General features: G+C 59.2%; 410 protein-coding genes, 9 tRNA genes, 7 pseudogenes and 1 riboswitch (2 of these 427 running past the window's edge). Of the genes and pseudogenes, 160 read left to right on the forward strand and 266 right to left on the reverse strand.

The features are described from left to right. On the reverse strand, positions 1–185 hold the 5' end (the start) of the coding sequence (locus J3D54_RS00220; protein ID WP_253416212.1) for a thiolase family protein. 1,000 nt of this gene lie to the left of the window's left edge; only the first 185 of its 1,185 coding nucleotides appear in the window; it begins with the start codon at positions 183–185; the stop codon falls past the left edge of the window. Between the two features lie 105 nt (positions 186–290). Then, the gene (gene pap, locus J3D54_RS00225) at positions 291–1,814 is read right to left on the reverse strand and encodes a polyphosphate:AMP phosphotransferase (protein ID WP_253416213.1); all 1,524 of its coding nucleotides are present in this window, start codon (positions 1,812–1,814) and stop codon (positions 291–293) included. A gap of 327 nt (positions 1,815–2,141) precedes the next feature. On the opposite strand from pap, the gene mnmC reads away from it, so the two are divergent. The 5 genes from mnmC to J3D54_RS00250 all read left to right on the forward strand — a co-directional run bounded on the left by mnmC (position 2,142) and on the right by J3D54_RS00250 (position 9,417). Further along, positions 2,142–4,124 (forward strand): bifunctional tRNA (5-methylaminomethyl-2-thiouridine)(34)-methyltransferase MnmD/FAD-dependent 5-carboxymethylaminomethyl-2-thiouridine(34) oxidoreductase MnmC, encoded by a 1,983-nt coding sequence (gene mnmC / locus J3D54_RS00230; protein ID WP_253416214.1) that lies wholly within the window; start codon positions 2,142–2,144, stop codon positions 4,122–4,124. A 123-nt stretch (positions 4,125–4,247) separates the two neighbouring features. Beyond that, complete coding sequence (locus tag J3D54_RS00235) at positions 4,248–6,020, forward strand: N-acetylglutaminylglutamine amidotransferase (protein ID WP_253416215.1); 1,773 nt, start codon at positions 4,248–4,250, stop codon at positions 6,018–6,020. A gap of 3 nt (positions 6,021–6,023) precedes the next feature. After that, complete coding sequence (gene ngg / locus J3D54_RS00240) at positions 6,024–7,772, forward strand: N-acetylglutaminylglutamine synthetase (protein ID WP_253416216.1); 1,749 nt, start codon at positions 6,024–6,026, stop codon at positions 7,770–7,772. Positions 7,773–7,933: 161 nt separating this feature from the next. Beyond that, positions 7,934–9,124 (forward strand): osmoprotectant NAGGN system M42 family peptidase, encoded by a 1,191-nt coding sequence (locus tag J3D54_RS00245; RefSeq protein WP_253416217.1) that lies wholly within the window; start codon positions 7,934–7,936, stop codon positions 9,122–9,124. A gap of 65 nt (positions 9,125–9,189) precedes the next feature. Then, positions 9,190–9,417: a YheU family protein gene (locus tag J3D54_RS00250; RefSeq protein WP_003199186.1), complete on the forward strand. Its 228-nt coding sequence runs from the start codon at positions 9,190–9,192 to the stop codon at positions 9,415–9,417. A gap of 1 nt (position 9,418) precedes the next feature. On the opposite strand, the gene csrA (J3D54_RS00255) is transcribed toward J3D54_RS00250, so the two are convergent. The 3 genes from csrA (J3D54_RS00255) to J3D54_RS00265 form a co-directional block, all read right to left on the reverse strand. Beyond that, a complete protein-coding gene (csrA, locus tag J3D54_RS00255) occupies positions 9,419–9,604 on the reverse strand; it encodes a carbon storage regulator CsrA (RefSeq protein WP_253416218.1) in 186 nt (61 codons plus the stop codon). Between the two features lie 153 nt (positions 9,605–9,757). Continuing rightward, entirely contained in the window at positions 9,758–10,090 is a 333-nt protein-coding gene (locus tag J3D54_RS00260) for a YnfA family protein (RefSeq protein WP_253416219.1), read from the reverse strand. A 64-nt stretch (positions 10,091–10,154) separates the two neighbouring features. Beyond that, positions 10,155–10,970, reverse strand: coding sequence for an SDR family oxidoreductase (locus J3D54_RS00265; RefSeq protein WP_018929879.1), 816 nt, complete (start codon positions 10,968–10,970; stop codon positions 10,155–10,157). Between the two features lie 288 nt (positions 10,971–11,258). On the opposite strand from J3D54_RS00265, the gene J3D54_RS00270 reads away from it, so the two are divergent. Further along, positions 11,259–11,417 (forward strand): DUF3309 family protein, encoded by a 159-nt coding sequence (locus J3D54_RS00270; protein WP_172901242.1) that lies wholly within the window; start codon positions 11,259–11,261, stop codon positions 11,415–11,417. A gap of 60 nt (positions 11,418–11,477) precedes the next feature. Here the strand turns inward: J3D54_RS00270 and J3D54_RS00275 are convergent, their stop codons facing one another. The 10 genes from J3D54_RS00275 to J3D54_RS00320 form a co-directional block, all read right to left on the reverse strand. Beyond that, complete coding sequence (locus J3D54_RS00275) at positions 11,478–13,571, reverse strand: LTA synthase family protein (RefSeq protein ID WP_253416220.1); 2,094 nt, start codon at positions 13,569–13,571, stop codon at positions 11,478–11,480. Positions 13,572–13,927: 356 nt separating this feature from the next. Next, complete coding sequence (locus J3D54_RS00280; RefSeq protein ID WP_253416221.1) at positions 13,928–14,530, reverse strand: START domain-containing protein; 603 nt, start codon at positions 14,528–14,530, stop codon at positions 13,928–13,930. A gap of 41 nt (positions 14,531–14,571) precedes the next feature. Next, positions 14,572–14,826, reverse strand: a complete 255-nt coding sequence (locus J3D54_RS00285) for a YkgJ family cysteine cluster protein (RefSeq protein ID WP_253416222.1) — start codon at positions 14,824–14,826, stop codon at positions 14,572–14,574. Positions 14,827–14,993: 167 nt separating this feature from the next. Continuing rightward, entirely contained in the window at positions 14,994–15,461 is a 468-nt protein-coding gene (locus J3D54_RS00290; RefSeq protein ID WP_253416223.1) for a translation initiation factor 2, read from the reverse strand. An 87-nt stretch (positions 15,462–15,548) separates the two neighbouring features. After that, a complete protein-coding gene (locus J3D54_RS00295) occupies positions 15,549–16,988 on the reverse strand; it encodes a PLP-dependent aminotransferase family protein (protein ID WP_253416224.1) in 1,440 nt (479 codons plus the stop codon). A 212-nt stretch (positions 16,989–17,200) separates the two neighbouring features. Next, the gene (locus tag J3D54_RS00300; protein ID WP_253416225.1) at positions 17,201–18,013 is read right to left on the reverse strand and encodes an OmpA family protein; all 813 of its coding nucleotides are present in this window, start codon (positions 18,011–18,013) and stop codon (positions 17,201–17,203) included. After that, complete coding sequence (locus J3D54_RS00305; RefSeq protein WP_253416226.1) at positions 18,010–18,366, reverse strand: DUF4398 domain-containing protein; 357 nt, start codon at positions 18,364–18,366, stop codon at positions 18,010–18,012. Before J3D54_RS00305 ends, J3D54_RS00300 begins: the two co-directional genes overlap by 4 nt. Before the next feature lie 9 nt (positions 18,367–18,375). After that, positions 18,376–19,224, reverse strand: coding sequence for an ABC transporter substrate-binding protein (locus J3D54_RS00310; protein WP_253416227.1), 849 nt, complete (start codon positions 19,222–19,224; stop codon positions 18,376–18,378). Between the two features lie 79 nt (positions 19,225–19,303). Next, positions 19,304–20,233 (reverse strand): electron transfer flavoprotein subunit alpha/FixB family protein, encoded by a 930-nt coding sequence (locus J3D54_RS00315; RefSeq protein WP_253416228.1) that lies wholly within the window; start codon positions 20,231–20,233, stop codon positions 19,304–19,306. Further along, positions 20,234–20,983: an electron transfer flavoprotein subunit beta/FixA family protein gene (locus J3D54_RS00320; protein ID WP_003226982.1), complete on the reverse strand. Its 750-nt coding sequence runs from the start codon at positions 20,981–20,983 to the stop codon at positions 20,234–20,236. Positions 20,984–21,530: 547 nt separating this feature from the next. On the opposite strand from J3D54_RS00320, the gene J3D54_RS00325 reads away from it, so the two are divergent. Beyond that, on the forward strand, positions 21,531–23,195 hold the full coding sequence (locus J3D54_RS00325; protein ID WP_253416229.1) for an electron transfer flavoprotein-ubiquinone oxidoreductase: 1,665 nt from the start codon (positions 21,531–21,533) through the stop codon (positions 23,193–23,195). Positions 23,196–23,288: 93 nt separating this feature from the next. Here J3D54_RS00325 and J3D54_RS00330 read toward each other — a convergent pair whose 3' ends face one another. After that, positions 23,289–24,179 (reverse strand): AraC family transcriptional regulator, encoded by an 891-nt coding sequence (locus J3D54_RS00330; RefSeq protein ID WP_253416230.1) that lies wholly within the window; start codon positions 24,177–24,179, stop codon positions 23,289–23,291. A 191-nt stretch (positions 24,180–24,370) separates the two neighbouring features. Here J3D54_RS00330 and J3D54_RS00335 point away from each other — a divergent pair, with 191 nt between their 5' ends. Next, positions 24,371–25,423 carry an NAD(P)-dependent alcohol dehydrogenase gene (locus J3D54_RS00335; protein ID WP_253416231.1) on the forward strand — a complete coding sequence of 351 codons (1,053 nt, stop codon included), beginning with the start codon at positions 24,371–24,373 and terminating at the stop codon, positions 25,421–25,423. Here J3D54_RS00335 and J3D54_RS00340 read toward each other — a convergent pair. The 6 genes from J3D54_RS00340 to J3D54_RS00365 all read right to left on the reverse strand — a co-directional run bounded on the left by J3D54_RS00340 (position 25,420) and on the right by J3D54_RS00365 (position 31,296). After that, the gene (locus tag J3D54_RS00340; RefSeq protein ID WP_223487284.1) at positions 25,420–26,223 is read right to left on the reverse strand and encodes an IclR family transcriptional regulator; all 804 of its coding nucleotides are present in this window, start codon (positions 26,221–26,223) and stop codon (positions 25,420–25,422) included. The two genes, J3D54_RS00335 and J3D54_RS00340, sit on opposite strands and share 4 nt — an antisense overlap. Positions 26,224–26,283: 60 nt before the next feature. Beyond that, entirely contained in the window at positions 26,284–27,594 is a 1,311-nt protein-coding gene (locus tag J3D54_RS00345; protein WP_105343049.1) for an MFS transporter, read from the reverse strand. A gap of 172 nt (positions 27,595–27,766) precedes the next feature. Then, positions 27,767–28,915 carry a galactonate dehydratase gene (gene dgoD / locus J3D54_RS00350; protein WP_007903915.1) on the reverse strand — a complete coding sequence of 383 codons (1,149 nt, stop codon included), beginning with the start codon at positions 28,913–28,915 and terminating at the stop codon, positions 27,767–27,769. Positions 28,916–28,962: 47 nt separating this feature from the next. Next, positions 28,963–29,583, reverse strand: a complete 621-nt coding sequence (locus tag J3D54_RS00355; protein ID WP_253416232.1) for a 2-dehydro-3-deoxy-6-phosphogalactonate aldolase — start codon at positions 29,581–29,583, stop codon at positions 28,963–28,965. 19 nt (positions 29,584–29,602) lie between these two features. Further along, positions 29,603–30,595, reverse strand: coding sequence for a 2-dehydro-3-deoxygalactonokinase (locus J3D54_RS00360; RefSeq protein ID WP_253416233.1), 993 nt, complete (start codon positions 30,593–30,595; stop codon positions 29,603–29,605). A 218-nt stretch (positions 30,596–30,813) separates the two neighbouring features. Beyond that, a complete protein-coding gene (locus J3D54_RS00365) occupies positions 30,814–31,296 on the reverse strand; it encodes a GNAT family N-acetyltransferase (RefSeq protein WP_253416234.1) in 483 nt (160 codons plus the stop codon). Between the two features lie 232 nt (positions 31,297–31,528). On the opposite strand from J3D54_RS00365, the gene J3D54_RS00370 reads away from it, so the two are divergent. The 3 genes from J3D54_RS00370 to J3D54_RS00380 all read left to right on the forward strand — a co-directional run bounded on the left by J3D54_RS00370 (position 31,529) and on the right by J3D54_RS00380 (position 33,056). After that, a complete protein-coding gene (locus J3D54_RS00370; RefSeq protein ID WP_253416235.1) occupies positions 31,529–32,182 on the forward strand; it encodes an HD domain-containing protein in 654 nt (217 codons plus the stop codon). A gap of 127 nt (positions 32,183–32,309) precedes the next feature. After that, positions 32,310–32,564 carry a hypothetical protein gene (locus tag J3D54_RS00375; RefSeq protein WP_253416236.1) on the forward strand — a complete coding sequence of 85 codons (255 nt, stop codon included), beginning with the start codon at positions 32,310–32,312 and terminating at the stop codon, positions 32,562–32,564. A 111-nt stretch (positions 32,565–32,675) separates the two neighbouring features. Further along, positions 32,676–33,056, forward strand: a complete 381-nt coding sequence (locus J3D54_RS00380) for a Rho termination factor N-terminal domain-containing protein (RefSeq protein ID WP_253416237.1) — start codon at positions 32,676–32,678, stop codon at positions 33,054–33,056. A 112-nt stretch (positions 33,057–33,168) separates the two neighbouring features. Here the strand turns inward: J3D54_RS00380 and J3D54_RS00385 are convergent, their stop codons facing one another. From J3D54_RS00385 to J3D54_RS00430, 10 genes are all read right to left on the reverse strand, one after another. Next, positions 33,169–34,098 carry a PfkB family carbohydrate kinase gene (locus J3D54_RS00385; RefSeq protein ID WP_253416238.1) on the reverse strand — a complete coding sequence of 310 codons (930 nt, stop codon included), beginning with the start codon at positions 34,096–34,098 and terminating at the stop codon, positions 33,169–33,171. Beyond that, complete coding sequence (locus tag J3D54_RS00390) at positions 34,091–35,557, reverse strand: cytosine permease (RefSeq protein ID WP_253416239.1); 1,467 nt, start codon at positions 35,555–35,557, stop codon at positions 34,091–34,093. Before J3D54_RS00390 ends, J3D54_RS00385 begins: the two co-directional genes overlap by 8 nt. A gap of 199 nt (positions 35,558–35,756) precedes the next feature. Then, the gene (locus tag J3D54_RS00395; protein ID WP_253416240.1) at positions 35,757–36,755 is read right to left on the reverse strand and encodes an ADP-ribosylglycohydrolase family protein; all 999 of its coding nucleotides are present in this window, start codon (positions 36,753–36,755) and stop codon (positions 35,757–35,759) included. Continuing rightward, the gene (locus J3D54_RS00400) at positions 36,752–37,465 is read right to left on the reverse strand and encodes a GntR family transcriptional regulator (RefSeq protein ID WP_253416241.1); all 714 of its coding nucleotides are present in this window, start codon (positions 37,463–37,465) and stop codon (positions 36,752–36,754) included. The genes J3D54_RS00395 and J3D54_RS00400 overlap by 4 nt, the downstream gene beginning before the upstream one ends. Positions 37,466–37,663: 198 nt before the next feature. Next, positions 37,664–38,632: an L-arabinose ABC transporter permease AraH gene (gene araH, locus J3D54_RS00405; protein WP_105343023.1), complete on the reverse strand. Its 969-nt coding sequence runs from the start codon at positions 38,630–38,632 to the stop codon at positions 37,664–37,666. 9 nt (positions 38,633–38,641) lie between these two features. After that, entirely contained in the window at positions 38,642–40,186 is a 1,545-nt protein-coding gene (gene araG, locus J3D54_RS00410; protein WP_253416242.1) for an L-arabinose ABC transporter ATP-binding protein AraG, read from the reverse strand. Between the two features lie 65 nt (positions 40,187–40,251). Beyond that, positions 40,252–41,256 (reverse strand): substrate-binding domain-containing protein, encoded by a 1,005-nt coding sequence (locus J3D54_RS00415; protein ID WP_253416243.1) that lies wholly within the window; start codon positions 41,254–41,256, stop codon positions 40,252–40,254. A gap of 130 nt (positions 41,257–41,386) precedes the next feature. Then, positions 41,387–42,205, reverse strand: coding sequence for an SDR family oxidoreductase (locus tag J3D54_RS00420; protein ID WP_253416244.1), 819 nt, complete (start codon positions 42,203–42,205; stop codon positions 41,387–41,389). A gap of 273 nt (positions 42,206–42,478) precedes the next feature. Further along, a complete protein-coding gene (locus J3D54_RS00425; protein WP_253416245.1) occupies positions 42,479–43,354 on the reverse strand; it encodes an SMP-30/gluconolactonase/LRE family protein in 876 nt (291 codons plus the stop codon). A gap of 41 nt (positions 43,355–43,395) precedes the next feature. After that, positions 43,396–44,112, reverse strand: a complete 717-nt coding sequence (locus tag J3D54_RS00430; protein WP_253416246.1) for a FadR/GntR family transcriptional regulator — start codon at positions 44,110–44,112, stop codon at positions 43,396–43,398. 231 nt (positions 44,113–44,343) lie between these two features. On the opposite strand from J3D54_RS00430, the gene J3D54_RS00435 reads away from it, so the two are divergent. Continuing rightward, complete coding sequence (locus J3D54_RS00435; RefSeq protein ID WP_253426441.1) at positions 44,344–45,216, forward strand: triacylglycerol lipase; 873 nt, start codon at positions 44,344–44,346, stop codon at positions 45,214–45,216. Positions 45,217–45,275: 59 nt separating this feature from the next. Here J3D54_RS00435 and J3D54_RS00440 read toward each other — a convergent pair whose 3' ends face one another. The 17 genes from J3D54_RS00440 to J3D54_RS00520 form a co-directional block, all read right to left on the reverse strand. Continuing rightward, positions 45,276–45,836 carry a DUF1285 domain-containing protein gene (locus J3D54_RS00440; protein ID WP_253416247.1) on the reverse strand — a complete coding sequence of 187 codons (561 nt, stop codon included), beginning with the start codon at positions 45,834–45,836 and terminating at the stop codon, positions 45,276–45,278. Between the two features lie 16 nt (positions 45,837–45,852). Further along, positions 45,853–46,458: a DUF4823 domain-containing protein gene (locus J3D54_RS00445; protein WP_253416248.1), complete on the reverse strand. Its 606-nt coding sequence runs from the start codon at positions 46,456–46,458 to the stop codon at positions 45,853–45,855. 169 nt (positions 46,459–46,627) lie between these two features. Beyond that, a complete protein-coding gene (locus tag J3D54_RS00450) occupies positions 46,628–47,596 on the reverse strand; it encodes a GTP 3',8-cyclase MoaA (protein ID WP_253416249.1) in 969 nt (322 codons plus the stop codon). Between the two features lie 139 nt (positions 47,597–47,735). After that, entirely contained in the window at positions 47,736–48,374 is a 639-nt protein-coding gene (locus J3D54_RS00455; protein WP_007942012.1) for a TetR/AcrR family transcriptional regulator, read from the reverse strand. 393 nt (positions 48,375–48,767) lie between these two features. Next, positions 48,768–49,559, reverse strand: coding sequence for a TatD family hydrolase (locus J3D54_RS00460; RefSeq protein ID WP_253416250.1), 792 nt, complete (start codon positions 49,557–49,559; stop codon positions 48,768–48,770). A 13-nt stretch (positions 49,560–49,572) separates the two neighbouring features. Beyond that, positions 49,573–49,929 (reverse strand): PilZ domain-containing protein, encoded by a 357-nt coding sequence (locus tag J3D54_RS00465; RefSeq protein WP_019582736.1) that lies wholly within the window; start codon positions 49,927–49,929, stop codon positions 49,573–49,575. Positions 49,930–49,971: 42 nt separating this feature from the next. Next, positions 49,972–50,958, reverse strand: a complete 987-nt coding sequence (locus tag J3D54_RS00470; protein ID WP_253416251.1) for a DNA polymerase III subunit delta' — start codon at positions 50,956–50,958, stop codon at positions 49,972–49,974. Beyond that, positions 50,951–51,583, reverse strand: a complete 633-nt coding sequence (gene tmk, locus J3D54_RS00475) for a dTMP kinase (RefSeq protein WP_253416252.1) — start codon at positions 51,581–51,583, stop codon at positions 50,951–50,953. The genes J3D54_RS00470 and tmk overlap by 8 nt, the downstream gene beginning before the upstream one ends. A gap of 19 nt (positions 51,584–51,602) precedes the next feature. Next, positions 51,603–52,793, reverse strand: coding sequence for an endolytic transglycosylase MltG (gene mltG / locus J3D54_RS00480; protein WP_253416253.1), 1,191 nt, complete (start codon positions 52,791–52,793; stop codon positions 51,603–51,605). A gap of 3 nt (positions 52,794–52,796) precedes the next feature. Then, positions 52,797–53,612 (reverse strand): aminodeoxychorismate lyase, encoded by an 816-nt coding sequence (pabC, locus tag J3D54_RS00485; protein ID WP_253416254.1) that lies wholly within the window; start codon positions 53,610–53,612, stop codon positions 52,797–52,799. Further along, positions 53,612–54,856: a beta-ketoacyl-ACP synthase II gene (gene fabF / locus J3D54_RS00490; RefSeq protein ID WP_253416255.1), complete on the reverse strand. Its 1,245-nt coding sequence runs from the start codon at positions 54,854–54,856 to the stop codon at positions 53,612–53,614. The genes pabC and fabF overlap by 1 nt, the downstream gene beginning before the upstream one ends. A 109-nt stretch (positions 54,857–54,965) precedes the next feature. Next, entirely contained in the window at positions 54,966–55,202 is a 237-nt protein-coding gene (acpP, locus tag J3D54_RS00495) for an acyl carrier protein (protein ID WP_003175607.1), read from the reverse strand. 192 nt (positions 55,203–55,394) lie between these two features. Next, the gene (gene fabG / locus J3D54_RS00500; RefSeq protein ID WP_007942004.1) at positions 55,395–56,138 is read right to left on the reverse strand and encodes a 3-oxoacyl-ACP reductase FabG; all 744 of its coding nucleotides are present in this window, start codon (positions 56,136–56,138) and stop codon (positions 55,395–55,397) included. A gap of 16 nt (positions 56,139–56,154) precedes the next feature. Then, positions 56,155–57,093, reverse strand: a complete 939-nt coding sequence (gene fabD, locus J3D54_RS00505) for an ACP S-malonyltransferase (RefSeq protein ID WP_253416256.1) — start codon at positions 57,091–57,093, stop codon at positions 56,155–56,157. Between the two features lie 125 nt (positions 57,094–57,218). Then, a complete protein-coding gene (plsX, locus tag J3D54_RS00510) occupies positions 57,219–58,229 on the reverse strand; it encodes a phosphate acyltransferase PlsX (protein WP_081625794.1) in 1,011 nt (336 codons plus the stop codon). Positions 58,230–58,232: 3 nt separating this feature from the next. After that, positions 58,233–58,415 (reverse strand): 50S ribosomal protein L32, encoded by a 183-nt coding sequence (rpmF, locus tag J3D54_RS00515; protein ID WP_003179396.1) that lies wholly within the window; start codon positions 58,413–58,415, stop codon positions 58,233–58,235. 13 nt (positions 58,416–58,428) lie between these two features. Continuing rightward, positions 58,429–58,956, reverse strand: a complete 528-nt coding sequence (locus tag J3D54_RS00520) for a YceD family protein (protein WP_253416257.1) — start codon at positions 58,954–58,956, stop codon at positions 58,429–58,431. 105 nt (positions 58,957–59,061) lie between these two features. Between J3D54_RS00520 and J3D54_RS00525 the strand changes: the two genes are divergently transcribed. Further along, positions 59,062–59,640, forward strand: a complete 579-nt coding sequence (locus J3D54_RS00525) for a nucleoside triphosphate pyrophosphatase (protein ID WP_253416258.1) — start codon at positions 59,062–59,064, stop codon at positions 59,638–59,640. Between the two features lie 73 nt (positions 59,641–59,713). On the opposite strand, the gene sppA is transcribed toward J3D54_RS00525, so the two are convergent. The 3 genes from sppA to rluC are packed head-to-tail and all read right to left on the reverse strand — an operon-like array spanning position 59,714 to position 62,336. Then, entirely contained in the window at positions 59,714–60,703 is a 990-nt protein-coding gene (gene sppA, locus J3D54_RS00530) for a signal peptide peptidase SppA (RefSeq protein ID WP_253416259.1), read from the reverse strand. Between the two features lie 24 nt (positions 60,704–60,727). Next, positions 60,728–61,390 (reverse strand): HAD-IA family hydrolase, encoded by a 663-nt coding sequence (locus J3D54_RS00535; RefSeq protein WP_253416260.1) that lies wholly within the window; start codon positions 61,388–61,390, stop codon positions 60,728–60,730. After that, positions 61,377–62,336: a 23S rRNA pseudouridine(955/2504/2580) synthase RluC gene (gene rluC / locus J3D54_RS00540; protein WP_007941997.1), complete on the reverse strand. Its 960-nt coding sequence runs from the start codon at positions 62,334–62,336 to the stop codon at positions 61,377–61,379. The genes J3D54_RS00535 and rluC overlap by 14 nt, the downstream gene beginning before the upstream one ends. Before the next feature lie 700 nt (positions 62,337–63,036). Here rluC and rne point away from each other — a divergent pair. Next, positions 63,037–66,255, forward strand: a complete 3,219-nt coding sequence (gene rne / locus J3D54_RS00545) for a ribonuclease E (RefSeq protein ID WP_253416261.1) — start codon at positions 63,037–63,039, stop codon at positions 66,253–66,255. A 188-nt stretch (positions 66,256–66,443) separates the two neighbouring features. On the opposite strand, the gene J3D54_RS00550 is transcribed toward rne, so the two are convergent. The 12 genes from J3D54_RS00550 to J3D54_RS00605 form a co-directional block, all read right to left on the reverse strand. Beyond that, positions 66,444–67,037, reverse strand: a complete 594-nt coding sequence (locus J3D54_RS00550) for an NTP transferase domain-containing protein (protein WP_253416262.1) — start codon at positions 67,035–67,037, stop codon at positions 66,444–66,446. Further along, a complete protein-coding gene (locus tag J3D54_RS00555) occupies positions 67,034–68,017 on the reverse strand; it encodes an XdhC family protein (protein ID WP_253416263.1) in 984 nt (327 codons plus the stop codon). The genes J3D54_RS00550 and J3D54_RS00555 overlap by 4 nt, the downstream gene beginning before the upstream one ends. Beyond that, complete coding sequence (locus tag J3D54_RS00560; protein WP_253416264.1) at positions 68,017–70,338, reverse strand: xanthine dehydrogenase family protein molybdopterin-binding subunit; 2,322 nt, start codon at positions 70,336–70,338, stop codon at positions 68,017–68,019. Before J3D54_RS00560 ends, J3D54_RS00555 begins: the two co-directional genes overlap by 1 nt. Beyond that, positions 70,335–70,805: a (2Fe-2S)-binding protein gene (locus J3D54_RS00565; RefSeq protein WP_253416265.1), complete on the reverse strand. Its 471-nt coding sequence runs from the start codon at positions 70,803–70,805 to the stop codon at positions 70,335–70,337. The genes J3D54_RS00560 and J3D54_RS00565 overlap by 4 nt, the downstream gene beginning before the upstream one ends. Positions 70,806–71,061: 256 nt before the next feature. Next, positions 71,062–72,081, reverse strand: coding sequence for a UDP-N-acetylmuramate dehydrogenase (murB, locus tag J3D54_RS00570; protein ID WP_253416266.1), 1,020 nt, complete (start codon positions 72,079–72,081; stop codon positions 71,062–71,064). Next, on the reverse strand, positions 72,078–72,542 hold the full coding sequence (locus J3D54_RS00575; RefSeq protein WP_253416267.1) for a low molecular weight protein-tyrosine-phosphatase: 465 nt from the start codon (positions 72,540–72,542) through the stop codon (positions 72,078–72,080). The genes murB and J3D54_RS00575 overlap by 4 nt, the downstream gene beginning before the upstream one ends. Continuing rightward, positions 72,542–73,306: a 3-deoxy-manno-octulosonate cytidylyltransferase gene (kdsB, locus tag J3D54_RS00580; protein WP_253416268.1), complete on the reverse strand. Its 765-nt coding sequence runs from the start codon at positions 73,304–73,306 to the stop codon at positions 72,542–72,544. Before kdsB ends, J3D54_RS00575 begins: the two co-directional genes overlap by 1 nt. Continuing rightward, entirely contained in the window at positions 73,303–73,488 is a 186-nt protein-coding gene (locus J3D54_RS00585; protein WP_003179363.1) for a Trm112 family protein, read from the reverse strand. Before J3D54_RS00585 ends, kdsB begins: the two co-directional genes overlap by 4 nt. Before the next feature lie 25 nt (positions 73,489–73,513). Continuing rightward, positions 73,514–74,524: a tetraacyldisaccharide 4'-kinase gene (gene lpxK / locus J3D54_RS00590; RefSeq protein ID WP_253416269.1), complete on the reverse strand. Its 1,011-nt coding sequence runs from the start codon at positions 74,522–74,524 to the stop codon at positions 73,514–73,516. Beyond that, entirely contained in the window at positions 74,524–74,952 is a 429-nt protein-coding gene (locus J3D54_RS00595; protein ID WP_018926235.1) for a biopolymer transporter ExbD, read from the reverse strand. The genes lpxK and J3D54_RS00595 overlap by 1 nt, the downstream gene beginning before the upstream one ends. Further along, on the reverse strand, positions 74,949–75,584 hold the full coding sequence (locus J3D54_RS00600; protein ID WP_253416270.1) for a MotA/TolQ/ExbB proton channel family protein: 636 nt from the start codon (positions 75,582–75,584) through the stop codon (positions 74,949–74,951). Before J3D54_RS00600 ends, J3D54_RS00595 begins: the two co-directional genes overlap by 4 nt. A 97-nt stretch (positions 75,585–75,681) precedes the next feature. Further along, on the reverse strand, positions 75,682–77,916 hold the full coding sequence (locus tag J3D54_RS00605; protein WP_253416271.1) for a DNA internalization-related competence protein ComEC/Rec2: 2,235 nt from the start codon (positions 77,914–77,916) through the stop codon (positions 75,682–75,684). Positions 77,917–78,052: 136 nt separating this feature from the next. Between J3D54_RS00605 and J3D54_RS00610 the strand changes: the two genes are divergently transcribed. Continuing rightward, positions 78,053–78,574, forward strand: coding sequence for a DUF2062 domain-containing protein (locus J3D54_RS00610; protein WP_253416272.1), 522 nt, complete (start codon positions 78,053–78,055; stop codon positions 78,572–78,574). A gap of 163 nt (positions 78,575–78,737) precedes the next feature. Here the strand turns inward: J3D54_RS00610 and J3D54_RS00615 are convergent, their stop codons facing one another. The 4 genes from J3D54_RS00615 to J3D54_RS00630 form a co-directional block, all read right to left on the reverse strand. Further along, positions 78,738–79,517, reverse strand: coding sequence for an ABC transporter permease (locus tag J3D54_RS00615; RefSeq protein ID WP_253416273.1), 780 nt, complete (start codon positions 79,515–79,517; stop codon positions 78,738–78,740). After that, on the reverse strand, positions 79,514–80,446 hold the full coding sequence (locus J3D54_RS00620; RefSeq protein WP_253416274.1) for an ABC transporter ATP-binding protein: 933 nt from the start codon (positions 80,444–80,446) through the stop codon (positions 79,514–79,516). The genes J3D54_RS00615 and J3D54_RS00620 overlap by 4 nt, the downstream gene beginning before the upstream one ends. A 133-nt stretch (positions 80,447–80,579) precedes the next feature. Further along, positions 80,580–81,203: a glutathione S-transferase family protein gene (locus J3D54_RS00625; RefSeq protein WP_253416275.1), complete on the reverse strand. Its 624-nt coding sequence runs from the start codon at positions 81,201–81,203 to the stop codon at positions 80,580–80,582. A 43-nt stretch (positions 81,204–81,246) separates the two neighbouring features. Next, positions 81,247–81,906, reverse strand: a complete 660-nt coding sequence (locus tag J3D54_RS00630) for a transglutaminase family protein (RefSeq protein WP_253416276.1) — start codon at positions 81,904–81,906, stop codon at positions 81,247–81,249. A gap of 250 nt (positions 81,907–82,156) precedes the next feature. Here J3D54_RS00630 and J3D54_RS00635 point away from each other — a divergent pair, with 250 nt between their 5' ends. Then, positions 82,157–84,613, forward strand: a complete 2,457-nt coding sequence (locus J3D54_RS00635) for an acyl-CoA dehydrogenase (protein ID WP_253416277.1) — start codon at positions 82,157–82,159, stop codon at positions 84,611–84,613. Between the two features lie 106 nt (positions 84,614–84,719). Beyond that, positions 84,720–85,127: a PA2817 family protein gene (locus J3D54_RS00640; RefSeq protein WP_007905217.1), complete on the forward strand. Its 408-nt coding sequence runs from the start codon at positions 84,720–84,722 to the stop codon at positions 85,125–85,127. Between the two features lie 145 nt (positions 85,128–85,272). Here J3D54_RS00640 and J3D54_RS00645 read toward each other — a convergent pair whose 3' ends face one another. Next, complete coding sequence (locus J3D54_RS00645; protein ID WP_253416278.1) at positions 85,273–86,271, reverse strand: LysR family transcriptional regulator; 999 nt, start codon at positions 86,269–86,271, stop codon at positions 85,273–85,275. 90 nt (positions 86,272–86,361) lie between these two features. On the opposite strand from J3D54_RS00645, the gene J3D54_RS00650 reads away from it, so the two are divergent. The 6 genes from J3D54_RS00650 (at position 86,362) to J3D54_RS00675 (ending at position 91,409) form a co-directional block, all read left to right on the forward strand. Continuing rightward, complete coding sequence (locus J3D54_RS00650) at positions 86,362–86,988, forward strand: alanyl-tRNA editing protein (protein WP_253416279.1); 627 nt, start codon at positions 86,362–86,364, stop codon at positions 86,986–86,988. Positions 86,989–87,082: 94 nt separating this feature from the next. Beyond that, the gene (locus tag J3D54_RS00655; protein WP_253426444.1) at positions 87,083–87,853 is read left to right on the forward strand and encodes a 2OG-Fe(II) oxygenase; all 771 of its coding nucleotides are present in this window, start codon (positions 87,083–87,085) and stop codon (positions 87,851–87,853) included. A 1-nt stretch (position 87,854) separates the two neighbouring features. Beyond that, positions 87,855–88,493, forward strand: a complete 639-nt coding sequence (locus J3D54_RS00660; protein WP_253416280.1) for a LysE family translocator — start codon at positions 87,855–87,857, stop codon at positions 88,491–88,493. Between the two features lie 571 nt (positions 88,494–89,064). Further along, a complete protein-coding gene (locus J3D54_RS00665; protein WP_253416281.1) occupies positions 89,065–90,294 on the forward strand; it encodes a type II and III secretion system protein family protein in 1,230 nt (409 codons plus the stop codon). A gap of 110 nt (positions 90,295–90,404) precedes the next feature. Further along, the gene (locus J3D54_RS00670) at positions 90,405–91,118 is read left to right on the forward strand and encodes a tetratricopeptide repeat protein (RefSeq protein ID WP_253416282.1); all 714 of its coding nucleotides are present in this window, start codon (positions 90,405–90,407) and stop codon (positions 91,116–91,118) included. A gap of 18 nt (positions 91,119–91,136) precedes the next feature. Next, the gene (locus tag J3D54_RS00675) at positions 91,137–91,409 is read left to right on the forward strand and encodes a DUF3613 domain-containing protein (RefSeq protein ID WP_253416283.1); all 273 of its coding nucleotides are present in this window, start codon (positions 91,137–91,139) and stop codon (positions 91,407–91,409) included. A 441-nt stretch (positions 91,410–91,850) separates the two neighbouring features. On the opposite strand, the gene J3D54_RS00680 is transcribed toward J3D54_RS00675, so the two are convergent. The 12 genes from J3D54_RS00680 to J3D54_RS00735 form a co-directional block, all read right to left on the reverse strand. Then, positions 91,851–92,819: a type II secretion system F family protein gene (locus J3D54_RS00680; RefSeq protein ID WP_253416284.1), complete on the reverse strand. Its 969-nt coding sequence runs from the start codon at positions 92,817–92,819 to the stop codon at positions 91,851–91,853. Positions 92,820–92,848: 29 nt separating this feature from the next. Continuing rightward, positions 92,849–93,835 (reverse strand): type II secretion system F family protein, encoded by a 987-nt coding sequence (locus J3D54_RS00685; RefSeq protein WP_253416285.1) that lies wholly within the window; start codon positions 93,833–93,835, stop codon positions 92,849–92,851. Continuing rightward, positions 93,832–95,274 (reverse strand): CpaF family protein, encoded by a 1,443-nt coding sequence (locus J3D54_RS00690; RefSeq protein ID WP_253416286.1) that lies wholly within the window; start codon positions 95,272–95,274, stop codon positions 93,832–93,834. The genes J3D54_RS00685 and J3D54_RS00690 overlap by 4 nt, the downstream gene beginning before the upstream one ends. A 3-nt stretch (positions 95,275–95,277) precedes the next feature. Further along, positions 95,278–96,498 carry an AAA family ATPase gene (locus tag J3D54_RS00695; RefSeq protein ID WP_253416287.1) on the reverse strand — a complete coding sequence of 407 codons (1,221 nt, stop codon included), beginning with the start codon at positions 96,496–96,498 and terminating at the stop codon, positions 95,278–95,280. Continuing rightward, positions 96,492–96,986: a TadE family protein gene (locus J3D54_RS00700; RefSeq protein WP_253416288.1), complete on the reverse strand. Its 495-nt coding sequence runs from the start codon at positions 96,984–96,986 to the stop codon at positions 96,492–96,494. The genes J3D54_RS00695 and J3D54_RS00700 overlap by 7 nt, the downstream gene beginning before the upstream one ends. After that, entirely contained in the window at positions 96,986–97,465 is a 480-nt protein-coding gene (locus J3D54_RS00705; RefSeq protein WP_253416289.1) for a TadE/TadG family type IV pilus assembly protein, read from the reverse strand. The genes J3D54_RS00700 and J3D54_RS00705 overlap by 1 nt, the downstream gene beginning before the upstream one ends. Positions 97,466–97,473: 8 nt before the next feature. Further along, the gene (locus J3D54_RS00710) at positions 97,474–98,817 is read right to left on the reverse strand and encodes a TadE/TadG family type IV pilus assembly protein (protein ID WP_253416290.1); all 1,344 of its coding nucleotides are present in this window, start codon (positions 98,815–98,817) and stop codon (positions 97,474–97,476) included. A gap of 75 nt (positions 98,818–98,892) precedes the next feature. Continuing rightward, positions 98,893–99,699 carry a Flp pilus assembly protein CpaB gene (cpaB, locus tag J3D54_RS00715; protein ID WP_253416291.1) on the reverse strand — a complete coding sequence of 269 codons (807 nt, stop codon included), beginning with the start codon at positions 99,697–99,699 and terminating at the stop codon, positions 98,893–98,895. A 15-nt stretch (positions 99,700–99,714) separates the two neighbouring features. Then, a complete protein-coding gene (locus J3D54_RS00720; protein WP_253416292.1) occupies positions 99,715–101,043 on the reverse strand; it encodes an AAA family ATPase in 1,329 nt (442 codons plus the stop codon). Between the two features lie 2 nt (positions 101,044–101,045). Then, positions 101,046–101,576: a prepilin peptidase gene (locus tag J3D54_RS00725; RefSeq protein WP_253416293.1), complete on the reverse strand. Its 531-nt coding sequence runs from the start codon at positions 101,574–101,576 to the stop codon at positions 101,046–101,048. Between the two features lie 27 nt (positions 101,577–101,603). Continuing rightward, entirely contained in the window at positions 101,604–101,798 is a 195-nt protein-coding gene (locus J3D54_RS00730) for a Flp family type IVb pilin (protein ID WP_253416294.1), read from the reverse strand. A 155-nt stretch (positions 101,799–101,953) separates the two neighbouring features. Then, positions 101,954–102,148, reverse strand: a complete 195-nt coding sequence (locus J3D54_RS00735) for a Flp family type IVb pilin (protein WP_018926261.1) — start codon at positions 102,146–102,148, stop codon at positions 101,954–101,956. Between the two features lie 412 nt (positions 102,149–102,560). On the opposite strand from J3D54_RS00735, the gene J3D54_RS00740 reads away from it, so the two are divergent. After that, positions 102,561–103,424, forward strand: coding sequence for a DNA-binding response regulator (locus J3D54_RS00740; protein WP_253416295.1), 864 nt, complete (start codon positions 102,561–102,563; stop codon positions 103,422–103,424). A gap of 59 nt (positions 103,425–103,483) precedes the next feature. On the opposite strand, the gene J3D54_RS00745 is transcribed toward J3D54_RS00740, so the two are convergent. From J3D54_RS00745 to J3D54_RS00760, 4 genes are all read right to left on the reverse strand, one after another. Continuing rightward, positions 103,484–103,559, reverse strand: a tRNA-Gly gene (locus J3D54_RS00745). A 3-nt stretch (positions 103,560–103,562) separates the two neighbouring features. After that, positions 103,563–103,638, reverse strand: a tRNA-Glu gene (locus tag J3D54_RS00750). A gap of 104 nt (positions 103,639–103,742) precedes the next feature. Beyond that, positions 103,743–103,818 (reverse strand) — tRNA-Gly (locus J3D54_RS00755). Positions 103,819–103,820: 2 nt separating this feature from the next. Then, positions 103,821–103,896, reverse strand: a tRNA-Glu gene (locus J3D54_RS00760). A gap of 393 nt (positions 103,897–104,289) precedes the next feature. Between J3D54_RS00760 and J3D54_RS00765 the strand changes: the two genes are divergently transcribed. Beyond that, positions 104,290–105,048: a hypothetical protein gene (locus J3D54_RS00765; RefSeq protein ID WP_253416296.1), complete on the forward strand. Its 759-nt coding sequence runs from the start codon at positions 104,290–104,292 to the stop codon at positions 105,046–105,048. Between the two features lie 109 nt (positions 105,049–105,157). Here J3D54_RS00765 and J3D54_RS00770 read toward each other — a convergent pair whose 3' ends face one another. From J3D54_RS00770 to J3D54_RS00780, 3 genes are all read right to left on the reverse strand, one after another. After that, positions 105,158–107,122, reverse strand: coding sequence for a methyl-accepting chemotaxis protein (locus J3D54_RS00770; RefSeq protein ID WP_253416297.1), 1,965 nt, complete (start codon positions 107,120–107,122; stop codon positions 105,158–105,160). Positions 107,123–107,230: 108 nt separating this feature from the next. Continuing rightward, complete coding sequence (locus J3D54_RS00775) at positions 107,231–108,622, reverse strand: PLP-dependent aminotransferase family protein (RefSeq protein ID WP_253416298.1); 1,392 nt, start codon at positions 108,620–108,622, stop codon at positions 107,231–107,233. 314 nt (positions 108,623–108,936) lie between these two features. Further along, positions 108,937–109,698 carry an SDR family oxidoreductase gene (locus tag J3D54_RS00780; RefSeq protein WP_253416299.1) on the reverse strand — a complete coding sequence of 254 codons (762 nt, stop codon included), beginning with the start codon at positions 109,696–109,698 and terminating at the stop codon, positions 108,937–108,939. Between the two features lie 235 nt (positions 109,699–109,933). Here J3D54_RS00780 and J3D54_RS00785 point away from each other — a divergent pair, with 235 nt between their 5' ends. Then, positions 109,934–110,938 (forward strand): NADP-dependent oxidoreductase, encoded by a 1,005-nt coding sequence (locus tag J3D54_RS00785; RefSeq protein ID WP_253416300.1) that lies wholly within the window; start codon positions 109,934–109,936, stop codon positions 110,936–110,938. Between the two features lie 67 nt (positions 110,939–111,005). Here J3D54_RS00785 and pyrF read toward each other — a convergent pair whose 3' ends face one another. After that, positions 111,006–111,704: an orotidine-5'-phosphate decarboxylase gene (pyrF, locus tag J3D54_RS00790; protein WP_253416301.1), complete on the reverse strand. Its 699-nt coding sequence runs from the start codon at positions 111,702–111,704 to the stop codon at positions 111,006–111,008. 292 nt (positions 111,705–111,996) lie between these two features. Between pyrF and J3D54_RS00795 the strand changes: the two genes are divergently transcribed. The 3 genes from J3D54_RS00795 to xopAW all read left to right on the forward strand — a co-directional run bounded on the left by J3D54_RS00795 (position 111,997) and on the right by xopAW (position 114,891). Next, on the forward strand, positions 111,997–112,755 hold the full coding sequence (locus tag J3D54_RS00795) for a response regulator (RefSeq protein WP_253416302.1): 759 nt from the start codon (positions 111,997–111,999) through the stop codon (positions 112,753–112,755). After that, positions 112,755–113,807: a HAMP domain-containing sensor histidine kinase gene (locus J3D54_RS00800; RefSeq protein WP_253416303.1), complete on the forward strand. Its 1,053-nt coding sequence runs from the start codon at positions 112,755–112,757 to the stop codon at positions 113,805–113,807. Before J3D54_RS00795 ends, J3D54_RS00800 begins: the two co-directional genes overlap by 1 nt. A gap of 232 nt (positions 113,808–114,039) precedes the next feature. Further along, positions 114,040–114,891 carry an EF-hand domain-containing protein gene (gene xopAW, locus J3D54_RS00805; RefSeq protein ID WP_253416304.1) on the forward strand — a complete coding sequence of 284 codons (852 nt, stop codon included), beginning with the start codon at positions 114,040–114,042 and terminating at the stop codon, positions 114,889–114,891. A 103-nt stretch (positions 114,892–114,994) separates the two neighbouring features. Here xopAW and J3D54_RS00810 read toward each other — a convergent pair whose 3' ends face one another. The 10 genes and pseudogenes from J3D54_RS00810 to J3D54_RS00855 form a co-directional block, all read right to left on the reverse strand. After that, positions 114,995–116,050, reverse strand: a complete 1,056-nt coding sequence (locus J3D54_RS00810; protein WP_253416305.1) for an AI-2E family transporter — start codon at positions 116,048–116,050, stop codon at positions 114,995–114,997. A 68-nt stretch (positions 116,051–116,118) separates the two neighbouring features. Beyond that, positions 116,119–116,925, reverse strand: a complete 807-nt coding sequence (locus J3D54_RS00815) for a DUF4892 domain-containing protein (RefSeq protein ID WP_253416306.1) — start codon at positions 116,923–116,925, stop codon at positions 116,119–116,121. Between the two features lie 8 nt (positions 116,926–116,933). Then, positions 116,934–117,593 carry a glutathione S-transferase family protein gene (locus J3D54_RS00820; protein WP_253416307.1) on the reverse strand — a complete coding sequence of 220 codons (660 nt, stop codon included), beginning with the start codon at positions 117,591–117,593 and terminating at the stop codon, positions 116,934–116,936. A 50-nt stretch (positions 117,594–117,643) separates the two neighbouring features. Further along, positions 117,644–118,498: an alpha/beta hydrolase gene (locus tag J3D54_RS00825; protein ID WP_253416308.1), complete on the reverse strand. Its 855-nt coding sequence runs from the start codon at positions 118,496–118,498 to the stop codon at positions 117,644–117,646. Next, positions 118,495–119,301: an alpha/beta fold hydrolase gene (locus tag J3D54_RS00830; RefSeq protein ID WP_253416309.1), complete on the reverse strand. Its 807-nt coding sequence runs from the start codon at positions 119,299–119,301 to the stop codon at positions 118,495–118,497. The genes J3D54_RS00825 and J3D54_RS00830 overlap by 4 nt, the downstream gene beginning before the upstream one ends. A 150-nt stretch (positions 119,302–119,451) precedes the next feature. Further along, positions 119,452–119,895, reverse strand: coding sequence for a hotdog fold thioesterase (locus tag J3D54_RS00835; RefSeq protein ID WP_253416310.1), 444 nt, complete (start codon positions 119,893–119,895; stop codon positions 119,452–119,454). A 32-nt stretch (positions 119,896–119,927) separates the two neighbouring features. Continuing rightward, a pseudogene (locus J3D54_RS00840) lies at positions 119,928–120,419 on the reverse strand (AMP-binding protein); the annotation flags it as partial. Positions 120,420–120,537: 118 nt separating this feature from the next. Beyond that, a complete protein-coding gene (gene sixA / locus J3D54_RS00845) occupies positions 120,538–120,990 on the reverse strand; it encodes a phosphohistidine phosphatase SixA (protein ID WP_253416311.1) in 453 nt (150 codons plus the stop codon). Continuing rightward, positions 120,987–121,334 (reverse strand): DUF4389 domain-containing protein, encoded by a 348-nt coding sequence (locus tag J3D54_RS00850; RefSeq protein ID WP_007937595.1) that lies wholly within the window; start codon positions 121,332–121,334, stop codon positions 120,987–120,989. The genes sixA and J3D54_RS00850 overlap by 4 nt, the downstream gene beginning before the upstream one ends. A 35-nt stretch (positions 121,335–121,369) precedes the next feature. Then, positions 121,370–122,392 (reverse strand): NAD(P)H-dependent glycerol-3-phosphate dehydrogenase, encoded by a 1,023-nt coding sequence (locus J3D54_RS00855; RefSeq protein WP_253416312.1) that lies wholly within the window; start codon positions 122,390–122,392, stop codon positions 121,370–121,372. 196 nt (positions 122,393–122,588) lie between these two features. Here J3D54_RS00855 and J3D54_RS00860 point away from each other — a divergent pair, with 196 nt between their 5' ends. The 6 genes from J3D54_RS00860 (at position 122,589) to J3D54_RS00885 (ending at position 130,150) form a co-directional block, all read left to right on the forward strand. Continuing rightward, complete coding sequence (locus J3D54_RS00860; RefSeq protein ID WP_253416313.1) at positions 122,589–124,709, forward strand: TonB-dependent receptor; 2,121 nt, start codon at positions 122,589–122,591, stop codon at positions 124,707–124,709. A 1-nt stretch (position 124,710) separates the two neighbouring features. Continuing rightward, complete coding sequence (locus tag J3D54_RS00865; protein WP_253416314.1) at positions 124,711–125,643, forward strand: ABC transporter substrate-binding protein; 933 nt, start codon at positions 124,711–124,713, stop codon at positions 125,641–125,643. Next, positions 125,640–127,541: an ATP-binding protein gene (locus J3D54_RS00870; RefSeq protein ID WP_253416315.1), complete on the forward strand. Its 1,902-nt coding sequence runs from the start codon at positions 125,640–125,642 to the stop codon at positions 127,539–127,541. Before J3D54_RS00865 ends, J3D54_RS00870 begins: the two co-directional genes overlap by 4 nt. A gap of 247 nt (positions 127,542–127,788) precedes the next feature. After that, positions 127,789–128,304: a 3-hydroxyacyl-[acyl-carrier-protein] dehydratase FabA gene (gene fabA / locus J3D54_RS00875; RefSeq protein WP_018926285.1), complete on the forward strand. Its 516-nt coding sequence runs from the start codon at positions 127,789–127,791 to the stop codon at positions 128,302–128,304. An 11-nt stretch (positions 128,305–128,315) separates the two neighbouring features. Further along, positions 128,316–129,536 (forward strand): beta-ketoacyl-ACP synthase I, encoded by a 1,221-nt coding sequence (gene fabB, locus J3D54_RS00880; protein ID WP_253416316.1) that lies wholly within the window; start codon positions 128,316–128,318, stop codon positions 129,534–129,536. Positions 129,537–129,961: 425 nt separating this feature from the next. Continuing rightward, positions 129,962–130,150, forward strand: coding sequence for a hypothetical protein (locus J3D54_RS00885; RefSeq protein WP_007937567.1), 189 nt, complete (start codon positions 129,962–129,964; stop codon positions 130,148–130,150). Between the two features lie 66 nt (positions 130,151–130,216). Here J3D54_RS00885 and J3D54_RS00890 read toward each other — a convergent pair whose 3' ends face one another. From J3D54_RS00890 to J3D54_RS00925, 8 genes and pseudogenes are all read right to left on the reverse strand, one after another. After that, on the reverse strand, positions 130,217–130,759 hold the full coding sequence (locus tag J3D54_RS00890) for a DUF2058 domain-containing protein (RefSeq protein ID WP_253416317.1): 543 nt from the start codon (positions 130,757–130,759) through the stop codon (positions 130,217–130,219). Positions 130,760–130,787: 28 nt separating this feature from the next. Continuing rightward, positions 130,788–131,621, reverse strand: coding sequence for a nucleoside triphosphate pyrophosphohydrolase (mazG, locus tag J3D54_RS00895; RefSeq protein ID WP_018926289.1), 834 nt, complete (start codon positions 131,619–131,621; stop codon positions 130,788–130,790). Between the two features lie 147 nt (positions 131,622–131,768). Continuing rightward, a complete protein-coding gene (gene relA, locus J3D54_RS00900) occupies positions 131,769–134,012 on the reverse strand; it encodes a GTP diphosphokinase (RefSeq protein ID WP_019650383.1) in 2,244 nt (747 codons plus the stop codon). Positions 134,013–134,133: 121 nt separating this feature from the next. Then, on the reverse strand, positions 134,134–135,486 hold the full coding sequence (rlmD, locus tag J3D54_RS00905; protein ID WP_253416318.1) for a 23S rRNA (uracil(1939)-C(5))-methyltransferase RlmD: 1,353 nt from the start codon (positions 135,484–135,486) through the stop codon (positions 134,134–134,136). Next, on the reverse strand, positions 135,486–136,388 hold the full coding sequence (gene cysM / locus J3D54_RS00910) for a cysteine synthase CysM (protein WP_018926292.1): 903 nt from the start codon (positions 136,386–136,388) through the stop codon (positions 135,486–135,488). Before cysM ends, rlmD begins: the two co-directional genes overlap by 1 nt. Positions 136,389–136,521: 133 nt before the next feature. Beyond that, positions 136,522–136,656 (reverse strand): annotated as a pseudogene (locus tag J3D54_RS00915) (DUF1016 N-terminal domain-containing protein); the annotation flags it as partial. 41 nt (positions 136,657–136,697) lie between these two features. Continuing rightward, positions 136,698–137,372: pseudogene (locus tag J3D54_RS00920) on the reverse strand (sensor histidine kinase); the annotation flags it as partial. A gap of 13 nt (positions 137,373–137,385) precedes the next feature. Continuing rightward, entirely contained in the window at positions 137,386–138,102 is a 717-nt protein-coding gene (locus J3D54_RS00925; protein ID WP_253416319.1) for a response regulator transcription factor, read from the reverse strand. Between the two features lie 215 nt (positions 138,103–138,317). Between J3D54_RS00925 and J3D54_RS00930 the strand changes: the two are divergent. Together J3D54_RS00930 and J3D54_RS00935 are read left to right on the forward strand one after the other, a co-directional pair. After that, positions 138,318–141,067 (forward strand): annotated as a pseudogene (locus J3D54_RS00930) (response regulator). 63 nt (positions 141,068–141,130) lie between these two features. Continuing rightward, positions 141,131–142,120, forward strand: a complete 990-nt coding sequence (locus tag J3D54_RS00935) for a 2-hydroxyacid dehydrogenase (protein WP_253416320.1) — start codon at positions 141,131–141,133, stop codon at positions 142,118–142,120. A gap of 5 nt (positions 142,121–142,125) precedes the next feature. Here J3D54_RS00935 and J3D54_RS00940 read toward each other — a convergent pair whose 3' ends face one another. Continuing rightward, complete coding sequence (locus J3D54_RS00940; RefSeq protein WP_253416321.1) at positions 142,126–142,515, reverse strand: hypothetical protein; 390 nt, start codon at positions 142,513–142,515, stop codon at positions 142,126–142,128. A 134-nt stretch (positions 142,516–142,649) separates the two neighbouring features. Here J3D54_RS00940 and J3D54_RS00945 point away from each other — a divergent pair, with 134 nt between their 5' ends. Continuing rightward, positions 142,650–143,084, forward strand: coding sequence for a hypothetical protein (locus J3D54_RS00945; RefSeq protein ID WP_253416322.1), 435 nt, complete (start codon positions 142,650–142,652; stop codon positions 143,082–143,084). Further along, a complete protein-coding gene (locus J3D54_RS00950) occupies positions 143,084–143,488 on the forward strand; it encodes an META domain-containing protein (protein ID WP_253416323.1) in 405 nt (134 codons plus the stop codon). Before J3D54_RS00945 ends, J3D54_RS00950 begins: the two co-directional genes overlap by 1 nt. Positions 143,489–143,589: 101 nt before the next feature. On the opposite strand, the gene J3D54_RS00955 is transcribed toward J3D54_RS00950, so the two are convergent. Continuing rightward, entirely contained in the window at positions 143,590–144,057 is a 468-nt protein-coding gene (locus J3D54_RS00955; protein ID WP_253416324.1) for a TlpA disulfide reductase family protein, read from the reverse strand. 114 nt (positions 144,058–144,171) lie between these two features. Here J3D54_RS00955 and arsC point away from each other — a divergent pair, with 114 nt between their 5' ends. Genes arsC through J3D54_RS00970 form a run of 3 tightly spaced genes read left to right on the forward strand, consistent with a single transcriptional unit; the run spans position 144,172 to position 145,545 of the window. Next, the gene (gene arsC, locus J3D54_RS00960; protein WP_253416325.1) at positions 144,172–144,525 is read left to right on the forward strand and encodes an arsenate reductase (glutaredoxin); all 354 of its coding nucleotides are present in this window, start codon (positions 144,172–144,174) and stop codon (positions 144,523–144,525) included. Continuing rightward, the gene (wrbA, locus tag J3D54_RS00965) at positions 144,522–145,127 is read left to right on the forward strand and encodes an NAD(P)H:quinone oxidoreductase (protein ID WP_018926302.1); all 606 of its coding nucleotides are present in this window, start codon (positions 144,522–144,524) and stop codon (positions 145,125–145,127) included. The genes arsC and wrbA overlap by 4 nt, the downstream gene beginning before the upstream one ends. Next, positions 145,120–145,545, forward strand: a complete 426-nt coding sequence (locus tag J3D54_RS00970; protein ID WP_253416326.1) for a DUF2069 domain-containing protein — start codon at positions 145,120–145,122, stop codon at positions 145,543–145,545. Before wrbA ends, J3D54_RS00970 begins: the two co-directional genes overlap by 8 nt. A gap of 122 nt (positions 145,546–145,667) precedes the next feature. Here the strand turns inward: J3D54_RS00970 and J3D54_RS00975 are convergent, their stop codons facing one another. Continuing rightward, positions 145,668–146,342, reverse strand: a complete 675-nt coding sequence (locus tag J3D54_RS00975; protein ID WP_253416327.1) for a DNA-3-methyladenine glycosylase I — start codon at positions 146,340–146,342, stop codon at positions 145,668–145,670. Positions 146,343–146,546: 204 nt separating this feature from the next. Beyond that, positions 146,547–147,371: a tRNA 2-thiocytidine(32) synthetase TtcA gene (ttcA, locus tag J3D54_RS00980; RefSeq protein WP_205887121.1), complete on the reverse strand. Its 825-nt coding sequence runs from the start codon at positions 147,369–147,371 to the stop codon at positions 146,547–146,549. A 409-nt stretch (positions 147,372–147,780) separates the two neighbouring features. Here ttcA and J3D54_RS00985 point away from each other — a divergent pair, with 409 nt between their 5' ends. Continuing rightward, entirely contained in the window at positions 147,781–148,383 is a 603-nt protein-coding gene (locus J3D54_RS00985) for a Yip1 family protein (RefSeq protein ID WP_253416328.1), read from the forward strand. A gap of 148 nt (positions 148,384–148,531) precedes the next feature. Continuing rightward, positions 148,532–149,026, forward strand: a complete 495-nt coding sequence (locus J3D54_RS00990) for a SprT family zinc-dependent metalloprotease (RefSeq protein ID WP_007937535.1) — start codon at positions 148,532–148,534, stop codon at positions 149,024–149,026. 128 nt (positions 149,027–149,154) lie between these two features. On the opposite strand, the gene J3D54_RS00995 is transcribed toward J3D54_RS00990, so the two are convergent. Both J3D54_RS00995 and J3D54_RS01000 read right to left on the reverse strand, forming a co-directional pair. Continuing rightward, a complete protein-coding gene (locus J3D54_RS00995; RefSeq protein ID WP_253416329.1) occupies positions 149,155–150,336 on the reverse strand; it encodes a CaiB/BaiF CoA-transferase family protein in 1,182 nt (393 codons plus the stop codon). 142 nt (positions 150,337–150,478) lie between these two features. Continuing rightward, the gene (locus tag J3D54_RS01000) at positions 150,479–151,813 is read right to left on the reverse strand and encodes a dicarboxylate/amino acid:cation symporter (RefSeq protein WP_253416330.1); all 1,335 of its coding nucleotides are present in this window, start codon (positions 151,811–151,813) and stop codon (positions 150,479–150,481) included. A 337-nt stretch (positions 151,814–152,150) separates the two neighbouring features. On the opposite strand from J3D54_RS01000, the gene J3D54_RS01005 reads away from it, so the two are divergent. Continuing rightward, positions 152,151–153,149 (forward strand): AraC family transcriptional regulator, encoded by a 999-nt coding sequence (locus J3D54_RS01005; protein ID WP_253416331.1) that lies wholly within the window; start codon positions 152,151–152,153, stop codon positions 153,147–153,149. A 96-nt stretch (positions 153,150–153,245) separates the two neighbouring features. Here J3D54_RS01005 and J3D54_RS30315 read toward each other — a convergent pair whose 3' ends face one another. The 6 genes from J3D54_RS30315 to J3D54_RS01030 all read right to left on the reverse strand — a co-directional run bounded on the left by J3D54_RS30315 (position 153,246) and on the right by J3D54_RS01030 (position 159,235). Then, complete coding sequence (locus tag J3D54_RS30315) at positions 153,246–153,374, reverse strand: hypothetical protein (protein ID WP_301293731.1); 129 nt, start codon at positions 153,372–153,374, stop codon at positions 153,246–153,248. Positions 153,375–153,518: 144 nt separating this feature from the next. Continuing rightward, positions 153,519–155,087, reverse strand: coding sequence for a hypothetical protein (locus tag J3D54_RS01010; RefSeq protein WP_253416332.1), 1,569 nt, complete (start codon positions 155,085–155,087; stop codon positions 153,519–153,521). Between the two features lie 425 nt (positions 155,088–155,512). Next, a complete protein-coding gene (locus J3D54_RS01015) occupies positions 155,513–155,872 on the reverse strand; it encodes a DUF6124 family protein (RefSeq protein WP_253416333.1) in 360 nt (119 codons plus the stop codon). Positions 155,873–156,378: 506 nt separating this feature from the next. Beyond that, positions 156,379–157,725, reverse strand: coding sequence for an ATP-binding protein (locus J3D54_RS01020; protein ID WP_253416334.1), 1,347 nt, complete (start codon positions 157,723–157,725; stop codon positions 156,379–156,381). After that, the gene (locus J3D54_RS01025; RefSeq protein ID WP_253416335.1) at positions 157,722–158,399 is read right to left on the reverse strand and encodes a response regulator; all 678 of its coding nucleotides are present in this window, start codon (positions 158,397–158,399) and stop codon (positions 157,722–157,724) included. Before J3D54_RS01025 ends, J3D54_RS01020 begins: the two co-directional genes overlap by 4 nt. Before the next feature lie 233 nt (positions 158,400–158,632). Next, positions 158,633–159,235 carry a porin family protein gene (locus J3D54_RS01030; protein ID WP_253416336.1) on the reverse strand — a complete coding sequence of 201 codons (603 nt, stop codon included), beginning with the start codon at positions 159,233–159,235 and terminating at the stop codon, positions 158,633–158,635. 146 nt (positions 159,236–159,381) lie between these two features. On the opposite strand from J3D54_RS01030, the gene J3D54_RS01035 reads away from it, so the two are divergent. After that, positions 159,382–160,173 carry a dienelactone hydrolase family protein gene (locus J3D54_RS01035; protein ID WP_253416337.1) on the forward strand — a complete coding sequence of 264 codons (792 nt, stop codon included), beginning with the start codon at positions 159,382–159,384 and terminating at the stop codon, positions 160,171–160,173. 198 nt (positions 160,174–160,371) lie between these two features. Beyond that, positions 160,372–161,097: a 4'-phosphopantetheinyl transferase gene (locus tag J3D54_RS01040; RefSeq protein ID WP_253416338.1), complete on the forward strand. Its 726-nt coding sequence runs from the start codon at positions 160,372–160,374 to the stop codon at positions 161,095–161,097. 59 nt (positions 161,098–161,156) lie between these two features. Here J3D54_RS01040 and J3D54_RS01045 read toward each other — a convergent pair whose 3' ends face one another. Together J3D54_RS01045 and J3D54_RS01050 are read right to left on the reverse strand one after the other, a co-directional pair. Continuing rightward, positions 161,157–162,767 (reverse strand): ATP-binding protein, encoded by a 1,611-nt coding sequence (locus J3D54_RS01045; RefSeq protein WP_253416339.1) that lies wholly within the window; start codon positions 162,765–162,767, stop codon positions 161,157–161,159. After that, positions 162,764–163,477 carry a response regulator gene (locus tag J3D54_RS01050; RefSeq protein ID WP_253416340.1) on the reverse strand — a complete coding sequence of 238 codons (714 nt, stop codon included), beginning with the start codon at positions 163,475–163,477 and terminating at the stop codon, positions 162,764–162,766. Before J3D54_RS01050 ends, J3D54_RS01045 begins: the two co-directional genes overlap by 4 nt. 738 nt (positions 163,478–164,215) lie before the next feature. Between J3D54_RS01050 and J3D54_RS01055 the strand changes: the two genes are divergently transcribed. Further along, complete coding sequence (locus J3D54_RS01055) at positions 164,216–167,110, forward strand: ribonucleoside-diphosphate reductase subunit alpha (protein WP_253416341.1); 2,895 nt, start codon at positions 164,216–164,218, stop codon at positions 167,108–167,110. Between the two features lie 144 nt (positions 167,111–167,254). Here J3D54_RS01055 and flgE read toward each other — a convergent pair whose 3' ends face one another. From flgE to J3D54_RS01085, 6 genes are all read right to left on the reverse strand, one after another. Beyond that, positions 167,255–168,568: a flagellar hook protein FlgE gene (gene flgE, locus J3D54_RS01060; RefSeq protein WP_253416342.1), complete on the reverse strand. Its 1,314-nt coding sequence runs from the start codon at positions 168,566–168,568 to the stop codon at positions 167,255–167,257. 33 nt (positions 168,569–168,601) lie between these two features. Next, entirely contained in the window at positions 168,602–169,324 is a 723-nt protein-coding gene (gene flgD, locus J3D54_RS01065) for a flagellar hook assembly protein FlgD (RefSeq protein WP_253416343.1), read from the reverse strand. A 16-nt stretch (positions 169,325–169,340) separates the two neighbouring features. After that, positions 169,341–169,784, reverse strand: coding sequence for a flagellar basal body rod protein FlgC (flgC, locus tag J3D54_RS01070; RefSeq protein WP_007937507.1), 444 nt, complete (start codon positions 169,782–169,784; stop codon positions 169,341–169,343). Between the two features lie 3 nt (positions 169,785–169,787). After that, positions 169,788–170,195 carry a flagellar basal body rod protein FlgB gene (gene flgB / locus J3D54_RS01075; RefSeq protein ID WP_007937506.1) on the reverse strand — a complete coding sequence of 136 codons (408 nt, stop codon included), beginning with the start codon at positions 170,193–170,195 and terminating at the stop codon, positions 169,788–169,790. Positions 170,196–170,627: 432 nt separating this feature from the next. Then, entirely contained in the window at positions 170,628–171,455 is an 828-nt protein-coding gene (cheR, locus tag J3D54_RS01080) for a protein-glutamate O-methyltransferase CheR (RefSeq protein ID WP_253416344.1), read from the reverse strand. A 46-nt stretch (positions 171,456–171,501) separates the two neighbouring features. Then, complete coding sequence (locus tag J3D54_RS01085) at positions 171,502–172,434, reverse strand: chemotaxis protein CheV (RefSeq protein WP_253416345.1); 933 nt, start codon at positions 172,432–172,434, stop codon at positions 171,502–171,504. A gap of 81 nt (positions 172,435–172,515) precedes the next feature. On the opposite strand from J3D54_RS01085, the gene flgA reads away from it, so the two are divergent. The 4 genes from flgA (at position 172,516) to J3D54_RS01105 (ending at position 175,122) form a co-directional block, all read left to right on the forward strand. Then, entirely contained in the window at positions 172,516–173,277 is a 762-nt protein-coding gene (flgA, locus tag J3D54_RS01090) for a flagellar basal body P-ring formation chaperone FlgA (protein WP_253416346.1), read from the forward strand. Between the two features lie 167 nt (positions 173,278–173,444). Continuing rightward, complete coding sequence (flgM, locus tag J3D54_RS01095) at positions 173,445–173,771, forward strand: flagellar biosynthesis anti-sigma factor FlgM (RefSeq protein WP_007937499.1); 327 nt, start codon at positions 173,445–173,447, stop codon at positions 173,769–173,771. Between the two features lie 48 nt (positions 173,772–173,819). Next, complete coding sequence (locus tag J3D54_RS01100; RefSeq protein WP_253416347.1) at positions 173,820–174,287, forward strand: flagella synthesis protein FlgN; 468 nt, start codon at positions 173,820–173,822, stop codon at positions 174,285–174,287. Positions 174,288–174,375: 88 nt separating this feature from the next. Further along, complete coding sequence (locus tag J3D54_RS01105; RefSeq protein ID WP_253416348.1) at positions 174,376–175,122, forward strand: flagellar brake protein; 747 nt, start codon at positions 174,376–174,378, stop codon at positions 175,120–175,122. Between the two features lie 63 nt (positions 175,123–175,185). Here the strand turns inward: J3D54_RS01105 and J3D54_RS01110 are convergent, their stop codons facing one another. From J3D54_RS01110 to J3D54_RS01125, 4 genes are all read right to left on the reverse strand, one after another. Next, positions 175,186–176,568, reverse strand: coding sequence for an MFS transporter (locus J3D54_RS01110; RefSeq protein WP_253416349.1), 1,383 nt, complete (start codon positions 176,566–176,568; stop codon positions 175,186–175,188). A 70-nt stretch (positions 176,569–176,638) separates the two neighbouring features. Continuing rightward, a complete protein-coding gene (locus J3D54_RS01115) occupies positions 176,639–177,880 on the reverse strand; it encodes a glutamine synthetase family protein (protein ID WP_253426447.1) in 1,242 nt (413 codons plus the stop codon). Between the two features lie 221 nt (positions 177,881–178,101). Continuing rightward, positions 178,102–178,794 carry a sensor histidine kinase KdpD gene (locus J3D54_RS01120; protein ID WP_253416350.1) on the reverse strand — a complete coding sequence of 231 codons (693 nt, stop codon included), beginning with the start codon at positions 178,792–178,794 and terminating at the stop codon, positions 178,102–178,104. Continuing rightward, the gene (locus tag J3D54_RS01125) at positions 178,791–180,395 is read right to left on the reverse strand and encodes a tetratricopeptide repeat-containing response regulator (protein ID WP_253416351.1); all 1,605 of its coding nucleotides are present in this window, start codon (positions 180,393–180,395) and stop codon (positions 178,791–178,793) included. The genes J3D54_RS01120 and J3D54_RS01125 overlap by 4 nt, the downstream gene beginning before the upstream one ends. A 939-nt stretch (positions 180,396–181,334) precedes the next feature. On the opposite strand from J3D54_RS01125, the gene J3D54_RS01130 reads away from it, so the two are divergent. Both J3D54_RS01130 and J3D54_RS01135 read left to right on the forward strand, forming a co-directional pair. Then, on the forward strand, positions 181,335–197,576 hold the full coding sequence (locus J3D54_RS01130) for a VCBS domain-containing protein (RefSeq protein ID WP_253416352.1): 16,242 nt from the start codon (positions 181,335–181,337) through the stop codon (positions 197,574–197,576). A gap of 187 nt (positions 197,577–197,763) precedes the next feature. After that, a complete protein-coding gene (locus tag J3D54_RS01135) occupies positions 197,764–199,131 on the forward strand; it encodes a lysozyme inhibitor LprI family protein (RefSeq protein WP_253416353.1) in 1,368 nt (455 codons plus the stop codon). A gap of 995 nt (positions 199,132–200,126) precedes the next feature. Here the strand turns inward: J3D54_RS01135 and J3D54_RS01140 are convergent. Beyond that, on the reverse strand, positions 200,127–200,996 hold the full coding sequence (locus tag J3D54_RS01140) for an HNH endonuclease (RefSeq protein WP_253416354.1): 870 nt from the start codon (positions 200,994–200,996) through the stop codon (positions 200,127–200,129). Between J3D54_RS01140 and J3D54_RS01145 the strand changes: the two genes are divergently transcribed. Further along, complete coding sequence (locus J3D54_RS01145) at positions 200,963–202,432, forward strand: hypothetical protein (protein WP_253416355.1); 1,470 nt, start codon at positions 200,963–200,965, stop codon at positions 202,430–202,432. The genes J3D54_RS01140 and J3D54_RS01145 overlap by 34 nt on opposite strands. A gap of 168 nt (positions 202,433–202,600) precedes the next feature. Here the strand turns inward: J3D54_RS01145 and J3D54_RS01150 are convergent, their stop codons facing one another. Next, positions 202,601–203,623 carry a hypothetical protein gene (locus tag J3D54_RS01150; protein WP_253416356.1) on the reverse strand — a complete coding sequence of 341 codons (1,023 nt, stop codon included), beginning with the start codon at positions 203,621–203,623 and terminating at the stop codon, positions 202,601–202,603. Between the two features lie 709 nt (positions 203,624–204,332). Between J3D54_RS01150 and J3D54_RS01155 the strand changes: the two genes are divergently transcribed. The 3 genes from J3D54_RS01155 (at position 204,333) to J3D54_RS01165 (ending at position 206,355) form a co-directional block, all read left to right on the forward strand. After that, positions 204,333–204,635: a hypothetical protein gene (locus tag J3D54_RS01155; RefSeq protein WP_253416357.1), complete on the forward strand. Its 303-nt coding sequence runs from the start codon at positions 204,333–204,335 to the stop codon at positions 204,633–204,635. Positions 204,636–204,898: 263 nt separating this feature from the next. Then, positions 204,899–205,195: a hypothetical protein gene (locus tag J3D54_RS01160; RefSeq protein WP_253416358.1), complete on the forward strand. Its 297-nt coding sequence runs from the start codon at positions 204,899–204,901 to the stop codon at positions 205,193–205,195. Positions 205,196–205,737: 542 nt separating this feature from the next. Next, positions 205,738–206,355 (forward strand): recombinase family protein, encoded by a 618-nt coding sequence (locus J3D54_RS01165; protein WP_253416359.1) that lies wholly within the window; start codon positions 205,738–205,740, stop codon positions 206,353–206,355. A 49-nt stretch (positions 206,356–206,404) separates the two neighbouring features. Here the strand turns inward: J3D54_RS01165 and J3D54_RS01170 are convergent, their stop codons facing one another. From J3D54_RS01170 to J3D54_RS01180, 3 genes are all read right to left on the reverse strand, one after another. Then, entirely contained in the window at positions 206,405–206,689 is a 285-nt protein-coding gene (locus J3D54_RS01170; RefSeq protein WP_253426450.1) for a HigA family addiction module antitoxin, read from the reverse strand. A 16-nt stretch (positions 206,690–206,705) separates the two neighbouring features. Beyond that, entirely contained in the window at positions 206,706–206,984 is a 279-nt protein-coding gene (locus J3D54_RS01175; protein WP_226499599.1) for a type II toxin-antitoxin system RelE/ParE family toxin, read from the reverse strand. A gap of 226 nt (positions 206,985–207,210) precedes the next feature. Next, a tRNA-Arg gene (locus tag J3D54_RS01180) sits at positions 207,211–207,287 on the reverse strand. Between the two features lie 292 nt (positions 207,288–207,579). On the opposite strand from J3D54_RS01180, the gene J3D54_RS01185 reads away from it, so the two are divergent. Both J3D54_RS01185 and J3D54_RS01190 read left to right on the forward strand, forming a co-directional pair. Continuing rightward, the gene (locus J3D54_RS01185) at positions 207,580–207,813 is read left to right on the forward strand and encodes a hypothetical protein (RefSeq protein ID WP_253416360.1); all 234 of its coding nucleotides are present in this window, start codon (positions 207,580–207,582) and stop codon (positions 207,811–207,813) included. A gap of 22 nt (positions 207,814–207,835) precedes the next feature. Continuing rightward, the gene (locus J3D54_RS01190) at positions 207,836–208,015 is read left to right on the forward strand and encodes a PA3371 family protein (RefSeq protein WP_253416361.1); all 180 of its coding nucleotides are present in this window, start codon (positions 207,836–207,838) and stop codon (positions 208,013–208,015) included. On the opposite strand, the gene phnN is transcribed toward J3D54_RS01190, so the two are convergent. Beyond that, positions 207,990–208,562, reverse strand: coding sequence for a phosphonate metabolism protein/1,5-bisphosphokinase (PRPP-forming) PhnN (gene phnN, locus J3D54_RS01195; RefSeq protein WP_253416362.1), 573 nt, complete (start codon positions 208,560–208,562; stop codon positions 207,990–207,992). The two genes, J3D54_RS01190 and phnN, sit on opposite strands and share 26 nt — an antisense overlap. Positions 208,563–208,953: 391 nt before the next feature. Here phnN and J3D54_RS01200 point away from each other — a divergent pair, with 391 nt between their 5' ends. After that, a complete protein-coding gene (locus J3D54_RS01200; RefSeq protein ID WP_008066583.1) occupies positions 208,954–209,280 on the forward strand; it encodes an Arc family DNA-binding protein in 327 nt (108 codons plus the stop codon). 102 nt (positions 209,281–209,382) lie between these two features. On the opposite strand, the gene mgtE is transcribed toward J3D54_RS01200, so the two are convergent. Continuing rightward, entirely contained in the window at positions 209,383–210,825 is a 1,443-nt protein-coding gene (mgtE, locus tag J3D54_RS01205) for a magnesium transporter (protein ID WP_253416363.1), read from the reverse strand. 321 nt (positions 210,826–211,146) lie between these two features. Here mgtE and J3D54_RS01210 point away from each other — a divergent pair, with 321 nt between their 5' ends. Next, positions 211,147–211,665, forward strand: a complete 519-nt coding sequence (locus J3D54_RS01210) for a cell envelope protein SmpA (protein ID WP_253416364.1) — start codon at positions 211,147–211,149, stop codon at positions 211,663–211,665. A gap of 19 nt (positions 211,666–211,684) precedes the next feature. Here J3D54_RS01210 and J3D54_RS01215 read toward each other — a convergent pair. From J3D54_RS01215 to ltaE, 7 genes are all read right to left on the reverse strand, one after another. Then, positions 211,685–211,761, reverse strand: a tRNA-Arg gene (locus tag J3D54_RS01215). Positions 211,762–211,832: 71 nt separating this feature from the next. Beyond that, positions 211,833–211,909 (reverse strand) — tRNA-Arg (locus J3D54_RS01220). Between the two features lie 107 nt (positions 211,910–212,016). Continuing rightward, positions 212,017–212,107, reverse strand: a tRNA-Ser gene (locus tag J3D54_RS01225). Between the two features lie 62 nt (positions 212,108–212,169). Further along, positions 212,170–212,358 (reverse strand): carbon storage regulator CsrA, encoded by a 189-nt coding sequence (csrA, locus tag J3D54_RS01230; protein WP_002554426.1) that lies wholly within the window; start codon positions 212,356–212,358, stop codon positions 212,170–212,172. A gap of 187 nt (positions 212,359–212,545) precedes the next feature. Further along, positions 212,546–213,787: an aspartate kinase gene (locus tag J3D54_RS01235; protein WP_007934911.1), complete on the reverse strand. Its 1,242-nt coding sequence runs from the start codon at positions 213,785–213,787 to the stop codon at positions 212,546–212,548. A 90-nt stretch (positions 213,788–213,877) separates the two neighbouring features. Beyond that, positions 213,878–216,499, reverse strand: a complete 2,622-nt coding sequence (alaS, locus tag J3D54_RS01240; protein ID WP_253416365.1) for an alanine--tRNA ligase — start codon at positions 216,497–216,499, stop codon at positions 213,878–213,880. 146 nt (positions 216,500–216,645) lie between these two features. Beyond that, positions 216,646–217,650 (reverse strand): low-specificity L-threonine aldolase, encoded by a 1,005-nt coding sequence (ltaE, locus tag J3D54_RS01245; protein WP_253416366.1) that lies wholly within the window; start codon positions 217,648–217,650, stop codon positions 216,646–216,648. Between the two features lie 57 nt (positions 217,651–217,707). Between ltaE and J3D54_RS01250 the strand changes: the two genes are divergently transcribed. Together J3D54_RS01250 and J3D54_RS01255 are read left to right on the forward strand one after the other, a co-directional pair. Beyond that, the gene (locus tag J3D54_RS01250) at positions 217,708–217,872 is read left to right on the forward strand and encodes a hypothetical protein (RefSeq protein WP_253416367.1); all 165 of its coding nucleotides are present in this window, start codon (positions 217,708–217,710) and stop codon (positions 217,870–217,872) included. Beyond that, positions 217,849–218,019, forward strand: a riboswitch (FMN riboswitch). It overlaps the preceding gene by 24 nt. 115 nt (positions 218,020–218,134) lie before the next feature. Next, a complete protein-coding gene (locus J3D54_RS01255) occupies positions 218,135–218,644 on the forward strand; it encodes a 6,7-dimethyl-8-ribityllumazine synthase (RefSeq protein ID WP_105346354.1) in 510 nt (169 codons plus the stop codon). Between the two features lie 163 nt (positions 218,645–218,807). Here J3D54_RS01255 and astE read toward each other — a convergent pair whose 3' ends face one another. From astE to J3D54_RS01290, 7 genes are all read right to left on the reverse strand, one after another. Then, a complete protein-coding gene (gene astE, locus J3D54_RS01260) occupies positions 218,808–219,818 on the reverse strand; it encodes a succinylglutamate desuccinylase (protein WP_253416368.1) in 1,011 nt (336 codons plus the stop codon). Positions 219,819–219,830: 12 nt separating this feature from the next. Further along, entirely contained in the window at positions 219,831–220,121 is a 291-nt protein-coding gene (locus J3D54_RS01265) for a hypothetical protein (RefSeq protein ID WP_007934905.1), read from the reverse strand. A 72-nt stretch (positions 220,122–220,193) separates the two neighbouring features. Then, positions 220,194–221,540 carry an N-succinylarginine dihydrolase gene (gene astB, locus J3D54_RS01270; RefSeq protein WP_253416369.1) on the reverse strand — a complete coding sequence of 449 codons (1,347 nt, stop codon included), beginning with the start codon at positions 221,538–221,540 and terminating at the stop codon, positions 220,194–220,196. A 168-nt stretch (positions 221,541–221,708) separates the two neighbouring features. Beyond that, positions 221,709–223,178, reverse strand: a complete 1,470-nt coding sequence (gene astD, locus J3D54_RS01275; RefSeq protein WP_253426453.1) for a succinylglutamate-semialdehyde dehydrogenase — start codon at positions 223,176–223,178, stop codon at positions 221,709–221,711. Beyond that, positions 223,175–224,200: an arginine N-succinyltransferase gene (astA, locus tag J3D54_RS01280; RefSeq protein ID WP_018926391.1), complete on the reverse strand. Its 1,026-nt coding sequence runs from the start codon at positions 224,198–224,200 to the stop codon at positions 223,175–223,177. The genes astD and astA overlap by 4 nt, the downstream gene beginning before the upstream one ends. 79 nt (positions 224,201–224,279) lie before the next feature. Then, on the reverse strand, positions 224,280–225,299 hold the full coding sequence (aruF, locus tag J3D54_RS01285; RefSeq protein ID WP_007934901.1) for an arginine/ornithine succinyltransferase subunit alpha: 1,020 nt from the start codon (positions 225,297–225,299) through the stop codon (positions 224,280–224,282). Between the two features lie 203 nt (positions 225,300–225,502). Further along, entirely contained in the window at positions 225,503–226,723 is a 1,221-nt protein-coding gene (locus J3D54_RS01290) for an aspartate aminotransferase family protein (RefSeq protein WP_253416370.1), read from the reverse strand. A gap of 286 nt (positions 226,724–227,009) precedes the next feature. Between J3D54_RS01290 and J3D54_RS01295 the strand changes: the two genes are divergently transcribed. Then, on the forward strand, positions 227,010–231,875 hold the full coding sequence (locus tag J3D54_RS01295) for a DUF6543 domain-containing protein (protein WP_253416371.1): 4,866 nt from the start codon (positions 227,010–227,012) through the stop codon (positions 231,873–231,875). Positions 231,876–231,908: 33 nt separating this feature from the next. On the opposite strand, the gene J3D54_RS01300 is transcribed toward J3D54_RS01295, so the two are convergent. The 7 genes from J3D54_RS01300 to acs form a co-directional block, all read right to left on the reverse strand. After that, positions 231,909–232,889: a GlxA family transcriptional regulator gene (locus J3D54_RS01300; protein WP_253416372.1), complete on the reverse strand. Its 981-nt coding sequence runs from the start codon at positions 232,887–232,889 to the stop codon at positions 231,909–231,911. 245 nt (positions 232,890–233,134) lie between these two features. Further along, positions 233,135–233,899 (reverse strand): ABC transporter ATP-binding protein, encoded by a 765-nt coding sequence (locus tag J3D54_RS01305; RefSeq protein WP_007971015.1) that lies wholly within the window; start codon positions 233,897–233,899, stop codon positions 233,135–233,137. Positions 233,900–233,926: 27 nt separating this feature from the next. Then, a complete protein-coding gene (locus tag J3D54_RS01310) occupies positions 233,927–235,039 on the reverse strand; it encodes a M14 family metallopeptidase (RefSeq protein WP_253416373.1) in 1,113 nt (370 codons plus the stop codon). A gap of 1 nt (position 235,040) precedes the next feature. Then, positions 235,041–235,739, reverse strand: coding sequence for an ABC transporter permease (locus tag J3D54_RS01315; protein ID WP_253416374.1), 699 nt, complete (start codon positions 235,737–235,739; stop codon positions 235,041–235,043). After that, positions 235,736–236,425 carry an ABC transporter permease gene (locus J3D54_RS01320; protein ID WP_007934894.1) on the reverse strand — a complete coding sequence of 230 codons (690 nt, stop codon included), beginning with the start codon at positions 236,423–236,425 and terminating at the stop codon, positions 235,736–235,738. Before J3D54_RS01320 ends, J3D54_RS01315 begins: the two co-directional genes overlap by 4 nt. Before the next feature lie 90 nt (positions 236,426–236,515). Continuing rightward, positions 236,516–237,289, reverse strand: coding sequence for an ABC transporter substrate-binding protein (locus J3D54_RS01325; protein WP_253416375.1), 774 nt, complete (start codon positions 237,287–237,289; stop codon positions 236,516–236,518). A gap of 712 nt (positions 237,290–238,001) precedes the next feature. Beyond that, positions 238,002–239,957 (reverse strand): acetate--CoA ligase, encoded by a 1,956-nt coding sequence (gene acs / locus J3D54_RS01330; protein ID WP_253416376.1) that lies wholly within the window; start codon positions 239,955–239,957, stop codon positions 238,002–238,004. A gap of 405 nt (positions 239,958–240,362) precedes the next feature. Between acs and J3D54_RS01335 the strand changes: the two genes are divergently transcribed. From J3D54_RS01335 to J3D54_RS01375, 9 genes and pseudogenes are all read left to right on the forward strand, one after another. After that, positions 240,363–240,626: a DUF2790 domain-containing protein gene (locus J3D54_RS01335; protein ID WP_253416377.1), complete on the forward strand. Its 264-nt coding sequence runs from the start codon at positions 240,363–240,365 to the stop codon at positions 240,624–240,626. 185 nt (positions 240,627–240,811) lie between these two features. Continuing rightward, a complete protein-coding gene (locus tag J3D54_RS01340) occupies positions 240,812–241,138 on the forward strand; it encodes a hypothetical protein (protein ID WP_253416378.1) in 327 nt (108 codons plus the stop codon). A gap of 656 nt (positions 241,139–241,794) precedes the next feature. Continuing rightward, positions 241,795–243,045, forward strand: coding sequence for a ribonucleotide-diphosphate reductase subunit beta (locus tag J3D54_RS01345; RefSeq protein ID WP_007934889.1), 1,251 nt, complete (start codon positions 241,795–241,797; stop codon positions 243,043–243,045). 390 nt (positions 243,046–243,435) lie between these two features. After that, positions 243,436–243,969: a Bro-N domain-containing protein gene (locus tag J3D54_RS01350; RefSeq protein ID WP_253426457.1), complete on the forward strand. Its 534-nt coding sequence runs from the start codon at positions 243,436–243,438 to the stop codon at positions 243,967–243,969. Between the two features lie 116 nt (positions 243,970–244,085). Continuing rightward, on the forward strand, positions 244,086–244,799 hold the full coding sequence (locus J3D54_RS01355) for an HNH endonuclease (RefSeq protein WP_253416379.1): 714 nt from the start codon (positions 244,086–244,088) through the stop codon (positions 244,797–244,799). Positions 244,800–244,989: 190 nt separating this feature from the next. Next, a complete protein-coding gene (locus tag J3D54_RS01360; RefSeq protein WP_253416380.1) occupies positions 244,990–246,168 on the forward strand; it encodes a colicin E3/pyocin S6 family cytotoxin in 1,179 nt (392 codons plus the stop codon). Then, positions 246,165–246,392, forward strand: a complete 228-nt coding sequence (locus tag J3D54_RS01365; protein ID WP_028939376.1) for a hypothetical protein — start codon at positions 246,165–246,167, stop codon at positions 246,390–246,392. The genes J3D54_RS01360 and J3D54_RS01365 overlap by 4 nt, the downstream gene beginning before the upstream one ends. A gap of 37 nt (positions 246,393–246,429) precedes the next feature. After that, a pseudogene (locus J3D54_RS01370) lies at positions 246,430–247,117 on the forward strand (colicin E3/pyocin S6 family cytotoxin); the annotation flags it as partial. Further along, positions 247,114–247,344 carry a hypothetical protein gene (locus J3D54_RS01375; protein WP_253416381.1) on the forward strand — a complete coding sequence of 77 codons (231 nt, stop codon included), beginning with the start codon at positions 247,114–247,116 and terminating at the stop codon, positions 247,342–247,344. The pseudogene J3D54_RS01370 and the gene J3D54_RS01375, both read left to right, overlap by 4 nt. 46 nt (positions 247,345–247,390) lie before the next feature. On the opposite strand, the gene J3D54_RS01380 is transcribed toward J3D54_RS01375, so the two are convergent. Further along, positions 247,391–247,549 carry a hypothetical protein gene (locus J3D54_RS01380; protein WP_253416382.1) on the reverse strand — a complete coding sequence of 53 codons (159 nt, stop codon included), beginning with the start codon at positions 247,547–247,549 and terminating at the stop codon, positions 247,391–247,393. After that, positions 247,546–247,974 carry a helix-turn-helix domain-containing protein gene (locus J3D54_RS01385; protein WP_253416383.1) on the reverse strand — a complete coding sequence of 143 codons (429 nt, stop codon included), beginning with the start codon at positions 247,972–247,974 and terminating at the stop codon, positions 247,546–247,548. Before J3D54_RS01385 ends, J3D54_RS01380 begins: the two co-directional genes overlap by 4 nt. Positions 247,975–248,370: 396 nt before the next feature. On the opposite strand from J3D54_RS01385, the gene J3D54_RS01390 reads away from it, so the two are divergent. Next, positions 248,371–249,360, forward strand: coding sequence for a hypothetical protein (locus tag J3D54_RS01390; RefSeq protein WP_253416384.1), 990 nt, complete (start codon positions 248,371–248,373; stop codon positions 249,358–249,360). Positions 249,361–249,367: 7 nt separating this feature from the next. On the opposite strand, the gene J3D54_RS01395 is transcribed toward J3D54_RS01390, so the two are convergent. The 6 genes from J3D54_RS01395 to J3D54_RS01420 all read right to left on the reverse strand — a co-directional run bounded on the left by J3D54_RS01395 (position 249,368) and on the right by J3D54_RS01420 (position 255,136). Continuing rightward, positions 249,368–250,549, reverse strand: coding sequence for a hypothetical protein (locus J3D54_RS01395; protein ID WP_253416385.1), 1,182 nt, complete (start codon positions 250,547–250,549; stop codon positions 249,368–249,370). 78 nt (positions 250,550–250,627) lie between these two features. After that, on the reverse strand, positions 250,628–251,788 hold the full coding sequence (locus tag J3D54_RS01400; protein ID WP_253416386.1) for a hypothetical protein: 1,161 nt from the start codon (positions 251,786–251,788) through the stop codon (positions 250,628–250,630). A 99-nt stretch (positions 251,789–251,887) separates the two neighbouring features. Further along, positions 251,888–253,072: a hypothetical protein gene (locus tag J3D54_RS01405; RefSeq protein WP_253416387.1), complete on the reverse strand. Its 1,185-nt coding sequence runs from the start codon at positions 253,070–253,072 to the stop codon at positions 251,888–251,890. Between the two features lie 89 nt (positions 253,073–253,161). After that, positions 253,162–253,851, reverse strand: coding sequence for a hypothetical protein (locus J3D54_RS01410; protein WP_253416388.1), 690 nt, complete (start codon positions 253,849–253,851; stop codon positions 253,162–253,164). A 32-nt stretch (positions 253,852–253,883) separates the two neighbouring features. After that, positions 253,884–254,246: a hypothetical protein gene (locus J3D54_RS01415; RefSeq protein ID WP_253416389.1), complete on the reverse strand. Its 363-nt coding sequence runs from the start codon at positions 254,244–254,246 to the stop codon at positions 253,884–253,886. Between the two features lie 71 nt (positions 254,247–254,317). Continuing rightward, complete coding sequence (locus J3D54_RS01420; RefSeq protein WP_253416390.1) at positions 254,318–255,136, reverse strand: sulfite exporter TauE/SafE family protein; 819 nt, start codon at positions 255,134–255,136, stop codon at positions 254,318–254,320. Between the two features lie 112 nt (positions 255,137–255,248). On the opposite strand from J3D54_RS01420, the gene J3D54_RS01425 reads away from it, so the two are divergent. Continuing rightward, positions 255,249–256,016: a helix-turn-helix domain-containing protein gene (locus J3D54_RS01425; RefSeq protein ID WP_253416391.1), complete on the forward strand. Its 768-nt coding sequence runs from the start codon at positions 255,249–255,251 to the stop codon at positions 256,014–256,016. 90 nt (positions 256,017–256,106) lie between these two features. On the opposite strand, the gene bglX is transcribed toward J3D54_RS01425, so the two are convergent. Continuing rightward, on the reverse strand, positions 256,107–258,452 hold the full coding sequence (bglX, locus tag J3D54_RS01430; RefSeq protein ID WP_253416392.1) for a beta-glucosidase BglX: 2,346 nt from the start codon (positions 258,450–258,452) through the stop codon (positions 256,107–256,109). Positions 258,453–258,729: 277 nt separating this feature from the next. Here bglX and J3D54_RS01435 point away from each other — a divergent pair, with 277 nt between their 5' ends. Together J3D54_RS01435 and J3D54_RS01440 are read left to right on the forward strand one after the other, a co-directional pair. Continuing rightward, positions 258,730–259,047, forward strand: coding sequence for a helix-turn-helix transcriptional regulator (locus tag J3D54_RS01435; RefSeq protein WP_253416393.1), 318 nt, complete (start codon positions 258,730–258,732; stop codon positions 259,045–259,047). Between the two features lie 11 nt (positions 259,048–259,058). Then, positions 259,059–259,253 carry an XRE family transcriptional regulator gene (locus J3D54_RS01440; protein ID WP_301293295.1) on the forward strand — a complete coding sequence of 65 codons (195 nt, stop codon included), beginning with the start codon at positions 259,059–259,061 and terminating at the stop codon, positions 259,251–259,253. Between the two features lie 44 nt (positions 259,254–259,297). On the opposite strand, the gene J3D54_RS01445 is transcribed toward J3D54_RS01440, so the two are convergent. Next, a complete protein-coding gene (locus J3D54_RS01445; RefSeq protein WP_253416394.1) occupies positions 259,298–260,356 on the reverse strand; it encodes an MBL fold metallo-hydrolase in 1,059 nt (352 codons plus the stop codon). A 215-nt stretch (positions 260,357–260,571) separates the two neighbouring features. Here J3D54_RS01445 and J3D54_RS01450 point away from each other — a divergent pair, with 215 nt between their 5' ends. Together J3D54_RS01450 and J3D54_RS01455 are read left to right on the forward strand one after the other, a co-directional pair. Beyond that, entirely contained in the window at positions 260,572–261,180 is a 609-nt protein-coding gene (locus J3D54_RS01450) for a TetR/AcrR family transcriptional regulator (RefSeq protein ID WP_253416395.1), read from the forward strand. 140 nt (positions 261,181–261,320) lie between these two features. After that, positions 261,321–261,866, forward strand: coding sequence for a DUF1003 domain-containing protein (locus J3D54_RS01455; RefSeq protein WP_253416396.1), 546 nt, complete (start codon positions 261,321–261,323; stop codon positions 261,864–261,866). On the opposite strand, the gene J3D54_RS01460 is transcribed toward J3D54_RS01455, so the two are convergent. Next, a complete protein-coding gene (locus J3D54_RS01460) occupies positions 261,838–262,800 on the reverse strand; it encodes a LysR family transcriptional regulator (protein ID WP_253416397.1) in 963 nt (320 codons plus the stop codon). The genes J3D54_RS01455 and J3D54_RS01460 overlap by 29 nt on opposite strands. A 15-nt stretch (positions 262,801–262,815) precedes the next feature. Between J3D54_RS01460 and J3D54_RS01465 the strand changes: the two genes are divergently transcribed. Together J3D54_RS01465 and J3D54_RS01470 are read left to right on the forward strand one after the other, a co-directional pair. Continuing rightward, a complete protein-coding gene (locus J3D54_RS01465; protein WP_253416398.1) occupies positions 262,816–263,523 on the forward strand; it encodes a CTP synthase in 708 nt (235 codons plus the stop codon). Further along, complete coding sequence (locus J3D54_RS01470) at positions 263,520–263,843, forward strand: antibiotic biosynthesis monooxygenase (protein ID WP_253416399.1); 324 nt, start codon at positions 263,520–263,522, stop codon at positions 263,841–263,843. The genes J3D54_RS01465 and J3D54_RS01470 overlap by 4 nt, the downstream gene beginning before the upstream one ends. A gap of 144 nt (positions 263,844–263,987) precedes the next feature. Here the strand turns inward: J3D54_RS01470 and J3D54_RS01475 are convergent, their stop codons facing one another. Further along, positions 263,988–264,314, reverse strand: a complete 327-nt coding sequence (locus J3D54_RS01475; protein WP_253416400.1) for a DUF2025 family protein — start codon at positions 264,312–264,314, stop codon at positions 263,988–263,990. A 236-nt stretch (positions 264,315–264,550) separates the two neighbouring features. Here J3D54_RS01475 and J3D54_RS01480 point away from each other — a divergent pair, with 236 nt between their 5' ends. The 3 genes from J3D54_RS01480 to J3D54_RS01490 all read left to right on the forward strand — a co-directional run bounded on the left by J3D54_RS01480 (position 264,551) and on the right by J3D54_RS01490 (position 267,534). Next, positions 264,551–265,678: a glycerophosphodiester phosphodiesterase gene (locus J3D54_RS01480; protein ID WP_253416401.1), complete on the forward strand. Its 1,128-nt coding sequence runs from the start codon at positions 264,551–264,553 to the stop codon at positions 265,676–265,678. Positions 265,679–265,892: 214 nt separating this feature from the next. Continuing rightward, positions 265,893–266,210, forward strand: a complete 318-nt coding sequence (locus tag J3D54_RS01485; RefSeq protein WP_253416402.1) for a PepSY domain-containing protein — start codon at positions 265,893–265,895, stop codon at positions 266,208–266,210. Positions 266,211–266,367: 157 nt separating this feature from the next. Then, on the forward strand, positions 266,368–267,534 hold the full coding sequence (locus J3D54_RS01490; protein WP_253416403.1) for a GAF domain-containing sensor histidine kinase: 1,167 nt from the start codon (positions 266,368–266,370) through the stop codon (positions 267,532–267,534). Here J3D54_RS01490 and J3D54_RS01495 read toward each other — a convergent pair. Further along, entirely contained in the window at positions 267,531–267,965 is a 435-nt protein-coding gene (locus tag J3D54_RS01495; RefSeq protein ID WP_253416404.1) for a hypothetical protein, read from the reverse strand. The genes J3D54_RS01490 and J3D54_RS01495 overlap by 4 nt on opposite strands. Positions 267,966–268,076: 111 nt before the next feature. After that, positions 268,077–269,702, reverse strand: a complete 1,626-nt coding sequence (locus tag J3D54_RS01500) for a methyl-accepting chemotaxis protein (protein ID WP_253416405.1) — start codon at positions 269,700–269,702, stop codon at positions 268,077–268,079. Positions 269,703–269,977: 275 nt separating this feature from the next. Between J3D54_RS01500 and J3D54_RS01505 the strand changes: the two genes are divergently transcribed. Beyond that, the gene (locus J3D54_RS01505) at positions 269,978–271,000 is read left to right on the forward strand and encodes a transporter (RefSeq protein WP_253416406.1); all 1,023 of its coding nucleotides are present in this window, start codon (positions 269,978–269,980) and stop codon (positions 270,998–271,000) included. A 306-nt stretch (positions 271,001–271,306) separates the two neighbouring features. Next, positions 271,307–272,923 (forward strand): inorganic phosphate transporter, encoded by a 1,617-nt coding sequence (locus J3D54_RS01510; RefSeq protein ID WP_253416407.1) that lies wholly within the window; start codon positions 271,307–271,309, stop codon positions 272,921–272,923. A gap of 135 nt (positions 272,924–273,058) precedes the next feature. On the opposite strand, the gene J3D54_RS01515 is transcribed toward J3D54_RS01510, so the two are convergent. Beyond that, the gene (locus J3D54_RS01515) at positions 273,059–273,496 is read right to left on the reverse strand and encodes a multidrug/biocide efflux PACE transporter (RefSeq protein WP_253416408.1); all 438 of its coding nucleotides are present in this window, start codon (positions 273,494–273,496) and stop codon (positions 273,059–273,061) included. A gap of 88 nt (positions 273,497–273,584) precedes the next feature. Between J3D54_RS01515 and J3D54_RS01520 the strand changes: the two genes are divergently transcribed. Beyond that, positions 273,585–274,439: a LysR family transcriptional regulator gene (locus tag J3D54_RS01520; RefSeq protein ID WP_253416409.1), complete on the forward strand. Its 855-nt coding sequence runs from the start codon at positions 273,585–273,587 to the stop codon at positions 274,437–274,439. Between the two features lie 121 nt (positions 274,440–274,560). Here J3D54_RS01520 and J3D54_RS01525 read toward each other — a convergent pair whose 3' ends face one another. From J3D54_RS01525 to J3D54_RS01535, 3 genes are all read right to left on the reverse strand, one after another. Further along, positions 274,561–275,796, reverse strand: a complete 1,236-nt coding sequence (locus J3D54_RS01525) for an RNA polymerase sigma factor (protein WP_253416410.1) — start codon at positions 275,794–275,796, stop codon at positions 274,561–274,563. Positions 275,797–275,872: 76 nt separating this feature from the next. After that, complete coding sequence (locus J3D54_RS01530) at positions 275,873–276,217, reverse strand: YciI family protein (RefSeq protein ID WP_019651728.1); 345 nt, start codon at positions 276,215–276,217, stop codon at positions 275,873–275,875. A 98-nt stretch (positions 276,218–276,315) separates the two neighbouring features. Then, the gene (locus J3D54_RS01535) at positions 276,316–276,741 is read right to left on the reverse strand and encodes a nuclear transport factor 2 family protein (RefSeq protein WP_253416411.1); all 426 of its coding nucleotides are present in this window, start codon (positions 276,739–276,741) and stop codon (positions 276,316–276,318) included. Positions 276,742–276,880: 139 nt separating this feature from the next. On the opposite strand from J3D54_RS01535, the gene J3D54_RS01540 reads away from it, so the two are divergent. From J3D54_RS01540 to J3D54_RS01550, 3 genes are read left to right on the forward strand one after another with little or no spacing between them, the layout of a single operon-like run. After that, on the forward strand, positions 276,881–277,366 hold the full coding sequence (locus J3D54_RS01540) for a GNAT family N-acetyltransferase (protein ID WP_253416412.1): 486 nt from the start codon (positions 276,881–276,883) through the stop codon (positions 277,364–277,366). Between the two features lie 19 nt (positions 277,367–277,385). Beyond that, the gene (locus J3D54_RS01545; protein ID WP_253416413.1) at positions 277,386–277,991 is read left to right on the forward strand and encodes a pyridoxamine 5'-phosphate oxidase family protein; all 606 of its coding nucleotides are present in this window, start codon (positions 277,386–277,388) and stop codon (positions 277,989–277,991) included. A 23-nt stretch (positions 277,992–278,014) separates the two neighbouring features. Beyond that, a complete protein-coding gene (locus tag J3D54_RS01550; protein ID WP_253416414.1) occupies positions 278,015–278,572 on the forward strand; it encodes a nucleotidyltransferase family protein in 558 nt (185 codons plus the stop codon). Positions 278,573–278,618: 46 nt separating this feature from the next. Here J3D54_RS01550 and J3D54_RS01555 read toward each other — a convergent pair whose 3' ends face one another. From J3D54_RS01555 to J3D54_RS01575, 5 genes are all read right to left on the reverse strand, one after another. After that, positions 278,619–278,960 carry a hypothetical protein gene (locus J3D54_RS01555; RefSeq protein ID WP_253416415.1) on the reverse strand — a complete coding sequence of 114 codons (342 nt, stop codon included), beginning with the start codon at positions 278,958–278,960 and terminating at the stop codon, positions 278,619–278,621. Beyond that, a complete protein-coding gene (locus J3D54_RS01560) occupies positions 278,953–279,219 on the reverse strand; it encodes a type II toxin-antitoxin system Phd/YefM family antitoxin (RefSeq protein WP_253416416.1) in 267 nt (88 codons plus the stop codon). The genes J3D54_RS01555 and J3D54_RS01560 overlap by 8 nt, the downstream gene beginning before the upstream one ends. 123 nt (positions 279,220–279,342) lie before the next feature. Continuing rightward, complete coding sequence (locus tag J3D54_RS01565) at positions 279,343–279,831, reverse strand: GNAT family N-acetyltransferase (protein WP_253416417.1); 489 nt, start codon at positions 279,829–279,831, stop codon at positions 279,343–279,345. A gap of 101 nt (positions 279,832–279,932) precedes the next feature. Continuing rightward, positions 279,933–280,418 carry a GyrI-like domain-containing protein gene (locus tag J3D54_RS01570; protein WP_253416418.1) on the reverse strand — a complete coding sequence of 162 codons (486 nt, stop codon included), beginning with the start codon at positions 280,416–280,418 and terminating at the stop codon, positions 279,933–279,935. Between the two features lie 59 nt (positions 280,419–280,477). Beyond that, positions 280,478–281,140, reverse strand: coding sequence for a LysE family translocator (locus tag J3D54_RS01575; RefSeq protein WP_253416419.1), 663 nt, complete (start codon positions 281,138–281,140; stop codon positions 280,478–280,480). A gap of 139 nt (positions 281,141–281,279) precedes the next feature. Here J3D54_RS01575 and alaC point away from each other — a divergent pair, with 139 nt between their 5' ends. Beyond that, positions 281,280–282,497 (forward strand): alanine transaminase, encoded by a 1,218-nt coding sequence (gene alaC / locus J3D54_RS01580; RefSeq protein WP_253416420.1) that lies wholly within the window; start codon positions 281,280–281,282, stop codon positions 282,495–282,497. Positions 282,498–282,615: 118 nt separating this feature from the next. Here alaC and J3D54_RS01585 read toward each other — a convergent pair whose 3' ends face one another. Further along, the gene (locus J3D54_RS01585; RefSeq protein ID WP_253416421.1) at positions 282,616–283,968 is read right to left on the reverse strand and encodes a GntP family permease; all 1,353 of its coding nucleotides are present in this window, start codon (positions 283,966–283,968) and stop codon (positions 282,616–282,618) included. An 81-nt stretch (positions 283,969–284,049) separates the two neighbouring features. Continuing rightward, entirely contained in the window at positions 284,050–284,583 is a 534-nt protein-coding gene (locus J3D54_RS01590; RefSeq protein WP_253416422.1) for a gluconokinase, read from the reverse strand. A 215-nt stretch (positions 284,584–284,798) separates the two neighbouring features. Here J3D54_RS01590 and J3D54_RS01595 point away from each other — a divergent pair, with 215 nt between their 5' ends. Next, the gene (locus J3D54_RS01595; RefSeq protein WP_253416423.1) at positions 284,799–285,830 is read left to right on the forward strand and encodes a LacI family DNA-binding transcriptional regulator; all 1,032 of its coding nucleotides are present in this window, start codon (positions 284,799–284,801) and stop codon (positions 285,828–285,830) included. A gap of 64 nt (positions 285,831–285,894) precedes the next feature. Further along, on the forward strand, positions 285,895–286,527 hold the full coding sequence (locus tag J3D54_RS01600; protein ID WP_253416424.1) for a glutathione S-transferase family protein: 633 nt from the start codon (positions 285,895–285,897) through the stop codon (positions 286,525–286,527). Between the two features lie 144 nt (positions 286,528–286,671). On the opposite strand, the gene J3D54_RS01605 is transcribed toward J3D54_RS01600, so the two are convergent. Beyond that, positions 286,672–287,592 carry a LysR family transcriptional regulator gene (locus J3D54_RS01605; protein WP_253416425.1) on the reverse strand — a complete coding sequence of 307 codons (921 nt, stop codon included), beginning with the start codon at positions 287,590–287,592 and terminating at the stop codon, positions 286,672–286,674. A gap of 99 nt (positions 287,593–287,691) precedes the next feature. Between J3D54_RS01605 and gstA the strand changes: the two genes are divergently transcribed. After that, positions 287,692–288,294, forward strand: coding sequence for a glutathione transferase GstA (gstA, locus tag J3D54_RS01610; protein WP_253416426.1), 603 nt, complete (start codon positions 287,692–287,694; stop codon positions 288,292–288,294). A 102-nt stretch (positions 288,295–288,396) separates the two neighbouring features. On the opposite strand, the gene J3D54_RS01615 is transcribed toward gstA, so the two are convergent. The 4 genes from J3D54_RS01615 to J3D54_RS01630 all read right to left on the reverse strand — a co-directional run bounded on the left by J3D54_RS01615 (position 288,397) and on the right by J3D54_RS01630 (position 292,136). Next, entirely contained in the window at positions 288,397–289,410 is a 1,014-nt protein-coding gene (locus J3D54_RS01615) for an ABC transporter substrate-binding protein (RefSeq protein ID WP_253416427.1), read from the reverse strand. Next, on the reverse strand, positions 289,407–289,970 hold the full coding sequence (locus J3D54_RS01620; RefSeq protein ID WP_253416428.1) for a sigma-70 family RNA polymerase sigma factor: 564 nt from the start codon (positions 289,968–289,970) through the stop codon (positions 289,407–289,409). The genes J3D54_RS01615 and J3D54_RS01620 overlap by 4 nt, the downstream gene beginning before the upstream one ends. A gap of 239 nt (positions 289,971–290,209) precedes the next feature. After that, positions 290,210–291,001, reverse strand: a complete 792-nt coding sequence (locus J3D54_RS01625; protein WP_253416429.1) for a phosphate/phosphite/phosphonate ABC transporter substrate-binding protein — start codon at positions 290,999–291,001, stop codon at positions 290,210–290,212. Between the two features lie 193 nt (positions 291,002–291,194). Continuing rightward, positions 291,195–292,136, reverse strand: coding sequence for a fatty acid desaturase (locus J3D54_RS01630; protein WP_253416430.1), 942 nt, complete (start codon positions 292,134–292,136; stop codon positions 291,195–291,197). A gap of 340 nt (positions 292,137–292,476) precedes the next feature. On the opposite strand from J3D54_RS01630, the gene J3D54_RS01635 reads away from it, so the two are divergent. Further along, positions 292,477–292,893, forward strand: a complete 417-nt coding sequence (locus tag J3D54_RS01635; protein ID WP_253416431.1) for a GNAT family N-acetyltransferase — start codon at positions 292,477–292,479, stop codon at positions 292,891–292,893. A gap of 42 nt (positions 292,894–292,935) precedes the next feature. Here J3D54_RS01635 and def read toward each other — a convergent pair whose 3' ends face one another. From def to J3D54_RS01650, 3 genes are all read right to left on the reverse strand, one after another. Further along, the gene (gene def / locus J3D54_RS01640) at positions 292,936–293,475 is read right to left on the reverse strand and encodes a peptide deformylase (RefSeq protein WP_253416432.1); all 540 of its coding nucleotides are present in this window, start codon (positions 293,473–293,475) and stop codon (positions 292,936–292,938) included. After that, positions 293,472–294,416, reverse strand: a complete 945-nt coding sequence (locus J3D54_RS01645) for a YihY/virulence factor BrkB family protein (protein WP_253416433.1) — start codon at positions 294,414–294,416, stop codon at positions 293,472–293,474. The genes def and J3D54_RS01645 overlap by 4 nt, the downstream gene beginning before the upstream one ends. Positions 294,417–294,587: 171 nt before the next feature. Further along, positions 294,588–294,779 (reverse strand): CsbD family protein, encoded by a 192-nt coding sequence (locus tag J3D54_RS01650; protein ID WP_253416434.1) that lies wholly within the window; start codon positions 294,777–294,779, stop codon positions 294,588–294,590. Positions 294,780–294,980: 201 nt separating this feature from the next. Between J3D54_RS01650 and J3D54_RS01655 the strand changes: the two genes are divergently transcribed. Then, positions 294,981–295,358, forward strand: a complete 378-nt coding sequence (locus tag J3D54_RS01655) for a hypothetical protein (protein ID WP_253416435.1) — start codon at positions 294,981–294,983, stop codon at positions 295,356–295,358. Positions 295,359–295,574: 216 nt separating this feature from the next. Here J3D54_RS01655 and fadD1 read toward each other — a convergent pair whose 3' ends face one another. Together fadD1 and fadD2 are read right to left on the reverse strand one after the other, a co-directional pair. After that, entirely contained in the window at positions 295,575–297,275 is a 1,701-nt protein-coding gene (gene fadD1, locus J3D54_RS01660; protein WP_253416436.1) for a long-chain-fatty-acid--CoA ligase FadD1, read from the reverse strand. A 376-nt stretch (positions 297,276–297,651) separates the two neighbouring features. Further along, a complete protein-coding gene (gene fadD2 / locus J3D54_RS01665) occupies positions 297,652–299,340 on the reverse strand; it encodes a long-chain-fatty-acid--CoA ligase FadD2 (protein WP_253416437.1) in 1,689 nt (562 codons plus the stop codon). A 231-nt stretch (positions 299,341–299,571) separates the two neighbouring features. Between fadD2 and J3D54_RS01670 the strand changes: the two genes are divergently transcribed. Both J3D54_RS01670 and J3D54_RS01675 read left to right on the forward strand, forming a co-directional pair. Further along, on the forward strand, positions 299,572–300,516 hold the full coding sequence (locus J3D54_RS01670; RefSeq protein ID WP_253416438.1) for an alpha/beta hydrolase: 945 nt from the start codon (positions 299,572–299,574) through the stop codon (positions 300,514–300,516). A 43-nt stretch (positions 300,517–300,559) separates the two neighbouring features. Next, complete coding sequence (locus J3D54_RS01675) at positions 300,560–301,030, forward strand: MaoC family dehydratase (RefSeq protein WP_253416439.1); 471 nt, start codon at positions 300,560–300,562, stop codon at positions 301,028–301,030. A 97-nt stretch (positions 301,031–301,127) separates the two neighbouring features. On the opposite strand, the gene J3D54_RS01680 is transcribed toward J3D54_RS01675, so the two are convergent. After that, the gene (locus J3D54_RS01680) at positions 301,128–301,595 is read right to left on the reverse strand and encodes a PA2169 family four-helix-bundle protein (protein WP_253416440.1); all 468 of its coding nucleotides are present in this window, start codon (positions 301,593–301,595) and stop codon (positions 301,128–301,130) included. Between the two features lie 202 nt (positions 301,596–301,797). Here J3D54_RS01680 and J3D54_RS01685 point away from each other — a divergent pair, with 202 nt between their 5' ends. Then, entirely contained in the window at positions 301,798–302,034 is a 237-nt protein-coding gene (locus J3D54_RS01685; protein ID WP_007949456.1) for a DUF3820 family protein, read from the forward strand. 25 nt (positions 302,035–302,059) lie between these two features. Then, positions 302,060–303,241 (forward strand): aminotransferase class V-fold PLP-dependent enzyme, encoded by a 1,182-nt coding sequence (locus tag J3D54_RS01690; protein ID WP_253416441.1) that lies wholly within the window; start codon positions 302,060–302,062, stop codon positions 303,239–303,241. Positions 303,242–303,243: 2 nt separating this feature from the next. On the opposite strand, the gene J3D54_RS01695 is transcribed toward J3D54_RS01690, so the two are convergent. The 4 genes from J3D54_RS01695 to zwf all read right to left on the reverse strand — a co-directional run bounded on the left by J3D54_RS01695 (position 303,244) and on the right by zwf (position 307,028). Then, positions 303,244–303,969 carry an intradiol ring-cleavage dioxygenase gene (locus J3D54_RS01695; RefSeq protein ID WP_253416442.1) on the reverse strand — a complete coding sequence of 242 codons (726 nt, stop codon included), beginning with the start codon at positions 303,967–303,969 and terminating at the stop codon, positions 303,244–303,246. Between the two features lie 206 nt (positions 303,970–304,175). Next, on the reverse strand, positions 304,176–304,841 hold the full coding sequence (locus J3D54_RS01700; protein ID WP_253416443.1) for a bifunctional 4-hydroxy-2-oxoglutarate aldolase/2-dehydro-3-deoxy-phosphogluconate aldolase: 666 nt from the start codon (positions 304,839–304,841) through the stop codon (positions 304,176–304,178). Between the two features lie 17 nt (positions 304,842–304,858). Beyond that, positions 304,859–305,572: a 6-phosphogluconolactonase gene (pgl, locus tag J3D54_RS01705; RefSeq protein ID WP_253416444.1), complete on the reverse strand. Its 714-nt coding sequence runs from the start codon at positions 305,570–305,572 to the stop codon at positions 304,859–304,861. Continuing rightward, entirely contained in the window at positions 305,559–307,028 is a 1,470-nt protein-coding gene (zwf, locus tag J3D54_RS01710; protein WP_018926464.1) for a glucose-6-phosphate dehydrogenase, read from the reverse strand. The genes pgl and zwf overlap by 14 nt, the downstream gene beginning before the upstream one ends. Positions 307,029–307,254: 226 nt before the next feature. On the opposite strand from zwf, the gene J3D54_RS01715 reads away from it, so the two are divergent. Then, positions 307,255–308,115 carry a MurR/RpiR family transcriptional regulator gene (locus J3D54_RS01715; protein WP_177318273.1) on the forward strand — a complete coding sequence of 287 codons (861 nt, stop codon included), beginning with the start codon at positions 307,255–307,257 and terminating at the stop codon, positions 308,113–308,115. 150 nt (positions 308,116–308,265) lie between these two features. Here the strand turns inward: J3D54_RS01715 and J3D54_RS01720 are convergent, their stop codons facing one another. From J3D54_RS01720 to edd, 11 genes are all read right to left on the reverse strand, one after another. Beyond that, entirely contained in the window at positions 308,266–309,120 is an 855-nt protein-coding gene (locus tag J3D54_RS01720) for a D-hexose-6-phosphate mutarotase (RefSeq protein WP_253416445.1), read from the reverse strand. A 117-nt stretch (positions 309,121–309,237) separates the two neighbouring features. Beyond that, a complete protein-coding gene (locus J3D54_RS01725) occupies positions 309,238–310,584 on the reverse strand; it encodes a carbohydrate porin (protein WP_253416446.1) in 1,347 nt (448 codons plus the stop codon). A gap of 264 nt (positions 310,585–310,848) precedes the next feature. After that, on the reverse strand, positions 310,849–312,009 hold the full coding sequence (locus J3D54_RS01730) for an ABC transporter ATP-binding protein (RefSeq protein WP_253416447.1): 1,161 nt from the start codon (positions 312,007–312,009) through the stop codon (positions 310,849–310,851). 2 nt (positions 312,010–312,011) lie between these two features. Beyond that, on the reverse strand, positions 312,012–312,857 hold the full coding sequence (locus tag J3D54_RS01735; RefSeq protein WP_253416448.1) for a carbohydrate ABC transporter permease: 846 nt from the start codon (positions 312,855–312,857) through the stop codon (positions 312,012–312,014). Further along, complete coding sequence (locus tag J3D54_RS01740) at positions 312,850–313,758, reverse strand: carbohydrate ABC transporter permease (RefSeq protein WP_018926470.1); 909 nt, start codon at positions 313,756–313,758, stop codon at positions 312,850–312,852. The genes J3D54_RS01735 and J3D54_RS01740 overlap by 8 nt, the downstream gene beginning before the upstream one ends. Positions 313,759–313,941: 183 nt before the next feature. Then, the gene (locus J3D54_RS01745; RefSeq protein ID WP_253416449.1) at positions 313,942–315,243 is read right to left on the reverse strand and encodes an ABC transporter substrate-binding protein; all 1,302 of its coding nucleotides are present in this window, start codon (positions 315,241–315,243) and stop codon (positions 313,942–313,944) included. A gap of 116 nt (positions 315,244–315,359) precedes the next feature. Further along, positions 315,360–316,619, reverse strand: coding sequence for an AGE family epimerase/isomerase (locus tag J3D54_RS01750; protein ID WP_253416450.1), 1,260 nt, complete (start codon positions 316,617–316,619; stop codon positions 315,360–315,362). A gap of 229 nt (positions 316,620–316,848) precedes the next feature. Next, positions 316,849–318,318: an ATP-binding protein gene (locus J3D54_RS01755; protein ID WP_253416451.1), complete on the reverse strand. Its 1,470-nt coding sequence runs from the start codon at positions 318,316–318,318 to the stop codon at positions 316,849–316,851. Beyond that, a complete protein-coding gene (locus J3D54_RS01760) occupies positions 318,308–319,039 on the reverse strand; it encodes a response regulator (protein WP_007934711.1) in 732 nt (243 codons plus the stop codon). The genes J3D54_RS01755 and J3D54_RS01760 overlap by 11 nt, the downstream gene beginning before the upstream one ends. Before the next feature lie 175 nt (positions 319,040–319,214). After that, on the reverse strand, positions 319,215–320,165 hold the full coding sequence (locus tag J3D54_RS01765; RefSeq protein WP_253416452.1) for a glucokinase: 951 nt from the start codon (positions 320,163–320,165) through the stop codon (positions 319,215–319,217). Further along, positions 320,162–321,988 carry a phosphogluconate dehydratase gene (edd, locus tag J3D54_RS01770; protein ID WP_018926475.1) on the reverse strand — a complete coding sequence of 609 codons (1,827 nt, stop codon included), beginning with the start codon at positions 321,986–321,988 and terminating at the stop codon, positions 320,162–320,164. The genes J3D54_RS01765 and edd overlap by 4 nt, the downstream gene beginning before the upstream one ends. Positions 321,989–322,207: 219 nt before the next feature. Here edd and gap point away from each other — a divergent pair, with 219 nt between their 5' ends. The 15 genes and pseudogenes from gap (at position 322,208) to J3D54_RS01845 (ending at position 340,371) form a co-directional block, all read left to right on the forward strand. Continuing rightward, on the forward strand, positions 322,208–323,209 hold the full coding sequence (gene gap / locus J3D54_RS01775; protein WP_007934706.1) for a type I glyceraldehyde-3-phosphate dehydrogenase: 1,002 nt from the start codon (positions 322,208–322,210) through the stop codon (positions 323,207–323,209). 18 nt (positions 323,210–323,227) lie between these two features. Further along, the gene (locus J3D54_RS01780) at positions 323,228–323,692 is read left to right on the forward strand and encodes a methylglyoxal synthase (RefSeq protein ID WP_253416453.1); all 465 of its coding nucleotides are present in this window, start codon (positions 323,228–323,230) and stop codon (positions 323,690–323,692) included. Between the two features lie 196 nt (positions 323,693–323,888). Next, complete coding sequence (locus J3D54_RS01785) at positions 323,889–325,220, forward strand: CoA transferase (RefSeq protein ID WP_253416454.1); 1,332 nt, start codon at positions 323,889–323,891, stop codon at positions 325,218–325,220. A 501-nt stretch (positions 325,221–325,721) separates the two neighbouring features. Beyond that, on the forward strand, positions 325,722–327,149 hold the full coding sequence (arcD, locus tag J3D54_RS01790; RefSeq protein WP_253416455.1) for an arginine-ornithine antiporter: 1,428 nt from the start codon (positions 325,722–325,724) through the stop codon (positions 327,147–327,149). Positions 327,150–327,183: 34 nt separating this feature from the next. Continuing rightward, positions 327,184–328,440: an arginine deiminase gene (arcA, locus tag J3D54_RS01795; protein ID WP_253416456.1), complete on the forward strand. Its 1,257-nt coding sequence runs from the start codon at positions 327,184–327,186 to the stop codon at positions 328,438–328,440. Positions 328,441–328,509: 69 nt separating this feature from the next. Then, positions 328,510–329,520 carry an ornithine carbamoyltransferase gene (locus tag J3D54_RS01800; protein WP_253416457.1) on the forward strand — a complete coding sequence of 337 codons (1,011 nt, stop codon included), beginning with the start codon at positions 328,510–328,512 and terminating at the stop codon, positions 329,518–329,520. 200 nt (positions 329,521–329,720) lie between these two features. Further along, positions 329,721–330,650, forward strand: coding sequence for a carbamate kinase (arcC, locus tag J3D54_RS01805; protein ID WP_253416458.1), 930 nt, complete (start codon positions 329,721–329,723; stop codon positions 330,648–330,650). 81 nt (positions 330,651–330,731) lie between these two features. After that, positions 330,732–331,091 carry a DUF5064 family protein gene (locus tag J3D54_RS01810; protein WP_253416459.1) on the forward strand — a complete coding sequence of 120 codons (360 nt, stop codon included), beginning with the start codon at positions 330,732–330,734 and terminating at the stop codon, positions 331,089–331,091. Positions 331,092–331,236: 145 nt separating this feature from the next. Continuing rightward, complete coding sequence (locus tag J3D54_RS01815; RefSeq protein ID WP_253416460.1) at positions 331,237–332,745, forward strand: sigma-54-dependent transcriptional regulator; 1,509 nt, start codon at positions 331,237–331,239, stop codon at positions 332,743–332,745. A gap of 452 nt (positions 332,746–333,197) precedes the next feature. After that, positions 333,198–333,572: a glycine cleavage system protein GcvH gene (gene gcvH / locus J3D54_RS01820; RefSeq protein WP_253416461.1), complete on the forward strand. Its 375-nt coding sequence runs from the start codon at positions 333,198–333,200 to the stop codon at positions 333,570–333,572. Positions 333,573–333,583: 11 nt separating this feature from the next. Next, complete coding sequence (gcvP, locus tag J3D54_RS01825; protein WP_253416462.1) at positions 333,584–336,436, forward strand: aminomethyl-transferring glycine dehydrogenase; 2,853 nt, start codon at positions 333,584–333,586, stop codon at positions 336,434–336,436. 206 nt (positions 336,437–336,642) lie between these two features. Beyond that, on the forward strand, positions 336,643–338,019 hold the full coding sequence (locus J3D54_RS01830; protein WP_253416463.1) for an L-serine ammonia-lyase: 1,377 nt from the start codon (positions 336,643–336,645) through the stop codon (positions 338,017–338,019). A 38-nt stretch (positions 338,020–338,057) separates the two neighbouring features. Then, positions 338,058–339,183, forward strand: a pseudogene (gene gcvT, locus J3D54_RS01835) (glycine cleavage system aminomethyltransferase GcvT). Between the two features lie 392 nt (positions 339,184–339,575). After that, positions 339,576–339,788, forward strand: coding sequence for a cold-shock protein (locus J3D54_RS01840; protein WP_105346577.1), 213 nt, complete (start codon positions 339,576–339,578; stop codon positions 339,786–339,788). A 94-nt stretch (positions 339,789–339,882) separates the two neighbouring features. Continuing rightward, positions 339,883–340,371, forward strand: a complete 489-nt coding sequence (locus J3D54_RS01845) for an RDD family protein (protein ID WP_086944499.1) — start codon at positions 339,883–339,885, stop codon at positions 340,369–340,371. Between the two features lie 137 nt (positions 340,372–340,508). Here J3D54_RS01845 and nadA read toward each other — a convergent pair whose 3' ends face one another. The 18 genes from nadA to J3D54_RS01935 all read right to left on the reverse strand — a co-directional run bounded on the left by nadA (position 340,509) and on the right by J3D54_RS01935 (position 354,860). Next, complete coding sequence (gene nadA, locus J3D54_RS01850) at positions 340,509–341,567, reverse strand: quinolinate synthase NadA (RefSeq protein ID WP_253416464.1); 1,059 nt, start codon at positions 341,565–341,567, stop codon at positions 340,509–340,511. Positions 341,568–341,829: 262 nt separating this feature from the next. Further along, positions 341,830–341,905 (reverse strand) — tRNA-Lys (locus tag J3D54_RS01855). A gap of 63 nt (positions 341,906–341,968) precedes the next feature. Then, positions 341,969–342,661 (reverse strand): 7-cyano-7-deazaguanine synthase QueC, encoded by a 693-nt coding sequence (gene queC, locus J3D54_RS01860; protein WP_253416465.1) that lies wholly within the window; start codon positions 342,659–342,661, stop codon positions 341,969–341,971. Position 342,662: 1 nt separating this feature from the next. After that, a complete protein-coding gene (queE, locus tag J3D54_RS01865) occupies positions 342,663–343,310 on the reverse strand; it encodes a 7-carboxy-7-deazaguanine synthase QueE (protein ID WP_253416466.1) in 648 nt (215 codons plus the stop codon). Positions 343,311–343,476: 166 nt separating this feature from the next. Next, positions 343,477–344,328, reverse strand: a complete 852-nt coding sequence (ybgF, locus tag J3D54_RS01870) for a tol-pal system protein YbgF (RefSeq protein ID WP_253416467.1) — start codon at positions 344,326–344,328, stop codon at positions 343,477–343,479. Between the two features lie 6 nt (positions 344,329–344,334). After that, on the reverse strand, positions 344,335–344,832 hold the full coding sequence (gene pal / locus J3D54_RS01875) for a peptidoglycan-associated lipoprotein Pal (RefSeq protein ID WP_003178634.1): 498 nt from the start codon (positions 344,830–344,832) through the stop codon (positions 344,335–344,337). A gap of 52 nt (positions 344,833–344,884) precedes the next feature. After that, entirely contained in the window at positions 344,885–346,153 is a 1,269-nt protein-coding gene (tolB, locus tag J3D54_RS01880) for a Tol-Pal system beta propeller repeat protein TolB (protein ID WP_018926495.1), read from the reverse strand. Positions 346,154–346,182: 29 nt separating this feature from the next. Next, positions 346,183–347,262 (reverse strand): cell envelope integrity protein TolA, encoded by a 1,080-nt coding sequence (gene tolA / locus J3D54_RS01885; RefSeq protein WP_018926496.1) that lies wholly within the window; start codon positions 347,260–347,262, stop codon positions 346,183–346,185. Continuing rightward, positions 347,262–347,714, reverse strand: coding sequence for a protein TolR (gene tolR / locus J3D54_RS01890; protein WP_253426461.1), 453 nt, complete (start codon positions 347,712–347,714; stop codon positions 347,262–347,264). The genes tolA and tolR overlap by 1 nt, the downstream gene beginning before the upstream one ends. A 23-nt stretch (positions 347,715–347,737) precedes the next feature. Next, positions 347,738–348,433, reverse strand: a complete 696-nt coding sequence (gene tolQ / locus J3D54_RS01895) for a protein TolQ (protein ID WP_018926498.1) — start codon at positions 348,431–348,433, stop codon at positions 347,738–347,740. After that, a complete protein-coding gene (gene ybgC, locus J3D54_RS01900; RefSeq protein WP_253416468.1) occupies positions 348,423–348,890 on the reverse strand; it encodes a tol-pal system-associated acyl-CoA thioesterase in 468 nt (155 codons plus the stop codon). The genes tolQ and ybgC overlap by 11 nt, the downstream gene beginning before the upstream one ends. A 127-nt stretch (positions 348,891–349,017) precedes the next feature. Continuing rightward, positions 349,018–350,079: a Holliday junction branch migration DNA helicase RuvB gene (ruvB, locus tag J3D54_RS01905; protein ID WP_034149142.1), complete on the reverse strand. Its 1,062-nt coding sequence runs from the start codon at positions 350,077–350,079 to the stop codon at positions 349,018–349,020. Further along, entirely contained in the window at positions 350,080–350,694 is a 615-nt protein-coding gene (gene ruvA / locus J3D54_RS01910) for a Holliday junction branch migration protein RuvA (protein WP_123367884.1), read from the reverse strand. A gap of 115 nt (positions 350,695–350,809) precedes the next feature. Next, positions 350,810–351,334, reverse strand: a complete 525-nt coding sequence (gene ruvC / locus J3D54_RS01915) for a crossover junction endodeoxyribonuclease RuvC (RefSeq protein WP_253416469.1) — start codon at positions 351,332–351,334, stop codon at positions 350,810–350,812. A 65-nt stretch (positions 351,335–351,399) separates the two neighbouring features. Next, the gene (locus J3D54_RS01920) at positions 351,400–352,146 is read right to left on the reverse strand and encodes a YebC/PmpR family DNA-binding transcriptional regulator (RefSeq protein ID WP_018926501.1); all 747 of its coding nucleotides are present in this window, start codon (positions 352,144–352,146) and stop codon (positions 351,400–351,402) included. A 119-nt stretch (positions 352,147–352,265) separates the two neighbouring features. Next, positions 352,266–354,041, reverse strand: coding sequence for an aspartate--tRNA ligase (gene aspS, locus J3D54_RS01925; RefSeq protein ID WP_028939414.1), 1,776 nt, complete (start codon positions 354,039–354,041; stop codon positions 352,266–352,268). Between the two features lie 122 nt (positions 354,042–354,163). After that, positions 354,164–354,385: an FmdB family zinc ribbon protein gene (locus J3D54_RS01930; protein ID WP_010457489.1), complete on the reverse strand. Its 222-nt coding sequence runs from the start codon at positions 354,383–354,385 to the stop codon at positions 354,164–354,166. 136 nt (positions 354,386–354,521) lie between these two features. Beyond that, on the reverse strand, positions 354,522–354,860 hold the full coding sequence (locus tag J3D54_RS01935; protein WP_253416470.1) for a ribbon-helix-helix domain-containing protein: 339 nt from the start codon (positions 354,858–354,860) through the stop codon (positions 354,522–354,524). A 465-nt stretch (positions 354,861–355,325) separates the two neighbouring features. On the opposite strand from J3D54_RS01935, the gene J3D54_RS30320 reads away from it, so the two are divergent. Further along, positions 355,326–355,928: a cold-shock protein gene (locus J3D54_RS30320; protein ID WP_301293302.1), complete on the forward strand. Its 603-nt coding sequence runs from the start codon at positions 355,326–355,328 to the stop codon at positions 355,926–355,928. A gap of 61 nt (positions 355,929–355,989) precedes the next feature. Here J3D54_RS30320 and J3D54_RS01945 read toward each other — a convergent pair whose 3' ends face one another. Both J3D54_RS01945 and J3D54_RS01950 read right to left on the reverse strand, forming a co-directional pair. Next, positions 355,990–356,199, reverse strand: a complete 210-nt coding sequence (locus J3D54_RS01945) for a SlyX family protein (protein WP_105346612.1) — start codon at positions 356,197–356,199, stop codon at positions 355,990–355,992. Positions 356,200–356,202: 3 nt separating this feature from the next. Further along, the gene (locus tag J3D54_RS01950; RefSeq protein ID WP_253426463.1) at positions 356,203–356,628 is read right to left on the reverse strand and encodes an HIT domain-containing protein; all 426 of its coding nucleotides are present in this window, start codon (positions 356,626–356,628) and stop codon (positions 356,203–356,205) included. A gap of 898 nt (positions 356,629–357,526) precedes the next feature. On the opposite strand from J3D54_RS01950, the gene J3D54_RS01955 reads away from it, so the two are divergent. Next, positions 357,527–358,900, forward strand: a complete 1,374-nt coding sequence (locus J3D54_RS01955; protein ID WP_253416471.1) for an OprD family porin — start codon at positions 357,527–357,529, stop codon at positions 358,898–358,900. A 127-nt stretch (positions 358,901–359,027) separates the two neighbouring features. Here J3D54_RS01955 and J3D54_RS01960 read toward each other — a convergent pair whose 3' ends face one another. Next, a complete protein-coding gene (locus tag J3D54_RS01960; RefSeq protein WP_253416472.1) occupies positions 359,028–359,870 on the reverse strand; it encodes a mechanosensitive ion channel family protein in 843 nt (280 codons plus the stop codon). A gap of 136 nt (positions 359,871–360,006) precedes the next feature. Continuing rightward, the gene (locus tag J3D54_RS01965) at positions 360,007–360,492 is read right to left on the reverse strand and encodes a YajQ family cyclic di-GMP-binding protein (RefSeq protein ID WP_018926510.1); all 486 of its coding nucleotides are present in this window, start codon (positions 360,490–360,492) and stop codon (positions 360,007–360,009) included. 140 nt (positions 360,493–360,632) lie between these two features. Between J3D54_RS01965 and J3D54_RS01970 the strand changes: the two genes are divergently transcribed. The 3 genes from J3D54_RS01970 to J3D54_RS01980 are packed head-to-tail and all read left to right on the forward strand — an operon-like array spanning position 360,633 to position 364,216. Beyond that, positions 360,633–361,550, forward strand: a complete 918-nt coding sequence (locus J3D54_RS01970; protein ID WP_253416473.1) for a putative 2-dehydropantoate 2-reductase — start codon at positions 360,633–360,635, stop codon at positions 361,548–361,550. 45 nt (positions 361,551–361,595) lie between these two features. Beyond that, positions 361,596–363,632 (forward strand): ATP-binding protein, encoded by a 2,037-nt coding sequence (locus J3D54_RS01975; RefSeq protein WP_253416474.1) that lies wholly within the window; start codon positions 361,596–361,598, stop codon positions 363,630–363,632. Positions 363,633–363,634: 2 nt separating this feature from the next. Beyond that, positions 363,635–364,216, forward strand: coding sequence for a cob(I)yrinic acid a,c-diamide adenosyltransferase (locus tag J3D54_RS01980; RefSeq protein WP_253416475.1), 582 nt, complete (start codon positions 363,635–363,637; stop codon positions 364,214–364,216). 63 nt (positions 364,217–364,279) lie between these two features. On the opposite strand, the gene J3D54_RS01985 is transcribed toward J3D54_RS01980, so the two are convergent. The 4 genes from J3D54_RS01985 to secA all read right to left on the reverse strand — a co-directional run bounded on the left by J3D54_RS01985 (position 364,280) and on the right by secA (position 370,104). Continuing rightward, on the reverse strand, positions 364,280–365,224 hold the full coding sequence (locus tag J3D54_RS01985) for a Nudix family hydrolase (protein ID WP_253416476.1): 945 nt from the start codon (positions 365,222–365,224) through the stop codon (positions 364,280–364,282). Continuing rightward, a complete protein-coding gene (locus J3D54_RS01990) occupies positions 365,221–365,853 on the reverse strand; it encodes a glutathione S-transferase family protein (protein ID WP_253416477.1) in 633 nt (210 codons plus the stop codon). Before J3D54_RS01990 ends, J3D54_RS01985 begins: the two co-directional genes overlap by 4 nt. Positions 365,854–366,028: 175 nt before the next feature. Beyond that, the gene (gene argJ / locus J3D54_RS01995; RefSeq protein WP_253416478.1) at positions 366,029–367,246 is read right to left on the reverse strand and encodes a bifunctional glutamate N-acetyltransferase/amino-acid acetyltransferase ArgJ; all 1,218 of its coding nucleotides are present in this window, start codon (positions 367,244–367,246) and stop codon (positions 366,029–366,031) included. Positions 367,247–367,368: 122 nt separating this feature from the next. Further along, positions 367,369–370,104 (reverse strand): preprotein translocase subunit SecA, encoded by a 2,736-nt coding sequence (gene secA, locus J3D54_RS02000; RefSeq protein WP_253416479.1) that lies wholly within the window; start codon positions 370,102–370,104, stop codon positions 367,369–367,371. Between the two features lie 307 nt (positions 370,105–370,411). Between secA and J3D54_RS02005 the strand changes: the two genes are divergently transcribed. Then, complete coding sequence (locus J3D54_RS02005) at positions 370,412–370,867, forward strand: DUF721 domain-containing protein (protein WP_253416480.1); 456 nt, start codon at positions 370,412–370,414, stop codon at positions 370,865–370,867. 119 nt (positions 370,868–370,986) lie between these two features. Here the strand turns inward: J3D54_RS02005 and J3D54_RS02010 are convergent, their stop codons facing one another. Further along, a complete protein-coding gene (locus J3D54_RS02010; protein ID WP_253416481.1) occupies positions 370,987–372,474 on the reverse strand; it encodes a helicase HerA-like domain-containing protein in 1,488 nt (495 codons plus the stop codon). A 184-nt stretch (positions 372,475–372,658) separates the two neighbouring features. Between J3D54_RS02010 and J3D54_RS02015 the strand changes: the two genes are divergently transcribed. The 4 genes from J3D54_RS02015 to J3D54_RS02030 all read left to right on the forward strand — a co-directional run bounded on the left by J3D54_RS02015 (position 372,659) and on the right by J3D54_RS02030 (position 377,624). Next, entirely contained in the window at positions 372,659–374,548 is a 1,890-nt protein-coding gene (locus J3D54_RS02015) for a methyl-accepting chemotaxis protein (protein WP_253416482.1), read from the forward strand. A gap of 193 nt (positions 374,549–374,741) precedes the next feature. Then, positions 374,742–375,863, forward strand: a complete 1,122-nt coding sequence (locus J3D54_RS02020) for a glycosyltransferase family 1 protein (RefSeq protein ID WP_253416483.1) — start codon at positions 374,742–374,744, stop codon at positions 375,861–375,863. After that, a complete protein-coding gene (locus J3D54_RS02025) occupies positions 375,856–376,632 on the forward strand; it encodes a DUF2334 domain-containing protein (RefSeq protein WP_253416484.1) in 777 nt (258 codons plus the stop codon). Before J3D54_RS02020 ends, J3D54_RS02025 begins: the two co-directional genes overlap by 8 nt. Continuing rightward, a complete protein-coding gene (locus J3D54_RS02030; protein ID WP_253416485.1) occupies positions 376,629–377,624 on the forward strand; it encodes a lysylphosphatidylglycerol synthase transmembrane domain-containing protein in 996 nt (331 codons plus the stop codon). The genes J3D54_RS02025 and J3D54_RS02030 overlap by 4 nt, the downstream gene beginning before the upstream one ends. 152 nt (positions 377,625–377,776) lie before the next feature. Here J3D54_RS02030 and J3D54_RS02035 read toward each other — a convergent pair whose 3' ends face one another. Continuing rightward, positions 377,777–377,959 (reverse strand): hypothetical protein, encoded by a 183-nt coding sequence (locus J3D54_RS02035; protein WP_253426852.1) that lies wholly within the window; start codon positions 377,957–377,959, stop codon positions 377,777–377,779. 75 nt (positions 377,960–378,034) lie between these two features. Continuing rightward, positions 378,035–378,883 (reverse strand): formyltetrahydrofolate deformylase, encoded by an 849-nt coding sequence (purU, locus tag J3D54_RS02040; RefSeq protein WP_253416486.1) that lies wholly within the window; start codon positions 378,881–378,883, stop codon positions 378,035–378,037. A 327-nt stretch (positions 378,884–379,210) separates the two neighbouring features. On the opposite strand from purU, the gene mvaT reads away from it, so the two are divergent. After that, entirely contained in the window at positions 379,211–379,588 is a 378-nt protein-coding gene (gene mvaT / locus J3D54_RS02045; RefSeq protein ID WP_007933316.1) for a histone-like nucleoid-structuring protein MvaT, read from the forward strand. Between the two features lie 98 nt (positions 379,589–379,686). Here mvaT and sbcB read toward each other — a convergent pair whose 3' ends face one another. Continuing rightward, complete coding sequence (gene sbcB, locus J3D54_RS02050) at positions 379,687–381,117, reverse strand: exodeoxyribonuclease I (RefSeq protein ID WP_253416487.1); 1,431 nt, start codon at positions 381,115–381,117, stop codon at positions 379,687–379,689. 183 nt (positions 381,118–381,300) lie between these two features. On the opposite strand from sbcB, the gene J3D54_RS02055 reads away from it, so the two are divergent. The 6 genes from J3D54_RS02055 to J3D54_RS02080 all read left to right on the forward strand — a co-directional run bounded on the left by J3D54_RS02055 (position 381,301) and on the right by J3D54_RS02080 (position 388,220). Then, positions 381,301–382,026 carry an RDD family protein gene (locus J3D54_RS02055; protein ID WP_253416488.1) on the forward strand — a complete coding sequence of 242 codons (726 nt, stop codon included), beginning with the start codon at positions 381,301–381,303 and terminating at the stop codon, positions 382,024–382,026. Next, the gene (locus tag J3D54_RS02060; protein WP_253416489.1) at positions 382,023–383,000 is read left to right on the forward strand and encodes a stage II sporulation protein M; all 978 of its coding nucleotides are present in this window, start codon (positions 382,023–382,025) and stop codon (positions 382,998–383,000) included. Before J3D54_RS02055 ends, J3D54_RS02060 begins: the two co-directional genes overlap by 4 nt. Next, entirely contained in the window at positions 382,987–384,531 is a 1,545-nt protein-coding gene (locus tag J3D54_RS02065; RefSeq protein WP_253416490.1) for a DUF4129 domain-containing protein, read from the forward strand. The genes J3D54_RS02060 and J3D54_RS02065 overlap by 14 nt, the downstream gene beginning before the upstream one ends. Beyond that, positions 384,528–385,691 (forward strand): DUF4350 domain-containing protein, encoded by a 1,164-nt coding sequence (locus tag J3D54_RS02070; protein WP_253416491.1) that lies wholly within the window; start codon positions 384,528–384,530, stop codon positions 385,689–385,691. The genes J3D54_RS02065 and J3D54_RS02070 overlap by 4 nt, the downstream gene beginning before the upstream one ends. Beyond that, a complete protein-coding gene (locus J3D54_RS02075) occupies positions 385,688–386,689 on the forward strand; it encodes a MoxR family ATPase (protein WP_253416492.1) in 1,002 nt (333 codons plus the stop codon). Before J3D54_RS02070 ends, J3D54_RS02075 begins: the two co-directional genes overlap by 4 nt. A 199-nt stretch (positions 386,690–386,888) precedes the next feature. Then, the gene (locus tag J3D54_RS02080) at positions 386,889–388,220 is read left to right on the forward strand and encodes a DUF58 domain-containing protein (RefSeq protein ID WP_253416493.1); all 1,332 of its coding nucleotides are present in this window, start codon (positions 386,889–386,891) and stop codon (positions 388,218–388,220) included. A 40-nt stretch (positions 388,221–388,260) separates the two neighbouring features. Here J3D54_RS02080 and J3D54_RS02085 read toward each other — a convergent pair whose 3' ends face one another. The 5 genes from J3D54_RS02085 to J3D54_RS02105 form a co-directional block, all read right to left on the reverse strand. Further along, positions 388,261–391,722: an Ig-like domain-containing protein gene (locus J3D54_RS02085; protein WP_253416494.1), complete on the reverse strand. Its 3,462-nt coding sequence runs from the start codon at positions 391,720–391,722 to the stop codon at positions 388,261–388,263. Further along, complete coding sequence (locus J3D54_RS02090) at positions 391,676–392,503, reverse strand: hypothetical protein (protein WP_253416495.1); 828 nt, start codon at positions 392,501–392,503, stop codon at positions 391,676–391,678. The genes J3D54_RS02085 and J3D54_RS02090 overlap by 47 nt, the downstream gene beginning before the upstream one ends. Continuing rightward, positions 392,496–396,593 (reverse strand): neuraminidase-like domain-containing protein, encoded by a 4,098-nt coding sequence (locus J3D54_RS02095; RefSeq protein WP_253416496.1) that lies wholly within the window; start codon positions 396,591–396,593, stop codon positions 392,496–392,498. The genes J3D54_RS02090 and J3D54_RS02095 overlap by 8 nt, the downstream gene beginning before the upstream one ends. Before the next feature lie 54 nt (positions 396,594–396,647). Continuing rightward, positions 396,648–400,256, reverse strand: a complete 3,609-nt coding sequence (locus tag J3D54_RS02100) for a Tc toxin subunit A (RefSeq protein WP_253416497.1) — start codon at positions 400,254–400,256, stop codon at positions 396,648–396,650. Between the two features lie 149 nt (positions 400,257–400,405). After that, a complete protein-coding gene (locus J3D54_RS02105) occupies positions 400,406–403,531 on the reverse strand; it encodes a hypothetical protein (RefSeq protein WP_253416498.1) in 3,126 nt (1,041 codons plus the stop codon). A 465-nt stretch (positions 403,532–403,996) separates the two neighbouring features. Between J3D54_RS02105 and J3D54_RS02110 the strand changes: the two genes are divergently transcribed. Then, the gene (locus tag J3D54_RS02110) at positions 403,997–404,368 is read left to right on the forward strand and encodes a DUF6124 family protein (protein WP_253416499.1); all 372 of its coding nucleotides are present in this window, start codon (positions 403,997–403,999) and stop codon (positions 404,366–404,368) included. Positions 404,369–404,521: 153 nt separating this feature from the next. Here the strand turns inward: J3D54_RS02110 and J3D54_RS02115 are convergent, their stop codons facing one another. From J3D54_RS02115 to J3D54_RS02125, 3 genes are all read right to left on the reverse strand, one after another. Then, positions 404,522–404,881 carry a PilZ domain-containing protein gene (locus tag J3D54_RS02115; protein WP_253416500.1) on the reverse strand — a complete coding sequence of 120 codons (360 nt, stop codon included), beginning with the start codon at positions 404,879–404,881 and terminating at the stop codon, positions 404,522–404,524. A 239-nt stretch (positions 404,882–405,120) separates the two neighbouring features. Beyond that, on the reverse strand, positions 405,121–405,504 hold the full coding sequence (locus tag J3D54_RS02120; protein WP_253416501.1) for a tol-pal system YbgF family protein: 384 nt from the start codon (positions 405,502–405,504) through the stop codon (positions 405,121–405,123). 225 nt (positions 405,505–405,729) lie between these two features. Next, on the reverse strand, positions 405,730–406,026 hold the full coding sequence (locus J3D54_RS02125; RefSeq protein WP_253416502.1) for a hypothetical protein: 297 nt from the start codon (positions 406,024–406,026) through the stop codon (positions 405,730–405,732). Positions 406,027–406,261: 235 nt separating this feature from the next. On the opposite strand from J3D54_RS02125, the gene pyk reads away from it, so the two are divergent. Next, a complete protein-coding gene (pyk, locus tag J3D54_RS02130) occupies positions 406,262–407,713 on the forward strand; it encodes a pyruvate kinase (RefSeq protein ID WP_253416503.1) in 1,452 nt (483 codons plus the stop codon). A gap of 74 nt (positions 407,714–407,787) precedes the next feature. On the opposite strand, the gene J3D54_RS02135 is transcribed toward pyk, so the two are convergent. The 3 genes from J3D54_RS02135 to J3D54_RS02145 all read right to left on the reverse strand — a co-directional run bounded on the left by J3D54_RS02135 (position 407,788) and on the right by J3D54_RS02145 (position 411,173). Next, positions 407,788–408,975: a hypothetical protein gene (locus J3D54_RS02135; protein ID WP_253416504.1), complete on the reverse strand. Its 1,188-nt coding sequence runs from the start codon at positions 408,973–408,975 to the stop codon at positions 407,788–407,790. Positions 408,976–409,138: 163 nt separating this feature from the next. Further along, a complete protein-coding gene (locus J3D54_RS02140; RefSeq protein ID WP_253416505.1) occupies positions 409,139–410,074 on the reverse strand; it encodes an iron-sulfur-binding ferredoxin reductase in 936 nt (311 codons plus the stop codon). After that, positions 410,067–411,173 carry a diguanylate cyclase gene (locus tag J3D54_RS02145; protein WP_253416506.1) on the reverse strand — a complete coding sequence of 369 codons (1,107 nt, stop codon included), beginning with the start codon at positions 411,171–411,173 and terminating at the stop codon, positions 410,067–410,069. The genes J3D54_RS02140 and J3D54_RS02145 overlap by 8 nt, the downstream gene beginning before the upstream one ends. A 458-nt stretch (positions 411,174–411,631) precedes the next feature. On the opposite strand from J3D54_RS02145, the gene J3D54_RS02150 reads away from it, so the two are divergent. The 9 genes from J3D54_RS02150 (at position 411,632) to J3D54_RS02190 (ending at position 429,376) form a co-directional block, all read left to right on the forward strand. Further along, positions 411,632–413,155 (forward strand): fumarate hydratase, encoded by a 1,524-nt coding sequence (locus J3D54_RS02150; protein ID WP_007938826.1) that lies wholly within the window; start codon positions 411,632–411,634, stop codon positions 413,153–413,155. A gap of 183 nt (positions 413,156–413,338) precedes the next feature. Then, positions 413,339–417,772 (forward strand): SpvB/TcaC N-terminal domain-containing protein, encoded by a 4,434-nt coding sequence (locus J3D54_RS02155; protein WP_253416507.1) that lies wholly within the window; start codon positions 413,339–413,341, stop codon positions 417,770–417,772. Continuing rightward, positions 417,769–420,477: an RHS repeat-associated core domain-containing protein gene (locus J3D54_RS02160; protein WP_253416508.1), complete on the forward strand. Its 2,709-nt coding sequence runs from the start codon at positions 417,769–417,771 to the stop codon at positions 420,475–420,477. Before J3D54_RS02155 ends, J3D54_RS02160 begins: the two co-directional genes overlap by 4 nt. 5 nt (positions 420,478–420,482) lie before the next feature. Next, positions 420,483–423,320 (forward strand): RHS repeat-associated core domain-containing protein, encoded by a 2,838-nt coding sequence (locus J3D54_RS02165; RefSeq protein ID WP_253416509.1) that lies wholly within the window; start codon positions 420,483–420,485, stop codon positions 423,318–423,320. A 78-nt stretch (positions 423,321–423,398) separates the two neighbouring features. Then, the gene (locus J3D54_RS02170) at positions 423,399–425,159 is read left to right on the forward strand and encodes an ATP-binding protein (protein ID WP_253416510.1); all 1,761 of its coding nucleotides are present in this window, start codon (positions 423,399–423,401) and stop codon (positions 425,157–425,159) included. Then, positions 425,159–426,493, forward strand: a complete 1,335-nt coding sequence (locus J3D54_RS02175; protein WP_253416511.1) for a sigma-54 dependent transcriptional regulator — start codon at positions 425,159–425,161, stop codon at positions 426,491–426,493. The genes J3D54_RS02170 and J3D54_RS02175 overlap by 1 nt, the downstream gene beginning before the upstream one ends. A gap of 105 nt (positions 426,494–426,598) precedes the next feature. Further along, entirely contained in the window at positions 426,599–426,901 is a 303-nt protein-coding gene (locus tag J3D54_RS02180) for an IS3 family transposase (protein ID WP_047230570.1), read from the forward strand. Then, entirely contained in the window at positions 426,898–427,734 is an 837-nt protein-coding gene (locus J3D54_RS02185) for an IS3 family transposase (protein WP_253416512.1), read from the forward strand. The genes J3D54_RS02180 and J3D54_RS02185 overlap by 4 nt, the downstream gene beginning before the upstream one ends. A gap of 322 nt (positions 427,735–428,056) precedes the next feature. Continuing rightward, a complete protein-coding gene (locus tag J3D54_RS02190) occupies positions 428,057–429,376 on the forward strand; it encodes an MFS transporter (RefSeq protein WP_253416513.1) in 1,320 nt (439 codons plus the stop codon). A gap of 148 nt (positions 429,377–429,524) precedes the next feature. On the opposite strand, the gene J3D54_RS02195 is transcribed toward J3D54_RS02190, so the two are convergent. Beyond that, complete coding sequence (locus tag J3D54_RS02195) at positions 429,525–430,280, reverse strand: hypothetical protein (protein WP_253416514.1); 756 nt, start codon at positions 430,278–430,280, stop codon at positions 429,525–429,527. A 370-nt stretch (positions 430,281–430,650) separates the two neighbouring features. Between J3D54_RS02195 and J3D54_RS02200 the strand changes: the two genes are divergently transcribed. Further along, on the forward strand, positions 430,651–431,280 hold the full coding sequence (locus tag J3D54_RS02200; RefSeq protein ID WP_253416515.1) for a flavin reductase family protein: 630 nt from the start codon (positions 430,651–430,653) through the stop codon (positions 431,278–431,280). Here J3D54_RS02200 and J3D54_RS02205 read toward each other — a convergent pair whose 3' ends face one another. Together J3D54_RS02205 and J3D54_RS02210 are read right to left on the reverse strand one after the other, a co-directional pair. Next, positions 431,281–431,511 (reverse strand): hypothetical protein, encoded by a 231-nt coding sequence (locus tag J3D54_RS02205; RefSeq protein ID WP_253416516.1) that lies wholly within the window; start codon positions 431,509–431,511, stop codon positions 431,281–431,283. 41 nt (positions 431,512–431,552) lie between these two features. After that, positions 431,553–431,906 (reverse strand): putative quinol monooxygenase, encoded by a 354-nt coding sequence (locus J3D54_RS02210; RefSeq protein WP_253416517.1) that lies wholly within the window; start codon positions 431,904–431,906, stop codon positions 431,553–431,555. Positions 431,907–432,242: 336 nt separating this feature from the next. Between J3D54_RS02210 and J3D54_RS02215 the strand changes: the two genes are divergently transcribed. Further along, a complete protein-coding gene (locus J3D54_RS02215) occupies positions 432,243–433,172 on the forward strand; it encodes an AraC family transcriptional regulator (RefSeq protein ID WP_253416518.1) in 930 nt (309 codons plus the stop codon). Between the two features lie 130 nt (positions 433,173–433,302). Here J3D54_RS02215 and J3D54_RS02220 read toward each other — a convergent pair whose 3' ends face one another. The 6 genes from J3D54_RS02220 to J3D54_RS02245 form a co-directional block, all read right to left on the reverse strand. Continuing rightward, positions 433,303–434,358 carry an ABC transporter ATP-binding protein gene (locus J3D54_RS02220; RefSeq protein WP_052967300.1) on the reverse strand — a complete coding sequence of 352 codons (1,056 nt, stop codon included), beginning with the start codon at positions 434,356–434,358 and terminating at the stop codon, positions 433,303–433,305. A gap of 18 nt (positions 434,359–434,376) precedes the next feature. Then, positions 434,377–435,225 (reverse strand): ABC transporter permease, encoded by an 849-nt coding sequence (locus tag J3D54_RS02225; RefSeq protein ID WP_253416519.1) that lies wholly within the window; start codon positions 435,223–435,225, stop codon positions 434,377–434,379. Beyond that, positions 435,222–436,130 (reverse strand): ABC transporter permease, encoded by a 909-nt coding sequence (locus tag J3D54_RS02230; protein WP_253416520.1) that lies wholly within the window; start codon positions 436,128–436,130, stop codon positions 435,222–435,224. The genes J3D54_RS02225 and J3D54_RS02230 overlap by 4 nt, the downstream gene beginning before the upstream one ends. A 281-nt stretch (positions 436,131–436,411) precedes the next feature. Further along, positions 436,412–437,515 (reverse strand): extracellular solute-binding protein, encoded by a 1,104-nt coding sequence (locus tag J3D54_RS02235; RefSeq protein ID WP_018926559.1) that lies wholly within the window; start codon positions 437,513–437,515, stop codon positions 436,412–436,414. A gap of 218 nt (positions 437,516–437,733) precedes the next feature. Continuing rightward, positions 437,734–439,182, reverse strand: coding sequence for an aldehyde dehydrogenase family protein (locus tag J3D54_RS02240; RefSeq protein ID WP_253416521.1), 1,449 nt, complete (start codon positions 439,180–439,182; stop codon positions 437,734–437,736). An 8-nt stretch (positions 439,183–439,190) separates the two neighbouring features. Then, positions 439,191–440,828: a 5-guanidino-2-oxopentanoate decarboxylase gene (locus J3D54_RS02245; protein WP_253416522.1), complete on the reverse strand. Its 1,638-nt coding sequence runs from the start codon at positions 440,826–440,828 to the stop codon at positions 439,191–439,193. A 159-nt stretch (positions 440,829–440,987) separates the two neighbouring features. Between J3D54_RS02245 and J3D54_RS02250 the strand changes: the two genes are divergently transcribed. Next, the gene (locus J3D54_RS02250) at positions 440,988–441,869 is read left to right on the forward strand and encodes a LysR substrate-binding domain-containing protein (protein ID WP_253416523.1); all 882 of its coding nucleotides are present in this window, start codon (positions 440,988–440,990) and stop codon (positions 441,867–441,869) included. Between the two features lie 169 nt (positions 441,870–442,038). Here the strand turns inward: J3D54_RS02250 and J3D54_RS02255 are convergent, their stop codons facing one another. Beyond that, the gene (locus tag J3D54_RS02255; protein WP_253416524.1) at positions 442,039–442,653 is read right to left on the reverse strand and encodes an NAD(P)-dependent oxidoreductase; all 615 of its coding nucleotides are present in this window, start codon (positions 442,651–442,653) and stop codon (positions 442,039–442,041) included. 229 nt (positions 442,654–442,882) lie between these two features. Beyond that, positions 442,883–443,764: an MBL fold metallo-hydrolase gene (locus J3D54_RS02260; RefSeq protein ID WP_253416525.1), complete on the reverse strand. Its 882-nt coding sequence runs from the start codon at positions 443,762–443,764 to the stop codon at positions 442,883–442,885. A gap of 113 nt (positions 443,765–443,877) precedes the next feature. On the opposite strand from J3D54_RS02260, the gene J3D54_RS02265 reads away from it, so the two are divergent. Further along, a complete protein-coding gene (locus J3D54_RS02265) occupies positions 443,878–444,783 on the forward strand; it encodes a LysR family transcriptional regulator (RefSeq protein WP_253416526.1) in 906 nt (301 codons plus the stop codon). Positions 444,784–444,912: 129 nt separating this feature from the next. Next, the gene (locus J3D54_RS02270) at positions 444,913–445,089 is read left to right on the forward strand and encodes a hypothetical protein (RefSeq protein WP_181150695.1); all 177 of its coding nucleotides are present in this window, start codon (positions 444,913–444,915) and stop codon (positions 445,087–445,089) included. Between the two features lie 148 nt (positions 445,090–445,237). Here J3D54_RS02270 and J3D54_RS02275 read toward each other — a convergent pair whose 3' ends face one another. Further along, positions 445,238–446,149, reverse strand: a complete 912-nt coding sequence (locus J3D54_RS02275) for a helix-turn-helix domain-containing protein (protein ID WP_253416527.1) — start codon at positions 446,147–446,149, stop codon at positions 445,238–445,240. A 179-nt stretch (positions 446,150–446,328) separates the two neighbouring features. Between J3D54_RS02275 and pobA the strand changes: the two genes are divergently transcribed. Then, positions 446,329–447,522, forward strand: a complete 1,194-nt coding sequence (gene pobA / locus J3D54_RS02280) for a 4-hydroxybenzoate 3-monooxygenase (protein WP_253416528.1) — start codon at positions 446,329–446,331, stop codon at positions 447,520–447,522. A gap of 78 nt (positions 447,523–447,600) precedes the next feature. Continuing rightward, positions 447,601–449,118 carry an MDR family MFS transporter gene (locus J3D54_RS02285; protein ID WP_253416529.1) on the forward strand — a complete coding sequence of 506 codons (1,518 nt, stop codon included), beginning with the start codon at positions 447,601–447,603 and terminating at the stop codon, positions 449,116–449,118. A gap of 247 nt (positions 449,119–449,365) precedes the next feature. On the opposite strand, the gene J3D54_RS02290 is transcribed toward J3D54_RS02285, so the two are convergent. From J3D54_RS02290 to J3D54_RS02300, 3 genes are all read right to left on the reverse strand, one after another. Next, positions 449,366–450,235 carry an ATPase gene (locus J3D54_RS02290; protein WP_253416530.1) on the reverse strand — a complete coding sequence of 290 codons (870 nt, stop codon included), beginning with the start codon at positions 450,233–450,235 and terminating at the stop codon, positions 449,366–449,368. 116 nt (positions 450,236–450,351) lie between these two features. Beyond that, on the reverse strand, positions 450,352–451,344 hold the full coding sequence (locus tag J3D54_RS02295; protein ID WP_230174919.1) for an NAD(P)-dependent oxidoreductase: 993 nt from the start codon (positions 451,342–451,344) through the stop codon (positions 450,352–450,354). A 68-nt stretch (positions 451,345–451,412) separates the two neighbouring features. After that, positions 451,413–452,306, reverse strand: coding sequence for a LysR family transcriptional regulator ArgP (locus tag J3D54_RS02300; RefSeq protein ID WP_253416531.1), 894 nt, complete (start codon positions 452,304–452,306; stop codon positions 451,413–451,415). Between the two features lie 96 nt (positions 452,307–452,402). Here J3D54_RS02300 and J3D54_RS02305 point away from each other — a divergent pair. The 8 genes and pseudogenes from J3D54_RS02305 to J3D54_RS02340 form a co-directional block, all read left to right on the forward strand. After that, a pseudogene (locus J3D54_RS02305) lies at positions 452,403–452,803 on the forward strand (ACT domain-containing protein). A gap of 7 nt (positions 452,804–452,810) precedes the next feature. Next, a complete protein-coding gene (locus J3D54_RS02310; protein WP_253416532.1) occupies positions 452,811–453,413 on the forward strand; it encodes a LysE/ArgO family amino acid transporter in 603 nt (200 codons plus the stop codon). Positions 453,414–453,853: 440 nt separating this feature from the next. Next, a complete protein-coding gene (locus J3D54_RS02315; RefSeq protein WP_253416533.1) occupies positions 453,854–454,450 on the forward strand; it encodes a superoxide dismutase in 597 nt (198 codons plus the stop codon). A gap of 347 nt (positions 454,451–454,797) precedes the next feature. Continuing rightward, complete coding sequence (locus tag J3D54_RS02320; RefSeq protein WP_253416534.1) at positions 454,798–456,849, forward strand: bifunctional diguanylate cyclase/phosphodiesterase; 2,052 nt, start codon at positions 454,798–454,800, stop codon at positions 456,847–456,849. A gap of 282 nt (positions 456,850–457,131) precedes the next feature. Then, positions 457,132–458,466: an imelysin family protein gene (locus J3D54_RS02325; protein WP_253416535.1), complete on the forward strand. Its 1,335-nt coding sequence runs from the start codon at positions 457,132–457,134 to the stop codon at positions 458,464–458,466. Between the two features lie 271 nt (positions 458,467–458,737). Continuing rightward, on the forward strand, positions 458,738–460,165 hold the full coding sequence (locus J3D54_RS02330) for a di-heme oxidoredictase family protein (protein ID WP_253416536.1): 1,428 nt from the start codon (positions 458,738–458,740) through the stop codon (positions 460,163–460,165). A gap of 27 nt (positions 460,166–460,192) precedes the next feature. After that, positions 460,193–461,257, forward strand: coding sequence for an imelysin family protein (locus tag J3D54_RS02335; protein WP_253416537.1), 1,065 nt, complete (start codon positions 460,193–460,195; stop codon positions 461,255–461,257). A 14-nt stretch (positions 461,258–461,271) separates the two neighbouring features. Beyond that, positions 461,272–461,373: the start of a DUF1513 domain-containing protein gene (locus J3D54_RS02340; protein WP_253416538.1), read on the forward strand. 996 nt of this gene lie beyond the right edge of the window; the window shows 102 of its 1,098 coding nt (coding positions 1–102); its start codon is at positions 461,272–461,274; its stop codon lies off the right edge, out of view.

The following is a 461,373-nucleotide window of genomic DNA, read 5'->3' on the forward strand; positions in this document are numbered from 1 at the left end:
GCGCCTTCGTTGGAACCGGCGCCAACGATGCAATCCTCGACGCTGGCCGGATCGACGTCATTGCGCATGAGCAGCGCGTTGACACAATGGGCCGCCATGTCGTCCGGACGGGTCTGGTTGAACTTGCCGCGAAAGGATTTGGCCAGGCCGGTCCGTACGCTGTCGACGATCACCACTTCACGCATGGCATGCACCTCATTGTTGTTGTCAGTCAGGGGTTGGACCGAGCATAAGTCCACCCTATGACTGACCGCGACAATCATTCACCCGGCGTATGCGCAACCATTGGCTCAGCGCTTGCGCTTTTGCAGTTTCTTCTCGCGTTTGTCGGACTTTTCGAACGCTTCTTCCAACGCCTCATTGAGGGTGCGCAAAACCTTGACCCGTGCCCAGCGCTTGTCGTTGGCTTCTACCAATGTCCAGGGTGATACCTCAGTGCTGGTGCGGTCGACCATATCGCCGACGGCGGCGCGGTAATCGTCCCACTTGTCGCGATTGCGCCAGTCGTCTTCAGTAATCTTGAAGTGCTTGAAGGGGATCGCTTCGCGCTCCTGGAAGCGCTCCAGTTGAGTCTGTTTGTCGATGGTCAGCCAGAACTTGACCACGATCACCCCGGCATCGTCGAGCTGCTCTTCGAAGTCATTGATCTCGCTGTAGGCACGTAACCAGTCCGCCTCGCTGCAAAAGCCCTCGATGCGCTCCACCAGCACCCGGCCATACCAGGAACGGTCGAACATGGTGAACTTGCCCCGCGCCGGAATATGCCGCCAGAACCGCCAGAGATACGGCTGCGCCCGTTCTTCTTCGGTGGGCGCGGCGATTGGCACAATGTTGTACTGGCGTGGATCGAGCGCCGCGGCCACGCGACGGATCGCCCCACCCTTGCCGGCCGCATCGTTGCCTTCGAACACCGCGGTCAGCGCGTGGCGACGCATGCGTTTGTCGCGCATCAGCCCGGAAAACCGTGCCTGTTCGGTAATCAGCTGTTCTTCGTAATCGTCCTTGTCCAGGTGTAGGGTCAGATTGAGGCTGTCGAGCAAGTTGACCCGATCGACGCTGGGGGACAGGGGCGCGGCGCTGACTTTGTGCGGGTGAATCCTGGGTCTCTTGAGCGCGCTCTGCAGGCCTTCGAGCAGAATCTTGCCGACCGCCAGGCTGCGATAATGCGCATCCAGGCCGGCGATCACGTGCCACGGCGCGTAATCGCGGCTGGTGCGGCGCAGTACCCGTTCGCCGTACTTCACGAACTTGTCGTAGGTCTCGGATTGTTGCCAGTCCAGCGGGCTGATGCGCCAGCTGTGCAGCGGGTCATCGGCCAGCGCCTTGAGCCGCGCTTTCATCTGTTTTTTGGAGAGGTGAAACCAGAACTTGAAGATCAGCGCGCCTTCGTCGCACAGCATCTTCTCCAGCCGTTCGGCGCCGTTGATGGCTTGATCGAGTCGCGGATCCTTGAACAAACCATGCACCCGCCCTTGCAGCATCTGGCTGTACCAGTTACCGAAGAAAATCCCCATGCGCCCCTTGGCCGGGAGCATCCGCCAGTAGCGCCAGGCGGGTGGTCGTGCCAGCTCTTCGTCGGTCTGTTGGTCGAAGGTGCGAACCTCGATCAGGCGCGGGTCCATCCACTCGTTGAGCAATTTGACCGTCTCGCCCTTGCCGGCCCCTTCGATGCCGTTGATCAAAATGATCACTGGAAAACGGTGTTGCTGCCTTAGTTCGAACTGCGCCTCAAGCAAGGCTTCACGCAATGCCGGCAATTCGGCGTCATAGGTTTCTTTGTCGATGGCATGACCGATTTCGGCGGACTCGAACATAAAACAGCTCCTTCCAGGATTGAGCAAGACTAGCGGATTCGGCAGGCGGTCATCAGAGAAATTCCCCGAGAAGCTTTTGTGGCGAGGGGGCTTGCCCCCGTTCGACTGCGAAGCAGTCGTAAAATCAGCAAACTCGATGTACCTGACAAACCGCGTCGCCTGGGTTTAGGGCCGCTTCGCAACCCAACGGGGGCAAGCCCCCTCGCCACAAAAGCCCTCCATCCGACAGCAAATTTTCGTTGCCCCATCGTTCTTGCGCCTTGCCATGGATCAAGCGCCATTGCGACGATCGGCTAGAATGGCCACCTTGCCGTTGCCGAGCCTGCCATGAAACCTGTATTGCCCCACGCCCAGCTTGACTGGGATGACCAAGGTCGCCCGCGCTCGCGGGTGTTCGATGATGTGTATTTTTCCGACCAGTCGGGCCTTGAAGAAACCCGCTACGTGTTTCTGGAGCAAAACGATTTGCGCGACCGCTTCGCCGCATTGTCGGCGGGTGGGCGACTGGTGATTGGCGAAACCGGTTTCGGCACCGGGCTGAATTTCCTCTGTGCCTGGCAGTTGTTCGAACAGCACGCAGTGGCCGGTGCGCGGCTGCATTTTGTCAGTGTCGAAAAGTACCCGCTGAGCGCCCCCGACCTGCAACGAGCCCTGGCGTTATGGCCAGAACTCAAGCCGTTCGCCGATCAACTGCTGGCGCAATACGTGGCGATCCATCAGGGCTTTCAACGGCTGGTGTTAGGCAACGGCCGCGTCACCCTGACCTTGCTGATCGGCGATGTGCTGGAGCAGTTGCCGCAACTGGACGCGCAGATCGACGCCTGGTTTCTCGACGGTTTCGCCCCGGCGAAAAACCCCGACATGTGGACCGCCGAACTGTTTGCCGAACTGGCCCGTCTGGCGGCACCCGGCTCGACCATCAGCACCTTCACCAGCACCGGCTGGGTACGCCGCCTGCTGAACGCGGCGGGCTTCAAGATGAAGCGCACGCCAGGTATCGGCCACAAATGGGAGATCCTGCGGGGCACCTTCCTCGGTTGGCCTGAAGAGACCGCTAAACCGGCCGCGACTAAACCGTGGTTCGCTCGCCCAACCCCGCTGACCAGCGAACGCCGCGCCCTGGTGATCGGTGCCGGGCTGGCCGGTTGTGCCAGCGCCGCCAGTCTCGCCGCGCGGGGTTGGCAAGTGAGCCTGCTGGAGCGCCATGAAGCACTGGCGCAGGAAGCCTCGGGCAATCCTCAAGGCGTGCTGTACCTCAAGCTTTCGGCCCACGGCACGGCGTTGTCGCAATTGATCGTCAGCGGTTTTGGTTACACCCGGCGTCTGCTTGAACAGTTGCAGCGCGGCGTCGACTGGGACGATTGCGGGGTCTTGCAACTGGCCTTCAATGCCAAGGAAGCCGAACGTCAGGCGCAATTGGCCACGGCGTTTTCGCCAGACCTGGTGCACCTGTTGGATCAACCGCAGGCCCAGGCCCGGGCCGGCATCGAACTGGAGCACGGCGGCCTGTTCTTCCCTGAAGGTGGCTGGGTTCATCCGCCTGCGTTGTGCCAGTGGCAAGCGTCTTCAACGAGTATTCAATTGCTGCCCCATCGCGAGGTGCTGGAACTGCGCAAGGTGGACGATCAATGGCAGGCCTGGGACGGCGAGGCACTGCTGGCCAGCGCGCCCGTGGTGATTCTGGCCGGCGCCGCCGAGATCAAGCGTTTTCCCCAGAGCGCCGAGCTGCCCCTCAAACGCATTCGCGGCCAGATCACCCGACTGGCGCAAACCCCTGAAAGCCAGAGCCTGACGACCGTCGTCTGCGCCGAAGGCTATGTGGCGCCCGCACGTCTGGGCGAACACACGCTTGGCGCCAGCTTCGATTTCAAGAGTGACGATCTGGCCCCGACCGTTGCCGAGCACCTCGGCAACCTGGCGTTGCTCGAAGAAATCTCCACCGATCTGGTCACCCGTCTGCATGTTCAAGACCTGGACCCGCAGCAGCTTGAAGGGCGCGCAGCATTCCGTTGCACCAGCCCGGATTACCTGCCGATCGTCGGACCACTGGCCGACCAGGCCACCTTCGCCAACGCCTATGCCGCACTGAGCAAAGATGCCCGGCAAGTGCCCGATGCGCCCTGCCCGTGGCTTGATGGGTTTTACGTCAACAGCGGTCATGGTTCTCGCGGTTTGATCACCGCCCCATTGTCTGGCGAGCTGCTGGCGGCATGGCTTGAGAACGAGCCATTGCCCTTGCCCAAAGCCGTGGCCGAAGCCTGCCATCCCAACCGTTTTGCCTTGCGCCAGTTGATCCGCGGAAAAGTCTGACACGCAGACTTATAACTTATCGGTCTAAAACTCCAGGGATTCACATGGGTCAGTTTCCGGGTACCCGCCGTTTTTGGCGAGGTATCGATTGACCCTCCCCAACGGAAAAACCGGTAAGGACTTATGTGCGGATTAGCTGGAGAGTTACGTTTCGACCATCAACCTGCGGACCTCGCAGCCATTGAACGAATCACCCATCACCTGGCCCCTCGCGGCCCTGATGCGTGGGGTTTCCACAGCCAAGGCCCGATTGCCCTGGGCCATCGGCGCCTGAAAATCATGGACCTGTCGGACGGCTCGGCGCAGCCGATGATCGATCACCAACTGGGCCTGTCCCTGGCCTTCAACGGCGCGATCTATAACTTCCCTGAACTGCGCACCGAGCTGGAAAGCCTCGGTTACGCCTTCTATTCCGGTGGCGACACTGAAGTGCTGCTCAAGGGCTATCACGCCTGGAGGGAAGCGCTGTTACCCAAACTCAATGGCATGTTCGCCTTCGCCATTTGGGAGCGTGACGCCCAGCGCCTGTTCATTGCCCGCGACCGTCTCGGTGTGAAGCCGCTGTACCTGTCACGCACCGGCCAGCGCCTGCGCTTTGCCTCGGCTTTGCCGGCATTGCTCAAGGGCGGCGATATCAACCCGATCCTTGATCCGGTGGCGCTCAATCATTACTTGAATTTCCATGCGGTGGTCCCGGCCCCGCGCACCTTGCTGGCGGGCATCGAAAAGCTGCCCCCGGCGAGCTGGATGCGCATCGAAGCGGACGGCACCACCGAGCAGAAAACCTGGTGGACCCTGCCCTACGGCCCACACGCGGACGAGCTGAATCTGACCCTCGAAGACTGGCGCGACCGCGTACTCGACAGCACCCGTGAAGCGGTGGCGATCCGTCAACGGGCGGCGGTCGACGTCGGCGTGTTGTTGTCCGGTGGCGTCGATTCGAGTCTGCTGGTGGGGCTGTTGCGCGAAGTCGGGGTCGAAGATTTGTCGACCTTTTCCATCGGTTTCCAGGATGCCGGCGGCGAGCGCGGTGACGAATTTCAGTATTCAGACCTGATCGCCAAGCACTACGGCACGCAGCATCACCAACTGCGCATCGACGAAGAAGAAATCATCGAGCAACTTCCCGCGGCGTTCCGTGCCATGAACGAGCCGATGGTCAGCCATGACTGCATCGCCTTCTACCTGCTGTCCCGGGAAGTGGCCAAGCATTGCAAAGTGGTGCAGAGCGGCCAGGGCGCGGACGAGTTGTTCGCCGGTTATCACTGGTATCCGCAGGTGGATGGCGCAAGCGACCCGTACGCGGCGTATCGCGATGCGTTTTTCGACCGCAGCTACGCCGACTACGCGGCGACGGTGCAGCCAAAATGGCTGACGGCCAACGACGCGGCCGGCGACTTCGTGAAGGAGCATTTCGCCCAACCCGGTGCCGACGCGGCGGTGGACAAAGCCCTGCGTCTGGACAGCACCGTGATGCTGGTGGACGACCCGGTCAAACGGGTCGACAACATGACCATGGCCTGGGGCCTGGAAGCGCGTACGCCGTTTCTCGACTATCGCCTGGTGGAATTGTCGGCGCGGGTGCCGGGCAAATTCAAGCTGCCGGATGGCGGCAAGCAAGTGTTGAAAGAAGCGGCGCGGCGGGTCATTCCAAGTGAGGTGATCGACCGCAAAAAAGGCTACTTCCCGGTGCCTGGCCTCAAGCATTTGCAAGGCGACACGCTGAACTGGGTGCGCGAACTGTTGCTCGATCCGAGTCAGGATCGCGGCCTGTTCAACCCCGCCATGCTCGACCGCCTGCTGACCGATCCGCTAGGTCAACTGACCCCGTTGCGCGGCTCCAAGCTGTGGCAATTGGCGGCCCTGAACCTGTGGCTCAGTGAACAAGGAATCTGATCGATGAAACCCCACGCCACGGCTTACAGCCAACGCTTGTTGCGCGGTCAGGCCCCCTCCTACGAACGCTTGCAGGCACGCCTGGCCGAAGACGGCAGTGCATTGAGCCCAGCGCCCATCGCCGTGCATTGCGGTTGGGGCCGGTTGCTGATCGGCCACACCTTTCCCGATGCGGCGAGCCTTGCCCAAGAGTTGCTCAATGAGCAGCCCGGTGAACGGGACATTGCCTTGTACGTCGCGGCCCCTCAGCAAGTGTTGGGGCTGGAACCGGCGCAACTGTTTCTCGACCCGTCCGATACTTTGCGCCTGTGGTTCAGCGATTACCGTCAGGCCACCCGGGTGTTTCGCGGCTTCCGCATTCGTCGGGCGCAAAGCGAGGCGGACTGGCAGGCGATCAATCAGCTGTATCAGGCCCGCGGCATGCTACCGATCGATGCGAGCTTGCTGACGCCCCATCACCAGGGCGGCCCGGTTTACTGGCTGGCCGAAGATGAGGACAGCGGCGCAATCATCGGCAGCGTCATGGGCCTCAATCATCACAAGGCATTCAACGATCCGGAAAACGGCAGCAGCCTGTGGTGCCTGGCGGTGGATCCGCAATGTTCTCGCCCGGGCGTCGGTGAAGTGCTGGTGCGGCACTTGATCGAACACTTCATGAGTCGCGGGCTGAGTTACCTGGACCTGTCGGTGCTGCACAACAACCGTCAGGCGAAAAGCCTTTACGCCAAGCTCGGTTTTCGCAATTTGTCGACCTTTGCGATCAAGCGCAAGAACGGCATCAACCAACCGTTGTTTCTCGGCCCCGGTCCGCAAGCCGAGTTCAATCCGTATGCGCGGATCATCGTCGAGGAGGCTCATCGGCGTGGCATTGAGGTACAGGTGGACGACGCTCAGGCCGGTCTGTTTACCTTGATTCACGGCAGTCGCCGGGTGCGTTGCCGCGAATCCCTGAGCGATCTGACCAGCGCCATCAGCATGACCTTGTGCCAGGACAAAAGCCTGACCCACAAGGTGCTGAAAAACGCCGGCCTCAAACTGCCGGCCCAACAACTGGCGGGGAGCGCGGACGACAACCTGGCGTTTCTCGACGAGCATGAACGGGTGGTGGTCAAACCGCTGGACGGTGAACAGGGCCAAGGGGTAGCGGTGGATTTACGCAGCATTGAGGAGGTCCAGCAAGCCATCGAAAACGCCCGCGCATTCGACAGTCGAGTGCTGCTGGAAAGTTTTCACGAAGGCCTCGATTTGCGGATTCTGGTAATCGGATTCGAAGTGGTCGCTGCCGCTATTCGCCGGCCGGCGGAAGTGGTGGGCGATGGTCAGCATTCCATCGGTGCGCTGATCGAGGCCCAGAGCCGTCGCCGTCAGGCGGCGACTAGCGGTGAAAGCAAAATCCCGCTGGATCAGGAGACCCAGCGCACCTTGCAGGCGGCGGGTTATGACTACGGCAGCATTCTGTCGGCCGGTGAGCACTTGTTCGTACGACGCACGGCGAATCTTCATACCGGCGGCATTCTTGAAGACGTCACGGCGATTCTGCATCCAGCCTTGGTGGACGCGGCGGTGCGCGCGGCGCGGGCGCTGGATATTCCGATGGTCGGGCTCGACCTGATGGTGCCGGCCGCCGACCAGCCGGAGTATGTGTTTATCGAAGCCAATGAACGCGCCGGCCTGGCCAACCATGAGCCGCAGCCGACGGCCGAGCGGTTTGTGGATTTGTTGTTTGCGCATAGTCAGCCGGCAGTTTCATAAAGGTATGTCGCCTGAACTGACGCCATCGCGGGCAAGCCCGCTCCCACAGGGTACGCGGCCAACTGTGGGAGCGGGCTTGCCCGCGATGGCGGCCTGACAGGCAACGTAGATTCCCCCTCCTCATCGAAACCATCGATGCCCTCACCCCATCAGGAGTTTCCATGACCAGCAAAATCCCTGAACCGGATCTCAACTACCTGCAAAAAGTCCTGCTGGAAATGCTCGCCATTCCCAGCCCCACCGGGTTCACCGACACCATCGTGCGGTACGTCGCCGAGCGCCTTGAAGAGCTGGGCATTCCCTTTGAAATGACCCGTCGCGGCACCATCCGCGCCACCCTCAAGGGCAAGAAGAACAGCCCGGACAGAGCGGTTTCCGCCCATCTCGATACCATTGGCGCGGCGGTTCGCGCGATCAAGGACAATGGGCGCCTGACCCTGGCGCCGGTCGGCTGCTGGTCCAGCCGTTTTGCCGAGGGCAGCCGCGTCAGTCTGTTCACCGACAACGGCGTGATCCGCGGCAGCGTGTTGCCGCTGATGGCTTCCGGGCACGCGTTCAACACCGCCGTGGATGAAATGCCGATCAGTTGGGATCACATCGAATTGCGCCTGGACGCCTATTGCGCCACTCGCGCCGATTGCGACTCGCTGGGGATCAGCGTCGGCGATTTCGTTGCCTTCGACCCGTTGCCGGAGTTCACCGAAAGCGGCCACATCAGCGCCCGTCACCTCGATGACAAGGCCGGCGTTGCCGCGCTGCTGGCGGCACTGAAAGCGATTGTCGACAGCGGCGAAGAGTTGATGATCGACTGCCATCCGCTGTTCACCATCACCGAGGAAACCGGCAGCGGTGCGGCCGCTGCCCTGCCCTGGGATGTCAGCGAATTCGTCGGCATCGACATCGCGCCGGTCGCGCCCGGCCAGCATTCCAGCGAACACGCGGTGAGTGTGGCGATGCAGGATTCCGGCGGGCCTTATGACTATCATCTGTCGCGGCACCTGCTACGCTTGGCCGCTGACAACGAACTGCCGGCGCGTCGGGACCTGTTTCGTTATTACTTCAGCGATGCTCACTCGGCCGTCACCGCCGGCCACGACATTCGTACCGCGCTGCTGGCCTTCGGTTGCGACGCCACCCACGGCTACGAACGCACCCACATCGACAGCCTCGCCGCTCTCAGCCGTTTGCTCGGCGCCTACATTCTCAGCCCGCCGGTATTCGCCAGCGATGCACAACCAGCCACGGGATCGCTGGAGCGGTTCAGTCACCAGATCGAGCACGAGACGCAGATGGAAAGCGATACCCGGGTGCCATCGGTGGATAGCCTGCTGGGACAGCGCACAGAAAGCTGAGGCGGACACTGGTGATGTGTTCATATCCGCCGTAGCATCGCGCCAATGTTTAACCGAGGTGCCTTATGCTGATCCCCCACGACCAACTTGAAGTCGACACCCTGACCCGCCTGATCGAGGATTTCGTGACCCGTGACGGCACGGACAACGGCGATGACACGCCGCTGGAAACCCGAGTGTTGCGTGTCCGTCAGGCATTGACCAAGGGCCAGGCGCTGATCGTCTTCGATCCGGAAAGCGAGCAATGCCAGTTGATGCTCAAACACGATGTGCCCAAGCACCTGTTCGACTGAGTCAACGAACTTTGGCTTTCGCCTGTTTGATCTGAATGCGCTCGTAGACTTCGGCGCGGTGTACGTTGACCTGCTGTGGCGCTTCGACACCGAAGCGCACGCTGCTTCCATTGACGGCGAGCACCCGCACGGAAATGTTGTCACCTATGGATATCATCTCGCCCACAACGCGACTGAGTACAAGCATGGCATTCATCCTTCAGGGTTAGCGGACCCTGAAGATGCCCGGCGCGTAGCGGGTCTTCAATGCAGAAGCGGCAAATCAGTCCCGCCCTACAGCGCAGACAGCAGTGCCCTGACGGACGAGTCCGACAAACCGCTTGAATGAAGGACCGATCCTTCAGGAAGCGGCAAGGCGCGGACCAAACAGAATGACACTCGCCCCAAGCACACACAGTGCCACGCCGAGCCAGTCCGAGCCCAGTGGACGAATCCGCTCGACCACCGCCAGCCAGCCAATCGAGGCGATGATGTAAATGCCACCGTAGGCGGCATAGGCGCGGCCGGCATAGCTCGCTTCGACCCGGGTCAGCAGTAGCGCAAACAAGGTCAGGCTGAGTAAGGCCGGGATGACCCACCACACGCTTTTACCCTGGCGCAGCCACATCCAGAAAGCGAAACAGCCGGCGATTTCGAACAGCGCGGCGAGGAAAAACCACAGGTAATTGAGCATGCAGACGTCTCGTTAGGATGACCGATTGCGGCCACCCTAACGATGGTGTTGCGCACGGGCAAGTTCAGCCTGCGTTTTGTTTGGCCTTGGCGCGCATTTTGTCGGCCATCACCGTCATTTCGTTATAGAGCAGTTGCGGGTCTTTCTGCTTGATTGCCCAGGCCATGCGGCCCTGTTCGTGAGGCAGGATCAAGAATTCGCCAGCGGCGACCTGCTGATAGATGTAGTCGGCAATGTCGGCAGCGGTGATCGGCGAGCTCTCCAGCAATTTGCCGACCTGGGCTTTCATGGCCGGGGTCGGGCCACGAAAGGAGTCCAGCAGGTTGGTCTGGAAAAACGACGGGCAGACCACATGTACGCTGACTTCCTCGTGGGCCAATTCAATCAGCAAACTTTCGGACAACGCCACCACTCCCGCCTTGGCCACGTTGTAGTTGCTCATGGCCGGGCCTTGCATCAGCGCCGCCATCGAGGCGATGTTGATGATCTTGCCTTTGCTTTTCTCCAGCAGCGGCAGGAAGGCCTTGCAGCCCTTGACCACGCCCATCAGGTTGATCGCGATCTGCCAGTCCCAGTCTTCCAGCGACAGTTCACTGAAGAACCCACCCGAGGCCACACCGGCGTTGTTGACGATGACGTCGATGCCGCCGAGTTTCTCTTCGCAGGCTTGGGCGAAAGCGGTCAGTTGGCTGTAGTCGCGCACATCACAGCGCTGTATGAAACCGTCACCGCCGGCTTCGCGAACCAGCTTCAAGGTTTCTTGCAAGCCGGGCTCACTGACATCCGACAAGGCCAGCTGCCAGCCTTCACGCGCCCAGCGCAGCGCGATTTCGCGACCCAGGCCGGAGCCCGCGCCAGTGATCATCATGCGATTTTGCATAGCAAACAGCCTTGTTGTTCCGGGGAAGATGCACCGAGTGTAGCGAAGGATAATGCGCGACCCACGCTCCATCAGAGTGCTGAATGGCCAGCGATGAACCACGGCGCGGTAGGGCTGTTTCAACGTTGAGACGCAGTAAAAGAAATAAGCGTGCTTTCCAAATAACATTAAAAAAACTTGGAATTTTTTCTTATATCCATGAGTCGGATTTTGTAAGCAGCTAGGATTAATACACGTCCAGCTGATGGCTAAAACCCTAGGTCAATCCACAATGCTTCCAGCAAGGAAATAGACATGGGCACAATTCTTATCGTTATTCTTATTCTGTTGTTGATAGGTGGTTTGCCGGTCTTCCCGCACTCCAGAAGTTGGGGTTACGGCCCGTCCGGTATCATCGGCGTGGTGTTGGTGGTGCTGTTGATCCTGCTGCTGCTTGGCAAGATATAAAGATTTTTCCGGCAAAAAAAAGAGGCCCTGCGAAGGGCCTCTTTCCAATTGCGTCAATAGTTAATCCGGTTTGCCGTTAACCACACCTGCGGTGTTATCGAGCAGGCTTTTGGTCGCTGTTTGCAGGAACGCTTCGAGCTTGAGCTTCAACTCAGCCGTACGCGGTGCATTCGGAACGATCTCGGCGTGAGGCGTCGAACCCAGTTCGTATTGGTACATCTTCGGCGCCATTTCCTTATCCTTTGGCAGAACAAGAATCTGGTCAGCTGTGATGATAGCGGTGGTTTGCTCACTTCCTGACGGCTTGATCACACCAAAACCGGTGTCGCCTTCAGGCAGATTGAGCAGATCACGCCCCCAACACTGATGACGCACTTCACCACCAATACGGCCCATGATGGTTGGCACGATATCGATCTGAGTGCCCACGGTATGGTCACGCTGGCCGAACTTTTCCTGGATGCCCGGTGCAATCATCAACATCGGTACGTTGAAGCGGCCCAGGTCCATTTCGGTGATCTGACGCTCGTTGCCAAAACCGTGGTCACCCACGATGACAAACAGGGTTTCTTTGAAGTAAGGCTCCTTGCGAGCCTTTTCAAAGAATTGTCCCAGTGCCCAGTCCGCGTAACGCATGGCGGTCAAATGCTCGTTCAGGCTGCCGCGATCGGTTACAGGTTCAACCGGCAATGGTGTCGGCAAGGCATATGGCGTGTGGTTGGACAGGGTTTGCAGCAACGCATAGAACGGCTTGCCGTTTTCCCGCGCCTTGAGCTCTACCAGACCACGGTCGAACATGTCCTGGTCGGACACGCCCCAGGTCGGGTCGGAGAACACCGGGTTCACGAAGTCGTTACGACCAATGAAGTTGGTCATGCCCTGGTTGCTGAAGAAACCCGACTGGTTGTCCCAGGCAAAATCGCCGTTGTAGACATACACGTCGCCGTAATTACGTGCGCTGAGCAGCTGCGGCAGGCCGGACAACTTGTGGCTGCCTTCCGGGGTCTGCATCAGGTATTCAAAACCCGGCAGGTTCGGGAAGCAGGCCATGGTGGCGAACATACCCTGGTGGGTATGCGTCCCGTTGGAGAAGAAGCGATCGAACAGCAGGCCTTCTTTCGACAGTTTGTCGAGGTTCGGCGTGATGTTTCCCGGCGCGCCCAAGGCACCCACCGAGTGACCGGCCATACTTTCCATCAGGATCACGACAACGTTCTTGATCGGCAGGGTCTTGTCGGCCGGCGGCACATAATCACGACGCACCGCAGCGATATCGGCATCCACCAGTTTTTCGTCCGACATCACCAGCATGTCACGCACGATTTTCTGAGCTTGCGGCTGTGGCAGCGTTGCCTTCCAGATATTATCGCGGTCTTCGGACATCCGGCTCTTGGCCGCCGCGATCAGCGACAGCGTGCCATTGAGGCCCAGCTGGTTGGCGAAGTTCGAGTCCGTGGTGTAAACGTCACCCCAACGCAGCGGCGGGCCCTGGCGCAGGGTGCCACGCGCCGCGACCACACAGACCATCAGGCAGACCACGAACACCACGCCGCGCGCATACCACGGAGCGACCTGGCGGGTTCCGATGCTGCCACCGCTGAATGGCCCACGAGGACGCGTGGCGCGGTCGGCGCCCTTGAACGCGAGGGTCAGAATTAACGTGCCCACGCCCCAGGCCAACAGGTAGCGAACCACCGGAAAACCGTACCAGAGCATGCTCATCACGGTTTTCGGGTCTTCTTTCACGTACTGGAAGACCAGACCGTTGAGGCGCTGGTGGAACTCGCGGTAAAAGTCCATCTCCATCAAGCCGAGGAACAGCGCGATACTCGAGGCAACGGTCAACCAGAGCCGGAAGAACCCGCGGGCCGCCATGGCCCGGGCGCTGAACAGGGCCAGCAGCAGCGGAACGCTGAAGTAAACCACCAGGCGCAAGTCGAAACGCAGGCCGTTGGCGAACGCTTCCAGGAAGGTCGAAGCTGGTGTGTCGAGGATCATCGAGCGGTTGTAGACCAGCAGCGCGACGCGCAGCAGGCTGAACATGACCATCATGATCAAGGCGCACAACAGCGTGTAGGCCAGATGCGATTTGACGGTCGGTTGCAGCAGGCGACTAGAAGCTCGCTGCTGATTCAGGGCGTCCGGGTTTGCCATGTCGTTTTAGGACCCATTGGAAGTTGAAGTTTCAAAAATACAGCGGCGCCTTGCCCTCTGTTGACCATCCTCGGCCCCGGGGCGTGCGCGGTGCGCAAATGTTGCACGATCAACCGCGGCATTGCCATTGATTACTGTCCGGCAGCCCAACTGTCGCTTGTAGCGCTCAGGGACAAGAGGCGTGGCGCAAAGTTGCGGGGTTGACTCGTTGAGGCGAATTGTCTTGGAGGCTTTGTGAAAATTTCGTTCAACGCATATCCGGAAACAAAATAAAGCCCTTCTCTCAATAAAAAATCAAACGCCCCGATCCAATCGAGGCGTTGTTGAACACGGCCGTAAACCAACAGAGTACGCCGTTACTTCTCGGCACGTTCCTTCAGCGCTTTGAGGGTATTGAACGGTGCATCGACCACGAACTTGTTGGCCAACCACGACGGCACGCTGCCGCCTGGATCGGTGTGGACCTGATACGTCACTTCGACTTGATCGCCTTTGGGCACGAACTTCCAGAAACCCTTGACCTGGGCGACGCGTACAAAACCTTTCTCTTCCGGAAGGTACTTCGGCTGCCCTTCCAGCTCGCGGGTCAGGCTGCCATCGGCGCCCTCAACGGTGGTGACATGCAACACCGAATCGCGAGCAGTGACCGGCCAGGGTGTATTGAATTGAGTGTAGGTCCAGCTCTGATTGCCTTCGTGCTTGAGCAGCTTCTGGGTCTTGCACTCATGAATCCAGGCGCAGGCCCCTGGTACGTCTTCCTGCAATGCACGCAATTTGGCCATGGTGGTCTTCATGACCGTTACACCACGGTAAGCCTTGTATTGGGAACCGGCCACCTCACTCAAGGACACCTTGATGCCGTCTTCGTCCTTGGCGGTTTTCCAGTCTTCGGCCTGGGCCGTGGAGGCCAGCAAAACCGTCAAACCACACAGCACAGCGATACGATGCAGCGAACCCATAGTCTTATTCCTTATTGTTGAAGTTCCGTTCGTTGAACACATCACGCGGCCGTCATTTGCTCCCACCAGCCCAGCAACTTGATCGCTTCGTCGCGGCTGCTTCCGCAAACCTCGACATCGGCCTCAAATGCCGAACACACCGCGGGACGCTCCGGCCTGCCGAAAATGCTGCACAGGTTATCGGCAGACAGTTGTACGCATCGTTCTCCGGCGGCTTTGCCATTGGGCATGCCGGGAATCGGCGAACTGATGGAAGGGGCAATGCAACAGGCGCCACAGCCTTCACGGCATCTCATGACGACAAGCTCCTCGCGGCGAGCAATGTGTTAAAGGGACGTGGCACAGAGTAACGGCTAAAACAGGTGTTTTAAATTACCCAGGCCCGGGTTTTTACGCTCAAACGAACGTGACTGACCAGTCTCCGACAAAGCGTCTGTTTCGCGGGTCACGAACAGGGGGAAATTTACTGCTTGAACTCGAATTCCAGCGCCGCGCCTTCAACGTCCCGGCGCTCTTCATTGCGTCGTTGCAGCTGCATTTCGTTGCTGATCAGGCGACCGTTCAGCTGAAACGGACTGCTTTTGCCACCGAACATTTGCGGCAACACCGCATCGTGTCGAGGCAACGGTACCGTGCCGACCGGTTTCAATTCATCGACCTTATCCTTGGGCAAGCTCAAGTCGAGATTGGCGGGAGGGAGGTTGGTTTTCAACACTTCGCTGGCTGGTTTTGACTTGGACGCAATGGGAGAACGCTTTTTGACCGGGGCAGCCTTCTTTTTGGCTGGAGCGGTTTTTATAACCGCCACCGGTTTTTTCGCGGTTGCGGCGGCTGTCGGTTTTTCCTGAACGGAAGCCGCCATGACACCTTCCGCCTGACAAGTCATCAACAGGCAGATCAATAACCAGGCGGCAGGAAAAATCGGTTTCATGGACCCAACGGCGCGAACGGCAGAAGGCTATATGCTCGCCTGTTGGAGACGACAAGACAAGCGGGCAGTTCACAACTGCCCGGCAGGTTAAAAACCGCTCGTCGTCTCTTGGCAAAGTTGCGTTGCCAGCAACCCCAGCGTCATCAATGCACGCTCGGCTTCGCGGTTCCAGGGGATGCCACAGTTCAGGCGAATGCAGTGATTGAACTGTTCGGTGTTACTGAAAATCAGCCCCGGCGCAATGCTGATGCCCTGCTGCAGCGCACGCACATGCAACTCCTGCGTGTTGACCCGCCCCGGCAGGCTGACCCACAGAATGAACCCGCCAGTAGGCCGGGTCATCTGTGTGCCTTCCGGGAAGTATTGCTGAACTCCCAGTTGGAAAGCGCTGAGGTTCTTGCGGTACTCCTGACGGATGTAACGCAAATGCCGGTCGTAACCACCGTTCTCCAGATAGGCCGCAATGCCCATTTGCGTGACGCTGCAGGCCGAATGCGTGCTGAACGTCTGCAAGCGCTGGATTTCCGGCTGGTACTTGCCGGCAATCATCCAGCCGATCCGCACGCCGGGCGACAGGGTTTTGGAGAAGCTGGAGCAATAAATCACCCGATCCAGCCGGTCATAGGCCTTGAGCGATTTGGTGCGGCCCTGCTCGAACATCAGCTCGCCGTAAATATCGTCTTCGACGATCTGGATATCGAAATCCGAGGCCAGGCGCAGCAGTTGTTTCTGCCGCTCTTCGGGCATGGTGCCGCCCAAGGGATTGCTCAGGCGCGTGGTCAGCACCAGCGCCTTGATCGACCACTGGTTGGCCGCCAGTTGCAGAGCTTCGAGGCTCATACCAGTAGCCGGATCGCTGGGGATCTCGATGACTTTCAACCCCAACAGGTCGGCCAGTTGCAGCAAACCGTAATAGGTCGGCGACTCGGCGGCAATCAGATCGCCCGGCCGGGTCAATACGCGCAGAGACATCTGCAATGCATCGACGCAGCCATGGGTGATCACCACTTCCGACGGATCAACCACCACGCCGGCATCGCGCATGCGGATCGCCACTTGCCGACGCAACGGCTCGAAACCGGGACTGAACATGTAGCTGAACGCCCGCGGACTATGGAAACGAGTGACTTTGGCCAGTTGCTGATGCAGCGCCCGCACCGGTAGATAATCGACGCTCGGTACGGCCGCGCCCAATGGGAACACGCCTTCGCGGCGCGATTCGACCAGGACTTGCTGAATGATGCTGCTGCGAGTGACCAGGCCTGGGCGCTCGACCCGGGCGATGTCCGGGGTCGGTGCCGTCAGGGCCGGCGTCTGGTGCACGTAGTAACCGGATTGCGGCCGGGCACGGATCAGCCCTTGATCTTCAAGGTTGGCGTAGGCTTGCAACACCGTCGCATGGCTGACGTTGAGCTGCGAGCTCATCTTGCGCACCGAAGGCACGCGCTCTCCCGGCTGATAGACGCCGCGGCGGATGTCTTCGGCCAGTTGCTGAGCAATACGTTGATAGAGCAAGAGATTGGTCATGACGCAGCACTCGATTTCACGGGCATTTTATTCTTGTGTGAAACAATACCGGAACAGTTTAGAAGTGTACTGGGACAGTTGCCACAATAGTCGACCATACAGGGCGGTGTCAGCAAAAACTGTACTGCTTTTTATTGGAATCGCGAAGCAATTGGCAGGCACAAAAAAACCCGGCGCTGTCTGGCAGGCCGGGCTTTCCAGTGACGCAGCCCTTAGCGGGCAGCGCCGAGCTGGCCTTTTTCGTCGGAGAACACAATTTCCACCCGACGGTTCTGTGCACGACCGCGCTCGGAAGCGTTGGCGTCCACCGGGTATTCATCGCCGTAACCTTCAACCTGGATGCGTTTGTCGTCGATGCCCAGGTCCATCAGCACGTCAGCCACCGATTGTGCACGGTCGCGGGACAGCTTGAGGTTTTCCTGTTTCCCGCCGGTGCTGTCGGTGTAGCCTTCGATCCGCACCACGCGCTTGGGGTTGAGTTGCAGGAACTGGACGATTTTCAGCACTACACGGTTCGCCGAGTTCTTCAGCTCCGCTTCACCGGTATCGAACAACACATCGCCCAGGGTCATCACCAGACCACGGTCGGTCTGAGTGGTCGCCAGCGCCACGATCTGCTCTTCGAGCCACTTGCCCTGTTGCTGCACGCTGAGCAACTTGGACTCTCGCAGCGCCAGTTGCAGGCGCTGACGCTCGAGTTCGAGCTTCGCTGCGCGCTCTTCGTTGAGCACCTGATTGGTGTGTTCCCGGGCGATTTCGCTGTAGCGCTGGCTCAGGTAGGCGTAATGCACCACGTCGGAACCGCTGCCCCAGTAGCTGGACAGACGATCGGCGCGGGCCAGAGACTCGCCGGCGCGGATCACGTCTTTGGGTGCAATGCGCAGCACGTTGGAGTCTTCCTTGACCTTCTGGAAGTCGGCACCAGCCTGCTGCAACGCGGCTTCGCTGTGTTGACCGGCGCAGCCATAAAGGCTTGCACAGCCGACCAGGATCAAGCCGCCGAGTACTTGGGTCTTGAAGTTCATTGGGCATCTCCCAGTTGCTTGCGCAGGCGGGTGATGCGGGAATTGAGCACGTTCAACTGCTCCTCGCTCTTGTGGGTCAGGACCCGGGCTTCGGCCAGGCGCGCGTCCAGCTCGGCCTGCTCGGCCCGCATACGCGCATTCTTGAAGGACTGGTCGGCCATATTGCCCTTGGCACGGTTGAACTTGTCCTGGGCCAGCTTCAGCTCCGGCACTTCCTCAGCGGTAGCGCCCACGGCCTTGGCTTGTTCGAGGGCCTGTTCGGTCAGGCGTATTTGTTCATTCGGCGCAGGATCGGCTGCACAACCCGCCAGAGCCAGAACGGCCAGGGCAGCGAAAAGAGGTCGAATACTCACTAAAAATCCCTACTGTTTTGGGGTACTGACCGGTTGTGGCTGCTGTTGTGAGCCTTGCGCTTTCCAACGCTCGATATTGCGCAGCAACGCAGCCTCCGTCAGTCCGGACGCGGGCAATTCTGTCATCTTTTTGGCCAGCTGTCCGCGCAACCAAGGATCGTTACAGGCAGAGTTATGGGAAACCGCGAGATACAGGCCGGGTTTGTCGATGGGTTGTGGGTGGGCCATCAAGTCATTGGCCATCCCCAGCGTTTGCACCATGGCCATGCCCGAGTAACGGCCGGCGAGGACAAATTCCACCTCGCCCAGCAGCAGTTTCTGAAAGGCCTGAGTCAGATTGGGTGTGCGCACGAGGGTCAATTGCTGCTCGGCGAAAGTGCCGAATGAAGGGGTCACTCGAGCCTTTTCCGACAACGCGCCGGGATGACCGTGAAGGTCCTGCGCTTCGTTGTAGACCAATAGCGAATCGTTGCGGGTCCAGACCAGATAATCGTTTTCCAGCAGCGCTGGATGGATGTAATCCAGATTTTCCAGCTCATTTACCGCCAAGGGCGCATCGGCCAGCATGTCCATGCGCCCACTGCGCACTTCATCCAGGGCCTGGGAGCGTTTGCCGGCATACAGCAGCTCAACCTTGATGCCCAACTCCCCCGCCACTTGCTGCAACAGATCAGCACTGGCGCCGATCAAGTGCTTGGGGTCTTGCGGGTCTTGCCACAGGTACGGCGGTGCGTCCGGGCTGCCGGTCACGATCAAGCGCTCGCACTTGCCCGCGGCGGCGGACAACCCTGGCATTAGCGCCAGGCTCAACCACACCCCCGGCAAAAAAGAGCAGCCAAACCAGCGGCGCAGATCCATGGCAATACTCTCCCACTCAAATCCGGAACAAAAAAAGCCCGACCAAAAGGCCGGGCTCTTTATAAGTCAAGCCGCCGGATTAGACCAGCTTCTCGAACTCAGGGATGGCTTCGAACAGGTCCGCCACCAGGCCGTAATCGGCCACCTGGAAGATCGGCGCTTCTTCGTCCTTGTTGATCGCCACGATCACTTTGGAGTCTTTCATGCCGGCCAGGTGCTGGATCGCGCCGGAGATACCGACGGCGATGTACAGCTGTGGCGCAACGATTTTGCCGGTCTGACCGACCTGCATGTCGTTGGGTACGAAACCTGCGTCGACTGCAGCGCGCGAAGCACCGACAGCAGCGCCCAGCTTGTCGGCCAGGGCGTACAGGTGTTTGAAGTTGTCGCCGTTCTGCATTCCGCGGCCGCCGGAAACGACGATCTTGGCAGCGGTCAGTTCCGGACGATCGGACTTGGCCAGTTCTTCGCCGACGAAGCTGGAAGTGCCAGCGTCGTGAGCAGCGGCAACGGCTTCAACGGCAGCCGAACCACCTTCAGCTGCGACCGGGTCGAAACCGGTAGCACGCACGGTGATCACTTTCACTGCAGCATTCGATTGCACGGTAGCGATGGCGTTACCGGCGTAGATCGGGCGCTTGAAGGTGTCGGCGCTTTCGACCGAGATGATCTCGGAGATCTGGTCAACGTCCAGCTGAGCAGCAACGCGCGGCAGGATGTTTTTGCCGTTGGAAGTGGCGGCCGCCAGGATGTGGCTGTAGCCCTTGCCCAACTCGGCGACCAGCGGCGCGACGTTTTCCGGCAGTTGATGCGCGTAGGCGGCGTTGTCGGCCACCAGCACTTTTGCCACGCCAGCGACTTTCGCGGCGGCTTCAGCCACGGCGCCAGCGCCCTGACCTGCAACCAGAACGTGGATGTCGCCGCCGATTTTCGCGGCAGCAGCAACGGTGTTCAGCGTGGCTGGGGCCAGCGCTTTGTTGTCGTGTTCAGCAATAACCAAGATAGTCATTTAGATTACCTTCGCTTCGTTCTTGAGTTTTTCAACCAGTTCAGCCACCGACTTGACCTTGATACCCGCGCTGCGTGCAGCTGGCGCTTCGACTTTCAAGGTCTTGTTGGTGGAGGCGGTGGAAACGCCCAAAGCGTCCGGAGTCAGCACTTCGAGAGGCTTCTTCTTGGCTTTCATGATGTTTGGCAGGGACGCGTAGCGCGGCTCGTTCAAACGCAGGTCGGTGGTGACGATGGCCGGCAGTTTCAGGGAAACCGTCTGCGCGCCGCCGTCGATTTCACGAGTCACGGCAACGCTGTCACCGCTGACTTCGACTTTCGATGCGAACGTGCCCTGACCGTAGCCGCTCAATGCCGCGAGCATCTGGCCGGTCTGGTTGTTGTCGCTGTCGATGGCTTGTTTGCCGAGGATCACCAGCTGAGGCTGTTCCTTGTCGACCACTGCCTTGAGCAGCTTGGCCACGGCCAGGGAAGTCAGATCTTCAGCGGATTCGACGAGGATGGCACGGTCGGCACCCAGCGCCAGCGCGGTGCGCAGTTGCTCTTGAGCGGTGGACGGGCCGATAGAGACGACGACGATTTCAGTCGCAACGCCTTTCTCTTTCAGACGTACGGCTTCTTCCACTGCGATTTCGCAGAACGGGTTCATCGACATCTTGACGTTAGCGAGGTCGACGCCGGAATTGTCCGCCTTGACGCGAACCTTGACGTTGTAATCCACAACGCGTTTGACAGCTACAAGAACCTTCATGGATTCCTCGTTACTCTCCGGTGAAAAGAAAGTCGCCTAGGCGAACCTGGCGGTTGATGCACATGGGGCACAAGGGCACCTCTAAAAACGCCGGCATTCGTGTCAAGTGACCATCGCTCATGCTGTTCATGACCGTTCGTCAGTGGTGACCGACGAGTCATTCATTAACGCGACGTGTAAACTGCGCGCCAAACCCGAGCGGCGCATCACCTTGCCCTGCGATCGTCCTGTCTTTAGAGGTGCTCTTGAAACCTACAGTCAGCCTACGGCGAGCGCAAAACCGCCCGTATCTTGACCGGAACACCTATTCGGGTCAATACGGCAAAATGGCCAGTCATAAGCCGCGTGACTTTGATTTATCTGGCTTTGAGCCAATTCAAACAAACGTTTGTATTGGACGCTAGGAGTGGTGTAGATATAATGCGCCACCTAGAGAGAAAGGTGGGTCATCCATTGTCCCTTTCGGCGTTTGCCGAAGGAAATAATGGATGCAACGCCAAACCTCCAATTAGAAAAAAACTGTTGAGCCTTGAGTAGGAGATAGCCTGTGGAACGCGAATACATGGAATTCGACGTGGTCATCGTCGGTGCCGGCCCCGCTGGCCTGTCCGCCGCCTGCCGTTTGAAGCAGAAGGCCGCCGAAGCTGGTAAGGAAATCAGCGTCTGCGTGGTCGAAAAAGGCTCCGAAGTCGGCGCTCATATCTTGTCCGGTGCCGTGTTCGAACCACGGGCCCTGAACGAACTGTTCCCGGACTGGAAAGAACTCGGCGCGCCGCTGAACACGCCAGTCACCCGCGATGACATCTTCGTTCTGAAGAACGCTGACAGCGCGCAGAAGATTCCAGACCTCTTTGTGCCCAAGACCATGCACAACGAAGGCAACTACATCATCTCCCTGGGCAACCTGTGCCGCTGGCTGGCCCAGCAGGCCGAGAACCTGGGCGTGGAAATCTACCCGGGCTTCGCCGCCCAGGAAGCGCTGTTCGACGAGAACGGCGTGGTTCGCGGGATCATCACCGGCGATCTGGGCGTTGACCGCGAAGGCAATCCGAAAGAAGGCCTGTACACCCCAGGCATGGAACTGCGCGCCAAGTACACACTGTTCGCCGAAGGTTGCCGCGGCCACATCGGCAAGCAGCTGATCAAGCGTTTCAACCTCGACAGCGAAGCCGACGCCCAGCATTACGGCATCGGCCTGAAAGAAATCTGGGAAATCGACCCGGCCAAGCACCAGCCAGGCCTGGTGGTCCACACCGCCGGCTGGCCGCTGGACATCATGGGCACCGAGAACACCGGTGGCTCGTTCCTCTATCACTTGGAAAACAACCAGGTGGTGGTCGGTCTGATCGTCGATCTTTCCTACAGCAATACCTTCCTGTCGCCGTTCGACGAGTTCCAGCGCCTCAAGCATCACCCGGTGCTCAAGCAATACCTGGAAGGCGGCAAGCGCATCAGCTACGGCGCCCGCGCGATCTGCAAAGGCGGCCTGAACTCGCTGCCGAAAATGGTCTTCAAGGGCGGTGCGCTGATCGGTTGCGACCTCGGCACCCTGAACTTCGCCAAGATCAAAGGCAGCCACACGGCGATGAAGTCCGGCATGCTCGCCGCTGACGCCGTGGCCGACGCGCTGTTCGCCGATCTGGACAGCACGCAAGAGCTGACCACTTACGTCGACGCGTTCAAGAAGAGCTGGCTCTATGACGAACTGTTCGCCAGCCGCAACTTCGGCCCGGCGATGCACAAGTTCGGCCCGATTCTCGGCGCGGCATTCAACTACATCGACCAGAACTGGTTCGGCGGCAAACTGCCGTTCACCCTGCACGACACCAAGCCGGATTACGCGTGCCTGAAACTGGCGGCCGACTGCAAGAAGATCGACTACCCGAAACCGGACGGCAAGATCAGCTTCGACAAACTCAGCTCGGTGTTCATCTCCGGTACCAACCATGAAGAAGAGCAGCCGTGCCACCTGAAGCTGGCCGACGCGAGCATCCCGATCAGCAAGAACCTGCCGCTGTACGATGAACCTGCCCAGCGTTACTGCCCGGCCGGTGTGTACGAAGTGGTGACCAAGGAAGACGGCGAGAAGCGCTTCCAGATCAACGCCCAGAACTGTGTTCACTGCAAGACCTGCGACATCAAGGATCCTGCACAGAACATCACCTGGGTAGCGCCGGAAGGTGCCGGTGGCCCGACTTACCCGAACATGTAAGTCGAACGCTGAACAACAAGGCTCCCGACATGGGGGCCTTTTTGTTGCCCACCATTCAAGCAACCACACACTCCCACAAGGTTACTTAGTGGATCAGGCTGCGCGCTCATCCCCCGGATTACGTTCGAAGTAGCGCTTGTACTCACGGCTGAACTGCGACGTACTCTGATACCCCACCCGATGCGCCACCTGAGCCACGCCCAACCCTTCACCCAGCAACAATTGCTGGGCCCTGAGTAAACGCAAACGCTTCAAATATTGCACCGGCGACAACAAGGTGCTGCGCTTGAAATGCTCATGAAATGTCGACGCGCTCATGTTCGCGCAACTGGCCAGGGTTTCGACGTTCAGCGGCTCGGTGTAATGCGCATGCAGATGACTCAGGGACGCGGCGATCCGGGCAAACTGCCCCTGTTGCTCCACCAACGCCCGCAATACATCGGCTTGCGGCCCCCGCAAGGCGACGAACAACAACTCGCGCAAGCGCGCCTGGCCCATGACCTGGCATTCCAGCGGATCGTGCAGACAGCGCAACAACCGTTCCACACAACTGCGCATGGCATCGTCGAGCACCGCCGAGGTCATGGATTCGGGTGTCTGTGCAGCAATAGTGCGCCCGGGCGCCAGCCCCATGGCCAATACCAACTCACTGAGCAATACCCTATCAATGGCGATGGAAACGCCCAGCATCGGGCCATCCGGCGCCGAAAACGTCTCGCATTCGAACGGCACCGGCAGTGCCTGAATCAAATAATGCCCAGCGCCGTATTCCAGTGTACGCGGGCCCAGATACGCCAACTTGCTGCCCTGGGCGATGATGACCAGGCTTGGCTCGTAAATTTGCGGGCCACGGGCCATATCGCAACTGGCCCGCAAAACCTGCACGCCCGGCAACGCGGTAGGCACGAAACCATCGCGGGTAGTCAGCGGCTGAATCAACGAAACCAGCGTGGCATTGGCATCGAGATGACGGGTCAACAACATGGAGAGCTCTTCACAAAAAAGTCGCGAAAAAAGGGATGAAAACATCATCGCAGGTCTGAGCGCCAATGCGACCGAACGAAAGCGCATGCCGGAGGATTAGGCATGACACCCGGAGGAATCGCCATGGCCGGTAAACCGTGCGGTGCCCAGAATGGCTCGCCTCACCTGTCACTGCTTATGCGAGGTTCACCATGTACACCGCCATCGGATACGCCGCTCAGTCCGCCACCACGCCCCTCGCCCCGATGAAATTCGAACGCCGCAGCCTACGGGCCGACGATGTTGCGATCGACATTCTCTACTGCGGCGTCTGCCATTCTGACATCCACCAGGCGCGCAACGAGTGGGGCATTGCTGTTTACCCGCTGATGCCTGGCCATGAGATCGTCGGCAAAGTGACCGCCGTCGGCGCGAACGTTACTAAACACAACGTCGGCGATCTGGTCGGCGTCGGTTGCATGGTCGACTCGTGCCGCCATTGCGAAGCCTGCCAGGCGGATCTGGAGCAATACTGCCTCGAAGGCCCGACCATGACGTACGCCACCCCGGACCGGGTCGATGGCAGCAACACCATGGGCGGCTACTCCGACAGCATCGTGGTCAGCGAGCACTTTGTCGTGCGCATCCCGGAGAAACTCGACCCGGCCAGCGCCGCGCCGATTCTGTGCGCCGGCATCACCACCTACTCGCCGCTCAAGCACTACGGCGTCAAGGCCGGCGACAAGGTCGGGATTCTCGGCATGGGCGGTCTCGGTCACATGGGGATCAAGTTCGCCAAGGCGATGGGCGCTGAGGTGACCTTGTTCACCCGCTCGGCGAGCAAGGCTGAAGAAGGTCGGCGCCAAGGCGCGGACCACGTGATCGTGTCCACCGATGCCGAACAGATGAAAGCCGCCGCAGGACAGTTCGACTTCCTGCTGGACACCATTCCGGTGCAGCACGACCTCAATCCCTACCTCGATACCTTGCGTTTCGACGGCGTACACATTCTGGTGGGCTTGATCGAGCCAGTCGATCCGCCGGTGCATGCTGCCAAACTGGTATTGGGTCGTCGCGTGCTGGCCGGCTCGTTGATCGGCGGCATTGCCGAAACCCAGGAAGTGCTGGATTTCTGCGCAGAACACGGCATCACCTGCGACATCGAAATGCTCGACATCTGCCAGATCAACGAGGCTTACACCCGCATGATCGCCGGCGACGTGAAGTACCGCTTCGTGATCGACATGGCAACCTTGAAGATCTAAACCTTCAAGCCAAGTTCCGCCGACAGCCGGGCCGTGACCCCTTTGATCAGGGGAATCAGCTCGGCCATTTTTTCCAGCGGCATGTAGGGTACGGTGCTGGCGATGCTGATACCGGCGACAATGCGCTTGCTGGCATCGCGGATCGGTGCCGCCACGCAACGGATCGACGGTTCGTTGTCTTCCAGGTCGAAGGCATAACCACCGGCCACATACTCGATCATGCGCTGCTGAAACTGCTCCCAGGATTGCTCCGGATGCTGCGGCCAGAACTGATTTTTCCCACCCACCGGCAAGCTGACTTCGTACAGCCGTTGCCACTCTTCCTGTGAGTCATCAAGCATCAACGCCTTACCGATCCCGGTACGCGCCAACGGCATGCGATGGCCGACCCGCGAACGCATTTCCGGGCCGTTGCGTCCTGGATTCTTGAGCAGGTACAGCACCTCGTCACCTTCGCGAATCGCCAGGTGAATGGTGTCGCCGGTCAACGCCGACAACTCATCCAGATACGGCCCGGCCAGCGTCACCAGTGGCAACTCTTCACGTGCCTGGAAACCCAGCTCGATCAGTTTCGGCCCCAGCAGATAACCGACTTGCGGTACCACTCGCAGATAACGCTCGTCCACCAGGCAGCTGGCCAGACGATGAGTGGTGCTGCGCGTCGTGCCGATCAGCCGGGCGATTTCCTTGAGATCGCGGGCGCCACTGGCCACGGCCTGAACCACACCCAGGCCGCGAAGCAGTGTCTGGGTGCCGGTCGGCGCGGCGTCCTTGGCGATTTTTGGGGCGTCTTCCTGCATATCCAGCCTTTACCGTTGAGCGAGTGAACGGGCGGCATTATGGTCGCCCGACGGCTGCGACTACAACTTGATACGCTCGACCTTGCCCACCAGCAACACGTAGGAAAGCGCACCCAACAACGCCAGAACCGAGATATAGGTAATCGCTGGGGCAAACGAATCACCGGAGGCGAGGAAACCGATAACAATGGGCGTGGTAATCGCCGCCAGGTTGCCGATGAAATTGAACACCCCACCGGTCAGTCCAAGCAACCGCGCCGGGGCCAGGGTCGACACCAGCGACCAGGTGATCGAGGCCAGGCCATTGCCGAAGAAGGCCAGTGCGAGGAAGGCAATCACCAGTGGCGTCGACTCGACGAAGTTGGCACCGATGATCGAGGTGGAAATCAGCAGACCGCCAATGATCGGCAACTTGCGGGCGAAACCCACCGTATAACCGCGACGGATCAAAAAGTCCGAGAAGAACCCCGAACACAGCACGCCCACGAAGGCCGCCAGAAACGGTAATGACGCCAGCAAGCCAGACTTGATGAAGTCCATGCCGCGATATTTCACCAGGTAGGTCGGGAACCATGTCAGAAAAAACCACAAGGTCGAATTGAGGCAAAACTGGCCGAGGTAAATGCCCCACAACTTGCGTTTGCTCAGGACAATCCCGAGGTCGATCCAGCTGAATTTCGCCTTGGCCTTGGCAGTCTCGGCCTGGATATCCACCAGCCCACCACCCTCGCGGATCAGCTCGATTTCCGCGTCATTGGCGCCCTTGAAATCCCGTGGCTCGCGATACACCGCGTACCAGATCACCGCCCAAAGGATGCCCACCACACCGGTGCTGACAAACACCATGTGCCAACCATATTGATGTTGCAGCCAGGCGAGTACCGGCGTGAGAAACGCCAGGCCGACGAACTGCCCGGAGGTGTAGAAACCAATGGCGGTGGCGCGTTCGCGCTCGGGGAACCAGGTCGTCACCACGCGGCTGTTGATCGGATACGCCGGCGCTTCCAGGGCACCGACGGCCATGCGCAGCACGAACAGCGCAATGAAACTGGCAGCAAAGCCGAGCATCACCGTGGCCAGCGACCACAGCAGCAATGCGACGCTGTAGAGAATGCGCGGCGGCACCCGGTCCACCAGCCAGCCGCCGGGGATCTGCATGGCGGCGTAGGTCCAGCCGAACGCGGAAAAGATCAGCCCGACATGGATCGGATCGATGCCCAGGTCACTGGTCAGCGCCGGGGCGGCAATGGACAGGTTGCTGCGGTCCAGGTAGTTGATCACCACGGTGATGAACAACAGGACCATGATGAAAAAACGCTTGCGACTGGGCGTCACCAACGACGCCTGCCCGGTGAGGGTTTGCGGTTGCATGGAGAGTGCCTCTTCTTATGTTTATTGAGGTCAATTTGAAGACTTGCGCTGCACCCTTGTGGGAGCGGGCTTGCCCGCGATAGCGTCATGCCAGTCACATCAATGCCGAATATGCTGTCGCCATCGCGGGCAAGCCCGCTCCCACAGGGATTTGTGTTGAGTCAGGAGGAACTCACCACTCGGCAAAACTGCCATCAGCATGGCGCCAGATCGGGTTGCGCCAACGGTGGCCGACGGCGGCGCGTTCGATCACGTACTCCTCGTTGATTTCGATGCCCAGGCCCGGGCCGTTGGGGATCTTCACGAAGCCTTTGTCGTAATCGAACACCCGCGGATCTTTCACGTAATCGAGCAGGTCATTGCTCTCGTTGTAATGGATGCCCAGGCTCTGTTCCTGGATGAACGCGTTGTAGCAAACCGCGTCCAGTTGCAGGCACGCCGCCAAGGCAATCGGGCCCAGCGGGCAATGCAGCGCCAGCGCCACGTCGTAGGCTTCGGCCATGTTGGCGATCTTGCGGGTTTCGGTGATGCCGCCCGCGTGGGACGCATCGGGCTGGATGATGTCGACGTAGCCTTCGCTGAGCACACGCTTGAAATCCCAGCGCGAGAACAACCGCTCGCCAAGGGCAATCGGCGTGCTGGTCAGCGGCGCCAGCTCCTTCAGCGCTTCGTAGTTTTCACTGAGCACCGGTTCTTCGATGAACATCAGTTTGTACGGGTCGAGTTCCTTCATCAACACCTTGGCCATCGGCTTGTGCACCCGACCATGGAAGTCCACACCGATGCCGACATTCGGGCCGACGGCATCGCGCACCGCGGCAACGTTGGCCAGCGCCAGGTCGACTTTCTCGAAGGAGTCGAGGAACTGCAGCTCTTCGGTGCCGTTCATTTTCACTGCGGTGAAACCACGGCTGACCGCTTCTTTGGCGGCACGCGCGGTATCCGCCGGGCGATCACCACCGATCCACGAGTAAACCCGGATCTTGTCCCGCACCTGACCACCCAGCAAATCGCTGACCGACACCCCCAGCGCCTTGCCCTTGATGTCCCACAGCGCTTGGTCGATACCGGCCAGCGCGCTCATGTGGATCGCCCCACCCCGGTAGAAACCGCCACGGTAGAGCACGGTCCAGATGTCTTCGATGTTGCGTGGGTCTTTACCGATCAGGTAGTCGGACAATTCCTCAACCGCCGCAGCGACAGTGTGCGCGCGGCCTTCGACCACGGGCTCGCCCCAACCGGTCACACCCTCGTCGGTCTCGACCTTGAGGAAGCACCAGCGCGGCGGAACGATGAAGGTGGTGAGTTTGGTGATTTTCATCTCTATTGTCTCTCTTGTAGATGCAGCGCTCACAGCGCCAGAAAGTCTTAACGCAGAGCGTTCCATGCAGCGACATACGCCTTGGCGCGCACCGCCACTTCGTCAGCCGTCATGCCCGGTTTGAACAGCCCGGAACCGAGACCGAAACCTTTGACACCGGCCTCGATAAACACCTGCATGTTGTCCGGCGTGATCCCGCCCACCGGCACCAGCACCGTCCCTGCCGGCAACACCGCCAACCAGGCTTTCACAACAGCTGGCCCCATCTGTTCGGCCGGAAACATCTTCAGCACATCCGCCCCTTCGGCCAATGCGGCAAAAGCTTCGGTCGGCGTCGCCACGCCCGGCGACAGGAACAGCCCCGCGGCCTTCGCCGCGCGCAACACTTTGGCATCGCTGTGGGGCATGACGATCACTTGACCACCTGCCGCTTTCACCTGCTCGACCTGTTCCGGGGTCAACACTGTGCCCGCGCCGATCAGGCAATCGGCGGGTAATGTGCTGCGCAGGATGCGGATACTTTCGTACGGTTCAGGGGAATTAAGCGGCACTTCGATGACGCGAAATCCGGCCGAGTACAGGACTTCGCCGACGGCTGCCGCCTCTTGCGGACGCAGGCCACGCAAGATCGCGATCAGACCGTTTTGTGCCAGTGCTTGCTTGAGCATGTCAGACCTCCAGTCAGGTTTAACGGGATGGGTTTGCAGTGATCAGTCCGGCGGCGACCGCCAACTGCCACAAGCCGCGCTCGGTGGCCTGCTCGGCCAGGGTCACCCGGGCAAAACCGCAGGCGTCGAGCGCCCGGCTGTAGCGAGCGCAAAGTTGAGCGTTGCCGATGAGGATGATCGAGGGCAGGTGCACGCTGTTGCGCCGACGCCGTTGAACATTGGCCAGGGCCGACAGTTCATGGCCGATCAACAGGCCGGACAGATAGTCCGGCTGAGCGATGGCACTGAGCTCACCGGTCAGCCCCAGACTGCGGGCACTGAACAGCGTCGACAGCGGCCCGATCTCGCCATCCGCCGACAGCGCCACTTGCACGCCACGGTCAAAAGCATCGCCATCAAAAGACCCGCCGCGCTGCTGAGTGCGCCCCAGAATGCTGTGTTCACTGAGCACGGCGAAGACTTCGCCGGTCATGAAGGTATCGAAATGCACGATGCAGCCGTCGGCCACTTCTACCCATTTCGAATGGCTGCCCGGCAGGCCGATCAACAGATCTCTACCCGCCTCGCCCGGCAGATTCTGCAGCACACCGAGCACCTGGGTTTCTTCGCCGCGCATGACGTTCGGCAAGCGCGAACGCTGAATCACGCCCGGCACGATGTGCACATCGACACCGCGAAGACTGCGAACGGTTTGTAGGGAAGTTCCGAGATTGGCGACGTTCGCCGGCGTGTCGCAGTAAGCCGCTTCGCGCCAGCCCTGAGCACTGCCGACCATGCCACAGGCAATCACCGGCACATCGGGCTGCGCGTCGAGCCAGTCACCGCAAGCCTCATCGAAGGCCAGCTCAAAACCGTCGGCGCATGCCCGACCGGCGATGATTCGCGGCGTCTTGGGCAGCTGCATGATCCCGGACGACAGCGCACGCTGTTCCAGCACCTGGCCACCGAAGCCGAGTTTGTAAGCACGTAATGAGGTTGTCCCCCAATCGAGCGCGATCAATTGCGCCAGCATCGCTTCACCTGTTTTGTTTTTTGGCAGTGAGTGAGCTGGACTATAAACCCGGACGCCTAAAAATCTCAATATATAAATATTAATCCCATATATTGGGAGCGACACAAAAAAAGATCGCAGCCTTCGGCAGTTCCTACAGATTCGATGTACGCCGCGATATCACCAGGCGAAACACAATCTCGTGTAGGAGCTGCCGAAGGCTGCGATCGTTTAGGGGATCAATGACCTGCGGCAAAATCCCTTAACACCGCCCCATCCATCCGATACCGCACCCACTCTTCCTGTGGCTGTGCGCCAAGGGATTTGTAAAATTCGATCGCCGGTTTGTTCCAGTCCAGCACGCTCCATTCGAAACGGCCGCAATCATTGGCGCAGGCGATTTTCGCCAGGTGGCGCAGCAGGGTTTTACCAGCGCCGCCGCCCCGTTGTTCAGGGGTGATGTAGAGGTCTTCGAGGTACAGGCAATTGCTGCCCAACCAGGTGGAATAGCTGAAGAAGAACACCGCAAAGCCGATCGGCAGGCCATCTCGCAGACAGATCAGGCCATGGGCGGTGGCGCCTTCGTTGAACAGGCTGCGCTCGATGTCGGCGACGCTGGCAATGACTTCGTGTCGGGCACGCTCGAAGTCGGCCAGTTCAGTGATGAACGCGAGGATTTGCGGAGCATCGCTGGGGGTCGCCGGGCGGATTTCGATCGTCATGGACGTGCCTTGTCAAAAGTTGAAAACGCCATACTAAGTCCGCGCGCGGCGCTCGTCACATTTGAAAGCAATGTGGCGAGGGAGCTTGCTCCCGCTCGGCTGCAAAGCAGTCGCAAAAACTGGCGACGCGAGTCTAATTGAAATACCGTGCCTTCTGCGGTCGAGGCTGCTACGCAGCCCAACGGGAGCAAGCTCCCTCGCCACAAAAGCGTTTTCATACTTAAGGACATTTATGAGCACCGCTGCTTTCGCACCTCTGCAGAGTCTGGCTTCTGAACTGCTGCCCCATACGCTGGAACCTGGCGAGGATGGCGCCCACGATCTGTCGCACTTGCAACGGGTATGGCACAACGTGCGCACGCTTCATGCTGAAGAAAGCGGTGATCTTGAGGTGCTGCTGGCCGCCGTGCTGTTGCACGATTGCGTGGCGGTGGAGAAGAACTCGCCGCTGCGTTCCCAGGCGTCACGGCTGGCGGCGCAGAAAGCGTCGACAGTGCTGACAGCCATGGATTGGCCTGACGCAAAAATCACCGCGGTCATCCATGCCATTGAGGCCCATAGCTTCAGCGCCAACATCACACCCACGACCCTCGAAGCCCGAATCATCCAGGACGCCGACCGCCTCGACTCTCTTGGCATGCTCGGCGTGGCGCGTACCTTCTACATCGCCGGGCGCATGGGCAGCGCGTTGTACGACCCTGTGGACCCGGAGGCAAACGAGCGGGACTACGACGACAAACGCTTTTGCCTCGATCATTTCCAGACCAAGCTGCTGCACCTGGCGGACGGCTTCCAAACGACCACCGGCCAGCGCCTGGCACAGGTTCGCCATCAACGCTTGAAGGGATTCATGGAGCTGTTCAAGGAAGAAATCGGCGTCGGCTGAGGAGCCAGGGCCACACCGCTCGTCGTTCCTCAGGCACCAATCCAGGTCGGGGATGGACCAATATCGGGTAGGCGCTCGCCGATGCGAGCCTGGTGCAATACCCGTCCATCCCAACCAAGAGGTCACCATGAACGTCGATAAAAACCTGGAAAAAGAAGTCCTGACCCGCCTGTTGCACGCCCACCCAAGCGGGTTGGGCAAGGAAGTCCTGGACAATTACCGGGGGGAGAAAGTCGTGGCCAGCACCCTTGCCACTCTGCAGGAACGCGGGCTGATCCAGCACGGTCATGTGATCTGCAACGAATCCGGCGAGCACTCGCTGAACCTGCCGATCAAACTCAGCGCCGCCGGGGTTGAGGCGGCGCGCAAACTGGATAACTAACCGCGTAGGAGCTGCCGCAGGCTGCGATCTTTTGCCTGTGAATGTTTGAAGATCAAAAGATCGCAGGCTTCGCCAGCTCCTATGGATACATCCTGAAGCAGGAGAAATCCCATGCCTCGTGGAAGCAAAGACAAGTACACCGCCGAGCAGAAACGCAAGGCCGAACACATCGAAGAAAGCTACGAGCACAAAGGCGTATCGAAGGATGAAGCCGAAGCTCGCGCCTGGGCGACGGTGAACAAACAGTCCGGTGGCGGTGAACGCGCCGGCGGCTCGGGACGCAAGAAACCGGCCAGTGCCAAGTCGGCAGATCGCAAGGAATCAGCCCGCCGCGCAGTCGCCACCCGTGAGGGCAAGCCGCGCAACAGCAAGGCTTCGCGCGATACGCAGACAGTGGACAGCCTGATGAAAGAAGCCCGGGCGAAGAAGATCCTAGGGCGCTCGAGCATGCGCAAGCAAGAGCTGATCGAGGCGTTGCGCAAGGCGGGTTAAAGGTCTGGATTGTGGGTGAATTCAAGGGCTCCATCGCGGGCAAGCCCGCTCCCACATTGGGTCTTGTGAATGACACAGATGTGGGAGCGAGCCTGCTCGCGATGGCCGTGGGTCAAACGCCAAAAGTCTCAAAGATCAACGCATCCACCTCCGCCGCCCCCGGCGAAGTCGCCGGCCCCCAACGAGTAACGGCCAACGCCGCAGCCGCATTCGCTCGCCGAGCCGCTTCCATCGCCGACAAACCTCGCGCCAACCCCGCCACAAACACCCCGGCATGGGCATCCCCCGCACCGTTGCTGTCGACGGCCGTGACCTTGAATCCCGGCACCTGTCGGCGCTCGCCATGCTGGCTGATCCAGCACCCCTGCGGCCCATCGCGCACCACCATCAGGGCGTCCGTCGGCAACTGATCCGCCAAAATATTCAACGCCTCGGCAATGTCCGACGCCCCGGTAAACCGCAGCGCCTCGACACTGTTGCTGGTCCACAAATCAATGCGCGGCAGCAAGGCCTTTATCAGCGGCGCGTCCGGCGAATCCACCAACGGGCCCGGATCGAACACCACCTTGATCCCGCCCGGCAGATCCAGCAGCCAATCCACCAGCACCTGCGCCTTGCCGCCATGCAACAGGCTGTAGCCGCTGACGTAGACAACGTCCCCCGCCTCGGCCGGCACACTCGCCAGGTCTTCGGCGGTCATTTCGCCTTCGGCGCCGATGTAGGAAATGAACGTGCGTTCGGCCGAGGCTTCGGTCAGCGCGACGCACAGTCCGGTGTCGCGCTCGGTGCTCTGATCGACGCCGATGCGAATGCCTTCCGCGGTCATCGCCTCACGGGCCAGATCACCAAAACGGCCGTTGCCATGACGCCCGAGGTAAACCACCGGCAAGCCGTTTCGCCGGGCCGCGGCCATCACATTGAAACCGCCGCCGGCCTCGAAACGGGCGGATTGCGCCAGTACGTCACCGCCCGAATGAGGCAACTTGTCCACGGCCATGACCAGGTCGATCACGACCTGGCCGGTGTGCAGCAGCCTAGACATGCGCCGGCTCGAGCAACGCGGTACGGCGGTCCTTGGCACCGCCGAGCAGCCAGTAAATCCCACCAGCCACCACGAACGTCACGATCCAGCCCAGGCCGTTATGACCCAGCCAGGAGTCGGACAGGAAGCCCCGGAACCAGACATCTTGTTCCGTGGTGCCAATGGTGGTGAAACTGAAACCCAACACAATCGCCAGCGCCCATGCACCGAAGGCACGCCACTCGACACCGCCGCGATACCAGTAGGCGCTGCTCGGGCTGACGTCCAGCAGATCCTTGGGGCTGTAGTAATGACGGTGGATCAGGTCGACCACGAAGATCCCGACCCACGCCGTGATCGGCACCGCCAACAAGGAAATGAAGGTGATGAACGGACCGTAAAAACTCTCGGCAATCAGCATGAAATAGATCGAGCCGGCGAAGATCGCGACGATATCGACCACCACCGCGTACACGCGCTTGACCTTCAAACCGAGGGTCAAGGTGGTCAACCCGGCGGAGTACACCGACAGGTTGTTCGACAGCAGTAGCCCGCCGAACGCGGTGATCAGATACGGCACCGCCATCCAGGTCGGCAGCATGTCGCGGATCGCGACAATCGGGTCAGTGGCCGAGGCCAGATCGTTGTTGCCCACCGACAACAGACCGCCGAGGGTGATCAGCAGCACCAGCGGAATCCCCGCACCGAACGCCGCCGACGCCACCAGACGCACAGCTTTGACGCTGCGGTGCTGGTAGCGCGACATGTCTGCGCTGGCGTTGGCCCAACCGATTCCGGTGCCGGCAGCCATGGTGCCGATGCCGATAATCATCGCGCTCAACGGTGCTGGCGTGGCATTGAACACGGCACTCCAGTCGATGGTCGCGCAAAGGAAACCGCCGACCAGGATGTTCAGCGCACCGAACACGTAGGTCGCCCATTTCTGGATCACCAGCAATGTAGCGTGGCCGAGGCCGGATACCGACAACGTCAGCAGCACGAAAATGGCGATGAACACCAGGGTCAGCAGCGGCGCGCTTTTGGCTTCCACCGACGAGCCGAACAGGATCGAGCACAGCGATAGCAAGACGAACGCGGCGGTGGTGGTATTGACCGTTTCCCAACCCAGGCGCGACATCAGCGAGACCAGCGTCGGGCCGATATTGCCGCGCACGCCGAAGATCGCCCGCGACAACGTCAGGCTCGGTGCGCGACCACGACGACCGGCAATGGAGATGATCCCCACCACCGCGAAAGAACCGGCGGCGCCAAGGATGGCGACGATGACCGCCTGCCAGATGGCCAACCCGCGAAAGGCCACCAGCGTGGCGCCCAACGGCAAGCCGAGAATGGAAATGTTGGCCGCGAACCAGACCCAGAACAGTTGCAGCGGATGACCGTTGCACTCCCCTTCCGGCACCGGTTCGATACCACGGGTTTCCAGTTGTCCGGCGCTTTGCCCGGTGTTCGATGAACTCATGAAAATGCTCCTTGCAATTGTTGTGGTGTGGGCAATTTCGGAGGACAAAACAACAGCCGGCCGTCCTGCCCGTGTTTGTGCGTTCCATTGCGGGTGAAAATTCAAGTATGCGGCGTGTTCATCGCGGGCAAGCCCGCTCCCACAGGTACCGCGTGCAATCCCTGTGGGAGCGAGCCTGCTCGCGATGGCGTCAGTGCAGTCAACGCAAGGCCAGCAGCCCTTGCACCAACGGTTCCAACTCCAACGAGTTCACCGCTTTAACCTGCTCGAGCATCGCCACCGGCCAACTCTCAAGCCCCAGACAGGCCCCCAGCATGGCGCCGAGAATCGCCGCGATGGTGTCGGTGTCACCGCCCAGGCTCGCGGCCATGCACAGCGCTTCGAAGGCCGTCATCTCGCCGATGGCCACTTGCTGGGCCAGCGCAAACGACACCACCACCGATTCCTGTGAGGCCACCGAAGTGCCGATCACGTCGTACAACACATCCGCCAGCAACGCCTTGTCGCTGTCGATACTGATGCTGCGCGCCCAACTGATGCGCGAGGCGATCCGCCCGCCAGCGATCCAATGGCCATGACGTTCAGCCTGCTGCGCGATCTGCTGGCCGAGGTTCAACGCCTCGCCCAGGTCCATGCCGTTGATCCCGGCGGAAACCACCGCCGCTACCGCCGCCGCGCTGGCAATCCCCAGCGTGGTGTTGTGGGTCACCTGACAGGCTTGCACCACGGCGTGAATGAAACGCTCTGGGTCGGCGACATCGACCGCAATCCCCACCGGGGTGATGCGCATCGCTGCGCCATTGGTGGTGCCATAGCGCCCGGCCTCTTCCAGCGAGTGGCCGGCGAGGATCATTTCGATTGCACGTGTGGTCGAGGGGCCGAGCAAGTCTTGCGAGCCCTTGGCCTTCATCCCGGCTTCCCATTCGATCAATCGTTGAGCCAGCACCGCCGGTTCGATCCAACCCTCGCCGTCAATCAACAACTGGCCGACCAGGATCGCCTGCTCGGTATCGTCAGTGATCGAACCTTTGGGCAGGTTTGCTGCGATCGGTTGGTCGGGGCCGGCGTCTTGCAGATCGGTGATTTCAACGAAACGCGCCTTGATATCGGCGCGGCTCAGGGATTGGGTCGGCATGCCCAGCGCATCGCCCAGGGCCAGTCCATAAAACGCGCCGAGGGCACGGTTGAGCGCGGTCATTTTGGAGCTCCAAATTGCAAATGCAGACGAAAGTGCACCGGATCGAGCAGGCTTTCGACCTGTTCCATAAACCGGTTCTGCCGGTCGTAGGTGGTGCGCAGGGCCTTGAGGAACACCGTGCCGACCGGGCGCCCGAGCAGCTCGGCGTCTTCGGCGTTCAAGGGTTCGGCACCGATCCACTGATCGCCGTGCTCGCCGATATAGCCGTAGGCGGCCAACGTGATGGTCAGGGAGTTATCAATCAGCCCCACTCGCGGCAGGCCTTCCAGGCCTCCGGTCGCGGGCATCAACGCACGCTCCAGAGACACCAGCGTGCCGTCGGTGGCGCGCCGACGCCGGTCGAGGGTGATGAATTGATCGGTGCCGAAACGCGGCAGCAAATCAGGCCGGGTCACCGCCTCCAACCGCAGCACTTCGGTATTGATCAACGCCCCGCTGTCGGCCAGCGCCTGGGCCCAGCCGCTGCTCTGATCGAGCACTACGCCGTCGTAAGTAACGATGGAACCGACTCCGCTTTGCGTGGCGATGTAGTGACGCCGTTTCAGTTCGGCCAGGGCTTCGCGCAGCGTACCCCGGCTGACCTTGAGTTCTTGAGCCAACTGATGTTCGCCCGGCAATAACAATCCGTCCTCCATCAGGCCGCTTTCAATGCGCCGGATAAGCTCGTCTACCACCCGTTGTTTCTTGTCAAATCGTACCTGTCTAACCATGTACAAAGTGATAACCGAAAGGGATTAGGGCGAGCAAGGGATATTTTGTCGCTGGATTGTGTGACAGACAGACCGCTTTCGCGGGTAAGCCTCGCTCCTACAGGGGAATCCGTGCCGTACTGTAGGAGCGAGGCTTACCCGCGAAAGCGTCGGCGCATCCAGTATCACTGTGTCAGACATCCGCTCCCACAGAGAAAATCAGCGCTGTTTCAGGCGGTCGATCACAACGGCCAGCAACAGGATCGAACCGCGAATCACGTACTGGTAAAAGGTATCGATGTTCTTCAGGTTCATCGCATTCTCGATGATTGCCAGAATCAACACCCCGGCGATCACATGCCGGATCATCCCGATCCCGCCGCTGAGCGACACTCCGCCCAGCACGCAAGCCGAGATCACTGTCAGCTCGAAACCCTGGCCAATCATCGGCTGACCCGAGGTCATGCGCGACGCCAGAATCACCCCGGCCAACGCGCCGATGACACCGTGGACAGCGAAGATGAGGATCTTGGTCCGGTCAACGTTGACCCCGGCCAGCAGCGCCGCTTCCTGGTTGCCGCCGATGGCCATGGTGTTGCGCCCGTAGGTGGTGTAATTCAGCAGCCAGCCGAAAAACAGGAAGCAAACGATGGTGATCAGAATCGGCACCGGCACACCGAATAACTGGCCGTTACCGAAGACGAAGAACGATTCCTGCGACACGCCCACCGCTTTGCCGTTGGCAAAAATGTATGCCAGGCCACGCACGATCTGCATGGTCGCCAGCGTAGTAATCAACGCATTGACCCGCAGCTTGGCAATCACGATCCCGTTGATCAGCCCGACAATCAGCCCCATCACCAGCGCCGCACTGACGCCGAGGAACACGCTGTTGGTGTCGCGCATTACCACCGCCGCGACCACGCCGGCGCAGGCAATTACCGAGCCCACCGACAAGTCGAAATGCCCCGATGCCAGGCAATACAACATGGTGCAGGCGGCAATCCCGGTGGTGGAAATCGCCAGTCCCAGACCGCGCATGTTCAGCGGCGAAAGAAAGTTGTCGATCAGCAAGGTGCAGAGCACGAAGATCCCGACCGCCGCCAACAGCATCACCCAGTCATCGAGAAAGCGTCGCAGGTCCAGCGGTTTGCGCGGGGTTGGCAGAGCATTGTTTTGGATGGTCATAGTCACCTCTCAGTTCGCCACGTCGGCAGCGCGTTGGCGTGGCAAAGCCAGTTGCAGCAGGTTGGATTCATTGGCGTGTTCGCGGGTCAGTTCGCCGCGCATCGTGCCTTCGCAGAGCACCAGAATGCGGTCGGAAATGCCCATGACCTCCATCAGGTCGCTGGACACCACAATCACTGCGATGCCGCTGGCGGCCAGGTTATGGATGATCTGGTAGATCTCCGCTTTTGCACCGATGTCGATGCCGCGTGTGGGCTCATCGAGCAGCAGGATTTTCATCGGCATCGACAGCCAGCGACCGAGAATCGCCTTCTGCTGATTGCCGCCGGACAGGTACATGATTTTCTGCGCCGCGTTGGGCGTCTTCACCTTCAGCGCCTTGATCTGCTTGTCGGCGTTGCCCTTCTCCCACAGCCCGCGCAACAGGCAACCAAAGGTGGAATGAGCGCCGCGGGCACTGATGTTGATGTTCTCGGCGACGCTGGCCAGCGGCAGGATGCCCTCCTTCTTGCGGTCCTCTGGGCACAGCAGAATCCCCGCCGCAATGGCATCGCGCGGCGAACGCAGTTTCAGTTCATGGCCGCGTAACTCCAGACGTCCGGCCGTGTTGCGGGTAAGCCCGCTGAGCATGCGCAGCAGCTCGGTGCGACCTGCGCCAACCAAGCCGAACAGACCCAGAATCTCGCCTTTGTGCACCTCGAAACTCACCGGCTCACGCAAGCCCGGCCCCAGTAAACCATCAACCTTGAGCGCCACCGCGCCACGCGGGCGGCTGCGGTAATCGTAGATGTCCTGAATGTCGCGACCGACCATGCACGTCACCAACTGGTCATGGCTCAGCGCACTCATGTCCTCGAAGGTGCGCACGAAGCGACCGTCCTTGAACACCGTTACCGCGTTGCAAATGCGGAACACTTCTTCCATGCGATGGGAGACGTAGAGCACCACTTTGCCTTCGTCCCGCAGACGACCGATGATCGCCATCAAGCGATCGATCTCCCGCGCCGACAGGCTGCTGGTGGGTTCGTCGAACGCAATCACATGCGCGCCACGGGACAGCGCCTTGGCGATTTCCACCAGTTGTCGCTGACCGAGGGACAAGCGCCCGACTTTCTCTTGCGGATCGATTTCATCGGCCAGGCCTTTGAGGCAGGCCAGTGCCTGTTGCCGCAAAACGCTGCGATTGATCAGGCCGAAACTCGCCGGCAGATGACCGAGAAACAGGTTCTCGGCCACGGTCATTTCCGGCACCAGGTGCAGCTCCTGATGGATTACCGCGACCCCGCTGCCAATGCTGTCGGCAGTGGATTTGAAGACCCTCGTCTGCTCGCCGATCTGCAGGTCGCCGCTGCTCGGCGTGTAAGCACCGCCGAGGATTTTCAGCAGCGTGGATTTACCGGCACCGTTCTCGCCCATCAAGGCGTGAACCTGCCCCGGATGCGCGACGAAGCTGATGCCGTCCAGCGCCTTCACCCCGGGAAAGGTTTTGCCGATCCCGTTGAAGCGCAGGCTGCCGCCAATGCGCTGTTCATCTGTTTGTACGTGTGCGTGCATAACCCACCTCATCACACCGATCAGGCAGCCCCGTTGCCGGGGCCGCCGATGAAATCAACCGACCCTCAATTCCACAGGCCGATCTTTTCCAGTTCCTGCTTGAAGTTGTCGCGCGTGATCAGCGTCACGTCGTCCATGGCGGTGTATTTCGGCGGTTCTTTGCCGGTGGTGACCCACTCGTGCATCATGCTGGCGGTGTTGTAGCCCTCGATGTGCGGGCTCGGCAGCATCGAGCCGAAGAAGCCGCTGTTGGCTTTCTTCAATTCGCCGATGGCATCGGTGCCGTTGATGCCGATGCCAATTACGTTAGCCGCGGCAAAACCGGCGCTTTCGGTGGCGCGCACGCCGCCCAGCACGGTGTTGTCGTTCATCCCGCCGATGATCAGGTTTTTCGCCGCGCCCGGCAGTTTCACCAGCGCCGAGTTGGTGGCATCCATACTGCCCGGCACGTCGAGGGTTTTCAGCGCCGAGAACAGAATGTGGTCTTTCGGCATCCCGGCGTCTTCCAGGGCTTTAACCGAACCGTCGGTGCGTTTCTTGCCGGTGTCGAGTTCGTTGAAGGTGTTGATCACCGCATAGGTTTCTTTCCAGTCCCAGCCGCGTTTTTTCGCTTCGGCGGCCATGGCGGCGCCCTGCTTCTGGCCGACTTCGAAAGCTGCCATGCCGAGGTACGGCACGTCCTCCATGAACTTGCCGCCGGCATCGACAAAGCGGTCATCGACGGCGATCACTTTCAAACCGTTGAGTTTGGCCTTAGCCATGATCGCCGGGCCCAGGGATACGTCCGGCGGGCAGATCACGAAGCCCTTGGCGCCGTTTGCTGCCAGGCTGTCGATGGCCGAGAGGGTTTTCTCGCCGTCAGGTACAGCGATCTTGATGACCGTGAAGCCCTTGTCCTTGGCGGCCTTTTCAGCGAAGGCCCACTCGGTCTGGAACCAGGGCTCTTCGGCTTGCTTGACCAGAAAACCGATCTTCACCTCCTCGGCCGCCAGCAACGTACTGCTCAGGCTGACCGCGGTGACCGCCAAAGCGGCACAGCACAGGGAACGGATCCCACGACGACGTTTCATAAGCTGACTCCTTGTTGTTTTTTTTGAGCGTTATTTGAAAGCCAATACAGCGGTCAAAGCATGCAGCCAATAGTCATATCGTATGATGATTGGATTTCAGACGTAGTTTTGCGCCTGAAAGCCAAGTTATTCAGTCGTGGTACATGACCGAACGCCCACCATCGATGGTGATGCACGAAGCGTTGATGAACGGTGCTTCATCGCTGGCCAGGAACACGGCGGTCATCGCCACTTCGATTGGCTGGCCGATGCGGCGCGGTGGATGCAGGTCGAAGGCCCGCTGACGTTCGGCATGGGGGTCGGCAAAACCGTTCCAGTAATCGACGTTCAGTTGGGTTTCGATGTAGCCCGGCGCGATGGCGTTGACGCGAATGCCCTTGGGGGCGTATTCGATGCCCAAGGCACGGGTCAGCCCAAGCAGGCCATGCTTGGCCACCGGGTACGGGAAGCAGCCGGGAATGATGTGGGTGGAATGGGTCGAGGCGATGTTGATGATGCTGCCGATGCCCTGCTCGATCATCTGCGGCAGCACGGCTTTGCAACCATACCAGGCGCCGTCAAGGTCAATGGCGAAGCAGCGGTGCCAGTCTTCCTCGGTCATTTGCAGCGGGTCGCGGAACACATTGACCCCGGCGCAGTTGACCAGCACGTCGATCCGGCCGTGAAGCTCAATGGCCAATCCGGCCATGTCGTGCAGGTCTTGTTGGCGCGATACGTCGGCCTTGATCGCCACGACATCCGCACCTTGTTCACGCCAGTGCGCCGCGACCTTTTCGACTTTCTCGGCCTGAATATCGCTGATGATCAGCTTGGCCTGCTGGGACGCAAAGGTCGCGACAATCGCTTCGCCGATGCCCTGAGCGGCGCCGGTCAACAGCACGACCTTGTTTTTCAGGCGCTCGCCCTTGGGCGGTTCCGGCACTGGTGGCAAGGAAAGAGGTTCAGCCATGGATCAACACTCCTGTTCGAAGACACGACGAAAACCGGGCATCTGTCGATGTCCGGTCAAAAGGCTTTTTGGAATAGGCAGGCAGGCGTGAAAACGCCCGGGCGCCAGGGCGGCCTGAAGCACTGTCGCCCCAAGGGAGGACGGTGGAATATCGCTGCATCACTTCACCTGTTTTGTTTTTTTAAGTGTGAGTGCGTGTAACTGATGGGGCCGACTATAAACCCGGCCGCTAAGTAATCTCAATATATAATTTTACATCCCATATTTTGGGATTTAACCCGAGAATCTCCGACAGGGTTTTCCGGGCACATCGACTCGAACCGACAACAAGGCACCATCCAATGGGTGGTTGATCGGGCTCGCCGCACTGGTGATGTATAAGGTTTTGAAGTCTTCGCCACCGAACACACAACTGGTGGGGCGGCTGACAGGCAGTTCGATCACCCGATCGACATGACCGTCCGGGGTCAGCCTGAGCAGGCAACTGCCGTCCCAGCGGGCATTCCAGATGTAGCCCTCGGCATCCATCGCCGAGCCGTCGGGACCGCCCCGTTCGTGGGGGCCAAACCAGACGTAGGCGGTGTCGAGGTTGCCGTCGGTATGGATGAAATGTTGGTACAACGTGCCGTCGAGGCTGTCGGCGAAATACAGGGTTGTGCCGTCGTCGCTCCACAGTAACGTGTTGGGGATGCCCAGCCCTCGCAGCAGCGGCGTGACCCGAGCATCGCAGTCGATGCGAAACAGGCCACCGGAGCGGCGCACGATGGGCAAGTCTTCGCCGAGCTCGCCGATGTTGTTTTGCATAGTACCCAGCCAGAGCCGGCCCAAGGCATCGCAGCGGGCTTCGTTGGCGCGATTGCCGGGTTGCGGATCGGCCACGCAGAGCAAGGTCAGCCTAGGTTCCAGGCCGGGAGAGTTCAGGTCCAGTCGATAAACCCCGCTGTTCAACGTCACCAGGGCGTCGCCGCTTTCGCAGGGGATGAACGCGGACACGTGTTCCGGCATCTGCCAGATTTCCACATTGGCGCCGATCAATCGCAGCGCCTGTTGGCCGGCGATATCAACCCAATACAGCGCCTGGGTCGGTGCATCCCAGAACGGGCCTTCACCGAGTCGGGCACGGTGCTCCGTTACCGCAGTCCACGTCATGAAACCTCCTTTTTATTGCTTTTATCTGGGAGCGAGCCTGGTCAGCCTGCCTTCTTGTCGGCCATGACTTGGGGGTAGAAGCGCTTGATCGCCAGGTCGGCGTTATCGATCAGCGTCATGCAGGCCCACACACCCCGCGCGGCATCCCGGGCGGCGATGGCGTCGGCCATGTCTTTGTGAATCGGCAAGGTTCGGCGCAGTTCGTCGGGGTCGGCGGCAGACACTTCGAAAGACACCGCCAGCAGCGCGCCGAGGGCTGGGACCATTTGTTCGATGAATTGATTGTGGCTGGCGGCGAGGATGCACTCGTGAAAGAACTGGTCGGCGCGGTTGTAATCAACTCCACTGTCCACCGCTCGTTCCAGCGCGTTGTAGGCCTGAAGCACCGCTTGCACTTGTTCCGCCGTTGCGCGCTCACAGGCCCAGCGCACCGCCATCGGTTCGATGGTACGGCGCAGGTCGAGCAGGTCATCGACGAAGTTTTCCGGCAAACCGCTGCGCGACAACCAGCCGACGACTTGCGGATCGAAGAGGTTCCAGCGCCGTACCGGCAACACGCGCGTGCCGACCTTCGGCCCGACTTCAAGCATGCCTTTGGCGACCAGGGTTTTGATCGCTTCACGGATGACCGTACGGCTGACCCCGAGCTGCTCACCCAAGTCGGCTTCAACCTTGATGGTTTGACCGGGCTTCACCTGGCCAGCGGCAATCCAGCACCCCAGCCAATCAACCGTCGACGCGTGAAAACTGCTGGACATGGGTACCTCACCGCCCCGATGGAAAAAAGCGACACGACACAAAAGCCGTTCGCGATGGATGCCCACGCTAATCATCATATGATTGAGTGTCAATTGGATTTTCAGGTGTCTTGAAAATACCGACGTGCCTCCCTTGACCAAAGGGATTTGAACCCTCCCCCTTTGTAAACTACGGTTAGCCCGCAACAGATCAGGCAGTTTCACTAAAATCCGCTATCGATAGGTATGAATATGGACATGGATGCGTCTACGAAATACCCCATTGTGTTGGTTCACGGTCTTTTCGGCTTCGACAGAATCGCCGGTTATCCGTACTTCTTCGAAATCGAGGAAGCCCTGGAGCGTGCTGGTGCCCAGGTGTTTGCCGTGAATATTCCAACCGTCAACGGCAATGAAGAACGTGGTGAAAAACTGCTCGAACACGTCGACCGCATTTTGCGGGAAACGGGAGCCGCCAAGGTCAATCTGATCGGCCATAGCCAAGGCCCCCTGGCCGCACGCTACGTCGCAGCCCTGCACCCGGAAAAGGTCGCCTCGGTCACCTCGGTCAGTTGCCCTAACCACGGCTCCGAGATTGCCGACCAACTGCACAAGGCACTGACACCGGGAGAATTACCCGAAGCCTTAGTGTTGGCCTTGTTGAGCGCAGTCGGCACCTTCATTTCGTTGGTCAGTGGCCACCCGGAAAATCCCGTCGACCCTCAAGCGGCGTTTGAATCGCTGACCAGTGCAGGACTGGCCGCCTTCAATCGCAAATACCCGCAAGGGCTGCCAAAGGTCTGGGGTGGAGAAGGCAACGAAATTGAAAACGGCGTGTATTACTACTCCTGGAGCGGGATCGTGCAGAACTTTCAAAGCCTGCAACTCCTCGACCCGACCCATTTGAACTGTAAGGTGCTGTCGCAGTTATTTTATAAAGAGAAGCACGCCAACGATGGGCTGGTTGGCCGCTACAGTTCGCACCTGGGCAAAGTGATCCGCTCGGATTACCCCATGGACCATTTTGATGCAGTCAATCAGATGGCCGGGATCAACAGTTGGAACGTGAGCCCGGTGATGCTCTACCTTGAACATGCCGCCCGGCTCAAGAGCAAGGGGTTGTAAGCCCATAAAAAAATGGCCCGTTGCAATAACGGGCCGTTTCGTTTCCAGCGCTCAACCCGTTACGGCTCAAGCCCGATAGGGAAGAACTCACCGCCGCTCCAGACGCCGAGCCAGCTCTGCCCGTCAATCACACGGCTCACCGCCAGCTCTACCAACTGGTAGAACACATTGCGGTGAATCAGCGCTTCAAGGTTGCTGCGCACATGTACGTAAGGCGCAGGCTCCTGAGTCAGCGGGTCGATCATCACGCGCATGGGGTGCTCGGCGCCGGCATCGGTCGTTTCATCGACGTTGGTGGTAAAGCGCAAGACCTGAGCCTCCCCCTCGCCTTCTACCTCCACGGCAATCGCCACGAACGGTGCGTCGTCGACCTTGATGCCGACCTTTTCGACTGGAGTAATCAGAAAGTAATCATCGCCGTCGCGGCGAATGATGGTGGAGAACAGCTTGACCATCGGCTTGCGCCCGATCGGCGTGCCCAGGTAATACCAGGTGCCGTCGCGGGCGATGCGCATGTCGATGTCGCCACAGAAGTCGGGGTTCCACAAGTGGACCGGTGGCAAGCCTTTGGTTTTGGGGATTTGTCCCAACAGATCATTGGCTTTTTGCGGGCCACTCATGGCGTTCTCCTTTGAATTACTGGTCGCTGAGCCCCAGCAGGCTACGAGCATATTGCTCCAGCGGTGGGCCCAACAGATCTTCTGGCTTGTTATCGTGGAACGTCAGTAAACCGCCACGACTCTTGATACGTGCAGTATCGATCAAATACTGGGTGCTGGTCTCGATCAACATGATTTGAATCACACCGCTGTCGATCCCCAGGCGATCCACATGCTCCTGATCGAGCCACTCGTCCGAGTTGCCGATGCGGTCATCGGCCTTGGCGAAACGGGTGTAAAGCAGGTAATGAGCGCCGGCGGCACGGGCTTCACCCATGGCCGCGTCGAGACCTTCCGGCGTGCGGGCACGGCGCACCATCGGGAAATATTCGATAAAGCCGTTGAAGGCTTCTTCGGCCACCACGTTAGGTCGCGGGTAGGCACTGCCCGGCGGTGCGAAGGCGCCCTGGGCGATGTAGATGAATGAGTCCGGCTGAATGCGGAAGTTATTCACGCGGCGGCTATCGCTGTGGTCCAGCAGCCCCGCGTCGCTCATGTGGTAGCGAGTGCCTTCGGCCATATCGCTGACATTCATGCAGCCACCAAGCGCCAAAACGGCCAGCAGCAAAACCAGGCTACGCATCCTACCCTCCAGAAGCCGGTGACGGAAAACCGGCGAATGGCCATGGGATGCAGCTTCCGCGCCAGCTCATGGGCATCGTCGCCTGGCAGAACGCAATCGCGGGCAAGCCACGCTCCCACAGGTTTACAAATATCCTGTGGGAGCGTGGCTTGCCCGCGATGAGGCCCAATCAGCCGCCAATAATCTTCATGATGGTTGCGCCACCAGAAAACGCTACTTCCTGCTTGTCCCCCAACGCTTTGACCAGCAGTCGCTGCAACGCCGGCAGTGCCTGGTGACGAGGTTTATCCAGCAGGTCGCCGACATAGTGGCGATTGCTCGACGACAGGCAGCCATGCAGCCAGCCAGTGGACGACAAGCGTAGACGCGAGCAGGTGCGGCAGAACGGGACGCTTTCGTTGGCAATCACGCCAAAGTGGCCCTGTCCCGGAATCTCGTAACGCACCGCCGTGGCATCGACCGGCGCGTCGGCCTGAAGGTATTCGTAGTGTTCGCCGATCAGGCTCAGCAACTGCTGAAGACTGACGAACTGTTGCAGGAAGGCGTTGGAATCGCTGGCCAGGTGGCCCATGCGCATCAACTCGATGAAGCGCAACTCGTAGCCGCGCTCCAGGCAGTAATCGAGCAGCGGCATTACCTGATCAAGGTTTTGCCCACGTAACGGCACCATATTGACCTTGATCTTGATGCCGGCCGCCGCAGCCTGATCCATGCCGTCGAGGACAGTCGCCAGATCACCACCACGCGCAATACTACGGAAAGCGCCCGCATCCAAAGTATCGAGGGAAACGTTGATGCGCCGAATACCGGCGTCCACCAGCAACGGCAGCTTCTTCGCCAACAACTGGCCATTGGTGGTCAGGCTGATGTCCGCCAGGCCCATCTGCCCGACGGCTGTCATGAAGGCTTCAAGTTTGGGACTGACCAGTGGCTCGCCACCGGTAATGCGCAAGCGCTCGATGCCCGCCGCTTCGATCAGATAGGCCACGCCGCGTGCCATCGCCTCGGCCGACAACTCATCCTGCGCAGCCACCAGCCGCTTGCCATTAGGCACACAGTAGGTACAAGCGTAGTTACAAGCGGAGGTCAGACTAATCCGCAAATTGCGGAAACGCCTGCCTTGACGGTCAACGATCATGGATCACTCCGGCGAAAGAAGATTCGAACGCGCAAAACTTGACTCACAAATCAAGTTTTAGCAAGCCCTATGCCTGAGTATATTCCTGCGGTACTGCGCCATGTAGCTAAATCATGGCGCAATAAGGCAACTGAATGGTTCAGCTGCTCGGCGTGTCGGTATCGCGTTTGCGCTTGTTGCCCATGCGCACGCCGATGTCCATCAGGAACTGGAAGAACCCCTCCTGATCTTCCAGCACATTGCTCCAGAACGGCGAGTGATACAGCGCCACGGCACCGTGCACCAACGCCCAGGCTGCGCAGTAATGGAAGTAAGGCGGCACGTCTTCGAGCTTGCCTTCGCTGATCCGGCCCTTGATCAGCAGGGTCAGACGTTCGAAGTTCGAGGCGCGGATCTTGTGCAGTTCCTCGACCATCTCCGGCACCTGGTTGCCCTTGACCACCTTTTCTTCCAGGCGATCGAACAACCGATAGCGTTGGGGATCGCGCATGCGGAATTCGAAGTAGGCCCGGGACAGGGCTTCCTTGTCCTTATCGACATCGGCGGAATGCAACAGCTCGTTCAAATCGCGCTCGTAATCGAGCATCAGGCGCAGGTAGATCTCTGCCTTGGATTTGAAGTGCTTGTAGATCGTGCCTTTGCCGATACCTACGGCATCAGCAATCATCTCGACGGTGACACTGTCTTCACCTTGTTCGAGGAACAGCTTGAGCGCGGTATCGAGAATTTCTTGCTCGCGGCGACGAAACTCACGGACCTTACGAGGTTCTTTATGCATAAGAAAAGGTCTGTAGGGGTCAAAATTCGAAGCCGCGTATTATGCCTAACTTACGCCAAAATGCACGGATCATCCGACCATATATGTGTTTCTTGATGAATTCACGCCACATCCCTGGCTGATGAGAACTCAACCGAAGCGCGCGTATTCCAAATTTGTTTAAAAACCCGACCAGCCAAACTGGACTCGGCGCGATACTGATCAATACTTCAACTGTCGGCGGGGCATCTCCCCCAAGTGTCGCGCCGATGAAGGTACCAAAGGATTGCGTGCCTTTGTTTTACTCCTAATGGTCTTAACCCGGATTCACCCCCCAGAACCCGGGTTTTTTTTGCCCGCGATTTGAGACCAAAGCCCCAGCGGAGCTGCTGAAAGCTGCAATACTTTCCGACGTTACGCCGATGCCCTGACGTGCGCCAACGGAAATAACCGCTTGAAATTCTCGGTGGTCTGTTCGGCAAATCGCTCGTAGGACTCACCTCGCAACATTGCCAGAAATTCCGCGACCTCACGCACGTACTGCGGCAGGTTCGGTTTGCCGCGATACGGGATCGGCGCCAGGTACGGCGAGTCGGTTTCCACCAGCAACCGATCGGCCGGCACCTTGCTGGCCACATCGCGCAAAGCATCGGCATTGCGAAAAGTGACAATACCGGACAAGGAAATGTAATACCCCATGTCCAGCGCAGCCTTGGCCATGTCCCAGTCTTCGGTGAAACAGTGCAGCACGCCCGCCTGAGGCAGCGCCGCCTCACGCAGCAGTTCGAGCGTGTCGGCCCGGGCGCCACGGGTATGGATGATCACCGGTTTGCCGGTCTGCTCAGCGGCGTGCAGATGCAGACGGAACGATTCCTGCTGCAACTCTGCCGCTTCCGGCTCGTAGTGGTAATCCAGGCCGGTTTCACCGATCGCCACCACCCGCGGATGATTGAGTTCGCGCAACAGCCAATCCAGCGCCGGAGCGGCACCCGGCTGCACGTCCAGCGGATGCACGCCGACCGAACAATCGACGTCGTCATAACGTTCGGCCAGGGCTTTGACATCGGCGGCGTTCTCAACGCTGACACCAATGCACAGAAAGTGCCCTACTCCCCTCTGACGGGCCGCGTCGAGCGCGGCATCCAGGGAGCCGTCGTGGGCGGTGAGGTCGAGGCGATCAAGGTGGCAATGGGAATCTACAAGCATAAAGGGCTGCAACTTACATCGTATGAGTGGGACGGTCGGACTTCAGGGCTCCGGCCAGATGGGTTTCGATTCGACTGCGCGCGGTATCGTCGCCTTCGTTGAATTGCACGCCGACTCCAGCGGCGCGGTTGCCCTGGGCACCTTTGGGGGTAATCCAGGTGACCCTGCCAGCGACCGGGATCTTTTCCGGCTCGTCCATCAGGTGCAGGAGCATGAAGACCTCATCGCCCAACTTGTAGCTCTTGTTGGTCGGGATAAACAGGCCGCCGTTCTTGATGAATGGCATGTAAGCCGCGTAGAGCACGGACCTGTCCTTGATGGTCAAGGACAAAATGCCATTGCGCGGCCCGGGACTTATGGGTTCGTTCATGCTGACCTCCGCTGTCTGATGATCAGAGTCTAGGCACGACAGTCACTTCTGGGTAGGCAACGATACCCATTGCACCAACAGCGCTTCCAGCAACAGCGCCGGATTGAGGTTGGCCTTGCTCATCACTTTCTGCCGCTGGGCGAGAATCCAGTCCTGGATATTCAGGACTTTATCCTGAGCGGCTTTTTGCGCCAGGTATTGAATGACCTTGCGCATGTCCGCCAGCCCAAGCCCCGCTTCATCCTGAGTCAACTGATAACGCAGGATCAGGCTCGACCAGTCGCAGAACCAGTCGAACAGCAGCAACATGGGAATGGTTTTCCATTCCTCGGCCAGTTGTGTCGGCGACTGCTGCTGCTTGAGCAATTTCTTCACGCCCTCGACCACCAGCGCCCGCTGCTCACGCACGCCCTGGGCCTGCAATTTGACCGCAGCCAATGGCGAACCGGCAGCAAGGGTCAGCAGTTCAATGCGCTCGTCTTCCGAGCAATCCGGCAACGTCTTGGCCAGCCACGCCAGGCTCATGGCTTCGCTCGGCAATGGACAGGCCTGTTGTACGCAACGGCTCTTGATGGTTGGCAGCAGACGGCTGGTCTGGTGGCTGACCAGCAGCAGCACGGTGTCGCCGGACGGCTCTTCAAGACTTTTGAGCAAGGCGTTGGCGGCGTTGATGTTCATCGACTCGACCGGCTCGATCAGCACCACTTTGCGACCGCCCATCTGCGAGGTCTGAACCACGAAGCTGACCAGATCACGCACCTGATCGACCTTGATCGCCTTGTCGGCCTCTTCCGGTTCCAGGACGTAGTTGTCGGGATGACTACCGGCCTTGAGCAGCAGGCAGGACTTGCACTCACCGCAGGGGCCCTGTGCGGTCGGGCGCTGGCACAACAAACTGGCCATCAAACGCTCAGCCAGCGCCCGCTTGCCGATCCCGGCCGGGCCATGCAGCAAATAAGCGTGGGCGTGCTGGGCACGACCGGCCAATTGCTGCCAGAGACTGTCCTGCCATGGATAGGCTTCAGCCACGGGTCAACTCCAGCAAGCGTGGCAGCAAGGCATCCAGTGACTGCTGAACCTGTGCCAGCGGTTGAGCGGCATCCACCAGGACATAACGCGCAGGATCTGCTTTGGCGCGATCGAGGAAGGCACTGCGCACGGCATCAAAGAACGTGCGGCCTTCAAGCTCGAAGCGGTCCAGGCGACCGCGGGCACTGGCGCGGGCCAGGCCCACTTCCACCGGCAGATCGAAGATCAGCGTCAAGTCTGGGCGCAGATTGCCCTGGACGAACGTTTCGAGGGTCGCAATGCGCTCCAGCGACAAACCGCGACCACCGCCCTGATAGGCATAGGTCGAATCGGTAAAACGATCACACAAAACCACCGCGCCACGGGCCAGCGCAGGGCGGATCACCTCAGCCAGGTGCTGGGCCCGCGCGGCGAACACCAACAGCAGCTCGGTGTCGGGGTTCATGACCTCATCGACCGGCGCCAACAGCACGTCGCGGATTCGCTCGGCCAGGGGCGTACCGCCTGGCTCCCGGGTCAACACCACCTCGATCCCGGCGGCGCGCAGACGCTCGGCCAGGTACTCGCGATTGGTGCTTTTGCCGGCGCCTTCCGGGCCTTCCAGGGTAATAAACAAGCCAGTCACAGGCAGTCCTTAATCAGAGTCATTGCGGGCTTTGCGGCGCGGGCGCATCCGGTTCGGGCGCTGGCGCTGGCTCTTGTGCAGAGTCTTGCGGCGCTACTTGTGGCACGTCTTCGGCCGCCCTGTCAGGTGAAGCCGCCGGGATCGGCGCCTGGGCATCTTCCGTCGGCGGCGCGGTAGTCGGTGCCGGGCTGGAACGGTAATCGGCACGGCGATTGAGCTGGAACTCCCGCACCGCGTTGTTATGGGCGTCCAGATCATCGGAGAACACGTGGCTACCATCGCCGCGCGCAACAAAATACAGGCTGTTGCCTTCCGCCGGATTCAACGCCGCATGGATCGCCTCACGGCCGACCATCGCAATCGGTGTCGGCGGCAGGCCAGCGATCAGGTAAGTGTTATACGGCGTCGGCTCCTTGAGATGGGCGCGGGTCAACTTACCGTTATAACGATCGCCCAAGCCGTAGATCACCGTCGGATCGGTCTGCAGCAACATGCCCATCTGCATGCGCCGCACGAACACGCCAGCGATTTGCCCGCGCTCCTGCGGCACACCGGTTTCCTTTTCCACCAGCGAGGCCATGATCAGCGCCTGATAGGGTTCGGTGTAGGGCACATCGGCAGCACGCTGGCTCCATTCCTTGGCGAGGACCTCATCGAGGCGGTCATAAGCTTTCTCGAGCAGATCGACGTCGGTCATGCCACGCACGAAACGGTACGTGTCGGGGAAGAAGCGCCCCTCCGGGAAAATCCCGCCGTGCCCGAGCTTGTCCATCACCTGGCTGTCGCTCAAACCGTTGAGGGTCTGTTCGAGCTTTTCATCCTTGGCCAGGGCTGCACGGACCTGATGGAAATTCCAGCCTTCGACCAGCGTCAGGCTGTACTGAACCATTTCCCCGCGCTTCCACAGGTCGATCAGCCCTTCGACTGTCATGCCGGGAAGCATGCGGTACTCGCCACTGTGTAGGGGTTGACCCGCCAGGTTGAAGCGCCAGTACACGCGCAGCCAGAAAGCGTCCTTGATGACGCCATCGGCTTCGAGTCGAATGAAAGTGCGGTTCGGCGTAGTGCCTTTGGGCACATCCAACAGCTCTTCCTTGGCGATGTTCAGCGGCTGTTCCAGCGCCGAATGGATTTTCCAGGCGCAAGCGCCCGCCAGCAGCCCCGCCAGAACCAGTCCGGTTTCCAGCAGCAGCAATAATTTACGTCTCACGAATCAAGCATCCAGTAGCGCACGGGCAATGGTTTGGAGTTTACGGGTGAGCGGCCCAACCGGCCAGCTCAGTGCGGCATAGGCGCGCACCGGCCAAACGCCATAAACGCTGTTGCAGACAAACACCTCATCAGCCCACTGCAGCTGCTCGAGGGTGATATCAGTGATGTGTGTGGGGATCCCCGACGACTCGGCTTGAAACAATAATTCTGCGCGCATCACGCCGGCCACGCCACAACGTTTGAGATCGGCGGTCACCAGCACACCATCGCGCACCAGGAACAGATTACTGAACACACCTTCGATCACCCGCCCGACCTGATCCAGCATCAAGCCTTCGGCATGCTCGGTATCCTGCCATTCGGAACGGGCGATAACCTGCTCCAGACGATTCAAGTGCTTGAGACCGGCAAGCAATGGCTGCTTGGAAAGCCGTGTCGCACAAGGGAACAGACGAACACCCTGCTTCGCATGCACAGCCGGATAGGCAGCGGGAGGATTGCCTTGCAGAATGCGCCGGGCCTGGGCCGAGGGATCGGGGGCGTAACCGCGCAGGCTGTCGCCGCGGGTGAGGATGAGTTTGAGCACACCCTCGCCCAGAGCGGCGGCATAGGCCAGCAGCTCCGCACGGATCAGCTCATGATCGGTGACAATCGCCAAGCGCGAACAGCCTTCGGCCAGACGCGACAAATGTCGACCCAGCAACAACGGCTGCCCGCCCTTGACGGCGATGGTCTCGAACAGACCATCGCCGTAAGCCAGGCCGCGATCTTTCAGCGACAAAGCGTCAGCCGGTTGACCGTCGACCCAGCTGTCCATCAGTCAGCGAACCGGCGGAACACCAGCGAGCCATTGGTACCGCCAAATCCGAAGGAGTTGGACAGCACCACGTCGATATCCATTCCGCGTGCGGTGTGGGGTACGAAGTCGAGGTCGCAGCCTTCGTCCGGCTCATCAAGGTTGATGGTCGGCGGGGCTATCTGACTGTTGATTGCCAGTACGCTGAAAATCGCCTCGACCGCCCCTGCCGCACCCAGCAAGTGACCGGTCATGGACTTGGTGGAACTGACGGCCAGTTTGTAGGCGTGATCGCCAAACACCGATTTGATCGCACAGGCTTCGGCGAGGTCGCCGGCCGAGGTCGAGGTGCCGTGGGCATTGATGTACTGCACCTGATCGCCATTGATCTTCGCATCGCGCAAGGCATTGGTGATGCAACGTGCAGCACCCGCGCCATCGGCCGGTGGCGAGGTCATGTGGTAGGCATCGCCACTGGTGCCGAAACCGATCAGCTCGGCATAAATGGTCGCGCCACGGGCCTTGGCGTGCTCCAACTCTTCAAGAACCAGTGCGCCCGCACCGTCGGACAGCACGAAGCCATCACGACCCTTGTCCCATGGACGGCTGGCACGGGCCGGCTCGTCGTTGCGGGTCGACAGTGCGCGGGAGGCACCGAAGCCGCCCATGCCCAGACCACACGCGGCCATCTCGGCGCCACCGGCGATCATCACATCGGCTTCGTCGTACATGATGTTACGTGCCGCCATGCCGATGCAGTGTGTACCCGTGGTACACGCCGTGGCGATGGCGTAGTTAGGCCCCTGTGCACCCAAGTGAATGGACAGGAAACCGGAAATCATATTGATGATCGAGCCAGGCACGAAAAACGGAGAAATCCGTCGTGGGCCGGAATCATGCAGTGTGCGGCTGGTGTCTTCGATATTGGTCAGACCGCCAATACCCGACCCCATGGCCACGCCGATACGCTCGCGATTGGCATCGGTGACCTCAAGACCTGCGTTACGCACGGCTTGAAAACCTGCAGCCAGACCGTATTGAATGAACAGGTCGAGTTTACGGGCTTCCTTGACCGACAGGTATTCCTCGACATTGAAGCCCTTTACCGAACCGCCAAAGCGGGTGGAATAGGCAGAAAGGTCGGTGTGTTCGATCAGACCAATGCCACTGCGGCCAGCCAGAATGCCCTGCCAGCTGCTCGGCACATCCGTGCCCAGTGGCGACAACATACCCATACCGGTGACTACGACGCGTCTACGCGACACAGCACTCTCCTTTTTTCAAATGACGACTTCGCACAAGGCCTAAAGAAAAAACCGCACGCCATGATGGCAGTGCGGTTTTTCCATGACAGCGAGCGACGACTAAAAACTATTACGCCTGATGGCTGGTAACGTAGTCGATTGCTGCTTGTACAGTAGTGATCTTTTCAGCTTCTTCGTCAGGGATTTCGGTCTCGAATTCCTCTTCCAGAGCCATCACCAGCTCAACGGTGTCAAGGGAGTCGGCACCCAGGTCTTCAACGAAGGAAGCGGTGTTGACCACTTCTTCTTCTTTAACGCCCAGTTGCTCAGCAACGATTTTCTTGACGCGCTCTTCGATGGTGCTCATACCTTGTTTTCACTCCTAATGGACAAATTCAGGCAGCTGGCCAGTGGGTAAGTGTATAGAAAGACTTTTCAGTTTTTCAACTGAAAGCTTCACTCCTCAAACCCTGCGGCCTTCTGCCGATAAAATAGATTGCAGCTTTATAACGGATTTTAGACAGCTCGTATGACATTTTTTTGAAGCAATCCGTCACATTTAACTCATGTACATCCCGCCGTTCACCGGGATTGTAGCCCCAGTAACGTAAGCCGCACCGTCGGACGCAAGAAAAGCGACCACAGACGCGATCTCTTGAGCTTGCCCCAGACGACCCAGCGGAATTTGCGTTTGCAAGGCTTCACGCTGCGCCTCGGGCAGTTCGCGGGTCATATCGGTGTCGATGAACCCTGGGGCCACCGAGTTTACCGTAATCGAACGCGAACCGACTTCACGCGCCAGTGCACGGCTGAAACCTTCCAGACCGGCCTTGGCGGCTGCGTAGTTTACTTGGCCTGCGTTGCCCATGGCACCCACAACCGAGCCAATACTGATAATTCGTCCCCAACGGGCTTTGGTCATACCGCGCAAAACGCCCTTGGACAGGCGGAACAGGCTGTTCAAGTTGGTATCGACAACGTCATGCCATTCGTCATCTTTCATGCGCATCATCAGGTTATCGCGGGTGATACCGGCATTATTGACCAGGATCGCCGGCGCACCGAACTGCTCCTGAATGCTCGCCAGCACGGCCGCTACGGACTCGTCGCTGGTGACATTGAGTTCCAGGCCAGTGCCCTGAATACCGTTTTCTTTCAGAGTGGCGGCGATACGCTCGGCACCCGATGCAGAGGTCGCAGTGCCGACAACGATGGCACCCTGACGACCCAGCTCCAGAGCGATAGCCTGGCCGATACCACGGCTGGCACCGGTGACCAGTGCAACTTTACCTTGCAGACTCATGCAAGCTTCTCCTTGATCAGACCAGCGCTGCACGGGCGGCAGCGAAAGCATCTGGGGTATTGAGGTTAGAGGTCGACACGCCTTCGGCGCAACGTTTGTTCAGACCGGCCAGGACCTTGCCCGGGCCGCACTCGACCAACTGGGTCGCGCCCTTTGCAGCCAGCGCCTGGACTGATTCGACCCAGCGCACAGGCTTGTAAAGCTGTTCAAGCAGATCGCGCTTGAGGGTTTCCAGATCGGCCGGCACGTCGGCACTGACGTTCTGCACTACCGGAATCTGCGGCACCTGCCAGTCGATCGCTGCGATCGACTCGGCGAACCGCTCGGCAGCCGGACGCATCAGCTCGCAGTGGGACGGCACGCTGACCGGCAACGGCATGGCGCGCTTGGCACCACGCGCCTTGCAGCCTTCGATAGCGCGTTCGACCGCAGCCTTGGCGCCGGCAATCACTACCTGGCCCGGCGAGTTGAAGTTGACCGCACTGACCACTTCACCTTGCGCCGCTTCAGCACAGGCTGCCAGCACGTCGGCATCGTCCAGACCGAGAATAGCGGCCATGCCGCCCTGCCCGGCTGGAACGGCTTCCTGCATCAACTGACCGCGACGCTCTACCAGCTTCACCGCGTCGCCCAGGCTCAGGCTGCCCGCAGCCACCAGGGCGCTGTATTCGCCCAGGCTGTGACCGGCAACGTAAGCCGGACGCGCGCCGCCTTCAGCCAGCCACAGACGCCACAAGGCGATCGAGGCGGTCAGAATGGCCGGTTGGGTTTTATCGGTTTGATTGAGTTGTTCTTCCGGCCCTTGTTGGGTCAGCGCCCACAGGTCGTAACCCAGAGCATCGGAAGCTTCTTTGAATGTTTCGAGGACCACCGGGTGTTGCGCGCCCAACTCGGCCAGCATGCCGAGGGACTGCGAACCCTGTCCTGGAAAGACGAATGCGAGGGAAGCAGACATGTAACAAGCCCCTAATGATCTTGTCGTCGGAGAATTGACGTTCCGCCAAGGGAACGCAAGAAACTGACAGTTGGATGACTCATTGAACTGAGCGGTCACATTTAAGCATTGTCTGACGAAAACGCCTAAGGCAACAAATCTTCCAGGCGCCCATGAAGACGTTCCGGCAAATTTTCCTGAATCTCGATCAAGGCGCGCTGAATTGCACTCTGGAAGCCCTGAACCCCCGCCGAACCGTGACTTTTCACAACAATTCCCTGCAAACCGAGGAAACTTGCGCCGTTATGGCGCGCCGGTGCCAGCTCGGCCTGCAAGCGTTTCATCAGCGGCAGCGCCAGTGCACCCACCAGCTTCGACGCGAAATTTTTCTTGAACTGGGCTTCGATCCGCCCGGCAATCATGGTCGCCAGGCCTTCGCTGGACTTGAGTAGGATATTGCCCACAAAGCCGTCACACACCACCACATCCGCCTCGCCACGGTACAAACCGTCACCTTCGACAAACCCGATGTAATTCAGGCCACGCGCATTTTGCAGCAGGGTCGCCGCCAGCTTGACCTGCTGATTACCCTTGATGTCTTCGGTGCCGATATTCAGCAACGCGACCCGTGGACGAACGACACCCAAAGCTTGCGCCGCCACTGAACCCATCACCGCGAACTGCAACAGATGCTCGGCACTGCAATCGACATTGGCGCCCAGATCGAGCAACTGGCAAAAACCTTTCTCGGTCGGAATGGCGGCGACCATGGCCGGCCGATCGATCCCCGGCAAGGTTTTGAGCACAAACCGCGACAACGCCATCAGCGCACCGGTATTGCCGGCACTGACGCACGCCTGGACCTTGCCATCACGCAACAACTCCAGCGCCACACGCATCGACGAATCAGGCTTGCCGCGCAGGGCCTGGGCAGGCTTTTCGTCCATGGTGATGACTTCGGACGCCGGCACAATCGACAGGCGCGAGCGATCCACAGCCGATTGGCCAGCGATCAATTCTTCAAGTAGGGAGGGTTGACCGACAAGGGTCAGGTGCAGCGAGGGCGTAGCTGACAGACAAGCAAGGCTGGCCTGAACAATGCTGCGGGGACCGAAGTCCCCGCCCATTGCGTCAATCGCGATGACTTGAGCGGACAAGGATTACTCGTCAGCGCCCTTGTCGATCACTTTACGGCCACGGTATACGCCTTCTGGCGATACGTGGTGACGCAGGTGAACTTCACCGGTGGTTTTTTCTACAGACAGAGTGCTAGCCTCGAGAGCATCGTGCGAACGACGCATGTCACGGGCAGAGCGGGATTTTTTGTTCTGCTGAACAGCCATAATTGATTAACTCCTAAACGTTTGGGTCACGCTTTAACTGCGCCAATACACTGAACGGGTTGGACCGCGTTACCTCGTCCTCGCTCGGTTCGGGCTCATCTGCTCCCGCCGGCTGCTGGCATTCTTCCGGATGATGAGCAGGCACAATGGGCAAGGCGAGCAGAAGCTCCTCCTCGATCAGTGACTGCAGATCCAATGGATCTTCGCCCAGTTCCAGCACGTCATAACCTTTCGGCAACGACTGGGTATTCGCACCCTCCTTCACCACAGCATAACTGCATTCGCTATGGATCGGCAGGGTGACCAGCTCAAGACAACGCTGGCAAACCATTTTGACTTCGGTGTCGATAAAGCTGTGGATTACCACAGACTTACGTTCATCTCGTTCAAAAACGAATTTAGCCTGCACCGTACCGACACTGTCGGAAAGCGGGTCGCAGAGTCTCTCCAAATCGGCCAGCAGCATTTCACCTTGAAGGGTGGTGCCACGGTCAGCCAATTTGCGCGGGTCAACGTGAGGTGGAATCGGGTCATTCAACATAGGCGCAGCATTATAGGGATGCCCCCGGCCATGTCAAAGGAAATTCAGCCCTGTCCGTCACTTGAGCCTGCGCTAGAATTCGCCCCCTGCCCTTTGGAGATGCGCATGCTGCCTTTATTACTCGCTTCAAGCTCGGTTTATCGCCGGGAATTGTTGGCTCGCCTGCAGTTGCCGTTTACTTGCAGCTCGCCGGATATCGACGAAAGCCATCGCCCGGACGAGTCAGCCATCGAACTGGTAAAGCGCCTCGCCGAAGAAAAAGCCCGGGCACTTACCGCCAGCCATCCCGCCCACCTGATCATCGGCTCAGACCAGGTCGCGGTACTAGGCCAGCGCATTATCGGCAAGCCACACAGCTTCGAAACGGCCCGCGAACAACTGCTGGCATCGAGCGGTGCCAGCGTGACGTTCCTCACCGGCCTGGCATTACTCAACAGTCAGACCGGCCACTGCCAGGTCGACTGCGTGTCGTTTACCGTGCACATGCGCACACTCGACGCAGCACGCATCGAACGCTACTTGCACGCCGAACAGCCCTACGACTGCGCTGGCAGCTTCAAGGCCGAAGGATTGGGGGTGAGCCTGTTTCAAAGCACTGAAGGCCCTGACGCCACCAGCCTGATCGGCCTGCCACTGATTCGCCTGGTTGACATGTTACTGGCTGAAGGCGTGCAGATCCCCTAAACCGATCCATGTAGAGACTGCGCTCGCATAAAAAACCGGCCACACGGGCCGGTTTCGTTATGCAGACAGGTAATCAGCGCAATGCTGGCCCCTGGAAGCCCATCCACATCGCCAAATGCTCAGCCACGCTGGCACCGAGCTTTTTCGAGAAGCGATCAAACGGTGACTCCTCGATAGTAAAGTCCACCATCTCTTTCTCGCCAATCACATCACGCGCCACCGAACTGGCACTGCCCAGACCATCAATCAAGCCCAACGGCAGCGCCTGCTCACCGGACCAGACCAGCCCGGAGAACAGTTCCGGATGCTCTTTATCCTTGAGACGGTCGCCACGCCCCTTCTTGACGCTACTGATGAACTGCTGATGCGTGGTATCGAGCACACCCTGCCAGAACTGAGTTTCCTCAGGCTTCTGCGGCTGGAACGGATCGAGGAATGATTTGTGCTCGCCGGAGGTATAGGTACGACGCTCGACACCCAACTTTTCCATGGTGCCAACAAAACCGTAGCCCGCCGCTGTCACACCGATGGAACCCACCAGGCTAGCCTTATCGGCATAAATCTGATCCGCCGCACTGGCAATGTAATAGGCACCGGAAGCCCCCAGATCCGAGATCACCGCATAAACCTTGGTATCCGGATGCAGGCCGCGCAAACGACGGATCTCGTCGTAGACATACCCCGACTGCACCGGACTGCCGCCCGGACTGTTGATCCGCAGAATCACACCCTTGACCTTCTTGTCCTCGAAGGCTGCACGCAGACTGCCGACGATATTGTCAGCACTGGCGGGCTCTTTCTCGGCAATCATGCCGGTTATATCGATCAGCGCCGTGTAACCGGAACCGCGCGTGGCGCTTTTTTCCATATCCATCAGCGGCGAGAACAAGAACAACGCAAGCATCACATACACAAAGGTCAGCAGCTTGAAGAAAATCCCCCAGCGACGGGACCGACGATGCTCCTGCACGCTGGCCAGCAGGGTCTTTTCCAGTAGCTTCCAGCTTCTCTCGTCACCGCTCTCTGCGCTCGCCTTGGCGGGCGCTTTCCATTCGTCGGTCATGACACTTACCCCTGCAAAAAACCGTTATGCCCGCTGACTCAGCCAGGAGCGCAATTCTGAAAAACGATCAATGGACAGTCGCGGCTCGAACTGCTGCAACGCCTCAATCGATTGAGCACCATAGCTGACCGCCACCGAATCCATGCCGGCGTTGCGCGCCATCTGCAGATCGAAGGACGAGTCCCCGACCATCAGCGCCTGCTCCGGGCGGACCTCGCAATGGGCGAGGATTTGCTCGAGCATCAATGGATGAGGCTTGCTGGCCGTTTCATCGGCCGCACGGGTGACATCAAAATATTCTTCCCAACCGTGAGCCTTCAGCACCCGATCCAGCCCGCGTCGGGCCTTGCCGGTGGCAACCGCCAGGTGATAGCCGTCAGCGCGAAACGCTTCCATCGATTCGAGCACGCCCTCGAACAACGGCGAAGGTACGGCCTCCGCCGCAATATAGTGTTCCGCATAATAATCACGGAACGCTATCAGCTCGCCATCACCGATCTCGGGATACAAGGTGCGAATTGCTTCCGGCAACCCAAGACCGATAATGCCTTTGACCGCAAAATCATCGCGCAACTGGAAGCCGGAGCGCCTGGACGCTACGTGCATCGCCTCGACAATCCGACCAATGGAGTCTGCGAGCGTACCGTCCCAATCGAAAATCAGTAGCTTGTAATCAGATGGGCGCACTCAATCGCTCCACGGTTTTGGCCCACATCTCGTCGACCGGCGCCTGCAATTTCAGCTCACCGCCGTCGGGTAGCGGCACGGTCAGCATGTAGGCATGCAGGAAAAGACGTTTACCACCCAGGTCACGAATCTCTTTGCTGAAATCTTCATCGCCGTACTTGGTGTCGCCGGCAATGCAATGCCCGGCATGCAAAGTATGGACGCGAATCTGGTGGGTGCGACCTGTGATCGGCTTGGCTTCGACCATGGTTGCAAAGTCACCGAAGCGACGCAGCACCTTGAACACGGTCAGGGCTTCCTTGCCTTCTTCGTCGACTTCAACCATCCGCTCGCCGGAGCGCAGATTGCTCTTTTGCAAGGGCGCACGGACTTGCTTGATCGAGGTCGCCCAGTTGCCACGCACCAGCGCCATATAGCGTTTGTCGACACCATCACCGCGCAATGCGGCGTGCAAGTGACGCAACATGCTGCGCTTTTTGGCGATCATCAGCAGACCGGACGTGTCCCGGTCGAGGCGGTGAACCAACTCAAGCTCTTTTGCATCAGGACGTAACTGACGAAAGGCTTCGATGACGCCGTAATTCAAGCCGCTGCCGCCGTGAACCGCGATGCCAGCGGGCTTGTTGATCACGATCAGCGCCTTGTCTTCGTAGACAATCGAAGCTTCGAGCCGCTGCAGCAGACCCTGGGCCAGTGGCACGGGCTCGTCGCGTTCAGGCACGCGCACCGGCGGCACGCGCACGATATCGCCCGCCTGCAGCTTGTATTCGGGCTTGATCCGACCTTTGTTCACCCGCACTTCGCCTTTACGCAAAATGCGGTAAATCAAGGTCTTGGGCACGCCTTTAAGCCGAGCGAGAAGGAAGTTATCAATACGTTGGCCGGCATATTCCGGCGAGACCTCAAGCAGTTGTACGCCTGGGGTCGAGGGGGCAGTAGTCGTCATGGCGCGGATGATAACAATTTTTTATGGAATTGAAGCACTTAATCATTGCTGCTATAGTCGCGAACGCCGCCAAAAGTGGCCTGGACAGCGGACTAACGGTCAAAAACCGGCCCTGACCAACGCAATTCACGAGGACGAGAGGCCGTCCTACGGGGCTTTCGCTACGTAACGGCAGAGTTTTCAGTTGTAACAAGCGCAGGTGACATAAGGCCTGAATCATGCCGCAAAGCAGAGTTTTCACTCGCCTTCCGAGCAAATATTCACGGCCAGTTCACAAAGTGCAGTCAGCTGCGAACGACCCCGAGCGAACGCTTCGGAAACACCGCCTAAATTAGCCATGATGCGTGACCTCCCCTTTCGGAGCTCACGGTAAATGCCAACCCGCTGCGGATTCTGCGCGCGGCAGCACCCGAATTATCAGGGATACGTGTAGGGTGGAGATGCACAACCGCTGGACTGTGTAGCAATAGGCTTTATCAAGACGCTTCATCTCGTCCACAGCCGCCGGTTGATTCCTCCTCCTGACTGAGTGCTTAAGTAGCCACAGCAAGCAGGACGCGTACGTCGCGATACCGGCCCAATTGGTCGGACATCGCTGGACACGGGAATGGCCAACCACTCCCGACGCACCTGACACCGACCATGAGAAGTCGTGTGTGCCGAACGCCGTTTCCGGCAGCCCGGAAACCGACGGTACTACATGAAAAGAATGCTGATTAACGCGACTCAACCCGAAGAGTTGCGTGTTGCACTGGTAGATGGCCAACGCCTCTACGACCTGGACATCGAATCCGGTGCACGCGAGCAGAAGAAGGCCAACATCTATAAAGGCCGGATTACTCGCATCGAACCAAGCCTTGAGGCTGCCTTTGTCGATTTCGGCTCTGAGCGCCACGGCTTCCTGCCCCTCAAAGAAATCTCCCGCGAATACTTCAAGAAAGCCCCCGAAGGCCGCGTCAACATCAAGGACGTCCTGAGCGAAGGCCAGGAAGTCATCGTTCAGGTGGAAAAAGAAGAACGTGGCAACAAGGGCGCCGCCCTGACCACTTTCATCAGCCTGGCCGGTCGTTACCTGGTCCTGATGCCGAACAACCCGCGCGCCGGCGGTATCTCCCGCCGCATCGAAGGCGAAGAGCGCAATGAACTGCGTGAAGCGCTGAACGGTCTGGTTGCCCCGGCCGACATGGGTCTGATCGTTCGCACTGCCGGCCTTGGCCGCAGCAGCGAAGAAATGCAGTGGGACCTCGACTACCTGCTGCAACTCTGGACCGCCATCAAAGAAGCCTCGCTGGACCGCGCCGCGCCGTTCCTGATCTACCAGGAAAGCAACGTGATCATCCGCGCCATCCGCGATTACCTGCGCCAGGACATCGGCGAAGTGCTGATCGACAGCGTTGAAGCCCAGGACGAAGCCCTGACCTTCATTCGCCAGGTGATGCCGCAGTACGCCAGCAAGATCAAGCTGTATGAAGACAGCGTTCCGCTGTTCAACCGCTTCCAGATCGAAAGCCAGATCGAAACCGCCTTCCAGCGCGTCGTCGAACTGCCTTCCGGCGGCTCCATCGTTATCGATCCGACCGAAGCTCTGGTGTCCATCGACATCAACTCGGCGCGCGCCACCAAAGGCAGCGACATCGAAGAAACCGCTCTGCAGACCAACCTTGAAGCTGCTGAAGAAATCGCTCGTCAGTTGCGCTTGCGCGACATCGGCGGCCTGATCGTCATCGACTTCATCGACATGACCCCTGCCAAGAACCAGCGCGCCGTGGAAGAGAAAGTCCGCGAATGCCTGGAAGCCGACCGCGCCCGCGTGCAAGTCGGTCGCATCTCGCGCTTCGGCCTGCTGGAAATGTCCCGTCAGCGCCTGCGTCCATCGCTCGGCGAAAGCAGCGGCATCGTTTGCCCGCGTTGCAACGGCACCGGTATCATCCGTGACGTTGAATCGTTGTCGCTGGCGATCCTGCGCCTGATCGAAGAAGAAGCCCTGAAAGACCGTACCGCCGAAGTTCGCGCACAAGTGCCGATCCCGGTGGCTGCGTTCCTGCTCAACGAAAAACGTAACTCGATCACCAAGATCGAACTGCGCACCCGCGCCCGCATCGTCATTCTGCCGAACGATCACCTCGAAACGCCGCACTTCGAAGTTCAGCGTCTGCGCGATGACAGCCCGGAAGCCAGCATCAACCAGTCCAGCTACGAAATCGCTGCTGCCGCTGCCGAAGTCGAAGAAGTCCAGCCAGCCGCTGCGACCCGCACCCTGGTTCGCCAGGAAGCCGCGGTCAAGACTGCACCGGCCCGCGCCAACGCTCCGGTTCCGACCGAAGTCGTCACCGCTCCAGTGGCGGCACCGGTCGCCGCGCCAGAACCAAGCCTGTTCAAGGGCCTGGTGAAGTCGCTGATCAGTCTGTTCGCGACCAAGGAAGAACCTGCTGCTCCGGTTGTGGTTGAAAAACCAGCGACCACCGAGCGCCCAGCCCGCAACGAAGAACGTCGCAACGGTCGTCAACAGAGCCGCAACCGTAACGGTCGCCGCGATGAAGAGCGCAAGCCTCGTGAGGAACGTGCACCGCGTGAAGAGCGCGCACCACGCGAAGAGCGTCAACCACGCGAAGCCCGTGAAGAAACGCCTGCAGTAGTAGCCCGCGAAGAGCGCGCACCACGCGCCCCTCGTGAAGAACGTGCACCGCGCGCACCGCGTGAAGATCGCAAGCCACGTGGCGAGCGTGAAGAACGTCCGGTTCGTGAACTGCGCGAGCCTCTGGATGCCGCTCCGGCCGCCGCCGCCGCCACCGCCACCGCCACCGCCACCGCTGAAGAGCGTCCGGCCCGTCAGCCACGCGAAGAACGCGCTCCACGCCCACCGCGTGAAGAACGTCAACCACGCACCGAGCAAGCCGCTGCCGCCGTTGCCGAAGAAGAGCTGCCAACCAACGAAGAGCAACTGCAGGAAGACGGTCAGGAAGTCGCCGAAGGCGATCGTCCACGCCGCCGCTCCCGTGGCCAGCGTCGTCGCAGCAACCGTCGTGAGCGTCAGCGCGATGCCAACGGCAATGTGATCGAAGGTTCGGAAGAATCCGAATCGGCTGAAAACGCCGAAGCGCCAAGCGCCGCCGATCTGGCCGCCGGCCTGGCGGTTACCGCTGCCGTTGCCAGCTCCGTGATCAGCGCACCTGCAGAAGCACAAGCCAATGAGCAAGCCGAACGCGCTACCGCCGCCACGCTGGAAACTGCTCCAGTTGAAGCGCCAGTGGTTGAAGCGACCACGCCGGTAGAAGTCATCGCCGCTCCGGAAATCGAAGTGGCACCGGTTCGTGAAGCACAGCCTGAAGTTGAAGCTGCCGCTGAACCGGCCGTTGCTGCTGAGCCTGTGGTTGAAGCGCCAGTAGCTGAACCGGTACGTGAAGTTCGCGAAGTTCGTGAAGAACAAACCACGTTCAACTGGGTTGCCGAGCCACCTGTAGCGGTCGAAGCTCCAGCGCCAGTCGCTGAAGCCCCGATTGCTGAAACCCCAGTTGCTAAAACCACGGTCTCCGAGCCAGTGGTTGCGGCTGCCGAGCCTGCTCCGGTGGTTGAAGCACCAGTGGTTGCAGAAGCAGCTCCAGTGGTCGAAGCCGCCCCTGTCAGCGCCCTGACCCCAAGCGGTCGTGCGCCGAACGACCCGCGTGAAGTACGTCGTCGCAAGCGTGAAGCCGAGCGTCTGCAGAAGGAAGCCGAACTGGCTGCCGCTGCTGCTCCGGCCGCTGCCGAGCCAGCACCGGTTGTTGCTGAAGTCGTCGAGGCAGCCCCTGCCCCGACTGCTGAAGTCGCTGCCGAACCGGTTGAATCCGTGATCGACGAAGCGCCACGCTCCGTTCAGGAAGCGGTAGAGCAACACGAACAAGCCCTGGAAAAAGAACACGAGCCTAAACCCCTCGCCTGATTCCATCGGCCACTAAAAAGCCCCGCCTGGTGATCCAGGCGGGGCTTTTTTATGTCCGTTGTATCGCAGGAAAACCGCGTTACCGTTCATCGCGGGCAAGCCACGCTCCCACAGGTTTTGCGTCGAGCATGTTTCTCCTGAATGACACAGGACCTGTGGGAGCGTGGCTTGCCCGCGATGGCGGTGTATCAGGCGAAGACCAACCCCTCTGGGGTATCCACATCCCACAACACCCCAGGATCCGCCACCGCCACCTCGACCACCCTCGCCTGCGCGAACAGCGACCTGGCGCCGTGATCGCCGGTCAGCGCCATCAAGCCCGGGCCGAAGCTTCGCCCGAACCCCACCGGATGCCCATATTGCCCCTCATGCACCGGCACACTGATGGCGTCATCCGCAATGGCCGCGACAACCTGTTCAATGCTCGACGGCAGAATAAACGGCATATCCCCCAGCATGATCAGCCAGCCATCGAGGTGCGAACAGGCCGCCACACCCGCCGCAATGCTGTCGCCCAGGCCGGTCGACTCGATCCGCACAATCTCGCAACCATAGGCCTGCGCCATGCGAATCACCTGCGGACGGTCCGCCGTGGTCACCAGCACGCGCTTCTCAAGCGCGGCCGGTAGATTCACCAGCACTTGTTCGATCATTGAGTGCACGGTGATGCCATCACGGCCGGTGCAGTCCACCAGCAACTTGTCCTTATCGTCACCTGCTACCTGTCGAAACCGACTGCCCTGCCCTGCGGCCAGAACGATAACGCCGATGGAATCGCTCATACGCTCTCCTGCAACGGCCTCTGCTGTTTCAGCTCGACGCCGTTCTTGATTGCCACAATCTCGGCCAGCAGCGACAAGGCGATTTCCGCCGGAGTATGGCTGCCGATGTGCAAACCGATCGGGCCGTGCAAGCGCTCGATCGCCTGTTGTGACAAGCCTAGCTGAGCCAGGTTATCCCGGCGCTTCTGGCTGTTGACTCGCGAGCCCAGCGCACCGACATAGAACGCCCTGGAGTCCAGCGCCGTAAGCAGCGCCATGTCATCCAGGCGCGGATCGTGGGTGAGCGCGACGATGGCGGTGCGTTCGTCGGTCTGGATGGTCAGCACTGCTTCGTCGGGCATGCCCGGAACGAAGCGACCGTGTTGTTCTTCCCAACCGTAGACGAACTCGGTGCGCGGATCGCAGATCAGCACTTCGAAATCCAGCAGCCGCGCCATCTCGGCGACATACCGCGATAGCTGCCCCGCGCCGATCAACAACAATCGCCAACGCGGGCCGTAAATGGCGCGCAGTGTGTTGCCATCAAAACTCAGCACATCGTTCTTGTTCGCCGACTGCAAAACCACTTCACCGGTCGCAATATCCAGCGAGCGCGCCACGATTTCATGCGCCTCGCAGCGCGCCAGCAACTGCGCGACCCATGCCGGATCGCCAACGCGCTCCTCGGTCAGGCGCAACGTGCCGCCGCAGGGCAAACCAAACCGCGCGGCCTCCTCTCGAGTGACGCCATAAGTAATCAACTGCACCGGCGGCCCATCGGCCGGGATACGGCCATCGTGCAGCCGGGCAATCAGGTCATCCTCGACACAACCACCGGACACCGAGCCAATCACCACGCCATCGCCACGCAAGGCCAGCATCGCGCCAGGTGCCCGGGGCGCTGTGCCCCAGGTCTGAACCACGCTGTACAACATCACCCGCTGACCGGCGCGGCGCCATTCCAGCACGCTGCGCAGGACGTTCAGATCGACGCTGTCCATCAGGCTTGCGCCTTCTGCCAGCCTTGCAGCTGATAGCGAACCGGCAAGTTACGGATGCGCTTGCCGGTGGCGGCGAAGATCGCGTTACACAACGCTGGCGCAATCGGCGGCACGCCCGGCTCACCGACCCCGCCCAACGGTACAGTGCCCGGTGGCGTGACCAGGTGCACGGCGACTTCCTTCGGTGCCAGGGACATGCGCGCCACCTCGTACATGTGGAAGTTGTCCTGTTGGACCTTGCCATCCTTGAAGCTGATTTCCCCCAGCACCGCGTTGCCCAGGCCCATGACGCAAGCGCCTTCGAACTGCGAGCGAATTCGCTCGGGGTTGATCTGCGGGCCGCAATCCACGGCAATGTCGGCCTTGTGCACGATCAGCGTGCCATCGTCTTTGACTTCGACTTCGATTACCGCCGCCACATAAGTGACAAAGCTGTAATGCACCGCCAGGCCCAAGCCTCGGCCCTTGGGCAACTCACGCCCCCAACCGGCGGCTTTGGCGGCGGTTTCCAGCACCGTGCGCATCCGAGCGGTATCGATCGGATAACGCTCAGGGGATTCGCCGTAGTTCCACTCTTCACTCAAGGTACGCGGATCGATCTGACGGTCCGGGCCAAGCAGCTTGATCTGGTATTTGAGCGGATCCTCGCCAGCCTTATGAGCCAGTTCATCGACAAAGCTCTGAATCGCAAAGCCGTGGGGAATGTTCGACACCGAGCGATACCAGCCGATCCGCGTATGGACCGTCGCTTCAGGGTTTTCCAGGCGTACGTTGGGGATCGCGTAAGCCATGTTGGTAAAGCCCATGCCCAGCTCGAAAGCCGCTTCATGATTCATGCCCGGTGCGAACAGCGCGGTAATGCTCGGCGCCACCGTGCGGTGCAGCCAGCCAGACGGCAGGCCGTCCTTGTTCAGGCTGGCCTTCAGGTATTCGGCGGACACGGTATGGAAATACGAGTTGTGGATGTCGTCTTCACGGGTCCACTGCACCCGCACCGCTTTGCCCGGAAACTCCTTGGCCAGGATCGCCGCTTCAATGACGAAATCCGGCTTGGACTTGCGACCGAAACCACCGCCGAGCAACGTGACGTTGAACGTGACGTTATCGAATGGAATGCCCAGGCGCTCGCCAATCCGTTCGCGGGTGACTTGCGGCGCCTGGCTTGGTGCCCAGGCCTCACACACACCGTCCTTGAAACGGGCGATGGCGACCATCGGCTCCATCGGCGATTGCGCCAGGTGCGGCAGATAGTAGGACGCTTCGAGGGTGCTGTCGGCGCTGCCCATGGCTTGGTCGATGTTGCCGGTATTGCGCACCACTTTGCCGGGTTTGAGCGACGCGGCTTCGAGTTCCTTGCGATAGGCGATCGAGTCGTAACTGGCGTTGGGGCCGTCATCCCACTCGATCTTCAGCGCGTCGCGGCCCTTGATCGCCGCCCAAGTGTTGCTGGCCACCACGGCCACACCGCCAAGCGGCTGGAACTCGGACGGCAATGGACGGCTTTCGATTTGCAGGACCTTGATCACCCCCGGGACTTTCATTGCAGCGTCGGCATCGAAGGATTTGACCTTGCCGCCGTAGACCGCCGGACGCGCGATGGTGGCGGAGAGCATGCCATCGAAGTGCACATCAGCGCCGTAGACCGCGCGACCGTTGACGATGTCCGCACCGTCGATGGCCTTGGTGCCTTCCTTGCCGATGTAGCGAAATTCCGATGGCTGCTTGAGCCGCAGGCTGTCGCGCGCCGGTACCGCCAACGCACTGGCAGCGGCGGCCAACGCGCCGTAGCCCAGTTCACGGCCAGTCGGTTTATGGATGACTTTGTGCAGTTGCGCATGGCACTCGCTGACCGGCACTTTCCATTGCTCGGCAGCGGCTTGCTCAAGCATGGTCCGCGCGGCTGCACCGCAACGGCGCATCGGCTCGTACCAGTGACGCATGCTGCGCGAACCGTCGGTGTCCTGATTGCCGAAACGCACTTCGTCGCCCGGCGCCTGCTGCACTTTGACCTGCGCCCAGTCGGCTTCCAGTTCATCGGCCACCACCATGGTCAGGCTGGTGCGCACGCCCTGGCCCATTTCCGAGCGGTTGCAAATCACGGTCACGCTGCCATCGGCGGCAATGCTGATGTAAACCTTCGGGTCATCAATCCAGCCGTTGGGCATGCCATCGGCGCCGAACTTCTGCTCTTTTTCGGCGGCGAGCGCGTCTTGCCAGCCCCAACTGGCTGCCAGCACCAGCGCACTGGTGGCACCCACGCCTTTGAGGAACCCGCGGCGGCTGAGGTTGCTCAGCGCAAAATCATTCGGTAGCTGGCTCATGCCTTGGCCCCCTTCAGGTGAGTGGATGCCTGGCGGATGGCGGTCTTGATTCGGTTATAAGTGCCGCAACGGCAGATGTTGCCGATCATCGCCTCTTCAATCTGCTCGTCGCTGGGGTTCGGGTTGGTTTTCAGCAGCGCGGTGGCCGACATGATTTGTCCGCCCTGGCAGTAACCGCACTGAGCCACGGCGCTGTCGAGCCAGGCTTGCTGGACGATTTTGCCCACCGGGTCGGCATGCAGGTCGTCGATGGTGCTGACGTTCTGGCCGACCACCGAGCCGATCGGCGTGATGCAACTGCGCGCGGGCGCGCCATCGATATGAATGGTGCAAGCGCCACACAGACCCATGCCACAGCCGAATTTGGTGCCGTTGTATCCAGCCACGTCACGGATCGCCCAGAGCAGCGGCATGTCTTCGGTGACATCGAGTTGATGGTCTTTTCCATTGAGTTTCAGGGTAATCATGGGCACGCCCGCCATTTTTCTCATAAAGAGGTCGAGGTTATGGAGTCGAGCAATCTGCCGCTTGGGGGTCGCGGTTCACTACACGCAGATCGACTCAGGCTGATGGGCTCTCTTGTGCGAACGGCAACGTCTGCACCGGGCCTTTGGTGAAGCAAATGCTTGCATCGTTAGCTGGCTAAGTTAACTCAGCATTAACAAAAAAGCCCTGCACATTTGAAGATGTGCAGGGCTTTGGAACCAGCCTGAAAGCGTAGCCTCAATACCGGTTGGGTTCCATTTCCAGGTCGACCTTGAAACGTTCTGCAATGTCTTTCTGAATGCGTTGCGCCAGGCTCAGTAATTGCAGGCCCGTGGCGCTGCCATAGTTGACCAGCACCAGCGCCTGTAATTTATGCACACCGGCATCGCCGTCGCGAAAGCCTTTCCAACCGGCGCGCTCAATCAGCCAGCCCGCCGCCAGCTTCATTTGCCCGTCGGGCTGCGCATACGCTACCAGATCCGGGTATTCACCCTTGAGTTGTGCCACGAGTGCGGCTGGCACCAACGGATTCTTGAAGAAACTGCCGGCATTGCCGAGCACCGCCGGATCCGGGAGTTTTTCGCTGCGGATACTGCAAATGGCCTGGCTGACATCGGTCGGCGTCGGGTGATCAATACCTTGCTCGGTCAGGCGCTGACGCACCGGGCCGTATTCCAGGTGCAGATGCGCGATGCGCGTGAGGGTGAAACGCACCCGCAGGATCAACCACCGCCCCGGCTCCTGTTTGAACAGGCTGTCGCGGTAGGCGAAGTTGCACTCGGCCAATGTGAAGTCCCGCAGCTCGCCGGTCTGGCGATCGAGGGCCGTCAGGCCGGCGAATACATCTTTAATCTCGACGCCATAGGCACCGATGTTCTGCATCGGCGCGGCGCCGACGGTGCCGGGAATCAGACTGAGGTTTTCCAGCCCCGACCACCCTTGCGCCAGCGTGTGCTGCACAAACGGATGCCACGGCTCGCCCGCCTCGGCTTCGATCACCACCTGGTTGCCGTCATCGCTCAGCAGGCGAATCCCCCGTGTGGCCATGCGTAGCACCAACGCAGGTACATCGGCAGTCAGCAGCAAATTGCTGCCGCCACCGATCACCAGCACCGGCACTTCGTGTTCCATCGCGTAGGTCAGGGCTTCGCGCACGTCAGCATCGCTATGGGCTTCGGCAAACAGCCGTGCCTGAACGTCCACGCCAAAGCTGTTGAACGGTTTGAGCGAAACCCGGGGTTGAACCTGCAAACTCATAACCGCCCCTTCAATTCGATCACCAGCCGATCGCTGGCGCGCTCGATCAGGTCCAGTACCTGTTCGAAGCCTTGGTCGCCGTCGTAATAAGGATCCGGCACCTCATCGATTTCCGACTGGTAGCGACGCAGGAACAAATCCAGCTCGGCCTTGCCCTTGGCCGGTTGCAAAGCCTTGAGGTGGCGCAAGTTGCTATTGTCCATCGCCAGGATCAGGTCGTAGGCGGCGAAATCGGAGCGGGTCACTTGCTGAGCGCGTTGGGCGGACAGGTCATAACCGCGCAGTTTCGCCGCGGCCTGACTGCGCTTGTCCGGGGCCTTGCCGACGTGCCAGTCGCCGGTGCCGGCGGAAGCCACTTCGACTTGATCGGCCAGCCCCGCCTCACGCAGCTTGTGCCGCAATACGCCTTCGGCCGTGGGGGAACGGCAGATGTTGCCCAGGCAGACGAACAGGACCCGCATCAGGCCTCCAGCAGGCGACGAACGCGCTCAAGGTCTTCAATGGTGTCGACGCCGGTGGGCGGTGCGATCAGCGCGTCGGCAACGTGAATCCGCACGCCGTGCCAGAGGGCCCGCAGTTGCTCCAGAGACTCGGTGTTTTCCAGCCAGCACGGGCCCCAAGTAACGAAGTCCTGAAGGAAACCGGCGCGGTAAGCGTAGATACCGATGTGGCGGCGATACGGCACGCCTTCCGGCAATTGCTCGCGGCTTTTGGCAAACGCGTCCCGGGCCCACGGCAAAGTGGCACGACTGAAGGTCAGCGCCAGGCCATTGAGGTCGCTGACCACTTTGACCACGTTGGGGTTGAACAGGGTTTCGACGTCTTCGATCGGCTCGGCCAGAGTGGCCATGCGCGCTTCGGTGTGGGCGGCCAGGTTGGCGGCGACCTGATCGATCACGCTCGGCGGAATCAATGGCTCGTCGCCCTGAACATTGACCACGATCGCATCTGGGGCCAGGCCCAGTTTCGCCGCCACTTCGGCCAGACGGTCAGTGCCGGAATTGTGGTCTTCGCGGGTCAACACCACTTCGGCACCAAAGCCTTTGCAGGCCTCGACGATGCGCGCATCGTCAGTGGCAACCACCACGCGCTGGGCACTGCTTTTACTCGCCTGTTCCCAGACGTGCTGGATCATCGGCTTGCCGGCGATCAGCAGCAGCGGCTTGCCCGGCAGACGGGTGGAGGCGTAACGCGATGGAATGACAACGGTAAAGGCTGTGGTCATTTATCCAGACGCTCATCGGTAGTCAGAGTGCGCGCTTCGCTTTCGAGCATCACCGGGATGCCGTCGCGAATCGGGTACGCGAGGCCGGCGCCCTTGCTGATCAGCTCGGTTTTATCGGCGCTGAGCTTGAGCGGGCCTTTGCAGACCGGGCAAGCGAGGATATCGAGCAATTTGGTGTCCATGTACATTCCCTGGATAGAAACGGAGTTAAGGCAAAAGACGAGCCGGCAACAGGCGCATCAGCTGCGCATCGAACCAGGCCACGAAGGCCGGCGATGGCGCAGCATCGACCGCCAGGTACCACCAATCGGCGGCGGCGAAGGCACGGCACTTCACCGCGTCCTTTTCGGTCATCACCACTGGCAATGACGGTGTGAAATTCAAGACCTGTACGCTGTACTCGGCGTGGTCGGCAAATGCATGGGGCACTGGCCGCCAGTGTAGCGTTTCGAGGGTCGTGAAGAAACGTCGGGGATTGCCGATCCCGGCCACGGCGTGCAGGGCCTGACCTGCGGGAAAGTGGTCGAGAGGACGTCGTTCGCCGCTGTGCAGGTTGACCAGTTCGGTGGGTTGCAACTGGAAGGCAAAACCGTCTTCGCGATCATTGGCAGCGCCGTTGTAGAGCACCGCGTCGACGCTTTGCAGACGCTCGACCGGTTCGCGCAACGGCCCGGCGGGCAGGCAACGCTTGTTGCCCAGCCCCCGGACGGCGTCGATCAGCACCAGCTCCAGGTCCCGGGCCAGCCGGTAATGTTGCATGCCGTCGTCGGAAAGAATCAGGTCCAGCGGTTCACTCGCCAGCAAGGCTTTGACCGCACGGCTGCGGTCCGGGTCGATCATCAGCGGTACGCCGGTGCGCTGGACGATCAACAGCGGTTCATCGCCCGCCACGTCCGCGCCTTGATCCGCCGCGACCCGCCACGGCAATTGCGGCGGTTTGGCGCCATAACCACGGCTGACCACGCCGACCCGCAAACCACTGCGCTGGCAATGCTGGATCATCCACAGAATCAGCGGCGTCTTGCCGGTGCCGCCAACTGTGATGTTGCCGACCACGATCAGCGGCACCGGCGATCGGTAGATCTCGCCCTCGCCCGCCAAAAAGCGCTCGCGCTTGCCAGTGACCACGCGTCGATACAGCCATTCAAGAGGCTGCAACAGCTTCAACGCCGGATGACCTTCGTACCACGCGGCGAGCAATCGATCGGACATGGCCATCAGGACGCCGGCGCCGCCTCGACAGTGGTCATGCGCAAGTGGCTGAAACCGAGCTTGCCAGCAGCGTCCATCGCGGTGATGACGGACTGATGGGGGGTTTTGCCATCGGCGCTGATGGACAGCGGCAGATTGGTGTCGCCATTGGATTCTTTCTGCAGCGCTTCCATCAGGCTGGTCAGGTCGTTCTTCGGCAACAGCTGGTTGTTGACCGAATACGCCCCGTCGGCGCTGATGGCGATGTCCAGTTGCTTGAGCTGCTGGTCTTCGGCCGGGGAGCCGCTGACCGCTTCCGGCAGGTCGACGCGCAACTGAGTTTCACGGGTGAACGTGGTGGTCACGACGAAAAACAACAGCAGGATAAACACCACGTCGATCAGCGACGCGAGGTTGATGTCTACCGTTTCCCGTGGTTTACGACGGAATTTCACGCTTTACCCTCGGCCAGGTCCACGTCACGATCGCCCTGTACAACCTCGACCAGTTTGATCGCCTCTTGCTCCATGCCCACCACCAGCTCATCGATCCGACGTTGCAAGAAGCGGTGGAAGAACACGGCCGGGATACCGACCATCAGGCCGGCGGCGGTGGTGATCAGCGCCTTGGAAATACCCCCGGCCAGCACCGCGGCGTTGGTACCCATGCCCGCGCCCATGAACGCACTGAAAATATCGATCATGCCCAGCACCGTACCCAGCAGACCCAGCAACGGGGCCATGGCGGCAATGGTGCCGAGGGCGTTGATGTAGCGTTCGAGATCGTGAATCACCCGCGCGGCGGCCTCTTCGATGCACTCTTTCATGATCTCGCGACCATGCTTGGAGTTCGCCAGGCCGGCAGCGAGGATCTCGCCCAGCGGAGAGTTGGCGCGCAGTTCCTTGAGTTTTTCTTTATTGAGTTGCTTGTCCTTGATCCAGACCCAGACCTGCCCGAGCAAGTGCTCCGGGGTCACGCGGCTGGCACGCAGGGTCCAGAGACGCTCGGCGACAATCGCCATGGCCGCGATGGAACTCAGAATGATCGGCAGCATCATCCAGCCGCCGGATTTGACCAATTCCCACACAGTGACAGTCCCCTCGAAAAAGTGCGCCACTCTAACATAGGGGGTGGGCGCACCGAAGACCGCGATGTCGCATCCGGTCGGGCTTTAATGACGCGGGCTACTGGCGCAATGCTGGCGGATCACGCCAGAAACGCCGTTCCTGAAGCATCGTCCAAGGCGGTTTGAAGCGCCCCAGTTGTAGACGAATGGCACCCTGCTCGGCGCTGTCGTAGATCGCCATGCCACGCTTTTGATACCGCGCCACGACCGTGGGATGGGGATGGCCGAAAGAATTACCATTGCCACGGGAAATCAGCACCGCTTTGGGCTGCAAGGTGCTGAGCAACTTCATCGAAGACGAACTGCGACTGCCGTGGTGCGGGGCCTGCAACCAGTCCGTCGGCACCGCCAATGGACCGTCGAGCAGCGCCCGCTCGGCCGCGGTATCAATGTCGCCGGTCAGCAACAACCGCTCACCGTTGGCTTCGACCTGCAGCACGCAGGATTTCTGATTGCTATCGACGGCAGACGGCCACTGCCAGAGTTGGAACTGCACGCCGTCCCAGGTCCACTGTTGACCACTCTCGCAACCCTCGGCGTGTAGCTCGTCCGGCAGGGCCAATGGGTCACCGCTCAATACTCGCGTCACCGGCACACCGTTGGCAATCGCTCGCGCACCGCCGGCGTGATCAGCGTCGGCATGGCTGATCAGCATCAGATCAAGTCCATTCACCCCCAGTTTGCGCAATGTTGGCAACACCACCCGCTCACCCAGGTCGATATCGCCGAAACGCGGCCCTGCGTCATACAACAGGGTGTGATGGCGGGTGCGCACCAGAATAGCCAACCCTTGGCCGACATCCAGTTGCCAGACCTCGGCGACGCCTTCAGGCAAGGTGTGCCGGGGCGCAAATACCAGCAACAGCACAATCGGCCAGCCCAACGGGCGCAACGGCACGCCACTTGGCAGTAACAGCAGAAATGCACCCAGCATGCCGAATGCCCAAACCCACAACGGAACCGCCACCGGCACCCACGCGGACAATTGCCCGGCCATCAACGCCAGCCCCTTGAACAAAAGGTCGATCAGACCGCCAGCCAACCACAGCAACCCCTCGCCCACATAAGGAACGGGCAACAGCAGCGTTCCGAGCAAGGCCGGCGGCAAGACCAGCAGACTGATCCAGGGCACCGCCAGAAGATTGGCCAGCGGCCCGCTGAGACTGATCGGCAACCCCAGCACCAACAGCAGCGGGCACAGACCGATCGCGATCAGCCATTGGGCACGGGTCCAGGTTTGCCACCAACGCCACGGGCCCAATCGCCCGCCAAAGGTGAAAATCAGCACCGCCACCGCCGCAAACGACAGCCAGAAACCCGGTTGCAGGCTTGCCAGCGGGTCCAGCAGCAAAACACCGTCAAGCGCCAGCAACAGCGGCCACCAGGCGCCGAGGTGACGAAACCGTAGCCGCCACAACAACAGCAGACCGATCATCAGGCAGGCCCGACGCACCGGCACCTCGAAACCGGCCAGCAGCCCATACCCCAGCGCCGCCGCGAACGCCAGCCCGCACGCCCACGGCAGCCACGGCAAGCGCCTGGGCCATAAGCCATAGCGCGCCAGCCCGGCGATCAGCAGATACACCAGCCCCGCCAGCAAACCAATGTGCTGCCCTGAAATCACCAACAGGTGCACGGTGCCGGTGTCTTGCAGCACCTGCCAGTCCTCACGGCTCAGCCCGGCGCCGTCCCCCAGCACCAACGCCGTCAGCGCCGCCGTTCGCCCCTGCGCATCGACGGCCTGAAAACGCTGGCGGATGCTGTCGCGCCAGGCCCACTGCGCTTCCCTCAGTCGCTGGCCGTCCTTGACCGTGCCGGTGGCGCCGATGCGTTGGGCCAGCAACCAGGCGTCGTAATCAAAACCATGGGGGTTGAGCAGCCCGGCCGGACGCTTCAGTTTGACCGCCAGCCGCCACCGCTCGCCGCTGTTGACGGGCGGCCCGCCATACCAGGCCAGGCGCAAGTGCCGAGGCAGTTGGGTGCGACGCGATTGACTGTCTGTCAGTTCGAAACGCACCACGCCCTCGGCCTGCTGCGGCAACCCGGTAACCCGACCTTCGACCCAACGCGTCTCACCATCGAGCTTCAGCGCCAGGCGATCATCCAGCGCCCATTGCGCATTCGCACACGCCCAACTGAAACCAAACAGCAAAAAAGCCAGGGGAAAGGTTCGAAACGGCAGCAACATCAAACCCACTACCGGCAACAACAGCCACAACCCCGCCGGCGGCAATGCCGGTAAAAAACGCAGGGCCAGCAAACCCAGCGCCAGCGCCATCATCCCTGTGCGCATAAGCCCGTCCTTGAGAGTCCCCTCCCTAGGCTTAGCCGTCGCACCGCACGGACGTCGTTATCAATTGTCACAAAGTCTGAATAGGCGGTTCGTAGAATCCAGACATACTTGCCGCCTTAACCGACCGAGAAGCCTTATGCCCCGGCGCTTATTCAAACGCTACATGCCAGACCCGACCAGCATCAGGGAACACAAATCCTTACGCTTTCTTGGCACCCTGCTGCATGACCCGAACCTCTGGCACCTCAATCGCCATTCCGTCGCGCGGGCCATGGCCGTCGGCCTGTTCGCGGCGTTTCTGCCCATCCCGCTGCAAATGCTGCTGGCCGCCATCCTCGCCATCGTGGTGCGCGGCAACATGCCCATAGCGGTCAGCCTGGTCTGGCTGACCAACCCGATCACCATGCCGGCGGTATTCTTCTGCACTTACCAGACCGGCGCATGGCTGATGGACGTCCCAGCCAGAAACCTGCCGGACGAGTTGACCTGGGCGTGGATCAGCGGCGAGCTCTCGACTTTGTGGCAGCCGTTTTTACTGGGCTCGGTGGTAACGGGGCTGGTGCTTGGGGCGTTGGCTTATTGCCTGGTAATGATGTATTGGCGCTGGTGGGTGAGTCGGCAGTGGGCACGGCGTAAGCGCAGCCGGATGCAAGAATGAAAAACGGCCTCCATTTGGGAGGCCGTTTTTTTTGTGGTGTCTGGACTGACGCCATCGCGGTCAAACCCGCTCCCACATGGGTTCTGTGTTGATCACAAAATATGTGAGCAACACCAATCCTGTGGGAGCGGGCTTGCCCCCGGTGAAGGCGACTCGGTCTTCCTTAGGTACGCATCCCGCGCCCACTCACCAGCAGCCGCGCACAACCGATGTACAGCACAACAGTCGCTACCAGCATGAAAGCGATCGCCACGCTGATCTTGATGTCCGACACGCCGAGGATGCCGTAACGGAAGGCGTTGACCATGTGCAGCACCGGGTTGGCCAGCGACACGGTCTGCCAGAATGGCGGCAGCAGGCTGATCGAGTAGAACACCCCGCCCAGGTACGTCAGCGGTGTCAGCACGAAGGTCGGGATGATCGAGATGTCATCGAAGTTGCGCGCAAATACCGCGTTGATGAAGCCCAGCAGCGAGAAGATCGTCGCCGTCAGCAGCACCACCAGAACGGTCACGCCCAGGTGATGCACCTGCAGCGTGGTGAAGAACAGCGACAGCACCGTCACGATGATCCCGACCATCAAACCGCGCAGCACGCCGCCCAGGGTGTAGCCGATCAGAATCGTATGGGGTGACACCGGCGACACCATCAATTCTTCGATGGAGCGCTGGAACTTGCTGCCAAAGAAACTCGATACCACGTTGCCGTAGGAGTTGGTGATCACCGACATCATGATCAACCCCGGCACGATGTACTCCATGTAGGTGAAGCCACCCATGCCGCCGATCTGACGCCCGATCAGATTGCCGAAGATCACGAAGTACAGAACCATGGTGATGGCCGGCGGCAGCAGGGTCTGCGGCCAGATCCGGGTGAAGCGCTTGACCTCACGGTAAACGATGGTATTGAGGGCAACGAGGTTGGGTTGCAGCTCGGAACTCATACCGCCACCTTCGACAGATTTTTCTCCACCAGGGACACGAACAACTCCTCGAGGCGATTGGTTTTGTTACGCAGGCTCAACACTTCGATGTTCTGCTGCGCCAATTGGGTGAACAGCGCGGTAATGCCCATGGCCTTGTCGACCTGGACTTCCAGGGTATGACTGTCGATCAGTTTGGTCGGGTAGCCGAGCAACTGTGGCGCCACTTGCAACGTGTTCTTCAGATCCAGCAGGAACGTCTCGACATGCAGTTGGCTGAGCAACTGCTTCATGCTGGTGTTCTCGACGATTGTGCCGTGGTCGATGATGCCGATGTTGCGGCACAACTGTTCAGCCTCTTCCAGGTAGTGGGTGGTGAGGATGATGGTGATGCCTTTCTTGTTCAGCTCGGTGAGGAAAGTCCACATCGAGCGACGCAATTCGATGTCCACCCCCGCCGTCGGTTCGTCGAGGATCAGCAGGCGTGGTTCGTGAACCAATGCTCGGGCAATCATCAGTCGGCGCTTCATGCCGCCGGACAAGGAGCGCGACGGCACATCACGCTTATCCCACAGGCCCAGTTGAGTCAGGTACTGCTCGGCGCGTTCCTTGGCGATTTTCGCCGGAATGCCGTAGTAACCGGCCTGGGTCACGACGATGTCAAAGGTCTTTTCGAACTGGTTGAAATTGAATTCCTGGGGCACCACACCAATGCAGCGCTTGAGCGCCGCCGGTTCCTTGTCCAGGTCGTGGCCGAAGATATTCACCGTGCCGCTGGTCTTGTTCACCAGGGTCGAGAGAATGCCGATGGTCGTGGATTTGCCGGCGCCGTTCGGGCCGAGCAAGGCGAAAAAGTCACCTTCGGCGACGTCCAGATCGATACCACTCAGGGCCTGGAAACCGTTGCCGTAGGTTTTGGTTAGCTGCCGGATGGACAGAGCGGAACTCATATCGGATTTACGCACCAAGAAGGGAAGAAAGGAATAAATAAGCGCGGGCGGCGAGCAAAGCAACCGCGGCGCATGAGCGCAATGGTGCTTGTCGCTGCCACACAAGTACAGTCATGCGTGTCGATAGTGAGTATTAAGTCAACGCGGTCATGACTGCCTTACGATACGCCGGACGCTGTTTCAACCGCGCGTACCAGGCTTGGAGATGAGGCAACGGCGCACGCTCGATCGGCATCTCGAACCAGGCATAAATGAAACTGCCCAAGGGAATGTCGCCCATGCCGATCTCATCGCCCGACAGGTATGGTTTAGCCGCCAGCGCTTGATCGGCCATCGACAGCAGATCGTCGCACTCCTTGATCGCGGCCTTGATGGCCGGCCAGTCCTGCTGCTCTGGCGGAGTGCGCAACACGCCCCAGAACACCGTGCGGAACGGTGCGGCAAAACTTGAGGTGGTCCAGTCCATCCACTTCTCGGCGCTGGCACGGGCCTGCAGATCCGCCGGGTACCACGCCGTGCCGCTGGCATGGCGGGCCATCAGGTAACGCACGATGGTGTTGGATTCCCACAGCACGAAGCCGTCATCTTCGATTACCGGTACGCGACCGTTAGGATTCATCGCCCGATACTCAGGCGTGTCGACCACGCCAAACGCACCGCCGGCATCAATGGCTTCATAGGCCAGGCCCAGCTCTTCGGCGGCCCACAACGGCTTTCTGACATTCGACGAATTTTTCCGACCCCAGATCTTCAGCATGACCGCCCCTTGTTGGATGAATGCGCAGGCAGCATACGCCGGATCAGGCGCGACTCAAATCGCTCTGCATGTCACCCAGTTGCAGCGGTAGCCGCTCGCCGAACAGATGCGGATAGCACTTTTCCAGGTGCTCGAAAAAGAACGCTTCAGGCACATCGCTGAACTGACCGTGATCGACCAGGTATTCCATCAACGGCTCGCCGTCACGGTTGAAGGGATGGAACACACTGTCGTTGATCCCGTCGAATTCCAGCGGCGCGACATTGAACAGTTCGCACAGTTGTGGATTGAAGGCCGGCGTCGCTTTGACCCAACGCTCGTTCAAATACAACTCGGTGTAGCCATGCATGGCGAACACATCGCTCTTGAGCAGTTCGAGCAGGCGCGGTGTCGACAGGTGATTACGCACATCCGCCAGGCCAATACGCGCCGGGATTGCGCAATGCCGGGCGCAACCTGCCAGCAGCGTGGCTTTGGGCACGCAATAACTCTCCCCGGCCGCCAACGCATAACTGCCGCGCAAGGTCTGCGGATCACGGCTGAAGGTGTAGGGGTTGTAGCGCACGGCCTCGCGCACTGCGTAATAGAGATTGATCGCCTGCTCCAGCGGATCGCACCGAGCGCCACGATGTTTTTCGGCGAACTCCACCACCGAGGAATGGTCACTATCGATGAAGCGGCCGGGGCTCAGATACGCGTGCACGGCAGCAATCTCCTGGGGGAAGCCCCGAGTCTAGCGGCACCTTCAGCACAGAGATAACGCCGTTTCGGCCAAATATCAGCGTTTGCCCGCCCTGTTGACGAAAGCGTTCAACAGCCCTCCAGCGAAATAACTGACGAAGTTCAGCCGCTACTTCCTACGATCTCGAACCGATCGCTCTGACCACCCACTTTTATGGATGCCGTCTAAGCTCTGAGAGTGGTTTTGCCCCTGGCGTCACGGAGAATTAATTATGCTGCTGTTGTGGATACTGGTTCTGGTGGTCGGGATTGCCTACCTGGCACATCGCCGCACCGCGCCTCTGCCCGCGTTGGGCATCATCGCTGTCTATCTGCTGGCGATGGGCATCTTCAGACATGCGAGCCATGCACCCGCCTGGCTGCTGCTGATTTTCTGGGTGTTGCTCGCGGCCGTGGCCGCCTCCCTGTTGCTCCCGGACCTGCGACGAAAACTGTTCACGGCGCCCATATTCAACTGGTTTCAAAAAAACCTGCCGCCAATGTCGCAAACCGAGCGTGAAGCCATTGAGGCCGGCACGGTCTGGTGGGACGGCGAGCTGTTCAGCGGTCGCCCGGACTGGAACAAGCTGCTGGCCTATCCAAAAGCGCAACTGAGCGAAGAGGAACAGGCGTTCATCGATGGCCCGACCGAAGAGCTCTGCGCGATGGTCACCGATTGGCAGATCGGCCAGTTGATGGACCTGCCGCCCCAGGCTTGGGATCACATCAAGCAGCATGGCTTTTTTGCCCTGATCATTCCCAAGGAATACGGTGGTAAAGGTTTCTCGGCTTATGCGCACTCCCAGATCGCAATGAAACTGGCGACCCGCAGCGGCGACCTGGCCTCCACCGTCATGGTGCCCAACTCCCTTGGCCCGGCGGAACTGCTGCTGCATTACGGCACCGACGAACAACGCAATCATTACCTGCCACGGCTGGCCCGCGGCGACGATATCCCCTGCTTTGCCCTGACAGGCCCGATGGCGGGCTCCAATGTCGGGGGAATGACTGACACCGGGGTGATTTGCAAAGGTGAATGGGAAGGCCAGGAAACCCTCGGCCTGCGCCTGAACTGGGAAAAACGCTACATCACCCTCGGTCCGGTGGCGACCTTGATCGGCCTGGCCTTCAAGGCCTATGACCCGGATCACCTGTTGGGTGACAAAGTCGATCTGGGGATCAGTCTCGCATTGATTCCAACCCAGACCCCCGGTGTAGAAATCGGCCGCCGCCACCTGCCGCTGGGCGCCGCCTTCATGAACGGCCCGAACGCCGGCAAGAATGTGTTCGTACCACTGGAATTCATCATCGGCGGTCAGGAGATGCTCGGCGAAGGCTGGATGATGCTGATGAACTGCCTGTCGGTCGGGCGTTCCATTTCACTGCCTGCCATCGGTACCGCCGCGGGTAAATTCAGCAGTCTGGTGACGGGCCAATATGCGCAGGTTCGCGAGCAATTCAACGCACCGCTGTCAGCCTTCGAAGGGATTCAGGAAGCACTGGCGCGGATCGGCGGCAGTACCTGGCTGATGGACAGCGCGCGGATGCTCACCGCCAACGCCGTCGACCTCGGCGAAAAACCGTCGGTGCCCTCCGCGATCATCAAATACCACCTCTCCGAACGCGGCCGCGAGTGCATCAGTCACGCCATGGATGTTCACGGCGGCAAGGCCATCATCATGGGCCCGAACAACTACCTGGCGCGTAGCTGGCAAGGTGCGCCCATTTCCGTCACGGTCGAAGGTGCAAACATCCTGACACGCAGCCTGATGATCTTCGGCCAGGGCGCTATTCGCTGCCATCCGTTCGTGCTCAAGGAAATGGCCCTTGTCCACCGCGAAGACAAACAACAGGCGCTGATCGAATTCGACGCCCTGCTGCTCAATCACATTGGTTTTGCCGTGAGCAACGCCGCCAGCACCCTGGTGCTGAACCTTGGCTTCGGGCATTTCGAACACGTGCCCGGGGACAAGCTCAGCCAAGGCTACGTGCGCGCCCTCAACCGTCAGGCCGCGGCTTTTGCCATGCTTGCAGACCAGTGCATGATGCTGCTGGGCGGCGATCTGAAACGCCGCGAACGCTTGTCCGCACGTCTGGGCGATGTGCTCAGCTACTTGTATCTGGCCTCCGCGGCGCTCAAGCGTTATCACGATCTCGACTCGCCGGAGCATATGCGTCCGCTGTTCACCTGGGCCATGGAAGAGAGCCTCGGCCAGTCCGAACGTGCGCTGGACGAACTGCTGACCAACTTCCCGAACAAAGTACTCGGCTGCCTGCTGCGGGTGGTAGTGTTCCCGTTCGGTCGCCGGCACAGAGGCCCGTCGGATAGGCTGGCGGCCAAAGTCGCAGCCGTCCTCGGCCGCGCCAAGGGCGATCCAACCCTTGAGGAGTTACTGGCAGGCTGCTATCGCCCGCAATCGGTAGAGGACCCGGTCGGCGCCCTGCAGCATGCCTGCGACTTGCTGAACGCCACCAAACCGCTACAGAAAAAACTCAACACGGCGCTGAGAAGTCGCCAGGTCAAACCCACTGTCGGGGAGTCGGTCATCGATGCCGCACTGGAGGCTGGCGTCTTGCAACCGGTCGAAGCCGAGACCTTGCGCGAGTCGGAGGTGGCGCGGCGCAAGGTGATCGACGTCGATGATTTCGACAAACAGGTGCTGGAGCTGGGCAAAGGCAAGGTCCGCTGATCCAGAGGAGCATGTGTCTCCACCAACGTGGGGCTCTTTACCCTGTGAAAAAGGAGCGCGGGAGCTTTATACTCTCGCGCCCGTTTTGCTCTTGAGGACTTATCTCGTGTCCAATGTCGTTGCCGATCATCTCGTCTTGCTCGACCACCTGCGCAGTATCCTGGTCGCCGTAGGTGAGGCCGAACAGGTTCCCGAAGAAAGCCATGCCTTGTTCCTGGAGCGCTTCGACGAACTGCGTGCGTTGCTGCCGGTCGATCCGATCGAAAGCCAATACCTGGGCCAGGACATTCTGTGCCAGGTCATCACCCGTTACCCGCAAATCGCCCACCTGGTGCCGCGCGACCTGCTGTGGTACTTCGCCGGTGACTGCCTGCATTACATGCCCGATGATGAAATCGACCTGTACCAGGCGCTGGAAGAACGCCGCTTCGAAGCCGAACAGAACGACGAACCGTTCGACTGGAATCAGGAAAAACAGCTGCTGGCGATGTCGAACCAGGACAGCAAGCACTGATCCCCGATCAGTCACGCAAAAGGCCCGCATGGTTGAACATGCGGGCCTTTTTTGTGGCATGCCGAGTGATGGGGTGGTTCAAAGTCAGCCTTCGCGGGCAAGCCTCGCTCCTACAATGCGAACACGAAACCAGCGAAGAGGCCTGTCAAAGCAACCCATCACTCTCCGGCAACTCATACGCTGCCGCGCCCTTGCCCAACGCACTTGGCTTGCCCGGCTTGCTCAAGGTCGGCTCCTTCTCCAGGCACTCCACCAGATAGTCGATGAACACCCGTAACTTGGGCGGCAGGTAGCGGGTAGGCGAATGCAGCAACCAGGCGCCTCCGTGGTAAGACGCCAGAAAGGTCCAGTCCGGCAATACCTGCACAATCAGCCCCTGCTCCAGCGCATAACGGGCGGTGAAGTACGGCAGGCTACCGATCCCGATGTGTTGCAATACCGCGCCCAATCGCACGCCCGTGTGATTGGCGGCGTAGCGTCCGCGCACGCCGACGGTCACGGCTTTGCTGCCTTTCTTGAACTTCCAGCGCGCATCGCTCGGGGTTTCGCCCAGATAGATGCAACTGTGATTGAGCAAGTCGTGGGGATGAGTCGGTGTGCCGTGCTCGGCCAGGTACTGTGGCGTGGCGCAGAGCAAATGGTCGATGGTCAGCAATTGACGCCCCACCAGTCCCGCAGGGGGCCGGTCGGTAATCCGGATGGCCAAGTCGACGTTGTCGTCGATCAAATCCACCTGGCGGTCCTCGAGCAACAACTCCACATCCACTTTGGGATAACGCCGCAGAAACTCCGGCATATGCGGATGAATCACGAATCGCCCCACAGCCTTGGGCACGCTGACGCGCACCAGCCCTTCCGCGTCCTGGGTGAACTGACCGCTGATTTCCATCACCGACTTCGCCGCGCTGACCATCTCCTGGCAGCGCTTGAACACCTCTTCGCCTCCGTCGCTCAGGCGTAGCTTGCGCGTGGTTCGTTGCAACAAACGCGTGGCGAGCGCCTTCTCCAGCCGCGAAATGCTGCGACTCACCGCCGAGGGGGAAGACCCCAGCTGACGCGCCGCTTCGGAGAAACTGCCGGTCTCGACAACCTTGACGAAAATCGCCATTTCACCGAGCAGCGGCAGAGGTAGATTTATGCTCACAGCGCAACAGTCCTTTGATGGTTGAATGGATTATCACGCAATTACACGGTTCATATAATAAAAATAGAAACTTTAATAAGGGCATGGAATATGACGCTTCGCCTCTTCTTCCATAGTGATGACCTCAAGGCCAATGTGGAAGTCCTGGATTGCACGCCCTATGAGAACGAGTTCGCCGTGGTGCTGCGCGCCACACTGTTTCACCCTCAGGGCGGCGGGCAACCCTGTGATACCGGCTGGATCGGCGAAAGCCAGGTGCTGCGCGTGGTTCAGGAACCGGACCGGATCATCCATTTCGTCGACCACCCGGTAAAACTCGGCATGATCCAGATTCGAGTCGACGAGCAACGCCGCCAGTTCAATACGCGCATGCATTCGGCGGGACACCTGATTGGTCATTTCGTCCAGGCCCTGGGCTGGATGCCGATCAAGGCTCATCACTGGCCGGATGAAGGACGTGTGCAATTCAAACCGGGCGATGGCGCACAGGAGGTTGATGCCCAGACGATTCAATACGGCATCAAGCAATGGATCGCCCACGATCTGCCGCGCTTGACGTCGTTGCGCGAAGGCGCCCGTGAAATCGGTTTCGGTGATCTGCCCGCCTACGGCTGCGGCGGCACCCATGTACGTAGCCTGAAGGATTTGGGCATGGTCACGATCGCTTCCCTTTCGCAGAAAAAGGGAACGTTGTCAGTCCACTACCTCGTGGATTGAGCCTTTGGGCGATATCGCCCCCGTCATCGCCTGACGCCGGGGAGCCTGCGTTCGCGGGCTCTGTTGACTATCTGATAGATGGACCTAAGACATGATGATGCTTGACGTCGAGCGTCTCGATGAGACGTGCATACAAAAACTGGCCAACGAAGAAGTCCTCGCCGTCCGCGTCAGAGGCTTGTTGCCGCCGCCACTGGCGATTCAGATCGGCGACAAGATCCTCGCCCCTGGCTTTGAAGGCTACATCAACGCACCGAGCATCGGCCGCATCGGTATGGCGTTCTACGAAGCGGAAAACCAGCCACTGCTGATCGAAGACTATTTCGAGCGCGCCACCAGCAACATCGCCGAATTGCGCAGCCGTTGTGCGCCCTACTCCTCGCCTGTCGACACCCTACGCTGCATGCTCGACGAGTCCTGGCCAGCGGGCGCGCACCTGGAGAATCTCTATGGCCGCAAGATGTATGTGGGGCTATCGCGCGTGGTCAAACCCGGGGTGTGCTTCCTCGCGCATCACGACATTTTCGCCAAGGACGCCCCGGATAGCTTCCAGGCCAGAAGCCTGGAAGCGCAGTTCGCCTGCAATGTTTACCTGAACATGCCGACCGAGGGCGGCGCATTGCAGATGTGGGACCACGACATTTCCCCGGACCAGTTCGACGAGATGCGTGGCGACAGTTACGGCATCGATCCGGCCTTGCTCGGCCCTCCGACCCTGGAGATTCGCCCTGAACCGGGTGATTTCATCATGTTCAATTCACGCCGCATGCACTCGGTGACGCCGGGTGTGGACGATCCGCGATTGAGCCTTTCTTTCTTTGTCGGCTATCGCGGCAATGCTTCCCCCCTGACTTTCTGGAGTTGAGATGTTTTCGAATTACCTGGGCGAGTTTCTGGCGCTGGCAACCATCCACTTTCTGGCCGTGGTCGCCCCAGGGCCGGACTTCGCCGTGACCATCCGCCAAAGCGTGCGTTTCGGGCGTTTAGTGGGCATCTGCACGGCGCTGGGCATCGGCGCGGGTATTTCCGTGCATGTGCTGTACACCTTGCTCGGCGTCGGCGCGTTGATGCACACCACGCCTTGGCTACTGACGGTGGCCAAGGTGATCGGGGGGGCCTACATTTTGTACCTCGGTGTGAGTCTGTTGCGCAGCAAACCCAAAGCGGCGCTTGAAGGCGACAACGCTGCGGCAGCCTCAACTGAGCAGCAGCCCCTGTTCAAGGCCTTCAGCACGGGGTTTCTGACCAACGCCACCAACCCCAAGGCTACGTTGTTCTTTCTGGCGATCTTCACCACCATCATCAGCGCCTCGACACCGCTGCAGATACAGGCGCTGTACGGGTTGTGGATGTGTTTCGTGAACGCCTTGTGGTTCGTGATCGTGGCCCTGTTCTTTTCCAGCGCCCGGGTGCGACTGCTGTTCATGCGCATGGGGCACTGGTTCGAAAGAACCATGGGGGTGATCCTTATTCTTTTCGCCGGACGCTTGATTCTGTCCATGTAAGTCATGCCGCCTTAGTCGCCTCGTCGAACCGCATTATTTGCTGCTCCAACGCCAGCAACATGGCTATCTGCGCACTCTCCCCTGAAAGTTTTGTTTTAAATCATGGCGCTTTGCTTTGTTTGAACTACCTTCAAACAAGAAGAAGTCATAACGGTTTGAATATTGACGTTAGGTTCAGAGATCAGATAGCGAATTGGCAAAAGGAGTTACCTCACTATGATCCTGACAGGCGTTTTCCGGCGCAGAGCTGTGATTGCCGGTTGCTTTTTAGGGGAGTCAGGTTGGCGGGCAGTGCCGCCTATAACCGCAATGGTTGTCGAGCCTGAGCCTATCGCTCGGGTCGACAGCCCAGGTATCTGGATCACTAAAAGCCGTTTTTGAAGGTCGCTCGCTGTTCATTCGGATCAGCGTATCGCACCTGCTTGCGTGTAGCACCAAGGAATATTGCCGGGGGCATTAATCGTTAGTGGTAAGTGCTCTGGCGAGGTTGAGGGTCGATCCAGGCCCCTTGTAGTGATCCGAGGCAACTTGGTTTGCCTTGTAGATGGCCTATTCAGCGAGGATGCACTTAATGAGCTATCGTACCGTGCCCGCTTTCAAGCGAATTATCCATGGCCTGTTCTGGATGGGCCTCAGCGTGGACGCGGCTCAGGCCGCGGCGGCCAATTGTTCGCAGATGGACAATATGCCGACAACGTTCGAGGTCGGTCAGGGGCTTCAGAGTGAGCTGCGCACACCGGTCCCGGTGACGCAACTGGCCGTGGGTGACCCGAAAATTGCCGATGTGCAACCCAGCGGCAACAATCCCAGCGCCTTCATACTCACTGGTCTGACACCGGGAGCCACTAGCCTGATGGTCTGGACCGGCTGTTCGAAAACGCCGCGCCAAAGCATGGTGTTCGTCAAGGGCCGGGCCACCTCGGCGCTGACCAGCGTGTCGACCGGACCTACCGAAGACCCGCTGCTGCCAAGCCAGGTGCAAACCGATATTCGCTTCGTTGAAGTCAGCCGGACCAAACTCAAGGAAGCCTCAGCGTCCATTTTCGGCACCCGCGGCAACTTCCTGTTCGGCTCGCCGAGAACCTTGCCCACCATTGGCGGCGTCGTCACGCCGTCGGTGCCGGTGGACAACGGCATGTTCAACCTCAACTTTGCTACCGGTAATACCCTGGTGGCGATCAACGCGCTGGAAGGCAGCGGTTTCGCCTATACCCTGGCGCGGCCAAGCCTGGTGGCGCTCAGCGGGCAGAGTGCGAGCTTCCTGGCCGGCGGTGAAGTACCGATTCCGGTGCCCAGCTCAGGCAGCGATAACATCTCCATCGAGTACAAGGAATTCGGTATCCGCCTGACCCTGACGCCGACCATTGTCGGGAAAAACCGTATCGCCCTGAAGGTGGCACCGGAAGTCAGTGAACTGGACTTCACCAACGCCGTGAGCATCGCCGGCACGATCGTTCCGGCGCTGACCATACGCCGTACCGACACCAGCATCTCCCTGGCCGACGGCGAAAGCTTCGTCATCAGCGGCCTGATCAGCACCCGCAACAATTCCCAGGTGAACAAATTCCCGGGGCTGGGCGATATCCCGATTCTGGGTGCGTTCTTCCGCGACAACTCCGTCAACCGTGAAGAGCGCGAACTGCTGATGATCGTCACCCCGCATCTGGTCCAGCCTCTGGCGGCCAATGCACAACTGCCGTCGTTGCCTGGCGAACAGCTGCGCAATTACGACCCGAACTTCTACCGCATGTTCTTCCTCGAAAATGGTGATTTCGACAGTAAGACCGGGCTCTCGCAATGAACCGGAGCCGGGCTTTCGCCCTCACTCTTAACGGTGACCTTGAGCGCTTGGCGGGCCAGCTGTATTGCCATTGGCCAGGCGTTCAACGTGTTGTAGCCAGAGGACACTCGATGAAAGCAGTCATTGCAATAACGGCGACATTGATGCTCGCAGGTTGTGCCACCAACGGTATTGTTTCGCGACCGGGCAGTTGCGCCAAACCCGCTTCGGAGCAAGAGTTGGCCCTGAACCTGGCCGACAACATGGCCAACGAAGGCCGTTTGTATGCCAGCCTGGCGAACCTGGAAGGTTTGCCCGATGACCTGGTCCAGGTTCGTCTGCGCAAGGCCCGGGTGCTGCGCTTGATGGGGCGTAAAGATGCGGAGCCGTTGTATCAAAGCCTGCTCGGCACCTGTCTGGCCGCTGAAGGGGAACATGGCCTGGGCCAGTTGGCCGCGGCCAAAAATGATAACGCCAGCGCTACCACTCACCTTGAACGAGCGGTGAAGATGGCCCCCACCGACGACAAGATGCGCAATGACCTGGGGGTCGTCTACCTCAATCAGCGACGGATCCCTGAAGCACGCTTCGAGTTCATGACGGCCATGGAGCTCAAGCAGGCGGATTCACTGGCGGCACTCAACATGGTGACGCTGCTGATCTATCAGGATAACTGGAAGGCGGCTGCCGAACTCGCGAACCGCGCCAGCTTGAGTCCCCAACAAGTCGCAGAGGCGCAAACCCGCGCGGAAAAACTCAAGGCCTCCGCTAAAAAAGCGGTGGCTTCCGAGGGGAATCGCAAGGCTGAGGTAGCCGATGCCTCACCCAGTGCTGCGATCAAGTAGAACGTACGAGGAGTCGAGATGAATACCAAAAGGCTGTTGATTGTGTGCATGGCTTGCCTGTCCACCAGTGCCTGGGCCATTGAGCCGGGTCCCTCCTCGGCGCCACAAAAAGGCACCGAGCAGTGGATGCAGCTACAGATTCGGGGTGTGGTTGCCTCCCCTTTTCGGCAAACTGCATCGGCCACTGAGCGTGACCTGGCCTTCCAGCGCTGGCTGAACAGCTTCACCTACCCGATCCCGATGTTCTTTGAGCAGAAGGCTGGGGGGAAAATGACCAGCAGCAGTAACTGAGGCGCGTCAATGGACGATCAACCTCTGGCGTAGTCCAGAGTAGCCTGGCTAATAAAGCCAGGCTTAATCACGTCTGCAGGAAAGTATTGGCGTCTACACATCCTTCAGTTCTGAGCGAATCCCCCTGGTAGGAACGTAATACGGTTCACTTAAGCATTGCAGCCACGACGCGTTCTTTGTAGCAGCTGCCGAACGCAGGCTTCGCCAGCTGCTACAGATCGCATGACGGCTTAAGTGAACAGCATTACTTGTAGGAGCGAGCGGTGCGGCGATCCGACTTGCCCGCGAAGAGGCGGTCATATCCGCCATCCAGGGTGGCAGAAAGATCGCTTTCGCGGGCAAGCCTCGCTCCTACGGGAGATGTGTGAATCTTGGGAGGGGAAGTACAAGTAAAGGCTCGGGTGGAGGCCATCGTGCCCGACAGCCTCCACCGTTTTTGGCTTACATATTTCCGAATGCTTTCATTACCCCAATCATGGCCGGGCCGATGGCGACCAGAAAGAAGCTCGGCCACAGGCAGAAAATCAGCGGGAATATCAGCTTGGTGCCGATTTTCGCCCCCGCCTCTTCGGCGGCCTGCGTACGCCGATCGCGGAATTCATCGGCATAGATGCGCAGGGTGTCGGCCACGCTGGTACCAAAGCGAATACTCTGCGCCAACAGGCTGACCAATCCTTGCAGGTCCTCCAGACCGGTGCGTAAGGCCAGTTGTTTGAGCGCCTCGGTACTGGTGATGCCCGCGCGAATCTGCGCATTGACCAGGGCCAGCTCTTCAGCCAGTTCAACATGACTGACCGACATCTCTTCAGCCACCCGTTCAATGGTCGTGGGCAGGGACAGGCCTGACTCCACGCAGACCACCATCAGATCCAGCGCATCTGGAAACGCGACACGCAGCCGGTTTTGACGCGCCTGCTTACGCTTGGAGACATACAGCGCTGGCAGCAACCATCCGATACCGGCCACCATGACCACCAACAACAGCCCCACAGCCAGGGAAACCTTGGGAATCAGTGGCAACAGCAGCAACGCAAGGCCGACCATCAACAGCGGTAACATCAAGCGCACCGCCCAGTACATCTGCACCGCCGAAGAGGAGCGGTACCCCGCATGCGTCAACAGAGTCTGGGTAGCTGACGTCTGGGCCGACTCAGCCGAGGCAAAGCGCTGGCCGACCCGCTCCAGCAACAGCTGCAGGTTACTCGGCGCTTCCTGCCCTGCCGTATTGCCCAAATGACCCCGCTTGATCAGCGCCAGACGACGCTGTACCGGGTCCTGGAGACCCAGCATCAGCAACATCAAGGCGACGACCGCAAGCACCGTACTCAAACCTATCGCGCCAAGGAACAACAGGCGCGCCACTTCCTCGTTCCCCGTGACCCGATTGAACAACCCGAGTAAAAAGTCCATGACCTGTACCTCCCGGTAGCGAATATCGCTTAAACCTGAATCCGGATAATTTTTCGTATCCAGAAAATCCCGATCAACATGGCGCAGAAAGCCCCGATGATCAGCTTGTGGCCTATTGGGTCATTGAGCAGCACAGGCATATAGCTGGGGCTTGTGAGCACGATTGCAACGGCCAGCACAAAGGGAATCGCCACCAGCACCCAGGCCGACATGCGCCCTTCCGCCGAGAGGGTTTTGATCTTGCGCTGAAAGCGGAAGCGCCCGCGGATCAGCCGACTCAAACGCTCCAGCACTTCAGTCAGATTACCGCCGGTCTCGCGGTGGATGAGGATCGAAGTCACCAGCATCATCACCGTCATGCTGGGCATGCGCTCCAGCAGGCCGAGCATGGCCCGGCGAACATCGTTGCCATAGTTGATGTCGGCAAAGGTCAGGCCGAATTCATGAGCGACCGGCCCCTTGTGCTCCTCGGCGACCAGACGCAGGGTTTCGTTGAACGGGTGCCCGGCGCGCAAGGCCCGGCACATGGCATCCAGCGCATCCGGCAAGCCTTCCTCAAATTCAGAGAAACGTTTGCTACGGTCACGAGAAATTTTCAGCAGCGGCAACCAGAACACCCCGAAGCCCGCCAGCAACGCCATCCACCAGACGGTCACGACCATCCAGATCGAGATGCCCGCACAGGCACCCAGGAACAACCCGAGCAAGATCACTCGATAAGCACGGTATTCATGGCCGGCCTGCTCGATCATCTGTGTCAGGTTCGCCATGAAGGGCAACTGCTCGAGCATCGCCTCCAGTGGCGACAAGCGCGTCAGGTATTTCTGCCGCAACACCGTCTGCATGTTGGGCAAATTGTTGGCTTTCTCCAGTACGTGCAAACGGCCGCGGATACGCTTGCGCATCTTGCCGGCTTCACCGAACACCGGCACCACCACGCCCTGGGACAAGAGAAACACGGCGATAAACACCATGCCCAGGAACATCACAATGAATTCAGCGGGAATATGACTCATGATTGCCGTGCCTCCATCCATTCAGGCCTGAACATCGTCAACGGCAACTCGATGCCGCGCTTGGCCAGCACATCGCGGAAAGCCGGGATCATGCCGCTGGGCCGATAGTCACCGAGTACCTCGCCGTTTTCGCCCATGCCCTGGCGCGCAAAGGAGAAGATTTCGGTCATGGTGATGACCTCGCCTTCCATGCCGTTGATCTCCTGCACACTGACCAGTCGGCGCTTGCCGTCCTCCTGGCGTTCCAGCTGGATCACCACATCAATGGCCGACGCGATCTGCTGACGCATGGCCTTGATCGGGAAGGTCGCCCCGGTCATCGACACCATGTTCTCGATTCGCCCCAACGCGTCGCGCGCGGTGTTGGCGTGGATGGTGGTCAACGAACCGTCGTGGCCGGTGTTCATGGCGGTCAGCATGTCCAGCGCTTCAGCGCCACGCACCTCGCCGATCACAATGCGGTCCGGACGCATCCGCAAACTGTTGCGCACCAACTCCCGCTGACTCACCTCGCCACGCCCCTCGATGTTCGAAGGCCGGGTTTCCAGGCGCACCACGTGGGGCTGCTGCAGTTGCAGTTCGGCCGAGTCTTCGATGGTGACGATCCGCTCGTTGTGCGGAATGAAACTGGACAACACGTTGAGCATAGTGGTCTTGCCGCTACCGGTACCGCCGGAAATCAGCACGTTCAAGCGTCCGCGGACAATCGCCTTGAGCAGCAGCGCAATGGCTGGGGTCAATGTCCCCACCTGAATCAGGCTGTCGGTATTGAGCAGGTCCACCGCAAAGCGGCGAATCGACATGCTCGGGCCGTCGATGGCCAGCGGCGGGATAATCGCATTGACCCGCGAACCGTCCTTGAGCCGGGCGTCCACCAAGGGCGATGACTCGTCGATACGCCGACCCAGGCTGGACACGATACGGTCGATGATGTTCAGCAAATGCTGATCATCGCGAAAGCGCACATCGGTGCGTTGCAGTTTGCCGAAGCGCTCGACATAGACCGAGGCATAACCGTTGACCAGAATATCGGACACGCTGTGATCGGCCAGCAACGGTTCCAGCGGCCCCAGGCCGAGCACCTCATCGGTGATCTGCTTGATAATCAGCTGGCGGCTGGTGGTACTCACCGGTGCCGAATGCTCGTCGAGCAGACGCTGGCAAATATCACGAATCTGCCGTCCGGCCTCGGCCTGTTCAAGGGAGTCCAGCAAGGACAGGTCCATGACCTTGAGCAATTGCTGGTAGATTTTTTCCCGCCACTCGGCTTCCACCGGAGTGACCTGGCTTCTGGTTTCGTAAAGAACGTCCGGTGTTGCACGCTCCCACGCCATTATTTCCTCTGCCGGGTCCAGCAGGTCGTCGCCCTGCTGAGCTGCTGACGATGCAGCGGGTTTACCGGGCTGTTTGCGCAAGCGGTTACGAAAGTCGCTGATCATGGGTCATCCCCCGAAAAAACGGTTGAAGGCGCGTTTGAGTAAGCCTTTGTTGCCGGCCACCTGTTGACCGACCAGGTCCTCGGTCATGTCGCGCAGGGCGGTAGTAATCGCGGCCCTCGGCGCATGCAGCCCCAACGGCACGCCAGTGTTCTGACTCTGGCTGACCAGGTTGAAGTCGTTGGGTAATTTCGACAGATTCGTGCAGCGCAGTGCCTCGCCGATATCTTTGAGGCTGATCGCTGCGGCCTTGTCATAGCGGTTGACCACGATCTGCAACTGATCGCCGCGCACGCCCAGGTCGTCGCGAAGAATCCGCACCAGGGAGCTGGCATCGCGCAGATGGCTGACACTCTGCTGCACCACCACGTACACCCGATCCACCTGTTCCAGCACGGAGCCGGTGAGGTGGTCGATTTGCCGTGGCAGGTCGATCACCACCCAGTCATAGCTGACGCGGGCCAGTTGCAGCAGCGTGTCGAGTTGCTCGGGTTGGGCATCCTGCGGTAGGCACAGCTCACCGGCCCGACCACCCAGTACATGCAAGGTGGGGCTGAAGTGGCTGCAGAAACCGCGTAGCGCGACGCTGTCCATGCCATCGATCTGATGCAATACCTCGAGATGACTGTGCGTCTGCGCCACATCCAGGTAATGCGTCACGCTGCCGAATTGCAGGTCCATGTCCAGCAGCAGGGTGCTGCCGCCCTTGACGCTGAGCTGTTGAGCCAGGTTGCAGGCCAGCAAGGTTCCGCCGGAGCCACCCTTGGCGCTCATCACGGCAATCAATTTGCCTTCTGTCCCGCTGCCGGTGCGAACCTCCATGACCAGGCGATTCAAGGCGGCGACCAGTTCGGTCTCGGCGATAGGCTCCGGCAGCACGTCACGGGCGCCGGCCTGCATCGCCAGACGCATGCCTTCCTGCTCGGTCAGCAGACCGCACACCAACATCGGCGGACGCTCATGGGCCGGACGCTGCAACAGCGCCGCCAGTTCTTCGCGCCACAGATGGCTGACGCGCAACAGCAACAGATCGGGCATACGGTCCAGACCGTAGAGCGGGTCGACATGTCCATTACTCACCAGACGAGTGCTCACCTCCAGGCAAGGCATGCGCTGGCAGACGCTCTGCAGATCGCGCAACGAGGTGGCATCACGGCTGCTGATCAGCAACCGGAGCCCGGTCTTGCCGGTCGAAGTGGAGAGCGGGGTATCCTTGGTATTCAGCATGGTGTGATCTCCCCGGAATCGGAATGACGCCCGAGGCTTTCGCGTGGCAAGGTTGCCTTGAATGCAGGCAAGGTAATAGGCACGCCGAGCCCGGGAATAAACAGATTGAAAACGAAGCCTTGCAGACTCAACTGGACATAACGGATGGCACGAAAACCAGTAGCGCTGACCAGGTCGCCGGGATTGGCCACCACAGCACCGTTAACATCCAGATAGGTCAGCGTCAGGTTGGTGGTGGCCAGACTCGTGATCAACTGGCTTGTACCGGCGTCGGTCGCGGCGTTGAAAATCGCCCGCCGCAACACCACCGGATCGCTGATGTTGCACACCGCTGCCAGGCGCGCACCACGCCGAGCGGCTTCATCCAGCGCACTGACCGTGAAGTACAGGCGGCCCATTTCCACCACACTGAACAACAGGATGAACACCAGCAGGCCGACGAAGGCGAACTCCACGACATAGGTGCCGTGCATGCGTTTTCTATTCATCACAGTGCCCTCATGACAGTAGTAGCAACCAGTGGAATGCTCAGTGCAATCTGGCTACCAAAAAATCCTGGAATCGCTCCACCACAATTGCCACTGCCAATCACCGGGCAGAAGTTGTAGGTGATGGTGACTCGCACATGGTCGGTGCCCACCGCGCTGACCGCGACGTTCGCGGTCGTCAACCCTGACACCACAGCGCTGCCGGCGGCGCTGGGCACGCCATAGACCGCGACGTTTTTCGTCTGGTCCAGCAGCGTACTACTCAGAGAGATAGTGCCGAGCGTCGAGTCCCAGGCCTGGCTGGCGACGAAACGGTCGGCATCACGGCTGGCCTGCAACAGGACGTTGTACTGGTAGAGCATGCGGCCGAATTCGCCGAGGCTCAGTAACAACAGGAGCAACAGCGGCAGGACGAGGGTGAATTCCACCAATGCCACGCCTTGCTGGGCCTGTGGTCGCTTGAATGAGTGAAGTCCCATGACGCCTCCTACGAGTCTGTGCTCGGAGTGCCAGTGCCGCTGCCAATATAGGTTTTGTAGAGCTGAATGATCTGCGGGCCGGAATCGGTGGACGGCGAAGGGCCTGCCACATTGTCGCCTTCGCACTCCTTCACAAACTGGCCGAAGATCTGCGACTCGGTGCCGCCGTTACTCATGGGCTGCACCACGAAATAGCAGCCAAAACCCAGGACCGGGACCGAGGTTGTACCACCCTGTTTACCGGTACAGTCGCCCACCACGATTTTCAGCATCCGACGCTCGTACACCCCACCGCTCTGACAGCCACTGCCGGACCCGGCCACACACGCGGCAGTGCTCGCACGCCAGTCGTTGTAGTCCAGTATCGCGTTGGCGCCCGCCGTGAGATTGCCGCCGCTCGATGTGACGGTTTGACCCTTGTACATCTTTTGTCCCGTTGCATCGTCGTATGTGATCGCGGGGGTGCTGGACGTGGTTACCAGGTCTGGCGGGTAGTCCGAGGCACTGACCGGGCCGTTGTAGATGCCGAAGCGCGTATTCAACCCTTGAGAGGTAGGGCCGACCTTGTTGCCAGGGGCGGTCTGGACGTTTTGCCCGACGTTGCGGCAAACCGTACCACCTCCGGCCAGGTCATCCCTGACTGTACTGCCGCCCGAGCCAAAGTCGAGCAACTGAAAGTTGCCTGGGCCAATGGGGGACGAATTGCCGGCAGCCGTCTTCAACACCTGCAAATCACCAAACTGGAAGCCCCAGAACACGCCCGCGGCCGGGTTGTATTTAGTCGGGTCACCACAGACCATCAATGGTGCAAGATCACAGGGGCTGGTAGGGCTGGGGCCGGCGGTGGCGATCGCCGCCACGGCCTTGTTCCCAAGACCCGCAGTGCCTAATGTCTGAACGAAGCTCCAGAAAAAACCTGTCAGGCGATAGCTCGGTACCGATACCCGAACGTATTTGGCATCTGCCGGCCCGGGATAGGAGAACGGGCCATAGACGCTGCTGGAAAGCTCCACCACCGCAAAGGTGCCTGCGCTGCCGGCGACCGCCGTTGCCAATTCGGTATTGCCCGTGGCATTGGCATTTTGCGTCAGCGTATTGAGCGCGGCAGTGCGTGTCGCGCTGGCCATGGTGGCAGCACCTGCCGCCTCAAGCAGGGTTTTGGCGCCACTCAGGGCGGCGGCATCCACAGCGTTTTGCAGGCGGGTCTTGTTCAACATCATGTGCCCGCCGTCCAGAGCCAACGCCGCTATCATGGAAATCGCCGCCAAGGCGATCACCATCAGTACGCTCACCGCTCCTCCCTGGCGCCTTGGCGTCGCAGTGAACGGCCGCTGAATACGAAGATTCATCATCAAGCCCTCGTTTGCCGATACAGAACCGGATCGGCTCCGCCAATACCTTGGTGCACAGGCACCCCTACTACCCTGTCAACGAACTTTCACTAAACTGGTCTGGACCCCGCGAATGATGGTGAGTGCCCCGCCACCCTCGCTACGGTGCACCACGCGTTTTTGCACCGGGGCAGCGGCCACAACCATGGGGGCCGAAGCAACAGGCGCGCTGGTCACGATTTTTTTCTCGGAGTTCAGCGGATTACGCAGTGCCAGTTGCAGCTTGCCTTCTGTCTGCGCCGTGACCAGGGTTTCAGCCTCGGCGGCCGTCATCTCCAGCGTCACTGCGCGCACCACCACCGGTTGGGTCTTGTCGGTACCCGCCGTCTGGTCCACCGCCAACACCCGCAAGTTCTCGAGGATGGTCCTGGACACAGCGCTGTTACTGCCGGCACTGGTGGTTTTGGTCGCCAGTACATCGACCCGGTTACCTGGCAGAAGGAATCCGCCCACACCCACCACGTCGTCCACGCGTACCGATATGGCACGTTTGTCTGTGGCAATCAGAGAGGCCAGGGTGCTGCCACCCAGGTGCTCGCTCAGGCGTGCGCCGCGCATGACGTCGCCACGCAAGATGTCGAACGTTGCGATCTTGCCCACCGCCTTGTCGCTGGAATCGAGAGCATCGTCCGGGATCGTGTCCATCGGCATGCGTACGGTCGTGACCTGCTGGGGCTCGACCATCTGCCCGAATGGAATCTCTACCGTGGCGACCACCACGCTTCGAAGGTGGTCGTCCGGGCTGGCATTGAGCCGCGCGCTCAGCCAGGAGTCGGCCATCCATGCAGCCCCAAGGCCCATGACCAGGGAAACGCCTATCAGGGAAACAGTACGAGAGCTCATGTCAGTATCTCCGTATCAAAGAAAGTCGAGCTGGACGAAGTAGTTGTGCCAGGCCCATTCCAACTCTTGTGGCGACAAGGCCCCGGAACCGCCCATATAACGCTGACGATCGAGGGCCATGTTCAGGAGATCTCGGGGATGGCAAGGCACCAGGGGCATGCCTTCACTTGCATAAAGCCTTTGCAGTACATAACGCAGCAGCAGGGGGTCAAAAGGAATACCCATACGCTCACATTCCTGACGCCAGATCTTTTCGTACTCCTCGGGCTTCAGGTAACCGAACTGCAGCTTGTAGCCAATCCGGCGCAAGAAGGCCTCATCGGCCAACTCCAGTGGATTGAGGTTGGTGGAGAACACCAGAATCAGATCGAACGGCAGCTCGCAATGCCGACCGCCGCCCAGGTTGAGAAAGTCGCGTTTCTCTTCCATCGGGACAATCCAGCGATTCAACAGCTCGGCGGGGGCCATGCGCTGGCGTCCCATGTCATCGATGATGAACAGACCATTACTGGCCTTGAGCTGCAAGGCGGCCTGGTACTGACGGGTGAAGGGGTCATAGCGCACGTCCAGCTGTTCCATGCTCAACTCACCGCCCGTAATGACGATCGGACGTTTGCAGCACAGCAGTCGACGGTCGATCCCTTCGTTGAGCATCAGATTGTTCTGTTGGCTGCTGTCATCCAGACGCTGATGAACCTGCGGGTCATAGATCTCGATCACCGATTCGTTGATCACGATGGCATGCGGCACCCAGATGGCCTCGGCGAACAGACGAATCAACCGACTGCTGACGAAGGTCTTCCCGGTACCCGCGGGGCCATAAATCATGATCGCGCGCCCGGAGTTCAGGGCCACACCCAGTTGATCGAGCATCCCCTCTGTGAGCACTACGCCGGTAAGGGCCTTGTGCATATCGCTCGAGCTGATGCGACCATGGTGAATGGTCTGGATTTTGATCAGGGAACGGTAGGTACTCACCGGGAACGGGGCTGCGCCGATATAGCCACTGCGTGACAGGGCATCACGGGCGGCACTGCGACCGCGTTCGGTCAGGCTATAACGCAGCATCTGCCCACCCGTCTGGCCCATCTGGCCAAGCACTTCGATCCGCCCATCCTTGCGCAGAAACGCCAGGACCTCTTCAAGTACAGCGCCAGTCAGCGCCAGGCGGTCCACCAGTCGCGGCATGTCGAGCACGCCGGCGTCGTACAAATGCTTGCATACCAACTCACCGAGGAAACTGTCGGTCAGACCCGTCTCGCGGATTGTGCAAGGCTGAGGAGCCAGTCGTTGCACCGCGTCCCGATCACTGGAGTAGGCATCGCTATCGACGATGACGTGCATGACTAACCTCCCAATCCACCGGCAACGAGTTGCCAGTAGACGCTGTTTAAAGTGCCGATCAAGATTGCAATCGAATAAGGAAAAGGCTTGCCGGCGACTTCATCCAAAGTCGGCGCAAGGTAGGCCTGCGCCCTGAGAATCAGCCAGTAACGGCCCAGGGTCTGCAACAATTGCCCGCGAACCAGCACGATCAGGAAACCGCACACGCCACCGGCTATCAGGCTGAACATGGCTGCCCACAAGGCGAAATGGAACGGAAGAAAACTGCCGACCATGGCCATCAACTTGACGTCGCCGGCAGCCATGCCTCCCAGGGCGTACATCGGCAGAAAGAACGCAAAACAGATCAGGATACCCAACAGGCTGTCACCCAACCCGCTGATACCACCTGAATAAGTCTGACCGGCCAATCCCAGGGCCAGGCCCAACAGGACCAGCGTATTGGGGATACGGTGGCGAAGCAGATCGCTCACCACCGCGACGCCCAGCAGTCCTAGCAGTAAAACAGTCGACACCAGCAATTCCATGGACATGGCGCGTCTCCCCTACCGGGATTATCGTTAGCAGGCAACGTTGCCGTTGACCGCCTGGCACAGCGCTCTGATCTTGGTATCTACAGCGCCGCCCAAAAGAATGAAGGCTGCAGCAACAGCTACCGTAATCAACCCACCGGCCACCGCGTATTCCACGATGGTCAGGCCATCTTCATCTTTGGCGAACTTGCTTATCGAAGTTCTGATTGTTTGCAGAGTCATTTTGTGTACCTCACTTCAGCGGTCATACGACTCGGAAAGTACAGTGGCGGGGACAGCGCGAAGTCCATCGAGTTATCCGGTCGCTCTATCAGCAAAACAGCAACAACCGGTTATTCCATGGACGTCGCCGCGTCCCGCCATCGTAAGTTTTGTTATCAGCACGCAACGTTGCCGTTGACCGCCTGGCACAGCGCTCTGATTTTGGTATTCACGGCACCGCCCAAAAGCACGAACGCAGCGGCAACCGCTACCGTAATCAGCCCACCGGCCACGGCGTATTCCACAATGGTCAGGCCGTCTTCGTCTTTGGCGAACTTCACTACCGAAGCCTTGATTGTCTGCAGATTCATTTTGCCCACCTCACTCGAATGTTGTTTTTTCCGGAAGGCAGTACGTTCTGCACTGCCTGATGCAACCCTAGTCAGGAGCAAGGCATGGGCGTTAGGAAGATTTTGCACATCACTAGGACTTTTTTGCGGGCGCTGCCAAGTGCAGTCATTGGCCTGTGCAGAAGTAGCAGGAGGGGTAAAACAAGGGATGGCTCATGAATACCGCTGACTTCGATTTTCAAGCGACGAGCGGCTGATACCGGGTGCGTCGACTACACGCCAACAGACAGTTGCCCAGGACTGACTTTCAGGCAACGCATAGAGCGGATAGAACTAAAGCTCATCTTTCTTATCAGGATTTAATCTGCAAAGTGATAGCACGTTAGCAATACTACTCAGCGAAGAGGGGCCCGTAGAACCGCAGAGTAGAGACATGACGTCCAACATGACCAAAAGGCCATCGCTGCTATGGTTCGATCTGACTCACGATCGTTCCACGAAGGAACTCATCGCGCAGTTCGAGGACACTTGCGACTGCAAACTGGCGAAAAACTCCGTGCTGCCCCATGGGGAACAGGCAGACATGATCTGCATCCATTTCGATCGCCCCGACACCCCCGGCTTGAGGTTGTTGCTGGAGATCAAACGCACCACCCCTACCATCCCGATCACCATGTTCACCGTGCAGCACTCAGAAGAACTGGCCGTCTGGGCCATGCGCTCCAGTGTCTGGGAATACATGGTGCTCCCGCTCAACACCACCGAGAGGAAGCGCTACCTGACAGCATTGAGGCAACTCTGTGAGCTGCGCCAAAATGCCGGGCAGGACAAGACATTGTTGATCGACCATTCGCCCACTCTGCCGGATAGCATCCGCCTGACCTCCGGGCACCAAAAACACCAGGCGCTGAGCCATATCATGCTGTACATCGACCAGCACTTTCGGGACAGCATCGATCAGAGGGATTTGGCCAAGCGCTGCGGCATGACGACATTCCGCTTCAGTCGCCTGTTCAAGGAAGCCAATGGCGTCGGCTTCACGGATTACATCCTGGACAAGCGCATGAGTTTCGCCAAACAACTGCTCGACAACAGCCAGATGCCGATTACCAGCATCGGCTATGAGGCCGGCTTCAAGGATCCTTCCTACTTCGCCCGCGCCTTCAAGCAGTTCGTCAACTGCACGCCCAGCGAATACCGTTTGGCCAGCCAACTTAGAGCGGTAGCGGCGCAACCGCCACTGGAAGATACAACCATTGAAGCACTTGAAAACCTGGTGCAGAGCCTTGGAAATTGAGGCAGGTTTTTTACGCGCATAAAAAAACGCCGCTCAATGAGCGGCGTTTTTTTTGAATTTGGAGCGGGAAACGAGACTCGAACTCGCGACCCCGACCTTGGCAAGGTCGTGCTCTACCAACTGAGCTATTCCCGCAAATGGCGTCCCCTAGGGGACTCGAACCCCTGTTACCGCCGTGAAAGGGCGGTGTCCTAGGCCACTAGACGAAGGGGACACGCTGCCCGGAACACATGGTGTGTGTTTCGGTGCCCAGACCCGCATCCGAAGACTTGGTTCTGGTTTCACTCAGCTTTGCCCGAAAGCAACGCTGTTTAAAATTGGAGCGGGAAACGAGACTCGAACTCGCGACCCCGACCTTGGCAAGGTCGTGCTCTACCAACTGAGCTATTCCCGCATTGGCGTCCCCTAGGGGACTCGAACCCCTGTTACCGCCGTGAAAGGGCGGTGTCCTAGGCCACTAGACGAAGGGGACACACGTACAACATTCACTCCCTACCGCGTTTCGCTGTGTGCTTTACGCTGTAAGTGGCGCGCATTCTATGGATGGATTGAGGGGTCGTCAACCCCCAGATATAAATTTATTTAAATCAATGACTTCGCCCTGCTTTTGGCAGCGATTCAGGCTTTTGTGTCGCCTGACCTTTGGCGCCTATATTCTGGCATCCACCAAGACGCTATAGTCCATGCCGAGATGATGGCAATGTGCACCTCGCACGCTATTTACTTATAGAAGCGGCATTGCGGCCGATATAAGAAGAGCTATAGCCGATTCACTCGTCGAGCGGCCCTATGCGCCCATATGCCAAGCCACTACACTCGACTCGCACGCGAACCCCATAAAGAGGTCTTACCGGTGACACCACTCATGATCACCCTGCTAGTCGTAGCCGGGATCGCACTATTGATCGCCATTGGCTACATGAACCATGTGGTGGAAAACAACAAGCTGGAAAAAGCCCGCACCAAGGTTGAACTCAACGACCGCCTGCGTCGCTGCGGCGAAATCACCGAGACCTTTCCCGGTCAGTTCATGACACCCGCGCTCAAGTTGCTATTGACCCGCCTGGAACTGAACGTCTGCCAGCGCCTGCTCAACCTGGAAAAAACCAGCGCCACGCTCAAGCCACGGATTACCGAGCTGAGTGCCTTGGTTGCCCGAGGCGAATCGATCCCGGTCAACAACCCGCCGGCACCGATCCAGACCGAAGCCAAGGCCAAAGACGTGCGCTTCCTGCTCGAAGCCCTGCATGGCCAGATCACCCGTGCCGCACAGGACGGCTACCTGCCGACCAACGAAGCCAAGCACTGGATCCGCGAGGTTCGTCATATCCTGGTCCTGCTGCACATCGAATTCTTCAACAACCTCGGCCAGCATGCCCTGCAACAAAACCAGCCAGGCCAGGCCCGCCTGGCCTTCGAACGCGGCGTGCAATACCTGCGCAAACAACCGGAGCCCCAGGTCTACAGCGAACAACTCGAGTACCTGGAAAAACTCCTGGCCCGCGCCAACGACCAGGTCATGGACAAGATCGCCCCGGTTGAAGGCGAAGTGAACCAACTGACTGAAGGGCTCAAAGACGTCGAGGCTGATGCTGACTGGAAGAAGAAAGTCATCTACGACTGATCATGCAAATGCTGAAAAGCCACCGGGTCAGGTGGCTTTTTTTTGCGTTGGAATTGATGGCGCCAGAATCAATAGATCATCCAGGCGCGGCTTGGGTCTTCGGCGGCTGCTACAACCTGAAATGCCCCACCATCCCCCTCAACTCACCCCCTAACTGCGCCAGCTCAATACTCGACGCGGCATTGCCCTGCATCGCCAATGAAGACTGATCCGCACTGGCGCGAATGCTCGTGACACTGCGATTGATCTCCTCGGCCACCGAGCTCTGCTCCTCCGCAGCCGCCGCAATCTGCTGGTTCATCTGCTGAATCAGCGACACCGCCGCCGCAATACTCCCCAACGCACTTTCGGTCTGCAACGCATCGCTTACCGCCAGCTTCACCAACTCGCCACTGCTCTGAATCTGCTGCACCGACGACTGCGCCGCCGAGCGTAAGGCACTGACCAGACGCTCGATTTCCTCAGTCGATTGCTGGGTTCGCTTGGCCAGCGCCCGAACCTCATCGGCCACCACCGCAAAGCCCCTGCCCTGCTCGCCGGCCCGCGCCGCCTCGATGGCCGCATTGAGCGCCAACAGGTTGGTTTGCTCGGCAACGCTTTTGATCACGCTGAGCACCGTACCGATGTTCTGGATTTCTGCACTGAGACTTTCGATGCTGGAGCTGGCCGAGGTGGCCGAGTCTGCCAGTTGCTCGATCCGCGCCATGCTCTGGCGCACCACCTGCTGACCGCTTACGACCTTGCCATCGGCCGTCTGCGCCGCCAGGGCGGCCTCCTCCGCATTACGCGCGACGTCGTGCACCGTGGCGGTCATCTGGTTCATCGCGGTGGCGACCTGCTCGGTTTCTTCCTTCTGGCTGCTGACTTCAAGGTTGGTCTGCTCGGTCACCGCCGACAGCGATTGAGCAGAGTTTGCCAGTTGTTCGATACCGGCCTGCAAACCGCTGACGATGCTGCTGAGCCCGGCACCCATTTGCTGCATGGCCTGCATCAGCTGGCCGATCTCGTCACGACGGGTCACCTCGATTGATGCGCTCAAATCGCCCGCGGCGATCTGCTGGGCGACACGGATGACGCTGCGCAGCGGTGCGACAATCAACCGGGTAATCACCCACGCGGCAATCAGCCCGACCAGCAAGGCCAGTGCCGAGGAGCCGATGATCAACAGCGAGTTCTTTTTCAGCTCTGCCTGCATCGACCGGTCTTCGGCAGCGTAAGCCTGGTCCACCCGCTCCACCACTTGAGCGGCGCGCTGGTGGAGTTGCTCCGATACAGTCTTTTCCTGCGCCAACAGGCCGGTGTACTCGGCAAGTTTTTCAGTGAAACTGGCAATGTGACCCGACACTTCATTGAGGACTGTCTGGTAGCCCTCATCCTTGACCGTGGTTTTCAACTGCTCAGCCTGGGTCAACGCCTGGTCGGCCTGCTCGATCTTGCCCTGCCCGGCGCTGTCGTCGCCCTTGCGGCTCTGGTCCAGGCGCACACGTGCTTCGTTCATGGCCTGCAACATCAGCCGCGAGACCTGGCTGACCTGATTCGCCTGCTCGATGAATTGCGCGCCGTCCTTGCCCTCGGACTCCTTCAAGGCATAGGCGCCATCGTCGGCAAGCCCGGCCTGCAGTACATCCAGATTATTGGCCACGCTGGACACCGACCAACTGGCCATTTCCAGCGCTAGGTCCTTGGCCTGGCTCAGCGAGACGAACTCGTCAAAAGCCTTGCGATAGGCCCCCAGAGACTGTTCGACGTCATTCATGACCGGCACGTTGGCCGCGGAATGCGCCTTGAGCTCGGTCGCCAGCGCGATCAGCGCGTCCACCCCCGCGTGCAAGGCGTCCACGATTTTCGGGTCGCCGCGCAAGGCGTAGTCCTGCTCAAGCAAACGCACCTTGAGCAAACCGCTGTTGAGCGACGACATTTGCTTGAGCCCGTCGAAGCGATGACTGATGGTTTGCAGGGACCATACGCCAATGGCCGCCACCAGGGCTGTCAACAGCAGCACCAGTACAAACCCGACACCCAGTTTTTTCGCCATACCGAGGTTGGCAAAACGTCCTTGCACGGCCGAAATCATTGCGCTTAGTCCCCTGCCATTGTCTGTGAATGCAGATTCGCAACGGGCTTGTGCCAACACAAGTCTCGGGCGTCGGAATAATGGCAAAAAGCTACGCCAGCGTCGCTTTCAGAACGTTTGAGGTCGATCTCGAGCGGTAGCCTGAAAAAATGCCCGAGCGCGAGGATCACAGGCATAGGCGACGTTGATGCGCTGCCAGTCATGGGCCTGGCCGGTGGGGCTGAATGCCGTTGCACAAGACAGCAGGATACCGAAGCGTCGCGCCTGAATCCGCACCTGACCGGCGTCGGATTTGCGCGATCGTGCCCAGATGAACAAGCCGCCTACGGGTTTGCCGAAAACTTCCCATTCCGCGTCTTCGAGCACCTGCAAGGCCGCGTCCCTGTCGGTGCTTAAACGCTGGCGCTGACGCTGCACCAATTTGCGATAGGCGCCACTGGCCAATAGACAAGCCAGCACCGACTCGCAAAACCGTGAAGCGCCCATGCTGCTGATCATCTTGACCTTGGCCAGTCGCGAAATGACGTCGGCACCCGCCACGACAAAGCCGACCCGCAACGAACTGCTGAGGGTTTTGGAGTAGCTGCCGACGTAGATCACGTTGTCATCGATACCCAGTGCCGCAAGACGCGTACCGGGACCGCGGTGCAAATCCGCATAGACGTCGTCTTCGATCACCAGTACGCCATGCTTTCTGGCCAGCTGCAGAACCTGCCGAGCCACGCCCAAGGTCAAACTGCTGCCGGTGGGGTTGTGATAAAAACTGTTGATGAACAAGCCACGGGGCTTGTACTTCAGCAACAGTGACTGAAGTGCTTCGGTGTCGGGTCCGTGAGGCGTTCGTGGGACTTCGATCATGCTGACCCCATGCAGCCTGAGCAGATCGAACAGCATCGAATAACCGGGGTTCTCCACCACCACGCAATCGCCCGGTTTGAACAACGTGCGCACGATCAGGTCGAGCCCATGACTGGCACCTGCCGTGGTGAGGATTCGACTTTCATCCACCGCGATATCCAGCTGTTTCAGCCGCTTGAGGATCTGTTGGCGCAGGGCAAGCAGGCCCAGCGGTGTGCTGTAGTTGAACAAACCGGCCATGTCGGTGCGACTGACTTGGCGTATTGCATAGCTCAGGTCGTCGGTCTCGCGCCAGCTTTCGGGTAATCCGCCGCAACCCAGCTTCAGATCGCACGCGACACCACTCTGCTGCTCCTCAACCCCCTCGAACCAGGAAAAATCCGGTTGCCCATGAGCGGCCGGCGCCGTTGCCGCGACAAAGAAACCCGCCCCACTGCGCGTCGCCAACACCCCTTGAGCCACTAATCGTTCACAGGCCTCGACAACATTGGATTGGCTGAGCAGATTGATCCGCGCGATTTGCCGCACGGAAGGCAAACGCGTCCCCGGCGACACCTCGCCACGATGGAGCCAGTCGGCCATCGCGTCGACGATTTGCTGCACGACCGGCACCAATGCCTGTCGATCGATTCTCAACTCCATGAGCAAGCAAACTCCTGTCTGTTTTGCGGAAAACAGTTAATCACAGGAGCGCTCGACAAGATGTGCGACAAAACCGCCAAAACCGTCGGTTCTAATCATTTGAAACACAATGCCCGATGTTTTCACGGAACCGATGGCAGTGTGCGTAATGCTGAGAAACCTGTGGCGAGCGAGCTTGCTCCGGGCGGCGTTCCGACGCTGGGCTGCGCAGCGGCCCCAATAATCTGGCAACCATTGCCAATTTTTGTGAGTGCTGCGCACTCAAGCGGGAGCAAGCTCCCTCGCCACAAAAGCAGGTATATCGAAACGCCTGATTAAAACGCCGTAACACCACCATCCACCGCCAGCGAATGACCGGTGGTGAACGCCGCGCCATCGCTACACAGGTACAGCACCGCGCTGGCAATCTCCTCGACCTTGCCGATACGTCCGACCGGGTGCATGGCATTGGCGAATTCGCCCTTTTTCGGGTCCGCTTCATAGGCACGACGGAACATATCCGTGTCGATCACCGCCGGGCACACCGCATTCACGCGAATCTTTTTCTTGGCGTATTCGATGGCCGCTGACTTGGTCAGGCCGATCACCGCGTGTTTCGAGGCGGCGTAGATGCTCATCTTCGGCGCAGCCCCCAGGCCGGCGACCGAAGCGGTATTGACGATCGCGCCGCCGCCCTGGGCCAGCAGCAATGGCAACTGGTACTTCATGCACAGCCAGACACCTTTGACGTTAACGCCCATGATCGCATCGAACTCATCGACCGTGCCCTCGGCCAGTTTGCCTTTCTCGATTTCGATGCCGGCATTGTTGAAGGCATAGTCGAGACGGCCGTAGGCATTCACCACCTCGTCCATCAGATTTTTTACATCGTTTTCCACAGTGACATTGCAGCGCACGAAAGCCGCGTCACCGCCGGCGGCGCGAATCAGCGCCACAGTGCCGTCACCACCGGCCGCGTCCAGATCAGCGACCACCACTTTCAAACCCTCGGCGGCGAACGCCAAAGCGGTCGCGCGGCCAATACCATTGGCCGCGCCCGTCACCACGGCGACCTGGCCGGAAAACGTCATGCTCATTGTTATGTCCTCGAAGAAAAGAATGCGGGGGATCGGCTGTTTTCAGTTAGCCACAGCGCCCTGTGGCACGGCAGCACTATCAGAAGGCCGGTTGGGCACCCATGAGTGGCAGTGATGGAACTGCCGCCCTGATCATCACTGCACTGGATCGATGTGCATTCGCCGCGTCAGCCAACCTTGCAGCATCGCTCATGAAGGTCTATCAACAAGGCTTCATTCATCTTGAGTGCCTGTCATGACTACCCAGACCAATCGCCAGTTCCTGCTCGCCAAACGCCCCGTGGGAGCGGCCACCCGTGAGACGTTCACCTATCAAGAAGTTCCGGTCGGTACGCCTGCGGCAGGTCAGATCCTGGTCAAAAACGAATACCTGTCCCTGGACCCGGCCATGCGTGGCTGGATGAACGAAGGCAAGTCCTACATCCCACCCGTCGGCATTGGCGAAGTCATGCGCGCATTGGGCGTGGGCAAAGTCATCGCCTCGAACAATCCGGGCTTTGCCGTGGGGGACCACGTCAACGGTGCCTTGGGTGTGCAGGATTACTTTCTCGGCGAGCCGCGAGGTTTCTACAAAGTCGATCCGAAACTGGCGCCGCTGCCGCGTTATTTATCCGCGCTGGGCATGACCGGAATGACCGCCTACTTCGCCCTGCTCGATGTCGGCGCGCCGAAAGCCGGCGACACCGTAGTGTTATCGGGCGCGGCCGGTGCGGTGGGCAGCATTGCCGGGCAAATCGCCAAGATCAAAGGTTGCCGGGTGGTCGGCATTGCCGGCGGCGCAGACAAGTGCAAGTTCCTGATCGATGAACTGGGTTTTGACGGTGCCATCGATTACAAAAACGAAGACGTACACGCCGGCCTCAAACGTGAGTGTCCGAAAGGCGTCGACGTGTATTTCGATAACGTCGGCGGCGATATTCTCGATGCCGTGCTGAGCCGCCTGAACATGAAGGCACGGGTGGTGATTTGCGGTGCCATCAGCCAGTACAACAACAAGGAAGCGGTCAAAGGCCCGGCCAATTACCTGGCGTTGCTGGTCAACCGCGCGCGGATGGAAGGCTTCGTGGTGATGGATTACGCCGCGCAGTTCGCCGCTGCCGGGCAGGAAATGGCCGGCTGGATGGCCAAGGGGCAGCTCAAGAGCAAGGAAGACATCGTCGAAGGACTGGAAACATTCCCGGAGACGCTGATGAAGTTGTTCAGCGGCGAGAATTTCGGGAAGTTGGTGTTGAAGGTTTAACCCATTACCTGACGACGAAAAAACCTTGTGGGGGCGGGCTTGCCCGCTCCCACAGGTTTCGCGGCGTTTAAGCGATTTCTGCGACGACCGCTGCCAACGCCTTGGCCGGATCCGCTGCCTGGCTGATCGGACGGCCGATCACCAGGTAATCGGAACCTGCATCCAGCGCCTGACGCGGGGTCAGAATGCGGCGCTGATCGTCCTGGGCACTGCCCGCCGGACGAATCCCAGGGGTCACCAGTTGCAACGACGGATGAGCGGCTTTCAAGGCCTGGGCTTCCTGGGCCGAGCAGACCAGACCGTCCATCCCGGCTTTTTCCGCCAGCGCGGCCAGGCGCAGCACCTGCACCTGCGGCTCGATATCCAGGCCGATACCCGCCAGATCCTCACGTTCCATGCTGGTCAGCACAGTCACGCCGATCAACAGCGGTTTCGGGCCACTGCGCTGATCGAGCACTTCACGGCAGGCGGCCATCATGCGCAGGCCGCCGGAGCAGTGCACATTGACCATCCACACGCCCATTTCTGCAGCCGCCTTGACGGCCATGGCGGTGGTGTTCGGAATGTCGTGGAACTTGAGGTCCAGGAACACTTCAAAGCCCTTGTCGCGCAAGGTGCCGACGATTTCCGAAGCGCAACTGGTAAACAGTTCTTTACCGACTTTGACCCGGCACAGCTTCGGGTCCAGTTGATCGGCCAGCTTCAGTGCGGCGTCACGGGTGGGGAAATCCAGGGCGACGATGATAGGCGTCTGGCAGGCGGACATGAGTGGGCTCTCAGGCAAGTCGAAATCGGCGCGCATTGTAGCGGAACCAGCGCCGCTGCGGGACCCGATGATCGGTAATTCGTCGTCGCGGCTCAAGCAAGACTAGCTGCTGCGGCAATTGTGTCTAACCCGATACACACACGACACGCCCACAACACCCTTCAACGCTACCCTCGTCAGCCGCAACAAATCCTACAGCACTTCCCGCCTCACGGCCGGACGCCTATGCTGAAGCCACAACCTCGCAGCCTATCTTTGTGGTTGGCAGCCTACCTGGCAGATGAACGCACGCATGCACAACTCCCCAGCACCTCTGAACGACGATCAAAAAGCGCCGGCCGATGACAAACGCTGGAGCATTCGCGCCCTGATTGTCGACGATGACGTCCCGATCCGCGAATTGATGATCGACTACCTGGCCCGTTTCAATATCCACGCCAGCGGCGTCTCCGACGGCGCCGCCATGCGTCAGGCGCTGCAAGCCGAACATTTCGATGTAGTGGTGCTCGATCTGATGCTGCCGGGCGAAGACGGTTTGTCGCTGTGCCGCTGGCTACGCGCCGAATCGGACATCCCGATCCTGATGCTCACCGCCCGCTGCGAACCCACCGACCGGATCATCGGCCTGGAACTGGGCGCCGACGACTACATGGCCAAGCCGTTCGAGCCGCGAGAACTGGTCGCGCGGATTCAGACCATTCTGCGTCGGGTGCGCGACGACCGTACTGAACAGCGTGCGAATATTCGCTTCGACAACTGGCGATTGAACAGCGTATTGCGCCAGTTGATCGCCGCCGATGGCCTGGTGGTGCCGCTGTCCAACGCCGAATTCCGCTTGCTTTGGGTGTTCATCGAGCGTCCGCGCCGGGTACTCAGCCGCGAACAACTGCTGGACGCCGCGCGCGGTCGTTCAATCGAAGCGTTTGATCGCAGCATCGATCTGCTGGTGTCGCGCCTGCGCCAGAAACTCGGCGACGACCCGAAAGCCCCGCAGTTGATCAAGACCGTTCGCGGTGAGGGTTATCTGTTCGACGCACGAGACATCGGCTGATGCGTGCGCGCTTCGATACGCTGTTTGGCCGCCTGTTTGGCATGCTGCTGGTGGCGATCGTACTGGCGCATTTGTTAGCGTTCTTCTGGTTCAAATATTACGGGCCGCCCCCACCTCCCCCGCCGCTACCGGAGTTTTCCGAGCGCTTCGACGGCCCTCCCCCTCCGATGGACCCGCGTTTCGGTAATCGACCACCGCGGCCGTGGTTCGGCGGGCCTCTGGTGCCGCTGACCTTTCAGTTCGTCTCGCTGATCATCGCCGCCTGGTACGGCGCCAAGCTATTAACGCGCCCGATTCAGCGCCTGAGCGACGCCGCCGAACGCCTGAGTGAAAATCTCGACAGTCCGCCTCTGGATGAGTCCGGCCCACGGGAAGCGCGGCAAGCGGCGCACACTTTCAACCTGATGCAGAAACGCATTCTTGAACAAATACAGCAACGCTCGCGCATGCTCGGCGCGGTGTCCCATGACCTGCGCACACCGCTGTCGCGGCTCAAGCTGCGCCTGGAACAAATCCACGACGAGAAGCTGCAAGGCCAGATGCGTCAGGACCTGGACGACATGATCGGCATGCTCGATTCCACCCTCACCTACCTGCACGAACAGCGCACCAGCGAGGCACCACAGTGGATGGACGTGCAGGCGCTCGTGGAGTCTCTGAGCGAAAACGCCCAGGACCAGGGCGCCGACGTTGAGAGCAGCGGCCATTGCACGCCATTGGAAGTACAGCCGATGGCCTTGCGCTCATGCATCAACAACCTGCTGGACAACGCCTTGCGTTATGCCGGAGACGCGCTGATCACGCTTGAGGACAGCCGCGAGGAACTGGTGATCCGGGTCATCGACCATGGCCCGGGGATTGCGGCGGATAAACGGGAAGCGGTGTTTGAACCGTTCTTTCGCCTGGAAGGGTCGCGTAATCGCAACTCCGGCGGCGTCGGCCTGGGCATGACCATCGCCCGGGAAGCAGCGGCGCGTTTGGGCGGACAGTTGAGCCTGGAAGAAACCCCCGGCGGTGGTTTAACCGCTGTCATCCGTTTGCCTCGTCTCTAAGCCACACACAATTCCCCTGTGGGAGCGGGCTTGCCCGCGATAGCGGTCTGACAGACAACATCGATGTTGAATGTGCTGGCCTCATCGCGGGCAAGCCCGCTCCCACCGGATCTGCGCCTGGCCTGGATGTGTGTACCACTCGATACAAATCCCACAAACCCACGACAACTTGCCCCTTGAGGCTGCATAAACCGGTGCACCCACCGGTTTCCCATTCCAAGGAGTGAGCACAATGATCGGTAGTGTCAGCAGCTACACGAGCTATACAAGTACCAGCAGTACCGCCACCAACAGCGCTCGCAGCCAGCAATTCCAGAAAGAACTGCTCGCCAAACTCGACAGCAACAGCGACGGTGCGGTGAATCAGGATGAGCTCAAGAGCGCCCTGTCGCAGAAAAACGACGATGGTCTGCTGGTCAGCCTGAGCAAGAACTTCAGCGATCTGGACAGCGACAAAAGCGGCAGCCTGAGCAGCGAAGAGATGGCCGCGATGGCCCCACCTACGCCACCGACGCACGATCAGGCACCGAACACCGAGCTGGCCGATGCGCTGATCAGCGCTCTGGACAAAGACGGCGACGGCGCCATCAACAGCGATGAGCTGAGCAATGGCCTGACCAGCGCCGGCAGCACGGCCGACAGCTCGAAAATCTTCTCGGCCCTGGACAAGAATGAAGACGGCACCGTCAGCCAGGACGAACTCGCCGCCAGCCTGACCCCGCCGCCACCGCCACCTCAGCAGATGTCCAGCGAAGAGCTGTTCAGCCAACTCGATACCGACAGCGATGGCAGTGTCACGGCCACGGAACTGAGCAGCGCGTTGCAGGCGAGCGACAGCACTTCATCGACTTCCACCGACACCAGCGCCGCGTTGCTCAAAGTGCTCGATAGCGACAGCAGCGGTGGCGTCAGCAGCGATGAACTGAAAGCCGCTCTGCAAGCCGGCCGCGAGCAGAACTCCGACAGCTCCACCCATCAGTTCAACGTGACCGAAGCCCTGAACAAAATGATCGCCAACCTGAGCAAGCAGTATTCGCTCGATAACGTGGCGACCGTGGGCAAACACCTCAACGTGACCACTTAAGTCAAAAGCTTCGCGGGCAAGCCTCGCGCCTACAGGGATAACACCGAAACCTGTAGGGGCGAGGCTTGCCCGCGATAAGAGGCCCTAAGCCCCAACAAAAAACTCAGGACTGGCGATCCTCAACCCGAGCCTGACTCTTGCTCCAATCGGTCAACAAGCTGTAAGCCACGGCCAACAACGTCGGGCCGATGAACAGTCCGATAAACCCGAACGCAATCAACCCGCCAAACACCCCGAGCAGCACAATCACCAACGGCAAATTCCCGCCTCGGCTGATCAGGTACGGCTTAAGCACGTTGTCGACCCCGCTGATAATGAACGTGCCCCAGATCCCGAGGAACACCGCCATTCCGTACTCACCCTTCCAGGCCAGCCACGCCGTGGCCGGAATCCACACCAACGGCGGCCCCATCGGAATCAGGCTCAGCAAAAACGTCACGATCCCCAGTACCAGCGCCCCAGGCACGCCGGCAATCAGGAAACCAATCAACGCCAGCACCGCCTGTGCCGCCGCTGTGCCGATCACCCCGTTGACCACCCGTTGCACGGTGCCCGCCACCAGTTCGATGTAGTACGCGGCGCGGTCGCCAATCAGCCGCTCCAGCAACCCATGGACAAACACCGCCAAACGCGGCCCGTCCCGGTAGAAAAAGAACACAAACACGATACTCAGCGTCAACTCGAGAATCCCGCCGCCAATCTGCGCACTGCGTGCCAGCAACCAGTTACCGACCTGCCCCAGATAAGGCTTGATCGCCAGCATCATCGCCGCACCCTGCTGATCGATGCTGTTCCAGATCCCCACCAACCGCTCGCCGACCAAAGGAATCCCGCCCAGCCAAGCCGGCGCTTCGGGCAGACCATCGACCTGCACATCCTTGATGAACGCCGTGGCATCGCGCACGTGATCCGCCAGGTTGAACCCCAGCCACACCAGCGGCGCCGCCACCAGCAGCATCCAGCCGAGTGTCAGCAACAGTGCCGCCAGGGATTCACGGCCATGGAGCCAGCGGGTCAGCAGACGCATCAGCGGCCAACTGGCAAACGCCAGCACCGCACCCCAGAACAGCGCTGACCAGAACGGCGCCATCACCCAGAAGCTCGCGCCAAACAGCGCCAGGAGCAGGATCTGCACCAACAGCCGATCGTTATTGACCATGTAAGATCCCGAAAAAGTCAGTCCGCAAAGAGTAGGCGAACGCGCAGAACGCGTTCGCCGAATGAAGCTTATTGCAACAGTTCGAAGTGCAGGCCAGAGCCTTCGACGCTGCCGGTTTCCATCCGCGCCGTGCGCACGCCCTGGCCGATCAGCGCCTGGCGCCAGGCTTCGGCACTGGGCCCGGAAACGCTGACCCGTAGCGTGGTGTCCAGGTTCAGGCCGCGGGAAATCAAACGCAGCCAAGTATCGTCAGGGTCGCCATCGAGTTTGGGGAAGTCGAGTTTCCCGGTGCTTTTGAGCTGGCGCAGCAACGTCGCGGACGTCGGCAGTAAATCACCCAGCGGTGCCGAGGCATCGAACTGTTCGACGTGCAGATAAGCCCTGCGATTACCGCGAGTGATGCTGTAGAGCGCCACCAGCGTGTTGTCTTGAGGGGCCGCCAGACGCAGCAGCAAATAAGCCTGCTGATTATCGGCGCCATATAGCTTGGCATTGCCGAAGACTTCATTGGCCCACAGGCTGCTTTCCCCACAATCCCGGGCCTGACACCAGAACAACAGCTCGGCGCCCTGTTTCTGCAAGGCTTCACGAGCGGCGGTGAAAGCATCGGTGGAGGAATGCTCCGCTGGTAACTCGTAGGTAACCGAGGTGGTTTGACCACGAGCGCTGAGCTGGCCGTCGAAGCGCAACTGGCCGCTGATCTTGCGGATCGACCCCAACGGGTAAATCCGCTCAAGCGCCACCGGCGGGCGATAGTCGACGATCTGCGCATCGGTCATGCGCGGCACGATCGGCAGGTCTTGGCTGCCCGGGATGTCAGCCGCCAATAACCAGGGACTGAAACTGCACAGCGCCAGCAGAGTGAGTGAACGCATGGACAGGCTCATCGGATCAACATGGCCTGGGCACCCTTGATGACACTGGCGTCATCGATGCGCTCAGGCACCAGCAAACCGCGTTGCACCGCAGGGCGCGCCTCAAGGGTGGCTATCCAGCGCTGCAAGGCCGGCAAGCCGTCCACCGAGACACCGGACCAATCGTGGCCGCGGACCCACGGAAAGGTCGCAATGTCGGCAATGCTGTACTCGCCCGCCAAAAACTCCACGGCTTGCAGGCGCGTGTCGAGCACTTCATACAAGCGTCGGGTTTCATGTTGATAGCGATCGATGGCGCCCTGGAGCTTTTCCGGGAAGTAGCGAAAAAACACATTGGCCTGGCCTTGCATCGGGCCGATGCCGCCCATCTGGAACATCAGCCACTGCAACACTACCGAGCGTCCTTTCGGATCCTGGGGCAGCAGTTTGCCGGTCATCTCGGCGAGATAAATCAGGATCGCGCCGGATTCGAACACGGCGAAATCGCCATTGGCGCGGTCGACAATCGCCGGAATCCGGCCATTGGGGTTGATATTGAGGAAGTCCTTGGACTTCTGTTCCTTTTTGTCGAAACTCAAGGCATGCACCGTGTAGGGCAGGCCGAGTTCCTCGAGCACGATAGAGACCTTGTGGCCATTCGGGGTCGCAGCGGTGTACAGATCTATCATGGTTGTCTCCCATTTCAACCCGCCCAGCCTCGACAGTTGCCCGACGCAAGTCAAGGAACGGCGAAGAACCGATTGAAACAGTCTGCGACAAGACCGGCACCGGGTTCGTCATTGAGGTGCAAGTGATGGCCGCCAGGCAACTGTTCATGGCTAAAGGGTAGACGTTCCAGCAACTCGGGATGTTTGGCGAGCATGCCGTCAGCCGCGACCACCAGGTGCGCAGGACAACTGACGCGTTGGACGAAAGCCATCGCCTGCTCAGTGGTCAGACGCAGCGGCGACGGCAGCGTCAGGCGGTTGTCGGTGCGCCAGGTATAACCACCCGGCACCGGCATCAAGCCGCGCTGGGCCAACAGTTCGGCGGCTTCGCGACTGACCGCCACCAAGCCTTTCATGCGTGCTTCGATGGCCCGGTCGAGGCTGTTGTAGACCGGTTTGCGTTTTTCCCGCAGATCCAGCTGCGCTTGCAGGGCCATGCCCATGCGCTCAGCGGCGTTTTCGCCTTTGTCTGTAGGAGGAATGATGCCGTCGATCAACGCCAGGTGAGTCACCCGCTCCGGCAATGACCCGGCCAGCACCAGCGAGACGATCGCCCCCAGCGAATGCCCCAGCAGTGCAAAACGTTTCCATCCCAACTGCTCGGCCACTTGCAGCACATCGTGGGCGTAGTCCCACAGCGCGTAACCGGCGCCGTTCGGCCGATGGCCCGAGTGACCGTGCCCGGCCAGGTCCAGCGCGATGATGCGCAAACCTTTGAGCTTCGGCGCCAGTCGGGCAAAGCTGTTGGCGTTGTCCAGCCAGCCGTGCAAGGCAATCACCGGCAAGCCGTCCTCGGGACCGAACAGGTGCGCCGCCAACTCGATATGCGGCAGGCTCAGGCGAACTTCTTCGACGACGCTATTCATGCGCAATCCTGTTGGCGGCGACCGTCCCAGCGACTGAACAGATTCTTCAGCAGCGTGGCCGTGTCTTGTGGACGTTCGAGCGGAAACATGTGGCCGCCGGGCAGGGTCAAGGACTCGCCCAGCGGCATGCGCCCGACGGATCGGGCGTGATGACGCATCACCACGCGGCTCTTGTGCCCACGAACCACCGCCAGCGGTACTTTCAACTGCCGCGCGCGACCGGGGCTGGTGTGCGGTACGCCACGGTAGATGCTGATTTCCGTGGCCGGGTCGAAACGCAGGCGCAGCTTGTCGCCGACTTTTTGCAAACCATGTTGAAGGTAGGCTTCGAAGCATTCCGGGTCGAAACCGCGAAACAGGGTTTTACCGGCGAAATACAGGCGGGCCGCCTCCAGATCGGCGAACTCTTCCCGTCGCCCCAACGTGCGACCGGCCGGGGTCAGACGATCGATGAAACCAAAGCGCTTGGCGGCACGGATCACCCATTGATCGGTGCGGGTCAGCACCGGTGAATCGAGCATGACCACGCCGCGATACAGCTCAGGGCAACGCAACGCGGCGTGCAGGTGCAGCACGCCGCCAAAAGAGTGGCCAACGCCCCAGACCGGTTCTGGCTGCTGCTTGAGGTGATGAATCAGCTCATCCACCAGATTGTTCCAGTTGTCATCCGCCGGGAAGCGCGGGTCATGGGCGTGCTGCTCCAGATGCGCCACCTGGTACTCGGGCGCCAGCGCCGCGAACAACTTGCTATAGGTCCCCGAAGGAAAACCATTGGCGTGGGCGAAAAATATCTGTTGCGGCATACCGGCAAATCCATAAGCGAGTCGAGGGGTTGATTGTCCGTAAGACCGTGTCCAGCAGCAATGACCGTAACTGACAGGAATGATGACAGTCGGGTCAGGGCTATAGGGATGCAGAAGAATAGACCGCCCCTCTGTAGCCGCTGGCGAAACTCATCGCGCCGGCGGATTCTCCCCCAACGGCACCACCGCCATGGTCAGGCGCGACACACAACTGGCCTTACCCTCATCGCTGCTCAAGCGAATATCCCAGACATGAGTGGTGCGCCCGATGTGAATCGCCTTGGCCACCGCCGTCACCCGCCCACTGCGCAGACCGCGCAAATGGTTGGCGTTGATTTCCAGGCCCACGCAATAAAATTTGCTGGCGTCGATGCACAGGTAACTGGCCATCGAGCCGACGGTTTCGGCCAGCACCACCGAGGCGCCGCCGTGTAGCAAGCCATAAGGCTGGTGCGTGCGGTGGTCGACGACCATGCTCGCGGTCAGGGACTCGTCATCGAAAGCTTCGAAGCGAATATCCAGCATTTCGCCGATGGTGTTTTTCTGGATAGCGTTCAACTGCTCGACGTTGGGAGTGGTGCGCCACAGGCTCATCGTTGCGTTCCTTTGTTGGAGTTGTTCGTGACTCAATCCTGCCACAGCACCGCCTCGCTGCGCGCGCTCCATTCTTCGAAGCGCGCACCGTAAGCCGCTTCGATCATGTTGCGCTTGATCTTCAGGGTCGGTGTCAGGAAGCCGTTTTCCACCGCCCAACTGTCCTTGACCACCACCAGCTGGCGCAAGCGTTCATGCCTGTCGAGAACGCCGTTGACCTCCTCCAGCAGTTTTTCCAGTCTTGAATGCAAACCCGCCCTCGCCGTCCCGCTGGCATTCTGCTGACCAACCACCGACAACACGCACAAACCCAGTGGCGCACTCAAGCCATCGCCCACCACACACACTTGTTCGATCCGCGAATGCACCGCCAGACGATTCTCGATCGGCGCGGGAGCGACGTATTTACCTTTGCTGGTCTTGAAGATTTCCTTCAGGCGCCCAGTCAGGCGCAGGTTGCCCTAGGCGTCTTCCTCGCCCTTGTCACCGGTGCGCAGGAAGCCGTCTTCGGTAAGGGTTTCGGCTTTTTTTGGTCTGGGGCAAGCGCAGCCAACCAAGCAAGTGCTTGGTTGACTATTTCATCCAAAAACTCAAGAACACCGCCGCCGACCTCGCTCCTGCAAAAGCAGAAGCAAAGGCAGGTTACGGGGTTTTGATACCGTTGAGCTTCATCGCCCCGACCAGCAGTTCGTCGCCCTCAAGCTCCGCCAGCCCGGCGGTGCCGACTCTTTCCGGTTCTTGCACGTGACCATGCTGCAAATAGCCCAGCAGGTTACCGACCAGCGGGTTGTGGCTGACCAGCAGCGCGTGATCCACGGACACCAACTGCTCCGCCACCGCTTGCGGATTATTGTCGGGCGTCAGCCACTCGACGGTGCGAATCTCCGGTGCAAAACCCAGCTCCTTACGCACCAGCAATGCAGTCTCCTGCGCTCGCAGATAAGGGCTGGCATAAATGGCTGCCAGGTGTTTGCCCTTCAATTTGGCCGCAATGCGCTTCACCTCTTTGCGCCCCTTGTCGGTCAGGGCCCGCTCGGAGTCCGGGCAACTACCGTGAGGTTCGGCTTCACCATGACGCAATACCCAGAGTTTCATAGCTTCGGTTCCTCATCTCGGGCCGGATGCGGTGCCGGCGCCACAACGTGCGGGGCTTCACCTTCCGGGGTACGCGGCGCCGGCCAGTCAGCGAACGGCCAGGGTTTCTGGTCGCTGTGAAAGCTGCCGAAACGACCGATCTGCGCCAGAAACTGGCTCAGGCTGTCGCCGAAATTCATCAGGCTGGCGCTCGGTGCGCCATAAATCAAACGATAGATCAGCTGCACCAGCACTACTGCGCCGAGGATCAATTGCGCCACTTGCCAGACCAGCACATAGACAATCATCCACAGTACCCGCAGCAGGATGGATTCGTACTTGCCTTCTACTTTCGGATCGTTCATGTCTGCCTCGTTCCCTGTTCGTATCGGTTAAGTGCTTAGAAACCACTAGGGGAAATAAAGTCCACGTCGGTTTTCGGTTCGCCACGCATCAACAACTCAATCACCTGGTTCAGCGTGCGCCCTTCGAACAGAATCGCATGCAATCCGGCGACCAGCGGCATGTACACGCCCACGTCCGAAGCCTTGGCCTTGAGCACCTTGAGGGTGTTCACGCCTTCGGCTACTTCGCCCAGACGCGTCACCGCATCCTCCAGGCTCAAGCCCTGGCCGAGGGCAAACCCGACCTGGTAGTTGCGGCTTTTCGGTGATGAGCAGGTGACAATCAAATCACCGACGCCCGCCAGCCCCAGAAACGTCATGGGATTGGCCCCCTGACTCACCGCGAAGCGGGTCATTTCCGCCAGTGCCCGGGTGATCAGCATGCTCTTGGTGTTTTCACCCATGCCCAACGCCACCGCCATGCCGGCGATGATGGCGTAGACGTTTTTCAGCGCCCCGCCCAGCTCCACGCCAAAGCGGTCGGCGCTGGCGTACACGCGAAAGGTCCGACCATGCAGCGCGGCCTGGACCTGCTGGCAAAGGTCTTCATCTTCGCTGGCGACCACCGTGGCGGTCAGCGCATGCTCGGCGACTTCACGGGCCAGGTTCGGCCCGGACAGCACGCCGATGCGCGCTTGTGGGGCGATGTCTTCAAGAATCTGGCTCATCAGCTTGAACGTATGGGCTTCGATGCCTTTGGTCAGGCTCACCAGCATTTTGCCGCTCAAAAGCTGAGCGTAGGGCGCCAGCACCGAGCGCAGCGCGCTGGAGGGCAACGCGACGAAGCACAGGTCGCAGGCCTCCAGCGTGGCTTGCAGGTCTGTGACTGCCTCCACCGCCGGAAGAATCTTGATGCCTTTGAGGTAACGCGGGTTCTCGCGATTGACCCGAATGGCCTCGGCCTGCTCGGGGTCACGCATCCACAGTCGCACCTGATGCCCGTTCTCGGCCAGCAGATTAGCCACGGCGGTACCAAAACTTCCGCCTCCCAGGACCGCAATTGGGCGCTGTTCAGTCATATGCAATCCGTTAATCCATACCAGTGGCGATGCCCGCATTATACGGAGCGGCCCAGTGGCGGCCAGCCCCGACATCAATTACCGGCACTTGTTGGAAGAAGACCAAGAAAACCGAGGAAAATGCCCACAACGTGACTGGAAAAGTCATTGCGCTCGGTTAACATGCGCGCCAATTAATCGCTATCAAGGCCGTTCTGTGTCTTTTGGCTCTCCCCATCCTCGCTCGCCACTGGTGCTGGCGCTGATTTTCAGCTCGCCATTGCTGGCCGACGACCTGTTCCTGGACAACGATCCGTTGCCACAAGTGCTTACCGCGACGCGCCTGAAGCAGTCGCCGGCGGCCGTGCCGGGCAGCATGACGGTGATCGACAGCGAACTGATCAACGCCAGCGGCGCGCGGGACATCAGCGAGTTGCTGCGGCTGGTGCCGGGGATGATGGTCGGCAATATCAGCGGCAATCAGGCGGCGGTGAACTACCACGGCACCAACGCCAGCGAAGCGCGGCGCATGCAAGTGCTGATCGACGGCCGCTCGGTGTACCGCGCGGGCCTGGCCACGGTGGACTGGAGTGATATTCCGGTGGCCATGGAGGACATCGAGCGCATCGAGGTTTTCCGTGGCCCGAACACCGTCAGCTACGGCGCCAACGCGCTGATGGCGGTGGTCAATATCATCACCCGCAAACCGGCCGACAGCCACGGCACGCGGCTGAAAGTCACCCGAGGCCAACGCGGCATCAACGATTTCTATGCCAGCCAGGGCATGGGTTGGGACAGCGGCGACTTGCGCCTGTCGCTGTCCGGCCAACAAGACGATGGCTTCGACTCGGACCGCACCGGTGCCGATTACCGCGACGGCCGTCGCTTGAATCGCTTCAGCCTCGCCGTCAGCCAGACGCTCAATGAGAACCAGAGCATCGACTGGCAACTGAACGCCAAGGACGGGACCAACCAGCGGCCCTACACCTACCGCCCGGTGTTTTCAGGGATTACCGCCGCAGGGAACAATTCCGACGTCATCGCCAAGGACTACGCCAGCTCGCTACGCTGGAACCTGGACATCAACCCCGATCACAGCCTTTATATTCAAGGCTCGGCGCAACACTGGGATCGTCAGCAGACCTGGCGTGCCTGCGATGCCGAGATCTCGTTCAGCCCGGAGCTGACCCAACTCTGGCAGCTCAATCCCAATTACACCGAACGTCTGGCGCGCAACATCGCACGCTTCACGGGCCTCGCGCCCCCCGGCACGGCAGCGGAACAAAACCTGGCCAATCAGGCCCTGGCGCAATGGCGAAACGGCGCGAACAAAACGCTGTGCGGCGACATCGACCAGAGCTCCCGGGAATCGCGGTACGATCTCGAACTGCAAGATACCCTCAGCCTGTCCGACACCCTGCGACTGGTCAGCGGCATGAACTATCGTTACGACCGGGCAGACTCCGAGACCTACTTCAATGGGACGCTCGACGACACCACCTGGCGGGCGTTCGGCCAACTCGAGTGGCGCGCCACCGAGCACTGGTTGCTGCAGGGCGGGGCAATGTTCGAAGACACGCAATTGACCGGCAGCTCGCTGACCCCGCGGGTGGCGGTCAACTATCTGATCAACCCGCGCCACGGCTTGCGCGCGGTGTATTCGGAAGCCGTCCGCTCGCCGGACATGTTCGAGAACAGCGTCAACTGGAGCTACCAGGTGACCAACCTGCATCCCAGTGCCTACGGCCAGACCAGCGCCCGCTATTTCGTCAGGACCCGTGGCCCGGGTGACCTCGAACAGGAACGCATGCGCTCCCGGGAGTTGGGCTACAACGGCTACTTCACAGAGTGGGGGCTGGCAGTCGATGTAAAGCTGTTCTACGACGAAATCAACGGCATGATCAGCGAACCGCTGCGCAACAATCAGTACATTGCCAGCAACTCGAACAGTTCGCGCTTCAGCGGGACTGAAACCCAGCTGGACTGGCGCGTCGGCAGCGCCGACCGTCTGCGCCTGACCTATGCCTACGTCGATGCCGAGGCGAGCAACCCGCTGGATGCCCAACAAACGGCGCGCAACAGCGGCTCCGCCGGTTGGCTGCGCAACTGGGGCCAGGGCTGGAACAGCGCGCTCTTTTACTATGGCGCCGACGCCCTCAACGGTTACCGCTTCGAACGGGTCGACACCCGCATCGCCAAACGCATCGGCCTGGGCAAGGCCAATCTTGAGCTGGCCGGGATCCTCCAGCAACGCCTCGACAATCAGCCCACCACTTTCGTCGACAATAACTACGACGAGCGCCGGGTGCTCTACTTCAGCGCAGAGCTGGAGTTTTAAGATGCAGTATTGCCCGTCACGAAAGACACCAACCCTTGGCCGCCTGCTGGCTGGGTTGTGCCTGGTGTTTGTCGGGCTGCTGTGCAATCTGCCGGCACGGGCCGCCGACATCCTGCTGACCGGCGCCGAAGACGGCCCGGGCGTGCAGTCTTTTGTCCAGGCCCTGAGCGAGTTGCGCCCCACCGACAGCGTGCGTTTCCAGCCGGTCGCCAGCTTGCCAGCGCCCAGCCAACTGCCCGCGGGCACCCGCCTGATTCTGCTCGACTTGCAAAGCCTCGACTGGCGCCTGCAAGACGCCCAAGGCCCGGCAACGCTGGTGCTGCGTATCAGCCGCCTGCAAGCCCACCAACGCTTTGGCGATGTTTCGCCGCCGCACCTGAGCCTGCTCTGGAGCGATCCGCCGCTGGATCGACAATTGCGCCTGACCCGACTCGTCCTGCCCGAGGCTCGACGGGTCGGCGTGCTTTTCGACAGCCACAGCGAATTTCTGCTGAAAGAACTGCATCAAGCTGCCCTGCATCTGGGCCTTGATGTGGTCACCGAGCGTTGGGACAACACCAATGACAGCCGCCCGTTGCAAGCCCTGCTGAAAAACAGCGACGTGCTGGTGGGCCTGGATGATCCTGATTTGTACAACCCGAAAACCGTGAAAAACCTGCTGCTCAGTAGCTACGCACGGCAGCTGCCACTGATCGGTCCCAACGCCGCCTTCGTCAGAGCAGGCAGCCTCGCCAGCACCTACAGCGACCAGAGCGATTGGCTGAAGATTCTCGACGAACTGCTCGACCGCCCCTCCAGCACCTGGCCGCACACCCTTTATCCGCAGCACTTCAAGGTCTTGAGCAACCCGCAAGTGGCTCGTTCATTAAGCATTGAACCGATGAATGAAGCCTCTGTTGCAACACGGCTGGCCGAAGGAGAACACCGCCCATGACCTCCTGTCGCGGTTGGGACATCAATACCCGTACCCAGATCATCAGCCTCGGCCCGGCGCTGCTGTTGACGTTGCTGCTGATCAGCTTCTTCACCTTCGTGCGAATCCAGGACCTGCGCCAGGAACTCAACCACACCGGTCAGTTGATCGCCAACCAACTGGCGCCGGCCACCGAATACGGGGTGATCTCGGGCAATAACGACGTGCTCGAAAGTTTACTCAAAGCCACCCTGGCCACGCCCAATGTGCGTTTTCTGGAGGTTCAGGACAACACCAACCGGATTCTGGTGTACGTCGAACAACCGTCGGAAACCCATCACCACTCGCACCAGGTCGAAGTGTTCCAGGCACCGGTGCGGCTGCAACGTATCGCGCTCAACAATGACTTCTTCCAGAACAGCCGCACCGCCCCCACGAAGCCGGGCGAGGATTACCTGGGCCGGGTGATTGTCGGGCTGTCCAATGACGCCTTCAACCACCGCCAGCAGGAAATCCTGTTCAAGGCCGCGATCCTGGCCCTGTTCGCCCTGTTGTTTACCTTTCTGCTGGCTCGGCGCCTGGCCGGCAGCCTGTCGCGACCGATCCATGACATCGGCAATGCGGTCAAGGCGATCCAGAAAGGCGATTACAAAACGCCCCTGCCGATTGTCGATGACACCGAACTGGGTGCCCTGTCGCAACACATTAACAACCTTGCCCAGGGCCTTGAACAAGCCAGCCGCGAACAGCATCAGGCCATGGCGCAATTGATTCAGACCCGTGAGGAAGCGGAAAAGGCCAACAACGCCAAATCCGATTTCCTGGCGATGATGAGCCATGAGCTGCGCACGCCGATGAATGGCGTGCTGGGTATGTTGCAACTGCTGGAAACCACCGCGATGACCGAGGAACAGATCGAGTACGCCGCGCTGGCTTCGGAATCGACTGAACACCTGCTCAAAGTGATCAACGACATTCTCGACTTCTCGCGCATCGAACGTTCGGAACTGGAGCTGGAGCACATTGCGTTCAATCTTGCGGACTTGATCAGCAGCTGCGCCCAATCGTTCCAGCACAGCGCAGTGCAGCGCGGGCTTGAGCTGCAACTGCAGATGCCCGAGAACATGCGCGCCCTGCAGGTTCAGGGCGACCCAACGCGGATCCGGCAGATACTGGTCAATCTGGTCGGCAATGCGCTGAAATTTACCGAACGGGGCCGTATCACGATCGAACCGCAATGGCAGTCGCTGGATCACGAATTACTGTGGTTCACCTGCACCGTGCGCGACAGCGGGATCGGCATCCCGGCCGAAAGCCTGGAATTAATGTTCAACGCGTTCCAACAGGCCGACAGTTCCATTTCAAGACGTTACGGTGGCACCGGGCTGGGGCTGCCGATTGCCCGCACTCTGGCCGAACGAATGGGCGGCACCTTGCGTGCTCAGAGCGAAGAAGGCGTCGGTTCGGTGTTCACCCTGGAAATACCTCTGGCGCTGTATAAGCAGTCGTTGCCGGTGCTGATGCCGCGAGTACATACCGGCAACGACCACGGCGAAGGTCGCAATGTGCTGCTGGTGGAGGACAATCCAGTCAACCGCACTGTCGTCGAAGCAATGTTGCGCAGTCTGGGCTTTACTGTCAGCGTCGTGACAGATGGTGCACAAGCGGTGCGCAGTGCCGAGAGCCTGATTTTCGAAGTGATTCTGATGGACTGCCGACTGCCGGTCATTGACGGCTACGAGGCCACCCGACAGATTCGCCAACTGCCCGGCTGCGCTGACGTGCCGATCATTGCCCTGACGGCCAACGCCTTGCAGGGCGACCGTGAAGCCTGTTTGTCCGCAGGGATGAACGATTACCTGGCCAAGCCCTTCAAACGCACTGATCTGCAGCAAATTCTGCAGCGATGGGTGCAGTAGTGCAGGCCTTTCGGCTATCTGCGACTGGCGTGAAAGACGAAAGTGCGGCAGTCTTAGTCACCCGAACAGGCCCTAAAAGGGGCTTGAATAATAATTTCAGTGCACAAGTGTACATTCATGTCCTTGGTGCTGTGACTTTCACTACAACGCAATAGTCTATGAGTAGGCTGCTGACTCGAGGCATGAACGCTTCGATCGGCCGGGAGATTCGCCCCCACCCTGCCGCATGGACTATTGAGGAGCTCGCATGACCAAACAAAACGCCTTTACCCGGGAAGACCTGCTGCGCTGCAGTCGTGGTGAGCTGTTCGGCCCAGGTAACGCGCAACTGCCCGCCCCGAACATGCTGATGGTCGATCGCATCACCCTGATCTCCGAAGAGGGTGGCAAGTACGGCAAAGGTGAATTGGTCGCCGAGCTGGATATCACTCCAGACCTGTGGTTCTTCGCCTGCCACTTCGAAGGTGATCCAGTGATGCCGGGCTGCCTGGGTCTCGATGCCATGTGGCAACTGGTCGGCTTCTTCCTCGGCTGGCAAGGTCTGCCGGGCCGTGGTCGTGCCTTGGGTTCGGGCGAAGTGAAATTTTTTGGCCAGGTACTGCCGACCGCCAAGAAAGTCACCTATAACATCCATATCAAACGCGTCCTCAAAGGCAAACTGAACATGGCCATCGCCGATGGTTCCGTGACTGTCGACGGCCGCGAAATCTATACCGCCGAAGGCCTTCGGGTCGGCGTTTTCACCTCCACTGACAACTTCTAAGGGTTATCCGCATGCGCCGCGTCGTTATCACTGGTCTGGGCATCGTTTCGTGCCTGGGCAATGACAAAGAGACCGTCTCCGCTAACCTGCGTGCAAGCCGCCCTGGCATCCGGTTCAACCCGGAATATGCTGAAATGGGTCTGCGTAGCCAGGTTTCCGGCTCCATTGACCTTCCCCTCGAAGAGCTGATCGATCGCAAGATCTATCGCTTCGTCGGCCACGCGGCGGCTTACGCCTACCTGGCCATGAAAGATGCCATCGCAGACTCCGGTCTGACCGAAGAACAGGTTTCCAACGTGCGTACCGGCCTGATCGCCGGTTCCGGTGGCGCGTCGACCTTGAACCAGATGGAAGCGCTGGACATCCTGCGCGAGAAAGGCGTCAAACGCGTGGGCCCGTACCGCGTCACGCGGACCATGGGCAGCACCGTTTCGGCTTGCCTGGCCACCCCGTTCAAGATCAAGGGTGTGAATTACTCGATCTCCTCCGCGTGCGCCACCAGTGCTCACTGCATCGGTAACGCTGTGGAGCAGATCCAGTTGGGCAAACAGGACATCGTTTTCGCCGGTGGCGGTGAAGAAGAACACTGGAGCCAATCGTTCCTGTTCGACGCCATGGGCGCCCTGTCCAGCCAGTACAACGAAACCCCGGAAAAGGCTTCCCGTGCCTACGACGCCAAGCGTGACGGTTTCGTCATCGCCGGCGGTGGCGGCATGGTCGTGGTCGAAGAGCTGGAACACGCTCTGGCCCGCGGCGCGAAGATCTACGCGGAAATCGTTGGCTACGGCGCGACCTCCGACGGCTACGACATGGTCGCCCCAAGCGGCGAAGGCGCCATCCGCTGCATGCAGATGGCCATGGCCACCGTCGACGCACCGATCGACTACCTGAACACTCACGGCACCTCGACTCCGGTCGGCGACGTGATGGAAATGAAAGGTGTGCGTGAAGTGTTCGGCGACAAGGCCCCGGCCATCAGCTCCACCAAGAGCCTGTCGGGTCACTCCCTGGGCGCCGCCGGCGTTCACGAAGCGATCTACTGCCTGCTGATGATGGAAGGCAACTTCATGGCGGGTTCGGCCAACATCGACGAACTGGACCCGGAAGTGGCAGACATGCCAATCCTGACCAAGACTCGCGAAGACGCCACCATCAACACCGTGATGAGCAACAGCTTCGGCTTCGGTGGCACCAACGCCACGCTGGTACTGAAGCGCTGGCAGGGTAAGTAATCCCCCGCCTACGCCACACATAAAAACGCCCCGACTGGTTCGGGGCGTTTTTTTTTTGCGTCTGAAATAATTACTCGGGCATGGCAGAAAAACCTGTGGGAGCTGGCTTGCCTGCGATGGCGGAGTGTCAGGCAACACCCATGGTTGCTGTGCCGACGTCATCGCAGGCAAGCCAGCTCCCACAGGTTTTGCGCTGCTCAATCCATCAGGCTCGAACCATGACTTCGTGGCTCACGAACATGAAACATTCGTCATGAAACTCAACGACCTGCGACCGAATGTCGCGCGTTACACGGGCTGCAGCGCTTTTGCAGAATTCGCAAAAGTCCATTACCGAATTCAGTCGTTTACTTAGCCAGCTAACCAAACTTATAACAAAGGCCTGCACACGCCTTGCTGCAGATAACAGAGATTGGAGCTAGTAGATGACTGTAAAAGTAACTGAACGCGACGATTCACATATGTCCCATGAAGGCATCGCCGCCGGTATCCGCATCTGGGATGTACATCAACAAAACCTGCTGGTCGGGATGTTCCACTCCGAGACCGAAGCCCACCAATACAAGGCCGAACTGGAAACATTGGAGCAGCAACGCGAAGCGCGTTCTGCATAACCACCACATTGAAAACGACAAACCCCGCCATGAGCGGGGTTTGTCGTTGTTGCAGCCGCTAACGGCTTACCACATCAGATCGTCAGGAATCTGATAGGCCGCGTACGGATCGTCTTCGGTGCTGACTTCTTCTGTCTTCACATTCAGCTGCACGATGCGCTGTGGATCGCGCTCCTGAATCTTCAGGGCCGCTTCACGAGGGATCACTTCGTAACCGCCGGCGTGATGCACGATCGCCAGCGAACCGCTGCTGAGCTTGTTGCGCATCAGGGTGTTGACGGAGAGGCGCTTGACCTTCTTGTCGTCGACGAAATTGTAGTAGTCCTCGGTGTTCAGCTTGGGCAGGCGCGAGACTTCGATCAATTGCTTGACCTGGGCGGCGCGGGCCTTCTGCTCGGCCTTCTCCTGCTGCTGACGATTGAGCTCCTGGTCGCGCTTGACCTTCTCGGCCATGGCTTCCTGAGCGGCACGCTGCTGGGAGTCATCAAGTTCGATCTGGCCTTTGTGGGCCAGACGTTGCTGCTTCTGCTTCTCTTTGCCGACCTGTTTGGCCTGCTTTTGGTTGACCAGCCCTGCTTTGAGCAACTGGTCGCGAAGGGAAATGCTCATGGTGCTTATTTCTCACTTAGGCAACTGCTCAACCGCAGCTGGGCAAATTCTTTTCCTGGCGTTTGGCTTCGCCCCACAAGGCGTCCAACTCTTCGAGGGTGCAATCTTCTATGGGACGGTGGGTGTCGCGCAATGCCTGTTCGATAAATCGGAAGCGTCTTTCGAACTTTGTGTTCGCGCCACGCAGTGCGGTTTCCGGATCGACCTTGAGGTGACGCGCCAGATTGACCACGGAAAACAGCAGGTCGCCGACTTCATCGGCAATCGCCGCCGAGTCATTGTCGGCCATGGCTTCGAGCACTTCATCGAGCTCTTCGCGAACCTTGTCGAGCACCGGCAAGGCGTCCGGCCAGTCGAAACCGACCTGCCCTGCGCGCTTCTGCAGTTTTGCCGAACGGGACAACGCCGGCAGGGCCGCGGGTACGTCATCGAGCAAGGACAACTGCTCCGGCGCCGAAGACTTCTCGGCGCGTTCTTCAGCCTTGATCTCTTCCCAGCGTTGCTTGACCTGCTCTTCATTCAGACGCGGGACGTCCAGCGGCGCGTACAGATCACCGGTGGGAAATACGTGAGGATGACGGCGGATCAACTTGCGCGTGATGCTGTCGACCACGCCAGCGAATTCGAAGCGCCCTTCTTCCCGAGCCAGTTGGCTGTAATAAACCACCTGGAACAACAAGTCGCCCAACTCACCCTGCAAGTGATCGAAATCGCCGCGTTCGATGGCGTCGGCGACTTCGTAGGCTTCTTCCAGGGTGTGCGGGACAATGGTGGCGTAGGTTTGCTTGATGTCCCACGGGCAGCCGTACTGCGGGTCACGCAGACGGTTCATCAGGTGCAGCAGGTCTTCAAGTGAATACATCAGCCAAATCTCTGCAAAAACCTGTGGGAGCGAGCCTGCTCGCGATAGCGGACCGACAAACAACGTACAGGTTAAACGTCAGATCGCCATCGCGAGCAGGCACGCTCCCACATTGGATCGGTGGCGAACATGCCACACAGGTCATCATCACGGCGTGCGGTTACGGCGGGTTTCGATGATGTTCGGCAACTGGGAGATCCGCCCCAGCAACCGCCCCAGTGCATCCAGCCCCGGAATCTCGATGGTCAGGGACATCAACGCGGTGTTGTCCTCTTTGTTCGAGCGGGTGTTGACCGCCAGCACGTTGATCCGCTCATTGAGCAGCACCTGCGACACGTCACGCAGCAGACCGGAACGGTCATACGCGCGAATGATGATGTCCACCGGATAGGTGAGCACCGGCACCGGGCCCCAGCTGACCTGGATGATCCGCTCCGGCTCGCGTCCGGCCAGTTGCAGCACCGAGGCGCAGTCCTGACGGTGAATGCTCACCCCACGACCCTGAGTGATGTAACCGACGATAGCGTCCCCCGGCAACGGCTGGCAGCAGCCGGCCATCTGAGTCATCAGGTTGCCGACGCCCTGGATCTGGATATCGCCGCGTTTGCCCGGTTTGTAGCCGGTGGCTTTGCGCGGGATCAGCTCCAGCTGTTCATTGCCGCGTTCCGGCTCGACCAGTTGCTGCGCCAGGTTCACCAGTTGCGCCAGGCGCAAATCGCCTGCACCCAACGCAGCGAACATGTCCTCGGCGGTCTTCATGTTGGCCTTTTCGGCCAGCTTGTCGAAATCCACCTGCGGCAGGCCGAGGCGATTGAGTTCACGCTCAAGCAAGGTTTTACCGGCCGCGACGTTCTGATCGCGGGCCTGCAACTTGAACCAGTGAACGATCTTCGCCCGTGCCCGCGACGTGGTGATGTAACCCAGGTTCGGGTTCAGCCAGTCGCGACTCGGGGTGCCGTGCTTGCTGGTGATGATCTCGACCTGTTCACCGGTTTGCAGGCTGTAGTTGAGTGGCACGATGCGCCCGTTGATCTTGGCGCCGCGGCAGTTGTGACCGATTTCGGTGTGCACGCGGTAAGCGAAGTCCAACGGTGTCGCGCCCTTCGGCAAGTCGATGGCATGACCGTCGGGAGTGAAGATATAAACCCGGTCTGGCTCGATATCGACCCGCAGCTGTTCGGCAAGGCCGCCGATATCGCCCAGCTCTTCGTGCCACTCGAGGACCTGACGCAGCCAGGAGATTTTCTCTTCGTAGTGGTTCGAGCCGGACTTGACGTCGGTGCCCTTGTAACGCCAGTGCGCGCAAACACCCAGCTCGGCTTCTTCGTGCATGGCATGGGTGCGGATCTGCACTTCCAGCACCTTGCCTTCAGGGCCGATCACCGCAGTGTGCAGCGAGCGGTAACCGTTCTCTTTCGGGTTGGCGATGTAGTCGTCGAATTCTTTCGGGATGTGCCGCCACAGGGTGTGGACGATGCCGAGCGCGGTGTAGCAGTCGCGCATTTCCGGCACCAGCACGCGAACGGCGCGCACGTCGTAGATCTGGCTGAACTCCAGACCCTTGCGCTGCATTTTGCGCCAGATCGAATAGATGTGTTTGGCCCGGCCGCTGATGTCGGCGTCGACGCCGGTGGCCTGCAACTCGTTCTTGAGCTGGGTCATCACATCGCTGATGAAACGCTCGCGATCCAGCCGTCGCTCGTGGAGCAACTTGGCGATCTGCTTGTACTGGTCGGGCTCAAGGTAACGGAAGGACAAGTCCTCCAGTTCCCACTTGATATGACCGATACCGAGGCGGTGAGCCAGCGGCGCGTAGATGTCGAAGACTTCACGGGCGACGCGGTTACGCTTCTCGTCGTCGGCGGTTTTCACCGCGCGGATCGCACAGGTGCGTTCGGCCAGTTTGATCAGCGCGACGCGCACGTCGTCGACCATGGCCACGAGCATCTTGCGCAGGTTTTCCACCTGGCCTTGGGTGCCCATCACCATGGATTTACGCGGACTCAGGCTGTCGCTGATCGCCGCCATGCGTTGCACGCCGTCAATCAGTTTGGCGACCACCGGGCCGAAGCGCTGGCTGACCGCCGGCAACTGGATCTGGCCTTCGCGCACGCCGCGGTACAAGACTGCCGCGACCAACGAATCCTGATCGAGTTTGAGGTCGGCGAGAATCTCGGCGATCTCAAGGCCGGTGCGGAAACTCGAGGTCCCTTCGGACCACAGGTTTTTCGCCGCATTGGCTTGTTGTTCGGCCTCGCGAGCGAACTCGCAGGCTTCTTTCAAGGCTTCGCGATCCAGTGCCGTATCGATACTGACCGCGTGATCGAGCCAAGCCTCGAGATTGATACTGCCGTCGGTGTTGATCGGCTGGTGTGCTCTCACCTGTACCATCTTGCTTTACCTTCCCTACGACGCAGATTCAATGCGTCAAATCGCTGACCTTCATTGTCCGGGCGCCCCGTCGGGCTGGTGCGTAGCCGCACGGACGGTCAGTCGGACCAGACGAGCCATCCTAGCTCGCTTCAAATAACGCCATGGCCTCGACATGTGCCGTTTGAGGAAACATATCGAGAATCCCGGCACGTTTTAACCGGTAGCCCTGCTTGATCAATTCGACCGTGTCGCGCGCCAGAGTTGCAGGGTTGCACGACACATAAACCAATCGTTCGGCACCCAGGGACGCCAGCTTGCGCACCACCTCGAAAGCACCGTCGCGAGGTGGGTCCAAGAGTACCGCACAAAAGCCTTCGCTGGCCCATTCGGCATCAGCCAAAGGCTGGGATAAATCGGCCTGAAAAAATTTCGCGTTATGCAAATTATTGCTAGCGGCATTCGCAGCAGCCCGCTCGACCATTGCCTGCACGCCCTCCACCGCCACCACTTCACGAACGGCCTTGGCCAGCGGCAAGGCAAAGTTGCCCAGTCCACAGAACAGATCCAGAACCCGCTCATCGGCTTTCGGCGCCAACCACTCCAGCGCCTGAGCCACCATCGCTTCGTTGACCCCCGCGTTGACCTGGATGAAATCTCCGGGCCGATACGCCAGGCTCAAGTCCCACTGCTCAAGACGATAGCCCAGGGACTGATCGGCCTCGACCGGTTGCGGCTCACCATCGCCATGCAGCCACAACTGGGCCTGATGGAACGCGCAGAACTCCTTGAGGATCGTCATATCGGCTTCGGACAACGGCGCCATGTGCCGCAGCAATACCGCCAATGACGAACCGCTGAACAATTCCACATGCCCCAGTGCCTGAGGTTTGCTCAAGCGTCGCAGCATGTCCGGCAAGCGGGTCATGATCGGCTGCAAGGGCTGTACCAGCACCGGGCACTCGTTGATGGCGACGATGTCCTGGCTACCAGCTGCACGGAAACCGACCTCGAGCTTTTTCGCCTTCATGTCCCAACGCACCGCCACCCTGGCACGACGCCGGTAACCGAACTCCGGACCGCTCAATGGCGCAGCCCACTCTTCGGGTTCGACGCCGGCGACCCGCGATAATTGCTCGGCGAGCATGCGCTGTTTGAGGGCGAGTTGTTCGTTGTGGGGCAGATGCTGCACACTGCAACCACCGCAGCGACCGGCATGGGCGCACGGTGCCGGACGGCGCAATTCGCTGGCCTGGAACACCCGTTCGGTACGCGCCTCGACCACTTTGCCGTGGGCCCCCAAAACCCGAGCCTCGACTTCTTCACCGGCCAATGCGCCGATGACGAACCAGGTGCGACCTTCAAAAAACGCGATACCGCGACCGTCATTGGCCAGGCGCTCGATGGTCAAGCGCTGCTTTTTGCCGGTCGGGACTTGCGGGGCCTTGCTGCCGCCCGTGGGCTGGAAGCGCAGGCCTCTCTCTTGCTTGGCCATCAGTTGGGCGCGTCGAAAATGCCGGTCGACAAGTAACGGTCGCCACGGTCGCAGATGATCGCGACAATTACCGCGTTTTCAACTTCTTTGGACAAGCGCAGCATCGCCGCCACGGCACCGCCCGAAGACACTCCGCAGAAGATGCCTTCTTCGCGTGCCAGACGACGGGTCACGTCCTCGGCCTCGCTTTGCGCCATGTCGACGATTCGGTCCACGCGATCGGCCTGATAAATCTTCGGCAGGTATTCCTGCGGCCAGCGACGGATACCCGGAATTGCCGAGCCTTCCATCGGTTGCAGGCCGATGATCTGCACGTTCTCGTTCTGTTCTTTCAGGTAGCGCGAGACACCCATGATGGTGCCGGTGGTGCCCATCGAGCTGACGAAATGCGTGATGGTGCCCTGGGTCTGACGCCAGATTTCCGGACCGGTGGTGGTGTAGTGCGCCTCGGGGTTGTCGCCGTTGGCGAACTGGTCCAGCACCTTGCCGCGACCTTCGGCTTCCATTCGCTGGGCGAGGTCGCGCGCACCTTCCATGCCTTCTTCCTGGCTGACCAGAATCAGCTCCGCGCCATAGGCCGTCATCGCGGCTTTACGCTCGGCACTGGAGTTGTCCGGCATGATCAGGATCATCTTGTAACCCTTGATCGCCGCGGCCATGGCCAGGGCGATCCCGGTGTTGCCCGAGGTCGCTTCGATCAGCGTATCGCCGACGTGGATCTGCCCGCGCAATTCGGCGCGGGTGATCATCGACAGCGCCGGACGATCCTTGACCGAACCCGCCGGGTTGTTCCCTTCGAGCTTGAGCAAAAGCGTGTTGCTGGTGACGCCAGGCAGGCGCTGCAAACGGACCAGCGGAGTGTTGCCGACGCAATCGGCGATGGTTGGGTACTGCAAGGTCATGGCGTATTCGCAATCCGGACTGCGGGGGCGCCTATCATACCGGCAAACGTGCGCAGGCCATATCACGCAAAGTAAGGGGCTTATGGCTTATGGGAATAAGGGGCTGGATCAGTACTCTTCACCTTGCGTGATATTTACTCTGACTGAAGATGATCAGGTTGTGCGACCAGGACAATTGTCGCACCAGTGGTGCGACTTTCTCTTCAGCGCGATAAGTCTCATAGAACTGGCGCATGCGAAACAAGTTCGACCAGGTAAACCCGCGCAACCTCAAGGCAACACACATCCCGTAGGAGCAAGGCTTGCCCGCTATGACGACACGGTTAAAACGTCATGTACTAACAACCGCATATTCAACCGCAACCCAGTCTCAGTGTTCTCAGCCCACAAACTCCCGCCCTGCCGCTGCACTGCATTCCTGGCAATGCTCAATCCCAACCCAAACCCGCCCTCCCCCGGCCGCGAGCCCTCGAGCCGGATGAACGGCGAGAAGATCCGCTCAAGATCCTCGTCAGCCACCCCACCGCCCTCGTCCTCCAGCCACAGGTGCCAGAAGTTGCCATCGCGCCAGCCATCGAGCGTCACGACACCGCCCTTCGGTGAATGACGAATGGCATTGCGTAGAATGTTTTCCAGCGCCTGGGCCAAGGTATTGAGATGGCCGCGCACCCAGCAGCAGGCATCCACCGCACAGTGCAGTTGACTCGCCGGCCAGCCGCTTTCATAGCAGGCGTTTTCCGTGAGCATTTCCCACAAGGCCTGGACCTGGATCGCTTCATCGGGCAACGGCACGCGCTCGGTGTCGAGCCAGGCCAGTTGCAGCGCATCCTCGACCAGGCGCTGCATGCCGTCGACTTCCCGGCTAATGCGCTCGCGCAATTGCTCGAGGTCTTGCTCGCTTTCGCAGGCCACCCGTAACCGGCTGAGCGGCGTGCGCAATTCGTGGGACAGATCGCGCAGCAGTTGCTGTTGCAGGGCCACCGTGCAGCCCGGTACGTCAGCCCCCTTCATCGACCGCACTCAATACATACCCTTTGCCCCAAACCGTGCGCACTTCACGCTCGGTGTAACCGATGGCCTTGAGCTTGCGGCGAATCTGGCTGATGTGCATGTCGAGGCTGCGGTCATGGGGCGCATAACCGCGCTGCAATACCTGCTGATAAAGGAACGCCTTGCTCAACACTTCATCGCCGTTGCGGTTCAGCGTGTCCAGCAAGCGGTACTCGCTGCGGGTCAGGCCGGCCGCGTATTCGCCCCAAAAGACCTCGCCCAGTTCATCGTCGAAACGCAGGCTGTCCATCGCATGGGCGTTCGACGTCGGCCGACGGTCGAGCGCCACCCGCCGCAGGATCGCTTCGATGCGCACCCGCAACTCGGCCATGCTGAAAGGCTTGGGCAGGTAGTCGTCGGCCCCGAGGCGAAAGCCACTGATGCGATCCGCCTCGGCGCCCAGCGCCGACATCAGCACCACCGGCGTGGAATGGCTCTGGCGCAATTGGGTCAGCACCGCCAGGCCATCGAGCCCCGGCAGCAGAATATCCATCAACACCACATCGAAGGCCTGCTGGCGCGCAATCGCCAGGCCTTCCTGCCCGTTCTGGCACCAGGTCATCTGAAAACCGCAGCGCCCCAGATGCTCATGAACATAAGCACCGAGCACCGGATCGTCTTCGATAGAGAGGATGCGAGGGCGGCCAATAGAAATGGGATTCATAAGTATCTGCGAATAATTCTCAATTGACGATTATTCAAGATTGCCTCTTCAGGAGCAACTCAAGGTTTTCCTCCCTGAAGCAAAGCATTGAACTGACCGACGAATGACGACATTAACTTTACGAAGATTGCCCGCATGCAAATCGCTACACTGCGCAGGTGGCGCATGCCGGACGCATGTGCAGGTCAATAAACAGCTGGATGCGGGAGAGATGCGTGCTCAAGAAACTGGGAATTAAAGGCCGCGTGCTGTTACTGACCCTGTTGCCGACCACCCTGATGGCGTTGGTCCTGGGCGGCTATTTCACCTGGATGCAGCAATCGGACCTGCAAGCCCAACTCATGCAGCGCGGCGAAATGATCGCCGAACAGCTGGCGCCATTGGTGGCCCCGGCCATGGGTCACAAAGACAACGAACTGCTGGAGCGCATCGCCACCCAGTCCCTGGAACAGGCCGACGTGCGCGCGGTGACCTTCCTCGCCCCGACCGCACGCCGCTGGCCCATGCCGGCCCGACCATGCTCAATCAGGCGCCGCTGGGCGACGGTTCACAGCTGCTGCGCCGCAGTGGCAATGACGCCACGCGTTACCTGCTGCCGGTGTTCGGCAAACACCGCAACCTGGCCGGCGACCTGATCCCCGATGAAGCCGACCGCCTGCTGGGCTGGGTCGAACTCGAACTGTCCCACAGCGGCATGTTGCTGCGCGGTTACCGTAGCCTGTTCGCCAGCCTGCTGCTGATCGGCGGGGGCCTGGCCGGTGCGGCGCTATTGGCGTTGCGCATGGGCCGGACCATCAACCGGCCGCTGAGCCAGATCAAACAAGCCGTGGCGCTGCTCAAGGACGGTCACCTGGAAACCCGCCTGCCGCCCCTCGGCAGCCAGGAACTGGATGAACTGGCGTCCGGCATCAACCGCATGGCCGGGACGCTACAGAACGCTCAGGAAGAATTGCAAAACAGCGTCGACCAAGCCACCGAAGACGTGCGTCAGAACCTGGAAACCATCGAAATCCAGAACATCGAGCTGGACCTGGCACGCAAGGAAGCCCTGGAGGCGAGCCGGATCAAGTCCGAGTTCCTGGCCAACATGAGCCATGAAATCCGCACGCCGCTCAACGGCATTCTCGGCTTTACGCATCTGCTGCAAAAAAGCGAACTGACGCCGCGCCAGCTCGATTATCTGGGCACCATCGAAAAGTCTGCCGACAGCCTGTTGGGGATCATCAACGAAATTCTCGACTTCTCGAAAATCGAGGCCGGCAAACTGGTGCTCGACCATATTCCGTTCAACTTGCGCGACCTGCTGCAAGACACCTTGAACATCCTCGCCCCCGCCGCCCACGCCAAAGAGCTTGAGCTGGTGAGCCTGGTTTATCGCGATACGCCACTGTCGCTGGTGGGCGATCCGTTACGACTCAAGCAGATCCTCACCAACCTTGTGAGCAATGCGATCAAGTTCACCCGCGAAGGCACCATCGTCGCCCGGGCGATGCTTGAAGAAGAGCATGAAGACAGCGTGCAACTGCGTATCAGCATTCAGGACACCGGCATCGGTTTGTCGAATCAGGACGTGCGCGCCTTGTTCCAGGCCTTCAGCCAGGCCGATAACTCGTTGTCCCGACAACCCGGAGGCACCGGCCTCGGGCTGGTGATTTCCAAACGGTTGATCGAACAAATGGGCGGTGAGATCGGCGTCGACAGCACACCGGGCGAAGGCTCGGAATTCTGGATCAGCCTGAGCCTGCCCAAAACCCGCGACGACGCCGAAGACCTGCCCGGCCCACCGTTGCTCGGGCAGCGGGTGGCCGTCCTGGAAAACCATGAGCTGGCCCGTCAGGCATTGCAGCACCAACTGGAAGACTGCGGCCTGGTCGTCACGCCGTTCAATACCCTGGAAAGCCTGGCCAATGGCGTAACCGGTGCCCACCAGACCGATCAGGCGATCGGCCTGGCGGTGCTCGGCATCACCAGCAACGACATGCCGCCGGAGCGCCTCAACCAGCATATCTGGGACCTTGAACACCTGGGCTGCAGGGTGTTGGTGCTGTGCCCGACCACTGAACTGACACTGTTCCACCTCTCGGTGCCCAACCCCCACAGCCAGCTTCAGTCCAAACCGGCCTGCACCCGCAAATTGCGCCGGGCCCTGTCCGATCTGGTCAACCCGCGCCAGCAACGCAGCGACCCCGGCGAGCCGGTTTCCAGCCGCGCGCCGAAAGTCCTTTGCGTCGACGACAACCCGGCCAACCTGCTGCTGGTGCAAACCCTGCTCGAAGACATGGGCGCCAAGGTGCTCGCGGTGGAAAGCGGTTACGCCGCGGTCAAGGCCGTACAGAACGAGACTTTCGATCTGGTGCTGATGGACGTGCAAATGCCCGGCATGGATGGGCGCCAGAGCACCGAAGCCATTCGCCAATGGGAAAGCGAGCGGCATTGCACGCCACTGCCGGTCGTCGCCCTCACCGCCCATGCGATGGCCAACGAGAAACGCGCGCTGCTGCAAAGCGGCATGGATGACTACCTGACCAAACCCATCAGCGAACGGCAACTGGCGCAAGTCGTATTGAAATGGACGGGCCTGGCGCTGCGCAATCAGGGGCCGGAGCGCAACAGCGATAGCTACAGCGGTCATGAACTGCAGGTGCTCGATCACGAAGAAGGCCTGCGTCTGGCGGCCGGCAAGTCCGATCTGGCGGCGGACATGCTGGCAATGCTGCTGGCCTCCCTGGAAGCCGATCGCGAGGCCATTCGCGTGGCCCGAGAAGCCAGCGATCAAAATGCCCTGATCGAGCGGGTCCATCGCCTGCACGGCGCAACCCGTTATTGCGGCGTCCCGCAATTGCGCGCCGCCTGCCAGCGCAGCGAAACCCTGCTCAAGCAACAGGACCCAAAAGCCTCCGTCGCGCTGGAAGAACTCGAACGCGCCATCAATCGTCTGGCAGCTCATGCGCGTATCAATGCCTGATGCAGCGCAATAACGCCGGGGCCTTTGAGGATTAAAGTAGGAGGAGACTTCCAGGAGGACAGCATGCGCACGATTCTTTTCAGCAGCCAGACCTACGACCGCGACAGTTTTCTCTCCGCCGACCTGCCCGCCGGCATCGAACTGCATTTCCAGCCGGCACGACTGAGCCTCGACACGGCGGCGCTGGCTGAGCATCACGAGGTGGTCTGCGCCTTCATCAACGATGACCTCAGCGCCCCGGTGCTTGAACGCCTGGCAGCAGGCGGCACACGCCTGATCGCCCTGCGCTCGGCCGGTTACAACCATGTCGACCTCGCGGCGGCGAAGCGCCTGGGACTGACGGTTGTGCGGGTCCCGACCTACTCGCCCCACGCGGTGGCCGAACATGCGGTGGCGTTGATCCTGGCGCTCAACCGCCATCTGCACCGCGCCTACAACCGTACCCGCGAGGGCGATTTCAGCCTGCACGGGTTGACCGGTTTCGACCTGGTGAACAAGACCGTCGGCGTGGTCGGCACCGGGCAGATCGGTGCAACCTTCGCGAAGATCATGCACGGCTTCGGCTGCCAATTGCTGGCCTATGATCCCTATCCGAACCCACAGGTCGAAGCGCTCGGCGCGCGCTACCTGAGCTTGCCGCAACTGCTGGCCGAGTCGCAGATCATCAGCCTGCATTGCCCGCTCAACGAGCAGAGCAAACACTTGATCAACCGCGAGTCACTGGCGCACATGCAGCCCGGCGCGATGTTGATCAACACCGGGCGTGGCGGTCTGGTGGACACGCCGGCACTGATCGATGCGTTGAAAGACGGTCAATTGGGGTATCTGGGGCTGGATGTCTATGAAGAGGAGGCGCAGTTGTTCTTCGAGGATCGCTCCGACCTGCCACTGCAAGACGATGTGCTGGCGCGCCTGCTGACCTTTCCGAACGTGATCGTCACCGCGCACCAAGCCTTCCTGACCCGCGAAGCCCTGGGTGCGATTGCCGCGACCACATTGCAGAACATCGCGGCCTGGGCGGCCGGTTCGCCGCACAATCAGGTCGAGCGCTGAGCGGCTCAGGTCTTGGACAAAATGATCATCAGCCCCAGCCAGCCGAAGCCTATCAAGCGCTGCTGAAGGGAATGGCCGCGACGCAGCAGGAACCAGACAAAAAACGGCGGCATAAGGAAAATCATCAGTTTCAGCCAGAGTTCCACCGGACGAGGCCCATTGAGCACCGGTGCCGGGACCTCGACTTCGGTTTTTCGTTTACGCCCGAACGCAGCCGGGGTCACCCGAGGCACATTCTCATTGCTCGGTAAACGCCCGAAAGAAAGCGGTGTTTCTACAGGCGCTGCCATCGAAGTGGCCGCTTGCACCGCTGCCGCAGGCGCACCGCAATGAATGCAAGCAGGCGCCGTGGAACTGATGCGTTGCTTGCACTCGTAACATTCGATCAACGCCATTTCTGTTCCTTAGAGATGCAAAAGTGGCAGTGTGCCACGAGTGGGCAGCTCATTTGAACCAGATCGAAGGTCACATGCCCGCGCCATGCTGCGTTCATGCCCGTGCTAGCATATCGCGCATATTTGGAGGACCCATGGTCGAACACGATTTCCGCTACAGCCTGATGAACCCGCAACACACCCTCACTGAATGCCGCGCCCTGGTGCCGGGGCGTTATCAAGTCACCGGCAACGGCGGCTCGATTCGCAATAACGACGTGCTGGTAGTGACCCTCAAAGGCAGCAAGGACCTGTCCATGCGCCTGACCGTCGAAACGGTTCGCCACCTGATCAACCCGCCCGGCCAATGGGTCGCGGTGGCCAGTGGTCCGGTGTTCGGCGAACTGGCGATCCACACCTGGAAAGTCAACTGCGACAGCTGCGCCAAAGAGCTGAGCTTCGAGTTCGCGGTCGACGCCACGCTGGGCAACAAGGCTGAAAAACCGGCCGCCACCGCACGGATTGCCGAGTTGGGCTGGACCACCGTTGGCGAAAAGCACCTGTGCCCGAAATGCCAGGAGCCCGCGTAATGAAACGCCTCGCTCTGTCCGCAATGGTGGGTGCCAGCCTGCTGGGCTGCGCTGCCGAGCCGGTACAACTTGAACAAAATCGCAGCTACATTCTGGAATGGATCGGCGAACGTCCTCTGATGGATTACAGCCACCTGACCATCACCCTTGGTGAAGACGGTCGGGCCTACGGTAACGGCGGCTGCAACCATTGGTTCGCGCCGTACACGCTCGAAGGCGAGAAGCTGAGCTTCGGCAAGATCGGCAGCACCCGCAAGCTGTGTGCGCCGGCAGTCATGGAGCAGGAACAGCGCTTCTTGCAGGCGCTGGAAGGCGTGCAGCGCTGGGACGTATCGCCGATCGAGCAGATGCGTTTCTGGCCGGCCGAAGGCAAGCCGTTGCGCTGGTGGCTTGAAGAGGGTTGATTCCCTCGGTCGTAGCCAAGTGACTTGTGGCGAGGGGGCGGTGCGGCGTTCCGACAAGCCCCCTCGCCACAAAAGTGCCCTCGCCACAGGTAGGCGCTCGATCAGTTGACCGCCTGCAACGCCTGAAGCTTCGCCATCACCCCCGCCGCCGTCTGCTCGCCCATCAACTGTTCCCGCACCTTGCCCTTGTTGTCGATGATGTAAGTCACCGGCAGCGCTTCACTGCGCGGCAATTCGAAAAGGTCGGCCGGGTCCTGGGCCAATACAGTGAACTTGATCCCCAGTTTCTCGCTGGCGCTTTTCAGCTCTTCGCCCTGCACATTGTCGAAGTTGACCCCGAACACACCGATCTTCTTGCCCTGGAGCTGCTCGGCCAACACATTCAGCTGTGGGATTTCGGTCCGGCACGGGCTGCACCATTCGGCCCAGTAATTGAGCACCAGCCATTGTTTGTCCAGACGTTCGGCGGCGACCTTGTGACCATTCTGGTCGATGCCATAGTCGTTGCCACAGCCCCCCAGCAATAACGCCCCCATGATCGCCAATACCGCTGCCAGTCGCCTTGTCATGTCTCAATCCTTGTCAAAAATAGAATGCACCTGCGACCCATCGCCTCCCAAGGTTCTGGATTACGCGTCGCACAGTTAGAATAGCCGCCACTTTACGCAAGAAGCGACCCGCACATGACCGATCTGACGCTTTATCACAACCCGCGCTGCTCGAAATCCCGCGGTGCGCTCGAACTCATCGAAGCCCGTGGCTTGACACCAACGGTCGTCCGCTACCTGGAAACACCGCTGGACGCCGCGCAAATCCAGAGCCTGCTGAGCAAACTCGGCATCAGCGCCCGGCAATTGCTGCGCACCGGCGAGGACGAGTACAAAACCCTCAACCTGGCCGACAGCCGTTTGAGTGAGGCGCAATTGATCGCCGCCATCGCCGCGCACCCGAAACTCATGGAGCGGCCGATTCTCGAAGTCGGTGACAAAGCCATCATTGGCCGTCCACCGGAGAATGTGCTGGAGTTGTTGCCGTGAGCGCGCCGTACATTCTGGTGCTGTATTACAGCCGTAGCGGCTCGACCAATGAAATGGCCCGGCAGATTGCCCGTGGCGTCGAGCAGGCCGGCCTTGAAGCCCGGTTGCGCACGGTGCCGGCGATCTCCACTGAATGCGAAGCCGTGGCGCCGGACATTCCCGATGAAGGCGCGTTGTACGCCAGCCTCGACGATTTGAAGAACTGCGCCGGCCTGGCCCTGGGCAGCCCGACCCGTTTCGGCAACATGGCCGCACCGTTGAAATACTTCCTCGACGGCACCAGCAACCTGTGGCTGACCGGCGCCCTGGTGGGCAAGCCGGCCGGGGTCTTCACCTCGACCGCCAGCCTGCACGGCGGCCAGGAAACCACGCTGCTGTCGATGATGCTGCCGTTGCTGCACCACGGCATGTTGATTACCGGCCTGCCTTACAGCGAATCGGCGCTGCTGGAAACCCGTGGCGGCGGCACGCCTTACGGTGCCAGTCATCACGCCGGGGCCGATGGCAAAAGCGGTTTGAACGAACATGAAGTCGCACTGTGCCGCGCCTTGGGCCTGCGCCTGGCGAAGACTGCGCAGAAACTGGAGAGCCATCGTGGCTAAGAAGCCTAAGGTTTTGCCTGCCATCGAATGGCTCGAACCACGCGTACGGGCGATGCGCGCCATCAGCCTGCTGTGCTTTTTCGGTCTGGCGGGGCTGCTCTGTGCCTATTACCTGGTGTTCGCCGACCTGCATGGCGCGCGGCCTTGGGTGATTTTGCTGATCGAACTGGTGCCGCTGCTGTTGCTGGCACCAGGAATGATCGTCGGCAGTGCCCGTGGGCATTCGTGGATGTGTTTTGTGGTGAACCTGTATTTCATCAAGGGCGCATTGGCCGCCTATGACCCGAACCGGCAGTTGTTCGGGTTACTGGAGATGGGCGCGAGCCTGGCGGTGTTCTGCTCGGCACTGCTGTATGTGCGGTGGCGGTATCAGTTGAACCGCAAGTTGGCGGGGGAAGGCGAGATTTCCCCCGCCTGATAGCCCCACAGTGATCGTTCCCACGCTCCGCGTGGGAATGCTGCCCGGGACGCTCCGCGTCCCTGTGACGCGGAGCGTCACTTTATGCATTCCCACGCGGAGCTTGGGAACGATCATCTTCGTCAGTGATTGACGGTATACGCCAGCATCATCGATAGCTGGCTCATCGGCCGTCCACCGCTCTCTTCGTGCCACTGGTTGAACGCATTCTGCACCGTGGCCAGGTCGCGCAAACTGCTCGGCACTTTGTCGATGATCTGCTGTGCATTCAACGCCGCCACCACGTCGTAGCTCGGCACGAAGGTGTCCTTGCCGACCATCCGCAAGAATCGCGGTGCCGATAACCCGCCCAACTGATGGCCGTGTTTTTTCAGGTAGGTCCACAAGCCGACGATATCAGTCACCGGCCAGTCGGCGAGCAACGCGCCGAAACTGCCTTTCTCATGGGCCACGTCCAGAATGAACTGCGCATTGCGCGGCACGCTCTTGAGCTTGCCCAGGTGGCGGATGATTCGCGCATCCTGCATCAAACGCTCCAGATGTTCGGCGCTCATCAGCACGACTTTTTCCGGGTCGAACTTGAAGAACACTTCTTCGAACGCCGGCCACTTGGCATCCACCAGACTGTGCTTGAGCCCGGCACGGAATACCCGCAACGCCATGGTCGAGAGGTAGCGGTCGTCGCTGATCTTGCGCAATTGCGCCGGGGTCTTGGGAACCGGCAGATGGGCTTCCAGTTCAGCCGCCGAACCGAAGCGGTTCAGACAGTATTCGTGCAGCCACTTGTAATCGCGCATGCCCTCTCCTGAGGATGAAAATGACCTGTGGGAGCGACCTGTGGCGAGGGGGCTTGTCGGACCGCCGCACCGCCCCGTTTGAGTGCGTAGCACTCACAAAATCTTTGGTGCATCAGCGATTTTGGGGCCGCTTCGCAGCCCAACGGGGCGATGCGGCGTTCCGACAAGCCCCCTCACCACAGGCTCGCTCCCACACAATTTGTGTCAGAGATTGACCACGTTGACGAAGCGCGAAGCCGCGGTTTCATCGATCTTGAGGTTGGTGAAATCGAACAGGTTGCGGTCCGCCAGTTGCGACGGGATCACGTTCTGCAGGCTGCGGAAAATGCTCTCGGTGCGGCCCGGGGTCTTGCGTTCCCACTCCTGCAGCATCTCTTTAACCACCTGGCGTTGCAGATTTTCCTGGGAACCGCAGAGGTTGCACGGGATGATCGGGAATTGCTTGAGGTCCGAGTAGGCCTGGATGTCTTTTTCGTTGCAGTAGGCCAGCGGGCGGATCACCACGTTGCGCCCGTCGTCGGCCCGCAGCTTTGGCGGCATGGCCTTGAGCGAACCATTGAAGAACATGTTCAGGAAGAACGTCTCGACAATGTCGTCACGGTGATGACCAAGGGCCATTTTGGTCGCGCCGATTTCATCGGCAAAGGTGTAGAGCGTGCCACGACGCAGGCGCGAGCACAGCGAGCAAGTGGTCTTGCCTTCCGGGATCAGCTCCTTGACCACCGAGTAAGTGTCTTTCTCGACGATGTGGTACTCGATGCCCAGTTCTTTGAGGTAGGCCGGCAGCACGTGCTCGGGAAAGCCTGGCTGCTTCTGGTCCATGTTCACGGCGACGATCTCGAACTTGATCGGGGCGACTTTCTGCAAATGCATCAACACATCGAGCATGGTGTAGCTGTCCTTGCCACCGGACAGGCAGACCATGACCTTGTCGCCGTCTTCAATCATGTTGAAATCGGCAACAGCCTCACCGGCCTGGCGGCGAAGGCGCTTTTGCAGTTTGTTCTGGTTGACCGTAAGAGTGCCCATGACGCGAAATCCGTGAGGTGTGACGAAGGGCCGGCATTTTACGCAAAAACCCGTCACTTGTGGCGAGGGGGCTTGTCGGAACGCCGCATCGCCCCGTTCGGCTGCGCAGCCGTCGTAAATCTAACACTGCGGTATCTTCCGGAAAATATGGTCGACCGATTTGGGGCCACTTCGTGACCCAACGGGGGCAAGCCCCCTCGCCACAGAGTTCAACAGGCACAGACCCATCGGCGATTACCCATCACATTTACAGCGCGATTCGCTCTAAAGCCCTCGCACTATTGCAAGTAACTCCTTTCTATACTGCGACATAAGGTCGCATACGTATTCAGACCTGTTCTTACCTGGCCACTTTGGCCCGTAAGCGCTCCGCTGGGGGGCGATGGCAACAACAAGAGGAGTGACTGGCATGATCCATCACGTAGTGGGGCTCTTCACCCACCCTGACCAGGAATGGAAAGAAATCCGTGGCGACCAGGAGGAAAGCATCAGCCACATGTACCTGACGCACACCCTGATTCTGGCGGCGATCCCCGCCGTATCGGCGTTTATCGGCACCACGCAAGTCGGCTGGGTCATCGGTAATCGAGCGCCCGTCATGTTAACCACGGAAAGCGCGCTATGGATGACTATCATGTCGTACCTGGCGATGCTCGGCGGTGTCGCGGTGATGGGCGCCTTCATTCACTGGATGGCCCGCACCTATGACGCCAACCCGAGCCTTGCACGCTGTGTCGCGTTCGCCACGTACACCGCCACCCCACTGTTCGTCGGCGGCCTGGCGGCGCTATACCCGCACCTTTGGCTGGGGATGATCGTCGGCACGGCGGCCGTCTGCTACACGGTGTACCTGTTGTATGTGGGGCTACCAACGTTCATGAACATCCCATCGGACGAGGGGTTCCTGTTTTCGAGCTCGGTGCTCGCCGTAGGACTGGTGGTGCTGGTGGCCATCATGGCGTTCACCGTGATTGTCTGGGGCCTGGGCGTGGGCCCCGTCTATACCAACTGACAACCGATCGCCCACATAAATACACGTTCCGCCACTACAGGCCGCCGCAAGGCGGCCTTCTAATGCGAGCAACGACCATTCAGCGCCTGAGCGATTCGCAAGCCCTCGGGGTTGCGGCATACTCGACATCCTTGGAGACCCATCAAGCATGCCCGAGCAACTCAATACCCGCGTCGAAGACTGTTTCCTGCAAGCCGAATCCTTTTTCAAACGACCTTTCAAACGCCCCGTGGTGAGCCTCAAGCTGCGCGGGCAAAAAGCCGGTGTCGCGCATTTGCACGAGAATCTGCTGCGCTTCAACCCGCAGCTGTATCGGGAAAACACCGAAGATTTCCTCAAGCAGACCGTGGCGCATGAAGTCGCGCACCTGATCGCCCATCAACTGTTCGGCGACCGCATCCAGCCCCATGGCGAAGAATGGCAACTGATCATGCGCGGCGTCTACGAACTGCCGCCCAACCGCTGCCACACCTATGACGTCAAACGCCGCAGCGTGACCCGCTACATCTACAAATGCCCGTGCGCCGACAGCGATTTCCCGTTTTCGGCCCAGCGCCATAGCCTGGTACGTCAGGGGCGGCGGTATTTGTGTCGGCGTTGTCGCAGTACGTTGGTGTTCAGTGGGGAAATGCGGGTCGAGTAATTTGTGGTGTTTCGGCCGGCCCCATCGCGGGCAAGCCCGCTCCCACAAGGATCTCTGGTGTGCAAAATATTGTGTACGACGCAGATCATGTGGGAGCGGGCTTGCCCGCGATGGGGCCGGGACAGACGCTAGATAACCACTTTGGCACGCCGCAACGCTTCGATCCGCTGCGCACTAAACCCCAACTCCCCCAACACCTGATCCGTATGCTGCCCCAGCCGGACGCCAATGTGCCGCGGCTCAGGCAACCCCGCTGAAAACTTCAACGGGCAGGCCATCTGCGCCTGGGTCGAGCCATCGCCCCGCGGCACCTCAGCCACCAATTCCCGCGCCTTCAACTGCGGATGCCCAACCGCTTCGCCCAGGCTCAACACCGGCTCGACACACGCATCGACCCCGGCAAACAGCTCGCACAACCAGGCAAAGTCGTGTTTTTCGAACTCAATGTTCAGCGCATCCTTGAGTGCCTGTTGCCGGGCAGGTTCGGATGACAGCCCCTCGGCCGCCAGTTCCGGACGGCCCAGCGCCGTGCACAGTTGCTGCATGAACCCCGGTTCCAGGCTGCCCACCGATAACCAGCGGCCATCGCGCGACCGGTAGTAGTCGTAGAAACTGCCGCCGTTGAGCATTTGGTCTTCCCTGCCCGGCTCCACGCCACAGGCCAGGTACCCGGCACCGGCCATGGCGTTCAGGCTGAAGGCGCAGTCGGTCATGCTCACGTCCAGATGCTGCCCCTGCCCTGTCTGCTGGCGTGCAATCACCGCCGCCAGCAACCCGATCACCCCATGCAATGAACCGCCCGCGACATCCGCCACCTGCATGCCCAACGGCAGCGGGCCGCTGTCGGCGCGACCGGTGTAGCTCGCAAGTCCCGCCAGCGCCAGGTAGTTGATGTCGTGGCCGGCGCGGTCCTTGTAAGGGCCGGTCTGGCCGTAACCGGTAATCGACACGTAGATCAGCCGCGGATTGATCGCCTTCAAGGCCTCATAACCCAAACCCAAGCGTTCCATCACACCGGGGCGGAACTGCTCCAGCACGATGTCGTAGTCCGCAAGCAACTGCTTGATCACGTCCAGCGCCTCGGGCTGCTTGAGGTCCAGCGCCAGGCTGCGCTTGTTGCGATTGAGGTACGCGTGGCTGGCCGACACCCCGTGATCGTGCGGCGGCCACACCCGCAGCAAATCCATGCGGGCCGGCGATTCGATGCGCAGTACCTCGGCGCCCATGTCCGCCAACAGCAACGAGGCGAACGGCCCCGGCAGCAGTGTAGAGAAATCCAGAACCTTGAGTGATGCCAGTGGACCGAGCATGAGCGTTCTCCTGTGCGATCCCCCAAGCCTAGGCAGCCTGGGACATTGCAGCAATCACCTGATGCGCCAGTGACGCTGACCGTTACGCTCAAATCGCAGGGATGAAAAACCCGCCGAAGCGGGTTTTTCATTACAACAAGGCTTACTTGGCGTTCGTCGGGGTTGCCCCTTCGACGTGGCCCAAAACATCGTCTTTAGGCTCGTCGGCAATGCCGCGACCGCCCGAGGCCAGCTCCGATTGCAGCACGTCGGTGTCCAGTTCCTTGACCCACTTGGCCACAACAATGGTGGCAACCGCGTTACCGACCAGGTTAGTCAGCGCACGGGCTTCGGACATGAAACGGTCGATACCGAGGATCAGCGCCAGGCCGGCAACCGGCAGGTGGCCAACAGCGGACAAGGTAGCGGCCAGTACGATGAAGCCACTACCGGTCACGCCAGCAGCGCCTTTAGAGGACAGCAGCAACACCACCAGCAGAGTGATCTGGTGAGTGATGTCCATGTGGGTGTCGGTTGCCTGAGCAATGAACACCGCCGCCATGGTCAGGTAGATCGCCGTACCGTCGAGGTTGAACGAGTAACCGGTCGGGATCACCAGACCTACCACGGATTTCTGCGCGCCCAGACGCTCCATCTTGATCAACATGCGTGGCAGTACCGACTCCGAAGAGGAAGTACCCAGTACGATCAGCAGTTCTTCACGGATGTAGCGAATCACTTTCAGCACGCTGAAGCCGTGAGCGCGAGCGATACCGCCCAGCACCACCAGAATGAACAGCAGACAGGTGATGTAGAAGCAGGCCATCAGCTGACCCAGTTGCACCAGCGAACCCACACCGTAGGCACCGATGGTGAACGCCATGGCACCCAAGGCACCGAGTGGCGCGAGCTTCATGATCATATTGATGATGTTGAACATCACGTGGGCGAAGCGATCGATGAAGTCCAGGATCGGCTTGCCGTAAGACCCCAGGCGATGCAGGGCGAAACCGAAGATCACCGAGAACATCAGCACTTGCAGGATATCGCCGGTGGCGAAGGCGCCGAAGATGGTGTTCGGGATCACGTTCAGCAGGAAGCCAACGACGCTTTGATCAGCACCGGCTGCAACATATTGAGCGACTTTGGACGCATCCAGCGTGGTCACGTCGATGTGCATGCCGGCACCCGGCTGGACGATGTTGACCACCACCAGACCGACCAGCAACGCGATGGTCGAAACGATTTCGAAGTACAACAGCGCGTAACCGCCGGTTTTGCCGACCGACTTCATGTTCTGCATGCCCGCGATACCGCTGACGACGGTGCAGAAAATGATGGGCGCGATGATCATTTTGATCAGTTTGATGAACCCGTCACCCAGCGGCTTGAGGGCCACACCAGTCTGTGGGTAGAAGTGACCGACCAGAATGCCGATGGCGATGGCAACGATCACCTGAAAATACAGGGATTTGTACAGTGGCTGACGAGTCGTCATTGCAAAGTTCCTCAAGAGCGTCCGGTGACAACATCCATCTGTTGCCCAAGACACTTCAATTGCGAACCCTCCTGCACTGGAGGGATTTGTTTTGTCGAGCTGCGCAACGGCAGGCATCTGCTCGTTGTATCGCAAGGCCCGTGCCACATTCACCAAAAAGCCTGCGAGCCTTTTGACATCAAGGGTTACAGGTTTCTTTTGGCCACCAACCCGTACAACCATGTGGCGGATTTCCGCCAACCCGCCTGACCTCGTCCTGCAATTTGGCGGATATCCGCCTTGTTCATCATCGATGGGCACCGCTACCATCCATTGCTCAGTGGACGGACCTGCCCTCATGCGTGAACGCACCATCGCCAGCCATTTCGCCCGTGCCGCCCTCGGCGGCGCGCGCCGACGTGGCTACGACTATTCGAGCCTGCTGCAGCAACTGGGGGTCAGCCCCGAGCTGCTTGAAGAACCGCGCGCCCGAATCGCGCCTGAGCAGTTCACCCGGTTGATCCAGGGTTTGTGGCTGGCCCTGGACGACGAATACCTGGGCTTCGGTCAGGCGCCGAGCAAACCCGGCAGCTTCGCCATGATGTGCCACGCGGTGATCCACTGCCGCACGCTGGAGAAAGCACTCAATCGCGGCCTGTTGTTTTACAGCCTGTTTCCCGGGGCGCCGCGTCTGACTCTGAGCCGCGAAGGCGAGATGATTCGCCTGAGTCTCGACGATTCGCCGCTGTGGGACCCGGACCACTTCCTCAGCGAAAGCCTGTTGGTGATCTGGCATCGGTTCGGCAGCTGGCTGATCGGCCAGCGCATTCGTCTGGAGCAAGCCACCTTCAGCTATCCGAGGCCCGAGCACGGGGCCGAATACGACTTGCTGTTTGCCTGCCCGCTAACGTTCGATACTACTCAGAGTAGCCTGCTGTTCCACAGCCGCTACCTGAACATGCCGCTGTTGCAGGACGAACGAACCCTCAAGCACTTTCTCGAACGCTCCCCCGCCGACCTGCTGTCACGCCCCGACGAAGGCGATAGCCTGAGCAGCCAGTTGCGGCGCTTGCTCAGCCGCGACAGCGCACGCTGGCCGGACCTGGAAGCGGTGGCCGCGCACCTGCACATCAGCCCGCAAACCTTGCGTCGGCATTTACGTGAGGAAGGCACGAGCTTTCAGGAATTGAAGGATCAGTTGCGCCGGGATATAGCGATTTATCACCTGGGGCGGGCGGATCTGTCGTTGCAACAGATTGCCGAGCAACTGGGGTTTTCCGAGCCGTCGGCGTTTCACCGGGCGTTCAAGAAGTGGACGGGGTTGACGCCGGGGGCCTATCGCGCCCAAGAGAATTGATGGTGTACTCACCGCATAACTGTGCAGCTAGACAGGCTGTTGTGGCGAGGGAGCTTGCTCCCTCGCCACAATAAGTGCTCTCACCACAGACTTTCGTCAGCCTTGCGGATCAAGGTTATCCAGCACTCGGTTGACGGCCAGCTCACCGAGCATGACCACCGATTGAATCCCCAACATCATGTTGCGATGTGGCATGTCCATTAACCCGGCGAATTCACTGAGCATCACGCTCGCTGACGCCAGGGATTCGCAGGCGTTGACCAGCAACGGAATATATAAATGCGTCCCCTTTTCTATGGATCAAAAGCAAAAATGCCAGCCGGCTTAACTGACTGGCATTATCCCCTTTTGCCCCTTTTCTCTTTCCTCTTATGAAATCAAACTAATTTTATCCACATAAAAAGAGTCACTGGTACCGAAATTATCTATAACAATTTGTTCGATTCCTGGAATAGTGAACGAAATTTGTTTAGCGTCGCGGGGAGGTAGAAATGGAAGCGTCTCCAGGAGATTTCCCTTTCCATCGTAGCTATGAGCGGAGGATCCAACGTAATCTACATACCGGTACATAAAACTCACTTGGGAGCAGATTTTTTTTAACTTAAGGCTTATTTGACTTCGAGCATTACCATTAAATAGAACTCTTCCATTTGGACCGTTATCAGGAAGAAAAGCGGACTCTGCAATACCAACAGCACCCAATATAACGCTCATGACCATAGTGTCCGCATCGTATATTTCCCCTGCAGTAAAACCTCTCAATGGCCAGGTTTCAAAATCTTCGAAACTCGTGTCCCTCCCAATCACCTGCGCCTCAGCCGCTTCGGAAACACCAATAACCTTCCCTTCCCTGATCTGCTCGTAAACGACACTCACTTTACTATCGGCAATGACTTTGACGCTGGGAATGTCCACCGACATTTGCCCCGGCACTGGCCCGATCGTCAGTGTCACCTCATAGGTGGCCACCACGGTGCCGTTGCTGTCCACAGCGGTGAACATCAGGTGGATCTCATCCCCCGCCTGCCAGACTTTCTGAATCAAATGGATCAACGCCCACAACGGCCCTCCCTTCATCTTGTCCAGGTCTACGACGGCCGGGTCGTCATTGTTCTCAGTCAGGATCTCGCGAAGGATCGGCATCTCCAGCTCGTTTCGGTCGAGATGAACGTCAATCAAGCATGACTTCGACCAAAATTTCTGCGGATTGAACACGCCCGTCAATGACGTACCTGAAAAATCACCCACCTGACTGATCACGTTGTATTTGAACGCGAATTGCGGATCGTTCGGGGCATGGGCGAAATCGGCAGCATAAAGGGTGCGGACGATCGGCTTCGTTTCGGGATTCGGATCCTGCAGAGTCGGTGCGATCTGATGAGTGATGACTTTACCGCCACAGTCAATGGACAACGAGTCATACAGCTGCTTGCCTGGATAATCCAGTATCACGCGCACGCCCGCTGCCGCCTCGGCGGGGCCGACACTCTTCGGGTTGACATCAATATTCAACAACAAATTACCAGCGTTGGGATCCGGATCATTGCCAGCGGGATCAGCGAGGGAGTGCAGCACAACCAACTCTGCCGAATCCTCGTTGCCCGACTGTCGCGTGACCGTGCACTTCAGTGTATTGATTCCGTTCGAGAGCATCCCCACCGGCAAGCGAAACTCGAGCGGTGTCACTGCATCCTTGGTGACATCGGTGGACAGCGCCAGCGGAAGATTATTGAGGTAGAGCCGCCCGGTTTCATTGCTCGCCTGGCCCTGATATGGCCCCAGCAACACCAACAAACCCAGTGGATCCGCGTAGTAATTGACTCTGGATAATCCAACCTGGGCGTCCGGGTGATTGATCGGATAGGTCTGTCGCGGAATGTAGGGCAACGTCAGGGCCAGGACGGCGATGGAGCCGGAGTTGAAGGCAGGGTTGTTCATGGCACAGGGCTCGTTGGCAGTTGGGTGATGAGCCATCAAAACCTTGTTGCGATGAAGTCGGCTACTGTCAAATCTGATAGGTGACGGCACCTTTAAGACGAACGGTCATCCGCCGAAGGCGGTTTTCACACTGATCGAGTAGGAGGTTGCGCTTGCGCGCAACGCGCCATGCCTGACGAACCGAAAACAAAGACGGCCCTCTCGGGCCGTTTCTCATTTTGCTCATGCACAGATGCTGTTGTGGCGAGGGAGCTTGTCGGATCACCGCACCGTCCCGCTGGGTTGCGAAACGGTCCCAAAATCTGCAATCGCAGGTTTTCAGGTACACCGCATACACCGGTTTTGCGACTGCTGCGCCCAGACGCGGGTCGGCCGGCGGGAGCAAGCTCCTTCGCCACAGATGCTCAATAACTTGAGGTCTGGTGTCAGGCAGGTGGATCGAGGTTATCCAGCACTCGGTTGACGGCCAACTCACCGAGCATGACCACCGATTGAATCCCCAACATCATGTTGCGACGTGGCATGTCCATCAACCCGGCGAACTCACTGAGCATCACGCTCGCTGACGCCAGGGATTCGCAGGCGTTGACCAGCAGGGTTTCGTTATCGACCTTCGCACCGACATGGTAAATGGTGCTGGGTTTGCGCTTGGTGTCTTTGGGGGTGGGCGGTTTGAGGTAGTGGTCGAGGGCGCGGTCGGCGGCTTCGTGGAGTTTTTTGGAATCGAGGGATTCGTAGGGGGAGACGTCGTCGGGTGCCGGTGGATTGGGTGTTGGTTTGAACATAGATAAAGCCTCCTAGAGTCATGGAGCCGCCACTGTTCGCTGCGAGACGAAAGAAGGTGGCAGCTATACGCGAGTCGCAGACCGGGACTCTAGAACCGGCAGACCCGAAGGTCTCCCACGTACAGCCGCCATAACATGAACGGAGGATGTTGTGCGTCTAGAGATACACGGGCTGCGAGACCCGATCGCTGTTTTTCAGCGACAGGGAAACGATATAGCCCGACCTCAAGGCGCACTAGCCGGCGGATTCTGGCGTAGTCGTAGGTAACGGCGCAAGGATGTGTAGTCTGGGTGAGTGTCTGGAAGTGTCGGTTAAACAGTGCTTGTTTAGCGATCTGACACCGAGCTTTGTGGTGGCTGTACCGGCCTCATCGCGGGCAAGCCCGCTCCCACAGGTATTTGCTTTGACCAAAGGATTTGTGGACGACATCGATCACTGTGGGAGCGGCGGTGCGGCGATCCGGCTTGCCCGCGATGAGGCCCGAAAGAACACCCTCAAACCCGGATCAAACCACCGAAAAATGAATCCGAAACGCCGCCCCGCCCATCGGCGAATCCCCCAGCGTCAGCTTGGCGCTGTAGCTTTCGATGATGTCCTTGACCACCGCCAAGCCAATCCCCTGCCCCGGATGCTGGCGATCCAGCCGCTCGCCGCGCTCGAGAATCCGCGCGCGTTGGTCCGGTGGTACGCCGGGGCCATCGTCTTCAATGCAAAGCTCAATGCCACTGAGGGTTTCGCGCACGCTGATGCGCACTTCGCCCAGGCACAGGCGATAGGCGTTTTCCAGCAGATTGCCCATCATTTCCAGCAAGGCGCCCTGCTCGATCGGCACGTAGCACTGATCCGGCAGGTCGATAGCGACCCGCACGCGTTTGTCGCGGTAGACCTTGTCCAGGGTGTCGCAGAGGCTTTGCAGCACCGGCCGCAGGCGCACCTGATGGCGCACCAGACCGCTTTTGCGCAGGCTGGCCCGTTGCAGTTGATAGCTGATCTGCTGGCTCATGCGTTCGATCTGGGTTTGCAGCACACGGGCCTGATCGCGCTCTTGCGGCTTTTGCGCCATGTCTTCGCTGACCCCTTGCAACACCGCCAGCGGGGTTTTCAGGCTGTGGGCCAGGTCGTCGAGAGAGTCGCGATAACGGCTGCGCTGTTCACGCTCGCTTTGCAGCAAACGGTTGAGCGAGCCGGTCAGGCGCAACAGTTCGCGCGGGTGTTGTTCGCTGAGGCTTTCGCGGGTGCCGCTTTCGATCTGGTCCAGCTCCTGGCTCAGCCGGCTCAACGCCTGCAGCCCCCAGGTCAGACCGACCCAGAGCAAGACGAGCAATACCAACAACGCGGCACCGAAGCCCAGGTAGAGGTTTTCCCGCAGGCCTTCGAGGGTGACTTCGTATTCGCGCACCGGTTGCAGCGCGACAATGCTGAACGCTGCGCTTTTGCCGCCGAGCAGCTTGACCTCGACGTCATAGACGAAGAACTCTTCACCGTTAGCCTCGCGAATTCTCGCGAACTCGTTGCCGCGCCCGTCGTAACGCGGCTTGTAGTTGATGTTCTCTTCCTGGGTGGCTTTCGAACGCCAGACCAGGTGACCTTCGCGGTCATAGATGTAGCCGAGCAAACGGCTGTCGGTGAGGTTGAAACGCTCATCAGGCAACTGCGCCGGCATCTGCAAGCGATTGTTATCCACCCGGGCGGCGGAGATCAGCGTGGTGACGTCCGACGCCAGACGCTGCTCGATGGAGTCCTGCAACGCCAGGCTGAACGCGCCCTGCATCGCGGGCAACAACGCCAGCATGAACAATACCGCCAGGGTGGTGGCGGCAAGCATCAAGCGGACACGAAGGGAACGAATCAAGTGCAGCGCTCATTAAACAGGTAGCCAAGGCCACGCACGGTATCGATCGGTTTGAACCCGGCCGGGCCTTCGAGTTTACGGCGCAAGCGGCCGACCAGCACTTCGATGACGTTCGGATCGCGCTCGTCGTCGTCCGGATAGAGCTGCTCCATCAAGCGGTCCTTGGCCACCACTTGCTGGTGATGCCGCATCAGGTATTCGAGGATCCGGTATTCGTAGGCGGTCAGCGCCAGCGGTTGGTCATCGAGGGATGCCTGTTTGCGATTGAGGTCCAGCAGCAAAGGACCGGCGACGATGGTCGACTGGGTGAAACCGCTGGAGCGGCGCAGCAAGGCATTGAGCCGGGCGTCCAGCTCTTCGAACTGGAACGGCTTGACCACATAGTCGTCGGCGCCGGCAGCGAGGCCTTCGACCTTGTCTTGCCAGTTGCCGCGCGCGGTGAGGATCAGGATCGGAAATGTCTTGCCCTGGGAGCGCAACTGACGAATCAGGTCGAGCCCGCCCATGCCCGGCAGGCCGAGGTCGACCACCGCCAGGTCATGGTTGAACTGCTCGGCCTGATGCAGCGCATCAATGGCGTTGGCCACGGCCTCGACCACGTGGCCGCTGTCCGTCAAACGGGTTTGCAGGTGATGGCGCAGCAGCGCTTCATCTTCGACGACCAGCAATTTCATAAGGCTCTCCGGGGCAAATCAACATCTCCAGAGGTACAGTTTCGCACCTCGATGGCTGACAGGGCGACACCCGCCAGTTAAGCCGCAGAACCTGTGGGAGCGGGCTTGCCCGCGAAGACGGCGGTACAGTCAACATTGATGTCGCCTGACACACCGCTTTCGCGGGCAAGCCCGCTCCCACAGGGATTTCGCTTAACTGAGGGGCATTGGCGTGCGCCCTCACAAAACACGTTTTAGAAAACGTAGTTGGCAGACAGGTACGTCTGGGCGCTGCTGGTCAAGTCCAACGAACCCTGTTTGCTGCCGCCGCGCTCGCTCATCTCAGTACTGGCGTTGCTGCGCAGGTAACGGTAACCCAGCTCGACCGAGGTGTTTTGTGAAACTTGCTGCAGTACACCCACCTGGCCGCCAATGGCGTAACCGATATCGCTGTCGCGGCTGAAACCTGGCGATTCCTGGGTCATTTTGGTCAAACCGGCCGTGGCACCGCCGAACAGTTTGGTGCTGCCACCCACTGGGTAAAACAGATCGTAGCTGCCCAGCAGGTTTTCCTGACGCAGTTTAATGCCATTATGCGAGCCCGACACGTTGTCGTAAGTGGCGTAGTAGCGGCCCTGGCTGTCTTGCTGGCCCACACGCAAACCCCAGGTGTTGTCCTTGTCGATCACACCGTCGGCGTTCGGGTGGTTGAGGTTGTCGTTCAAGGCGTTGGATTTTTTAACCTTGTCGCTGGTCTGGCCAAAGGTCAGGCCGGCAAAATTGGTGGTGTCGGCGTGGGCGGCAACACTGGCGCCCATCACGGTGAAAGCCAGCAGCAGTTTTTTCAATGCAGTCATTGGGGCATTTCCTCATGCGCTATGTGCTTTTTGGGTACGGGGCAAGGTTACTGACCGCACCCTGTACTGCCCCTGAACGCACGCTGAACCTGAGCTGAATCAAATCGACTACGCTGTTCTGACGTTTTTTAATAAGGAGATTAACCATGCGTGTATTTCTCGCCCTTGTATTACTGGCCGTGAGCGGGCTCAGCCAGGCCGCCATCAAGACCCAGGAAATTCCCTATCAGAGTGCCGACGGCACCAAGCTGATTGGCTATTACGCCTACGACGACGCCATTAAAGGCCCACGCCCGGGTGTGGTGGTGGTGCATGAATGGTGGGGGCTCAACGACTACGCCAAGCGGCGCGCCCGCGATCTGGCCGGTCTGGGTTACAGCGCGCTGGCGATCGACATGTATGGCGACGGCAAAAACACCGAACACCCCAAGGACGCCATGGCGTTCATGCAAGCAGCGTCGAAGGACAGTGCCGCGGCCAGCGCGCGGTTTCAGGCCGGGCTCGATTTGCTGAAGAAACAGCCGCAGACCGATCCAGCCAAACTGGCGGCCATCGGTTATTGCTTCGGCGGCAAGGTGGTGCTGGATGCGGCACGTCAGGGCTTGCCGCTGGCGGGCGTGGTGAGTTTCCACGGTGCGCTGGCGACCGATACGCCGGCGGTGCCTGGCAGTGTGAAAGCGAAAATCCTGGTGGAGCATGGCGCGCAGGACAGCATGGTGACGGCGGAAAACGTGACGGCGTTCAAGGCGGAAATGGACAAGGCCGGCGCCGACTATAAATTCGTCAGCCTCGAAGGCGCCAAGCATGGGTTCAGCAACCCTGATGCGGATCGTCTGAGCCATGGCGATCATGGCGGGCCGGACATTGGTTACAACAAGGCTGCCGATGAGAAGTCGTGGGCGGACATGCAGGCGTTTTTCAAGAAGATTTTTGGCTGATCAGATAGACCTCTGTGGCGAGGGGGCTTGCCCCCGTTCGGCTGCGAAGCAGTCGTAAACCCGATCAACGCAGTGTGTCTATCGACATGCGATTGTAGGTTTTGGGGCTGCTTCGCCGCCCAACGGGGGCAAGCCCCCTCGCCACAAAAGCCCTGCTGCCACTACCCAGCCATTGAGCTAATCGGCAAAATGCCCGTCATGAATCCCATCCCCGCCCTGCCCGCCTGCTGCACCCCGCTCGACGCCCATTGGCCGCTGCCGTTTGTGCTGCCCGATACGGTCCTGCTGGGCACCCGCTTCGATACCAAGCAACTGGCCAGCGATGATTTCCAGCGCAGCGCCATTGAGCCGCCCGCGAGCATCCAGCGTTCGGTGGCCAAGCGCCAGGCCGAGTTTCTCGCCGGGCGAGTCTGCGCTCGGGCCGCGTTGCAACAACTGGAAGGGCTGAGCTTCATTCCGGCCATCGGCGACGACCGCGCACCGGTGTGGCCAGCGCATATCACCGGTTCGATCACCCACAGCACTGGCCGGGCCGCAGCGATTGTCGCGAACAAGGCCCATTGGCGCGGTTTGGGGATGGACCTGGAAAACCTGCTTGAGGCAGAACGGGCCGAACGCCTGGCCGGGGAAATTCTCACCAGGCCTGAGTTACAGCGTATGGCCACCGGGGCTCGCGATCAGCTGGCGATGGTAGTAACGCTGACGTTTTCGGTGAAAGAAAGCCTGTTCAAGGCGCTCTACCCGATCGTCCAAAAACGCTTCTATTTCGAGCACGCCGAAGTGCTGGAGTGGAGCGAGGGCGGTGAAGTGCGGTTGCGACTGCTGACCGACCTGTCCAGTGAATGGCGCAGCGGCACTGAGCTGGATGCACAGTTTACGGTGATGGATGGGCAGTTGTTGAGTCTGGTCAGTATCAAGGCCTGAAGACTTTCAGTGTTTGGAATGGCCTCATCGCGATGGGGCCCTAAAAAACACCAACAATCTCAACGCCGCTCCTGATTCCTCGGCCAGCTCAAACTGAAACACGCCCCGCCCAGGCTTTTGCTCTTGCCGATCAACGCCCGCCCGTCATGCCAATGGATGATCCGCCGCACGATCGACAATCCCAGCCCATGCCCGCCCGAGGCGCGGGTACGGCTGTCGTCGAGGCGCAGGAACGGGGTGAAGATTTTCTCCCACGCGGTTTCCGGCACGCCCGGCCCGTCATCCTCGACATCCACCCGACAGCGCTGCTGCCCCACCTGATAGCTGACGGTCACCCGTGAATGGGCGTGGCGCATGGCGTTGCTCACCAGGTTCTGCAACGCCCGGTGCAAGTAACGTGGCTCGGCCTCGACCCAGGCGCCGTCGCAATCGGCGGCCGACAGGCACAAGCCACGCTGCACCGTGACCTCGGCGCGCAACGGTGCCAGCTCTTCGATCACCTGATTGACCAACGCATCCAGATCGATGCGCTGGAAATTCAGCGCCGGCGAGCCCTGCTCCAGCCGCGCATAGGTAAGCATCTCGTCGACCAGCCGATCGAGGTCCTCGATATCGTGGTCCATCCCTTCGCGGTATTTCTCCAGCGCCTCAGGCGTGGTGGCCGAGCCGATCATCTCCAGGCCAAAACGCAGGCGCGCCACCGGTGTGCGCAATTCGTGGGACACGGCACGCACCAGTTCTCGCTGAATCGCCAACAATTGCTGCAAGTGCTCAGCCATGCCGTTGAACGCCGAGGCCAGCCGCCCCACCGAGTCCGCGCCGCGTGCCGGTACGCGGGTTTCCAGGCTGCCCTTGGCGATGCGGGTGGCGGCGGCTTCCAGCCCGCGTAAACGACGCTCCAGCTGGCGCACCAACAGATAGACAATCAAACCGATCAGGCTCAAGCCAAGGGCCGCGATCAGCACCAGCCACTCGGGCGGGTAAGGATTCATCTGATACAACGGGCCGATTTCCAGCACCCACGGCGTACCGACCATGCCGGCAAACACCCGGATCGAATCACCGCCCTTGCCCAACGCCATCACCGTGTCGCCTTCTGAAACGCGGCGGCTCTGGTCTTCGTCCATGTCGGCCTCATCGACCGTCACCAGCCGCAGATCGAAGCCGAAACCCTTATCTTCCTTTAACTGCGCCAGGCGCTTGGGCTGCTCGGCCACCGGGTAGCGCACCAGTTCATCGGCCAACAGGTAAATGGTCGCCCTCGCCAGTTGCTCGCTGATTTGCTGGACTTCACCGGTGAGCACCAGTTGCTCCTTGTCGCTGACCAGGCGATAAACCTTAGCCGCATGCGGGCCGGTCTGCTCCACCAGTGCCTGGCCGTGCAGCACGCGGGTGCGCTGGGTCAGGTCGAGGTCGGTCTGGGGGAACGTGTTCAGCGCCAGCGGAATCCCGAGCAATCGCTCCCACACCAGCAAGGCCCGGTGGCGCTCGGTCTCGTTCATCGGTTGCAGGTTATTGGCCATCAGCGAGAACGTGCCATGGGCCAGGCGCTCGCGGTACTGCTCGCTGCGCACCTGATTAAGCAGGTGCAAAGCCAGCACGCCGAGCACAGCCACCAGAATCAGCGCCGCGCACATGCCGCCATAGATACGCAGGAAGATCGAGTTCACAGGGTGCAGGCTTCCGGCACGAACAAATAGCCTTTGCTGCGGATGGTCTTGATCAGCCGCGGATGCTCCGGGTCATCGCCGATCTTGGGGCGGATGCGCGAGATGCGCACGTCAATGGAGCGGTCCTGACCGTCGTAACCGATACCACGCAGCGCGGTGAAAATCTCTTCGCGAGACAGGATTCGCCCGGCATTGGCCACCAGCAGCCAGAGCAAATCGAACTCGGCGCTGGTGAGCTCGATGCCTTTGTCCTGCAACCAGGCTTCGCGCAATGCGTTGTCCACCACCAACGGGCCGAACTGCAGGCGCCGGAGTTTTTCCGGGGCAACTTCAGGCGCTTCGCTACGACGCAGCAAGGCCTGGATGCGCGCCAGCAATAAACGCGGACGCACCGGTTTACAGACGTAGTCGTCGGCGCCCAGGTCCAGGCCAAGAATCTGATCGGTATCGTCGCTGCGCGCGGTGAGCATCAGGATCGGCCCATCATATTTGTCACGGACCTTGCGGCAGATGTTCAAGCCGTCTTCGCCGGGGAGCATCAGGTCGAGGATCACCAGATCCGGTTTCTCCTTGATGATGCGTGCCGCGGCCAGGGCGCCATTGCCCTCGATCGATACGCGCAGGCCGTTGGTTTCCAGGTAATCGCGGGTCAGTTCGGCCAGACGCTGGTCGTCTTCGACAATCAATACCTGCCAGGCTTCTTGCTCCACGATGACCTCTGCTTGCCAACACCATCAATAAGGAAGGATCCGCCCGTCTTTTTGTAATGATTGGGGAGGATAAGAATGCATCCGCGTTGGCCGATTGTATAAACGCCACACGTCTGGAACACAAGCCGGTAAATGCGTTCGGACACAACGGTTTTTTGTGATAGGGTTCGCGCCCTTAAAAATCCGGATGACGGTTTTCAGTCGCTGAAAATCAGTGAAAAATGGTCGGCTCCAGCCAGGTCGCGGCCTACACGCCTGTTCTCTCTTTCACACACAATTTACGCACAGGTTTATCCACAGGTAGTACGTTGCAACACCCTCCAAAACGCATTATCTTGTACCTCGGCGCAAAAAAAACCCTACATGTAGGGTTTTATGCCAAAAACCAAACACAAACCGGACACCGATTTCAAGCGCTTTTATTGCCTCTTTCCGGTTGAACCAAACGTATTTTCGAAAGACCAAACCGCGCCTGCGGATGGCTACTGTTTTTAAGCCCGAAACGGCGATAACGGTACGGGTGTTGCAGTCATTTACTGCCGCCCAAAACGGAATTCGGTTTCAGGCCCAAGGCGTGACACCAAAGACTTCGGCACGGAAGCGGCGCCCAATAGCCCCCTTCCTGATCTGTCCCGAAGTTGGTATGCCCGGCCCCCGCCGGTTGTAGTACTTCAGGACAGAACGGTGGGCACCGTAATGGTGCCCAAACAAACATAGAGAATGTGGAGATACCCCCCCATGCAAACCGACACAACTCGCGAGAACCCGCAGGGCACCTTGCCGCAGGCCGCCGATTCGAATTCGGATCTGTCCGCCACCGCGCCTGGCCAACTGCGCGTGATCAAGCGTAACGGCACTGTCGTCCCTTACACCGATGACAAGATCACCGTCGCCATCACCAAAGCGTTTCTCGCAGTTGAGGGCGGCACCGCTGCCGCTTCGTCGCGAATCCACGACACCGTTGCCCGCCTGACCGAACAAGTCACCGCGACCTTCAAGCGTCGCATGCCTTCTGGCGGCACCATCCACATCGAAGAGATCCAGGACCAGGTCGAACTGGCCCTGATGCGTGCCGGCGAGCAGAAAGTAGCCCGCGACTATGTGATCTACCGTGACTCCCGCGCCAAAGAGCGCGCAGCGCACAGCCCTGCCGAAGAAGCCGTCAACGCTCACCCATCGATCCGCATCACCCGCGCCGATGGCAGCCTCGCGCCGCTGGACATGGGTCGTCTGAACACCATCGTCACCGAAGCATGCGAAGGTCTGGAAGAAGTCGACGGCGAGCTGATCCAGCGTGAAACCCTGAAAAACCTGTACGACGGCGTGGCCCTGACCGACGTCAACACCGCTCTGGTGATGACTGCCCGTACGCTGGTCGAGCGTGAACCGAACTACTCGTTCGTGACCGCCCGCCTGCTGATGGACACCCTGCGTGCCGAAGGCCTGAACTTCCTCGGCGTCGCCGAGAGCGCGACCCACCACGAAATGGTCGACCTGTACGCCAAGGCACTGCCTGCGTACATCGCCAAAGGTATCGAATTCGAATTGCTGAATCCGGTTCTGGCGTCCTTCGACCTGGAAAAACTCGGCAAGGCGATCAACCACGAGCGCGATCAGCAGTTCACGTACCTGGGCCTGCAAACCCTGTACGACCGTTACTTCATCCACAAGGACGGTATCCGCTTCGAACTGCCACAGATTTTCTTCATGCGCGTGGCCATGGGCCTGGCGATCGAAGAGAAGCAGAAAGAAGACCGCGCCATCGAGTTCTACAACCTGTTGTCGTCCTTCGACTACATGTCCTCGACGCCGACCCTCTTCAACGCCGGTACCCTGCGTCCACAGCTGTCGAGCTGCTACCTGACCACCGTGCCGGATGACCTGTCGGGCATCTACCACGCGATCCACGACAACGCCATGCTGTCGAAATTCGCCGGCGGCCTGGGCAACGACTGGACGCCGGTTCGTGCGCTGGGTTCGTACATCAAGGGCACCAACGGCAAATCCCAGGGCGTCGTGCCGTTCCTGAAAGTGGTGAACGACACCGCCGTCGCCGTTAACCAGGGTGGCAAGCGCAAAGGCGCTGTCTGTGCCTACCTGGAAACCTGGCACATGGACATCGAAGAGTTCATCGAACTGCGTAAGAACACCGGTGATGACCGTCGTCGTACCCACGACATGAACACCGCCAACTGGATCCCTGACCTGTTCATGAAGCGTGTCTTCGATGACGGCAAGTGGACCCTGTTCTCGCCGTCCGAAGTACCGGACCTGCACGACCTGACCGGCAAGGCCTTCGAAGAGCGCTACGAGTACTACGAAGCCCTGACCGAGTACCCGGGCAAGGTCAAGCTGTTCAAGACCATTCAGGCCAAAGACCTGTGGCGCAAAATGCTGTCCATGCTGTTTGAAACCGGCCACCCATGGCTGACCTTCAAAGACCCGTGCAACCTGCGCAGCCCGCAGCAGCACGTGGGCGTGGTTCACAGCTCGAACCTGTGCACCGAGATCACCTTGAACACCAACAAGGACGAGATCGCCGTTTGCAACCTGGGCTCGATCAACCTGCCGAACCACATCGTCGACGGCAAGCTGGACACCGCCAAGCTGCAACGCACCGTGAACACCGCCGTGCGCATGCTCGATAACGTGATCGACATCAACTACTACTCGGTGCCGCAAGCGAAGAACTCCAACTTCAAGCACCGTCCGGTCGGTCTGGGCATCATGGGCTTCCAGGACGCTTTGTACCTGCAGCACATCCCTTACGGTTCCGACGCTGCCGTCGAGTTCGCCGACAAGTCGATGGAAGCGGTCAGCTACTACGCGATCCAGGCGTCCTGCGACCTGGCTGACGAGCGTGGCGCCTACGAGACGTTCCAGGGTTCGCTGTGGTCCAAAGGCATCCTGCCGCTGGATTCGCAACAGATCCTGATCGAACAGCGTGGCCAGAAGTACATCGACGTTGACCTGAACGAAACCCTGGACTGGGCACCGGTTCGTGCCCGTGTACAGAAAGGCATTCGTAACTCCAACATCATGGCCATCGCACCGACCGCGACCATCGCCAACATCACCGGCGTGTCGCAGTCGATCGAACCGACCTACCAGAACCTCTATGTGAAATCGAACCTGTCAGGCGAATTCACCGTGATCAACCCGTACCTGGTTCGCGACCTGAAGGCTCGCGGCCTGTGGGACTCGGTCATGATCAACGACCTGAAGTACTACGACGGTTCGGTGCAGCAGATCGAGCGCATCCCGCAAGAACTCAAAGAGCTCTACGCGACTGCCTTCGAAGTGGACACCAAGTGGATCGTCGACGCCGCCAGCCGTCGTCAGAAGTGGATCGACCAGGCTCAGTCGCTGAACCTGTACATCGCCGGCGCTTCGGGCAAGAAGCTGGACGTGACCTACCGCATGGCCTGGTACCGTGGTCTGAAAACCACCTACTACCTCCGTGCCCTGGCCGCGACCAGCACCGAGAAGTCGACCATCAACACCGGTAAGCTAAACGCTGTTTCCAGCGGCGGCAACCACGGTGACGACTCGGTCCTGGCAGCCCCAGCCGGTCCAGCTCCAGTGCCGAAGGCCTGCGCCATCGACGAGCCGGATTGCGAAGCTTGCCAATAAGCTGAGCCGGTAGGCGCTCCAGGGCGCTTACCTGAAACCCCCGATGAGCCTCTGGCTGGTCGGGGGTTTTCTTTTGCCTGCCTGATTCTGCAAGACAAAAAAACCCCCTCGTGAGAGGGGTTCTTTATGCAGCGCTATACAGCATCAGGTCATCTGAATGATGGTCTGCATGATGGTGCTCTGGGTGGAGATGGTCTTGGCGTTCGCCTGGTAGTTGCTCTGCGCCTTGATCAAGTCAACCAGCTCGTTGGTCAGGTTGACGTTGGACTCTTCCAGGGAGTTGGACACGATCGAGCCCATGGTACCGGTTTTCGGTGCATCGACACCGGCCACACCGGAGGCGAAGGTTTCTTTCCAGCGTGTGCCACCAATTGGCTGCAGGCCTTGCTCGTTGGCAAAACTGGCCACCGCCACCTGACCGATGGCCTTGGTTTGCTGGTTACTGAAGTTCGCAGTCATGACGCCGCTGGCGTCGATGGTCAGGCTGGAGATCTGACCGGTGGCGTAGCCGTCCTGGTATTGGGCGGTACGGGCGGTTGGCGAGTTGTAAGAAGTGGTCAGCGCCATGTTGAACGCAATACCGCCAGTGGCAGCGACGGAACCGTTCGGGCCCCAGGTCACAGGAGTCGTTGCGGCGTTGGTAATGACGCCTGGCACCCAACCGGTCATGGTCAACGTGTTACCAGTCTGGGTCCAGCCGGCACCCGCCGTCAGCGTATTGATGCTGCCGTCGGAGTTGAACGTGATGTCGGCGGTGATCGCTACTGGAGGTTCGGTGGCCGGGTTGGCTGGAGAACGACCGTCCATGTAGGTATAGACACGCCAGGCATTGGTACCCGTTTTCACGTAGTACTGATCCATGGTGTGCTCGTTACCCTGACTGTCGTAGACCTTGGTGGAGATGGTCTTGTTATAGCTGTTGGTATCGGTCGGGCTGAACGGAGCCACGGTTGGCGTTGTTTCCGCCGAGTTCAGGTTCATCGTCTGATCAACCTTGGTAGTCGGATTCGGCTTCAAGCTCGACGTATCAATCTTCAAGTCAGTCAACACACCGTTGATGATCTTGCCGTTGGCATCGACGCCATAACCCTGCAGACGGTTGCCGTTGTTATCGACCACATAGTTTTGAGCGTCGGTCTTGAACGCACCGGCACGGGTGTAGCTCAGGGAACCGTTGTCGCTGAGGATGAAGAAGCCATTGCCCTGGATGCCCATGTCCAACACGTTGCCGGTGTTGTTCACGTCGCCCTGGCTGAACTGCTGGGATACGTTGGCCAGGCGTACGCCATTGCCGACGGTCTTGCTGCCGGTCCCCAGGCGAGTGGCCGAGTACACGTCTTCGAATTCTGCGCGGGACGATTTGAAACCGGTGGTCGCGACGTTGGCGATGTTGTTGCCGGTCACGTCCAGTTGTTTGTTGGCTGCATAGAGACCGCTAAGGCCGACGTTGAAAGACATATTCCACTCCTTTTGGTGCCGCGTTAGTCGGCTCTATAGACCAATGGTTTGAACTTTGGACAGGGCAACGCTGCCCAGACCTGCCAGGTTCAGCATCAACTCACCGCCGGTCTGGCTGATGGTCACGCTGTTGACCGTTGCCGGCAGGTAAGTAATCAGTGAGGTGTTCGTGCCGTCGATGGTGCTCGTTGCGCCGAAGGTGTAAGTACCCGCCGGTGCCACCGCACCCGAACTGTCCTTGCCGTCCCAAATGAAGCTGGCGTTGCCGGCGCTTTGACTGCCCAGGTCGAGGGTGCGGATGACCGTGCCTGCCGAGTTGGTGACCTTGACGGTGGCAGCGGAAACCGATGTCGGCACCACGACGGTACCGTTGAGGCTCTTGGAGGTGTCGACCACGGCTTTGTCGGTCTGCGCGATGACCGAACGGCCCACCAGCGAAGAAGCCTGCAAGGCTTGCGAGGAGTTGTAGTTGCCGGCAATGCCGCTGACGGTGTCGTTCAGCGTGGTGATGCCTTCCAGGCTACTGAACTGCGCCAACTGGGCTACGAACGCGCTGTTGTCCTGAGGATCGAGCGGGTTCTGGTTTTTCAGCTGGGTGACCAGCAGTTGCAGGAACGCATCCTTGCCCAATGCCTTGCTGCCGGTGGCACTGCTGGTCGCCGCGGAAAGACCATCACTGGTGGTCGTGGTCTTGACCGAAGAGTTGGCCAGGACATCCTTGATGCTTACGCCGCTGGTGGTATCGGTAACACTCATCGAAAGTCGCCCCTTATCACTGACCGAGGGTCAGGACCTTCTGCATCATGGTTTTGGCGGTGTTCATCATTTCGGCGTTGGTCTGGAACGAACGGCTCGCGGAAATCATGTCGGCCATTTCTTCGACAACGTTGACGTTCGGGTAGTAAACGTAGCCCTTGGCATCCGCAGCCGGATGGTTCGGCTCGTAGCGCGCTTCAAGGTTGCTCTGGTCTTCGACCACGCCCAGCACTTGCACGCCTTGACCGGCCGCGTCCTGGTTCTGGAACAGCGAGTCGCTGCCGCCGCTCTGGCCGCCCTGGAACATGGTGGCGAACACCGGGTGACGGGCGCGGTAGGTCTGGTCGATGCTCGACGAAACGGTCTCGGCGTTGGCGATGTTCGAGGCCACGGTGTTCAAGCGAGTGGTCTGAGCACTCATGCCGCTACCGGCAATGTTGAAAACACTGGATAGAGACATGGATTACTCTCCGCGCAGGGCTGACACCAGCCCTTTGAATTTACTGTTGAGCAGGGTGAAGCTGGCCTGGAAGTTGACCGCGTTTTCCGCGTAGTTCGACTGTTCCAGTTGGGCGTCCACGGTGTTCTGGTCGATCGACGGTTGCATCGGCGTGCGGTACATCAGCGACTCGTCGCCATTGCCCAGCCCTTCAGCTTCGATGTGACGGCTGTTGGTCATGCTCAAGGCGAACTTGCCGTTTTTGGTTTTCTCGTTCTGCTCGGCAAGCACTTTCGAGAAGTCCAGATCCCGAGCCTTGTAGTTCGGGGTGTCGGCGTTGGCGATGTTGTTAGCCAGGACTTCAGCGCGCTGAGCGCGGAAGCCCAGGGCTTGTTCGTGGATACCGAGCGCTTTATCGAAGCTGATGCTCATGTCGGGAAACCTTCGGGTGACCTGATTTTTCGTAACGTGAACATAGCAAGCGGCGTGCCAATTCAAAAAAACCCGTAAACCGGGGCTTTGCCGGCAGTGGCAACGCGGCAATGCCAGAAAAGCGGCAACCGATTTCCGCCGCCTGCCGCTTTTCTGCCGCTTATCGCCGATCGCCAGAACAACAACTGACCCTATGGGAGCGAACTGTGGCGAGGGGGCTTGCCCCCGTTTGAGTGCGTAGCACTCACAGGATTTTTGCTACATCAGAGATTTTAGGTCTGCTTCGCAGCCCAACGGGGCGATGCGGCGTTCCGACAAGCCCCCTCGCCACAGTTCGCTCCCACAGGGGGATGACGGTGGACTTGGGAAATCATCAGGCACAAAAAAACGGGAGCCCCTCTCAGGACTCCCGTTTTTTATGCCGCCAACGAATCACTTCGCCTGGTAAATGATCCCCGGGCTGCACTGGACCATCTGGTAATGGTCCGGCAAACCGTTTAGCGCTTCAGACGCACCAAGGAACAGATAACCGCCCGGCTTGAGCGTGCTGTGAATGCGCAACAGGATGTCTTTCTTCACCTCGGCGGAGAAGTAGATCAGCACGTTGCGACAGAACACGATGTCGAACTTGCCCAGGCTCGCATAACTGTCCAGCAGGTTGAACGAGCGAAATTCCACCCGATTCTTGATCGGTGCCTTGATCGCCCAGCGCCCCGGTCCCTTGGGGTCGAAGTAACGCTGAAGGCGCTCGGGCGACAGACCGCGACCGATGGCCAGGCTGTCGTACTCGCCAGTCTTGCAGTTGGTCAGCATGGTGCCGGACAGGTCGGTAGCAACGATCTGCACACCCATTTTCAACTGGCCCATGTTGGCCCGTTCAAACTCATCGATGGACATCGACAACGAATACGGTTCCTGACCCGACGAACACGCCGCCGACCAGATCCGCAGGCGCTGCCCCGGGCTTGCCTTGATCGCTTCAGGCAATACCTTGTTCTTCAAGACTTCAAACGGATAGGTGTCACGAAACCACAGGGTTTCGTTGGTAGTCATGGCATCCACCACCATCTCGCGCAAACCGCTGCGCGGCTGGGTCTGGATGCGCTGAACCAGCTCACTCAGGGACTTGATGCCCTGCTGTTCCATCAGTTTGTTGAGACGGCTCGAGACCAGATATTGCTTGTTTTCACCGAGCAAAATGCCACAGGCTTTTTCCAGGAATACCCGGAACTGTTCGAAATCCAAATTACCCGTAGACAAAGATGCCGCCTCTTAAATCGTGTTGACCGCCAGGGGCAGAAGGCCCCTAGCTGTTATCTGCTGCTTTGATCCGGTCGACTACCCGGGATGCCAGGTCATCAGGACGGAACTTGGCCAGAAAATCATCGGCACCGACCTTCTTGACCATCGCCTGATTGAACACACCCGACAACGAAGTATGCAGGATGATATGGAGCTTTTGCATGCGTGGGTCGCTGCGGATCTCGGCCGTCAGGGTGTACCCGTCCATCTCCGGCATTTCGATGTCGGAGATCATCATCAGGAACTCTTCTTCCGGCTTCTTGCCCTCGTCGACCAGCTTGCGCAGGTAATCCAGCGCTTGCCGGCCGTCGTTCAACGCCACCACTTCGACACCGATCGTTTGCAGGCAACGGGTCACCTGCTTGCGCGCCACCGACGAGTCATCGACCGTCAATACACACAAAGAGAGCGCCTTGTGCTGGGTTTCAACATCGACCACGCCCACCGAAATCGCTTCCGGTGTCGGCGCCACTTCCGCCAGCACCTTCTCGACGTCGATGATTTCGACTAACTGATTGTCGACCCGAGTCACAGCCGTCAGGTAGTGATCGCGCCCCGTCCCCTTGGGTGGCGGATGAATCTCCTCCCAGTTCATGTTGACGATGCGCTCCACCGACCGAACCAGGAAACCCTGGGTCTTGGTGTTGTACTCCGTGATGATCACGAAGGGATTGCTCTGGTCCAGCAACCGACCGGCACCGGTCGCCATCGCCAGATCCAGAATCGGAATGGTTGCCCCCCGAATATTCGCCACACCGCACACGACAGGACTGGACTTGGGCATCAGGGTCAGCTTGGGGCATTGCAGCACCTCGCGAACCTTGAACACGTTGATCCCATACAGCTGCTGGCCGTCGAGACGGAACAACAACAGCTCAAGGCGATTCTGCCCTACCAGTTGCGTGCGCTGGTTCACCGAATCCATTACACCAGCCATGCCCAGACTCCTACACCAACGCTAAGTGTGTTGCGACGCACATTCATCACGAAACGGCACGGCGCTTGCTTTTTAACTCTTATGAACACAGAACCGACATTTTTCCGACACCTGACATCAACCTGCCGCAGATTGCTCTGTGCGATGTCGGCCGTTTGCCTGTTCAACGCTGGCAGCCCTGCCCTTGCTGATACGGTTACCTTGCCTGACATGCTTATCGGCGTCACCCAAGGCTTTCTTGAATTCACCGTAGAGGACTATCTGGCCACCAGTCAAACGCAAGGTCGTTACGAAATCCAGGTCAATCAGCTCGATCCACGCCTGCGCATGCCTATGTGCGACAAGGAATTGACAGCCACCCTCGAGAGCCCAGCAAGGCCTCTGGGGCGGGTCACGGTCAAGGTTCGCTGCGATGGCGCCTCGCCCTGGACCGTCTTCGTGCCCGCTCAAGTGAAGCTGTTTCGCGACATCGTGACGACCACTCGTCCGCTCAAGCGCACAGGGATTATCGAACCTCAGGACGTAACCCTGCGCGAGCGCGATATCAGCCTGATAAATCAGGGGTTTCTGACTTCTGTCGATCAGGCGATCGGGCAAAAACTTACCCGACCAATGGTCGCCGATCAGATCATCACGCTGGTGCATCTCGAACAGGCGGAAGTGGTTCGCAAGGGCGACCAGGTGGTGATCACCGCCCGCAGTGGTACGCTCAGTGTGCGCATGCCGGGTGAAGCGCTGTCCAACGGCGGCCTGAGCGAACAGATTCGCGTGAAGAACCTTAATTCCCAACGGGTCATCAAGGCGCAAGTCACTGCGCCCGGCCAGGTGGAAGTGGCCATGTAGGGGCTCTGAGTTTGTGAAGTGATGGCGCGCCGCCTGGCGGTTGCCTAAACTGTGCCGCATGCAGGGCATGCGCTGGCGCATGCAAGCTCATTGATAAATGGGCCTAAAGTTTTTCGGGGAATCGCCGAAAACATGGCAAGCGTCCAAATATCCAGAGGTTTTTTGTCATGGTCATCGATTTCAGTCGTTTAAACAGCTCCTCGTCACTTACGGGCAGTACGCGTACCAGCACCGCGAAGGAAACCGCCGAAGCCGGCCAATCCGCGCCGCTGAATACCCCGGCCGAACAGGCCAGTACCACCAAAAGCGGGGAATCGGTACACCTCAGCAATGAGGCTCAACAGTTGCAGAAGGTCACTGACAAGCTGCGCGATCAGCCTGCCGTCGACAACGCCCGCGTGGCCGAGTTGAAAGCAGCGATTGCCGATGGCAGCTATAAAGTCGACAGCAACCGTGTAGCCAGCAAACTGCTCAACTTCGAAGCCCAGCGCTAGGCCACGGCCCGCGCCAGGCTTTTGGACGCTTAAAACCCAAGGCCAGCCATGCACGACACTCATTTACTGCAACTGATCATCGACGACTTTGCCCCGGCGCAACAACTGCTGGAGCTACTGCAAACCGAGTCCCTCGCCTTGCACGGTCGCGACATGCCACTGCTCGAAGACATTCTGGCGCATAAACAAGCATTGATCATTCTGCTCGAACAGCATGGCCGCAAGCGCAGTGAAATCCTCACCAGCCTCAACCTGCCAACCAACCGCCAGGGTCTGGAGCAACTCGCCAGCCAGTCGAGCATTGGCGAACGGTTGCTGGGACAGAGCGACGTGCTGACCGACCTCCTGGCCCAGTGCCAGGCCGCCAATGCCAACAATGGCCAGTCGATTCTGGTGCAGCAGGCCGCCACGGCCAACCAGCTGAAAATCCTCACCGGTGGCGAGCCGCCAGCGCTCTACGATGCCCGCGGATCAACCTCCAAGCTCGCCAAGCCACGCCAGCTCAGTCAGGCTTGAGCCTTTCAATGAGCACGCCCTATCAAGACGTGCAACATGCTGGCAGAATGCCGGCTAGTCGTCATATTTGTCTGGAGATTGATACCCCGTGTTCAATGCCTTAAATGCGGAAGATGCTCCGCAGCCACCCAAGGTGCTCACCACGCCCCTGGAAATCTCCGGCAATCTGCGTCAGCTGCAAGACAGCCATGACCCGCTGATCATCACGTTCCACGAGCGCAGCCAGCGCTTCCAGAGTTATCTGGTGGACGTCGATCGTGACAGCAACATGATTGCCCTGGACGAAATGATCCCGCGCGACGGCGAACGTTTTCTGCTGGCCGGCGAACCATTCAAGGTTGAAGGCTTCCACGACGGCGTGCGCATCGCCTGGGAAAGCAATGGCCCGCTGACCATCGACGAATCCGGCGATGGCCGCTGCTACCGTGGCACACTGCCCGATGAGGTGGTTTACCACCAACGCCGCAATGCTTTCCGTGCTGCATTGAAACTGGCACAACTGGTCAATGTCGAGCTGGGGGGTGAGAAACTCAAGTCGCCCATCGGCGGCAAACTGCTGGACATCTCCGCCACCGGCTGCAAATTGCGCTTCGACGGCGACATCACCGCCAGGCTGCAATTGGGTCAGGTCTACGACCGCTTCATCGCCGCCCTGCCCTTTGGCAGCATGACGGCCCCGGTCGAGTTGCGTTACCTGCACTTTGAAGAAAAGATCAACACCACCTTCGCCGGCGTGCGTTTTCACAACATGAGCGGCCTGGTGCAACGGCAAGTCGAGCGGTTTGTCTATCAGCTTCAGCGTGAAGCGCGACGCTTTGACAAAGACGACTTCTGATACACCCCATCAATAAAAAACGGGCAGTCCCTTGCGGTGACTGCCCGTTTTTTTATGCCTGGATCAAGGCCTCGCTTCGGTAAAACTTTGCTCGCGTCCTGCGTCCGGGTCTTCTGATTCCGAAACCGTTTCAGGTTCTGCTTCGGGCTCGGCATCCGGATCGACATCAGGCTCCGGGTTGACCGGATTCTGCATCTGATCCTGCACCACCTGCTCATCGACACGCGGGTCAAGGCACGCCACCAGTGGCGAACTCGACATGCTGTCGGGCATGGCCACGTGATGCAGCGGGGCATCGTCCACCTGATGCAGGTTGGTGACTGCTTTCGGACGGATTCGCCACACCAGCACCAGCGCGAAGAAGCTGAAGAAAGCATAGAGCATCTGGCTGCCGAATAACTTCATCAGCACCCCGGCCACCAGCGGTCCGATGCTCGCGCCGACACCGTAGGTCACCAGCAGCATCGCCGTCAGCGACACCCGGCGATCACCCTCGACGTGGTCGTTGGAGAACGCTACCGCCAACGGGTACAGACAGAACTGCACCAACGAGCAGAGGAATCCGGCGATGAACAGCACCTCCAGCGGCACCTGCTGCATGATCGCCAGCGGCAACGCGGCCAGTGCCAGGGTGAACGCAAAACTGCGGATCAACATTGCCCGGTCATAGCGGTCCGACAGCCAACCCAACGGCCACTGCACCACCAGCCCCGCAAAAATGCAGCTCCCCATGAACAGACCGACCTGTTCGGTGGACAACCCTTGCTGCGAGGCATACAGCGGCGCCAGACCGTAGAACGAACCGACGATCAACCCCGACCCCAATACCGTGCTCAGTGACTGCGGCACGCGTTTGATGAAGAAGCGCGGTTCCATCGGCGCCGGGTGCAATGGCGCCGGGTGAATCCGCCGGGTCAGTGCCACCGGCACCAGACACAGGGCGAAACACAGCGCGACCAGCATCAGCAATTCCAGGCCCAGGCCCGGGTGCATGACCAGAATCAGCTGACCCAACACCAGCCCCAGGTACGAGGCAATCATGTAGCCGCTGAACACCACGCCACGCTGCTTGGCTTCCGCCTGCTCATTGAGCCAGCTTTCGATCACCATGTACTGGCACATCATGCCCAGCCCGACGATCACCCGCAGAAACAGCCACGCGGGCAACCAGTCGACCAGGCCATGGCCCAGCACCGCCGCACCAACGATCCCGGCGCAGGCTGAATAGGCTCGAATATGCCCGACCCGGGCAATCAGCCGATGGCCGATCTTGCCGCCCAGCACCAGGCCGAAATAGTTGGCTGCCATCAACGCGCCGACCCACAGGCTGTCGACCTTATCGGCCGCCAGGCGCAGGGCAAGGTAGGTGCTCAACAGGCCCGAGCCGATCAACATCATCAGCGAGGCGAAATAAAGTCCTCGAAAGGATTTCAGGATTTGGCGCATTGGCGTTCCGAGCGGCTACTTGCAGTGAATATCGGGCTATCGATAACGATAGCCCGATGGCGACAGGTCGTCAGGCCTGGGCTGCTAGAACACGCCGTTCCCAGGGAGTAATTTCGTCAAGGAAGCTGGTCAACTCCAGGGTCTTCGAAGCGATGTAGCCTTCGATGAACACCTTGCCGAACAGTTCCTTCGCCAATTGGCTACGTTTCAGACGTTCAAGAGCGGCATGCAAGGTACACGGCAACGCAAGATTATCCGGCACCACGAATTCGCCCTGGGCCGCGTCGCTCGGTTCCAGTTTGTTTTCGATGCCATACAGCCCCGCCGCCAGGCTCGCGGCGATCGCCAGATACGGATTGGCGTCAGCGCCCGGCAAGCGGTTTTCGACCCGACGAGCAACCGGTGAACTGGCCGGAATGCGCAAGCCAGCCGCGCGATTGTCATGGGACCAGCAGGCATTATTCGGCGACGCAAAAGGATGGCACAGGCGCTGATAAGAGTTCACGTTCGGCGCAAACAGCGCGGTGAAATCCGCCAGGCCGGCCTGCTGACCACCGATGAAATGACGGAAGGTCGCGGTCGGCTCGCCGGCCTTGTCGCTGAACACGTTACGCCCGGTGCCGATCTCGACGACGCTCTGGTGAATATGCATCGAACTGCCCGGCGTGTGAGCCAACGGCTTGGCCATGCAGACCACGGTCAGACCATGCTTTAGCGCCACTTCCTTGAGCAGATGCTTGAACAGCAAGGTCTGGTCGGCCAACAGCAGTGGATCGCCGTGCAGCAGGTTGATTTCGAACTGGCTGACGCCCATCTCGTGCATGAAGGTATCGCGCGGCAAGCCCAGCGCCGCCATGCCTGCGTAGACCTCAGTGAAGAACGGCCGCAAGCCGTTATTGGAGCTGATGCTGAACGCCGAATGACCGTCCTCGCGGCGACCGTCCAGGCCGACCGGCGGCTGAAAGGGTTGCGTCGGGTCAGGGTTGGGCGCGAACACAAAGAATTCCAGCTCGGTCGCCACGACCGGCGCCAGGCCGAGGGCGGCGTAACGAGCGATCACCGCCTTGAGTTGGCCGCGAGTCGACAGGTGCGAGCTCTCGCCCGTCAGTTCCTGCGCATCGCAAATGGCCAGCGCCCGAGGTTGCGAGCTCCAGGGCAAGCGGTGGATCTGCGCCGGATCCGGCACCAGCGCCAAGTCGCCATCATCGCTGCCGTAAAAATGCGCCGGCGGATAGCCGCCCATGATGCATTGCAGCAGCACTCCCCGCGCCATCTGCAAACGCCGCCCTTCAAGAAATCCTTCGGCGGTCATCACCTTGCCACGGGGTACGCCGTTCAGGTCCGGCGTGACACATTCAATCTCATCAATGCCCGTCAATCGCTGCGCGAGTGAACGATGGCCATCGGTTGTCATGACGCAATCCTTGTTGTTGTACGAGCCGCGAACGGCGACTCGTACAAAATAGGCTCCGGCTGTTCGGAATATCAAGCAGCGTCAAACAAAAAGGCGCAATCCTGTGAGGATCGTGTTGTTCAGGGGAGATAGAGACTGAACACGCCACCACCCAATGGGCCGCCGTTACTGATTTCGGTGCGTCCGCCCACGCCATTGCGCTGGTGCAAGGCGGCAATCCGCCCGGCAAAGTACAGGCCCAGGCCGGTACTGCCACTGCTGTGGTTGATGCCCTGCACATAGTCGGTCTGACGCTCGATCATATCGGGTGGATAACCCTCGCCATCGTCGTTGATGGTCAGCACCAATTGCCCGGCCTCATCGCTGACACTGATCAACAAGGCGTGGCGAGCGTAACGAATGGCGTTGTTGATGCAATTGGCGAGCACCGAGGCAATCAGCTCCCGATCGAAGAAACCCAGTGGGCTCAATGGGTCCACTTCATAGGTCGCGATAATGCCGCGGCTGGCGAACACTTCCTGGTGAGCCGCCAGTTGCGCCTCGATGAAGTCATCCAGCTCATGGTAGGCCGGCTGCAATGGCATCTGGTTGACGCCGAGTTTGTACAGCCCCAGCAACTGCACCAGCATGTCATTGAGATGGGCGAACTCGAACTCGATGACGCCCTGCTCCGGGGTGTGCCGCTCAGGGTCGGGTAAGCGCGCCAGCCATTGACTGTGCGCCTGCATCAGCATGGCCAGAGAGTTCTTCATGTCGTGCACGGTGGAAGCAATCACCGTGGAGAAGTCGAGTGACGGTTCGCTGTCGATCATTCGCCGAACGCCTTGATTTTCAGTTTCTGGTAGCGCGGATAACGCGCGTCGGTATCGGGCATCAGGCCGACTGTTTTCAGGCAGGCCCGGCACTCTTCCAACTCGGCCGACGGCACGCTGGTGTCGGTGCCGTGCAGCAGCGACTGCGCCATGTTCAGGGCAATACTGATGTTCTTCGGTTGCAGCGCCAGGGCTTTGCGGAACACCTCCCGGGCTTCAACCAGGTTGCCGGTCTTGTACACCCGCACGCCTTGACGGTTGAGGTCGGCGGCGGCGTTGCCCGAGTTGAGGATGGTCGGGTCGTCGGTCAGCTTGGCAATGCCCTTCATCACGGTCGGATCGTCGCCGTAGATCTCCGCACAGTTTTTCAGCATCGAAGCGCCGGCACTCGCCTGCCCCAGCATTTGCAGCTGCTTGGCTACCAGCAATGCCGCTTCGGCGCTCATGAACTGCTCCATGCCGTCGAGGCGCATCATCGCTTGCTCGGTGAGCTTCTCGGCGGTTTCGGCATCATTGAGCAGCAGGCTGGTGGCCTTCATCAAACGTGCGCGAATCTGCAGGCCTGGGTCGGAAGGATTTTCCTTCGCCACCGCACTCAGCGTCGTGTTGATTTCCAGGCGGGTGCGCGTGTCCAGGCCCTTTTCCGCACCTTTGCTGATCAAGGCATGAGCCAGGCCGAGGTTGCTTTCCGCATCCTTGAAACGTGACTGCGCCCCTTGGTTCACGGCCTGGCGATAGGCTTTGGAGGCGGTGTCGAAATCTTCGTTGGCCATCGCCAGCTTGCCCAGCAACGCTTGCCGACGCACCGCCAGCGGCGACAGGCGAATAGCCTCTTCCAATACTTTCTGCGCCGCTTTGGTGTCGCCTTCGGCGACCAGCACATCGGCCATGCCATCGTAGAGCGCCGGCATCATCGGGAAGACTTTCAAGGCTTTTTCGTAGACGCCCTTGGCCTGGCTGACCTGCCCGCGCTTGAACAGCAATTGGCCCAATCCGGCAAACGCCCAGGGTAAAGGCCGATCAGCAATGATGCTGTCATAGAGACGCTCCAGCGCTTCGTTCTGGTTCAAGTCGCGCAACGCATCGGCGCGGTAACGCAGGCATAGCGGCGAATAACGAATGTCCTGTTTGCACAGGGCGATGCAGGCATTGAGCACTTCAACCGGTTTGCCCCGGTCAAGCGCTTGCAGGATCGGTTTGAGCAAGGTCTTGCGCTGTTCCAGTCGCTCCAGGCGCTGGGCCAGACCAGAGCGGTTGAACGGTTTGGTCAGATAAGCATCAGGCTCATGCTCCAGTGCGCTGAGCACCATGGCCTGGCTGGTTTCGGCGGTGACCATGAGAAACACACTTTCATGGCTGATCAGCTTTTCGATCATCAGGTCTTCGAGTACCTGCTGACCGTTTTTCTTGCCATCGCCCAGGTGGAAGTCCTGCAGGATGAAGTCGTAGGACTTCTGCGAGCACATGCGCAGCGCCTGCTCACCGGTATCAGCGGTGTCGACGTCCTTGACGCCCAACTCTCGCAGCATGGACCTGACGGAACTGCGGAAATCCGAGAAATCATCGACGATCAGAAAGCTTTTTTGGTGATACGACAGCATCGAAGATTTCCAGGCAATTTAAGGAAGAACAACCTAAAGGTAATGGCCGCGAGTTCAGCTTGGCGACTTTTTGGGCGCGCAGATAATAGCGGGAGGCCATCAGCTATCAAGCAATTTCGCACAATCGCGTAATAAGGTTTGCCGGCCGCCGGAGACGAAATTCACAACGACCGATCGGGTTATCGGCCAGTAGTGGCAATCCCTTGAAGCAGTGGGTGTGCAATCGCGTAATTCGTTGTCATGACGGGTTTTCCACATAAGTCGTCAGGTGGTTCGAGCAAGAAAAAAACTGCCAGAGGAATGCTCTGATGGGCTTTTCTAACCGCTGACGCGGCAATTTTAGAGTGTCCTTGCCCTGGAATTACGCAGCCAGCCCTTGCCGCATAAGGGTTTCAGCTCATTTGAGGCACGCCACTATTGAGTGCCTGCGGCCCCTTCGCCAAAAACAAATCGACATAATATTGACACCAAAACACCCACTTGTCGGAATATTGGCACGTCGTACTGTTACCTTCGCTTAACACCTTTACAAAGCCTGCCCCCACAACTAAACACCTATCAAACTGATATCAGGAAAGGCCGTATCCCTGAGTCAGTGCTGCACCAAAACACGGCCTCACCCAGCTATCACTTCAGGGGTCCCTGCCATATGGGTACTCTCAGATTATTGCGCGCCATGCGCAGCGCAGCCCCAGGCTTGGGCCCACGTTCGCCCGACCGCTCCTGCGATTCGCTCCTCAAGTGCGGCGAACTTTTTCACCCCCGCGACACCAGCGTCCCTCTGCCGGCAGCGCCTATTGCGTCGGGCCCGGACGGCCGACGATGTCCGTCGGCCGCCTCGCACCGCTCCTGAACACTCTGAGCGGCACAAGCACGGGACTTCGTCCTGTTAGCAGTCCCTGGCGATTCCAATAAAAAAAAGATTCTCGGGAGAAAGACATGGCTACCACCACCACGACCAGCGGCGGCACCGTTACCTCGTTTTCCAATACACCGCAGGCGCAGGACGACATTTTCACCACAGGTGTCATTGGCACGAACAGCGTGACCATCACTGAAGACCTGCAGGGGGTCGTGTACCTGGATGTCATGTCCAATGACCTGGGCGGCAACGCAAAGACACTCTGGTCAGTTGATAACGCGACCAGTCTTTCTACTGCCACCAAGGTTTATGCCCCGGCCGATCTGCTGGTCCAGGACACGAGCAGAATTGAGGCGACGAGTACCGACACCAGCCTCAATGGGGCAAAGATCTGGATTACCTCGGATGGCAAAGTTGGCTATGACGCCGCGACCTTATCGACTGCTTTCAAAGCACAACTTCAAGAGCTTGCTGCCGGAGCGTCCCTGGCAGACAGCTTTACGTACGCGATTCGTCTCGGCAATGGCACCCTCAGCTGGGCCACCGCGCAGGTGCAATTTGCCGGTGTGAATGACAGCGTGACGATGAACATCGGTGTGCAGGCTGGCACGGTGACCGAAGATGCGCCCACGACGCCGAGCCCGACCGACTCGCTGAGCACGACGGGCACGATTGCGTTTAGCGATGTCGACCTGAGCGACACGCATACCGCCTCATTCGTGGCGGCGGGAGGCAATACCACGGCGCTGGGCAACTTCACTCTTGCCTCTGTAATGGAAGCGGCCAATGCGGCCAACGGCACCGTTAACTGGACTTACACCGTGAACAATGCGGCAGCCCAGTACCTGGCCCAGGGTCAGACGGCTACCGAAACCTATGTGGTCACCGTCAGTGATGGGCATGGTTCGTCGACAACGCAAAATGTGATCATCACCATCACCGGCACCAACGACCAGGTACACATCACCAGCGGCGTGCAGACCGGCGATGCCAAGGAAGACAGCGGCGATTACGCAGCCAACGGCAGCATCACCTTCACCGACGCCGACTTGATCGACACCCATAGCGTCACCGTCACACCGGGCGCTTCCGGCTACCTGGGCAGCTTCACTACAGATCCACTGCACGACAGCACCGGCACCGGCAGCGGTTCGCTGGGCTGGCACTTCGCGGTAGACAACGCCGCCGTGCAGTTCCTGGGCGAAGGCCAGACCCTCACCCAGACCTATAACGTAGCGATCGGCGACGGCGCGGTACAGACCGTGACCATTACTATTACCGGCACCAACGATCGGCCGACGCTGACGATTACCGATACCACCGGCGCAATGAACGAAGGCAATGGCACCGCCACACTAAGCGACAGCGGCGCCCTGAGTTTTGTCGATCCGGACCACACCGACACGGTGACCGTATCGCACGTCACCAACAACGACATCGCCTGGAGCGGCGGCACACTGAATGCGGGCGTGGCCTCGGCACTGGTCGCCGGTTTTTCGGTCGATCAGAACAGCTGGGACTACAGCACCAGCCAGAACCTCGACTTCCTCGGCGCGGGTGAAACCGTCACCTTCTCGTACACCGTGGTCGCCACCGACAACAGCGGTGCGGCTAACGCTGCTTCGGCGACGCAGACCGTGACCATCACCATTACTGGTAGCAACGATGCACCGGTGCTCAGTTTCGCCACCGGTAACGATGCCGGCGCCGTGAAGGAAGACACCACCCTCAGCGTCAGTGGCCAGTTCAACTCGACCGACATCGATCACGCGGCCACCGCCACCTGGAGCATTGCCGGGTCCAATACCGGCACTTACGGCTCGATCGCCGTCGACGGCGCCGGTAAATGGACCTACACCCTGGCCAACGGCACCGATGGCGTCGCCAGTGCCGTGCAATCACTGAGGGCCGGCGAGAGTCACAACGAAGTGTTCAGCGTGCAGGTCAGTGATGGCCTCGGTGGCGTCGCCACCCATCTGGTGACTGTCACCGTCACTGGCAGCAACGATGCGCCAGTGCTGAGCTTCGCGTCGGGCAACGATGCCGGTGCGGTGCAGGAGGACACTACCCTCAGCGTCAGTGGCCAGTTCAGCTCGACCGACATCGATCACGCGGCCACCGCCACCTGGAGCATTGCCGGGGCCAATACCGGCACTTACGGCTCGATCGCCGTCGACGGCGCCGGTAAATGGACCTACACCCTGGCCAACGGCACCGATGGCGTTGCCAGTGCGGTGCAATCACTGAGGGCCGGCGAGAGTCATAACGAAGTGTTCAGCGTGCAGGTCAGCGATGGCCTCGGCGGTGTCGCCACCCATCTGGTGACTGTCACCGTCACCGGAACCAACGACGGTCCGATCGCGGTGGCCGATACAGCCGCCGGCACGGAAAACCAGACCCTGACCATCAACGTGCTGGCCAACGACACCGACGTCGACGACGGTCACCTGTTCACCCTGAACACTGCCAGCGCGCCGCTCGGCCAAGGCACCGCCAGCGTGGTCGCCAACCAGTTGGTGTTCACCCCCGGCAGCGACTTCGATCATCTGGCGCAGGGTGCCGTCCAGCACGTGACACTCAGCTACACCATGCAGGACGAACACGGCGCGCTCTCGAGCTCCACCGTGAACGTGACTCTCACCGGCACCAACGACGGCCCAGTCGCGGTGGCCGATGTCGCTGCCGGCACGGAAAACCAGACCCTGACCATCAACGTGCTGGCCAACGACACCGACGTCGACGACGGTCACCTGTTCACCCTGAACTCTGCCAGCGCGCCGCTCGGCCAAGGCACCGCCAGCGTGGTCGCCAACCAGTTGGTGTTCAACCCAGGCAGCGACTTTGATCATCTGGCACAAGGTGCGGTCACGCACGTGACACTCAGCTACACCATGCAGGACGAACACGGCGCGCTCTCGAGCTCCACTGTGGACGTGACTATCACCGGCACTAACGACGGCCCGGTCGCGGTGGCCGATGTCGCCGCCGGCACAGAGAACCAGACCCTCACCATCGACGTGCTGGCCAACGACACCGACGTCGATGACGGTCATCTGTTCACCCTGAACACTGCCAGCGCCCCGCTCGGCCAAGGCACCGCCAGCGTGGTCGCCAACCAGCTGGTGTTCACCCCAGGCAGCGACTTCGATCATCTGGCACAAGGTGCAATCCAGCACGTGACACTCAGCTACACCATGCAGGACGAACACGGTGCGCTCTCGAGCTCCACCGTGGACGTGACCATCACCGGCACCAACGACGGCCCAGTCGCGGTAGCCGATGTCGCCGCCGGCACAGAGAACCAGACCCTGACCATCAATGTGCTGGCCAACGACACCGACGTCGATGACGGTCACCTGTTCACCCTGAACAGCGCCAGTTCGCCGATCGGCCAGGGCACGGCCAGCGTGGTCGCCAACCAACTGATGTTCACCCCCGGCAGCGACTTCGATCATCTGGCGCAGGGTGCCATCCAGCACGTGACACTCAGCTACACCATGCAGGACGAACACGGCGCGCTCTCGTCTAGCACTGTGGACGTGACTCTCACCGGCACCAACGACGGTCCGGTCGCGGTGGCCGATGTCGCCGCCGGCACAGAGAACCAGACCCTGACCATCAACGTCCTGGCCAACGACACCGACGTCGATGACGGTCACCTGTTCACCCTGAACACCGCCAGCGCCCCGCTCGGCCAAGGCACGGCCAGCGTGGTCGCCAACCAACTGATGTTCAACCCCGGCAGCGACTTCGATCATCTGGCGCAGGGTGCCGTCGCGCACGTGACACTCAGCTACACCATGCAGGACGAACACGGCGCACTCTCGAGCTCCACTGTGGACGTGACTATCACCGGCACCAACGACCAACCAACCCTGACAATTGCCGACACCACCAGCGCGATGAACGAAGGCGATGGCGCGGCAATGCTGAGCGACAGCGGCGCCCTGAGCTTTGCCGATCTGGACAGCATCGACGTGGTGACCGTGTCACACACCGCCAACGGCGACATCACCTGGAACGGCGGCACACTCAATGCGGGCGTAGCTTCGGCACTGGTCGCCGGCTTCTCGGTCGATCAGGACAGCTGGGATTACAGCACCAGCCAGAACCTCGACTTCCTCGGCGCGGGTGAAACCATCACCTTCTCGTACACGGTGGTCGCCACCGATGACAGCGACGCGGCTAACGCTGCTTCGGCAACGCAGACCGTGACCATCACCATTACCGGCAGCAATGACGCGCCGGTGCTCAGTTTCGCGAGCGGCAACGATGTCGGCGCGGTGCAGGAAGACACTGCTCTCAGCGTCAGCGGCCAGTTCAGCTCAAGCGACATCGATCACGCGGCCACCGCCACCTGGTCGATCAATGGATCGGCAACTGGCAGCTACGGCTCAATCGCCGTCGACAGCACTGGCCAGTGGACTTACACCCTGGCCAATGGCACCGATGGTGTCGCCAGTGTCGTGCAATCGCTGCAGGCCGGCGAGAGCCACGACGAAGTGTTCACCATCCAGGTCAGTGATGGCCTGGGCGGCGTCGACACCCAACAGGTGACCGTGACCGTCACCGGCAGCAACGATGCGCCAGTACTCAGTTTCGCGTCGGGTAATGAAGTGGGCGCGGTGCAAGAAGACACCAGCCTCAGCGTCAGCGGCCAGTTCAACTCAAGCGACATCGACCACGCGGCCACCGCCACCTGGACCATCAATGGCTCGGCAACTGGAACCTACGGCTCGATCGCCGTCGACAGCAGCGGCCAATGGACTTACACGTTGGCCAACGGCACCGATGGCGTCGCCAGTGCGGTGCAATCGCTGAAGGCCGGCGAGAGTCATGACGAAGTGTTCACCATCCAGGTCAGCGATGGCCTCGGCGGTGTCGACACCCAGCAGGTGACCGTGACCGTCACCGGCAGCAACGACGCCCCCGTACTCAGTTTCGCCAGTGGCAACGATGCCGGCGCGGTGCAGGAGGACACCACCCTCAGCGTCAGTGGCCAGTTCAACTCGATCGACATCGACCACGCGGCCACCGCCACCTGGACCATCAATGGCTCGGCAACTGGAACCTACGGCTCGATCGCCGTCGACAGCACGGGCCAGTGGACTTACACCCTGGCCAATGGCACCGACGGTGTCGCCAGTGCCGTGCAGTCGCTGAAGGCCGGCGAGAGTCATGACGAAGTGTTCACCATCCAGGTCAGCGATGGCCTCGGCGGTGTCGACACCCAGCAGGTAACCGTCACTGTCACCGGCAGCAACGACGCGCCGGTGCTGAGCTTCGCGTCGGGCAACGATGTGGGCGCGGTGCAGGAGGACAGCACGCTCAGCGTCAGTGGCCAGTTCAGTTCAAGCGACATCGACCACGCGGCTACCGCCACCTGGAGCATTGCCGGGTCCAATACCGGTACTTACGGCTCCATCGCCGTCGACAGCACTGGCCAGTGGACCTACACCCTGGCCAACGGCACCGACGGCGTCGCCAGTGCCGTGCAGTCACTGAAGGCCGGCGAAAGTCACGAAGAGGTGTTCAGCGTGCAGGTCAGCGATGGCCTGGGTGGCGTCGACACCCAACAGGTGACCGTGACCGTCACCGGCAGCAACGACGCCCCCGTACTCAGCTTCGCCAGCGGCAACAATGTCGGCGCCGTGCAGGAAGACACCACCCTCAGCGTCAGCGGCCAGTTCAACTCGACCGACATCGATCACGCGGCCACCGCCACCTGGTCCATCAATGGCTCGGCAACTGGAACCTACGGCTCGATCGCCGTCGACAGCACTGGCCAATGGACTTATACCCTGGCCAACGGCAGCGACGGCGTCGCCAGTGCCGTGCAATCGCTGAAGGCCGGCGAGAGCCACGACGAGGTGTTCAGCATCCAGGTCAGCGATGGCCTCGGCGGCGTCGACACCCAGCAGGTAACTGTCATCGTCACCGGCAGCAACGATGCGCCGGTGCTCAGTTTCGCCAGCGGCAACGAGCTTGGCGCGGTGCAGGAAGACACCACCCTCAGCGTCAGCGGCCAGTTCAGCTCGGCCGACATCGACCACGATGCCACCGCCACCTGGACCATCAATGGTTCGGCAACTGGCAGCTACGGCTCGATCGCCGTCGACAGCACGGGCCAATGGACCTATACCCTGGCCAACGGCAGCGATGGCGTTGCCAGTGCCGTGCAATCGCTGAAGGCCGGCGAGAGTCATGACGAAGTGTTCAGCGTGCAGGTCAGCGATGGCCTCGGCGGCGTCGACACCCAGCAGGTGACTGTCACCGTCACCGGCAGCAACGATGCGCCGGTGCTCAGCTTCGCCAGCGGCAACGAGCTTGGCGCGGTGCAGGAAGACACCACCCTCAGCGTCAGCGGCCAGTTCAGCTCGGCCGACATCGACCACGATGCCACCGCCACCTGGAGCATTGCCGGATCCAATACCGGTACTTACGGCTCCATCGCCGTCGACAGCACTGGCCAGTGGACCTACACCCTGGCCAACGGCACCGACGGCGTCGCCAGTGCCGTGCAGTCACTGAAGGCCGGCGAAAGTCACGAAGAGGTGTTCAGCGTGCAGGTCAGCGATGGCCTGGGTGGCGTCGACACCCAACAGGTGACCGTGACCGTCACCGGCAGCAACGACGCCCCCGTACTCAGCTTCGCCAGCGGCAACGATGTCGGCGCCGTGCAGGAAGACACCACCCTCAGCGTCAGCGGCCAGTTCAACTCGACCGACATCGATCACGCGGCCACCGCCACCTGGTCCATCAATGGCTCGGCAACTGGAACCTACGGCTCGATCGCCGTCGACAGCACTGGCCAATGGACTTATACCCTGGCCAACGGCAGCGACGGCGTCGCCAGTGCCGTGCAATCGCTGAAGGCCGGCGAGAGCCACGACGAGGTGTTCAGCATCCAGGTCAGCGATGGCCTCGGCGGCGTCGACACCCAGCAGGTAACTGTCATCGTCACCGGCAGCAACGATGCGCCGGTGCTCAGTTTCGCCAGCGGCAACGAGCTTGGCGCGGTGCAGGAAGACACCACCCTCAGCGTCAGCGGCCAGTTCAGCTCGGCCGATATCGATCATGCGGCCACCGCGACCTGGAGCATTGCCGGAACAGCTACCGGCACTTACGGTTCCATCGCCGTCGACAGCACCGGCCAATGGACCTACACCCTGGCCAATGGCACCGATGGTGTTGCCAGCGCGGTGCAATCGCTGAAGGCCGGCGAGAGTCATGACGAGGTGTTCAGCGTCCAGGTCAGCGATGGCCTCGGCGGTGTCGCCACCCAGCAGGTAACCGTCACTGTCACCGGCAGCAACGACGCGCCGGTGCTCAGCTTCGCGAGCGGCAATGATGTCGGCGCGGTGCAGGAAGACACTACCCTCAGCGTCAGCGGCCAGTTCAGTTCAAGCGACATCGATCATGCAGCCACCGCGACCTGGAGCATTAATGGCTCGGCAACTGGAACCTATGGCTCGATCGCCGTGGACAGCACCGGCCAATGGACCTACACGTTGGCCAACGGCACCGATGGCGTCGCCAGTGCGGTGCAGTCGCTGCAGGCCGGCGAGAGCCACGACGAGGTGTTCAGTGTGCAGGTCAGCGATGGCCTCGGCGGTGTCGCCACCCAGCAGGTAACCGTCACTGTCACCGGCAGCAACGATGCGCCGGTGCTCAGCTTCGCGAGCGGCAATGATGTCGGCGCGGTGCAGGAAGACACTACCCTCAGCGTCAGCGGCCAGTTCAACTCGGCCGATATCGACCACGACGCCACCGCCACCTGGAGCATTGCCGGGTCCAACACCGGCAGCTACGGCTCGATCGCCGTCGACGGCGCCGGTAAATGGACCTACACCCTGGCCAACGGCACCGACGGTGTCGCCAGTGCCGTGCAATCGCTGAAAGCCGGCGAGAGTCATGATGAGGTGTTCACCATCCAGGTCAGCGACGGCCTCGGCGGCGTCGACACCCAGCAAGTGACCGTCACCGTCACCGGCAGCAATGACGCGCCGGTGCTCAGCTTCGCGTCGGGCAACGATGCCGGCGCAGTGCAGGAGGACAGCACCCTTAGCGTCAGTGGCCAGTTCAGCTCAAGCGACATCGATCATGCAGCCACCGCCACCTGGTCGATCAATGGATCGGCAACTGGAACCTATGGCTCGATCGCCGTGGACAGCAGCGGCCAATGGACCTACACCCTGGCCAATGGCACCGATGGTGTTGCCAGCGCGGTGCAATCGCTGAAGGCCGGCGAGAGTCATGACGAGGTGTTCAGCGTCCAGGTCAGCGATGGCCTCGGCGGTGTCGCCACCCAGCAGGTAACCGTCACTGTCACCGGCAGCAACGATGCGCCGGTGCTCAGCTTCGCGAGCGGCAATGATGTCGGCGCGGTGCAGGAAGACACTACCCTCAGCGTCAGCGGCCAGTTCAACTCGGCCGATATCGACCACGACGCCACCGCCACCTGGAGCATTGCCGGGTCCAACACCGGCAGCTACGGTTCCATCGCCGTCGACGGCGCCGGTAAATGGACCTACACCCTGGCCAACGGCACCGACGGTGTCGCCAGTGCCGTGCAATCGCTGAAAGCCGGCGAGAGTCATGATGAGGTGTTCACCATCCAGGTCAGCGACGGCCTCGGCGGCGTCGACACCCAGCAAGTGACCGTCACCGTCACCGGCAGCAATGACGCGCCGGTGCTCAGCTTCGCGTCGGGCAATGATGTCGGCGCGGTGCAGGAAGACACTACCCTCAGCGTCAGCGGCCAGTTCAGTTCAAGCGACATCGATCATGCAGCCACCGCGACCTGGAGCATTAATGGCTCGGCAACTGGAACCTATGGCTCGATCGCCGTGGACAGCACCGGCCAATGGACCTACACGTTGGCCAACGGCACCGATGGCGTCGCCAGTGCGGTGCAATCGCTGCAGGCCGGCGAGACTCACGATGAAGTGTTCAGTGTGCAGGTCCGTGATGGCTTGGGCGGTGTCGACACTCAGCAGGTGACCGTGACCGTCACCGGCAGCAACGACGCGCCAGTGCTCAGTTTCGCGAACGGCAACGATGTCGGCGCGGTGCAGGAAGACACTACCCTCAGCGTCAGTGGCCAGTTCAGTTCAAGCGACATCGATCATGGGGCCACCGCCACCTGGAGCATTGCCGGGTCCAACACCGGCAGCTACGGCTCGATCGCCGTGGACAGCACCGGCCAATGGACTTACACCCTGGCCAACGGCAGCGATGGCGTCGCCAGTGCGGTGCAGTCGCTGCAGGCCGGCGAGAGTCATGACGAAGTGTTCACCATCCAGGTCAGCGATGGCCTCGGCGGTGTCGACACCCAGCAGGTGACCGTGACCGTCACCGGCAGCAACGACGCACCGGTGCTCAGTTTCGCCAGCGGCAACGATGTCGGCGCCGTGCAGGAAGACACCACCCTCAGCGTCAGCGGCCAGTTCAACTCGACCGACATCGACCACGCGGCCACCGCGACCTGGACCATCAATGGCTCGGCAACTGGAACCTATGGCTCGATCGCCGTCGACAGCAGCGGCCAATGGACCTACACGTTGGCCAACGGCACCGATGGCGTCGCCAGTGCGGTGCAGTCGCTGCAGGCCGGCGAGACTCACGACGAAGTATTCAGTGTGCAGGTCAGCGATGGCCTCGGCGGTGTCGCCACCCAGCAGGTGACTGTCACCGTCACCGGCAGCAATGACGCACCGGTGCTGAGCTTCGCGTCGGGCAACGATGTCGGCGCCGTGCAGGAAGACAGCATCCTCAGCGTCAGTGGCCAGTTCAACTCGATCGACATCGACCACGCGGCCACCGCGACCTGGAGCATTGCCGGGTCCAACACCGGCACTTACGGCTCGATCGCCGTGGACAGCACGGGCCAGTGGACTTACACCCTGGCCAATGGCACCGATGGTGTCGCCAGTGCCGTGCAGTCGTTGAAAGCCGGTGAAAGTCACGACGAGGTGTTCAGCGTGCAGGTCAGCGATGGCCTGGGTGGCGTCGACACCCAGCAGGTGACCGTGACCGTCACCGGCAGCAACGACGCACCGGTGCTCAGTTTCGCCAGTGGCAACGATGCCGGCGCGGTGCAGGAAGACAGCACCCTCAGCGTCAGCGGCCAGTTCAACTCGACCGACATCGACCACGCGGCCACCGCGACCTGGAGCATTGCCGGGTCCAACACCGGCAGCTACGGCTCGATCGCCGTCGACAGCACCGGCCAGTGGACTTACACCCTGGCCAACGGTACCGATGGTGTCGCCAGTGCCGTGCAATCGCTGAAGGCCGGCGAGAGTCATGACGAAGTGTTCACCATCCAGGTCAGCGATGGCCTCGGCGGTGTCGACACCCAGCAGGTGACCGTGACCGTCACCGGCAGCAACGACGCCCCCGTACTCAGTTTCGCCAGTGGCAACGATGCCGGCGCGGTGCAGGAAGACAGCACCCTCAGCGTCAGCGGCCAGTTCAACTCGACCGACATCGACCACGCGGCCACCGCGACCTGGAGCATTGCCGGGTCCAATACCGGCAGCTACGGTTCCATCGCCGTGGACAGCACCGGCCAATGGACCTACACGTTGGCCAACGGCACCGACGGTGTCGCCAGTGCCGTGCAATCGCTGAAGGCCGGCGAGAGTCACGATGAAGTGTTCACCATCCAGGTCAGCGACGGCTTGGGCGGCGTCGACACCCAGCAGGTGAGCGTCACCGTCACCGGCAGCAACGACGCGCCGGTGCTCAGTTTCGCGTCGGGTAATGAAGTGGGCGCGGTGCAGGAAGACAGCAGCCTCAGCGTCAGTGGCCAGTTCAGCTCGAGCGACATCGATCACGCGGCCACCGCCACCTGGAGCATTGCCGGGTCCAATACCGGCACTTATGGCTCGATCACCGTCGACAGCAGCGGCGGCCAATGGACTTATACCCTGGCCAACGGCACCGACGGTGTCGCCAGTGCCGTGCAATCACTGAAGGCCGGCGAGAGTCACAATGAAGTGTTCACCATCCAGGTCAGCGATGGCCTCGGCGGTATCGACACCCAGCAGGTGACCGTCACCGTCACCGGCAGCAACGATGCGCCGGTGCTCAGTTTCGCGTCGGGTAATGAAGTGGGCGCGGTGCAGGAAGACACCAGCCTCAGCGTCAGCGGCCAGTTCAACTCGAGCGACATCGATCATGCGGCCACCGCCACCTGGAGCATTGCCGGGTCCAATACCGGCAGCTACGGCTCGATCGCCGTGGACAGCACCGGCCAATGGACTTACACCCTGACCAACGGCACCGATGGCGTTGCCAGTGCGGTGCAATCGCTGAAGGCCGGCGAGACTCACGACGAAGTGTTCAGCGTGCAGGTCAGCGATGGCCTCGGCGGCGTCGACACCCAGCAGGTGACCGTGACCGTCACCGGCAGCAACGACGCCGCAGTGCTGTCCTCGGCCAGCGTCACGCTGACCGAAACCAATGCTCCGCTGACCACCGGCGGCAGCCTGACCATCAGCGATATCGACAGCCCGGAAAGCTTCCAGGCGCAGTCCGGCACCGCTGGCGCCAACGGAGCCTTCGCCATCGATGCCGCGGGTAACTGGAGCTATACCGCCAACTCGGCCTTCGATGCACTCAATGTCGGCGACAGCCTGACCGACACCTTCGCGGTATTCAGTGCTGATGGCACCGAGACCTCAGTCAGCGTCACCATCAACGGCACTAACGATGCACCGGTAACCGACCTGAACGGTGGAAGCGCCGGCAACGACGCGACCGCAGCTTTCACCGAACAGACCTCCGTGCTGATCGCCCCGTCGGCGACCATCACCGACGTCGACTCGGCCAACCTGACCTCGATGACGGCGACGCTGACGGTGCGCCCTGACGGCAACACCACCGAGTCGCTATCGCTTAACGCGAGCGCCACTACCGCAGCGGCCGGCCTGACGGTTAGCTACACCACCAGCACCGGCGTGCTGTCGATCACCGGTTCGGCCAGTAAAGCCACATACCAGACAATTCTGGACGGCATCCTCTACAACAACTCCAGCAATACGCCGACCACTTCTGATCGGACAGTGAACGTTCTGGTCAGCGACGGCATCGACAGCAGCATCTCGCACAGCGTCACCATCGGCATCACCGCACTCAACGACACGCCGGTGAACACGTTGCCGGCAAGCTACACGACGAATGAAGACGCCGCATTCAAGCTCAGCGGCCTGTCGGTGGCAGACGTCGACGCAGGCGCTGGCAACATCTCGGTTACGCTCACGGTCGGCAGCGGCTCGTTGACGGCCGCGACAGCGGGCAGTGTCTCGGTCAGCGGCTCAGGCACCAGCAGCATCGTGCTCACGGGTACCCTCGCCAACATCAACACTTACCTGGCCACGGTCGCCAACCAGCCGACCTACACCCCGGCTGCCAATGCCAACGGTACGGTCACCCTGACCATGCTGACCAATGACGGCGGCAACACGGGCACTGGTGGTGCGCTGAGCGACAGCGACACGATCAACATCAACATCACCGCGGTCAACGACGCACCGGTGAACACGCTGCCGGCAAGCTACACGACGAATGAAGACACCGCATTCAAGCTCAGCGGCCTGTCGGTGGCAGACGTCGACGCAGGCGCTGGCAGCATCTCGGTCACGCTCACGGTCGGCAGCGGCACCTTGACGGTCGCGGGAGCAGGCAGTGTCTCGGTCAGTGGCTCGGGCACCAGCAGCATCGTGCTCACGGGTACCCTCACCAACATCAACACTTACCTGGCAACGGTCGCCAACCAGCCGACCTACACCCCGACTGCCAATGCCAACGGTACGGTCACCCTGACCATGCTGACCAATGACGGCGGCAACACGGGCACTGGTGGTGCGCTGAGCGACAGCGACACGATCAACATCAACATCACCGCGCTCAATGACGCACCGGTGAACACGCTGCCGGCAAGCTACACGACGAATGAAGACACCGCATTCAAGCTCAGCGGCCTGTCGGTGGCAGACGTCGACGCAGGCGCTGGCAGCATCTCGGTCACGCTCACGGTCGGCAGCGGCTCGTTGACGGCCGCGACAGCGGGCATTGTCTCGGTCAGCGGCTCAGGCACCAGCAGCATCGTGCTCACCGGTACCCTCGCCAATATCAACACTTACCTGGCCACGGTCGCCAACCAGCCGACCTACACCCCGACTGCCAATGCCAACGGTACGGTCACCCTGACCATGCTGACCAATGACGGCGGCAACACGGGCACTGGTGGTGCGCTGAGCGACAGCGACACGATCAACATCAACATCACCGCGCTCAATGACGCACCGGTGAACACGCTGCCGGCAAGCTACACGACGAATGAAGACACCGCATTCAAGCTCAGCGGCCTGTCGGTGGCAGACGTCGACGCAGGCGCTGGCAGCATCTCGGTTACGCTCACGGTCGGCAGCGGCTCGTTGACGGCCGCGACAGCGGGCAGTGTCTCGGTCAGCGGCTCAGGCACCAGCAGCATCGTGCTCACCGGTACCCTCACCAACATCAACACTTACCTGGCCACGGTCGCCAACCAGCCGACCTACACCCCGGCTGCCAATGCCAACGGTACGGTCACCCTGACCATGCTGACCAATGACGGCGGCAACACGGGCACTGGTGGTGCGTTGAGCGACAGCGACACGATCAACATCAACATCACCGCGATCAACGACACACCGGTGAACACGTTGCCGGCAAGCTACACGACGAATGAAGACACTGCATTCAAGCTCAGCGGCCTGTCGGTGGCAGACGTCGACGCAGGCGCTGGCAGCATCTCGGTCACGCTCACGGTCGACAGCGGCTCGTTAACGGCCGCGACAGCAGGCAGTGTCACGATCAGCGGCTCGGGCACCAGCAGCATCGTGCTCACCGGTACCCTCACCAACATCAACACTTACCTGGCCACGGTCGCCAACCAGCCGACCTACACCCCGGCTGCCAATGCCAACGGTACGGTCACCCTGACCATGCTGACCAATGACGGCGGCAACACGGGCACTGGTGGTGCGTTGAGCGACAGCGACACGATCAACATCAACATCACCGCGGTCAATGACGCGCCGGTACTGTCCGGGACAGCTCCGACGTCGGTCAATGTCAGCGGCGGGGTGTTGGTGAGTTCGTTCCTGAGTTCCACTGATGTGGACAGTGGTGCACTGAAGGGCATCGCGATCACCGCTGCGACCCGCACAAATGGCTCTACTGGCAAGTGGCAGTACTCAACAGACAGTGGATCGACGTGGACAGATGTCGGCACGGTAAGTACGAACTCGGCGCTGCTGCTGCGTAGCGGAGACTTAGTACGCATGACCGGTAACGGAAATGCGGGAGATCTAACCTACAAGGCGTGGGATCAGACGTCGGGCACGTTTGCGACGAAGATCGACCCTGGCTCAGGCGGGGGTGCCAGCGCGTTCAGCACGACCAGCGTTACATGGTCGGTCACTCACCCGGCAGGCACCGCCGGCGAGCCGATCAACTTGGCTCTGGTCAACCCGTCGGCGGATCACAGTCTTCCTGTCACGGTAACGATCACCGGTGTTCCAGCGGACTGGATAGTGAACGGCGCCACGCATCTCGGCGGCGGCAGTTGGTCGGTCACCACTATCGATCCCTCGGTACTCACCGTCACTACGACGGCAGGCTACGTCGGCGCTATGGTGTTGCATGTAACGGAGACTTGGACCAATGCAGACGGGACCACAGGAAGCGCCATCATCTCGGACAACGTAGAGGCTTACGCCCCAGGCTCACCAATCTTCGCCTTGTCCCTCAACGACAACCTGACCGGCTCGTCCGGTGCCGACACCTTCGTCTTCGCCCAGCCGATCGGCAACAACCAGATCTACAACTTCGATGCCGCGGCGGACAAGATCGACCTGATCGGCTTCACAGGCGTCACCGGCTTTGCTGACTTGAGCATCACTAACGACGCAAACGGCAATGCGCTGGTCAGCATAGGCACTGGCCAGACGATCACCCTGAAAGGTGTCGACGCGGCGAGCTTGAGCGAAGCGAACTTCCAGTTCGATGTCGACCCGCTCACCAACAACACCGGTACCCTCACCATTGCCGACGGCGCGATCATGCCGTTCGGTGGCAGCCTCCATAACAGCGGCACCATCGAGCTCGGCTCCGCCGGCAGCGCGACCAGTCTTGAGGTTCTGTTCCGTGGCGCGACGTTGACCGGTGGCGGCCAAGTGCTGCTATCCGACAACGCGCAAAACGTGATTTTCGGTGGCAGTGCCGACACCGTACTGAACAACGTCGACAACCGCATTTCCGGCGCCGGCCAGTTGGGTGCCGGGCAGATGGTGCTGATCAATTCGGGGCTGATCATGGCCAGCGGGCTGAACAGCCTCGTGCTCGATACCGGCACCCACACCATCACCAACAGCGGGGTGCTGGAGTCCACGGGCCCAGGCGGCATGACGGTGGCCAGTACGGTCGAAAACACCGGCCACCTGTGGGCCAATGGTGGCGACCTGCGCCTGCTGGCCGACGTGACCGGCGATGGCAGCGCCACCATCGACGGTAACGCGACCCTGACCTTCTCCGGTGCTGCACACGGGTCCGTCGCCTTCCACGGCGAAGGCGCGGGCACGCTGGTGATCGCACAGGCCGAAACAGCGGGCTCGCTGGCCGGCATCCTCGGCCTTGAGAGCAATGACATGCTGACGTTCGGCAATCTCACTTTCGGCGCCAACACCCAGCTCAGCTACAACACCAACGCCTCTGGCGCCGGCGGCCTGCTGACAGTGGACGACGGCGTGCATCGGGCCGAGGTGAACCTGCTGGGGCATTACTCGGCGGAAGACTTCCAGGTCACCGACGGCGGCGCGGCCGGCACTCAAGTCAGTTACCACGGAGAATCCAGCGGCACGCTGGTGGGCACCATGCTCGCAGACACGATCAATGGCGGCGACGGCAACGACATCATCGTGGGCCGTGGCGGCGCAGACACGCTCAGCGGTGGCGCGGGAGCCGACGTGTTTGCCTACTTCAATGTTAATGAAGGCGGCGATCATATCCTCGACTACAACTACGCCGAAGGGGACAAAATCGACCTCTCCGCACTGCTCAAGGCGAACTTTGTCGCCGGCACCAGCCAGGTGTCGGACTTTGTCCAAGTGGTGCAGACCGGCAACGACATCACCGTGAAGGTGGATCCCGATGGCGCAAGCAATGGCAAGAACTTCGTCGATGTGGCGGTGCTTGACCACGCGGGTACGCCTGGGCCCGATCTGGTGCGCACCTGGTTCGGGGATGCCGAGCATACGCTGACGGCGTGATAGTGGGCTGGAGTTGAGCAGTTGATGATCGTGGAGACCAGGGAAGGTCGAACCATAATCCAGCTACTCAACTCCTTCGCTCACGCTGGATGCCCCTAACCAGTTGATTCACCGGCGGATGTAACGCGCTGGATGAACCTCTGGGCTGCGTAGTTTAATGTGCACCACCCCGGAAAAGGATTTCATCGTGTACATCAAAGGACGCTACATCGCATCTGCCTGCGCGCTGCTGTTTTTCCAGCATGCACTGGCGACAGGAATGGACTGCACAAAAGCGGCAAACGCTGTCGAAAATACAATTTGCGCGAACAAAGGACTGCATGAGCTGGATACGCAAATGGGTTCGGCCTATCGAACGCTGATGAACGCCGCTTCGCCGGCGCAGGTTGAACTGAAGAGATCCCAGCGCCAATGGTTGAAAGTACGCAATGAATGCGTCGAAGACGTTGCCTGCCTGGACCAACACTATCGCGAACGCTTGCAGGCATTGCACGTGCAATGGATCGACACCGTTGCCTATCAACCTGACGACGTCGATAAACAGGTGATGGAGGATTTGCAACAACGCATCCAAGACCTGAGCAAGGACAATCCGGAGTTTGCGCTGGAGCGGGCACTCGACTCTATGGCGTTCGACAGCAGCACAACGTCATTCCCTGGCGACCCGGGTGAAGATGAGCAAACCCTCTTTCCCAAGAGTATTCCCCAAGATGTCACGGAGGACGAGTGGAAGGCGCTGAAAGCGTCCGGCATCGACGACACCGCTGAATCCGGGCACACCTCATACACGCTGATGGATATGGACGGCGACGGACAGCGTGACCTCATCGTTGAAACCTATTCCGGCGGCACCGGGATGTTCAGTTACACGCAAACCTACCGTCGCAGCGAAGGCCGGTTCATCAGCAGGACATCGGGGCCAGCCCATGAATCCGGCTCGCTTTTTTATACCAATGAACGCGGCGCCAACCAATCCGTGAACTGGATCAAGGCTCGCGGAAAAATGTACGTCGCCTACCGAAACGGTAGCTACGGCGTTGACCAAGTCTTTCTTCTCAATCCCCTGAAGATCAATAACAAAGTGCCTACACTGACCGTTCGCTACGGCTATCAACTGACAGTGCCCCACACTCAATATCTGGAGGACGGCACCACCGCTTTCGAGCTGGAGCCTGTCCTGCAAAAGGTACTCGCGAAAGCCTTGATCAAAGTGAATGCAGGTGAAGCCCTGGAGACTGGCCGACAGAAAACTCCGATCTGCCCCATTCCCCGTTCAGTACAAGACAGTGATGACTATTACAGCTTCGGAGCGAGTTACTACGCGGTCGAACCCGTCGCCGATCTGCCAGTGGTCATCGGCAATGACTGCTTCATCGCAAGACTGATCAATTGGTACGGGAGTTATGGCGACAAGAACGGACTGTCTGCATTACTGACGTTGCGCAAACCGGGATCTGAAGACCAGGAACGCAGTTATTCGGTCAACGGACGTCGACATATCACGCAAGTGAGCACATCGATTGGCAAGGCCGAAGGTGGGGCTGAAAATTTTTAGTCAGCTATCCACCGATAGAAAGCCACAAAAAAGCCCCACCAGATCACTCTGTGTGGGGCTTTCAAATATGTGGTGTCCCAGGGCAGGTTCGAACCATTATCTGGAGCAACCTCCTACCTCCAAACATCCATCATGGCCAACATGCTGATTTACAGAGATAAATCTCGACTCGCTTACGTTTTTGAATTGGTGAAATGCTCACCGATTCAGCGAGCCAGCAAGATTCCTTTGAAAAATCTGTAAATCTACAGAGGCAGCATCCTGTACAGCGGCGCGATGTCCAGGCGGCAAATTAGCAAATAGCTAATAAAAGCAGAGGGCGCGAGAATGGCGGGCGCAAATCGATCACTACACATCTTTACGTGGAATCGCGTAACGGAGGTCGGCAGTGCCCCTCCGAAGACGCCCCTACTGAATCGGCCTTGGATTCGAAGACACTGGATAGCCGCTTTTTAGCCAATTGCTGCCAGTGTTCGAAGAGTAGCTATCGACCGATTCTGTTGAAAAAGTCGGCCATGGTTTCCACGGCAGAAAAATACGCACGTGAGATTGAAATCTTTACTTTTGGCAGAGGCTTTCGGGCTCAGATTTCACGTAGCAGCGTGTAAAAATGGCGTTTTCACCAGTCAATATTCAGGCCATTTGGGCGAACCGACTTTTTCAACAGAATCGGCCAGAAACGGCCACCCACCTGTATGCTCGCAGAACCATTCGCTGGCTTGAATGGTGGTATGGGGTTGGATTTACAGGGTAGGGCCAGAACGCGATAGCAGCTGCCGCCAGGTTGCTTCAAAGACGCCGGCAAGCGGCAGCTGCTTCAGGATTGCGGTGCTTGTTTTAAACTTGCTGCACTGACATCATCAAACCAACATTCGGTGTGATGCTTGTCATTCAACTTCACTCGCAGCCCAAAGCCACAGAGGCAGCATTGCTTTACGTCATAGCAGCGTCGCCAGTCTCTGACTAGTGGCTGTGAACATCTTGCTATCACCCAACTACAAACTAGCAGCTCTCACCGCCTTCTCAACCAACTCGAAACTTGCCGAGCGCACGCCCACTATCATATTCAATATGGTTTCGTGAGAGCTTCCTGTCAATTCTGCCCTAGCATCTATGATCATCTTTGCCAATTCATTATCCGCAATATGCGGATATTGACCAATCGCAGTGAGTACCGACAAATGCAAATCGGACGCATATGAAATACTTTCAAAGGCTCGGCGCTTCTCCACTTCAGGCATGCTGGATAAACCGCATGCGTTGATAAGTGCTTCTGCTCGCGCCTTATTGCTTCGCCCACCTATGGGCTCAAAAATATAGCCTTCATGAATTTTAATATGCTCACTGTATCTATGGATATATGGGTGCACCCATAGGTAGTCGTCAGGGCTTATTGGATAAGAGCAATAGTTAGTCAGTGCACGCATTAGCACCGGTTTATCGCTCTTGTTTTTATTGCAGCGCTTGCAAATGGCAACCAGATTCATCCTTTCATAAGTGAATCGTGCCATTCCAACAATGGCTTTAGCAATAATGTGGTCTATTTCGTTTCGGCCAATTTCATGCGACAAGGCTCTAAGGGAGCGCTTGCCCGGGCGCTGCGCGAACTGGTCGACGCCAAGCTGATTATTCAGACGTACAGCAAGCCAGGCGAGCGCAGCCGGTACGGGATCAATTTTCCGCCGTACTCGGCCTGTGTGAGTATCCGCGAAGCAGGAAATCTCAGGCACTGCTAACGTGCTTCCCATCAAGGCGTTAAGAATGTAGTTTCCGACCAACGAATCGAAAAAATCAAAATACTCTGAGAGCACAAAATACAGGGAGGCGTTAAATGCTATTTTGGGAATGGGAGCGTTTAGAGTCATTTATTGAGCAAAATCACTTTCAGATATCTGATGCTGGAAAACTGATAACTCCAATCAGCAGTTTCAAACTAAGGAGAGATCCGGAGCTGCAACTGTACTTAGAAACAAAATCACAAAAAATGGCAACATCTGAACAAGAGAGCCACCCACCAGGCACTGTCCACATCAATGAAGAAACAGTTAGTTTTTTGAGTATTAACGGATGCACTGGCCTAGCTTCCGGGGTACAGATACTCAGCACCAATAGCAACAATAACATTCACCACAACACTCGCCAGACGACTCAAACATCCTCAGTGCATCAATTTGAGTGCCACACAACACAAACAGGCCCTGTCGAATTTACTTTTGACTGGATTGCGAACATGGATGACTGCTTCTACATCTGGCCAGATGGAGTTCGTGATAAGCTGATAACCACTCCAACCAGAACGTTTGGATCAGACGTAAACAAAATCACCTTCGAAGCAGAGTCTATCACCGAAGGAAATGGCAGAAAGTGCGTCGACATGACTATCTGCGGGCAGCGCGTAATACTAGGCGTGACTAAAGCCGAAGACATCGACCAAGAATTAAAACCAGGGTATATACTTTTCCCCGGCGAACCAGACGATGCGACAAGAAAGAAAATCAGGGACGGCTTATCATTTATTCTCGGATTTCCAATCATTCACATCGGATCTTCAAAACTCGATGAACAGCAACAATTAAAGAGTTTCAAGGCCATAAGCGCCAACTCAATGGATGGCAGGGCTTTTAAAACACAGGTGCTCCCACCCGCACCAGTAACAATTCAAAACACAACAAACATGATTGACAAAACAAAGCTGGAGCGAATGGTAAATTCATTCTGTGACAACTATGAAAGCTATGGCCTCAGCTCTTTAAACTGGAACTATTGGTACGCAATGACAGCACCGACACACATGGCACCTGCATATTTCGGAGCCATAATTGAGTCCATACAAAAAAAGCACATCGAAACGCTTGGCAGCAAGTTCAACAACTGCATCATCAGTAAAAAAGAATACAAAGAAATCAAACTGATAATTTTAAAAGCTACTCAAGAAACCAAGCTATCACCACAGGATAAAAAAGTACTGATTGAAAAGCTCAGCAACGGAAACTCCGCCTCCCAAAAGATTCGTTCTCAACGTTTCTTTGAATATTTGGGCTTGGATATGGGGACGGCAGAGTTATCCGCCTGGCAGCGTAGGAATGACGCCGCACACGGCAATGACATACCGAATAAAGACTACATTTCGCTTATCAAAGAAACAAAACTACTAAAACTGATACTTCATCGAATAGTGCTTAAAATCACAAATGCAAGCGACTCATATATAGACTATTACTCGCTACATTTCCCAACGCGCCAGATCTCATCTGGAGTATCTGATGAGGCTTCAGCAACCAGCCGACCGATCGGCCCGTGAGATGCACTCAAATCTGAGTGCATCTCCACTACGAAGCTTTCGTAGTACCCGATCCACTCTCAGACTGAGGGTGAAGGAATACCCCTGGACCGGGCCAAGGGTCGGATTTTAAATCTGCCCCTCCTTCACTTCGAAATCTGGCCCTCTAAAGCTTTGATGAGCCATGCGCTATGCGAACTCCAAGTCATGCCACTGATCGAGTCGTAGTTCGGTCACTGTATGTACATCATTGCAAATTACGTAGTTATACATACGTTTATGTACACGCCTACTCCCTGGCGTGATTGCCTCCAGATTATATATAGGAATAGACTCGGCATCTGATATCGCCCTATGCCCCGCTCGATATGCTAGATACTTTTGCCCCACTGACAGACCTTCCACTTCTTCTCTATTTGTGGAAGTTGGATTGATTTCTCTATTTAACTCATTATCCGGATGATAGACGGACACCCCTTCGTCCCAGCCTGCAACTTTAACCTCCACACTTTCTCCAGCAAGAAGGCAGAGTTCACCATACTTATAGAGGAAATCTTGAAGGAAAGACAACTTTGCACCTTCAACAAGTTTTGTCACCAGCAAATCATTGACCACTCCAGTTTCACTACGATTAAGAGCATAGAAGCTTCTTCCATCCCCCTTGGGTACTTTTGGCGCTGCTACAGTTCCAACCCTACCAACTGAGCAAACATCAAAAACCACCTTTCTTAATGGAGGAACTTTATAGGCACAGCGAAACTTAGAGAGCATATCAGCAAGCTGACTTGATGATAAACTCCCTGCCGAGGACACACTGCCATGGGCGACTATGATTGCACCCATATCTCCAGCAGGCCATTTTATTTCAGAAGTATCAGCTGGGGGAATTAGCTCTCCCGGCACATTCCTTACCTTTTTGAACTCATCCAGCTCCCGGTACTTATCCTTATAAAATTTATTAGCTGTAGCTGCTTCAAGCTCAGTCTTACCGAACGAGTCAAACTCAGGAAGATCAAACGCCTTCAATTCTGACTCTTGGTTTCTATACAGCCGACGCCTAGTATAATGCCCATCTTCCTTATTCAAATGAAACCACGCAATAAATTGGACACTATGGCGCGCAGAGTATTTATCAAACAGCCCCTTCGCACTGGCAATTGGAGCGGTGTTTGGTCCTCCTAAGGACAGGATCAAAATATTTTTAACTTTCATGAAAAGTGCTCCCTGAATAGAAACATCCCATACCGATATGCAACTCGACAACTATAGTCGCGAACTGACAATCTGGGCCTCTGCGAACAATTCAGCGTTACAACGTGCCAGGAGTCAGTATGCGGTTCTAGGAGCAGACCTCGACCTTGATGCAGACACCCCCACAGAATCCGCAGAGACGTATCGTGACCTAGGGTGGGATCTCAAATCTGACCCTTCTGGATTTCAAATCCGAAAGTGGGGATGGTCCAAAACTGGACCATCGTCGGTGTGCTCAGATCTGAGCACATCTCTACCGCTGCGTGAAAAAACAAAATGGCTTTTGGCCATATCCTTTATAGCCAATGAATCTAAATATTAAAACGCATATTCATGAAAGGCGGCTAGCCTCGTAATCGAGCAGCGGTAGTGGAAATGTCTCTACGCGCGCTCTTACTTACGATTAAAAGGAAATAACTCCCCATGGAAGGCTTCGCTATAGCAGCGTCTCAAATTGAATGCGTCAATGCTGAACGCTGCTCTGCACTTTGCTCGGCGACCATGAGGAAAAAGGGTTCAGAACTAACCTGGCGTGATGCGTAGATTTAAAACGCCGGGATAATGCTGGAACGTGTCACCCGTAACATCGCTCATGCTGTCGTCGTTTCGTCTTCGAAGAGACGAGATATGACAATTCAGAAAACACTAAAACTTATGAAAGGAAAATATCTTGCCACATGCAGCCGAATTTCATAACAGAGCAGGGTTCGCCTCATCCTTCAGCATCCAGTGGGACGGTGGCGAAACCCCTAGAACCGAGATAATCACGGCCGGCGGCGTTGCGAAGCAAGACCTGCGCGAACTTGGTGTTCCTGAAGGCGTCTCCTGCTGGGCCAGGGCCTACGTTCAGGGCGGGCCTAATCACGATTCGGGCGACAATTTCGACTACAGGAACGCCGATAGCTCCATCGCCTCTTACTCGATCACCGGCACTACACTCAATCCGTCCTTCGACCTGGACATCATCAACTAAGCATCCAGCCCCGCCACTTTGCGTGACGGGGCATTTCCTGCACTTACCTCCCCCATAACGTTAACCCACCGTTATCTAACGTTGGCCAGGCCAGACACCAGGTCCGCCTGAATCGATGCTCTGATACTGAAATGCCCTCAGTTCTGAGTGCAATTATGCGCTGCCACTCTGCCCTACAGCTGAGCATGGAGGAATAGCCCTATACCCTCGCAAAGGAGTCTTTCTGTAACCTACCGCTGAAGACATCCAAGCAGAAAGCCCAAATGCAAACAGACCTAGATGAACTGCTGAAGAATGTGAACGATGAACAGTCATTCATCGATTTCATCAGCATCCTCGCCGCGGACTTTGCTGAAGAACGCCAAATTGAAGCTACCAGGCCTTCCGCGCCCTATTCCGCAGGCACGCAGGGATGGGAAAACGGAACGATAGACGCCTTTCTAGGCGCAGCATCAGCATGGGCCGCCGCCACTTCCAGCACTCCAGCCCCCCAGGCCTCGCCTCAAAATGTGTGGCATCGCTGTGCACGCATCCTTCTGGCTGAAAAGCTCTATGAGTAAGCGCCACTCCCATGCCTGACAGCAGGCTGGAGCAGGCGGTAAATGTGACGATGGCGCAGATTTGCGCCATCCGGACCGGAGTGGGATTCCATCACTTTGCCCCCAGCTGCATCCCGGCTGGTTTTACGAGCAGATCGTAAAAGCCCTTTGACGATTGTCCGCGACACGTTTTCAAAATTCGCAAAACGTGTCGCGACACCTGCCCTACCGAAATGGGAGGTCAGGTTTGTTGCCGGGTATCCGACTCAAAGCCAATTCCCACCAACGGTGGATATTCCTCAAATTGAGGGTTAGCCCCTGCGCGCTCCTGCATCGGATTCATCCCCCCCTGGGACTTGGATGGATTTGAGATCCGACCAACTTCTTCAGGTTGAGGGCAGACGACTGAGCTGAAAACTCAGCCTTGTATCACTTTGCCTACCTCTGACTTACTGCAACAAAAATACCCTCCTTGATCCGCTGCAAACCAACTATTTCCGTCTCATTCCGTCTGGTTACGTGTAGCACCTTAGGTGCACCTTAATTGATACGGCAGGCACATCATGTTCATCCGCGCATACCTCCGAGCATCGACTGAAGAACAGGACGCCGGCCGCGCCCGTGCATCTCTTGAGCAATTCGCTACGGACCACAACAAGGTCATAGCGAGCGTGTACCTGGAGAACGCCAGCGGAGCCACCGCTGATCGGCCTGAGCTGCTGCGTCTGCTCAAGGATGCGCGTAAGGGTGACGTCCTGCTGGTGGAGTCGATAGACCGCCTCTCGCGCCTTCCTGTTGAGGATTGGCACAAGCTAAAGGCCGCTATCGACTCTAAGGGCTTGCGCATCGTCGCGCTCGATTTACCGACCAGCCATCAAGGGATGCAGGACACCAAGGGCGACGAGTTCACCAGTCGGATGCTGGGAGCGATCAACTCAATGCTGGTGGAGATGATGGCCGCGATCGCGCGTAAGGATTACGAGCAGCGCCGCGAACGCCAGGCCCAGGGTATCGAGAAGGCAAAAGCTGCCGGCAAGTACCAAGGCCGGCCGGTAGACGAGGATCTGCATAAGCGCGTTACGGAACTGCTCGGCGCCGGCCTGGGCATTCGCGCTACAGCTAGGCACGCCAACTGCTCGACAACGACAGTCCTTCGGATCAGGGATTTGGTCAAGGTTTGAGTGCAGAATAAAAAAGCCCTGCAAGGGCAGGGCTTTTGCTTCTTAATTATCAGACGGGTTCTAGCCGAGTGATGTCTGGATGCTCACGGCTCTTTGCTTCCCACAGATCATAAGCAGACTGCATCGCCAGCCACTGGCGGCCGCTGCTCAATCCGGCCATTTCCAAGCGATACGCCATTTCTGCGCTGATGCTGGTGTGTCCATTGAGGACGGTAGAAAAGTGCGCACGCGAATAGCCAAGATGCTCAGCTAGATCTCCAACACCCATTTTCAATGCCGGAAGCACGTCTTCACGTAAGATTTCCCCAGGGTGGGGCGGATTGTGCATAGGCATAGTCATTACCCTCCTGTCAGTGGTAATCGCAATAATCCAAAAGCTCAACATCAGAGCCATTGAATTGGAAGATCACGCGCCAGTTGCCTGAAACTGTGACCGACCAGAAACTCGCCAGGTTCCCTTTGAGTTGGTGCAAGCGATAGCCCGGAATATCCATATCACTCGGTTTAACAGCGACGTCAAGAGCACCAAGGATGCGGATCAAGCGAGCAGCATGCTCGGCCTGAATACCCCGGGTCGTCCGTGTTAAGAAAAAGTCCCGAAGGCCCTTATGCTTGAAGGTCGTTATCATGATCGGAGTGTAGGGTGGGGCCGAACACCCAGCAAGGCAGCACCCCATTGATTGTTGCTATTGGAAGCAACACGGTATGTCGAATGCCTGAGATCCGTGATGACTTGTTCATTCACTGATAACGACTTCGAAGGCTGCGCCAGTCTTTTCTGATCTATCTGCTGTCACCCTGCTGTCACAGAGAAAAGTCGAAGAGTACAGATTGACTGGACAGGCCCGGAATATATGGTGTCCCAGGGCAGGTTCGAACTGCCAACCTTCCCCTTAGGAGGGGGATGCTCTATCCAATTGAGCTACTGAGACACAAGTCGCGCGCAAGGAATGCGCGGCGATGGACGGCGTGCATGTTAACGGGCAGGCCCGCTTTTGTCATGTCGTCCGTAGGGCTTTTTAAGTGTAGGCAGACGCCCCCGCGGTAGCGTGGCTTTGTTTACCGTGCAAATTGCATCACCGCAAAATGCCATCATTGCAAAATGCAATGCCGGCATTTTGTTAAAATAGCTTAATTCGTTGTTTTTAAAGGATTTAATAGCCGTTAAACTTTTGGCATGCGGGCTGCTTCGACTGTTCTCAAAGAACGAAGGAGATCAGCCCCATGAACAGCGCTCTTTTAGTCGCGAATGCAGTGGCCCTGGCGGTTCTGTTGGGTTTTCAGTTCTTCCCCGAAAACGATGTTGCGACGCTTGCCCAACGCCTCCCCCATTACCTGCAGCTGCAAAAAGCGCCTCAATTGGCAACCATGAGCGATCAGCACAGTTTTGTCGGCCAAGAGGTGAGCCAGGAGAGTCTTCAACCGCGCACGCAGTCTTTTGAACGCTTGGTATTTTGAATCACCCCATCAGGAGCACCGCATGTCCAAATCAGCCGCAGGTTTTTTCATCCTCGCGTTACTAAGTGGCATTCTTCATCTGTCTTTAGTCCAGAACACGGTCGTCACCCTGCCCTTGATTGCGTGTGGCGTGTTCGGTGTACTTTTTATGCTGGCGCTGATCGCCGGGCGCAAGATCAAGTTCGATCCGGTTCTACGCTGACGCTCAGCAGCTCCAGAAGACTGGCCACCGTGACCGCTAAGTCGCCGGAGTTATCGAGTCGGCGGATCTTCGTATCACCGATTGAATCATCAGCCGTGAACAGCGTATTGCGGCGCAGTCTTGCTTCAATTTCTGCCGGGCTTTCACGCCCCCGCCGCAGCAGACGCTCTCGCAGAACTTCATCCTTGACCGTCAACAGCACCGGCAATAGCGTGGGAAAACGCTGTTGCGCTTCTGCCAGGTGGCCGCGCGAACCATTGATCAGCACATCGCGACCGTCCTTGAGCCATTGGTCTATAAGCACAGGAATACCGTAATCCAGCCCATTGGCCTGCCACGACAGCGCGAAATCTCCTTCGCTTCTGCGTCGCTCGAACTCTTCATGGGACACCTCAATGGCGTCTTCGCCGACGGACTCAGCCGAGCGCGTGATAACCCGACGCACCACATCACAATGGTGCGCCCGCAACGGCTCGCGAGCGGCTTCGATGAGGCTGTCCTTGCCGGATCCCGAAGGCCCCATTAAATAAATCAGCCTGCCATCCATCTTGAAATCACCCCATACCGTCCGTCTGCCCTAGTAAATCGGCCATTTGCCACTATCCTGTAGAAGGTAAGGAACAAGGATCGAATCCGCATAGCATGCACCTTCAGGCGTCTTCGGGCATCACCTGTCGGGCAAGAGGACGCGGTCAGCGATACGGACTCATGGAATGGAATGTTTTCAAACCAGTCCGCATTTCTGATAATAGGTGCTGGCATTAAGCCTTTACCCAGATCAATATTTGTCACAGAATTGACGCCAATGATCTGGCTAATTTGAGGCATGATGCGCGCCTCTATCAATTCAGGTTGAACATTTGGTCGGAGTGCTTGTCCTATTTGACATCCTGCGGCCAATCCCGAGAACCGCTCCCCTGAACTAACCGGTTAAATATATGCGCCCATTGAAACAGGCAATTTATTCCAGCCGTACGGCTGACAAGTTCGTCGTACGTCTGCCAGACGGAATGCGTGAACGCATTGCCGAGGTGGCTCGCAATCATCATCGCAGCATGAATTCCGAAATCATCGCACGCCTTGAGCAGAGTCTTATTCAGGAAGGCGCGTTGGGCGAAGAATTGAGCATGCGCCTGGACAGCCCCGAGCTGTCATTGCACGAACGCGAACTGCTGCAACGCTTCCGCCAACTCTCCCACCGCCAGCAAAACGCACTGGTTTCGCTGATCGCTCATGACGCCGAAATGACTGCAGACGCTTCCTGATTCATCCCGAAAGCTCAAGCCAGCGTAATTGCTGGCTTTTTTTTGCCTGAAATTCGGCTAAAAAAACCCGCCGGATTGGGCGGGTTCTTTTAAAGCAGGGTGTTAGAGCAGGAAAATCGTCGCCAGCCCGAGGAAGATGAAAAAGCCACCACTGTCGGTCATGGCAGTGATCATTACACTGGCCCCCATAGCCGGGTCACGCCCAAGCCGCGCCAGGGTCATCGGAATCAAAACCCCCATCAATGCGGCAAGCAACAGGTTAAGCGTCATGGCGGCGGTCATCACCACGCCCAGGGACCAACTGCCATAAAGCAGGTAGGACACCACACCGATCACCCCACCCCAGACCACGCCATTGATCAAGGCGACCGCCAACTCCTTACGCATCAACCTCGACGTATTGCCGGTACTGACCTGGTCCAGCGCCATGGCCCGAACGATCATGGTGATCGTCTGGTTACCCGAGTTGCCGCCGATACCCGCCACGATCGGCATCAATGCCGCGAGCGCTACCAGCTTCTCGATAGAGCCCTCGAACAAACCGATCACCCGGGATGCAACGAATGCGGTGATCAGGTTTATCGCCAGCCAGGCCCAACGGTTGCGCAGGGATTTCCAGACTGACGCAAAAATATCTTCTTCTTCGCGCAGACCCGCCATGTTGAGAACTTCGTTTTCGCTCTCTTCACGAATCAGGTCGACCATTTCATCGATGGTCAGACGACCGATCAGCTTGCCGTTCTTGTCGACCACCGGGGCCGAGATCAAGTCATAACGCTCGAACGCCTGAGCGGCCTCGTAGGCGTCTTCGTCCGGATGAAAGCTCACCGGATCGCTGGCCATCACTTCCGAGACCTGTTTATCCGGGTCGTTGACCAAAAGGCGCTTGATCGGCAACACGCCCTTGAGCACGCCGTCGTAATCGACCACGAACAGTTTGTCGGTATGGCCTGGCAGCTCTTTGAGACGACGCAGATAACGCAAAACCACTTCGAGACTGACATCCTCACGGATGGTCACCATCTCGAAGTCCATCAGCGCACCGACCTGCTCCTCGTCATAGGACAACGCGGAGCGGACGCGCTCACGCTGTTGGGCATCGAGGGTTTCCATCAGCTCGTGGACGACGTCTCGCGGCAGCTCGGAGGCCAGGTCAGCGAGTTCGTCGGCATCCATGTCCTTGGCCGCCGCCAGGAGCTCGTGATCGTCCATGTCGGCGATCAGGGTTTCACGAACCGAATCGGATACTTCGAGCAGAATGTCGCCGTCGCGGTCGGCCTTGACCAATTGCCAGACGGTCAGACGATCGTCCAGTGGCAAGGCTTCAAGGATGTAGGCGACGTCGGCGGAGTGCAGATCATCGAGCTTGCGTTGCAACTCGACGAGGTTTTGCCGGTGAACCAGGTTCTCGACCCGGTCGTGATGCGGACCTTCCTGGCGATGAGTCAGGTCTTCGACCACCCGCTGGCGCTGCAGCAGCTCAATGACTTGAGCGAGGCGGTCTTGCAAGCTTTCCTGCGTTTTCTTTACTTCAACTTCAGACATAGGCGAACTCCACTCCCAGCAGCGGGGCACGCCGGAAGGATCAATCAGTCAATTCATGATTGTAAAAACGGGGTACTGAGTAACTACTGGGTAAGTCCATGGAGGTATTCCACAAGCCCCGGCGGGGCTGACGAGCGCAATGATAACACCGCCTGACGGTTTTAAACGTGAAAAAATCGCGGCTGAAACAAGCGCTTGCGAGACAAACCTGAGCGCTGTCCTGATCCATGGAACTGCGACGACTTATCCTGAAAAGAAAACACACCACCGTCGAAAAATGTAACGGCTACCCTTGATAAGGACCGTCAAGGAGGACGTCGAATGCCATGGAATGCTGATTATTTTTTGCTTGCCGCCCTGCTCTGCCTGCCGCCCTGGGCGCTTGCTAAGACCGTCCACCGGTGTGAAGCCCCTAACGGACGCATCACCTTCACGACCTTGAGCTGTACGACCGGAGAAAGCCTTTCGCTTCAGGAAGTGCGCTCGTTTTTGCCAGGCAACACGACAGCCCTGATGCCAGAAGCCAAGGTTCGCGAAACATCAGGTATGAAAATTCCAAGGAGAGAGCCGACGATCGTTGGTCAGTCCGAGGACAAATGTGGAAATCTGCTCAGCGCGAAAGAACGCCGCATCGCGATCATCAATCAGCGAGTGGTTGCCGGCATGAGTCAGCAGGACGTCGAAAGCGCTCTCGGCAAGCCAGACAAAATCAGCACTCGCAATTCAGCCATGAGCTACCGCTACGACAACAAGCGAGGGCGCAGTGCTCACATCGAGTTTGATGAGAAAGGTTGTACCAAAGGAAAAGCCAAATCGCAGACGGCAAAAAGCCCGCGTTAAACGCGGGCTTTTTGGTGTTTGGTGCACTCGACAGGATTCGAACCTGTGACCGCTCGGTTCGTAGCCGAGTACTCTATCCAGCTGAGCTACGAGTGCATTTGTGTTTTTATACCAGATCACAACTGGTTGGAGCCAAGTTATTCACATTGCTGCAAACAACTCTTAAATGGTGCACTCGACAGGATTCGAACCTGTGACCGCTCGGTTCGTAGCCGAGTACTCTATCCAGCTGAGCTACGAGTGCATTTGTTGCCGCGCATTATAGGCCGTTAAATCTTTTTGTAAAGCACTTTTTCTAGTAATTTCAACAACTTACCGAAGAAGCCAGATTACAACGTACTAAGCAAATAATGGCGGAGAACGGGGGATTCGAACCCCCGACACCCTTTTGAGGTGTACTCCCTTAGCAGGGGAGCGCCTTCGGCCACTCGGCCAGCTCTCCGCAACACGGGGCGTATATTAACCAGCTTTATCCCCGTTTGCAAACATAAAAAACGATAAAAATTAATGGCTTGGTTCTTCGTCCTTCTCTTTCTTGATACGCAGGTAAATTTCCTCACGGTGCACAGCCACCTCTTTCGGGGCGTTGACACCAATACGCACTTGATTTCCTTTAACGCCGAGCACGGTCACGGTGATTTCGCCATCACCAATAATCAGGCTTTCTGCGCACCGACGAGTCAGAATCAGCATACCTTTCTCCTCACGCATTTCATTTCAGGGACAACAGTCTGCAAAAAAAAGGCATCCGACCTACAACCGAAAAGGTCGCAGCCCTACATGCCTGAGTATTGACTAGCGCGAGCAAAAGAACAGTTTTGGTACGCACCATTCAAAAAAACGAAGGGCGCGGTCAGACCGCGCCCTTCGGGGGAACGGATTACTCGCCCTGTCGGGCCGGAGCGTCCAGTTCGAAAGCTGTGTGCAGGGCGCGCACAGCCAGTTCCAGGTACTTCTCTTCGATCACCACGGACACCTTGATTTCCGAAGTCGAGATCATCTGGATGTTGATGCTTTCTTTGGCCAGGGATTCGAACATGCGGCTGGCCACACCTGCGTGGGAGCGCATGCCGACGCCAACGATCGAGACCTTGGCAATCTTGGTGTCGCCAACGACTTCACGGGCACCGATCTCGCGAGCGGTGTTTTCCAGCACCGATTGCGCCGCCTGGTAGTCGTTGCGGTGCACAGTGAAGGTGAAGTCGGTGGTGTTATCGTGCGCAACGTTCTGCACGATCATGTCGACTTCGATGTTCGCGGCACTGATCGGGCCGAGAATCTTGAACGCCACGCCCGGGGTGTCTGGCACGCCACGGATGGTCAGCTTGGCTTCATCGCGATTGAAAGCGATGCCGGAAATGATCGGCTGTTCCATGGTTTCCTCTTCATCAATAGTAATGAGGGTGCCCGGACCCTCCTTGAAGCTGTGCAGTACGCGCAGCGGAACGTTGTACTTGCCGGCGAACTCGACCGCGCGGATCTGCAACACCTTGGAACCGAGGCTGGCCATTTCCAGCATCTCTTCGAAGGTGATCTTGTCCAGACGCTGAGCCACGGACACCACACGCGGGTCAGTGGTGTAGACGCCGTCGACGTCGGTGTAGATCTGGCATTCGTCAGCCTTCAGGGCTGCCGCCAGTGCAACGCCAGTGGTGTCGGAACCGCCACGACCGAGCGTGGTGATATTGCCGTGCTCGTCGACGCCCTGGAAACCGGCGACAACCACCACACGACCGGCCTTCAGGTCACCGCGAATCTTCTGGTCATCAATCTGCAAGATACGCGCTTTATTGTGCGCGCTATCCGTCAGAATCCGTACCTGGTTGCCGGTGTACGACACCGCTGGCACGCCGCGCTTGATCAGCGCCATGGCCAACAGTGCAATCGTCACCTGCTCACCGGTGGAAACGATCACATCCAGTTCACGAGGAACCGGTTGGCCGTCGCCACTGATTTGCTTGGCCAGATCGATCAGACGGTTGGTTTCGCCGCTCATTGCAGACAGCACAACCACCAGGTCATCGCCCGCATCGCGGAATTTCTTAACCTTGTCGGCGACCTGCTCGATTCTCTCGACAGTGCCGACTGAGGTGCCTCCAAATTTCTGTACGATCAAAGCCATTTCAAAGCCGCCTCTGCCCATGAAGGGCGCCCAATAATCACTCAAACAGCGTTCTGGCCCGCCACTAGACCGCGGGCCAGGCACACTGCCTTATAAACCCTGCTCTACAAATGGAACAGTCAGGGCCAATGCGGCATCCAGTGCGCCAGCGTCAGTACCACCGCCCTGCGCCATGTCTGGACGACCACCGCCCTTCCCGCCCACTGCCGCAGCGGCTTGTTTCATCAAATCACCGGCTTTGAGTTGGCCAGTCAGGTCTTTGGTCACGCCTGCAACCAGAACGACCTTTTCCTCATGGACACTGCCGAGCAGGATCACTGCGCGGCCGAGTTTGTTTTTCAGTTGATCGACCAGCGCCAGCAGCGCCTTGCCGTCCTGACCGTCCAGACGCACGGCCAGCACTTTCACGCCTTTGACGTCCAGGGCAGAAGACGACAGATCGTCGCCCGCCGCACTGGCCGCCTTGGCCTGCAACTGCTCGAGTTGCTTCTCCAGCAGACGGTTGCGCTCCAGCACAGCCGACAGCTTGTCGATCAGATTATCGCGGCTACCCTTGACCAGGTTGGCCGCTTCCTTGAGTTGTTCTTCAGCCGCGTTCAGGTAGGCCAGCGCTGCTGCGCCGGTCACTGCCTCGATACGACGCACACCCGAAGCCACACCGCCTTCGCTGATGATTTTCAGCAGACCGATGTCGCCGGTACGGGTGGCGTGAATACCGCCACACAGCTCGACGGAGAAATCGCCCATGCTCAGTACGCGTACACTGTCGCCGTACTTCTCGCCGAACAGCGCCATGGCGCCTTTCTGCTTGGCGGTTTCGATGTCGGTTTCTTCGGTTTCAACCTCGGAGTTCTTGCGAATTTCGGCGTTGACGATATCTTCCAGCGCCTTCAACTGCTCGGGCTTGATCGCTTCGAAGTGGCTGAAGTCAAAGCGTAGACGCTGACTGTCGACCAACGAACCTTTCTGCTGAACGTGCTCGCCCAGTACCTGGCGCAATGCGGCGTGCAGCAAGTGAGTCGCCGAGTGGTTCAGCGACGTCGCATGGCGCACTTCGGCATCGACATGGGTCTCCACCGGAGTACCTACGATCAGGCTGCCCGAATCCAGCACACCGTGGTGCAGGAACGCACCGCCGGTCTTGGTGGTGTCGCGCACGTCGAAACGCGCAGCGCCAGCCTGGAGGAAGCCGCAATCACCAATCTGACCACCGGATTCGGCATAGAACGGCGTCTGATCGAGAACGACCACGCCCTCTTCGCCTTCGCTCAGTACATCAACCGATTGCCCTTCTTTATAGAGAGCAACGATTTTGGCAGAGCCGCTGTGAGCGGTGTAACCGGTGAACTCGGTGGCCACATCAACCTTGACCAGGCTGTTGTAGTCCATGCCGAAGGAGCTGGCGGAGCGGGCACGCACACGCTGGGCTTCCATTTCGCGCTCGAAGCCTGCTTCGTCGATGGTCAGGCTGCGCTCACGGGCGATGTCGCCGGTCAGGTCCATCGGGAAACCGTAGGTGTCGTACAGCTTGAACACCACGTCGCCCGGTACCACGTCGCCTTTGAGTTCGGCCAGATCCTGCTCGAGGATTTTCAGGCCCTGCTCCAGGGTCTTGGCGAATTGTTCTTCTTCGGCTTTCAGGACGCGTTCGATGTGCGCCTGTTGGGACCTCAGCTCTGGGAACGCTTCGCCCATCTCGGCGACCAGGGCCGCAACGATCTGGTAGAAGAAGCTGCCCTTGGCGCCCAGTTTGTTGCCGTGACGGCAAGCGCGACGAATGATCCGGCGCAGCACATAACCGCGACCTTCGTTGGACGGCAGCACGCCGTCGGCGATCAGGAAACCGCAGGAGCGGATGTGGTCAGCCACGACTTTCAGGGAAGCTTGATTGTCGTTGCTGCAACCGATGGCCTTGGCCGATGCGCTCAGCAGGCTCTGGAACAGGTCGATTTCATAGTTCGAGTGAACGTGCTGCAGCACGGCACTGATCCGCTCAAGCCCCATGCCGGTGTCCACCGACGGAGCAGGCAACGGGTGCAACACGCCATCGGCGGTGCGGTTGAACTGCATGAACACGTTGTTCCAGATTTCGATGTAACGGTCGCCGTCTTCTTCCGGCGAGCCTGGTGGGCCACCCCAGATGTCAGCGCCGTGATCGTAGAAAATCTCGGTGCAAGGACCGCACGGGCCGGTATCGCCCATGGTCCAGAAGTTGTCGGAAGCGTACGGCGCGCCCTTGTTGTCGCCGATGCGAACCATGCGCTCGGCCGGAACACCGACCTCCTTGGTCCAGATGTCGTACGCTTCGTCATCGCTGGCGTAGACAGTGACCCAGAGCTTTTCTTTCGGCAGGTTCAGCCACTTCTCGGAGGTCAGGAAGTTCCAGGCGTAGGTGATGGCGTCACGCTTGAAATAATCACCGAAGCTGAAGTTACCCAGCATTTCGAAGAAGGTGTGGTGACGGGCGGTATAACCGACGTTTTCCAGGTCGTTGTGCTTGCCGCCAGCACGCACGCATTTCTGGCTGCTTACGGCGCGGGTATAGGCGCGCTTTTCCTGGCCCAGAAAGCAGTCCTTGAACTGGTTCATCCCCGCGTTAGTGAACAGCAGGGTTGGGTCGTTGCCCGGAATCAAAGAGCTGGAGGCTACACGGGTGTGGCCTTGCTCTTCGAAGAAGCGAAGGAAGGCTTCACGGATTTCTGCGCTTTTCATTAGGTTCTTCCACGGAGGCTGCGGCCAAAGGCCTGTTCGAAACGTCAACAGACGAAGCGACGGCAAAGGGCCGCATTATATCGGCCCTGCGCGCGGGGTACAGCGTGTTTATACGATAGAAACGGTCAATTGGACCGCTAATGCGATCAGATGCGGGAAAACTCGACGAATGTCGCGACGACCTGCTCGATTTGCGCGCGGCTGACGTCCAAGTGCGTGACCATTCGCAGACGACCGGCAGCGCTGAGCTTGACCCCGCGTGTCGCCGCGAAGGCCTTGATCGCTTCGGCCTTGTCGCCCATTTGCACGTAAACCATGTTGGTCTGCACCGGCTCGACCTCATACCCCGCCGCTCGCAGGCCTTCGGCCAGCCATTGTGCGTTGGCATGGTCGTCAGCCAGACGCTGAATATTATTATCCAGCGCATACAGCCCTGCCGCCGCGAGAATCCCGGCCTGGCGCATGCCGCCACCGACCATCTTGCGCAAACGCCGAGCCTTGGCGATCAACTCGACCGAGCCGCACAGCACCGAACCGACCGGCGCACCCAGGCCTTTGGACAGACAGACCGACACCGAATCGAAATGCTGAGTGATCTCCCGGGCATCGACACCCAGCTTGACCGCCGCGTTGTAGAGCCGCGCACCATCCAGATGCAGCGCCAGGCCTTGCTCACGAGTGAAGCGGCGAGCCTGGGCCAGATACTCCAATGGCAGCACCTTGCCCTGCATGGTGTTTTCCAGCGCCAGCAAACGGGTGCGGGCAAAGTGGAAGTCGTCCGGCTTGATCGCGGCGGCGACTTGCGCCAGGTCCAGCGAACCGTCGGCCTGCACTTCCAGCGGCTGCGGCTGGATCGAACCGAGTACCGCCGCGCCGCCACCTTCGTACTTATAAGTGTGGGCCTGCTGACCGACAATGTACTCGTCACCGCGCTCGCAGTGAGCCATCAAGCCCAGCAGGTTGCTCATGGTGCCCGTCGGGACAAACAGCGCCGCGGCAAAACCCAACTGATTTGCAAGCTCGGCTTCCAGACGATTGACCGTCGGATCTTCGCCATAAACGTCGTCACCGGTGGCCGCATTGGCCATCGCGTCGAGCATCCCTGCGGTCGGTTGAGTGACGGTGTCGCTGCGAAGATCGATAACGCTCATGAATCTGGCCTCGGTAAACAGGGGAAGAATCCGTTTCGGAAAGGAATTACTGCCGTCATGCCGACAATTAATCAAGCCTTGAACGAGGAAAAGGCGCTTTATGCCTTCGGAAAACCCGATAGCAATCATCAGAAAGCAGCCATGCGCGCCCCGCAAATATGTGTTAAAAACGCTTCGCCGCCAAACAATCTGGCGGCAAAACGTTCTCAGGGCGGGGTGTAACTCCCCACCGGCGGTAATTGCGCGCAATGCGTATAGCCCGCGAGCGCTTGGCGACAGGCACGGCAATGACTGTGATGGCGGCAAGGTCAGCAGACCCGGTGTGATCCCGGGGCCGACGGTCATAGTCCGGATGAAGAGAGAACGGGATTGACGCCGCCCAGGTTCCGTACCAAAGCGCCGTCCGCAGACACGTGTGCCTGCGTACCCTTAAATCCCATTCGATTCATAACGCCCTGTTTTTCACACAAACAGGAGTCAGAACATGCAACCCACCGCAATCGATAGCAAAAGCAAAAACCATCAGGGCGAGCGCGTCGCGTTCATCCAGGCCTGCTGGCACAAGGAAATCGTCGATCAGAGCCGTAAAGGCTTCGTCGCCGAAATGATTGCTCAGGGTTATCAGGAGTCGGACATCGATTTCTTCGAAGTCGGCGGCGCCTTTGAAATTCCGTTGCACGCCAAATTGCTGGCCAAGTCCGGTCGTTATGCCGGCATCGTCGCCGCGGGCCTGGTGGTCGATGGCGGTATCTATCGCCACGAATTCGTCGCCCAGTCGGTGATCAGCGGCCTGATGCAGGTTCAACTGGAAACCGAAGTGCCGGTGTTCTCGGTGGTTTTGACCCCGCACCACTTCCATGCCGGTGAAGAACATCAGAAGTTCTTCTTCGAGCATTTCGTGCATAAGGGTCAGGAAGCGGCGAAGACGTGTGCGGATACGCTGCACAAGACTCGCGCATTGCGCCGCAGCGAGCCTCGCGCATTGGCCGTCTAAACACCAATAAAACCTGTGGGAGCGGGCTTGTGTGGCGAGGGGGCTTGCCCCCGTTCGGCTGCGAAGCAGTCGTAAATCCAGATAACTTGGTTTGTCTGGACCCAAACCGGGGGCAAGCCCCCTCGCCACACAAGCCCGCGCCCATATTTGACGGGTGTTGTGCTTAGGCCAGGTTTTCGTCGGTGGTCGGCACGATCAGGATGCCGGCGCGCAGACCGTTCTTGACCTTGGGGTTCGGGAAGATGATCCGGGCGCCCTTCTCTTCGATGATCCAACGGGTATTGGCGATATCCTCGGCCAGCACATAACCCACTTTCAATTCCGAAAAGTTTTCGATGTCCGCCGGCAAGTTCAGGCGGAAGTTATCGCTGTGCTTGATCACTTCCCGCGACACGCTGAACAACTGCAAACCATCCAGTCCGTCGTCGGTCATTGGCGGCTCGGTGCCTTCAATGATCTGCTTCAGGCGGGTTTCCAGAAGACTGACGTTGACCCCTTCGTTTTGCCCGAACGGACGAGCCTTGCCCAGCTCCAGGGTGAAGGACTCGGCATCGAGTTTGTCGTAGGTGTAGGAACTGAAGACGATGGACGGCTTGTTCTGCAACAGCACCGCTTCCATGCCGGCGGCGCGCAGGCGAGCCAGTTCCAGGCGTGAATGCTGACGACCTTCTTTCCAGGGATACAAGGCGAACTGCTCGATTTTCGAGCCACGGATCGCCGTGTGCAGGTCGTAGTGCAGACGGTTGCGGTCCGACAGGCTGAAGAACGTCGCCGCCAGCCGCTCCAGCTCACAAGCACGCAAGGCCTCGGAACCGCTGCTTTGTTCGTGACGGCCGTTGAACAGTCGATTGACGTCTTGCTCGATGAAACGCTCACCGCGGCGGATGGCCTCGGGATTGCCGAACAGGAACAGAATACGGGCGCGCGGCTTCAAGTCACCGCGGGCGATATCGTGCAACAGGCGATCGAGCAGCTCGATTGGCGCTGTTTCATTGCCATGGATACCGGCCGAAAGCAGCAGGTCCAGGCCATTGTCGCGAGCCTCAGGTGGCCGAACTTCCAGCGCACCCTCGCTCAACCAGCGCATCCGCACGCCTTCGACAGTCAGTTGAGTCTTCTCCGCCGGTTCGCGGCCGGCGAGGGTCAGTTCAAGCAGTTTGCCGAGGGCGAGCATAGCGCGGTTTCCTTAGTGGTCGTGATTGCAATCCGGGCCGTGCACGTGGTCCTCATCATCACCGAGCTCGGCCGGTTCCATCTCCAGTTGCAGACTTACCAGATTAGTCGCCAATGGGCGCAGCAGCAGGTTGGCGTATTCAGCGTCACCCTCTTCGACGTCCACGCCGATCAGCAGCTGGCCGCGGCCGTCCTGCTGGATCCACAGCTCTTTACCTTGCCACATGACCGCGACGCGGGTGCAGGAAGTTTCCAGTTGCGTGCCATCGGTGTCTTCAAGGATCAGCTGCAGGGTATCGCTCATGTATTTACGCTCTCATCTGGAGATTAAGCGGCGCGCTTGCCGTTCATATAAAAAGCCAAAGCGCGCCGGCTATCAATTGATCTGGAATGGATAAACCGCGCCCAGTTTAAGGATTTGCGTCAGTTCATCCAGTGCCGTCCGGCACTCAAGCAACAATTGCGGGTCCGCCAGATCGTTTTCGGTCATGCGGTCGCGGTAGTGCTTTTCGACCCACTCGGTCAATGTGCCGTACAACGGAGCCGTCATGATAACCCCTTGGTTGACGGCCGCCAGTTCGGTTTCGTTGAGGGCGACGCGCAACCGCAGGCAAGCCGGGCCACCGCCGTTCTGCATGCTCTGCTTGAGATCGAAGACTTTTACTTCGCGGATCAGGCCGCCAGAGCTGGTCAGGCCTTGCAGGTACTGCCAGACACGCTCGTTGCCACGGCATTCTTCCGGCACGATCAACAGCATCGAGCCGTCAGGACGCGACAGCAGCTGGCTATTGAACAAGTAGGAACGAACGGCGTCTTCCACGGTGACTGCGGAACGCGGCACGCAGATCGACTGAAATTTCCCACCGACTTTTGCCAGTTTGCCTTGCAGCTCAGCGAGCATCTGGTCGGTGTCGAGGAACGCGTCCTCGTGATAGAACAACACCTCGCCATTCCCCACGGCGATCACGTCGTTATGGAACACGCCCTGATCGATCACCGCAGGATTCTGCTGGGCGTAGACCACGCCGTCATCGCTCAAGCCGTGCAGACGAGCGACGGCCTGGGAGGCTTCGAGGGTCTGGCGCGCCGGGTATTTCTGCGGTGCCGGGTAACGGGTGTCGAACGCGCTGCGACCGAACACGAAAAACTCGACGCCGGCTTCGCCGTAGTCACGGCAGAAACGGGTGTGGTTGGCTGCGCCTTCATCACCGAACTGCGCCACGGCCGGCAACGCGGCGTGGTGAGCAAAGTGCTTCTGGTCAGCGAACATCGCGCCCAGCACGCGACTGGTGGTCGGGTGCTCAATGCTGCGGTGATATTTGCAGTTCAGGTTGGCGGCAGTGAAATGCACGCGGCCGTCGGCGGTGTCGGCACTCGGGCTGACCGTGGCGGCGTTGGCCACCCACATGCTCGATGCCGAGCAACTGGCAACCAGCAGCGGCATTGCATCCTTGGCGGCGCGCTCGATCACTTGCGCGTCGGTGCCGCTGAAACCCAAGCGGCGCAGCGCGCCGACGTCGGGACGTTCCTGCGGCGCCAGCACGCCTTGTTGAAAGCCCATCTCCATCAGCGCTTTCATTTTCGCCAGGCCTTGCAGCGCGGCTTCCTTCGGGTTCGAGGATTGCTGGCTGTTGCTCTGGGAGGCGACGTTGCCGTAGGACAGGCCACCGTAGTTATGGGTCGGCCCCACTAGACCGTCAAAATTGACTTCATAGGATTTCATCAGCGAGGCTCCACGAGAATCTGTTGTTATAGGCTTCAGTAACTAACTGTTCAGTGCGATCGAGTCGCGGCCATCGCGGGCAAGCCTCGCTCCTACAGGTTCGGTGGTGTTAAAACATATTGTGACCGACGCAAATCCTGTGGGAGCGGGCTTGCCCGCGATTGGGCGTTACGCCATCTTCACGCCAGGCGTGAGAGCGGCAGGCATCACCAGGCTCGGGGTTTCCAGCGAGGCCACCGGGTACGCGCAGTAATCCGCGGCGTAGTAGGCGCTGGCGCGGTGGTTGCCCGAGGCGCCGACGCCGCCGAAGGGTGCGCTGCTCGCTGCACCGGTCAACTGCTTGTTCCAGTTGACGATACCCGCGCGGCTTTCCAGCCAGAACTGCTGATAACGCGCTTCGGAATCCGACAGCAGGCCAGCCGCCAGGCCATAAGCGGTGTCGTTGGCTTCAGTGATCGCCGCTTCAAAATCAGCGTAGCGGATCACTTGCAGCAGCGGACCGAACAGCTCTTCGTCAGGACGATCGGCAACCGCTGTCACGTCCAGAATACCTGGGGTCAGCAAGGCTGACTGAGCCTGAGGCTGAGTCATTTCCAACAGCGCCACAGCGCCGTTGGCCAGCAGATGCTCTTGCGCTTCCATCAGGGCTTTCGCAGCGCCGAGGGAAATCACCGAGCCCATGAACGGCGCTGGTTGCTGATCAAATGCACCGACTGAAAGGGTCGAGCTGACCGCCACCAGACGCGCCAGCAGCGTATCGCCCCAGGCGCCTTGCGGCACCAGCAAGCGACGAGCGCAGGTGCAACGCTGGCCGGCAGAAATGAAGGCCGACTGAATGATGGTGTAAACGGCCGCATCGAGATCCGCAACCTGATCCACCACCAGCGGGTTGTTACCGCCCATTTCCAGCGCGAGGATTTTGTCTGGACGACCGGAAAACTGCTTGTGCAGATGATTGCCGGTACGGCTGGAACCGGTGAAGAACAGACCGTCGATGCCCGGGTTCGCCGCCAGGGCGATACCGGTTTCGCGAGCACCTTGCAGCAGGTTCAGCACGCCGCCCGGCAGACCGGCTTCGATCCAGCACTTGACCGTCAGCTCGGCGACTTTCGGCGTCAGTTCGCTGGGTTTGAACAGCACGCTGTTACCGGCCAGCAGCGCCGGCACGATGTGACCGTTCGGCAAGTGACCAGGGAAGTTGTAAGGGCCGAACACCGCCACCACACCGTGTGGCTTGTGACGCAATACCGCGGTGGCGTCACCCAACGGGCCGCTCTTCTCACCGGTCCGTTCGCGGTAGCTCTGCACCGAGATGGCAATCTTGTTGACCATGCTGGTGACTTCAGTCGCCGCTTCCCACAAGGGTTTACCGGTTTCTTCACCAATGGTGCGAGCCAGTTCGTCAGCGTGATTCTTCAGCGCGGCGGCAAAGGCTTCCAGTACGCTGATGCGCTCTTCCAGGGTACGGCGGGCCCAGCCCGGGAACGCCTGACGCGCGGCTTGCACGGCCGACTCGACCTGAGCGGCGGTGGCGCCTTCACCGGCCCACAGCACTTGCTGGGTCACCGGGTTCACCGATTGAAAGCTTTCACCCTGACCGGCCAGCCATTCACCGGCGATGTATAGCGAATTCATTATTTCGACTCCCGAGCTGCAGACAACGGAACGGCGCGCACTTGATCGCCAGCGTTGAGTTGAAGACGTTTGGCGGTCAGCGGATCGACCACCAACGTGCCGGCGGCGAAGCGTGCTGGCGCGGCAGTGATCCGGCAGTCTTCGCGCTTGCGGTTATGGATCAGGAATGGCGTGGCGTCGTCACCCGGGGTGCCGATGGCCAGCACCAGCGCCTGGCTGTCGCGCACCGCGCGGATCTTGGCGGTTTCGCATTCCACCGCAGGACCGGCGTCGAAGATGTCGACGTAGCCTTGGTAACTGAAACCTTCACTCTTGAGCATCGCCAGGGCCGGCTCGGTGTCCGGGTGAACCTGGCCGATCACGTTGCGCGCGTCTGGCGACAGGAAGCAGGTGTACAGCGGGAATTTCGGCATCAGTTCGGCGATGAACGCCTTGTTGCCCACGCCAGTGAGGTAATCGGCCTGGCTGAATTCCATCTTGAAGAAATGCCGCCCCAGGCTTTCCCAGAACGGCGAACGCCCGGCTTCGTCGGACATGCCGCGCATTTCAGCGATGATTTTGTTGCCGAACAGTTGCGGGAACTCGGCGATGAACAGCAGCCGCGCCTTGGCCAGCATGCGGCCGTTGAGGCCACTGCGGTAATCGGCGTGCAGGAACAGCGAGCACAGTTCAGAGTTGCCGGTCAGGTCGTTGGCCAGGAACAGCGTCGGAATTTCGCGGTAGATGTTCAGCTCTTGCGAGGCGCTAACCGTCAGGCCCACCCGGAAGTTGTACCAGGGCTCACGCAGGCCGACGGCACCGGCAATCGCGGAAATACCCACCACGCGGCCATTGTCGTCTTCGAGTACGAACAGATAGTCCGCATCGCCCCGCCCGGCTTCGCCGCGGAAGGTTTTCTCGGCCCAGCCAACCCGATGGGCCAGACGTTCTTCGTTGGCCGGCAAGGTGGTCAAGCCGGTGCCGGTGCTGCGGGCCAGGTCGATCAGAGCGGGTAAATCGCTGCTGCGTACGGGACGAACGATCATGCTATCTCCTCAAACGGGCCGCTTGCGCCACCCGCGAAATTTCGCTGCTTTCCAGACAATTCTCTCCAGGAAGCAGGCGTCAAACCGCCACCAGGCGCACGCTGGCACCTTCACCAACGCCCAAGGCTTCGGCCGCTTCAAGATCCAGGGTCACAGGTTTGCCCGGCGCGTAATCAAGCTCGAGCAATACAGCGCGGTAATCCTGCAACTGGGCATTGGCCACCAGATACTGACGACCGGCACCTTTGACCGGCTCACCGATTTTCACCGGGACTACACGGCTCTGGGCGATCGAACGGATCCCCGAGACGCGGGCATGCAGGGTCGGGCCACCATCGAAAATATCGATGTAGTGATCGGTCTCGAAGCCTTCGCGCATCAGGATGTCAAAAGTGATTTGCGCCCGCGGGTGCACCTGGCCCATCGCCTCTTGAGCGGAATCCGGCAGCAACGGCACGTAGATCGGGTAATGCGGCATCAGCTCGGCAAGGAACGTGCGGCTCTTCAAACCGCACAGACGCTCGGCTTCGGCGTAGTTGAGGTCGAAGAAGTTGCGACCGATGGCATCCCAGAACGGCGAATCGCCATTTTCGTCGCTGTAACCGACGATTTCGGTCACCACGGAATCGGCAAAACGCTCAGGGTGGCTGGCCACGAACAACAGACGGCCACGGGAGTTGAGCTCCGCCCAAGGCGTGCCCACCAACTCCCTCTGCACGTAGAAACTGGTCAGCAAACTGTTGCCGGTCAGGTCGTGGCATTGGGAGAGCACGTGGATCTTGTTGTGAATCTTCAGCTCGCGGGAGGCGTGCACGAACGTTTCGTTTCGAAAGCTGTAGAACGGCTCGGAATAGCCGGCCGAGGCAACGATGGCCGAACAGCCGACCAGTTTGCCGGTGGCGGTGTCTTCGAGGACGAAGAAATAGCTCTCTTCACCGTTGAAGCTCACTTCAGCGGCGAACGAGGCTTCGCTTGCGGCGATCTTGTCGCTCAGGCGTTCAACGTCATCCGGCAAGGAAGTGACACCAATCGGGCTGTCCGCAGCCAGACGCTGTACCTCGCCCAGATCAGCCATTTGCGCGGGGCGCATCACCAGCATGGTGTCACTCCTTTCTCGAAAAACATTCATAAGAAAAATGCCCGGTTCATGTGGGAGCGGGCTTGCCCGCGATAGCGTCCTGTCAGATAACAATGAAGTCGGCTGTCAGGCCCTCATCGCGGGCAAGCCCGCTCCCACACGTATTGTGCCCGGCACATAACAATTGGGTTCGACGCCTGAATTGTCAGGCGTCGAAGGGTCTATCAGGCTTGCGTCAGCTTGGCCACGGCGCGCTCGAAGCGGTCCAGACCGGCATCGATATCGGCGTCTTCAACCACCAGGCTTGGCGCGAAACGAATCACGTCCGGGCCGGCTTGCAGAATCATCAGGCCTTCACGCTCGGCGGCGTTGAAGATGTCCTTGGCCTTGCCTTTCCAGGCATCGTTCAACACGCAACCGAGCAACAGGCCCAGGCCACGGACCTGAGTGAAGAGGCCGTATTTCTCGCCGATCTGCTCAAGACGGGTCTTGAACTTGTCGTGCTTGGTTTTGACACCGTTCAGCACTTGGGGCGTGTTGATCACGTCGATCACCGCTTCAGCGACCGCGCATGCCAGCGGGTTGCCGCCGTAAGTGGTGCCGTGGGTGCCGACGACCAGGTGTTTGGCCAGGTCTTCGGTGGTCAGCATTGCTGCGATCGGGAAACCGCCACCCAGGCTCTTGGCGCTGGTCAGGATGTCCGGGGTCACGCCGTAATGCATGTAGGCGAACAACTCACCGCTGCGGCCCATGCCGGTCTGGACTTCGTCGAAGACCAGCAGCGCGTTGTGCGCATCGCACAGCTCACGGGCGCCTTGCAGGTAAGACTGCTCGGCCGGCAGCACGCCGCCTTCGCCCTGGATCGGCTCCAGAACCACCGCGCAGGTCTTGTCGGAAACAGCGGCTTTCAGCGCGGCCAGATCGTTGTAAGGCACGTGGGTGATGCCGGTGATCTTCGGACCGAAGCCGTCGGAGTACTTCGACTGGCCACCGACGTTCACGGTGAACAGGGTACGGCCGTGGAAGCTGTTGAGCGCGGCAACGATTTCGTACTTCTCGCTACCGAAACGGTCATGGGCCACGCGACGGGCCAGCTTGAAGGCAGCCTCGTTGGCTTCGGCACCGGAGTTGCAGAAGAACACACGGTCGGCAAACGTGGCGTCGACCAGCTTATGGGCCAGGCGCAAGGCCGGCTCATTGGTGAACACGTTGGACACGTGCCACAGCTTGTTCGCCTGCTCGGTCAATGCAGCGACCAGCGCCGGGTGCGCATGGCCCAATACGTTAACGGCAATCCCGCCGGCGAAGTCGATCAGCTCGCGGCCAGACTGGTCCCAAACACGGGAACCGGCGCCACGCACAGGAATGAAAGCGGCAGGCGCATAGTTGGGAACCATTACCTGGTCAAAATCGGCGCGTTCTACCGCAGCGTGCTCAACGGACATCGGAGTCTCCTGATGAGGAACACTCGCCTGAAACTGGCGAGCGATGAGGGGATTGTAAGGACAGTTTTCAGCCCGGCCTTGCCGCCAAGCGACAACTTCTTATAGCGCAAACACAGGTTTTGCCCGGGTTTACGGCAATGCGACAAATACCGTCGCAAAGGCGCAGTTTAAACTGTCGACGCAGGTTATAGGCAGGGTTGTCGGACGGGGCGGTAATTATGTACCGCACCAAACACATCATTGTCTGTTTTGCTGGCGGCCAATCCAAACGCTAAGGGAATAGCGCATGAGCCGATACGAAAATGATCACCCTTCCACTGTCGCCGTCAGTGAATCCGCCACACAACCGGACGATCACTACCATCACCTGTTCAATAATCTGCCGAGCTGGGTATTAGAAGCCTCGCCCGGTACACGTAGCGCCCTCAAACAAGCCTCGCTTGCGGTGCCGGACTGGCATGGCACCGCGACGCCTTCGCAATTTGAATCGCTGAAAAAACTCAGCCAGGAACACTGGACCCATCGAAATCGCCTGGATTCGACGCTGTCGAAGCTGCTAAACGCACGAGACTTTGCCGCCCCCCTTTTGGGCGCGGCCCTGAAAACCCGGTTTGACCTGGACCTGGACGTCAAAACCACTTTCCTGCGCCTGTACATTCCTCAAACAGTGCCCTGGATCGGGATCAAGACGGGCGCTGCACGTACCTGGACCGTATCGTTGCTCGATGCCTGCCTTCATAATTTTCAGGAATCGGAAACCGCAGCGGATGCTTATGAGTCCGCCTCGACGTTCATCACCCAACCGTCGCCCACAGGGCAGTTCGAGACTCTGCCAATGGTCAAGCAGAAACTCACTGTCGCAGCCTTTGCCCTGTTGTGCCGGGAACTGGATATCGGTGGCCAGTACACCACTTACCTTAAAGACAATCTGGGGCTGACCAATCCGGTGGCCGCAGCGGTGTTGAAATCGAAGGTGATCGGTTCTCACAAAACCGCACTCAAGTCCGCACTGCAAATGGCGCACATCCGAGGGGACATTCCAGAGGATGCCCGCCTCTCGATCCTGCGCATTGTGGAAGGACGTTCGGGCGCTCGACTGGATGGCCAGCCGCTGTATTGTCACGACCTGACAATCATGTCCTCCTCACTGACCGGCATCGTCATGTTCGCGCCGAAGCTTGACCGGGCACGCAAGGCAACGCGGGTCATCGCTTACATCCCGGACGATCCGGAGCATCCTCTCAAGCAATATCCCGACTCACTGGCGTTCCTGAACGAGCTAACCCGCAAGTTGCGCGCTCCCGCTTACCAAACGTTCTTCAGTCGCTTTGTCGACCACAAAGAAAGGGGCCATTTTTTTGCTGATCTCAAGCGTCGCCTCCAGAGCGTAACCTGGCATCCACACCAGCATGGCGACCCAATGCCGAGTTGGTGCGAAACACCCATCGACAGGCCCAATCTCCGGTTTGCGATAACCCCGTTCAGAGCGGCCCTGTGGAACCATCTCCATCAGCGGCAGCTGAACAAGATCCTCAACGACGCGAGCACGCTCGCCGTCTCCACCGCTTCTGCCGACCGAAACGCACGATGGGCATTGTGGGATGCCTTCAGCAAAGTGGCCTCGACACTTCTTGAAATCGCAACGTTTGTTGCGTTGCCTTTTGTTCCGTTTCTTGGCGAATTGATGCTCGCCTATATGGCCTACCAGTTACTCGACGAAACCTTCGAAGGCATCGTGGACCTGGCCATAGGGCTGAAAACAGAAGCGCTGGGGCACTTGATGACGTTCACCGAAACAGTGGTCCAGATAGGCACCTTCGCGGTGGGTGGTGCCATCGCTGCTGGCACCTTCAGTCGTCTACTCTCGCGCGAAGCCATTAGGCTAGTCGACCCATTCAAACCCATTACGACGCCTGAGGGGAAAACCCGTTACTGGAAGCCGGATCTCACACCTTACGAACAAACTCTCAGTTTGCCCGAAGGATCAAAACCCGATCAGCTTGGCCTCTATCGTCACGGGGGCAAGACACTGCTGCCGCTGGAAGAAAAACTGTATGCCGTGAAACCCGATCACACGTCGGGCGCGTTTCAAATTGAGCATCCGAACCGGGCTGATGCTTATCAGCCGACTCTGCTGCATAACAACCACGGCGCCTGGTACACAGAGCTGGAACAACCGTTGGACTGGGACCGGGAAAAGGTCATGCGTCGCCTCGGCCATAGTGTTGAACCATTCAGCAGCGCCGAGCGCGAGCAAATCCTGCGGATCAGCGGTTACCACGACAACGTAGTGCGTGAAACGCACGTCGAGCGGTATCGCCCGCCTTCGCTGCTGACCGACACGATCAAGCGCTTCCGGATCAATCGGGACATTGAAACCTTTATCGAACAGATCGGCAGCGACCAACCCGAGCACTATCGAAAGGCCGATCCAGGCATGCAATATCAACTGCTGAGCAGATACGACGCATGGCCTGCCGACACACCTGTGCCAGCACTGGAAACCCAAACGCCAACACTCCGAAAGCAGACTGTGGATCTCGCCCTGAGGTATCGCAAATCGCTGTTTGAAATGCTCTACCGCGCAAAGGAAAAAACGGATAACCCGCCAGTTCAGCGACTGCTCGACGACGTGCAGGGACTACCGACCGATATTGCACAAGAGTTGGTGAGCAATGCCACCGGCACCGAATTACGGCAGTTGCACAGCAATCGCATCCCCCAACGCCTCAAGGACGCGGCACAAAAAGCCATGGAGGCCGTACGTGCAACCCGAGCCTGTGAAGGCCTGTATTCCGAAGCGCTGGAAACCACCGATACCCATCGACTGGCCTTACATAGCCTGAACTCATTGCCCAACTGGCCTGCCGAGCTGCGTATCGAGGTGCGCGATCATTCCCATGAAGGAACCGTACGCGACAGCATTGGTCAGCCCGATGCGCCGACACTTAAAACGCTGGTGCTTGCCGAAGACGGGACCTACCAGGTTCACCAGGACAGTGAATCGGCACCCGGCGATTTCTATCAGGCCCTCTTTCAGGCGTTGCCGGATGCACAACGCAATGCATTGAGCCCTTCATCTGGAGACGCCCGGACATTCAAACAACGCATCGCCGAGCACGCTCTGGAGCAACCGGCATTACGCACACTGTTCGCAAAAAATCCCCATCGCAAACCCTACTATGACCCCACCACCATGCGCCTGCCCGGCGGCACGCAGGGCTATAGCCGAGCTAACCGCGAGACACCTACGCTTAACGACCGGGTTCGAGATGTTTACCCCAATCTGTCTCAAGAGGAATTGCAGTCCGTAGTCCAGGTATTGCAGCATCACCCCGATGGCGCTCGCGTTGAACTCTCACGCCTTAATAGTGAGCTGATCAGACTGCATCAGGACCTGGACACCTGGGTAAATGAGCTGCCCACTGTTCATCCTGAAACCGGACACCCTCTCAGTGAGCTGGATCAACAAGCCGAGAGAAACAATCGCCAGTTGCTGGCTCAGGAAATCCAGCGCAGCTGGCGGCGACAGACCGAACGGGACGTCGACACACCGGATGGGACTAGCCGGTATACGCTCAGGTTCGCAGAGCCGATAATCGGTGACTTGCCGTCAATACGTGCCGACTTCGCTCATGTGTCGCTGCTATCCCTGGAAGGCAACCATACCGCGCAGGGTATTCCAGGGTTTCTACAGCGTTTCAGTGGATTACACCGCCTGGAGTTACGCCGTTTCTCCCTGACCACCCTCCCCGACGCCATCCCCCGAATGACAAACCTTCACGCCCTGGTTCTAAGCGATTGCGGCATCAGGATTGACGCGGCCACATGGTCGAAACTGACTTCATTGAACAAGCTGGTCTCGTTGGATCTGTACAAGAATCCATTTGAAACCTCGCCCCGCATCGACACAATGAGCGAACTGACTCACCTGGATCTGAGCGACACCCAGCTGTCCGAAATTCCCGCCGGTGCCCTGCAACACCCAAGGCTCGACACCCTCCTGCTGATGAACAACCGTATCAGCGAGTTGCCTGCCGGGTTGTTCGAGAGTTCGTTGTACAAAAAGCGCGGCCTGCACCTCACGCATAATCCGGTTTCGAACAGAGCCCGAGAACTGATCAAGCGACACCACTTCGATACCGCTTACGACATGGCCGTCTATGCCCCCGAGGCAGACATTAATCGCGTCACGGCGCTTTACCCCAGCATGGAGGTCGAGCAAGCGAGTGAGTTTGTCTACGAATTGCCGGGCACGCTGGAGGATGGCCGCACCTATCTGACGCGCCTTGAAGAAGAGTTTGCCCAATTGAGAAATGATTTGTCTGTCTGGACCGCCGACGTTCCGGACCGACACCCCGTAACGGGCACCCCCTTCAACGACAACCAATTGGCTGTGGAACACGCCAACCGCGACCAACTCAAACAGGTTCTTGAGAGGTGCTGGCAGCATGAATGCGAACTGGACGATTTCAACGACGCACTTGAGCCCACCTTCGAGCTCACGATCCAATCCATCATCAACGGAGACCTGCCGACCCTGAGAGCCGACTTCAACCATGTGTCGGCGCTGGAACTTCGGGGTGCCAACGGCGCGACCCGTATCGGGCGCTTTCTGGATTCCTTCCCCAACCTCAAAAGCCTCAGGCTGCGCGAGTGCAACCTGGGCAACATTCCTGATGCGGTATTCAAGATGAGTCAACTGAGATCGTTGTCATTGCCCGACTGCCACATCAGTTTGTCACCGGAGTCGACAAACGCATTAGCGGGAATGGAACAGCTTGAGTATCTCGATCTGGGCCACAACCCTCTGGGGCAAACACTGGATGTGAGCCAGATGCCGAATCTGGCGAACGTCCTGCTAAATGACACCGGCCTCACCGAAATACCACAAGGCCTGCTTCAACTGGCCGAACTGGATTGGGCAGACCTGAGCCAAAACGCAATCACCGAAGTCCCCAGTGACGTACTGGAAATGCCATTGGAAATCGCGGAGAACATTAGCCTGAGAGGCAATCCGCTTTCCGAGGAGAGTCTGTTAAGGCTGATCGGCTACTTTGAACAAACGGGCGCAGATTTCGGCGTGGAAGAGGTAATCAATCGGGGCGAAATGCAAATTTCATCCTCCGACGACTCGGCGATCGACGAGTAAAGCGGCCTTCAGCTCCAAGCACGGAGCACTTGATCACCCGCGTTCGGAAGGCACCGACGACAACTCGAACGGGCTGCTGCTGCGCCGCTGATTGCGATCTTCCCGCGGCGTAGCACCGAAGAAGTTACGGTAGGCACTGGAGAAATGAGGCCCCGAAGAGAAGCCACACGACAGGCCGATCTGAATGATCGACTTGCTGGTTTGCATCAACATCTGCCGGGCCTTGTTCAGGCGCAGTTCCAGGTAATACTGGCTCGGCACGCGGTTGAGGTATTGCTTGAAGATCCGCTCCAGTTGCCGACGCGACACGCACACATGCTGGGCGATTTCGTCGGTGGTCAGCGGCTCTTCGATATTCGCTTCCATCAGCAACACCGCCTGGGTGAGCTTCGGATGACTAGAACCCAAGCGGTTCTGCAACGGAATACGCTGGCGCTCGCCGCCCTCACGGATGCGTTCGACCACCAGCTCTTCCGACACCGCACCGGCCAGTTCGGCGCCGTGATCACGGGCCAGCACCGCCAGCAGCAAGTCGAGAACCGACAGGCCACCGCACGCGGTCAAGCGATCGCGATCCCAGTCGAACAGGTGACTGGTGGCAATCACCTTCGGGAAACGCTCGGCAAAATCGTCCTGCCAGCGCCAATGCACGGCAGCGCGATAACCGTCGAGCAACCCCAACTGCGCCAACGGGTAAACACCGGCGGACAAACCGCCGATGACACAACCGGCTCGCACCAGTTGCTTCAGCGCACTGCTGAGCGGCGGCGCGAGAGAAGTCGGCGGTTCGTCAGCAAGCAGGAACAGTTTCTGAAAGTTTTCGAGCTTGCCGGTCCATGGGTCGCCCGGCAACTGCCAGGCACCGTCAGTCGGCGGTTCGGCCTGCAAAAACGACAACTCGTAAACAACGTCCGGGTGCACACGCTGGGCAACACGCAAGGCCTCCTCAGCCAGCGCAAGCGTCAGAGCTTTAGTGCTGGGCCAAATCAGGAAACCAATTCGATGGGCGGTCATGGCGGGCAATCCGAAACGAAAACAGTGATAAAGGCATGGGCCAATGCTAGCCCGTAAATGAACGCAAATCTCAAAACCAACAGCGATCAGATGTGAAAGCTGGCTTGGCTGCGATAGCGGTATACCAGTGCAAGAGCTGCAAACTGGCCCACCGCTATCGCAAGCCAGCCAGCTCCCACAGGGGATCAGGGCCAGCCTTTAAATTGCGAAGCATGCACTATCCCTGTGCACAACGGCAGTCTCGATTACTTGAGGCTGCCGGAGAGGAATTGCTGCAAGCGTTCCGACTGTGGATTCACCAGCACTTCACGCGGGTTGCCGCTTTCTTCGACCACGCCTTTGTGCAGGAACACCAGCTGGTTCGACACTTCACGGGCAAAGCCCATTTCGTGCGTCACTACCACCATGGTCCGGCCTTCCTGTGCCAGGGCCTGCATGACTTTCAGCACGTCACCCACCAACTCCGGGTCGAGGGCCGAGGTCGGTTCGTCGAACAGCATCACTTCAGGTTCCATCGCCAGCGCACGGGCAATTGCCACACGCTGCTGCTCGCCACCGGACATGTGCCCCGGGTAGGCGTCCTTGCGATGGGCCACGCCGACCTTGTTCAGGTAGTGCTCGGCTTTCTCGCGGGCTTCAGCCTTGGACACACCGAGTACATGCACCGGCGCTTCCATGATGTTTTCCAGCGCGGTCATGTGCGACCACAGGTTGAAATGCTGGAACACCATCGACAGGCGCGAACGCATGCGTTGCAGCTGTTTAGGGTCGGCGGCTTTCAGCGCGCCGTCCTTGTTGGCCACCAGTTTCAGTTCTTCGTTATTGAGCAGAATCTTGCCCGCGTGCGGCTGCTCGAGCAGGTTGATGCAGCGCAGGAAAGTACTTTTGCCGGAGCCACTGGAGCCGATGATGCTGATCACATCGCCAGCTGCCGCTTTCAGGGACACGCCCTTGAGCACTTCGTGACTGCCATAGCGTTTATGCAGGTCTTGGACTTCAAGTTTGTACATGCGGTCGGTTCTCACAAAAGCAGTCAGTCAGTCGTTGAGCAAGCGCCCGTGACGCAGCGCTTCGCGCCCCGCCACCTTGGCCAGCCAGAAACCGGGTTGGGCGTAACGCAGCCGTTCAATGGCAAACAGCACCCCGGACGTACCAGCACACACCGTGCTGACCCGATCCGCTAACGGATCGATCACTTCAAAAATCTCGTCGCCTGCTTCAACCCACTCACCGGGTTTACGCAGAAAACTCACCACGCCAGGATGCGGCGCGAACAGCAATTCGGTGCCTTCGAACGGCATGCCTTCGCACACGTCTTGCGCAGGCTTGGGCCACTCGCCGCTGATCAGGCCTTGCTCGGCGAGGAACGCCAGAATGCCTTCGGCGTGAGCCTGCGCTTCAGCGCGACCGGTATCGGCCTGACCACCCAGTTCAATGGTTGTCGCCAGGCAGGCCAGTGGAATCTGCGCATCCGGGAACAGACGCGACAAACGCAGCCACGGCAGCGAGCACGCTTCATCAAAGGAACTGCCGCCGGAATCTTCCGCCAGCAGACCGACCTTGACGTTCAAGTGCGCGGCCAGTGAACGCCAGTGCGGCCAGTGTTGCGGCAAGGCGTACATGTGCAGCGCCGCTTCGCAATCGCAATGCAGATCCAGCACCACATCGGCGGTGCAGGCATGGCTGAGCAAGATGCGCTGCATGCCTTGCAACTGGCTGCTCGCCTCTGGCAAAGCCGCCAGGTGATCGCTCATGGCCTGACGGATCAGTCGAATATTGGCATGCGGATCATCCCCCAGATGCCCATCGAGTTCGGCGGCCACCGGCGCGCTGAGTTCGACGAAATCCCGGTTGAAGTTCTTGCCGCTGCCCGCTTCGAAACGCCCCTGATGATTGCCTTGCAGCAATTGACCCAGACCCAATGGATTGGCCACCGGCACCAGTTCGATCACACCGTTGAGCAAGCCCTGAGCTTCGAGTTCGATCAGGCGCTTTTTCAGCTCCCAGGCCGTGCGCATCCCTGGCAGCTCATCGGCGTGCAGGCTGGCCTGGATGTAGGCCTTGCGCTCGCCAGTACCGAAGCGGAACACCGAAATCCGACGTTCGCTGCCCAGGTGGCTCCACGGCAATGCATGATCGATGCGTTCCATATCAGTGCTTCCGCGGGGCCAGATAGCCCAGCCAGCGGTGCTCGGCCATTTTGAACAGGCGCACCAGAATGAACGTCAGGCACAGGTAGAACGCGCCGGCGGTGATGTAGGCTTCGAACGGCAAGTAGAACTGAGCGTTGACCGTGCGCGCGGCGCCGGTGATGTCGATCAGGGTCACGATCGACGCCAGACTGGTGGTCTGCAGCATCATGATCACTTCGTTGCTGTACTGCGGCAGGGCCCGGCGCAGGGCCGATGGCAGCAGGATCCGCTTGTACATCTTGATGCGTGACATGCCCATGGCCTTGGCCGCTTCGATCTCGCCGTTCGGCGTGGCGCGCAGGCTGCCGGCGATGATTTCAGCGGTGTAGGCGCTGGTGTTGATCGCGAAGGCCAGGCACGCACAGAACGAGGCACTGGACAGCCATGGCCAGAGGAAGCTTTCACGCACCGCCTCGAACTGCGCCAGACCGTAGTAGATCAAAAACAGCTGCACCAGCATCGGCGTACCGCGGATCACGTAGGTGAACAGCCAGGCACTCATGTTGACCAACGGCTGCTTGGAGACGCGCATCAGCCCCAGCGGCAATGCCGCCAGCAAGCCGAAGAACAGCGACAGTGCGAGCAGTTTGAGGGTGGTCACCAGGCCGCCGAAGTACAGCGGCAAGGCCTCCCAAATGACGTTGTAGTCGAAGATCATAGCTCAGCCGCCCTTACGCCTACCGAGTAGCGCTTCTCAAGATGACGCAATGCCAGCAACGAGACACTGGTGATCACCAGGTACATCGCCGCCACCGCGAGGAAGAAGGTGAAAGGCTCGCGGGTAGCGTCTGCCGCCTGCTTGGCCTTGAACATCATGTCTTGCAGACCCACCACCGAAATCAGCGCGGTGGCCTTGGTCAGTACCAGCCAGTTGTTGGTGAAGCCGGGAATCGCCAAGCGAATCATCTGTGGCACCAACACCCGGAAGAACACCTGAAAACTGCTCATGCCATACGCCATACCGGCTTCTGCCTGACCCTTGGGGATCGCCATGAACGCACCACGGAAGGTTTCCGACAGGTACGCACCGAAGATGAAGCCCAAGGTGCCAATACCGGCGGCCAGCGGGTTCAGGTCGATGTAGTCGTCATAGCCGAGCATCGGCGCAACGCGGTTGAGCAGGTCCTGGCCGCCGTAGAAAATCAGCAGGATCAGCACCAGATCGGGAATACCGCGGATCACCGTGGAATACAGATCGCCCAGCCAGGCTAGCCAGCGCACCGGCGACAGACGCAGCGCCACGCCGATCAGCCCCAGGACGATGGCCAGGGCCATGGACGACAAGGCGAGCTGAAGCGTCAGCCATGCGCCATCGAGGATGACAGCCCCGTAGCCTTTCAACATGATTCAGGTCCTCGAAAGTTGGGATGAAAAAATGGCGCAAACCTCAGAGATCCTGCTGCTTGCGCCATTTCGGACTTGTTGCGGGGACGATTACTTGCCGTAGATATCGAAGGCGAAGTACTTGTCCTGGATTTGCTTGTACTTGCCGCTCGCGCGAATGGCCGTGATCGCAGTGTTGATCTTGTCTTTCAGCGCGTCGCCCTTGCGAACCGCGATACCGATGCCGTCGCCGAAGTATTTCTCGTCGGTGAAGGCCGGGCCAACGAAGGCGAAGCCCTTGCCAGCGTCGGTTTTCAGGAAGCCGTCATCCAGCAGGGTCGCGTCTGCCACGGTGCCGTCGAGGCGACCGGCGGCCACGTCGAGGTAGATTTCGTTCTGCGAACCGTAAGGCTTGATCTCGGCACCCAGCGGGGCCAGGACTTCGCGGGCGAAACGCTCGTGGATCGAACCACGTTGCACGCCGATGTTCTTGCCCTTCAGCTCAGCCAGGTTTTCGCCGACTGGAGTGCCGGCCTTCATGACCAGGCGAGCCGGGGTGTTGTAGTACTTGTTGGTGAAGTCCACGGACTTCTTGCGGTCTTCAGTGATCGACATGGACGACAGGATCGCGTCGATCTTGCGCACTTTGAGTGCCGGGATCAGGCCGTCGAACTCTTGCTCGACCCACTGGCACTTGACCTTCATCTCTTCACACAGGGCGTTGCCGATGTCGTAGTCAAAACCCACGATGCTGCCGTCCGGTGCTTTGGAGGCGAACGGAGGGTAAGCCGCTTCGATACCGATTTTCAGAGGTTTTTCATCAGCGAATGTCGGCAGGGACAGCACGGACAGTGCCAGGGCGCCAAGCAGCACGAGTTTCTTCATCTTGGGACTCCATCGGTAAAGGGCAAAAACGGCAGAGTGAGCGACAGCCCAATATGCGAATGGGTTAAACCGCAAAGCGGTGCTGCGTCCTGGGATGCGCGTATGAAATTCAACAGTGATTTTCAACACAGGCAACGACGAGCGAGTGATCGGCATTCTAACGACAGGCCCGAAGCCGATATTTCTTCAATGCGACAACAAATTACAGAAGCACAGAGAATGCCGCTTGGGCACATTGACAGCTCTGCAATTTCATGCAAGAGCAAAAGACAGTGAACCGATCTATGTTGCAAATTGCGGGCCTATTATTGGCAAACCCTTCTAATCCGGCAAGCGCAGCGTTGTGTCTTATTTTTCATGGTGATTGAGAGGCCCTGAAACGGGGCTTTGCGTTTCTCAATGCCTCGTTGTCGGGCATGCGGTTACACATTTAGTAACTTGAAGGTGGATGGGTAACAGTGGGAAATGGCCTACGGGGGAAGCCGATAATTATTGGGCGTTGTTTATGTTGCGCCTGACAGGCCGCCATCGCGGGCAAGCCCGCTCCCACAGGGTTTGTGGAGTACATGCAATTTAGGCCACAACTCAAATACCTGTGGGAGCGGGCTTGCCCGCGATGAGGCCCGAACGGCCAACACAAAACCATCATCCAATAAAAAGCCCCACCAGGCTCAACACCTGGCGGGGGCTTCGATGACTCAAGAATCGGCGCTTAAGCGACGTTCATCGTCTTGTGCGTATCAATCAAATGCTGCACCACACCCGGATCCGCCAGGGTGGAGATATCGCCCAACCCGTCGTATTCCGCCGTGGCGATCTTGCGCAGAATCCGGCGCATGATCTTGCCCGAACGGGTTTTCGGCAGGCCCGGCGCCCACTGAATGACATCCGGCGAGGCAATCGGACCGATCTCTTTACGCACCCAGTTTTTCAGCTCCAGGCGCAGTTGCTCGCTCGGCTCTTCGCCCGCATTCAACGTGACGTAGACATAAATGCCCTGCCCCTTGATGTCGTGCGGCACACCCACCACCGCCGCTTCGGCGACTTTCGGGTGAGCGACCATCGCGCTTTCGATTTCGGCGGTGCCCATGCGGTGCCCGGAAACGTTGAGCACATCATCCACGCGACCGGTGATCCAGTAGTAACCGTCCGCATCACGACGCGCACCGTCACCGGTGAAGTACATGCCACGGAAGGTCTTGAAGTAGGTGTCGACGAAGCGGTCATGGTCGCCATACAGCGTGCGCGCCTGGCCTGGCCACGAGTCGAGGATCACCAGGTTACCCTCGGCAACGCCTTCGATGATGTTGCCCAGGTTGTCCACCAGCGCCGGCACCACGCCGAAGAACGGCCGTGCTGCAGAGCCAGGCTTCAGACCGTGAGCGCCCGGCAGCGGGCTCATCATGTTGCCGCCTGTTTCGGTCTGCCACCAGGTATCCACGATCGGGCAACGGGATTGGCCGACATTCTTGTAGTACCAATCCCACGCTTCCGGGTTAATCGGCTCACCGACCGACCCCAACAGACGCAGGCTGCTGCCATCAGCGCCTTCGACAGCGGCGATACCCGACGCCATCATCGCGCGGATCGCGGTCGGCGCGGTGTAGAGGATGTTGACCTTGTGCTTGTCGACAACCTTCGCCACCCGGGTGATGTCCGGATAGTTCGGCACGCCTTCGAACAGCACCGTGGTCGCGCCATTGGCCAGCGGGCCGTAGACGATATAGGTGTGACCAGTGACCCAACCGACGTCGGCGGTGCACCAGTAGATTTCGCCCGGGCGGTAGTCGAACACGCGCTCGTGGGTCATCGCCGCATACAGCAGGTAACCGCCGGTGGTGTGCTGCACGCCCTTCGGCTTGCCGGTGGAGCCAGAGGTATAAAGGATGAACAGCGCTTCTTCAGCGCCCATCTCTTTCGGCGCACAGACACTGCCCGCCACTTTCATCAGGTCTTCGTACCAGATGTCGCGATGCTGATTCCACTTGATGTTGCCACCGGTGCGCTTGCACACAATGACTTTCTGGATGCTGCTGGTTTCCGGGTTGGTCAGCGCGTCGTCGACGTTAGCCTTGAGCGGGATCTTCTTGCCGGCACGAACGCCTTCGTCGGCAGTGATCACCACTTTCGAGCGGCAGTCGATGATGCGACCGGCCAGGGCTTCCGGCGAGAAACCACCGAACACCACCGAGTGAATCGCGCCGATCCGGGTGCAGGCCAGCATGGCGACCACAGCCTCAGGGATCATCGGCATATAGATGGTCACCACGTCGCCGCGGTGCACATCCTGGCCGCGCAAGGCGTTGGCGAACTTGCAGACTTGTTCGTGCAGCTCGCGGTAGGTGATGTTGCGGCTTTCGGCAGGGTCATCCCCTTCCCAAATAATCGCAATTTGATCACCGCGCTCGGCCAGATGACGGTCGAGGCAGTTGTAGGAAACGTTCAGCGTGCCGTCGGCGAACCATTTGATATCGACATGGTGATCGTCGAAGGACGTCTGCTTCACCGTGGTGAAAGGCTTGATCCAGTCCAGGCGCTTGGCTTGTTCGCGCCAGAAGCCGTCCGGGTTGACGACCGACTGCTGGTACATGGCCTTGTAAGTGGCCTCGTCAGTCAGCGTATTGGCTGCTACCTCGGGACGAACGGGATACAAAGAAGCCGCACTCATCTTTCTTACCTCGGTGGAATAGTTGTTTTTGTATGACCCCAGTTGTAGCCGGGGCGGGCCTATAGAACCATTCGACGATGGTAGTAACAAGCCCCTACAAAATGTGGCTATACCGCAACGAGGCGCTCAAACCCGGCTATTGCGGGGCCTCGCAGGAGCTGGCGAAGCTTGCGATCTTTTGATCTTCGCGGAGATTGTTACCAAATCTGCCAAAAGTGTTTATCAAAAGCACAGCTATATGCAGGCCATCCCCAGGCCTAAAATCGGTCTCGCCAACACGGCAATGTGATTAACCCAGTTGCAGCCCCCACGAAGGCAGTTAATCCAAGACTCTTTATTAAAGCTCCACACGCAATCCTAAAAAGATTGCGTGACCCCATTCGACCTCAGAAAGGTAACTCTTAAATGAAAGCTTTATTGGTTCTGGTCCTCAGCAGTCTGTGCGCAACCGCCATGGCAGATGAGGCCCCGACTGATGTCGCACAGCAACAACCCGTCGTCGAGGAATACACCTACTCCACTCACTTGGACATCGCCAAAGTTATCTCGATGAGCGAAATCCCGAATGTCTGCGAAGTGGTACCGGCCAAAATGGAGTACGACGACTCCAAAGGTCAGCGACACATTCTGCGTTACAGCGTCATGGGTAACGGCTGCTCCAACGGCTGATCCGCCCCACTTTTATCTCCCGAGGCTCGACCCATCCTTTTTTAAAGACTGGATGAAGCGCCGAGCCCTGTATCGATAAATACGATTATTTTAAGCATTTATTTGCACTTTTAAATCTAAATACTTGGCGTAGCATCCATTCCACACCCAAGGCACACAACGCCAACGAACCTGGAGCCACTCCCATGAAAACCAAACTGATCCTCGCCCTGACCCTTTCCGTCCTGGCCGCCAACACCTTCGCCGCTGACGGCTACGACCGCACCGGCTCGGCTGCTTTCAACGACGCGGCTGTCGCTTCTGACGGCTACGACCGCACCGGCTCGGCTGCTTTCAACGACGCGGCTGTCGCTTCTGACGGATACGACCACACCGGTTCTGCCTCTGTCGCGGCTGACGGTTTTGATCGTACGGGGGCTGCCAAAGTCGCTGCCGATGGCGCTGATCACACCGGTGCTGCCAAAGTTGCTGCTGACGGTGCCGACCGCGTGGGTGCCGCTCGTTTCAGCTGAAAACCCGGCGCGACATTAAAGCCCGACTTCGGTCGGGCTTAGTTGTGTCTGGAGTGGTTGAAAATCGACCAAAACCACAAGATGTAGTGAAAAACAGGGTTTTTTGATTGTTTTTTGAGCAGCGCTTTTCAAGACCCTTTGCAGCTCAGCATTGCACACAATCTCGTCCACAAAACCCCGCCTATTGCTCTGCAAGCCCCGTCTTACCTGGCTTGCGACGTATCAGCTGCGCTTAACAGTGCGAACACCCTGATCTCACCGTCAAAAACCAGCCGAAACAGGCGAAAAAAAAACTTCATCCGCCAAAGCCCTGTAAACCCTCGCTCCAACCTGAAAACGCCCCTCGCCCACCGCTCCAGGTGCCATTTCGCCGCACCACGTGGCTGAAAATTTCCTTATAATGCGCAGTTAAACGGGCCTGCAATATTCCCTTACAGGGGTGAAAAGCCAGTCTGAAGCCCACGCAGAGCGGCTCACGCTCTCTGCGCCCATCAGCGGCTTCGGAACACCCGTACAAAATTCTGTTTATTGCCTGCGTTGTACTGCTGCAACAAACGATTTCCTTTAGATCCAACGCGGCCAGAACCGGCCGTGTGAAAAACCAACCTATCAGTTTTCACACGGGCAACTGGCCCTCACGCAGGAGACGACACGTCATGCTGAGCTGGGACGAATTCGACAAAGAAGATGACGGCGAAGTCGCTGTAAAAGGCGCCAATGCCGGCCACGCTTCTGAAGCCAACATGGACCGCCTCGACAGCGCCGGTGGTGCCGCCGCTCAAGAGGCCCGCGCCGTGACCGCGACGGACTCCGCCGCGATCGCCCGCGCCAAGGCTGCCCTGGACTCCCTCGACGTCGCCGAAGGCCTCGCCGAACTGGAAGGCGCCTCTGCCCGTGTAGCTGTCGATGAAAAGCGCATGATCAACTGCCGCGCCGACCTCAACCAGCTCGTACCATTCAAATACGACTGGGCATGGCAGAAGTACCTGGACGGCTGCGCAAACCACTGGATGCCGCAAGAAGTCAACATGACCGCCGACATCGCCCTCTGGAAAAACCCGGAAGGCCTGACCGACGACGAGCGCCGCATCGTAATGCGCAACCTCGGCTTCTTCTCCACCGCCGACTCCCTGGTGGCCAACAACCTGGTCCTGGCCGTGTACCGCCTGATCACCAACCCGGAATGCCGCCAGTACATCCTGCGCCAGGCCTTCGAAGAGGCGATCCACACCCACGCCTACCAGTACTGCATCGAATCGCTGGCCATGGATGAAGGCGAAATCTTCAACATGTACCACGAGATCCCATCGGTCGCGAAAAAAGCCACCTGGGGCCTGAAATACACCCGTTCGATCTCCGATCCGAAGTTCGAAACCGGCACCGTCGAAACCGACAAAGAACTGCTGCGCAACCTGATCGCCTACTACTGCGTTCTGGAAGGCATCTTCTTCTACTGCGGCTTCACCCAAATCCTCTCCATGGGCCGCCGCAACAAAATGACCGGCGTCGCCGAGCAGTTCCAATACATCCTGCGCGACGAATCCATGCACCTGAACTTCGGCATCGACGTGATCAACCAGATCAAAATCGAAAACCCGCACTTGTGGGATGCTGAGATGAAGGAAGAGGCTTCGCAGATGATTCTGCAGGGGACTCAGCTGGAGATCGAATACGCTCGTGACACCATGCCTCGTGGGGTGTTGGGCATGAACGCGGCGATGATGGAGGATTACCTGAAGTTCATCGCTAACCGTCGTTTGTCGCAGATTGGTTTGAAGGAAGAGTATCCAGGGACGACTAACCCGTTCCCTTGGATGAGCGAGATTATGGACTTGAAGAAAGAGAAGAATTTCTTTGAGACTCGGGTTATTGAGTATCAGACTGGTGGGGCGTTGAGCTGGGATTGATTTCCGAGCTTGCCGTGATTTGACGATGTAAATCGGAAAATCGAATTGCAAGAGGCCCCGATCTGATCGGGGCCTTTTTATTGGGTAAGAAAATTCTCACTAATTTCGACCTTCGCTACTAAAACTCCTACAACAATTCCAGCACCGTCCGCATTGATGTCGTTTCAGAGCATCTCTAAGCTCTATAGCAGGTGCCTAAGAAACGCCCAACGTAGAAGTTAACTTCCTTTCCTCAGTACGCGCGCTGATATCAGCGATATACGCGTAATCCTGTGAGTGGGAGAAACAGCCTGTTGGGACTTCTTAGATCCTCTACGTCGGGTTCCGGCCCTCTTCCACTCATACGTAGAGGTAATGGATATGCCTGCAGAAACTCCACACCGATCGGTCATGCGTGATCCCTTTAGGGCGACGATCTTCACCCGCCACAACCTTCACCTCCATGCCCTTCTTCTTGAAAATCAACCATGGTTCTGCGCCCGCGATGTTGGCCGTTTGATGGGTGTCCATCTGAGTGATCGTATGGTCAGCAAGCTGGATAAAGATCAGCGTCGCATTTTGTGGATTGAGTATTTCCGACAACCAGAAAAACAGCTAATGCTCAGCGAGTCCGGCGTGTATGCGCTTTTGGTGTATCACTATGTTCCAGGGAATCGGTTGCTGCGAGAGTGGTTGACCCATCAGGTGGTGCCAGCCTTACGCGATGCAAAACCCTCGGAAAATTCGGATCGTCCGATGTTGAGTGTGTTGGATTGGCCCGAGATGTCGTTGAGTTTGCTTCATTGGCAGGATGAAAGTTGGATTCGGCTTCGGGACATGCCGTACCTGTTGAGCGATCAATCGCAGCGGCGCGTTACGGTGGTTAGGCCTTGGTGGCGGAAGATTGCGCAGGTATTTCAATCGGCGAAGCATTCGATGGGTTAGAAGACGTGTTTGTAGGATCTATTGCGAGATCCATCGCTATTTTTTGTAGGAATTTTCGTAGACAGCCGTGATGGCCACTCAGTATCGTCCGAGGGTTTTCAACCCTCGGCGATTGTATGGATACGGAAAAGAGCAACAGCGATTGGAGTGACGCGGAGATTCAGGCTGCGGTCGAGGCCTATCTCTGTATGTTGTTACGGGAGCAGAGCGGTCAGAAGGTCAATAAGGCTCATGAGAATCGCGTTCTACGTGAAGGCGCCTTAGCGGGCCGCTCCAAAGGTTCGGTTGAATTTCGGATGCAGAACATTTCTACCGTGTTGGTCGAACTCGGACGAGATCGCATTGAGGGATACAAACCCGCCAAGAATGTCGGCGCGAATGTTGCGCGTAGCATTCGTGAAGCGCTGAACGCGCCGAATACTGTAACGCCAGAAGACTTTGCCCCGACCGCCGATGAAGCAACGCTAGAACAACGTGCTGCCAAACTTGAGAAGCGACCGTTCAAAGGCGAGCCGAAGGGGATTTTGAAACCACAACAAGTGCCGAGCTCGAATAACTCTTTTGTACGCGATCCTGAGGTTAGAGCCTGGGTGCGGAAAGAGGCCAAGGGTATCTGCGAGGGTTGCGGAAAACCGGCTCCGTTTGAAAAGGACGGCAGGCCGTTTCTTGAGGTTCATCACGTTAAGCATTTGGCGCAGTTTGGATCGGATCGTCCTAGCAATGCTGTGGCTCTGTGCCCGAACTGTCATCGACGTTGTCACCATTCGAGCGACCGGGATGAGTTCACAGCTTCACTGTTCCAGAAGGTGGAGCGGTTGAAGTTTGAGTGATTGGATCTGGAAAACATCATCGGCGCATGTTCACGAAGGCGGCGAGTCGTAAGGATTGCGCTGCCGTCCTGAAAAAAAGAAAACGCCTAGAGTCATCCAGGACTCGTCCTACAGCCACGATTAGCCACGTTCGTTAACGTCGCGCAGCCCCTTTTCCGGGGCTGCCGATGGATGAACGAAAGGATGATCAGTGGCTGGCAACAAGGACATTCCGCGGATTAAGAATCCACCCTCCGGTGATGGGCATCACGTCACCCACCGCTACATGACTGCCACCGAATTGGCCGAGCGGGACGCCAGACAAAAAGCCTACGAGGCCATGCTGGCCAGGCAAGACGCCTTCGAACGCAGCCGTCAGGTCATAGCAGAAAAGCAAAGGCCCACTCAAGCCGGATGCGTCTTCGCCAAGTCCTGCAAGCTGCCGGACGCCATCATCGATTACTCAAATCCCTCAGGGATGGTGCCGACCGATAGCCTGAAAGACTACGGTGACCTGATTCTGCTGGGTGCTCGCGAAGCGGATGAATCAGGCGCTGTGCCACTGAAGAAGATCAGTGGCACTGCGATTCCCGTCGGTCTGGGCTCCCTCGCCTTGGCCGGCTCGGCATTCGCCGCTGTCCCCGTCGCAGCCGCAGGCACCGTCGCAGCGGCGCTGGTTGGTCTCGTAGCTTTGGTCACACCCTCGAATCTGGGCGATAGCTCGCTTTACAACGAAGACCAACTCCGTGCGCTCAAACAGGCCCGCACCCGCGTTCGCCTGCGGGTCGAGCAACAGACTGACGGCAGCCTCAAGGGATACGGTTTCTACACCGGCAAAAACCGCGATTGGGAAATGGTTGATGTCGTGCAGTTCACATTGCGTGGCAGCCAGCAGGTGGCTGACCTGGGTGACGGCATTGAACTGATCTGGACCCCCGCTGTAGATGGTTCCGACATCCTGGGCATTCCTGCGCTGGAGGCTGCCCCGCAAGCGCCGCATATCTGGGTTTACCCGCCAACGAAAGCGGCTGACAACATCATCGTGAGCCCGGTGTATCCGCCGGAGTACAAGGACTTCATTCTGGTGTTTCCCGTGGAGTCGGGGGTAAGGCCGGTCTATGTCGTTGTCAGTATTTCTCATCATTACTACCCGAAGCCACATACCTTGCCGGCCTTCCCGGATGCAAAATGGGCCCCAGGCAAAACCCGCATGAAGGGCGGGGGCCTACGTCCTCGTTGGAAGGATAAAAAAGGCACGATTTACGAATGGGACTTCCAGCACGGCGCAGTGGAGAAATACAACAAACGCGGAAAACACTTGGGCGAGTTTGATCACGCATCAGGCAATCAGACAAAACCTGCAGACCCAACGAGGATGGTAGAGCCATGAAGCACACGGTGATGGGTATCTATGAGGGAGACGACTTTGCTTCTTATGAGAACGTGCTTCCGATCAAAAGCGAGGAGCTCGCGGTATTGATGGGCTGGAAGGATCAAGAGGACTATGTGTATGACTACCAATTGACGAAGGATCAAATTACAGCCATTGAACAGGCCTGCTCGGTTTCGTTTCCATCCGATCTCATTCTTTTTTTAACCACCAGTCAAAATTGACGTGTGATGGGTTAACGGTGTTTTGAAAGTCACACAATCGAGTCTGGGCGACAGCTCGCTTAGAAGTCCAACTCCGTGCGCTCAAACAGGCCCGTACCCTCGTTCGCCTGCGGGTCGAGCAACAGACTGACGGCAGCCTCAAGGGATACGGTTTCTACACCGGCAAAAACCGCGATTGGGAAATGGTTGATGTCGTGCAGTTCACATTGCGTGGCAGCCAGCAGGTGGCTGACCTGGGTGACGGCATTGAACTGATCTGGACGCCGGCCGTAGATGGTTCCGATATCCTGGGCATTCCTGCGCTGGAGGCTGCCCCGCAAGCGCCGCATATCTGGGTTTACCCCCCGACGAAAGCGGCTGACAGCATCATCGTGAACCCGGTTTATCCGCCGGAGTACAAGGATTTCATTCTGGTGTTTCCGGCTGATTCAGGGATTAGGCCGGTTTATGTTGTGGTGAGTGTTGCTGACCACAAATACCATCCCGCACCGAATGGGCTAATTGCCTTTCCCGATGCAACGAGAGCGAATCGTAAGACCCCGGTAAAAGGCGGCGGTAGTCTTCGAAAACGATGGAAAACGTCAAAAGGGACAATTTTTGAATGGGACTCGCAGCACGGCACAGTGGAGATGTACGACAAACGCGGCCGTCATCTCGGAGAATATGACCCGACTACCGGCAAGCAAACCAAACCTGCAGACAGCTCTAGGAGTGTGGAACCATGATTTATGTAATCGAAGCCTTTCACAAACATAACGAACTGCTGGCATTCGAAGTGGAGTTACCGACTGGGCACGACCAGGAAATTAAAAACATCATGGGTTGGACTGCTGAGCAGCACGGATGGGAGGGATACAACCTTACGGACGAGCAGCTTGGAGCCTTGGAGGCTTTACTGGGGAAAAAAGTGTATGACGCAGCCTACCTATTTCAACTTAGCTGCAACGCTTGAATATATGAATGGGGATACAAAAGTAGTCAAATAAAACCCTGGCCAATCAAATTGATCGGTTTTTTGTTCTCAACCGCCCAGGCTTGCGCGTCTGCAGTGAATCGACATGGGGCAGCAGATCCAGATAAGGCTTGCCGGCCTTGGTGATCACGACCCTGCCGCCCTGCCATGCACGCGCACCTGCGGATTTTGCGTCATCACTCATTCGGTCGGGCCCTTGTCGCTATCCTTGGTCTTCGTTGTGGCTCGCAAAGTAGCAACTCTACTAAGCTGTCCTGCGGACTTGCGTTTAGGATTGGCGCCACGAACGGGCGCTTTGGAAACCGGCTTTTGCTGCCCAAGCGGCGGCGTGTAAAGGGTTGTGGCGGCCATGGTCAGCCCCAGGCGCAACCCGAACTTCCTCAGGATGGCTTCGAGAGTGCTGACGGTCGGATTAGCCTTGTCCTTCTCGATCTGGTACAGAGCCTTGGTCGACATCTTGCACATGGCTGCAAAGGTTTCCTGGTCGAAACCAGTCACCTCAAGCCTTAGCCGACGAATAGCGGTGCCCAGGGTTTCGATCCCCGTCACATGCTGCATGACGATGTCGTCAATGACCTCCCTGCGCCGTTCGTTGGTGTTCTCTTTCATCGCAGCCCCCGTTCAACCAGGCGTCCTAGCATGGCTTGCCACACAGTCGGAACTATAATGCCAACTATCGTGGCTCAATCCTCCACTTCCAGCAATATAATTCCGGTTACGCACGCGCGTGGTGAAGAGGGCTGCAATTGCAACGCCGTCATTCGTGTTTTCGGGCGGCGGTTTTTTTATTGGCAATATGAACTGGGGCTGCTTCGCAGCCCAGCGGGGATAAATCCCCTCGCCACAGGGTCAGCGTCGAGCAGAGCGTCTTTCAAAAGTAGCGTCTCACGCCCTGCCCATTGACCGGTGCATTTCTACGGATTTTGCGCTGTGCCAAAACATTCAGTGCAACCCACCCCGCCTCCCGCTATTAATACCCTTCCCCACTCAAGGACCCGAGCCGCCATGAAATTCGACCTCGCCTACTGCCTCAGCCTCGACGACAAGCTGTCGATCTATGACGTGCGCGATTTGAATTTCGACGAAACCATGGAATTCGACTCCGCCAAAGAGCATTTCCAGTGCCCTAACGACGCCTGCCGTTTGGCGTTCGATGCGGCCAACGTGTTGGGAACGTTCAACGCCAAGAATGTGAATTACGTACGCACGCCGCACTTCAAGAACATGCCCAGCACGCGGCATGTCGAGGGTTGTCCTTATGTCAGTCTGAAGACGCCGGCGTCGGGCCTGGAGGTGGACGGGGCGGAGTCGGATGACAGTCGCGAGGAGCATTTCCCGTCGGAGTTGTTGCTGACTCGGCGTGAGTATGTGCGCAAGCCGTCGAACCCAGCCGTGGCGGCGGATGTCATGCGGGATGCCCCAAAACCAACTTCAGCGGCCAGTAACGTCGAGCATCCAAGCCGCGAGACGGCGCCGGACAAGACCAGCATCTTCGCCCATCCAGTGGAGTGTTTTGTGTCGAACTTCGCGGACAAGGAGCTGCTCAAGCGTATGCCGCTGAAGATTGGCGAGCACACGGCGCCCTATGGATCGTTCTTCAAGAAGATCGAGTACCTGCAGGACAACAAGGGGCTGATTTACTGGGGCAAGATCAAGGAGATCAAGGATTACACGCAGAGCTTTCGCATCGATTTCGAACAGAAGGTCTGGTTCAAGCAAGCGGACGAGGCGAAGAAGAAGCCTTATTCGGTCAACGTGTACCTGAGCAAGAAGCTGATCGACAACTACCGCAAGCGCAAGGCGTTTCTGGAAGAGATCAAGCACGCCGTCGACAGTGAAGCGCAGTTGTATTGCTTCTTTTATGGCGTGACGCCGGAGTTGAAGCAGGTGCCGAGCAAGAAAAACCCCGAACAGACGTTCGGGGTGTTCAGTGCCAATATTGAGAACCTGGATCACTTCATTATTCGGGAAGCGCCGGGGTTGGCGGATAAGTAATTCAGTGTCAGGGCAACTTCAATGCCACATGCCCAGCGTGTTGTTTGATCAGGTTGTACGGCAGGATGCTCCATTCCACATGTCGGCACATGGCTTGGTTGTGGGCAAATGCAGGCAGCAACTTGATGCCTTTGTCGGTGAAGTACCAGGAAGGGAAGATCCACGACTGCTCTTCACCGTAGACGCAATCATCATTTCGATCAGTCGAGCTGGTGACTTGCTCGGGGTAGAGCGTACGCAGTTGACCCACTAGCCACGGTGCCCATTCTTTGGTGCGGTATTCGGAATAGTCGAGATACGTGTCATAAGACGCTTTGTCGTCGAGCTGGCTCAGTTCGTAATGCTTCGGTTCACCCTGTCCTATCCACAGCACATCTTCCAGCGCCAGGGTCTTGCCGGTCTTGGTATCGAGACTGAATGGCATGTCGTTCTCATCGGAATAGGACCCGCCGCAGTTGGACTCGGCCCTGATGTTCACGCTGATCACCGAGGGTGACATCCACAACGGATCGGCCGTTTGGCTATAGGTGTTCATGCCGACCTGGGTGAGGCAATCATGGAAGTTGACGACTTGCTGCCACAAACGCCCCATCAACTGCTGATTGATGCGTTGCTGCTCTTCGGCGGTGTAACCCGAAACCACTTCAAACATCGACATCCTGGATTGCGGCTCGCTCCACCATTGCAGTGTGTAGCCCATGAAGGTTTCGGTCTTGCCTTGTTTGAGTTTCATACCTTGCAGGCGCAAGTACTCATAAGGCGCCACGTCATGAAGCATAGCGAGATAAGGCAAAGTACCGGCAGGAGCCGGTGGTAGTTCAGCTTGCAGTAATTCTATCTTCAGGGCTTTGCCTTGGGGGCTGGTCCATTCCCCAGACACGCCATTGGGCGTGGGCCGAAGACGAATTTTCGGGCGCGGCGTGCCCTCATGATCGCTGTCGTTGCCCTCATCGACTACCAGCGTCTCGCCGTCCTTACTGCCACTGAGCATTAAGTCCTTGCGGTATTTTTGGTAGAAGTAACGCCCGCTCACGCCATCAGGGTTATGGGTGTTCATCTCCAACACTATCGGCGACTGGCCTAACGTTCCGATGTAAACCTGCTTGCCACCGTCAGCCCACAGCGCAGTAGAAAACGTTGAACACACCAGCACAACAATGCCGATCAAACGCCACAGCCCCTTGAACATCAAATCATCCTTGTATAAATGAGCGCGTGCTCGCGGGAGATAGCCAGGTGCGGCTTGAAAGCCATACGTAACCCAGCCTCAAGGCAGTTGCACCGCTACACCGCCGGGGTGTTGTTTGATGAGGCTGTAAGGCAGGACGCTCCATTCAACATACCCACATGAAGCGGATACATGGGGAAATGAGGGCTCTAGCTTGATACCTTGTTCAGTGAAGTACCAAGACAGGAAACGCCACCGATCTTCGTCACTGTAGGCGCAATCCTCATCAGTGGTCATTTGATCTGGATAAAGCTTACTGAGCTGCGCCACCAACCATGGCGCGAGCTCGTTGGAGCGGTACGCAGAGAACGCGGTGAATGTGTCAGGTGATGGGTCGCTTTCACCGTAGAGTTCTTCGTAATGCAGAGGGTTTCCCTCCCCTACCCAAAGCACATCCTCAAGCACCAAGGGCTTGCCGGTCTTGGCATCGAGGTTAAGTGGCACATCGTTCTGATCCGGGTAAGCGCCACCACAGTTGTACTCAGTACCGATGTTTACGCTGATGACCGAAGGCGTCATCAACAACGGTTTGATCGTTTGGTAATAGAAGTTCACGCCACCGCCAGCGAGACATCCGTAATAACCCACCACTTCCTGCCACAAGCGCCCCATCAACTGTTGATTGATACGCTGGCGCTCTTCAGTGGTGTAGCCCGAAACGACTTCGAATAGCGTCGTCTTTGTTTGCGGCTCGCTCCACCATTGCAGCGAGTAGCCATTGAACGTTTCTGTTTTTCCTGGTTTGAGCTTCATGCCTTGAAGACGCAAATACTCGTACGGCGCGTTTTCACGGAGTGCTGTGAGATAGGGCAAGGTATCGGCGGATACCGGCGGGAGATTGGCTTGCTGCAACTCGACCTTGAGGACTTTGCCCCGAGGGCTGGTCCATTCGCCAGACCAGCCATTGGGCGTGGGCTGCAAGCGAATTTGCGGGAGGACCGCCTCCTCACCATACCGCTGGTTTCCTTCGTCAAGGACCAGGATTTCGCCTTCTTTTTTGCCGGTGAGCACCAGATCCTTGCGGTACTTCTGATAGAAGTACCGCCCCTCACCGCCGTTGGCGTTCACCTCCATCACTATCGGCGATTTGCCCACGGTTCCGGTGTAAACCTGAGTACCGTTTTCAGCCCACAGCGCGGTAGAAAAAGTTGAACACGCCAGCGCGATAACGCCGCTCAGACGAAACAGTCCTTTGAACATAAAATCATCCTTGTATAAACGAGCACATGCGCGTGGGGGATGACCAGGTGCTGCCTGAAGCCATACGCACCAAGTCCGCCATACTTACGTAACCCAACCTCAGGGAAGTTGCAAAGCCACGCCGCCGGGATGTTGCTTGACCACGGCGTACGGCAGCACTGACCAGCCCGGATCATCGCAATTGCGTTCTGCGCGAGCGAAGTACGGTCCCAGGTACAGGCCTTTCTCGGTGAAGTGCCAGTTGGAATAACCCCAAACGTTTTTGTCGGTGTAGTCGCAGTTGTCCCCGCCCGCCGGTTTCTGCATTTCATCGGGGTACAGCGCGCTGAATTGCTTGATCAGCCATGGTACGAACACTTCGCGCTGATAGGTGAATCGTGCGTTGCTCTCTTCCTCGGTCAAGGATGTATCGCCAGCGCCGTAGCGGTCGGCGTGCAGCAGCGGCTTGCCTTGGCCAATCCACAGCACGTCTTCCAGCGACAGGCTATGACCGGTGTGAACGTCGAGGTTAATCGGCGAATTGCCAAAATCCGGGTGAGCGCCGCCGCAGCTGTAGCCGGTGGAGATGTTCAGGCTGACCACATCGGGCGATAGAAATTGGGGGGCGACACCTTGGTCGAACTCGGTAAATTCCCCACCTCCCAGCAAGCAGCCGTGGTAGTTGATGACTTCGCTCCAGAGCCGCTCCAACAATTGCTGATTGATCCGCTGCTGGTCAGCTTTCGGGTAGCCGGACTCGATGCTGAACATGGAGAGACCGGACGCGGGCTCTGTCCACCATTGCAGGTCGTAGCCCATGAAGGATTCTTTCTTGCCCGGTTTGAGTTTCAAGCCTTGCAGGCGCAGATATTCGTAAGGATCGCTTTTCGGCAGCGCGGCGATGAAGGGCAAGGCATCTGCTGCCGGTGTCGGGAGCTTGGCCTCGGTCAATTGCATTTGCAGAACTTTGCCCTTGGGGCCTTTCCATTCGCCTTGCCAGCCGTTGGCCGTTTCTTGCAGCTTCAGGATTGGCTGGGGTTTGTCGTCGCCGTAGCGGTTGTTGCCTTCGGTTAGCGTTAGGGTCTCTTCTTGCAGCGAGCCGCTCAGCTCCAGGTCGCGATGGTATTTCTCATAAAAGTAGCGGCCGGTGACTTCGTCCGGCTGGTTGGTGTTGAGTTCCAGCACAATCGGCATCTTGCCCAGGGTGCCGGTGAACACTCGTCTCCCGTCCTCGGCATAGGCAGTGGAACACAGCATGAGTAACAGCGTGGCGACTGGCGACAGGCGTAACAATCCTTTGAACATCAAAACATCCTTGAAAGAAGCGAGCGTCTACTCGCGAAATCGTGGCGCAGATTATGGCGAAGCAGCGTCCAAGAATCGATATGGTCCAATCAACCCTGATCAAGCTGATGCATCAGTTCTCGAGTTTCCCGTCTCACTTCTTTGCGCCGATCACGTGCAGCCTGTATGTCTGACTCGTCGAGGCCGCAGTACTGGCGTAACCAATGGACCATCATTTCCTCATCCGGAAAGTAATAGTCCTTGTGCCCTTTACCGCCTCTCAGGGTGTAGTTCATATCACCATCGAAACGGCCAGCCGAGTATTCGTCCGAAGGCAGAGATCCCCATTCGGCGGCGCAATCCTCGAATATCCAGGCGATTTGCTCGATGTGTTTTTGCGCACCGCGATGACCGCGCTTGTAAAACGTGTACTGGCCGCAGTTTTCCTGGAAACGCTCCATCATCGGCTCATCGTTAACCCACTGCAGGATATCGTTCTGCCCCGCATGGCGTATCAGGCCATTGATCCATCGCTCGGCAAACCGTTGAACAAAACCTTCCACGTCAGCCTTTTTCGCGTCCGCGAAAATCATGCAATAACGGGTTTTCACATGGATGACGAACAACACGTGCTTGCGTTGAACGGTGATGGCGTGGACCAGCCACTGTTCGGCTGAGTCACCCTGTTCATCGTCCTCGATAACGGACGATGACGGTTTCTCCACGGGGGTCATTTTCTTGCCCTTGTGGACGCGGCTGAAGAAGGTGCTGGCTGCTTCGGTGCAGTTGAAGATCAACATCCCTGGTCCTTTGATTAATAGGGTTATGTCGCTCAGTCTGGTCGCACGATCTCTTCAACCCACTCAAGCTCGTGAGGCTGACGAACAACACCGGAAATTTTCTCACGCGTTTCTTCGCTGAGGATAGATAATTCCGCGTCTGTCAACAGATCATGCATGACCATCATTCTCAAAGCCATGAGCGCACTGGAACGGCTATAGAGGTCGAAGGTATGAACGATATCTTTGTCCCGATCACGGGTGAGACGGTAGAGCATTCTGTACCGGGCGTGAGGCGACAGCGCACTGTGCTGGGCGATGGTTTCGGCATCGGCGAGCACACCCAGGCAGAAACGATCGAGCGCAATTTCGCGCAATCCCTTGAATTTCTTCCAGTCGCTTTCGAGGATCGACATGACGTTCTCCTGCGTGAAATGTTGAATAATGCAAAGGCCTATTCTTGCGAATAAGCCCACAGATTCCAACCTTACTTGGCGCACATACTCAGCATCACCACCACCAGCAAACCAATATAAACCCACGCATGCACCCGATCCGGTATCCGCCCGATCCACGGCGTGGCCAGCCGAATCCCCACCAGCGACCCAACCGTCAGCACCGCAAACGCCAGCACGTCCACATAGCCGACAAACCACGGCCCCAGATCAAACTCGGCAAACCCCGCCATGGCCATGTAAGTCAGCGTCCCGGCCAGCGCAACGGGCAGACTCAGCGGGTTAGCCATGGACGTGGCTTGCGACATGCTGAGGCCACAGCGTCTTAGCAACGGCACGGTCATGACGCTGCCGCCCACTCCAAGAAACGTGGCGATAGCGCCAATTCCCACACCGCCGCCAGACACTTCTGCCCTGCCCAATCGCCGTGGGGTTACAGCCTCAGACTGCGTAAGAAAACCGCGTCTGAACAAGCAATCCAGAATGGTCACGCCCAGGTAAACGATGAAGGCAAAACGGATCAGCTCGCCACTCGCCCACATCGCGGCCACGGCGCCGACGATTGCGCCCAAGCCGATGAACCCGCCCAACGGCCACAGGTAATGCCGAATGAGGTGACCGGCGCGGTGATGTTTTCCGGTGGCGATCAGGGCGTTGACGATCATCACGCAGGTCGAGGTGGCCACAGCAATGTGCATCGCCGATTGGCTGATGGGGGCGTCGGTGCCGTGGCCGGTCGTGAGCATGCCGTAGAGCAAGGGCACGACGACGAATCCGCCGCCGAAGCCGAACAGCACGGCGGTGACGCCGGTCATGCAGCCGAAGAGTGCCAGCAAGAGGTAGAAGAACATCGCGCATCGTCCGTGGGTTGAGAGTGGCCGACGATAGAGCGACGGGGCTTGGCCTGCTTCAGCAAGTCAGCCAATAATGTTTGCGTTTACGCCAACCGTTGAGTGCCACTCGATGCGCAATGTTTCAATTGATCTGCTGGACGACACGCCACGGCCGGTGGTGGCCATCGGTACGGATTATCCCGACGGTCATCGGTTGCCGCGCCATAGCCATCGACGGGCGCAGTTGTTGTATGGCGCCACGGGGGTGATGCAGGTGAGCACGCTCGACGGCAATTGGGTGGTGCCGCCGCAGCGGGCGGTGTGGATTCCGCCGGGGGTGGCGCATGAAGTGTTGATGCTGGGGGTGAGCACCCGCAGTGTGTATATCGAACCGGGGGCGGTGGATCTGGGCAACCGTTGCCAGGTGATCAGTGTTTCGCCATTGATGCGCCATTTGTTGATGGAGGCGGTGGAGGTTGCGCTGGAGTACGACGAGGCCGGGCGCGATGGGGCGCTGATCGACTTGTTGCTGCATGAACTGGCGCGCAGTGCTCCCCTGCCGTTGCATATTCCGCTACCTGTGGATTCGCGGCTGCTCGGGTTGTGCCAGACGTTTCTCCGGCTGCCGAACACTCATCAATCGCCGCAACAATGGGCCGATCAGTTGCACATCAGTTTGCGCACGTTCAATCGTCTGTTCCGCCAACAGACTGGTCTGAGTTTCAGCCAGTGGCGACAGCGGGCTTGTGTGGTGCTGGCCTTGGCACGGCTGGCGGTGGGCACGCCGGTGACGCGCATTGCCCTGGATTTTGGCTATGAAAGCCCGGCGGCATTTTCGACCATGTTCCGTCGTGTGCTCGGGCAGGCACCGTCCGTTTGGTTGGAGGGGGCGAAATGACCACTGAAGCCAAATCACGCGCCTGGTGCAGAACCTGTAGGAGCGAGGCTTGCCCGCGAAGAATGCACCGCGGTTTTCAAGTATTACGCGTCATTGTTCTTCGCGGGCAAGCCTCGCTCCAGGTTCTGCACTAGGCGGATGATTGTCTTGATTGCCTTGTTCTGACAGCAACTCAAAACTCTGCTCCTTCACATCCTGGGAATCCAGGCCGATTTGCACCCGGAATTCGCCCGGCTCGGCGACGTATTCCAGTTGGGCGTTGAAGAATTTCAAGTCATTTTCATCAATGCTGAAGTGGACCGCTTTCTCCTCGCCGGCCTTGAGCATGATTTTTTGAAAGCTTTTCAGTTCTTTGACCGGACGGGCGACGGAGGCAACGACATCGCGGATATACAGCTGAACCACCGTTTCGCCGTCACGCTGGCCGGTATTTTTCACCATGATGCTGGCGACGAGGTTCTCGTTCTTGTTCAGTGTGGTCGAAGACAGGGCCATGTCGGTCAGGCTGAAATCGGTATAGCTCAGCCCATAGCCGAAGGGGTAAAGCGGACCATAGGATTGATCGAAATATTGCGACGTATAGTTGCGAAGCGCACCCGGCAGGTACGGACGGCCGGTATTCAGGTGGCTGTAATAATTGGGGATCTGCCCCACGGAACGTGGAAAGGTGATGGGTAATTTACCGGACGGGTTGTAGTCACCGAACAATACATCGGCAACGGCGTTGCCTCCCTCGGTGCCGCTGTACCAGGTTTCCAGAATCGCATCGGCCTGTTTCTGCTCCTTGCCGATCGACAACGGCCGACCGTTCATCAATACCAGGACCAGCGGCTTGCCGGTGGCTTTCAGGGCGGTGATCAATTCACTCTGGCGCCCCGGCAGATCGAGGCTGGTTCGACTGGCCGCTTCATGGGACATGCTGCGGGGCTCGCCCACCACGGCGATGACAACATCGGCTTGCTGTGCAACCTTGACGGCTTCGTCAATCATTTCTGCTGCCGGGCGAGGGTCGTTAGCGATTTCGGACACTCCCTGGTATTCCAGGTATTTAACAACCTCCTGATCCTCCTCGAGATTGGCGCCTCGCGCATAGATCAGCGAACCTTGGTTCATCGCGCTTTTCAGCCCGTCGTAGATCGTCACCGATTGCGCGGGCACCCCGCTTGCAGACCAACTGCCCATGATGTCGACGGCACTTTTCGCCAACGGGCCGATGAGCGCAATCGTGCCTTCTTTTTTCAGCGGCAAGAGCCCGTTTTCATTCTTCAGCAGCACCAGTGTCTTGCGTGCCACTTCACGGGCCTGCGCCCTGTGCAGATGGTTTGCGGCGTTGTTATCAGCAGCGCTTGCACTGGCAGCGCCGAGGCGCCGGTAAGGGTCTTCGAACAGCCCCATGTCGTACTTGGCACCCAGTACTTCCCGCACCGCGTTATCAATATCGCTCTGGGGAATGGCGCCAGACTCAAGCAGCCCCGGCAACTCCGGCCCATAGGAGGAGTCGTTCATGCTCATATCAATGCCGGCCCTGATGGCGAGCCTGGCCGCGTCGCGAGGATTCCTCGCAACACCGTGCTGAACCAGATCGGTAACCCCGTTATGGTCACTGATGACCAGTCCCTTGAAGCCCCACGCTTTACGAAGCAGGTCTTGCATCAACCATTTATTGGCCGCCGCCGGTACACCATTTATCGAGTTAAGCGCCGCCATGATGGCTCCCGCACCACCCTCGATCGCCGAACGATAAGGTGGCAGGTAGTCCTGGTACATTCGGGTCAGGCCCATGTCGACGCTGTTGTAGTCGCGTCCCCCCTCGACAGCCCCATACAACGCAAAGTGTTTGGCGCTGGACATGATGCTGTCGGGCGCGTTCAGGCTTTGGCCCTGGTAGGCCTGGACCATCACTCTGGCAATGCGCGAAACCAGATAGGTGTCTTCACCGAAGCCTTCGGATGTGCGCCCCCAGCGAGGATCACGGGCGACATCGATCATCGGGGCAAAGGTCATATCGATACCGTCCTCACTGGCTTCTTTCGCCGCCGTTCGACCGCTCAACTCAATGGCGTCCATATCCCAACTGGAGGCCAAAGCCAGGCCGATGGGAAAAATGGTTCGATGACCGTGTATCACGTCCCAACCAAAAAACATCGGTATTTTCAGGCGGCTCTGTTGAGCTGCGTCCTGCATGGGGCGGTTTACGTTACGGCTCACAGAACCATACGTCCCCCCGATTCGCCCGGCAGTGATCTCTTGGCAGATTTTTTCGGGCGTCATCTTGTCATCGATAGCGATCAGCCGCAGTTGGCCGACTTTTTCATCGAGGGTCATCTGATTGATGAGGTTGGTGACAAAGGCATCTTTGTTTGGCGATACCGTATCGGCCAGGACGGGCAGAGTTGTAAAGCTGATCAGGGCACATAGCAGACATAGTCTTTTCATGACTCCCTTCCCCGCATAACGCTGTGGCGCACTGCCTTTGAAACGCCACCTTTCCGGCATTGAAGATCAGAAGGCTGACGTTCAATCATTGCTGCTGACAGGTATTGAAAACCCATGGAGCTTTCAGGAGACCGCCTAGAAATAGCGTAGTCGGTCCAACGCTCTTGCCTGAGCGAAAAAACAACCGATCAAAAAATGAGTTTGATCCGGGCGCAAAACAACTGTACAAAAACACAGTACATTTTCGAATCGCCACGCTCGAGCCCCGGAGAAAACCATGGCCTCTCTTGCAATGAAAATCACCCTGGAACGGATCGCCCTCTTCCAGTTCACCCCCGCCCACTGTGCCCAGGCCCGAGCGATGCTGGGTTGGAGTGTGGAAGACTTGTCCGAGGAATCCGGGGTTTCCGTTGATGCCATCCAGCGATTCGAAGCCGAGCGTGATGTGCTGGACGTCACGCGGCTGGCGTTGGCGTATCGGTTTGAATCGCAAGGCCTGGTGTTCTTCCCGGGGTTTGCACCGGGCCGAGGGATGAATGTGAGAGGGTCGACGCCGGACCCGGTGGGGCGGGCGGATTATGCAATGGTTGAGTGAGGTTTCAGCAGATGCGGGCCAAAGCCGAACACGTTATGAAAATAGGCATGCTCCTCGAAACCGGTCGGCTGAGTAAGGCTGAAGCTGCCCATAGGCTCGGATTGTCTGAGGGGGAACTGAACGAAATACTCCGTGGAGAATTTTGCGATCTGACCGTGGCAAAAATCTCGGAATATACAAACCCGTTACTGGACGAACGTAGATGAAAAAACTGGGGAGCTTGCACGGCAAGCGCCCCGGCAGCACAACATCAAGCGTTCTGCACTGTTGCCTGATCGCTTACACCTTCAACCTCCAACCACCACGCGCCACCACACTGCGGATACATCACGTTGAACGCCTCGCCCATTTGCGGCGTGGTGATCGATACGTTCCGCTCCCAGGCCAACGCCAGAATACGATCGAAAGGTTCGTACCAGGCGTGCATCGACAGGTCGAAGGTGCCGTTGTGGATCGGCAGCAACCAGCGCCCTTTAAGATCGATGTGCGCTTGCAGGGTTTGCTCGGGCTGCATGTGCACGTGCGGCCACTCGGCGTTGTAGGCGCCGGTTTCCATGAGCGTCAGGTCGAACGGGCCGTACTGCTCACCGATGTGTTTGAAGCCGTCGAAGTAGCCGCTGTCGCCACTGAAGAATATCCGCTTGTCGTCGTCGATCATCACCCATGACGCCCAAAGGGTGCTGTTACCGTCGAACAAGCCACGACCGGAAAAGTGCTGCGAAGGTGTGGCGACGAATTGGAGGCCATCGACCTCGGTGCCCTGCCACCAATCCAGTTGCCGCACCTTGCTGGCGTCGATGCCCCACTTGATCAGGGTGTCGCCCACGCCCAGGGGCGTGAGGAAGTAGCGGGTCTTGTCCGCCAGTTTGAGCACGGCCTGATAATCGAGGTGGTCGTAGTGATCATGGGACAGGATCACCGCTTCAATCGGCGGCAGATCTTCGAGGCTGATCGGTGGCTGGTGGAACCGCTTGGGGCCGGCCCATTGCACGGGCGAGGCGCGTTCGGCGAAGACCGGGTCGGTGATCCAGAACTTGTCCCGCAGCTTGAGCAGAAGCGTGGAATGGCCCAGGCGATAGACGCTGTGGTTGGGCGCGGCGATCAAGGCTGCCTGGGTCAGGGTTTGCACCGGAACGGGGGCCGACGGTCGGGTGTCGTGCGGTTTGTTGAAGATGAAGTTCCACAGGATGCGCAAGGTTTTGCGAAAGCCTTCGCGCGGCACCGGCACATGGTTTCGGTACTGCCCTTGAGCCTGTCGGGACGCTTCAGGCGTTGCGGCGTTGTTCGCTGGGGAAGTTGAAGTAGCCATGACTGAATGACTCCAGAAAAACCGCACAATTGACGATTTTCCGCTTGGGACGATAAATGGCCAAGGCACGTACGCATCAGCCGAAGATTCTATTTCTTACTGTGCAGGATTAACTAAACATTACACTGCACAGTGTAGTTTCTAGGTTGCATCAAAGCCGATCACAAGTAAACTACCAAGTGTAATTCTCCACTTCTTCCTGCCGAAGCGTACTTATGACAGCTCCACAGCGCCTCACCGACCGAAAACGCGAAGCCATCATCCAGGCGGCGATTGCCGAATTCCGTACCAACGGTTTCGACATCACCAGCATGGACAAGATCGCCGCCACCGCCGGTGTGTCGAAGCGCACGGTGTACAACCACTTCCCAAGCAAGGAAGAGTTGTTCGCCGAAATCCTCAATCAGTTATGGACCCGAGTAACGGCCGAACAGGAAACGGCCTACCGCCCTGACCTGCCCCTGCGCGATCAGCTGCGTCTGATGTTGCAGGCGAAATTGCAGATGCTGGCCGATGACAATTTTCTCGACCTGGCGCGAGTGGCGATTGCCGCCACCATCCACTCTCCCGACCGTGCGCAGAACATGGTCGCCCGAATGGGTGAGCGCGAAGAAAGTTTGACGGTGTGGATTCGTGCCGCCCAGGCCGATGGCCGATTGAAACCGGTCGCGCCTGAGTTCGCCGCGCAACAGATTCATGGATTGCTCAAGTCCTTTGCGTTCTGGCCGCAGATCTCCATGGGCCAATCGGGCCTGTCGCCCGACATGCAGCACACCGTGGTGGAGTCGGCGCTGGACATGTTCCTGGCGTGTTATGAGTGCTGAATCACGCTGCTAAAAATGACAAGGTCCGCCGCTTTATCGCTGATCGATCGCTCTGAATAAAAACACCGCAATATGTTTCAGAATGAAACTGGTGCTGGGACTATAGTGAGCCTCAGTCCCAGCGCCATGTAGAGAGCACCATGAGCACCCCGACCCGCGAAACCGAAACAGAACCTACCGGCCCCATCGATCACCTGCGCTTCCATCGCCCTCACGCTCATCTGGCACCCACTTTCGGTACCGACCGTTTTGCCCTGCGCGCCGAGGCTTTTGCGCGGTTCTTCGGCACGCCGACTTTTCTCGGCGCCCAGACCCTGATTGTGGTGATCTGGATTTGCCTGAACCTGTCCGGCGTAACCCAATTCGATGTGTACCCCTTCATCCTGCTCAACCTGGCGTTCAGCCTGCAAGCGGCTTATGCCGCACCGCTGATTCTGCTGGCCCAGACGCGGCAGGCGGCGCGGGACAAAGCCCAGTCCGAAGCCGATGCGCAACACCGAGAAGCTTTGGCCATCGCCAACATTGAACGTCAGGCCCAGGCCGCGCGGAACACTGCGCAACTGAAGGAGTTGCTGGAGCAAAATACCCGGCTCACCGAAATCACCAAGACCCTGACCGAACGCATCGAAAGCCTGACGTCGGAAATGCATCAACACTTCATCGGCAAGGAGCCACCGAAGGTTTGATCCGGAGCGCCCGCCCCAACTCGTCGAACAATGTGACCACCGAGCGCAACGCGCGACAGTCCGGGCGGGTCAGCAGCCACAACGCGGTGTCATAACCGTGCAAGGGCTCGGTCAACGGTTGCAGTCCGTCACCGATCAGAAAGTCCGGCAATGCCGCGACACCCAATCCAGCCCGCACCAACTCGGTCACCGACAACATGCTGTTGCAGCGATAACCGGGTGTCACACCGGGCAACTGCTGACGCCGCCACGCAACGGTGGGGTGATCGGGCAGGAAGTCGTCCGGGGCGATCCAGGTCAATGAAGCCAAGTCGTGGGAGTCGACCGATTGCAGATAAGCCGAACTGGCACAGACCCGGTAGGAAATGTCCGCAAGACGCCGGCCAACCAGATGCTCGGGCGGTGTGCGGGTCAGCCGCAAGGCGATGTCGGCGTCGCGGCGGCTGAGGTTGGCGAAGTCGTTGGAGGTGCAGAGTTCAATAGTCAACGCCGGGTAAGACGGCATGAATTGCGCCAGCGCCGGCAGCAGTAGACTTTGCAGGACCGAATCGGTGCAGGTCAGGCGCACGGTGCCGCTGATGATTTCACCGCCCTGCTCCACGCCGATGCGCGCCGCTTCCAGCGCTTGCTCGGCCCGTTCAGCCTGCTTGGCCAGAGTCTGCGCCAGGGTGGTCGGCAGGTAACCGGCACGGCTCTTTTCGAACAGTTGCTGGCCCAGCGCGGCTTCCAGTCGGCGCACGGCGCGAAACACCGTCGAGACATCGACCTTCAACAACGCCGAGGCCCGGGCCAGAGAGCCGCCACGCACGAGGGCGAGGATCAACGACAGATCCGGGTAGTCCAGCCGATAGTGCACTGATGCATTGATCACTTGGGATAACGCCAATATTGATTGCGTGAACGCCAATCTATAGTGGGTGCCAGGAATCAACAAGCGTCGAGGTCACCCATGGAAACCAGCCCCCTCCGCATCGCCCTGATCGGCGATTACGACCCACAGGTCACCGCCCATCAAGCCATCCCCATCGCCCTCGGCATGGCCGCCGAACACTCAGACCAGAACCTACAGTTTCAATGGCTGCCCACCGATCGCATCACCACCGATACGCCGCTGGATGACTTCGATGGTTTCTGGTGCGTACCCGCCAGCCCTTATCGCGACCTGGATGGCGCGTTACGGGCGATCCGCTTTGCCCGGGAACAGCAGCGACCGTTCCTCGGCACGTGCGGCGGTTTTCAGCACGCGGTGCTGGAGTTCTCCCGCAACGTTTTGGGTTGGGAAGATGCCGAACACGGCGAGACATCGCCCGACGCGACGCGGGCGTTACTCACGCCGCTGACCTGTGCGTTGGTGGAAGCCGTCGACAGCATTCACTTGGTTGAAGGCTCGTTGATCGCCAAGGCGTACGAAAACGCTGAGATTCGTGAAGGCTATCACTGCCGTTACGGTGTGAATCCCGAGTTTGAACGGCAGCTACTGACACAACAGTTGCAGGCGGTTGGCCACGATTCGGCAGGGGGGCTGCGGGCAGTAGAGCTGAAAGATCATCTGTTCTTTGTCGCAACGCTGTTCCAACCGGAACGCGCCGCGTTCAAGGGCGTGCTACCGCCATTGGTCAAGGCGTTGGTCGAAGCCTGTGCGAGGCAAACGCCATGATCGCCCAGACACCTGCAGCACCTTACTATGCTGTGATTTTCACCTCGCTGCGCACCGAAGGTGATCACGGTTATGAACAGGCCGCCCAGCGCATGGTGGAACTGGCCCGTGAGCAACCCGGCTTCCTGGGCGTGGAATCGGCCCGGGGCGCGGATGGGCTCGGGATTACGGTGTCCTACTGGACCAGCGAAGCGGCGATCCTGGCCTGGAAGCATCATCCCGAGCACAGCGCGATTCGTGAGCGTGGACGGTCGACCTGGTATTCGGCGTGTCATACGCGGGTGTGCAAGGTTGAGCGGGCCTATGCGTTCAAACAGTAAATGATGCGGTGTTCTGAAGGCCGTCTTCGCGGGCAAGCCCGCTCCCACAGAGATCTCCTGGGTCCACAAGATTTGTGCCCAACAGGGATCAAATGTGGGAGCGGGCTTGCCCGCGAAGAGGCCAGAGCAGCCACCACAAAACCCTCAACCCCGCACCAGACTCCTCATCGCCGAAATCTGCGGCACGTCCCGTCGATTCATGTACACCCGTAACGGCTCGGTGATGTTGATCCGGTCATCAATGTTCTGGTCCAGCAGCAACTGGATCAGTTCACGCTTGAGCGTCATGGTCTGCTCGGGGCCGGGTGCCCAGACGAATTCACGGGTAGGAATGATGCCGCCGTCGGCCACGTCCATGCCGAAGGCATCTTCGCTGAAGCGCACGATGTAGTGGCCGGTCTTGCGATTGAGGCCGACGAAGCCTTTGAGTTGGTCGGCAGCCTGGCAAATGAGCTGGGAAGTGATGCGCATGGTAAACCTCACAAAAGGTCGTAAAGGACCAGTGATTAAGGGTTTACACGCAGGGCAAGCGAACGGGGTTTCCCTCTGCCGGGGAAACGCCTCGACCAAGACTACTGCAAAGAACCGCACAAATGCGCTGAAAAAATCTCCTTTAAACACGTTTATGTCGGTCTGGCGATAGCGCAAGCAGTGCTCAGTTGTTAAAAGATACGTCTTTGAAAACCCATCGCAAAAGGACTTCGACCATGCCTGTCACCTTCACCAAGAGCGCCCTGCTGCTAAGCCTGATGCTCGGCCTCGGCCAGGCACAGGCTACCAACGAACCAAGCCCCAGCGCACTGGCAACCCGCCTGGGCATTCCACACCCAGCGGTGATCGCCCACCGTGGCGCGTCTTTCGATGCACCGGAATCTACCGCCGCGGCCTACAAACTGGCCCGTGACCTGGGTGCCGACTACCTGGAAATGGACCTGCAACGTAGCAAGGATGGCGTGCTGTTCGCCCTGCACGACAACAACCTGCAACGCACCACCGACGTCGCCACCAAGTTCCCTGAACGCAAGGACAGCCCGGCCAACGAATTCACCATCGCCGAACTCAAGACCCTGGATGCCGGCAGCTGGTTCAACACGGCTTACCCGGATCGCGCGCGTCCGGGCTATGCGGGTCTGAAAATTCTGACCCTGGACGAAATCATCGACATCGCCCAAGGCAATCCGCTGCACAAGCCTGGCCTGTACATCGAAACCAAAGAGCCGAAGCAGTTTCCCGGCATCGAGCGCGATCTCAAGGATAAATTGCAGGACCGTGGCTGGCTGAGCCCGGCCGGTTCGAAACTGGCAAAAAGTAATCTGGCGGTCGGCCAGAGCAAAGGCAAAGTCGTGCTGCAAACCTTCGAGAAGAGCAGCCTCGAACTGCTCGAAAAGGAAATGCCGCAAGTGCCTAAAATCCTGCTGTTGTGGGTCGGTGAAGGCAGCATCGAGCCGAAATCCAAAGTGACGTTCGCCGAGTCCGGTGACAAGGACAAAGCGACTTACTACGCCAAACAGGAACCGAAGGACAAAGCCGAGTTCCAGCAATGGGTCGAGTACGCCAAGGCCCAGGGCGCTATCGGCACCGGGCCTTCTGCCGCGCTGACCAAGGGTGGCGATCAGAGCTATTCGGACCTGGTGAAACCGTGGATGAACCAGTACACCCACGATCAGGGCCTGCTGGTGCACGCCTACACCATCGACGATGCCGTGGATTATCAGAAAGTGACGGATGCCGGTGTCGATGGCATCTTCACCAACCGCGCCAGCGAACTGCTGAAGTTCTATAAGCGCCCGGCGGCGGCGAGTGTTGCGCAGTTGTTGCAGAACAACGGGTATTGATCGGCGCCAGGCACTGCATAGCGTCGTGCCCATCGCGGGCAAGCCACGCTCCCACACGTTACGTGGCGATCACACTATTGTGGCGTACCACAAATCGGTAGGAGCGAGGCTTGCCCGCGAAGCTTTTAGCTGACGCCACAGGCAATTAAGGGTGAATTAAGTTGCGCTGTTTAACCTGATCCCACTTAAACAGCTCCTCCAAGGAAAGAACTTGATGAAAACCTTAACTGCCCTGTTCACCGCTGCCACCCTGACCCTCACCGCTGGCTTGGCCCAGGCTGATGTTCGCCCGGACTTGATCCCGGGTCTGCTCAAGGATGGCACTATCCTGGACATGCAAAAGCTCAATCAGGCCGCCCTCGCTGAGCACCCTGGCAGCACCGTCGCCAACATCACCGACACCGAACTCGAGCACACCGCCACTGGTACGTACGTCTACCAGGTGGAAATCCGCGATGAAAAGGGTGTCGAGTGGGATGTGGACGTCAATGCCAAAACCGGCAAAGTCCTGAGCAACAAACAAGACAAGTGATTCCCGTGCAAAAAGCTGCACGATCTTCGGGTCGTGCGGCTTTTTGCATTCAGCGCCAGGCCTGCTTCCGAAGTCACGAACGAAGTCGCACCAGCCCCGCATAAGCCCGCTAGAATCCTCAGAGCCATTCGGCAGGTTGAAGCAGAGAACCAGGGATATGGGGCAAACAGCGGCAGCAGACATCGCCACGATCGGCCGGATCAGCGCGGTGCCGGCGATTCTTCAGGTGATCAGTGAGCTGACCGGGCTGCGGTTCGCCGCGGTGGCCCGCGTCAGCGAAAACACCTGGACCGCCTGCGCGGTGCTCGATCGACTGGGTTTCGGTTTGCAGGTGGGCGATGAACTGGAGCTGATCTCCACGCTGAGCGACGAAATTCGCCAGGGCCGCCAGTCGGTGGTGATCGACAAGGCCAGTGAAGACCCGCTCTGCCGCGATCAGCACACGCCTCGCACCTGCCCATTCGAAAGCTACATTGCCGTGCCGATATTGCGCACCGATGGACGCTTTTTCGGCACCCTCTGCGCCCTCGATCCTGATCCGGTGCCGCTCAAATCCAGCACGATCCCGAACACCATGGAATCGTTCGCCCGGATGCTGGCGCTGCAGATCGAAGCCGAAGAAAACCTGCAACGGACCGAAGCGGAACATAAAACCACCAAACTGCGCGAACAGTTCATCGCTGTGCTCGGTCATGATCTGCGCAACCCCTTGTTCGCCATCAGCGCCGGCGCCGAAATGCTCTTGCGCAAACTCAACGACCCGGCAAACGAGCAACGGGCGCAGCATATCCTCACCAGCGCCCGGCGTGCGACCAAACTGGTCGACGATGTGCTGGACTTCGCGCGGGGGTCATTGGGTCGCGGCATCCCGGTGACTATAGAGCCGTGCCCGGATTTGGGGGATGCGCTGAGGCATGTGATTGCCGAGATCCAGAGCATTCACCCCAAACGCATCATCCAGTCGTCGATCGGCGACCTGAGCGACATGCATTGCGATCGCGAACGGGTCGCGCAGTTGCTGTCCAACCTGCTGGCGAACGCCGTCGTCCACGGAGATCCCGACGGCCCGGTCGAGGTCAGTGCGCAGGCCAAGGAAGGGCACTTCGTGTTGAGCGTGAAAAACCAGGGGCTGATTGCCGAAAATGCACTGCCGCACCTGTTCCAGCCCTACTCGCGACCGACCGGCGGAACACCGCAGGCCGGCCTCGGGTTAGGGTTGTACATTGCCAGCCAGATTGCACAGGCCCATGGCGGCACACTGGAGGTGGAATCGACCGCGCCGCAGGGCACGACGTTTACCTTCAGCTTGCCGCCCAGGACTTAAGCGGTGGTACTGACCACTGAACCCGAGGTGCTGCCCCCCTCATCCTGCAACGCCTGCAACAATGCCGCCGTCACCGTTTGCACGGAAGCCGACGTAGCCGCAATTTGCGACTGAGCCGCCGCAACCTCCGCTGCCTTGGCTTCGGAGCTTTCCTGCTTGGCCTGGGCCGCTTGCAGTTGCTGCTGTTGTTCCTGCAATTGCTTTTGCAGTTCGGCGAGCTGCTTGCGCAGTTCTTTCACCGTATCGGACTCACTGCTGCTGGAGCTGCTTTCGCTCGACGCGGCAGCACCACCGCCGGCAACCTTGGTGGTGTCGCTGGACGCCTCGGTGGATGCCGCGACAGTGCTGTCTTCGGTGCTGTTGTTGATCGAAACCTGGCTTGAAGAGGTCGACAGGGTCTGGTTGATCGAAACGGAGCTGATGCTGACCATGGGCGTTATCCAATATGCAGTTTGGGTACATCCGTCATCGTCAGGCGCGGCACGAACTTGAGGGTGACTGTGTACCGACTCGGTAACCGAATCGGTACACAGTCCATTTCACTAGGCGCTCAACCGGGCTGTCACTTCATTCAACTGCCCCGACAACCCGTGCAGGTTGTGGCTGGCCGCTTCGGTGCGCTGCACGTTGTCCAGGTTGGTGCTGGCGATGCTGGTGATTTCGGTGAGGTTGCGCGAGATGTCTTCGGCCACCGAGGTCTGCTCTTCGGCGGCGGTGGCGATCTGGCGGTTCATGTCGCGAATGGCTTCCACGGCATGGGTGATCCGCTCGAGCATGGCGCCAGCCTGGGTGACTTGCTCGACGCTTTGCTCACTACGCGACTGGCCGCTTTCGATGGCTTGTGCCGCGTCTACCGCACCGGTTTGCACGGTTTGAATGATCTGGTTGATCTCGATGATCGACGCTGCCGTGCGCTGGGCCAGGCTGCGTACTTCATCGGCGACCACCGCAAAACCACGCCCGGCTTCACCGGCACGGGCCGCTTCGATTGCCGCGTTGAGCGCCAGCAGGTTGGTTTGTTCGGCGATGCCGCGAATCACTTCCAGCACTTTGCCGATGCGCCCGCTGTCTTCTTCCAGACGACGGATGACCGTCGCGGTGTTGGCGATTTCGCCGCGCATTTGGGTGATGGTGTGGATGGTGCCCTGCATGACCTTCTCGCCCTGCTGGGCGGACTGATCGGCTTCGTCAGCCGCACGTGCCGCATCGGCGGCGTGGCGCGCGACTTCTTGCGCGGTGGCGGACATTTCGTTCATCGCCGTGGCCACCTGATCGGTGCGATTGAACTGCTCGTTGGTGCCGCTGGCCATAAGGCCGGCAATCGAGTTCAGTTCACCGCTGGCACTGTCCAGGTCCGACGCGCTGCGCTGCAAACGACTGAAGGTTTCGGCGAGGAAATCGCGCAAGGTGTTGGCGGCCCTGGCCAGGTTACCCAACTCGTCCTGACGGGTGCTGGCCACACGTTCGGCGAACCGGCCCTGACTGAGTTGCGCCACGTAGTCAATCAGTTTGCGGATCGGCTCCACCAGGTTGCGATTGACCAGCCACAGACTCAACAGGCCAATCAGTAGACCCGACAGCAGCATCACCACGATCCCCAGCAACACGGTGCGATCGGCGCTGGCGCTGATCAGCTTCGATTGCTCGGTGCCCTGTTTGCGCAATTCGCTGACCAGCTCATTCATCTGTTCGCTGGCGGCACGGTCCATGCCCTTGACCGCGTTGTCGCCGGCCGCGGGGTCGGCACCCGCCGCCACGTAGGCATCACGCCCCTTCAGATAGGCCGCCCCCAGGAGACGATGCTCTTCACGCAAACGTTCGATGCGAGTCTTGAGTTGCGGCTCGATGCCTTTCTGCCCGGCCAGCTCGCTCAGGATGCCCTGCACGTTGCGCTGGCCGTCCTCGAATTGCTTCCAGTATTTGTCCAGGTCCGCTGGCTGCTTGCCGCGCAGCAGGACGTTTTTCCACTCCTGAACCTGCACCTTGAATTGCAGGTTGGCTTCATCGATCAATTGCGAGGTGCGCAACGGGCCTTCAATCAGATTCGCGTAGCTCTGAACACCGTTGGACAGAAAGTGAAAGCTGGCCAAAGCGATCAGCAACATCGCCAACAGGCTGCCGCTCAACAGGGCGAGAATTTGTGCTCGAAGGGACTTTTGTAAAGACATCGGGAAGTACTCAAAACAGGAATGAGGCACGCGGATGAAGGCGTGAAAAGTATCCGGACATCCCTGTCTCCCACATTGGCCCTTGGCCGAAGGCGCGCAAACTTAACCCAACCGTGATCGGCCTGCCAGAGCGGTTCTTGAGGAGAATCCGACCATCGGTATCGCAATCGTTTGCGTACACCTCACCGTCACAAAACCGTCATGAGCGCTTGCAATGATGAGGCTCAAGTGAACCTGTGAAACCCGCGACAGGCGCCTCCTCGCAGCGAGACTTCATGAACCACAGCATTGACCAACGCCATCGCGATTCCGACTTGTTCGGCCTGCTTTACGGTTTCAGTTTTCGCCCCGGCGAGCGCGGTCGAGAGATCGATTCGGCCAAGGCGTTGCACTGCCTGCAACAACCGCACGACAGTGATGAGTTTCTCTGGCTGCACCTGAACCTGGCCCATGCCGCGTGCGAGCGCTGGATGAAAAGCCACCTGGAATTACCCGACGAGTTTTTCGAAGCCTTGCATGAAGGGTCCCGTTCGACGCGCATCGAGCATGTCGATTCGGCGTTGCTGGCGGTGGTCAACGACGTGGTGTTCAACCTCAGCAGCATGGTTTCCTCGGATGTCTCGACGCTGTGGGTCTGCGCCCGCAGTCGGCTGATCATCAGCGCGCGCCTGCAACCGCTGCACTCGGTGGACAAGCTGCGCTCTTCGGTGAAGGCCGGTGAATGCTTTCGCTCGCCGCTGGAACTGCTGGTGCATTTGCTGCGTGATCAGGGCGAAGTGCTGACGCAGATCGTGCGCAAGACCAGCCTCAGTGTCGACCAGATCGAAGATGAGTTGCTGTCGTCGCGCCTGTCCACCAACCGCGCCGAACTGGGCGCCAACCGCCGGGTGCTGGTGCGCCTGCAACGGTTGCTGGCGCTGGAGCCGGGCTCGTTGCTGCGCCTGCTCAATCGTCCGCCGCAATGGTTGCAGAAGGAGGACGTCAAGGAGCTGCGCAAATCCACCGAGGAGTTTGCGCTGATCATCAACGACCTCACCGCGCTGGGTGAACGGATCAAGCTGCTGCAGGAAGAAATCGCCGCCAACCTCAACGAACAGAGCAACCGCACGCTGTTCACCCTGACCGTGGTCACGGTGCTGGCGCTGCCGATCAACATCATTGCCGGTTTCTTCGGCATGAACGTCGGCGGGGTGCCGCTGGCCGGGGATCCGGAGGGGTTCTGGATTCTGGTGGCGCTGGTTGCGACGTTTACCCTGATTGCCGGGCGCTGGGCGTTTCGCAAGCGACGCGATTATTAAGCAAAGAACCAGGGCCTTATCCCAATCCTGTGGCGAGGGGGCTTGTCGGAACGCCGCATCGCCCCGTTCGGCTGCGAAGCAGTCGTAAAACCAGAGAATGCGGTTTGAATGAATAAACCGGATAGGGGCCGCTGCGCAGCCCAACGGGGGCAAGCCCCCTCGCCACAGGTATTGTGAACGCCCAATATCGGCGTGATCCCAGATCGACAGGCAACAAAAAAACCAAACACTGACCCAGCGCAGTCTCACTGTAATATTTAGCAACGATCATGGCCGATACTCCTTCTCCGCTCAGGATTATCCGGCATGGCTACGCCTTCCTTCACCGCCGCCTCCCAGGCGCCCGCCAGCAGCGCCAGGCCGCAGTTCGATAAAAAACCCGGCCTCCTCACCTTCGTGATGTTCTTTGCCGTGCTGGGCAGCGGGCTGCTGTTTACCGCCTACAGCCTGATGCACGACATGAGCGAGCTCGGCACGGTGGTCACCACCTGGACGCCGTTTCTGCTGTTGGGCGTCGCGCTACTGATTGCCTTGGGTTTTGAATTCGTCAACGGTTTTCACGACACCGCCAACGCCGTGGCAACGGTGATTTACACCCACTCCTTGCCGCCGAATTTCGCCGTGGCCTGGTCCGGGTTCTTCAACTTTCTGGGGGTGTTGCTGTCCAGCGGCGCGGTGGCGTTCGGCATCATTGCCCTGCTGCCGGTGGAGCTGATTCTGCAGGTCGGATCCTCTGCCGGTTTCGCGATGATCTTCGCCCTGTTGATCGCCGCCATCCTGTGGAACCTCGGCACCTGGTGGCTGGGCTTGCCGGCCTCTTCGTCGCACACCCTGATCGGTTCGATCATCGGCGTCGGCGTGGCCAATGCCTTGATGCACGGCCGCGACGGCACCAGTGGCGTGGACTGGGCCCAGGCGACCAAGGTCGGTTACGCGTTGCTGCTGTCACCGCTGATCGGCTTCGCGTTTGCCGCGTTGTTGCTGCTGGCGTTGCGTGTCTTCGTCAAAAATCGCGCACTGTACAAGGCACCGAAGGGTGATACCCCGCCACCGTGGTGGATTCGCGGCATGTTGATTCTGACCTGCACCGGCGTGTCGTTCGCCCACGGCTCCAACGACGGTCAGAAAGGCATGGGCCTGATCATGCTGATTCTGGTGGGCACCTTGCCGATGGCGTATGCGCTGAACCGCACCATGCCGGCAGATCAGGCCTTGCAATTCGCCGCGGTGGCCGAAGTCACCCAGCAAGCCCTGATGAGAAACACACCGCTGCCGATGCCCACCGATCCACGCCCGGTGCTGACCGACTACATGCGCAACAAGGAAGCCACCCCGCAACTGATCCCCGCCCTCGCCGCGCTGGCGGGCCAAATCGGTAACGAAGTGAAGGGTTACGGCTCGCTGTCGAAAGTTCCGGCCGAAGCGATGGGCAACGTGCGCAACGACATGTACCTGACCAGCGAAACCATTCGCCTGATGGACAAAAACAAGGTCGGCAATTTCGACGCCGACACCAACGGCAAGCTGCAATTGTTCAAGCAACAGATCGACAACGCCACGCGATTCATTCCGCTGTGGGTGAAGATCGCGGTGGCCATCGCCCTGGGGCTGGGCACCATGGTCGGCTGGAAACGCATCGTGGTGACGGTCGGCGAGAAAATCGGCAAGACGCATCTGACCTACGCCCAAGGCGCCTCGGCGGAAACCGTGGCGATGCTGACCATCGGCGCCGCCGACCTGTTCGGCCTGCCGGTATCGACCACTCACGTGTTGTCTTCAGGCGTGGCCGGAACCATGGTCGCCAACGGCGGCGGCTTGCAGATGAAGACCATCCGCAACCTGCTGATGGCCTGGGTACTGACCTTACCGGCGGCGATTGTGTTGTCGGGCAGTTTGTACTGGTTGTTCACCAAGTTTTTCTGAAGCCCCGCAATACCCTGTGGGAGCGGGCTTGCCCGCGAAGGCGGACTGACAGTCAACATCATCGTTGAATCTATCGCGGGCAAGCCCGCTCCCACAGGTCATGCGTTGTGGTTCAGGTCATTGCGATCTTTGCTTTTAACCCTCGCAAGCCCTGCGCACCAACAGCCGCTCACGCACCACGTCGTAACCCCAGTGGTACACGTAGGTGTATGGCAGGAAAAACAGCAGCACGCCGATGTCCAACAGGAACGCCTGCCACAGGCTGATCTTCAACCACCAGGCAATCAACGGCACACCGAACGCGACCAGTCCGCCTTCGAACAGCAGCGCGTGCACCACGCGGACCCAGGCGTTACGCACAATCGCGAAGCGTTTGAGCAAGCGGTCGAACACACCGTTGAAGACCACGTTCCAGGCCAGGGCAAGGGCGGCAATCGCCATGGCTGCCACACCCATTTCCAGCATGGGCTTGTCCATGACCCAGGCCAGTAGCGGGGTACAGATCAATATCGCCAGCAGTTCGAAACCGATGGCCTGGAGAATTCGTTCAGTGATGGATTTATTAGCGTTCATGGCCAGGCTCCCTGAGTGACTGTGGTTGCCATGATCCGCCCTCACACCGATACTTCATAACCAATAACCATCGATCAAGGCGATAGTCATGGCCTCCCACGAAGTGTTGCTGGCGTTTGTAGAGGCCGCGACCCAAGGCTCGTTTTCCGCTGCGGCGCGCAAGCTCGGGCGCAGTCAGTCGACCATCAGCGCCGCCGTGGCGAGCCTTGAAATCGACCTGAATCTTGCGCTCTTCGACCGTAGCAGCCGCAAGCCGAGCCTGACCCCGGCCGGGCACGTCATGCTGCAACGGGCCGAGGAGATTCTGGCCGCCACCAGCCGTCTGGAAATGACCGCCAGCCAATTGTCCCAAGGCGTCGAGCCAAAGCTGACCGTAGCGATTTCCGATACTTACCAGTCCGACCGTTTCGAAGCGGCGCTCAGTGCCTTCGAGCAGCGTTACCCGGACCTTGAACTTGAATGCCTGATCGCCGAATGCGATGACCTGGTGGCACTGGTGCAACGCGGCCGCGCGCATGTCGCCTTCGCCGAGATGCAGGACAGCTATCCGCCGGATCTGGTCAGTTCAACGGCGGACGAGCGCACGGAAATCGCCCTGTTCGTGTCCCATGCGCACCCGCTGGCGACGCTGAGCGACATCGATCAGGACGTGCTGCAACAACACCGCGAGCTGCGTCTGGCAACGATCGTCAATCCCTATGAAAGTCGCGCGAAGGGGCGCGTCTGGTCAGCGCCGAGTTACCTGATGCTGCTGGAAATGGCCCAGGGCGGATTTGGCTGGGCGCCGTTGCCGCGGTGGCTGGTGGGGCGGTTCGGGGCTGGTTCGTTGGTGGAATTGAAAGTGCGTGGCTGGCCGAAACCGGTGTACGTCGATGCACTGTGGTCGCGTCTGCACCCGCCGGGGCCGGCGGGGAGCTGGTTGCTTGGCAAGATGCTTGAATGAAGGCCCTGCGGACCTTATCGCGGGCAAGCCACGCTCCCACAGGATTGAATCGAATCGCAAAGTGTGATCGCCTCAATCCTGTAGGAGCGGGCTTGCCCGCGATGGGGCCAGTGAAATCACATCACTCCAACGCCCGAAGCCGCCCCTCGATAAACCGCCGCTCCGGCACCTGCTGCGTCAATTCCAGCGCCCGCTGATACGCCGCCTGCGCTTCTTCCACCCTTCCCAACTGCCGGCAAAACTCTGCCCGCGCCGAATGTGCCAGGTGGTAATCCTGCAACTCGCCTCGCGCCAGAATCCCTTCGATCAACGTCAGTCCGGCCTGCGGACCATCGCGTCTGGCCAGCGCCGCTGCGCGGTTCAGTTCGATCACCGGCGACGGCACGGCCCGCAGCAGCACGTCATACAGACCGACAATCTGCGGCCAGTCCGTCTCTGCCGCCGTGGGCGCTTCGGCATGCACCGCGGCAATCGCCGCTTGCAGGCAATAAGGGCCGAAGCGCCGCGTCGTCAGCGCACGCTCAATCAAGGCGCAGCCTTCGGCAATCAGCTCGGCGTTCCACAACGAGCGATCCTGTTCATCCAGCACAATCAGCTCACCGCTCGCGGAGGTCCTGGCCGGGCGCCGAGACTCATGCAACAGCATCAGCGCCAGCAGCCCCATCACCTCCGGTTCAGGCAACAACTCCATCAACAACCGACCGAGACGAATTGCTTCGCGCGTCAGGTCTTCACGGGTCAGCTCACTGCCGACAGACGCCGAGTAGCCTTCGTTGAACACCAGGTAAATCACCCGCAAAACGCTGTCGAGACGCTCGGGCAATTCCGTCAGGGTGGGCACTTGATAAGAGATTTTTGCGTCACGGATCTTGGCCTTGGCCCGCACGATGCGCTGGGCGATGGTGGCCGGTGCCGAGAGAAAAGCCCGGGCGATTTCTTCCGTGGTCAGGTCGCAGACTTCGCGCAGGGTCAGCGGCACTTGAGCGTCCGCCGCCAGTGCCGGGTGACAACAGGTGAAGATCAGGCGCAGGCGATCGTCTTCCACGTCTTCGTCACTCCAGTCGGCCTGCTCCAGCGCCTCCAGTTGAGCGATCAACAACGGTCGGGACGCGTTGAAACGCGCGCGCCGACGCAACACATCAATGGCCTTGAAACGGCCAGTAGACACCAGCCAAGTACGCGGATTGTCCGGCACACCGTCGCGCTGCCAGCGCTCGACCGCGACGAAGAACGCCTCGTGCAGCGCCTCTTCGGCGAGGTCAAAATCGCCGAGCAAGCGGATCAGGGTCGCCAGAATTCGCCGCGATTCTTCGCGGTAAACCTGCTCGACTTGCGCCCGTACCGATTCGCCCGGCATCAGTCCGGCAGGCCTGGGGCCATTTTTCGCAGGACGGATTGCACACTCATAAAAGAACTCCTGTTGTGATAGCTATTCAGACATTCAACTGGCGAACGGGCCGCACCTCGACACAGCCAACCCGGGCCGCCGGAATGTTACCGGCGACCTGGAGGGCTTCATTGAGGTCCTTGGCATCGATCAGGTAGAAGCCGGCCAACTGCTCCTTGGTTTCAGCGAACGGGCCATCGGTGATCGACATTTTGCCGTTGCGCATGCGCACGGTGGTCGCGGTCTGCACCGACTCCAGCGCTTCGGCGGCGATCATCCGGCCGCTGCCCTGGATCGACTCGGCATAGGCCATGCACTCGGCGTCGTTGGGGCTTTCAGGCAACGAGTGCAGCTCGTGCTCGTTGCTGTAGACCAGGCATAAATACTTCATTGGGGCTCTCCATTTCAGGCGGCTTGGCCGTGACCGAATGATCAACTATGGCTGCCGATTGACGCTTTGGCGCTGCTTTCCGATAAACAGTCCGACCATCAGGGTTCCAGGTTGAACAGCGCCGCGCCGCTGGTCATGTCGAACGGAGCCGACCAGTGTTCGTGGACGATCTGCCAGAGCCCTGCTTCCTGCCGATAGCACGCGGTAACGCGCATCCAGCAAGCCTGGGTTTCACCCTTTTCATTGGTGCCGCCGCAATGCGCCAGCCAGTGAGCGAAAGCGATCTCCTGCGACGGCACAATATCGATCTCGTGAAACTCGAAAACATGCGGGCCGGGGCACATCTCCATGCATTCCTGCCAATGCGCACGGTAGGCCGCCTTGCCCTTGAATTGCAGGGCTTTGACGGCATCGAAGGAGACGATGTCGTCGGCGTACAGGGCCATGACCTTTTCCACGTCCTTGGCGATGACCGCCTGGCGGTAGTTCTCGATCAAGTTATGGATGTGTGTCTGAGCGTTCATGAGGGTTCTCCACGTTTTTTGTTGAAGACACCTTTAGTCGTCTGGCGAAAAGCCAAATCGACAACCGAAATAAAAATAATCCATGGAGGCAAACTCGCTAGAATCCTAGGCTCATTTGTGTTGGAAAAAGGACACTCCAGTGACTGCCCGACTCGTGCCTTACGAAAGCCTGAACGCCTTGCAGCGCCAACAGGTCGAGGCCATCGAAATCCACGCCGAACAAATCAGATTCTCCGGCGACATTCACGGTGCGTTGCACACCTTGCTGTCCAAACCCGGCCCTGGCGTCAAAGGCTTTGCCTTGCTGGCCGAAGAGGTTCCAGTGGCCTTCCTGTTGCTCAAGCGCCCGCCGGTGCTGCCGGCCTGGGCGAACGAATACAGCGCCACCCTGCACGCCCTGCAAGTCGATCACCGCGCCCAGGGCAAAGGTTACGGCAAGGCCTGCCTGCAAGCCCTGCCCGAGGTGGCGCGCCAGGCCTGGCCGCACATCAAAGGGCTGGAGTTGTCGGTAGACGCGGACAATGAGTCGGCCATCGCGCTGTATGCCAAATATGGTTTTGTCGACAGCGGCGAAGCGTACAAGGGCCGGATCGGTTACGAACGGCGGATGGGACTGTTTTTCTGATTCGTGGAGGGATAAACGGATGTTGAACTCAATCGAAGCGCTGGAAGCGATCTACGGCCTGCCCCATGACCGCGCGGTACGCAAACAGATCCCGTTTTTGAACGAGGACTATCAGGCGATGGTCCGCGCCTCGCCGCTGGTGATTATCAGCTCGGTGGGCCCCGACGGCATGGACGGCTCGCCGCGCGGCGATACGCCGGGTTTTGTGCGGATCATTGATGAACGCACCCTGGCCATCCCGGATCGTCCCGGCAACAACCGCATCGACACACTGCGCAATGTCGTGCTCGACTCGCGGGTATCGCTGCTGTTCATCATTCCGGGAATTGGCGAGACGTTGCGGGTCAACGGCACGGCGCAGATCAGCGCCGAGCCCGGGTTGCTGGAGAGTTTTGCCGTTAACGGTAAACCAGCGCGCACGGTGATGCTGGTGACGGTGGACGCGGCGTATTTCCATTGTTCGAAAGCGATTGTGCGTTCGGACTTATGGAACCCTGAGCGCTACCTCGACCGCTCTGCCCTGCCGACGGCGGGTGCGTTTCACAAACGGCTGAACGATGGGCAGTTCGATGCCGAGAGGTATGACCGGGAAGCGCCGGCCAGGGTGCGCGATAGTCTTTACTGATTGTTTTTTGGAGGGCGCCGGCAATGGACAACCTCTCAAGGGTCCAGGCAATCATTTCGGGCGACCCCGACCGCTGGCGCCTGCTTCAACTTGTTCACTCCCTGAACTTACCGGATTGCTGGATCGGTGCCGGGTTTGTCAGGAATGCCGTTTGGGATCACTTGCATAACCGGGTTCCGTCCCCGGTCTCGACCGATATTGATGTCATCTGGTTTGACGCCGATCGCTGCACACCCACGGATGACCGACAGTTGGAAGAAGCTTTGCGGGACCTGGATCGAACAGTCAAATGGTCGGTAAAAAACCAAGCCAGGATGCATGTTCAAAACGGCGACCAGCCCTACACGTCCTCGACGGATGCGATGAGATATTGGCCGGAAACAGCAACGGCGGTCGCTGTCAGACTTGTGCAGAACGATGTTTGTCAGGTTGCCGCGCCGTTGGGTCTAGATGATCTTTTTCATTTGACCATCAGGCCTACTGCAAGATTTGTTTCAGATAAGCACATGATTTTTCAAAAGCGCTTCAGATCCAAAGACTGGCTGACGACCTGGCCGCTGCTCAGGCTGGAGAGTGGGTAACTAAAAGGGTTGCCTTGTGGCAACCCTTTTAGAATGTAGCGAACGATTAGAGCAATAGGCAGTAATCGAGCAGTTGCTTCTCGATACTTTGACGCTGGCCGATGACCAAAGCGACCACGACAAGGTTTTCGCCCGGGAATACTTCATACAAAACCCGCTGCCCCAAAGGCAGGTACTCACGAAAATGAGTCACCCCAAGAGACGCTGCTTCCTGACAAACGCCGTAAACATGGGCCTGACTACCGAGAGCCGTGACGATCTGCATGACCAATTGATCGACCATTTCAGCCGCTCTTTTGCGGCCGCATTGCTGAGTCAGATAGTACTCAAGCGAAATCACACCATGTTCCGCAGCGGTCGCAAACTCCACCCTATAGGTTTCAGGCATCGTTATCGTCTTGCAACAATTGACGTCGCTGGGTCAGCCTGTTCAAGAGAGTGTCGCCAGAAATAAGTCTTCCCTGGTCCTTGTCTCGGGAGGCAAACGACAGCAGCTTGATCAGAGCGATCGCCTCGTCTCGACGTTTACGCTCTTCGTAAGACTCGATCACATAGGCCGGAACGCCATTCTGAGTGACCAGCATGGGCTCGGAGAGATCCAGCGCCGCTGCATTTTTTTTAACAAAACTGATTGTTTCAACTCGCATCGTTCACTCCTCTGCTCGCCATCCGAACAGGATGACCAACGCAACAAGGTCTGAATTTAGGCCATTAAAAAACTTATCACAAGAAATCATTTTCTGTGATCGTTCCTGCGTGGGAACGATCACTCAGAGCGCGAGCACCATCTCATGCCACGCCATCCCGCCATGGTCGGACGCCGAAGGCTTGATGTAGGCAAAACCAAACCCGGTATACAACGGAATATGCCGCTCTTTGCACATCAGATGGATGCTGGCCTTGTTCAGGCCGCGCATGCGCTGGATGAACTCACCCATCAAACGTTTCGCCAGGCCCTGCCCTTGATAGTCCGGATGCACCACCACCGACATGATCACCACGTGCGGGCCGGCCGGGTCGTGGCCGATCAGTTCCTTGAACGCCTCGTCCGACATTTCCACCTCAAACGCCGCACCGGAATTGACGAAACCGGCTACAACGCCATCGACTTCGGCGACGATGAAGCCCTCGGGCCAGGTGGCGATGCGGGTGGCGATTTTCTCGCGGGTGGCGGCTTCGTCGCCTTCGTAGGCAACGGTTTCGATGGCGTAGCAGCGGTCCAGGTCAGCGGGGGTGACGTGGCGGATGACGGTGTTCATGGCAGCTCGGAATCAGCGTGGGAAAGGCTGGGATCATAAATTAATAAGGCGTTGATATCGATCAGAGAGGCGGATCGCCGATCCGCCGCTCGACCCGTTCATTACGCTTTGATCGGCAGCCAGATTTCCAGCACGCCGGTGTTGAGCTTCGGGTTGAAGTCTTCGCTGTAGCGTTCGAACTCCGGAGCGTCCGCAGCTTCATAACCGGACTCTGGCAACCAGGTTTTCCAGATGTGCTGAAAGGTTTGGGGCAAGGTATCCAGAGTGCCCTTGTGTTCGAAGACTGCATACTTCTGAGGCTGAACTTCGATCCAGCGGTACTTCTCGGGCAGGTCGTCGAGCTTGCTGATCTCGACGCCGGCGATGTATTCGAAACCGCCCTTTCCATCTGGATTGCAGCAAATGCCGTAGGTTACTTCGCTTTTCTGACCGGGAATTTTGCCGATCTCGGGAATGAATTTCTCCCATAGGTCGGGGATCGCTTTGGTCGTATCCGCAGTAAATCGTCCGCCAAGCCCCGCTATGAGCATGAAGTGCCCGTTTTCAAAGCGTGGTTCAGCCCTTTCGACTTGTTTTTGTCCATCCATGACTCGACTCCTGAAGTGGGTTCGGCTGGGAGTATAGAAGCCAAACCCGATTCGCCCAGTCAGAGCCCCGGAAGCTGCCCGGCGGTGGGTGCACCGATAAACTCGTTGTAACCCGATAGAATCACGTAGACCGCGAAATAGCAGAAGATCGCGGCCGATGCCATGTAGGAATAACGCAGCAGTTTGTCTCCGAGCAACTTGCCGCCATGGCTCGCCGCGAAGCACAGCGTGACGCACCAGAGAATTCCCGCACAGAGAAATCCACCGAGAAACAACGCCGAGCTGAGGGTGCCGCCGCCACCGGAACGGGCAATCAGGGTGCCGCCCACCGCGGCGAACCAGAGAATCGCACTGGGCGACGACATGGCGAGGAAAATCCCCCGCAAGAACTCTTTGCGATGGGAGTTGTGGCCAACGTCGGCGGTCTCGGCCAACACCGCATTATGGTAGATCGCCGAATGAATCATCTTCGCCGCGAAATACAGCAGCAACGCCGACCCGCCGATCCACAACACCCAACGTACGGTTTCGTACTGCAGCAATACGGTCATCCCGGCCAGTGCCAGCACTGCGTAAATCAGGTCACCGACGCAAGTCCCCAGCCCCAGGGCAAAGCCTTGAAAATAGCCGCGCTGCATCGCCAGGGTGATCATCGCGATATTGGCCACGCCGATGTCCAGGCACAGTGAGAGGCTGAGCAGGAAGCCACTGGTAAATTCCATCAACCCGTTTCCTTCGGAAAAAATTGTTCACGTAGAGGCTGGACAGTTTGCCACAGCTGCCCTTACATTCCGCCACAGGCCACCGCAGTGGCCAGCGTCGCTCGGACGGTTCCGGGCGCTTACGTCATCCGAGGCAACAATGGCAGACCAAGGTTCGCCGCGCCGCTTTGCGCGCATAGATCGACTCCCCCCTTACGTATTCAATATCACTGCCGAGCTGAAGATGGCCGCCCGTCGTCGTGGCGAAGACATCATCGACTTGAGCATGGGTAACCCCGACGGGGCCACGCCGCCGCACATTGTCGAGAAACTGGTCACCGTCGCCCAACGCGAAGACACCCACGGCTACTCCACGTCCAAAGGGATTCCGCGCCTGCGCCGGGCGATTTCCAATTGGTACAAGGATCGCTACGAAGTCGACATCGATCCGGAAAACGAAGCCATCGTCACCATCGGCTCCAAGGAAGGCCTGGCGCACTTGATGCTGGCCACCCTCGACCAGGGCGACACCGTGCTGGTGCCGAACCCGAGCTACCCGATTCACATCTACGGTGCGGTGATTGCCGGCGCCCAGGTGCGGTCGGTGCCGTTGATTCCTGGCGTGGATTTCTTCGCTGAACTGGAACGGGCGATTCGCGGCTCGATCCCGAAACCGAAAATGATGATCCTCGGCTTCCCGTCCAACCCCACCGCCCAGTGCGTGGAGTTGGACTTCTTCGAGCGGGTGATCGCCCTCGCCAAACAGTACGACGTTCTGGTGGTGCACGACCTGGCCTACGCCGATATCGTCTATGACGGCTGGAAAGCCCCGTCGATCATGCAGGTGCCCGGCGCCAAGGACATCGCGGTGGAGTTTTTCACCCTGTCCAAGAGCTACAACATGGCGGGCTGGCGCATCGGTTTCATGGTCGGTAACCCGGAACTGGTCAGCGCCCTGGCGCGGATCAAGAGTTACCACGACTACGGCACCTTCACCCCGCTGCAGGTCGCGGCCATCGCGGCGCTGGAAGGCGATCAGCAGTGCGTCAAAGACATTGCCGAGCAATATCGGCAGCGGCGCAACGTGCTGGTCAAAGGCCTGCATGAATTGGGCTGGATGGTCGAAAACCCGAAAGCGTCGATGTACGTCTGGGCCAAGATTCCCGAGGCTTATGCGCACTTGGGTTCGCTGGAATTCGCCAAGAAGCTGCTGGCCGAGGCCAAGGTCTGCGTCTCGCCGGGTGTCGGGTTTGGTGAATATGGGGACGATCATGTGCGCTTCGCACTGATCGAAAACCAGGACCGGATTCGTCAGGCCGTACGCGGGATTCGCGGGATGTTCCGGGCGGATGGGTTGGTCGCAAAAACCAACGGCTAATACAAAACACTGTGGGAGCGGGCTTGCCCGCGATGGCGGACTTACATTCAACATCTTCGTTGAATGTTAAGCCCTCATCGCGAGCAGGCTCGCTCCCACATTTGGTTTTGCGGTGTGTTTAGACGAACAACGACAACAGCAGAATAAAGCCCAGGCCCACCACAGACAGGATGGTTTCCATCGCAGTCCAGGTCTTGAAGGTTTCCGCCACGGTCATGTTGAAGTACTGCTTCACCAGCCAGAAACCGGCGTCGTTGACATGAGACAGGATCAACGAACCGGCACCGGTTGCCAGCACCAGCAGCTCGCGGTTCACACCCGGAATCATCCCCACCACCGGCACCACGATACCCGCGCCGGTAATCGTCGCCACGGTCGCTGAACCGGTCGCGATGCGGATCACCGCCGCCACCAGCCAGGCCAGCAGGATCGGCGAGATCTGTGCAGCCACCGCCATGTGACCGATCACATCACCTACACCGCTGGTTACCAGCATCTGCTTGAAGCCGCCACCGGCACCGATGATCAGGATGATCGCGGCGGTCGGCGCAAGGCTCGAGTCCAGCCATTTGAGCATCTGTTGCGAACCGATGCCCTGCTTGTAGCCGAAGGTGTACAGCGACAGCAGCAACGCCAGCAAGAGGGCCGAGATCGGGTGACCGACCAGGTCCATGAAGGTGCGGAAGAAGTTGCCGTCCGGCAGCACCACATCGGCAAAGGTCTTGAGCAGCATCAGGAACACAGGCGACAGCACGGTGACCAGGGTAATGCCGAAGCTCGGCAGATCGGCGGAATCCGACTCGCGCGCCAGTTGGTCCACCAGCTCCTGGTTCGGATGACCGGGAATGTACTTGGAAATGAACGTACCGTAGATCGGACCGGCGATGATGGCGGTCGGCAGCGCAACGATCAGGCCATAGAGAATGGTTTTACCGATGTCGGCACCAAACACGCCAATGGCCAGCAACGGACCCGGATGCGGTGGAACCAGGCCGTGCACGGCGGACAGACCGGCCAGCAGCGGGATACCGATCTTGATGATCGACACGCCGGTACGACGGGCGACGATGAACACCAGCGGGATCAGCAGCACGAAGCCGATTTCGAAGAACAGCGGGATGCCGACCAGGAAGGCCGCGAACATCATGGCCCACTGCACCTTGTCCTTGCCGAAGGCTCGAATCAGGGTCTGCGCAATCTGATCCGCCCCGCCCGACTCGGCCATCATTTTGCCGAGCATGGTGCCCAACGCCAGGATGATCCCGACGAAACCGAGAACGCCGCCAAAACCGTCCTGGAATGCCTTGATGATGGTGCCGATCGGCATGCCGGAGGTCAGCCCGAGGAACGCAGCGGCGATGATCAATGCAATGAATGGGTGAAACTTGAATTTGGTGATCAGGAAAATCAAGCCGATCACCGTGACCACTGCATCGAGCAGCAGAAACGTCTCGTGGGACATGCCAAACATGGGGGGTGTCTCCTGTTTGTTGTTGTTATTAAAGCGGTTATTCAGAAGCCGTCAGGACAGCGCTATCTTTTTCAGCAAAACTCAACTGGCGAGTTTCAAGCCGTGATCGAGCCACCAACGGTGGGCCTGAGCGGCCAATTCGTCGACGCTGTAACTTGAAGCATCCAGAGCCAGGGTCAGCGGCTCACCAACGGGCGATTCAAGGGTGGCGAACTGGCTGTCGATCAGAGTCGACGGCATAAAGTGGCCCGGCCGATGGGAGACACGATCAGCGGCGACTTCAGGGGTCAGCTCAAGGAACACAAAGCCCAGGCCCGGCATGGCACTGCGCAAGCGTTCGCGGTAACTGTGTTTGAGGGCCGAACAGGTCAGCACCGGGCGCTCGCCGCGGGCATCGACGCGGCGCAGCTCATCGCACAGGCTGTCGAGCCAGCCGGCACGGTCTTCGTCGTTCAGGGGGATACCCGCGCTCATCTTTTCGATATTGGCGGCAGGGTGGAAAGTGTCGCCTTCAATGGCGGTCGCGCCGCTGAGCTGGCACAAGGTCTGGCTGACGCACGTCTTGCCGCAACCGGCAACGCCCATGATGACCAGGGCGGTGATGGGATGATTCATGTAACACCTCAGCGCGCAGACAGCGCTACCTTTGCTACGTAGAACGCTAGTGCAAAAGCAGATGTTGCCGACGCCTTCTTGTCATTTTTGTGGGTTGCAGCATGTTCGTTCTCGATACCGAAAAACGAGGATCAGGCAAACCCCGCTGACGCATTTGCAGCTGCATCGAGACAGCGCTACCTTAGTGCCTTGAATTTTGTTTGGCAAGCCGTCCGATGAATACCCCTAAAAACGATAAAAATACACGCACCACTGGCCGTCCCACCCTCAACGAAGTCGCACGCCTGGCCGGTGTCAGCCCGATTACCGCCTCCCGCGCCCTGCGTGGCGTCAGCACGGTGGCCACCGAACTGGTGGAAAAAGTCCAGAAGGCCGCACTCGAACTGAACTACGTGGTCAACCCCGCCGCCCGCGCGCTGGCCTCGGCCCAGAGCCATTCTGTCGTGGTCTTGGTGCCCTCGTTGTCCAACTTGCTGTTCATCGACACGCTGGAAGCCATCCATCAGGTTTTGCGACCCAAGGGCTTCGAAGTGCTGATCGGTAACTTCCATTACTCGCGCGAGGAAGAAGAAAACCTGCTGCGCAACTACATGGCTTATCAGCCTCGCGGCTTGCTGCTGACCGGTTTCGACCGCACCGAAAGTTCGCGGCGGATGATCGAGGCCAGCAACATTCCCTGCGTCTACATGATGGAACTGGACAGTGCGGCGGGACTCAATTGCGTCGGCTTTTCGCAACTGGCCGCTGGCGAAACGGCGGCCGAGCACTTGCTTTCCCGTGGTCGTAAACGCCTGGCCTACATCGGTGCGCAACTGGATCAGCGCACGCTGCTGCGAGGCGAAGGTTTCCGTCGTGCGCTGCAAAAGGCCGGTTTGTATGATCCTGATCTGGAAGTGCTGACCCCACGCCCCTCCTCCGTCGGTTTGGGCGGTGAGCTGTTTCTGCAATTGCTGGCCAGTCATCCGCAGGTCGATGCGATTTTCTTCGGTAACGACGACCTGGCCCAAGGCGCACTGCTCGAAGCCCTGCGCTGCGGCATCAAGATCCCCGAACAAGTAGCGATCCTCGGCTTCAACGACCTGCCGGCCTCGGCCCACATGGTCCCGCGGTTGAGCAGCATCAGCACCCCGCGAGAAGCCATCGGCCGGCGTTCGGCGGAGTTGATGCTGACCTTGATGGCCGGCAATTCGGTGGCCAAGCCGGTGCAAGACATGGGGTTTGAATTGAAGGTGCGCGAGAGTACCTGATACGCAATCGTCCCTTTGCTCGTGCTAGATTCTCGGCACCTGTAACAGCAAACGGAGAAGCTCAATGGGACATGCGCTGAAGATTTTGGGTCGGGCCTCGTCAATCAACGTCAGAAAGGTCCTGTGGACCTGCGACGAACTGGGCGTTTCCTACGAACGGGAAGACTGGGGCAGCGGTTTTGCCTCGACCCAGCGTCCGGAGTTTCTCCAGCTCAACCCTAACGCACAGGTGCCGGTGCTCATCGACGAAGCCGGCGTGCTGTGGGAGTCCAACACCATCTGCCGCTATCTGGCCGGCAAATACCAAAACACCGATCTGTTGCCCATCGAGCCGGCGGCTCGCGCTCGCGTGGAACAATGGATGGACTGGCAAGCCACCGAACTCAATCCGTCCTGGGGCTACGCCTTTTTTGCGCTGGTGCGGCAATTGCCGAACTTCCAGGACTCGCAGCGGATCACCGATGGCGTTCGCGGCTGGAACGCGAAAATGGGCATCCTCGAACAGCAACTCGCGTCGACCGGTGCGTATGTCGCCGGACCTCGGTTCACCCTGGCCGATATCCTCATCGGCTTGTCGGTCAACCGCTGGCGCATGACCCCGATGGAGCGTCCGGACTACCCCGCCGTCGACGCCTATTGCCAACGACTGGCGCTGCGGCCGGGGTTCATGGCACACGCCTGTAATGGCGTGCCTTGATTGCACCTGAACGATTTACCCGGCCCAGCTCCGGCGCAAGACACAAGCGGGCTTGCCCGCGATAGCGGAATGTCTGTCAACGAATGTGTGAATGTGACGCCGCCATCGCGGGCAAGCCCGCTCCCACATGGATTGCGACCGATATTACCCACCAATGGACGTTTTCCAACTCGCCGACTCGTCAGGCGATAACGGACGGTCCGCGAGCATATCCAACAGCGCCTGCACTGCTGCCGTTGGTGCTTTGTCGGGCGCAACCACCAAGGCAAACTCGCGATCGATACGCGGCGTCACCGGCACTATCCGCAGGCCTTGGCGATGGGTCGGCAGGGTCATTTCCGGTACCAGGGTTACACCGATGTTTTCCCGCACCAAGGTGAACGCACTGCTCCACTCTCGCACCTCGGCCCGCACATCCAGCAATTGCAACCCGGCATCAGCCGCCAGGCTGCGGGCATTGGTCGAACACCCCCCCGTGGCCAGCACAAAGGGTTGCTCCGCCAGTTCCACCAGTGAGACGCCCTCTTCGTTCGAGCGACGCGCCAAAGGATGGCCACCAGGCAGAACCGCCACCCAGGCATCACGCCCCAAACGCCCGGCATTGCGCGCGGGCGCCGGGTTCAACGCCACGCCGACATCCACCAGCCCGGCACTGAGCAACGTTTCCACTTCATCGTCGCTGACCTCCAGCGCCACCACTTGAATGCCGGGATACAGCCGATTGAACTGGCGCAGCAGTGGCGGCAGAAAGGTCGCCAGCACCAAAGGAAAACTGGCCAGACGAATCGTCCCGCGCTGGATGCCTTTAGCGGCGTCGACGGTGCTGCGAATATTTTCCAGGGCACCGAGCATGGTTCGCGCCTGTTCGATCACCGGCAAGCCAATGGCGGTTGGCAAGGTCTGGCGGTTTTCCCGGCTGAACAGCTGAACGCCCAGGGTTTCTTCGATCAAGGCCAGTGCCTGGCTGGCACCCGATTGGGTCATGCCGACCCGCTCAGCGGCGCGGGTAATGTTGCCGGTATCGGCCACCGCCACCACCATTCGCCAATGCATCAGGTTCATCATGGCAGTAGCTTTCCTAATGGTAGTTTTCTGAAAGATTAATTTTACCGAGGGTGCCGCGCACTATGACACTGGCGCAAATCCGCAACCAGAGCCCTGCCCATGAAGTTGTATTACGCCCCGCAAGCCTGCTCATTGGCGCCGCACATTGTGCTGCGTGAACTGGAGCTGCCATTCGAGCTGGTCCGCGTCGACAACAGCAGCAAGAAAACCGTCACCGGCGATGACTTCCTCGCCATCAACCCCAAAGGCTACGTCGCGGCATTGCAACTGGATAACGGTGATGTGCTGACCGAAGGCCCGGCGATCCTGCAGTACCTGGCGGATCTGCACCCGGAGGCAAACCTGGCACCGGCGAGCGGAACGTTCGAGCGGGTGCGGTTACAGGAATGGTTGAACTTCGTTTCGACCGAGATTCATGGTGGGCTGGGTTGGCTGTTCAATCCGCAGTTTCCGGACGAGGTGAAGGCGCTCATCAAAGAGAAGCTGTTCAAGCGTTTTGCCGTGTTGAACCGGACACTGGAGCGGCAGGATTACTTGATGGCCGGCCGGTTCAGTGTTGCCGACGCGTATCTGTTTACCGTATTGCGTTGGGCGCCCTTGTTCGGGATTGATATGAACCAATGGCCGGCGTTGGCACGGTTTCAAGCGCGCAATGATCAGCGGCCAAGCGTGAAAGCGGCGTTGGCGGCGGAGTTAGCGTAAGGCTTTAGATCGCTTCGCGGGCAAGCCCGCTCCCACAAGGTCACCACTGTTCCCTGTGGGAGCGGGCTTGCCCGCGATAGCTATCTGTCAAACTCTGCTGGACTACAAACTCGAACTCACCTTCGTGGCCACCTCACCCGGCACCCACCCCTTCCACACCTGCGGCTGATCGCGCAAAAACGCTTCGGCGACCTGACGCGGTGGCTGGCGTTTTTCGCTCATTTGCGCAAGCGTCTGGTTCAGCAGATCGATCGGCAAATCGACCTTTTCGAAGAACGCCACCAGGTCCGGGTACTGCACCTTGAACGGTGCCGACACGCCGATGGCCAGGCTGGCCGGCATCGAACGCGTGCCCTTGGGATTCGGATGATTAGCATCGGCCAGGGTTTTCCAGGCTTGCGCGTCGAACGACGGCTCTTCGAGTTTCACCAGTTTGAAGCGCCCCAACAGTGGCGTCGGCGACCAGTAGTAGAACAGCACCGGTTTGCCACGGCGGATCGATGAAGCGACCTCGGCATCCAGCGCCGCGCCGGAACCGGTGCGGAAGTTGACGTAGCTGGCGGTCAGGTCATAGGCCTTGAGTTTCTGGCTGTTGACGATCTCCGACGTCCAGCCGGTCGGGCTGTTGAGGAAGCGTCCGCGGCTTGGGTCTTCGGGGTCGCGGAATACGTCCTTGTAGCGGACTAGGTCGGCGACGGATTTCAGCTCCGGCGCCAAGGGTTTAATGCCACGTTCCGGGTCGCCCTTGATCACGTATTCCGGCACCCACCAGCCTTCAGTGGCGCCTTTGACGGTATCGCCCAAACCAAACACTTTGCCCTCCGATGCCGCCTTGACCCAAGCCGGACTGCGCCCGGCCCACTCTTCGCCGATCACCTGGATGTCGTTCTTGGCCAACGCGGCTTCGAGGCTGACGGTGCTGCCAGGCAAGGTGTCGGTCGGATAGCCATAACCTTTCTCGACGATCAGCCGCAGGATCTCGGTGATCAGGCTGCCGCTTTCCCAGGTGATGTCGCCGAAATGGATGGGTGTGTGTTTTTCAACGGCGGGAACATGGCCAGCCACAAGGCTCAGGGCCAGCAGCGAACTGCCGAGCAGGTTTTTGATCGATCTCATGCGGACCTCCGGGTCTGGGGTGTTCGGTTCAAGGACGTTCGGTTCAGGGGTTCGTTGGCGCTGTGCAGCGCGCACAGCGCCTGGGAACGGGTCATGTAAACGCTGACCGAACGCTGGGAAATGCCCAGTTCGGCGGCGATTTGCGGGTAGGTCAGGCCGTCGACTCGCGACAACAGAAACGCTGCCCTGACCTTGCCTGGCAGGCGGTCGAGGGTTCGATCCAGGCGCTTCAGGGTCTGGGAGAACTGCGCCAGGTCTTCAGGCGATGGCCCGCCGACCGGGTCACCCGGCAGTAATTGCTCGAGGTGTTGGCGCTCCAGATCCCGGCGGCGCCACAGCTGATAAATCAATCGCCGGGCGATGGTGGTGAGCAAGGCGCGGGGTTCGCGAATCGGCGCCAGGCCTGGCGACTCGAGCAATTGCACGAAGGTTTCGGCGGCAATGTCTTCGACACTGGGACTGGCCCCCAGATGTCGGCGCAGACGTAAGCACAGCCAGGTGTAGTGGGCGCGGAACAATCCGCCCACGTCGTTGCGATGGGAAAGGTTGGCGCCGGACATAGGGGCTCCTTGGGCTAGGGGTCGCTGAATGTCCGGTGATCCGGTGGCGCGATCCTAGCAAGGAGCCTTATTCGTTAAAAATACTTAAAAAGAATTTTTATATTCCATAAATGAATTTACATAAATGGCGCCTGATACATCGCTATCGCGGGCAAGCCACGCTCCCACAAGTCCACCGAAACTCTGTGGGAGCGTGGCTTGCCCGCGATTGATGGGACTGTCGGCACAATCCTCAAGCCTCATCGCAACCGACCATACCCCAACGCTTCGGCCTCTTGCTGGTAGTCGAGCACGACCTGATAGTCGCTCTCGCTGGCGGGCAACACTTCTTGCAGACCCAATGTCTCGGCGACGTCGGGCAGTTCCTTCAACGTCTGATTCATCACCTGTCGAAGCTGTTCAGCCTGCTCATCCGTGGTGCCTGCGGCTGCGATGTATGGCAACGTCGGACTGAATGCCGTGCGCGCCAATACTCGCAGGCCCGTGAGTTCTGCCTGGGCATACTGCGCCAGGTAGGCGAAGGTCACGCTGTCGATGGCGGCCAGGTCCGCCAGGTTCTCACGCAGCCAACGCAGGCTTTCGCGGTGGCTGCCGCTGATGGCGACACGGGAAAAAAACTGCCCGTCGCGGTGCAGCGGCGCCAGTCGGTGACGCAACAGATTCATGCCACTGTTGGAGTCTTCGCCGTTGATCACACCACGGCTGCCGCGCAAGGCCGCCAAGGCCCTTCGAGGGTCATCGGCGCGAATCAGCAACAGGCTGCAATGGCTGCCGCCGTTGCTGTCCGGGAGTTCATAGCGAGGACGACCGATGACCCGGACGCGACCGCGCAAGGCGGTCATCAAGGGGTAGCCGCAGGTTTGGGTCAGCAGCAGATGCGGGGATAGCCAAAGGTCCATCAGCGACAGCCCTTCGGCATCGAGGCGAGTGCTGCCAAGGCGTTCGACGATCTGCGTCAGCCAACGCTCGTTGGCCTGGCGGATCGGCTCGGGGGCGATGTACATCAGTAGTTCTGCGAGGTGTTGTGTCATCGAAACATTCCCATACAACGAAAGTCCCCTGTAGGAGAGCCTGTGTGGCGAGGGGGCTTGCCCCCGTTCGGCTGCGCAGCAGTCGTAAAACCATTGCATGCGGTGTACCTGATACACCGCGATTGCAGGTTTTAGGGCCGCTTCGCAGCCCAACGGGGACAAGCCCCCTCGCCACAGGGGAACTCATGCGCAATTAGTGAAACGGATGCCGCGGGCTGTCAATCGGCCTCACCCCATGCTGACGCACCCACTGGCCATAACCCTGCACCAGAAACCCGCCACTGCGCGCCAGCCATTGCTCGCGATGCGCGCGGTACACCCGTGGCAAGTCGTACCAGGGCAGCCCCGGCAAGTCGTGGTGCACCAAGTGCAGATTGAGGTTCAGAAACAGCCAGCGCCACGGCCAAGCCGCCTCATTGATGACAGTGCGTTGCTCCGGTTGTGCACGGGGACGGTGTTCATAGTAGGAGCGAATCATCGCAATCGACAGCGCCGGCACGCTGATCAGCAACAGGTACTGCCAGACCGGCAACACGCTGTAGCGTGCGATGAACGCCAGCAACAACAGAGTCAACGCACCGTGGCTCAGCCACATTAACCAGGCTTGGCGCTCACCCGTTTTCAGCCGTTGCAGCTCCTCCCGCGCCAGCGCCAGCAAGGCCAGTGGCGCACCGAGGACCAAGCGCCCGAGCACGGTTTTGTTCAGCCAGTGCAGGCCCTGTTCGAACAGCGAACTGCGCTGCCACTGTTCAGCGCTCAGGTAACGGCTTTCCGGGTCGCGACCGGGGATGGTCAGGTCTTCGTCGCGGTGATGCAGCAAATGGCTGTCGCGGTACAAGGTGTAGGGATACCAGACCGCAAACGGCGCATAACCGAGGACTTTATTCAGCATTGGCCAACGGGTGGGATGGCCGTGCAGCAATTCGTGCTGCACCGACAACCACAACACCAGCAGTGGAGTCAGCAACAACGTGCTCCACCAGAGCCCCAACCGGGCGCTGCCCAGCACAATACTGAACCAGCCGACGTAAACGCCGATCAGCAGCAGCCAGGTTGGCCACTCGGTGCGCGCAGTGAAACGTTGGCGCAGGGTTTCGATTTCTTTACGGTGGGCAGCGTCGAAGTAATGGGGCATGGCTTTGCTCAGAACGGGAACCAGTCCCCCTCTGTGCTACGGCGCCGGGATTTCTTGCAGATTGTTTGGTTATTTCGATAGACGCAAAAAACAGGAGCCCGAGGGCTCGGGCTCCGTGGACGCGGGATCAGTGGCCGAACACATTCACTTTCTTGGCCTTCTTGTCCGCGCGTTTTTCAATCGCGGTTTTCGTCGGCTTTTTCTTCGCGGCTTTCTTTGAATCCATACCTTTGGACATGATGCGTACTCCACTCACAGGGGATGTGAGATCAGGTATACACCTATCCCGGCGCGCGTGTTCTTTTATAATCTGCGCCCTGCCCACCGACTGTCCGAGCCCATGCCCAACACCCAGTACACCTTGCTCGACGAGCCATTATGGCCGTTGATGAACAAGTTTTACCGCGCCCACCAATCGTCGATGAAAGCGGTGCGAGACGCTCAATTGTGGGTCGCCAAACGTGAAGAGATCATCGCGGCACTGTGTTTGCGGCCGGTGGCCGGCGGGCATTGGCTGACCGGGCTGTTTGTTGACCCGAGCTGTCGCGAACAAGGGATCGCCGCGACGTTGATCGCTCATGCTGTCAAGCACCTTGAAGAACCGGTCTGGCTGTTCTGCCATCCGGATTTGCGTGGCTTTTATGAGCGTCGCGGTTTTACCTTCGACCCACCCCTGCCCTACGCCTTGGCCGAACGATTGAGCCGTTATGCGCGCAGCAAGCCGATGATTGCCATGGGCCTGGAACCGACACATTAAATATCCATGAAGATCAAATGTGGGACATTGGTTTTGCGGCGGTCAGTCGTCCGCGGTCGGATCAAGGTCCGGGAACATCACTTCGGTAAACCCGAACTTGCTGAAGTCTGTGATACGCGAGGGGTATAACCGGCCGATCAGGTGATCGCATTCATGCTGCACCACCCGCGCATGAAATCCCGAGGCAATGCGCACGATCGGCTCGCCCTTGGGATCGAAGCCTTCATAGCGAATCTGCTGATAGCGATCCACCGCACCGCGCAGGCCTGGCACCGACAGGCAGCCTTCGAAACCTTCTTCGAGGGTCGGGCTCAATGGCGTGATCAGCGGATTGATCAGAATCGTCTGCGGCACTGCTTCAGCGTCGGGATAGCGTTCGCTGTGCTCAAAACCGAAGATCACCAGTTGCAGGTCGACACCGATCTGCGGCGCGGCCAGGCCGACCCCGCCGACGCTTTCCATGGTCTGGAACATGTCGTCGATCAGTTGCCACAATTCGGCGCTGTCGAACATTTCCGCCGGCACTGGTGGAGCGATGCGCAGCAGGCGTTCATCGCCCATTTTCAGAATTTCACGGATCATTTTATGACTTCGTCAGTGGTCGGCTGGATTGAGTGATCTCGTCCCAGTCCTGACACATGCTGTTTGGGTTCTTCGTGCACCTTTTCGCCAGGTTTCTTGCCTTCGGACGACATGTGCTCGATCACCGCGTTCATTTCCGCTCCGAGCAGCAGCACCGCGGCGGAAATATAGAAATACAGCAACAACACGATGATCGCGCCGATACTGCCATACATGGCGTTGTAGTTGGCGAAGGTTTTAACGTACAGACCGAAGCCCAGCGAAGCGACGATCCACACCACCACAGACAACACCGCACCCGGGGTGATGAAGCGAAACTCTTGTTTGACGTCGGGCATGACGTAATAAATCAACGCCACCGCCATCATCAACAGAATAACGATCACCGGCCAACGCGCGATGGTCCAGACCGTCACGATAAAATCTTCGAGGCCCACTTGCGACGCAATCCAGGCCATCACCTGCGGCCCGAGCACCATCAGCGCAGCGGCGGCCAGCAGCATGCCGGCGATGCCGATGGTGTAGAAAATCGACAACGGAAAACGCTTCCAGATCGGACGGCCTTCGACCACGTCGTACGCGGCGTTCATCGCACTCATCATCAGCCGCACACCGGCGGACGCGGTCCACAGGGCGATCACAATACCCACCGAGAGCAAACCACCCTTGGATTGCTGGAGCTGGTCGATCACCGGGTTCACCTGTTCCAGCGCCTGGGGCGGCAGCACCAGTTCCGATTGCAGGCGCAGCCAGGAGAAGAAGTCCGGCAAGTGCAGGAAGCCGATCAGGGCGATCAGGAACAAAATGAAAGGAAACAGCGAGAACAGCATCTGATAGGCGAGCGCCGAGGCATAGGTCGACATCTCGTCAGCGACGAACTCGGTGACCGTACGCATCATCACGCGATGCAGGGGCAGACCTTTCATGGTCGGGAAAAACATTAGCGTCTCCTTTCGCCGCAAAAAGGTGGATGTCATGGCGACTCAGGGGGCCGTTTTCTACAACAAAGTAGCCTACTTGGCGACTTTGAAACAATTTCCTTGCTCAAGTTCAAGCTGACACAAAAACGGCCATCCGTGGATGGCCGTTTACATTACTCGTCAAACGCCGGGTTACGCCTTATCGATGCCTTTTTTGAGCGCATCCTTGGCTTTGCCGATCGCTTGCTGAGCTTCGCCCTTCTTCTCTTGCACCGCGCCTTCGGTGCGCAGTCTGTCGTTACCAGTGGCCTTGCCGACGCCTTGTTTGACGTTGCCGGCCGCTTCGTTTGCCATGCCTTTAACTTTATCGCCAGTGCTGCTCATGGTATTTCTCCTGTGAACATTTCAACGGGGAAAGTCATTACACAAGAATTGACCGGGGGCTTTGGTACGGAGTTTCATTTATTTTCCAACAGAACATTTCATGATTCTGCACAGGTTAGGCTTTATGTTTGCGGGCTTTGCCCCGAGAATGCGCAACGTATTCAGGCCATGGCGCTGAAGATCCAATCCCGTAGGAATGCTATGAAACTCGATAAAAAACAGGCCATTGCCCGCAGAAACCAGGAACTCGGCGGTGCCGTGCTTGGCATCAACAACTGCCACTTCACCGAATTGAACCGCAACCGCAATATTTTCTGGTTCGATATCCCGGTCGCGCGCCTGGCCATTGGTCAATACGAATGGATTCACTTGCTGATGCACACCCCGGATACCGACGAACTGCTGCACCTGAAAGTGCCGACGGTGTTCCTGCGCGAAAAGCTGGAAGGCCTGGTGGTGCGTAACCAGGGCAAACGCAAGGCTGCATTGAGCCTGGAACTGAGCGCCGACAAGGACTCATACCTGCAGGACATGCGCCCGGCGGGTACCAACGTCAATTTTGCGCAGTTCCGCCAGTAATCCTCTCAAGCAATCAAAGAGTCCCCTGTGGCGAGGGAGCTTGCTCCCGCTGGGGTGCGTAGCGCCCCCAAATCAGGCACCTCGACTCACCTAATCAGGCCGCGGGCTGCTTTTACGACTGCTGCCCAGCCGAGCGGGAGCAAGCTCCCTCGCCACAAAAACGCACTTCACACTGTTTTAAACAAAAAGCCCCGCATCCGCGGGGCTTTTGTTTGGCTAGGCGCCTACTTTTTTCAGGCCCAGCTTCTTCAGCTCTTCGTCGCGCAACTCGCGGCGCAGGATCTTGCCGACGTTGGTGGTCGGCAACGCGTCGCGGAACTCCACCGCTTTGGGCACCTTGTAGCCGGTGACGTTGGCACGCATGTGCTCCATCACCTGTTCCTTGGTCAGGGTCACGCCCGGTTTGGCGACGATGAAAATCTTGATCGCCTCCCCCGACTTCTCGTCCGGCACGCCGATGGCCGCGCATTGCAGCACGCCCGGCAGGGTCGCCAGCACGTCTTCCAGTTCGTTGGGGTACACGTTGAAACCGGAGACCAGGATCATGTCTTTCTTGCGATCGACAATGCGCATGTAGCCATCGGGCTGAATCAGTGCGATATCACCGGTCTTCAACCAGCCTTCGCTGTCGAGTATTTCATCGGTGGCTTCCTGTCGCTGCCAGTAGCCCTTCATGACTTGCGGACCTTTCACACACAGTTCACCGATGCCGCCCAACGGCTGCTCAACACCGGCATCGTCGATGACTTTGCACCGGGTCGAGGGCACCGGGATACCGATGGTGCCGATCTGGATGTTCTGGCTCGGGTTCACCGTGGCCACCGGGCTGGTTTCGGTCATGCCGTAACCTTCGCAAATCGGGCAACCGGTGACCGCTTTCCAGCGCTCGGCCGCCGCCAGTTGCAAGGCCATGCCGCCGGACAGGGTGATTTTCAGGTTCGAGAAATCCAGCTTGCGGAACGCTTCGTTGTTGCACAACGCAACGAACAGCGTGTTCAAACCAACGAAACCGCTGAACTTCCACTTCGACAGTTCCTTGACCATCGCCGGCAAGTCGCGCGGGTTGCTGATCAGGATGTTGTGGTTGCCGATCAGCATCATCGCCATGCAATGAAAAGTGAAGGCATAGATGTGGTACAGCGGCAGCGGCGTGATCAGGATCTCGCAACCTTCGTTGAGGTTGGAGCCCATCAGCGCTTTGCACTGCAACATATTCGCCACCAGATTGCGGTGGGTCAGCATCGCGCCCTTGGCCACGCCGGTGGTGCCGCCGGTGTATTGCAGCACCGCCACATCGCTACTGGCCGGGTTGGCTTCAGCCACTGGCTGGCCATGCCCCTTGCTCAGCACGTCGTTGAATTTGATGGCCTTGGGCAAGTGATAGGCCGGGACCATCTTCTTCACGTATTTGATGACGCTGTTGATCAGCAGTCGCTTGAGCGGCGGCAGCAGATCGGCCACTTCAGTGACGATCACGTGCTTGACGCCGGTTTTCGGCACCACGGTCTGGGCCAGGTGCGCCATGTTGGCCAGGCAGACCAGGGCCTTGGCACCGGAGTCGTTGAATTGGTGTTCCATTTCCCGCGCGGTGTACAGCGGGTTGGTGTTGACCACGATCAGCCCGGCGCGGATGGCACCGAAGACGGCGACCGGGTACTGCAACACGTTGGGCAATTGCACGGCGATTCGATCGCCCGGCTGCAAATCGGTATGCTGTTGCAGGTAAGCGGCAAAGGCACCGGACAATTCGTACAGTTCACCGTAAGTGATTGTCTTGCCCAGGTTGCTGAATGCCGGTTTGTCAGCGAAGCGTTGGCAGGATTGCTTCAACACTGCTTGAATATTCGGGTACTCGTCTGGATTGATCTCGGCAGCAATTCCAGCTGGGTACTTATCCTTCCAAAAGTCTTCGATCATGGAAGCCCACTCCTCAGCAACGCGAATTCAACACCGCATTTGATGCGATTATTATTGGTGTGTTTTATAGGTGAGTCTGGCTTTACACAGGCCGAGAAGTCACAAAGCGCGCCGAGAGTAGCAGCTTTGCCAAGGGCCGACTAGAGCCTAAATCAGCCTCCACAGTCACTTTAATGACTCAAGACAAATAAGCAGTCATTTTAGAGCAAAAAACCTATAAACCTTTGAAAGCCGCTGAAATCGGGACTTTCATCCTCATAAAATCTTCGCGGGCAAGCCTCGCTCCTACTGTTCGCGTCATTCATGAAATGAACGCCACTGAACCTGTGGGAGCGAGGCTTGCCCGCGATCCGCGCGAAGCGCGGCCCTTCAACGATCAGGCGATATCACGCAACTCCCGCCGCAAAATCTTGCCCACCGGCGTCATCGGCAACGACTCACGCAATACGATGTGCTTGGGTACTTTGTACGCCGTGAAGTTTTCCTTGCAGTAGGCCTTCAGCTCTTCAAGGCTGACCCCCGACTCACGGGCCACCACAAACAACTTCACCGCCTCCCCCGAACGCTCGTCCGGCACGCCGATCACCGCGCAGTTGGCGACTTTCGGATGGGCCATCACCACGTCTTCGATCTCGTTCGGGTACACGTTGAAGCCCGAGACGATGATCATGTCTTTCTTGCGATCGACAATGCGCACGAAACCGTCCGGGTCGATCACCGCAATATCGCCGGACTTGAACCAGCCCTCGGCATCCAGCACTTCGGCGGTGGCTTCGGGTTTGAGCCAGTAACCCTTCATGATCTGCGGACCCTTGATGCACAGTTCGCCACGTTCACCCAGCGGCTGCTCGACGCCTTCATCGTTGATCACTTTCAGGGTCGTGCCCGGCACCGGCAGGCCGACCGTGCCTATGCGCGACTTCTCGCCGTAAGGGTTGGTGCAGGCCACTGGCGAGGTTTCGGTCAGGCCGTAACCTTCAGTGATCCGACAACCGGTGAGCTGTTCCCAGCGCTCGGCGGTGGCCTTGACCAGCGCCGTGCCGCCGGAGTTGGTGAGTTTGAGACTGGAGCAATCCAGGGTCTTGAAGTCGGGATGGTCCATCAGTGCGACGAACAGCGTGTTGAGCCCCAGCAGCGCCGAGAATCGCCAGTTCTTCAGTTCCTTGATGAAGCCCTTGATGTCCCGTGGATTGGTGATCAGCACGTTGTGGTTGCCGGTCACCATCATGCACATGCAGTTCGCCGTGAAGGCATAGATGTGGTACAGCGGCAGCGGCGCGATCATCACTTCCTGGCCTTCGCGCAGCAGCGGCTGACCGTCGGTACCCAGCTGGCTGAGGCATGCCCGCGCCTGCTGCATGTTCGCCACCAGGTTGCCGTGGGTCAGCATCGCGCCCTTGGCCAGCCCGGTGGTGCCGCCGGTGTATTGCAGCACGGCGATGTCGCCGAGACCGACGTTCAGCGGTTTGATGCCCAGGCCCCGGCCCAGACGTAGCGCACTCTTGAAGGAAAAGGCCTGGGGCAGTGAATAATCCGGGACCATTTTCTTGACCTTGGCGACCACGGTATTGATCAGCCAGCCCTTGGCGGTGGGCATCAGGTCGCCCATCTTCGCTTCGATCAGGTACTGGATGTCGGTGTCAGGCAGCACTTCCTGGACCTTCTGTCCGAACACGTTCAGGTACACCAGCGCCCGGGCACCGGAGTCCTTGAACTGATGACGCATCTCCCGCGCGGTGTACAGCGGGTTGGTGTTGACCACGATCAGCCCGGCACGCAAGGCGCCGAACACGGCGATCGGGTAATGCAGGACGTTGGGCATCTGCACCGCGATGCGATCCCCCGGCACCAGGTCGGTGTGGGCTTGCAGGTAACCGGCGAACGCGGCGCTATAGCGTTCCAGCTCGGCATAAGTCAGGGTCACACCCATGTTGCTGAATGCCGGGCGGTCAGCAAATTTCTTGCAGGAACGCTCGAACACCTCGATCACCGACTTATAGGCCCCGAGGTCGATATCCAGGGGCACGCCGGCCGGGCGTTTGTCATTCCAGAAATCAGGTTGCATTGTTCTTGTCCTCATTACCTGAATCTATCCGAGGCCGCTTTTTCTATCACTTCTGAAAAGCGGTGCTTCCCGGACACTAGCAGCTATGGTGAATCAGGCAAATATGCGCACGGTCCTCATTGATCCCGTGAATCTTACTGCCCCGGCGCGGACTGATCAGACCGCGCGCGGGATGCGCTATACAATGCAACGAGGCCCATCCCCCATGCCGCCCCATGCAAAGGAATCGCCATGATCCATGACACTTTCTGGCTGACCGCGAGCGACCGCAGCCGCCTCTACGTCAACCAGTGGCTGCCGGCTGCGCCGCTCAAAGCCGTGATCCTGCTGGTCCACGGCATGGCGGAACACAGCGGTCGCTACGCTCGTCTGGCAGAAAAGCTCTGCGAACAGGGCTACGGTGTTTACGCACCGGACCTGCGTGGACATGGCAAAACCGCCGACAACGGCACGCTGGGCCACTTCGCCGACAACGATGGCTGGTGCAAAGTGGTCGGTGACCTGGCCAGCCTCAACCAACATATCGGCCAGCAGCATCCCGGCGTGCCGATCGTGCTGTTGGGCCACAGCATGGGCAGCTACATCGCCCAGGCTTACTTGCTGCACCACAGCGCCAGCCTGCACGGTGCGATTCTCAGCGGCTCGAACTTCCAGCCCGTGGCGCTCTATCGCGCAGCGCGGCAGATTGCTCGTCTCGAACGCCTGCGCCAGGGGCCCAAGGGTCGCAGTGCGTTGATCGAATGGCTGTCGTTCGGCTCGTTCAACAAGAAATTCAAACCGGCACGCACCTCGTTCGACTGGCTGAGCCGCGACCCGGCCGAGGTCGACAAGTACGCCAACGACCCACTCTGCGGCTTTCGCTGCACCAATCAATTGTGGATCGATTTGCTCGGCGGCTTGCAGCAAATCAGCAAAGCGTCCAATCTCGCCCAGATCGATCCGGGCCTGCCGCTGCTGGTGATTGGCGGCGAATGTGATCCGGTGAGCGAAGGCAAACGTCTGAAAGATCTGGCCCATGTCCTGCGCGACGCTGGCTGCCAGAGCCTGCACTTGAATATTTACCCGCAGGCCCGGCACGAACTGTTCAATGAGAGCAATCGCGATGAAGTGACTGCCGACGTGCTGAACTGGATCGCCCAGGCCTTGAGCAACCGCCGGCCACCCAGAACCGAATAGTTTTTTTGTGGATTCATTTAATTCGTCACAGGAATCGAGACAGATGACCCAGGTTACCAACACCCCTTACGAAGCCCTCGAAATCGGCCAGACCGCCAGCTACAGCAAAACCGTCGAAGAGCGCGACATTCAGTTGTTCGCTGCGATGTCCGGCGACCACAACCCGGTGCACCTGGACGCCGAATTCGCCGCTGCCTCCATGTTCAAGGAACGCATCGCCCACGGCATGTTCAGCGGCGCGTTGATCAGCGCGGCGGTGGCTTGCGAGTTGCCTGGACCGGGGACGATCTATATCGGTCAGCAGATGAGCTTTCAGAAGCCGGTGAAGATTGGCGACACGCTGACTGTGCGCCTGGAGATTCTCGAAAAATTGCCGAAGTTTCGTGTGCGCATCGCCACTCGAGTGTTCAACCAGCGCGACGAGCTGGTGGTGGATGGCGAGGCGGAGATTCTGGCGCCGCGCAAGCAACAGACCGTGACGTTGCCGACGTTACCGGCGATCAGCATCGGCTGATCGCAAGCCTCCAAAAGGATCGCCGCCTTCGGTAGATCCTGCGACCCGACCACAAAAAACGCCAGACTGGCTGGCGTTTTTGACAGATCACGAACGCTTACGAGCGTGCGCGAGCCTGGTTGCGCAGGACTTTCACCTGATCGTGGTTGCGTTGCACGCCGTGATATTGGCGCTCAACGATGTCACGAATGCCCACCAGGTTGTGCTTGTTGATTTTTTCCAGCGCTTCCTTGTAGGCCTTCAACGCGTGGTCTTCACCGCGCTCGGCTTCGTTCAGCACCGCCTCTTCATCCTTGCCGGTGAACATCGACTTCACGTCGACCCAACGACGGTGCAGATCGCCGCTGACGCTGGTGGAGGTTTCCGGATCGCCACCCAGGGAACGTACGGTGGCCTGCAGTTCGGCAGCGGCAGTGGCGCAGTCGGTGGAGCGTTGAACGAACAGGTTTTTCAGTTCTGGATTCTTGATGTCTTCAGCGCAAGTCTTGAACCCTTCCTGACCGTCTTTACTGGTTTCAATCAGGTCATTGAGTACAGAGATCGCTTCTTTGTTGATGTCGGTCATTTTTCAATTCCTTGCGGTTGATGAAAGATGCAATCAATCGTTGCACCCTGCATGCCAGCTTTGAATTGATATTTTTTACTTATATTTCAATAAGTTAATCTTTAGGCGAAATCCGTATCCGCTTCTTTTGCATGATCTGTCAATTGGCCTGCATGCAGAATGCCTGTATTTTCCAGTCTGTTTTGAATCAAGACGACTGATGATGAATCCTGAAAAACTCGAATTGCTGATTACCCGAGAAATGCCCTTCGGCAAATACAAGGGCCGTATCATCGCTGACCTGCCCGGCCAGTACCTGAACTGGTTTGCTCGCGAAGGTTTTCCTCATGGGGAATTGGGCGGTTTACTGGCGTTGATGCAGGAAATCGACCATAACGGCCTGTCGGAGCTGCTTGAACCGCTGCGCGCCAAACACGGCAAGCCCGCCCCTCGTCACTGAACCGCCCTATCGCACCGAGAAGCTCATGCCTGATAACACCCGTCGTGCCCGTGATGAAGGCTTTTGGCAGACCTTCGCCGACCGCTACGCTGTCGAACCCGGCCCCCTGAACCTGGAAAACGGTTACTTCGGGCGCATGTCACGCACGGTGGTGGAGGAATATCAACGCAACATCGAACTCATCAACCGCGGCAACTCGGTGCATGTGCGCCAGCGCTTCGAACAGAGCGAAAGCGTCATGATTCGCGCGCAACTGGCCGAACTGATCGGCGCGCCGGCCGAGGCCGTCGCCTTCACCCGCAATGCCTCCGACGGCCTGCAATCGCTGATCCGCAACTACAATCGCCTGGAACCGGGCGACCAGGTCCTGCTGTGCGATCTGGAGTACGACACGGTCAAGGGCGCCATGCGTTGGCTGGCCCGCTATCGAGGCGTGGAAGTGATCGAGATCGAACACCCTCACCCCGCCAGTTTCGACAGCTTGTTGGCCACGTACCGCGAAGCGTTCGTGCGTTATCCACGACTGAAACTGATGGCCCTGACCCACGTCACCCATCGCACCGGCCTGGTGATGCCGGTGCAGGCGATTGCCGCTGCCGCCAGGGAGCATGGCATCGATGTGATCCTCGACGGCGCCCATGCCCTCGGCCAGATCGAGTTCAACCTTGATGAACTGGGCATCGCCTTTGCCGGCTACAACCTGCACAAATGGATCGGTGCGCCGCTGACGCTCGGCTTCATTTACATCGCGCCAGAACGGCTGGCCGACATCGACCCGGACATGGGCGAGATGCATTTCCCGGTCACCGACATTCGCGCCCGTACGCCGTACAGTACCCCGAACATTCCTGCGCTGCTGACCCTGCCGCTGGTGTTCGAAGAACATCACGCCATGGGTGGTTCCGTCGCCAAGAGCACACGACTCAACTACCTGCGCAATCGGTGGGTCGATGCCGTCCGGGGGTTACCGGGAATCGAAGTCATGACCCCCGATGACCCGCGCCTGTATTGCGGCATCACCTCGATGCGCTTTACCCGGCATGCAGACCAACAGGCGATGGTCGAGCGCCTGCTCAACGACTACAACCTGTTTACCGTGGTGCGTAGCGGCGCGGCGTGTGGCCCGTGCATCCGCATTACGCCGGGGCTCACCACCACCGCTGCCGACATGGATGGGCTGGTCCGGGCGCTAAGCGAATTGCGCTGATGTCACACGGTGTATTTGTCGAAGTCCTCGGGCTTGATTTGCGATGACACTGCAAACGTGTCGACACCGATGGTCATGTGCCCGAAAAAGCCGTCTTCATTCGAGTCTCGACCGATGGTGTGAATGTTCAGGGTCGAGGCCTGGCCGCCCATGCGCTGATAAAACATATCCTGCGCATTGGTCAGCGGTGATACGGCTCGACCGCTGTACTCACGAGCGTTGAGTACCGACCTTGATGCGACCTCGGGAAAGTAAAGCTGGCCGACCCAGGCGACATGCCGCTCTTCCAGATAGTTATTGCCGGCAGTGATGCGTACCGCGACGTGAATGTGCAAAGCGCGGCCGGCATAGAACCCCGGATAAATCGTGGTAAACCGCACGATGCCCATTTTGTCGGTGAATTGCCCACCACGCAGGTAGGTATCGTCGTCGGTGCGCGGGATCGACCCGATATCATCCACATCGACTTCCTTGTCCGGGTTGACCTTGCTCCAGCCCGAATACGCCCCGCGCGCATTGCAATGCCAGATATCGACCAATGCCCCGGCCACCGGTTGACCGGTCATGGCATCGATGATCGTGAGCCGCAGCACCAAGGGGATGCCGTCCATGCCTTCGCTGATGTTTCGTCTGATCAGTTTTGGATTTCGAAAATACGGCCCTGCGACCTGTTCGGGTGACAGTTGGTAAACCGGTAGTGGGGATGCAGCCGAGGTGTTGTCGTCCATGACGTTCTCTCTTCAATAAGATGAACGCAGGTTAACGCTGGACGCACGGCGAGATGCGGTAACTATGTATCGCATGATGTCGATCTGTAGCAGCTGTCGACAGTCACAGGGATTTTCACCAGGCAAAAAAAAACGGTGCGCCGACCAAGCGCACCGTAAAGCCGTAGAACACACAACGAAGTGTTTGGTAAATCCGGTAAATCAGATCAATCCAGCAGGGCCAACGCCTCGGCGGTGCACTCCTGGATGCGGGCCCAGTCGCCGTTCTTGATCCACTCAGGGTCAAGCATCCAGCTGCCGCCCACGCACATCACGTTTTTCAACGCCATGTAGCTCTTGATGTTGGCCGGGCTGACACCGCCGGTCGGGCAGAATTTAACTTCGCCGAATGGGCCGCCCAGGGCCTTGATGGCCGCGACGCCGCCGCTGACTTCCGCCGGGAACAACTTGAAGCGGCGATAACCCAGGCAATAGCCTTCCATGATGCCGGAGGCGTTGCTGATGCCCGGCAACAGCGGGATCGGGCTGGCGACACTGGCTTCAAGCAGGTCACGGGTGATGCCCGGTGTCACGATGAATTGCGAACCGGCGGCTTCGGCAGCGGCCAGCATGCTGCGATCAAGCACCGTACCGGCACCGGTCACCAGCTCTGGACGCTTCTCGCGCAGGATCTGAATCGCCTTGAGGCCGAACTGCGAACGCAGGGTCACTTCCAGCGCCGTGAGGCCACCGGCTGCCAGGGCGTCGGCCAACGGCAGCACGTCCTGTTCACGCGCGATGGTGATCACCGGCAGGATCCGCGCCTTGGCGCAGAGGCTGTCGATCAGGGCAACTTTGTCCGCCATGGAAACGGTCGGGGATATGTTTGTCATAGCGGCTGATCCTTGGTTCATGGGCACCAGTAAATCTCTAACGTAGGTTGCAGAAACGCCCGAATCGGCATGGCGGCGACATCGTCACCGGCCAGTGCGGCGCTCAGGGTGGTCAGCTTGGACTGACCGGAAATCGATAGAACGGTGTGCTTGGCCGAAGCCAGCAGCGCGCGACTCATGGTCAGGCGCTGATGCGGCACGGTCGGCGCCAGCATCGGCCAGCAGCGACGAGTGCCGTCGACCTTCAAGGCATCGGCCAGGTTCGGGCTGTTGGGGAACAGCGACGCGGTGTGACCGTCGTCGCCCATGCCCAGCACCAGCACGTCGATCGCCGGCAGTTCGGCGAGCAAGCGATCAGCCTGCTCGGCAGCCTGTTCCAGGTTGGCGGTGGCACTGTAGAGGCTCAGGAACTGGGCCTTGGCCGCCGGGCCTTGCAACAGGTAACGCTTGAGCAAACCGGCATTGCTGTCGGCATGCTCCACCGGCACCCAGCGCTCGTCAGCCAGGCTGACTACCACCTTCGACCAGTCCAGCGCCTGCTTGGCCAGGTGCTGGAAAAATGCCACCGGGCTGCGCCCACCGGACACAACCAGCGTCGCGGCGCCTTGTGCGGCAATTGCTTCGCTCAGTTGCCTGGCTACCGTCAATGCCAGGCCTTCGGCCAGCAGCACCGGGCTTTTGAACTCATGGCCGCTGACGCCCTGAGGCAGTTTCAATTTAGATATCGCCATACCAAGACCTCCCGTCCCGCGTGATCAGTGCAATGGAGCTCATCGGCCCCCAGGACCCGGCCGCGTAGGGCTTGGGCGCATCACCGGACTTTTTCCACCCGGCGATCAACTGGTCACACCACTTCCACGCGGCTTCGATTTCATCTTTACGGACAAACAGGTTCTGATTGCCACGCATCACTTCCAGCAGCAACCGCTCGTAGGCATCGGGAATCCGTGCGCTGCGCCAGGTGTCGGAAAAATTCAGCTGCAACGGACCGCTGCGCAGCTGCATGCCCTTGTCCAGGCCTTGTTCTTTGGTCATCACGCGCAAGGAAATGCCTTCGTCCGGTTGCAGGCGGATGATCAGTTTGTTGCTGATCTGCAAGCGCTGCTCGGGGGCAAAGATGTAGTGCGACGGTTCCTTGAAGTGGATGACGATCTGCGACAGCTTCTGTGGCATGCGTTTGCCGGTGCGCAGGTAAAACGGCACGCCGGCCCAACGCCAGTTGCGAATGTCGGCACGCAGGGCAACGAAGGTTTCGGTGTCGCTCTGGGTGTTGGAGTTAGGCTCCTCCAGATACCCCGGCACCGACTTGCCTTCGCTGTGACCGGCGATGTACTGGCCGCGCACCACTTGAGTGGTCAGGCCTTCCGGGCTGATCGGCGCCAGTGCCTTGAGCACTTTGACTTTCTCGTCGCGGATGCTGTCGGCGGACAGGTCGGCCGGCGGGTCCATGGCGATCAGGCACAGCAACTGCAGCAGGTGATTCTGGATCATGTCCCGCAGCTGGCCGGCCTTGTCGAAGTAACCCCAACGGCCTTCGATCCCGACCTGCTCGGCCACGGTGATTTCCACGTGGGAGATGTAATTCTGGTTCCACTGGGTTTCGAACAGGCTGTTGGCGAAACGCAGGGCGATCAGGTTTTGTACGGTCTCTTTGCCCAGGTAGTGGTCGATGCGGTAGGTGCGATTCTCCGGGAAGAATTGCGCCACGGCGTCGTTGACCTTGCGCGAGGATTCCAGGTCCGAACCGATGGGTTTTTCCAGCACCACGCGGGTGTTTTCGGTCAGGCCGACCTTCGACAGGTTCTCGCAAATAGCACCGTAAACCGCCGCCGGCGTGGCGAAGTAAGCAATCACCCGCTGGGCGCTGCCGGCCTGCTCGGCCAGTGCCACGTAATCGTCAGCCTTGAGGAAGTCGACGTGCAGGTAGCTCAAACGGGCCAGGAAGCGCTCGAGCACGGCTTCATCCAGCTCTTTGGCGCCTACGTAGCGGCGCAACTCGGTGGCGATGAACGCCAGGTGCTGTTGCTCGCTGCCAGGTTCACGGGCCAGTGCGATAATGCGCGTATCCTCATGAAGCAGGCCGGCACCATCGAGTTGATAAAGGGCAGGAAACAGCTTGCGCAAGGCTAGATCGCCGAGAGCGCCGAACAAGGCAAAGGTGCACGGTTCAACCGTAATCGAAGGCATGATGTTTGTTCTTTTATCAAGTTAAGCTACAAATACCTTTTTTCAAGGCATCACTCAAGGGAAAATGTAGTAATAACCACAACATTTTCGCAAAATATAGATTCCGAGTGGTGGTCGGTCGGAGCCATCAGTAGGATAGGCCACCGTCATGGGCCATATCAAAGGCCCAATTTGCATAGCCGAGCGCTCGTTTGCGCAGGTGAATCTAGGAACCCATATGGACCGCGTGCGAAATTTACTGGAACAGATCCAGAATCGCCTTGAAGACCTGAACAAGGCAGAACGCAAAGTCGCCGAAGTGATCCTGCTCAACCCACAGCAGGCCACCCGGTTCAGCATCGCCGCCCTCGCCCAAGCCGCGTCAGTCAGTGAGCCGACGGTCAACCGTTTCTGCCGCTCGTTCGGTGTCAGCGGCTACCCGGAACTGAAACTGCAACTGGCACAGAGCCTGGCCAGTGGCGCTGCGTATGTCAGCCGTGCGGTGGAAGCCGACGACAACCCCGAGGCTTACACCCAGAAGATCTTCGGCAGCGCCATCGCGTCCCTGGACAGCGCCTGCCAGGCCTTGGACCCGAACCTGATCAGCCGCGCCGTCGACCTGTTGATTCAGGCCCGGCAGATCCACTTCTTCGGCCTCGGCGCTTCGGCCCCGGTGGCGCTGGATGCGCAGCACAAGTTCTTCCGCTTCAACCTGGCGGTGACCGCCCACGCCGATGTGCTGATGCAACGCATGATTGCCTCGGTGGCCCACACCGGCGAATTGTTCGTGATCATTTCCTACACCGGCCGCACCCGCGAACTGGTGGAAGTGGCGCGCATTGCCCGGGAAAACGGCGCTTCGGTGCTAGGTCTGACCGCCGAGGGTTCACCGCTGGCCAAGGCCAGCACCCTGAGCCTGAACATCCCGTTGCCGGAAGACACCGACATCTATATGCCGATGACGTCGCGGATCATTCAATTGACCGTGCTCGACGTACTGGCCACCGGCATGACCTTGCGCCGGGGCGTGGATTTCCAGCCGCATTTGCGCAAGATCAAGGAAAGCCTGAACGCCAGTCGGTATCCGATTGGCGATGAATTCAATTAACCCAGGATCTTCATTGCCTGTTCGGGCCTCATCGCGGGCAAGCCCGCTCCCACAGAAATCTACGGCGCACACAAATCTGTGTTCACTGAATATCCCTGTGGGAGCGGGCTTGCCCGCGATGAGGCCCGGCGCAACACCGCAGATTTTGAGCTAAGCCCCCACCCGCGCCTGCAAACTCAAATGTGCCCGCTCCCCCGGCGCCAGGCACAGGCTGTCGGTGCCGCCGCTGGCTGCTTCCACACAGACGAACTCTGAAATCTCGTTCCAGCTCACGCCCAGCAATGGCCGTGAGCCGGGATGCCAGACCACCGTGTCCGCATGGTCACCGGTGTCGATACACAGTTCGCGCTGCCAGGCATGGTCCTTAAGCTGCAACTCACCGTCATGCTGGAACACGCGCTGACAACCACCGTCGACCCGCAACTCACCTTCCTGCTGGCAAACCTGGCGGTTCAATTGATCATAACCTTGCGCGCCGTCGAGCCCAGACAGCGCTATCTCACCGACATCGCCAATACGCCAATAGGCGTGCAGCGCCTGGCTCAACTGGCACGGCATGTCGTCCTGATGCTCGGTGCTCAGGTGCAAATCCATGCGTTCGCCCAAGTGCGCATGCAAATCCACTTGCCAATCGCACAGCTGTAACTGCCAATGCAGGTGCACGCCTTCGTCGTCACTGCTGCTGTCGAGTAACTTCCAATCGAGCAGGCGCGCCCAACCATGGGACGGCCAGGCGTTTTCGCTGGGATGGCGGCCGTACCACGGCCAGCACACCGGCACACCGCCGCGAATCGCACCGACGTGCGGCCATTTCGCCGCGCACCACAGCCAGGGTTTCTGGTCCTTTGGCTGAAAGTGCAACAACTGCGCGCCCTGACGACTGAACACCGCCTGACACAGCGGATGGTCGATCACCAGCACGTCGCGCATCTGATAGCGCTCCCACGCAAACACCGGACGTTCGCGCAAGGACTTGAAGAAGCGTTGTAGCGGATGCTCAAGCATGTACCACGGTCCTGAAAATCATCTGTCACCCGAGGGTGCGCCGCCCCCCAAAAAAAAGCGGACAGCCTTGGCCATCCGCAAATATGCGCACATAGAGAGGAGCTTATCGCAACAGCGTTAGAACACCGACTGAATTTTCAGGCCGGCGACCAGCGCGTTATCAACTTCATCCACACCACCCGGGTGAGTGATGTATTGCAGGTTAGGACGCACCGTCAGCCAGTTGGTAACGTGGAAACCATAGTTGATCTCGTAGTTGTACTCGGTGCTGCGCAGTGGCGAGAACAGCGGATCGTTGTAGTCGGTGACATCATTGGCGGCGTTGACCAGCTCGGCGTTTTTCTTCACGTCATCGTTGACATGGATACGGGAGAAACCGATCCCGACGTCGTCTTTTGGACGCGCATCGAACGGGCCCTTGTAAACAAACATCAGCGACTGGTAGTTGTCGACGAAGTTGGTGTCCTTGTCGTGGAAGGTGGCGTTGGCCGCGATGTTCAGACCGCGCGAAGCATCACCGTTGTGGGTGGTGAGTTGTTGCTGCGCCACGAACCAGTAACCGTGCTTGCTGTCATGGCTGCGATAGGCGTTGCCGGTGGTCGCTGCATCATTGCCGTTGTCGTCTTTACGCACGTCATTGGCGTCGGCCGTGCTCTTGTAGTAACCGACACGGTATTCGCCCGGCAGGTTGTTGACCTTCGGCGTCCAGACCAATTCAACCGGCAAAACGGTGCCCTTGGTACCGCTGCCGCTGAGCTTGAAGCCGTTACCGTGCTCCAGTTGCGATGGGTTCTGGTTGTACGCGCCGATCTGCGCATAGAACTCAGGCGTGATGTTGTACTTCACGCGAACCGCTGCCTGCATGACCGGCCAGTTGTACCAGATACCGGTGGCCCAGTTACCCGCCTGGGAACCGCAGAATGCCAGGTTCTGGAATTCGCAAGGGAAGGTGTTGAAGTCTTCGCCTTCGCCGAAGTAGCCGGCCTTGACGTCCAGTTTCCCGTCGAGGAACTGGTGCTTGATCCACAATTGGGTCAGACGGACCATGTGGCCACGGCCGTAGACTTCCTGGGAGGAACTCAAGGTGCCGGCACGCGGGTCGCCGACACGGTCATTGGAGATGTTCTGACCGTTACGGTTGGTGAGCTGGATCTTGGCCTGGGTGTTATCCCAGCCCCACAGCTTTTGCAGGTCCAGCGCCACGCCCAGACCAAACTGGTCGGCGTAACGCGCCGTTTTGTCGCTGTTGTAGCCGCCATGCAGGTTGGCGCCCACTTCACCGACGTAGTCGGCCTTGATGTCGATACCTTGCTCGATCAGCTTGGTCCGCTCGCCACCCCAGTCACCGGTCATCCACTGCGAATCGGCGCTGAACGCGTCAGCCGCGTGCACACTGCCGGCCAGCATCATCGCCGCAACCGCTGACAATTGGCAGATCAGCTGAGCGTTGTTGTTCTTCTTCATCCCTACATCCTCGTTTTATTGTTATTAACTGTTTTTATCTAACGCGGTTTACATCGATTGCGACGGATGTCTCCACCCGCCACGAATCCCCCCTGTGGGAGCGGGCTTGTGGCGAGGGGGCTTGCCCCCGTTCGACTGCGAAGCAGTCGTAAACCGGTCGCTGCTTTCTAATTCAAGATCGCGGTGACCGGTTTCAGGGGTGCTTCGCACCCCAACGGGGGCAAGCCCCCTCGCCACAAAAGCTCGCTCCCACATTTTTAATTTTCAGCGGCCTTTGAACTGGGCCACGTTGGCGCTGTGAGCTTCGGGTTTTGGCAGGCCGGCAACGCCCAGGCGCTCACCGGTCTTGGCATCGAACAGCAGCACTTTCGATGGATCGAATTGCAGCGTCAGGGTCTCGCCCGCGGCCGGTGCGACGTCCGGTGCCAGACGGCAGCAGACCTTGGTATCGTTGAGATTGACGAATACCAGGGTGTCGGGACCGGTCGGTTCGGTGACCTGCACTTCGGCGCGAATGGTCGGCAGGCCGTTGGCTTCGCCGTTCGCCAGCACGATCTGCTCCGGGCGCATGCCGAGGATCACTTCGCGGTCTTCGAGCCCGGCATCCTGCATGCCCAGCGGCAATTCGCAGCGCGCCTGACCGCTGTCGAGCAGCGCCAACAGACGGCCGTCCTTGCGTTGCAAACGCAGGGGAATGAAGTTCATCGGCGGCGAACCGATGAAGCTCGCCACGAACAGGTTGGCCGGGTTGTTGTAGATGTCTTTCGGCGTACCGAACTGCTGGATGATCCCGTCCTTCATCACCGCCACTTTGTCGCCCAGGGTCATCGCTTCGATCTGGTCGTGGGTCACGTAGACCGTGGTGGTTTTCAGGCGCTGGTGCATCAGTTTCATTTCGGTGCGCATCTCGACCCGCAGCTTGGCGTCGAGGTTGGACAGCGGTTCGTCGAACAGGTAGATCTTCGGCCGCCGCGCCAATGCCCGGCCCATGGCCACGCGCTGTTGCTGACCACCGGAGAGTTGACCCGGCTTGCGGTTGAGCAGGTGTTCGATTTGCAGCAGCTTGGCCACGCGAGCGACTTCTTCGTCGATTTCGGCGGTCGGCATTTTGCGGATCTTCAAACCGAACGCGATGTTTTCGCGCACGCTCATGGTCGGGTACAGCGCGTAGGACTGGAACACCATGGCGATGTCGCGGTCTTTGGGGCTCATGCCGCTGACGTCCTGGTCACCGATCATGATCGCGCCGCCGGTGATGGTCTCAAGGCCGGCGATGCAATTCATCAGGGTCGATTTACCGCAACCCGAAGGTCCCACAAGAATCAGGAATTCACCGTCCTTGATCGACAGCTCGATGTTCTTGAGGGTGTCCGGCAGGCCGGGGCCATAGGTTTTGTTTACATTGCGAAGTTCGAGCGTAGCCATGATTACCCCTTGACTGCGCCGGCCGTCAGCCCGCGCACGAAATACTTACCTGCGACCACATAGACCAGCAGGGTCGGAAGCCCGGCGATCATCGCCGCCGCCATATCAACGTTGTATTCCTTGGCCCCGGTACTGGTGTTGACCAAGTTGTTCAACGCCACCGTAATGGGTTGCGAGTCACCGCTTGAGAACACCACGCCGAACAGGAAGTCGTTCCAGATCTGAGTGAACTGCCAGATCAGGCAGACCATGATGATCGGGGTGGACATCGGCAGGATGATCAAGCGGAAGATGGTGAAGAACCCCGCGCCATCGAGCCGCGCCGCCTTCACCAGCGCATCGGGAACGCTGACGTAGTAGTTACGGAAAAACAGCGTGGTGAACGCCAGGCCGTAGACCACGTGCACGAACACCAGGCCTGTCGTTGTGCTGGCCAGGCCCATCTTGCCGAGGGTGAACGAGGCCGGCAGCAGGACCGTCTGGAATGGCAGGAAGCAACCGAACAGCAGCAGGCCGAAGAACAACTGCGACCCGCGAAAGCGCCACATCGACAGCACATAGCCGTTCAACGCACCGATGGCCGTGGAGATCATTACCGCCGGAACGGTGATCTTGATCGAGTTCCAGAAGTACCCGTCAACCGTGCCCCAGGCCTTGACCCAGCCAATACCGCTGACCACGGTCGGCCAGCTCAGCAGGTTGCCGGAGTTGATGTCTTCAGGCGTCTTGAAACTGGTCAACAGCATGACCACCAGCGGTATCAGGTACAGGAATACCGCAAGGATCAGCACGCCATAGATCGCGATGCGACTCAGACTGATGGCAGGTTTGGCAGCAAAACTAGTCATGACGTTTGGCCCTCAGCTCGGAGTACAGGTAAGGCACGATGATCGCGAGAATCGCACCGAGCATCAGAATCGCACTGGCCGAGCCCATGCCCATCTGGCCGCGACTGAAGGTGAAGGAATACATGAACATCGCAGGCAGATCGGAGGAATAACCCGGGCCACCGGCGGTCATTGCCGCCACCAGGTCGAAACTCTTGATAGCGATGTGGGCCAGGATCATCACTGCACTGAAGAACACCGGGCGCAGGCTCGGCAACACCACTTTCAGGTAGATGCGCGGCATGCTCGCACCATCGATCTGGGCAGCACGGATGATCGATTGATCAACGCCTCGCAGACCGGCGAGGAACATCGCCATGATAAAGCCCGAGGCTTGCCATACCGCCGCGATCACCAGGCAGTACACAACGCGATCCGGATCGATCAACCAGTCCAGGCGAAAGCCTTCCCAGCCCCAGTCACGCAGCAATTTGTCCAGGCCCATGCCCGGGTTGAGCAGCCACTTCCAGGCGGTACCGGTGACGATCATCGAAAGCGCCATCGGGTACAGGTAAATGGTGCGAATGAAACCTTCACGACGAATGCGCTGATCAAGAAACACCGCCAGCAACACACCGATCACCAGGGTGATGCCAATGAACATGCCGCCGAAAAGCGCCAGGTTCTTGCTCGCTACCCACCAACGATCGTTGTCGAACAGCCGCTGGTACTGCGCCAGACCCGCCCATTTGTAAGTCGGCAGGAAAGTCGAAGTGGTGAACGACAGGACGAAGGTCCACAGGATATAGCCATAGAACCCCACCAAAACAATGAACATGCTCGGCGCCAGCACCAGCTTGGGGAGCCAGCGCTGCAGTGCATCGAACGGCGAGGCCTTGCTGAACACAGCAACAGAACTCATGGGAAGATCCAGTACGAAGAGAAAGGATTACAAGCGCTTTCCCTTGTGGGAGCGGGCTTCTGTGGGAGCTGGCTTGCCTGCGATGGCATCACCTCAGTGCAACTGATAAACCGAGGTGTCTGCATCGCGGGCAAGCCCGGCTCCCACAAAATCCCTCCCACAAGGAGGATGCGCAGCTAACGGTTACTTGGCCGCTTTAATGGCTGTGCCGAGTTGCTTGGCGGCAGTGGCAGGATCGGCTTTCGGATCGTTGATGAAGTTGGTCACGACATCAAAGAAAGCACCCTGTACCGCCAGCGTGGTCGCCATGTTGTGCGCCATGCTCGGCTGCAAGCCACCGGACTTGGCGTCCGCCAGGAAGTCTTTGGCAGCCGTCTGGGCGCAGGAGTCGAAACCGTACTTGCCCATGTCGCTCAGCATGTCGTTTCGAACCGGGATCGAGCCCTTGTTGATGCTGAAGACTTTCTGGAAGTTCTCACCCAGCACGATCTTGGCGATGTCCTGCTGAGCCGCAGCAGTGCCCTTGTCTTTCTGCTTGAACACGGCCAGCGAGTCGATGTTGTAGGTGAAGGCCTTGTCGGTGCCCGGGAAGGCTACGCACTCGTAATCCTTGCCGGCGACTTTCTTGGCCGCTGTCCACTCGCTCTTGGCCCAGTCACCCATGATCTGCATGCCGGCCTTGCCGTTGATGACCTTGGCCGCCTCCAGGTTCCAGTCCTGGCCTTTGCCGTCGGCGTCCATGTAGGTCGCGACTTTCTTCAGCTCGGTCAGCGCCTTGACCATGTCAGGACCGGTCAGCGCCGCGTTGTCCAGGTCGACCAGGGCTTTCTTGTAGCCATCGACGCCCATGACCGACAAGACCACCGCTTCGAACACGGTGCTGTCTTGCCAAGGCTGGCCACCGTGGGCAAGCGCAATGAAGCCCGCAGCCTTGAGCTTGTCACCGGCCGCGTAGAATTCCTGAAGGGTGGTTGGCGCTTTTTCGATGCCGGCTTTCTTGAAGACTTCCGGATTGATCCACAACCAGTTGACGCGGTGAATGTTCACCGGCACGGCCACATAGTTGCCGTCGTACTTCACGGTATCGGAGACTTTCTTGTCGAGCAGGCTGTCCCACTTCTCAGTTTTGGCAGTGTCTTTCAAGACGTCGGTATCGAGCAGACCGGTAGACGCCCATTCCTGAATGTCCGGGCCTTTGATCTGCGCTACGCCCGGCGGGTTACCGGCCACGGCGCGGCTTTTGAGCACGGTCATGGCTGTGGCACCGCCACCGCCGGCGACTGCGCCGTCTTTCCAGGTGAAGCCGTCTTTTTCGACTTGAGCCTTGAGCACATCGACCGCTGCTTTTTCACCACCAGACGTCCACCAGTGAACGACTTCCACCGAACCTTTGGAATCGGCGGCAAGAGCACTGAGCGGGAATGCAGCAACGGGAAGCAGTGAAGCGAGAGAAATGACAGTAGCGAGGCGAGAAATCGCGTTCATCTAGTAGTACCTTTCTTGTTGTTATGCATGCAAGTCTGGTGCTTGCGCTGCATGGATTCTAAACAGGAGTCATCCCTTCGCAGGTAACGAAGGGACGTTCGAATGTCACCACATGGTTACACAGGAGTGCTCTGGGATAATTGCGCCAGCGCGGTAGCCAGGCTCGGTGCCAGCGGCAGGCGCGGGATCAATACGGCTTGCCAGGCGTGATACAGGTCGGGTTTACCGGCCCAGATATCGGCGCTCGGGCGGTTCAGCGGATCGAGCTCGTGATGCCAGCTGCCATCGCAACGGTCAATGAAATGACTGTCACAGAATTCCCAGAACAGTCGGTACCAGCGCTCGTATTGCTCGTCACCGGTGCGTTTTAGCAGTGCACTGGCGGCGGCGCTGGCCTCGCAATGAGTCCAGTGCAAACGATGGCGAACCACCGCGAGATTGTCCCAGTCGAGGGTGTAGACGATGCCCGGCGCACCGTCGACGTCCCAGCCGTGACGGCAATTGTGCTCGAAGAGTTTTTGCGCATCGGTGGCGAGCCACCCCGGCGTGAGCATCCCGGCCTGTACCCGCGCGGCTTCGAGGTGCAGCAACAGCCGCGCCCATTCAAAACCATGACCCGGCGTGGTGCCGTAAGGGCGAAAACCGTCGGCCGGGTTGTCGTGGTTGTAGTCACGCTGCGGCTGCCAGTCGCGGTCGAAATGCTCGATCACCAGGTAATCGTTGGCCGCGGCATGTTCGTGAATGACGCGCTCGACAATGCGCTGGGCGCGAATCAACCAGCGGTTGTCTTCGGTGACATCGGCCAGGGCGAGGAAGGCTTCGGTGGCGTGCATGTTGCTGTTGGCGCCGCGATAGGCTTCCTCGCAACTGAAGTCGCGGTTGAAGGATTCGCGCATGGCGCCCTCCTCTTCGCTCCAGAAATGGCTGTCGATGATGTGGATCGCATCGTCGAGCAAGGCTTGCGCACCGGGCCGTTGAGCAACCACCGCAGAGCTCGCGGCCAACGCCACGAAGGCATGCAGGTAAGCGGCTTTGCCGGTATTGCCGTCGCGGTGTTCGGGCGTGGCGAACCAGCCACCGTGTTCGGCGTCACGCAGCGGCCCGCTGAGGGCTTTGATGCCGTGATCCACCCACTCGGCGAACCCCGGCAAGCCCTGGATGTGGGCCATGGCGAAGCTATGCGTCATGCGCGCGGTGTTCATGGTTTCAGCTTGCGCATCGGCCGCCAGGTGGCCCTGATCGTCGAGGTTGCCGAAACCTTCGGGAAGCTTTGAAGCCTTGGCAAACGCCAACAGGCGCAAGCCTTCGGCGGCGAGCCATTGCTGATGGGCAGGCGCGTTCAGCCAACTGCTGAAGGCGGGTTGGAAGGTGTCCATGCGGTACCTTTTTTGTTGTTATGACTGGGACCAGTCTAAACAACGGGTGATGGCGGGCAGGTAACGAAGGGGGCGAGTTATGTCACCGAGTTGTGACATTCACCCCAATTTTGAAGTGAGTGGTTACTTGTGGTGAGGGGGCTTGCCCCCGTTGGACTGCGCAGCAGTCCCTCTTTCAGGGCCGCTCCGCGCCCCAACGGGGGCAAGCCCCCTCGCCACAGGGTCGCTTTCAATCCATTGATCGCGGCAACTGCAACGTCACGCGCAACCCGCCTTCACGCAGGTTTTGCAGGCTGACTTCACCGCCATGGCTATGGGCAATGTTGCGCGCAATCCCCAGCCCCAGGCCATAACCCTGCTGCTGCCCGGCCAGGCGGAAGTGCGGCTCGAACACTTGCTCCAGTCGCTGCTCCGGCACACCCGGACCTTCGTCGTCGACATGCAGGACGAACGCGCTCTCGTCATCATCGATGTGCAGATGCGCGTTCTGCCCGTACTTCAAGGCGTTGTCGATCAGGTTGCCGATGCAGCGCTTGAGCGCCAGTGGCTTGCCGGGATACGGCGCCAGCGCCCGCCCTTGTTGAGTCACGCGGCCATTGCCGTTAGGCGCCAGATACGGCTCCACCAGGCAGTCGAGCACATGGTTGAGGTCCACCGGTTCGATGTTTTCGTGGATGTCGGTGTCTTTCACGCATTGCAACGCGCCTTTGACCAACAACTCCAGCTCATCCAGGTCACGACCGAACTTGGCCTGCAGCTTTTCGTCTTCGAGCAACTCCACGCGCAATCGCAACCGGGTGATCGGCGTGCGCAAATCGTGGGAGATCGCGCTGAACAACTGGCTGCGTTCGGTCAGGTAACGGCTGATGCGCTCGCGCATGGCATTGAAGGCGCGGCCAACCTCAACCACTTCACTGCCGCCACCCTCGGCCACCGGTTCGACTTCGGCACCGAGGGACATGTCCCGCGCCGCCCGCGCCAATCGCTTGAGCGGTCGGCTCTGCCAGTGCACCAACAAGCCGATGAACAACAGCAAGAAGCCGCTGGTGAGGACAATGAACCAGACTTGCTGCGCCGGTAGGCCCTGCTCTTCAAGGCTGGTGTAGGGCTCGGGCAGCAAAGACGCGATGTACAGCCATTCCCCCGGTGCCATCTGGATTTGCGTGACCAGCACCGGCGGGTTCACCGGCTCCAGAGTCAACGCGTAGTGCGCCCAGGAGCGTGGCAATTCATCGAGTTTCAGCCCGCTATTGAAGATCCGCAGGTCCTCGGGGCTGACGAATGTCACCGAAATATCGGCGTCCTGGCCCAGTGACTGGCGCAGCACTTCGCCCACCGCTTTGAGCACCGCTTCTTTGCGCGGGGTGATCGGCAGCACTTCCATGCCCAAGGGTTTGTCGTTGAGGGTCACCACAAACCGGGTGCCGCCCATGCTGCGCAACTGATCGAGCACCAGCGGCCTGAACGCCACCGGCAACGAGCGGAAATAACTGACGCTGGCCGTCATCGAATGGGCCAGGCTGCGGGCGCTGGTGACCAGGCCTTCGAGCTGGGTGGCGCGCAGTTGCGAAACCCAGATCACGCTCGACAGCGTCTGGGCGAACAGCACCGCCAACAGGGTCAGCAGCAACATGCGCCCGAGCAGCGAGCGCGGTACCGGCACGCGCCCGGCGAGCTTGCGCAGGAACTCAGTGGCCATTGCCGGCAACCACATTGGCTGCCAGTTGGTAGCCGCTGCCACGCACGGTGCGGATCAGCCGCGGCGGCTTTTCGGTGTCGCGCAGGCGCTGGCGCAAACGGCTGACCGCCATGTCGACGATGCGATCGAGTGGCATCAAGTCACGGCCACGGGTGGCGTTGCCGATGGTGTCGCGGTCGAGGATTTCCTGGGGGTGATCGAGGAACAGTTTCAACAGCGCGAAATCGGCGCCGGAGAGAATCACTTCCTCGCCATCGGTGTGAAACAGTCGATGGCTGACCATGTCCAGCCGCCAGTCATCGAAAGCGAGCACTTCGCCGCCGGAACGCTCCTGACCGAACTGCGCACGACGCAACAGGGCTTTGATGCGCGCCTGCAATTCACGGGGGCTGAAGGGTTTGCCGAGGTAGTCGTCGGCGCCCAGTTCCAGGCCGATGACGCGATCGGCCTCGTCGGAGCTGGCGGTGAGCATGATGATCGGCACATGGGCCTGGCGCGGGTGCTGGCGGATCCAGCGGCAGAGGCTGAAACCGTCTTCGTCCGGCAGCATCACGTCGAGGATCACCAGATCGCTCGGCGCCTCGTTCAGCGCCTGACGAAAGCCTGCGCCATCGGGCGTGGTGCGGACCTGGAAACCGGCACGGGTCAGGTAGGTGTCCAGCAACTCGCGTATCTCTTGATCGTCATCGACCAACAAAATCGACTTGTTGACTGAGCTCACGGGGCGGCGTCCTTGTTGTTTGTGTTAGGGAGGATTATGCCTGATCGTTCAAAAATCTATGTTGTCTGTGAGGGCCTCATCGCGGGCAAGCCCGCTCCCACAAGGTTATGCGCACATTTTCAGATGCAGGTAATCCTGTGGGAGCGTGGCTTGCCCGCGATGAAGGCGGCGCGGTCTAAGCCTGCTCCAACGCCACACCCGCGCCCACCAGGCCGGAATACGGCGCTGTCACCAGCCACACCGGAATGCCTTTGAAGTAATCGCTCATGCAACCCTTGTCGGCGAAGCACCGGGCGAAACCGCTTTTAACGAAAAAGTCGGCAAACCGTGGAATCACCCCGCCAACGATGTACACACCACCCCGTGCGCCGGTGGTCAGCACGTTGTTGCCGGCCACGCGACCGAGCCAGCAACAGAACTGCTCGAGCACCTCCATGGCAATCGGATCACCCGCCAGCCCGGCCGCCGTGATCGACTCAGGCGTGTCGAGCACAGGCGTATGACCGTCCACCGCGCAGATCGCCCGGTAGACCCGCGGCAAACCACTGCCGCTCAATGCCGTTTCCGCGCTGACATGCCCAATCTCGTTGTAGATGTGCTGCCACAGTTGGGTTTCCCGTGGGCTGCTCAGCGGCAGATCGACGTGACCGCCCTCCCCTGGCAACGCGGCAAAACGGCCCTCGCCCAGATCGAGCAACGTGCCTACGCCCAGGCCGGTGCCCGGGCCGATCACCACGGCCGGCCGCAATGGCTCCGGCGTGCCTTCGCAAACCACCCGGAACTCGCCCGGCTGCAAGCGAGTCATGCCCAGCGCCATGGCCGAAAAATCGTTGACCAGCAGCAGTTGATCCACCTGCAAGGTCTTGCAGAAACCCTTGCGACTGAGCCGCCAGTGATTGTTGGTGAATTTGAATTCATCACCGCTCACAGGGCCTGCCACCGACAGGCACACCGAACCGATCGCACCCGGCGCCAGGCCGAGCCCGCTCAGGTAAAGCGCAATCGCTTCCTCCGGGCTGGCGTGGTCTGCCGTCGCCAGCACCTGGACTGATTCCAGTTGCTGGTTTTTCCACAACGCGAAACGTGCGTTGGTCCCACCGATGTCACCGACCAAAGCCAGTTTCAATTAAGCGTCTCCAGGGCAGAAGTAAAGGCGCTGGCGCCTTGCTCTGCGGAGCTGAAGGCCATGCGCATGAAACCAAACAGTTCGCGACCGGTGCCGATGTTGTTTCCCAACAGGCCTTTGGCCGGCTCGCGCGCTGCGAATTCTTCGGCGTCCACCTTAAGCTCCAGGGTGCCTTTGACGCCATCGACGCGGATGATATCGCCCTCACGCACCCGCGCCAAAGCGCCGCCCACATAAGCTTCGGGGCTGACGTGGATTGCTGCCGGGATTTTCCCCGAGGCGCCGGACATGCGCCCGTCGGTCACCAACGCAACTTTGAAGCCACGATCCTGCAACACACCGAGGAACGGCGTCATCTTGTGCAGTTCCGGCATGCCGTTGGAGCGCGGGCCCTGGAAGCGCATTACCGCGACAAAATCCTTCTCCAGCAGACCGGCCTTGAACGCATCGGCCAGGTCCTGTTGATCCTGGAACACCATGGCCGGGGCTTCGACGACCTGGTTTTCCAGGGCGACCGCCGAGACTTTCATCACGCCACGGCCGAGGTTGCCTTCCATCACCCGCAAACCGCCCTCTGGCGAGAATGCGCGAGCCACTGGGCGCAGGATGTTTTCGTCGAGGCTTTCGATCGGGCCTTCGCGCCAGACCAGCTCGCCGTTATCGAGGAACGGTTCCTGGGTGTAGCGGCTCAGGCCATGGCCGAGCACGGTGTTGACGTTTTCGTGCAGCAGGCCGGCTTCCAGCAGTTCGCGGATCAGGAACGACATGCCACCCGCCGCCTGGAAGTGGTTGATGTCGGCTTTGCCGTTCGGGTACACGTGGCTCAGGGTCGGCACCACCTCGGAGAGGTCGGCCATGTCCTGCCAGGTCAACTGAATGCCCGCCGCCATGGCAATGGCCGGCATGTGCAGGGTGTGGTTGGTCGAGCCGCCGGTGGCGTGCAACGCGACGATCGAGTTGACCAGCGAGCGCTCATCGACGATTTCGCCGATTGGCAGGAAGTTGCCATTCTGCTTGGTCAGGCGCGTGACCTGATGCGCCGCTTCACGGGTCAGGGCATCGCGCAACGGCGTGTTCGGGTTGACGAACGAGGCGCCTGGCAAGTGCAGGCCCATGACTTCCATCAGCAATTGGTTAGTGTTGGCGGTGCCGTAGAAGGTGCAGGTGCCAGGGCTGTGGTAGGACTTCATCTCCGATTCCAGCAGCTCTTCGCGGGTCGCTTTGCCTTCGGCGTAGCGCTGGCGCACATCGGCTTTCTGCTTGTTGGAGATGCCCGACACCATCGGCCCGCCCGGCACGAAAATCATCGGCAGATGACCGAAACGCAACGCGCCCATCATCAGGCCCGGCACGATCTTGTCGCAGATGCCAAGCATCAGCGCGCCATCGAACATGTTATGGGACAGCGCCACGGCGGTGGACAGCGCGATCACTTCGCGGCTCGGCAGGCTCAGTTCCATGCCCGGCTCGCCCTGGGTCACGCCATCGCACATCGCGGGGGTGCCACCGGCGAACTGGCCGACGGAGCCGATTTCGCGCAACGCTTTTTTGATCTGTTCAGGAAAGACTTCGTACGGCTGATGCGCCGAGAGCATGTCGTTATATGACGAAACAATTGCGATGTTGGCGGAGTTCATCATCCGCAGGCTGTGCTTGTCGTCGCTGCCACACCCGGCCACGCCATGGGCGAAGTTGGCGCATTGCAGCTTGCCGCGCATCGGGCCGTCACTGGCGGCGCCACGGATCAATGCAAGGTAAGCCTCACGCGTGGCGCGGCTGCGGGCGATAAGCCGTTCGGTGACCTCAAGGACGCGGGGATGCATGTGTAGAACTCCAGGCTAACGGATGTGGCGACCTGATTGTCTATGCTGATCAAACGCCGTTGTGATCGGGATGACAGACGGCTTTCTTGATCATTCGGACCAGTTGATTCAGGTCACTAGTTGTAGATAAAACAAAATATTGCCACTAAAAAGGCTTGTTTTCTATTTTTTTGCGAATAATCTTGTAATTCCAACAACAAAACGACGGCGGCGCTGTAAATGACTCTTCGAATCGCAATCAATGGTTTTGGCCGTATCGGCCGTAATGTCCTGCGCGCACTGTATACCCAAGGCTATCGCCAGGATCTGCAGATCGTGGCAATCAACGACCTGGGCGACAGCTCGATGAATGCTCACCTACTCAAATACGACACTGTTCACGGCACATTCGATGCCGATGTCCAGCACGATCAGGAAAGCCTGACCGTCAACGGCGACCGTATTTCGGTCAGCGCCATTCGCAACCCGGCCGAACTGCCCTGGGCCGCGGAGAAGGTCGACGTCGTGTTCGAATGCACCGGTCTGTTCACCGACCGAGCCAAAGCCGCCGCGCATATTACGGCCGGCGCACGCAAAGTGATCATCTCGGCCCCGGCCAAAGGCGCCGACGCCACTGTGGTTTATGGGGTTAACCACGACATTCTGCGCCAGTCGCACCAGATCATCTCCAACGCCTCGTGCACCACCAACTGCCTGGCCCCGGTGGCCCAGGTGCTGCACCGCGAGCTGGGCATCGAAAGCGGTCTGATGACCACCATCCATGCCTACACCAACGACCAGAACCTGACCGACGTCTACCACACCGACCCGTACCGCGCCCGTTCCGCCACCCAGAACATGATCCCGAGCAAGACTGGCGCCGCTGAAGCGGTCGGCCTGGTGCTGCCGGAACTGGCGGGCAAACTGACCGGCATGGCGGTGCGTGTTCCGGTGATCAACGTATCGCTGGTGGACCTGACCGTGCAGCTCAAGCGCGAAGCGTCGGCCGATGAAGTCAACGCATTGCTCAAACAAGCCAGCCAGCACTCGAAGATTCTCGGCTACAACGCCCTGCCGCTGGTTTCCAGCGACTTCAACCACAACCCGCTGTCGTCGATCTTCGACGCCAACCACACCAAGTCCAGCGGCAAGCTGCTCAAAGTGCTGGCCTGGTACGACAACGAATGGGGCTTCTCCAACCGCATGCTCGATAACTGCCTGGCGCTTTGCAACGCAGAGTAAACCGTGGAGTAGCAACCGATGATCGGTATCAGCTTTACGCAAAAGACCCTGTTGGCGCGCAAGCGTATCGCCCTGGTCGCCCATGACCACTGCAAAGTGTTTTTGCTGGACTGGGCCGAACGGCAGAAAGACAAGCTCGCGCAGCATGAACTGGTCGCCACCGGCACCACGGGGTTGTTGTTGCAACAACGCCTCGGCCTGCCGGTGGAAAGCATGATCAGCGGTCCACTGGGCGGCGACCAGCAACTCGGCGCGCGAATCGCCGAGCAGCGGGTCGACATGCTGGTGTTCTTCTGGGACCCGTTCGAACCGCAACCCCACGACCCGGACATCAAGGCATTACTGCGGGTCGCGGCGGTGTGGAACATCCCGGTGGCCTGCAACGAATGCAGCGCCGACTACCTGCTCAGCAGCCCGTTGATGGATCAGGCTCACGAACACCGCATCCCGGATTACGCGACCTATCTGCTGGGACGCGGGTAAAGCGCCCGGAATCCCTCTACACAAATCCCCTGTGGGAGCGAGCCTGCTCCGGGCGGCGTTCCGACGATGACGGACTGACATTCACCCTGGATGTCGACTGAAAGACCGCATCGCGAACAGGCTCGCTCCCACAGGATTTCATCTGGCCGAGCCGTTTTTTGAACTATGCTCGGGCTCTCGCTCCGGAGGGCCTTCGATGACTGATTTACTCACGTCCATTCAAGCCGCACTCGGCTTGCCTCACACCCCAATCCCGTTCACTTCGAGCGGCGCCCTGCCCGCGGCGTTTGCCGTGACCGATCTGGCCTGCGCCAGCATTGCCGCCGCCGGCCAGGCCGCCAGCGAACTGCTGCACCGGCAAACCGGTCGCTTGCCCAGCCTTGAAATCGACCGACGCCTGGCGTCGTTCTGGTTCGCCACCTCGATCCGCCCCGTGGGCTGGAGCGTCCCGCCGCTGTGGGACCCGGTCGCTGGCGACTATGCGACCAAGGACGGCTGGATCCGCCTGCATACCAACGCGCCCCATCACCGTGCCGCCGCCGAATCGGTGCTCGGTGCCTGCACCGACCGCGCAGCGATGGCGAGCAAGGTGGCGCAATGGGCCAAGAGCGATCTGGAACAAGCGGTGGTCGAGGCCGGTGGTTGCGCCGCCGAGATGCGCAGCTGGAAACAATGGCAGGCTCACCCGCAAGGTCAGGCCGTGAACGCCGAGCCGTTGATTCAGTTCAGCGTCGGTGGCAGCCAAACCGCCAAATCGTGGCAAGGCTCGGTGGCGCAACCGCTGGCCGGAATCAAGGTGCTGGACCTCACGCGCGTGCTCGCCGGCCCGATCGCCAGCCGCTTTCTCGCAGGTCTCGGCGCCGACGTGCTGCGCATCGACCCGCCGACCTGGAACGAACCGGGCGTGGTGCCGGAAGTCACCCTGGGCAAACGCTGCGCGCGCCTGGATCTGCACGACAAAACTGATCGCGCAGTGTTCGAAAGCCTGCTCAAGGACGCCGACATCCTGCTCCACGGCTACCGCGCCGACGCCTTGGAACGCCTGGGTTACGGCATCACCCAACGCCAGGCACTGGCCCCGGGCCTGATCGATGTTTGCCTCAACGCTTACGGCTGGAGCGGCCCTTGGCAAAACCGCCGCGGCTTCGACAGCCTGGTGCAGATGAGCAGCGGAATTGCCGAGGCAGGCATGCAGTGGAAGAAGGCGAATAAACCGACACCACTGCCGGTCCAGGCCCTTGACCATGCCACCGGGTATTTGATGGCGGCCAGTGCAATCAAGCTATTGGGGCACGGTGGCTCTGCGCGGTTGTCGTTGGCACGAACGGCGAAGTTGTTGATCGAACATGGCGCCGGAACGGATGAGCCGTTGCGGGCAGAGGATGACCACGATCAAGGGATGTTGATTGAACAAACGCCATGGGGGCCGGCCCATCGGTTGCAGGTGCCGTTGAAGATCACCGGGACGCCACTGCAGTGGGCGCTGCCGGCCGGGGAATTGGGCGCCCATCGCGCGCAGTGGTGGTGACCATCAGATAGCTATCGCGGGCAAGCCCGCTCCCACAGGTACGGCGTGATCCTGTGGGAGCGTGGCTTGCCCGCGATGAGGCCAGGACAGTCACCGCAAATACCGCAACGCTGCAGAGCTGTGGTTTTTAACTAAATAGATAAAGCGAAATAATCTTAATCAATTGGTCTCGATCAGCATCTTTTATTTATAGCTGAACAATCTATAGCTTCGGCACCTGCATTTTTTTCATCGACATCTGTATTGCAAACAGCCATCACACAAATGGCGAAATAACAAAAACAAACTGAATTTCAAAACCCAAGCAATACCGATTACACCCCTCTCGTCTGGCTAACCCCCTATTAACAGGGCTTTTTCCAGCAATACCGCTACACCCGAGAAAGATACATAAGTCTTTCATTAACAATGGAATGTGCCCATGCACTGATCTATGTCAGCTGATTGAACAGCCAACAGAACTACGCTGTTGCCTCTCTTCTCCTGCACTGGAGTCATGCTATGTCTGAATCCCCCGGAAAACTGAAACTCGGTGCGCTCGTAGCTTTAGTGGTCGGTTCGATGATTGGGGGCGGAATATTCTCTTTGCCCCAGAACATGGCCGCCAGTGCCGACGTCGGTGCTGTTCTGATTGGTTGGGCAATCACCGCAGTGGGCATGCTGACCCTGGCCTTCGTCTTCCAGACCCTGGCCAATCGCAAGCCTGAGCTGGATGGCGGTGTTTATGCCTACGCCAAGGCCGGTTTCGGCGACTACATGGGTTTCTCGTCCGCCTGGGGATACTGGATCAGTGCCTGGCTGGGCAATGTGGGTTACTTCGTTCTGTTGTTCAGCACCCTCGGTTACTTCTTCCCGCTATTTGGAGAGGGGAATACTCCTGCCGCCGTCATCGGTGCTTCGCTGCTGCTTTGGGCCGTGCACTTTCTGGTTTTACGGGGGATCAAGGAAGCGGCGTTCATCAATCTGGTGACCACCGTCGCCAAGGTCGTACCGCTGCTGTTGTTCGTGTTGATCGCCTTGTTCGCGTTCAAACTGGAGATCTTCACCGCCGACATCTGGGGCATCAAAAACCCTGACCTGGGCAATGTGATGAATCAGGTGCGCAACATGATGCTGGTCACCGTGTGGGTGTTCATCGGCATCGAAGGCGCGAGCATTTTCTCGGCCCGTGCCGAGGTACGCAGCGATGTGGGTAAAGCCACCGTCATCGGGTTCATCACCGTGCTGTTGTTCCTGATGCTGGTGAACGTGTTGTCCCTGGGGATCATGACCCAACCTGCGCTGGCGAAACTGCAGAACCCGTCGATGGCCGCGGTGCTGGAACATGTGGTCGGTCACTGGGGCGCGGTGCTGATCAGTGTCGGCCTGATCATTTCCTTGCTCGGGGCGCTGCTGTCGTGGGTGCTGCTGTGTGCGGAGATTATGTTCGCCGCCGCCAAGGACCACACTATGCCGGCGTTTTTGCGCCGTGAAAACGCCAACCAGGTACCGGCCAACGCGCTGTGGCTGACCAACGCGATGGTGCAGCTGTTTCTGATCATCACACTGTTTTCGGCCAGCACTTACCTGTCGCTGATCTACCTCGCCACTTCGATGATTCTGGTGCCGTACCTGTGGTCGGCGGCTTATGCCGTGCTGCTGGCGGTACGCGGCGAGAGCTATGAAAACGCCTTGGCCGAACGCAGAAAAGATTTGATCGTCGGTGGCATCGCGTTGATCTACGCAATCTGGTTGCTGTACGCCGGCGGCGTCAAATACCTGCTGCTCTCCGCCCTGCTCTATGCCCCCGGCGCGGTCCTGTTCGCCAAGGCCAAACTTGAAGTCGACAAACCGGTTTTCACTAACGTCGAGAGGCTGATTTTCGCCGCCGTCATCGTAGGCGCCCTGGTGGCGGCCTATGGGCTGTATGACGGCTTCCTGACTCTGTAAGCACCTGATTGTTTTGATCTGGAGGAACACGGTAATGACCACGGAAAAAGTTAAGTACGGCGTCCATTCCGAAGCTGGCAAACTGCGCAAAGTCATGGTTTGCTCCCCCGGCCTGGCCCACCAGCGGCTGACCCCGAACAACTGTGATGAACTGCTGTTCGATGACGTGCTGTGGGTCGCCCAAGCCAAACGCGACCACTTCGACTTCGTCACCAAAATGCGCGAGCGCAATGTCGACGTGCTGGAAATGCACAACCTGCTGACCGACATCGTCGCCATCCCTGAAGCGCTGGACTGGATTCTGGAGCGCAAGATCACCGCCAATTCGGTCGGCCTCGGCCTGGTCCATGAAGTGGGTGCCTGGCTGCGTAGCCTGGAGCCACGCAAGATCGCCGAATTCCTCATCGGCGGGGTTTCCGCCGATGACCTGCCGGACAGTTTCGGCGGCAAGACCATCCAGATGTTCCGCGACTTCCTCGGCCACTCCAGCTTCATTCTGCCGCCGCTGCCCAACACCCAGTTCACCCGCGACACCACCTGCTGGATCTATGGCGGCGTGACCCTGAACCCGATGTACTGGCCGGCGCGTCGCCAGGAAACCTTGCTGGCCACCGCCATCTACAAATTCCACCCGCAGTTCACCAACGCCGACTTCCAGATCTGGTACGGCGACCCTGACCAGGACCACGGCAACGCCACCCTTGAAGGCGGCGACGTGATGCCGATCGGCAACGGTGTGGTGTTGATCGGCATGGGCGAGCGCTCGTCCCGCCAGGCCATCGGCCAATTGGCGGTCAACCTGTTCAAGAACAAAGCCGTGGAACGCGTCATCGTCGCCGGCCTGCCGAAATCCCGCGCGGCGATGCACCTGGACACCGTGTTCAGTTTCTGCGACCGCGACCTGGTGACGATTTTCCCGGAAGTGGTGAACCAGATCGTCGCCTTCAGCCTGCGTCCTGACGACAGCAAACCGGGCGGCATCGACGTTCGCCGTGAGGAAACCAGCTTCCTCGACACCGTGGCCAAGGCCCTCAACCTCAAGGCGCTGCGTGTCGTCGAAACCGGCGGTAACGCCTTCGCCGCCGAACGCGAGCAATGGGACGACGGCAACAACGTGGTGGCGCTGGAGCCGGGCGTGGTCATCGGCTATGACCGCAACACCTACACCAACACTCTGCTACGCAAGGCCGGCGTAGAGGTCATCACCATCAGCGCCAGTGAACTCGGGCGCGGGCGCGGCGGTGGCCACTGCATGACCTGCCCGATCATTCGCGACCCTATCGATTATTAACTTTCGAGCCTTGGCCGATGCTTATCCAGCACGGCCGAGGGGATAACCGAAACCCAAGGAGATCCAATCATGGCTTTCAACATGCGCAACCGCAGCCTGCTGAGTTTGATGCACCACACCACTCGTGAGCTGCACTACCTACTGGACCTGTCCCGCGACCTCAAACGCGCCAAATACACCGGCACCGAGCGTCCGCACCTGCAAGGCAAGAACATCGCGCTGATCTTCGAAAAAACCTCGACCCGCACCCGTTGCGCCTTCGAAGTCGCGGCCCATGACCAGGGCGCCCACGTCACCTACATCGACCCGGTGTCGTCGCAGATCGGCCACAAGGAAAGCATGAAGGACACAGCCCGCGTGCTGGGGCGGATGTTCGACGCCATCGAGTACCGTGGCTTCGAACAGGAAATAGTCGAAGAGCTGGCCAAGTTCGCCGGCGTACCGGTGTTCAACGGCCTGACCGCTGAATTCCACCCGACGCAAATGATCGCCGACACCCTGACCATGCGCGAACACAGCGACAAGCCGCTGCATGACATCAGCTACGCCTACCTGGGCGATGCCCGCTACAACATGGGCAACTCGTTGCTGATGATCGGCGCCAAACTCGGCATGGACGTGCGCATCGCCGCACCGAAAGCGCTGTGGCCGCATCAGGACTTCATCGATCAGTGCAAAGCCTTCGCCGAAGAGAGCGGCGCGCGCATCACCATCACCGAAGACCCGAAAGCGGCGGTCAAGGGCGTGGACTTCATCCATACCGACATCTGGGTATCGATGGGCGAGCCGGTGGAGGCATGGGATGAGCGCATCGAGCAACTGCTGCCGTACCAGGTCAACGCCGACATGATGAAGGCCTCGGGCAACCCGCGCGTGAAATTCATGCACTGCCTGCCGGCGTTCCACAACAGCGAAACCAAGGTCGGCAAGGACATCGCCGCGCGCTATCCGAACCTGGCCAACGGGGTTGAGGTGACTGAAGAAGTCTTCGAATCGCCGGCCAACATCGCCTTCGAGCAAGCGGAAAACCGCATGCACACCATCAAGGCGATCCTGGTGTCGGCGCTGGCGGATCTCTAAGGATCGATCCGGCTCCTCCTGCAGGAACAAAGCCCCTGTGGGAGCTGGCTTGTCGGATCGCCGCACCGCTGCGATGGCATCGCCTCGGTCTGTCAGATACACCGAGGTGATGCCATCGCAGGCAAGCCAGCTCCCACATTGACCGAGTTCCGACCGGGGCCAAATCGCCCGCAACCTCTTTGCTTAGGAAGGACTGCATTATGCGTATCGTCATTGCTCTGGGCGGCAACGCCCTGCTCCGCCGGGGTGAGCCCCTGACCGCGGACAATCAGCGCGCCAACATCCGGATCGCCACCGAACAGATCGCCAAGGTTCATCCCGGCAACCAATTGGTGATCGCCCATGGCAATGGTCCGCAGATCGGCCTGTTGTCGCTGCAAGCGGCGGCCTACACCCAGGTTTCGCCTTACCCGCTGGACGTACTTGGTGCAGAAACCGACGGCATGATCGGCTATATCATCGAACAGGAACTGGGCAACCTGCTGGACTTCGAAGTGCCGTTCGCGACCCTGTTGACCCAGGTCGAAGTCGACCCCAACGACCCGGCGTTCCAAGCCCCCAGCAAACCTATCGGCCCGGTCTACGCCAAGGTCGATGCAGAGAAACTCGCCGCCGAGAAAGGCTGGGCCATCGCTCCGGACGGCGATAAGTTCCGTCGGGTGGTCGCCAGCCCGAAACCCAAACGCATCTTCGAAATCCGCCCGATCAAGTGGCTGCTGGAAAAAGGCAGCATCGTGATCTGCGCCGGCGGTGGCGGCATCCCGACGATCTACGACGCCAACGGCAAACTGCAGGGCGTGGAAGCGGTGATCGACAAAGACTTGTGCTCGGCGCTGCTGGCCGAACAGCTGGAAAGCGATCTATTGGTGATCGCCACTGACGTCAGCGCTGCATTCATCGATTTCGGCAAGCCCACCCAGAAAGCCATTGCCCAGGCTCACCCCGATGAAATGGACAAACTCGGCTTCGCGGCCGGCTCCATGGGACCAAAGGTCCAGGCGGCCTGCGAGTTCGCCCGCCATACTGGCAAAGTCGCGGTGATCGGCTCACTCTCGGACATCGAGGCGATCATCCAGGGCAAGGCCGGTACCCGTATCAGCACTGCGACACCTGGTATCAGTTATCAATAGAAAGAAACGAATAGAAAGAAACGCAGGGGGGGCAGGCGTGGGGTCTGCCCTGATTCAATGCCTTTTGAAGGAGAGACGCCAATGGCTACGTTCGAACCCGGACACTTGCACATCGAGCGCCATGCGCTGAACAAGGACGATTACAGCTACAACCTGCACATCGAATACAAAATTGCTCAGGACCCCAAGGAAGGCCAAGGCATGCTCTTCAAACTGCGTGGTTCGGTCGAGGGCAAGGACCTGAATGAAGAGTTTTATCTGCCCAAGGACCAGGCCTTCGACTTCGCCCGCCACGCCACGCGCATCGCGCAAAAGTACGGCATGCCCAAGACCGCCAACATCGGCGCCATGCACAAGTACTACGACGAAATGTTTGAAGACGTGCGGGCACAGCTCGACGTCAAGTCCGGCGACCCGGTCAGACCTGAACACCTGGGATAAAACGGTGAACGCTGAACCTGTGGGATCGCCGCACCGCCGCTCCCACAGGAGATCATCGCAGTCATGAAGTCCTGCGCAAGATTTCACCATTGGCCCGCCCCAAGGCATACTTGCCACCCTCCGCACTCCAGAACCAAACCGCCCCATGCGCATCCACGTCAGTTTCATCGACCGCGTCGGTATCACCCAGGAAGTCCTGGCCCTGCTCGGTGGGCGCAATCTCAATCTGGATGCGGTGGAGATGGTGCCGCCCAACGTCTACATTGACGCCCCGACCTTGAGCCCGGCGGTGCTCGAAGAGCTGCGCGATGCGCTGTTCAACGTGCGTGGCGTGCAAGCGGTGACGGTGGTCGACATCCTTCCCGGCCAGCGCCGTCACTTGCAGCTCGATGCGTTGCTCGCCGCCATGACCGACCCGGTGCTGGCTCTGGACAGTGCCGGCAAGGTGCTGCTGGCCAACCCGGCATTGATTGCCCTGTACGGTCGCGAACCGGCGGGCGAAAGCATCAGCGAACTGTTTGCTGACCCGACGCTGCTCGACACCTTGCTGGAAAATGGCTTCCGCCTGCCGCTGCGCGAGATCACCGTCAACGGTCAAACCCTGCTGCTGGACGCCACGCCGATCACCGACGCCGGTGCCCTGCTGACCCTGTACCAACCGAACCGCATCGGCGAACGCCTCTCGGCACTGCACCACGACCATGCCGAAGGTTTTGATGCCCTGCTCGGCGAATCTCCGGCGATCCGTACGCTCAAGGCCCGCGCCCAGCGCGTCGCCGCCCTCGATGCACCGTTACTGATCCAGGGTGAAACCGGCACCGGCAAAGAACTGGTGGCCCGCGCCTGTCACGCCATCAGTGCCCGCCACAGTTCGCCGTTCCTGGCCTTGAACTGCGCGGCACTGCCGGAAAACCTCGCCGAAAGCGAACTGTTCGGCTACGCCCCCGGCGCCTTCACCGGCGCGCAACGGGGCGGCAAACCGGGGCTGATGGAGTTGGCCAACCAGGGCACGGTATTTCTCGACGAGATCGGTGAGATGTCGCCGTACTTGCAGGCGAAGTTGCTGCGCTTCCTCAACGACGGCAGCTTCCGTCGGGTCGGTGGCGATCGCGAAGTGAAGGTCAACGTGCGGATCCTCAGCGCGACCCATCGCGACCTGGAAAAAATGGTCAGCGAAGGCACCTTCCGCGAAGACCTGTTCTATCGCCTCAACGTGCTGAATGTCGAAGTCCCGCCCCTGCGCGAGCGCGGCCAGGACATTCTGCTGCTGGCGCGCTACTTCATGCAGCAGGCCTGCGCGCAGATCCAGCGCCCGGTCTGTCGCCTGGCGCCGGGCACTTACCCGGCGCTGCTGGGCAACCGCTGGCCGGGCAACGTGCGGCAATTGCAAAACGTGATCTTCCGCGCCGCGGCGATTTGCGAAAGCAGCCTGGTGGACATCGGCGACCTCGACATCGCCGGCACTTCTGTGGCGCGCCAGAGCGATACAGAGGTCAATAGCCTCGAACAGGCCATGGAAGAGTTCGAGAAAAACCTGCTGGAAAAACTCTACGTCAGCTACCCCTCAACCCGGCAACTCGCCAGCCGATTGCAAACTTCCCACACCGCAATTGCCCATCGGTTGCGCAAGTACGGGATTCCCAACAAGCCGTAAGACTGGGAATGCAATCTCGTTAGCAACACAAAACCACTGTGGGAGCGAGCCTGCTCGCGATAAGGGACTGACATTCACCATGGATGTCGACTGATAGACCGCTATCGCGAGCAGGCTCGCTCCCACAGGTTTTGTGTGTAGCTTGAAACCTCCTCAAAAACGACCTCCATCTGTACTGAAAGCGCTACACTGGAACGATATCGATACACCATCTCTTGATCAGCAATGTGCAAGGCTTTGATCCACCTAAGCTTTTTTCTTTGCTTTCGAGCTGTAGCGATTTCGCTACAGCTCGTTCATTCCGGACGTTCGGCAAAAAACATAACTCATTGATCTATAAAGGATAAACAACATTGGCCGCGTTTTTGCTTAGTAACCACCCATAAAGCAGGGCTTTTGCCCCAGCATTCAATGCGTCCACCAGACGAGTCTGGCCCCCCTTAGGAGTTTCCATGAGCGAGTTGCGTTTTACTGAAGATCACGAATGGCTGCGCGCCGAAGCTGACGGCAGCGTCACGGTCGGCATCACCGCCTTCGCACAGAACGCCTTGGGCGACGTGGTTTTCGTACAACTGCCTGAGCTGCAGGCCTACGACAAAGGCGCAGAAGCCGCCACCGTGGAATCGGTAAAAGCCGCCAGCGGCGTGTACATGCCACTGGACGGAGAAGTACTGGAAGTGAACCCGGCGCTGGACAGCAGCCCTGAACTGGTCAACGAAGATCCGCTGGGCGAAGGCTGGTTCTTTCGCTTCAAGCCCACCGACGCCTCGGCTGTCGGTCAACTGCTGGATCAAGACGCTTACGACCGTCTGATTGCCCAAGCCTGAGGAGCGCCGACATGACTCAAGTCAATCTGACGACCGCCAACGAATTCATCACCCGCCACATCGGCCCGCGTGCAGGCGATGAGCAAGCCATGCTCAACAGCCTCGGTTTCGACTCCCTGGAAGCCCTGAGCGCCAGCGTCATTCCCGACAGCATCAAAGGCACCAGCATCCTCGGCCTCGAAGACGGCCTGAGCGAAGCCGATGCCCTGGCGTTGATCAAATCCATCGCCGGCAAAAACCAACTGTTCAAGACCTACATCGGCCAGGGTTACTACGGCACGCACACACCGTCGCCGATCCTGCGCAACCTGCTGGAAAACCCGGCCTGGTACACCGCTTACACCCCGTACCAGCCAGAAATTTCCCAGGGCCGTCTCGAAGCGCTGCTGAATTTCCAGACCCTGATCAGCGACCTGACCGGCCTGCCGATCGCCAACGCCTCGCTGCTGGACGAAGCCACCGCTGCTGCCGAAGCCATGACCTTCTGCAAACGCCTGAGCAAGAACAAAGGCAGCCACGCGTTCTTCGCGTCGGTTCATTGCCACCCGCAAACCCTCGACGTGTTGCGCACCCGTGCCGAGCCACTGGGCATCGACGTAGTCGTTGGCGACGAGCGTGAACTGACCGACGTGTCACCGTTCTTCGGCGCCCTGCTGCAATACCCGGCCAGCAACGGTGATGTGTTCGACTACCGCGAACTGACCGAGCGCTTCCACGCCGCGAATGCGCTGGTCGCGGTCGCCGCTGACCTGCTGGCCCTGACCGTGCTGACCCCGCCTGGCGAATTCGGCGCCGACGTGGCCATCGGCAGCGCACAACGCTTCGGTGTGCCGCTGGGCTTCGGTGGCCCGCACGCGGCCTACTTCTCCACCAAGGATGCGTTCAAGCGCGACATGCCGGGCCGTCTGGTCGGCGTTTCCGTGGACCGTTTCGGCAAGCCGGCCCTGCGCCTGGCCATGCAGACCCGCGAGCAACATATCCGCCGCGAGAAAGCCACCAGCAACATCTGCACCGCCCAGGTGCTGTTGGCCAACATCGCCAGCATGTACGCCGTGTACCACGGCCCTAAAGGCTTGACGCAAATCGCCAATCGCATTCATCACCTGACCGCGATCCTCGCCAAAGGCTTGAGCGCACTGGGCCTGAGCGTCGAGCAAGCCAGTTTCTTCGACACCTTGACGATCAAAACCGGCGCGCAAACAGCGGCCCTGCACGACAAGGCTCATGCGCAGAAGATCAACCTGCGCGTGGTCGATGCTGAACGTCTGGGTCTGTCCCTGGATGAAACCAGCAGCCAGGCTGACGTCGAAACCCTGTGGAGCCTGCTGGCCGACGGCAAGGCGCTGCCGGACTTCGCTGCATTGGCCGCTTCGGTCCAAAGCACCCTCCCGGCCGCTCTGGTTCGCCAATCGCCGATCCTCAGCCACCCGGTGTTCAATCGTTATCACTCGGAAACCGAGCTGATGCGCTACCTGCGCAAACTGGCCGATAAGGACCTGGCCCTGGATCGCACCATGATCCCGCTGGGTTCCTGCACCATGAAACTCAACGCCGCCAGCGAAATGATCCCGGTGACCTGGGCTGAATTCGGTGCCCTGCACCCGTTCGCCCCGGCGGAGCAAAGCGCCGGCTATCAGCAACTGACCGATGAACTGGAAGCGATGCTCTGCGCCGCCACCGGTTACGACGCGATCTCCCTGCAACCGAACGCCGGTTCCCAGGGTGAATACGCCGGTCTGTTGGCGATCCGTGCCTACCACCAGAGCCGTGGCGAAGACCGTCGCGACATCTGCCTGATCCCGTCGTCCGCCCACGGCACCAACCCGGCCACCGCCAACATGGCCGGCATGCGTGTGGTTGTGACCGCGTGCGATGCCCGCGGCAACGTCGACATCGAAGACCTGCGCGCCAAGGCCATCGAGCACCGCGAACACCTCGCCGCGTTGATGATCACTTACCCGTCGACCCACGGCGTGTTCGAAGAAGGCATCCGCGAAATCTGCGGCATCATTCACGACAACGGCGGCCAGGTGTATATCGACGGCGCCAACATGAATGCCATGGTCGGCCTCTGCGCACCGGGCAAGTTCGGCGGCGACGTATCGCACCTGAACCTGCACAAAACCTTCTGCATCCCACACGGCGGTGGCGGCCCGGGCGTCGGCCCGATTGGCGTCAAGTCGCACCTGACGCCGTTCCTGCCGGGCCATGCTCAGATGGAACGCAAGGAAGGCGCGGTCTGCGCGGCACCGTTCGGCAGCGCGAGCATTCTGCCGATCACCTGGATGTACATTCGTATGATGGGTGGCGCGGGCCTCAAGCGTGCTTCGCAACTGGCGATCCTCAACGCCAACTACATTTCCCGTCGCCTCGAGGAGCACTATCCAGTGCTGTACACCGGCAGCAACGGTCTGGTGGCGCACGAATGCATCCTCGACCTGCGTCCGCTGAAAGACAGCAGCGGCATCAGCGTCGATGATGTGGCCAAGCGTCTGATCGACTTCGGTTTCCACGCCCCGACCATGTCGTTCCCGGTGGCCGGTACGTTGATGATCGAGCCGACCGAGAGCGAATCCAAGGAAGAACTGGACCGCTTCTGCGACGCCATGATCCGCATCCGCGAAGAAATCCGCGCGGTGGAAAACGGCACGCTGGACAAGGATGACAACCCGCTGAAAAACGCCCCGCACACTGCGGCGGAAATCGTCGGCGAGTGGACGCACCCGTACAGCCGCGAGCAAGCCGTTTACCCGGTAGCCTCGTTGATCGAAGGCAAGTACTGGCCACCGGTCGGTCGCGTCGACAACGTGTTCGGCGATCGCAACCTGGTTTGCGCCTGCCCGTCGATCGAAAGCTACGCTTAAAACTGTGTGTGGGGGGTGAGTTTACTCACCCCATTCACAAGAACACCGCATACCCTGTGGGAGCTGGCTTGCCTGCGATAGCGGTCTGTCTGTCAACATTGATATCGACTGATCTACCGCTATCGCAGGCAAGCCAGCTCCCACAGGACCGTGTTAAATCAAAAGATTCCAGCCAATTCCTATAACAAGAAACCGGAGAACAACTCATGTCGTTAAGCGTGTTCGACCTGTTCAAGATTGGCATCGGCCCCTCCAGCTCCCACACCGTCGGCCCGATGCGTGCCGCTGCGCGCTTTGCCGAAGGTCTGCGCCGTGAAGGGCTGCTATCGGCAACCACCTGCGTCAAAGTCGAGCTCTACGGCTCGCTCGGCGCCACCGGCAAAGGCCACGGCAGCGACAAGGCCGTATTGCTGGGCCTGGAAGGCGAACACCCGGACACCGTGGACACCGAAACCGTCACCGCCCGCCTGCAAGAGATTCGCAGCAGCGGTCGCTTGAACCTGCTCGGAGAGCACAGCATCGCGTTCAACGAGAAAGAACACCTGGCGATGATTCGCAAACCGTTGGCCTATCACCCCAACGGCATGATCTTTCGCGCGTTCGACGCGGCCGGCCTGCAAGTACGCAGTCGCGAGTATTACTCGGTCGGTGGCGGGTTTGTGGTCGATGAAGACGCGGCCGGTGCCGATCGCATCGTTGAAGACGCCACGCCGCTGACCTTTCCGTTCAAAAGCGCCAAGGACCTGCTTGGTCACTGCAGCACCTACGGTTTATCGATCAGTCAGGTGATGCTGACCAACGAAAGCGCCTGGCGCCCGGAAGCGGAAACCCGCGCCGGGCTGCTGAAGATCTGGCAAGTGATGCAGGACTGCGTCGCCGCCGGTTGCCGCAACGAAGGCATTCTACCCGGTGGGCTGAAGGTCAAACGTCGGGCGGCGGCGCTGCATCGGCAACTGTGCAAAAACCCGGAATCGTCGCTGCGCGATCCACTGTCGGTGCTGGACTGGGTCAACCTGTACGCCCTGGCGGTCAACGAAGAAAACGCCAACGGCGGACGCGTGGTCACTGCGCCCACTAATGGTGCAGCCGGCATTGTCCCGGCGGTGCTGCATTACTACATGCGCTTCATCCCCGGTGCCAACGAAGACGGCGTGGTGCGTTTTCTACTGACGGCCGCTGCAATCGGCATTCTGTACAAGGAAAACGCCTCGATCTCCGGCGCCGAGGTCGGCTGTCAGGGTGAAGTCGGCGTTGCCTGTTCCATGGCGGCCGGCGCCTTGTGCGAAGTGCTCGGCGGTACGGTGCAGCAGGTGGAAAACGCAGCCGAAATCGGCATGGAACACAACCTCGGCCTGACCTGCGACCCGATTGGCGGACTGGTGCAAGTGCCTTGCATCGAGCGCAACGCCATGGGTTCGGTCAAGGCCATCAATGCGGTGCGCATGGCCCTGCGTGGCGACGGTCAGCACTTCGTCTCCCTCGACAAGGTCATCCGCACCATGCGCCAGACCGGCGCCGACATGAAAAGCAAATACAAGGAAACCGCCCGTGGCGGTTTGGCGGTCAACATTATCGAGTGCTGACGCTCACGCGCATCTGCACACTTTTTCAGGAGCTGTATATGTCCACTGAACAACTGTTGAAAACCCCGTTGCACGCCCTGCACCTCGAACTCGGCGCCCGCATGGTGCCGTTCGCCGGTTATGACATGCCGGTGCAATACCCGCTGGGCGTGATGAAAGAACACCAGCACACCCGTGATCAGGCCGGGCTGTTTGATGTGTCGCACATGGGCCAGATCCGCCTGACCGGCGCCAACGCCGCCAAAGCCCTGGAAACCCTGGTGCCGGTGGACATCATCGACCTGCCTGTGGGCATGCAGCGCTACGCGATGTTCACCAACGAGGCCGGTGGCATCCTCGACGACCTGATGGTCGCCAACCTCGGTAACGACGAACTGTTCCTGGTGGTCAACGCCGCCTGCAAGGACCAGGACCTGGCACACCTGCGCAAGCACATCGGCAACCTGTGCACCATTGAACCGCTGTTCGAAGAGCGTGCCCTGCTCGCCCTGCAAGGCCCGGCCGCCGTCACCGTGCTCGCACGCCTGGCACCGGAAGTTGCGAAGATGACCTTCATGCAGTTCACCCGCGTGAAACTGTTGGGCGTGGACTGCTTTGTCAGCCGTTCGGGCTACACCGGTGAAGACGGTTTCGAAATCTCCGTGCCGGCGGCCAACGCTGAAGCGCTGGCTCGCGCCCTGCTGGCCGAACCGGAAGTCGCGGCCATCGGCCTCGGCGCCCGCGATTCCCTGCGCCTGGAAGCCGGCCTGTGCCTCTACGGCCACGACATGAACACCGAAACCACGCCGATCGAAGCAAGCCTGCTGTGGGCCATCTCCAAGCCTCGACGTGCCGATGGCGCGCGGGCCGGCGGCTTCCCTGGCGCCGAAACCGTATTCGCCCAACAGCAAACCGGTGTCAGCCGCAAGCGCGTTGGTCTGCTGCCGCAGGAACGTACGCCGGTGCGTGAAGGCGCAGAGATCGTCAATGAAGCTGGCGAAATTATCCGGCAGCGTGTGCAGCGGCGGCTTCGGTCCGACCCTCGGCGGTCCTTTGGCCATGGGTTACCTCGATAGCGCTTATACCGTTTTGGAAACACCAGTTTGTGCCATTGTGCGTGGGAAAAAGGTGCCTTTGCTTGTAAGCAAAATGCCATTTGTTCCACAACGCTACTATCGCGGCTGATTGAATGTTTCTATAAGTAACGCGGTTGCGTTAACAGTGCACTAATCTGTAACGCAACCGCCATAAAATAGTGCATACGTTTCGTTTATGAACGTTACTTATAACAATCGAAAACCCATGAACAACGCGATCGAATAAGCCTGCACTAATGCGCCTTCTAACCGCCATCAACCCGAGGAAATCCGGGCCTTCGCAGGGCTTGTTTTTTCTGCCGTAGTTGGCGTAGAGTTTGTTCACTGTGTTTGCATGGGTCGCTTGGAATCGTGACCTGGGCAGTAGCCTACAAGTTAGCTACATCCCGTTCGACGTCTTCTTACTCTCCTGCAACCAGCCCCAGTACTCTTTCATGAGAAAGAGACTGTCATTCATTTTTGCGTCAAAGGAAATAAGAAATGTCCCAACGTCAGAGCGGCACCGTCAAGTGGTTTAACGACGAGAAAGGTTTTGGTTTTATCACTCCAGAGAGCGGTCCGGATCTGTTCGTACATTTCCGCGCTATTCAGGGCAGCGGCTTCAAAAGCCTGAAAGAAGGCCAGAAAGTGACTTTCGTTGCTGTGCAAGGCCAGAAAGGCATGCAGGCTGACGAAGTACAAGCAGAAGGCTAATCTTCTGTAACGAAAAAGCCCCTGATAGTGATATCAGGGGCTTTTTTGTGCGCGTAAATCCGTAAAATGGCTTCTTTTGCGCTCAGAGGCAGCCATGTCGAAACACCTGCTCAACCCCCAAGGCGACTTTCCCGCCGTCGGCCTGGGTCGTCGCCTGGCTGCAATGTTCTACGACTTCCTGCTGTGTACCGCTCTACTGATCGTCACCAGCGGCATTTACAAGATGATCCAGATGGCGATCATCGGCGAAGACCGAATGCGCACCCTGACCGAAGCCGGCGCGCTGGACGGTGACCCACTGCTGTCGACGGTGCTGCTGTTCGTGCTGTTCGGCTTCTTCGCCAAGTTCTGGACCTGGTCAGGCCAGACCCTGGGCATGCAGGTGTGGTGCATCCGCGTACAAAACGCCGACGGCTCATCCATCAGCCTGTGGCAGGCGCTGTTGCGCTTTGTGGTCTCAATTGCGTCCTGGTTATGCCTCGGGCTGGGGTTCTTCTGGTCGCTGTTCGACAAACAGAAGCGCAGCTGGCATGACATCTACTCCAATACCCAGCTGGTACGCATTCCGAAGAAAACCAAATAATTGTGGAAAGCGAAAATCACTGTGGGAGCGAGCCTGCTCGCGTGAAGAGGGTGTGTCAGTCAACATTAATGTTTGCTGATACACCGCCTTCGCGAGCAAGCTCGCTCCCACAGTTTTTGCGACAGGGCTGAAAGCTCTTAAGCGTTGCCGGCCAGCTTCATCCGCGCCGCCTGCGTGAAATCGAGCATCCGCTTCAACGGCCGAATCGCCTGTGGAATCAACGCCGGGTCGACGAAGATCTCGTTGGTGCCCTCCCGCAAGCTCTTCAGCGTGCGCTCGAGGGTGTTCATCGCCATCCACGGACAATGCGCGCAACTGCGGCAGGCAGCGCCGTTACCGGCCGTGGGTGCTTCGATAAAGACCTTGTCCGGGCACAGCTGCTGCATCTTGTAGAAGATGCCGCGGTCAGTGGCGACGATCAGCGTCTTGTTTGGCAGGCTTTGCGCCGCAGCGATCAGCTGACTGGTGGAACCTACCGCATCGGCCAACTCGATCACTGCGGTCGGCGACTCCGGGTGCACCAGAATGGCCGCATCCGGGTACAGCGCTTTCATGTCTTCGAGCTGTTTGGCCTTGAACTCTTCGTGAACGATGCAGGCACCGTCCCACAGCAGCATGTCGGCGCCAGTCTTGCGCTGAATGTAAGTGCCCAGGTGCTTGTCCGGGGCCCAGATAATGGTTTCACCGTTATCCATCAGGCTTTCGACAATTTCCAGCGCGCAGCTGGAAGTCACCACCCAGTCCGCCCGGGCTTTGACCGCCGCCGAGGTGTTGGCATACACCACCACCGTGCGCTCCGGGTGCTGATCGCAGAACGCCGAAAATTCATCCACCGGGCAACCCAGGTCCAGCGAGCAGGTCGCTTCCAGGGTCGGCATCAGCACACGTTTTTCAGGGTTGAGGATTTTCGCGGTTTCGCCCATGAATTTCACACCGGCGACCACCACGGTCTTGGCGGGATGGGCATTGCCGAAGCGGGCCATCTCCAGAGAGTCGGAGACGCAGCCACCGGTTTCTTCGGCCAGGGCCTGAATGACTGGATCGCAATAGAAGTGGGCAACCAGCACCGCGTCCTGAGCTTTAAGCTCGGCAGCGATGGCAGCGCGGTAATAAGCCTCTTCCTCGGCAGTCAGCGGCTTGGGCTGCTTGGCGTCGAGGTGGGCTTGAACCAGAAGGCGTTCGGAAATCTGCGTCATGTTCGCAAGACCTGCAGGCGCTTTCGCGCGAAAGTCGAGTATACACCCGGCTCCGGACCCTTCGGGGTACCGCCGGGAGAGTGAGTATTCATCAGGCACGGACAGCGTTGAAGCTGCGCAAGGCTACAGAATATCCGGTGGATGCAAAAGATGATTCTGACCTGCGTCACGCAGTGCGATCCCGGAATGAGATGACCTCAAATCGCGGGCAAAAAAAAACCCGGAAATCCTCACTTACGTGGGCCTTCCAGATTTTTTAAAATGGTGGGTCGTGTGGGATTCGAACCTACGACCAATTGGTTAAAAGCCAACTGCTCTACCAACTGAGCTAACGACCCGCTGTGTGGTGGCGCGTATAATACTGATTTTTAAGGACTATTCAACACCTAATTTGAAATAAATCAAAAATAAGGTGTCGGGTCGCTGATTCCGGCCGCCGCAAAGCCTTCTGCACGCAGACGGCAGCTGTCGCATTTACCGCACGCACGGCCGTTATCGTCCGCCTGATAGCAGGAAACGGTCAGCCCGTAATCGACGCCAAGCTTCACGCCCGCCTGAACGATCTGCGCCTTGCTCAGGTTCTGTAATGGCGCCTGGATACGGAAGCCCTGCCCCTCTACCCCGGCCTTGGTCGCCAGGTTGGCCATGCGCTCGAAGGCTTCGATGAACTCGGGACGGCAATCCGGGTAACCGGAATAATCCACCGCGTTTACACCGATAAAGATGTCACGTGCACCCAGCACTTCGGCCCAGCCCAACGCCAGGGACAGAAACACCGTGTTGCGCGCCGGCACATAAGTCACCGGAATGCCTTCGCTCGGCGCCTCCGGCACGTCGATGGAGCTGTCGGTCAGGGCCGAGCCACCGATGCCATTCAGGTTCAGGCCGATCACCTTGTGCTCGATCACACCCAGGTCGCGGGCAATACGCTCGGCGGCATGCAGCTCGGCACGGTGGCGCTGACCGTAATCGAAGCTCATGGTGTAGCAGCTATAGCCTTCGGCACGGGCCATGGCCACGACTGTCGCCGAGTCGAGACCGCCGGACAGCAGGATGACCGCACGTTTTTCAGCAGTGTTCAGTTGTTCAGTCATTTCAGCGCCCCGGCTCGTCATTCCAAAGATATTTATGCAGCTGCAATTGCAGACGCACAGGCAGATTGTCCGCCACCACCCAGTCCGCCAGATCACGCGCATTCAGGTCATGGTGGCTCGGCGAGAACAGGACTTCGCCGACACGCTCGCTCAAACCGTACTGAATCAGCTTGGACACGGCCCAGTCATAGTCTTCCCGCGAGCAGATGACAAACTTCACCTGATCGTTGGGCGTGAGCAGTTCGATGTTCTCGTAGCGGTTGCGGTGGGCTTCTTTCGAACCCGGGGTTTTCAGGTCGACGACGCGACTGACCCGTGGATCGACCGCCGAGATGTCCAGCGCGCCACTGGTTTCCAGCGACACTTCGTAACCGGCGTCACACAACTGCTTGAGCAAAGGGATGGCATTGGGTTGCGCCAGGGGCTCACCACCGGTGACACAAACGTAACGCGGGCGAAAACCGGCCACTTGCTCGAGGATGTCGTCAAGCGTGCGAAGGGTGCCGCCAGTGAAGGCGTAAGCACTGTCGCAGTATTGGCAACGCAAAGGGCAACCGGTCAGGCGCACAAAAACAGTGGGCAGCCCGGCAGTCCGCGTTTCACCCTGCAACGAGTAGAAAACTTCGGTGATTCTCAATGTGTCTTGCATAGTCGCCACGGGCGTAACAGCTAAACAGGCTGTCCGCCTCCGTCAGGCACTTCAAGGAACCCCGCCAACGCGCAGATCCCAAAAAGCGTGTTTCATAAAAAGGGCATGAATTCTAACGAAAAAACCCGCGACAAGCGCGGGTTTCTTCAAAACAGGTCAAACAGACTTACATGCGCTGCAAGTCGCGTTGCGCCAACTGAGCAGCGGAAGTGCCCGGATATTGGGACACGACCTGTTGCAGAATGCCTTTGACTCGGTCGGTATGACCGAGGCGGCGCTCTACATCAGCGAGCTTGTACAGCGAATCAGGCACCTTGGGGTGCTTGGGGTACAACTGCGAAACCTTGGCGAAGGCCTGACCTGCACCTTGCAGATCGCCTTTGGCCAGGTTCACTTCACCCAACCAGTACTGGGCGTTGCCCGCGTATTGGCTGTTCGGGTATTTGCGCAGGAATGCGGCGAAAGCCTGGCTGGCCTTGTCGAAATCCTTGGCTTTGATCAGGTCGAAGGCTGCATCGTAATACAGTTTTTCCTTCGCCGGATCAGCCGGTTCGCCACCCGCGGCAGGCGCTTGTGTGGAAGTGGCAGCGGCGGCCGCTCCCGCACCTGCGCCGGCTGCTGCACCGGGGGCATTCACATTGCCACCGGCGGAAGAATTATCAGGAGTCGCGGCTGGTGCAACGCCGGTTCCTATGCGCCGATCAAGATCCTGATATCGCTCCAGGTTCTCTTGCTTCATGCGCGCTACATCATTTTGCAGAACTTCGATCACACCTTGTTGGCGTGAGATCTGCTCCTGCATGGATTGCAGTTGGTTGAACAGCTCGCCCTGTGCCGAGACAGGGGCCGAAACCCCTCCCCCGGCATAGGCGCCGTTCGTACCGTAACCCGCAGGCGGATAACTGCTCCCGCTATTGTTATAGCCGGAGTTGTCCTCGACCACAGGAACCGCAGCCCACACCGCAAGCGGTGCGAGGCTGAGAGCCAAAACAGTTACAGCACGACGGCACGTTCGCATGACGAATTACTTACGCAGTTCGACGCGACGGTTTTGAGCCCAGGACTGCTCGTCGTTGCCGGTAGCAACTGGACGCTCTTCGCCGTAGGAAACCAGTTCCAGCTGAGCTGGGGAAACACCTTGCAGTACCAGGTAGCGCTGAACGGCTTTCGCACGACGCTCGCCCAGTGCCATGTTGTACTCACGAGTACCACGTTCGTCGGTGTTGCCTTCCAGAACAACGCGAGCGCCGTTTGCTTTCAGGTCTTTGGCGTGAACGTCCAGAGCGCGCATGGCTTCTGGCTTCAGGTCCGAGCTGTCGTATTCGAAGTAGAAGGTGGTGATTGCGCGCAGAGCAGCTTCTTCGCTCAGGGAGCCGTCAACTGCACCAGTGTTAGCGCCGTAACCAGCGTTTGGATCTACAGCGCCTTCACCGGCGTTGTCGCCGCCTTTGGACGAGCAACCTACAGCTACAGCCATGGCCAGAGCCAGCGCAGCAAATTTACCAAACTTCAGCATTTCCATCGTGAAACTCCTAATGAACCCCAGTGTGTTAAGTAAAACGTATAGCGCCGCGTCAGTTCAGGTAAGGGGACCAGGACGGTTCTCTGACTTCGCCTTGTGCGGTAGGAAGCGGGAGCCTCACGCGTCCATTAATGGACACGAGCATCAAGACTCCCCGGCCCTGCTGGCGGGTGGCGTAGATTACCATGGTGCCGTTGGGCGCAACAGTAGGAGACTCGTCCAGAGTGCTATCAGTGAGGATCTTTACACTACCGCGCTGCAAATCCTGGGCCGCCACCTTGAAGTTGGTGAAACCGTCCTGGCGGTGAATCATCACCAGGGTCTTTTCATCGGCCGACAGTTTAGGGTTGGCGTTGTAGTTACCAATGAAGGTCACACGCTCCGCACCACCACCGCCTGCGCTGGTTTTGTAGATCTGAGGCTTGCCGCCACGGTCGGAGGTGAAGTAGATGGTCGAACCATCCTTACCCCAGAACGGTTCGGTGTTAATGCCAGGACCATTGGTGACACGAGTGATCTGACGCGACCCCAGATTCATCACGTAAATGTCCGGGTTACCGTCTTTCGACAACACGAATGCCAGACGATTGCCATCCGGCGACCAGGCTGGCGCGCCGTTCAGGCCTTCGAAGTTGGTGATCTGCTCACGGCGACCGGTGTCGATGTTCTGCATGAAAATGCGCGGACGCTTCTGCTCAAACGACACATAGGCAATGCGCTTGCCATCCGGTGCGAAACGCGGCGACAGGATTGGCTCACGCGATTGCAGCAGCGTCACGGCACGGGCACCGTCGTAGTCCGAACGTTGCAGTGTGTAGCGAGTGTTCTTCTCGGAGAAACGCTCAGCCGTCACGTACAGCAGACGTGTCGAGAACGCACCTTTGATACCGGTGAGTTTTTCGAACGACTGGTCGGAGATGTAGTGCGCCATGTCGCGCAGCTGATCAACGCCGCCCGACACGCTGCCGGTCAGCACTTGCTGCTCGGTGGCGACGTTGAACAGTGCGTATTGCACCTGCAGGCGACCGCCCGCCGGAACAATGCTGCCGACCATGACGTACTGGGCGCCCACCGCCTTGAAGTCACGGTAGATGATTTCGCTGGCCTGGCTTGGCTGGCTGATCATGTTCTGCTTTGGAATCGGCGCGTAGTAACCCGAGTTGCGCAGGTCGTTACCGATAATCTCAGCCATGTCGTCCGGCAGCACGCTACCGCCCTGGAAGCCGAAAGGCACAACGGCAATTGGAGTTGCCTGGGAGCTGCCACTGCTGACCAGGATATTTTTTTCATCTGCCGTGGCCAGTCCTGCAAAGCAGAACATGACTACAAGCAGTCCTCGAAGAAGGTTTCTCACAAGGCTAGATCCTCAGGTGTGAATGTCATCTTGAATGAACGATAGGGTGCGAAATCAGCTGGCTTCAAACCCTGCATTTCGGTCAATCGACCAATATTTTTTACAGCCGCGACTGCAGAACTGTCGAACGGCGCGTCACCGCTGGAATGAGCAACCGAAACACCGGAGATCGTTCCGTCAGGGAGCATGTTGATTTGCAGAATCACCTTCATGCCCTTGCGGGCCGACGGTGGCTGCGCCCAACCTTCAGATGCTCGCGAACGAATCAGATCATCAAAGTTGCCCGCAGTTTCATCGCCCTGCTCATCCGCCAAAGCCTGCTGACGCTCGGTCTTATCGGACAGCAAGTCAGCCAGAGCCTGAGCCTTCTTGTCCTCTACCGATTTACGAGCCGCATCCTGCGCTTTTTTCTTCGCGGCATCGGCAGTCGCTTTCTTCTTCGCGTCTTCGGCGATTTTCTTCTTCGCCTCTTCCGCTTCAGCTTTCTTCTTGGCGTCTTCCGCGGCTTTCTTCTTCGCGTCCTCGACGATCTTTTTCTTCGCTTCTTCAGCGGCCGCTTTCTTGGCCTCTTCTTCAGCAGCTTTTTTGGCTTCTTCTTCGGCTTTCTTCTTGGCTATATCAGCCAATTGTTTCTCTTCGGCCTTTTTGGCTTCGGCGGTCTTCTTCGCTTCGTCGGCTTTCTTGGCTTCATCAGCCTTTTTAGCCTCCTCCGCTTTCTTCGACTCGTCAGCCTTCTTGGCTTCCTCGGCCTTTTGAGCCGCTTCTTCTTTCTTTTGTTCCGCAGCCTTCACCGCTTCCTGCTCGACCTTCTTCTGTTCCATCTGCTCGACTTCGGTCTGACGCGCAGCAGATTTCTGCGCCTCACCCGCGATCTTCTGATTGGTCTGGGTGGTCGCCCGACTTTTCGATTTCAGCTGGTACAGGGTTGCCTGGACAATCGGCTTGGCCGGCGGCAGCTCCGGTGTGAAGGCGAAACTGACAAACAGCATGCCGAACACCAGCACGTGCAAGACAATCGCCCAGACACTAGGCCAGAAGTAGCTTTCCGAGGCGGACGGCTCTCGCAGTTGCTGCATCAGGGCGCCTCGGTAATCAAGCCAACATTACCGACCCCGGCCTTCTGCAACCCGCCCATGGCACCCATGACGGAGCCATAATCGACGGTTTTGTCGCCACGAATGAACACCTGCGTGCGCTTACCGTTACTGTTGCCGGCGTCGATGATCTTTTTCACGGCACTGGTCATTTGCGGCAAGGTCATGGCCTTGTCCTGCTGCTTATCGGTGTCGACTTCACTGCCAAGGTTCCAGTAGTAGGTCTTGTCAGCCTTGATCGAAATGGTCAGGACCTGAGTGTTGTTGTCCTGCGGCAAGGCTTCGCTGGAAACCTTGGGCAGATCAACTTTCACGCCCTGATTGAGCATCGGCGCGGTCACCATGAAGATGACCAGCAGTACCAGCATCACGTCGATGTAAGGCACCACGTTCATCTCGGCAACCGGCTTGCGCTTTTTGCGAGCTCGAGCGATTAAAGCCATTGGAAATTACCTGCTTATTCTTCGCTGGTGTGCACTTTGCGGTGCAGGATCGCCTGGAATTCGTCGGCGAAGGTGTAATAGCGGCCCAGCAGGGTTTCGCTGCGAGCAGCAAAACGGTTGTAGGCGATAACGGCCGGGATAGCGGCAAACAGACCGATCGCGGTAGCAACCAGTGCTTCGGCGATACCTGGAGCCACAGTGGCCAGGGTCGCTTGCTGGGCGGTCGCCAGACCACGGAAGGAGTTCATGATGCCCCAGACCGTACCGAACAGACCGATATACGGGCTGACGGAGCCGACGGTGGCGAGGAACGGCAGACTCTGCTCGAGCTTCTCTTCCTCACGGGAGATGGCTACGCGCATGGCACGCGCCACGCCTTCCATGACCGCTTCCGGATCAACGCCCGACTGCTGACGCAGACGGGAGAATTCCTTGAAGCCGGCACGGAAAATCTGCTCGACGCCGGAATCCGGATCAGGGTTGCTGCCGGCCTGACGGTAGAGTTTGGACAGATCGATACCGGACCAGAAGCGCTCTTCAAAGCTCTCCAGGGCACGTCGACCGGCGCGCAGCAAGTTGCTGCGCTGAAAGATCATGATCCACGAGGTCACCGATGCGGCTACCAGGATCAGCATTACCAGTTGCACCACGACACTGGCATTGCTGACCAGGCTCCACATGGAGGAATGGTCGACGACGTTAGCTTCCACGCTTTATCTCCTGCTTTGAGTGTGTACCCGCGCCGCTCACGTCGGCAAAGGCCGCACGTAGAGCTTCGGGAATGGCCCGGGGTTTCAAACTGTTAGTGCGCACACAGGCCACCAGAAACTGCCCTTCGCAGAGCAGCACATTATCCGTAGCCCGCCTGACCTGCTGCTTGAAGCGCAGGCTGGCACGGTTCAATTCAATTACTTCAGCGCTTACCAGCAGTTCGTCGTCCAGTCGCGCCGGCGCGTGGTAACGCGCTTCGCTGGAATGCACGACGAACAACAGGTCCTCCCCTGCCAGCGCCGACTGGGCAAAGCCCAGCTCCCGGAGCCGCTCGGTTCGAGCCCGTTCCATAAACTTGAGGTAATTGACGTAATACACGATGCCGCCGGCATCGGTGTCCTCGTAATAAACGCGACAACGATGTGCGAACGGCTCAAGCCCGTTTTGCGCGCGCATACTCTAGTGCTTACTCCTCAGGTTGCCAATCCGGCGCGGCAACTGTTTTTCATTGATTCGCGGCTTTCTGGCGAAAGTACCGTCCTGGGACAGCACAAACCCCGAATAAATCAGCCCGCAAAGGTGATTAATCGTCCACGGCATCGAGGAACTCGTCTACCACGGGCATCTCGCCCAATCGTGACGGGATGTTTAAGCCGAAGTGCAAATACGCATGCCGGGTGACCACCCGCCCCCGCGGTGTGCGCATGATGTAGCCCTGCTGGATCAGGTACGGCTCCAGCACGTCTTCAATGGTGTGGCGCTCTTCACTGATTGCAGCGGCCAGACTGTCCACCCCCACTGGCCCACCGTCAAATTTCTCGATCATGGTCAACAGCAGGCGTCGGTCCTGATGGTCGAAGCCACGCTCATCGACATCCAGCAGGTTCAAGGCCAGGTCGGCGATCGGCTTGGTAATATGCCCCTTGGCACGAACCTCGGCGAAATCCCGGACCCGGCGCAGCAAGCGATTGGCGATCCGCGGTGTGCCACGGGCACGCCGGGCGATTTCAAAGGCGCCTTCCGGGTCCAGCGGCAAACCGAGAATGTTCGCCGAACGGCTGACAATCGTTGCCAGGTCGGCGGTGCTGTAGAACTCCAGGCGCTGGACGATCCCGAAACGATCGCGCAACGGGTTGGTCAGCATACCCGCACGGGTCGTTGCACCAACCAGGGTAAACGGTGGCAAATCGAGCTTGATCGAGCGCGCGGCCGGCCCTTCGCCGATCATGATATCGAGCTGAAAATCTTCCATGGCCGGGTACAGCACTTCTTCGACGATCGGCGACAACCGATGGATCTCGTCGATGAACAGCACGTCATGGGGCTCAAGGTTGGTCAGTAATGCAGCCAGATCACCAGGACGCTCGAGGACCGGCCCTGAGGTGCTTTTGATCGACACGCCCATTTCCTGGGCAATGATGTTGGCCAGCGTGGTTTTACCCAGCCCCGGCGGGCCGAAAATCAGGGTGTGATCCAGCGATTCATTGCGTCCACGCGCGGCCTGGATGAACAACTCCATTTGCTCGCGAACGGTTGGCTGGCCAATGTATTCGGCCAGGCTGACAGGACGAATCGCCCGGTCCTGGACTTCCTCGCGGTCACGGGGGCCACCCGTGGCAGCGATCAGACGATCAGCTTCAATCACTTAGATCATTCCCTTCAGGGCACGACGAATCATGTCTTCACTGCTCAAACCTTTCTCCTTGATCGCGGAAATCGCCTTGCTGGCTTCCTGCGGCTTGTAGCCCAGGGAAATCAGCGCGCTGACCGCGTCATTTTCGGCGGTGGCCACCGGAGTCGCATCTGGCCCACCCGGCTGGTTTGGCACCAACGCGAACATCGCCGGTACGGTTTCCCAGGCCTTGAAACGATCCTTGAGCTCCACCAGCAAACGTTCGGCAGTCTTCTTGCCAACGCCCGGCACCTTGGTCAGCGCCGAGGTATCCTGAGACTGCACACAACGGACCAGCTCGTCGACCTCCAGGCTCGACATCAAGGCCAGCGCCAGTTTCGGCCCTACCCCATTGAGACGGATCAGTTCGCGAAAAAAGTCTCGCTCACGCTTGCCGAAGAAGCCATAGAGTAACTGCGCGTCTTCGCGTACGACCAAATGGGTGTGCAAGGTCAGCGGTTCACCGACCGACGGCAAGCGATAAAGCGTGGTCATGGGCACTTCCAGCTCATACCCCAGACCGTTTACATCCAGAATCAGGTGCGGCGGCTGTTTTTCAGCCAAAGTACCGCGCAAGCGTCCAATCACGTTTCAGATCCTTGAGCATTGGCCAGATCAGTGCTGGCGACTGACAGAACAAGGGTTTTGCGCCGACAACACAGGCGCAAAACCCTCATCCCACAAAAAAAGATTGCTGATGCTATCAGAGACGCAGGCGCCCGCCACGACTGCGTGCCGTGCCCAGGCCATGGGGCAACAGGCTGGATCGGGTGTGAGCGTGGCAAATTGCGATAGCCAGGGCATCCGAGGCATCGATTTGTGGCTTGCTGATCAGTTTCAGCATGTGCATGACCATCATTTGCACTTGTTCTTTATTTGCCCCGCCTGTACCGGTCACCGCTTGCTTGACTTGGGTTGCGGTGTACTCGGCGATTTCCAGGCTTTCTTCGGCACCGGCCACGATGGCTGCGCCGCGGGCCTGGCCGAGCTTGAGGGCCGAGTCGGCGTTGCGGGCCATGAAGACCTTTTCGATGCCCATGGTCACCGGGCCGTAGGTCTGGATCACCTCGCGCACGCCCCGATAGACGATTTGCAGGCGTTCATGCAGCTCGCCGGAGCCCGTGCGAATGCAGCCCGACGCCACGTACACGCAGCCTCGCCCGGTATCACGTACCACGCCATAACCGGTGATGCGCGAACCGGGGTCGATTCCAAGAATTAAAGTCATAACGCCTGCGGGTTAGGTAAGAGCACATTATTCAAGCCAGCTCCCACAATGAACTTTAGTCGCCCTTAACCGAGCTGCGCGGCCACCGCTTCCGGGATGTCAGCGTTGGAATAGACGTTCTGCACGTCATCCAGGTCTTCGAGCATGTCGATCAGCTTCAGGACTTTCTCCGCGCCTTCCAGATCCAGTTCGGCACTGGTCGTCGGCAACATGACGATTTCCGCATCGCTGCCCTTGAAGCCTGCGGCCTCCAAGGCGTTGCGCACGGAATAGAAGCCGGCGAACGAAGTGAACACGTCGATGGAGCCGTCTTCGTTGGTCACCACGTCATCGGCGTCGGCTTCCATGGCCGCTTCCATCAGCGCGTCTTCATCAACCCCTGGCGCGAAGGAAATCTGCCCTTTGCGTTCGAACAGATAAGCCACCGAACCATCGGTGCCAAGGTTGCCGCCGCACTTGCTGAACGCGTGGCGAACAGCGGCTGCGGTGCGGTTGCGATTGTCGGTCATGCATTCGACCATCACCGCCACGCCGCCCGGGCCATAGCCTTCGTAGGTCAGCTCGACCATGTCATCGGTATCGGCAGCGCCGGCGCCACGGGCCACCGCGCGGTCGATAATGTCACGGCTCATGTTCGCACCGAGCGCTTTATCCAGCGCCAGACGCAGGCGCGGGTTGGAGCCCGGATCAGCGCCGCCCTGACGGGCAGCGACCGTCAGTTCACGAATCCACTTGGTGAAAATCTTGCCCTTCTTGGCATCCTGACGTTCTTTGCGGTGCTTGATGTTCGCCCACTTGGAATGACCCGCCATAACTCGCTCCGAATTTCTCTTTGAAACATCGCCCGCCACACAGGAGTGTCGGCCAGCAACAAAAAATCTCGACCTAAAGAAAAGGCGCATCCCAAAAGGATGCGCCTTTGCGGTCAGCTTTACTCTGCCTTTGGCGCTTCGCGCAGACGAATGTGCAATTCGCGCAACGCCTTGGCATCTACCACGCCTGGAGCCTGCGTCATCACGTCCGCAGCACTCTGGGTTTTCGGGAAGGCGATCACTTCACGGATCGACTGGGCGCCGGTCATCAGCATCACCAGACGGTCCAGACCGAAGGCCAGACCACCGTGCGGCGGCGCGCCGTATTTCAGGGCGTCGAGCAGGAAGCCGAATTTCTCTTCCTGTTCCGCTTCGTTGATACCCAGCAGACGGAAGACCGATTGCTGCATTTCCTTGCGGTGGATACGGATCGAACCGCCACCCAGCTCGGTGCCGTTCAGGACCATGTCGTAGGCACGGGACAAAGCGCCAGCCGGGTTGGCTTCCAGCTCTTCAGGAGTGCACTTCGGCGCGGTGAACGGGTGGTGCAAGGCGCTGAAGCTGCCGTCGTCGTTCTCTTCGAACATCGGGAAGTCAACGACCCACATTGGCGCCCATTTGCAGGTCAGCAGCTCGAGGTCATGGCCCAGCTTGATCCGCAGTGCGCCCAGGGCTTCGCTGACGATCTTGGCTTTATCGGCGCCAAAGAACACGATGTCACCATCGACCGCACCCACGCGATCGAGGATCACGTTCAGGTTGGCTTCAGGGATGTTTTTCACGATCGGCGACTGCAGACCTTCAACACCGGCAGCACGCTCGTTGACCTTGATGTACGCCAGGCCCTTGGCACCGTAGATGCCGACGAACTTGGTGTAATCGTCGATCTGTTTGCGCGGCATGCTCGCCCCGCCTGGAACGCGCAAGGCGGCGATGCGGCACTTCGGGTCGTTGGCCGGGCCGCTGAACACCTTGAAATCGACTTCCTTGAGCTGATCGGCAACATCCACCAGTTCCAGCGGGTTACGCAGGTCTGGCTTGTCGGAACCGTAGCGACGCATGGCTTCTTCGAAGGTCATGTGCGGGAATTCGCCGAATTCCAGGCCCAGCACTTCCTTGAACAGGTTGCGGATCATGCCTTCGGTCAGGCCCATGATGTCTTTTTCATCGAGGAAGCTGGTCTCGATGTCGATCTGGGTGAATTCCGGCTGGCGGTCAGCCCGCAGGTCTTCGTCGCGGAAGCACTTGGCGATCTGGTAGTAACGGTCGAAGCCGGCCACCATCAGCAGCTGCTTGAACAGCTGAGGCGATTGCGGCAAGGCGAAGAACGAACCGGCGTGAGTACGGCTCGGCACCAGATAGTCACGCGCGCCTTCCGGAGTCGCACGGGTCAGGATCGGCGTCTCGACGTCGAGGAAACCGTTCTCGTCCAGATAGCGGCGGATGCTGGTGGTCATGCGCGAACGCAGACGCAGCTTCTCGGCCATTTCAGGGCGACGCAGATCAAGGAAGCGATAACGCAGGCGGGTTTCTTCGCCAACGTCGGAGAACTCGTTCAGCGGGAACGGCGGGGTTTCCGATTCGTTCAGCACTTCCAGCTCGTAGCCCAGGACCTCGATCATGCCCGACGCCATGTTGGCGTTGGTTGCACCGGCCGGACGCAGGCGAACCTTGCCGGTGATCTTCACGACGTACTCGCTGCGCACGCGATCGGCGGCAGCGAAGCTCTCGGCGCGGTCCGGATCGAACACCACCTGGGCCAGACCGTCACGATCACGGATATCGAGGAAAATCACCCCGCCATGGTCACGGCGACGGTGAACCCATCCGCAAAGGGTAATTTCCTGGCCTTCCAGGCTTTCGTTCAGTTGGCCGCAATAATGGCTGCGCATCATGGTAGTGGTTTCACTTCTCGTAATTCGAAATTCGGGTGGAGGTCTTGCCGCACCACCGCACTTGAATAAGGTGCCAGATGATGCAAGAGCTCGCGCGTGTCGTTCAACCCGGGCGCTAGACCCTAGTCAGCTTTGTCGCCACCGGCCAGATTTTTCTTGGAACCGGTCTTGAAGTCGGTTTCGTACCAGCCGGTGCCACTGAGGCGGAAACCGGGCATGGACAGCATCTTTTTAAGCTCTGGCGCCTGGCAGGCAGGGCAGTCGACCAGCGGTGCTGCGCTGATCTTTTGAATGGCTTCCAACTGATGACCACAGGAAGCACATTGGTAATCGTACATTGGCATGGGGGTTGTCTCGGCGATCAGATTGCTACCGCGTGTGCAGGGCTTTGCGGCAAAGAGCGGGATTATATCCATTAAATGCGGCCTGTGCAGCCGTAAGACTGCACAGACCGACACTCTACTCATTCAGCTGCTCTCGCTAAGCCATGACAGGGCAACTGCCCTCCTTCAGGCTGTGCACGACGCAGACAACCCTCACCAGCCCGGTGAAGTTTTTCACCCCGCCATGGCGCAAGTGCACTTCGCGATCCACATGGGACAACAGCGCGCTGACCGAGCAGCAATTGACCTTGGCCATGTCGCCCAAAATATCCCAATAGACCTGCTCAAGCCGCAAACAGGTCGCAAAACCATTCAAGCGCACTGACCGGGATAAGGGCTGGGCCAGCCCCATATCGAATTCGCTGACAAGTGAATCAATACTTACATCCTTGAATGGACCGATCCTCCCCTCGCTCTGTCTGTCTTCATGAACCATACCGTTGACACTCCTTTGTCATCCTTGCTGCTTGTAAGGGCCATATTCTGTTTCCTTATAAAAGCGCAGGCGCAACGGTATATCCAGACGACTTTATGACCATCAACGTAGGATAAGCCAACAACGGAGGGGCGATCATGGAGCTCGTCCTACGCAGGACGATTTCCTACGAAAATTGACGCAATATCACGCGACTAAAAGGCAAGAGACCTCGGAAATACAAGGCGCGAACAACCATCGGCAAGTGTCATCCGAGCACCATGCCAATGGAAGCGCCGCTGGACCGCCTGATTTGAGTAGCCGCAGGCTTTGCTGTTAAATAGGCAGTGTGTCGCTACCGCCTATTTTCCGGGGGCTGCGCATAGGCTGATATCAGGTACGTGCCCAACGCCTCTTATTTGTTCTGAAGCGAACCGTGCTCTATCAGCTCTTCCTTGTGATCCGTCTTAACGTGAGTTAATCAAAATGTTGAAAATCGTCCACCTGCTAATGGGCGCAGCAGCCCTGCTGCTGTCCTTCATCCCTAGCCTGCGATCCGAAGCGGTACCTTACCTGCAACAACCCGATGCGCTGTACCTGGCCTTTTTCGGCCTGCTCAACCTCACCCTCGCTCCTGTTATCCCTTACTGGAACAAAGGCCCGCGTCATCAATTGCAAAACCTGGTCAGCGCCTTGCTGGTTCTGGCTGTCGTACTGCAAACCCTGACGCTGATTGCCCCGATGCCCGTCATCGCCGGTCAACCTGCCGTTCTGTTCAGCCTGGTCGTTGCCCTGATTGCCGTATTTCTGCACCTGGCCGTCAGCTTCTACAAATCTTCACCGGCCGCCGCCGCGCCAAGCTATGACATGAGCAACCGCGATACTGGCACCGTCAAATGGTTCAACACCTCCAAAGGCTTCGGCTTTATTTCCCGTGACTCCGGCGATGATATTTTCGTGCATTTCCGGGCGATTCGCGGTGAAGGCCACCGCGTCCTGGTGGAAGGCCAGCGCGTGGAGTTCTCTGTCATGAATCGAGACAAAGGCTTGCAAGCCGAAGATGTGATCGCCGCACTGCCGCGTCGCTGATCCAAGGCGAAAAAAAAACCGCGAATAGCTTGGCTGTTCGCGGTTTTTTATTACCTGTTTCTTAGTAATGGGGCGGTGGCGCCTCTTCTTCTTCAAGCGTCGCAAACTGGCCGGCCATTTCTTCCTGCCGCTTGAGCAACGCCGCCATTTGCAACTGCAGACGTTCGACCATCCGCTGCTGCGCCGCCAGCACATCATTCAATGTCTGGATGGTGTCATCCTGAAACGCCAGCTGGCTTTCCAGATCGGTAACGCGCTCTTCCAGGCTCATGACTCAACCCTCCAGAAACGTGAAATCATCGGTCAACACCAGACGCAGTCGCTCGCGAATCGTCGCGATCTGCTCTGGGCCGTATGGTTTGGCCTCCTGCCTGCCCCAGACCGGGGCTGGCCAAGCGGCATCCTCGCGCTTGCGCACAATCACATGCATGTGCAACTGACTGACGACGTTACCCAGGGCCGCGACGTTCAACTTGTCCGCATCGAACGAATCCTTGAGGATTTCCGCCAGCTCAGTCGTTTCCCGCCACAGCTGCTGTTGATCTGCGACATCCAGCTGAAATATTTCACTGATATCCTCGCGGCGTGGCACGAGGATGAACCAGGGGTAATTCGAATCATTGGACAGCAGCAACCGGCAGAGCGGGAAATCGCCGATTGGCAACGTGTCTTGTTGAAGTCGTGGATCTAAAGCGAACACAGCGCACACTCCCCTCTGGTCATCTTTTTTCAGCTTAGCGCCCCCCACCGAAAGACGGCGCGCCAAGCGACAGGACGGCAGCATACCTGCGAACGCCACACGCTTCACGACGAACTGCCGCCGGCACTGCCCTGCGGGCGCCCCGACATGAGTCATTTTGATCCGGGACGCACCATGACAGCCCCGGCCCTCACAGAAAAAATGCCGAAATGCCTCATAAACAACGCGCGGTTCAAACCCACGGCAAAGCGACAATGTGTGAATTCAGTACAGGAAATAAAATTTTTTGCACCAAAACCGTACATCGCGTCTACGCTCAGTGCGTCAGCATCCGCCGACTACTCACTGGCGGGGTGAACCGGTAACGTTTTTGGTTGTCGCGTCACAGGTTCCATGCGCTAACCACGATGCAAAGCATGGCGTCAAGCCTAAGAAAAACGAGCTTGAACCCCCCGGTTTTATGAGGTTTTTACAGCAACAAGCCGGCTTTCTGAAAAAAACAGCAACAGAATTCTGGTTTGTGCACACTTGTTGCATTAACACCCATATCGTCTATAAGCGCTCCGCTGGAAGTGGAAGCCTAAAGACCAATAAAAACAGTGGCAGGGTTGCCCGATGGAGATTCAAGTGCAGGATCAGGGACGCTTTTTTACCGATGCTCAAGCCCTGGAAAACAGCGCTGAAGTTGTCAGTCTGATTGTATCGGGATTGTGAATTTGCGACATTGATCAAGCCATTTGCGACAGGGTCGTAAAGAAGCTGAAAGGTTAGATGCGCAAGTATCGCCAATAGGGTCGGCGTGATATAAGTTTGCGCCGACACAAAAAGAAAGAGCCGCCCAGATAATAAAACAGGTGGGACGGCAGAACTCTTCTAAAAACCAAAGGAGCAAATCACGATGCGCGTGATGAAGTGGAGCATGATCGCACTGGCAGTTGCTGCAGCAGCCAGTACTCAATTGGCTACGGCCGCACCTTTCGTAAGTGACCAGTCCGAAGCCAAAGGCTTCGTTGAAGATGCCAAGGCAAACGTGCTGCTGCGCAACTATTACTTCAACCGTGACCGGAAAGACGGCGCAAACGATCAGAAAGACTGGACACAAGGTTTCTGGGGTAATTTCAACTCCGGTTACACCCAAGGTACCGTAGGCGTCGGCATTGATGCGTTCGGTTATCTGGCAGTCAAACTGGACGGCGGCGACGGCACAGGCGGCACGGGCAACATGAGCCGTAGCGACACCCCAAATGCCAACGGTCATCGCGAAGTCAATGACAGCCAGGGTAAAGCCGGTGCGGCCGTTAAATTCCGTATCTCCAAAACCGAGCTGAAAGTCGGCGACATGCAGCCAAGCACTGCTCCAGTGTTCGCTGTTGGCGGTTCCCGCGTCCTTCCTCAAACTGCCAGCGGTTTCCAACTGCAGAGCAGCGAAGTCAAAGACCTTGACCTCGAAGCCGGTCACTTCTACTCGTCGACCAGCCAGGACAAAAACGCTCGTGATGGCGAGCTGTGGGCAACCTACGCTGGCGTACAAGCCAACTCCATCGATTACTTCGGTGGCAAATACGGCATCACCGACAACCTGAGTGCATCGCTGTATGGCGCCAAGCTGGAAGACATCTGGAACCAGTACTACGCCAACCTGAACTACACCATCCCAATGGGTGGTACCGAGTCGCTGAACCTGGACGGTAACATCTACCGCACTACCGATACCGGCAGCGCCAAGGCTGGCGACATCAGCAACACTGCCTACTCCCTGGCAGCCGCTTTCTCGTTCCTGAAAGCACACACCATCACCGTCGCGTTCCAGAAGGTCAACGGTGACACTCCGTTCGACTACATCGGTGTAGGTGGTCACAATCCTTCCACCAACCGCGGCGGCGACTCGATCTTCCTCGCCAACTCCATCCAGTACTCTGACTTCAACGCCCCTGGCGAGAGGTCTGCCCAGATCCGTTACGATCTGAAAATGGCCGAGTACGGCGTTCCAGGTCTGAGCTTCATGACCCGTTACGTGAAAGGCTGGGATATCGATGGCACCGGCCTAGCTGCCAACAGCGTGTACCGCAACTCTGACGGTAGCCCACTGTACGGTGAAGATGGCAAGCATCACGAAACCAACCTGGAAGCCAAGTATGTTGTTCAAACTGGCCCAGCTAAAGACCTGTCCTTCCGCATCCGTCAAGCATGGCACCGCGCCAACGCCGACGAGGGCGAAGGCGATATCAACGAGTTCCGTCTGATCGTCGACTACCCACTGTCGATCTTGTAATTGCGGTTCGTTAGTTCGCGGTAATAAAAAAAGGCCCATCTTCGGATGGGCCTTTTTTATTGGCTACAGCACTAGGTCTTGCGAAATGTCTGACCAAAAGGTCAGACATTAGTTGAAAGACCGATCATTAAACCGTTGCAGACTCCTGCACCACGCGAATAACCCGCTGCGGAAACGGAATATCGATGCCGGCAGTCTTCAAGCGATCACGCGATTGCTCGTTAAACATGAACATCACATTCCAATAGTCAGCGGTTTTCACCCATACGCGCAGGGAAACAGTGATCGAACTGTCGCCCAGTGTGGAAATCACCGCTTCCGGTGCCGGCTCAGCCAACACTCGCGGATCCTTGGCCAGTTCCAACAACACTTCACGGGCCTTCTGCAAATCCGCCTCGTAATCCACACCCACATCAAATACTACTTTGCGGGTCGGCTGACGGTTGGTATTGGTGATGATGCCGTTCGACAGATTACCGTTAGGCACGATGATGGTTTTGTTATCGCCAGTGCGCAGTACGGTGTGGAAGATCTGGATGCTGTCGACAGTACCGGCAACACCTTGGGCTTCGATCCAGTCACCGATACGGAACGGGCGGAACAACAGAATCAGCACACCGCCGGCGAAATTCGCCAGGCTGCCCTGCAGGGCCAGACCGATGGCCAGGCCGGCCGCACCGATAGCCGCGACGAAGGAGGTGGTTTCCACACCGATCATCGACGCCACGCTGACGATCAACAGCACCTTGAGGATGATGTTCGCCAGGCTGCTGATGAAGCCTTGCAGCGCCAGGTCGGCGTTGCGCAATGCCAGCAGGCCGCCCAGTTTTTGCGCGACTTTGTTGATCAGCCACCAACCGATGGCCAGGGTAATCACCGCCAGTAGCACGCGGCTGCCGTATTCCATGATCATCGGAACCCAGGCTTGGGATGCCTTGACCAGGTTGTCCACTTCAGCATTCAAATCCATCTTCTTTCTCCTGATTTCCGGCTACCCGGCACGCGAAAAATGAGCGGCAGAAAGACCGAACCCGTAAGGCTCGATCGTTTCTGCCGTGGCTTGGGCCTCGGACGTCGAAAACGCCGAGAGGTTCCCGCTTGAAAGGTCAGTCGCGGAAGTTATTGAACTGCAGCGGCATGTCGAAAGTTTTGGCGCGCAGAGCGGCGATGGCTTCCTGTAGATCGTCACGTTTTTTACCGGTGATACGCACCTGCTCGCCCTGGATGGCGGCCTGGACCTTGAGTTTGGCGTCTTTGACGTGAGCGACGATTTTCTTCGCCAGCTCTTTGTCGATGCCTTCCTTGAGGACCGCTTCCTGCTTCATCAGCTTGCCCGACGCGTAGGCATCCTTGACTTCAAGGCATTGCACGTCGATCTTGCGCTTGACCAGGGCCAGCTTGAGGATCTCGATCATCGCTTCGAGCTGGAAATCGGCTTCAGCGGTCAGGTTGACGGTCAGGTCCTTTTCCTTGAACTCGAAGCTGCCCTTGCCTTTCAGGTCATAACGACGATCGAGCTCCTTGACGGCGTTCTCGACCGCGTTGGTGACTTCGTGTTTGTCCAGTTCGGATACCACGTCGAACGACGGCATGTAATCTCTCCAATAAAAAGGCGCGCTCGATAACGATGGAGCGCGCTTGGCTTGCGGTTAAAATCGGGCTCATTATAACGGGTCTTTTCCAACCGATACTGCGAGCCTCACATGCCAGCGACAAACCGAGTAAAAAGCTGATGTCCACCCCTTGGCATGTTCTGGGCGCCGGCAGCCTCGGCACGTTGTGGGCCAGCCGCCTGGCTCGGGCTTCAGTGCCGGTCAGGCTAATCGTACGAGACGCGGCGCGCCTGCAGGCCTATCAGGCGGCAGGCGGGCTGACGCTGGTCGAGCACGGCGAAGCGCAGCTGTACCCGGTGCCCGGCGAAACAGTCGACAGCGACGGGCCGATCAGCCGTCTGCTGGTGGCCTGTAAAGCCTATGACGCCGTAACCGCCGTGGCCCGGCTCGCCCACCGCCTGACACCCGACGCCGAACTGATCCTGTTACAGAACGGCCTTGGCAGCCAGGACGCCGTCGCCGCGCAAGTCCCGCATGCTCGCTGCATCTTCGCCTCCAGTACCGAAGGCGCGTTTCGCGATGGCGACTGGCGTGTGGTGTTTGCCGGTCATGGTTACACCTGGCTGGGAGATGCCGGCCATCCGGTGGCACCGTTCTGGCTGGAGGACTTGAGCGACGCCGGCATTCCCCATGAGTGGAGCACCGACATTCTCACAAGGCTGTGGCGCAAGCTGGCGCTCAATTGTGCGATCAACCCGTTGACCGTCCTGCACGAATGCCGCAACGGCGGTTTGCAGCAGCATAAGTGCGAAGTGGCCACCCTGTGCGCCGAACTCACCGAACTGCTGGAGCGCTGCGGCCAGCCGGCGGCAGCCGAAAACCTCCGGGAGGAAGTCGAACGGGTGATCAAGGCTACCGCGACCAATTTCTCCTCGATGTACCAGGATGTCGCCAATCAGCGCCGCACCGAAATCAGCTACCTGTTGGGCCACGCCTGCAAAGTTGCGTCGCGGCATCAGTTGAACCTGCCCCACCTCAATCAATTGCAGCAGCGCTTGATCGCTCATCTGCACAGCCTTGGATTGCCCAGCGACTGAGCAGCGGCTACGCTGGCCACTTGTTCCTTTTCAGCGATGAACCTGATGCCATTGCGCCAGCGCCTTGAAAACCTTCCGGTCGGCCAGAAACTGCTGGCCGCCCTGTTGGTGCTGTTGACCACCGTTTTACTGGTCGCCAACCTGACCTTTATCAGCGCCGCGTATTACATTTCCCAGGAAAGCATGGCCCCCCAGGCCCTGCAGACGATCGGCCGATTGGTGTCCAACCCGAGCCTGGTGTCCGACGCCCTGAAGTCACCGCAAAACGCCGAACGCCTGCTCAACGAACTCAACAGCTATTCACCGCTGCGTGCGGCAGCCCTTTACGACGGCAAGGGTACGCGCCTGGCGGAGCTGCAACACGGCGACGCGCTGAGCCTTCCAGAGCACTATCAGCACCTCGAAGCCTGGCAAGCCACGGAGTTTCGCAGCAATCAAGTGATTACCCTGCCCCGCCCCGGCACCGCTCCGGGGCATCTGCTACTGGTGGCCAGCAGCGAATTGCCGATGGCGTTCTACACCGGGACCCTGACCGCCAGCCTGGGGATTCTGATCTTCAGCGTGCTGTTGTGGCTGGTGATCGCCCGGCAGATCAAACGCCTGATTACCCGCCCCATCCATCAACTCGAAGAGCTGTCCCGGCAAGTCACCCGGGAAGAGAACTACGCCCTGCGCGCCTCTCGCGGCAACCACGACGAAATTGGCAGCCTCGCCGAAGCGTTCAACACCATGCTCTCGCGCATCGAGGCCCGGGAGCAGCAGCTCAAACGTGCCCGCGACGATTCCCAGGCGGCTTACGACCAGGCCCAGGGGCTGGCCGAAGAAACCCGTCACACCAACCGCAAGCTGGAACTGGAAGTTCAGGTGCGGAGCAAGATCGAGAAGAAACTCACCGGTTTCCAGAACTACCTCAACAGCATCATCGACTCCATGCCGTCGGCACTGATCGCCCTCGACGAGCAGCTTTACGTGACCCAGTGGAATCAGGAGGCCAGCGCTCTGTCCGGCACGCGCCTGGACGAAGCCTTGAACCAGCCGATCTTCCTCGCCTTCAAACCCCTCAAGCCATTCCTTCCGCAGCTCAAGCAAACCGTCGAGCAGCATACGGTGGCCAAGATCGAACGCGTTACCTGGCCCAAGGATGACGAACCCCGGCATTACGCCCTGACGTTCTACCCGTTGATGGGCGGCGCCGGGCGTGGCGTGGTAATCCGGATCGACGACATCACCCAGCGTCTGTCCCTGGAAGAAATGATGGTGCAGTCGGAAAAAATGCTCTCGGTCGGCGGCCTCGCCGCCGGTATGGCCCATGAGATCAACAACCCGCTGGGCGCGATCCTGCACAACGTGCAGAACATTCGTCGACGTCTGTCCCCCGACCTGCCGAAGAACCTCGAACAGGCCGAGCAAATGGGCATCGAACTGGAAACGGTCAATAAGTACCTGAAAGCACGTGAAGTACCGCAGTTGCTCGACGGCATTCAGCAGGCTGGCGCCCGGGCGGCGAAGATCGTGACCCACATGCTCAGCTTCAGCCGCCGCAGCACTCGGCAAATGGCGCCGTGCGACCTGCCGGCGCTGATCGATCAAGCGGTGGAAATCGCCGGCAACGACTTCGACCTGGCCATTGGCTTCGACTTCAAGGGCCAGGCGATCATTCGCCAGTTCGATCCGGCGCTGGGCCCGGTACCCGGCACCGCCAACGAACTGGAACAGGTGCTGCTCAACCTGCTGAAAAACGCCGCGCAAGCCATTCACCAGCGGACAGACGACCGCGAACCGGGGCGGATCATTCTGCGTACAAAACTGAATCCGCCGTGGGCGGAAATTCAGGTCGAGGACAACGGCATCGGCATGAGCGAAAGCGTGCGCAAACGCACGTTCGAGCCGTTCTTCACCACCAAGGAAATCGGTCAGGGCACCGGGCTTGGGCTCTCGGTTTCGTATTTCATCATCACCAACAACCACAAGGGCCAGATGGAAGTGCAATCGACGCCGGGCCAAGGCACTTGCTTCACCTTGCGCCTGCCATTGTCGGGCACTGCGGTGGCCTCTCAAGAACTCAATCAGGTGTCGAGGTAACCATGGGCTTTCGCTTGTCGAAGATTTACACCCGCACTGGCGACAAAGGCGAAACAGGGCTTGGCGACGGCCGTCGGGTGCCCAAGGACCATCCGCGAATCGAGGCCATTGGCGAAGTCGATACGCTGAACAGCCAAGTGGGCGTGCTGTTGGCCGGGTTGGCGGCGCAAAGTGGCGAGTTTCCCGGGCTTGGAGAAGTGATCGAGGTGTTGGCGCCCTGCCAGCATCGGTTGTTCGACCTCGGTGGCGAACTGGCGATGCCGGCGTATCAGGCACTGAACACGGCAGAAATCGAACGGCTGGAAGCAGCCATTGATGTGTGGAATGAGGAGTTGGGGCCGCTGGAAAATTTCATTCTGCCCGGCGGTTCGGCGCTGATAGCCCAGGCCCACGTGTGCCGCAGCCTTGCGCGCAGTGCCGAACGCCGCTGTCAGCATTTGAATGCGATTGAACCGTTGGCCGGGGTTGGCCTGGCGTATATCAATCGGTTGTCGGATTTGTTGTTTGTGGCGGCACGGTTGATTGCCAAGCGCCAGGGGGTTGCCGAGATTCTTTGGCAAGCGGCGGCGAAACCAGAGGTTTAGTCGGCGCTTTCAAAGACGCCATCGCGGGCAAGCCCGCGATGAGGCCAGCAACAACACTGCAAATCAAACCTCAGGCCAGAATGCCCGAATCCCCGCCACACCTTGCGCCCCGACCTCCCAAGCTTTCTGCCGCTCTGCCGGGCCAACACCACCCAGCAAAAACACCGGCTTGCTGAAGCCTTCGATCAGGGTCGACGCCTGTTCCCAACCCAACGGCTGAGCATCCGGGTGCGTCTGGGTCGGTTGCACTGGCGACAGAGTCACAAAGTCCACGCCCATCTGCTCGGCCAGTGCCAGTTCTTCAGCGTTGTGGCAGGACGCCGCCAACCAGCGGGATGCCGGCAGTGGTCGCCCGGCCGCCGCGTATTTGCGCAACTGCGCCGCAGTGATGTGCCAACCGGCAGACGGGAAGTCTCCCAACCATTCAAACGGCCCCTTGATCATCAACTGCGCCTTGCCGGCACACAGCCCCGCCGCGTCCACCGCCAGATCGCGGTATTGCGGGTCGTAGCCGTTGGGCGCGCGCAACTGAATCAACTTGATGCCGCCCGCGATGGCTTTCTGGATACCGCGCAGCAAGGCCGGGGTTTCCAGGCCGTCCGGGGTGATCAGGTAGTCGCCGGGCAAGCGTGCAGCGGCGACAATCGGCTGGTTGGCGGCCGGAAATTCGTAATCCAGCAGTTCCCGCGCCGTCACCCAGGCCAAAGGCTGACCTTCGGCGCCATGGGGTTCGCCGGTAAACGCCGACACTTCCCAGACATCCAGCAACACCTGCTTGTCCGGGTAATCATGGCGAACCTTGATCATCGGGCGCGCGGTATTGACCACGATGCCCAACTCTTCGTGAAGCTCGCGGGCCAGAGCGGTTTCGACGGATTCGTCATCCTCGACCTTGCCACCGGGGAACTCCCACAAGCCGCCCTGATGCTGAGTGTCGGCACGCCGGGCGATGAGGATCTTGCCATTGCTATCGCGGATCACCGCAGCGGCCACGTGTACTCGTTTCACTGACCCACCTCCTCCAGACCTGCCTTCTGCCAAGCCTTGAAGGCTGGCCATTGGTAAAGGGTTTCGACATAAGCTGCGTCGACCTCGGGCAGTTTCACTTGATAGGTGCGCAGACGGACGGCAATGGGTGCGAAAAACGCATCGACCAGGGTCGCGCCACCGAACAGGAACGGGCCGGGTTCAGTCGAGGCAGCACGACATTCAGCCCACAACGCCAGCATGCGCTCGATCTCGGCCTGAACCTCAGGTGGAGTCGGCGACAGCGGGGCATTGTGGCTCAGATCGAACGGCATATTGCCGCGCATGGCGAAGAAACCGCTGTGCATCTGCGCACAGGCCGAACGCGCCTGGGCACGGGCGGCGGTGTCTTTGGGCCAGAGGCCGGCGTCGGGGAATTGCTCGGCCAGGTACTCGGCAATCGCCAGCGAATCGGCGATGGTGCCGTGTTCGGTGTTCAGCAGCGGGACTTTCCCGGTCGGCGAATGCTTGAGCACGCGCGCGCGAGTGTCCGACTGGTTCAGCTTGATCAGTTCTTCGGTGTAGGACGCCCCGGTCAAATCGAGGGCCAGCGCGGCGCGCAGGGACCAGGAAGAAAGCAATTTGTCGCCGATGATCAGGTGGAGGCTCATGTTCGGGACCTTTTGAATGAGGAAACAGGCCAGTCTATGCAGCGACTGGCACACCGTCATCGCGAGCAGGCTCGTTCCCACATTTGATCCTGCCGAACACAAATGTTGTATTCATTGGAGATCCACTGTGGGAGCGAGCCTGCTCGCGATTGCAGCGACTCGGTCTAACGAGTGATCAAGTACGGTACTCGGCGTTGATCTTCACGTATTCGTGGGACAGGTCGGTGGTCCAGATGGTTTCGCTGCAATCACCGCGACCCAGCTCGATGCGGATGGTGATCTCTTCCTGCTGCATCACCGCCGCGCCCTGGGCTTCGGTGTAGGTGGCAGCGCGCGCGCCACGGCTGGCGATGCACACCTCGCCAAGGAATACGTCGATCTTGCTCACGTCCAGGTTCGGCACACCGGCACGGCCCACGGCGGCCAGGATGCGGCCCCAGTTCGGATCGGAGGCGAACAGCGCCGTCTTGATCAGCGGCGAGTGGGCCACGGTGTAACCGACGTCCAGGCATTCCTGGTGATTGCCGCCGCCGTTGACTTCAACGGTGACGAACTTGGTCGCGCCTTCGCCGTCACGCACGATGGCCTGGGCCACGTCCATGCACACTTCGAACACGGCCTGCTTCAACTTGGCGAACAATTCACCACTGGCGGAGGTGATTTCCGGCAGCGCCGCCTGACCGGTGGCGATCAGCATGCAGCAGTCGTTGGTCGAGGTGTCGCCGTCGATGGTGATGCGGTTGAACGACTTGTTGGCGCCGTCCAGCAACAGGCTTTGCAGCACCTCGCGGGAGACTTTGGCGTCGGTAGCGATATAGCCGAGCATGGTCGCCATGTTCGGACGGATCATCCCCGCGCCTTTGCTGATGCCGGTGACAGTGATGGTCACACCGTCATGCTGGAACTGACGGCTGGCGCCCTTGGGCAGCGTGTCGGTGGTCATGATGCCGGTGGCGGCCGCTTCCCAGTTATTCTCCGACAGGTCATCGAGGGCCGCTTGCAGCGCACCTTCGATTTTCTCGACCGGCAACGGCTCACCGATTACACCGGTGGAGTACGGCAGCACCAGGCTTGCATCAACACCGGTCAGCTCCGCCAGTTTGGCGCAGGTGCGCTCGGCGGCCGCCAGGCCTGGTTCGCCGGTGCCGGCATTGGCATTGCCGGTGTTGGTCAGCAAGTAACGTACCGGGCCTTGCACGCGTTGCTTGGCCAGAATCACGGGAGCGGCGCAAAAGGCGTTCAGGGTGAACACGCCCGCCACTGTGGAACCTTCGGCACAGCGCATGACCACGACATCCTTGCGCCCCGGGCGCTTGATGCCGGCCGAGGCGATACCGAGTTCAAAACCGGCAACCGGGTGCAACGTTGGCAAAGGACCAAGACCAACAGCCATGAATGCGCTCCTTAAAAAATGTTGTCTGCACCGTCATTGCGATAGACGGTGGTTTAAATGGCAAAACGCCGCGACGGCATAAGCCGGTCGCGGCGCGGGTATTTCAGCGTTTGAAACGGGTTTTACTGGATCTGCCCGTGGCAATGCTTGAACTTCTTGCCCGAACCGCAGTAGCACAGTTCGTTGCGGCCCAGCTTCTGCTCGTTGCGTACCGGTGCGGTGGCGAGCGCTACATCGATCTCTTCACCCAACACTTCCGGTTGCTCCAGGCCAGGCGCTTCGTCGTGCTGGAACTGCATGCGCGCAGCCAGCGCCTCGGCTTCCTGACGCAGGCGCGCCTCTTCTTCGATCGGGTCTTCGCGGCGCACCTGAACGTGCGACAGCACACGGATCGAGTCGCGCTTGATCGAATCCAGCAGCTCGGAGAACAAGGTGAAGGATTCGCGCTTGTACTCTTGCTTCGGGTTCTTCTGCGCATAACCACGCAAGTGGATGCCGTGACGCAGGTGATCCATGGTCGACAGGTGGTCTTTCCACAGGTCGTCGAGCACGCGCAGCACGATTTGCTTCTCGAAGGTGCGCAGTGCTTCGGCACCGGCTTGATCTTCTTTCTCGTTGTACGCGGCGATCAGTTCGTTCAGCAGCTTCTCGCGCAGGGTTTCTTCGTACAGGTGGTCGTCTGCGTCGAGCCATTGCTGGATCGGCAGCGCCACACCGAAGTCGCTCTGCAACGCCGCTTCCAGACCGGCCACGTCCCACTGCTCAGGCAGCGACTGCGGCGGAATGTGTGCGCTGACGGTGGCGTTGAGCACGTCCTGACGGAAATCGGCGATGGTTTCGCCAATGTTGTCGGCGGCCAACAAACTATTACGCATGTGATAGATCACTTTACGTTGTTCGTTGTTGACGTCGTCGAACTCGAGCAGCTGTTTACGGATGTCGAAGTTGCGACCTTCAACCTTGCGCTGAGCCTTCTCGATGGCGTTGGTCACCATGCGGTGTTCGATCGCTTCACCGGACTGCATACCCAGCGCCTTCATGAAGTTCTTCACCCGGTCAGAGGCGAAGATGCGCATCAGGCTGTCTTCCAGCGACAGGTAGAAACGGCTGGAACCGGCGTCGCCCTGACGACCGGCACGACCACGCAACTGGTTGTCGATACGGCGCGATTCGTGACGCTCGGAGGCGATCACCTGCAAACCACCCGACTCCAGCACTTGCTGGTGACGTTTCTGCCAGTCGGCCTTGATCTGGGCAATCTGCTCAGGGGTCGGATCTTCCAGCGAAGCCACTTCCACTTCCCAGTTACCGCCCAACAGAATGTCGGTACCACGACCGGCCATGTTGGTGGCGATGGTCAGTGCGCCCGGGCGACCGGCCTGAGCGATGATTTCGGCTTCTTTTTCGTGGAACTTGGCGTTCAGAACCTTGTGTTCGATGCCTTCCTTCACGAGCAGGCTGGACATGTGCTCGGACGTCTCGATGGTGGCGGTACCCACCAGCACCGGACGGCCCTGAGCCATGCACTCCTTGATGTCGTTGATGATCGCCGCGTATTTCTCTTCGGCGGTCAGGAACACCAAGTCGTTGTAGTCTTTACGCGCCAACGGCTTGTTCGGCGGGATGACCATGACCTGCAGGCCATAGATCTGGTGGAATTCGAACGCTTCGGTGTCTGCGGTACCGGTCATGCCGGACAGCTTGCTGTACAGACGGAAGTAGTTCTGGAACGTGGTCGACGCCAGGGTCTGGCTCTCGGCCTGGATGTTCAGGTTTTCCTTGGCTTCGATGGCCTGGTGCAGGCCTTCGGACAAACGGCGACCCGGCATGGTACGGCCGGTGTGTTCGTCGACCAGCACGACCTGACCGTCCTGCACGATGTATTCAACGTTGCGATTGAACAGTTTGTGCGCGCGCAGGCCGGCATAAACGTGGGTCAGCAGACCAAGGTTGTGCGCCGAATACAGGCTCTCGCCTTCAGCCAGCAGGCCGACGCGGGTGAGCATGTCTTCGATGAACTGGTGACCGGCTTCGTTGAGTTCGACCTGACGGGTCTTCTCGTCCACGGTGTAGTGGCCGGCCTTGGTGACTTCGCCTTCGACTTCTTCGACGTGCAATTCAAGCTGCGGGATCAGTTTGTTGATCTCGATATACAGCTTGGAACTGTCCTCGGCCTGACCGGAGATGATCAGCGGAGTACGGGCTTCGTCGATGAGAATGGAGTCGACTTCGTCGATCACGGCAAAATTGAGTTCGCGCTGGAATTTTTCTTCCATGCTGAACGCCATGTTGTCGCGCAGGTAGTCGAAACCGAATTCGTTGTTGGTGCCGTAGGTAATGTCGGCGGCGTAAGCGGCACGCTTCTCTTCCGGTGGCTGGAACGGCGTGACCACGCCGACCGTCATACCGAGGAATTCGTAGAGCGGGCGCATCCAGTTGGCGTCACGACGGGCCAGGTAGTCGTTCACCGTCACAACGTGCACGCCCTTGCCGGACAGCGCGTTGAGGTAAACGCCCAGTGTTGCCACCAGGGTCTTGCCTTCACCGGTACGCATTTCCGCGATCATGCCTTCATGCAAGGTCATGCCGCCGATCAGCTGGACATCGAAGTGGCGCATACCCATGACGCGCTTACCGGCTTCGCGGGCGACCGCAAAGGCTTCTGGCAGCAGCTTGTCGAGGGTTTCCCCTTTGGCGAGGCGAGCCTTGAACTCGTTGGTCTTGGCACGCAATTGATCGTCCGAAAGGGCCACCATTTGCTCTTCGAAGGCATTGACGAGCTGCACCGTCTTGAGCATGCGTTTGACTTCACGCTCGTTCTTGCTTCCAAAAAGTTTCTTTAACAAAGGCGCAAACATATCGGCAGGATCTTCCACACTAAAGGGATGGAGGGCGGCCCCGTGAGTCGCCCGTGCAGCCCTCATGGCCGCATGCGAACGAGCATTCTACCCGGAAACGATGGTGAGGAAAGTGGCGTTATTCCACGATGCATGCACTGCGCTGTGACGGGGCTCACTTAAAATAAGGGCTTTTTACTGAACTTCAACCCATCGAGGGTACAAGTTACTCGTTGATTTAATGGGTAAAGCGCTCGTAAAGCAATGGGTCGGGACCAGCGGGTGCTTTCTGTTACCATGGCCGTTCTGTTACTTCAGGTGTTCGATCATGGCATTTCGCCCTCTCACGGCCAGAGCACCCGCCGTTCTGCTTCGCGAAGCCAAACCGCTGAAAGCCATCTTTGGCCACGCTCAACGCCTGGGTCATTTACAACGTCTGGTGGAAAGCCAGCTGCAACCGGCCGCCCGCGAGCATTGCCATGTGGCGTCGTGGCGCGAAGGCAGTTTATTACTGATTGTCACCGACGGTCACTGGGCCACCCGCCTGCGCTACCAGCAAAAGCGTCTGCAACGCCAGTTACAGCTGTTCGACGAGTTCGCCAGCCTGACGCGGATTCTGTTCAAGGTGCAGCCGCCCACAGTTCAGCAAGGAGCGGTTGGGCATACCATGGACTTGTCGACGGATGCGGCGGCGACCATTCAGGCGACGGCTGACGGGATTACCGACCCGAACCTGCGGGCGGCCCTCGAACGCCTGGCGGCGCACGCCAAACCCAAGGCATGACATAGCCCCATGTGGGAGCGAGCCTGCTCGCGATAGCGGTGTATCAGTCAACATATGCGTTGAATGTCAGGCCGCAATCGCGAGCAGGCTCGCTCCCACATATTGACTGTGTACACTCGCTAGCGGCGTTTGTTGCCACCAAGCAATGACCCCATCAAACCACGTACCAATTGTCGGCCCAGTTGATTGGCCGCCTGTCGCATCGCCGATTTCAGTGCCTGCCCTGCCGCCGTACCGAGGAATTCCCCGGCCTGTTCGGTGAAACTCGGCTCTTTGGGTGCAGGTTTTCCCGGCGCGGTTTCAGGCTCTGGCGCCAGCCCCTTGCGTCCCATCAGCACTTCATAGGCCGATTCGCGATCGATCGGCTTGTCATAGCGCCCCTTGAACGGCGAACCGGCGATCAGCACCGTACGTTCCGTCTCGGTCAACGGCCCGATCCGCGATTGCGGCGGCGCGACCAATACCCGCTGGACCATGCCGGGCGTGCCCTTGTCCTGCAAGGTGCCGACCAACGCCTCGCCGATCCCCAGCTCAGTCAACACCGACAAGGCGTCAAATGCCGGGTTCGGCCGGAAGCCCTCGGCCACTGCACGCAGGGATTTCTGTTCTTTGGCGGTGAACGCGCGCAAGCCGTGCTGAACACGCAGGCCCAACTGAGCCAGCACATCATCCGGCAAGTCGCCCGGTGATTGGGTGACGAAATACACACCCACGCCTTTCGAACGGATCAGACGGACAACCTGTTCCAGACGATCCTGCAACGCCTTGGGCGTACCGGCAAACAGCAAGTGCGCCTCGTCGAAAAACAGCGCCAGCAGCGGTTTCTCCGCATCACCGCGCTCCGGCAGTTGCTCGAACAGTTCGGCCAGCAACCACAAAAGGAACGTCGCATAGACCTTCGGCGCTTCGTGCACCAGACGGCTGGCGTCGAGCAAGTGAATGCGCCCGCGACCATCCACGGCCGGTTGCAACATGTCTTCCAGTTGCAGCGCCGGCTCGCCGAACAACGCCTCGGCGCCTTGCTGTTCCAGCGTTGCCAAACGGCGCAACAGGGCCTGGCTGGAGCCGGTGGTCATCAGTGCGGCGTCATCGCCCAGCAACTCGGGGTTATCGCGCAGATGATTGAGCAGCGCCTTCAAATCCTTCAAATCCAGCAGTAACAGCCCTTCGCGGTCAGCCACCTTGAACGCGGCATACAGTGCCGACTGCTGACTGTCGGTCAGCTCCAGCAGGCTGCCAAGCAGCAACGGCCCCATTTCGCTCAAGGTGGTGCGCAGTGGATGACCCGATTGACCGTGAATGTCCCACAGGGTTACCGGATAGGCCTGAGGCTTATGGTTCAGCCAGGGCATGCCGGCGATCCGCTCCGCGACCTTGCCTTGAGGGTTGCCGGCGGCGCCCAGGCCGCACAAGTCGCCTTTGATGTCCGCCGCGAATACTGCCACGCCTGCATCGCTGAACGCTTCGGCCAGACGCTGCAACGTAACGGTTTTACCGGTCCCGGTAGCGCCCGCTACCAAACCGTGACGGTTCGCCAGGCGCATGGCCTGGGCGATTGGCTGGCCCGCGAGGTCAGCGCCGATAACGAGTTGCGATGAGTCAGGCATTTTGTCACCCATGGTTAATCTTTGATCCTTCATGGCCGATAACAACCGAGAGACCAGACTGAAAATAGCGTCGGTAATTCCCTAAGGAGAGACGGAAATATCAGCTTACTTTCATCACTGCCCATTTTGCGCGCCTTTGTAAAAGCACGCCCTGGACATTAAGACTTTAGCGGACCCCCAAGCCATGAATAAAAATCTGCGCTTCAGCCATAAAATACTGCTTGCCGCCGCCCTGATCGTTATTTCTGCCTTCGCCTCCTTCACGCTGTACAACGACTATTTGCAGCGCAATGCGATTCGTGAAGATCTGGATAACTATCTCACCGAGATGGGAGACGTCACCGCCAACAACATCCAGAGTTGGCTGGCCGGTCGTATCCTGCTGGTAGAGAACCTCGCTCAAAACATTGCCATCAACCCCGAACAATCCAACGTCGTCAGTCTGCTTGAACAAAATGCTTTGGCATCGACCTTCATGGCCAGGTACCTGGGTGATGCCAGCGGCAACTTCATCAACCGCCCGGACTCCAAGATGCCGGACGGCTACGATCCCAGAGTTCGCCCTTGGTACAAAGGCGCGGAAAACAGCAACGGCTCGACGCTGACCGAACCTTACGTAGATGCGGCGACCGGTCAAACCATCATCTCCATTGCCACCGCTTCGAAAAAATCGGGGAAAAGCGTGGGGGTGGTAGGCGGTGACTTGAGCCTGAAAACCCTGATCGACACCCTGATCGCGCGCGATTTCGGCGGCATGGGCTATGCCTTTCTGGTCAGCGCCGACGGCAAGATCCTGGTTCACCCGGACAAAGCCCTGGTGATGAAGTCCCTGAGCGAGGCGTACCCGAAAAATACCCCACGCATTAGCAGCAGCTTCACTGAAGTGGACGTCGACGGCAAAACCCGCATCGTCTCTTTCACCCCGATCAAAGGCTTGCCGTCGGTCAATTGGTACATCGGCCTGTCGGTGGACAAGGACAAAGCCTTCTCCATGCTCAGCGAATTCCGCGCCTCGGCGGTCGTCGCGACGGTCATTGCCGTGGCCATCATCATCGCCCTGCTGGGCATGCTGATCCGCATCCTGATCCAGCCGCTGCACGTCATGACCCGCGCCATGGAAGACATCGCCGACGGCGAGGGCGACCTGACCAAACGCCTGACCATCCAGAATCAGGACGAATTCGGCATCCTAGGCACAGCGTTCAACCGTTTCGTGGAACGGATTCATACCTCGATCCGCGAAGTGTCCTCGGCCACCGGCCAGGTCAACGAAGTGGCCTTGCGGGTGGTGGCGGCCTCGAACTCGTCGATGTTCAACTCCGACCAGCAAGCCTCGCGCACCAGCAGCGTCGCCGCGGCAATCAACCAGCTCGGCGCCGCCGCCCAGGAAATCGCCCGCAACGCCGCTCAGGCATCGAACCAGGCCAGCGATGCCCGCAGCCTGGCCGAAGACGGCCAGCAAGTGGTGGATCGCAGCATTGCCGCGATGAATCAGCTGTCGAGCATGCTCAGCGCTTCGAGCACCAACATCGAATCGCTGAACAGCAAAACCGTGAACATCGGGCAGATTCTCGAAGTGATCACCAGCATCTCCCAGCAAACCAACCTGCTGGCGCTCAACGCCGCCATCGAAGCGGCACGGGCCGGTGAAGCCGGACGCGGTTTTGCCGTGGTGGCCGACGAAGTGCGCAACTTGGCGCACCGCACACAGGAATCGGCGCAACAGGTGCAGACCATGATCGAGGAGCTGCAAGTCGGCGCCCGCGAATCCGTCAGCACCATGAGCGATAGCCAGCGGCACAGCCAGGACAGCGTGGAAATCGCTAACCTGGCCGGCGAGCGCTTGAACAGCGTGACATTGCGCATCGGCGAAATCGACGGCATGAACCAGTCGGTGGCCACGGCGACCGAGGAACAAACGGCGGTGGTCGAGTCGATCAACGTGGACATCACTGAGATCAACACGCTGAACCAGGAAGGCGTGGAAAACCTGCAATCGACCTTGCGGGCGTGCTCGGACCTTGAGCAACAGGCCTCGCGCTTGAAGCAATTGGTGGGCAGTTTCCGTATCTAGCGTCTGAACTGGCCTCTTCGCGGGCAAGCCTCGCTCCTACACAGGTATATGTGAACCTGTAGAAGCGAGGCTTGCCCGCGAAGGCGTCCATCCAGCCCCCATAAAATCCCGCTGCATCCCCCCACCGCAAAACCCAACCGAACATCTATCCTTCATATAGGTCAACCAAAGGGAGCACATCGAACCCGGAGGGATGTTCATCGTGCATATCGCTGACATAACCATGTTCTACGCCCCTGCCAGCGGTGGCGTGCGCACTTATCTGGATGCCAAACACCGTCGTTTGGGCATCAAACCCGGCATTTGCCATAGCTTGCTGATCCCAGGGGCGCATTTGAGTGAACGGGATGGCATTTACACGGTTCCGGCCCCCGCCCTGCCTTTCGGCAAGGGGTATCGCTTCCCCCTCCGTCTCGGGCCGTGGCGCAATGTTCTGCGAGATTTACAGCCCGATCTGATTGAAGTCGGCGACCCTTACCTGACCGCCTGGGCCGCATTGGACGCCAAGCGGCAACTTGATGTGCCGGTGATCGGCTTTTATCACTCCGACCTGCCGATGCTGGTCAGTAACCGCATGGGCAACTGGGTTACACCCAATGTCGAAGCTTATGTCAGCAAACTCTATGGCAACTTCGACCGGGTTCTGGCGCCGAGTCAGGTCATGGCCGACAAACTGATCGGGCTGGGGGTGAAGAACGTTTTCGTACAACCCCTGGGTGTCGACCTGCAAACCTTCAACCCCGCTGTACGGGATCCAGGCCTGCGGGCCGAATTGGGCATCGATGAAAACACTCACCTGCTGATCTTCGCCGGCCGTGGCTCCAAAGAAAAAAACCTGCCGGTGCTGCTCAATTGCATGAAACGCCTGGGGCGTCGTTACCACCTGTTGCTGGTCGGTTCCTCGATGCCGACCCTGGTGCCGCGCAATGTCACCGTCCTCAATGAGTTCTGCCCGGCGGCGCAAGTCGCGCGCCTGATGGCCAGTGCCGACGCGCTGGTGCATGCCGGCGATCAGGAAACCTTTGGCCTGGTCGTCCTTGAAGCCATGGCCAGCGGCATTCCGGTGGTCGCCGTGGCGGCCGGGGCTTTTCAGGAGATTGTCACCGATCAATGCGGCCTGCTTTGTATACCGAACAATCCAGTGGCGATGGCCAACACCGTACGTGAGCTGTTCAGCCAGGGCAGCGCCGCATTGGGCAAGCAGGCCCGCCGACATGTAGAACAACATTACGCCTGGGACACAGTGGTCCACAGCCTGCTGGGGCACTATCACGCCGTACTCGGCACGCAATGGCCGCTGATCGCCAATGGCTGAGCCCATGAACGCGCCCAGTGTGTTGTTGGTGCTACACGACGTTGCGCCGCAAACCTGGCCCGACTACCAGGCTTTCGTCGAAGCCGTCGACGCGCTGGCTGAAGTGCCGATGACCTGGCTGGTGGTGCCGAACTTCCATAAACATAACGACCTCGACGCCTATCCGGCATTTCGACGTTTGCTGAGCCATCGTGTCGCTCGCGGCGACGAACTGGCACTGCACGGTTACTACCATTGCGATGACGGGCCGAATCCCACCACTCCCCGAGACTGGTTCATGCGCCGGATCTATACCCATGAAGGCGAATTCTACGACCTGCCTCTTGAAGCCGCCCTCACCCGTCTGCGTGCCGGAATCGAGGTATTCCATCGTTACAATTGGCCGCTCGAAGGCTTCGTCGCCCCCGCCTGGCTGATGAGCGAAGGCACCCGCCAGGCCTTGCGTCAGTTACCGCTGCGCTACACCAGCGATTCGCAGCACCTGTATCGTTTGCCGGATTTCACCGCAATCGATGCCCCCGGCCTGGTCTGGAGCGCGCGCAGTGCCTGGCGCCGTGGCCTGTCGAAAATCGTCAGCGATCAGCGCGAACAGCGCTGGCGCCAGGCGCCGGTGATTCGCCTCGGCCTGCACCCGGTGGACATGCGTCATGAGTTCTCGCGTCATTATTGGCTGCAACTCCTCAAGCGTTTGCTCGACGAGGGCCGTGTGCCGATGACCAAGGCCAACTGGCTGTCGCTGCAACACGACCTCGTTGGTCGCGCCGCATGAGCCGCGGGATTCTGCTGGTCATCGCCCTGCTCGCTGCGGTGCTCATCCCCTCGTTGTTGGGCGGCGGCGAGACATGGTCACGGCTGCAACGCTTCCCGCTGGAATGGCTGCTGATCATGTTCGGCATGATCCTGTTGTGCTGGATGATCAACACCCTGCGCTTGCGCCTGTTGCTGGGCGATCAGAGTGACAAGGTGAGCCGCCTCAAAAGCCTCGGGGTGGTGATGTCCGCCGAGTTCGCCTACTGCGCCACCCCCGGCGGCAGTGGCGGACCGCTGACCATCATGGCCCTGCTGGCTCGACACGGTGTGCGGCCAGCCAGGGGCAGCGCCGTGTTCGCCATGGACCAGTTGAGCGACCTGCTGTTTTTCCTCTGCGCACTGTGCGGGATTCTGATTTATGCATTGTTCCAGCACCTCAGTCAGCGCATGGAGTGGCTGCTGACTGTCAGCGCCATCTCGATGTTCGTTGGGCTGTTCAGTTGCGCGGTGGTGGCTCGCTACCACCGCTCACTGATTCGCCTGAGCGGTCGGTTGCTCGCCCACCTCAATGTCAAAGAGGCGACTCGGCTTCGCTGGGCGCGAAAGCTCCTGCACTTCCTGGCGGCGTTCACTGACACACTGAAGTTACCCTTTCAGACGTTGATCACCGTGTTTGCCCTGACCTGCCTGCATTGGGTCTTGCGGTATAGCGTGCTGTATCTGGCGTTGCGCGGGCTGGGCGTGGATTTGCAGTGGGCCTGGTGCTTTCTGATCCAGATGCTGTCATTGAGTGCGGGGCAATTCAGTCTGTTGCCGGGCGGTGCCGGGGCGGCGGAACTGACGTCGGCGGCGCTGCTGGCGCCCATGGTGGGGAAATCCACCGCAGCGGCGGCGATTCTGATCTGGCGGACAGTGACCTATTACTTCTATCTGGTGGTCGGTGGCCCGGTGTTTCTGCTGATGCTCGGGCGGCCATTGCTGAAAAAGCTGATGAAATTCAAGCAAGCTTAAAGATCATCTGTGGCGAGGGGGCTTGTCGGAACGCCGCACCGCCCCGTTCGGCGGCGCAGCCGTCGCAAGATCAGCACGCAAGGTCTACCTGAAAGAGTGCCGGGGCCGCTTCGCAGCCCAACGGGGGCAAGCGCCCTCACCACAGGGTCTTTTCAGGCCCCGCTGGCTGTATCGTCAGAATCGTCCTGCAACTGCTCCCACAACTCGGCGGCACCGGGAAACTCCGTGCCGTCTTCGGGGCTCAGGTCATCCGGGTCGTAGCGGCTCAAACATCCCTCACCCAATGTGGCGGGCGCCTTGGAAGTGGCTTTGTCCAGCGGATCGGCCATGGTCATGTCCTCAGTGCAGAAACGGCGAAGGGCCTGAAGCGATTGAACGCCCAGGCCCTTCGAATTTCAACCGAATGGCTGTCAGAACACGACGGTTTTGTTGCCGTGCACCAACACCCGGTCTTCCAGGTGATAACGCAGGCCACGGGCCAGCACCATTTTCTCGACGTCACGACCGAAGCGCACCATGTCTTCAATACTGTCGCTGTGACTGACGCGCACCACGTCCTGCTCGATGATCGGACCGGCGTCCAGCTCTTCGGTGACATAGTGGCAAGTGGCGCCGATCAACTTCACGCCACGCATCGAAGCTTGATGATACGGCTTGGCACCGACGAACGACGGCAGGAAGCTGTGGTGAATGTTGATGACTTTGTGGGCATATTCGCGGCACAACTCGGGCGGCAGAATCTGCATGTAACGGGCCAGCACCACCACTTCGGCCTCATGCTGTTTGACCAGACGCGAGACTTCGGCGAAGGCCGGTTCCTTGTTCTGCGGGTTGACTGGTACATGGTAGTAAGGAATACCGTGCCACTCGACCATGCTGCGCAAATCGTCATGGTTGGAAATCACGCAGGCAATTTCACAATCCAGTTCGTCGCTGTGCCAGCGGTGCAACAAGTCAGCCAGGCAATGGGACTCACGGCTGGCCATCAACACCACACGCTTCTTCTGCTCGGTGTCAGTGATGCGCCAGTCCATCGAGAACTCTTGGGCAATCGGTGCAAACGCTTCGCGAAAGGCTTCGATACCGAAAGGCAGCGAATCGGCACGAATTTCGTGACGCATGAAGAACCAGCCACTGAGATTGTCCGAGTGATGGCTCGCTTCAGTGATCCAGCCGTTATGTGACGCCAGAAAGTTACTGACTTTAGCAACGATGCCGACGCGGTCCGGGCAAGCAATCACCAGCCGAAAAGTGCGCATGAGGGGGAAACTCCAGAACTTCGCAAAGGCCGCCATTCTAGCGATTGCGCAGCAAAACTGCAGTATTGATGACGCGCGGCCGCAGATTGCGGTCCGCGACACAGATTCCGGCGGCGCCATACGCCAGTGCATGGTGCTCTTGTAGCCAATCTTCAAGGGGGCAACTGTGAATAATTGTGACGCTATTTAACTGTCATCCCAATGTGTGTCCTATTCACCGCAACTCATTTAAATAAAACTTCGGTTAAATGTTTACTTGATGAAACACCCTGACTATTATTGTCGCACTGTCACCCTGTCATCTAGCGCCAACATAAGGTAGTCCCCATGTCCTTGATCAACGAATATCGCGCCACCGAAGAAGCTATCAAAGAGCTGCAAGCCCGTTTGAAGAACCTGTCCCAAGACGACAAACTGCAAACCGAGCTGGAATTCGAAGGCAAATTGCGCACCCTGATGGGCGAATACTCCAAATCCCTGCGTGACATCATTGCCCTGTTGGATCCAGAGTCCAAAACCAAGGCTCCACGTGGCGGCGCAGTAAAAACTACCGGCACCAAGCGTGCTCGCAAAGTTAAACAATACAAAAACCCGCACAACGGCGAAGTCATCGAAACCAAAGGTGGCAACCACAAGACTCTGAAAGAGTGGAAAGCCAAGTGGGGCGGTGATGTGGTTGAAGGCTGGGCTACCCTGCTGGGCTAAGCCGCAAGCGTGTCGCAGCCTGATCGCGACCCAAAAGAACGCCAGCGAATGCTGGCGTTTTTTTATGTCCGGGATTCAAGCGGACATCATTTTCGTTTTCAAAGATTCAAACGTTTTCGTAATGCCTGGACATGAATCAGCCAGTCATCCAGAACCTCTTGCTGAAACGATGTAGGACTAATCGTCAATTGGGCGGCAGCTGTCAGAAAACTTTCCAGCGTATTGGGAGCGCCCCACTCCGGTACGGACAAACGTTGCTGACAGAATATTCGCCAGCGTTCTTGCTCTTCCAGGCTCAACGTATCGGGAAAGTTGCGTGCTCGATAACGAAACAATAATTCAGGCAAACGTTCATCATCGAACGGCCACTGCTCTTGTGCTAATTGCGCAGGGTCGGCGGCTCGGACTTGCTCACACAGACGACGATCCCGATCGCCGATAAAACTGTCGTATAACTGTTGTTCGGGGTCCTGGCTCGCGGCGAAATCCTCACGGGCATAAATCCCCGACACTTTATCTTGCCAAAGTTGTTGTGCGGCACTTAGCCGCAGCGCCCGCTCCTGATAGAGCGCCATGTCCAGCCCCAAGCGTTGTTGATCTTCGGGACGAAGTACCGATAACGGCGCCACGACCGGGCACTTGTTGATGTGTATGAGCTTGAGTGGCACCGGCAGTTCGCCTTCAGCCAGATCGTCACGGCGGGTATAAAGCCGCTGACGCAAGGTTTCGGTATCCAGCTCGAGCAGCCCCTGTGGGTCCAGGTGCAGGTCACAGACAATCAGCGCGTTGCGATTGCGGGGATGCCAGGCCAGTGGCAGTACCACGCCCACATAATGGCGGGCTGCCGAAAAGCGTCCGGAAATGTGCACCATCGGCTGCAACAGCCGAATTTGGTCCATCACCTTTTGTTTGCTGCGCAACTGAAACAGCCAGTCATACAACTTCGGCTGTTTCTCGCGAATCAGACGCGCCAGGGCGATGGTGGCGCGAACATCCGACAGCGCCTCGTGGGCATTTCCGTGATCGATGCCGTTAGCGGCCGTCAGGCGTTCGAGCTTGAGCGTCACCCGCCCTTCGTCATCCGTGGGCCAGACGAAGCCATCGGGACGCAACGCATAAGCCGCGCGCACTATGTCGATCAGGTCCCAGCGGCTGTTACCCCCTTGCCACTCCCGTGCGTAGGGATCGAAAAAGTTTCGATACAGGCTGTAACGGGTCATCTCGTCGTCGAAACGCAGCGTGTTGTACCCCGCCCCACAGGTACCGGGGGCGGCGAGCTGGGCATGCACCCGTGTCATGAAATCGGCTTCGCTCAAACCTTGCTCGGCCAGACGGTCTGGCGTGATACCGGTGATCGCGCAGGCTGCCGGATGCGGCAGGATGTCGTCACTGGGCTGGCAGTAGAGATTGACCGGCTCGTCTATTTCATTGAGATCGAAGTCGGTGCGAATCCCCGCCACTTGCAACGGACGGTCGCAACGGGGGTTGATGCCAGTGGTTTCGTAGTCGTACCAGAAGATCGAGGTCACGGGTTGTTCCTGAACTGAAGACCGGCGAAGTCTAGGCGCACACAGGCTGCCCCGACCAGAATTCTTGTCATTCAATCACCTCTGGCCACGCACCGTGCAATACATAGTTATGTCGTTTCCCCCCGAGAGGCTGCTAGCATCGGACGGACATCGATTCGCAAACCAGCCACACCAAGGTTGCCCATGTTCGAGACCACAGCACCGCCACGGAAAGCAACGCTGGCCCCGCCACTGGACACGCGGTATCACGTCGAAACGCCCGAAGGCATCGACTTGCCACTGCGCCCGGCCGGGTTGATGGTCCGTGCGCTGGCGTTCGCCATCGACCTGGGCCTGCGCGGCTTGATCCTGGGCCTGCTGTTTATGGTGCTGATGTTTCTCGGGAAACTCGGCGCCGGGCTGGGCTCGATTTTGCTGTTCGTGGTGAGCTGGTGGTACATGGTGCTGTTCGAAGTGCTGAATCAGGGGCGCTCGCCGGGCAAGCAATGGATGGGGCTGCGCGTGGTGCAGGACGACGGCACGCCCATCGGCTGGTCCGCGTCCTTGGTGCGCAACCTGTTGCGATTTGTCGACATGTTGCCGTTCGGCTACTTTCTCGGGGCGATCAGTTGCCTGCAAAATCCCACGTTCAAACGCCTCGGCGACCTGGCCGCCGGCACGCTGGTGGTCTATAGCGAACAACCGCTCACCCGCCCACAGTTGCCCGATGTCCCACCACGGCGCACAGCCTTCGCGCTGACGCTGACCGAACAACGCGCCATCCTCGGGTTTGCCGAGCGCCAGAGTGAACTCTCCGAAGCACGGATCAACGAGCTCGCCTCGATACTTGCGCAACCGTTACAGGTATCGAAGCCGCAGGCCGTGGCCGAACTCAACGGCATCGCCCGCGGCCTGTTGGGCCCCCTATGAAGCAAAGCCTGTTCGAAAACCGCCACAAGGCCGAATGGGAGCAATTTGCACTCACGCTTGAACGGCTCGAACGAAACAAGGAAGCCTCACGAATCGCCAGTTTCCCCAGCGATTACCGACGGCTCTGCCACCATCTGGCTCTGGCTCAGGAGCGCGGTTACAGCAGTTTCCTGATTGACTCGTTGCAGCAACAAGTGCTGCGCGGGCATCGACAGCTCTACCGGCATCGCAGTCGGCTGGGTGCCAATATGCTGGGTTTCATCCTTGCCGGATTCCCGCGACTGGTGCGCGAACAATGGCGTTTCGTACTGGCTTCCGGCCTGATATTTTTTGGCAGCCTGATCGGCTTCGCGTTGTTGGTCTATCTGTTTCCGGAACTGGTCTACAGCCTGATCCCGGCCGAGCAGGTCAGTGAGATGCAAAACATGTACGACCCCGACGCCGGTCATCTGGGGCGTTTGGCAGAACGGGCGGCCAGTGAAGACTGGATGATGTTCGGTTACTACATCATGCACAACATCGGCATCGCTTTTCAGACCTTCGCCAGCGGTTTGTTGTTTGGCCTGGGCAGTGCGTTTTTCCTGTTCTTCAACGGCTTGATGATCGGTGCGGTGGCCGGGCACCTGACACACATCGGCTATGGGCAAACCTTCTGGTCGTTCGTGATCGGTCACGGTGCCTTCGAACTGAGCGCCATTGCCCTGGCCGGTGCCGCCGGCCTGCAACTGGGTTGGGCGTTGATCGCGCCGGGTCGTTTGCCAAGGGCCGAGGCCCTGCGACTGGCCGCACGCAAAAGCGTGTTGCTGATTTGCGGGGTCATGCTGTTGCTGCTGATTGCGGCGTTTATCGAAGCCTACTGGTCGTCGCGCAGCGAAACTGCGCTGCTGACCAAATACCTGATTGGCGCAGCGCTTTGGGTGTCGGTCGCCACTTATCTGCTGTTTGCCGGACGGCCCCGCCATGCGCCTGAGTGACGCCAGTGCGGTGATTCGCCCGCGCACAAGCTGGGAAGCCATGGACCTGGGGGTGCTGCTGAGTCAGCGCCATCGACGCCTGCTGATGACCAGTTGGGCGATCGTGACCTTGCCGATCTTTACCCTGCTCAGCCTGATACTGTGGGATTCGCCCTCCCTCGCCCTGTTTCTGTTCTGGTGGCTCAAACCCGCGTTCGATCGGCTGCCGCTGTACATCCTGTCCAAAGCCATGTTCGGCGAAACCCCCACACTGAAACAGGCCCTGCGCCAATGGCCGCGCCTGCTCAAGCCGCAACTGCTGGCCAGCCTGACCTGGCGCCGCCTGAGCCTGAGCCGCAGTTTTCTGATGCCGGTGGTGCAACTCGAAGGCCTGGAGGGCGAAGCACGACAACAACGTATACGCGTGCTGTTGCAGCGCAATGCCGGTGCCGCGCAGTGGCTGACGATCATCGGCGTACAGCTGGAAAGCGCGTTGTGGATCGGCCTGATGGTGCTGTTCTACATGTTCTTGCCATTGCAGGTCGAACTCGACTGGGGCTGGCAGACCTTGATTGCCGCCGCCACACAAGACTGGCGCTGGCTGGAACACCTGACCAATACTTTTTACGCCCTGGTGCTGGTGGTCTGGGAACCGATCTATGTGGCCTGCGGTTTCAGCCTTTATCTGAACCGGCGCACGCGGCTGGAAGCCTGGGACATCGAACTGGTGTTCCGCCGCTTGCGCCAACGCCTGAGCAGCGCGGTCGTCATGCTGCTGCTGGCGACGATTGTACTGGCGCCGACGGGGCAAAGCGTCTGGGCCGCCGAACCGGACATGTCACCGGACAGCCCGCGTCTGCTGGAGCAACCGCTGACCAGTCAGGCGTCCCGAGATAGCATCAAGGCCATCCTCGATCAACCACCGTTCAAGAACAAGGAAACGGTGACCCGCTATCGGTTTGGCCAAGACAAGCCCGCCGACGACGCCGTGCACGATGGTCAAACACCCGCCTGGCTGAAAGCGCTGTTCAGTTTGCTCGACAGCCAACGTTTCGGCCCATTGGCCAACCTGATCGAAGTGTTGCTGTGGGGCGCGGTGATGGGCGCCATTGGCCTGTTGATCTGGCGTTACCGCGACTGGTTGCAGGCGTTCGTCAGCCGCCGGCCAGCGTTGAACCGAAAAATGACGCGACCATTACCGCAGCAAGCGTTCGGCCTGGACCTCAACCGCGAAACCCTGCCCGCCGATGTCGCGGCCAGCGCCGAAAGCCTCTGGCAGACCAACCCGCGTGAAGCCCTCGGCTTGCTCTATCGCGCCCTGCTCAGTCACTTACTGCACGATTTCAACATGGCGCTCAAACCCGCCGACACCGAAGGCGAGGTGCTTCAGCGCATCGAACAACTGCAACAGCCAGCCTTGCTGGCCTTCAGCAAAAACCTGACCGCGCACTGGCAGAACATGGCCTACGGGCATCGCCTGCCACCGGCGCATTTGCAACAGGAGCTCTGTGACGGCTGGCGCGTGTTGTTCGGCCCGGGAGCAACCCGTTGAACCGCAGGGGGTGGCAGGCGGTCGGCGTATTCATCGCCGTGCTCTTGGGCGCGCTGAGTGTTTACCTCTACTTCAAGGCCATGCCCTATCAAGAAGACATCGATCACGGCCCTTCCCCCGAAGCCCAGGCCAACCCCTACCTGGCGGCCGAGCACTTTCTGCGCCGACAGGGCCTGACCGTCAGCCATGCCGACAACCTCGACATCCTGCCGACCATTGAGCCCCGTCAGCACAGTTTGCTGTTGCTCGGCGACCGATCGAACATGTCCCCGCGACAGGTGGATCAGGTGCTGAACTGGACCCGGGCCGGTGGACGTCTGTTATTCGTCGCCGAAGCCCTGTGGGATGAAAAAACCGGTCAGAGCAATGACCTGCTGCTCGATCGGGTGCAGTTGCACCAGTTCCTGAGCAAAGACCTCAAGGACTCGCCTCCCGATCTGCGCGATGATCCCTACCCCAAACTGACCAAGCTCTATCTGGAAAACGAAGAGGCGCCGGCCTACTTCAGCTTCGATACCGCGTTCCACCTCGACGACCCGAAAAACCTCGCCCAGGCCTGGGCCAACAGTGGCAAGGCCACGCACATGATGCAGCTGAGCCACGGGCTGGGTTCGATCACCGTGGTGACCGATGCCGACCTCTGGAAAAGCCCCGCCATCGGCCAATACGACAACGCCTGGCTGCTGTGGTACCTGGCGGCCGACACCGATGTGACCTTGCTGTTCAATACCGATCACGACAGCTTGCTGACGTTGCTGTGGCGCTATTTTGCGCAAGCCTTGGTGGCCCTGATCGCCTTGATCGCTTTGGGGTTCTGGCACGTTGGCGTGCGCAATGGCCCGTTGCTGGAACCGGCTCCAAGAGCCCGCCGGCAACTTCAGGAACACCTGCGCGCCAGCGCCGATTTCAGGCTGCGCCGCAGCGGTCAGCACAGCCTGTTGCAAGCCTTGCAGCAAGACATCCTGCGCCGTGTCCGCCACCGACACCCCGGTTTTGAACAACTCGGCGTCGCCGAACAATGGCTGGTGCTCGCACGCCTGACCGGCCAACCCACACGCGCCATCAGCCAGGCCATGAGCCCGCGACCGAAACAGCGGCTGTCCAGCGCTGAATTCAGCCGTCAGGTCGCCCACCTGCAAACCTTGAGGAACGCCTTATGAGTGAACAGATCGAGCCCGGCACCCAGACCCACGCCGCCCAGCAGCGCCAGCGCGCCAGCCAGTTGGCCCAGGCGATAAGAACGGAATTGCAAAAAGCCGTGATCGGCCAGAACGGCGTGATCGACGACGTGCTCACCGCCATGATCGCCGGCGGCCATGTGCTGCTCGAAGGCGTGCCGGGGTTGGGCAAGACCTTGCTGGTGCGCGCCCTCGCCCGTTGCTTCGGTGGCGAATACGCGCGCATCCAGTTCACCCCCGACCTGATGCCCAGCGACGTCACCGGGCACGCGGTGTACGACTTGCAGACCGAGCAATTCAAACTGCGCAAAGGCCCGTTGTTCACCAACTTGCTGCTGGCCGATGAAATCAACCGCGCCCCGGCGAAAACCCAGGCCGCGCTGCTCGAAGCCATGCAGGAACGCCAGGTCACCCTCGAAGGCCGCGCCCTGCCCATCGCGCAACCGTTCATGGTGCTGGCCACGCAAAACCCCATCGAACAGGAAGGCACTTACCCGTTACCGGAAGCCGAGCTCGACCGCTTCATGCTCAAAGTGCGCATGGACTACCCCGAGACCGATCAGGAATTGGACATGGTGCGTCAGGTCAGTCGCTCGACCCGCGCCGACATGCTCGACGTGCAACCGCTGCGCACCGTGTTGCAAGCCAAGGACGTGCTGGCCTTGCAGCGCATCGCCAGCGATCTGCCGCTGGACGATCAGGTGCTCGATTACGCCGTGCGCCTGGCCCGCACCACTCGCACCTGGCCGGGCTTGACCCTCGGCGCCGGGCCTCGCGCCTCCATCGCCCTGGTGCGTTGCGCCCGCGCCCGTGCGCTGCTGCGAGGTGGCGACTTCGTGATTCCCGATGACATCAAAGGCTGCGCCCTCGCGGTACTGCGTCACCGGGTGCGGATTGCCCCGGAGCTGGATATCGAAGGGCTGGACGTCGATCAGGTGCTCAAGCAACTGCTCGAACAAGTGCCGGCGCCACGCCTGTGAACATGGCCATGCGAACCACCCCTGTGGCGAGGGGGCTTGCCCCCGTTGGGTTGCGAAGCGACCCCAAAACCTACAATCGCATGTCGACAGACACACCGCGTTTGTCGGGTTTACGACTGCTTCGCAGCCGAACGCGGGCAAGCCCGCTCGCCACAGAATTACCGTGCCAGACCAACCCTTGCCACGAGGTCGCGACGCCATGAAACCCTCGCGCCTGCTGCTGATCTGGCTTGCCATCCTGCTCGCCATCGGCATCGTGCTGGGCACCTTGCGGGCTTTGGAGTTCGACGTTCCATCAACCCTGTTGTCGATCAACTGGGGATTGCTGCTAGCCCTGCTGGCCCTGGCGATACTCGACGCCATTCGCCTCAAGCGTTTGCCCTCACCGCGCCTCCAGCGACAAATGCCCGGCAGCCTGGCACTCGGTCGATGGAGCGAAGTGCGACTGGAAGTCGAGCATAATTTTACCCAGCCACTGAACATTCAGGTCTTCGACCATGTACCCGACGGCCTGAGCTTCGAACACCTTCCTCTGTCGGTTGAATTGCAACCCGGCCAACAGAGCCAGATCGGCTACCGCCTGCGCCCGCTCAAGCGCGGCCACTTCAGCTTCGAACACTGCGAGATCAACCTGCCGAGTCCCATGGGCCTGTGGTCCGACAAACGTCTGCTCAACCTGCTCGACAATACCCGCGTCTACCCCGACTTCGCCCGCCTCTACGGCGGCGAACTGCTGGCGGTGGACAACTGGCTCAGCCAACTCGGCGTACGCCAGCGCCAACGTCGCGGCCTGGGTCTGGAATTCCATCAGCTGCGCGAATTCCGCGAAGGCGACAGCCTGCGCCAGATCGACTGGAAAGCCACCGCCCGCCAACGCACGCCCATCGCCCGCGAATACCAGGACGAGCGCGACCAGCAAATCATCTTCATGCTCGATTGCGGCCGCCGCATGCGCAGCCAGGATGGCGAACTCGCCCATTTCGATCACGCACTCAACGCCTGCCTGTTGCTCAGCTACATCGCCCTGCGCCAAGGCGATGCAGTGGGCCTGAGCACCTTCGCCAGCGATCGAGCGCATTACCTCGCCCCGGTCAAAGGCACGGGCCAGCTCAATGTATTGCTCAACAGTGTCTACGACCTCGACAGCACCCAGCGCCCCGCCGACTACCAGGCTGCCGCCACGCAACTACTGGCCCGACAAAAACGCCGGGCGCTGGTGGTGCTGGTGACCAACCTGCGGGATGAAGACGATGAAGAATTGCTGACTGCGGTCAAACGCCTAAGCAAGCTGCATAGGGTGTTGGTGGCGAGTTTGCGTGAAGACTTGCTCGATAGCCTGCGGCATGCGCCGGTGCAGACTTTGCCAGAGGCGCTGGCCTATTGCGGGACGGTGGATTATTTGAATGACCGGGCGCAGCTCCATGAGCGGTTGAGTGCTCATGGAGTGCCGGTGGTGGATGCTCGGCCCCAAGAGTTGGGGGCCGAGTTGGTGACGCGGTATCTATGCTGGAAAAGGGCGGGCGAAATTTAACGACTCTCTTTTCGCTATTCGGTCGTTGAACTATTCATTTTTAGATTCGAAACCCCATTTCGTGTAGGTAGTTGGCCGCACCTATAAGAATTCCAGGAAAAAGAGTGCCAAAAATCTGTGAGACATGAATTTTGGCAATGCCGTCAGCCCCTGTAATCGTAGGTTCAAGTACCAAATCATCAACACGCCAAAAGACTGTTTTCCCTTCAATTGGCATCAGGTGGCCGTCTGTAATGAACGCTTCGAAAATTCCATTCCCAAGTCTTCCCACTCGACTGATTCGCGGCGCATCCAAGCCTACCACTTCAATATCAATAGATTTCGTCTCTGGGCTATCATCAATGTAAGTTGTGAGAGGAAAGACACCAATTTCACTCGATCTAATGGTTGCTTGGGATTTTCCCGTAGCGTGAGTAATAGTAGAAGGTAGGGTCGCCCACGGGAAAGTCCAATGAATCGTTATTCCGGGCCAACCTTTACCATCATTCGATGCAACCACTGATACCTCCGCGTAAATAGGGAAACCCGAATGAACTACATAATTGGCGTTTAATTTTTCAATTACCGGTACAACGGCTTCCACCAAAAACACCACTAACGCGCTATCCCAGCCTCCCTCACCGCCACGCACTGAAGCCGTCAACAGCTTTTTACCGGACGTTTCAAGCCTGAATCGAACCGTCGCCTTCCCATCAGCCTCAGTTACAGTCGGCGTGAGCCAAACACCATCGACCTCCCACATGACCTCGACGTTTTCGAGCGCCAGACCGGTGAACGCCGAAACAATAGTGGCCTGCGCCTCCACTTCGTCCCCCGGATAAGTGCCGGACTGGGTAATGATCAACGCACTGACCTCCCGCGGTTCACTCATCTCGAACGGGAACGAGAGCCTCTGTGCATAAATCCCCTCCCCCACTGTCGCCGTCAATTCCGTCGGACCGGAAATCGTAGGGATAAAGCGCACTTTCGCCCTCCCGTAATAGTCGGTCACTGAAGTCACAACCCCAAGGTCAGGACTGCGCCACGTCACCGTCACCCCCACCATCGGCTTGCCACTGATAACCGACACCACAACAACCTGTCCGACAAACGCCTGCCCCCACTCGAGAGTTTGATAAACGCTATTGCCGGTGATTTTCAGCACCTGCGTGCCTTCACCCAAGGACATCGCGTTCGCCGGCGACAGGCTCGCCAGCCGCTCTGAGGACAGGCGCAACGCAAAACTGCCGTCTTTCAGATCGCCTACCTCGAATTGGTACTGCAATCCCTCTTCGCAGAACGGTCGAGGCACGCCGAGCCCTTCCGAAATAAAGCTGATGCCCAGTCCGGCAGGCCCCTCTCCGATCATCCCCAGTGTTAAGGCATGACCAAACAATTTGCTATTGCGTGCGGCCCTTAGGTCGATGGAATGTTTACCCTTGCGACGCGGGAAGTAGGTTTTCTGACCCCAAGGCAGGAATTCTTGCTTATCAAAACTGACCTCCAACCCCGGCCACGGATCATTCGCTAGTGCAGTTACCGTTAAGGGTCGTTGGTCTTGGTAACCGTCGTAAAGACTCTTCACCAATGCCTCTATCCGATGTTCCTGATCAGCGGATGTGGGAGAAATAGCACAACCGGACCAGCCTTCGGCATTTGATGCCACCTCACTGGGACCCTCAGCAGTCGTCCACTTCACCGGCACTTGACCAACAGCGAGGCCGGTGAAATGGGAAATTACCTGAACCCACGACCACGCCGGATCCTGCCTCACGACCGGGTCCACCGCCGATTCACGCAATGCTCCGATCCTGACTTTGTTATGCGCGAGCGCCATCGGCTTGGTGATGGCGACGAACGCCAGCTGCGGCAGTGCCAATGCCAAGGCAAACTGGCCTGGTTGCTGACTGGCGGTAAAATCAAGCGTCCAGATCGCACCCGAGTCGCTTAAAACCTGCTGCAGGTCCAAGGTAGGCTGCACCGTTGCACCCAATTGATCGGCGGGCGTCCCCGACCATGTCAGCGATGCCATCAGCCCTACCAACGGGCTCAATTCATTGGGCAGAACGTTGAAGCTATGGAGCGCGCCCAGGCACGGATAGAGTGTCTGGGCGTCTAGCGCAGCCGCCACCTGATCGAGCATCAGGCCCATTTCTTCGGTCAGATCCGCGGACATCAATCGCCCAGACAGCTCTCGAACAATTAAAATGCCTTCAAGGCGCAGCTCCAGCTCAAACAGGCTGCTGGTGCTGTTAACGACCGGTGAGACGAGTTTCCATTCCACACCAGTTGCCACTAGAGGCTTGGGCGTTTCCAGCTCGCCGGGTATCAGTCCGATAGCCGGTGCGTCCCCTCGCCAGTGCAGACTGATGTTTTTTCCAACCCACTCGCTGCCCTGGACAGGCTCGACCTTCAGGGTATGTGTCTGGCCACGTCGACAAAGCACGCCGAGCGTATGGCGATCGACCTCCACCCCATCCAGCAGGATCTTGACTTCACTTTTCCAGGGGCTGGTCGCAATGGCTTTCACTTCGAAAGTCTGCTCTACCGCAATGGCCTCCGCATGCGCTTTGATACTGGCAACAACATCCTGTCCCCCTTCGGTTTTCGGCGTAAAGAAAAAACCGGCCCAACCACCAGCGCCCGTTTTGACAGTGAATACCGCCCCGTCCGGGGTCTTCCAGTCGACCAGCGCATTGACCACCGGATCACCGGAAGTGAAATGCACCACCTGAATCCGCAACAGCACACTTTCGCTTTCATCAATGACCGGAAATTTGTTTGCTTCGCGCACCTCACCGACCTTGACCACGTTGCGTGCCAGCGACATGTTTTTTTCCGGCGAAGGCAGCAACAATTTCGAGCAGACAAGCGACAGTTTGAAACGACCATCAAGACGATCTTCACTCTTGAGCGCCCAGATTTTGTTGATATCGTCGACCGGCACCGGCTCCCCAATCGCCGGGCGGACTTCAACTCCCAATTGTTCGACGGGATCGCCACTCCAGTGCAGAGACACATCCGTTCCGAAAAAGATCGAAGGCAGTTGCACGTGAACCGGATAGGTGGAACCCCGATCGGGGTAGCCTGTTTTTTCCTCCCAACGCCTCACTTCGCCATCGTCAACGACCATGACCTCCTTCCATGGATCGGTCGCCAGTACCCGGACCGCTATCGGTTTAGTCACAACACCAGCGGCGTAGTAGAGACTCACGACCGACGCCACGACATCGTAGTTGCCTTCGGCTATCGGCTCATATTCAAAGCACGCCCAGCCCCGTTCATCAGTGACGTCAGTGCCTTTAACCTGTTGGCCTGCGACCGACCAGGTCACCGTCAGTCCGCTGAGAACCTGACCGGTGTAATACGACGCGACTTGAACCCCCAGGAGAACCTTTTGCCCATGTTCAAGAATCGGGTAGTACGCCGCCTCCAGCACCTCACGAAACACCAGTCGGTGATGCCCCAGCGACACCTCAATCGGGTAGGGTTTTGCGGTGCAGATAGGGATCCTGATCTCCAATCAATGGGCATTCGAGCGACCAACCCTCTTCAAGAGGATGATCCACTTCCCAGCCAGGCACCGCGACAATCGCACCTTGAGGGTTGTCATCGATGGTCAATGAGGCTTTGGTGCCCTCCCAGGCATTATCCGACGCAAGCACAAATCCCAGCCGGTGAGCGAAGCTATCTGAAGCGCCCAGGCACATGTACAAAGTACCTGTCGATGGCACACGCTCGTCGTCCAGAATCAACGTTTGCATCACCGCTTCTTCCAGGTGCACCTGAAGCTTGATTCGGGTGATGCAGATCCTCGAGAAATAGTCCGGAGGCTCGTTCCTGGGGCTGAATACACTGACGCGAATCACATCCCCACTTTTGAATGGAAGCGCCAACTCGACTTCATACTTACGCGGAATGAATTCCAGCGGCTGCCCGCCTGCCAGACGCGCCTGATCCTCCTGAAGATTGCGTGGTGGCCCCGGCAATAGCTCGACATTCTGTTCATCAGTCCCCCCCACAATGCCGATGCGCATCAAACCGGCCTCGGTATGTCGCGTCTCGCACAGGAAGCTCAGGACATAACGCGCAGTGACATCAGGGTCTTTGGGAATAGTGATGTCCTGACTGATCGACGCCCCATCATAGGCGGCCAGAAAGCGAGTCCGTACCCCGTCATACCATTCTGATTCTGGACCGAGAAGATCAGGATTGAGCTCTCCTATCTTCCAGTGACTTGGCCACTCTAAGAAATCACCATTAAGTAACAGTGTCTCGTCGGCTCGAATGATCGACTCAGGCATGATTGTCCGCTCCCTTGACCTTTTTGTTTTGCCCGGCGTTTTCGGCCTGGGTCACCATGTCTTCCACCTTGCGCGTGAAGGTCGGCTCGCCGACCTTGGCCGTGTAACGGATGCGCAGGATGATGTCCGTCAACGAGCCCAGCATCGTCAGTTGCGGTTTTTTTTGCGGCCATGGGAAATTCAATGTCCAGCGAGAGACCACGCCGGTGTTTTCGAAGGCGTTGAGCAACCCCTCATCGGGCATCATCGCGGCCATGCCGTTGTCCGCAATTCCCACCGACAAGGCTATACGCTGACCGCTGCGCAGGTCCAACAGCACATCGGAGGGCGCTACGGCACCTTCAGGTTTGTGCAAATACTTCACTGACTGGGCCGTTGCCTTGGTGGCAGTCATGCTGCTGATCTGGAGCAAGATGGCCCGCACATCCTCGAAAGGCCCGGTCAGCACCGGCAAATCGACTTCGACCGATCTGATCTGCCGGCAGTAGTGCCCCGGATGACCTCGATCGAACAACAGCTGGGTGAGCGTGAACTCCAGAGACCCTGTCCGCCGCAACTGCGTCAATGCATCATTCCAGCTATCAATACCTGTCTGCGGAAAGTCTTCGTCATCAAACAATTGCCGCAGCGAGACGGTTTTGACCAGTTCCAACCGTCGTTCATGGCGTTGCAGGTAATTACGCTCCATGCGCAGCAAATACTCGCGCAAGTGCTCGCCTGCGGTCAGACCGTGGCGGTTGTCCAGCCAGACCTGGGGCAAAGGAATATGCGAGTCGTAATCACCGGTTTCGGCACTGAGTGAGGCCTGGGCGCTGAGGCACAGGCTGACGACCGCATCGTAAGCCTGATAGTGCAACGCCTTGAGCTGACCCAGCAGCCAGCCGTACAGCTCGGCATTGGTCGCACGCTTCTTGAGGAAGTTGTAAACCGTCAAGGCCTGACTGTTGGCCCTGAGGGTTTGCGCAAGGCTGGTTCGGGCCGCCAGTACGGCATGCTCCTGCGCGGCGATCTGCTCATCGATCGCGCGAACCTCCGCCGACGCTTGATTGCGCTGCACCTCCCATTCAGTGCGACGGCGACGGTAAGCCTCAGTGGTGGCTTGTTTGTCCGCAGTCAGTCGCATCACCGACGAGGCAACATCCAAACCGAAGCAAACGGCGTCAGTAACTTTGTCGAGACGATGCCCACCATTCGCCAGACCAAAAATGTTGGGCAAAGAGGCAATCACCGCGCCGAAAGGCTTGATGCTTGCGGAGGTCAGCGCGAGTATTTGTGAATTCTGCAGACTGGCCATGACCTCGTATTCAACCGCCGACACGTTTTCGTCATACAGTCGCGCATACGCCTCGGCCCGCTCCTGCGCCACTGCCCAGCTCTGCACCAGGGCGCTTACAGTGGCGACCAATTGATCGATGGTCTGTTGCTGCACTGTTTCAGCATAGGTTCCCAGTTCCACCAGATGGTTTTGCTGCATTTCATCCTGCTCGGCCCGATCCCGTCGTTCCAGCAGACTCAGCACCTGATTGCCGTATTCCTGCAGTGTTTGCACCGCACGCAATGCGGCCTCGAACGTGACCCGCCAACGGAAGGCACCGACCACCAATCGCCCGCCCATGGGTCTCGGTGCGCCGACACCTCCGGCGGCCAGATCGCGCAGCAGCTGGTTGGGGTCTGTGCGCGGGCTGAAAAGTGGAATCTGCCGCGGCTTGCCGTCGAGGGTGAGATTTTTGCGCAAGTTGTTCAGGCGCTGACCGGGCAAGGCGAACAGGTCAAGCAATTGCTGATTGATCGGCACTTTGAAAGGCTCGATTGCCAGCATTCCAAGCAGGGGTGCGGTATCGGAGGCCGCAGGAAAATCCGCCAGGCTGAAGGCAAGGTTTTGTTCAAACTGCTCCAGTGCCGGTCGCGAAACGCTCCGGTCCAAAAGACTCCCAACCGTGGCGGTTTCCCAGCGGTTTACCGTTTGTGCCGACGGTGCCTTGCCCATCAGGAACTCGGCCTGGACGTAACACAACTTGGCCGCCACCAGACTGTCACGGGTCAGTTGCCGGTAATACCAGTCGCCCCAGGCGATCAGGTTGTTGACGTACTCGGTGAATACCAGAATCTGAAAATGCTCGGGCGCTGAATAGCCGATGGCATCGGGATCGGTGGGTGCCTTCGTTTCAAAGCCAGGGTTACCGGGGGTATCCAAGGGCCGGCAGCGCCAATACAGAGGTTTTGCAGGTGGCGTAGCATCCGCCGGCGCTTGTGGATCAAACAGATAATGCAGCCAGTTCTGCGCCTCCTGAAAACGGTCTTCCGCGCGCAGCCGTGTGGCCAACAAATGCGGCAGGTGAAAAAACAGCTCCCAGAAAAACAGACCGTTGGCACCGTTGAACGCACCGTTCGGCTCGTTGATCGTTGCAGAAGCCGGAGGTGGCTCAGACAGAAACTGTGTCAGCCAATCGAGTACGGCATCGACGGAAACATTGGAGCGCTGGACCAGTTCGGGGCCGAACAGCGAGTTCAGGCGGGTGAATTTGAGCAGCAGATCCGACTGTTTGAGGGCGAGAAACTGCGCTGCATCGAGGGTGTTTTTGAGCAGGGCCGGAGGCGTGAAGTTCGTTACGTTGGCGATCGTTAATGTAAAGTGTTTGTACTTATGGTTGCCAACTTCTGTACCAAAAGAAAAGGTAGGCGCGACCCATCCCCCCTTCTTACGTTTAAAGACCAGCCATCTGGTACTCCAGCCCCCCGCAGTTGAAAAGCTTTGTTTTATGGGGCCATCATCTTGGCCTTCGATTGGGTTGTTCAACTTCAACTCAAGCTCAAGGTTTTGTCCCGGGTAAATCGTTGGCCTGCAAAAGCCCTGAACACATAGCACATCGTCGTCACCCTGACGAAACACTACGGCCTGCAGGTCCAGATATTTAATGAAGTCGTCCGCACCGGGGTCGAGAGTATCGATAACTGTCGGTTGATTCATCAGTGGGTGCTGAACTGTCTCGGCGGTGACGAAGCGATGCAAAGCCGCGAATTGCAGCCAGCGACCATCACCATCGGTCAGGGGCCGCAACAGCACATCGCGCACGGCGAACACGTCAGAGAATCCACCGAGGGTGTTGCGAGTAAACAACATAACACCCAGTTTTCCCTTGGGGTTTTGACGATCGACCCACACGGTCGCAATGAGTCGGGCTCCCAGGGTACGGTCATGTTCATCACCATCATCATCATAAGTGGAATAGTGCAAGTTCAGCGGTGCCGACCATTGGCCATTCTGGGTCTTGAAAGCCAAATTTATGTTCAGCCGATACGGCAAGCTATCGTTGATATCCTTGCCCTTCACCTTGTCCTGCCATTCAGCCCAGACCACACACAACCGCCCGTTCCAGAACACCAGACGAATATCCAACACCTTCCCGCCAGCAGGAATATCCACTGGCTGCCACTCACTCCATGCTGCCGGATTGATCGCTGTGCAAGTGGAAGAAAGTTCAACCTCGGCCTTGCGCCAGAAGTACTGACAAGGCTCCCCCCGTGTGCGACCGACAAAGTAGTAATCTGCTTGCGCGGGCGAAAGGCCATCCATAAAGCAGCTGATGACGTCCAGGTTGCAGGTCTGCTCGAATGTTTGCAGGTAGGTCTGCAACGCCGACTGGACGGAGTCGTCGTTCAAGCGCGTCTGGTTGAGGCTGTTTTCAAGGGTTTTGAACAGGCCGGTCTTGCGCTGGCGCACAAACGGGTTGATGAAGTTTTCCGGGTAGACTGCAATCATCTGCAGCGCCGCCCAGTCCGGATAGTTGCTGTAAAACAACCACGTGGCCAGATCCCGTTTGTCGAACTCAGTCTCGGAAAAGCCCGGCTCCAACTTGCGATACGCCGCATGAATGTATTGCTGAACGCAACTGATCGCTTCGGCGACCCAGGAGCTCTGCACCGGGAAGGTATCCAGCGGATCCATGCGCAGAAGTTCGAACAGGTCTCCCGGCTCCTGCAGAAAGTTATATTTCTTTTTACCGTTTTCTTCTTTGATTTGCCCGATGCTGTACTCCACCAACGCCGCACGGCGTTTTTCGAGCAGCTCGCCGATGTAATCCAATTGCATGATTCTTTCTCCTGTGCCCCTTAACCGGGATCGCACGTCAGCCAGTGATACCGTTCATGCCGGTTTCACACCGCGCTCGAACTTAATGGGGGGGAAATCGCTGTCGTTTTCACTGCCTTCGCTGAGGACAGTGACAATGAAATTTCCGCCGGTATGGCTGGAGACAAACACTCGCGTGAGCCCCTCCTGATTGGTCAATCCCTGCATTGGCCGAATCATCAGCGACGTACCCTCCTCCCCATCAGCGGGCGTTGCAGACCATCGCACGAGTTGGTTTTTCCCAAGGTTTGAAAAACTGTCCATCAGCGTGGCAAAGAGTTCGACCTCATCCCCTCGCTCCACAAGCCCCAACGGTACTGCGGACATGAGTGGGCGCGGAAACGACAACCCCGTCACATCGGCGACAACGTTGACGGTGGGGGCGTATTCCGGTTCAAACAGATCCAGCCAGAACAGCGGAGTGTCCGTGCCCATGACGTCGCCCGGGATAAACTCCGCGATGAGCGTTCCGTCCAACGAGGTGGGCTTCGTAGCGATGCTGCCCAGGGTTGCGCTCCAGTAGATGTTGACACCGCTCAGAGCTTCTCCTTTGGCGTCGCTGAGAGTGACCTTAAAAGTGATCTTTTCCCCTGGTTTATTCGCCACCACAAAGTTGTCGCCGTCCACAGTGCAGGTCATCTTGACGAGCTGTTTCAGGTCGCTGGGGAGCGGGATAACGGGAGTCCTCGATTCGGACACGCTCAGCGAGGCACGTTCGGCGGCGTCGGCATAGGCTGTTTTGTCAATCGCCTCCGGCAAGGTGCCGATCAGAAAAATCGTCTTGGCATCCATGCCGGTGTGCGTCGACAGCACGCGGATACGCATCAACAGATCCAGCTGGATCAGATTCTTCAGTACTTTGAGGCCTGACGGATCGATGCGGCTGACACACTCACGCACTTCCTGAACACTCCAGCCAAAAAACTCGGCCAGCTTGATGGCCGCCGCCTGCTGGGCCAGCCAGAGTGCATGCCCCGTAAGTGGGTTGGGCAGTGCATTGACTTGTCGCAGATAGTCGAGCAGTTCCTGCGCTGGCTGTTCACTCATTTCAAACGCCCGGGTGAGCGCCGTAAGGTAGTAGAGGGTTTTGACCGTGAACGCATGTTTATCGTCCTGGTCCAGCCAGGCCTTATGGCCGTAATCAAGATAGTCCTGCAACAAGGTGGCACTCAGATCCAGTTTCGCCACCACGGCACTACGGCGCCGCACATCGGCCAACAGCGTCAGTAATGGATCAGGCTGTTCGTTGCGCCCTCTTACCGACTCATCAGGCTCCAGCCCGGTTCGTTCGAGTACCTGACGCAACAGCAGATGAACCGTGGCTTTTGCCCAGCTCAGCACGCGTATCGCCTGCTCTGCGTCGACGCCGGTATAAACGGCCAGGCATTGTTTGACTACCGACACCTGAGCGTCCCGAGCCTGCAAGAGTACGACGAGCATTTTCCCGACAATGACAACACGCTGCTTGGCATCGATGTCACCGAGGCCTTCCTTGACCGCCTGCTCGAGGAGGCTGCGGGCGAAGTCCAGGTACTCGGACTCCGTCCTGGCCGATGCCAGCACCAGACCATCGGCGTCGACCAGACGCCACAACAAGTCCAGCCAGTCGGCAGCCGGCAGAGGCGGCACACCGGCCATCAATAACCCGGTGTTAGTGAACAGCGCGGCCGACAGCAGATTGCGTACCTGCTCGAACAGTTGGATATCAAGTTCAGAGGCCGCGTTCGATGGCTGCGGTGCAGACACCTGCTGCAGCATCCACAGCACCGGCATGTCGAAATCCCGACACCAGCCAGCGCAGGAATGCATGGCATAGATGAGATTCAGCACATCCGGCGTGTCCTCCCGGGTCTTATTGATCCGAGGTACACCCGCCAGGCCGTTGACCCAGCTCTCCCCACCCAGCAACGTCAGCATCAGCACGCCTTCTACCGGTGTGATGCCCAACAGGCGCGGCAGCTTCACCAGGCGGTAAAAACTGGAAACCACCTCCGAACTGCGCCTCAGCGTGCCCTTGAGGTCAAGCGCCTGGTCAATCGCCAGGGCCAGGTAATAATAAGTCTGCGGGTCAATGCCCAGGCCGCTGCACAGTTGGTTGACCGTCAAGTCGGTATCACCTTGTACCGGCAATAGCGGGAACGTTCCGTCATCGAGTTTCAAGGGTTCCCGATAATTGCCCTGGTTATTGAAGACCTGATCAAACTGCGACAGCGCGTCCCCGCGACCGTAAATTGACAACTCGTTGATAAACACCGCGAAGTCTCGCGCCGTGCACCCATAGCGCTCGCGTAACGCCTGGAACAAGCCCAGCGCGTGCACCACGTTGTCTGTTATCCACCACTGGCCTTCATCCGCGCCGCCTTGTTCTTCCGCCTTGATGGCAGCCGCCAGTAATGCATCCACTTCGTCGCTGGGCAGATTCAGCCACTGGTCCAGACGCACCTTGCGGTTCATGCGATCGTATCGGTCAAGGCCGTCGGCGTCAGCGGGATCTGCTGTCAATCGGTGAAGGAACGTAGGGCCATCTGAAACATCGACGGGGGGGTATTTATGGGCGTTGATGTAAGACGAACCGGAAAGCTCGCTTTCCGACTTTACAGGCAGCATCACCGGGGGATACATCACATTGGCAGAGCGAACCGGTAAAAAACTGCGAACCGACAGCAATGCCTCGATTGCCCGCGCAGCTAATTTCGTCCGCTCACCGAAGAACGGCACCTGGTTGAGGTTCTGCCATGACAGGCCGTCGGCACCGAAGTCTTTCAAGTAAAAAGCCTCCAGATCCTCAATTTTTTTCGGAGCTTCAGTCAATAACTCCCGCATATAAGGCCCCATCCGCGATGCATGGGCCAGCGCACGCCCGGCATCGGCGTCCCAGGCCTCGGCTTGTAGAAAATAGGGAAAATTCAGGTCCACCATGTGCGCAAAATTACCCACCGACAAACCATAGTGGTGGGTGATGGCATCCAGGGTGACCCAGTGCTGGTAATAAGGCAGTCCGTTCGGGTAGCGCGCCTCGATCAATTCATCTTCAAGCTTCGCTTGCGGATAATGCGAGGTGATGAACTTTTCCAGCACCGAGACGATGATGTCGACTGCGGACACTGATTTGTGCACTGCGTTGAAGTCGACAGACAGCGGTTTCAGGTCTTTACGGCGATCATGCAGGGGCAATTTCATTGCATCGCCAAAAGGTTCTATACGGTTTTGGACCCAGAGCAACAGTTGGATCAGATAGGCCACTGGCGAATCGTTGGACTCCAGAGCATCCGGGGGACAAAGGTTGTCAAATTTGGTGTCGAACAACCCCGCATAATTGGGTCCTACGACCATCGGTACCGAATAGCTCGAGGGTGCTGCTGCGGTGTTTCCACTACCCGTCAGCGTGTGTTCGATAAACCGGCGACGCACATAGATGGCCATGCTGTTGGCTCGCCGCAAAAACTGTCGTGCATCAGCAGGGCTCATCCCATATACCTTGGTCAGCCCCTGCTCACGCATTTCCACCAGAGGAAAGATCGAACCACCCTCTTTGAGGTAAGTCTCCAGGTCGGCATAGAGTGTAAGTTGCTCTTCACTAAACACCTGGTTCAGCAGTTGCAAGGCGGGAGGGGCGTCAGCCATGGTCAGATTCCTTGAGTCGATAACGGCCCTGAACAGCCTGACAAACCTGTCAGGCTGTTCGTTCGGTTAAAGAGATTTGGCGCTTGAAACCGGTCACCGTCTACTGTCATAAATGACAGTAGACACGACCGCTCGTCGGAGGACTGGCGTCAGGACTCCGAGGACGGAGGCAGGACTTCGAAGCGCGGACTCTCGACATAGTCGGAAACCGTCGCGCCATCGGCATCGTCAGTGATGGTCTGCTTGAACCGACACCAATTGCCGCCATGGGGCAGCGGCTGCGTCGCGCTGCCCTGCCAGGCGAAGGTAACGGGAAGATCCGGCGCCCATATTTGATCAGGGTTGAACCAGCTCAGCACCTGCCCGACACCCGCCCTGCCCTGACCGTTGAACCCGACCGGGTCGCTGGTCCACTGCCCCGCAGCGGGCGACTTGAAAATGGGCAAATAGGTACCCAGCACGACCGGGCGCGCAGGGGAGTCGGCCGAATCGAAACCGTCGCACGACGCCACCGCCACCAGTGCGTAGTTACCATCGGGCTGATCGAACTCAAGCGTCACTGACCAGGTGCGATCCTGCTGCACCACACTGGTGCTCAGCACCGTACGCGTTGCCTGGCTCAGCGCCACGGTGACTGTGTCTCCCGACACGCCGAAGCCTGACACCACTGTCCGCCGACTTATGTGCGCGCCCATGACCGGGGTTTCGATAAACGGTTCCTCCGGCACCACACTAAAGCTCAACATTTCACTCTTGATGGAGGTTCGATCCCCAAAGGTTTGCTCTGCCTGAATGTTTTTAAACCCCACCAGCAAAGTTATCCAGACTTTCCAGTTACTGTCGTTGTCCACGGGGACATCCGAAGCCAAAGGCTCAGCGACACCTTGCAGCCAGATCGTAACGCGCCCACCCCGCATGCCCTTCCCCTCGAGCATTGCCGTTCGAGGCAGTTGGCCGTTTTGGCTCGGCACGGTAATTTCCGGTGGTAACAGGCCCACTGTTACATCGATCCTCTCGCTAGGGGCTGATTCCCTCTGATTGCGCTTCTGTACCGCAACAATGTTGTACAGACGAAAGTCCAGATCGCGGAGTTCTATAAACCAGCCACCGTCCCTGGTCAGCGTTTTTGGACTGCCCAGATCGCCGCCGAGTTGAGCATCCCGCAGTTGCATCCGGCACCCCTCCATGCCTTTCTCGCCGTAAACGGTCAGATCGCTGCCCACTTCCGAGCCGGATTGCGGATCCGTGATTTCCGGTCGCGGAATGGGCAGGGACACGATGAAGTCTTGCCATGCCGAGGGTGAGGTCTGTTGCGCGACGTGTTGGGTAACGGTCACGCGAAGGAGGACATCCTCGGCAAAGGGCGTTTCGCGCTGAAAACTCCAGATTGAACCGGTAACGGTGGCAGGATACTCAGTGGCGCTTTCATCACTAAACCTGAGTACAACGGTAGCGCCCTGGGACCAGCAGGTCCCGGTGAATTTTGGCGAGAGGACACCCTGTTCGATTTCTTCAATGACAGGTGCCAATGGAGGGATGGTGACCTCAACTACGGTCCAGACCGGGGAATAAAGACCATCCTTCGTTTGGCGTATATGGATTTCCTTTTTGAATATTGGGCCCTCCCCCCAATTCTCCTCTACTTGACTCGACCATACGCCGTCGGACACAGGCGCATCGGGGGCGGCCGAAGAGCCACCACCAGGGTTAAGTAGTTGCACCGTCGCGCCGTCCGTGCCTTTGCCGTAAATGGTCGGGCGGTAGACCTTCGTATACCCCACCTCGCTCGGATTCGGTAACGGTACCTGAACATCGAAGTACAGCCCATATGACTCAATCCAACCACCGTCATTGTCGGAAACCTTTTGAATGACCACCACGCTGTACTTGGCAAAGGGCCAGTCAGTCGCCGTCGTCTCCCATGTACCGTCCTTCACAACAACAGAGGCCGGCGCTGTCACCTCCCCGCTCACCCATGTGAAGACAATCGTTGCACCTTCAACACCCGTACCTGAAAACTTCACAGTGTTTTCGGAGGGGAAGGTGCACGTGATGTTACCCAGCATGGCTGGGCGGACTTTGAAGGCGCGAGCCTCGCTGCGGGTCGTTTCTTTCCCGTCCATTATTTGTGTTGTGACCAGCGACACCACGCCTGCGGGCACCGTGACCGAACAGCTCCAGTCAGTCCCTGTCAACTTCCCGGATTCGCCAACGATTTTATCGGTAACATCTTGGTACACCCGAACAATGGCGCCCTTGGTTCCGGAGCCCGATAGTTCAAATGGCGAGGTTTGAAGCGAACTGGCTTCGGGGCCGGTGATGGTCGGTATTGCAAGCAAATAGAGAGTCCGGTATCCCGACCACGATATGTCTCCTGCTCTGCGATGCTTGGCTATTATCTCAACCTCACCGCCATTGGGATAGTTCGCCTGATTTAAGGTCGCCACATAACTACCATCGCTCGAAACGGTAGTCACAGCGTGAGTGATAGAGCGATCAAAATTCTTCAACTCAATAATTTCATTCGGGGCCCCCCTTCCTTTCAATAGGATCGGAGTACCGTGCAGTATTACAGCACCTGAATCGGGAGAATCAATAGCAGGCGCCTTGAGGCAGACTATTCTTTTAGGGCCGGTATAAACAATGGGAAATCGCTCATTAAAATATTGACTGATAACAACGTCGTGCACTCCCCAACGCACATCAGTTTTAAGCATGAGTGACCATCTATTATTATCACCGACTGTTTTCGTTTCACTCATGATTGTTGTGGGGTCACCTGACCGCACAACCGTTACTTGGCCTCCGGCACCTGCAGCACCCGAAATCACAACATTAATTAACATACCATCCGCCCCATCAATAACAGGCGCAGATCTCACGCTGAGACGTTTATATCCTAGTTCAGACCACTGGCTGCCGTATTTCCACTGTGTCTGATAATACCCCTCACCCACCGGAAGATCATGAACAGAAAGATAATTGAACACGTTACCCTTATAAAAGACCCCATCAACTATCGTCCTTACATCAGGACCCGTGATGTATTTAATCCAGACTTGATGTTCACCATTGCGTTGCGGAACGTTAAATACAATTTGCGAACTCGTTCCGCTTACCTCAGTTTCATTTTCACGCTGAACCTCCAACCTATCCAAGGCCAATTTTACTGTTCCGTCATCACCAGAACGCTCGCTAACGGCATTGATCTGAAGCGGTTCTTCACTATTACTATTAGCCGGTGAAGTAGCAGATATATCCTTTTCGTCTGACATCATCCCGCTCCTCAGTCCAGACTGTTGAAGTACCCAAGGCTTCCTTTCTACGTCGCGAATCGGGCATTGCCTACCTGTAAAATCTGACAGTTCCGACGAGCGGTATACTGGTCTCTTGACTCCAACTCGCGGCTTTTCATGAGCAGGGCGAGTGACTACACAACCTTGCGCAACGGACTACACATCCGCCAGAATCCGCCGGCTTGTGCACCTTGGCCTTGCCCCGTAACTTGATCCGCGTCGCTGCCAATCAGCGATCGGGTTTAGTCGCCCGGGGTTTCACGAATGTGCACAAGCGTCATCCAGTTGGGTATTCCCTATCCCCGCACTCGATGGTGGCTGTTCGCAGGGCGCCTTCGGGCGCGCCGGTTTTTTCGTGATTCCCCGGTCGACTAACCTGCGTCCAGCCGCCACCCCTCGTTTAGTCGCGAGACGGGTGGTAGCCCTAACTACGGAATCGCGAATATGTTCAAAGCCACACCCAATCCCCCAGAAACCGACCCGGTTTCCCCCTACGCCACCCTCGATTCAAGAAAGCTCCACGACGCCGCCGAAAAGGCCCTCGATCACTACCTCAAACCCGACATTGCCCCGTCGCGCTCTTCCCAGGACCGTGCCATGAAAATGTTCACCGTTGTCCCTGATGCCAACCCCGAAGCGTTGACCATCGAGACCTACGAAACCTTTTCGACGGTCAGCATTCTGCTGCTCGACCTGGCGGAAAGCCTGAACGACAAGCCGCGGCATCTGGCGATGGCGATTTACCGGATGAGTGAGTTGGGGTTGATGCTGGTGGAGCGGTCGCTGGATAACGAGAAGGCGATTAAAACGACGTAGGGTTTAGCCTTTTATTTGTTGCTGTCTATGCTGACGCCATCGCGGGCAAGCCCGCTCCCACAGGGTTATTCGGTGAACGCAAAACCTGCGTTCAACTCGAAAACTGTGGGAGCGGGCTTGCCCGCGATGGCGTCAGTACAGGCACCGAGGGCTTCAGGCAGACGCAGGCAACGGCTGAAAACTGAAGTATTGCTGCAACGCCATCACCAATTGCCCATACTCCGGCGGTGCCCGTTGCAGGCTGAACCCGGCGTCATAGTGGTGGGGGGTTGCGTCTTCGTGGCACCACAAGCAACTGGCGTTGAGGTCGATCACCTGCTGACAATGGCCGTCCATGGGGATTTTCAGGCGCAGAGTAAAATCGGCGCCCACCATCATCGGCCACTGGCTGATCAGCATCAGCCCATCTGCGGAGAGATTGCCCAGAAAGCCGATAGGCTTGTCGGTGACGCTGTTGAACACTTTCAGAAAATACGGCAATTGATGCCGCTCGATCCGGCGGTCAGTGAACATGCGTAGTACGCCATGCAAGGCCCTTAAGCAGGGCCGCACTAATGCTTCGGAACGGGCCTGCTTCTATTGATAGAGGCATGGGCGCGCTCTCCCCGATCCTGGTGCGACAGTCCGTCCATCCGCTGTCACTTACTGCTGCCGATCACAGGTGTTACGTCGATTAGAAACAAAGCTCTAAACCGATCTATTCGACTATAGTTCACCGCCGCCGGTCAGCCAGCCTTTGTAGGACAACCCCATCAGAACCGGGTCGGGCGAACCACCGCCGCACTGCGGGTCGGGTAATGTCCCAGGCTCTCCAGGGTTTCCAGGCGGGCACGGGCACGGTAGGCATATTCGCTTTGCGGGTACGAGGCGATGATGAACTGGTAGGTTTGCGCCGCATCGATAAACAGCTTCTGGCGCTCCAGGCACTGGCCGCGCATCATCGACACTTCCGGCTGTACGTAACGACGGGAACGACTGTCACGATCGACCTTGGACAGTTCGAGCATCACCTGCTCGCAGTTGCCGCGTTCGTAGGCGCTGTAGGCATTATTCAAATGATGGTCCATCGACCAACGGGTGCAGCCGGTGACGCTGAGGACGCTGAGGGCAAGGGCGGCAATGAGCACGAATCGCATGGGGGATCTCCTGTCTTGCGCTCTGTATCGACCCGTTGTGCAAATTCTTCAGTCATCAGATGACGGATACAAACGAGTAGAGCCCACCCAAGGCCCTGGATGACGAAAATACGCTTAAGCCAATGAACAACCGGCTGAAGGTGTCACGCTCGTTGATCCGCCCAAACAAAAATACCCACTGAACCGCCTGGGCTCAATGGGCTATGGCACGAATGAATGTCGCGATCATTCGACCTTGAATTGTCGGTATTCTGAACGCCTTGAGTGCTCACCCTGACGGGTCAACATTGCTGCAATTGCGTGGTCCCCTTTGGACAGATCTTCGCGCAAAATACCTGACCACTTGCCTTCCACCACGTCGACTTTGAGCAGGATTTGCATCGACAAGTCCCTATAGATGGTCACTTCCCCTTCTCCATTGTCCTCCACGGTTCCGGAAATACTGACTTTGTTGCTCGCTGTCGCATCTTTTGCCGGGCTCTGAATGACAGGAACGGGCAGGGCTTCGTTTTCAGTGGTCATATCTTTCTCCATGACTCGTCACCCTTGACGAGGTTCCGGAGTATTTAAAGCCTCCCCTCAGACGCCTGCCTACCTGACAGAACTGACAGTCCCGATAGACGGTGCACACCATCACACGGGGAAATCTTCAGGCATGTTCGTTTAAAGAAACAAACAAAAAGTAGTGCAAACGAACAATGACTACACCCATAGACCATAGTAGCCTCTGCTAGCGCTTGAACTCAGGAGTCTATGCATGTCCGTCCGTCGCACCAAAATCGTCGCTACCCTTGGCCCGGCCAGTAACTCGCCGGAAGTTCTCGAACAGCTGATTCTGGCTGGCCTGGACGTCGCCCGCCTGAACTTCTCCCACGGCACCCCCGACGAGCACAAGGCTCGCGCGAAGCTGGTGCGTGACCTCGCTGCCAAGCACGGCCGCTTCGTTGCCCTGCTGGGTGACCTGCAAGGCCCGAAAATCCGTATCGCCAAATTCGCCAACAAGAAGATCGAGCTGAAGATCGGTGATCAATTCACCTTCTCCACCAGCCATCCTCTGACCGAAGGCAACCAGCAAGTGGTCGGCATCGACTACCCGGACCTGGTGAAAGACTGCGGCGTGGGCGACGAGCTGCTGCTCGACGACGGCCGCGTGGTGATGCGCGTCGATACCGCCACCGCCACCGAACTGCATTGCACCGTGACCATCGGCGGCCCGCTGTCGGACCACAAAGGCATCAACCGTCGCGGTGGTGGCCTGACGGCGCCAGCCTTGACCGAGAAAGACAAGGCCGACATCAAGCTCGCCGCCGAGATGGAAGTCGACTACCTCGCCGTGTCCTTCCCGCGTGACGCCGCCGACATGGAATACGCCCGTCAACTGCGCGACGAGGCCGGCGGTACTGCCTGGCTGGTGGCGAAGATCGAACGCGCTGAAGCCGTGGCCGACGACGACACCCTCGACGGCCTGATCAAGGCCTCCGACGCGGTGATGGTTGCCCGTGGTGACCTGGGTGTGGAAATCGGCGACGCCGAACTGGTGGGCATTCAGAAGAAAATCATTCTGCACGCACGCCGCCACAACAAAGCCGTGATCGTCGCGACCCAGATGATGGAGTCGATGATCCAGAACCCGATGCCGACCCGCGCCGAAGTGTCCGACGTAGCCAACGCCGTACTCGACTACACCGACGCCGTGATGCTCTCGGCCGAAAGTGCCGCCGGTTTGTATCCGCTGGAAGCCGTGCAAGCCATGGCGCGCATCTGCATCGGCGCTGAAAAGCACCCGACCAGCAAGACCTCCAGCCACCGCATCGGCAAGGTCTTCGAAAGCTGTGACCAGAGCATCGCCCTGGCGGCCATGTACACCGCCAACCACTTCCCGGGCGTGAAGGCGATCATCGCCCTGACCGAAAGTGGCTACACGCCGTTGATCATGTCGCGCATCCGTTCCTCGGTGCCGATCTACGCGTTCTCCCCGCACCGCGAAACCCAGGCCCGCGCGGCCATGTTCCGTGGCGTCTACACCGTACCGTTCGACCCGGCGTCCTTGCCGCCTGAGCAAGTCAGCCAGGCTGCGATCGACGAGTTGCTCAAACGCGGTGTTGTGGAGAAAGGCGACTGGGTCATCCTGACCAAGGGCGACAGCTACCACACCATCGGCGGCACCAACGGGATGAAAATCCTGCATGTTGGCGACAAGATGGTCTGAGTGACCGGTTGCTGAAAAACAAAAGCCCCGCCATACGAATGGCGGGGCTTTTTTATTTGCGCTCTGGAAGACTGTCAGCCCAGGTAACCGGCGACCAACACATAATAGGGGAAAATACCCCAGTGGCCGGCTGCCACGATCCGGTCATCCGTCCTCAGCGCCACGGCGTTGTACTCACCCGCATTGCCTTCGGCGACATATCCCTGTCCTGCACAGAACGCAGGATCCAGTTTTCCTTCAGGCAACAAGCGAACGACCAACGGGTAGCGGGTGTTTTTGTCCAGGTGGCAACCGGTAATAAGTACACGCGCCTTGGAATCGATAGACAGGGCATTCCCAAACGGATCAAGGTTGCCCAAGGCCAATTCCAACTGTTCTCCTCCATTGAAATCCGGGGCCGCAATGCCTCTAGATGACAGTTTGAGAACAACCAGCTTATTTCCGCTAGCGGATTGAACCTTGCCCAGAGCCCAGATCGCTGAATGACGGTCCGTCACGAGTGCATTATGGCGAGAGCCTGGCAACTCCAGTACATGGAAACCGTAGTCTGCGAAAGTCGTGTCAACCTGCCCCTTGGCAGTGACCCTACCCACTAACACCTGAGTAGGTGTATTGGCGGTGAACAGACAGGAACCATCTGGCAGGCTCTGCGAAGCAGTCACTTCGATGGGCTGTGAGCGATACATCAGCTCAAGAAAGCCCCGGGCATTGAAGTCAGTGTTGAGCGTGCCGTTGTCATTAACGCTGACCAGATACGACACATTAGAGGTAACGCGATTGCTGCGGTAAAAATGAAATACCGTTGGTGAATGGGCAGGTTCGCCCTTGGGCTGCGGTGCGTCGATTTCCTTGAAAACTACCCTGCCACCTTCACCAAAAGTCTTGTCAAGCTGCCCCTCGCAGGTATACCGAGCGGCTGCGGGATAGTAGATCCCGGTGGAACTTTCATAGAGGTGGCCCAACACCAACAATCGGCTCTGCGCGTCTTCGACCACCGAGTGAAAAAAGGAATTGTTGGCCAACGCGGTATCAAAACTGCCAATGACTTTAAACGTGGTATCCACCTTGCCGTCGCTGGTCACGCGGATCAATTCAAAGTTGTGGTCCGGCTTGATACCGACGATCCAGCGCTCGCCGGCAGCCGTCGTCAGGGTACGAGCGTAGCAATCTTCTTCCTGCAGCTTCAAAAAACCATCAACGCCAAATGACGGGTCCGATTGCTTCGGCGAATCTTCAGCTTTGTTCACATGAGAATTGTCCATGGGATTCTCCAGATCCGGCACATTGAGTGCATTCGAATCTGAGCCTAAAGCCGCAATAAACTGCTGCGCTACTGGCAACTCTGACAGTTGACACCTCTGCCAATCCACCCTTGATTAGTCCGCTCAAGACCTTTTCAAATACCCGCTGATAACGCAGCAGCACTCAACCACGGGGTAGAAAGACATCCGCCAGCAGTTGATTGCGCGGCAAACCGGCCAGGTACAAACGCCGGGCAAAGGCGTCGACGCTGTCGGGGGCTCCGCAGACTAAAGCCACGGTTTGCCGGGAAACAAGGCGCAGTTGCGCCAACGCCTGCGGCAACTCGGCCGGCGTCCACAGCTCGACGCTAAGGTTCTCACGGCCCTCGGCCATGGCTTGCAGGGGTTTGGCCAGATAATGCTCACTCGCATCATGGGCCAGGTGAATGACGCGGATGGCGCCTTGGTGATCCTGACGCAACGCTTCGCGCAAAATACCGAACAACGGCCCCAGACCAGTGCCGGCCGCCAATAACCACAGCGGTCGGGTGTGCCAGCCCGAGTCGTAATGCAGCGCCCCGCCGCGCAACTCGCCGAGGCGAATCGGGTCGCCGATGGTCAAGCGACGCGCCGCATCACTGAATTCCCCCGGTTGGCGGCAATCGAGGTGGAACTCCAGAAAGCGATCTTCTTCCGGCAGGCTGGCCAGGGAATACGGCCGCGCCACCTGCCCCGCCCATAACACCAGATGCTGCCCCGCCTGATAGCGCAACGGTCGCTCACTCGCCAGGCGCAAACGCAACACGCTGGCGCTCAGCCAATCGCTGGCCACCACTTGCGCGGCAAGGCCATCGCGCAGCGGGTCAAAGGTTTCGACTTGCAGATCGTCGACCACCTGGCACTGACAGGCCAACCGCCAACCCTGCTGACGCTGTTCATTGCTCAAGGCATCGGGACGGCTGTCGCTGGGCAGGCCCTCGACACATTTGACCAGGCACGCGTGGCAACTGCCGGCGCGGCAGCTGTAGGGCACCGCCACGCCGTTTTGATTCAGGGCATCGAGCAGGTTGCTGCCCGCCGCCACCGCCCATTGGCGTTCGCCGACCCGTAACTCAGGCATCGACATTCTCCCAGGCTGCCGCACAACGGTTGCGGCCATCACGCTTGGCGCGGTACAGCGCCTGATCGGCACTGTGCAAGGCGTGATCCAGATCATCGCCCGGTTCCAACAAGGTCATGCCCGCCGACAGGCTGAGGTGGGCGATCTCCAGGCCGACCAATTCGACATCCATGAAGGCAATGCGCAACCGCTCGCAACACGCTGTCAGGCGCTCGGCATCGCAATCGGGCAGCAGCACCACGAATTCTTCACCGCCATAACGGGCCAGAATATCGCCATCGCGCAGGCAGGCAGTGGCCACCCCGGCGAATGCTTGCAGCACCTGATCGCCGGCGGCGTGGCCGTGAACATCGTTGATGCGTTTGAAGTGGTCGAGGTCGATCAGCGCCAGACCATGCACCACACCGACTTCCAAGGCGTTCAGCTCGCGAGAAGCCAGGCGCAGAAAATGCCGACGGTTGAACAGCCCGGTGAGTTCGTCGGTCGCCACCAGGCCTTCGAGCTGACGCATCATTCCGCGCAGGGTGTCTTGATGCGCCTGCAAGGCGAACCGCCGCTGACGCATACGCTGGCGCGACACCTGGACATAACGGGCATAGAGCACCAGCCAGCTGAGCACCACAAACAGCACGCACACCTGCAACAGGGCCTGCGTCGGGTCGTGCAGTTTGAAGTAGTAGAGTTCCCATAACGTGATGGCGCTGAAACTGAAAAACACCAGCAACGCGCAACGCACAAAAGCGATGCGCGACAAATGAAACAGCCCGAACAACAGGATCAGCAGGTAAAACACCAGAAACGCACCGCGCGCCTCGTCCAGATGGGCGATCAGCCACGTTTGCCAACCCAGCCCCAGCAGCATTTGCACTTCGGTCAGGCTGGGGTCGGAACAGCGCAGGTTAGCGCCGCTATAAAACACTGCGAACAACACGACCTGACTGAGCACCGCCAACACGCTGCCGATCACCATGCCGGCGAGGGAGTCATCGTAATGGCCAGTGAAAAACGCCAGCCACAGCAGCAGCAAAGCCAGGGCATAGGTGCCGGCCGCGAGGGCAAAGCGTTTGAGCAAAAGCCGCTGGATGGCGTTATGGGTCAATCGTTGATTCACCGTGCGAAAGGAGGCTGTCGGAGTGTCCTACTCTACAGGCCGGATGCCACTTTAGTGGCGAGTCTGATAAATGACCATTCAATTTTTGTGGCGAAATTCTGGCGTCAAACCCATGACCTTGGCTCGGGGTAACCTGTGGTGAGGGGGCTTGCCCCCGTTCGGCTGCGAAGCAGTCGTAAAATCTGCCAATGCGGCGAGTATCTGTGCCTGAAAGAATGTCTGGGAGCGCTTCGCACTCCAACGGGGGCAAGCCCCCTCGCCACAGGCAAGCCCCTCGCCACAAAATCCGGCGCGTGTACAGGCCATCGAGGCGCGGTATACTGCCGCGCCTTTTTAGCGTCGCGCCAGCAGCCCCGGCGTGCCTTGAAAGGTGCTTGCAACCGACCGATGCACTCAAGCTGCAAGCACCTTATTGAATGTTCCCGTCTTTTAGAGGAGCGCGACTCATGACCGTGATCAAGCAAGACGACCTGATTCAGAGCGTTGCCGACGCCCTGCAATTCATTTCCTACTACCACCCCGTGGATTTCATCCAGGCGATGCACGAGGCCTACCTGCGTGAAGAATCGCCGGCAGCCCGCGATTCCATCGCGCAAATCCTGATCAACTCGCGCATGTGCGCCACCGGCCACCGCCCGATCTGCCAGGACACCGGCATCGTCACCGTGTTCGTGCGCGTGGGCATGGACGTACGTTGGGATGGCGCCACCATGGGCCTGGACGACATGATCAACGAAGGCGTGCGCCGGGCTTACAACCTGCCGGAAAACGTCCTGCGTGCCTCGATCCTCGCCGACCCGGCGGGCGCTCGTAAAAACACCAAGGACAACACCCCGGCTGTGATCCACTACTCCATCGTTCCGGGTAACACCGTGGAAGTGGACGTGGCGGCCAAGGGCGGCGGTTCCGAGAACAAGTCGAAAATGGCCATGCTCAACCCGTCCGACTCGATCGTCGACTGGGTGTTGAAAACCGTTCCGACCATGGGCGCCGGCTGGTGCCCACCGGGCATGCTCGGCATCGGCATCGGCGGCACCGCCGAGAAAGCTGCCGTGATGGCCAAGGAAGTGTTGATGGAATCCATCGACATTCATGAGCTGAAAGCGCGCGGCCCGCAGAACCGCATCGAAGAGATGCGCCTGGAGCTGTTCGAGAAGGTCAACCAACTGGGTATTGGCGCCCAGGGCCTGGGTGGCCTGACCACCGTGCTCGACGTGAAGATCATGGATTACCCGACTCACGCCGCCTCCCTGCCGGTGTGCATGATCCCGAACTGCGCCGCCACCCGTCACGCGCATTTCGTGCTCGACGGTTCCGGCCCGGCCTCGCTGGAAGCGCCACCGTTGGACGCCTACCCGGAAATCGTCTGGGAAGCCGGTCCGTCGGCTCGTCGCGTCAACCTCGACACCCTGACGCCTGAAGAAGTGCAGAGCTGGAAGCCGGGCGAAACCGTCCTGCTCAACGGCAAGATGCTCACCGGTCGCGACGCCGCGCACAAGCGCATGGTCGAGATGCTGAACAAGGGTGAAACCCTGCCGGTAGACCTCAAGGGTCGCTTCATCTACTACGTCGGCCCGGTTGATCCGGTGCGCGAAGAAGTGGTTGGCCCGGCTGGCCCGACCACCGCCACGCGGATGGACAAGTTCACCCGCCAGATCCTCGAGCAAACCGGCCTGTTGGGCATGATCGGCAAATCCGAGCGCGGCCCGACCGCAATCGAAGCGATCAAGGACCACAAAGCCGTTTACCTGATGGCAGTCGGCGGTGCGGCTTACCTGGTGGCACAAGCGATCAAGAAATCCCGCGTGGTGGCGTTCGCTGAACTGGGCATGGAAGCCATCTACGAGTTCGACGTGAAAGACATGCCGGTGACCGTTGCTGTGGATAGCAAGGGTGAGTCGGTACACATCACCGGCCCTGCGATCTGGCAGCAGAAGATCAGTGAAAGCCTGGCGGTGGAAGTGCAGTAAGCGTTTCCCTCCCGACAAAAGACCGGCCCGTCAGCAATGACCAGCCGGTCTTTTTTTTTGCCTGCCATACAACGATGCTTTCGACACCTATCAGATCTGACAGGTTACTCCCCATAGGCGCTCTGATAAGTTGGAACCTCACCGGCGTTCATTTCCCTGCCCCGGTTCACAGGTTTACTTGCCATGGCCAATGATGCAGATGCGCTCATTACCCCCCCTTCCATCGCCAAAACGGCGTCCATTGCCACCAATGGCCGCAGTTGGGGGGAAATCGGCGCCACCGGCCAAAAGTCCTACACACTGCCATTGCCTTTTCAGACCGGGCGCACGCTCAATCCTGACTTGGCCCTTCACTACGACAGCAACGCGGGCAACGGCGCGTTTGGCCTGGGCTGGCATCTGAATCTGCCCGCCATCAGCCGCCAGACCAGCAAAGGCGTACCAGAATACGAGGCCGATGACGTGATGCAGGCCGACGGCACCGAGCTGCGGCCTGAACTGACCCTTGAGGGCAAGATCAAGGCCAGCAAGCGCACCCATCGCCATGGCCCGCGTACCGAAGAATACTCGGTGGTGCGTTACATCCCTCGTCTGGAGGGAGCGTTCAGCCGCTATGAGTTTTGGTCACCGGCCGACGGCAAACCTGGATTCTGGATGGTTTACGGCGCTGATGGCTCGTGTTCCTGCTACGGGAACAGCGAGACCTCACGGGTGTTCGACCCTGAAAACGAACACCGCGTCGCCATTTGGCTGTTGGTGGAAATCATGAGCGTGGTGGGCGAACATATCGTCTTTGAGTACAAGAGCGACGATAAAGCCCCCGACGATCGTCATGACTATCGGGCTCAGCGATACCTGCGTCAGATCTGCTACGGCAACGAGACGGCCCGTGCCGAGTTGTTTTGTCTTGCTTATGAGGCCCCGCAGAACCTGAACTGGTATTTCCGGATGGTGGTGGACTACGGCGAGCGCAGCACTGACCCCCTCGTGGCGCCGCCGTTCGAAGCCCCGGATGAAAATGCCTGGCCGCTGCGCACCGACCCTTCGCGCATGCATCGCTACAGCTTCGAGGTCGGCACCCGGCGTCTGTGCCGGCAATTTCTGATGTACAACAACATCGGCACCGAGAAAGTACTGGTCAATCGCTTGTTGCTGGAACATCACGCTACGCCACTGCGCTACAACCAGCTGCAAGCCGCCCACTACATGAGCTACGACGCCGGGGGGCGGGTCAAACAGATCCCGCCTCTGGAGTTTTTTTACTCGGCGTTCGAACTTAATACCCGGCCCGAGCCTTTTTTGAATCTCGATCATATGCCCGGGCTCAACGACGGCCAGCCCTACCACTGCGTCGACCTTTACGGTGACGGCGTGCCAGGTGTTCTGTGCCAGTACGACAACGCCTGGTATTACCGTGAGCCTCTGCGGGCTGAGCTGGGCACTGACAAAATCGTTTATAGCCCATGGACGTTGCTGCCCCAGATTCCGACGGCCGACGGCAACAAACCGGTGGTGCAGATTCTGACCGACCTCACCGGCGACGGACGTCTGGACTGGATCGTCGCGCAGCCGGGCGGCAGCGGTTATTACACCTTCAATCCAGATCACACCTGGTCGCCGTTCAAGCCGTTCAGCCAGTTTCCCGTGGAATTCTTTCATCAGTTGGCTCAATTGGGCGACTTGAGTGGTGACGGCCTGGACTCCATGGCCCTGATCGGTCCGAAAAGCGTGCGGGTGTACGCCAACCTGCGGGAAAAAGGCTTCGCAGTGGCGAAGGATGTGCCTCATGAACCGCAGGGTTCACTGCCGCTGTTCAGCAACGCCCGCTCCGAACTGGTGTTTTTCGGCAACATTCACGCCAGCGATCTCCCCGGGCTGTGCCGGGTTCGCCACGACAAAATCGAATGCTGGCCCAATCTGGGCCATGGCAAGTTCGGGCAAGGCATCGAGATCAGCGCCCCGCTCTTCGATTATCCGGACTTCAACACCGATCAGGTGCGCATTGCCGATCTGGACGGATCCGGTGCGCCCGCCCTGATTTATCTGTATTCGGATTACTTTGAGATTTACTACAACTACGGCGGCAATGGCCTGGCGCCGGATCCGATAACGGTTCCGTGGCCCGAAGGCGTGCGCTACGACAACCTCTGCCAGGTGACCTTCGCCGACCTGCAAGGCCTGGGCTGCGCCAGCCTGCTGTTGACCGTGCCGCACATGTCGCCGCAGCACTGGGTGTATCACTTCGTCACCGAGCGGCCATACCTGCTCAACGGCTGCAATAACAACATGGGTTACAGCGCCACGCTGGGCCATGTCAGCAGCGCACAATGCTGGCTGGATGAAAAACGCAAAGCGTTGATGGCAGGGGAGCGTCCGGTCTGCTACCTGCCGTTCCCTCAGCAAGTGCTCAAATGGTTGCGGCAGGACGATGAGATTACCGGCAATTACCTGATGCAGTTTTTTGAGTATTTCGAAGGCTATTACGACGGAACAGAGCGAGAGTTTCGTGGTTTCGGGCGGGTCTACCAGACCGATAGCGAGTTGACGCCGGACCAGGCCGAAAGTGGTCACACTGCCCCGATGCGGGTCAAAAGCTGGTTTCACACCGGTCAAAGTATCGAGATCAAACTCAAAGATACCTGCCAGCTCGACGACAAGGCGACACCGTTGGGCCGCACACTGTTTTCAACCTTCGACGAGATCGAGGACGTCGATCTGATTCGTAAGCCCAACCCCAACGAGGAACGCGAAATCGCCTACGCCCTCAGTGGTCATTTGCTGCGCACCGAAGTCTCCCAGGCCGACGACAGCGAGCCCGAGCGACTGTTTTCCCAAACCGAACTCCGCTACCGGGTTCGGAAAACCGCCGGCGAGCCATCGAGCATGATGGTGATGGAACAAGAAACCCGCAGTTTTCAATACGAGCGTTTTATGGACGACCCGCGTTGTCAGCATGGGGTCAACCTGGAATGGGACCGGTTCGGCCAACTCGTCCACGGTTTCACCATTGACTGTGCACGACGCCAGACTAAGGACGACAAACCACCGTTCGAGGAAGAGGATCAACACCAAGCCTGGATCGATAGCTTCGATGATCAACAAGAAGTGTTTTACCTGACAGAAACCCTTGCCGATTTCCTTCACATCACCGCCCCCCATTGGCTGCTCGGGTTACCCTCACGCCAGCGCAGCAATGCGCTGATACTGCCCAAGGGCACGTTACCTCAGGGGCTGAGCCCGGATCAGGTGAGCTTTGAAAAACTCTTGCAGCATCAGGCGAGCGGCGAATGGACGGCGCGTCGTGAACTGACATCGCTCTCCCGGCAACACTATCTGGAGGGCGACGATGGCAAGATCCTGTATCCGCCGCTGGCCGGGCCCACGGAACAGGCGGTGTTCGACAAAAAGGCCCTGGCGGCCTACGACGATGTCCAGCCTCCGTTTGCCATTCGCGCAGAACTGGAGAAAATCGGCTACCAACCCATGAGCCTGTTTTTTCCTGAAAACCCGATTGAAGATCAGCTGAAGAACCTGTGGTCAGCGCTGAGCGGCTTTTTCACCTACGCCGCTGCCAGCCATTTTTACCAGATCATCGCCGTGCAGCAGACCAGCAGCCATGGCGTGACTGAAATCACCCGAGATCGCTACCACCTGCTGACCACCACCATCACTTTGCCGGACGGGTGCACGACCCAAGTGGATTACGATTACCACTTCCTCTTGCCGAAGAGCATTAGAGACCCCAACGACAATTTTCAGGAAGTGCTATATGATCGGGGCGGGCAACCTCTGGTGACCAGTTCTTACGGCACTGAAGAAGGCGAGGCTGAGGGGTTCAATCCTCTTGCCGAGCATACGGTGCCGACTGACGAGACTCCCGGCTACGCCATTGAATATCCGAAGATAGTGGTGGAGGCTGCCGCCAGCGCGGTGCGCGTTGACCTGTATAGCTGGATGCCCAAACTTCCTGATTCCGAAGCACTCGCCATCGATAGAAAGGAATGGATCGCCCAGGGTTTGATACTGCCTGACGGACGCATCCGCGCCACGGCCCTGCGCTGGTTGAACCGGCTGCAAAAGCTCAGTCATAACGAACAGACCCTGCTTGAGTGCGCCCGCACTGCCCCCCGCCAACCCGTGCACAGCGTCACCCTGACAGCCGACCGTTATCCTCACGATAGTCCGCAACTGATCCAGATTGTCATCCGTTTTGTGGACGGCTTCGGGCGCGAGCTGCAAACCAAACAACGAGTCGAAGCGGGCCAAGCTTATATAGCCACTCCCGAGGGCGATCTCGAACTCGAAAACGGTCAGCCGCGCGAGGCACTGGCGGATCGACGCTGGCGTGTCAGCGGGCGCGTCGAGCGCAACCATAAAGGCGAGACCATCCGGGTCTACCGGCCGTATTTCCTCGATACCTATCGCTACATCAATGACAGCTCGATGCGCCAGTACGGGTATCACGATCGGATTTTTTATGATGCGCCAGGACGGCCGATCCAAACGATCAATGCCCTGGACTATCTGGCGTACGACATCCTGCATCCCTGGTTCAAGCTCAGCTACGACTTCAACGACACTGACGAATCACCGTTGGCGAAGAGGATCAAGCCATGAGCGGCAGTGTGCACTGGCGCACACCTTCGGTGTCCGTCACTGACCCTCGCGGCCTGGTCATCCGGCAAGTCGAATACCTGCGCAAGGTGGCCGGTGATGAGGTGAAAATCCTCCTCACCCGCCAGCAATATGACAATGCCGGACGGCTGGCGGCGCAACGGGACCCGCGCCTGCCCACGCCTAACACCAGCACCCTTTATGGGTTGGACGGCCAGCCGCTCAAGGTCTACAGCGTCGATGCCGGGGTGAATCTGAACCTGCCGGGACTGTCCGCAGAACCAATGCAGTCCTGGGATGCCCGCGGCAATCATCGACGCATGAGCTACGACAATCAGATGCGCGTGCTGGCCATCGAAGAGAACGCGGTGCCAAACGTCCAAACCTTCACCTACGCCGACGCCTCGGCCGACTCCGGCCACAACCTGCGCGGACAGATGACCGCACTGAAAGAACCGTCGGGCAGGGTTGATTTTCACAGCTTCGGCCTGACCGGCGCGGCGCTGCGCGAAACCCGTACCTTTCACGACGCCAGGGCCTTTGTCAGTCGTCGCACGTTCAGCCCCTTGGGAACCGTGCTGGAACAGATCGATGCCGGCGAAAACAAGCAACAGTCGATATCCGACGTTGCCGGACAACTGCGACAGGTCAAGTTGCAGCTCAAGGACCAATCCGATTGGCAAACGGTGCTGCGGGATGCGCAGTTCAACGCTGCCGGCCAGATCATTGAACAGGTGACCGGCAACGGCGTGACCAGTCGCTGGCTTTACGGTCCGGCCGACGGGCGCCTGCACCGGCAAATCGCGCAAAAGGATCCGACCTCGGTTCTTCAAGATTTCGAATACCAATACGACCGGATGGGCAACATCACCGCCATCCTCGACCACGTCTTCACGCCCACGTTTTTTGCTAACCAACGGGTCGATGGCAATCGCACATTCACATACGACTCGCTGTCCCGGCTGCGCAGCGCAACCGGTTATTCCGACGCCCCACCTTCGGACAACCCGGGCCGGCCGCAGCCGACCGACCCCAACGACCGGCGCAATTACACGCAAAGCTACGAATACGACAACAGCGACAACCTGTTCAAAACCACCCATACGCGCGATGGCGCCAGCCATACCTCCGAGATGTTTATCGACTCCGCCAGCAACCGTGGCGTGCGCCATAAACCAGGTGATCCGTCGCCGGACCTCGACACGCTGTTCGACCCCGCCGGCAACATGTTGGCCCTGCAACCGGGCCAGCGCATGCACTGGAACAGCCGCGGCCAGCTGGAAACGGTGACCCTGGTCGATCGCAACGGCAGCGGCCCCGACGATGCGGAACATTACCGCTACAGCCAAGGCGAGCGTGTCTACAAACGCCACGAGACCTACACCACGAAAACCAGCCACTTCCATGAGGTGCGCTATTTGCCGGGGCTGCAGATCCGCACCAAGGACAGCGGCGAAGAGCTGCACGTCATCACCTTGCCAGGCGGTCGGGGCAGCGTGCGTTGTCTGCATTGGGTCAGCAAAAAACCCGACGGCATCGAGCAGGATCAACTGCGCTACAGCGTCGACGATCACTTGGGCTCCATTGTCATGGAGCTTGATCAAAACGCTCGGGTAGTCAGTCGCGAAGGCTATTACCCGTTTGGCGGCACGGCCTGGCTGATAGCAAGTTCTGCGCTGGAGATCAGCTATAAAACGATCCGCTATTCGGCCAAGGAAATGGATGAGTGCGGACTTTATTACTATGGCGCCCGCTATTACGCGCCGTGGTTGTGGCGATGGGTGAGTGCTGATCCGGCGGGGCCTGTGGACGGGCCGAATCTTTTTGCGTTTGTGAGGAACAACCCGCTGAACTATTTCGATGAGGAAGGAGAAAAACGGACCTCCTCGGAGCAGAGAGCCATCGTCGACAATTACGAGACTCTGCTGGCAACAGTGGAGACCAGACTGGATCAGGCGATTTACCAATTAAGCAACTTGCATCGTACCCGAGACATCTACAAATCAGGCGCCAAAAGATTCGTGTTCACCACCATCAATCTTATTGCCTCAGCCATTACCGCGGGTTTGGCGGCTACGGCGGCGACGGCTGCCACGGCTTTCACCGGGCCGGCCGCCCCAATATTAGGGGTTGGTGCAGGCATCGTTGCCGCGGATGTAACAGGGAATGCTCTGGACAAAGTCGCTAAAAAGAGCGCTTTTGGCTATCCGCTCTTACCCAAGGCAGACGACTTCGATGTGGACAATATAGTCAAGGAAGCAACACCTTCGGGCCTGAAAGAGGAAGTGAAATCAATGGCCTCCAAATACGACCCGCGAACAACGGATGGCCAAAAAGAAACTGCGTTTGCAGCAGTCATCAATACTGTAGACACGCTCTCCTCAACCTCTCACCTTGAAAAGGCGCTGGCGCTCTTTCGCTTGAGTACCGAGCTGACCGAAGCGTTGAATGGCACACTCGGTCTGCGAGATCTGGACGTAACAAACCAGTCTCTCGAAACACTGAGCGACTTCCTTGATACCCAGAAAGATATGGCTGATGAAGCGCTGGCAAAGCTTGAAAGCTCTATTGCCATGCACAAGGCAGAGGTCGCCGGAACCCGCCATCGGCTGGGTGCGACGGAAATCGTTGTCAAAGCCAAGATGCAACGCGTGTTCGATCTGAATCACCGGTTAGCTCAACGTTTTCAAAAACAACAAGCGGCCTGAAATAAATGACCGCCACTGTTTCTGCCAGAACCCCGGACCTGACAGCTACTGACGCAAGAGGCTTGCCCATTCGTCAGGTGGCGTACCTGCGCACAGAAGCCGGTGGTGACGTGGAAGCACGTATCACCCGACTCATCTACACCCCTGCCGGGCACCTGGCCGAACAATGGGATCCGCGGCTGTCCATACCCAATACGTGCCACGTCCATAGCCTGTCAGGTGAAACCGTCAAGACGGCCAGCGTGGACTCTGGCTCGCGGGTGACCCTGTTCGGTCTGGCCGGTCAGGAACTGCGCCATTGGGACCCGCGCGGCAATCATTGGAGCACCCTTTACGATGATCAATTGCGCCCGCTCGCCGTGGAAGAAAACGGCCAACCGGGCGTCGACACATTCACCTACGCCGACGCTTTGGCTGATTCGGCTCGCAATCTGCGTGGACAGCTGATCAGACACGACGATGTGTCAGGGTCGATCGAGTTCAACAGTTTCGGACTGCACGGCCAATCATTGGCCGAAAGCCGAACGATTGCCGATTCGGGTACCTTTGTCAGCAGCCGGACCTACAGCCCGCTGGGGGCGATACTGACTCAGACCGATGCTGGTGAGCATCAGCAAGACCTGCACTACGACATTGCCGGGCAGCTCAACCAGGTGATATTGCAACTCAAGAACGGTCAACCAGAACCTGTCCTGCAGGATGCACAGTACAACGCCGCCGGTCAGATCGAGGTGCAAATTGCCGGCAACGGTGTGCGCACCCAATGGACTTACGATCCGGCGAACGGTCGTCTCTGTACGCTCACCTCCGGTAAACCCAACGACGCATTGCAGCAGGACCTGCATTACACCTATGACCGGATGGGCAACATCCTGCGTATCGAAGATCACACGCTTCCCACCATTTACTTCGCCAACCAACGCGTGGAGGGCCTTCGGGAATATGACTACGACTCGCTGTACCGATTGATCAGTGCCAGTGGTTTCGAGGCCGAAGTGCCCAATCTGAAACCCGGTTTACCGGAGCTCGTTCAGCCCATCGACCCCGGACGTCGATACAGTTACAGCGAACACTACACTTACGATACGAGCAACAACCTGATCGAACTTCGCCATCAACGCGACGGTAATAACTTCACGCAGCACATGCGCATCGATCCGCACAGTAACCGTGGCGTTCGCCGCAAGCCGGATGATCCAGACCCGGACTTCAAAGAGCTCTTCGACCCGAACGGCAACCAGCTCTATCTGCAGGACGGCGCGCCCCCCCTGAACTGGAATGCCCGGGATCAATTAACGAAGGTCACGCTGCTGAGCCACAGCAATGGCCTGGCGGACGATGAAGAAACCTACCTCTACAGCCAGGGCGAACGTGTCTGCAAACGCCACGTCACCCACACCCGGTCAATGACTCACACCCGGGAAGTCCTTTACCTGCCGGGGCTGGACATTCACACCCGCGACGACGGTCGCGTGTTGCACGTCATTAGCCTGCCACTCGCCTTTGGCAGCGTTCGATGCTTGCACTGGGTCAGCGCAGGTCCCGATGATCTGGAACCGGATCAGCTGCGCTACAACCTCGACGACCACCTGGGTTCCTGCGCACTGGAACTGGATCGCCATGGCGCCTTGATCAGTCTTGAGTTCTATTACGCGTTTGGCGGTACGGCGTGGTGGGCGGCGCGTTCAGAGGTGGAGGCCGATTACAAAACCATTCGGTATTCCGGCAAGGAAATGGACTGCAGCGGGCTTTATTACTATGGCGCCCGGTATTACGCGCCGTGGTTGTGGCGGTGGATCTGTCCCGACCCGGCAGGCGATGTGGACGGGTTGAATCTGTATGTGTTCGTGAAAAACAATCCCGTGGCCTTTGTCGACATCGGCGGGCTGGGGCTGGGCGACTTCATGGATCAGTTTATTGAAACGCCTGAACAACGGGATTCCCGCAAAACCGACAGCGCCGCCATGCAAGCGCAATCTGTCACCAGAAGGAATTTGTCGGACAGCATTAACCGCCATATCAATATTCTCGGGATATCGAAGCGGCGGGCGCTGGATGCTCAACAACAGATTCTCAACCACCGCTCAGTCGGCGATCACGCGCTGTCTGCGGCCCGACGCACCGCCGTGCTTCTGGTGGGACAGGGCGTGAGTTACGGCGCCGGCATAGCGGTCGGCGTCGGAGCACAGGCACTGGGGGCGGTAGCACCGGGGGTGGGTAATGTAATGGGTGCTGCACTGGGTTTCGGTGTCAAGAAAGCGGTCAGTCTGGCGGTGGATTATGTGGCTGAGCGTACGGGTGCAAGCGCTTCGGTCAAGCTCAAGGCGAGCAAATTGTCCCCCGAAAAAATCATCACCAAAGCCGAGTATAAAACCCTCAACTTCATGGATTACGTTAAGCAAAAATTCGCCAACATGAACCTTTCCTCGCAAAAAAACATGCTCAAAGGCGCCAAGGAGGCAACCGGCACTGGAGCGGGTCTGATACTCAAGGCTGCCGCGCCTGACGTTGCCGGCAGCGCCAGTGCTGCGGTCAGCGGGCTACTGGGCGCCGTGGAAATCGCGCATGAGGTGGCGGGCGCGGGCACCGAGTTGTCTCCAGAGAAAATAGCCAAGGCCGACAGCAATCTATTGAAACTGATCGAGGCATTGAACGGGGACATGGACAAACTTGAGAAAGATTTCGCCGAGGCAGGCGTTAGCGCCATGCACACGTTCAGTTACTTTGGCGACAACGGCGATACCGTCGAAAGCCTGCGAAGCGCAACCAACTCGGTGGTCAACGAACTGGAATACACGCGAACCATGCTGCACTCTCGATCAAGGCAGTTCAGCGTAGTCTGAATGGGCGATAGGGGAAGTGAGAAGCGGCAAGCGCACCCATGGTATGGTGCCTGCCCGTCCTAATTCCGTTCGTCCAGCATGCTGCCCATTCCCCGCCCCTTGCGCTTGTTGTTGTACACCTTGCTGATCCTCGCCGGTGCCGCGCTGGCGGCCGGTTTCGCCCTGCGTCACGCCGAACGCCAGGCGCTGGTCGAGGACGCCGCCCGCGCCAATCAGCAACTGGCGCTGTACGCCAATTCCCTACACACCCTGATCGACCGCTACCGCGCCCTGCCCGCCGTGCTGGCGCTGGACCCGGAGTTGCGCGGCGCGCTCGATGGCTCGGTAACGGCTGAGCAACAGGACGCACTGAATCGCAAACTGGAAAAAATCAACGGCGCCGCGCAGTCCTCGACCCTGGAATTGCTCGACCGCACCGGCCTGGCCGTGGCCGCCAGCAATTGGCGTTTGCCCAGCAGTTACGTCGGCCACAACTACGGTTTTCGCCCCTACTTCAGCCAGACCCGCACCCAGGGCACCGGGCGTTTTTACGCGGTGGGCGTAACGAGCGGCATTCCTGGCTACTTCCTGTCCAGCGCGGTGACCAGCGACAGTGGCGAGTTCCTTGGCGCGATGGTGGTGAAGCTCGAGTTTCCGGAGCTGGAGCGCGAATGGCGTCAGGGCAGCGACACGTTGCTGGTCAGCGATGCACGCGGGATCATCTTTATCGCCAATCAGCCGGGCTGGCGTTATCGCCTGTTGAAGCCGTTGAACGACAGCGATCACACCGAGCTCAAGGCCACCCGCCAATACGACAAACAACCGCTGACACCGCTGGACTACCAATCGCTGCAGCGCTTTGACGACACCAGCGATCTGGCGCGCGTCGTCGGCCCTGACGGCACGGCAAACTACCTGTGGGAATCACTGCCGCTGACCACCGAAGGCTGGACCTTGCACCTGCTGCGCCGCCCGCAAGTCGCCTTCGAAGACGCCCGTAACGCCGCGCTCGCCGCTGCCGGGTTGTGGCTGGCGCTGGTGTTTCTGTTGCTGTTCCTTAACCAACGCTGGCGCCTGGCAAAAATGCGCCAACGCAGCCGCGAAGAACTCGAACAACTGGTGGAAGAACGCACCCGCGACCTGCGCACCGCTCAGGACGGTCTGGTGCAATCGGCCAAACTCGCGGCCCTCGGCCAGATGTCGGCCGCCCTCGCCCATGAAATCAATCAGCCCCTGACCGCCCAGCGCATGCAGCTTGCTACGCTGAGGCTGCTACTCGATCACGGCCGGGTCGACGACGCCTACAAAGCGCTCAAACCGGTGGACGACATGCTCACGCGCATGGCCGCCCTCACCGGCCACCTGAAAACCTTCGCGCGCAAAAGCCCCAGCGGTTTGCGCGAACGGCTGGATCTGGCGGCGGTGGTGGATCAGGCCCTGCAATTGCTCGACGCGCGCCTGCGCGATGAACAGGTCAGCATGGTGCTGCACCTGACCCGCCCGGCCTGGGTGCGTGGCGATGCGATTCGTCTGGAACAGGTGCTGATCAACCTGCTGCGCAACGCCCTGGACGCCATGCAGGGCAAACCCTGCAAGCGTCTGGAGATTCGCCTCGAAGCCGATGAACAGCTGTGGCGCTTGAATGTCATCGACAATGGCGGCGGTATTGCCGAAGAACACTTGAGCCAGGTGTTCGATCCGTTCTTCACCACTAAACCGGTGGGCGATGGCTTGGGCCTCGGGCTGGCGGTGTCTTTTGCCATCGTCCACGAAGCGGGCGGACGCCTGAGCGCCGATAATGGCGAAAAAGGCGCGGTATTCACCCTGACGCTGCCCATTGATCTGGAGGTATCCGGCTGATGCTCAACTCGGTGATGGTGGTCGATGACGAAAGCAGCATCCGCAGCGCCGTCGAACAGTGGCTGAGCCTGTCGGGGTTCGAGGTGCAACTGTTCAGCCGTGCCGATGAATGCCTGGCGCAACTGCCGAGACACTACCCCGGCGTGATTCTCAGCGACGTGCGCATGCCTGGCATGACCGGGCTGGAGCTGCTGGCCGAAGTGCAGCGCCGCGACGCCGATTTGCCGGTGATTTTGCTGACCGGTCACGGCGATGTGCCGATGGCCGTCGAAGCGATGCGCGATGGCGCCTACGATTTCCTCGAAAAACCCTTCAGCCCGGAAACCCTGCTGAGCAGCCTGCGCCGGGCGCTGGACAAGCGCCGTCTGGTGCTGGAAAACCGTGCCCTGCACGAACAGGCGGACAATCGCGCCAAACTCGATGCCACCTTGCTGGGTGTCTCCCGTGGCTTGCAGACACTACGCCGGCAGGTGCTGGATCTGGCGGCGCTGCCGGTCAATGTGTTGATCCGTGGCGAAACCGGCAGCGGCAAGGAACTGGTTGCCCGTTGCCTGCACGACTTCGGCCCCCGCGCCGACAAACCCTTCGTCGCCTTGAACTGCGCGGCGATTCCCGAGCAGTTGTTCGAGGCCGAACTGTTCGGCCATGAGAGCGGCGCGTTCACCGGCGCCCAAGGCAAGCGCATCGGCAAGCTTGAATACGCCGACGGCGGCACGCTGTTTCTCGATGAAATCGAAAGCATGCCGCTGGCCCAGCAAGTGAAACTGCTGCGGGTGTTGCAGGAGCAGAAGCTTGAGCGATTGGGCTCCAATCAGAGTATCCACGTGGATCTGCGGATCATCGCCGCGACCAAGCCCGACTTGCTGGATGAAGCCCGGGCCGGGCGTTTTCGCGAAGATTTGGCGTATCGCCTGAACGTCGCCGAGCTGCGGCTGCCGCCGTTGCGCGAGCGGCGTGAGGACATTCCACTGTTGTTCGAGTTCTTCGCGCAAAGCGCTGCCGAACGCCTTGGCCGTACATTTCCACCGTTGAGTGGGCCGCAATTGAGCCATCTGCTGAGCCACGATTGGCCGGGCAATGTGCGTGAACTGGCGAACGTCGCCGAACGCCAGGTGCTGGGCCTCGGCGAACAGGAACCGGCGGGGATCGATCCCGGCCAGTCGCTGGCGGCGCAGGCGGAAGCGTTCGAAGCCCATTGCTTGCGCGCGGCATTGACCCGGCACAAGGGCGATGTGAAAGCGGTGCTTGAAGAACTGCAACTGCCGCGCCGCACCTTCAATGAAAAGATGCAGCGCCATGGCTTGAGCCGGGAGATGTTTGTGCAGGACAGCTGAATCTTGTGGTGTCTGGGCCTCATCGCGGGCAAGCTGAACTGGCCTAATGATTTTGGACACTTCAATCGGGCGCTATGATGGCGCCCAAATCTGAGGTGTTTGGATATGCGTAAATCTTATTCCAGTGAATTCAAGCTCAAGGCCGCCAGCATGGTGCTGGACGAGGGCCAGTCAGTTCCCGAAGTCTGTGCCAGTCTGGATATTGGCCCTACCGCCTTGCGCCGTTGGGTCGACCAGGTTCGCAAAGAGCGCTTGGGTTCGACCCCGGAGGGGGCTAAGGCAATTACCGCCGATCAGCGAGAGATTCAGCAGCTCAAAGCGTTGCTCAGGCAAAAAGACCTGGACATTGAAATCCTAAAAAAGGCCAGTGCTCTCCTGCTTTTGGACTCCAAAGATCATTCTCGTTGATCAATGAGCTGGACGAGCAGTACGGCGTTAACAATTGCTGTCGGGCGTTTGGAGTCAACCGCAGCAGCTTTTACGCCTGGCGTCAGCGCCAAGGCAAGGTGAAGCCTGAGCGGGAGAAACTCAAAGCCGTGCTGGTCGAGCATCACAAGGAGTCCAGAGCGTCCGCAGGCTCTCGCACCCTTTCCAAGGAGCTGCAAGCCAAGGGGCATCGTGTCGGGCGACATATGGCTCGCAGTTTGATGCGTGAAGCCGGGGTTGCCAGTCATCAGCGGCGGCGGCACAAGTACAAATCTTCCGGCGTGGAAGCGCTGGTGGCGCCGCATGTACTCAAGCGCAAGTTTGATGTCACGGCGATCAACCAGGTGTGGTGTGGCGATGTGACGTACATCAAGGTTGGCAAGCGCTGGATGTATTTCGCGGTGGTGCTGGATCTGTTTGCTCGCCGGATCGTGGGGTGGTCGTTTTCAATGATTTCCGATGCCACGTTGACCTGCGAAGCGTTGCGGATGGCGGTCCAATTGCGAGGCCGTCCAAAAGAGGTGCTGTTTCACTCTGATCAAGGCTGCCAATACACCAGCCACAAATTCAGGAATGAGATGCGCAAGCATGGACTCCTGCACAGCATGAGTCGTAAAGGTGAGTGCTGGGACAATGCCCCGATGGAGCGTTTCTTTGGGAGCCTGAAGTCAGAGTGGGTGCCAGAAGATGGCTACAGCTCGGAGCATGAAGCCCGCGTGGATGTGCAGCGTTATGTGATGCGATACAACAACGTCAGGCTCCATAGCTACAACGATTACCGGTCGCCGGTAGCTATGGAGAAACTGGCGGCGTGAAAACCTTAACTGGTGTCCAGAATTACTTGACCAGTTCAAGCCCGCTCCCACAATGACCGAGTCGAACATAGATTTTGTGCATGAAACCGATTCTGTGGGAGCGGGCTTGCCCGCGATGAGGTCAGCAACAGGCACAGCAAATCCAAGCCCAGAATAAGCAACTTTCCGCTCACCGATCCTCTACGATAAGCGGATTTCCGCTCAACAAAACCTCCCACCCCCTCTAAACCGGCCCTCCTCCCCTTGGCACAGCTCCTGCTATAGCCCCTGCAGGCTGCGTTTAAACGCGCTCCACAAAAACAATTAAACGAAGGATCCTTCAATGGATAACTCCAACGCCCTGCCTCTTGGGTCGGCTGCCGTGCCGGTCAAAGAAAAAACCACTGCTGGCCGGATCAAATCGATCTTCAGCGGCTCTGTCGGCAACATGGTCGAGTGGTACGACTGGTACGTCTACGCCGCCTTCTCTCTGTACTTCGCCAAAGCCTTCTTCCCCAAAGGCGACACCACTGCTCAACTGCTCAACACCGCCGCAATCTTCGCCGTTGGCTTTTTGATGCGCCCGATCGGTGGCTGGCTGATGGGTCTCTACGCCGACAAGGCAGGTCGCAAACGTGCGTTGATGGCCTCGGTCTATCTGATGTGCTTCGGTTCGCTGCTGATCGCCCTGAGCCCGGGCTATGAAACCATCGGTATCGGCGCGCCGATCCTGTTGGTGCTCGCCCGCCTGCTGCAAGGTTTGTCGGTGGGTGGTGAATACGGCACCTCGGCCACGTACCTCAGCGAGATGGCGACCAAGGAACGTCGCGGCTTCTACTCCAGCTTCCAGTACGTCACGCTGATCTCCGGCCAACTCATCGCCCTGGGTGTGCTGATCGTGCTGCAAAATTTCCTGACCACCGAAGAGCTGTACGCCTGGGGCTGGCGCATTCCGTTCGCCATCGGCGCGCTGTGTGCCGTGGTCGCGCTGTACCTGCGTCGTGGCATGGAAGAAACCGAGTCGTTCACCAAGAAAGAGAAAGCCAAGGAAAGCGCCATGCGCACCTTGCTGCGCCATCCCAAGGAACTGATGACCGTGGTCGGCCTGACCATGGGCGGTACGCTGGCGTTCTACACCTACACCACGTACATGCAGAAATACCTGGTGAACACCGTCGGCATGAGCATTTCCGACTCCACCACGATTTCCGCGGCCACGCTGTTCCTGTTCATGTGCCTGCAACCGATCATCGGCGGGCTGTCGGATAAAGTCGGTCGGCGGCCGATCCTGATTGCCTTCGGCATTCTCGGGACGCTGTTCACCGTACCGATCCTGACCACCCTGCACACCATCCAGAGCTGGTGGGGCGCGTTCTTCCTGATCATGGCGGCGCTGATCATCGTCAGCGGCTACACCTCGATCAACGCGGTGGTCAAAGCCGAACTGTTCCCGACCGAAATCCGTGCCCTGGGCGTTGGCCTGCCGTATGCACTGACCGTGTCGATCTTCGGCGGCACCGCTGAATACATCGCGCTGTGGTTCAAGAGCATCGGCATGGAAACCGGTTACTACTGGTATGTCACCGCGTGCATTGCGGTGTCGTTGCTGGTGTACGTGACCATGAAAGACACCCGCAAGCATTCGCGGATCGAAACCGACTGACAGCAACATTGAGGGCGGCTGTACCGGCCTCTTCGCGGGCAAGTCGAATCGTCGCACCGCCGCTCCCACAGGTTATGTGAACGACATAAATCCCTGTGGGAGCGGCGGTGCGACGATTCGACTTGCCTGCGATGGGGACGCCTCGGTTTCAGGTCAACTCGGCCGCGGTCTGCTTCGCGTACTTGCCCTGCACGTAAGACGCCCCTGCAATCATCACCACCAGAATCCCCGCCAACACCAGCGACGAGCCAATGGTGCCGAAATCCAGGCCACCCTTTGCATGAGGTTTGGTCAGGAAGTCGCCCAAGGTCGCGCCGAATGGCCGCGTCAGCACGAACGCCACCCAGAACAGCAGCACCGACGAAATCTTCGTGAAGTATTTCAACAGCACCACCAGCGCAATGGTCGAGCCGATCAGCAGTGCGCCGCCGGCAAAACCCAGGCCCGAATCGTCGGCCAGGTAATCGCCAAGTGCAGTGCCCAAGGTGTTGGAAAACAGAATCGCCATCCAATAGAACATCTCGCCCCGGAAGGTCTGCACCTTGGTGACGTTCAGCGAATCACCGCTCAAGCGCCAGGCCGCGAAAATCCCCAACAGAATCGCAATCAGGATCATCGAGCCCGTGGCATAGCCCAATTCAAGGGTGCGGTCCATGAAGTCCGACATGGTGGTACCGGCGGTGCTGGTCGACAGAATCACGATCCAGTACAGCACCGGCTTGTAGCTTTTGGACATCAACTGCGTGACCAGCGTCAGTACAAATACACTGATCAGAATCAGCGAACTGATGGCGTAACCAACATTGAGGGTCATCGACAACAAATCCCCCGCGGTTTCACCCAGGGTCGTCGCGCAGATTTTCATGATCCAGAACGCGAGGGTGATCTGAGGAAGTTTATTCATTCAAGGTGAGCTCCAGTGTTCATGGCGGTCGTTTCTTCAGGTTATTGATCGGTGCGCAGACTGGCGGTGGAGCAGTGAAAAATAGGTAAGTGCAGGATGAAAATTCTGTCACTTAGGCAAAAGAGCCGATTAATCGCTGGTTAATACCAGTCGCTACCGACAGCGTCGATCGCACCGACGCAGCTCGCACCAACTGATCTTGCACGCAACACCACAGCCCGGCCTTGGCCGGGCTTAGTCATTTCTGGGGGAAAGCAAAAATACCGGATCGACACAAAGCCCGCTCCCACAGTGATCGAGGATGGACTGGAAATCTGCCGCTGGCCCTTGCACCATGATCACCTACCGAACGCCCCAGGAAATTCACTGTATGCCCGACGACATCCATTTCTACGAACCCGCCAACGGCCACGGCCTGCCCCATGACCCGTTCAATGCCATCGTCGGCCCGCGCCCCATCGGCTGGATTTCCTCCCAGGACGCCAATGGACGCCTGAACCTGGCGCCCTACAGTTTCTTCAACGCCTTCAACTACATCCCGCCGATCATCGGTTTTTCCAGTGTCGGGCGCAAAGACAGCCTGAACAACATCGAGCAGACCGGCGAATTCGCCTGGAACCTGGCGACGCGTCCGCTGGCCGAGCAAATGAATCAGAGCTGCGCCATGGTCGGACCGCAGGTCAATGAGTTCGAACTGTCCGGGCTGACCACCGCCGCGTCGAGAATCATTCAGGTGCCACGGGTCGCCGAAAGCCCGGTGTCGTTCGAGTGCAAGGTCACGCAGATCATTCAGTTGCAACGCGCCAACAAGGAAGTGGTGCCGAGCTGGCTGATTCTCGGCGAAGTGGTCGCCGTGCACATCGCCAAATGGCTGTTGAAGGATGGGGTGTACGACACCGCCGCGGCAGAACCGATTCTGCGCGGCGGCGGGCCGGCGGACTACTTCCAGCTGGGGCCGGAGGCACTGTTCAAGATGTTCCGCCCAGGGGCGGTAAAGTGATTACCAGAGCAGGTCGGCGTCTTCTTTGACGTCTTTGAGGTGGGTCAGCTTTTTGGCCGCGGCCTCATCGGCTTCATGAGCGGTCTTGAAAGTCTGGCCTTCCAGCACTTTGTGAAAAACCGGGGCACCGGCACCACCGAGGGCTTTGACGGCAATCGCAGCGTGGTAGCCGCCCTCGCCCGGTACTACTGCTGAAACGGCTTCAAAGTGTTCAAAGGCTTTACGTGCCATGTTGCGCATCCTGGCTAATGGAGAGTTGCGCCATTAAACCCTCAACCGGCCAGTTTGTGTACCGCTGCCTGGGACTGACCGAGGGCCTGGGTCGCCGAGACATCCTTGAAGGTATGGAAATCCAGGCTGTTGACCACCATATCCTGCACCAGCTCGGCAAAAATCTGCATTGCCGGGCTGCCGAAGTAAGCGGTCATCGCCTGTTGGCTGGCCCAGAAACCGGACACCAGCCACAACTCGGGATCGCATTGCGAGTGCTGCAGGGCGAAGCTCAGGCAACCCGATGCGTTGCGCGACGGCTCGATCAGGCTGCTCAGGCGCGCGCCGAGTTCTACCGAACGCCCGGCGCGGGCGCGAACGAAGGCCATATGACTGACGGGGATCTGCGTAGACATGTTCAACCCTCCCAGGGAGTCGAGTGGCAGCCGTGGGACGGGCTGCGACAGGATCCAAGATTAGGCGGCGCATCACAGTCACCGTTAGTCGATTTCTGCCGGCTTATTGCACAATCCTGCGCGGCTGCACCCAACGCCTATAACAATAGGTAAAACACTGTCACACCGCTGCAACATGACTTTCAAGCAAGTTTCACCGGCGTTGCCTTGCCATAACAGCGCCGCGTATTCACCCCGCGCAGAATCAGGCAAGCTTTTGACAGGATGTGTCTACCGCTGTCCCTTGCACAAATTTAAGCTCGGCCCAAGACCAACACTTCACGGAGGATTCCCTGCATGTCGTCGCTCGATCACTTTCAGGCTCCGCTTCCCGCTGACATGGAAAAACAGCGCGCGGAACTGGCCGACCTCATCCGTCGCAACACCATGGACGATGGCTCCTACGCCACTGCCGTCGGTTCGCTGTTCATGTCGCGTCACAGCAAATCCCATGATTTCGCCCCGGGGCTGGCCCAACCGGCCCTGTGCATCATGGCCCAGGGACGCAAGGAAGTTCGGTTGGCGGACGAACACTTCAATTACGACCCGCTGAATTACCTGGTGGTGTCGGTCTCGATGCCTTTGAGTGGGCGGGTGGTGAATGTCTCGCCTGACGAACCGATCCTCGCGGTGCGGCTGGACATCGATCCGGCGGAAATCACCGCACTGATTGCCGACGCCGGCCCCATCGGCGTGCCCACACGGCCCACGGGGCGCGGCCTGTATGTCGAGCGGATCGACTCGGCCATGCTCGATGCCGTGCTGCGTCTGGTGCGTTTGCTGGACACCCCCAAAGACATCGCCATGCTGGCGCCGCTGATTCGCCGGGAGATTCTGTATCGGCTGTTGCGCAGCCAGCAGGGCCATCGACTGTATGAGATTGCCATCGCCAACAGCCAGAGCCATCGCATCAGCCAGGCGATCAAATGGCTCAACGGCAACTATGAACAACCGCTGCGCATCGACGATCTGGCGCGGGAAGTGAACCTGAGCGTGTCGACGCTGCATCACCGCTTCAAGGCGATGACGGCGATGAGTCCGTTGCAGTATCAGAAACAGCTGCGCCTGCAAGAAGCGCGGCGCTTGATGCTGGCAGAAGGGCTGGAAGCGTCGGCGGCGGGTTATCGGGTGGGGTATGAAAGCCCTTCGCAGTTCAGTCGGGAGTACAGCCGATTGTTCGGGGCGCCACCGTTGCGGGATCTGGCGCGGTTGCGGTTGTCGATTTGATCCGGCATTTGTTGTGTGGCCGATGGCCTCATCGCGGGAAAGCCCGCTCCCACACGGACCGGTGTACACGGAACCCTGTGGGAGCGGGCTTGCCCGCGATGAGGCCAGAAAGGCCAACATCAAATCTGGATCAGGCGCTCAGCACTCGGCACGCCTCAGCCGGCAAGGTTACCGACACAGGATTGCCAATGCTCAACCCAACCCCCTGGCACGGCGTGCTCAACGCGGTAAACGACACCCCGGAACACTCGACGGTGGTTTCGATGGTCGCGCCGATATCCCGCACAAACGTCACCTTCCCCAGCAAGCGATTCCCCGCCGTCGCCTGGGGTTGCGACAGTTGCAGGTCTTCCGGGCGAATCAGCATTTTCACTTTCTCCCCCACCACAATGCTGCTGCAGATCGGCACTTGCAGCGCATCGCCACCCGGCAGGCTGACCTTGCCATTGCCCAACGCCGTGGCCGGAAAAATATTCCCCGAACCGATAAAGTCCGCGACGAACTCATTGGCCGGGTGCCGATAGATCTCAATCGGTGTACCCACCTGCTGCACCCGATGCTCACCCAGCACCACCACGATGTCGGCCATGGTCATGGCTTCGCGCTGATCGTGGGTGACCATGATGGTAGTGATGTTCAAGCGCTGTTGCAGCTGACGGATTTCCACCTGCATCGATTCGCGCAACTTGGCGTCCAGTGCCGACAGCGGCTCATCGAGCAGCAGGATTTTCGGCCGCGAGGCAATCGCCCGGGCAATCGCCACACGCTGACGCTGACCGCCGGAGAGTTTTGCCACCGGGCGATCAATCATTTCCTGCAGTTGAATCAGCTCAAGCAACTCCACCACCCGCGCCTGCTGATCGGCCTTGCTGACCCCACGCAGTTTCAACGGATAGGCAATGTTCTCCCCCACCGTCATGTGCGGGAACAGCGCCAGGGATTGAAACACCATACCGAAATTGCGCTGATGCGCAGGCGTATGGCCGATGTCTTCACCGTCCAGGCGAATCTCGCCGCCGGTCAGGGTTTCGAGCCCGGCGATCATCCGCAGCAAAGTGGTTTTACCGCAGCCCGACGGGCCGAGAAAACACACCAGTTTGCCCTCGGGCAAATGCAGGTTCACATCCTTTACCGCGCAGGCCGAGCCGTAATGTTTCTCGACGTTTTCCAGAATCAGACCAGTCATTTGAATCACCTCAAGAAATCAGAACGAAACGCCGCCTTCGCCAACCAACTTTTCCAGCGCCCAAATGAGCACGAAGTCGATCAGCACGATCAGCACGGCAAACGAGAAAACGGTAGGGTCGAGCGACGACACGGTGCGGCTGTACATCCAGATCGGCACGGTCACGACGTCGATGGTGTAGAGGAAATAGGTCACGGTGAATTCGTTGAACGAGACGATGAACGCCAGCAGCATGCCCGCCAGAATCCCCGACTTCATCAACGGCACCACCACATCGACAATCGCCCGAGTCGGTGAAGCGCCGAGCATTTGCGCGGCCTCTTCGACTTCGCTGCCGATGGAAAGCATCGCTGCCGTGCAGTTCTTCACCACGAACGGCAGCGCCAGAATCACGTGGGCAATCACCAACCGCGAGGTGGTGATCTGGAACGGCAGGCTGTCGAACACCAACAGCAAGGCCAGGCCCAGCACCACCATCGGGAACACCAGTGGCAACGACATCAATTGCAGCGCCACCGCTTTACCGCGGAACTCGCAACGGGTCAGGGCATAGGCTGCCGGCACCGCGATGATCGTGGCGAAGATCATGGTCAGGCAGGCCACCATCAGGCTGGTGCTCATGGCTTTACCCAGGCTCAGCACGTCGCTGGCGTCCGGCGAGACGAAGGTGTGCCAGGCGGCCTTGTACCATTGCAGGCTGTAGCTGCTGGGCGGAAAGTCGAGGTTCGACGCGCCGCTGAACGACATGACGATCATGGTCAGGATCGGCAGCACCGCCAGCAGCAAAATGAAGCCCGAGAGAATGCCGGCGAACTTGCCGGTATCGCCCGGCAACAGCGACTGACGCTTCTTGATCAAAGTGCTCATTGCGAAGCCTCCAGCATGCGCCGACGACGGCCAGTGATGTATTCGGACAAGGTCATGATGGCGAGCGTGGTAACGATCAGCACCACACCGGCCGCGGACGCGGCGGGCCAATTCATCAGCGGGGCGATCTGGTCATGGACCATCACCGCCAGCATCGGCACGCGCCGACCGCCGAGCAGCAAAGGCACCACGAAGCTGCTGGCGTTGTAGGCGAACACCAGCGTTGCGCCGGTGATGATCCCCGGAAAACTCATCGGCAACACCACTTGGCGAAACACCTGCAAGCGACTGGCGCCCAGGGTGGCGGCGGCTTCTTCGTAAGTGCGGGCGACGCCGCGCATGGCGCTGGCAATCGGCAGCACGGCCAGCGGGAACGCGGTTTGCACCAGGCCCATCAATACGCCGTTCTGGTTGTACAGCAGCATGATCGGGCGCTTGATCAGGCCCAGGCCCATCAGCGCCTGATTGAGCATCCCACCCGGGCCGAGAATCACCAGCCAGCCGTAGCTTTGCAGCAGCAGGTTGACCAGCAACGGCAGCAGCACCGCCGCAAGGAAAATCCGCCGCACAAACGGTGAGGTCAACCGCGACATGGTGTAGGCCACCGGGATCGCCAGCAGCACCGCGATCACCGCGCTGATCAGCGCCAGGCGCAGGGTCAGCAGCAAGGATTTGAGGTAGTACGGTTCCAGCAATTGCGCGTAACTGGCCAGGCTGAAGCCGGACCACTCCGCACCTTTGGTGCCCACGCTCATGCGCAGCACCAGGAGGCTGGCGGCAATCAGCACGCCGAGAAACAGCATCGACGGCGACAGGAAAAGCCACGCACGCGCTGTCGGTGAGACACCCCGAGTGATGCGCGTGGGTGCCGCGCTTACCGGATGAGTCAGAGGTTGGTGTTCCATAGCAAGGGTCTCGTCAATGGAAAGCAGCTGGCAAACACAGTCCTCAAAACCACCGCGAACCCTGTGGGAGCGGGCTTTGTGGCGAGGGGGCTTGCCCCCGTTCGACTGCGAAGCAGTCGTAAACCATCTCATGCGGTACACCTGATGCACCGCGATGACAGGATTCAGGGCCGCTTCGCGCCCCAACGGGGCGATGCGGCGTTCCGACAAGCCCCCTCGCCACAAAAGCCCGCTCCCACATTTGATTTGTGGTGCTCTCAGGGCTTGCGTACGCCACTCGATCAGGAAGAAAAGATTTCCGTGTAACGACGAATCCATTGGTCATGTACGGTGGCCAGGAAGGCGTTGTCGTGCATGATCGCCTTCTCGGCAATCTGCTCCGGCGTGAGGATGTACGGGCTCTTGCGGGCTTCGGCGGAGATGATCGCCTTGGCGTTGACCGGGCCGTTGTAAATGTCTTCGGCCATCTTGCCCTGCACCAACGGGTCCAGAGAGTGGTTGATGAAGGCATAAGCCAGGTCGGTATCGCCTGGACGATTTTTCGGCATCACTGAGAGCATCAGGTCGGTGTAGAAGCCTTCCTTCATGCCGAAGGTGGCGCCCAGACCGTAGGCCGGGTCGCGGATCTGTTTCGGGAAAAACGCCGGCGCGTACAAGCCGCCCATGTCCAGAGAACCGGTGCGGAACAGCTCGGCGATCTGGTTCGGGTTTTCACCCAGGGTGACCACGCGGCTCTTGAGCTCGGCGAGTTTCTTGAAGCCCGGTTCGATGTTGTGTTCGTCACCACCGGCCAGTTTGGCGGCGATGATGATCAGGTCCATAGCCTCGGTCCAGTTCGGCGGCGGCAGGAAAATGTTCGGCGCCAGGTCGGCGTCCCACATCGCAGCGTAGCTGTCCGGGGCTTCTTTCTGGGTGCGGGTGCTGTAGACCAGGCTGTTACACCACAGCAGGTAACCGATACCGTGGCCATTGGCGCCGGTGCGGTATTTCTCCGGTACATCCACCAGGTTGGGGATGCGGTTGAGGTCGGGTTTTTCCAGCAGGTTGGCGGCCGCCAGGCCTTCGGCGCCGACGCCGGCCAGGGTGATGATGTCGTACTGCGGGCGATCACCGCCGGCCTTGAGTTTGGCGACCATTTCCGAGGTGCTGCCGGTGCGGTCAGCGATGACCTTGCAGCCGTACTTGTCTTCGAAGGTCGCCGCGATATTGCGCAGTGCTGCAAGGCCGGTGTCATCGGACCAGGTCAGCAGGCGCAGGGTCTTGCCCGTAAAGCGCGTGTCGCTGGCATTGGCCCGGATGAACGGCATGCTCATGGCTGCCGCGGCTACCGACGCCACGCCCACGGTTTTGATGAATTGACGTCTGTTCAGATCATGCTTGCCCATGAAGGACTCCCTTTGTTTTTTTAAGTATGAGGTTGGTCGCAACCGTTGCATCCGCGCGGCCAGATCGGCTTGAAGTCCCCGGTTTCAAAGGACTTGAGCTTGACCTGCGGGTTCATCCTGAGGTCGTGCAAAACACCTGACTATCGATAAAAACTCATTGAAGCCATGACGCTGGCGCATGCCTCATCAAGAGGCATGCGCTCACTGTTTTCGTGCTGTCAGACGGCCCGAATCACATGCTTGATTTCCTGGAACGCCTGCAAACCCCACGGCCCCAATTCGCGGCCGATGCTGCTCTGTTTGTAGCCACCCCAGGCGGTCTGCGGGAAGATCACTTGCGGCGCGTTGATCCACACAAGCCCCGCCTGCAAAGCGTTGGCGACCCGATCGGCGGCCTCGCTGTCGCGCGTGACCACACTGGCGACCAGACCAAACTGGCTGTCGTTGGCCAGGGCAATCGCTTCAGCCTCGGAGGTGAAACTGCGCACGCAGATCACCGGGCCGAAAATCTCTTCGCACCACAACGCACTGTCGAGGGGCGCGTCGATGAAAATGGTCGGCTGCAAAAAATAGCCGCGCGACAGGTCCGCCGGACGATTGCCGCCGCAGATCAGCTTCGCGCCAGCGCTCAAACCACGATCGATGTGGCCCAGCACCCGTTGGTATTGCGCCTGATTGACCAGCGCGCCCATTTCCACGTTCGGGTCGAACGGGTCGGCCACGCGAATGGCTTCGGCACGGGCCTTCAATCGCGCAACAAACTCATCCGCCAACTCATCGGCGACCAGCACGCGACTGGTCGCGGAACACATCTGCCCGGCGTTGAAGAAACCACCGCCACAGGCCACTTCCACCGCCAGTTCGATGTCGGCATCGGCGAGCACCAGCAACGAGGACTTGCCACCCAGTTCCAGGCTCACGCCTTTTACGGTTTCCGCCGCCCGCTGCATCACCTGCACACCCACCGCGTTGCTGCCGGTGAAGGAAATCTTGGCAATGCGCGGGTCAGCCGACAGCGGTGCGCCAACCGCCAGGCCGGTGCCGCAGACCAGGTTGAACACACCGTTTGGCACACCGGCCTCGGCAATGATCGTCGCCAGTTCCAGCTCCGGCAGCGGCGTCACTTCAGACGGTTTGAGCACCACGCAGCAACCGGCGGCCAGGGCCGGGGCGAGTTTCCAGGCGGTGGTGACCATCGGGAAATTCCACGGCACGATCAACCCCACCACACCGCACGGTTCGCGGCGCAAACGGGCGCTGAAATCATCGCTTGGCAATGCCACGGCGCTGTCTTGTTTCGCGTCCAGGCCTTCAGCCAACTCGGCGTAATACTCGAAGGTGGCGATCACGTCGTCGACGTCGATGGCCGCTTCGAACAGCGGTTTGCCGTTGTTGCTCGACTGCAACTTCATCAACTGTTCGCGACTGGCCTGCACGCCTGCGGCGATTCTGCGCAGGATCGCCCCGCGCTCGGCGCCGGTGGTTTTCGACCATTGCTTGAACGCATGGGTCGCAGCGGTGACGGCCTGATCGACAGCGTGTGCATCGCCGCCGTTGACGGTGGTCAGCAGCGCTTCGGTCGCCGGGTTGATCACGCGCAAATGTTCGTTGCCAGCCGACCATTGGCCGTTGATGTACAGGCCATCCAGTGCCGTTGGGAAAGTCATGCGGAAAGTCATTTCGACACCGCCTTCATCCACGAAGTCTGATCGATTTCAATCAGGGTCGGGCCCTGGCGATCGGTGGCCAGGCGCAACGCCTCACGCAAGCTGTCAACACTGTTGACAGCTTCGGCCGCGCAGCCCAGGGCCTTGGCCACACCGATGAAATCGGGGGTGTAGATGTCCACGCCCACCGGCTCGATGGCGCGGTTGACCATGTATTTCTTGATCTCTTCGTAGCCCTGGTTATTCCACAGCAACACGATCACCGGCGTGCGCGCTTCCACCGCGCTGGCCAGTTCCGGCAGGGTGAATTGCAGGCCGCCGTCGCCGATCAGGCACACTACCGGCGGCCGCGCACCACCTTCGACGCTGCCACCAAGCCAGGCGCCAATCGCCGCCGGCAGGGCGTAACCGAGGGTGCCGTAACCGGTGGAGGAATTGAACCAGCGACGCGGTCGTTCCGGGTTGAACGTCAGGTTGCCGGTGTACACCGGTTGGGTCGAATCGCCGACGAACACCGCGTTCGGCAATTCGTACAGCACGGTTTCCAGGAAACGGGTCTGGGCCAGGGTTGGGGCGTCCCAGGTCGCGGCCAGTTCCTCACGCAAGCGAGCGGCGCGCACCTGCCCCCAGTCGTTGCGGCGCTCGGCCAGCGACTTGTGGGACAACGCGCTCAACAGGGCCTGGGCGGCATTGCGCGAGTCGGCCACCAACGCCACCTTCGGCGGGTAATTACGCACGGTCTGGTCTGGGTCGATGTCCACGCGCAGCAATACGCCGGGAATTTCGAAGCCGCCGGCGAAGGTGATGTCGTAATCGGTTTCGGCCAGTTCGGTGCCGATGGCCAGCACCACGTCGGCCTCAGCCACCAGCGCACGGGTGGCCACCAGGCTTTGAGTCGAACCGATCAGCAGCGGATGGCTGGATTCGAGCATGCCTTTGGCATTGATGGTCAAGGCCACTGGCGCATCCAGCAGCTCGGCCAGTTCAGTCAGCTCGGCCGCGGCATCGATGGCGCCGCCACCGGCGAGAATCAACGGGCGCCTGGCCCCGGCCAGCAAGTCGGTCATGCGGCTGATCGCGCTGGGCGAAGCACCGGCGCGGTCGATGTTCACCGGCACGCTGGCGAGCAAATCATCGGCCTCTTCGACCAGCACGTCCAACGGGATTTCGATGTGCACCGGACGCGGACGCCCGGCCTGGAACAGCGCGAAGGCCCGCGCCAACACACCTGGCAATTCCGCCGCCGACATCAAGGTATGGGAGAACGCCGCCACACCGCCGACCAGTGCGCTCTGGTTCGGCAGCTCATGCAGCTTGCCGCGCCCGCCGCCCAATTGGCTGCGCGATTGCACGCTGGAGATCACCAGCATCGGGATCGAGTCGGCGTAAGCCTGGCCCATGGCGGTGGTGATGTTGGTCATGCCGGGGCCGGTGATGATGAAGCACACACCCGGTTTGCCGCTGGTGCGCGCATAGCCGTCGGCCATGAAACCGGCGCCCTGTTCGTGGCGCGGAGTGACGTGGTTGATGCTCGAACGGGCCAGCCCGCGATACAGCTCCACGGTATGCACCCCGGGAATGCCGAACACCTGCTCGACCCCGTAACCTTCGAGTAACTTGACCAATACTTCGCCGCACGTCGCCATGTGTTTGCCCTTTTTGTTCGTTTGAGACGCCGGGCCTGCGCAGTGTTTATGATGGGTTGGCAGGTCCAGGGATGGCCTCATTGGAACGGGCGACACGTAGCCGCAACAATGGATAAAAAGTCATACTAGCCATGTCCTCACGTCATACCTTGGATCCCAATGAAACGACTGCCTCCCCTGCCGGCGCTGCACACTTTTCTGATCACCGCGCAGTGCTGCAACTTCACCCGGGCCGCCGAACAGCTGCACATCACCCAAGGCGCGGTGAGCCGGCAGATCGCCGGGCTGGAAGATCATCTGGGTTATGAGCTGTTCATTCGCCAGGCGCGGGGCTTGAGCCTGACCGCCGAAGGACGTGAGTGGTTGCCACGGGTGCAGCAGATTTTCGGCCTGATCGACGAGGCGGTGGAGCAGATCGGCGAGAAGCGCGAAACCTTGCAACTCAAGGCCCCGACCTGCGTGATGCGCTGGCTGTTGCCGCGCCTGTTGCAGTGGCAAAAGGAACGCCCGGATGTACCGGTGGAATTGACCACCACGGTGAAACACGGCGTGGACTTTCATCGCGAGCAATTCGATGCGGCGGTGATGTATGGCACGCCACCGGACAGCTCACTGGCCTCCCATCATTTGTTCGATGAGCAACTGACGCCCGTGTGTTCCCGGCCGATGCTTGAAGGGCCACTGGTCTTGCAGACCCCTGCAGACCTGCAACAGCACTTGCTGCTGCATCCGACCCGGGATGAACGGGACTGGAAAGCCTGGTTGAAAGCGGCGGATATTCATCTGAGCAATGTCGGCAAGGGCCAGCATTTCGAAACCCTGGACCTGGCGATGTCGATGGCGTCCCAGGGCACGGGCGTGGCGATTGGCGATTGGTCGTTGATCGGCGATGACCTGAGCGCCGGGCGGCTGGTCATGCCCTTTGATTTGAAGGTGAAAACCGGGTTGGCGTATTACCTGGTGTTCCCCGAGAAACCTGCGCCTTCACCGAAGTTGCGCGAATTGATGGGGTGGTTGGTGGAACAAGCGCAGAGTCGCTGAACCCCAAAAAGCATCGCGAGCAAGCCCGCTCCCACAGGATATCCACTGTCCTGTGGGAGCGGGCTTGCCCGCGATGGAGGCCGTACAGTCGACATCAATGTTGAATGTAAGTCCGTCTTCGTCGGATCGCCGCCCGGAGCCGGCTCACTCCCACAAGTGATCAGTGAACTCAATAGCCGACAGTAAACCGCTGGCGGGAATGCTTCGGCGCTTCCACTTCATCGAGCAGCGCAATCGCGAAGTCAGCAAAAGTGATCCAGCTGCGGCCCTGCGCACTCACCAGCAAGTCATCCTTGCCCACTCGAAACGCGCCCGTACGCTCACCTTCGACAAACTCCGCCGACGGCGACAGGAAGGTCCAGTCCAGGTCCTGTTCCTGACGCAAGGCCGTGAGGAACTCGGCACCGGCACTGGCCTCGGCCTTGTACTCCGGCGGAAAGCCTTCGCTGTCGATCACCCGCGTGCCACCCGGCAGCAACAGCGAACCGGCACCGCCCACCACCAACAGACGTTTGACCCCGGCCTTCTTCACCGGCTCGATGACGGCGCTGGCGGGGATGGTAGAGAAATGCGCAGCACTGATTACCGCGTCATGGCCGGCTACTGCCGCTTGCAGAGCAGCGGCATCGAGCACGTCGACGTTTTTGCTCACGACACCGGCACGCTGGCCGATTTTCGAGGTGTCGCGGGCGATGGCGGTGACACTGTGACCGCGACGCAGGGCTTCTTCCAACAGTTGGCTACCGGCACGACCGGTGGCACCGATGATTGCGATTTTGCTCATGACGTTCTCCAGTTGGTTTGGGTGTACGCGAAATTACTTGGTTTGCATTGATCAGTGTGGCGAGGGGGCTTGCCCCCGTTCGGCTGCGAAGCAGTCGTAAAACCTGTGCATACGGTGCGGCTGAAAGAATGTAGGGGAGTGCTTCGCACTCCAACGGGGGCAAGCCCCCTCGCCACAGCAAGCCCCCTCGCCACAAAATCTCACGCTGCAGCATTGGCTACTCAGCGAGTTACCACTTCATCTCGCCCTTGGCGACTTTGGCGCTCAGTTCGAGCGAGCTTTCTTCGCCCAGGGTCGGGTAGCGTTTTTTCATCGCGCCGATCAGTTCGGCTGAATCTTTCGCCTTGACGGTTTCTTCGTCGAACGCCTTGATGTAATCAGCGGTGAACTGCACAGCAGCCAGAGAGCGAGCGCTCTCGCCCAGGTAGTGACCCGGCACGATGGTGTTCGGCTTCAAGGCTTCGATCGTGTGCAACGTCGTCAGCCAATCGGCATGGGATTGCGGAGTCTGGGTGTCAGCCATCCACACATGAATGTTTTCCGCGACCACCACACCACCGACCACGGCCTTGATCGACGGAATCCACACAAAGCTGCGATCCGGTTGCTTGCCGTCCAGGCCGACTACCTGCAGTTTCTGCCCTTCCAGCATCAGACTGTCGCCCTTGAGCACGTGCGGCACGATGGTTTTGTTCGGCACGTCAGCGCCCATTTTCGGGCCCCAGAACGCCAGTTTGCCGTCGACGGTTTTCTTGATGTGATCAACGGTCGGTTGCGAGGCCAGTACCTTGGCTTTCGGGAACGCTTTGGTCACGGTGTCGAGGCCGAAGTAGTAATCCGGGTCACCGTGGCTGATGTAGATGGTGGTCAGTTGCTTGCCGCTGGCGCGGATTTTTTCCACCACTTGTTCGGCCTGGGATTTGCCGAATTGTGCGTCCACCAGAATCGCTTCCTTCTCGCCGCTGACCAGTACCGAGGTCACCGGGAAGATCGCGTTGGTGCCCGGGTTATAGACGTCCAGGGTCAGGGTCGACGCCGCAGCGGCGTGGGCCGCGAAGCCCAGTGCGGCGGTTGCCAGAAGAATGCGTTTGATTGAAGTGAAGCCGATCATCTGTTGCTCCGTTGTCCGAATGCCGTGCTGGCGATGGGATAGAGCTTAGTTGCCTGGTTCGATACAAAAAATGCGATGCTTGAACATAGTTTGTTTCTGAAAGCGGGCAAATCATGGATCGTCTACAAGCAATGCGAGTGTTCGTCACGGTGGTGGACCTGGGCAGCCAATCGGCCGCCGCCGATCATCTGGACCTGTCGCGGCCGGTGGTTTCACGGTATCTGGCGGAGCTGGAAGATTGGGTCGGCGCACGCCTGATGCACCGCACCACGCGCAAATTGAGCCTGACCGCCGCCGGCAGCGAAATCCTCCCCCGCTGCCGACAGATGCTCGATTTATCCAGCGACATGCAAGCCGCCGTCAGCGAGCCGGACGACGCTCCGCGCGGCCTGCTGCGGATCAGCGTCAGCACCTCGTTCGGCCAGGCACAACTGGCGGACGCCATGGCGGCTTACGTCAAACGTTACCCCGGCGTGAGTATCGACCTGCAGATGCTCGACCGCACGGTGAACCTGGTGGATGAGCGTATCGACCTGGCCATCCGCACCAGCAACGACCTGGACCCGAACCTGATCGCCCGGCGGCTGACGGTCTGCCGCTCGGTGATCTGCGCCTCCCCCGCTTACCTGCGCGAGCACCCGACGCCGCAACGGGTCGAAGACCTGAGCCTGCACAATTGCCTGACCCACTCCTACTTCGGCAAAAGCCTCTGGCATTTCGAGCAGGATGGCGAACCGGTCTCGGTGCCAGTGCAGGGCAACATCAGCGCCAACGAGGCCAGCACGTTGTTGCGCGCCACGATGGCCGGGGCCGGTGTGGCGATGCTGCCCAGTTACCAGGCCGGCGTGCATATCCACAGCGGCGAGCTGATCCGCCTGCTACCTCAGGCCGAGCCCCGGCAGATGAACATCTACGCGGTATATGCCTCACGCAAGCACATGCCGGTGGCGCTGCGCAGCATGCTGGATTTCCTGGTGCTCAGATTTCCGGAAGAACCGGCGTGGGATGCAGGACTGTAAACACCTCCTCTGTGGGAGCATCAATGTTCTGAATATCGCGTTAAACGCGGGGCGGTTTTGCTGGCAACTCATCCGCGCTGACCTATGCTCAAAACAGTACCGAAAGGTATTCGTTCAGAGGTCAACGCCATGAACATCAAAACAAGAAGATACCTCGCCATTTTCATCACCTGCGCGGCGACGTTGGCGCTGTATGGCACAGCCGCCTGGCGTGTCGAACAGTTGCGCAAAGTGCCCCGTGACTTCGCGAGCTGCAACTTCGAGCGCTGCATCCCCCACAGCGCGAGCCTCAACGCCCTCCGCTGACGAACACCTTGTGTCGAGGGGGCTTGTCGGAACGCCGCACCGCCCCGTTCGGCTGCGCAGCAGTCGTAATTCGGTGAATGCGGTGTTCTCATTGAAATGCTGGGGCCGCTTCGCGACCCAACGGGGGCAAGCCCCCTCGCCACAGGGGTCAGGCCTCGCTCTTCTGATCGGCAGCGTCCTGATCGGCCTTCAAGCGGTCGCGAAAAGCCTTGGGCGAGATGCCCACCCGACGCCGGAACAGGCGCGTGAAGTTAGTCGGATCGGAAAACCCCAGCACGTCGGACATTTCATAAATGGTCATGCTGGTGTAGGTCAGCAAGCGCTTGGCCTCCAGCAACTGACGCTCGTGCATGATCTGCAACGCCGGTTGCCCCGCCAGCTCACGGCACGTGCCGTTGAGGTGGGACACGGAAATCCCCAGCCGATGGGCCAGGTCCTCGACCTTGACGTGCTGGCGATAGGTCTCCTCCACCAGCTGGATAAAACCGTTGAGGTATTCCCGGGCACGCTGCGGACGCTGATTGGCAGCGCGGCGCTGAATCACCTGACGGCTGACCCACACCATGATCACGCTGACCAGCGAATGCATGAGCATTTCCCGCGCCGGTTGATGGCTGGTGTATTCGCTTTGCAGCGCTGAAAACAAGCTGTTGAGGTATTCGCTGTCCTTTCCCGCCGGGTAACTTTCGGCCTGGGCCAGGGCATTCACCGAATTGCCCAACTGCGCCTGAAGATGGGTGACCAGCGGCGCGGCCAGGGTGACAACGAACCCTTCGACGTCCTCGGAAAACCGATAACCATGCACCGATAACGGCGGCAGAATGATGATTGCCGGCTCAGCCAATTGTGAGCGTTTGCCTTCGATCTCAAGCTCTGCCTGACCTTTGAAGACGAAGAGCAACTGACACAAATCAGCGTGGCGATGGGGCTTTATTTCCCATTGATGTTCGCGGCTGCGTTTGGAAATGGTTTCACAGTGGAGCAAATCGGGGGTCGGCCAATCCAGGCTTTCACCGTAGAGTTTGAACACCGGAATCGATGGCAGGGCGGGCTTGTTCATCACTTCAATCCAGGCCTCGAGGGTAACGGGGCGATAATCGCACCGATTGGCAGAATGTACAGGTATCGGCTCAGTTTTCACCTTCAATTGACAGACCCGCAAGTGAAAAATGCAAGCACTCGGTCCATAAAAATCATCCACCGGCCTTGGTCGCGTGGAGCTTGCGAGTCAAAAAAACAATGAAAACACTAAAAACCCAAGTCGCCATCATCGGGGCCGGCCCCTCTGGTTTGCTACTCGGCCAATTGCTGCATAACGCCGGCATCGACACCCTGATTCTCGAACGCCAAACCCCGGACTATGTGCTGGGACGCATCCGTGCCGGTGTCCTCGAACAAGGCATGGTAGAGCTGTTGCGTCAGGCCGGGGTGGGCCAGCGCATGGACGCCGAAGGGCTGGTCCACACAGGCTTCGAGCTGGCCCTGGACGGGCGCCGAGTGCACATCGATCTGCAGGCGCTGACCGGTGGCAAAACCGTGATGGTGTATGGCCAGACCGAGGTCACTCGCGACCTGATGGCCGCTCGTCGGGACGCTGGCGCGCAGACGATTTATGAAGCTGGCAACGTCGTCCCCCACGGCATGAAAACCGCTGAACCCTTTGTCACCTTCGACAAGGACGGCGAAACGTATCGACTTGATTGTGACTATATCGCCGGTTGCGACGGTTTCCATGGCGTGGCGCGGCAGTCGATCCCTGCCGACTGCCTGAAGGTGTTCGAGCGGGTGTATCCGTTCGGCTGGCTGGGGATTCTCGCCGACACCCCGCCGGTTCACGAGGAGTTGGTCTACGCGCGGCATGAACGGGGCTTTGCGTTGTGCAGCATGCGTTCGTCGACACGTACCCGTTATTACCTTCAGGTACCGGCCCAGGATCAGGTTGATGACTGGTCCGACCAACGCTTCTGGGACGAACTCAAATCCCGTCTGCCGACCGCCCTCGCCGATGTGCTGGTGACTGGCCCGTCAATCGAGAAAAGCATCGCACCGCTGCGCAGTTTCGTGGTCGAGCCGATGCAGTACGGGCGGATGTTCCTGGTCGGCGACGCCGCGCACATCGTCCCGCCCACTGGCGCCAAAGGCCTGAACCTGGCGGCCAGCGACGTCAGTACATTGTTCAATATTCTGCTGAAGGTTTACCGTGAAGGGCGTATCGATTTGCTGGAGAAGTATTCCGAAGTTTGCCTGCGACGGGTGTGGAAAGCCGAACGGTTTTCCTGGTGGATGACCTCGATGTTGCATCGCTTCGACGAGCACGACGCGTTCAGTCAGCGCATCAGCGAGTCGGAACTGGCCTATTTCGTTGACTCCGAGGCGGGCCGAAAAACCATCGCAGAAAATTACGTCGGCCTTCCTTATGAGGCTATCGAATAGCCTCCTACCGACTTACACTGGCGAGCATCCCCGCTCGCCTTGCTCCTTGCGGGTCCATCACTGCCCGCAGGTTTTACCGTGACCAATCTCAACCGGCCTGAAACGCCCAAACCAGCCATTCGCAGCGTGCTGATCGCCCTGATGCTGGCGATCTTTCTGGGTGCGCTGGACCAGACCATCGTCGCTGTGTCGATGCCGGCGATTTCTGCGCAGTTCAAGGATGTCAGCCTGTTGGCCTGGGTCATTTCCGGCTACATGGTGGCGATGACCGTGGCGGTGCCGATCTACGGCAAACTCGGCGATCTGTATGGCCGCCGAAGGTTGATGCTGTTTGGAATGGGCTTGTTCACCCTGGCGTCACTGTTCTGCGGGATGGCGCAAAGCATGGAGCAACTGGTGCTGGCGCGGATCTTTCAAGGCATCGGCGCCGGCGGGATGATTTCGGTGAGCCAGGCGATCATCGGCGACATCGTTCCACCGCGCGAACGCGGTCGCTATCAGGGTTACTTCAGCAGCATGTACGCGGTGGCCAGCGTGGCCGGCCCGGTACTCGGTGGCTACATGACCGAATACCTGTCCTGGCGCTGGGTGTTTTTGATCAATCTTCCGTTGGGCCTGGGTGCCTGGTTGGTGGCCTACCGCACGCTGGTGGGACTGCCGGTGCCGCAGCGCAAGCCGATCATCGACTACCTCGGTACGCTGCTGATGATCATTGGCCTGACGGCGTTGTTGTTGGGCATCACTCAGGTTGGCCAGGGGCATTCGTGGCGCAGTGCCGAAGTGGCGGGTTTGCTCGGTTGTGCGGTGGTCGTGCTGGCCGTGTTCGTCTGGCATGAACGGCGAACGCGGGAACCGCTGCTGCCGATGCATTTATTCGCCAACCGCAATGCGATCCTTTGCTGGTGCACGATTTTCTTCACCAGTTTCCAGGCGATTTCCCTGATCGTGCTGATGCCGCTGCGCTTTCAGAGTGTCACCGGCGCCGGGGCTGACAGCGCCGCGATGCACCTGTTGCCGCTGGCCATGGGCTTGCCGATAGGCGCGTATTTCGCCGGGCGCCGGACCTCGGTGACCGGTCGTTACAAGCCGATGATCCTGACTGGCGCGTTGCTCATGCCGTTGTCGATTCTCGGCATGGCATTCAGTGCACCGCAGGCATTTGTGCTGAGCAGCCTGTTCATGTTGCTCAGCGGCATCGCCAGCGGAATGCAGTTCCCGACGTCGTTGGTGGGCACGCAAAACTCAGTGGATCAACGGGACATTGGCGTGGCCACCAGCACCACCAATCTGTTCCGCGCGCTGGGCGGTGCAGTGGGCGTGGCGTTGATGTCGGCGCTGTTGCTGGCGTTGTTGCAGGACTCCAGTTTCGCGCACCTGGCCGGCTCGTCGCTGATTGCCGAGGGCCGTTCGGGGAATGTCTTGCTCGATGGTTTGAGCGCCGCGCCGGGGGACGCGCAAAACGCCTTGCGCGCCGAGTTGCTGCTGACCTTCCGGCATTTGCTGATGGTCAGCGCGGCGGTATCGCTGCTGGGGCTGGCGGCAGCGATTGCCATGCCGAACAGGGTGTTGCGTGGGCGGGAAGACAAGGTTCGGTAGAAAGACCGAGGCGCGGCCTTCGCGGGCAAGCCCTGTGGCCAGTGTAGTGAGAGGGATTATCTGTGGTGGGCGGATTATCTGTGGCGAGGGGGCTTGCCCCCGTTCGGCTGTGCAGCAGTCGCAAATCAGGCACCACGGAAAATGGATATGGGGCGGCTACGCCACCCAACGGGGGCAAGCCCCCTCGCCACAAGCAAGCTCCCTCGCCACAAAAAGACCATTGCACAAACCCCATTGCTACATCGGGCTATTGAGGCCTGGCGTGCAGCTGCTGTTGCAGGTTCTGGATCTGCGCCTGCAAGGTGTTGATGTTGCGGGTGACCTGGCCGCGGAAGGCATCGAACTCGGCGGTATTGTTGCCACCCTGCGTTGCGGCCGGGCGGTTGTCCTGTTGGCTTTTGAGCACGATCATGTCTTGCTCCAGGCGCTCGACGGCGGCGCTCGGGTTGCCTTGCCGCTTCAGCGCAGCGATGTCGGCGCCAAGGCTTTTGAGTTGGGCGTCGACTTTGCTGGTATCGGCCGGCGCGCTCTTCAAGGCGGCCAGTTCGCCGCTCAAGGCTTTGACCTGGGCCTGCAACTGAGCATTGGCGGCTTGTTGTTCGGTGGCCTGCGTGGTCATTTGCGCCAGGCGCTTGTCCAGATCGGAGGTCTGGCCGAGCACGCCTTGCTGCTGTTTGCTCTGATCCTGGAGTTTGCTTTCCAGCTGTTTGCTCTGGTCCTGGAGTTTGCCTTCCAGTTGTTTGATTTGCAGCTTCAACGCTTCACTGCCGGTGTTGACCGTAGACTGGCTGGCCACGACCTTGCCGGAAATGTCCTGCAAGCGCCCCGCCGCTTCCTCACTGATGCGCGCGAAACTTTCCTGGGTCGCCACCAGTTGTTGTTCCATAAGCGAAATCTGCTGAAAACTCCACCAGGCAAGGCCGGCGAAGGCAAAGAACAACGCGCCGACCAACGCCCACAGGGGACCGGTGCTCGGGCCTTTGACTTTGACCACCGGTGCGGTGCGCGAATGCACGGACGTGCGAGCGGTGGTTGGAAAATCATCATCGTCGAGGCTGTCGGCACGCAGGCTCGGTACATCGTCGAAGTCGTCGTTGGCATCGTTACGCATGGACATTGAGTCAACCTTTGTAAAACGCGGTGATGGCTTGATGCGGCGAAGTATAACTCCCGCTGGCGCACCGGTTGACCCTGAACCCCGAACTCGGTTCAGTAGGGGGCAACCCTTGTGTGTCAGCGAATGTCCTGAGCCTTCCACCAGGCGCAAAATTCATCGAGGGCGGTCCAGAGGCTGACTTTCGGATCGTAGTCCAGATAATGCCGGGCGCGACTGATGTCCAGGGTGAAATTTTTGTTCATTACCTGCATGCCCAGCCGCGACAGGGTCGGCTCGGGACGCCCCGGCCACAGCTTGCAAACACCCTCGTTGAGCGCCGCAAGGCTGTAGGCCAAGCCGTAGGAACGGTAACGAGTCACCTGTGGGACATCCATTTTGCGCATCACGTAATTGACCACATCCCACAACGGCACCGGCGCTCCGTTACTGATGTTGTAGGCCTTGCCCAAGGCCGAACCGCTGGCCAGCAAGCTGCTGAACAACGCTTCATTGAGGTTTTGCACACTGGTGAAGTCAACCTTGTTCAGGCCATTGCCGATAATCGCCAACCGCCCTTTGCGCTGCATCTTCAGCAGCCTGGGGAAAATGCTCATGTCACCTGCGCCCGTCACGAAACGCGGGCGCAGGGCCAGGGTTTCGAGGCCGAACTCCTGCGCCCCGAAAACTTTTTGCTCGGCCAGGTATTTGGTCGCGGCGTAGGGATGCTTGAAGCGCTTGGGCACCTGGTCTTCGGTCAACCCCAGATGATCGCGGCCATCGAAGTAAATCGATGGCGACGACAAATGCACCAGGCGCCGCACCCGTTGCTTCAGGCAGGCCTCGACCACGTTCTCGGTGACCTCGACGTTGCCTTGATGGAAGTCCTGATAGCGTCCCCACAAACCGACAGCGCCGGCACAATGGACCACGGCTTCGACATCGGAACACAGGTCGCGCGCCAGTTGCGGGTCGCTCAAGTCGCCCTGGATGAACTCGGCACCACGGCGTACCAAATGCTCGACACTCTCGGCCCGGCGACCGTTGACCCGCACGTCCAGGCCCTGCTCCAGGGCGAAACGCGCAAAGCGTCCGCCAATGAAGCCGCTTGCGCCGGTGACCAGAATCTTCATGTATTGCTCCGAATATTTCGTTTTGCGTTTTGCGTTTTGCATAGGGCGTGAGGTCTTGACGCCAGCCGTCAGTCCAACGGCACCAGCCATTGCTTCGACGAACGCACCAATTGATCGGTGAGTAACCCCAACAGCTGACCGCCATTGCGCCAATGATGCCAGTACAGCGGCACATCGATCGGCTTATCTGGCAAAAGCTCCACCAATTGACCGCGCGCCAGTTGCTCGCGCACCTGCAATTCAGGCACCAGACCCCAGCCAAGCCCCGCTTCCGTGAGACGAAGAAAACCTTCGGAGGATGGGCATAAATGGTGTTCGAAACCGCCATTCACGCCTACTGACGCGAGGTAACGATGCTGCAGGAAATCGTCCGGGCCAAACACCAGCGCCGGGGTTCTGGCCAGCTGATCGGCGCGCACACCTTGGGGAAAATGCCGGGCAATGAACGCCGGGCTGGCCAACGCACGGTAGCGCATCGCCCCCAACAGTACGCTGCGCGCGCCGGCCACCGGCCGCTCACTGGCGCAGAGACATCCCGCCACTTCACCCGCGCGCATGCGTTTGAGGCCGACGGTCTGGTCTTCCACCACCAGGTCGAGCAGTAAATGTTGTTCGGCGCAAAAATCCCCCACCGCCGCAGCCCACCAGGTGGCCAGGCTGTCGGCATTGAGCGCAATGCGCAGGCGTTCCGGCAGGCCCTCTTCGTCCAGCGCCGGCACCAGGCTTTGCAGATCGCGCTCCAGCAATCGCACCTGCTGCACATGGTTGAGCAATCGCCGGCCAATCTCCGTCGGGGCCGGAGGCGTGACCCGCACCAACACCGGTTGGCCGACCCGCGCCTCCAGCAGTTTGATGCGCTGGGAGATCGCCGACTGGGACAAGCCCAACACCTGCGCGGCGCGTTCGAATCCGGCCTGCTCGATCACAGCGGCGAGCGCGGACAGTAATTTGTAGTCGAACATCAGTTTTCCTAATGAGCGATCAGCACTATTGGTTTTTCTTATACAACTTCCCACCGGAGAATGGCCAGCAAGAACTCTTGAACAAGGATCACCGACATGGCTGGCGAAACCTCATTGGCCGCTCTGCTGCGCAGCATGAGCCCGCAACTCAACGACGGTGAATACGTGTTCTGCACGTTGCCCGACGGCAAGCTGCCCGCGGGCCTTGAGATTGTCGGCAGCTTGCGCGAACAGGAAGGGCTGACCGTGATTCTGCAACGTTCCCAGGCCGAAAAGGCCGGTTTCGGCTTCGACTACGTCGCTGCCTGGATCACCTTGAACGTGCACTCAGCGCTCGAAGCCGTCGGCCTGACTGCCGCGTTCGCCACGGCACTGGGCCAGGCCGGCATCAGTTGCAACGTGATTGCCGGTACTACCACGACCATTTGTTCGTCGGCCAGGCCGATGCCGAACGCGCCCTGCAGGTACTGCGGGATTTGGCGGCCAACGCGGAGTAAACATCTTATGTGGCAAAGCTATGTGAACGGCCTGTTGGTGGCCGCCGGGCTGATCATGGCGATCGGCACCCAGAATGCGTTTGTGTTGGCGCAGAGCCTTCGACGTGAACATCACCTGCCGGTGGCGGCGCTCTGCGTAACCTGCGATGCGTTGCTGGTGGCCGCCGGGGTGTTTGGCCTGGCGACGTTGCTGGCACAGAACCCGACGCTGTTGGCCATCGCCCGTTGGGGTGGCGCGGCGTTTCTGCTGTGGTATGGCAGCCTTGCGTTGCGTCGGGCGTGCTCGAAACAGAGCCTGCAACAAGGCGAGAACCAGACCGTGCGCTCGCTGCGGGCAGTGCTGCTCAGCGCCTTGGCGGTGACCTTGCTCAACCCGCACGTCTACCTGGACACCGTGTTGCTGATCGGCTCTCTCGGCGCACAACAGACCGAGCCCGGTGCCTATGTCGTGGGCGCGGCCAGTGCATCGTTGCTGTGGTTTTTTACCCTGGCCCTCGGCGCAGCGTGGCTGGCACCGTGGTTGGCACGGCCCAGTACCTGGCGAATCCTCGACCTGTTGGTCGCCGTGATGATGTTCACCGTAGCGATTCAACTGATCATCGCCGGGTGATTTATTCCAAATGGCCAAGGGGATGCCCTCGCTAAATGACGGTCGCGCCGCCCCCCCGTAAAGCGCAAGACTAGGCGTGAGGAGTGAGGTTTGGTGGTCCAAATGAGCGACGAACAACGACGGATTGCGCTTTACGGGGGGACGGCCCTCCGGGTTGGAGCTGTGATCGTGCCAGGCGGCGTTGCGGGACTTGAAGAGGCAGAAAGCATCTTCAGCGTCCCGCGCCTTGCCTGGCACGATCACAGCTCCAACGCGATCCGTCATTTAGCGAGGGCATCCCCTTGAACCTCTATCCCACACAGTTGTTGCGTGGTTATGCCGCACCCCCGGTGCTATGATCCGATCCCTGCGCCGCAAAGAGTACAAACTCCCCGGCGCATGTCTGGCCGCCCGTGATCGGCCTTGCGCTCACCGCAACTGACCTGATTAGGAGAATCATCATGGCTTTCGAATTGCCGCCGCTGCCTTATGCACACGATGCCCTGCAGCCGCACATTTCCAAGGAAACTCTGGAATACCACCACGACAAGCACCACAACACCTATGTCGTGAACCTGAACAACCTGGTGCCAGGCACCGAGTTCGAAGGCAAGACCCTGGAACAAATCGTCAAGACTTCCTCGGGCGGTATCTTCAACAACGCCGCTCAGGTCTGGAACCACACGTTCTACTGGAACTGCCTGGCGCCAAACGCCGGCGGTCAACCAACCGGCGCTCTGGCTGATGCCATCAACGCAGCTTTCGGTTCGTTCGACAAGTTCAAGGAAGAGTTCAGCAAAACGTCCATCGGTACCTTCGGTTCCGGTTGGGGCTGGCTGGTGAAAAAGGCTGACGGTTCCCTGGCTCTGGCCAGCACCATCGGCGCCGGCAACCCGCTGACCAGCGGCGACACCCCGCTGCTGACCTGCGACGTCTGGGAACACGCTTACTACATCGACTACCGCAACCTGCGTCCGAAGTACGTTGAAGCGTTCTGGAACCTGGTCAACTGGAAATTCGTGGCTGAGCAGTTCGAAGGCAAAACCTTCACCGCTTAAGCTTCGCTCCAGTCAAGAAACCCGGCTTTCATGCCGGGTTTTTTATGGGTTCGGAAATGGATACATCCCTACAGCCGCGAAGAACGATAACGCGGTCTATCGTTCGCCCTATTGCCCCTACAGCACAGCGGTCTAACATCAACACAAGGAAAAATTGGCACAATCTCCTCAAGTTGAAGGCCTCGACAACCGACACAGTGTTAATAGGGCAAATACTCCAAACAGCAGCCTATCGGCCAAGCTACCGGCAATATCCCCCGGGCTGGATTGTCCCTTTGACTGCCATCACGGTATTGCCAATACTCACGGCAACTTGACGCTATCCGCACGGAACAAGGAATAACCCTTTGAAGCTGGAACTCAAGAACAGCTTGTCGGTGAAGTTGCTCCGGGTCGTGCTCCTGTCGGCATTGATCGTCGGCGTGGTCTTGAGCTGCGCACAGATTGTTTTCGATGCCTATAAAACACGTCAGGCCGTGGCCAGCGATGCCCAGCGCATCCTCGACATGTTTCGAGATCCCTCCACCCAGGCCGTCTACAGCCTGGACCGGGAAATGGGCATGCAGGTGATCGAAGGCCTGTTCCAGGACGACGCCGTGCGCATGGCCTCCATCGGCCACCCGAATGAAGCGATGCTCGCGCAAAAATCCCGCGAGTTGCAGCACTCACACAGCCGCTGGCTGACCGACCTGATCCTCGGCCAGGAACGCACGTTCACCACCCAACTGGTGGGGCGCGGTCCCTACAGCGAGTACTACGGTGACCTGAGCATTACCCTCGACACCGCGACCTACGGCCAGAGCTTCATCATCAGCTCGGTGATCATCTTCATCTCTGGCGTCTTGCGCGCATTGGCCATGGGCCTGGTGTTGTATCTGGTTTACCACTGGCTGCTGACAAAACCGTTGTCGCGGATCATCCAGCATCTGACTGAAATCAACCCGGACCGGCCCAGCGCCCACAAGATTCCGCAGCTCAAGGGTCATGAGAGAAACGAGCTGGGGATCTGGATCAACACCGCCAACCAGCTGCTCGAATCCATCGAGCGCAACACTCACCTGCGCCACGAAGCGGAAAACAGCTTGTTGCGCATGGCCCAGTACGACTTTCTCACCGGTCTGCCGAACCGCCAGCAATTGCAGCAACAGCTGGACAAGATCCTCGTCGACGCCGGCAAATTGCAGCGTCGGGTCGCGGTGCTGTGTGTCGGGCTCGATGACTTCAAGGGCATCAACGAACAATTCAGCTATCAGGCCGGCGACCAATTGCTGTTGGCCCTGGCCGATCGCCTTCGGGCTCACAGCGGCCGCCTCGGCGCCCTCGCCCGCTTGGGTGGCGACCAGTTCGCGCTGGTCCAGGCCGACATCGAACAACCCTACGAAGCTGCCGAACTGGCCCAAAGCATTCTCGATGATCTGGAAGCGGCGTTCGCCCTCGATCATCAGGAAATCCGCCTGCGCGCCACCATCGGCATCACCCTGTTCCCCGAGGACGGTGACAGCACCGAGAAACTGCTGCAAAAAGCCGAGCAGACCATGACCCTGGCCAAGACACGCTCGCGCAACCGCTATCAGTTCTATATCGCCAGCGTCGACACGGAAATGCGGCGGCGTCGCGAGCTGGAAAAAGACCTGCGCGACGCCTTGATCCGTGACCAGTTCTACCTCGTCTACCAGCCGCAGATCAGCTACCGCGATCATCGCGTGGTAGGTGTCGAGGCGTTGATTCGCTGGCAGCATCCCGAGCATGGGCTGGTGCCACCGGACCTGTTCATTCCGCTGGCAGAGCAGAACGGCACCATCATCGCCATTGGCGAATGGGTGCTGGATCAGGCCTGCAAACAACTGCGCGAGTGGCACGATCAGGGCTTCGTCGACCTGCGCATGGCGGTGAACCTGTCCACCGTGCAATTGCACCACGCCGAGTTGCCAAGGGTGGTCAACAACCTGCTGCAGATCTACCGCCTGCCACCGCGCAGCCTGGAGCTGGAAGTCACCGAAACCGGCCTGATGGAAGACATCAGCACCGCCGCCCAGCACTTGCTGAGCCTGCGTCGCTCCGGCGCGCTGATCGCCATCGACGACTTCGGCACCGGTTATTCGTCATTGAGTTATCTGAAAAGCCTGCCGCTGGACAAGATCAAGATCGACAAGAGTTTCGTCCAGGACCTGCTCGATGACGACGACGATGCGACCATCGTTCGAGCCATCATCCAGCTGGGCAAAAGCCTGGGCATGCAGGTGATTGCCGAAGGCGTGGAAACCGCTGAACAAGAGGCCTACATCATCTCCGAAGGCTGCCACGAAGGTCAGGGCTATCACTACAGCAAACCGCTGCCGGCGCGGGAATTGAGCGCCTACCTCAAGCAGGCCCAGCGCAGTAACGCGGCCATCCTCTGAAACAACCTTTGTAGCAGTTGACGGAGCCCTGTGGCGAGGGAGCTTGCTCCCGCTCGGCTGCGCAGCAGTCGCCACCAGGTTGACGCGATCCTTCTGGAAGAACCGGGTTGCAGAATTTGGGACAGCTTCGCTGTCCAGCGGGAGCAAGCTCCCTCGCCACAGGTGAATAAGAAATATTTACAGGCGCAACCCTTTACAGATAATGCGAAAGATTTGCATTATGTCGCAGTTTTGCGCGCCGCCCGTGCGCGCCCAATCCATTACCGAAGCAGGATGTTCGCCATGATTCGTATGCCTCTGGCCACCGCCAGTCTGCTGGCCATCGCTATTTCCCTCGCCGGTTGCGGCGAAGGCAAAGACAAGGCTGTCGCTCAACAAGCGCCGACCCCGGCCGCCAGCACAACTGCGCCTGCTGCCAGCGCTAAAGTCGACGAAGCTGCCGCCAAGGCTGTGGTCGCGCACTACGCCGACATGGTCTTTGCCGTTTACAGCGATGCCGAATCCACCGCGAAAACCCTGCAAACCGCCGTCGACGCGTTCCTCGCCACGCCGAACGCCGACACCCTCAAAGCCGCCAGGGCTGCCTGGGTCGCGGCCCGCGTGCCTTACCTGCAGAGCGAAGTGTTCCGCTTCGGCAACACCATCATCGACGACTGGGAAGGTCAGGTGAACTCTTGGCCACTGGATGAAGGCCTGATCGACTACGTCGACAAATCCTACGAACACGCACTGGGTAACCCGGGCGCCACCGCCAACATCATCGCCAACACTCAGGTTCAGATCGGCGAAGACAAGGTCGACGTGAAAGACATCACCCCGGAAAAACTCGCCAGCCTGAACGAGCTGGGCGGCTCCGAGGCCAACGTCGCCACCGGCTACCACGCCATCGAATTCCTGCTCTGGGGCCAGGACCTGAACGGCACCGGCCCTGGCGCCGGCAACCGTCCAGCCTCCGATTACCTGGAAGGCAAAGGCGCTACCGGCGGTCACAACGATCGTCGTCGCGCTTACTTGAAATCCGTGACCCAACTGCTGGTCAACGACCTGGAAGAAATGGTCGGTAACTGGAAGCCGAACGTGGCCGACAACTACCGCGCCACCCTGGAAGCCGAACCGGCTGAATCCGGTCTGCGCAAAATGCTGTTCGGCATGGGCAGCCTGTCCTTGGGCGAACTGGCCGGCGAGCGCATGAAGGTTTCCCTGGAAGCCAACTCCCCGGAAGACGAACAGGATTGCTTCAGCGACAACACCCACAACTCACATTTCTACGATGCCAAAGGCATTCGTAACGTGTACCTGGGCGAATACACCCGTGTCGACGGCACCAAAATGACCGGCGCCAGCCTGTCGTCCCTGGTGGCCAAGGCCGACCCTGCTACCGATACCGCGCTGAAAGCCGACCTGGCGGCGACGGAAGCCAAGATCCAGATCATGGTCGATCACGCCAACAAGGGTGAACACTACGACCAACTGATCGCCGCCGGTAACACCGCTGGCAATCAGATCGTGCGCGACGCCATCGTCTCGCTGGTCAAGCAGACCGGTTCGATCGAAGCCGCCGCCGGCAAACTGGGCATCAGTGACCTGAACCCGGACAACGCAGATCACGAGTTCTGATCAACGCTGGCTGAGTGAATACAAAGGCGACCTTCGGGTCGCCTTTTTCATGCCTGATTTTTGAGTGATGCTGATGGCCTCATCGCGGGCAAGCCACGCTCCCACAAGTTCAGTGCAAAACTTCTGTGGGAGCGTGGCTTGCCCGCGATGGCCGCGACGCGGTCTGACGTCAAACCTGCCCCACATCAACCAAACGATAATTCCTCTTATTCAAACTCCTCTGCCCTGTTAGACTTTGCGCCCTTGTTTTGCTCGTCTTGCAGGATATCCGATGCCCTCGCTGCCTCTTCGCTTGTCTGCACTGTTGCTGGCCCTGGGCCTGAGTGCCTGCGATGACGCCCCACGTTTTACCCAGGCCGAACCTGGTGAAGCCCGGTCCGGTGGCAGCGCGACGGTGCGCAAGACCGATCAGAATGCATTCTCTTTGCCGTCCGCCAATCTGCCGCCGTCACGGCGCGTCGACTTCAGCGTCGGCAATAGCTTCTTTCGCAGCCCCTGGGTGATTGCGCCGTCGACCACCACCGCCCGCGATGGCCTCGGCCCGTTGTTCAATACCAACGCCTGCCAGAACTGCCACATCAAGGACGGGCGCGGTCATCCACCGACGCCCGATGCACCGAATGCGGTGTCGATGCTGGTACGCCTGTCGATTCCCGATGCGCCGGCCTATGCCAAAGTCATCGAACAACTGGGCGTAGTGCCGGAGCCGGTCTACGGCGGCCAGCTCCAGGACATGTCGGTGCCCGGCGTCGCCCCGGAAGGCAAGGTGCGCGTCGATTACACACCGGTCCCGGTGCGTTTCAAGGACGGCAGCGAAATCGAGTTGCGCAAACCGACCTTGCAGATCACCCAACTCGGCTATGGCCCGATGCACCCCGACACACGTTTCTCGGCACGTATCGCACCGCCGATGATCGGCCTGGGCTTGCTTGAAGCGATCCCTGACGAAGCCATCCTCGCCAATGCCGTGGCCCAGGCCCGGGAGAAAAACGGCATCGCCGGACGACCGAACCGGGTCTGGGACGACGCGCAGCAGAAAACCGTCCTCGGACGATTTGGCTGGAAGGCCGGGCAACCGAACCTCAATCAACAGAACGTTCATGCGTTCTCTGGCGATATGGGCCTGACGACAAGCCTCAGACCCATTGATGACTGCACCGACGCCCAAACCGCGTGCAAGCAGGCGCCCAACGGCAATGGCCCGGATGGCGAACCGGAAGTGAGCGACAACATTCTGCGTCTGGTGCTGTTCTACAGTCGTAACCTCGCCGTGCCGGCCCGTCGCGATGTTGGCGCACCTGAGGTGCTGGCCGGCAAGAATCTGTTTTTCCAGGCTGGATGCCAGTCCTGTCACACCCCTCAATACACCACCGCCGCCAACGCCGCGGAACCTGAATTGGCCAATCAAGTGATTCGCCCTTACAGCGATCTGCTGCTCCACGACATGGGCGACGGTCTGGCCGACCACCGCAGCGAATTCCAGGCCAGTGGCCGCGACTGGCGTACACCGCCGTTGTGGGGCATCGGCCTGACGCAAACGGTCAGCGGCCACACCCAGTTTTTGCATGACGGCCGCGCCCGCAACCTGCTCGAAGCCGTGCTCTGGCATGGCGGCGAGGCAAAAGCGGCGCAGCAACAGGTTTTGTCTTTCAATGCCGAGCAGCGCGCGGCGTTGCTGGCATTTTTGAATTCCCTTTAATACGTATTCCTTCAACGGGAGCCCGACATGTTCCGTCCCAAATTGTTGTTCACCAGCCTTGCCGCCCTCGCCCTGGGCGCCTGCTCGCCCCAGGATCCGCAAGCGGTCACCTCGGCGGCCATCGCCAAGCAAGTGATCCTGCCGACCTACAGCCGCTGGGTTGAAGCCGACCGACAGCTGGCAGTCAGCGCCTTGGCGTTCTGCCAGGGCAAGGAAACCCTGGACACCGCTCGCGCCGATTTCCTGCACGCGCAGAAGGCCTGGGCCGAACTGCAACCGCTGCTGATCGGGCCACTGGCCGAGGGCAACCGTTCGTGGCAGGTGCAGTTCTGGCCGGACAAGAAAAACCTCGTGGGCCGTCAGGTCGAGCAACTGGTCACCGCGCAGCCGCAGATCGATGCTGCCGCCCTGGCCAAGTCCAGTGTCGTAGTGCAAGGGCTCTCAGCCTATGAATACATCCTGTTCGACAGCAAGATCGACATGGCCGACAGCGCTCAGAAAGCCAAATACTGCCCGCTGCTGACCGCCATTGGCGAACGTCAGAAGCAACTGGCCGAAGAGATCCTGTCGCGCTGGAACACCAACGACGGCATGCTCGCGCAAATGAGCAAATTCCCCAACCAGCGCTACGCCGATTCTCACGAAGCGATCGCCGACCTGCTGCGTGTGCAAGTGACCGCGCTGGACACCCTGAAGAAAAAACTCGGCACGCCAATGGGCCGTCAGAGCAAGGGCACGCCACAGCCATTCCAGGCCGATGCCTGGCGTAGCCAGTCGTCGCTCAAAGGCATGGAAGCAAGCCTGAGCGCGGCGCAAACCGTCTGGGTGGGTGTCGACAACAAAGGCCTGCGCGGTCTGTTGCCAAGCGAGCAAAAACCGTTGGCCGACAAGATCGACGCGGCTTACGCAGCGTCCCTGAAACTGCTTGCCGGCAACCAGCGCTCGCTGACCGACATGCTCACCGACGATGCCGGTCGCCAGCAGCTGAACGACATCTATGACAGCCTCAACGTCGTCCACCGCTTGCACGAAGGCGAACTGGCCAAGGCGCTGGGCATCCAACTGGGCTTCAACGCCAACGACGGTGACTGATGAGGGCAAGTGCCATGCTGCGACGCCAGGCTCTGACGTTAGGGAGTTTGCTGCTGGGTGCGGTGACACTGGGCGGCTGGACGCTGTTCAAGCACAAGAACAAAAGCCCGCTGCTG

The organism is Pseudomonas sp. GGS8 (assembly GCF_024168645.1).
In the GTDB taxonomy this organism is placed as follows: Bacteria; Pseudomonadota; Gammaproteobacteria; order Pseudomonadales; family Pseudomonadaceae; genus Aquipseudomonas.

Bases quoted from the DNA above. Each gene is read 5' to 3' on its own strand.
- J3D54_RS00420 (WP_253416244.1), bottom strand. From the start codon at position 42,205: ATGGCTGAACCTCTTTCCTTGCCACCAGTGCCGGAACCGCCCAAGGGC.
- def (WP_253416432.1), bottom strand. From the start codon at position 293,475: ATGATCCGTGAAATTCTGAAAATGGGCGATGAACGCCTGCTGCGCATC.
- J3D54_RS01490 (WP_253416403.1), top strand. From the start codon at position 266,368: ATGGGGCAAACAGCGGCAGCAGACATCGCCACGATCGGCCGGATCAGC.
- J3D54_RS00775 (WP_253416298.1), bottom strand. From the start codon at position 108,622: ATGGAGTTGAGAATCGATCGACAGGCATTGGTGCCGGTCGTGCAGCAA.
- J3D54_RS01620 (WP_253416428.1), bottom strand. From the start codon at position 289,970: ATGTCCGGCGCCAACCTTTCCCATCGCAACGACGTGGGCGGATTGTTC.
- arcD (WP_253416455.1), top strand. From the start codon at position 325,722: ATGTCTGAATCCCCCGGAAAACTGAAACTCGGTGCGCTCGTAGCTTTA.
- J3D54_RS00430 (WP_253416246.1), bottom strand. From the start codon at position 44,112: ATGTCCAGCAGTTTTCACGCGTCGACGGTTGATTGGCTGGGGTGCTGG.
- J3D54_RS01515 (WP_253416408.1), bottom strand. From the start codon at position 273,496: ATGAACGCTAATAAATCCATCACTGAACGAATTCTCCAGGCCATCGGT.
- J3D54_RS01130 (WP_253416352.1), top strand. From the start codon at position 181,335: ATGGCTACCACCACCACGACCAGCGGCGGCACCGTTACCTCGTTTTCC.
- J3D54_RS00280 (WP_253416221.1), bottom strand. From the start codon at position 14,530: ATGGGTTCGCTGCATCGTATCGCTGTGCTGTGTGGTTTGACGGTTTTG.
- J3D54_RS02075 (WP_253416492.1), top strand. From the start codon at position 385,688: ATGAGTGAACAGATCGAGCCCGGCACCCAGACCCACGCCGCCCAGCAG.
- J3D54_RS01385 (WP_253416383.1), bottom strand. From the start codon at position 247,974: ATGAAAGAGAACACCAACGAACGGCGCAGGGAGGTCATTGACGACATC.
- J3D54_RS00685 (WP_253416285.1), bottom strand. From the start codon at position 93,835: ATGAGTCATATTCCCGCTGAATTCATTGTGATGTTCCTGGGCATGGTG.
- J3D54_RS01655 (WP_253416435.1), top strand. From the start codon at position 294,981: ATGAAACTCGATAAAAAACAGGCCATTGCCCGCAGAAACCAGGAACTC.
- J3D54_RS00675 (WP_253416283.1), top strand. From the start codon at position 91,137: ATGAATACCAAAAGGCTGTTGATTGTGTGCATGGCTTGCCTGTCCACC.
- J3D54_RS00565 (WP_253416265.1), bottom strand. From the start codon at position 70,805: ATGATTACCCTGAAACTCAATGGAAAAGACCATCAACTCGATGTCACC.
- J3D54_RS01355 (WP_253416379.1), top strand. From the start codon at position 244,086: ATGGATACGGAAAAGAGCAACAGCGATTGGAGTGACGCGGAGATTCAG.
- J3D54_RS01405 (WP_253416387.1), bottom strand. From the start codon at position 253,072: ATGTTCAAAGGATTGTTACGCCTGTCGCCAGTCGCCACGCTGTTACTC.
- J3D54_RS02225 (WP_253416519.1), bottom strand. From the start codon at position 435,225: ATGAGCACTTTGATCAAGAAGCGTCAGTCGCTGTTGCCGGGCGATACC.
- J3D54_RS00275 (WP_253416220.1), bottom strand. From the start codon at position 13,571: ATGGCAAACCCGGACGCCCTGAATCAGCAGCGAGCTTCTAGTCGCCTG.
- J3D54_RS00780 (WP_253416299.1), bottom strand. From the start codon at position 109,698: ATGAGCATGACGTTTTCCGGCCAGGTCGCCGTGGTGACGGGCGCGGCC.
- J3D54_RS00285 (WP_253416222.1), bottom strand. From the start codon at position 14,826: ATGAGATGCCGTGAAGGCTGTGGCGCCTGTTGCATTGCCCCTTCCATC.
- J3D54_RS00945 (WP_253416322.1), top strand. From the start codon at position 142,650: ATGGTCGAACACGATTTCCGCTACAGCCTGATGAACCCGCAACACACC.
- flgB (WP_007937506.1), bottom strand. From the start codon at position 170,195: ATGAGCATCAGCTTCGATAAAGCGCTCGGTATCCACGAACAAGCCCTG.
- J3D54_RS00445 (WP_253416248.1), bottom strand. From the start codon at position 46,458: ATGCGTAGCCTGGTTTTGCTGCTGGCCGTTTTGGCGCTTGGTGGCTGC.
- J3D54_RS00890 (WP_253416317.1), bottom strand. From the start codon at position 130,759: ATGAGCATTTCCCTTCGCGACCAGTTGCTCAAAGCAGGGCTGGTCAAC.
- J3D54_RS00395 (WP_253416240.1), bottom strand. From the start codon at position 36,755: ATGACCGCGCTCAACCGTGCCCTCGGCGCGTTTTATGGACTGGCCCTG.
- J3D54_RS01365 (WP_028939376.1), top strand. From the start codon at position 246,165: ATGAAGCACACGGTGATGGGTATCTATGAGGGAGACGACTTTGCTTCT.
- J3D54_RS01380 (WP_253416382.1), bottom strand. From the start codon at position 247,549: ATGAGTGATGACGCAAAATCCGCAGGTGCGCGTGCATGGCAGGGCGGC.
- J3D54_RS01145 (WP_253416355.1), top strand. From the start codon at position 200,963: ATGCTATTTTGGGAATGGGAGCGTTTAGAGTCATTTATTGAGCAAAAT.
- J3D54_RS01000 (WP_253416330.1), bottom strand. From the start codon at position 151,813: ATGACGACTCGTCAGCCACTGTACAAATCCCTGTATTTTCAGGTGATC.
- mgtE (WP_253416363.1), bottom strand. From the start codon at position 210,825: ATGTCTGAAGTTGAAGTAAAGAAAACGCAGGAAAGCTTGCAAGACCGC.
- J3D54_RS00425 (WP_253416245.1), bottom strand. From the start codon at position 43,354: ATGACGTGGACTGCGGTAACGGAGCACCGTGCCCGACTCGGTGAAGGC.
- J3D54_RS01030 (WP_253416336.1), bottom strand. From the start codon at position 159,235: ATGACTGCATTGAAAAAACTGCTGCTGGCTTTCACCGTGATGGGCGCC.
- J3D54_RS00390 (WP_253416239.1), bottom strand. From the start codon at position 35,557: ATGAGTTCATCGAACACCGGGCAAAGCGCCGGACAACTGGAAACCCGT.
- gcvH (WP_253416461.1), top strand. From the start codon at position 333,198: ATGAGCGAGTTGCGTTTTACTGAAGATCACGAATGGCTGCGCGCCGAA.
- astE (WP_253416368.1), bottom strand. From the start codon at position 219,818: ATGCTCGCCCTCGGCAAACTGCTTGAACTGACCCTCGCCGGCCGCGAA.
- J3D54_RS02270 (WP_181150695.1), top strand. From the start codon at position 444,913: ATGAACATCAAAACAAGAAGATACCTCGCCATTTTCATCACCTGCGCG.
- J3D54_RS01955 (WP_253416471.1), top strand. From the start codon at position 357,527: ATGCGCGTGATGAAGTGGAGCATGATCGCACTGGCAGTTGCTGCAGCA.
- J3D54_RS00340 (WP_223487284.1), bottom strand. From the start codon at position 26,223: ATGCAGGAAGACGCCCCAAAAATCGCCAAGGACGCCGCGCCGACCGGC.
- J3D54_RS01780 (WP_253416453.1), top strand. From the start codon at position 323,228: ATGATCGGTATCAGCTTTACGCAAAAGACCCTGTTGGCGCGCAAGCGT.
- J3D54_RS00585 (WP_003179363.1), bottom strand. From the start codon at position 73,488: ATGGACACCAAATTGCTCGATATCCTCGCTTGCCCGGTCTGCAAAGGC.
- J3D54_RS01115 (WP_253426447.1), bottom strand. From the start codon at position 177,880: ATGACCGCCGAAGGATTTCTTGAAGGGCGGCGTTTGCAGATGGCGCGG.
- ltaE (WP_253416366.1), bottom strand. From the start codon at position 217,650: ATGAGCGTTATCGATCTTCGCAGCGACACCGTCACTCAACCGACCGCA.
- J3D54_RS00575 (WP_253416267.1), bottom strand. From the start codon at position 72,542: ATGCGGGTCCTGTTCGTCTGCCTGGGCAACATCTGCCGTTCCCCCACG.
- J3D54_RS01310 (WP_253416373.1), bottom strand. From the start codon at position 235,039: ATGGAACGCATCGATCATGCATTGCCGTGGAGCCACCTGGGCAGCGAA.
- J3D54_RS01500 (WP_253416405.1), bottom strand. From the start codon at position 269,702: ATGTCTTTACAAAAGTCCCTTCGAGCACAAATTCTCGCCCTGTTGAGC.
- J3D54_RS01745 (WP_253416449.1), bottom strand. From the start codon at position 315,243: ATGAACGCGATTTCTCGCCTCGCTACTGTCATTTCTCTCGCTTCACTG.
- J3D54_RS01510 (WP_253416407.1), top strand. From the start codon at position 271,307: ATGGCTACGCCTTCCTTCACCGCCGCCTCCCAGGCGCCCGCCAGCAGC.
- J3D54_RS02275 (WP_253416527.1), bottom strand. From the start codon at position 446,149: ATGAACAAGCCCGCCCTGCCATCGATTCCGGTGTTCAAACTCTACGGT.
- J3D54_RS02250 (WP_253416523.1), top strand. From the start codon at position 440,988: ATGAAACGACTGCCTCCCCTGCCGGCGCTGCACACTTTTCTGATCACC.
- J3D54_RS01035 (WP_253416337.1), top strand. From the start codon at position 159,382: ATGCGTGTATTTCTCGCCCTTGTATTACTGGCCGTGAGCGGGCTCAGC.
- J3D54_RS01595 (WP_253416423.1), top strand. From the start codon at position 284,799: ATGAATACCCCTAAAAACGATAAAAATACACGCACCACTGGCCGTCCC.
- J3D54_RS01315 (WP_253416374.1), bottom strand. From the start codon at position 235,739: ATGATCTTCGACTACAACGTCATTTGGGAGGCCTTGCCGCTGTACTTC.
- J3D54_RS02235 (WP_018926559.1), bottom strand. From the start codon at position 437,515: ATGGGCAAGCATGATCTGAACAGACGTCAATTCATCAAAACCGTGGGC.
- ruvC (WP_253416469.1), bottom strand. From the start codon at position 351,334: ATGACTTTAATTCTTGGAATCGACCCCGGTTCGCGCATCACCGGTTAT.
- J3D54_RS02245 (WP_253416522.1), bottom strand. From the start codon at position 440,828: ATGGCGACGTGCGGCGAAGTATTGGTCAAGTTACTCGAAGGTTACGGG.
- J3D54_RS00310 (WP_253416227.1), bottom strand. From the start codon at position 19,224: ATGGATCTGCGCCGCTGGTTTGGCTGCTCTTTTTTGCCGGGGGTGTGG.
- ybgF (WP_253416467.1), bottom strand. From the start codon at position 344,328: ATGCGAACGTGCCGTCGTGCTGTAACTGTTTTGGCTCTCAGCCTCGCA.
- J3D54_RS02180 (WP_047230570.1), top strand. From the start codon at position 426,599: ATGCGTAAATCTTATTCCAGTGAATTCAAGCTCAAGGCCGCCAGCATG.
- J3D54_RS02065 (WP_253416490.1), top strand. From the start codon at position 382,987: ATGCGCCTGAGTGACGCCAGTGCGGTGATTCGCCCGCGCACAAGCTGG.
- ybgC (WP_253416468.1), bottom strand. From the start codon at position 348,890: ATGCGCGCGCAAAACGGGCTTGAGCCGTTCGCACATCGTTGTCGCGTT.
- sixA (WP_253416311.1), bottom strand. From the start codon at position 120,990: ATGAAACTCTGGGTATTGCGTCATGGTGAAGCCGAACCTCACGGTAGT.
- fadD1 (WP_253416436.1), bottom strand. From the start codon at position 297,275: ATGATCGAAGACTTTTGGAAGGATAAGTACCCAGCTGGAATTGCTGCC.
- J3D54_RS02110 (WP_253416499.1), top strand. From the start codon at position 403,997: ATGTTCAAAGCCACACCCAATCCCCCAGAAACCGACCCGGTTTCCCCC.
- lpxK (WP_253416269.1), bottom strand. From the start codon at position 74,524: ATGGCCATGTCCGATCGATTGCTCGCCGCGTGGTACGAAGGTCATCCG.
- J3D54_RS00810 (WP_253416305.1), bottom strand. From the start codon at position 116,050: ATGGTCAATAACGATCGGCTGTTGGTGCAGATCCTGCTCCTGGCGCTG.
- J3D54_RS01960 (WP_253416472.1), bottom strand. From the start codon at position 359,870: ATGGATTTGAATGCTGAAGTGGACAACCTGGTCAAGGCATCCCAAGCC.
- J3D54_RS00865 (WP_253416314.1), top strand. From the start codon at position 124,711: ATGCAGTATTGCCCGTCACGAAAGACACCAACCCTTGGCCGCCTGCTG.
- J3D54_RS02210 (WP_253416517.1), bottom strand. From the start codon at position 431,906: ATGTCTACGCAGATCCCCGTCAGTCATATGGCCTTCGTTCGCGCCCGC.
- J3D54_RS00330 (WP_253416230.1), bottom strand. From the start codon at position 24,179: ATGTTGTTGACCCGTCATCTCGATGCCAATGCCACGCTGGTTTCGTTG.
- J3D54_RS01340 (WP_253416378.1), top strand. From the start codon at position 240,812: ATGAAAACCAAACTGATCCTCGCCCTGACCCTTTCCGTCCTGGCCGCC.
- J3D54_RS01475 (WP_253416400.1), bottom strand. From the start codon at position 264,314: ATGCGCATCACTTCCCAGCTCATTTGCCAGGCTGCCGACCAACTCAAA.
- acs (WP_253416376.1), bottom strand. From the start codon at position 239,957: ATGAGTGCGGCTTCTTTGTATCCCGTTCGTCCCGAGGTAGCAGCCAAT.
- J3D54_RS01010 (WP_253416332.1), bottom strand. From the start codon at position 155,087: ATGAACAACCCTGCCTTCAACTCCGGCTCCATCGCCGTCCTGGCCCTG.
- argJ (WP_253416478.1), bottom strand. From the start codon at position 367,246: ATGGCTGTTGGTCTTGGTCCTTTGCCAACGTTGCACCCGGTTGCCGGT.
- J3D54_RS01125 (WP_253416351.1), bottom strand. From the start codon at position 180,395: ATGCTGTCGTATCACCAAAAAAGCTTTCTGATCGTCGATGATTTCTCG.
- J3D54_RS00320 (WP_003226982.1), bottom strand. From the start codon at position 20,983: ATGAAGGTTCTTGTAGCTGTCAAACGCGTTGTGGATTACAACGTCAAG.
- aruF (WP_007934901.1), bottom strand. From the start codon at position 225,299: ATGCTGGTGATGCGCCCCGCGCAAATGGCTGATCTGGGCGAGGTACAG.
- J3D54_RS01565 (WP_253416417.1), bottom strand. From the start codon at position 279,831: ATGAACACCGTCATCCGCCACGTCACCCCCGCTGACCTGGACCGCTGC.
- J3D54_RS02005 (WP_253416480.1), top strand. From the start codon at position 370,412: ATGGCATTTCGCCCTCTCACGGCCAGAGCACCCGCCGTTCTGCTTCGC.
- pap (WP_253416213.1), bottom strand. From the start codon at position 1,814: ATGTTCGAGTCCGCCGAAATCGGTCATGCCATCGACAAAGAAACCTAT.
- J3D54_RS00740 (WP_253416295.1), top strand. From the start codon at position 102,561: ATGACGTCCAACATGACCAAAAGGCCATCGCTGCTATGGTTCGATCTG.
- J3D54_RS01485 (WP_253416402.1), top strand. From the start codon at position 265,893: ATGAAAACCTTAACTGCCCTGTTCACCGCTGCCACCCTGACCCTCACC.
- J3D54_RS00995 (WP_253416329.1), bottom strand. From the start codon at position 150,336: ATGCTCGGTCCACTGGCATCACTCAAGGTTCTGGATTTCTCTACACTG.
- J3D54_RS00935 (WP_253416320.1), top strand. From the start codon at position 141,131: ATGCGCACGATTCTTTTCAGCAGCCAGACCTACGACCGCGACAGTTTT.
- J3D54_RS02330 (WP_253416536.1), top strand. From the start codon at position 458,738: ATGCCCTCGCTGCCTCTTCGCTTGTCTGCACTGTTGCTGGCCCTGGGC.
- J3D54_RS01525 (WP_253416410.1), bottom strand. From the start codon at position 275,796: ATGCCGGGCGAATCGGTACGGGCGCAAGTCGAGCAGGTTTACCGCGAA.
- J3D54_RS01755 (WP_253416451.1), bottom strand. From the start codon at position 318,318: ATGGCCACTGAGTTCCTGCGCAAGCTCGCCGGGCGCGTGCCGGTACCG.
- cysM (WP_018926292.1), bottom strand. From the start codon at position 136,388: ATGACCTTGCAGTACCCAACCATCGCCGATTGCGTCGGCAACACTCCG.
- J3D54_RS00770 (WP_253416297.1), bottom strand. From the start codon at position 107,122: ATGATTTCGGCCGTGCAAGGACGTTTTGCCAACCTCGGTATGGCGAAA.
- J3D54_RS02125 (WP_253416502.1), bottom strand. From the start codon at position 406,026: ATGACCACTGAAAACGAAGCCCTGCCCGTTCCTGTCATTCAGAGCCCG.
- J3D54_RS00315 (WP_253416228.1), bottom strand. From the start codon at position 20,233: ATGACTATCTTGGTTATTGCTGAACACGACAACAAAGCGCTGGCCCCA.
- J3D54_RS00355 (WP_253416232.1), bottom strand. From the start codon at position 29,583: ATGCTCAAGCAAGCACTGGCACAAAACGGTCTGATCGCGATCTTGCGT.
- J3D54_RS02195 (WP_253416514.1), bottom strand. From the start codon at position 430,280: ATGAATAAACTTCCTCAGATCACCCTCGCGTTCTGGATCATGAAAATC.
- J3D54_RS01325 (WP_253416375.1), bottom strand. From the start codon at position 237,289: ATGAAGAAACTCGTGCTGCTTGGCGCCCTGGCACTGTCCGTGCTGTCC.
- J3D54_RS02115 (WP_253416500.1), bottom strand. From the start codon at position 404,881: ATGTTCACTGACCGCCGGATCGAGCGGCATCAATTGCCGTATTTTCTG.
- J3D54_RS02060 (WP_253416489.1), top strand. From the start codon at position 382,023: ATGAAGCAAAGCCTGTTCGAAAACCGCCACAAGGCCGAATGGGAGCAA.
- gcvP (WP_253416462.1), top strand. From the start codon at position 333,584: ATGACTCAAGTCAATCTGACGACCGCCAACGAATTCATCACCCGCCAC.
- J3D54_RS00850 (WP_007937595.1), bottom strand. From the start codon at position 121,334: ATGAACGATCCGAAAGTAGAAGGCAAGTACGAATCCATCCTGCTGCGG.
- J3D54_RS01740 (WP_018926470.1), bottom strand. From the start codon at position 313,758: ATGAGTTCTGTTGCTGTGTTCAGCAAGGCCTCGCCGTTCGATGCACTG.
- J3D54_RS01530 (WP_019651728.1), bottom strand. From the start codon at position 276,217: ATGAAGTATTTATGCCTGGTCTACAGCAACGAGCACGAGCTGCACTCG.
- rne (WP_253416261.1), top strand. From the start codon at position 63,037: ATGAAAAGAATGCTGATTAACGCGACTCAACCCGAAGAGTTGCGTGTT.
- J3D54_RS00835 (WP_253416310.1), bottom strand. From the start codon at position 119,895: ATGAGCCTGTGGCGCACCACTCCCAACGTCGAGCAGTTGAACGCTATC.
- J3D54_RS02205 (WP_253416516.1), bottom strand. From the start codon at position 431,511: ATGGCACGTAAAGCCTTTGAACACTTTGAAGCCGTTTCAGCAGTAGTA.
- J3D54_RS01735 (WP_253416448.1), bottom strand. From the start codon at position 312,857: ATGACTAGTTTTGCTGCCAAACCTGCCATCAGTCTGAGTCGCATCGCG.
- J3D54_RS01420 (WP_253416390.1), bottom strand. From the start codon at position 255,136: ATGTTCTTCTACCTCTTGCTGGCACTCTTCGGCTGCATGACCGGCGTC.
- J3D54_RS01440 (WP_301293295.1), top strand. From the start codon at position 259,059: ATGCGGGCCAAAGCCGAACACGTTATGAAAATAGGCATGCTCCTCGAA.
- J3D54_RS02300 (WP_253416531.1), bottom strand. From the start codon at position 452,306: ATGTTCGACTACAAATTACTGTCCGCGCTCGCCGCTGTGATCGAGCAG.
- J3D54_RS01375 (WP_253416381.1), top strand. From the start codon at position 247,114: ATGATTTATGTAATCGAAGCCTTTCACAAACATAACGAACTGCTGGCA.
- gap (WP_007934706.1), top strand. From the start codon at position 322,208: ATGACTCTTCGAATCGCAATCAATGGTTTTGGCCGTATCGGCCGTAAT.
- fabB (WP_253416316.1), top strand. From the start codon at position 128,316: ATGCGCCGCGTCGTTATCACTGGTCTGGGCATCGTTTCGTGCCTGGGC.
- pabC (WP_253416254.1), bottom strand. From the start codon at position 53,612: ATGGACAGCTGGGTCGACGGTCAACCGGCTGACGCTTTGTCGCTGAAA.
- alaS (WP_253416365.1), bottom strand. From the start codon at position 216,499: ATGAAAAGCGCAGAAATCCGTGAAGCCTTCCTTCGCTTCTTCGAAGAG.
- J3D54_RS01255 (WP_105346354.1), top strand. From the start codon at position 218,135: ATGCAACCCACCGCAATCGATAGCAAAAGCAAAAACCATCAGGGCGAG.
- csrA (WP_002554426.1), bottom strand. From the start codon at position 212,358: ATGCTGATTCTGACTCGTCGGTGCGCAGAAAGCCTGATTATTGGTGAT.
- J3D54_RS00440 (WP_253416247.1), bottom strand. From the start codon at position 45,836: ATGAGTGGCCCGCAAAAAGCCAATGATCTGTTGGGACAAATCCCCAAA.
- J3D54_RS02295 (WP_230174919.1), bottom strand. From the start codon at position 451,344: ATGAAGATTCTGGTCACCGGCGCAAGCGGCTTCATTGGCGGACGCTTT.
- J3D54_RS00870 (WP_253416315.1), top strand. From the start codon at position 125,640: ATGACCTCCTGTCGCGGTTGGGACATCAATACCCGTACCCAGATCATC.
- J3D54_RS01650 (WP_253416434.1), bottom strand. From the start codon at position 294,779: ATGAGCAGCACTGGCGATAAAGTTAAAGGCATGGCAAACGAAGCGGCC.
- J3D54_RS01670 (WP_253416438.1), top strand. From the start codon at position 299,572: ATGATCCATGACACTTTCTGGCTGACCGCGAGCGACCGCAGCCGCCTC.
- J3D54_RS01560 (WP_253416416.1), bottom strand. From the start codon at position 279,219: ATGCGAGTTGAAACAATCAGTTTTGTTAAAAAAAATGCAGCGGCGCTG.
- J3D54_RS01400 (WP_253416386.1), bottom strand. From the start codon at position 251,788: ATGTTCAAAGGACTGTTTCGTCTGAGCGGCGTTATCGCGCTGGCGTGT.
- araH (WP_105343023.1), bottom strand. From the start codon at position 38,632: ATGACCATCCAAAACAATGCTCTGCCAACCCCGCGCAAACCGCTGGAC.
- J3D54_RS01505 (WP_253416406.1), top strand. From the start codon at position 269,978: ATGAACCACAGCATTGACCAACGCCATCGCGATTCCGACTTGTTCGGC.
- J3D54_RS00265 (WP_018929879.1), bottom strand. From the start codon at position 10,970: ATGCAAAATCGCATGATGATCACTGGCGCGGGCTCCGGCCTGGGTCGC.
- J3D54_RS00370 (WP_253416235.1), top strand. From the start codon at position 31,529: ATGAGCACCGCTGCTTTCGCACCTCTGCAGAGTCTGGCTTCTGAACTG.
- arcA (WP_253416456.1), top strand. From the start codon at position 327,184: ATGACCACGGAAAAAGTTAAGTACGGCGTCCATTCCGAAGCTGGCAAA.
- gstA (WP_253416426.1), top strand. From the start codon at position 287,692: ATGAAGTTGTATTACGCCCCGCAAGCCTGCTCATTGGCGCCGCACATT.
- J3D54_RS01840 (WP_105346577.1), top strand. From the start codon at position 339,576: ATGTCCCAACGTCAGAGCGGCACCGTCAAGTGGTTTAACGACGAGAAA.
- J3D54_RS02135 (WP_253416504.1), bottom strand. From the start codon at position 408,975: ATGGACAATTCTCATGTGAACAAAGCTGAAGATTCGCCGAAGCAATCG.
- J3D54_RS02030 (WP_253416485.1), top strand. From the start codon at position 376,629: ATGAGCCGCGGGATTCTGCTGGTCATCGCCCTGCTCGCTGCGGTGCTC.
- J3D54_RS00955 (WP_253416324.1), bottom strand. From the start codon at position 144,057: ATGACAAGGCGACTGGCAGCGGTATTGGCGATCATGGGGGCGTTATTG.
- J3D54_RS01390 (WP_253416384.1), top strand. From the start codon at position 248,371: ATGAAATTCGACCTCGCCTACTGCCTCAGCCTCGACGACAAGCTGTCG.
- J3D54_RS00615 (WP_253416273.1), bottom strand. From the start codon at position 79,517: ATGAGTTCCGAGCTGCAACCCAACCTCGTTGCCCTCAATACCATCGTT.
- J3D54_RS00375 (WP_253416236.1), top strand. From the start codon at position 32,310: ATGAACGTCGATAAAAACCTGGAAAAAGAAGTCCTGACCCGCCTGTTG.
- J3D54_RS01200 (WP_008066583.1), top strand. From the start codon at position 208,954: ATGCGCCCATTGAAACAGGCAATTTATTCCAGCCGTACGGCTGACAAG.
- J3D54_RS01410 (WP_253416388.1), bottom strand. From the start codon at position 253,851: ATGTTGATCTTCAACTGCACCGAAGCAGCCAGCACCTTCTTCAGCCGC.
- J3D54_RS02035 (WP_253426852.1), bottom strand. From the start codon at position 377,959: ATGACCATGGCCGATCCGCTGGACAAAGCCACTTCCAAGGCGCCCGCC.
- J3D54_RS01550 (WP_253416414.1), top strand. From the start codon at position 278,015: ATGGACAACCTCTCAAGGGTCCAGGCAATCATTTCGGGCGACCCCGAC.
- J3D54_RS00465 (WP_019582736.1), bottom strand. From the start codon at position 49,929: ATGAACGAACCCATAAGTCCCGGGCCGCGCAATGGCATTTTGTCCTTG.
- fadD2 (WP_253416437.1), bottom strand. From the start codon at position 299,340: ATGCAACCTGATTTCTGGAATGACAAACGCCCGGCCGGCGTGCCCCTG.
- J3D54_RS00735 (WP_018926261.1), bottom strand. From the start codon at position 102,148: ATGAATCTGCAGACAATCAAGGCTTCGGTAGTGAAGTTCGCCAAAGAC.
- mvaT (WP_007933316.1), top strand. From the start codon at position 379,211: ATGTCCTTGATCAACGAATATCGCGCCACCGAAGAAGCTATCAAAGAG.
- J3D54_RS01185 (WP_253416360.1), top strand. From the start codon at position 207,580: ATGAACAGCGCTCTTTTAGTCGCGAATGCAGTGGCCCTGGCGGTTCTG.
- J3D54_RS02165 (WP_253416509.1), top strand. From the start codon at position 420,483: ATGACCGCCACTGTTTCTGCCAGAACCCCGGACCTGACAGCTACTGAC.
- J3D54_RS02140 (WP_253416505.1), bottom strand. From the start codon at position 410,074: ATGCCTGAGTTACGGGTCGGCGAACGCCAATGGGCGGTGGCGGCGGGC.
- J3D54_RS02170 (WP_253416510.1), top strand. From the start codon at position 423,399: ATGCTGCCCATTCCCCGCCCCTTGCGCTTGTTGTTGTACACCTTGCTG.
- J3D54_RS00415 (WP_253416243.1), bottom strand. From the start codon at position 41,256: ATGAAACGTCGTCGTGGGATCCGTTCCCTGTGCTGTGCCGCTTTGGCG.
- sppA (WP_253416259.1), bottom strand. From the start codon at position 60,703: ATGACCGACGAATGGAAAGCGCCCGCCAAGGCGAGCGCAGAGAGCGGT.
- J3D54_RS00290 (WP_253416223.1), bottom strand. From the start codon at position 15,461: ATGAAACCGATTTTTCCTGCCGCCTGGTTATTGATCTGCCTGTTGATG.
- fabA (WP_018926285.1), top strand. From the start codon at position 127,789: ATGACCAAACAAAACGCCTTTACCCGGGAAGACCTGCTGCGCTGCAGT.
- zwf (WP_018926464.1), bottom strand. From the start codon at position 307,028: ATGCCTTCGATTACGGTTGAACCGTGCACCTTTGCCTTGTTCGGCGCT.
- J3D54_RS00820 (WP_253416307.1), bottom strand. From the start codon at position 117,593: ATGATAGATCTGTACACCGCTGCGACCCCGAATGGCCACAAGGTCTCT.
- J3D54_RS00360 (WP_253416233.1), bottom strand. From the start codon at position 30,595: ATGCTGGCGCAATTGATCGCGCTCGATTGGGGGACAACCTCATTACGT.
- ngg (WP_253416216.1), top strand. From the start codon at position 6,024: ATGAAACCCCACGCCACGGCTTACAGCCAACGCTTGTTGCGCGGTCAG.
- J3D54_RS01535 (WP_253416411.1), bottom strand. From the start codon at position 276,741: ATGAACGCTCAGACACACATCCATAACTTGATCGAGAACTACCGCCAG.
- J3D54_RS01435 (WP_253416393.1), top strand. From the start codon at position 258,730: ATGGCCTCTCTTGCAATGAAAATCACCCTGGAACGGATCGCCCTCTTC.
- J3D54_RS00990 (WP_007937535.1), top strand. From the start codon at position 148,532: ATGCCCGAGCAACTCAATACCCGCGTCGAAGACTGTTTCCTGCAAGCC.
- J3D54_RS01450 (WP_253416395.1), top strand. From the start codon at position 260,572: ATGACAGCTCCACAGCGCCTCACCGACCGAAAACGCGAAGCCATCATC.
- J3D54_RS00710 (WP_253416290.1), bottom strand. From the start codon at position 98,817: ATGATGAATCTTCGTATTCAGCGGCCGTTCACTGCGACGCCAAGGCGC.
- J3D54_RS00690 (WP_253416286.1), bottom strand. From the start codon at position 95,274: ATGATCAGCGACTTTCGTAACCGCTTGCGCAAACAGCCCGGTAAACCC.
- arcC (WP_253416458.1), top strand. From the start codon at position 329,721: ATGCGTATCGTCATTGCTCTGGGCGGCAACGCCCTGCTCCGCCGGGGT.
- J3D54_RS02240 (WP_253416521.1), bottom strand. From the start codon at position 439,182: ATGACTTTCCCAACGGCACTGGATGGCCTGTACATCAACGGCCAATGG.
- J3D54_RS01680 (WP_253416440.1), bottom strand. From the start codon at position 301,595: ATGACCGACATCAACAAAGAAGCGATCTCTGTACTCAATGACCTGATT.
- J3D54_RS01150 (WP_253416356.1), bottom strand. From the start codon at position 203,623: ATGAAAGTTAAAAATATTTTGATCCTGTCCTTAGGAGGACCAAACACC.
- pyk (WP_253416503.1), top strand. From the start codon at position 406,262: ATGTCCGTCCGTCGCACCAAAATCGTCGCTACCCTTGGCCCGGCCAGT.
- J3D54_RS01570 (WP_253416418.1), bottom strand. From the start codon at position 280,418: ATGGATGGACAAAAACAAGTCGAAAGGGCTGAACCACGCTTTGAAAAC.
- J3D54_RS01295 (WP_253416371.1), top strand. From the start codon at position 227,010: ATGAGCCGATACGAAAATGATCACCCTTCCACTGTCGCCGTCAGTGAA.
- J3D54_RS01615 (WP_253416427.1), bottom strand. From the start codon at position 289,410: ATGAGATCGATCAAAAACCTGCTCGGCAGTTCGCTGCTGGCCCTGAGC.
- J3D54_RS01345 (WP_007934889.1), top strand. From the start codon at position 241,795: ATGCTGAGCTGGGACGAATTCGACAAAGAAGATGACGGCGAAGTCGCT.
- J3D54_RS02020 (WP_253416483.1), top strand. From the start codon at position 374,742: ATGTTCATCGTGCATATCGCTGACATAACCATGTTCTACGCCCCTGCC.
- purU (WP_253416486.1), bottom strand. From the start codon at position 378,883: ATGCGCACTTTTCGGCTGGTGATTGCTTGCCCGGACCGCGTCGGCATC.
- pobA (WP_253416528.1), top strand. From the start codon at position 446,329: ATGAAAACACTAAAAACCCAAGTCGCCATCATCGGGGCCGGCCCCTCT.
- tolB (WP_018926495.1), bottom strand. From the start codon at position 346,153: ATGTTCTGCTTTGCAGGACTGGCCACGGCAGATGAAAAAAATATCCTG.
- J3D54_RS01250 (WP_253416367.1), top strand. From the start codon at position 217,708: ATGCCGACAATTAATCAAGCCTTGAACGAGGAAAAGGCGCTTTATGCC.
- J3D54_RS00700 (WP_253416288.1), bottom strand. From the start codon at position 96,986: ATGAATAGAAAACGCATGCACGGCACCTATGTCGTGGAGTTCGCCTTC.
- J3D54_RS00695 (WP_253416287.1), bottom strand. From the start codon at position 96,498: ATGCTGAATACCAAGGATACCCCGCTCTCCACTTCGACCGGCAAGACC.
- J3D54_RS30315 (WP_301293731.1), bottom strand. From the start codon at position 153,374: ATGCTCAGTGAATTCGCCGGGTTAATGGACATGCCACATCGCAACATG.
- kdsB (WP_253416268.1), bottom strand. From the start codon at position 73,306: ATGACCACAGCCTTTACCGTTGTCATTCCATCGCGTTACGCCTCCACC.
- J3D54_RS01110 (WP_253416349.1), bottom strand. From the start codon at position 176,568: ATGCGCCAAATCCTGAAATCCTTTCGAGGACTTTATTTCGCCTCGCTG.
- J3D54_RS01425 (WP_253416391.1), top strand. From the start codon at position 255,249: ATGCGCAATGTTTCAATTGATCTGCTGGACGACACGCCACGGCCGGTG.
- secA (WP_253416479.1), bottom strand. From the start codon at position 370,104: ATGTTTGCGCCTTTGTTAAAGAAACTTTTTGGAAGCAAGAACGAGCGT.
- J3D54_RS01685 (WP_007949456.1), top strand. From the start codon at position 301,798: ATGAATCCTGAAAAACTCGAATTGCTGATTACCCGAGAAATGCCCTTC.
- J3D54_RS01630 (WP_253416430.1), bottom strand. From the start codon at position 292,136: ATGCCCCATTACTTCGACGCTGCCCACCGTAAAGAAATCGAAACCCTG.
- J3D54_RS00680 (WP_253416284.1), bottom strand. From the start codon at position 92,819: ATGGACTTTTTACTCGGGTTGTTCAATCGGGTCACGGGGAACGAGGAA.
- J3D54_RS01635 (WP_253416431.1), top strand. From the start codon at position 292,477: ATGCCCAACACCCAGTACACCTTGCTCGACGAGCCATTATGGCCGTTG.
- J3D54_RS02255 (WP_253416524.1), bottom strand. From the start codon at position 442,653: ATGAGCAAAATCGCAATCATCGGTGCCACCGGTCGTGCCGGTAGCCAA.
- J3D54_RS01965 (WP_018926510.1), bottom strand. From the start codon at position 360,492: ATGCCGTCGTTCGACGTGGTATCCGAACTGGACAAACACGAAGTCACC.
- J3D54_RS01695 (WP_253416442.1), bottom strand. From the start codon at position 303,969: ATGGACGACAACACCTCGGCTGCATCCCCACTACCGGTTTACCAACTG.
- J3D54_RS01235 (WP_007934911.1), bottom strand. From the start codon at position 213,787: ATGGCTTTGATCGTACAGAAATTTGGAGGCACCTCAGTCGGCACTGTC.
- J3D54_RS01845 (WP_086944499.1), top strand. From the start codon at position 339,883: ATGTCGAAACACCTGCTCAACCCCCAAGGCGACTTTCCCGCCGTCGGC.
- ttcA (WP_205887121.1), bottom strand. From the start codon at position 147,371: ATGGGCACTCTTACGGTCAACCAGAACAAACTGCAAAAGCGCCTTCGC.
- J3D54_RS01690 (WP_253416441.1), top strand. From the start codon at position 302,060: ATGCCTGATAACACCCGTCGTGCCCGTGATGAAGGCTTTTGGCAGACC.
- astB (WP_253416369.1), bottom strand. From the start codon at position 221,540: ATGAAATCCTATGAAGTCAATTTTGACGGTCTAGTGGGGCCGACCCAT.
- J3D54_RS00815 (WP_253416306.1), bottom strand. From the start codon at position 116,925: ATGCGTTCACTCACTCTGCTGGCGCTGTGCAGTTTCAGTCCCTGGTTA.
- J3D54_RS02015 (WP_253416482.1), top strand. From the start codon at position 372,659: ATGAATAAAAATCTGCGCTTCAGCCATAAAATACTGCTTGCCGCCGCC.
- J3D54_RS01085 (WP_253416345.1), bottom strand. From the start codon at position 172,434: ATGGCTGGTGTAATGGATTCGGTGAACCAGCGCACGCAACTGGTAGGG.
- J3D54_RS02090 (WP_253416495.1), bottom strand. From the start codon at position 392,503: ATGCCTGAGTCGATCATTCGAGCCGACGAGACACTGTTACTTAATGGT.
- J3D54_RS02310 (WP_253416532.1), top strand. From the start codon at position 452,811: ATGTGGCAAAGCTATGTGAACGGCCTGTTGGTGGCCGCCGGGCTGATC.
- J3D54_RS02105 (WP_253416498.1), bottom strand. From the start codon at position 403,531: ATGTCAGACGAAAAGGATATATCTGCTACTTCACCGGCTAATAGTAAT.
- J3D54_RS02095 (WP_253416496.1), bottom strand. From the start codon at position 396,593: ATGCAATTGGATTACATCGGCGAGCTGCTCGAAAAACGCCGTGCGGCG.
- J3D54_RS00380 (WP_253416237.1), top strand. From the start codon at position 32,676: ATGCCTCGTGGAAGCAAAGACAAGTACACCGCCGAGCAGAAACGCAAG.
- J3D54_RS00650 (WP_253416279.1), top strand. From the start codon at position 86,362: ATGACGCTTCGCCTCTTCTTCCATAGTGATGACCTCAAGGCCAATGTG.
- araG (WP_253416242.1), bottom strand. From the start codon at position 40,186: ATGCACGCACACGTACAAACAGATGAACAGCGCATTGGCGGCAGCCTG.
- J3D54_RS00725 (WP_253416293.1), bottom strand. From the start codon at position 101,576: ATGTCCATGGAATTGCTGGTGTCGACTGTTTTACTGCTAGGACTGCTG.
- J3D54_RS01785 (WP_253416454.1), top strand. From the start codon at position 323,889: ATGACTGATTTACTCACGTCCATTCAAGCCGCACTCGGCTTGCCTCAC.
- flgE (WP_253416342.1), bottom strand. From the start codon at position 168,568: ATGTCTTTCAACGTCGGCCTTAGCGGTCTCTATGCAGCCAACAAACAA.
- J3D54_RS00985 (WP_253416328.1), top strand. From the start codon at position 147,781: ATGATCCATCACGTAGTGGGGCTCTTCACCCACCCTGACCAGGAATGG.
- J3D54_RS01830 (WP_253416463.1), top strand. From the start codon at position 336,643: ATGTCGTTAAGCGTGTTCGACCTGTTCAAGATTGGCATCGGCCCCTCC.
- J3D54_RS01160 (WP_253416358.1), top strand. From the start codon at position 204,899: ATGCAAACAGACCTAGATGAACTGCTGAAGAATGTGAACGATGAACAG.
- flgD (WP_253416343.1), bottom strand. From the start codon at position 169,324: ATGAGTGTTACCGATACCACCAGCGGCGTAAGCATCAAGGATGTCCTG.
- J3D54_RS01165 (WP_253416359.1), top strand. From the start codon at position 205,738: ATGTTCATCCGCGCATACCTCCGAGCATCGACTGAAGAACAGGACGCC.
- J3D54_RS00560 (WP_253416264.1), bottom strand. From the start codon at position 70,338: ATGAGCCAGCTACCGAATGATTTTGCGCTGAGCAACCTCAGCCGCCGC.
- J3D54_RS01025 (WP_253416335.1), bottom strand. From the start codon at position 158,399: ATGAAATTGCTGGTCGTCGAAGATGAAGCGCTGCTGCGCCATCACCTG.
- J3D54_RS01040 (WP_253416338.1), top strand. From the start codon at position 160,372: ATGAATCCCATCCCCGCCCTGCCCGCCTGCTGCACCCCGCTCGACGCC.
- J3D54_RS01300 (WP_253416372.1), bottom strand. From the start codon at position 232,889: ATGACCGCCCATCGAATTGGTTTCCTGATTTGGCCCAGCACTAAAGCT.
- J3D54_RS00855 (WP_253416312.1), bottom strand. From the start codon at position 122,392: ATGACTGAACAGCGCCCAATTGCGGTCCTGGGAGGCGGAAGTTTTGGT.
- J3D54_RS02265 (WP_253416526.1), top strand. From the start codon at position 443,878: ATGGATCGTCTACAAGCAATGCGAGTGTTCGTCACGGTGGTGGACCTG.
- pyrF (WP_253416301.1), bottom strand. From the start codon at position 111,704: ATGTCCGCCTGCCAGACGCCTATCATCGTCGCCCTGGATTTCCCCACC.
- J3D54_RS02335 (WP_253416537.1), top strand. From the start codon at position 460,193: ATGTTCCGTCCCAAATTGTTGTTCACCAGCCTTGCCGCCCTCGCCCTG.
- J3D54_RS01480 (WP_253416401.1), top strand. From the start codon at position 264,551: ATGCCTGTCACCTTCACCAAGAGCGCCCTGCTGCTAAGCCTGATGCTC.
- J3D54_RS00455 (WP_007942012.1), bottom strand. From the start codon at position 48,374: ATGCATAAAGAACCTCGTAAGGTCCGTGAGTTTCGTCGCCGCGAGCAA.
- J3D54_RS02260 (WP_253416525.1), bottom strand. From the start codon at position 443,764: ATGATCGGCTTCACTTCAATCAAACGCATTCTTCTGGCAACCGCCGCA.
- J3D54_RS00655 (WP_253426444.1), top strand. From the start codon at position 87,083: ATGATGCTTGACGTCGAGCGTCTCGATGAGACGTGCATACAAAAACTG.
- J3D54_RS00830 (WP_253416309.1), bottom strand. From the start codon at position 119,301: ATGCCGCAACAGATATTTTTCGCCCACGCCAATGGTTTTCCTTCGGGG.
- pgl (WP_253416444.1), bottom strand. From the start codon at position 305,572: ATGGCGATATCTAAATTGAAACTGCCTCAGGGCGTCAGCGGCCATGAG.
- J3D54_RS00975 (WP_253416327.1), bottom strand. From the start codon at position 146,342: ATGCGCGATTACAAGTGGCTGCACGAATACTGTCTGAACCGCTTCGGT.
- cpaB (WP_253416291.1), bottom strand. From the start codon at position 99,699: ATGAGCTCTCGTACTGTTTCCCTGATAGGCGTTTCCCTGGTCATGGGC.
- J3D54_RS01750 (WP_253416450.1), bottom strand. From the start codon at position 316,619: ATGGACACCTTCCAACCCGCCTTCAGCAGTTGGCTGAACGCGCCTGCC.
- J3D54_RS02325 (WP_253416535.1), top strand. From the start codon at position 457,132: ATGATTCGTATGCCTCTGGCCACCGCCAGTCTGCTGGCCATCGCTATT.
- J3D54_RS01730 (WP_253416447.1), bottom strand. From the start codon at position 312,009: ATGGCTACGCTCGAACTTCGCAATGTAAACAAAACCTATGGCCCCGGC.
- J3D54_RS01520 (WP_253416409.1), top strand. From the start codon at position 273,585: ATGGCCTCCCACGAAGTGTTGCTGGCGTTTGTAGAGGCCGCGACCCAA.
- J3D54_RS00550 (WP_253416262.1), bottom strand. From the start codon at position 67,037: ATGAGCGATTCCATCGGCGTTATCGTTCTGGCCGCAGGGCAGGGCAGT.
- J3D54_RS01545 (WP_253416413.1), top strand. From the start codon at position 277,386: ATGTTGAACTCAATCGAAGCGCTGGAAGCGATCTACGGCCTGCCCCAT.
- J3D54_RS02055 (WP_253416488.1), top strand. From the start codon at position 381,301: ATGTTCGAGACCACAGCACCGCCACGGAAAGCAACGCTGGCCCCGCCA.
- flgC (WP_007937507.1), bottom strand. From the start codon at position 169,784: ATGTCTCTATCCAGTGTTTTCAACATTGCCGGTAGCGGCATGAGTGCT.
- aspS (WP_028939414.1), bottom strand. From the start codon at position 354,041: ATGATGCGCAGCCATTATTGCGGCCAACTGAACGAAAGCCTGGAAGGC.
- rlmD (WP_253416318.1), bottom strand. From the start codon at position 135,486: ATGGCCAAGCAAGAGAGAGGCCTGCGCTTCCAGCCCACGGGCGGCAGC.
- J3D54_RS01815 (WP_253416460.1), top strand. From the start codon at position 331,237: ATGCGCATCCACGTCAGTTTCATCGACCGCGTCGGTATCACCCAGGAA.
- J3D54_RS02025 (WP_253416484.1), top strand. From the start codon at position 375,856: ATGGCTGAGCCCATGAACGCGCCCAGTGTGTTGTTGGTGCTACACGAC.
- tolA (WP_018926496.1), bottom strand. From the start codon at position 347,262: ATGCAGCAACTGCGAGAGCCGTCCGCCTCGGAAAGCTACTTCTGGCCT.
- J3D54_RS01645 (WP_253416433.1), bottom strand. From the start codon at position 294,416: ATGTTTTTCCCGACCATGAAAGGTCTGCCCCTGCATCGCGTGATGATG.
- J3D54_RS00260 (WP_253416219.1), bottom strand. From the start codon at position 10,090: ATGCTCAATTACCTGTGGTTTTTCCTCGCCGCGCTGTTCGAAATCGCC.
- mazG (WP_018926289.1), bottom strand. From the start codon at position 131,621: ATGTATTCACTTGAAGACCTGCTGCACCTGATGAACCGTCTGCGTGAC.
- J3D54_RS01600 (WP_253416424.1), top strand. From the start codon at position 285,895: ATGGGACATGCGCTGAAGATTTTGGGTCGGGCCTCGTCAATCAACGTC.
- J3D54_RS00610 (WP_253416272.1), top strand. From the start codon at position 78,053: ATGCCCCGGCGCTTATTCAAACGCTACATGCCAGACCCGACCAGCATC.
- J3D54_RS00705 (WP_253416289.1), bottom strand. From the start codon at position 97,465: ATGGGACTTCACTCATTCAAGCGACCACAGGCCCAGCAAGGCGTGGCA.
- J3D54_RS00825 (WP_253416308.1), bottom strand. From the start codon at position 118,498: ATGAATAGCGTCGTCGAAGAAGTTCGCCTGAGCCTGCCGCATATCGAG.
- arsC (WP_253416325.1), top strand. From the start codon at position 144,172: ATGACCGATCTGACGCTTTATCACAACCCGCGCTGCTCGAAATCCCGC.
- J3D54_RS00345 (WP_105343049.1), bottom strand. From the start codon at position 27,594: ATGCAACCGCAAACCCTCACCGGGCAGGCGTCGTTGGTGACGCCCAGT.
- J3D54_RS01555 (WP_253416415.1), bottom strand. From the start codon at position 278,960: ATGCCTGAAACCTATAGGGTGGAGTTTGCGACCGCTGCGGAACATGGT.
- J3D54_RS00625 (WP_253416275.1), bottom strand. From the start codon at position 81,203: ATGCTGAAGATCTGGGGTCGGAAAAATTCGTCGAATGTCAGAAAGCCG.
- J3D54_RS01005 (WP_253416331.1), top strand. From the start codon at position 152,151: ATGCGTGAACGCACCATCGCCAGCCATTTCGCCCGTGCCGCCCTCGGC.
- rluC (WP_007941997.1), bottom strand. From the start codon at position 62,336: ATGACGACTACTGCCCCCTCGACCCCAGGCGTACAACTGCTTGAGGTC.
- J3D54_RS00400 (WP_253416241.1), bottom strand. From the start codon at position 37,465: ATGGTTAGACAGGTACGATTTGACAAGAAACAACGGGTGGTAGACGAG.
- astA (WP_018926391.1), bottom strand. From the start codon at position 224,200: ATGATCGTTCGTCCCGTACGCAGCAGCGATTTACCCGCTCTGATCGAC.
- J3D54_RS00730 (WP_253416294.1), bottom strand. From the start codon at position 101,798: ATGACTCTGCAAACAATCAGAACTTCGATAAGCAAGTTCGCCAAAGAT.
- J3D54_RS01625 (WP_253416429.1), bottom strand. From the start codon at position 291,001: ATGACACAACACCTCGCAGAACTACTGATGTACATCGCCCCCGAGCCG.
- queC (WP_253416465.1), bottom strand. From the start codon at position 342,661: ATGACTGAACAACTGAACACTGCTGAAAAACGTGCGGTCATCCTGCTG.
- J3D54_RS00450 (WP_253416249.1), bottom strand. From the start codon at position 47,596: ATGATCGTTGACCGTCAAGGCAGGCGTTTCCGCAATTTGCGGATTAGT.
- J3D54_RS01320 (WP_007934894.1), bottom strand. From the start codon at position 236,425: ATGTTGAAAGGCTACGGGGCTGTCATCCTCGATGGCGCATGGCTGACG.
- J3D54_RS02155 (WP_253416507.1), top strand. From the start codon at position 413,339: ATGGCCAATGATGCAGATGCGCTCATTACCCCCCCTTCCATCGCCAAA.
- J3D54_RS02315 (WP_253416533.1), top strand. From the start codon at position 453,854: ATGGCTTTCGAATTGCCGCCGCTGCCTTATGCACACGATGCCCTGCAG.
- J3D54_RS00665 (WP_253416281.1), top strand. From the start codon at position 89,065: ATGAGCTATCGTACCGTGCCCGCTTTCAAGCGAATTATCCATGGCCTG.
- J3D54_RS01575 (WP_253416419.1), bottom strand. From the start codon at position 281,140: ATGGAATTTACCAGTGGCTTCCTGCTCAGCCTCTCACTGTGCCTGGAC.
- phnN (WP_253416362.1), bottom strand. From the start codon at position 208,562: ATGGATGGCAGGCTGATTTATTTAATGGGGCCTTCGGGATCCGGCAAG.
- fabG (WP_007942004.1), bottom strand. From the start codon at position 56,138: ATGAGTCTGCAAGGTAAAGTTGCACTGGTCACCGGTGCCAGCCGTGGT.
- J3D54_RS00335 (WP_253416231.1), top strand. From the start codon at position 24,371: ATGTACACCGCCATCGGATACGCCGCTCAGTCCGCCACCACGCCCCTC.
- flgA (WP_253416346.1), top strand. From the start codon at position 172,516: ATGAACACAGAACCGACATTTTTCCGACACCTGACATCAACCTGCCGC.
- J3D54_RS02190 (WP_253416513.1), top strand. From the start codon at position 428,057: ATGGATAACTCCAACGCCCTGCCTCTTGGGTCGGCTGCCGTGCCGGTC.
- J3D54_RS01170 (WP_253426450.1), bottom strand. From the start codon at position 206,689: ATGCCTATGCACAATCCGCCCCACCCTGGGGAAATCTTACGTGAAGAC.
- J3D54_RS01675 (WP_253416439.1), top strand. From the start codon at position 300,560: ATGACCCAGGTTACCAACACCCCTTACGAAGCCCTCGAAATCGGCCAG.
- J3D54_RS01445 (WP_253416394.1), bottom strand. From the start codon at position 260,356: ATGGCTACTTCAACTTCCCCAGCGAACAACGCCGCAACGCCTGAAGCG.
- xopAW (WP_253416304.1), top strand. From the start codon at position 114,040: ATGATCGGTAGTGTCAGCAGCTACACGAGCTATACAAGTACCAGCAGT.
- J3D54_RS00795 (WP_253416302.1), top strand. From the start codon at position 111,997: ATGCACAACTCCCCAGCACCTCTGAACGACGATCAAAAAGCGCCGGCC.
- J3D54_RS01190 (WP_253416361.1), top strand. From the start codon at position 207,836: ATGTCCAAATCAGCCGCAGGTTTTTTCATCCTCGCGTTACTAAGTGGC.
- J3D54_RS01015 (WP_253416333.1), bottom strand. From the start codon at position 155,872: ATGTTCAAACCAACACCCAATCCACCGGCACCCGACGACGTCTCCCCC.
- J3D54_RS01175 (WP_226499599.1), bottom strand. From the start codon at position 206,984: ATGATAACGACCTTCAAGCATAAGGGCCTTCGGGACTTTTTCTTAACA.
- murB (WP_253416266.1), bottom strand. From the start codon at position 72,081: ATGAGTTTGCAGGTTCAACCCCGGGTTTCGCTCAAACCGTTCAACAGC.
- J3D54_RS02290 (WP_253416530.1), bottom strand. From the start codon at position 450,235: ATGTCCATGCGTAACGATGCCAACGACGACTTCGACGATGTACCGAGC.
- J3D54_RS00300 (WP_253416225.1), bottom strand. From the start codon at position 18,013: ATGAACTTCAAGACCCAAGTACTCGGCGGCTTGATCCTGGTCGGCTGT.
- J3D54_RS01335 (WP_253416377.1), top strand. From the start codon at position 240,363: ATGAAAGCTTTATTGGTTCTGGTCCTCAGCAGTCTGTGCGCAACCGCC.
- csrA (WP_253416218.1), bottom strand. From the start codon at position 9,604: ATGCTTGTACTCAGTCGCGTTGTGGGCGAGATGATATCCATAGGTGAC.
- pal (WP_003178634.1), bottom strand. From the start codon at position 344,832: ATGGAAATGCTGAAGTTTGGTAAATTTGCTGCGCTGGCTCTGGCCATG.
- acpP (WP_003175607.1), bottom strand. From the start codon at position 55,202: ATGAGCACCATCGAAGAGCGCGTCAAGAAAATCGTTGCTGAGCAACTG.
- mnmC (WP_253416214.1), top strand. From the start codon at position 2,142: ATGAAACCTGTATTGCCCCACGCCCAGCTTGACTGGGATGACCAAGGT.
- J3D54_RS02120 (WP_253416501.1), bottom strand. From the start codon at position 405,504: ATGCGATTCGTGCTCATTGCCGCCCTTGCCCTCAGCGTCCTCAGCGTC.
- J3D54_RS01810 (WP_253416459.1), top strand. From the start codon at position 330,732: ATGGCTACGTTCGAACCCGGACACTTGCACATCGAGCGCCATGCGCTG.
- J3D54_RS01210 (WP_253416364.1), top strand. From the start codon at position 211,147: ATGCCATGGAATGCTGATTATTTTTTGCTTGCCGCCCTGCTCTGCCTG.
- J3D54_RS01395 (WP_253416385.1), bottom strand. From the start codon at position 250,549: ATGTTCAAGGGGCTGTGGCGTTTGATCGGCATTGTTGTGCTGGTGTGT.
- J3D54_RS01465 (WP_253416398.1), top strand. From the start codon at position 262,816: ATGGAAACCAGCCCCCTCCGCATCGCCCTGATCGGCGATTACGACCCA.
- J3D54_RS01800 (WP_253416457.1), top strand. From the start codon at position 328,510: ATGGCTTTCAACATGCGCAACCGCAGCCTGCTGAGTTTGATGCACCAC.
- J3D54_RS02215 (WP_253416518.1), top strand. From the start codon at position 432,243: ATGTCGTCGCTCGATCACTTTCAGGCTCCGCTTCCCGCTGACATGGAA.
- J3D54_RS01945 (WP_105346612.1), bottom strand. From the start codon at position 356,199: ATGAGCCTGGAAGAGCGCGTTACCGATCTGGAAAGCCAGCTGGCGTTT.
- rpmF (WP_003179396.1), bottom strand. From the start codon at position 58,415: ATGGCTGTTCAGCAGAACAAAAAATCCCGCTCTGCCCGTGACATGCGT.
- J3D54_RS00940 (WP_253416321.1), bottom strand. From the start codon at position 142,515: ATGGCGTTGATCGAATGTTACGAGTGCAAGCAACGCATCAGTTCCACG.
- J3D54_RS00620 (WP_253416274.1), bottom strand. From the start codon at position 80,446: ATGAGTTCCGCTCTGTCCATCCGGCAGCTAACCAAAACCTACGGCAAC.
- J3D54_RS01980 (WP_253416475.1), top strand. From the start codon at position 363,635: ATGGGCTTTCGCTTGTCGAAGATTTACACCCGCACTGGCGACAAAGGC.
- J3D54_RS02150 (WP_007938826.1), top strand. From the start codon at position 411,632: ATGACCGTGATCAAGCAAGACGACCTGATTCAGAGCGTTGCCGACGCC.
- J3D54_RS00435 (WP_253426441.1), top strand. From the start codon at position 44,344: ATGGACATGGATGCGTCTACGAAATACCCCATTGTGTTGGTTCACGGT.
- J3D54_RS02160 (WP_253416508.1), top strand. From the start codon at position 417,769: ATGAGCGGCAGTGTGCACTGGCGCACACCTTCGGTGTCCGTCACTGAC.
- J3D54_RS01700 (WP_253416443.1), bottom strand. From the start codon at position 304,841: ATGACAAACATATCCCCGACCGTTTCCATGGCGGACAAAGTTGCCCTG.
- J3D54_RS01350 (WP_253426457.1), top strand. From the start codon at position 243,436: ATGCGTGATCCCTTTAGGGCGACGATCTTCACCCGCCACAACCTTCAC.
- queE (WP_253416466.1), bottom strand. From the start codon at position 343,310: ATGCAAGACACATTGAGAATCACCGAAGTTTTCTACTCGTTGCAGGGT.
- fabD (WP_253416256.1), bottom strand. From the start codon at position 57,093: ATGTCTGCTTCCCTCGCATTCGTCTTTCCAGGACAGGGTTCGCAGTCC.
- J3D54_RS02200 (WP_253416515.1), top strand. From the start codon at position 430,651: ATGCCCGACGACATCCATTTCTACGAACCCGCCAACGGCCACGGCCTG.
- J3D54_RS00605 (WP_253416271.1), bottom strand. From the start codon at position 77,916: ATGCGCACAGGGATGATGGCGCTGGCGCTGGGTTTGCTGGCCCTGCGT.
- edd (WP_018926475.1), bottom strand. From the start codon at position 321,988: ATGCATCCCCGCGTCCTTGAGGTCACCGAACGGCTTATCGCCCGCAGC.
- J3D54_RS00245 (WP_253416217.1), top strand. From the start codon at position 7,934: ATGACCAGCAAAATCCCTGAACCGGATCTCAACTACCTGCAAAAAGTC.
- J3D54_RS01990 (WP_253416477.1), bottom strand. From the start codon at position 365,853: ATGAGCCTCCACCTGATCATCGGCGACAAATTGCTTTCTTCCTGGTCC.
- flgM (WP_007937499.1), top strand. From the start codon at position 173,445: ATGGTCATCGATTTCAGTCGTTTAAACAGCTCCTCGTCACTTACGGGC.
- J3D54_RS01120 (WP_253416350.1), bottom strand. From the start codon at position 178,794: ATGATCGACAGCGAACCGTCACTCGACTTCTCCACGGTGATTGCTTCC.
- J3D54_RS01585 (WP_253416421.1), bottom strand. From the start codon at position 283,968: ATGTTTGGCATGTCCCACGAGACGTTTCTGCTGCTCGATGCAGTGGTC.
- J3D54_RS00950 (WP_253416323.1), top strand. From the start codon at position 143,084: ATGAAACGCCTCGCTCTGTCCGCAATGGTGGGTGCCAGCCTGCTGGGC.
- J3D54_RS01935 (WP_253416470.1), bottom strand. From the start codon at position 354,860: ATGGTTCATGAAGACAGACAGAGCGAGGGGAGGATCGGTCCATTCAAG.
- J3D54_RS02080 (WP_253416493.1), top strand. From the start codon at position 386,889: ATGAAACCCTCGCGCCTGCTGCTGATCTGGCTTGCCATCCTGCTCGCC.
- J3D54_RS02010 (WP_253416481.1), bottom strand. From the start codon at position 372,474: ATGCCTGACTCATCGCAACTCGTTATCGGCGCTGACCTCGCGGGCCAG.
- J3D54_RS02100 (WP_253416497.1), bottom strand. From the start codon at position 400,256: ATGGCTGACGCCCCTCCCGCCTTGCAACTGCTGAACCAGGTGTTTAGT.
- J3D54_RS00525 (WP_253416258.1), top strand. From the start codon at position 59,062: ATGCTGCCTTTATTACTCGCTTCAAGCTCGGTTTATCGCCGGGAATTG.
- dgoD (WP_007903915.1), bottom strand. From the start codon at position 28,915: ATGAAAATCACCAAACTCACCACCTTCATCGTTCCGCCGCGCTGGTGC.
- J3D54_RS00765 (WP_253416296.1), top strand. From the start codon at position 104,290: ATGATCACCCTGCTAGTCGTAGCCGGGATCGCACTATTGATCGCCATT.
- J3D54_RS00235 (WP_253416215.1), top strand. From the start codon at position 4,248: ATGTGCGGATTAGCTGGAGAGTTACGTTTCGACCATCAACCTGCGGAC.
- J3D54_RS02220 (WP_052967300.1), bottom strand. From the start codon at position 434,358: ATGACTGGTCTGATTCTGGAAAACGTCGAGAAACATTACGGCTCGGCC.
- J3D54_RS01455 (WP_253416396.1), top strand. From the start codon at position 261,321: ATGAGCACCCCGACCCGCGAAACCGAAACAGAACCTACCGGCCCCATC.
- J3D54_RS02175 (WP_253416511.1), top strand. From the start codon at position 425,159: ATGCTCAACTCGGTGATGGTGGTCGATGACGAAAGCAGCATCCGCAGC.
- J3D54_RS30320 (WP_301293302.1), top strand. From the start codon at position 355,326: ATGTTGAAAATCGTCCACCTGCTAATGGGCGCAGCAGCCCTGCTGCTG.
- J3D54_RS01415 (WP_253416389.1), bottom strand. From the start codon at position 254,246: ATGTCGATCCTCGAAAGCGACTGGAAGAAATTCAAGGGATTGCGCGAA.
- J3D54_RS00295 (WP_253416224.1), bottom strand. From the start codon at position 16,988: ATGACCAATCTCTTGCTCTATCAACGTATTGCTCAGCAACTGGCCGAA.
- J3D54_RS01970 (WP_253416473.1), top strand. From the start codon at position 360,633: ATGTCCACCCCTTGGCATGTTCTGGGCGCCGGCAGCCTCGGCACGTTG.
- J3D54_RS00785 (WP_253416300.1), top strand. From the start codon at position 109,934: ATGACTACCCAGACCAATCGCCAGTTCCTGCTCGCCAAACGCCCCGTG.
- J3D54_RS00555 (WP_253416263.1), bottom strand. From the start codon at position 68,017: ATGGACAGCGTCGATCTGAACGTCCTGCGCAGCGTGCTGGAATGGCGC.
- J3D54_RS01975 (WP_253416474.1), top strand. From the start codon at position 361,596: ATGCCATTGCGCCAGCGCCTTGAAAACCTTCCGGTCGGCCAGAAACTG.
- J3D54_RS01140 (WP_253416354.1), bottom strand. From the start codon at position 200,996: ATGACTCTAAACGCTCCCATTCCCAAAATAGCATTTAACGCCTCCCTG.
- J3D54_RS00385 (WP_253416238.1), bottom strand. From the start codon at position 34,098: ATGTCTAGGCTGCTGCACACCGGCCAGGTCGTGATCGACCTGGTCATG.
- J3D54_RS00250 (WP_003199186.1), top strand. From the start codon at position 9,190: ATGCTGATCCCCCACGACCAACTTGAAGTCGACACCCTGACCCGCCTG.
- relA (WP_019650383.1), bottom strand. From the start codon at position 134,012: ATGGTACAGGTGAGAGCACACCAGCCGATCAACACCGACGGCAGTATC.
- J3D54_RS00460 (WP_253416250.1), bottom strand. From the start codon at position 49,559: ATGCTTGTAGATTCCCATTGCCACCTTGATCGCCTCGACCTCACCGCC.
- nadA (WP_253416464.1), bottom strand. From the start codon at position 341,567: ATGACGCAGATTTCCGAACGCCTTCTGGTTCAAGCCCACCTCGACGCC.
- bglX (WP_253416392.1), bottom strand. From the start codon at position 258,452: ATGAAAAGACTATGTCTGCTATGTGCCCTGATCAGCTTTACAACTCTG.
- J3D54_RS00660 (WP_253416280.1), top strand. From the start codon at position 87,855: ATGTTTTCGAATTACCTGGGCGAGTTTCTGGCGCTGGCAACCATCCAC.
- J3D54_RS01605 (WP_253416425.1), bottom strand. From the start codon at position 287,592: ATGATGAACCTGATGCATTGGCGAATGGTGGTGGCGGTGGCCGATACC.
- J3D54_RS00925 (WP_253416319.1), bottom strand. From the start codon at position 138,102: ATGAATCCCATTTCTATTGGCCGCCCTCGCATCCTCTCTATCGAAGAC.
- J3D54_RS00885 (WP_007937567.1), top strand. From the start codon at position 129,962: ATGACTGTAAAAGTAACTGAACGCGACGATTCACATATGTCCCATGAA.
- J3D54_RS02230 (WP_253416520.1), bottom strand. From the start codon at position 436,130: ATGGAACACCAACCTCTGACTCATCCGGTAAGCGCGGCACCCACGCGC.
- J3D54_RS01725 (WP_253416446.1), bottom strand. From the start codon at position 310,584: ATGAAGAAGAACAACAACGCTCAGCTGATCTGCCAATTGTCAGCGGTT.
- J3D54_RS01720 (WP_253416445.1), bottom strand. From the start codon at position 309,120: ATGCTTGAGCATCCGCTACAACGCTTCTTCAAGTCCTTGCGCGAACGT.
- J3D54_RS00520 (WP_253416257.1), bottom strand. From the start codon at position 58,956: ATGTTGAATGACCCGATTCCACCTCACGTTGACCCGCGCAAATTGGCT.
- J3D54_RS01930 (WP_010457489.1), bottom strand. From the start codon at position 354,385: ATGCCAATGTACGATTACCAATGTGCTTCCTGTGGTCATCAGTTGGAA.
- J3D54_RS00670 (WP_253416282.1), top strand. From the start codon at position 90,405: ATGAAAGCAGTCATTGCAATAACGGCGACATTGATGCTCGCAGGTTGT.
- J3D54_RS01100 (WP_253416347.1), top strand. From the start codon at position 173,820: ATGCACGACACTCATTTACTGCAACTGATCATCGACGACTTTGCCCCG.
- J3D54_RS01590 (WP_253416422.1), bottom strand. From the start codon at position 284,583: ATGAATCATCCCATCACCGCCCTGGTCATCATGGGCGTTGCCGGTTGC.
- alaC (WP_253416420.1), top strand. From the start codon at position 281,280: ATGGCAGACCAAGGTTCGCCGCGCCGCTTTGCGCGCATAGATCGACTC.
- J3D54_RS00720 (WP_253416292.1), bottom strand. From the start codon at position 101,043: ATGCACGTCATCGTCGATAGCGATGCCTACTCCAGTGATCGGGACGCG.
- J3D54_RS01920 (WP_018926501.1), bottom strand. From the start codon at position 352,146: ATGGCGGGTCATTCCAAGTGGGCGAACATCAAGCACCGCAAAGAACGT.
- J3D54_RS01305 (WP_007971015.1), bottom strand. From the start codon at position 233,899: ATGTACAAACTTGAAGTCCAAGACCTGCATAAACGCTATGGCAGTCAC.
- J3D54_RS01290 (WP_253416370.1), bottom strand. From the start codon at position 226,723: ATGTCCGTTGAGCACGCTGCGGTAGAACGCGCCGATTTTGACCAGGTA.
- J3D54_RS00800 (WP_253416303.1), top strand. From the start codon at position 112,755: ATGCGTGCGCGCTTCGATACGCTGTTTGGCCGCCTGTTTGGCATGCTG.
- J3D54_RS01055 (WP_253416341.1), top strand. From the start codon at position 164,216: ATGCAAACCGACACAACTCGCGAGAACCCGCAGGGCACCTTGCCGCAG.
- J3D54_RS01495 (WP_253416404.1), bottom strand. From the start codon at position 267,965: ATGGTCAGCATCAGCTCCGTTTCGATCAACCAGACCCTGTCGACCTCT.
- J3D54_RS01265 (WP_007934905.1), bottom strand. From the start codon at position 220,121: ATGAGCGATACCCTGCAGCTGATCCTTGAAGACACCGATGGCACGCAA.
- J3D54_RS00635 (WP_253416277.1), top strand. From the start codon at position 82,157: ATGCTGCTGTTGTGGATACTGGTTCTGGTGGTCGGGATTGCCTACCTG.
- J3D54_RS01470 (WP_253416399.1), top strand. From the start codon at position 263,520: ATGATCGCCCAGACACCTGCAGCACCTTACTATGCTGTGATTTTCACC.
- J3D54_RS00365 (WP_253416234.1), bottom strand. From the start codon at position 31,296: ATGACGATCGAAATCCGCCCGGCGACCCCCAGCGATGCTCCGCAAATC.